This window comes from Flavobacterium sp. KBS0721, from assembly GCF_002007065.3.
Lineage (GTDB): Bacteria > Bacteroidota > Bacteroidia > Flavobacteriales > Flavobacteriaceae > Flavobacterium > Flavobacterium piscis.
Map to the genome: position 1 here is coordinate 2,595,058 of NZ_CP042170.1, position 461,373 is coordinate 3,056,430.

General features: G+C 33.8%; 376 protein-coding genes and 4 pseudogenes (2 of these 380 cut by a window edge). 179 read left to right on the plus strand and 201 right to left on the minus strand.

Annotated features, from left to right (window positions below):
* Together B0M43_RS11400 and B0M43_RS11405 are read right to left on the minus strand one after the other, a co-directional pair.
* Window positions 1-547, minus strand: the 5' portion of a protein-coding gene (locus B0M43_RS11400) for a TerC family protein (protein WP_078008263.1). It extends 428 nt beyond the left edge of the window; 547 of the gene's 975 nt are visible here — the first part of the coding sequence; it begins with the start codon at window positions 545-547; its stop codon lies beyond the left edge, outside the window.
* Window positions 548-798: 251 nt separating this feature from the next.
* Window positions 799-1,815 carry a glutamine synthetase beta-grasp domain-containing protein gene (locus tag B0M43_RS11405; RefSeq protein WP_065447718.1) on the minus strand — a complete coding sequence of 339 codons (1,017 nt, stop codon included), beginning with the start codon at window positions 1,813-1,815 and terminating at the stop codon, window positions 799-801.
* Between the two features lie 427 nt (window positions 1,816-2,242).
* On the opposite strand from B0M43_RS11405, the gene B0M43_RS11410 reads away from it, so the two are divergent.
* From B0M43_RS11410 to B0M43_RS11460, 11 genes are all read left to right on the plus strand, one after another.
* The gene (locus B0M43_RS11410; protein WP_065447719.1) at window positions 2,243-4,432 is read left to right on the plus strand and encodes a glutamine synthetase III; all 2,190 of its coding nucleotides are present in this window, start codon (window positions 2,243-2,245) and stop codon (window positions 4,430-4,432) included.
* A gap of 395 nt (window positions 4,433-4,827) precedes the next feature.
* Window positions 4,828-5,676, plus strand: a complete 849-nt coding sequence (locus B0M43_RS11415) for a hypothetical protein (RefSeq protein ID WP_078008262.1) — start codon at window positions 4,828-4,830, stop codon at window positions 5,674-5,676.
* A 68-nt stretch (window positions 5,677-5,744) separates the two neighbouring features.
* Window positions 5,745-6,266 carry a hypothetical protein gene (locus B0M43_RS11420; RefSeq protein ID WP_078008261.1) on the plus strand — a complete coding sequence of 174 codons (522 nt, stop codon included), beginning with the start codon at window positions 5,745-5,747 and terminating at the stop codon, window positions 6,264-6,266.
* Between the two features lie 8 nt (window positions 6,267-6,274).
* Window positions 6,275-6,676 (plus strand): hypothetical protein, encoded by a 402-nt coding sequence (locus B0M43_RS11425; RefSeq protein WP_078008260.1) that lies wholly within the window; start codon window positions 6,275-6,277, stop codon window positions 6,674-6,676.
* 29 nt (window positions 6,677-6,705) lie between these two features.
* Complete coding sequence (locus B0M43_RS11430) at window positions 6,706-7,008, plus strand: curli production assembly/transport protein CsgE (protein WP_262496244.1); 303 nt, start codon at window positions 6,706-6,708, stop codon at window positions 7,006-7,008.
* Between the two features lie 16 nt (window positions 7,009-7,024).
* Complete coding sequence (locus tag B0M43_RS11435; protein WP_065447723.1) at window positions 7,025-7,429, plus strand: curli production assembly/transport component CsgF; 405 nt, start codon at window positions 7,025-7,027, stop codon at window positions 7,427-7,429.
* 1 nt (window position 7,430) lies between these two features.
* Complete coding sequence (locus B0M43_RS11440) at window positions 7,431-8,792, plus strand: CsgG/HfaB family protein (RefSeq protein WP_078008259.1); 1,362 nt, start codon at window positions 7,431-7,433, stop codon at window positions 8,790-8,792.
* Between the two features lie 65 nt (window positions 8,793-8,857).
* Entirely contained in the window at window positions 8,858-10,342 is a 1,485-nt protein-coding gene (locus B0M43_RS11445; RefSeq protein WP_078008258.1) for a carboxypeptidase regulatory-like domain-containing protein, read from the plus strand.
* Between the two features lie 167 nt (window positions 10,343-10,509).
* A complete protein-coding gene (locus B0M43_RS11450) occupies window positions 10,510-11,688 on the plus strand; it encodes an AIR synthase related protein (RefSeq protein WP_078008257.1) in 1,179 nt (392 codons plus the stop codon).
* A 79-nt stretch (window positions 11,689-11,767) separates the two neighbouring features.
* On the plus strand, window positions 11,768-12,124 hold the full coding sequence (locus B0M43_RS11455; RefSeq protein WP_078008256.1) for a hypothetical protein: 357 nt from the start codon (window positions 11,768-11,770) through the stop codon (window positions 12,122-12,124).
* Between the two features lie 116 nt (window positions 12,125-12,240).
* The gene (locus tag B0M43_RS11460) at window positions 12,241-12,846 is read left to right on the plus strand and encodes a GNAT family N-acetyltransferase (protein WP_078008255.1); all 606 of its coding nucleotides are present in this window, start codon (window positions 12,241-12,243) and stop codon (window positions 12,844-12,846) included.
* Window positions 12,847-13,086: 240 nt separating this feature from the next.
* Here B0M43_RS11460 and B0M43_RS11465 read toward each other — a convergent pair whose 3' ends face one another.
* A complete protein-coding gene (locus B0M43_RS11465) occupies window positions 13,087-13,710 on the minus strand; it encodes a M949_RS01915 family surface polysaccharide biosynthesis protein (protein ID WP_078008254.1) in 624 nt (207 codons plus the stop codon).
* A 179-nt stretch (window positions 13,711-13,889) separates the two neighbouring features.
* Between B0M43_RS11465 and B0M43_RS11470 the strand changes: the two genes are divergently transcribed.
* Together B0M43_RS11470 and B0M43_RS11475 are read left to right on the plus strand one after the other, a co-directional pair.
* Window positions 13,890-16,223 (plus strand): GH92 family glycosyl hydrolase, encoded by a 2,334-nt coding sequence (locus B0M43_RS11470; protein WP_078008253.1) that lies wholly within the window; start codon window positions 13,890-13,892, stop codon window positions 16,221-16,223.
* Window positions 16,224-16,433: 210 nt separating this feature from the next.
* A complete protein-coding gene (locus B0M43_RS11475) occupies window positions 16,434-16,877 on the plus strand; it encodes a hypothetical protein (protein WP_065447731.1) in 444 nt (147 codons plus the stop codon).
* Between the two features lie 117 nt (window positions 16,878-16,994).
* On the opposite strand, the gene B0M43_RS11480 is transcribed toward B0M43_RS11475, so the two are convergent.
* The 14 genes from B0M43_RS11480 to B0M43_RS11545 form a co-directional block, all read right to left on the minus strand.
* Entirely contained in the window at window positions 16,995-18,848 is a 1,854-nt protein-coding gene (locus B0M43_RS11480) for a peptidase M61 (RefSeq protein WP_078008252.1), read from the minus strand.
* 99 nt (window positions 18,849-18,947) lie between these two features.
* A complete protein-coding gene (locus B0M43_RS11485) occupies window positions 18,948-19,226 on the minus strand; it encodes a DUF2805 domain-containing protein (RefSeq protein WP_055098339.1) in 279 nt (92 codons plus the stop codon).
* Between the two features lie 120 nt (window positions 19,227-19,346).
* Window positions 19,347-20,174, minus strand: coding sequence for a sterol desaturase family protein (locus B0M43_RS11490; protein ID WP_078008251.1), 828 nt, complete (start codon window positions 20,172-20,174; stop codon window positions 19,347-19,349).
* 212 nt (window positions 20,175-20,386) lie between these two features.
* The gene (gene aqpZ, locus B0M43_RS11495) at window positions 20,387-21,094 is read right to left on the minus strand and encodes an aquaporin Z (RefSeq protein ID WP_078008250.1); all 708 of its coding nucleotides are present in this window, start codon (window positions 21,092-21,094) and stop codon (window positions 20,387-20,389) included.
* Window positions 21,095-21,123: 29 nt separating this feature from the next.
* Window positions 21,124-21,480, minus strand: a complete 357-nt coding sequence (locus tag B0M43_RS11500; protein ID WP_078008249.1) for a DoxX family membrane protein — start codon at window positions 21,478-21,480, stop codon at window positions 21,124-21,126.
* Between the two features lie 87 nt (window positions 21,481-21,567).
* Window positions 21,568-22,464 (minus strand): DMT family transporter, encoded by an 897-nt coding sequence (locus B0M43_RS11505; RefSeq protein ID WP_078008248.1) that lies wholly within the window; start codon window positions 22,462-22,464, stop codon window positions 21,568-21,570.
* Window positions 22,465-22,676: 212 nt separating this feature from the next.
* Window positions 22,677-23,819 carry a peptidylprolyl isomerase gene (locus tag B0M43_RS11510; protein ID WP_078008247.1) on the minus strand — a complete coding sequence of 381 codons (1,143 nt, stop codon included), beginning with the start codon at window positions 23,817-23,819 and terminating at the stop codon, window positions 22,677-22,679.
* Window positions 23,820-23,856: 37 nt separating this feature from the next.
* On the minus strand, window positions 23,857-24,936 hold the full coding sequence (locus B0M43_RS11515) for a peptidylprolyl isomerase (RefSeq protein WP_078008246.1): 1,080 nt from the start codon (window positions 24,934-24,936) through the stop codon (window positions 23,857-23,859).
* A gap of 16 nt (window positions 24,937-24,952) precedes the next feature.
* Window positions 24,953-25,624 carry a gliding motility-associated peptidyl-prolyl isomerase GldI gene (gene gldI / locus B0M43_RS11520; protein ID WP_065447739.1) on the minus strand — a complete coding sequence of 224 codons (672 nt, stop codon included), beginning with the start codon at window positions 25,622-25,624 and terminating at the stop codon, window positions 24,953-24,955.
* 6 nt (window positions 25,625-25,630) lie between these two features.
* Window positions 25,631-26,635: a bifunctional oligoribonuclease/PAP phosphatase NrnA gene (locus B0M43_RS11525; protein WP_078008245.1), complete on the minus strand. Its 1,005-nt coding sequence runs from the start codon at window positions 26,633-26,635 to the stop codon at window positions 25,631-25,633.
* Window positions 26,636-26,904: 269 nt separating this feature from the next.
* The gene (locus B0M43_RS11530; RefSeq protein ID WP_078008244.1) at window positions 26,905-28,161 is read right to left on the minus strand and encodes a voltage-gated chloride channel family protein; all 1,257 of its coding nucleotides are present in this window, start codon (window positions 28,159-28,161) and stop codon (window positions 26,905-26,907) included.
* A 152-nt stretch (window positions 28,162-28,313) separates the two neighbouring features.
* Window positions 28,314-28,697 (minus strand): RidA family protein, encoded by a 384-nt coding sequence (locus tag B0M43_RS11535; RefSeq protein WP_065447742.1) that lies wholly within the window; start codon window positions 28,695-28,697, stop codon window positions 28,314-28,316.
* Between the two features lie 341 nt (window positions 28,698-29,038).
* Complete coding sequence (locus B0M43_RS11540; protein ID WP_065447743.1) at window positions 29,039-29,344, minus strand: chaperone modulator CbpM; 306 nt, start codon at window positions 29,342-29,344, stop codon at window positions 29,039-29,041.
* On the minus strand, window positions 29,337-30,263 hold the full coding sequence (locus B0M43_RS11545; protein WP_078008243.1) for a DnaJ C-terminal domain-containing protein: 927 nt from the start codon (window positions 30,261-30,263) through the stop codon (window positions 29,337-29,339). The genes B0M43_RS11540 and B0M43_RS11545 overlap by 8 nt, the downstream gene beginning before the upstream one ends.
* Window positions 30,264-30,581: 318 nt before the next feature.
* Between B0M43_RS11545 and B0M43_RS11550 the strand changes: the two genes are divergently transcribed.
* On the plus strand, window positions 30,582-31,298 hold the full coding sequence (locus B0M43_RS11550; protein WP_078008242.1) for a hypothetical protein: 717 nt from the start codon (window positions 30,582-30,584) through the stop codon (window positions 31,296-31,298).
* A gap of 58 nt (window positions 31,299-31,356) precedes the next feature.
* Here B0M43_RS11550 and B0M43_RS11555 read toward each other — a convergent pair whose 3' ends face one another.
* From B0M43_RS11555 to B0M43_RS11570, 4 genes are all read right to left on the minus strand, one after another.
* Window positions 31,357-32,622 carry an MFS transporter gene (locus B0M43_RS11555; RefSeq protein WP_078008241.1) on the minus strand — a complete coding sequence of 422 codons (1,266 nt, stop codon included), beginning with the start codon at window positions 32,620-32,622 and terminating at the stop codon, window positions 31,357-31,359.
* Between the two features lie 174 nt (window positions 32,623-32,796).
* On the minus strand, window positions 32,797-34,533 hold the full coding sequence (locus B0M43_RS11560) for a thiamine pyrophosphate-dependent enzyme (RefSeq protein ID WP_078008240.1): 1,737 nt from the start codon (window positions 34,531-34,533) through the stop codon (window positions 32,797-32,799).
* A gap of 221 nt (window positions 34,534-34,754) precedes the next feature.
* A complete protein-coding gene (locus B0M43_RS11565) occupies window positions 34,755-35,207 on the minus strand; it encodes a hypothetical protein (protein WP_078008239.1) in 453 nt (150 codons plus the stop codon).
* A 119-nt stretch (window positions 35,208-35,326) separates the two neighbouring features.
* On the minus strand, window positions 35,327-35,854 hold the full coding sequence (locus tag B0M43_RS11570; protein ID WP_078008451.1) for a hypothetical protein: 528 nt from the start codon (window positions 35,852-35,854) through the stop codon (window positions 35,327-35,329).
* A gap of 234 nt (window positions 35,855-36,088) precedes the next feature.
* Here B0M43_RS11570 and guaA point away from each other — a divergent pair, with 234 nt between their 5' ends.
* The 4 genes from guaA (at window position 36,089) to B0M43_RS11590 (ending at window position 42,171) form a co-directional block, all read left to right on the plus strand.
* Window positions 36,089-37,618 (plus strand): glutamine-hydrolyzing GMP synthase, encoded by a 1,530-nt coding sequence (gene guaA, locus B0M43_RS11575; RefSeq protein ID WP_065447749.1) that lies wholly within the window; start codon window positions 36,089-36,091, stop codon window positions 37,616-37,618.
* Window positions 37,619-37,679: 61 nt separating this feature from the next.
* Window positions 37,680-39,590, plus strand: coding sequence for a LysM peptidoglycan-binding domain-containing protein (locus B0M43_RS11580; RefSeq protein ID WP_078008238.1), 1,911 nt, complete (start codon window positions 37,680-37,682; stop codon window positions 39,588-39,590).
* 95 nt (window positions 39,591-39,685) lie between these two features.
* The gene (locus B0M43_RS11585) at window positions 39,686-41,770 is read left to right on the plus strand and encodes a LysM peptidoglycan-binding domain-containing protein (protein WP_078008237.1); all 2,085 of its coding nucleotides are present in this window, start codon (window positions 39,686-39,688) and stop codon (window positions 41,768-41,770) included.
* Entirely contained in the window at window positions 41,770-42,171 is a 402-nt protein-coding gene (locus tag B0M43_RS11590; protein WP_078008236.1) for an OsmC family protein, read from the plus strand. The genes B0M43_RS11585 and B0M43_RS11590 overlap by 1 nt, the downstream gene beginning before the upstream one ends.
* Window positions 42,172-42,219: 48 nt before the next feature.
* Here B0M43_RS11590 and B0M43_RS11595 read toward each other — a convergent pair whose 3' ends face one another.
* From B0M43_RS11595 to B0M43_RS11615, 5 genes are all read right to left on the minus strand, one after another.
* Entirely contained in the window at window positions 42,220-44,079 is a 1,860-nt protein-coding gene (locus B0M43_RS11595) for a beta-galactosidase family protein (protein WP_078008235.1), read from the minus strand.
* Between the two features lie 87 nt (window positions 44,080-44,166).
* Window positions 44,167-45,522, minus strand: coding sequence for a Gfo/Idh/MocA family protein (locus tag B0M43_RS11600; RefSeq protein WP_243397545.1), 1,356 nt, complete (start codon window positions 45,520-45,522; stop codon window positions 44,167-44,169).
* 118 nt (window positions 45,523-45,640) lie between these two features.
* Entirely contained in the window at window positions 45,641-46,957 is a 1,317-nt protein-coding gene (locus tag B0M43_RS11605) for a DUF3472 domain-containing protein (protein ID WP_078008234.1), read from the minus strand.
* An 87-nt stretch (window positions 46,958-47,044) separates the two neighbouring features.
* A complete protein-coding gene (locus tag B0M43_RS11610; RefSeq protein ID WP_078008233.1) occupies window positions 47,045-48,742 on the minus strand; it encodes a RagB/SusD family nutrient uptake outer membrane protein in 1,698 nt (565 codons plus the stop codon).
* A 10-nt stretch (window positions 48,743-48,752) separates the two neighbouring features.
* On the minus strand, window positions 48,753-51,815 hold the full coding sequence (locus B0M43_RS11615) for a TonB-dependent receptor (RefSeq protein WP_078008232.1): 3,063 nt from the start codon (window positions 51,813-51,815) through the stop codon (window positions 48,753-48,755).
* A gap of 645 nt (window positions 51,816-52,460) precedes the next feature.
* On the opposite strand from B0M43_RS11615, the gene B0M43_RS11620 reads away from it, so the two are divergent.
* On the plus strand, window positions 52,461-53,111 hold the full coding sequence (locus tag B0M43_RS11620) for a sugar-binding protein (RefSeq protein WP_078008231.1): 651 nt from the start codon (window positions 52,461-52,463) through the stop codon (window positions 53,109-53,111).
* Between the two features lie 212 nt (window positions 53,112-53,323).
* On the opposite strand, the gene B0M43_RS11625 is transcribed toward B0M43_RS11620, so the two are convergent.
* Window positions 53,324-54,364 (minus strand): LacI family DNA-binding transcriptional regulator, encoded by a 1,041-nt coding sequence (locus B0M43_RS11625; protein ID WP_078008230.1) that lies wholly within the window; start codon window positions 54,362-54,364, stop codon window positions 53,324-53,326.
* Between the two features lie 232 nt (window positions 54,365-54,596).
* Between B0M43_RS11625 and B0M43_RS11630 the strand changes: the two genes are divergently transcribed.
* From B0M43_RS11630 to B0M43_RS11685, 12 genes are all read left to right on the plus strand, one after another.
* Window positions 54,597-55,688, plus strand: coding sequence for a mevalonate kinase (locus tag B0M43_RS11630; RefSeq protein WP_078008229.1), 1,092 nt, complete (start codon window positions 54,597-54,599; stop codon window positions 55,686-55,688).
* A gap of 9 nt (window positions 55,689-55,697) precedes the next feature.
* Window positions 55,698-56,573 (plus strand): sugar phosphate nucleotidyltransferase, encoded by an 876-nt coding sequence (locus tag B0M43_RS11635; protein WP_078008228.1) that lies wholly within the window; start codon window positions 55,698-55,700, stop codon window positions 56,571-56,573.
* Window positions 56,574-56,754: 181 nt separating this feature from the next.
* Window positions 56,755-58,134 carry a sugar MFS transporter gene (locus tag B0M43_RS11640; protein WP_078008227.1) on the plus strand — a complete coding sequence of 460 codons (1,380 nt, stop codon included), beginning with the start codon at window positions 56,755-56,757 and terminating at the stop codon, window positions 58,132-58,134.
* Between the two features lie 27 nt (window positions 58,135-58,161).
* The gene (nagB, locus tag B0M43_RS11645) at window positions 58,162-60,090 is read left to right on the plus strand and encodes a glucosamine-6-phosphate deaminase (protein ID WP_078008226.1); all 1,929 of its coding nucleotides are present in this window, start codon (window positions 58,162-58,164) and stop codon (window positions 60,088-60,090) included.
* A 262-nt stretch (window positions 60,091-60,352) separates the two neighbouring features.
* Window positions 60,353-60,589 carry a DUF3820 family protein gene (locus B0M43_RS11650; RefSeq protein ID WP_078008225.1) on the plus strand — a complete coding sequence of 79 codons (237 nt, stop codon included), beginning with the start codon at window positions 60,353-60,355 and terminating at the stop codon, window positions 60,587-60,589.
* 430 nt (window positions 60,590-61,019) lie between these two features.
* Window positions 61,020-61,316, plus strand: a complete 297-nt coding sequence (locus B0M43_RS11655; RefSeq protein WP_078008224.1) for a hypothetical protein — start codon at window positions 61,020-61,022, stop codon at window positions 61,314-61,316.
* Between the two features lie 130 nt (window positions 61,317-61,446).
* Window positions 61,447-61,857, plus strand: a complete 411-nt coding sequence (locus B0M43_RS11660) for a DUF4190 domain-containing protein (protein ID WP_078008223.1) — start codon at window positions 61,447-61,449, stop codon at window positions 61,855-61,857.
* A 150-nt stretch (window positions 61,858-62,007) separates the two neighbouring features.
* Complete coding sequence (locus B0M43_RS24820; protein WP_168199934.1) at window positions 62,008-62,262, plus strand: DUF2752 domain-containing protein; 255 nt, start codon at window positions 62,008-62,010, stop codon at window positions 62,260-62,262.
* Window positions 62,263-62,450: 188 nt separating this feature from the next.
* Complete coding sequence (locus tag B0M43_RS11670; RefSeq protein WP_078008221.1) at window positions 62,451-64,064, plus strand: CTP synthase; 1,614 nt, start codon at window positions 62,451-62,453, stop codon at window positions 64,062-64,064.
* Between the two features lie 80 nt (window positions 64,065-64,144).
* Window positions 64,145-66,046 carry a membrane protein insertase YidC gene (gene yidC / locus B0M43_RS11675; protein ID WP_078008220.1) on the plus strand — a complete coding sequence of 634 codons (1,902 nt, stop codon included), beginning with the start codon at window positions 64,145-64,147 and terminating at the stop codon, window positions 66,044-66,046.
* A 99-nt stretch (window positions 66,047-66,145) separates the two neighbouring features.
* On the plus strand, window positions 66,146-66,862 hold the full coding sequence (locus tag B0M43_RS11680; RefSeq protein WP_065447768.1) for a toxin-antitoxin system YwqK family antitoxin: 717 nt from the start codon (window positions 66,146-66,148) through the stop codon (window positions 66,860-66,862).
* 127 nt (window positions 66,863-66,989) lie between these two features.
* Complete coding sequence (locus B0M43_RS11685; RefSeq protein WP_078008219.1) at window positions 66,990-67,547, plus strand: DUF4956 domain-containing protein; 558 nt, start codon at window positions 66,990-66,992, stop codon at window positions 67,545-67,547.
* Here B0M43_RS11685 and B0M43_RS11690 read toward each other — a convergent pair whose 3' ends face one another.
* On the minus strand, window positions 67,548-69,443 hold the full coding sequence (locus tag B0M43_RS11690; RefSeq protein WP_246860224.1) for a PEP/pyruvate-binding domain-containing protein: 1,896 nt from the start codon (window positions 69,441-69,443) through the stop codon (window positions 67,548-67,550).
* 125 nt (window positions 69,444-69,568) lie between these two features.
* Between B0M43_RS11690 and mnmA the strand changes: the two genes are divergently transcribed.
* Genes mnmA through B0M43_RS11715 form a run of 5 tightly spaced genes read left to right on the plus strand, consistent with a single transcriptional unit; the run spans window position 69,569 to window position 75,989 of the window.
* On the plus strand, window positions 69,569-70,756 hold the full coding sequence (mnmA, locus tag B0M43_RS11695; RefSeq protein WP_078008218.1) for a tRNA 2-thiouridine(34) synthase MnmA: 1,188 nt from the start codon (window positions 69,569-69,571) through the stop codon (window positions 70,754-70,756).
* A gap of 45 nt (window positions 70,757-70,801) precedes the next feature.
* A complete protein-coding gene (locus tag B0M43_RS11700; protein ID WP_078008217.1) occupies window positions 70,802-72,403 on the plus strand; it encodes a S8 family serine peptidase in 1,602 nt (533 codons plus the stop codon).
* A gap of 12 nt (window positions 72,404-72,415) precedes the next feature.
* Window positions 72,416-73,360 carry a nitronate monooxygenase family protein gene (locus B0M43_RS11705; protein ID WP_078008216.1) on the plus strand — a complete coding sequence of 315 codons (945 nt, stop codon included), beginning with the start codon at window positions 72,416-72,418 and terminating at the stop codon, window positions 73,358-73,360.
* A gap of 17 nt (window positions 73,361-73,377) precedes the next feature.
* Window positions 73,378-73,788 carry a hypothetical protein gene (locus tag B0M43_RS11710; protein ID WP_065447773.1) on the plus strand — a complete coding sequence of 137 codons (411 nt, stop codon included), beginning with the start codon at window positions 73,378-73,380 and terminating at the stop codon, window positions 73,786-73,788.
* Between the two features lie 32 nt (window positions 73,789-73,820).
* Window positions 73,821-75,989: a T9SS type B sorting domain-containing protein gene (locus tag B0M43_RS11715; protein ID WP_168199935.1), complete on the plus strand. Its 2,169-nt coding sequence runs from the start codon at window positions 73,821-73,823 to the stop codon at window positions 75,987-75,989.
* A 79-nt stretch (window positions 75,990-76,068) separates the two neighbouring features.
* Here the strand turns inward: B0M43_RS11715 and B0M43_RS11720 are convergent, their stop codons facing one another.
* Entirely contained in the window at window positions 76,069-76,506 is a 438-nt protein-coding gene (locus tag B0M43_RS11720) for a DUF4268 domain-containing protein (protein ID WP_078008214.1), read from the minus strand.
* Between the two features lie 91 nt (window positions 76,507-76,597).
* Here B0M43_RS11720 and B0M43_RS11725 point away from each other — a divergent pair, with 91 nt between their 5' ends.
* Together B0M43_RS11725 and B0M43_RS11730 are read left to right on the plus strand one after the other, a co-directional pair.
* On the plus strand, window positions 76,598-77,254 hold the full coding sequence (locus B0M43_RS11725) for a CoA pyrophosphatase (protein WP_078008213.1): 657 nt from the start codon (window positions 76,598-76,600) through the stop codon (window positions 77,252-77,254).
* A gap of 120 nt (window positions 77,255-77,374) precedes the next feature.
* Window positions 77,375-78,205, plus strand: a complete 831-nt coding sequence (locus tag B0M43_RS11730; RefSeq protein WP_065447777.1) for a 1-acyl-sn-glycerol-3-phosphate acyltransferase — start codon at window positions 77,375-77,377, stop codon at window positions 78,203-78,205.
* Window positions 78,206-78,312: 107 nt separating this feature from the next.
* On the opposite strand, the gene B0M43_RS11735 is transcribed toward B0M43_RS11730, so the two are convergent.
* The 3 genes from B0M43_RS11735 to B0M43_RS11745 all read right to left on the minus strand — a co-directional run bounded on the left by B0M43_RS11735 (window position 78,313) and on the right by B0M43_RS11745 (window position 80,673).
* Entirely contained in the window at window positions 78,313-78,945 is a 633-nt protein-coding gene (locus tag B0M43_RS11735; protein WP_065447778.1) for a hypothetical protein, read from the minus strand.
* Window positions 78,946-78,953: 8 nt separating this feature from the next.
* The gene (locus B0M43_RS11740; RefSeq protein ID WP_065447779.1) at window positions 78,954-79,448 is read right to left on the minus strand and encodes an RNA polymerase sigma factor; all 495 of its coding nucleotides are present in this window, start codon (window positions 79,446-79,448) and stop codon (window positions 78,954-78,956) included.
* Window positions 79,449-79,611: 163 nt separating this feature from the next.
* The gene (locus B0M43_RS11745) at window positions 79,612-80,673 is read right to left on the minus strand and encodes a DUF3810 domain-containing protein (protein WP_078008212.1); all 1,062 of its coding nucleotides are present in this window, start codon (window positions 80,671-80,673) and stop codon (window positions 79,612-79,614) included.
* A 248-nt stretch (window positions 80,674-80,921) separates the two neighbouring features.
* Here B0M43_RS11745 and B0M43_RS11750 point away from each other — a divergent pair, with 248 nt between their 5' ends.
* On the plus strand, window positions 80,922-82,382 hold the full coding sequence (locus B0M43_RS11750; protein ID WP_078008211.1) for an aminoacyl-histidine dipeptidase: 1,461 nt from the start codon (window positions 80,922-80,924) through the stop codon (window positions 82,380-82,382).
* 428 nt (window positions 82,383-82,810) lie between these two features.
* Here the strand turns inward: B0M43_RS11750 and B0M43_RS11760 are convergent, their stop codons facing one another.
* The 7 genes from B0M43_RS11760 to B0M43_RS11790 form a co-directional block, all read right to left on the minus strand.
* On the minus strand, window positions 82,811-83,452 hold the full coding sequence (locus tag B0M43_RS11760; RefSeq protein WP_078008210.1) for a hypothetical protein: 642 nt from the start codon (window positions 83,450-83,452) through the stop codon (window positions 82,811-82,813).
* Between the two features lie 146 nt (window positions 83,453-83,598).
* Window positions 83,599-84,423, minus strand: a complete 825-nt coding sequence (locus B0M43_RS11765) for a hypothetical protein (protein WP_123921836.1) — start codon at window positions 84,421-84,423, stop codon at window positions 83,599-83,601.
* A gap of 117 nt (window positions 84,424-84,540) precedes the next feature.
* Complete coding sequence (locus tag B0M43_RS11770) at window positions 84,541-84,972, minus strand: hypothetical protein (protein ID WP_078008208.1); 432 nt, start codon at window positions 84,970-84,972, stop codon at window positions 84,541-84,543.
* Window positions 84,973-85,210: 238 nt separating this feature from the next.
* Window positions 85,211-85,909: a hypothetical protein gene (locus tag B0M43_RS11775; protein ID WP_078008207.1), complete on the minus strand. Its 699-nt coding sequence runs from the start codon at window positions 85,907-85,909 to the stop codon at window positions 85,211-85,213.
* Window positions 85,910-86,217: 308 nt separating this feature from the next.
* The gene (locus B0M43_RS11780; RefSeq protein WP_065447793.1) at window positions 86,218-86,991 is read right to left on the minus strand and encodes a carboxypeptidase-like regulatory domain-containing protein; all 774 of its coding nucleotides are present in this window, start codon (window positions 86,989-86,991) and stop codon (window positions 86,218-86,220) included.
* Between the two features lie 248 nt (window positions 86,992-87,239).
* Complete coding sequence (locus B0M43_RS11785) at window positions 87,240-89,168, minus strand: DEAD/DEAH box helicase (RefSeq protein WP_078008206.1); 1,929 nt, start codon at window positions 89,166-89,168, stop codon at window positions 87,240-87,242.
* A 204-nt stretch (window positions 89,169-89,372) separates the two neighbouring features.
* Window positions 89,373-89,951, minus strand: coding sequence for a non-canonical purine NTP diphosphatase (locus B0M43_RS11790; RefSeq protein ID WP_078008205.1), 579 nt, complete (start codon window positions 89,949-89,951; stop codon window positions 89,373-89,375).
* 91 nt (window positions 89,952-90,042) lie between these two features.
* Here B0M43_RS11790 and B0M43_RS11795 point away from each other — a divergent pair, with 91 nt between their 5' ends.
* Window positions 90,043-91,821, plus strand: a complete 1,779-nt coding sequence (locus B0M43_RS11795; protein ID WP_078008204.1) for an ABC transporter ATP-binding protein — start codon at window positions 90,043-90,045, stop codon at window positions 91,819-91,821.
* Here B0M43_RS11795 and B0M43_RS11800 read toward each other — a convergent pair.
* Window positions 91,818-92,189, minus strand: coding sequence for a DUF2809 domain-containing protein (locus tag B0M43_RS11800; RefSeq protein WP_078008203.1), 372 nt, complete (start codon window positions 92,187-92,189; stop codon window positions 91,818-91,820). The genes B0M43_RS11795 and B0M43_RS11800 overlap by 4 nt on opposite strands.
* A 230-nt stretch (window positions 92,190-92,419) precedes the next feature.
* Between B0M43_RS11800 and B0M43_RS11805 the strand changes: the two genes are divergently transcribed.
* From B0M43_RS11805 to B0M43_RS11815, 3 genes are all read left to right on the plus strand, one after another.
* The gene (locus B0M43_RS11805; protein WP_078008202.1) at window positions 92,420-93,601 is read left to right on the plus strand and encodes a glycoside hydrolase family 88 protein; all 1,182 of its coding nucleotides are present in this window, start codon (window positions 92,420-92,422) and stop codon (window positions 93,599-93,601) included.
* Between the two features lie 4 nt (window positions 93,602-93,605).
* Window positions 93,606-94,013, plus strand: a complete 408-nt coding sequence (locus B0M43_RS11810; RefSeq protein WP_078008201.1) for a hypothetical protein — start codon at window positions 93,606-93,608, stop codon at window positions 94,011-94,013.
* A 237-nt stretch (window positions 94,014-94,250) separates the two neighbouring features.
* Window positions 94,251-94,685: a hypothetical protein gene (locus tag B0M43_RS11815; protein ID WP_078008200.1), complete on the plus strand. Its 435-nt coding sequence runs from the start codon at window positions 94,251-94,253 to the stop codon at window positions 94,683-94,685.
* A 58-nt stretch (window positions 94,686-94,743) separates the two neighbouring features.
* Here B0M43_RS11815 and B0M43_RS11820 read toward each other — a convergent pair whose 3' ends face one another.
* Together B0M43_RS11820 and B0M43_RS11825 are read right to left on the minus strand one after the other, a co-directional pair.
* On the minus strand, window positions 94,744-96,255 hold the full coding sequence (locus B0M43_RS11820; protein ID WP_078008199.1) for an FMN-binding glutamate synthase family protein: 1,512 nt from the start codon (window positions 96,253-96,255) through the stop codon (window positions 94,744-94,746).
* Window positions 96,256-96,287: 32 nt separating this feature from the next.
* Window positions 96,288-97,070 carry an NYN domain-containing protein gene (locus B0M43_RS11825; protein ID WP_065447804.1) on the minus strand — a complete coding sequence of 261 codons (783 nt, stop codon included), beginning with the start codon at window positions 97,068-97,070 and terminating at the stop codon, window positions 96,288-96,290.
* 202 nt (window positions 97,071-97,272) lie between these two features.
* On the opposite strand from B0M43_RS11825, the gene B0M43_RS11830 reads away from it, so the two are divergent.
* The 6 genes from B0M43_RS11830 (at window position 97,273) to B0M43_RS11855 (ending at window position 102,666) form a co-directional block, all read left to right on the plus strand.
* Window positions 97,273-97,719 (plus strand): Rrf2 family transcriptional regulator, encoded by a 447-nt coding sequence (locus B0M43_RS11830; RefSeq protein WP_065447805.1) that lies wholly within the window; start codon window positions 97,273-97,275, stop codon window positions 97,717-97,719.
* A 19-nt stretch (window positions 97,720-97,738) separates the two neighbouring features.
* Window positions 97,739-98,257: an azurin gene (gene azu / locus B0M43_RS11835; RefSeq protein ID WP_078008198.1), complete on the plus strand. Its 519-nt coding sequence runs from the start codon at window positions 97,739-97,741 to the stop codon at window positions 98,255-98,257.
* Window positions 98,258-98,367: 110 nt separating this feature from the next.
* Window positions 98,368-99,090 carry an iron-sulfur cluster repair di-iron protein gene (gene ric / locus B0M43_RS11840; protein ID WP_078008197.1) on the plus strand — a complete coding sequence of 241 codons (723 nt, stop codon included), beginning with the start codon at window positions 98,368-98,370 and terminating at the stop codon, window positions 99,088-99,090.
* A 521-nt stretch (window positions 99,091-99,611) separates the two neighbouring features.
* Window positions 99,612-100,427: a hypothetical protein gene (locus tag B0M43_RS11845; protein ID WP_246860225.1), complete on the plus strand. Its 816-nt coding sequence runs from the start codon at window positions 99,612-99,614 to the stop codon at window positions 100,425-100,427.
* Between the two features lie 382 nt (window positions 100,428-100,809).
* Complete coding sequence (locus B0M43_RS11850) at window positions 100,810-102,072, plus strand: pyridoxal phosphate-dependent aminotransferase family protein (protein ID WP_065447968.1); 1,263 nt, start codon at window positions 100,810-100,812, stop codon at window positions 102,070-102,072.
* Between the two features lie 114 nt (window positions 102,073-102,186).
* Entirely contained in the window at window positions 102,187-102,666 is a 480-nt protein-coding gene (locus tag B0M43_RS11855) for a hypothetical protein (RefSeq protein WP_065447809.1), read from the plus strand.
* 83 nt (window positions 102,667-102,749) lie between these two features.
* Here the strand turns inward: B0M43_RS11855 and B0M43_RS11860 are convergent, their stop codons facing one another.
* From B0M43_RS11860 to B0M43_RS11870, 3 genes are read right to left on the minus strand one after another with little or no spacing between them, the layout of a single operon-like run.
* Window positions 102,750-102,929, minus strand: coding sequence for a hypothetical protein (locus B0M43_RS11860; protein WP_168199936.1), 180 nt, complete (start codon window positions 102,927-102,929; stop codon window positions 102,750-102,752).
* A 58-nt stretch (window positions 102,930-102,987) separates the two neighbouring features.
* Window positions 102,988-104,106 (minus strand): GTP cyclohydrolase, encoded by a 1,119-nt coding sequence (locus B0M43_RS11865; RefSeq protein WP_078008194.1) that lies wholly within the window; start codon window positions 104,104-104,106, stop codon window positions 102,988-102,990.
* 52 nt (window positions 104,107-104,158) lie between these two features.
* A complete protein-coding gene (locus tag B0M43_RS11870; protein ID WP_065447812.1) occupies window positions 104,159-105,136 on the minus strand; it encodes a transporter in 978 nt (325 codons plus the stop codon).
* Between the two features lie 89 nt (window positions 105,137-105,225).
* Here B0M43_RS11870 and B0M43_RS11875 point away from each other — a divergent pair, with 89 nt between their 5' ends.
* The 6 genes from B0M43_RS11875 (at window position 105,226) to B0M43_RS11900 (ending at window position 113,245) form a co-directional block, all read left to right on the plus strand.
* Entirely contained in the window at window positions 105,226-105,546 is a 321-nt protein-coding gene (locus B0M43_RS11875; protein ID WP_078008193.1) for a DUF4834 family protein, read from the plus strand.
* Between the two features lie 51 nt (window positions 105,547-105,597).
* Window positions 105,598-108,057 carry a YfhO family protein gene (locus B0M43_RS11880; RefSeq protein WP_078008192.1) on the plus strand — a complete coding sequence of 820 codons (2,460 nt, stop codon included), beginning with the start codon at window positions 105,598-105,600 and terminating at the stop codon, window positions 108,055-108,057.
* A 62-nt stretch (window positions 108,058-108,119) separates the two neighbouring features.
* Window positions 108,120-109,403, plus strand: a complete 1,284-nt coding sequence (locus tag B0M43_RS11885; RefSeq protein ID WP_078008191.1) for a glycosyltransferase family 4 protein — start codon at window positions 108,120-108,122, stop codon at window positions 109,401-109,403.
* 82 nt (window positions 109,404-109,485) lie between these two features.
* Window positions 109,486-110,955, plus strand: coding sequence for a lipopolysaccharide biosynthesis protein (locus B0M43_RS11890; RefSeq protein ID WP_065447815.1), 1,470 nt, complete (start codon window positions 109,486-109,488; stop codon window positions 110,953-110,955).
* A gap of 95 nt (window positions 110,956-111,050) precedes the next feature.
* Window positions 111,051-112,703 (plus strand): mechanosensitive ion channel family protein, encoded by a 1,653-nt coding sequence (locus B0M43_RS11895; RefSeq protein WP_078008190.1) that lies wholly within the window; start codon window positions 111,051-111,053, stop codon window positions 112,701-112,703.
* Between the two features lie 152 nt (window positions 112,704-112,855).
* On the plus strand, window positions 112,856-113,245 hold the full coding sequence (locus B0M43_RS11900; RefSeq protein ID WP_243397543.1) for a hypothetical protein: 390 nt from the start codon (window positions 112,856-112,858) through the stop codon (window positions 113,243-113,245).
* A 160-nt stretch (window positions 113,246-113,405) separates the two neighbouring features.
* Here the strand turns inward: B0M43_RS11900 and uvrA are convergent, their stop codons facing one another.
* Window positions 113,406-116,201, minus strand: a complete 2,796-nt coding sequence (uvrA, locus tag B0M43_RS11905; RefSeq protein ID WP_078008189.1) for an excinuclease ABC subunit UvrA — start codon at window positions 116,199-116,201, stop codon at window positions 113,406-113,408.
* A 247-nt stretch (window positions 116,202-116,448) separates the two neighbouring features.
* Here uvrA and B0M43_RS11910 point away from each other — a divergent pair, with 247 nt between their 5' ends.
* From B0M43_RS11910 to B0M43_RS11945, 9 genes are all read left to right on the plus strand, one after another.
* Window positions 116,449-119,250: a triple tyrosine motif-containing protein gene (locus tag B0M43_RS11910; RefSeq protein WP_246860226.1), complete on the plus strand. Its 2,802-nt coding sequence runs from the start codon at window positions 116,449-116,451 to the stop codon at window positions 119,248-119,250.
* A 241-nt stretch (window positions 119,251-119,491) separates the two neighbouring features.
* Window positions 119,492-122,563, plus strand: coding sequence for a TonB-dependent receptor (locus tag B0M43_RS11915; protein ID WP_078008187.1), 3,072 nt, complete (start codon window positions 119,492-119,494; stop codon window positions 122,561-122,563).
* 12 nt (window positions 122,564-122,575) lie between these two features.
* Window positions 122,576-124,051: a RagB/SusD family nutrient uptake outer membrane protein gene (locus B0M43_RS11920; RefSeq protein ID WP_078008186.1), complete on the plus strand. Its 1,476-nt coding sequence runs from the start codon at window positions 122,576-122,578 to the stop codon at window positions 124,049-124,051.
* Between the two features lie 11 nt (window positions 124,052-124,062).
* On the plus strand, window positions 124,063-125,619 hold the full coding sequence (locus B0M43_RS11925; RefSeq protein WP_078008185.1) for a PKD domain-containing protein: 1,557 nt from the start codon (window positions 124,063-124,065) through the stop codon (window positions 125,617-125,619).
* Between the two features lie 13 nt (window positions 125,620-125,632).
* Entirely contained in the window at window positions 125,633-127,291 is a 1,659-nt protein-coding gene (locus B0M43_RS11930) for a family 16 glycosylhydrolase (RefSeq protein ID WP_065447822.1), read from the plus strand.
* 81 nt (window positions 127,292-127,372) lie between these two features.
* On the plus strand, window positions 127,373-128,131 hold the full coding sequence (locus tag B0M43_RS11935) for a family 16 glycosylhydrolase (protein ID WP_078008183.1): 759 nt from the start codon (window positions 127,373-127,375) through the stop codon (window positions 128,129-128,131).
* Window positions 128,132-128,464: 333 nt separating this feature from the next.
* Window positions 128,465-129,049, plus strand: coding sequence for an RNA polymerase sigma factor (locus B0M43_RS11940; protein ID WP_078008182.1), 585 nt, complete (start codon window positions 128,465-128,467; stop codon window positions 129,047-129,049).
* A gap of 51 nt (window positions 129,050-129,100) precedes the next feature.
* A complete protein-coding gene (locus B0M43_RS24425) occupies window positions 129,101-129,244 on the plus strand; it encodes a hypothetical protein (protein WP_165606639.1) in 144 nt (47 codons plus the stop codon).
* Window positions 129,245-130,041: 797 nt separating this feature from the next.
* Complete coding sequence (locus B0M43_RS11945) at window positions 130,042-131,106, plus strand: hypothetical protein (protein ID WP_078008181.1); 1,065 nt, start codon at window positions 130,042-130,044, stop codon at window positions 131,104-131,106.
* 25 nt (window positions 131,107-131,131) lie between these two features.
* On the opposite strand, the gene nth is transcribed toward B0M43_RS11945, so the two are convergent.
* Window positions 131,132-131,809 (minus strand): endonuclease III, encoded by a 678-nt coding sequence (nth, locus tag B0M43_RS11950; protein ID WP_078008180.1) that lies wholly within the window; start codon window positions 131,807-131,809, stop codon window positions 131,132-131,134.
* Window positions 131,810-132,157: 348 nt separating this feature from the next.
* Here nth and bcp point away from each other — a divergent pair, with 348 nt between their 5' ends.
* A complete protein-coding gene (gene bcp, locus B0M43_RS11955; RefSeq protein ID WP_078008179.1) occupies window positions 132,158-132,610 on the plus strand; it encodes a thioredoxin-dependent thiol peroxidase in 453 nt (150 codons plus the stop codon).
* A gap of 150 nt (window positions 132,611-132,760) precedes the next feature.
* Here bcp and B0M43_RS11960 read toward each other — a convergent pair whose 3' ends face one another.
* On the minus strand, window positions 132,761-134,224 hold the full coding sequence (locus tag B0M43_RS11960) for a TonB-dependent receptor (protein ID WP_065447828.1): 1,464 nt from the start codon (window positions 134,222-134,224) through the stop codon (window positions 132,761-132,763).
* A 90-nt stretch (window positions 134,225-134,314) separates the two neighbouring features.
* Between B0M43_RS11960 and B0M43_RS11965 the strand changes: the two genes are divergently transcribed.
* From B0M43_RS11965 to B0M43_RS11975, 3 genes are read left to right on the plus strand one after another with little or no spacing between them, the layout of a single operon-like run.
* Window positions 134,315-135,079 carry an MBL fold metallo-hydrolase gene (locus B0M43_RS11965; protein WP_078008178.1) on the plus strand — a complete coding sequence of 255 codons (765 nt, stop codon included), beginning with the start codon at window positions 134,315-134,317 and terminating at the stop codon, window positions 135,077-135,079.
* A 13-nt stretch (window positions 135,080-135,092) separates the two neighbouring features.
* Window positions 135,093-135,596, plus strand: coding sequence for a hypothetical protein (locus tag B0M43_RS11970; protein ID WP_065447830.1), 504 nt, complete (start codon window positions 135,093-135,095; stop codon window positions 135,594-135,596).
* 42 nt (window positions 135,597-135,638) lie between these two features.
* A complete protein-coding gene (locus B0M43_RS11975; RefSeq protein WP_078008177.1) occupies window positions 135,639-136,061 on the plus strand; it encodes a hypothetical protein in 423 nt (140 codons plus the stop codon).
* 46 nt (window positions 136,062-136,107) lie between these two features.
* On the opposite strand, the gene B0M43_RS11980 is transcribed toward B0M43_RS11975, so the two are convergent.
* From B0M43_RS11980 to B0M43_RS12005, 6 genes are all read right to left on the minus strand, one after another.
* On the minus strand, window positions 136,108-136,734 hold the full coding sequence (locus tag B0M43_RS11980; protein ID WP_065447831.1) for a hypothetical protein: 627 nt from the start codon (window positions 136,732-136,734) through the stop codon (window positions 136,108-136,110).
* Complete coding sequence (locus B0M43_RS24630) at window positions 136,715-137,314, minus strand: hypothetical protein (RefSeq protein WP_210418050.1); 600 nt, start codon at window positions 137,312-137,314, stop codon at window positions 136,715-136,717. The genes B0M43_RS11980 and B0M43_RS24630 overlap by 20 nt, the downstream gene beginning before the upstream one ends.
* 39 nt (window positions 137,315-137,353) lie before the next feature.
* Window positions 137,354-137,998: an alpha/beta hydrolase gene (locus B0M43_RS11990; protein ID WP_078008176.1), complete on the minus strand. Its 645-nt coding sequence runs from the start codon at window positions 137,996-137,998 to the stop codon at window positions 137,354-137,356.
* A gap of 128 nt (window positions 137,999-138,126) precedes the next feature.
* On the minus strand, window positions 138,127-138,453 hold the full coding sequence (locus B0M43_RS11995; protein WP_078008175.1) for a hypothetical protein: 327 nt from the start codon (window positions 138,451-138,453) through the stop codon (window positions 138,127-138,129).
* A gap of 5 nt (window positions 138,454-138,458) precedes the next feature.
* Window positions 138,459-139,715, minus strand: coding sequence for a dihydroorotase family protein (locus B0M43_RS12000; RefSeq protein WP_078008449.1), 1,257 nt, complete (start codon window positions 139,713-139,715; stop codon window positions 138,459-138,461).
* Window positions 139,716-139,931: 216 nt separating this feature from the next.
* Complete coding sequence (locus B0M43_RS12005) at window positions 139,932-141,860, minus strand: BatA domain-containing protein (protein ID WP_078008174.1); 1,929 nt, start codon at window positions 141,858-141,860, stop codon at window positions 139,932-139,934.
* 295 nt (window positions 141,861-142,155) lie between these two features.
* On the opposite strand from B0M43_RS12005, the gene B0M43_RS12010 reads away from it, so the two are divergent.
* On the plus strand, window positions 142,156-143,268 hold the full coding sequence (locus tag B0M43_RS12010; RefSeq protein WP_078008448.1) for a lactonase family protein: 1,113 nt from the start codon (window positions 142,156-142,158) through the stop codon (window positions 143,266-143,268).
* 156 nt (window positions 143,269-143,424) lie between these two features.
* Here B0M43_RS12010 and B0M43_RS12015 read toward each other — a convergent pair whose 3' ends face one another.
* The 10 genes and pseudogenes from B0M43_RS12015 to B0M43_RS24830 form a co-directional block, all read right to left on the minus strand.
* Entirely contained in the window at window positions 143,425-144,777 is a 1,353-nt protein-coding gene (locus B0M43_RS12015) for a DEAD/DEAH box helicase (RefSeq protein ID WP_065447835.1), read from the minus strand.
* 109 nt (window positions 144,778-144,886) lie between these two features.
* A complete protein-coding gene (locus B0M43_RS12020; RefSeq protein ID WP_244894294.1) occupies window positions 144,887-145,231 on the minus strand; it encodes a response regulator transcription factor in 345 nt (114 codons plus the stop codon).
* Window positions 145,232-145,265: 34 nt separating this feature from the next.
* Window positions 145,266-147,419 (minus strand): DUF4838 domain-containing protein, encoded by a 2,154-nt coding sequence (locus B0M43_RS12025; RefSeq protein ID WP_078008173.1) that lies wholly within the window; start codon window positions 147,417-147,419, stop codon window positions 145,266-145,268.
* Between the two features lie 65 nt (window positions 147,420-147,484).
* Complete coding sequence (locus B0M43_RS12030; protein WP_078008172.1) at window positions 147,485-148,747, minus strand: YaiO family outer membrane beta-barrel protein; 1,263 nt, start codon at window positions 148,745-148,747, stop codon at window positions 147,485-147,487.
* A 6-nt stretch (window positions 148,748-148,753) separates the two neighbouring features.
* On the minus strand, window positions 148,754-150,190 hold the full coding sequence (locus B0M43_RS12035) for a glycosyltransferase (RefSeq protein ID WP_078008171.1): 1,437 nt from the start codon (window positions 150,188-150,190) through the stop codon (window positions 148,754-148,756).
* Window positions 150,187-151,248: a hypothetical protein gene (locus tag B0M43_RS12040; protein ID WP_078008170.1), complete on the minus strand. Its 1,062-nt coding sequence runs from the start codon at window positions 151,246-151,248 to the stop codon at window positions 150,187-150,189. Before B0M43_RS12040 ends, B0M43_RS12035 begins: the two co-directional genes overlap by 4 nt.
* Before the next feature lie 233 nt (window positions 151,249-151,481).
* The gene (locus B0M43_RS12045) at window positions 151,482-152,246 is read right to left on the minus strand and encodes a TIGR02757 family protein (protein ID WP_078008169.1); all 765 of its coding nucleotides are present in this window, start codon (window positions 152,244-152,246) and stop codon (window positions 151,482-151,484) included.
* Window positions 152,239-153,939 carry a hypothetical protein gene (locus B0M43_RS12050; RefSeq protein ID WP_078008168.1) on the minus strand — a complete coding sequence of 567 codons (1,701 nt, stop codon included), beginning with the start codon at window positions 153,937-153,939 and terminating at the stop codon, window positions 152,239-152,241. The genes B0M43_RS12045 and B0M43_RS12050 overlap by 8 nt, the downstream gene beginning before the upstream one ends.
* A 2-nt stretch (window positions 153,940-153,941) precedes the next feature.
* Window positions 153,942-154,382 (minus strand): annotated as a pseudogene (locus tag B0M43_RS24825) (ABC transporter ATP-binding protein); the annotation flags it as partial.
* A gap of 216 nt (window positions 154,383-154,598) precedes the next feature.
* Window positions 154,599-154,820 (minus strand): annotated as a pseudogene (locus B0M43_RS24830) (ATP-binding cassette domain-containing protein); the annotation flags it as partial.
* A 377-nt stretch (window positions 154,821-155,197) separates the two neighbouring features.
* Between B0M43_RS24830 and B0M43_RS12060 the strand changes: the two are divergent.
* A complete protein-coding gene (locus B0M43_RS12060) occupies window positions 155,198-155,497 on the plus strand; it encodes a hypothetical protein (RefSeq protein ID WP_210418051.1) in 300 nt (99 codons plus the stop codon).
* Here the strand turns inward: B0M43_RS12060 and B0M43_RS12065 are convergent.
* From B0M43_RS12065 to B0M43_RS12095, 7 genes are all read right to left on the minus strand, one after another.
* Window positions 155,494-155,796, minus strand: coding sequence for a DUF6787 family protein (locus tag B0M43_RS12065; protein ID WP_065447843.1), 303 nt, complete (start codon window positions 155,794-155,796; stop codon window positions 155,494-155,496). The two genes, B0M43_RS12060 and B0M43_RS12065, sit on opposite strands and share 4 nt — an antisense overlap.
* A gap of 32 nt (window positions 155,797-155,828) precedes the next feature.
* Window positions 155,829-156,272, minus strand: a complete 444-nt coding sequence (locus tag B0M43_RS12070) for a DUF6146 family protein (protein WP_065447976.1) — start codon at window positions 156,270-156,272, stop codon at window positions 155,829-155,831.
* 247 nt (window positions 156,273-156,519) lie between these two features.
* A complete protein-coding gene (locus tag B0M43_RS12075; RefSeq protein ID WP_078008166.1) occupies window positions 156,520-157,083 on the minus strand; it encodes a hypothetical protein in 564 nt (187 codons plus the stop codon).
* A 205-nt stretch (window positions 157,084-157,288) separates the two neighbouring features.
* Window positions 157,289-157,651 (minus strand): hypothetical protein, encoded by a 363-nt coding sequence (locus B0M43_RS12080; protein ID WP_078008165.1) that lies wholly within the window; start codon window positions 157,649-157,651, stop codon window positions 157,289-157,291.
* A gap of 94 nt (window positions 157,652-157,745) precedes the next feature.
* Window positions 157,746-158,696 carry a D-2-hydroxyacid dehydrogenase gene (locus B0M43_RS12085; protein WP_065447845.1) on the minus strand — a complete coding sequence of 317 codons (951 nt, stop codon included), beginning with the start codon at window positions 158,694-158,696 and terminating at the stop codon, window positions 157,746-157,748.
* Window positions 158,697-158,812: 116 nt separating this feature from the next.
* Window positions 158,813-159,883, minus strand: a complete 1,071-nt coding sequence (gene serC / locus B0M43_RS12090; protein ID WP_078008164.1) for a 3-phosphoserine/phosphohydroxythreonine transaminase — start codon at window positions 159,881-159,883, stop codon at window positions 158,813-158,815.
* Window positions 159,884-159,976: 93 nt separating this feature from the next.
* Complete coding sequence (locus B0M43_RS12095) at window positions 159,977-161,050, minus strand: acyl-CoA reductase (protein ID WP_078008163.1); 1,074 nt, start codon at window positions 161,048-161,050, stop codon at window positions 159,977-159,979.
* Window positions 161,051-161,202: 152 nt separating this feature from the next.
* Between B0M43_RS12095 and B0M43_RS12100 the strand changes: the two genes are divergently transcribed.
* Together B0M43_RS12100 and B0M43_RS12105 are read left to right on the plus strand one after the other, a co-directional pair.
* Complete coding sequence (locus B0M43_RS12100) at window positions 161,203-161,556, plus strand: 4Fe-4S dicluster domain-containing protein (RefSeq protein ID WP_065447848.1); 354 nt, start codon at window positions 161,203-161,205, stop codon at window positions 161,554-161,556.
* A gap of 166 nt (window positions 161,557-161,722) precedes the next feature.
* Entirely contained in the window at window positions 161,723-162,883 is a 1,161-nt protein-coding gene (locus B0M43_RS12105; protein ID WP_078008162.1) for a hypothetical protein, read from the plus strand.
* Between the two features lie 98 nt (window positions 162,884-162,981).
* Here B0M43_RS12105 and B0M43_RS12110 read toward each other — a convergent pair whose 3' ends face one another.
* Window positions 162,982-165,714: a TonB-dependent receptor gene (locus B0M43_RS12110; protein WP_078008446.1), complete on the minus strand. Its 2,733-nt coding sequence runs from the start codon at window positions 165,712-165,714 to the stop codon at window positions 162,982-162,984.
* Between the two features lie 316 nt (window positions 165,715-166,030).
* On the opposite strand from B0M43_RS12110, the gene ychF reads away from it, so the two are divergent.
* The 10 genes from ychF to B0M43_RS12160 all read left to right on the plus strand — a co-directional run bounded on the left by ychF (window position 166,031) and on the right by B0M43_RS12160 (window position 178,363).
* Window positions 166,031-167,125 carry a redox-regulated ATPase YchF gene (gene ychF, locus B0M43_RS12115; RefSeq protein WP_078008161.1) on the plus strand — a complete coding sequence of 365 codons (1,095 nt, stop codon included), beginning with the start codon at window positions 166,031-166,033 and terminating at the stop codon, window positions 167,123-167,125.
* Between the two features lie 242 nt (window positions 167,126-167,367).
* A complete protein-coding gene (locus tag B0M43_RS12120; RefSeq protein WP_078008160.1) occupies window positions 167,368-168,045 on the plus strand; it encodes a TIGR02117 family protein in 678 nt (225 codons plus the stop codon).
* 8 nt (window positions 168,046-168,053) lie between these two features.
* A complete protein-coding gene (locus tag B0M43_RS12125; protein ID WP_078008159.1) occupies window positions 168,054-168,725 on the plus strand; it encodes a hypothetical protein in 672 nt (223 codons plus the stop codon).
* A 296-nt stretch (window positions 168,726-169,021) separates the two neighbouring features.
* The gene (locus B0M43_RS12130) at window positions 169,022-169,948 is read left to right on the plus strand and encodes a YihY/virulence factor BrkB family protein (RefSeq protein WP_065447852.1); all 927 of its coding nucleotides are present in this window, start codon (window positions 169,022-169,024) and stop codon (window positions 169,946-169,948) included.
* 44 nt (window positions 169,949-169,992) lie between these two features.
* Entirely contained in the window at window positions 169,993-170,517 is a 525-nt protein-coding gene (locus tag B0M43_RS12135; RefSeq protein ID WP_065447853.1) for an NADPH-dependent FMN reductase, read from the plus strand.
* 4 nt (window positions 170,518-170,521) lie between these two features.
* Window positions 170,522-171,502 carry a transglutaminase domain-containing protein gene (locus B0M43_RS12140; protein ID WP_078008158.1) on the plus strand — a complete coding sequence of 327 codons (981 nt, stop codon included), beginning with the start codon at window positions 170,522-170,524 and terminating at the stop codon, window positions 171,500-171,502.
* A gap of 121 nt (window positions 171,503-171,623) precedes the next feature.
* Window positions 171,624-172,799: a nicotinate phosphoribosyltransferase gene (gene pncB / locus B0M43_RS12145; protein ID WP_065447855.1), complete on the plus strand. Its 1,176-nt coding sequence runs from the start codon at window positions 171,624-171,626 to the stop codon at window positions 172,797-172,799.
* Window positions 172,800-172,961: 162 nt separating this feature from the next.
* Window positions 172,962-174,833: a DNA topoisomerase IV subunit B gene (locus B0M43_RS12150; protein ID WP_072955860.1), complete on the plus strand. Its 1,872-nt coding sequence runs from the start codon at window positions 172,962-172,964 to the stop codon at window positions 174,831-174,833.
* A 161-nt stretch (window positions 174,834-174,994) separates the two neighbouring features.
* Window positions 174,995-175,594, plus strand: a complete 600-nt coding sequence (locus tag B0M43_RS12155) for a hypothetical protein (protein WP_123921835.1) — start codon at window positions 174,995-174,997, stop codon at window positions 175,592-175,594.
* Window positions 175,595-175,639: 45 nt separating this feature from the next.
* On the plus strand, window positions 175,640-178,363 hold the full coding sequence (locus B0M43_RS12160; RefSeq protein ID WP_078008156.1) for a DNA gyrase/topoisomerase IV subunit A: 2,724 nt from the start codon (window positions 175,640-175,642) through the stop codon (window positions 178,361-178,363).
* A gap of 62 nt (window positions 178,364-178,425) precedes the next feature.
* Here B0M43_RS12160 and B0M43_RS12165 read toward each other — a convergent pair.
* The 11 genes and pseudogenes from B0M43_RS12165 to B0M43_RS12215 form a co-directional block, all read right to left on the minus strand.
* Window positions 178,426-179,136 (minus strand): annotated as a pseudogene (locus tag B0M43_RS12165) (AAA family ATPase); the annotation flags it as partial.
* An 82-nt stretch (window positions 179,137-179,218) separates the two neighbouring features.
* On the minus strand, window positions 179,219-179,845 hold the full coding sequence (locus B0M43_RS12170; protein ID WP_078008155.1) for a PolC-type DNA polymerase III: 627 nt from the start codon (window positions 179,843-179,845) through the stop codon (window positions 179,219-179,221).
* Window positions 179,846-179,847: 2 nt separating this feature from the next.
* Complete coding sequence (locus tag B0M43_RS12175; RefSeq protein ID WP_078008154.1) at window positions 179,848-181,767, minus strand: DUF294 nucleotidyltransferase-like domain-containing protein; 1,920 nt, start codon at window positions 181,765-181,767, stop codon at window positions 179,848-179,850.
* Between the two features lie 208 nt (window positions 181,768-181,975).
* Window positions 181,976-182,749, minus strand: a complete 774-nt coding sequence (locus B0M43_RS12180; protein ID WP_065447862.1) for a TerC family protein — start codon at window positions 182,747-182,749, stop codon at window positions 181,976-181,978.
* Window positions 182,750-182,772: 23 nt separating this feature from the next.
* Window positions 182,773-183,144 (minus strand): DNA topoisomerase IV, encoded by a 372-nt coding sequence (locus B0M43_RS12185; protein ID WP_078008153.1) that lies wholly within the window; start codon window positions 183,142-183,144, stop codon window positions 182,773-182,775.
* A gap of 289 nt (window positions 183,145-183,433) precedes the next feature.
* Window positions 183,434-184,009, minus strand: a complete 576-nt coding sequence (locus B0M43_RS12190; RefSeq protein WP_078008151.1) for a DUF1572 family protein — start codon at window positions 184,007-184,009, stop codon at window positions 183,434-183,436.
* 97 nt (window positions 184,010-184,106) lie between these two features.
* Window positions 184,107-184,679, minus strand: a complete 573-nt coding sequence (locus B0M43_RS12195) for a pentapeptide repeat-containing protein (RefSeq protein ID WP_078008150.1) — start codon at window positions 184,677-184,679, stop codon at window positions 184,107-184,109.
* 60 nt (window positions 184,680-184,739) lie between these two features.
* Window positions 184,740-184,961: a DUF6095 family protein gene (locus tag B0M43_RS12200; RefSeq protein ID WP_065447866.1), complete on the minus strand. Its 222-nt coding sequence runs from the start codon at window positions 184,959-184,961 to the stop codon at window positions 184,740-184,742.
* Window positions 184,962-185,115: 154 nt separating this feature from the next.
* On the minus strand, window positions 185,116-185,940 hold the full coding sequence (gene murQ, locus B0M43_RS12205; protein ID WP_065447867.1) for an N-acetylmuramic acid 6-phosphate etherase: 825 nt from the start codon (window positions 185,938-185,940) through the stop codon (window positions 185,116-185,118).
* Window positions 185,941-186,529: 589 nt separating this feature from the next.
* The gene (locus tag B0M43_RS12210) at window positions 186,530-187,198 is read right to left on the minus strand and encodes a ZIP family metal transporter (protein WP_078008149.1); all 669 of its coding nucleotides are present in this window, start codon (window positions 187,196-187,198) and stop codon (window positions 186,530-186,532) included.
* A gap of 97 nt (window positions 187,199-187,295) precedes the next feature.
* Window positions 187,296-188,060 carry a bifunctional 2-polyprenyl-6-hydroxyphenol methylase/3-demethylubiquinol 3-O-methyltransferase UbiG gene (locus B0M43_RS12215; protein WP_065447869.1) on the minus strand — a complete coding sequence of 255 codons (765 nt, stop codon included), beginning with the start codon at window positions 188,058-188,060 and terminating at the stop codon, window positions 187,296-187,298.
* 132 nt (window positions 188,061-188,192) lie between these two features.
* Between B0M43_RS12215 and B0M43_RS12220 the strand changes: the two genes are divergently transcribed.
* From B0M43_RS12220 to B0M43_RS12230, 3 genes are all read left to right on the plus strand, one after another.
* The gene (locus tag B0M43_RS12220) at window positions 188,193-189,356 is read left to right on the plus strand and encodes a class I SAM-dependent RNA methyltransferase (protein WP_065447870.1); all 1,164 of its coding nucleotides are present in this window, start codon (window positions 188,193-188,195) and stop codon (window positions 189,354-189,356) included.
* A 188-nt stretch (window positions 189,357-189,544) separates the two neighbouring features.
* A complete protein-coding gene (locus B0M43_RS12225) occupies window positions 189,545-189,781 on the plus strand; it encodes a hypothetical protein (RefSeq protein WP_065447871.1) in 237 nt (78 codons plus the stop codon).
* A gap of 175 nt (window positions 189,782-189,956) precedes the next feature.
* Window positions 189,957-190,649 carry an aspartate/glutamate racemase family protein gene (locus B0M43_RS12230; protein WP_078008148.1) on the plus strand — a complete coding sequence of 231 codons (693 nt, stop codon included), beginning with the start codon at window positions 189,957-189,959 and terminating at the stop codon, window positions 190,647-190,649.
* 60 nt (window positions 190,650-190,709) lie between these two features.
* On the opposite strand, the gene B0M43_RS12235 is transcribed toward B0M43_RS12230, so the two are convergent.
* From B0M43_RS12235 to rlmD, 4 genes are read right to left on the minus strand one after another with little or no spacing between them, the layout of a single operon-like run.
* Window positions 190,710-191,648, minus strand: coding sequence for a hypothetical protein (locus B0M43_RS12235; RefSeq protein WP_078008147.1), 939 nt, complete (start codon window positions 191,646-191,648; stop codon window positions 190,710-190,712).
* A gap of 10 nt (window positions 191,649-191,658) precedes the next feature.
* Complete coding sequence (locus B0M43_RS12240) at window positions 191,659-192,456, minus strand: DUF6048 family protein (RefSeq protein WP_065447874.1); 798 nt, start codon at window positions 192,454-192,456, stop codon at window positions 191,659-191,661.
* A complete protein-coding gene (locus B0M43_RS12245) occupies window positions 192,428-192,964 on the minus strand; it encodes a DUF6452 family protein (protein ID WP_065447875.1) in 537 nt (178 codons plus the stop codon). The genes B0M43_RS12240 and B0M43_RS12245 overlap by 29 nt, the downstream gene beginning before the upstream one ends.
* Window positions 192,965-192,974: 10 nt before the next feature.
* A complete protein-coding gene (rlmD, locus tag B0M43_RS12250; protein WP_078008146.1) occupies window positions 192,975-194,387 on the minus strand; it encodes a 23S rRNA (uracil(1939)-C(5))-methyltransferase RlmD in 1,413 nt (470 codons plus the stop codon).
* Window positions 194,388-194,581: 194 nt separating this feature from the next.
* Here rlmD and B0M43_RS12255 point away from each other — a divergent pair, with 194 nt between their 5' ends.
* Window positions 194,582-195,595: a sensor histidine kinase KdpD gene (locus B0M43_RS12255; RefSeq protein WP_246860227.1), complete on the plus strand. Its 1,014-nt coding sequence runs from the start codon at window positions 194,582-194,584 to the stop codon at window positions 195,593-195,595.
* Between the two features lie 140 nt (window positions 195,596-195,735).
* Here B0M43_RS12255 and B0M43_RS12260 read toward each other — a convergent pair whose 3' ends face one another.
* The 3 genes from B0M43_RS12260 to epsC form a co-directional block, all read right to left on the minus strand.
* On the minus strand, window positions 195,736-196,722 hold the full coding sequence (locus B0M43_RS12260) for an aldo/keto reductase (protein WP_078008144.1): 987 nt from the start codon (window positions 196,720-196,722) through the stop codon (window positions 195,736-195,738).
* Between the two features lie 146 nt (window positions 196,723-196,868).
* A complete protein-coding gene (gene cysM, locus B0M43_RS12265; protein WP_078008143.1) occupies window positions 196,869-197,756 on the minus strand; it encodes a cysteine synthase CysM in 888 nt (295 codons plus the stop codon).
* A complete protein-coding gene (gene epsC / locus B0M43_RS12270; RefSeq protein WP_065447880.1) occupies window positions 197,756-198,547 on the minus strand; it encodes a serine O-acetyltransferase EpsC in 792 nt (263 codons plus the stop codon). The genes cysM and epsC overlap by 1 nt, the downstream gene beginning before the upstream one ends.
* A gap of 190 nt (window positions 198,548-198,737) precedes the next feature.
* Between epsC and B0M43_RS12275 the strand changes: the two genes are divergently transcribed.
* The 3 genes from B0M43_RS12275 to B0M43_RS12285 all read left to right on the plus strand — a co-directional run bounded on the left by B0M43_RS12275 (window position 198,738) and on the right by B0M43_RS12285 (window position 200,546).
* Window positions 198,738-199,439 (plus strand): DUF1003 domain-containing protein, encoded by a 702-nt coding sequence (locus tag B0M43_RS12275; RefSeq protein ID WP_078008142.1) that lies wholly within the window; start codon window positions 198,738-198,740, stop codon window positions 199,437-199,439.
* 380 nt (window positions 199,440-199,819) lie between these two features.
* On the plus strand, window positions 199,820-200,005 hold the full coding sequence (locus tag B0M43_RS12280; RefSeq protein WP_065447882.1) for a hypothetical protein: 186 nt from the start codon (window positions 199,820-199,822) through the stop codon (window positions 200,003-200,005).
* Window positions 199,995-200,546 (plus strand): Smr/MutS family protein, encoded by a 552-nt coding sequence (locus tag B0M43_RS12285; RefSeq protein ID WP_078008141.1) that lies wholly within the window; start codon window positions 199,995-199,997, stop codon window positions 200,544-200,546. The genes B0M43_RS12280 and B0M43_RS12285 overlap by 11 nt, the downstream gene beginning before the upstream one ends.
* A 129-nt stretch (window positions 200,547-200,675) precedes the next feature.
* Here B0M43_RS12285 and B0M43_RS12290 read toward each other — a convergent pair whose 3' ends face one another.
* Window positions 200,676-201,650 (minus strand): hypothetical protein, encoded by a 975-nt coding sequence (locus B0M43_RS12290; protein ID WP_078008140.1) that lies wholly within the window; start codon window positions 201,648-201,650, stop codon window positions 200,676-200,678.
* Window positions 201,651-201,737: 87 nt separating this feature from the next.
* Between B0M43_RS12290 and B0M43_RS12295 the strand changes: the two genes are divergently transcribed.
* On the plus strand, window positions 201,738-202,862 hold the full coding sequence (locus B0M43_RS12295) for a cysteine desulfurase family protein (RefSeq protein WP_078008139.1): 1,125 nt from the start codon (window positions 201,738-201,740) through the stop codon (window positions 202,860-202,862).
* Window positions 202,863-202,914: 52 nt separating this feature from the next.
* Here B0M43_RS12295 and B0M43_RS12300 read toward each other — a convergent pair whose 3' ends face one another.
* Together B0M43_RS12300 and B0M43_RS12305 are read right to left on the minus strand one after the other, a co-directional pair.
* Window positions 202,915-203,487 (minus strand): L-threonylcarbamoyladenylate synthase, encoded by a 573-nt coding sequence (locus tag B0M43_RS12300; RefSeq protein WP_065447886.1) that lies wholly within the window; start codon window positions 203,485-203,487, stop codon window positions 202,915-202,917.
* Window positions 203,488-203,519: 32 nt separating this feature from the next.
* Entirely contained in the window at window positions 203,520-204,596 is a 1,077-nt protein-coding gene (locus tag B0M43_RS12305; protein WP_078008138.1) for a DegT/DnrJ/EryC1/StrS aminotransferase family protein, read from the minus strand.
* Window positions 204,597-204,817: 221 nt separating this feature from the next.
* Here B0M43_RS12305 and B0M43_RS12310 point away from each other — a divergent pair, with 221 nt between their 5' ends.
* The 8 genes from B0M43_RS12310 to B0M43_RS12345 all read left to right on the plus strand — a co-directional run bounded on the left by B0M43_RS12310 (window position 204,818) and on the right by B0M43_RS12345 (window position 211,826).
* Entirely contained in the window at window positions 204,818-205,048 is a 231-nt protein-coding gene (locus B0M43_RS12310) for a phosphopantetheine-binding protein (protein WP_078008137.1), read from the plus strand.
* Between the two features lie 4 nt (window positions 205,049-205,052).
* Window positions 205,053-206,108 carry a ketoacyl-ACP synthase III gene (locus tag B0M43_RS12315; RefSeq protein ID WP_078008136.1) on the plus strand — a complete coding sequence of 352 codons (1,056 nt, stop codon included), beginning with the start codon at window positions 205,053-205,055 and terminating at the stop codon, window positions 206,106-206,108.
* Window positions 206,105-207,193, plus strand: a complete 1,089-nt coding sequence (locus B0M43_RS12320; protein ID WP_078008135.1) for an aromatic ring-hydroxylating dioxygenase subunit alpha — start codon at window positions 206,105-206,107, stop codon at window positions 207,191-207,193. Before B0M43_RS12315 ends, B0M43_RS12320 begins: the two co-directional genes overlap by 4 nt.
* Window positions 207,193-207,936, plus strand: coding sequence for an SDR family NAD(P)-dependent oxidoreductase (locus tag B0M43_RS12325; RefSeq protein WP_078008134.1), 744 nt, complete (start codon window positions 207,193-207,195; stop codon window positions 207,934-207,936). Before B0M43_RS12320 ends, B0M43_RS12325 begins: the two co-directional genes overlap by 1 nt.
* A gap of 8 nt (window positions 207,937-207,944) precedes the next feature.
* Window positions 207,945-208,955 carry a ketoacyl-ACP synthase III gene (locus B0M43_RS12330; RefSeq protein ID WP_078008133.1) on the plus strand — a complete coding sequence of 337 codons (1,011 nt, stop codon included), beginning with the start codon at window positions 207,945-207,947 and terminating at the stop codon, window positions 208,953-208,955.
* On the plus strand, window positions 208,955-209,590 hold the full coding sequence (locus B0M43_RS12335) for a sialic acid O-acetyltransferase (RefSeq protein ID WP_078008132.1): 636 nt from the start codon (window positions 208,955-208,957) through the stop codon (window positions 209,588-209,590). The genes B0M43_RS12330 and B0M43_RS12335 overlap by 1 nt, the downstream gene beginning before the upstream one ends.
* A gap of 70 nt (window positions 209,591-209,660) precedes the next feature.
* The gene (locus B0M43_RS12340) at window positions 209,661-210,833 is read left to right on the plus strand and encodes a glycosyltransferase family 4 protein (protein ID WP_123921834.1); all 1,173 of its coding nucleotides are present in this window, start codon (window positions 209,661-209,663) and stop codon (window positions 210,831-210,833) included.
* A 27-nt stretch (window positions 210,834-210,860) separates the two neighbouring features.
* Complete coding sequence (locus tag B0M43_RS12345) at window positions 210,861-211,826, plus strand: glycosyltransferase (RefSeq protein ID WP_078008130.1); 966 nt, start codon at window positions 210,861-210,863, stop codon at window positions 211,824-211,826.
* Between the two features lie 5 nt (window positions 211,827-211,831).
* Here the strand turns inward: B0M43_RS12345 and B0M43_RS12350 are convergent, their stop codons facing one another.
* Complete coding sequence (locus B0M43_RS12350) at window positions 211,832-212,842, minus strand: glycosyltransferase family A protein (protein WP_168199937.1); 1,011 nt, start codon at window positions 212,840-212,842, stop codon at window positions 211,832-211,834.
* A 128-nt stretch (window positions 212,843-212,970) separates the two neighbouring features.
* Here B0M43_RS12350 and B0M43_RS12355 point away from each other — a divergent pair, with 128 nt between their 5' ends.
* Complete coding sequence (locus B0M43_RS12355) at window positions 212,971-213,837, plus strand: hypothetical protein (RefSeq protein ID WP_078008128.1); 867 nt, start codon at window positions 212,971-212,973, stop codon at window positions 213,835-213,837.
* A gap of 1 nt (window position 213,838) precedes the next feature.
* Here B0M43_RS12355 and B0M43_RS12360 read toward each other — a convergent pair whose 3' ends face one another.
* The gene (locus B0M43_RS12360; RefSeq protein WP_078008127.1) at window positions 213,839-214,915 is read right to left on the minus strand and encodes a glycosyltransferase family 1 protein; all 1,077 of its coding nucleotides are present in this window, start codon (window positions 214,913-214,915) and stop codon (window positions 213,839-213,841) included.
* An 86-nt stretch (window positions 214,916-215,001) separates the two neighbouring features.
* Between B0M43_RS12360 and B0M43_RS12365 the strand changes: the two genes are divergently transcribed.
* On the plus strand, window positions 215,002-215,769 hold the full coding sequence (locus B0M43_RS12365; protein WP_078008126.1) for a Kdo domain containing protein: 768 nt from the start codon (window positions 215,002-215,004) through the stop codon (window positions 215,767-215,769).
* On the opposite strand, the gene B0M43_RS12370 is transcribed toward B0M43_RS12365, so the two are convergent.
* The 3 genes from B0M43_RS12370 to B0M43_RS12380 all read right to left on the minus strand — a co-directional run bounded on the left by B0M43_RS12370 (window position 215,750) and on the right by B0M43_RS12380 (window position 218,529).
* Entirely contained in the window at window positions 215,750-216,535 is a 786-nt protein-coding gene (locus tag B0M43_RS12370; RefSeq protein WP_078008125.1) for a glycosyltransferase family 2 protein, read from the minus strand. The genes B0M43_RS12365 and B0M43_RS12370 overlap by 20 nt on opposite strands.
* Window positions 216,535-217,608 (minus strand): glycosyltransferase family 9 protein, encoded by a 1,074-nt coding sequence (locus B0M43_RS12375; protein ID WP_246860228.1) that lies wholly within the window; start codon window positions 217,606-217,608, stop codon window positions 216,535-216,537. The genes B0M43_RS12370 and B0M43_RS12375 overlap by 1 nt, the downstream gene beginning before the upstream one ends.
* A gap of 105 nt (window positions 217,609-217,713) precedes the next feature.
* Window positions 217,714-218,529 (minus strand): 2,3,4,5-tetrahydropyridine-2,6-dicarboxylate N-succinyltransferase, encoded by an 816-nt coding sequence (locus B0M43_RS12380; protein ID WP_026982140.1) that lies wholly within the window; start codon window positions 218,527-218,529, stop codon window positions 217,714-217,716.
* A gap of 288 nt (window positions 218,530-218,817) precedes the next feature.
* Here B0M43_RS12380 and B0M43_RS12385 point away from each other — a divergent pair, with 288 nt between their 5' ends.
* The gene (locus B0M43_RS12385) at window positions 218,818-219,459 is read left to right on the plus strand and encodes a PAS domain-containing protein (RefSeq protein WP_065447897.1); all 642 of its coding nucleotides are present in this window, start codon (window positions 218,818-218,820) and stop codon (window positions 219,457-219,459) included.
* A gap of 71 nt (window positions 219,460-219,530) precedes the next feature.
* Here B0M43_RS12385 and B0M43_RS12390 read toward each other — a convergent pair whose 3' ends face one another.
* Complete coding sequence (locus B0M43_RS12390; protein WP_246860229.1) at window positions 219,531-221,306, minus strand: LTA synthase family protein; 1,776 nt, start codon at window positions 221,304-221,306, stop codon at window positions 219,531-219,533.
* Between the two features lie 379 nt (window positions 221,307-221,685).
* On the opposite strand from B0M43_RS12390, the gene ruvX reads away from it, so the two are divergent.
* Both ruvX and B0M43_RS12400 read left to right on the plus strand, forming a co-directional pair.
* Window positions 221,686-222,102, plus strand: a complete 417-nt coding sequence (gene ruvX / locus B0M43_RS12395; RefSeq protein WP_078008444.1) for a Holliday junction resolvase RuvX — start codon at window positions 221,686-221,688, stop codon at window positions 222,100-222,102.
* A 122-nt stretch (window positions 222,103-222,224) separates the two neighbouring features.
* Window positions 222,225-223,721 (plus strand): malate:quinone oxidoreductase, encoded by a 1,497-nt coding sequence (locus B0M43_RS12400; protein ID WP_078008123.1) that lies wholly within the window; start codon window positions 222,225-222,227, stop codon window positions 223,719-223,721.
* A gap of 37 nt (window positions 223,722-223,758) precedes the next feature.
* Here the strand turns inward: B0M43_RS12400 and B0M43_RS12405 are convergent, their stop codons facing one another.
* Window positions 223,759-225,981: an FUSC family membrane protein gene (locus B0M43_RS12405; RefSeq protein ID WP_078008122.1), complete on the minus strand. Its 2,223-nt coding sequence runs from the start codon at window positions 225,979-225,981 to the stop codon at window positions 223,759-223,761.
* A gap of 201 nt (window positions 225,982-226,182) precedes the next feature.
* Here B0M43_RS12405 and def point away from each other — a divergent pair, with 201 nt between their 5' ends.
* The 3 genes from def (at window position 226,183) to mazG (ending at window position 228,196) form a co-directional block, all read left to right on the plus strand.
* The gene (gene def, locus B0M43_RS12410) at window positions 226,183-226,773 is read left to right on the plus strand and encodes a peptide deformylase (RefSeq protein ID WP_065447901.1); all 591 of its coding nucleotides are present in this window, start codon (window positions 226,183-226,185) and stop codon (window positions 226,771-226,773) included.
* A 66-nt stretch (window positions 226,774-226,839) separates the two neighbouring features.
* On the plus strand, window positions 226,840-227,325 hold the full coding sequence (locus tag B0M43_RS12415) for a DUF5606 domain-containing protein (RefSeq protein ID WP_078008121.1): 486 nt from the start codon (window positions 226,840-226,842) through the stop codon (window positions 227,323-227,325).
* A 100-nt stretch (window positions 227,326-227,425) separates the two neighbouring features.
* Complete coding sequence (mazG, locus tag B0M43_RS12420; RefSeq protein WP_065447987.1) at window positions 227,426-228,196, plus strand: nucleoside triphosphate pyrophosphohydrolase; 771 nt, start codon at window positions 227,426-227,428, stop codon at window positions 228,194-228,196.
* On the opposite strand, the gene B0M43_RS12425 is transcribed toward mazG, so the two are convergent.
* Entirely contained in the window at window positions 228,197-228,877 is a 681-nt protein-coding gene (locus B0M43_RS12425; protein WP_065447903.1) for a Crp/Fnr family transcriptional regulator, read from the minus strand.
* Between the two features lie 205 nt (window positions 228,878-229,082).
* Here B0M43_RS12425 and B0M43_RS12430 point away from each other — a divergent pair, with 205 nt between their 5' ends.
* The 8 genes from B0M43_RS12430 (at window position 229,083) to B0M43_RS12465 (ending at window position 237,778) form a co-directional block, all read left to right on the plus strand.
* A complete protein-coding gene (locus B0M43_RS12430; protein ID WP_078008120.1) occupies window positions 229,083-231,470 on the plus strand; it encodes a heavy metal translocating P-type ATPase metal-binding domain-containing protein in 2,388 nt (795 codons plus the stop codon).
* Window positions 231,471-231,586: 116 nt separating this feature from the next.
* On the plus strand, window positions 231,587-231,778 hold the full coding sequence (gene ccoS / locus B0M43_RS12435; protein WP_065447905.1) for a cbb3-type cytochrome oxidase assembly protein CcoS: 192 nt from the start codon (window positions 231,587-231,589) through the stop codon (window positions 231,776-231,778).
* Window positions 231,779-231,780: 2 nt separating this feature from the next.
* Entirely contained in the window at window positions 231,781-233,967 is a 2,187-nt protein-coding gene (ccoN, locus tag B0M43_RS12440; RefSeq protein ID WP_078008119.1) for a cytochrome-c oxidase, cbb3-type subunit I, read from the plus strand.
* Window positions 233,968-233,974: 7 nt separating this feature from the next.
* Window positions 233,975-234,169 (plus strand): cytochrome C oxidase subunit IV, encoded by a 195-nt coding sequence (locus B0M43_RS12445; RefSeq protein ID WP_065447907.1) that lies wholly within the window; start codon window positions 233,975-233,977, stop codon window positions 234,167-234,169.
* Window positions 234,170-234,171: 2 nt separating this feature from the next.
* Window positions 234,172-235,110 carry a cbb3-type cytochrome c oxidase N-terminal domain-containing protein gene (locus B0M43_RS12450; protein WP_078008118.1) on the plus strand — a complete coding sequence of 313 codons (939 nt, stop codon included), beginning with the start codon at window positions 234,172-234,174 and terminating at the stop codon, window positions 235,108-235,110.
* A gap of 11 nt (window positions 235,111-235,121) precedes the next feature.
* Window positions 235,122-236,540 carry a cytochrome c oxidase accessory protein CcoG gene (gene ccoG / locus B0M43_RS12455; RefSeq protein WP_078008117.1) on the plus strand — a complete coding sequence of 473 codons (1,419 nt, stop codon included), beginning with the start codon at window positions 235,122-235,124 and terminating at the stop codon, window positions 236,538-236,540.
* Window positions 236,541-236,551: 11 nt separating this feature from the next.
* A complete protein-coding gene (locus B0M43_RS12460) occupies window positions 236,552-237,001 on the plus strand; it encodes a FixH family protein (protein ID WP_078008116.1) in 450 nt (149 codons plus the stop codon).
* Between the two features lie 75 nt (window positions 237,002-237,076).
* Window positions 237,077-237,778 carry a sulfite exporter TauE/SafE family protein gene (locus B0M43_RS12465; protein ID WP_078008115.1) on the plus strand — a complete coding sequence of 234 codons (702 nt, stop codon included), beginning with the start codon at window positions 237,077-237,079 and terminating at the stop codon, window positions 237,776-237,778.
* On the opposite strand, the gene hemN is transcribed toward B0M43_RS12465, so the two are convergent.
* The 9 genes from hemN to prfB form a co-directional block, all read right to left on the minus strand.
* The gene (gene hemN, locus B0M43_RS12470; protein ID WP_078008114.1) at window positions 237,775-239,139 is read right to left on the minus strand and encodes an oxygen-independent coproporphyrinogen III oxidase; all 1,365 of its coding nucleotides are present in this window, start codon (window positions 239,137-239,139) and stop codon (window positions 237,775-237,777) included. The two genes, B0M43_RS12465 and hemN, sit on opposite strands and share 4 nt — an antisense overlap.
* Before the next feature lie 118 nt (window positions 239,140-239,257).
* The gene (locus B0M43_RS12475) at window positions 239,258-239,734 is read right to left on the minus strand and encodes a hypothetical protein (RefSeq protein WP_078008113.1); all 477 of its coding nucleotides are present in this window, start codon (window positions 239,732-239,734) and stop codon (window positions 239,258-239,260) included.
* A 109-nt stretch (window positions 239,735-239,843) separates the two neighbouring features.
* Window positions 239,844-240,191, minus strand: a complete 348-nt coding sequence (locus tag B0M43_RS12480; protein ID WP_078008112.1) for a hypothetical protein — start codon at window positions 240,189-240,191, stop codon at window positions 239,844-239,846.
* A gap of 116 nt (window positions 240,192-240,307) precedes the next feature.
* Entirely contained in the window at window positions 240,308-240,730 is a 423-nt protein-coding gene (locus B0M43_RS12485) for a DoxX family protein (RefSeq protein WP_078008111.1), read from the minus strand.
* Between the two features lie 119 nt (window positions 240,731-240,849).
* On the minus strand, window positions 240,850-242,478 hold the full coding sequence (locus B0M43_RS12490; protein WP_065447915.1) for an acyl-CoA carboxylase subunit beta: 1,629 nt from the start codon (window positions 242,476-242,478) through the stop codon (window positions 240,850-240,852).
* Window positions 242,479-242,718: 240 nt separating this feature from the next.
* On the minus strand, window positions 242,719-243,717 hold the full coding sequence (gene lpxD / locus B0M43_RS12495; protein ID WP_065447916.1) for a UDP-3-O-(3-hydroxymyristoyl)glucosamine N-acyltransferase: 999 nt from the start codon (window positions 243,715-243,717) through the stop codon (window positions 242,719-242,721).
* 637 nt (window positions 243,718-244,354) lie between these two features.
* Window positions 244,355-244,801, minus strand: coding sequence for a peptide-methionine (R)-S-oxide reductase MsrB (gene msrB / locus B0M43_RS12500; RefSeq protein WP_078008110.1), 447 nt, complete (start codon window positions 244,799-244,801; stop codon window positions 244,355-244,357).
* Window positions 244,802-244,897: 96 nt separating this feature from the next.
* Window positions 244,898-245,752: a hypothetical protein gene (locus tag B0M43_RS12505; protein WP_078008109.1), complete on the minus strand. Its 855-nt coding sequence runs from the start codon at window positions 245,750-245,752 to the stop codon at window positions 244,898-244,900.
* Window positions 245,753-246,851 (minus strand): peptide chain release factor 2 gene (gene prfB / locus B0M43_RS12510; RefSeq protein ID WP_121319030.1). Its coding sequence is split into 2 segments (ribosomal slippage): window positions 245,753-246,787 and window positions 246,789-246,851, totalling 1,098 coding nucleotides; the frame shifts between segments, so codons are not numbered across the junction.
* Between the two features lie 559 nt (window positions 246,852-247,410).
* On the opposite strand from prfB, the gene B0M43_RS12515 reads away from it, so the two are divergent.
* Complete coding sequence (locus B0M43_RS12515; RefSeq protein WP_065447920.1) at window positions 247,411-248,430, plus strand: low specificity L-threonine aldolase; 1,020 nt, start codon at window positions 247,411-247,413, stop codon at window positions 248,428-248,430.
* A gap of 74 nt (window positions 248,431-248,504) precedes the next feature.
* Here B0M43_RS12515 and adhE read toward each other — a convergent pair whose 3' ends face one another.
* Together adhE and B0M43_RS12525 are read right to left on the minus strand one after the other, a co-directional pair.
* Window positions 248,505-251,204 carry a bifunctional acetaldehyde-CoA/alcohol dehydrogenase gene (gene adhE / locus B0M43_RS12520; RefSeq protein ID WP_078008107.1) on the minus strand — a complete coding sequence of 900 codons (2,700 nt, stop codon included), beginning with the start codon at window positions 251,202-251,204 and terminating at the stop codon, window positions 248,505-248,507.
* 596 nt (window positions 251,205-251,800) lie between these two features.
* Window positions 251,801-252,127, minus strand: a pseudogene (locus B0M43_RS12525) (YbaB/EbfC family nucleoid-associated protein); the annotation flags it as partial.
* A 138-nt stretch (window positions 252,128-252,265) separates the two neighbouring features.
* Between B0M43_RS12525 and B0M43_RS12530 the strand changes: the two are divergent.
* The 4 genes from B0M43_RS12530 (at window position 252,266) to B0M43_RS12545 (ending at window position 258,053) form a co-directional block, all read left to right on the plus strand.
* Window positions 252,266-254,326, plus strand: coding sequence for a S9 family peptidase (locus tag B0M43_RS12530; protein ID WP_078008106.1), 2,061 nt, complete (start codon window positions 252,266-252,268; stop codon window positions 254,324-254,326).
* 70 nt (window positions 254,327-254,396) lie between these two features.
* Window positions 254,397-255,437 carry a PLP-dependent cysteine synthase family protein gene (locus tag B0M43_RS12535; RefSeq protein WP_065447924.1) on the plus strand — a complete coding sequence of 347 codons (1,041 nt, stop codon included), beginning with the start codon at window positions 254,397-254,399 and terminating at the stop codon, window positions 255,435-255,437.
* 374 nt (window positions 255,438-255,811) lie between these two features.
* On the plus strand, window positions 255,812-256,735 hold the full coding sequence (locus B0M43_RS12540; RefSeq protein ID WP_078008105.1) for a LamG domain-containing protein: 924 nt from the start codon (window positions 255,812-255,814) through the stop codon (window positions 256,733-256,735).
* Between the two features lie 409 nt (window positions 256,736-257,144).
* Window positions 257,145-258,053, plus strand: a complete 909-nt coding sequence (locus B0M43_RS12545) for a LamG domain-containing protein (protein ID WP_078008104.1) — start codon at window positions 257,145-257,147, stop codon at window positions 258,051-258,053.
* Window positions 258,054-258,167: 114 nt separating this feature from the next.
* Here the strand turns inward: B0M43_RS12545 and B0M43_RS12550 are convergent, their stop codons facing one another.
* The 14 genes from B0M43_RS12550 to gcvT all read right to left on the minus strand — a co-directional run bounded on the left by B0M43_RS12550 (window position 258,168) and on the right by gcvT (window position 291,044).
* A complete protein-coding gene (locus B0M43_RS12550) occupies window positions 258,168-258,359 on the minus strand; it encodes a hypothetical protein (protein ID WP_078008103.1) in 192 nt (63 codons plus the stop codon).
* A gap of 560 nt (window positions 258,360-258,919) precedes the next feature.
* On the minus strand, window positions 258,920-259,597 hold the full coding sequence (nfi, locus tag B0M43_RS12555) for a deoxyribonuclease V (protein WP_210418052.1): 678 nt from the start codon (window positions 259,595-259,597) through the stop codon (window positions 258,920-258,922).
* A 10-nt stretch (window positions 259,598-259,607) separates the two neighbouring features.
* Entirely contained in the window at window positions 259,608-260,099 is a 492-nt protein-coding gene (locus B0M43_RS12560; protein ID WP_078008101.1) for a hypothetical protein, read from the minus strand.
* Between the two features lie 11 nt (window positions 260,100-260,110).
* Entirely contained in the window at window positions 260,111-265,978 is a 5,868-nt protein-coding gene (locus B0M43_RS12565; protein WP_078008100.1) for a fibronectin type III domain-containing protein, read from the minus strand.
* A gap of 28 nt (window positions 265,979-266,006) precedes the next feature.
* Complete coding sequence (locus B0M43_RS12570) at window positions 266,007-268,466, minus strand: hypothetical protein (protein WP_078008099.1); 2,460 nt, start codon at window positions 268,464-268,466, stop codon at window positions 266,007-266,009.
* 81 nt (window positions 268,467-268,547) lie between these two features.
* Window positions 268,548-275,171, minus strand: a complete 6,624-nt coding sequence (locus B0M43_RS12575) for a T9SS type A sorting domain-containing protein (protein ID WP_078008098.1) — start codon at window positions 275,169-275,171, stop codon at window positions 268,548-268,550.
* 26 nt (window positions 275,172-275,197) lie between these two features.
* Window positions 275,198-276,373 carry a hypothetical protein gene (locus B0M43_RS12580; RefSeq protein WP_123921833.1) on the minus strand — a complete coding sequence of 392 codons (1,176 nt, stop codon included), beginning with the start codon at window positions 276,371-276,373 and terminating at the stop codon, window positions 275,198-275,200.
* Between the two features lie 4 nt (window positions 276,374-276,377).
* Window positions 276,378-277,670, minus strand: a complete 1,293-nt coding sequence (locus B0M43_RS12585) for a hypothetical protein (protein ID WP_078008096.1) — start codon at window positions 277,668-277,670, stop codon at window positions 276,378-276,380.
* 38 nt (window positions 277,671-277,708) lie between these two features.
* Window positions 277,709-279,034 (minus strand): hypothetical protein, encoded by a 1,326-nt coding sequence (locus B0M43_RS12590; RefSeq protein WP_078008095.1) that lies wholly within the window; start codon window positions 279,032-279,034, stop codon window positions 277,709-277,711.
* A 4-nt stretch (window positions 279,035-279,038) separates the two neighbouring features.
* Window positions 279,039-281,120: a hypothetical protein gene (locus B0M43_RS12595; RefSeq protein ID WP_078008094.1), complete on the minus strand. Its 2,082-nt coding sequence runs from the start codon at window positions 281,118-281,120 to the stop codon at window positions 279,039-279,041.
* Window position 281,121: 1 nt separating this feature from the next.
* Complete coding sequence (locus B0M43_RS12600; RefSeq protein ID WP_078008093.1) at window positions 281,122-285,924, minus strand: hypothetical protein; 4,803 nt, start codon at window positions 285,922-285,924, stop codon at window positions 281,122-281,124.
* An 807-nt stretch (window positions 285,925-286,731) separates the two neighbouring features.
* Window positions 286,732-287,445 carry a YebC/PmpR family DNA-binding transcriptional regulator gene (locus B0M43_RS12605; protein WP_059118580.1) on the minus strand — a complete coding sequence of 238 codons (714 nt, stop codon included), beginning with the start codon at window positions 287,443-287,445 and terminating at the stop codon, window positions 286,732-286,734.
* Between the two features lie 244 nt (window positions 287,446-287,689).
* Entirely contained in the window at window positions 287,690-289,720 is a 2,031-nt protein-coding gene (locus B0M43_RS12610; RefSeq protein WP_078008092.1) for a S41 family peptidase, read from the minus strand.
* A 241-nt stretch (window positions 289,721-289,961) separates the two neighbouring features.
* On the minus strand, window positions 289,962-291,044 hold the full coding sequence (gene gcvT, locus B0M43_RS12615) for a glycine cleavage system aminomethyltransferase GcvT (RefSeq protein WP_078008091.1): 1,083 nt from the start codon (window positions 291,042-291,044) through the stop codon (window positions 289,962-289,964).
* 351 nt (window positions 291,045-291,395) lie between these two features.
* Here gcvT and B0M43_RS12620 point away from each other — a divergent pair, with 351 nt between their 5' ends.
* From B0M43_RS12620 to B0M43_RS12630, 3 genes are all read left to right on the plus strand, one after another.
* Window positions 291,396-292,244 carry an NAD(P)H-hydrate dehydratase gene (locus B0M43_RS12620; RefSeq protein ID WP_078008090.1) on the plus strand — a complete coding sequence of 283 codons (849 nt, stop codon included), beginning with the start codon at window positions 291,396-291,398 and terminating at the stop codon, window positions 292,242-292,244.
* Between the two features lie 298 nt (window positions 292,245-292,542).
* A complete protein-coding gene (locus B0M43_RS12625; RefSeq protein WP_078008089.1) occupies window positions 292,543-293,325 on the plus strand; it encodes a HipA family kinase in 783 nt (260 codons plus the stop codon).
* Window positions 293,315-293,698: a DUF3037 domain-containing protein gene (locus B0M43_RS12630; RefSeq protein ID WP_078008088.1), complete on the plus strand. Its 384-nt coding sequence runs from the start codon at window positions 293,315-293,317 to the stop codon at window positions 293,696-293,698. Before B0M43_RS12625 ends, B0M43_RS12630 begins: the two co-directional genes overlap by 11 nt.
* 340 nt (window positions 293,699-294,038) lie before the next feature.
* Here B0M43_RS12630 and B0M43_RS12635 read toward each other — a convergent pair whose 3' ends face one another.
* On the minus strand, window positions 294,039-295,148 hold the full coding sequence (locus tag B0M43_RS12635; RefSeq protein WP_078008087.1) for a polysaccharide lyase family 1 protein: 1,110 nt from the start codon (window positions 295,146-295,148) through the stop codon (window positions 294,039-294,041).
* Between the two features lie 215 nt (window positions 295,149-295,363).
* Between B0M43_RS12635 and B0M43_RS12640 the strand changes: the two genes are divergently transcribed.
* A complete protein-coding gene (locus B0M43_RS12640) occupies window positions 295,364-295,933 on the plus strand; it encodes a Crp/Fnr family transcriptional regulator (protein ID WP_065447934.1) in 570 nt (189 codons plus the stop codon).
* A 122-nt stretch (window positions 295,934-296,055) separates the two neighbouring features.
* Here the strand turns inward: B0M43_RS12640 and B0M43_RS12645 are convergent, their stop codons facing one another.
* The 8 genes from B0M43_RS12645 to B0M43_RS12675 form a co-directional block, all read right to left on the minus strand.
* The gene (locus B0M43_RS12645) at window positions 296,056-296,604 is read right to left on the minus strand and encodes a HutD family protein (protein WP_078008086.1); all 549 of its coding nucleotides are present in this window, start codon (window positions 296,602-296,604) and stop codon (window positions 296,056-296,058) included.
* 108 nt (window positions 296,605-296,712) lie between these two features.
* Window positions 296,713-297,219, minus strand: coding sequence for a GNAT family N-acetyltransferase (locus tag B0M43_RS12650; protein WP_078008085.1), 507 nt, complete (start codon window positions 297,217-297,219; stop codon window positions 296,713-296,715).
* A gap of 449 nt (window positions 297,220-297,668) precedes the next feature.
* Window positions 297,669-298,274, minus strand: a complete 606-nt coding sequence (locus tag B0M43_RS12655; RefSeq protein WP_123921832.1) for a hypothetical protein — start codon at window positions 298,272-298,274, stop codon at window positions 297,669-297,671.
* A complete protein-coding gene (locus B0M43_RS12660; RefSeq protein ID WP_078008084.1) occupies window positions 298,252-298,485 on the minus strand; it encodes a hypothetical protein in 234 nt (77 codons plus the stop codon). The genes B0M43_RS12655 and B0M43_RS12660 overlap by 23 nt, the downstream gene beginning before the upstream one ends.
* A 6-nt stretch (window positions 298,486-298,491) precedes the next feature.
* On the minus strand, window positions 298,492-299,001 hold the full coding sequence (locus B0M43_RS12665) for a hypothetical protein (protein ID WP_078008083.1): 510 nt from the start codon (window positions 298,999-299,001) through the stop codon (window positions 298,492-298,494).
* Between the two features lie 153 nt (window positions 299,002-299,154).
* Complete coding sequence (locus B0M43_RS12670; protein WP_210418029.1) at window positions 299,155-300,021, minus strand: IS3 family transposase; 867 nt, start codon at window positions 300,019-300,021, stop codon at window positions 299,155-299,157.
* Complete coding sequence (locus B0M43_RS24635) at window positions 300,021-300,455, minus strand: transposase (RefSeq protein WP_210418026.1); 435 nt, start codon at window positions 300,453-300,455, stop codon at window positions 300,021-300,023. Before B0M43_RS24635 ends, B0M43_RS12670 begins: the two co-directional genes overlap by 1 nt.
* A 93-nt stretch (window positions 300,456-300,548) precedes the next feature.
* Complete coding sequence (locus tag B0M43_RS12675) at window positions 300,549-300,734, minus strand: hypothetical protein (RefSeq protein WP_078008082.1); 186 nt, start codon at window positions 300,732-300,734, stop codon at window positions 300,549-300,551.
* Window positions 300,735-300,966: 232 nt separating this feature from the next.
* Between B0M43_RS12675 and B0M43_RS12680 the strand changes: the two genes are divergently transcribed.
* Window positions 300,967-301,887 (plus strand): hypothetical protein, encoded by a 921-nt coding sequence (locus B0M43_RS12680; protein ID WP_078008081.1) that lies wholly within the window; start codon window positions 300,967-300,969, stop codon window positions 301,885-301,887.
* A gap of 91 nt (window positions 301,888-301,978) precedes the next feature.
* On the opposite strand, the gene thrC is transcribed toward B0M43_RS12680, so the two are convergent.
* From thrC to thrA, 3 genes are all read right to left on the minus strand, one after another.
* Window positions 301,979-303,268, minus strand: coding sequence for a threonine synthase (gene thrC / locus B0M43_RS12685; RefSeq protein WP_078008080.1), 1,290 nt, complete (start codon window positions 303,266-303,268; stop codon window positions 301,979-301,981).
* A 443-nt stretch (window positions 303,269-303,711) separates the two neighbouring features.
* Window positions 303,712-304,647, minus strand: coding sequence for a homoserine kinase (locus B0M43_RS12690; protein ID WP_078008079.1), 936 nt, complete (start codon window positions 304,645-304,647; stop codon window positions 303,712-303,714).
* Between the two features lie 153 nt (window positions 304,648-304,800).
* Window positions 304,801-307,248: a bifunctional aspartate kinase/homoserine dehydrogenase I gene (gene thrA, locus B0M43_RS12695; protein WP_078008078.1), complete on the minus strand. Its 2,448-nt coding sequence runs from the start codon at window positions 307,246-307,248 to the stop codon at window positions 304,801-304,803.
* Between the two features lie 720 nt (window positions 307,249-307,968).
* Here thrA and hutH point away from each other — a divergent pair.
* From hutH to B0M43_RS12715, 4 genes are all read left to right on the plus strand, one after another.
* The gene (hutH, locus tag B0M43_RS12700; RefSeq protein WP_078008077.1) at window positions 307,969-309,483 is read left to right on the plus strand and encodes a histidine ammonia-lyase; all 1,515 of its coding nucleotides are present in this window, start codon (window positions 307,969-307,971) and stop codon (window positions 309,481-309,483) included.
* A gap of 48 nt (window positions 309,484-309,531) precedes the next feature.
* A complete protein-coding gene (locus B0M43_RS12705; RefSeq protein WP_056250900.1) occupies window positions 309,532-310,176 on the plus strand; it encodes a DUF47 domain-containing protein in 645 nt (214 codons plus the stop codon).
* A gap of 32 nt (window positions 310,177-310,208) precedes the next feature.
* Window positions 310,209-311,549: an inorganic phosphate transporter gene (locus B0M43_RS12710; protein WP_078008076.1), complete on the plus strand. Its 1,341-nt coding sequence runs from the start codon at window positions 310,209-310,211 to the stop codon at window positions 311,547-311,549.
* A 153-nt stretch (window positions 311,550-311,702) separates the two neighbouring features.
* Window positions 311,703-313,115: an SMI1/KNR4 family protein gene (locus B0M43_RS12715; protein ID WP_078008075.1), complete on the plus strand. Its 1,413-nt coding sequence runs from the start codon at window positions 311,703-311,705 to the stop codon at window positions 313,113-313,115.
* A gap of 56 nt (window positions 313,116-313,171) precedes the next feature.
* On the opposite strand, the gene B0M43_RS12720 is transcribed toward B0M43_RS12715, so the two are convergent.
* The 6 genes from B0M43_RS12720 to B0M43_RS12745 form a co-directional block, all read right to left on the minus strand.
* The gene (locus B0M43_RS12720; RefSeq protein ID WP_210418053.1) at window positions 313,172-314,485 is read right to left on the minus strand and encodes a serine hydrolase; all 1,314 of its coding nucleotides are present in this window, start codon (window positions 314,483-314,485) and stop codon (window positions 313,172-313,174) included.
* On the minus strand, window positions 314,482-315,099 hold the full coding sequence (locus tag B0M43_RS12725) for a hypothetical protein (protein WP_078008073.1): 618 nt from the start codon (window positions 315,097-315,099) through the stop codon (window positions 314,482-314,484). The genes B0M43_RS12720 and B0M43_RS12725 overlap by 4 nt, the downstream gene beginning before the upstream one ends.
* A complete protein-coding gene (locus B0M43_RS12730) occupies window positions 315,096-315,431 on the minus strand; it encodes a PadR family transcriptional regulator (protein WP_065447952.1) in 336 nt (111 codons plus the stop codon). The genes B0M43_RS12725 and B0M43_RS12730 overlap by 4 nt, the downstream gene beginning before the upstream one ends.
* A 106-nt stretch (window positions 315,432-315,537) precedes the next feature.
* Window positions 315,538-316,053 (minus strand): DUF421 domain-containing protein, encoded by a 516-nt coding sequence (locus B0M43_RS12735; RefSeq protein ID WP_065447990.1) that lies wholly within the window; start codon window positions 316,051-316,053, stop codon window positions 315,538-315,540.
* A gap of 101 nt (window positions 316,054-316,154) precedes the next feature.
* Window positions 316,155-317,525: a 30S ribosomal protein S6--L-glutamate ligase gene (rimK, locus tag B0M43_RS12740; RefSeq protein ID WP_065447953.1), complete on the minus strand. Its 1,371-nt coding sequence runs from the start codon at window positions 317,523-317,525 to the stop codon at window positions 316,155-316,157.
* Window positions 317,526-317,665: 140 nt separating this feature from the next.
* Window positions 317,666-320,212 (minus strand): ATP-dependent Clp protease ATP-binding subunit, encoded by a 2,547-nt coding sequence (locus B0M43_RS12745; protein WP_065447954.1) that lies wholly within the window; start codon window positions 320,210-320,212, stop codon window positions 317,666-317,668.
* Between the two features lie 258 nt (window positions 320,213-320,470).
* Between B0M43_RS12745 and gyrA the strand changes: the two genes are divergently transcribed.
* Both gyrA and B0M43_RS12755 read left to right on the plus strand, forming a co-directional pair.
* Entirely contained in the window at window positions 320,471-323,113 is a 2,643-nt protein-coding gene (gyrA, locus tag B0M43_RS12750; protein WP_078008072.1) for a DNA gyrase subunit A, read from the plus strand.
* 40 nt (window positions 323,114-323,153) lie between these two features.
* Window positions 323,154-324,422 carry a lipopolysaccharide assembly protein LapB gene (locus B0M43_RS12755; RefSeq protein ID WP_065447956.1) on the plus strand — a complete coding sequence of 423 codons (1,269 nt, stop codon included), beginning with the start codon at window positions 323,154-323,156 and terminating at the stop codon, window positions 324,420-324,422.
* A 58-nt stretch (window positions 324,423-324,480) separates the two neighbouring features.
* Here the strand turns inward: B0M43_RS12755 and B0M43_RS12760 are convergent, their stop codons facing one another.
* The 9 genes from B0M43_RS12760 to B0M43_RS12795 form a co-directional block, all read right to left on the minus strand.
* Complete coding sequence (locus tag B0M43_RS12760) at window positions 324,481-325,347, minus strand: IS3 family transposase (RefSeq protein WP_210418029.1); 867 nt, start codon at window positions 325,345-325,347, stop codon at window positions 324,481-324,483.
* Window positions 325,347-325,781 carry a transposase gene (locus B0M43_RS24640; protein ID WP_210418026.1) on the minus strand — a complete coding sequence of 145 codons (435 nt, stop codon included), beginning with the start codon at window positions 325,779-325,781 and terminating at the stop codon, window positions 325,347-325,349. The genes B0M43_RS12760 and B0M43_RS24640 overlap by 1 nt, the downstream gene beginning before the upstream one ends.
* A 101-nt stretch (window positions 325,782-325,882) precedes the next feature.
* Window positions 325,883-326,302 (minus strand): OsmC family protein, encoded by a 420-nt coding sequence (locus tag B0M43_RS12765; protein ID WP_078008443.1) that lies wholly within the window; start codon window positions 326,300-326,302, stop codon window positions 325,883-325,885.
* 431 nt (window positions 326,303-326,733) lie between these two features.
* Window positions 326,734-328,719 (minus strand): DUF349 domain-containing protein, encoded by a 1,986-nt coding sequence (locus tag B0M43_RS12770; RefSeq protein ID WP_078008071.1) that lies wholly within the window; start codon window positions 328,717-328,719, stop codon window positions 326,734-326,736.
* A gap of 248 nt (window positions 328,720-328,967) precedes the next feature.
* Window positions 328,968-329,717: a lipid A phosphoethanolamine transferase gene (locus tag B0M43_RS12775; protein WP_078008070.1), complete on the minus strand. Its 750-nt coding sequence runs from the start codon at window positions 329,715-329,717 to the stop codon at window positions 328,968-328,970.
* Window positions 329,718-329,784: 67 nt separating this feature from the next.
* Window positions 329,785-330,534 (minus strand): shikimate dehydrogenase, encoded by a 750-nt coding sequence (locus B0M43_RS12780; protein ID WP_078008069.1) that lies wholly within the window; start codon window positions 330,532-330,534, stop codon window positions 329,785-329,787.
* A complete protein-coding gene (locus B0M43_RS12785) occupies window positions 330,534-331,931 on the minus strand; it encodes a tetratricopeptide repeat protein (RefSeq protein ID WP_065447960.1) in 1,398 nt (465 codons plus the stop codon). Before B0M43_RS12785 ends, B0M43_RS12780 begins: the two co-directional genes overlap by 1 nt.
* A 272-nt stretch (window positions 331,932-332,203) precedes the next feature.
* Window positions 332,204-333,400 (minus strand): aspartate aminotransferase family protein, encoded by a 1,197-nt coding sequence (locus B0M43_RS12790; RefSeq protein ID WP_078008068.1) that lies wholly within the window; start codon window positions 333,398-333,400, stop codon window positions 332,204-332,206.
* Between the two features lie 169 nt (window positions 333,401-333,569).
* A complete protein-coding gene (locus tag B0M43_RS12795; RefSeq protein ID WP_371296042.1) occupies window positions 333,570-335,249 on the minus strand; it encodes an OstA-like protein in 1,680 nt (559 codons plus the stop codon).
* A 466-nt stretch (window positions 335,250-335,715) separates the two neighbouring features.
* Here B0M43_RS12795 and B0M43_RS12800 point away from each other — a divergent pair, with 466 nt between their 5' ends.
* On the plus strand, window positions 335,716-337,587 hold the full coding sequence (locus tag B0M43_RS12800; protein WP_078008067.1) for an alpha-amylase family glycosyl hydrolase: 1,872 nt from the start codon (window positions 335,716-335,718) through the stop codon (window positions 337,585-337,587).
* Window positions 337,588-337,664: 77 nt separating this feature from the next.
* Here B0M43_RS12800 and B0M43_RS12805 read toward each other — a convergent pair whose 3' ends face one another.
* The 7 genes from B0M43_RS12805 to rsfS all read right to left on the minus strand — a co-directional run bounded on the left by B0M43_RS12805 (window position 337,665) and on the right by rsfS (window position 343,291).
* Window positions 337,665-338,447, minus strand: a complete 783-nt coding sequence (locus B0M43_RS12805) for a superoxide dismutase (RefSeq protein ID WP_078008066.1) — start codon at window positions 338,445-338,447, stop codon at window positions 337,665-337,667.
* An 8-nt stretch (window positions 338,448-338,455) separates the two neighbouring features.
* Window positions 338,456-338,725: an acyl-CoA-binding protein gene (locus B0M43_RS12810; RefSeq protein ID WP_065447461.1), complete on the minus strand. Its 270-nt coding sequence runs from the start codon at window positions 338,723-338,725 to the stop codon at window positions 338,456-338,458.
* Entirely contained in the window at window positions 338,725-339,378 is a 654-nt protein-coding gene (locus B0M43_RS12815) for a phosphatidylserine decarboxylase family protein (protein WP_065447462.1), read from the minus strand. Before B0M43_RS12815 ends, B0M43_RS12810 begins: the two co-directional genes overlap by 1 nt.
* A complete protein-coding gene (locus B0M43_RS12820) occupies window positions 339,368-340,258 on the minus strand; it encodes a phosphatidate cytidylyltransferase (RefSeq protein ID WP_065447463.1) in 891 nt (296 codons plus the stop codon). The genes B0M43_RS12815 and B0M43_RS12820 overlap by 11 nt, the downstream gene beginning before the upstream one ends.
* 1 nt (window position 340,259) lies before the next feature.
* On the minus strand, window positions 340,260-340,865 hold the full coding sequence (locus B0M43_RS12825; protein ID WP_065447464.1) for a lactate utilization protein B/C: 606 nt from the start codon (window positions 340,863-340,865) through the stop codon (window positions 340,260-340,262).
* 113 nt (window positions 340,866-340,978) lie between these two features.
* Window positions 340,979-342,904 carry an ATP-dependent zinc metalloprotease FtsH gene (gene ftsH, locus B0M43_RS12830; protein ID WP_065447465.1) on the minus strand — a complete coding sequence of 642 codons (1,926 nt, stop codon included), beginning with the start codon at window positions 342,902-342,904 and terminating at the stop codon, window positions 340,979-340,981.
* 15 nt (window positions 342,905-342,919) lie between these two features.
* Complete coding sequence (gene rsfS / locus B0M43_RS12835; RefSeq protein ID WP_065447466.1) at window positions 342,920-343,291, minus strand: ribosome silencing factor; 372 nt, start codon at window positions 343,289-343,291, stop codon at window positions 342,920-342,922.
* Between the two features lie 93 nt (window positions 343,292-343,384).
* Between rsfS and B0M43_RS12840 the strand changes: the two genes are divergently transcribed.
* Complete coding sequence (locus B0M43_RS12840) at window positions 343,385-344,125, plus strand: biotin--[acetyl-CoA-carboxylase] ligase (RefSeq protein ID WP_078008065.1); 741 nt, start codon at window positions 343,385-343,387, stop codon at window positions 344,123-344,125.
* Window positions 344,126-344,221: 96 nt separating this feature from the next.
* Here B0M43_RS12840 and B0M43_RS12845 read toward each other — a convergent pair whose 3' ends face one another.
* The 3 genes from B0M43_RS12845 to pyrE all read right to left on the minus strand — a co-directional run bounded on the left by B0M43_RS12845 (window position 344,222) and on the right by pyrE (window position 346,758).
* Complete coding sequence (locus B0M43_RS12845; protein WP_078008064.1) at window positions 344,222-344,881, minus strand: hypothetical protein; 660 nt, start codon at window positions 344,879-344,881, stop codon at window positions 344,222-344,224.
* A gap of 517 nt (window positions 344,882-345,398) precedes the next feature.
* The gene (locus B0M43_RS12850) at window positions 345,399-345,791 is read right to left on the minus strand and encodes an orotate phosphoribosyltransferase (protein WP_078008063.1); all 393 of its coding nucleotides are present in this window, start codon (window positions 345,789-345,791) and stop codon (window positions 345,399-345,401) included.
* Window positions 345,792-346,107: 316 nt separating this feature from the next.
* Window positions 346,108-346,758 (minus strand): orotate phosphoribosyltransferase, encoded by a 651-nt coding sequence (gene pyrE, locus B0M43_RS12855; protein WP_065447470.1) that lies wholly within the window; start codon window positions 346,756-346,758, stop codon window positions 346,108-346,110.
* Between the two features lie 7 nt (window positions 346,759-346,765).
* Between pyrE and B0M43_RS12860 the strand changes: the two genes are divergently transcribed.
* Window positions 346,766-347,362: an NUDIX hydrolase gene (locus tag B0M43_RS12860; protein WP_065447471.1), complete on the plus strand. Its 597-nt coding sequence runs from the start codon at window positions 346,766-346,768 to the stop codon at window positions 347,360-347,362.
* Window positions 347,363-347,698: 336 nt separating this feature from the next.
* Here B0M43_RS12860 and B0M43_RS12865 read toward each other — a convergent pair whose 3' ends face one another.
* The 4 genes from B0M43_RS12865 to B0M43_RS12880 all read right to left on the minus strand — a co-directional run bounded on the left by B0M43_RS12865 (window position 347,699) and on the right by B0M43_RS12880 (window position 351,843).
* Window positions 347,699-348,442, minus strand: coding sequence for a DUF6882 domain-containing protein (locus tag B0M43_RS12865; protein WP_078008062.1), 744 nt, complete (start codon window positions 348,440-348,442; stop codon window positions 347,699-347,701).
* A 62-nt stretch (window positions 348,443-348,504) separates the two neighbouring features.
* Window positions 348,505-348,954 (minus strand): GNAT family N-acetyltransferase, encoded by a 450-nt coding sequence (locus B0M43_RS12870; protein WP_078008061.1) that lies wholly within the window; start codon window positions 348,952-348,954, stop codon window positions 348,505-348,507.
* Between the two features lie 49 nt (window positions 348,955-349,003).
* Window positions 349,004-349,234 carry a DUF4287 domain-containing protein gene (locus tag B0M43_RS12875; protein WP_078008060.1) on the minus strand — a complete coding sequence of 77 codons (231 nt, stop codon included), beginning with the start codon at window positions 349,232-349,234 and terminating at the stop codon, window positions 349,004-349,006.
* An 881-nt stretch (window positions 349,235-350,115) separates the two neighbouring features.
* Window positions 350,116-351,843 carry a M14 family metallopeptidase gene (locus B0M43_RS12880; RefSeq protein WP_078008059.1) on the minus strand — a complete coding sequence of 576 codons (1,728 nt, stop codon included), beginning with the start codon at window positions 351,841-351,843 and terminating at the stop codon, window positions 350,116-350,118.
* Between the two features lie 290 nt (window positions 351,844-352,133).
* Here B0M43_RS12880 and B0M43_RS12885 point away from each other — a divergent pair, with 290 nt between their 5' ends.
* The 4 genes from B0M43_RS12885 (at window position 352,134) to B0M43_RS12900 (ending at window position 355,726) form a co-directional block, all read left to right on the plus strand.
* The gene (locus B0M43_RS12885; protein WP_078008058.1) at window positions 352,134-353,483 is read left to right on the plus strand and encodes a DEAD/DEAH box helicase; all 1,350 of its coding nucleotides are present in this window, start codon (window positions 352,134-352,136) and stop codon (window positions 353,481-353,483) included.
* Window positions 353,484-353,829: 346 nt separating this feature from the next.
* Complete coding sequence (locus B0M43_RS12890; RefSeq protein ID WP_065447476.1) at window positions 353,830-354,276, plus strand: hypothetical protein; 447 nt, start codon at window positions 353,830-353,832, stop codon at window positions 354,274-354,276.
* Window positions 354,277-354,359: 83 nt separating this feature from the next.
* A complete protein-coding gene (locus B0M43_RS12895; RefSeq protein ID WP_078005728.1) occupies window positions 354,360-354,893 on the plus strand; it encodes a helix-turn-helix domain-containing protein in 534 nt (177 codons plus the stop codon).
* Window positions 354,893-355,726, plus strand: a complete 834-nt coding sequence (locus tag B0M43_RS12900) for an IS3 family transposase (RefSeq protein ID WP_078005729.1) — start codon at window positions 354,893-354,895, stop codon at window positions 355,724-355,726. Before B0M43_RS12895 ends, B0M43_RS12900 begins: the two co-directional genes overlap by 1 nt.
* Before the next feature lie 121 nt (window positions 355,727-355,847).
* Here the strand turns inward: B0M43_RS12900 and B0M43_RS12905 are convergent, their stop codons facing one another.
* The 5 genes from B0M43_RS12905 to B0M43_RS12925 form a co-directional block, all read right to left on the minus strand.
* A complete protein-coding gene (locus tag B0M43_RS12905) occupies window positions 355,848-356,426 on the minus strand; it encodes an alkylphosphonate utilization protein (protein WP_065447477.1) in 579 nt (192 codons plus the stop codon).
* A gap of 212 nt (window positions 356,427-356,638) precedes the next feature.
* Window positions 356,639-357,097 carry a pantetheine-phosphate adenylyltransferase gene (gene coaD, locus B0M43_RS12910; RefSeq protein WP_078008057.1) on the minus strand — a complete coding sequence of 153 codons (459 nt, stop codon included), beginning with the start codon at window positions 357,095-357,097 and terminating at the stop codon, window positions 356,639-356,641.
* A 37-nt stretch (window positions 357,098-357,134) separates the two neighbouring features.
* Window positions 357,135-357,758 (minus strand): zinc-ribbon domain-containing protein, encoded by a 624-nt coding sequence (locus B0M43_RS12915; protein WP_078008056.1) that lies wholly within the window; start codon window positions 357,756-357,758, stop codon window positions 357,135-357,137.
* A gap of 39 nt (window positions 357,759-357,797) precedes the next feature.
* Window positions 357,798-358,490 carry a DUF421 domain-containing protein gene (locus tag B0M43_RS12920; protein ID WP_078008055.1) on the minus strand — a complete coding sequence of 231 codons (693 nt, stop codon included), beginning with the start codon at window positions 358,488-358,490 and terminating at the stop codon, window positions 357,798-357,800.
* Window positions 358,491-358,599: 109 nt separating this feature from the next.
* Window positions 358,600-359,571, minus strand: a complete 972-nt coding sequence (locus tag B0M43_RS12925) for a D-alanine--D-alanine ligase (RefSeq protein ID WP_078008054.1) — start codon at window positions 359,569-359,571, stop codon at window positions 358,600-358,602.
* Window positions 359,572-359,836: 265 nt separating this feature from the next.
* Here B0M43_RS12925 and B0M43_RS24430 point away from each other — a divergent pair, with 265 nt between their 5' ends.
* The 3 genes from B0M43_RS24430 to B0M43_RS12935 are packed head-to-tail and all read left to right on the plus strand — an operon-like array spanning window position 359,837 to window position 361,702.
* Entirely contained in the window at window positions 359,837-360,007 is a 171-nt protein-coding gene (locus B0M43_RS24430; protein ID WP_158596292.1) for a hypothetical protein, read from the plus strand.
* A 41-nt stretch (window positions 360,008-360,048) separates the two neighbouring features.
* Window positions 360,049-360,672 carry a PASTA domain-containing protein gene (locus B0M43_RS12930; protein ID WP_078008053.1) on the plus strand — a complete coding sequence of 208 codons (624 nt, stop codon included), beginning with the start codon at window positions 360,049-360,051 and terminating at the stop codon, window positions 360,670-360,672.
* On the plus strand, window positions 360,662-361,702 hold the full coding sequence (locus tag B0M43_RS12935) for an RluA family pseudouridine synthase (RefSeq protein ID WP_078008052.1): 1,041 nt from the start codon (window positions 360,662-360,664) through the stop codon (window positions 361,700-361,702). Before B0M43_RS12930 ends, B0M43_RS12935 begins: the two co-directional genes overlap by 11 nt.
* A 184-nt stretch (window positions 361,703-361,886) precedes the next feature.
* Here the strand turns inward: B0M43_RS12935 and B0M43_RS12940 are convergent, their stop codons facing one another.
* The 15 genes from B0M43_RS12940 to B0M43_RS13010 form a co-directional block, all read right to left on the minus strand.
* Complete coding sequence (locus B0M43_RS12940; protein WP_078008051.1) at window positions 361,887-362,501, minus strand: hypothetical protein; 615 nt, start codon at window positions 362,499-362,501, stop codon at window positions 361,887-361,889.
* 11 nt (window positions 362,502-362,512) lie between these two features.
* Window positions 362,513-363,754, minus strand: a complete 1,242-nt coding sequence (locus tag B0M43_RS12945) for an ATP-binding cassette domain-containing protein (RefSeq protein WP_078008050.1) — start codon at window positions 363,752-363,754, stop codon at window positions 362,513-362,515.
* A 148-nt stretch (window positions 363,755-363,902) separates the two neighbouring features.
* Window positions 363,903-364,748 carry a sulfurtransferase gene (locus tag B0M43_RS12950; protein WP_078008049.1) on the minus strand — a complete coding sequence of 282 codons (846 nt, stop codon included), beginning with the start codon at window positions 364,746-364,748 and terminating at the stop codon, window positions 363,903-363,905.
* 1 nt (window position 364,749) lies between these two features.
* Window positions 364,750-365,580 (minus strand): ThuA domain-containing protein, encoded by an 831-nt coding sequence (locus B0M43_RS12955; protein WP_078008048.1) that lies wholly within the window; start codon window positions 365,578-365,580, stop codon window positions 364,750-364,752.
* Between the two features lie 16 nt (window positions 365,581-365,596).
* Window positions 365,597-365,986: a DUF1398 domain-containing protein gene (locus B0M43_RS12960; protein WP_078008047.1), complete on the minus strand. Its 390-nt coding sequence runs from the start codon at window positions 365,984-365,986 to the stop codon at window positions 365,597-365,599.
* A gap of 118 nt (window positions 365,987-366,104) precedes the next feature.
* Window positions 366,105-367,097: an alpha/beta fold hydrolase gene (locus B0M43_RS12965; protein WP_123921831.1), complete on the minus strand. Its 993-nt coding sequence runs from the start codon at window positions 367,095-367,097 to the stop codon at window positions 366,105-366,107.
* A 103-nt stretch (window positions 367,098-367,200) separates the two neighbouring features.
* Complete coding sequence (locus tag B0M43_RS12970; RefSeq protein WP_078008046.1) at window positions 367,201-368,052, minus strand: mechanosensitive ion channel family protein; 852 nt, start codon at window positions 368,050-368,052, stop codon at window positions 367,201-367,203.
* 87 nt (window positions 368,053-368,139) lie between these two features.
* A complete protein-coding gene (locus B0M43_RS12975) occupies window positions 368,140-368,577 on the minus strand; it encodes a thioesterase family protein (RefSeq protein ID WP_065447490.1) in 438 nt (145 codons plus the stop codon).
* Window positions 368,578-368,673: 96 nt separating this feature from the next.
* The gene (locus B0M43_RS12980; RefSeq protein WP_078008045.1) at window positions 368,674-369,321 is read right to left on the minus strand and encodes a hypothetical protein; all 648 of its coding nucleotides are present in this window, start codon (window positions 369,319-369,321) and stop codon (window positions 368,674-368,676) included.
* A gap of 21 nt (window positions 369,322-369,342) precedes the next feature.
* Complete coding sequence (locus B0M43_RS12985) at window positions 369,343-369,810, minus strand: hypothetical protein (protein ID WP_078008044.1); 468 nt, start codon at window positions 369,808-369,810, stop codon at window positions 369,343-369,345.
* Window positions 369,811-369,843: 33 nt separating this feature from the next.
* Window positions 369,844-370,506 carry a hypothetical protein gene (locus B0M43_RS12990; protein WP_078008043.1) on the minus strand — a complete coding sequence of 221 codons (663 nt, stop codon included), beginning with the start codon at window positions 370,504-370,506 and terminating at the stop codon, window positions 369,844-369,846.
* A gap of 140 nt (window positions 370,507-370,646) precedes the next feature.
* A complete protein-coding gene (locus B0M43_RS12995) occupies window positions 370,647-371,915 on the minus strand; it encodes a Na+/H+ antiporter (protein ID WP_078008042.1) in 1,269 nt (422 codons plus the stop codon).
* A 119-nt stretch (window positions 371,916-372,034) separates the two neighbouring features.
* On the minus strand, window positions 372,035-372,709 hold the full coding sequence (locus tag B0M43_RS13000) for a WG repeat-containing protein (protein ID WP_078008041.1): 675 nt from the start codon (window positions 372,707-372,709) through the stop codon (window positions 372,035-372,037).
* A 75-nt stretch (window positions 372,710-372,784) separates the two neighbouring features.
* Window positions 372,785-373,486, minus strand: a complete 702-nt coding sequence (locus tag B0M43_RS13005) for a hypothetical protein (protein WP_078008040.1) — start codon at window positions 373,484-373,486, stop codon at window positions 372,785-372,787.
* Between the two features lie 5 nt (window positions 373,487-373,491).
* A complete protein-coding gene (locus tag B0M43_RS13010; protein WP_078008039.1) occupies window positions 373,492-373,722 on the minus strand; it encodes a hypothetical protein in 231 nt (76 codons plus the stop codon).
* 367 nt (window positions 373,723-374,089) lie between these two features.
* On the opposite strand from B0M43_RS13010, the gene dnaK reads away from it, so the two are divergent.
* The 25 genes from dnaK to B0M43_RS13130 all read left to right on the plus strand — a co-directional run bounded on the left by dnaK (window position 374,090) and on the right by B0M43_RS13130 (window position 423,757).
* The gene (dnaK, locus tag B0M43_RS13015; protein ID WP_065447498.1) at window positions 374,090-375,970 is read left to right on the plus strand and encodes a molecular chaperone DnaK; all 1,881 of its coding nucleotides are present in this window, start codon (window positions 374,090-374,092) and stop codon (window positions 375,968-375,970) included.
* 201 nt (window positions 375,971-376,171) lie between these two features.
* On the plus strand, window positions 376,172-376,729 hold the full coding sequence (locus B0M43_RS13020) for a helix-turn-helix domain-containing protein (RefSeq protein WP_246860108.1): 558 nt from the start codon (window positions 376,172-376,174) through the stop codon (window positions 376,727-376,729).
* Complete coding sequence (locus B0M43_RS13025) at window positions 376,726-377,985, plus strand: site-specific integrase (RefSeq protein ID WP_078008037.1); 1,260 nt, start codon at window positions 376,726-376,728, stop codon at window positions 377,983-377,985. The genes B0M43_RS13020 and B0M43_RS13025 overlap by 4 nt, the downstream gene beginning before the upstream one ends.
* The gene (locus tag B0M43_RS13030; RefSeq protein WP_078008036.1) at window positions 377,982-378,731 is read left to right on the plus strand and encodes a hypothetical protein; all 750 of its coding nucleotides are present in this window, start codon (window positions 377,982-377,984) and stop codon (window positions 378,729-378,731) included. Before B0M43_RS13025 ends, B0M43_RS13030 begins: the two co-directional genes overlap by 4 nt.
* A gap of 107 nt (window positions 378,732-378,838) precedes the next feature.
* A complete protein-coding gene (locus B0M43_RS13035) occupies window positions 378,839-379,189 on the plus strand; it encodes a helix-turn-helix domain-containing protein (RefSeq protein WP_078008035.1) in 351 nt (116 codons plus the stop codon).
* 812 nt (window positions 379,190-380,001) lie between these two features.
* Window positions 380,002-387,615: an MBG domain-containing protein gene (locus B0M43_RS13040; RefSeq protein WP_144825144.1), complete on the plus strand. Its 7,614-nt coding sequence runs from the start codon at window positions 380,002-380,004 to the stop codon at window positions 387,613-387,615.
* A 67-nt stretch (window positions 387,616-387,682) separates the two neighbouring features.
* Window positions 387,683-388,516, plus strand: coding sequence for an outer membrane beta-barrel protein (locus tag B0M43_RS13045; RefSeq protein ID WP_168199938.1), 834 nt, complete (start codon window positions 387,683-387,685; stop codon window positions 388,514-388,516).
* A 558-nt stretch (window positions 388,517-389,074) separates the two neighbouring features.
* Complete coding sequence (locus B0M43_RS13050) at window positions 389,075-391,249, plus strand: alpha-N-acetylglucosaminidase (RefSeq protein ID WP_078009006.1); 2,175 nt, start codon at window positions 389,075-389,077, stop codon at window positions 391,247-391,249.
* Between the two features lie 280 nt (window positions 391,250-391,529).
* The gene (locus tag B0M43_RS13055; RefSeq protein ID WP_078008993.1) at window positions 391,530-394,541 is read left to right on the plus strand and encodes a TonB-dependent receptor; all 3,012 of its coding nucleotides are present in this window, start codon (window positions 391,530-391,532) and stop codon (window positions 394,539-394,541) included.
* 18 nt (window positions 394,542-394,559) lie between these two features.
* Window positions 394,560-396,173, plus strand: coding sequence for a RagB/SusD family nutrient uptake outer membrane protein (locus tag B0M43_RS13060; protein WP_078008992.1), 1,614 nt, complete (start codon window positions 394,560-394,562; stop codon window positions 396,171-396,173).
* Window positions 396,174-396,454: 281 nt separating this feature from the next.
* Entirely contained in the window at window positions 396,455-398,773 is a 2,319-nt protein-coding gene (locus B0M43_RS13065) for a GH92 family glycosyl hydrolase (protein ID WP_078008991.1), read from the plus strand.
* 150 nt (window positions 398,774-398,923) lie between these two features.
* Window positions 398,924-401,230, plus strand: a complete 2,307-nt coding sequence (locus B0M43_RS13070) for a GH92 family glycosyl hydrolase (RefSeq protein ID WP_246860109.1) — start codon at window positions 398,924-398,926, stop codon at window positions 401,228-401,230.
* A 13-nt stretch (window positions 401,231-401,243) separates the two neighbouring features.
* The gene (locus tag B0M43_RS13075) at window positions 401,244-401,810 is read left to right on the plus strand and encodes a hypothetical protein (protein ID WP_078008990.1); all 567 of its coding nucleotides are present in this window, start codon (window positions 401,244-401,246) and stop codon (window positions 401,808-401,810) included.
* A 168-nt stretch (window positions 401,811-401,978) separates the two neighbouring features.
* On the plus strand, window positions 401,979-402,245 hold the full coding sequence (locus tag B0M43_RS24735) for a DUF4861 family protein (RefSeq protein WP_246860110.1): 267 nt from the start codon (window positions 401,979-401,981) through the stop codon (window positions 402,243-402,245).
* A gap of 34 nt (window positions 402,246-402,279) precedes the next feature.
* A complete protein-coding gene (locus B0M43_RS24740) occupies window positions 402,280-402,621 on the plus strand; it encodes a hypothetical protein (RefSeq protein WP_246860111.1) in 342 nt (113 codons plus the stop codon).
* Window positions 402,622-402,641: 20 nt separating this feature from the next.
* Entirely contained in the window at window positions 402,642-404,471 is a 1,830-nt protein-coding gene (locus B0M43_RS13085) for a metallophosphoesterase (protein WP_078008989.1), read from the plus strand.
* A 52-nt stretch (window positions 404,472-404,523) separates the two neighbouring features.
* On the plus strand, window positions 404,524-408,558 hold the full coding sequence (locus B0M43_RS13090; protein ID WP_078008988.1) for a hybrid sensor histidine kinase/response regulator transcription factor: 4,035 nt from the start codon (window positions 404,524-404,526) through the stop codon (window positions 408,556-408,558).
* A 389-nt stretch (window positions 408,559-408,947) separates the two neighbouring features.
* Window positions 408,948-409,826, plus strand: coding sequence for an inositol oxygenase family protein (locus B0M43_RS13095; RefSeq protein ID WP_078008987.1), 879 nt, complete (start codon window positions 408,948-408,950; stop codon window positions 409,824-409,826).
* A gap of 43 nt (window positions 409,827-409,869) precedes the next feature.
* Entirely contained in the window at window positions 409,870-413,010 is a 3,141-nt protein-coding gene (locus tag B0M43_RS13100) for a glycoside hydrolase family 2 TIM barrel-domain containing protein (RefSeq protein WP_078008986.1), read from the plus strand.
* A 107-nt stretch (window positions 413,011-413,117) separates the two neighbouring features.
* Complete coding sequence (locus B0M43_RS13105; RefSeq protein WP_078008985.1) at window positions 413,118-414,260, plus strand: acyltransferase family protein; 1,143 nt, start codon at window positions 413,118-413,120, stop codon at window positions 414,258-414,260.
* A gap of 55 nt (window positions 414,261-414,315) precedes the next feature.
* The gene (locus tag B0M43_RS13110) at window positions 414,316-415,953 is read left to right on the plus strand and encodes a sodium/sugar symporter (RefSeq protein WP_078008984.1); all 1,638 of its coding nucleotides are present in this window, start codon (window positions 414,316-414,318) and stop codon (window positions 415,951-415,953) included.
* 248 nt (window positions 415,954-416,201) lie between these two features.
* Complete coding sequence (locus B0M43_RS13115; RefSeq protein ID WP_078008983.1) at window positions 416,202-417,731, plus strand: glycoside hydrolase family 28 protein; 1,530 nt, start codon at window positions 416,202-416,204, stop codon at window positions 417,729-417,731.
* Window positions 417,732-417,801: 70 nt separating this feature from the next.
* Window positions 417,802-419,241, plus strand: a complete 1,440-nt coding sequence (locus B0M43_RS13120) for a glycoside hydrolase family 28 protein (RefSeq protein ID WP_078008982.1) — start codon at window positions 417,802-417,804, stop codon at window positions 419,239-419,241.
* A gap of 20 nt (window positions 419,242-419,261) precedes the next feature.
* Window positions 419,262-421,238 carry an alpha-L-arabinofuranosidase C-terminal domain-containing protein gene (locus tag B0M43_RS13125; RefSeq protein ID WP_078008981.1) on the plus strand — a complete coding sequence of 659 codons (1,977 nt, stop codon included), beginning with the start codon at window positions 419,262-419,264 and terminating at the stop codon, window positions 421,236-421,238.
* Window positions 421,239-421,285: 47 nt separating this feature from the next.
* Window positions 421,286-423,757 carry a glycoside hydrolase N-terminal domain-containing protein gene (locus B0M43_RS13130; protein WP_078008980.1) on the plus strand — a complete coding sequence of 824 codons (2,472 nt, stop codon included), beginning with the start codon at window positions 421,286-421,288 and terminating at the stop codon, window positions 423,755-423,757.
* A gap of 1,101 nt (window positions 423,758-424,858) precedes the next feature.
* On the opposite strand, the gene B0M43_RS13135 is transcribed toward B0M43_RS13130, so the two are convergent.
* Window positions 424,859-425,467: an IS3 family transposase gene (locus B0M43_RS13135; RefSeq protein WP_078008978.1), complete on the minus strand. Its 609-nt coding sequence runs from the start codon at window positions 425,465-425,467 to the stop codon at window positions 424,859-424,861.
* Window positions 425,468-425,497: 30 nt separating this feature from the next.
* Complete coding sequence (locus tag B0M43_RS13140; RefSeq protein ID WP_078008977.1) at window positions 425,498-426,655, minus strand: IS3 family transposase; 1,158 nt, start codon at window positions 426,653-426,655, stop codon at window positions 425,498-425,500.
* A gap of 503 nt (window positions 426,656-427,158) precedes the next feature.
* On the opposite strand from B0M43_RS13140, the gene B0M43_RS13145 reads away from it, so the two are divergent.
* From B0M43_RS13145 to B0M43_RS13185, 8 genes are all read left to right on the plus strand, one after another.
* On the plus strand, window positions 427,159-428,811 hold the full coding sequence (locus tag B0M43_RS13145; protein WP_078008976.1) for a S41 family peptidase: 1,653 nt from the start codon (window positions 427,159-427,161) through the stop codon (window positions 428,809-428,811).
* 320 nt (window positions 428,812-429,131) lie between these two features.
* Complete coding sequence (locus B0M43_RS13155; protein WP_078008975.1) at window positions 429,132-430,367, plus strand: lanthionine synthetase LanC family protein; 1,236 nt, start codon at window positions 429,132-429,134, stop codon at window positions 430,365-430,367.
* 15 nt (window positions 430,368-430,382) lie between these two features.
* Complete coding sequence (locus tag B0M43_RS13160) at window positions 430,383-432,626, plus strand: lantibiotic dehydratase family protein (RefSeq protein WP_078008974.1); 2,244 nt, start codon at window positions 430,383-430,385, stop codon at window positions 432,624-432,626.
* A 1-nt stretch (window position 432,627) separates the two neighbouring features.
* Window positions 432,628-433,518, plus strand: coding sequence for a thiopeptide-type bacteriocin biosynthesis protein (locus B0M43_RS13165; RefSeq protein ID WP_168199939.1), 891 nt, complete (start codon window positions 432,628-432,630; stop codon window positions 433,516-433,518).
* A gap of 23 nt (window positions 433,519-433,541) precedes the next feature.
* A complete protein-coding gene (locus B0M43_RS13170; RefSeq protein ID WP_078008972.1) occupies window positions 433,542-434,762 on the plus strand; it encodes a DUF6625 family protein in 1,221 nt (406 codons plus the stop codon).
* On the plus strand, window positions 434,752-435,639 hold the full coding sequence (locus B0M43_RS13175; protein WP_123921869.1) for a DUF6625 family protein: 888 nt from the start codon (window positions 434,752-434,754) through the stop codon (window positions 435,637-435,639). The genes B0M43_RS13170 and B0M43_RS13175 overlap by 11 nt, the downstream gene beginning before the upstream one ends.
* A gap of 34 nt (window positions 435,640-435,673) precedes the next feature.
* Window positions 435,674-437,893, plus strand: a complete 2,220-nt coding sequence (locus B0M43_RS13180) for a peptidase domain-containing ABC transporter (protein ID WP_078008971.1) — start codon at window positions 435,674-435,676, stop codon at window positions 437,891-437,893.
* A 3-nt stretch (window positions 437,894-437,896) separates the two neighbouring features.
* Entirely contained in the window at window positions 437,897-439,189 is a 1,293-nt protein-coding gene (locus tag B0M43_RS13185; RefSeq protein WP_078008970.1) for an HlyD family secretion protein, read from the plus strand.
* A 47-nt stretch (window positions 439,190-439,236) separates the two neighbouring features.
* On the opposite strand, the gene B0M43_RS13190 is transcribed toward B0M43_RS13185, so the two are convergent.
* Window positions 439,237-440,040, minus strand: coding sequence for a glycosyltransferase domain-containing protein (locus B0M43_RS13190; protein WP_078008969.1), 804 nt, complete (start codon window positions 440,038-440,040; stop codon window positions 439,237-439,239).
* 92 nt (window positions 440,041-440,132) lie between these two features.
* Here B0M43_RS13190 and B0M43_RS13195 point away from each other — a divergent pair, with 92 nt between their 5' ends.
* Window positions 440,133-440,315 carry a hypothetical protein gene (locus B0M43_RS13195; RefSeq protein WP_078008968.1) on the plus strand — a complete coding sequence of 61 codons (183 nt, stop codon included), beginning with the start codon at window positions 440,133-440,135 and terminating at the stop codon, window positions 440,313-440,315.
* A gap of 143 nt (window positions 440,316-440,458) precedes the next feature.
* Here the strand turns inward: B0M43_RS13195 and B0M43_RS13200 are convergent, their stop codons facing one another.
* The 8 genes from B0M43_RS13200 to B0M43_RS13235 form a co-directional block, all read right to left on the minus strand.
* The gene (locus B0M43_RS13200) at window positions 440,459-441,865 is read right to left on the minus strand and encodes a S41 family peptidase (RefSeq protein ID WP_078008967.1); all 1,407 of its coding nucleotides are present in this window, start codon (window positions 441,863-441,865) and stop codon (window positions 440,459-440,461) included.
* Between the two features lie 72 nt (window positions 441,866-441,937).
* Window positions 441,938-442,744: an AraC family transcriptional regulator gene (locus tag B0M43_RS13205; RefSeq protein WP_078008966.1), complete on the minus strand. Its 807-nt coding sequence runs from the start codon at window positions 442,742-442,744 to the stop codon at window positions 441,938-441,940.
* Between the two features lie 653 nt (window positions 442,745-443,397).
* Window positions 443,398-444,786 (minus strand): S41 family peptidase, encoded by a 1,389-nt coding sequence (locus tag B0M43_RS13210; protein ID WP_078008965.1) that lies wholly within the window; start codon window positions 444,784-444,786, stop codon window positions 443,398-443,400.
* A gap of 38 nt (window positions 444,787-444,824) precedes the next feature.
* A complete protein-coding gene (locus B0M43_RS13215) occupies window positions 444,825-447,206 on the minus strand; it encodes an outer membrane beta-barrel protein (protein WP_078008964.1) in 2,382 nt (793 codons plus the stop codon).
* Between the two features lie 95 nt (window positions 447,207-447,301).
* On the minus strand, window positions 447,302-448,468 hold the full coding sequence (locus tag B0M43_RS13220) for a DUF418 domain-containing protein (protein ID WP_123921868.1): 1,167 nt from the start codon (window positions 448,466-448,468) through the stop codon (window positions 447,302-447,304).
* Between the two features lie 21 nt (window positions 448,469-448,489).
* The gene (locus B0M43_RS13225; protein ID WP_168199941.1) at window positions 448,490-449,470 is read right to left on the minus strand and encodes a serine hydrolase; all 981 of its coding nucleotides are present in this window, start codon (window positions 449,468-449,470) and stop codon (window positions 448,490-448,492) included.
* A gap of 509 nt (window positions 449,471-449,979) precedes the next feature.
* Window positions 449,980-450,666, minus strand: a complete 687-nt coding sequence (locus B0M43_RS13230) for a type II CAAX prenyl endopeptidase Rce1 family protein (RefSeq protein ID WP_078008961.1) — start codon at window positions 450,664-450,666, stop codon at window positions 449,980-449,982.
* 295 nt (window positions 450,667-450,961) lie between these two features.
* Entirely contained in the window at window positions 450,962-453,358 is a 2,397-nt protein-coding gene (locus B0M43_RS13235) for a TonB-dependent receptor (protein ID WP_078008960.1), read from the minus strand.
* Between the two features lie 281 nt (window positions 453,359-453,639).
* Between B0M43_RS13235 and B0M43_RS13240 the strand changes: the two genes are divergently transcribed.
* The 4 genes from B0M43_RS13240 (at window position 453,640) to B0M43_RS13255 (ending at window position 457,709) form a co-directional block, all read left to right on the plus strand.
* A complete protein-coding gene (locus B0M43_RS13240; protein ID WP_078008959.1) occupies window positions 453,640-454,965 on the plus strand; it encodes a sensor histidine kinase KdpD in 1,326 nt (441 codons plus the stop codon).
* Window positions 454,962-455,654, plus strand: a complete 693-nt coding sequence (locus B0M43_RS13245; RefSeq protein WP_078008958.1) for a response regulator transcription factor — start codon at window positions 454,962-454,964, stop codon at window positions 455,652-455,654. The genes B0M43_RS13240 and B0M43_RS13245 overlap by 4 nt, the downstream gene beginning before the upstream one ends.
* Window positions 455,655-455,679: 25 nt before the next feature.
* A complete protein-coding gene (locus B0M43_RS13250) occupies window positions 455,680-456,108 on the plus strand; it encodes a hypothetical protein (RefSeq protein ID WP_123921866.1) in 429 nt (142 codons plus the stop codon).
* Between the two features lie 491 nt (window positions 456,109-456,599).
* Entirely contained in the window at window positions 456,600-457,709 is a 1,110-nt protein-coding gene (locus B0M43_RS13255) for a serine hydrolase (protein WP_078008956.1), read from the plus strand.
* A gap of 507 nt (window positions 457,710-458,216) precedes the next feature.
* Here B0M43_RS13255 and B0M43_RS13260 read toward each other — a convergent pair.
* Entirely contained in the window at window positions 458,217-458,747 is a 531-nt protein-coding gene (locus tag B0M43_RS13260; protein WP_123921864.1) for a hypothetical protein, read from the minus strand.
* Between the two features lie 288 nt (window positions 458,748-459,035).
* Between B0M43_RS13260 and B0M43_RS13265 the strand changes: the two genes are divergently transcribed.
* The gene (locus B0M43_RS13265) at window positions 459,036-460,058 is read left to right on the plus strand and encodes a serine hydrolase (RefSeq protein ID WP_078008953.1); all 1,023 of its coding nucleotides are present in this window, start codon (window positions 459,036-459,038) and stop codon (window positions 460,056-460,058) included.
* Between the two features lie 61 nt (window positions 460,059-460,119).
* On the opposite strand, the gene B0M43_RS13270 is transcribed toward B0M43_RS13265, so the two are convergent.
* Window positions 460,120-460,872, minus strand: a complete 753-nt coding sequence (locus B0M43_RS13270) for a chemotaxis protein CheB (RefSeq protein WP_078008952.1) — start codon at window positions 460,870-460,872, stop codon at window positions 460,120-460,122.
* Between the two features lie 432 nt (window positions 460,873-461,304).
* A protein-coding gene (locus tag B0M43_RS13275) for an IS3 family transposase (protein WP_078008951.1) crosses the window boundary here: on the minus strand, window positions 461,305-461,373 show its 3' end. 537 nt of this gene lie beyond the right edge of the window; the window shows 69 of its 606 coding nt (coding positions 538-606); the start codon falls outside the window, past its right edge — the gene reads right to left on this strand; its stop codon occupies window positions 461,305-461,307.

Sequence of the window (461,373 nt, forward strand, 5' to 3'; positions counted from 1 at the left end):
CGGTGATCGGAATAATTTTTCCTAATGTTTTGTATACAAAAGAATCTTTGGGCTGGAAATCATCATCTTCTCCGGAGAACAACATTTTTATTGCAGTAAAAAGCAGGAAAAGCCCAAATACATAGGTAGTCCACGCAAATTTATTGATGAGCATAACGCCAAAGAAAATCATTAATCCACGGAAGATTACGGCACCAAGGATTCCCCAGAATAAAACGCGGTGTTGGTATTTTTGCGGAATTTTGAATGAGGCGAAAATAATAGCAATGACAAAGATATTATCAACGCTTAAAGAAAGCTCGATCAAATAACCGGTAATAAACTTCATAGAAGCTACTGCGGGTTTTAGATTGTCGGGATTTGCAATGTAATCTGTAGTGTAAAGCCAGTAAATTACTCCTGAAAACAGGAAAGATAAAGTCACCCAAATAAGTGTCCATTTACTTGCTTCTTTGGTACTAATAATATGGGGATTTTTATTGAAAACACCCAAGTCTAAAGCAAGAATAAAAACGACGGCTAATAAAAACAAAATCCAGACTATCATGATACTTTTTTTAAATGATTTACAAAGATAGTTTTTGAAGTTTAACTTAAAAATTAATTATCGAAAACTTATGTTGAAATTCTGAATAAAACTTCGCTCTCCTAACTCTTGTGGCAGTGAGGTTTGAGTGAGATAAGAACTTTGTCAAAGTTTTAAACTTTGACAAAGTTTTGTGACTGTCAAAATGATGATTAATAAAAAAAGTGCCAACAATTACGATGGCACTTTTAAGATATAATCTAAGCTTTGAATTATAGCGCTGATTTTACAGTTTTGATAATTCTTGCAGCAATTTTGTATGGATCTCCGTTTGAAGCTGGTCTTCTGTCTTCAAGATATCCTTTCCAGCCTTTTTGAACTGTATACAAAGGAATTCTGATTGAAGCTCCTCTATCAGATACTCCGTAAGAGAAATCGTGAATAGAAGCAGTTTCGTGTTTACCAGTTAAACGTTGGTCGTTGTAAGCTCCGTAAACTGCAATGTGTTCTGCAACAACAGGACGGAAAGCTTCACATATTTTTTCGTAAGTTTCTTTAGAACCGCATGTTCTTAATACTTCGTTAGAGAAGTTAGCATGCATACCAGAGCCATTCCAGTCAGTATCTCCAAGTGGTTTTGGGTGGTATTCTATATAGTAACCATATTTTTCAGTCAAACGATCTAGTAAGTAACGAGCAACCCAAATTTCGTCTCCGGCTTTTTTAGCACCTTTAGCGAATAATTGGAATTCCCATTGTCCGCAAGCCACCTCTTGGTTGATACCTTCAAAGTTAAGTCCGGCAGCGATACATAAGTCAGCATGTTCTTCTACTAATTTTCTTCCGTGAGTGTTTTTTCCACCTACAGAGCAGTAGTACATACCTTGTGGAGCAGGATATCCTCCAACAGGGAAACCTAATGGCAATAAAGTTTTAGTATCCATGATGAAATACTCTTGTTCGAAACCAAACCAAAAATCATCATTATCATCATCAATTGTAGCTCTACCGTTAGAAGGGTGTGGAGTTCCATCAGCATACATAACTTCAGACATTACGATATATCCGTTGATACGAGTTGGATCTGGATAAATTGCAACTGGTACTAATAGACAGTCTGAAGATCCGCCTTCGGCTTGTTTTGTTGATGAACCATCAAATGACCAGTTTCCAAGTTCTTCTAATGTTCCTTTGAAATTTTCATGCTCTTCAACTTTAGTTTTACTTCTAAGATTTTGAGTTGGTTCATATCCATCTAACCAAATGTACTCTAACTTAATTTTAGCCATAATAATATAAATTAATTTTTTTGTTTTTTTCGTTGGGTCAAATATAGATTTATTTTTTTAGCCGTAAAAATTAGGGGGCTGTTTTGTTTAGCTCGCTATTATTTTTTGGATAAGCGCAATTTTCTGAGGGGTATATTTTTAAAAAAGCAATTTTTAACACTATTAAAAAATAAATTCGTAAAAATTACACTCGTTTTTTACAAATCAGGGTTAAGGAATTATGAAAAAATGTTTATTTAATGAATAATACTGAAGTATTTTGTTACATTTCTTCAAATCAAATTCATTATTCTTTGAAAAAAGCGTCTTACGTTGAAAAATCGTTGAACAAAAATCTCAAATTTATCTTATAAACAGGCTTTTTATTTGTTTATATTTGTTGCTCTTTTTTTAGTAAAAATTATTACAAATTTTAAACTTATTATACATGTCAACATTACGTTTCCAGGCTTTAAGAGATGCTTCTACAAGAAAGCCAGTACATTTTGAAGAAATAGACAGAAAATCTAACATTTTTGGCGCAAATGTGTTCAATGAAAAAGCAATGAAGCAATTTTTAACTTCTGATGCTTTAAAAGGAGTTAGAGATGCGGTGCAGCACGGAACTAAAATTGACAGAAAACTGGCAGATTATATTGCTATGGGAATGAAAGAATGGGCATTATCTAAAGGAGTTACACATTATACACACTGGTTTCAGCCTCTTACAGGAACAACAGCAGAAAAACACGATGCTTTTTTTGAAGTTTCGTATGATGGAAGCGATCCTGTAGAGAAATTTGGCGGTGCACAACTGGTACAACAAGAACCGGATGCATCAAGTTTCCCGAATGGCGGAATCAGAAATACATTTGAAGCAAGAGGATATACAGCCTGGGATCCAACATCTCCAGCTTTTATTTACGGAACAACTTTATGTATTCCAACTGTATTTATCGCTTATACAGGAGAAGCTTTAGATAATAAGATACCTTTATTGAGAGCATTATCTGCAATTGATGAGGCAGCGACAGAAGTATGTCGATATTTTGATAAAAACGTAAAAAAGGTAACGGCAACTTTAGGTTGGGAACAGGAATATTTTTTGATTGATAAAGCATTGGCAAATTCACGTCCGGATTTAATGATGACTGGGAGAACTTTATTAGGACATACCTCTGCAAAAGGACAACAATTAGACGATCATTATTTCGGGTCTATCCCAACGCGTGCTTTAACGTACATGAGAGATTTAGAGCAGGAATGTATGCTATTGGGAATTCCGGTAAAAACACGTCATAACGAAGTGGCACCAAATCAGTTTGAGCTGGCACCAATTTTTGAAGAAACCAATCTTGCCGTAGATCACAACTCTTTATTGATGGATGTGATGCAAAGAGTGGCAGAACGTCATGATTTTAAAGTGTTATTTCACGAAAAACCTTTTAAAGGTGTAAACGGTTCCGGAAAACACAACAACTGGTCACTGGCAACTGATACGGGAGTTAATTTATTGAGTCCGAGTAAAACGCCAATGAGCAATTTACAGTTTTTGACATTTTTTATTAATACCATAAAAGCGGTTAACGATTATGAAACTTTATTAAGAGCGTCGATCGCAACAGCAAGTAACGATCACAGGCTAGGGGCAAATGAAGCACCGCCGGCTATTATTTCGGTTTTTATTGGAGCGCAATTAACAAAGGTTTTATCTGAGTTAGAAAGTGTAACGACAGGAAAATTATCACCTGAAGAAAAAACAGATTTAAAACTAAATGTAGTAGGGAAAATTCCAGATGTTCTTTTAGACAATACAGACAGAAACAGAACATCTCCTTTTGCCTTTACAGGAAATAAATTTGAGTTTAGAGCTGTAGGATCTAATTCGAATTGTTCGAATTCAATGACAACGCTTAATGCGATTGTGGCTAAACAACTTAAAGACTTTAAAATAGAAGTAGATACTTTGATCGAGTCGAAAGACATGAAAAAAGATGATGCTATTTTTAATGTTTTACGAGAATACATCAAACAATCTAAAAAAATACTTTTTGAAGGTGACGGATATAGTGACAGTTGGGAAAAAGAAGCAGCAAAAAGAGGTTTAAGTAATTTTAAAACTACTCCGGAAGCAATTAAAGCTAAAGTTTCTAAACAGGCATTAGACTTATTTTCTGAATTAGGAATTTTAAATCATGTTGAAGCTGAAGCGCGTTACGAAATAGAATTGGAAGAATACACCAAAAAAATCCAGATCGAAGGACGAGTTTTGGGAGATATTGCAAGAAACCACGTTATTCCAACAGCAATTCGTTACCAAAACACATTAATAGAGAATGTAAAAGGATTAAAAGAAATCTTCGGAAAAGAATTTGAAACAATTGCAAAAGAACAAATTGTTTTAATTAAAGAAATTTCTGGTCATATAGAAGGCATTAATTCTAAAGTATTGGCGATGACAGACGAAAGAAGAACGGCCAATCATTTGACCGATGCACAAAAAATGGCCGAAGCATATTGTAATAAAGTAAAACCTTATTTTGAAGATATTCGTAATCATTGTGACAAATTAGAACTGCTTGTGGACGACGAAAGCTGGACATTAACCAAGTATAGAGAGCTACTGTTTATCAAATAATAGTAATGTAACAAATCTATTAAGCCCATCGAATTACGATGGGCTTTTTTTTGTTTTAATGTTAAAATAAAGGAAGATCAACATTGTTTTTAGCATATCTGAGGGTGTAAATGTAAGGAAATTGTAATAATTATGTAATTTCCTACTTATGTTTTTTTGGATTTCAGTAGTTCATCGAGATAGTTTTACATTTCATCGAAAAGTAGTTATCATATTGTAAAATAGGTATTTATACTTGATTTGATTTTCAGGAAGTTTTCTAATTTTGGTCAGGAAGAAAGAAAATAAGTCTTTTGATTTTATTTTCGAATGATGCTTTTTGATGGCTTGATTTCCCCCAAATCACACTGACCTACATAATAAGTTGTATTAATAACCAATTAAATATATCTATTATGAAAAAAGTAATTTTAAGCATCTCAGCGATGCTATTTGTAGGGGCTGCAGCAATTGCACAGGGAAACACTTCATCAGTGAATCAGGTAGGAAACTCTGACACTGGTATCGTAAATCAAAATGGAGGAACAAATGATTCCAAAATCGATCAATTAGGAGATTCGAACAAATCAGAGGTTTATCAGGGAATTCAGCCTGGCGTTTACAATGCTAAAAACAATGCTGCAGATGTAAAACAAAAAGGTAACAACAACACCGCTTTTGCTTCTCAAAGTAACCATGATAACAAAGCGTATCAAACTCAAACAGGAGACTGGAATAAAGCAACAATCTGGCAAGATCAAATTGCTGCTCCAGCATCAGCATTAGGAGGATTTGATAAAGCAACTCAGGTACAAACAGGAAAACACAATGAAGCTATTATTGACCAAGGAACAACTGGAAATGAAAAACCAACCGGAGCTCCTTTCAATGCAGCTCAATTGGCAGCTGTTAATGCAGTAAGTGTACCATTTGCTCCTCATAATACTAATGAGGCTACACAAACTCAAAATGGTGATGGTAATTATGCGTATGCTACTCAGGGTGGTGTTAAAAACCAATCTTGGCAAACTCAAAAAGCTCCGGCAGGTACAGCTGTAGCAGATGGTAACAAATCATACCACTATCAATATGGTGAAGAAAATAAAGCTACAACTACACAAGATGGTACTAAATTGAAAGAAAGCACATTGCAAATTGGAAACAAAAATACTGCAACTGTGACTCAAACTGGTGCATCTCATGCTAGTGTTGCATTTTCACTTGGAAACATGAACACAATTACAGTTACCCAATCAGGTATGTAATTTATGAAAATGAAAATGAGATAGTCATAGAACGTGACTATCTCATTTTTTAATCTAAATCAATAAAGATGAAAACTTTCATTGTAAATATTGTAGTGCTTTTGCTTTTTTCTCCTGTATTTTACGCTCAGGAAAAAGAGGATAATTCAGATTTTAAACCATACAGCTCTTCTGTTTTTAATTCTAAAGAAAAAGCTTTTAGTGTGGTTTCGAGTATGGATAAAAAAGCACAGAATAATTTAAATTCTAAAATTCAGTCCGGAATTCAAATCCAGCAAATTGGCGATTTAAATAAAGTGAGAGCATTTTTAAAATCAAATGAAACAAAAGTTGCTGTAGATCAAAACGGAGACCGCAATGAATTGTTTTTGGATAAAAGTGCTAAAACATTGACCCAAAACATTATTCAACAAGGGAATAATAATAAAATTTATGATTTTACATTGCATACCAATTATAATGTAAATATGGAAATGATCCAAAAAGGAGACAATCAAAACATTCAAAGCATTGGAACCAATTCGCTGTCGAAAAATATGAAAATTACCCAGACAGGAAATGGCGCTTCAGTAATTCTTATTAATAAATAAATTTAAAGATGCGTTTTTTATATCGACATATTACTTTCGTATTTCTTGTTTTTACTGCCATAATATATGGTCAGGTCCCCCAAGACAAAATAAAAGCAAAACTGGAAATTGAAAAAGTAGAGGGTAATGTAAAAATTACCGGTACGGCAGAAAATCTTACTGATGTCCTCAGAGGAGCTGCCTACAGAATGTCTGTTATAAAAAATAATAATAAAAGTAATAATCAGTCTAATAATGACCAGGTTGGTGTTTTTACCTTACAGCCAAACGAAAAACAAAAATTATCTACTTCTCAGATTAATATTTCTGAAGACGATGAGGTAGTTGTACTATTATTGTTTTATGATGAAGACAAACAAATAATAGCAAAGGATCGTGTGGTTTTGGGTGAAGAAAAAAAAAAGATGTAGAAGTTCTTGTATTGCCTGTTGACGGATTTGTGTTAAGAGGAATTATTACGGACGATACCAAAACCAAAATGGGAAAAGATTTTTACGACAGGTATTATTACAAATACAATGATATTGGAATCAACGCTGAAAAAATAGTCACAATAGGTGAAGAATATAGTTTTGCAAGAAATACATCCATAACCATAAGTATCGACAATGAAGTTGTTTATGAGTTTCTGGCAAGACCAGATGATGAATTTTTGGATGCAGTTGCAGAAGAATCTGTAAATGCCACCTTCACTTACCTGAAAGAAAAAGAAAAAGAGCGCAAGTATTTCACTCAGTATTAATTTTATTATTAACGACATGAAATTTATAATCACCCTGGCAGCATTCCTGCTTATTTCTCCGTTTATAAATGCTCAGGCATTAGTTTATAAACCAGTCAATCCGGCTTTTGGAGGAGATACCTTTAACTATCAATGGCTTTTGAGCAGTGCCGAAGCTCAGAATAAGCAAAAAGATAAAACAGCCGAAACCAAAACACAAACTGACTTAGAGCGATTTAAAGCCAATTTAAATTCGCAGTTATTAAGTCAGATTTCAAGTACGCTATACAAACAGCAATTTGGTACTGATGGTATAAAAGAAGGTTCCTATACTTTTGGGAGCTATTCAGTAGATGTTTACCCATCTGCAGACGGACTTACTCTAAATATTTTAGATACCAATACCGGCGAACAAACTCAAGTAATTATCCCAAATCAATAACATGAGATTACATCACTACTTATTTATAGTATCCGGATTACTTTTTTCGGGTTGCGGTGCTTATTACAATCAGCCAACCGGCGTTCAAAAAGCAGTTTTAGGAGAAGGAACTCCTGCGACTTCATTATTAAAAGATCTGCCAAAACCAAAAGAGCAAGTTGTCGTGGGTGTTTATAAATTCAGAGACCAGACCGGACAATATAAACCACAGGAAAACGGAAGCAGTTTTAGTACCGCCGTTACTCAGGGCGCCACTTCAATATTGATAAAAGCGCTGGAAGATTCTAAATGGTTTATTCCAATTGAGCGTGAAAATATTGGTAATTTACTTCAGGAACGAAACCTGATTCGGGCCACGCGTCAGGAATACGTAAAAAATGCCAATCCAAACGAACCTCAATTAACTCCTTTATTATATGCCGGTGTTTTATTAGAAGGAGGAATCGTTTCGTATGATTCTAATATTATTACCGGAGGTTTTGGAGCGCGGTATTTTGGAGCCGGAGCTTCTGTAAAATACCGTCAGGATCGTGTTACCATTTATTTGAGAATGATTTCAACCTCAAACGGAAAAATTTTAAAATCAGTTTATATCTCAAAAACTATTCTCTCTCAGGCAATTGATGAAAGTTTATTTCGATATGTAAATTTTAAAAGATTATTAGAAGTCGAAACCGGATATACCACCAATGAACCCGTACATATGGCGGTAACCGAAGCAATCGAAAAAGCGGTAGAATCATTGGTTTTAGAAGGAATAAAAGATAATATTTGGGAAGCAGATGCACCAAAATTTGAAGTTGATAATCTACTAAAAGTATATGCCGAAGAAACCAAAACCGCTGATGTAACCGCACTTTACGGAAGAGAATTAGAAAATAGAAGGAGTAAATTTGCCATTGAAATTTCGGGCGGTGCAACTCTTATGGATGGCGATTACCAAGATCCGCTTTTACGGCCTTTTGGACGTGGAGCCTTGAAATTTTTTATCACTCCAGGTTTTAATATAAGCGCTTCTACAAACGTGGTTAATCTCGCCAATAAAAATTTACTCGACGTTGGTTATATCACTTATGATCTTAATCTCGAATGGATTTTACTTCCCAAAGATCGTTTTACACCTTATCTCTACGGAGGCGGCGGATATGCAACAAACAGGAAATTCGAGAATGCTTATGGTAAAATTCAATACGGTTTAGGTCTTGAATATCTCGTTTCAGACAAAATTGGAATCAAATTGTTTGGAGAGCAAAATATTAATTTTAGTGATAATGTCGATTATATAAAAGCCGGAACCCGTGACGATTACTACTACAAATTCGGGTTAGGACTTACTTATTATTTTGGGAAAAAGAAAAAATAAGATGCTCTGAAAATCAGAATTAAAAAAATAACGATTAAGTTTAGTAACTTAAAAACAAATTAATAATGAAGTATTTATATAAAATAACAAGTGTACTTTTTTTATTGTTTTTGGTTTCATGTAGTGAAGAAAAAATAGGAGAATCTGCTTTTGGTACTGTCACCGGAAGAGTGGTTAATGCAGATACTTTTGAACCAATGGAAAATGTAAAAATCCTCTCAAGCCCCACAACAAGTACTGTTTTTACAGATGCTGATGGTAAATTTACAGTTTCGAATGTAAAAGTGGGTGAATACTCTTTTCAGGCACAAAAAGAGGGTTTTATAGCAAAATTCGAAGCTGCAACGGTTACAGCAAACAATACATCACAAGTGGTTTTTGAAGTCAAAAAAGCATCAGCCAATAATAAGCCGCCAACAGTTCCCGTATTAGTAAGTCCGGTTGATAACAGTACAGCTCAGGCAGTAACATTAGACTTGACCTGGACAGCTACAGATCCGGATAAAGATGAATTGATTTTTAAGATAACCCTTAGAAACGACAGTAACAGCGAGGTAAAAGTTTATGATGCTATAAAAGCGAACAAACTTACATTGACAGATTTAATTTTTGGAGCAAAATACTACTGGCAAATCGAAGTTACAGATGGGGTAAATACTCCAGTTTTAAGCGCCGTAAATACATTTACCACAATTGCTTTTCCGGCAACACGATATTTGTTTGTCAAAAATATCAATGATAATAATGTAATTTTTACTGCCGATGATAGTGGAAAACAATATAAACTAACCAGTTCAGACAGAAATTACTGGCGCCCAAGAAGAAATAATCTGGTAAAGAAAATTGCCTTTATAGGAACAAATGGTTCTCAAAATGATCTTTATACCATGAATTATGACGGAACGGGAATTAAAAAGTTAACAAGTTCAGTGCCTATTGCCGGATTCAATTCAGATTATATAGGTTATTCCTGGAATGCTTCAGGAAGTGAACTTATTTATCCTAATTTCGATAAATTATATAAAATCAATAACGACGGAAGCGGTTTAACCAAGATATTCCAGACACCAAATGGCAAATTTATATCAGAGTGTGACTGGAGTGCAGATGGATCAAAAATCGCTTTAAAAGTAAATGATGCCAATGGATATAATGTTGAAGTTTATGTAATTAATCCTTCAGGAGTGGTGATAGCGACCATTCTTTCGGGTCAAAATGGGGCAGTAGGCGGATTAAATTTCTCTATTACAGGACAAAAAATAATCTATACCAGAGATGTTTCAGGATTTGAAAGTTCAAATTACCGACAGTTAGATTCCAGAATTTTCGAATACAGTTTTGCATCCGGAAATGCTACACAAATTACAACAGAGAAAGCAGCAGGTACAAACGATCTCGATGTGAGATATTCTCCAAACGAATCCGAATTAATTTTTACCAATACTTCTAATGATGGTATTTCGGTAAAAAATAGTGTAAAAACAACCTTGGGAGTTGTCAATTCCAGAGTGGTATTATTTTCAGGAACGGCAATGCCCGATTGGGAGTAACTTTTAGGAGCCAAAATTTTATAACCAATTTTACTCAGGAAATTCGGCAGCGCTATAAAACCTGCCGAATTTTTTTTGTGCCTTAAAATATTCAATTTTAAATAGTATAGCCCTGAGAATAAAAAAAAGGGATTATCTTTGCACCACATCAACACAAACTAAGTTTCATGAGTTCAGATTCTAGCAAAAGGTACGCACAAAGAGGTGTTTCGGCATCAAAAGAAGACGTACACAACGCCATAAAAAATATCGATAAAGGTTTATTTCCTCAAGCATTTTGCAAAATTGTACCTGATTATTTAACACAGGACGAAGATTATTGCTTAATTATGCACGCTGACGGCGCTGGCACAAAATCGTCACTGGCATATATGTACTGGAAAGAAACAGGTGATATTTCGGTTTGGAAAGGAATTGCCCAAGATGCCTTAATCATGAACATCGACGATTTATTATGTGTTGGTGCAACAGATAATATTTTACTGTCTTCTACAATAGGAAGAAACAAAAACTTAATTCCTGCCGAAGTTATTTCAGCGATCATCAATGGGACCGAAGAATTAATCAACGAATTAAAATCTTTTGGCGTAACCATTCATTCAACTGGGGGAGAAACTGCCGATGTTGGAGATGTAGTTCGCACCATAATTGTAGATTCTACCGTAACCGCCCGCATGAAACGCAGCGACGTTGTAGACAATGCAAACATAAAAGCAGGTGACGTAATAGTAGGTTTAACCTCTTTTGGTCAGGCAACTTACGAAAAAAGCTATAATGGCGGAATGGGAAGTAACGGATTAACATCTGCCCGTCATGACGTTTTCGGAAAATATTTAGCCAAAAAATATCCAGAAAGTTATGATGCACTTGTTCCTGAAGAATTAATTTATTCAGGTCAGGTAAATCTAACCGATGAGGTAGAAAATAGCCCAATAAACGCAGGTCAGCTGGTACTTTCTCCAACTCGTACTTATGCGCCAATTATCAAGAAAATTTTAGACACCTACACACCAAACGAAATTCACGGAATGGTGCATTGCAGTGGAGGAGCGCAGACTAAAATTTTACATTTCGTGCAGAATTTACACATTATAAAAGACAATTTATTTCCGGTTCCGCCATTGTTCAAGTTAATTCAGGAGCAATCAAAAACCGATTGGAAAGAAATGTATCAGGTTTTCAATTGCGGTCACCGTATGGAAATTTACGTTCCTGAAAACATTGCACAAGATATTATTGCGATTTCAAAATCATTCAATGTCGATGCACAAATCGTAGGTAGAGTAGAAGCAGCAGATGCAAAAAAATTGACCATTACCAGCGAATACGGAACATTCAATTATTAGAATAATAAACACAGATTTCACAAATTACACAGATTCATTCGTGAAAATTCGTGAAATTTGTGTTTAAAAACATCAGGCTATGTACGAATTACTTTTTTGGAGATATTTAGAAGAAGTTTACCTAAACCACCACGAAGTTTACGAAGCTCTCATAGAAAAAGAAACAGTAGAAGGTCTTGAAATACTTCCGGTTGAGGTAATCATGAACCGACTCAATTCTGTTTTTTCTAAATGGGAAAAAGTAGACGAAAACAGCTGGCAAAATACTTCAGGAAAAGGCGCTTTTCAGGTAATCACAACGCCACAAAGCATCAAAATCGACTGTTACGGCACCGAAGGTAAAACCATGAATAAATTGGTAGAAGTGATGGATGAATTCAAATTACCGTTATACGATCCGCAAGTGCCGGAGCGATATGACGAAATGAGTGAATAGTTTTTCTCTTTTATACCTTTTGTGAGTCTTTGTGAAATACTTCGTGCATCTCTGTGAAAAAGTTTTTACACAAAGTCACGCAAAGATTCAGACAGAGCATAATAAAAAAATAGCTTATGACAACACCAATTTTCAGTTTCTCAGACAATATCATTTTAGAAGACGATTTAGTTTTATTACGTCCTTTACAAGAATCAGATGTCAATAATTTATTAGAGATTTCGATCAATGAACCAGAAACCTGGAAATATTCATTAGTAGGAGCAGACGGAAAAGAGAATTTGATCAAATACATTCAATCGGCAATAAAAAACCGAGAGGATAAAAAGGAATTTCCATTTATTGTTTTCGATAAAAAATCGCAAAAATACGCGGGTTCAACACGTTTCTACGATATGAATCTTGAATTCAAAACACTTCAGTTAGGTTACACCTGGTACGGTTCTGCTTTTAGAGGCACCGGACTCAACAAACATTGTAAATTCTTATTATTACAATTTGCTTTTGAAACCCTAGGAATGGAACGAGTAGAATTTCGTGCTGATAATAGTAACGAAAGAAGTATTGCCGCCATGAAAAGCATTGGCTGCAAAGTCGAAGGTGTTTTACGAAGCCATATGCCAACAATAGATAAAGAAATTCGACGTGATTCCATCGTTCTGAGTATCCTTAAAAATGAATGGTTCGACGAAGTAAAAGAAAATCTAAAACAAAAACTTTAAAAAGAGCCGTAGGCTCGCCAAATATTGTAGGGCTGGACTTCAGTCCAGTCTAAACGATCAAGGAAAAAAAAAGCAGTAGGCTCGACAAATATTGTAGGGTCGTATTTTAATCCAGTCCAGCAAGGATTTACCCAATATTTAAAGAAATTTAGAATTTAAAAAGTTTGGGATTTTGAATTTAAGATTTGGAATTTAAATCAAGATTTAGATTGAAATTTGGAATTTCAAAATTTAAAACTTCTACCCATCATGCAAAATAAGATCCTGTTCCTTTCGTAATTTTGCTACTAAATTATCGACATAGGTTTTTATTTTTGGCGGTAAAGAATCCCAATTAGCATCTTTTTTGAATGTTCTGCAATAATCCAAGTCGCATTCTACAGCGCGAATTGCATATTTTTTGTTCTTGTAAACTGTAATAATTTTAACCCGTCTGATTTCATTATTTTCATTTCTGGTTCCGTAAACAATTACAGGATCTATATAGCCATCGCCGTCAAGATCTTTCGTGCTGCAATATTTGGTCCAGAACCAAATATTAGTTTCTTTGGGTTCAGTGTTTTCAAGCAAGTCATTAATGCGCCATTTTTCAAGAAAACCACCATGATCGCTCATTGTGTAAATAGCTTGAATTTTGGTGTTTAAAGTATCTTTTTTAGTTATGGATTTTCGATTTTCACATAAAAGCAAATTATATACGCCGCTTTTATCAGAACATTCAAAAGCCTTATAAATAGGAAAATCTGAAACCTGATCGAGTTCTCTTTCTTTTATCTCACTTTTTGTTAATTGATAACTTTCCGTTTTTTGTGAAAAGCTCAATATAGAGTAGGAAAACAGCAGGAATAAAAAATATTTTTTCATCTATAGCATTGCATTTTTTGATCAATCAAAGATATTTAAAAGCTTTTTAGTTCAGTAAATTTTATATTTTTTAAAAAGCATATTTTGTTGTATTTTTCTAACCTGGAATTATTAGAAAAACGTTTTAGTAAATACCTGATATTGTTTTGTAGAAAATTTAATGTTTAAAAAAACATCTGATGAATAGAATAAATTGCAAAGGTTTTCTCTTTGGATTCTCCTTTTTGGTAATTGGCTTTGGAGTAAATGCTCAGAAAAAAGCAATAGAAAAACGTAATCTAATTCAATACGTTGATCCCATGATTGGTACAGCTAAGATGGGACACACTTATCCAGGGGCAACAGTTCCGTTTGGGAGTGTACAGCTAAGTCCGGAAACCGATACTATTGCTTACAGTTTAAACGGAAAATACAATGGAGACGTTTATAAATATTGTGCAGGATACCAATACGAAGACAAAACAATTGTAGGTTTTAGTCACACGCATTTTAGCGGAACAGGCCATTCTGATTTAGGAGATTTTCTAATAATGCCTACAACAGGAAAACTGCAATTGAATCCCGGAGTAGCTTCAAAATCATTATCAGGGTACAGGTCGGCATTTTTTCATTCAACCGAAAAAGCAGAACCGGCTTATTACAGTGTATTGCTGGAAGATCATAAAATTAAAGCAGAACTTACCGCAACAACGCGTGTGGGAATGCATCAGTATACATTTCCAAAGTCGGATGAAGCGCATATTATTCTCGATCTGACTTCCGGAATTTACAATTATGATAAAAAAAATGTATGGACATTTGTTCGTATAGAGAACGATACTTTAATTACAGGATATCGCCAAACTAATGGCTGGGCAAGAACCAGGACTGTTTATTTTGCGATGTCTTTTAGTAAACCAATTAAAAGTTACGGTCAAGCTCCTCTCGAAAAAAGTGTTTACAGAGGTTTTTGGGGAAGATTTGATCAAACAAAGAATTTTCCCGAAATGGCAGGTCAAAATTTAAAATTGTTTTTTGATTTTAATACTCAGGAAGGAGAAAAGATCAAAATAAAAATGGCTTTATCCCCCGTAAGTTCAGCCGGAGCGCTTGAAAATATGAAAAAAGAAGTTCCGGGTTGGGATTTCGAAAAAGTAAAAAAACAAAGTCAGGAAGTCTGGAACAACGAATTAAATAAAATTCAGGTAGAAACCATTCAAAAAGAAGATTTAATTAATTTCTATACTTCAATGTATCATGCCTTTCTAGGCCCAACAGAATACATGGATTTAGACGGCAACTATAAAGGTCTTGATATGAATGTTCATAAAGCAGAGAACTTTAAAAATTATACCAGCTATTCGCTTTGGGATACTTATCGGGCTTTGCATCCATTATTCAATTTGGTACAGCCAACCCGAAATTCAGATATGATTAGTTCGATGTTGGCACATTCAGATCAGAGCGTGCATAAAATGCTGCCAATATGGTCGCATTATGCTAATGAAAACTGGTGTATGATTGGCTATCATTCGGTTTCTGTAATTGCAGATGCTATTGTAAAAGGCAATACTAATTTTGATCCTGAAAAAGCGCTGCAGGCTTGTGTAAACACAGCAAAGGTTCCGTATTATGACGGATTGGAATATTATATGACAAAGGGTTACGTTCCTGAAGATAAAAACGGAGCTTCGGTTTCTAAAACTTTAGAATATGCTTACGATGACTGGGCGATTGCGCAGGCGGCAAAAAAGTTAGGAAAAACAGCTGTTTATAATGAATTTATCGAAAGGTCTAAAAATTATAAAAACGTTTACGATGCAAAAACAGGTTTTATGCGTCCGAAATTAAACGACGGTACTTTCAAAAAAGAATTTGATCCGCTGGACACACATGGGCAGGGATTTATTGAAGGAAATTCCTGGAATTACAGTTTATATGTTCCTCAGAATCCTGCTGAAATGATTAAAATGATGGGAGGAAACGATAAGTTTAATGTTAGGCTGGATTCGTTATTCAGCATGCATTTGCCGGATAAATATTTCGAAAATACTGAAGATATCACCAGAGACGGTATCATTGGGAATTATGTTCACGGAAACGAACCTTCACATCATGTTGTTTATTTATACAACTGGACGAATTCGCCCTGGAAGGCTCAAGATAAAATTAGAATGATCCTGAAAAAAATGTATAGAAATGGCGCCGATGGTTTAGGCGGAAATGATGATTTCGGACAAATGAGTGCCTGGTATATTTTTAGTAGTTTAGGATTTTATCCAGTTGCTCCTGGTTCTGATGAATATGCTTTGGGGAGCCCATTGATGAAAAAAGCAGTTTTTAATTTAGAAAACGAAAAAACTTTTGAAGTCGAAACCGTAAATCAATCGGATAAAAATGTGTTTGTTAGCAAAGTGCTTTTAAATGGAAAACAATTAGAAAAACCTTTCTTAAAACATTCAGATATTATTAATGGTGGGAAAATTACTTTTTATATGAGTGCTAAACCGAACAAGAAGAATTACCAGAATTAAATTTGCCCACGGGTTTTACGGAAGAAACGGTTTTACGCGGATTTTTTGTTAGTGTCACCCTGAGCGAAGTCGAGGGGCTTTTACTACGAAAAAAGCTTCGACTTTGCTCAGCCTGACAATGTGTAATATTTAAATTTGAGAAAATTTGTGCAATTCGTGGCAGAACAACAAAAAACTTCACGAAATTTGCACTTTAAATAAAAAGTAAATATGAAAATAAATCTAAAATCAGGAATTGATAAATTGCTTTTCGGAATGAAGCAAAACGATGTAACTGCTGCTTGGGGAAAACCGGACAAAAATTATGTAGACGAAGATGATAATGTGATTTTTGTATACAATGCGCACAAAATCAGATTGACATTTTATCAGGAAGAAGACTTGAAATTAGGTTATTTAGTAGCTTCGAGCAATGAATTGGAAGTTTTTGGATTCAAATTAATTGGAAGAAAAATTGCTGATGTAAAGAAAGATCTGGCTACAAAAGGAATTACAAAATACACTCAGGAGACTTTTGATACTTTCGAAAATTATTTCAACGAAGACAATTGGTTTATCCTTCAAACTGAATTTGATGAAGTTGTGAAGTTTGAAGTTGGTGCAATCATCAATGATAAAGACGAATTTGACTGGAAATTTCCGGTGAAGAAATAAGAGAAATGCGCTTAAAAACTTTGTCAAATTTTTAAACTTTGACAAAGTTGAATGGACACATTAAATAAAAAAACCGACAATCACTTGTCGGTTTTTTTATGTTTTGATGAAAAGAAGTTATCCTTTTAACCATGCATTTTTAAGTTTTTCTTTTGAAGCATCTGTCGCTTTAAAAGTTTCTTTTTCTTCAAATGGGACTTTCACAGTTCCTTTGATGGTTTGCTCTTTTCCGTCACGTTTGATTTTAATCGTGATAGGATCGTTTTCTTTCCAGTTTTCACTTTCGGTAATCAGATCGTAAATATTGTCTAAGTTGTATGTTTTCTCGTTTACAGTTAGGATTTGATCTCCAGCTTTAAGATTTAAGTTGCTGAAAAATACATTCAAATCAAGATCCTTACGAACACTTATTACTTTAGTTGCCTTATCAATAGTTATATATGGATTTTGACCTTTTATGAAAATTGATCCCGGAACTTTTTCTGAGGCTTTGCCCACACCAACTTTTGCCAAATAAAAATCATAAGGAATTGGAGTTGTTCCCTGAACATATTTAGTCAAAAATTCGCCCACTTCAGGATAAGTTAGCTGTGTAATTTTGGCAAAAAGCTCATCATCATTAAATGGTTTTTCTACACCATATTCATTGGCTAATTTGTGCATTAGGTCCAGAATTCCTCTTTCGCCATTGCTTTTTTCTCTAATGATAATATCGATGCACATACCAATTAAAGCTCCTTTTTGGTACACGTTTAAGTACTGATCTTTATAAGGTTGTTCTAATACATTTTTACTCATTACAGTAAACGACATTGTATCGTTTAAACCTTTTGCCTGCTCGATTTTATCTGCAATACGAGTATAAAATTCGGCTTCGTCAATTAAACCCTGATTGATTTGAAAAAGGTTAGCAAAATATTCTGTTACTCCTTCGTACATCCATAAATGTTCAGACATTTTAGGTGCATTATAATCAAAATACTGAATTTCTTTTGAGTGAACAGTAAGTGGTGTTACAATATGAAAAAACTCGTGCGAAACAACGTCTTTCATTGATTCTACCAATTTTTCTTTTGGCATAGATTCCGGTAAAACAACCGTTGTAGCTGTAGGATGTTCCAGAGCTCCAAAACCGTGAGCATCATCTTTTGCCATGCTTGACAAGTACAATAAAACGGTATATTTTTTAGTTGCATTAACTTTTCCTAAAAAGTTTTTTTGCGCCGTCATCATGGTTTTCATTTCAGGAGTAATACTTTCGGCAGTAAATTTTCCTGTAGGAGAGTAAACAGCGATTAAAATATCCATTCCGTTTACATTAAACGTTGTATAATCCGGTTTAGAATACATGATTGGGTTTTCGACTAAAACAGCATAACGAGGCGTTGTAAAAATGTCGCTTGTGTTGCTTGCGTCTTCGTCATTCATTGAAGTTGCTCCCCAAAGTGTTTCAGGATGCGTGATGGTTACTTTATAAGGTACATTCAGTTTATCCTGAAAATATCCTACAAAACCATGCGTGTTAACCATAAAATTGATTCCTGCATTAATGTTAGTTCCGGCAGGCGAAAAAACGTCATCATTACCAAATCCGGTTCCTTTTTCGGTGTCAAAAGTGTCTCCTACTAAATACGTTACTTTTTTTAACGATCTAGCGTTAGAAATTGACCACGAGTTATCATCGATTCTTTTTACTGTTAAAGGATTTCCCTTTGCGTCAAAAGCTTTAAAATCATCTGAAAATTTTCCGTAATTATCTGTAGAGTAAGTTCCGGGAACTGTTTTTGGGATACTATAAATTACTTCATCGGTTTTTATTTGAGGAGGGGTAACGGTTACCAATACTTTGTCTTCTTTTACATCGATAAGATCAATGTTAACACCTACTACATTTGCGGCACCAGATGAGCTTCCTGTTTTACAGCTCCAAAGAGTTACTGCAAGAGCTAAGGTGTAAAATATTTTTTTCATTTGTTTGAATTTAGTTATTCGTATATGACTTGTAAATTATAAAAAAGTTACATTAGCATTAAAAATAATAAAAAAACTCCTGAATTTCAGGAGTCTGTTTTAGTCTAGTTTGTTTTTTATATAATATTTACCATCCAGATCTTCATCAAAATCATCTATTTTAACGGGTTTTGGTTTTGGTTTATTTGCAATTGCCTTTTTTTTCCACATTTCAAATTTTTCAAGTGGCATCTTCTTTTTCATGATTTCCAGAACTTCTTTTTCTGCCAATCCAAATTCTTTTTTAATGATCTCAAATGGATTTTTTTCTTCTAAGGCTAACGAAACAAGTTTTTCGGTTTGCTCCCAATTCAATTCTTTGCGGTTACTCTTTTTCATCACGTGAAAATTAATTCAAAATAGGGGTTAATGATTAATAGATTGATTTTCAATTTAAGTATCAATATTAATAAAAAAAATAATTACTTGGTGCGATCTGGGATATTTTTTTTAATGATTTTAACTGTTTTTTGCAGATCTCGGTTTTTGAAACGGAATTTGCAATAAATTATGCAATTTGTTGTTTTCTTCAGTTTCCATATGAGTGTCGACTCCATAGATTATTTCTTCTTTTGAAAGTGTTGTAAAAGTGCCAAAAATGCGGTCCCAAACCGAAAAAATATTTCCGTAATTACTATCCGTATAAGGAAGGACATAATGATGATGTACTTTATGCATATTGGGTGAAATGATAAAATAACTCAAAAAAGCATCCAATTTAGGAGGTAAAGAAATATTAGCATGATTAAACTGCGAGAAAATAACAGAAAGACTCTGGTACAGGAAAACCATCCACATGGGGCTTCCTACAATAAGAACGCCCAGAGTAGTAAATATAAACCTAATAATACTTTCTCCCGGATGATGTCTGTTAGCAGTTGTGGTGTCTATCCAGGTATCAGTATGATGTACAATATGAAAACGCCATAGAAATTTTATTTTGTGCTGAACCAAATGCGCCAGATAGGCACCAATTAAATCCAGCAGCAATAATCCGATGATAGTATAAAGCCAAAGAGGAATTTGAGGCAGCCATTGCAATATCCCAAAGTGATTTTCTGTTGACCAGTTCGCCGTTTTGATGAGGATAAAAGCCAGCACAAAATTTACAATAATAGTAGTAAATGTCAAAAAGAAATTGATTCCTGCGTGCTGCCATTTTCTGTATTTCATTTGAAACAGCGGGAAGGTGTTTTCGATAAGCCAAAATATAGTGATTCCTCCTACGAGAATTAAACTTCGATGCGTGGACGGAATCGTGCTGAAATATGCTATAATATCATTCATAAATAAAAAGGTTAGATGGATGAATAATGTAATCTGTTTTCTATGAAGAGATTAATTGAAATAGAGGCATATAAAAAAAAGAAAACCGAATATAAATATATCTGATTTTCTCTTTTAAAAGTAATTTATAAGATGATTTTTTTAATGAGCTGATTAAAAGGGTAATAAAGATAAGAATGTTATATGGTGCTTTTTAGTTTAATTGAAATTGTTTAGGCTGCGTCGTGATTTTGTAATAATGTTTTGTACAAAAATCCGGCTACAATTGCTCCTAAAATAGGTGCAGCCCAAAATAACCAAACCTGAGCTAATGGTTCTCCACCAGTAAAAATGGCCTGAGACAGAGATCTTGCAGGGTTTACAGAAGTATTTGTAATTGGAATACTGATTAAGTGAATTAGCGTTAAGGCCAAACCAATTGCTAAACCGGCAAATCTTCCGTTTGCAAATTTATCTGTAGCGCCAAGGATGATTAATAAGAAGAATAATGTTAGAACAAATTCAGCAATAAATGCTGATGCTAATGAATATCCGTCGGGTGAGAATGCTCCATAACCATTTGAGGCAAAAGCTCCTGCTTGTGTATTATTGATTGCATTTCCTGCTTTGCCTGACCAGATGATGAATAATGTTCCTGCAGCGGCCAGCGCGCCAACGCATTGCGAAATGATGTAAGGTATCAGATCTTTTGCCGGAAATCTTCCGCCAGCCCATAAACCAAATGATACTGCAGGATTAAAATGTCCGCCAGAGATATGTCCTACAGCATAGGCCATGGTTAGGACTGTTAAACCGAAAGCCAATGCAACTCCTGCAAATCCAATTCCTAAATTAGGAATTCCGGCAGCAAAAAGTGCGCTTCCGCAACCTCCAAAAACTAGCCAATAAGTTCCAAAGAACTCTGCAAATAATTTTTTCATAATAAAATAATTTAATTAATAGTTGATTGTTAAAGGGTATATTGGTATGCCCAAAAAATCAAAACAAACTGTAAGGGCAAACGTACAAATAAAATCCAATTGGGTAAACCAAAACCTGCTTTTTTGTTTTGGTACATAAATAGATTCGCTGGAAATACAGCAATTAACAATGCTATAATTCCCCACGCAGCAAAATTTGTTGTGTAACTAACCATTAGAAGTATGCCAAGAATAACTTCGGCAGCTCCGCTTAAAATATTCATTAATTTAGGGTTGGAGAAAAAAGGCGGAATGATTCTGATATACATTCCGGGATTTCTAAAATGATTTAATCCGGCAATAATATAGAGCGCAGCCATTAGGTATAAATGCCAAGGTAAATTCATGATAGTTAAATGTTTATCACGAATTTATAAAAAAATTAACAATTATTACATTACAGGTCTCTTTTTTTTAGATCCTTTATAAATAAGTTAATTTTTACGCTTAAAATTTACGTTCATAATAATTATGGCAAGAATGATTAAGACGATTCCAATCCATTGAGAAAGAACAACTTGTTCGTCTAATAATATATAAGCCATCATTACGGAAACAGGAAGTTCAAGTGCTGAAACAATACTTCCCAGACCAATTCCGGTTAAAGGAAAACCTGCTGTCATAAGCATAGGAGGTATAATAGTTCCAAAAAGGGCTAATATAATTCCCCATTTCATAAAAATCTCAAAGTTAAAAGGGGTTACCTGAGTCGCAATTGCAAATGAAAATACAATTACAGCACCTCCTAAAAGCATATATAAACTACGTTGCGCTGATGAAATCTCTGTAGCAACGCTATTTGCCGTAAACATAGTGGTAGTAAATGAGGCTGCTGCCAAAACTCCCCACGCAAGACCACGCCAATCAAGGGCAACGTCATTATGAATGATATTAGTAGCCAGAACAGTACCAATAAGAACTATGATTACAGCGATTACTTTTTGTTTTGATGGTAATTTCTTTTCTAAAATCATTTCCAGTAAAACTCCCATCCAAACGGTTTGCATTAATAAAACAATACCAATAGAAACCGGAATGTATTTTACGGCCAGGTAATAAAATAAACTTGTCATACCTAAGGATGTACCGGCAAGCATTAAACTAAAAATATTTTTTTTGGTTGCTTTTACAACTTTGTCTTTATGTTTTGCTTTTTGAAAAGCGTTTATTAATAAAATACCAATGATTCCTAATATAAATTGAGATGTGGTTACTTCGGCAGTTGTGTACCCTTCAGAATAGGCCATTTTTACAAAAGTGGCTAACATTCCGTAAGTTGTAGCGCCTATTGCTACTAAAAATACTCCCTTTAATACATTGTTTTGTGACATCTTAACTTGTTTAGATTAAAAAAATAAAGCCGGCAAAGGTAAGCTATTTTGTTTAGGATTTAATAGAAAATGCTCGTAAACATTATTGTGAGCTTGGTTTTGGATCTAATTTATAGGCTAATATTGTGAATTTGATATAATTGGATAAGATGAAAAACCCATCAAAATATAGCATTTTGATGGGTTTGAACATATTTTGATAAAAATAAATCTTATTTTGTTACAGGCTGATTTTGGTAGGTTTCAATTTCGAAAACCAAAGTAGAGTTGGGTGGAATAACTCCTCCCGCACCTTTTTCTCCGTAAGCTAAATTTGAAGGGAGAAAGAAAATTGCTTTTTCTCCGTCAGTCATCATATCTAATGCTTCGATAAAACCAGGAATCATTCCGTCTTTTTTACCTACTGTAAACGGAAAAGCCTGATATCCTTTTTGAGCATCACGGTTTGCATCATATTTGCCATATGCTTTTGCTACGCTTGCTATACTACTGTCAAAAAGATTTCCATTGTCAAAATATCCTGCATAATGGAAATAAATAGTAGAACCTTCGGCCCCTTTTACACCAGTCCCTTTTTTTGTTATTACATATTTTAAACCTGATGCAGTGGTAGTCGCTTTTGCTTTAGTAGCAGCAAAATAAGCTGCTTTTTCAGTTACGACTTTTTGAGATTCAGCTTTTTTAGCTTCTTGTTTTTTTACATCATCGGCTAAAACTTTTACGGCATTGAACTTTTTCGCAGCATCACCTTTGCGGGTAATGGTAATTTTTGTCATAACATCATCCTGAACAATTTTGTTTACATTGTCCATTCCTGAAACAACATGACCAAAAATGGTATGTTTTCCGTTTAACCATGGAGTCTCTTTATGCGTGATAAAAAACTGGCTTCCGTTTGTAGCAGGACCAGAATTTGCCATGGCAAGAACACCGCCTTTTTCAAATTTTAATTCTTCAACAAATTCATCTTTAAAGGAATATCCCGGACCTCCAGAACCGTTTCCGTCCGGATCTCCACCCTGAATCATGAAATCATTGATTACTCTGTGAAATTTTAATCCGTCGTAAAAAGGTTTTCCTTTAAGTCTTTCTACTTTTACATTAGGATTATTTCCTTCTGCCAAAGAAATAAAGTTAGCTACCGTTACCGGAGTTTTAATATATTCTAATGATACGACAATATCACCTTTAGTCGTTGATATTGTAGCAAAAATTCCATCATTTGGATTTGTCGCCGGAGCCACTTTTGTCGCCGCTTTTGTTGCAGGGGCTTTTGGTTTTGCTGCCGGTTTTTTTGTCTGAGCCTGGATATTGACTACTGCCAGGCAAAATAAAAATAGAAATTTAAACTTCATGATTTCGAATTTAAGTCTATAGTTTTGTAAATATAATTTATTGTGGCTTTTCTAATAATTGAATTTCGAAAATAATGTTAGCATTTGGCGGAATTACTCCTCCGGCTCCTGTTGCTCCGTAAGCTAAATGAGACGGAATAAAAAGAATGGCTTTGTCACCAAATGAAAGTTGTTCGATTCCTTCGATAAATCCAGGAATCATACCATCTTTACGACCTGCCTGAAACGGAATTGGCTGGTAGCCGTGTTGTTCTGCTCTTGCTGCATCAAATTTCCCAAAAGCTTTATTTACTTCTTCTACGCTTGAATCAAATAGAGTTCCGTCTTCTAAGAAGCCTGAGTAGTTAATGTATATTTGAGCGCCCTGAGCAGGTTTTTTACCAGTGCCTTTTTCTGTAATTAAGTATTCTAATCCAGTACTGGTTTTAGTTGTTTTTGGTTTTACAGTGGCAAAATAGGCTACTTTTTCTTTTTGTGCACCTGCATATTTACCTTTTTCTTTCGCAATTTCAGAGAAATAATCGTGAAATACTTTTACTGCATCAAATTTTTTGGCTGCTTCACCATTTCTGATAATTGTTACCGCAACAATAGTATCACCTTGTTTTACCTGATTCACAACTTCCTGGCCTTTTTCTACAACATGTCCAAAAATAGTGTGTTTTCCGTCTAACCATGGAGTTTCGACATGTGTGATAAAAAATTGACTGCTGTTGGTTCCGGGACCGTTATTGGCCATCGCCAAAACTCCTGCTTTGTCAAATTTCAAATCAGTGATTTCATCTTTAAATTTATATCCGGTATCTCCTGAACCAGTTCCTTCCGGATCTCCAGTCTGAATCATGAAATTTTCAATAACTCTATGAAATTTTAATCCATTAAAAAAAGGTTTATTTTTTAGATAATCTTTTGTTACAAACTCGTTTTTACCTTCAGCTAAAGTGACAAAGTTAGCTACAGTAACTGGTGCTTTTGTATAATCTAATTCAACAATAATATGCCCTTTATTGGTTTCAATATCTGCATATAAACCATCAGGCAGGTTGCTGTGCTCGTCTTTGCAAGAATACAATGAGCTAACGGTAACAGCTAGTAATAATAGAATACTCTTTTTCATTTTTTAAATGTTGTTTTTATGGGTTTATTGTATCTTTTTTAGTTGGAGCTGCAGGTTTTGGCGTTGCAGTTGTTGGTGCAGCAGCTTTTGGTGCAGCGGTAGTTTGGGTCTGACCAGCCACAGGTGTTGGCTTAGCCGCTGGATCCGGTACAAAATTGCGAAGCGTAACCGTGCAAATTAAGGATTGATTAGTTCCTATTTTTTTATTATCTCCATGATATCCATAGGCAATATGCGAAGGAAATAAGAAAGTTACAGTTTCATTTTTATGCATCATTTTGATACCATCACGCAATCCCATCATTATATCTTGTTTGTCTACGTAATAAGTTTGAGGGCCAAGGTCGGCTTCAGAGTAAATAATCTTACCGTTGATATCTTTTATTTCCAGATTAAAATAAGCAATATCACCTTTTTTAGGAGTTGCCAGATCTGTAGTGTTTTTTTCGTCGTAATACAACCAGTATCCTTTTCTGGTAGCGTAATATTTTATTTTCGGATTGCTTTTGATTATTTTTTTAATAACCTCCTCTTCGTTGGCTACTAATTTTTTGTTTCTGTCTACCGATTTTTTCATGAAAGTACCGGAAGCCTGAGAAATAGGCCTTCTGGCTTCTTCATGTTGTTTACAGCTCACCAATAAAACAGCAAAAAGTAGGGTGTAAATGCTTAGTTTTAAGTAGTTCATATGGGGTTATATTTTTAGTTTATTTACTAAATCTTCAAATTTCTTCACGGTTTCTTCCATCGAAACTTCTGATCTTCCGCCAGCCGCATTACTGTGTCCGCCACCATTAAAGTGATCTCTTGCAAATTGGTTTACGTCGAATCCGCCTTGTGAACGGAAAGAAATCTTGATGATTTTCTCGTCTTTATTTTCGATAAAAATAGCAGTAAAAACAATACCTTTTATACTCAATCCATAATTTACAATTCCTTCAGTATCGCCTTTTACATAATCAAAGGAATCCAGTTCTGCCTGAGTAAGTGTAGTATAAGATGTTTTGTGTTCCTCAAGCACTTTCATATTCTGTAAAGCGCGACCTAATAATTGCAAACGGCTATAAGAGCTATTATCAAATAATAAAACAGGAATCTGAGTATTTTCGACTCCTAAATCAATTAATTCTGCAATGATTCGGTGTGTGTTGCCTGTTGTTCCCGGAAAGCGAAAAGAACCGGAGTCAGTCAATATTCCGGTGTAAATACAAGTGGCAATGGTTTTGTCTAAATCTTCTTTTTTTCCTAAAAAAGAAATGAAGTTATACACCATTTCGCAAGTAGATCCAAACGACGTATCAGAGTACATATAAGCGGCATAATCATCCGGTTTTTGATGATGATCGATCATGATAAACGGAGCTGTTAGCTTTGCTAAAGTATGTTCCATTTCGCCTGTACGATGAAAAGCATTAAAGTCTAATGTAAAAATCAGCTCAGCTTCTTCTAATATTTTGGTGCAGTTTTCAGTATCTTTTTCGAAGATTTTTACCGTTTCAGAACCTGGTAACCAGGCCAGAAAATCAGGAAAATCATTGGGAGCAATCACAGTTGGCTGGTGATTGTTTTTTAGTAAAAAATGGTATAAACCTAAGGTTGAACCCATAGCATCCCCATCAGGGCCTCTATGTGGAATTATGGCGATTTTCTTTGGGGTTGCGAGTAACAATTGTATCGCTTGAATATCTTGTATTTTCATAGTGTGCGAATTTACATTTTTTTAATGTAATGCTGAAATCATTTTACAGATTAACACACTTTTATTAGTTGACAGTAGCAGTCGTAGTTTTTAGTTTCAGTTTTTCAGTTTTCTGAAATAGAGTTGATTGTAAAAATGCGGTAATTGTGCGCAGATGAAACGGATTTTTTATTTTGAATTTTATTTCACAGAGACGCACAAAGAAAGCTCAGAGATTCACAAAAGGAATTAAAATAAGACTGACTTCTTTTTTTGTTGGAATTTGGAATTTAATTTTTGGAATTTTTCTTTCCTATTGGATTTTGGAATTTAAAAAATTGGAATTTATTTTTCGAGACAATTTGCGATTTATAAATCCCTACAGAACCAGAAGAAAAATAAGCAATTGTACAGGCGATGGCAATAAATATTCCAGGTTGAATGCCAAAAAGTTCCATTCCCATAATAGTGCAGGCGATGGGAGTGTGAGTGGCTCCCGAAAATACAGCTACAAATCCTAAACCTGCCAGAAACGCTATTGGCAAAGGAATTATTAAAGATAAAGCACTTCCTAAAGTAGCGCCTACAAAAAACAACGGAGTTACTTCTCCGCCTTTAAAACCTGCGCCTAAAGTAAAGCCCGTAAACAAAATCTTGAGTAAAAAATCATACCACATATTGGCATTCGAAAAGGAATCTACAATTACCGGAACGCCTAATCCTGCGAATTTGGTAAGTCCAAAACCTGCTATGGCAATCGCCAGAATTATTCCTCCTGTAAAAGGACGTAGCGGTGGATATTTGATTTTTGAAAAAAGGAATCCCCAAAAATGCGTACTTCTGGAAAATAGTAAAGCTGCAAAACCGGATAAGACTCCGATGATGGCAACATAGAATAAAGTTGAAATGCTAATTTCAGGAACAAGCGGAATACTATAATGTGTATGTTTTACCTGCCAGAATTCTACCGTAAAATAAGCAACATAAGCGACTAAAAATGATAAAACAGCACTTTTTAAATTGATTTTACTAAAGTATAAAACTTCCAAAGCAAAAATAGCGCCCGCCAAAGGAGTGCCAAAAACCGAAGCAAAACCGGCACTGATTCCCAGAATAATTAGAATCTTTCTTTCGGAATTATCTAAATTAAAAAGCTTGGTAAATTGGTCTGCAATTGCGCCGCCCATTTGTACCGCTGTGCCTTCTCGGCCGGCAGAACCTCCAAATAAATGAGTAAGTAAAGTTCCTAAAAGAACCAAAGGAGCCATTTTAAAAGGAATGACTTTTTTGGGATTCTCGTACTCTTCAAGCAATAAATTATTGCCTTTTACAACAGATTCTCCCCAATAATAATAACTCAATCCTATCAATAATCCGCCGAAAGGCAAAAGCCAGATAATCCAGTCGTTGTGAAGTCTATACTGTGTAACCCATTCAAGAGCAACTAAGAAAAAAGCTGAGGCAGATCCTGAAAATATACCTATAAAAACACAAATGAAAATCCATTTGAAAATAGTTACAAGTATTTGTTTTGGAATTAGAGTCATTAAAAAAAGTTTGCCACGAATTTCACGAATTTACACTAATTTTAAAACACTATTGGATTAAAATCTTCATCAAAAATAATCTTTTAAATCTTTCTAATCTGCGGCAAAAAAATAATTCGAGAAAATTTGTGTAATTCGTGGCAAAAAAATATTTACTGTACAACAGCCGTAAATTCAATTTCAACTAAATATTCAGGTGCAACTAGTTTACTGATTTCATAAAAACCAGTTGTAGGTTTTACATCTTTAAAGAAAGCAGAGTGAGCTCTTGCAACTTCTTCAAAAGTAGAAATGTCGGTGGTAAAAATACGGGTTCTGATGACATCTTTCATTCCAACATTCAAATCTTCCAAAACTTTTTCAACACGTTCCAGGATGTTATAGGTTTGAGCATAAGCATCATCAGCTTTTACTTTTTCACCATCAACAATTGCCACAGTTCCTGAAACTTCAATGATATTGCCAATTCTTACCGCACGGCAATAGCCCATTTTGTCCTCCCAAGGTGATCCTGTTAATATGTTTTCTCTTTTCATTTCTTTATAATTTTATTGAATTTGTTTCTTCGATTTTAAATCAAATTCCGGTTAGTTAATTTCGCTGCAATTTATAAAATATACAACTGATAAAGAACCAAATTAAATTGAAATCAATTCGTAAAACGTTCTTTTTTGTGATATTTTGAGGAGTAAGTTTTATTTTCTTGCCACAGATTAAAATGATTTTAAGGATTATTTATTGTGTAAAAAATTTTGCCACGAATTACACCAATTTTAATTCGTTTAATTTGTGTAATTCGTGGCGAAAAAACACTTACAGCATAAATCATTTTAATCTGTGAATCCCGATAGCTATCGGGAGTGGCGAAAAAAAATCATTATTCAATTTCATGGTGCTGATAAAGGCGAAGTTTATTTTGAGTTGCAGTAAGGTTTTGTTGCAATACTTCGATTTTGTCTAAAAGATTTGCAATGACATCAATACCTTCCAGATTAATTTTAAGATCATAATGCAAACGAATCATTTTCTCTACAGTTGGCAATTGCTCGGGCTGTAAATATTCGTCTTCTTCAAGAAAAATAATTTCTACTAAACCGTAATTATGCAACTCTGTTATAAAGGTGTTTTCAATTTCGTGATACAAACAAAATTGTTTTATTTGAATTAAGTTTTTACTATTCATGATTTCTTAATTTAGCTAATTCTTCGAATAATTCTTTTTCTTTGGCAGATAATTTTGTTGGAACTTTTATAGTATAATTAATGTATAAATCCCCAAACTGATTGTCTTTTTTATACACCGGAAAACCTTTTCCTTTCAGTTTTACTTTCGTTCCGGGTTGGGTTTCAGGAGCCACTTTTATTTTTACTTTTCCGTCAAAAGTATTCACATAAATTTCACCTCCTAAAATGGCCGTGTATAAATCCAGATCAACATCAGCATATAAATTATTGCCTTCCCGTTTAAATTCTGAATTGTTATCAATTAAAAAAGTAATGTATAAATCTCCATTTGGTCCGCCATTTGCGCCTGGTGCTCCATGATTAGGAATTTTTATAATTTGTCCGTTTTCTACCCCAGCCGGAATTGTGATTCGGATATTTTTTCCGTTTACCGTTAGATTTTGTTTGTGAGTAGTATAAGCAGCAGCCAGATCAAGTTGTAGTTCGGCATTAAAATCCTGTCCGCGGTATTTCGCCTGGCCTCTCGAACTTCTTCCCGAAGAACCATACATAGAATTGAAGAAATCAGAAAAATCACTTCCTGAAAAGTCTCCTCCGCTAAAATCAGAATAACTTTGGTTACCGCCTTGCTGCTTTCTGGAATATTGCTGTTGTTGATTGGGATCGTAACCTGCTTTTTCGAATTCGTCAGCATGTTTCCAGTCTTTCCCATATTTATCGTATTTTTTACGATTCTCAGGATCGCTTAAAACTTCATTGGCTTCGTTTATTTCCTTGAATTTTTTCTCAGCCTCTTTATCATTCGCATTCAGGTCAGGATGATATTTTCGGGCTAGTTTTCTATATGCCTTCTTAATTTCGGCTTCAGTGGCCGATTTTGTGATATCTAATACTTTATAATAGTCAATGTAGTCCATTTGATTGTATTTTTAATAAAGGTAAATTAAAATATTGAAGTTAGGAATAAGTTGCTAATTATCAAAATGATGAAGTGTTTTTAAGATGAGAAAAATAAAAAAATGATTCAGGTTAGTTTGGAATTTGGAATTTATGGTTTGGAATTTGTTTTTAATACAATCTTTTATTTTTGGCAAGTTTTTTGATTCCAAAAATTAGCCTAATATATTGTTATAATAGTCTTAAAGTTGTAGAGCCAAACTAAATTATGCTATTTTTGTGATACTAGAGTTTTTATTCTATATAACAATAAAAACCGATTCGATAATACTTTTTCAATGAAGCACATCCTATTTTTTATATTATTTTTTACCGCTGTCACTGTTTCAGCTCAAACTGAATTTGGTACTAAATACAGGCCTATTGCAGCGCCAAAATTTGGGGCAAAGCCTAAGAAAACTCCGCTGCCGGAAGTAAAAGATCCGCAAGCCAACAATATGGATATACCAAGTATAAAAACGCCAAATGTTTTTGATAATACGAGTATCACACCAAAATCGCAATTACAGGTAGGAGTAGAGAAAAGTAAATTTACGATGTCTACTGAAACTGATTTTGCCAATCCGGGAGATCGTTATGTTCCTAAAATGGAGAAAGATTTAGACAAAGCGCTAAAAGATGCCGGACTAAAAGAAGGTCGAGGGCAACTGGTAAGAAAGAATATTTCGCTGGGCGATTTTAGAACAAAATCAAAATATTTTATTGTAAAATTCCGTGATTTTGGTGCTATCGATGGCGATTTAGTAAAAGTATCCTGTAATGATCAGGTGATAAGAGACCAGTTGTTTTTAGAAGGTAATTTTAAAGATGTCAAAATAGATCTTGCCAACGGTTTTAATAAACTGGATTTTGAAGCTTTAAATATTGGAAGTTTAGGCGGGAATACTGCCGAAATCCGTGTTTATGATGACAAAGGACAATTGGTAACAAATGATTATTGGGATAATCTTGCAGCAGGTTTCAAAGCTTCGATAGTAGTAACAAAAGAAGAATAAGATACAACTATAATTTTGTTGCATCTTATTCTGCTAATATTTTCTAATTTAATAAAGTTTAATCTTTGGCAAGTTCAGGAGTATTGGTTGATTTTCCTTCGCCAGTTTCCTTTAATAGAAAGCTAACCAGAATTGCTATCGAAATTCCAATTATCCAGAATAAACCTGCTTGTTGAAAATGCATAATTTTATCCGTAGTATCATTTAGTGTTTTTCCAAATAAGTGACTGAAGAGCGGACTTAAAAGAGTTGTTACTCCAAAAGTTATAAAATTAATTGCTCCTGTAGCACTTCCTTTTACATTGTCAGGATTCGCTTCTTTAATTATAGAATACGGAATCATTGCGGCACCAGATCCAACGCCCAGCAAAAACATACTGATTTTCGTAGGAAGTACATCGGGGAAATACAATAACTGAATCAGACTCAAAATCATAAATAGCGCTCCAAATATTAAAACGGGTTTGCGTTTGTTTATTTTATCTGTAATATATCCTAATAACGGACAGCCAAACACCCAGCCAAAAGCAACCATCGCACTCGAAATTGTTGCACTATGAAAGTCGAAAGCACGATCTTTCTGAAAAAAATCTACTGCCCAAGTCATAGCAAATATAGTGGTTGGAGCAAATAATAATCCTGAAACGATTCCGCATAACCAGGATTGAGGATTACTAAAAACAACTTTATAAGGTTCAAGCAAGCTTTGTTTTTTTACGATAGTTTCTTCTTTTTTATCAACTGCGTTTGCCGGAGTTATAAACCAAAGTCCAAAAGCAACGATTATAGTAAAAATTCCGATGGAGAGCCAGAAAGTTGTTGTATTCATTCCTTTTTCAATCAAAGGGCCTACAACAAATTGCCCTGCTGAACCGCCGAGCATTCCTAAACATTGGGTAAAACCAATTGCAGTTGCCAGCGATTTTGAAGAGAATCCTTTGCTGGCCAAATACACACAACCAGGAAATGCAAAGGCACAACCTGCCCCTTGAAATAATCGCCCCGTTACGCCGCTAAACTGACTCGAAATCATAAAAAGCAAACAGCCGAGTCCTAAAATAAGTGCTCCGGCGAAGAGTGAATATTTGGCTCCAAACCGATCTAAAGCTATTCCTGCAATTAAACTACAGGTAGAATAGGTATAATAATAAGTTCCTATAATAGTAACCAGTCTGATCTCACTTACCGAAAAATTATGCGACAGTTCCGGAAGCATTACTGCCGGAGCAGAACGTATTACATAATCTAAAAAATAGAAAACCAAACCAAATACCCATGCGATGACATAGTATTTGGTATAGGATTTAGTAGTATTGATGTCCATAAAATGTATTTCTTTTATTTGAACTTAAGTTCTATGAACACGAATTTGCTCCGCCTGTTCGCTATCGCTCGGGTTACGAATTAGCACTAATTTTAAGGTTACTTTATTTTGTAAAATAATTTAAAAACAATGAGTTAGTGCTAATTCGTGAAATTCGTGTTTACTTTTAATTACTTAAATGCCTTCTTTTAAGTGTTTGTAGTTGGATTTTATAGTATCTAAAACTTCATCCATTTTACCGCCAAGCATTAGTCTTGTCATCGATTTTGCCATACCTACAACTTGTTCCCATTCTACTTTTGGCGGCATTGCCAACGCATTTGGGTTGGTGAAGATATTCAGTAAAACGGGACCATTGTGTCTGAAAGCATTTTCGATTGCAGCTTCAACCTCTTCGGGTTTGTGCACATTTACACCCTGAAAACCCATTGCCTGAGCAATTAGTCCAAAGTCCGGATTGACCATATCGGTTTCATTATCTGGTAAACCTGTAACTTCCATTTCGAGTTTTACCATTCCTAAAGCACGATTATTAAAAACAATAATTTTTATGGGAATTTCATATTGTTTAATGGTTGCCAAATCACCTAAAAGCATAGACAAACCACCGTCGCCACACATGGCAACAACCTGTCTTTCAGGATGTGCCAGAGCAGCTCCTATAGCCATTGGCATTGCATTGGCCATAGATCCGTGATTGAAAGAGCCCAGCATTTTTCGTTCTCCTGTTCCTTTTATAAAACGGGCCCCCCAAACGCAGGTCATTCCGGTATCAACAGTAAAAATAGCATCTTTAGTGGCTAATTTATCAATGATATGCGCCACATATTCGGGCTGAATGGTATCTTCTCCGCCATTATCATTAATATAAGTATTCATGTTCTCTTTTACACTGGCGTATAATTTAAGCTGCGCTTGTAAAAAACTATCATCTGTTTTGGTTTCCAAAAGCGGTAACAAAGCTTGTATAGTATCGGCTACATCGCCACAAAGACCCATGTAAAGGTTGGCTCTTCGGCCTAAACGTTCTGTGCTGGTATCAATTTGAATGATTTTATTGTCTGAAGGCATGAATTTATCGTATGGAAAATCAGTTCCCAGCAATAGTACCAAATGTGATTCGTGCATACTATGATAAGCAGAAGGTTGTCCTAATAAACCTGTCATTCCTATTTCATTAGGATTATTAGGCTGAATACTCATTTTTCCGCGGAAAGAATATCCTACCGGAGCTTTGATATGCTGAGATAATTGTACTACCTGATCGTGGGCTTTTTCGGCACCAATTCCGCAGAACAAGGTGATTTTTGTACTCTCGTTGATCGCTTTTGCTAAATGCTGTAATTCAGTATCCGAAGGTCTGATAACAGGATTGCAATGAAAAAACTGAGTTGAAATATTGCTTTCAACCGCTTTTAATTCTGATACATCACCCGGTAAACCAATTACGGCAACACCTTTTTTGCCCAAAGCATGCTGAATTGCGGTTTGTATAATTCGAGGTGCTTGTTCTGCCGTCATAATCATTTGATTGTAATGACTGCAATCGTCGAAAAGTTTGATAGTGTTGGTTTCCTGAAAATAATCCATTCCCATCTCGCTTGTATTTATGGTGGAGGCAATGGCCAATAAAGGAACGTGCGAGCGATGTGCATCATACAAACCATTTATTAAATGTACATGTCCCGGGCCACAACTTCCGGCGCAAACCGCAAACCCGTCTAATTCGGCCTCGGCTGCTGCTGCATAGGCGCCAACTTCTTCATGTCGAACATGAATCCATTTTATTTTTCCGTTTCTGCGAATTGCATCATTAAAATGATTTAAACTATCACCGGTAACCGCATAAACGCGTTTTACTCCGGCTTCTACCAACATGTCAACTAACTGTTCTGCAACTATTTTACTCATCGATTGTATTTTTTAGAATTACTAATTTTTTAATGGTATAATATTGGTTTTGGTAGTTTATTTCTAAATTAAATTTATCAAATTCCACTCAGTTCTATAAATTTAATAAAAAGAAAGGAGTTTCATTCCTTTTTTTTGAAGAAAGGTGAAAATTAGAGACGAATTAAGTATTTCGAAGAAATAAGGTAAATAAGAGTAGCGTAATGTTTTTTTTAAATAAATCAATAATGATTGGAAGGCATTCCGCTTGCAGCCATGGAAAGAAACCATAGAAAAGTAAGGAAAAAAGAAAGGATTATAGTGATGATAAAACCAATTAAATAGGATTTCCAGACTGCTCTGTTTTTCGATTTCGGATTCTTAATTAATAAAATAGCCTGAAATATTAAGTTTATTAGTATTGAGAAAAGAAGAGCGAACTCATTGACTTCAGTAAAAAACATTCCAATACACAGCGCTAGTAATGAATATAATATTCCTAAAAGAATAATTTTTGCACGCTCGTTTTTGATTTTAAGAACAAGATAAAAAGCATAAATGAAATAAGATATTCCGCCAATAAATGCAAAGTCATTTAAGTCATGATTTGACATAAATTCATATACAATAACAGGAAAAATTGTGACAATAAGAAAGATTACAAGGTGGAGTGCTATTGTTTTGATAATATTCATTAACGAAGTAGGTATACATTAGAGATTTTCTAAATGTAATAAAATAGGTTCAAAGCGACAAAGTTTTTACACCTTGGTTACCTCTGAACCTTTGTTGCTTTGTAACTTTGAACCTTTGACTAGAAAGGATCCGCCGTCACTCTAAACTTCATGTCAGCTTTAACTATTACATCTTTCGAAAGCGTTTCTTTTAAGGTAACTTTTGTTCTGATTTTATATTTATCGGCTTTAATGTATTGGTCCAGCCTGGCATCGGTACAAATTAAATTGATTGTATTGCTGGTGGAGTTAATGTTGTCCTGATAAGCCAATTCTATCTCGTCAGAATCAGTTGTTGAGATGTACAAATGAATTGACTTTAAAAATGTAAAGGTTTTATCTGATGGATCAGAAATCGTCAGTTTAAGGGATTTTATTTTTACATCCTTAACTAAATCTGCTTTGGTTTTGTTGTTTTTAAATTCGGCTGAAGAATTTGTTGTAACATCAGGCGTGATGATTTCTGATGGCAAATTAATAGGTAAATTGCTTTGAATTTTTATTGAAGTGGAGTTAGAAATATTAAAACTCAGTAAATCATCTACAGCATCGCAAGAGGTTATAAATACAGAAAATAAAAAGGTAATGACAATAAGTTTTGATTTCATAGTTAGATTTTTGCTTAAGTACGGTTTTTTTTGAAGATTGGTTTTTTCCTTTTTAGGTTCAAAGTGGCAAAGGGACAAAGGAACAAAGAAAAGACCTAATAAAATCATAGATTTTAAACCTTTGAATCTTTGTTGTTCTGAACCATTGTCGCTAAAAACCGGAACAATGAAAAAAAATATTATTTTTTCATTGTTCCGGTTTTTCAAATTCGAATATAAAAAGTATTTTTGCGCATGCAACACAACGTACTTATTTTAGATTTCGGATCGCAATATACACAGCTTATTGCGCGTAGAGTTCGCGAATTAAATATATTCTGCGAAATTTTCCCTTACAATCACTTTCCTAGTGATTTATCACCTTATAAAGCCGTAATTTTGGGAGGAAGCCCATTTTCTGTTCGTGCAGAAGATGCTCCACATCCTGATTTATCTCAAATTCGAGGCAAACTACCTATGTTGGCAGTATGTTACGGAGCACAATATTTAGCCCACTTTAGTGGAGGTGAAGTAGCCGCTTCGAACACCAGAGAGTATGGTAGAGCTAATTTATCTTATATTAAAGAAGGTGAAACTTTCTTTAACGGAGTTTCAGAAAATAGCCAGGTTTGGATGAGCCATAGCGATAGTATCAAGGCTTTACCAACCAATGCAGTAAAATTAGCAAGCACGCATGACGTAGAATATGCTGCTTACAAAATTGAAGGTGAAACCACTTATGCCATTCAATATCACCCTGAAGTTTTCCATTCTACAGATGGATCAAAAATGTTGAAAAACTTTTTAGTTGATATTGCCGAAGTTCCTCAAAACTTTACACCAAACGCTTTCGTAGAGGAAATGGTGGGAGAATTAAAAGAGAAACTAGGAAATGATAAAGTAGTTTTAGGATTGTCAGGCGGAGTAGATTCTACTGTAGCGGCAGTTTTATTGCACCAGGCCATTGGTAAAAACTTATATTGTATTTTCGTAAATAACGGTTTACTACGTAAAAACGAATTCCAAAATGTATTAGATCAATACAAAGGAATGGGATTGAACGTAAAAGGAGTAGACGCCGGAGATCGTTTTCTTGGTGAATTAGCCGGAATCTCTGATCCTGAAACCAAACGAAAAACTATTGGTCGTGTATTTATCGAAGTTTTTGATGATGAATCACATTTGATCGAAGATGTAAAATGGCTGGCACAAGGAACTATTTATCCTGACGTAATCGAATCGGTATCTGTAAAAGGACCATCGGCAACGATTAAATCACACCACAATGTAGGTGGATTGCCGGATTATATGAAATTAAAAATTGTAGAACCACTTAGAATGTTGTTTAAAGACGAAGTTCGTAGAGTTGGAGCTACTTTAGGAATAGATCCTGAATTATTAGGAAGACACCCTTTCCCGGGACCAGGATTATCAATCAGAATTTTAGGAGATATTACTCCTGAGAAAGTTCAAATCCTGCAAGATGTTGATGCTGTTTTTATCGACGGATTAAAATCTTGGGGATTGTATGACAAAGTTTGGCAGGCTGGAGCTATTTTGCTTCCTGTAAACAGTGTTGGTGTGATGGGCGATGAACGTACTTACGAAAAAGTAGTAGCGCTTAGAGCTGTAGAATCAACAGATGGTATGACTGCTGACTGGGTTCATTTACCTTACGATTTCCTGATGAAAGTGTCGAATGACATTATAAATAAAGTAAAAGGCGTGAACCGCGTGGTTTACGATATTAGCTCAAAACCACCAGCAACAATTGAGTGGGAATAGCATTGTTTTTCAAATTAAGGCGTTACATTTGTAACGCCTTAATTTTTTAAACCTACTATTTATGAGAGAATTTTTAACGATTTCTCTTGTCTTTATTTTGTCTTTTAACAAAATAACTGCGCAAGATTCAATTATTGAACACAAAATTCAAAAAGGAGAAACTGCCTATTTTATTGCCCAAAAATACAAGGTTTCTGTTGATGAAATTTACAAACTCAACCCCGAGTCGCAGAGCGGAATCAAAGACAATCAAATTATTAAGATTCCGGTTCACTCCGCAGAAAAAGAAAATTCAAACCAGCAAATTACTCATTTTGTTGGTTCCAAAGAAACCCTTTTTGGTTTATCAAAACAATATAATATTACTTTAGAAGCCCTTCAAAGTGCAAACCCTATTTTAGCAAACGGACTCCAGATTGGTCAGGAATTAATTATTCCGAATCCTACAAATCTTCTAAAAACTGAAAGTTCAACTTCTTCAAAAGTAACGCATCAGGTAGTTGCCAAAGAATCCTTGTTTAGTATTGCGAGACAATATAATGTTTCGGTTAATGATTTAGAAAGTTTAAACAAAGACCTTCTTGTTAACGGATTGCAAATTGGTCAAAACATTTCAATTCCAAACAAAAGAAAAACTTTAGACGGACGATTTCGTGTGATCAATCAGGAAACGGTTTTTCATGTGGTTGAACCAAAGGAAACTAAATTTTCGATTGCGAAAAAATACAGTATTTCAATCGATCAGTTAGAATCTCAAAATCCTGAAATTGTTAACGGATTAATTGTTGGGAATAAATTAGCCATTAATACCAAGGAAGTAAAACCAACTAACGAAAGCGAAGAATTGATGTTGGCTTTAGCCGAAAAACAAGTTGTGGTCGAGAAAGGAAAAGCCAAAACGGTTGAATTGGAAGATTTAAAAGACAGATTGGTTGTTCAGAAAGAAATGAATCAGAAGATTATTAAGATTAATGATTTGAAAGTGAATCTGAATGATATGAATGGTTCGAAGGAAAATTCGGTTGAAAAATTGCGACTAGTTCTCGAAGCCAATAAAAATGTACAGGATATTTTAATGACAAAATTAGATTCGTTGGTGAACACGATGAATAATGATTTGGTTGATTTAAAAAGAATGGACATTTTGAATGTGGATGAATCAAAAAGATTAGAAAAGCGATCGTATGAAAGTATTAATAAAACGAGTGAATTATCTTCTCAATTAAAAAAAGAACTGGCCGAAAACCGAAAGGCTTATGCAGGTTTAATGAATAAAGTAGAAAAAATTGCTGTTGAAGAGAATCAGGAGTACAAGAAGAAAATCCGCGAAAGCGAAAAAAACACTAATGTTACTTCTTTGCAGCAACGACTTTCGCTAGAAGAAATAAAAAGATATAAAATAGAACAGGAGCAGGGTGATGCGCAAAATCAGCTTTTAATTGCCAAGATTGATTCGCTGGATACCCAGAAAAAAATCGAAGTAAAACGACATATCAGCAAAGCGACTTATTATAGTATGGAAGCGCGAAAGTTTGACGATAAACTGGCGTTGATCAAATTGAAAAAGTATCAGGATGAAGCCATTAAAAAACAAGATAAGTCGACTTCTTCTGAATCTTCAAAAACAATTTCATTAGAAGAAATGAAGCGTGAACTTAAAGAAAATCCACTTAAAACTGATAATACGGTAAAAGTGGAAGTTTATGATAATCTTAAAGAAGTTTCAAACGGCTATTACTTAGTTTTAGGTATATTTACAGACTCGTCGTTAAGAGATAAGCTCATTATGAAACTCATTGATTCTGGTGATTTTAATGCTAGTTTCTTCTTTAATATCAACAGTCTTTCGTACTATGTTTACTCAGATAAGTACCAAAATATGGAAGAAGTGCTCTATAAATGCAAGAAAATGGAAGAAGATGAGTTATATAAAGAGGTTGTTATTGCTAAGGTAGAAATCGATCTTAGATAATAATTGACGATAAAATAACAAGTGGCAAGAATCTTGCTTTAAAGAGAATTTAGTAACTTGTTTTGAATTAAAAATTAAATTGTTTTAAGTCTATTATGAAGTATTATTCAACATTATTGTTTCTCGTTTTTTTTGTAACATTTTCTGCTTTTTCACAAGAAAAGGTCATTAAATATACCGTTGCGAATGGAGAAACCATTAACCAGATTGCAGTAAAATTTAAGGTTACGCCTTATGATATTTATGCATTAAACCCCGATGCCAGAAGTGGTATCAAACCCAATACAGTTTTACTGATCCCAACCCATACTGCAAAATCTGCAGCGGTTAAAACAGAAACAGCTGTGGCAAGAACGGGCGGTAATACAAAAGAAATAATTCATGAAGTACAGCCAAAAGAGACTTTTTATAGTATCGAAAAAAAGTATGGTATCTCTGATGAAGCATTGAAAGCTGCAAACCCTACTTTGGAAAAAACCGGCGTTCAGATCGGACAAAAACTGGTGATTCCTGCAAAAGGTTCAGCGGTAAAATCAGCGGTAAAATCTTCGGTAGCCGCTGAAAAACCAGCTAAAGAAAAAGCTCAGGAAAAATATGTATATCATGATGTTGTGGCAAAAGAAACCAAGTTTTCGATTGCTAAACAATACGGAATAACCATTGAAGAATTAGAAAAACGCAATCCGGAAATTGTTTCAAATTTACCTGTTGGATACCGACTAACCATAAAAGGAAAAGCGCCTAAAACTGAAACTTCAGGTCCAGCGGTTACTGCTGCTGCCAAGCCAGTTGAGAATGGTAAAAAAGCAACAACTTACATGGAGTATCAGGTAAAACCAAAAGAGACATTTTATAGCTTAGGAAGAACTTTTCATATTAGTCAGGAAGAATTAACGGCATTGAATCCGTCGCTTTCTGAAGGAGTAAAAGAAGGAATGGTTTTAAAAGTTCCTGCAGGATATTTAGCTCCGGCTCCAATTATTCCGCAACAGCAACCTGTTGAAAAAACGATCGAAAATTCAAATTCCGGAGGTTCTATACAAATTGTAGATAAAGTAAAATCTGAAACCGTTTCGGTTAATCCTGAAGTAGTAGAACTAACAAAGAAAAGAGGACAAAACGATCGTAAAAAATTAGTTTTATTGTTGCCCTTTAATTTGAATAAAATGCAGAATGATACAACAAGTCCTGCTACCCGAATTAAAAATGATAAATTTTTGAATATGACTCTTGATTTTTATTCAGGAGCAATGATGGCGATCGACTCGGCTAAGACCCTGAAATTACCTCTTGATGTGGTCATTTATGATTCGCAGGAAACAAAGACAAGTTCGAATGTTTCTACTTTGATTGCTCAGAATAAATTGCAGGACGCTCATGCAGTAATCGGACCATTTTATCAAAACAATGCCGAAGCTGCAGCAAATACATTACGATTGTATAATGTTCCTGTAATTTCTCCATTATCAAAAGATAAAGCAAACCCAATTGATAATTTGTATCAGACAATACCATCTAGTGATGTTGTGAGAAATGCGATGTTTGATTTTATGCGTGCGAAAAACGGAAATATCGTTGCTGTTGTGGATAAAAAGAAAGAATCGGTTATTAGTTATATCAAACAAAACCAAAAAGGTGTTGTTTTTGCAGCTTTGACAGAAACAGGAGGCCTGGATGTAGCAAATTTAAAAAGTTTGTTGTTGCCTAACAGAATGAATTATGTGGTAATGGAAACCGGAAATACGGCAATGGTTAAAACGACTATTAAAGCCTTGCTGGATTCACAAAAAACATGTCAGGTGCAATTGGTTATTTTAGAACCAAACAGTACATTGGATACGGACGAAATTAGTTTTGATAATTTAGTCAAATTAAAATTAATGTATCCGTCTGTGACACGTGAAAGCGACGAACCGGGAGTTTTAATCTTCGATAAAGAATACAGATTGAAGAATAAGATAAATCCAAATACTTATGCAACACGCGGATTTGATGTTACTTTTGATACCATGATGCGTTTGGTACAAGGAAAAACATATCAGGAAACTGCAGATTTAATGACAACAGAACAAGTTGACAATAAATTTCAATTTTATAAAAAAGAAGATGGTGGACACGCCAATAAAGGAGTGTACATTTTATATTACGATTCAGACTTAACTTTAAAAGTAGCCAATTAATGACATCAAAAGTAACCTATTTAGGAGATTTAAGAACAAAATCAATTCATGTGCAATCAGGAAGCGAAATCATTTCTGACGCACCTTTGGACAATAACGGAAAAGGAGAAGCATTTTCTCCAACAGATACAGTTGCAAATGCTTTAGCAAGTTGCATGATGACCATTATGGGAATCAAAGCACGTGATTTAGGCGTAGATTTCATAGGTTCAACTGCCGAAGTAACTAAGATAATGAACGCTGAGCCAAGAAGAATTGGAGCCATCGAAATTGCTTTTGAAATGCAGGGTGTTGCAGATGAGAAAAACAAAACAATTCTGGAACGCGCAGCAATGACGTGTCCGGTGTTTTTAAGTTTAAGCAGTGAAATAGAAAAGAAAATTACTTTTAACTGGAAGTAATATTCAAATCAAAATAGTAAAAAGCCATTCAATCGAATGGCTTTTTATTTATAAACCTTTTTCAGGTTTTAAATCTTCCAGAATTGGAGTTAAAATACTCTTTACCTCTTTTTGAATAGTTTCATTTTTTTGTTCGAAAACTACAATGCTATTTTTACCTTTTTTAAGCCAGCATTCTGGCAAATAAAGGGTTTGTTGTGGACCAACGCTCCAATAACGTCCAATATTAATTCCGTTTACAAATACAATTCCTTTGCCCCAATCGCGCATGTCCAGAAAGGTATCTCCGGTTTTAGTGAGATTAAAAGTTCCCTGATATAAAGTAGGACGATTTATTTTACCTGAGTTTTTATACGCTGTTATATCTGGGGCCGAGGTCATTGGTAATTTATACATTTCCCAATCGCCGGTAATGGTTTCTCCGTTAATAACAACAGGACTTATAATACCTTTATTGTTGGCATTAATTTGAGAACCATAATTAATGCGTCCCATGTTTTCGACCAGTATGTCTAAAGTGGCATTAAAAGGAACTTCGATTTCGCAATCGTATTTTTTATAATATCGGTTCAGTTCTGCTACTTTTTTACCGTTAACATAAACGATAGCATAATCACGTAATCCCTTCAATTCTAATTTTCCGCTAATAGGTTGTGTAAATTTCTTGCTGTACCAAACATAACCATCACCTTGATTTAATTTTTCAAATGTCAATGGATCATCTTCAATAACGGGTGTGATTTTCGATTTAAAATCGGCTAAATCAACCACTTTGGTCAATACAATGTTTGGAAGAGTAATTACAGGCATTTTTTCCGGAACTGCAGGAGTTTCACTTGTTTTTAGTAATTCTCTTAGTGCATTGTATTTTGGAGTCGCCCAACCTGCTTCACTAATAGGAGCGTCATAATCATAAGAAGTCATGTCGGGCTGAATATCATGCTCTTTATCGTAATTAGCGCCCGAAGTAAAACCAAAATTCGTTCCACCATGTACCATATAATAATTGAAAGAAACCTGATTTTCCAGATATTTTTTAGTCTGACGTACGGTTTGTTCCGGTTTTTGTGTCGGGAAAGGTTCTGCCCAATGATCCAGCCAACCCGGATAAAATTCGGCAACCATATAAGGTCCCTGATTATTATTAAACTGATTAACTATTGTTTTTAACTTTGCAATATCGCTTTCGCCATTGGCAGTTGGTAAAGCGCCCGGCAAAGCTCCGCCTTCAAACAACCAGCTTCCGTCTGATGTAAAAAATGGAACATCAAAACCAACATCTTTTAATTGCTGAAAAACGGCTGCACTGTATTTTTTGTGCTCTTCTAGCGGAATATCTTTACGTTGGGCGACATAAGAACCAAATTCATTTTCGCCCTGAACCATAATTATTGGACCGCCTTTGGTAATTTGTAAATCTTTGACCTGATTGTACAATTCGGTAAAATAGGCTTTGGTCGCCGTTAGATATTCTTTGTTATTGCCGCGAATCACCATATTAGGAACATTTTGCAAAAACCAGGGATAACCGCCAAATTCCCATTCGGCACATACATACGGACCTGGTCGAAGAATGACAAATAAACCTTCTTCCTGCGCTGTTTTAATGTATTCGGCTAAGTTTTTATTTCCTGTTTTAAAATCCCAAACTCCGGGAGTAATTTCATGATAGTTCCAGAAAACGTAGGTTGCCACAGCATTTAAACCCATTGCTTTCATCATTTTTAAACGATGACGCCAGTACGGCTGCGGAATTCTGGAATAATGCATTTCGCCTGAATGAATCTGAATTGGTTTTCCATTCAAGATAAAATTCCCATCGCTTATAGCAAAAGTTTGTTTTTCTTGTGCTGTTAATGCTGAAAGGATAAAGAAATTAAACAGGAGGATGAAATAAACTTTTTTCATTTTTATTTGAAATTGATGATGTTTATAAAAAGCAAGAGAGCACTATGAATTGCGCTCTCTTGCTAACCTAACTAACCAATAAATTTATTACTCTGAAAATTCTAATTTTTGTAATTTTTTCCATCCGCCACGAGTGAAATCAGGAATTTCTACAGGAGACGAGTTATTATCAAGTGAGATCTCTGTTAAAGGACCTAAGCAAGACCATTCTGCTAAATCGTAAACATCCATATCTAACGGAAGTCCTTTTTGCAGACAGTGAATCAATCGGTAATCCATCACGAAATCCATTCCGCCGTGACCGCCCACTTTTTTAGCTTTCTCTTCGATATCTTTTACAATTGGATGCTTGTATTTTGCCATTAATGCTTTTTTAACATCTTCAGGAACAAATGAATGCGCACTTAATTTTTCGTGATTTGGTTTTACATCATCTCCTAATGCTGCACCGTCTAAAGCATAACCTTCTAAAGGATATTTGTTGGCAAAACCTTTAGTTCCGCTCAACTGGTACATTCTGCTGTACGGACGAGGAGAAGTAACATCGTGCTGAATCTGGATTGTTTTTCCGTTTTCGGTACGAATCATAGTCATGGTATGATCTCCGTTTCTAAAATCTTTAATTTCCTGACCTGATTTTTCTTTGATGTAAGCAGGATTTCCTACTGCTTTTGTATCCATAGAAACTAAGAAATTCATTTTATCACCACGGTGAATATTCAAAGCCTGACAAGCTGGTCCCATACCGTGAGTTGCGTAAATATCACCTCGGTGTTTGATGTTGTAATCCATTCTCCAGTTGTTCCAGTATTCGCCCCAAAATGGTTGAAGACCGTGAATGTAAGAACCTTCGGCATGAAGAATTTCTCCAAACACACCTTGCTGTGCCATATTTAATGTCGTTAATTCGAAGAAATCGTAAACGCAATTTTCAAGTTGCATACAATGTTTACGGGTTTTTTCGGAAGTATCAATAAGATCCCAGATTTCTTTCATGGTCATAGCGCCCGGAACTTCGATTGCTACGTGTTTTCCGTCTTTCATTGCCTGAACTCCTATTAAAGCATGATGTTTCCAGTCGGTTGCGATGTAAACCAAATCAACGTTTGGCAAGGCAGTAACTTTTCTCCAGGCATTTTCATCTCCAAAAAATTCCTGAGCTTTAGGAAGACCAGCTTTTGTTAAAATCTCATTAGCCGATTGTGTGTTTTTCTCTGTCATATCGCAAAGCGCTACGATTTCTACTCCGGGAATATGCGTCATACGCTCAACAGCTCCAGGGCCACGCATTCCTAAACCAATAAAAGCAACACGAACAGTTGGAAGTGGAGCAGTAGCCAAACGCAAAACATCCTGCTGACCTTTTGGACGGGTTGGTGTTTTGGTTTTGATCATTTGTGCCGATGCGATTGCTCCTCCAAACAACAGACAGGCCACTAACATGAATTTTAAAATACTAGTTTTCATAATTGAATTAATTTGATTTGAAATGATGATAATCTAAATGCTGATTATCGGGAATTATTGTTTTTGTAAATTGTTTATTTTTTAAAACGTCTTTTTAAGGTAATGTGTCAAAATTTATTTCAGGTTTTTTATTGTTTAAAGGTCTTGTAAAGATCGTTTTTGGTGTTGTATAATTGTTGAAAAAACCGCCGTCTTTTAGATAAAAAGAAGTATTGTCGAGTCCGCCTGCAAAATCCATTCGGTATTCTTTTGCTCCGGTATTATCTGTTGTAAAGCGAGCCGAATTGATCTCTGACCAAACTCCCTTATCGTCACAAACCCATTGATTGTTGAATAATACCTTACGGGACAAATCGCCTTGTTCCGGAATGAAATTTTCTAAGAACGAATGAAATCTTTTTAAATAGGTATTCGTTTCGGGACGATTAAAACTAGCGATTAATAGCCATTTTTGCAATTCCGGTGCGTAAAAATAGGCTGTATACGTTGTTGTATTATTGTTTTGAGGGAATCCTTGTAATAAAAACTTATAAGTAGTTCCTGCTTTCCAGTTGTATTTAAGATAGCTTTGACCGCCAGAACCTTCGTTTCCAAATTCGCCTGTGTGAACATTTTCGCCTTTTTTGAGCATTTTAATTTTATGTGATTCAGGAATACTGGCCGGATCATCAGTACTAAACGGACTCCATACAGAAAATAAAACTCTTCTTTCTGAAGCCGAATTAACCTGAATACCAAAGTAACCTTCTCCAAAACCATTTGCCATAAAATAAGAACCAATTTTATCTTCGTTTTCAGGAATGGTAACTTCGTTATAATACCATTTTGCATTGATGTTTTCAGGAACCTGATAGTTTAAATGTACAGATGGTCCGCGGCGTCCCCAATGATAAAAGTTGCCCTCATTATTTGGGACATAAGATATTTTTGCATCGTAATCATTACTCGAAATCGTTAAACGATTTATAGCAGGAAAGCGATCTCCTGTTTTACTGATTCCTTTTATCTTAACGGCAACATAACCTTCCTGATTAATTTTCCAGGTACCAATTGTTACCGCTTTTTTTGAAGTATCAAATGTTACTTTTTTGGCTTCATTATTAATCGAAAATTCTAATTCTGATTTTCCAACTACTTCTACCGATTCTTCAACAGTTAACTGAAAACTTCCGGCTTTCGAAATTCTGAAATAAACGGTAAAAAATTCTTCGGCATTGATCCAGTTTTCAATTCCGTTATCCGTAATAGTATTGCTTTCTAAATGTTTCGAGCTGTAAGCATTTCCCGCCAACGGAAGCGAGATACTGGTTTTTGGATTTTTTAAAGAATCTTTCTCAGTACTTTCGCTATTGTCTGTACAGGAAAAAGATACAAGTAATGAAGCAAAAAATAAGTAAAATAAGTTTTTCATAGTATCGATAGTTCGTTTATTTTTTTAAAAATTACCTCTCTAATCTACCAAATTAGAGAGGCTTCAAAAACAAAACAATTCTAATAATTATGGATTTTGAGTTAAAGTTCCCGGATAGGCATTAATTTCTGATTGCGGAATATATTGAACCACTCTCAAACTTGAAGCTGGCCAGTCTGTCATTGGCAAGTGAGGGCCAGGATAACGACGCGTCATGGTTTGTCCGTTTCTGTAAACATCATAACCTCTATGTGCTTCAAACGCTAACTCTAACTGACGTTCTTCGTCTACTCGCTGTACGGCATTTGTACTATTTAATGATGTATAACCGCCACCAACAATCGATCTTTCTCGAATTATGTTTAAGTTGGTTAAAGCACTATTATAATCACCTTTTTTAACATATGCTTCTGCCATGTTCAAATACATCTCGGCCAATCTTGAAATAGTTGGCGAGTGCAGGTGCGAATCATTGTTTTGAAGAGAACATTTCGTGATATAATACATTGGATAAACACGGTTCAGCAACATCATATAATCTTTTTCGCCTGTATACGTTTTGCCTTCATATACAATCGAATATTGATTTTCGGCTGCATTTACTGCAGTTAAGTTATAATCAGCATTTCCTATTGTGATATAAAATGTACCATTAGGATTTGTTTTTAATGGTTGTTGCATATAGTTGTAACCCGTCTGTGTACCGGTAGCATTTTTAACGTCATAAATAAAACGGAATGCCTGAGTTTTGTTTCCTGCGTCATCTGTGGTATATTGAGGATCGATAAAAGCCCAACGCGCATCTTTCTTTAAACCGGATTTTCTTAGCAAATCAAGATATTTGGCACTGGCATACATTTCGCCCCAGCCTTGTCCCTGAATATTAGCATACATTCCGCCAATTCCATAAAAATGATCGTAACCTGAAAATTCTGATGCCACTTGTTTTACAGCAAAAATCGTTTCGGTTTGCTCATCAGAATCTGGAGCGTAGGTATTAAATTTCATGAAGCTGTCTCTGCTTAATAAATGATATCTTCCGCTTGCTATTACTTTATTTGCGTAGTCTATCGAAAGCGTTGCATATTCCTGATTAGGTGTTTCATACGTTCCGCTCATATACAAATAAACTCTTGAAAGCATTGCCTGAGCAGCTTCTTTTGTTGCATAAGCCGCTTTTCTTTCAGTTGTCATTAAAGCTTCAGCTTTTTTCAAATCACTGATGGCTTGTGCATAAGTATCTTTTACTGTTGACCTGTCCGGAAGATTAAGATTATTTAAATCTGCCGGTAAACCATTTACGATTGGCACTCCTAAATTAGTTTCTGGTGATTGAGAATAAGGTCTTCCGTAAGTACGACACAAATAAAAATAAATCATACCTCTTAAATAGTAAGCTTCACCTAATTGCTGATCCATAGCGGCGCTTTCTCCTTCGGCAATCATTTTCATTAAATCACTTGATTGCGAAATAATTTTGTAACTATTGTTCCAAAAAACAGATAAACGACCGTTGTCCGGAATATGCTGATAGGAGATAAAAGAATAAAAAGCATCTGTAGAGGTACCTCTAATCATGATATTGTCACCCGGATATTCTCCAACCCTGTGCATAACATCAGACCATCCTTTTAATTGTGCGTAACATCCGTTTAGTAAAACTTCGATCGAAGCTTCTTTATCTTGTTCAATTTTGTCTTTTGTATAGGAATCAAATGGCTCTCTGTCTAAATCACATGAGGACAGGAAACTAATTGCCATACATAATATAAATATCTTTTTCATGATTTTGTTTTTAAAGAGTTAAGTTAAGTCCTAATACAATTTTGCGCGTTTGAGGATATACCTGTGTCGCAACACCAGTAATAGCGCCATTTGTAGGAGGTATTTCAGGATCAACTCCGGAATAATGAGTAATCGTAAATAAGTTTTCACCGGCGATATACAATCTTAAATTTGCGATATGCAAACGTTCGATAGGTACATTATAACCTAAAGTGATGCTTCTCATTTTTAGGTAAGTTCCGGTTTCTAAGAAACGTGATGATGCTTTGTTAGAGTTACTGGGATTATTGTAAAGTGCTTGCGGATGCGTTGCAATATCGCCCGGTTTTTCCCAACGGCTCCATCCACTATGAAGGTTCATTTGGTTTCTATCGGTATACGCACCATCAGAATCGAATTCTGCTCTTGCATAATTATAAATTTCACCTCCTACAGAATAACTAAAAATGGCAGCAAAATCAAAGTTCTTGTAATTTACACTCGTAGAAAATCCTCCAAAAAAGTCAGGAGTATAAGCACCAATTACTTTTTGGTGTTTAGAAGCATCACCATAGTTAGAAGTTTTTACACGTTCTCCTGCAGCATTTGTCGTAAACCATTGTGGTTTTCCGTTTTCAGGATCAACACCAGCCCATTCTGTTAAATACCAGCTATCAACATCTTTTCCGGGAGTTAATAATTTTGATGCAGATCCTGCAATACCACTACCATCTCCAACAATAATTTCCTGCTTGCTTCCGTAAAGACTCGTTACTTTATTTTTATTAGTACCAATGTTAGCATCTACAGACCAGTGTAAATTTTCATTTTTAATAATATCAACATTTAAAGATGCTTCAAAACCTCTATTATTTACAGCTCCTACGTTTCTCCAGATACTTGTAACACCAATTACTCCAGGCAATGGTACTCTGTATAATAAATCTGAAGTATTTTTATTATAATAATCCAATGTAATATTTACTCGGTTAAAGAAACTAACATCAACACCTACGCCGCCAGTATATGTTTTTTCCCAGCTTAAATCCGGATTGGCCAATTGCGAAACCAATGCTCCGGGATTTTCATTATAACTTTGAGAGAAAGAATACAAAGGAAGGTGAGGGTACAAACTGTTAGGACGATTTCCTACCGAACCATAACTTGCTCTTAGCTTAAGATTATTGATATAATCGGCATGAAAAAAGGCTTCGTTATGAATGTTCCAACCACCACTTACAGAGAAAAAGTTACCATATTGTGCATTTGCTCCAAAGTTAGAAGCCCCGTCGCGACGAAAAGAAAGTTGTGCTAAATAACGATTGTCATACGAATAATTCACATTCGATAACAAAGACTGCACAGCCCATTGCGATCTGTTACCGCCCACTTTTTCAGGCACCGCAGCAGCATCTGTAACTATAATTCCTGGAGGGATTCCTGTTGCTACGCCAGTACTTGTTTTAGAGTTGTATTCGTTCCATTCATAACCTGCAAGAGCATTAAAGTCATGTTTTCCGAATGATTTATTAAATTTTAATAATTGGTTCGTGTAGATTCTGTTATAAGTAGAAAAGTAATCTTCGATTCGGCCTTTTACCGCTTCTCCCGCAGAAGATCTTGGATCTGAATAATAAGTTGAATTATAATTACCAAAAATGTAATTGTTTACAGAAGAATATGTTAGCCAGCTGTTAAATTTAATATCAAAATCAAGATTTGCCCTAACCGTATAAGATTCAGATTCACCATAATTCCATTGTAAATCATATAAATAGTTAGATCCGGTTGTATTTACCCAGGTTGGGTTTGGCGCGTTTCCTGCCAAAGATCCATCTTCCAAATACGGACTATCCCAAGGCATGTTTCCGTAAAGCGCACCAACAGAATGTTGTTGGTCATCTGTTGTTTCTCTGGTTAAATTTACTTGTGGTCTCAGTGTAAACCAGCTATTTGGTTTGTACTCAAATTTCATCAAACCGTTATATTTTTTGTATTCGTAACCTCTTATAGCACCCGTTTCGTCATAAAGACCAATAGAAACGTAGCTTTTAAAGTTATCTCCGCCACCACTTATGGATAGATTGTAATCCTCTGCAAGTCCGGTTTGTGTACCATTATTCCACCAGTCAAAATTTTGGTTTCTCAATTCCGGTTTCCACCACCAAACATTTTCAAAATCTTGTTTGTTGGCAAACGAATCGTACAAATCATACAATTGCGATCCGTTCATGATTTTAAAATTTCCATTATTGATCGTAGTTAAAGCTGTTTTAGCAGAAAAACTAATTTTAGATTTACCCGCTTTTCCGCTTTTTGTAGTAACCACAATAACACCATTGGCACCCTGTGAACCATAAACCGCTGTAGAAGCAGCATCTTTAAGAACCGTTAACGTTTCGATATCAGATGGATTCATGTTTGCCGAACTATTCCCCACAATAACTCCGTCAATTACCCATAAAGGATCTGTACTTCCGTTAACGGTTGTTCTGCCTCGAATGATTATTTTTCCTACTGCTCCCGGCTGTCCGCCACCAGTATTTACATAAACTCCCGTAGCTTTTCCTGCCAGCATATTTTCTACAGAAGGAGTCGTTACATCTACAATTTTTTTATTGTCTAAAGTTTGCAGCGATCCGGTTAAACTCTCTTTTTTAACCTTAGCATATCCTACCACTACCACCTCGTCCATTTGCTCACCGGCTTCTTTCATTATTACATTAATAGAACCGTTTCCTGCCGCAACTTCCTGATCCTGCATTCCTAAAAATGAAAAAACTAAAATTGTATTGGCATTGGGTACATCAATGGCAAAACTTCCATCCATATCCGTTTGCACTCCTTTTGATGTTCCTTTTATGATCACATTTACTCCAGGAATCGGAATTCCTTTTTCATCGACAACCTTACCCTTCGTTATTTTTTGAAATGCCAGTAAATTGGTTTTGTTTACCGGAATTTCTTTTGAAGGTGCTGCATTGGTAACTTGAAAACTTAAAGACAACAACGAAAGTAATGTTGCTTTTAAACTTTTTTCAAGTACAGTATACAACCTTAAGTTTCCAGGTTTTTTTGAGAATACTTTTTTCATACTCTTTGTTTGGTTTTGGTTAATGAATGTGTTTTTGTTTAGTTATTTTTTTCGATTTTTTTAAAATTTCATCACTCATTTTTTCGCTTTTTTGGTGTAATAAAAAAGACCTTAAAAGCGGTGAAAAAAGGTAAAAAAAGCCATATTATTTTTTTATTCTTCGACGAAACTATAGATTATATTTTTATTAACCAAGAAAAAACACAAAAAATGTGCTCGAACACACAAAAAAAGTGTTCTCGAGCACATAAAATTGTGCGATACGTTTTTTTTAATATAAAATGATGCGATTATTCTAAAAAAAAGCACAAAAAGCACATCGCTTTATTTTAGGCGTATTCGCAACTATGATATTTTATTTTTAAGGAATAAAAACAAGTTGTTTGTATTTCTAAGAATATCGCAATCATCAATTAATTTGTTTAATAATAAATCAAACTTTTAAAGGTTTTAATTTGATCCGTTTTTTCTTATTTTTTACTTTTTAAATAAAAAAGCAATAAAAAACAGCAATTAGGTTTTAAATAAAAGTTTGACTTATATTAGCGTTTTTATAAGAAGATTTTTTAAGGCGATTTTCTGTCCTTTGAAATGATTAAAATGCGTTAGGATTTTGTTTTCATTAAATAAATTTTTCCAAAAAATATGCACGAAATTTTAAAAGAATATCAGGTAGTTTTAATCGATAAAAAACAAAAAAATGATGAAGCTATTTTGACTTCTTCATTATGGGAAAAAGCAAATTGTTTAACTGATTTTTGTTCTCCCTGGAAAAGTGGTTCCTTTTCGAAAATTGAATTTAGGGCGCTTCATGATCTCGAAAATTTCTATTTTAGTTTTAGGGTTTTTGATACCGATATTTATATCGATCAAAAAGACAATAGTTTCCTGAGTATAGGAAACTCAGATCGGGTAGAACTATTTTTTAGAACCAATGAATCCTTAAATCCTTATTATTGCCTTGAAATGGATACATCAGGCCGAATAATGGATTTTAAAGCACTTCCTCAAAAGAATTTTGATTTTAACTGGAAATGGCCTAAAAAGGATATAAAAGTAAAAACGGCAAAGGATGAAATTTCATTTATTGTTGAAGGCAGCATTAGTATTCAATCCCTAAAAGATTTAAATTTAATTCATAACAATACAATTGAAGTCGGAGTTTTCAGGGCAAAATTCTCTCTGGTCGAAAATCTGCAATACGATGCCACCTGGATTTCGTGGGTAAACCCAAATACTGAAACGCCTAATTTTCATATCGCTTCTTCGTTTGGGAAGTTTGTTTTTAGCCACTAAGGCGCAAAGGCACCAAGTTAAAAAGCTTTATTTTTAAAGTTAGTTTGTCGCTGGTTTGTCATTTCGACCGAAGGGAGAAATCACACAAGTAAATCGACAAAGTTTAGCAATATTCATGCGGAATTTCTCTTGTGATTTCTCCCTTCGGTCGAAATGACAAAAAATGAGAAACTATATAAAAAAACTTTGTGTCCTTGTGTCTTCGTGGCAATTTACGATACGTAAAAAGAAGCATTCTCTACATTAATAATATCAATAGGCAACAAGATCGTTTCCGGGATATCTTTGCGGAACAAAAAATGCTCTACCAAAGTACTAACACCTAAATAAGCTTGTCTTTTTTGATTTTGATGAATTAAAAAATGCACCAATCCCTGATTCAGGAAGTTGACATTCTTTTCGACTAAATCGTAACCAATAATGGCAATTTTTTTATTTTTTAAAGGAGCTAAAATCGAAGCAATCTGATATGCTTTAGAAGTTGTGATAAAAATTCCCTTCAGGTTTGGATTTTCTTCCAAAAAGGCCGAAAATTTACTTTCGACATTAGGATGTTTTAATTTTAAAGTAGTTAAAGAAAAATCGGCAATTTTCTTTTCGTCGAAATAATGTCTGAAACCCTTTTCTTTTTCCTGCATGTGAACCGCATTTTTTACGCTTTCATCTATATGAACAATCGCAATTTGCCCTTCAGTTAAAATCAAATTTATTAAACTGGCGGCGACACGACCACTTTTATGTAAATCCTGCCCCACAAAACTCTTAATAGATTCGCTTTCAATTTGGTTATTAAAAGTGTTTACTATTATTTCCAGTTCATCGTATTGTTTTACGATTTCAAGCGTTTCCTTATGAAATAAAGGAGCAATTAAAACAGCATCTGGCGATTGTTTAAGAATCGTTTCATGCGTATTTAAAAACGATTTTTTACTTTCAGGATTAAAGTAATGGGTTTCTATAACAACACCGTACGCTTTAAACTCAGTTTTGGCTTCCTGAATTCCGTTTACGCACGGCAGCCAATACGGATCTATTTCCGGATCCGGAAGCAAAACGCAAATACGGTAAACTTTGGTGTTTTTTAAATTACGGGCAATTAAGTTAGGCTCATAATTAATGACGTTCAAGACTTCATTAATTTTATCCAGCGCCGTAGGAGAAACTTTTCCTCTGTTATGCAAAACACGATCTACAGTTCCTTTAGAAACTCCTGCCATTTTTGCTATATCCTTAATAGTGTACTTTTTATCCATATAAGCAAATATAGAAACTTTGGTTTAATTATTTAAAAAAATATTGTTCGAATTAATAAGTGTGCTCGAGAACATTAATTTAGTGTGTTCGAGCACATTTTTAGTTTTTTTCTTGGTTTATAAAAATATAATCTATAGTTTCGTAGAATCAAAACCAAAAAAACAGTGTAAATTCTTAACCTATTAATGTTGTAATTATTTGTATTGCAATGTTTTATTATAAAATTTATAAGTGAAAAAAATTACTTCATTAGCTCCCGGCCGAACGTGCCTCTTTGGGGATCATCAGGATTATTTAGGATTGCCGGTTATAGCCTGTGCAATCGATCGAAATATAAAACTAACCGCTGAACAAAATAACACCAATACGTTTGTGCTGAACATGATCGATATTGGCGAAATCAGGGTCATTGATATCGATGCTACTTTCGATACCTTAGAGCCTCGCGATTATTTTGCCTCTTCGTTACGCGTTTTGCGGCGATATGGTTGTGTACCCAATGTAGGTTACACCATTACCATTACAGGAGATATTCCTATAAATTCAGGAACATCGAGTTCATCGGCTTTATTGATGGCCTGGATTCGTTTTTTGATTGATGCTTTTGGAGTTGATCATGAAGTCACTCCTGAATTTATAGCCAAAGTTGGATATGAATCTGAAGTTTTAGAACACGGAGAACCAGGCGGAATGATGGATCATTTTAGCATTGGGGTAGGGAATGTGGTGTACATTAATACAAAAGAACCTTTCTCGTTTAAAGTAATCAGATCAGATCTTAAAGGTTTAATAACAGGAGTTTCGGGTGTTCCCAAAGAAACGATTGGATTGATTGGCGAAATAAAAGGAAACGCTTTAATGTCTATTGGCATTGTAAAACAAAATTTCTCTGATTTTGATTTGAATACTTCTGAAATAGAAGATATAGATCGCTACAGAAATTGTTTACCGGATCGATTGATTCCCTTTTTCGAAGCTGCGCTAAAAAATTTCCATTATACCAAAGAAGCTTTAAAAGAATTCGAAAAGCCAGTTTTAGATCTCAAAAAAATTGGTGCATTAATGAATCAGCATCACGAAGTTTTGCGTGATTTATTGAAAATTACAGTACCAAGAATCGACGATATGATCAATGCAGCTTTGCGTGCAGGAGCATACGGAGCTAAAATTGTAGGCTCCGGCGGTGGCGGAAGCATTGTTGTAATTGCAAATCCTGAAAAAGAAGCTGCCGTAATCGAAGCTATTTTAAAAGCCGGTGCAGAGGAAGCTTATGCAGTTGCTGTAGATCCGGGTGTGAGAATTATAGAAAATATTGAAATTTAAAAAATAAATATGCACAACAATTTAGTTATTCTGGCAGGTGGAGCATCATCCCGAATGAAAAAAGAATCCGTTCTCGATAATTTATCAGCAGAAGAAATCGCTCAGGCAAACGAAAGAAGTAAAGGTTTAATTGGCGTTGGCGCAAGCGGAAGACCTTTACTGGATTATCTTTTATTGAATGCCAAAAAAGCGGGATATAAAAATATCTACATTATTATAGGAGAACAAGGGGAGTTGTTTAAGGAATTTTACGGAAGCCAAAATCTAAATAATGATTTTCACGGACTCAATATTTCCTTTGCCGTACAATATATTCCTGACGGAAGATTAAAACCTTTTGGTACGGCAGATGCTTTGTTTCAGGCGGTTGAACAATTTCCGGAATTAAATACGCAACAATATTCGGTTTGTAATAGTGACAATTTATATTCGGCGAAAGCCTTATTAGCACTTAGAGAAACAACCAGTCCTAATGCTTTTATCGCTTACGATCGTGATGCATTAGAATTTCCGTCTGAAAGAATTTCGCGTTTTGCCATTGCTAAATTAGATCACAACAATCAATTATTAGACATTCTTGAAAAACCTTCTGCCAATATTTTAGCGGATTATAAAGATGTTGAAGGAAAAATAAGAGTGAGTATGAATGCTTTTAAATTCAACGGAAGTACATTATATACTCATCTTAAAAATTGTCCCGTTCATCCCGAAAGAGATGAAAAAGAGCTGCCAACCGTACTTTTAAATTCGGTAAAAGAACATCCAAATACCACTTTGGGAATTCCGTTTTCAGAGCACGTTCCGGACTTAACCGCCAAAGAAGATATCGCCGATGTCAAAGCATATTTAAAGCAACATTATCCTGTTTTGGACTGGCAAGCCTAGAAAAAATTAACAAAAAATTGATATCTAATTTACCAGTAAGTACAACTTATTGGAGTACTTTTGCTTTAAATTTGCAAAAAAAATGCAACAAACTGTGTTTAATTGCGATATATTTGCAAAAGTGTTGATGGTATTTTAGGTAGAAATAAGAACTAATCTATTAATAATCAACCAAAAAAATATGTCAAACATTGAAAGTGCAATACAAATAGAAAAACGGAGTACTATTATTCCAATGGTCATTTTAACCGCTTTATTTTTTATTCTCGGTTTTGTTACCTGGCTCAACGGTCCGTTAATACCATTTTTTCAATTGGCTTGTGAGTTAACCTCTTCTCAGGCCTATTTTGTAACTTTTGCTTTTTACATCGCTTATTTTTTAATGGCAATTCCGTCATCATGGGTAATCGAAAAAGTAGGGTATAAAAATGGTATTTCGTTAGGATTATTGATCATTGCTGCGGGCGCATTTATGTTTTATCCCGCTGCCGAAAGCCGAACTTTTGTATTGTTTTTAATTGCATTATTTGTAATGGGAACCGGTTTGGCCATTTTGCAGACAGCATCAAATCCGTACGTGGTGGTTATTGGTCCAAGAGAAAGTGCAGCAGCGAGAATTAGTGTTTTGGGAATTGCAAATAAAATGGCAGGATTCGTAGCTCCGCTGATATTAACAGCTTTGGTTTTGTCTAATATGCAGGAGTTTACAGCAGATAAAATAGCATTGTTGGATTCGGTTTCAAAATCAAATGCTCTAAATTCTCTTGCATTGCAATTACAAAGACCTTACCTTTATATGGGATTGATTATAATGGTTTTGGCACTTTTAGTGAAGTTATCGCCGCTTCCTGAAATTGATTTGGATGAAGAAGGAAATGTGACACATTTGAGTATTTTTAAACAAATGAGAAATGCGTTCAAACGCCCTCAATTGGTTTTAGGAGTAATTACGTTAATGCTCTATTTATCTGCCGAAGTTTTGGCCGGAGACTCTATAGGAGGTTTCGGAAAAGAATTAGGAGTTTACGGAAAAGAAGGGAATTTTTATTTAAAGTTAACTTCTTTCACAATGTCGGCAATGGTTGTGGGATATATATTAGGAATAACATTAATACCTAAATATCTGTCGCAAGTCACGGCGCTAAAGGCATCCGGAGTTTTAGGCGTAATTTTAGTTTTGGCAATCGTTTTTATTTCGCCAAAAATAATGTTTCAGTTACCCGGAATTCCAAATTTACCGGTGGTGATACTTTTAGTAGCATTACTGGGGTTGGCAAATGCATTGTGCTGGCCTGCAATCTGGCCAATGGCGCTGGAAGATTTGGGAGGCTATACTAAAATTGGAAGTGCAATTTTGATCATGGGTATTATAGGAGGAGCCATTTTTCCTTTGTTATACGGATTGATCACAGAAAATATAAACGCATCAAATATCGCAAACGGAACCGTGGAAATTTCGAAAAGCGGAAATCAGATTGCTTATTTAATGTTGTTGCCATCTTATTTAATGATCCTTTTTTACGCTATAAAAGGACATAAATATCGAAGTTGGAAAATGTAACGAGAGGAATTAAAAAAAAACTATATCATGTTAAAAAGTAAAACAGACAAAGCGACAGGATTCGAGAAACGATTTGAAAACATCAATACAATTGTTTTCGAAAATTCAGGCGAAGCATCAAAAGCAGTAGCGCAGGAAATCGCAGCTTTAATTCAATCCAAACAAAAAGAAAATCAGCCTTGTATTTTAGGACTTGCAACAGGATCTTCTCCTAAAGGATTGTACGCTGAATTGGTTCGCTTGCATAAAGAGGAAGGTTTGAGTTTTAAAAACGTAATCAGTTTTAACTTGGATGAATATTATCCAATGGAACCAAACTCAATCAATAGTTACGTTCGTTTTATGAAAGAATTACTGTTTGATCACGTTGATATTTTACCTGAAAACGCTCATGTTCCGGACGGACTTTTAACAAAAGAACAAATCGCAGATTATTGCCACGAATACGAAGCTAAAATTGAAGCTCTTGGCGGAATTGATCTTCAGATTCTGGGAATTGGTGGTAACGGACATATAGGTTTTAATGAATCAGGTTCGTTACAAAACTCTAAAACCCGTTTGGTCGCTTTAGATCATATTACAAGAGTAGCTGCAAGTAAAGATTTCTTTGGTTTGAGCCATACACCAAGAACTGCTATTACTCTTGGAGTAAAAAAAATCATGGAAGCTAAAAGAGTGATCTTATTGGCCTGGGGGGAAGGAAAAGCAAATGTGGTAAAAAGATCTGTAGAAGATGAAGTTACGAATAGAGTACCCGCTTCATTTTTGCAGGAGCACAACAATGCCGTTTTTATTTTAGATAAAGAAGCTTCTTCAAAACTTACCAGAATCAATAAACCTTGGTTGGTAGAAAAAGTAGAATGGACAGATAAACTGACTCGTAAAGCAGTTTTAGGTTTGGCACTTCAGCTTAAAAAACCAATTTTAATGTTGACAGATGCTGATTATATCGAACACGGAATGAGTGATTTATTGGCTGATTCCGGTCCTGCATACGACATCAATATTAAGATTTTTAATAAATTACAAAATACAATTACAGGCTGGCCAGGCGGAAAACCAAATGCAGACGATTCTAACCGTCCTGAAAGAGCAGAACCAGCCAAAAAACGTGTATTGATTTTTAGTCCGCATCCTGATGATGATATCATTAGTATGGGAGGGACTTTTATGCGTTTGCAAGATCAGGGACATGAAGTGCACGTTGCGTATCAAACTTCGGGAAATATCGCTGTAGCGGATGATGAAGCGTTGCGTTTTGCAAGATTCGTAATTGATTATAATGAAAAATTTGGGATAAAAAGTCCTGAAGCAGATGACATTTACAAAAAAGCCCAAACTTTCCTTGAGAATAAAAAGAACAGTGAAATAGATATTCCGGAAGTTCGTTACATCAAAGGATTAATTAGAAAAGGTGAGGCGAGAGCAACAAGTCATTTTGTAGGTTTAACAGATGATCAGATTCATTTTATGGAATTGCCTTTTTATGAAACCGGAACAATCGAGAAAAAACCAATCGGACAAGAGGATATTCAGTTGACAATGGATTTAATCGAAAAAATCAAACCACATCAAATATATGCTGCAGGAGATTTAGCAGATCCACACGGAACGCATAAAGTTTGTTTGGATGCTATTTTTGAAGCGGTAAAAGCACTTAAATCAAAATCGTTCATGGATGATTGCTGGTTATGGTTGTACCGTGGAGCTTGGCAGGAATGGGGAATTGACGAAGTCGAAATGGCTGTACCAATGAGCCCTGATCAGGTTTTGGCAAAACGTCACGGAATCTTTAAACACCAATCGCAAAAAGATGGTGTTGTTTTTCAGGGAACTGATGCCCGCGAATTCTGGCAAAGAGCCGAAGACAGAAATGCAGAAACTGCTGCTTTGTACCAGGAATTAGGTTTGGCAACGTACGCAGCGATGGAAGCTTTCGTGAGATGGCACTATTAAGATTCTGAGTTGCTGAGGTTCTAAGATTCTAAGCCTTTTAAGCCTTTTTAAAATATTCGCCACGAATTCACGAATTATATTTAAAACTAATTCGTGAATTCGTGGCGATTTTTTTATCATCGCTCGGGTCATGGAGAAAATCATTAAAATCCTTTAATCTGTGGCAAAAAAAATAAAAAATTAGAATAGCTTTGCACCACAACAAGAAGCAAGAAAAGAATAAATCTATATTCTATTTTCTTGCTTCTTTCTTCTTAAAAATATGGAACCAGACAAAAAACTTCTCATAAAATTAGCCCATACCAAAATGCCTTTCGGGAAATACGAAGGACGATTTTTAATCGATTTACCCGAATATTATGTGGTTTGGTATCATAATAAAGGCTTTCCTAACGGTGAGTTGGGGCAACAACTGGCGCTTGTTTATGAATTGAAACTTAATGGTCTTGAGGAACTGATTCGGAACATTAAAAAACAGTATCCCAAGCTTTTAAAATAAAATAGTAAGAAAAATCTTTTGCTATTTCGATTTTTTTATTTAAGTTTGGTATATAAAAATATTACAATTTTTAAAAACTAATTGATACTACAGAATTCAAGACTGAATTTGCGAATGTGTACAAGTCAATATTTTGAAATTATAATATTTGAATACATAAAAAATATTATAATTTTTAAAAACAAATTGACACCACAGAATTCACGACTGAATTTGTAAATGTGTACAAGTCGATGTTTTAAAATTATAATATTTTTTTTATGCCAAAAATTTCTTCATACCAAGTTTTATAGTCAGTTTTTATACCTAATGTTCCAATCTTTTTTAAACAGGAGATCCCTGTTGATTTTTTTGTTATTAACTTTCAATTATTCTCTATTGCTCCCATGAGTGTTTTTCTTTTTTTGTAAAAATTAACATGAAGAACTAAATGGAAAACAGTTTTAAAACCTCAAACTCAGGTGAAAATTTTAGTATTGCAGCTTTAGTTTTAGGAATAATTTCTATTATAGTAGCTTTCATTCCTTGTATAAATGTGGTGGCGCTAGTTACTTCACTTCTAACCATAATTTTTGCAGCAGTTGGTTTATTTAGGGCAACAAATGCAAATTGTCCAACTTTGCTAGCTAAAATAAGTTTGATTTTGGGAATCGTTGCACTGTTGTTCTCAATAATTCTCGTATTAGTTTATGGTCTTATTATTGGAGCCTTGTCATTTTGGGATTAGTAAAAAAGGGTATGATTATTAAAAATAATAAGAAATCCCTTTTTAATTTATTTGTTAATAACTTTGAAGTATTGTTCGTTGTTCACATAAGTGTTTTTCTATTTTTGTAACAATTAACATAAAACACTATATGGAAGATTATAAACAACCGTCAAATGCAGGTCAGGGCATGGGTATTGCAGCCTTAGTGCTGGGAATCGTAGGTCTTATTGCAGCATTTATTCCTTGCTTTGGTTTTATTGCCGTAATTTTTGGAGTACTTGCCATAGTTTTTGGAGCAATTGGTCTGTCTCAGGCAAAAAGAGAACAAGCTTCAACTACAATGCCACTAGCAGGTTTGATTTTAGGGTGTGCAGCAACAGTTTTTGTTGTTATATGGGTGCTAGTTGTAGTAGGTTCTATAGGATCTGCTGTAATGTCTCATAAAGATGAAATTACTAATGCCATAGATTCTGCCACTATCGAGTCTGTAAAAATACAAGATTCCCTAAATGATATAGAAATAACCACTGATACTATAAAGGTAGAAGAAACAAAATAATACATCTCTTTTGTGGAAATAAAATCTTCTTACGAAATTGATTCTTATAAAAAGATAAACGTGATTTTTATTGTAATCATCATGTTTATCTTTTTTTATTGCTTTATAATGCCATTTTTAAACTTTGGTTTCCGCTCGACTTGCGAAGGAATGCCTTTAGCCTATTGTAAAAGCCGTGGTTTAACAAGGGCTTTTGCTCAAATTTTAAGATTAAACTTTAGTGAGGCAATTGTTTATAATCCGTACAGTATAAAGATTTTTTTGTTTTTTCTAATTCAATTAATTATGCGCTTATTTATCAATAAGATAGTACGCCTTTCTAATTTTAAAAGAATAATAATTTGTGATATTTTGTTGAGTGCTGTACTATTTGTTTTTTCATTTTATAATCTTGTCGTAATCTGAAAACTTAAAATTAACAGGGTAATATTCAAAAAAACATCCAATTAAAAGTTAAAATTATCGATTACGAAATCATCTAATAGTTCTAATTAAAATTTTGCAAATTATCTCATTCTCTAATTGTCAAAATATCTAATTAAATTTGTACTTTTGCCAAGTTTTTTACACAACTACATACAAACAACAACAGAATGAATCAAACAAAATATATTTTTGTTACAGGCGGTGTGACTTCTTCATTAGGAAAAGGGATTATCGCGGCATCTTTAGCAAAATTGTTACAAGGAAGAGGATATCGTACAACTATTCAAAAATTCGATCCATATATTAATGTGGATCCGGGTACTTTGAATCCATACGAACATGGAGAATGTTATGTAACAGATGATGGTGCAGAAACAGATTTAGATTTAGGTCACTACGAGCGTTTCCTGAATGTTCCTACTTCTCAGGCAAATAACGTTACTACAGGAAGAGTATATCTTTCGGTTATTGAAAAAGAAAGAAGAGGAGAATTTTTAGGAAAAACGGTTCAGGTTGTGCCTCATATTACAAACGAAATCAAAGACAGAATGCAATTGTTGGGTAAATCCGGCGATTATGATATTGTAATTACTGAAATTGGCGGAACTGTAGGTGATATTGAATCATTACCTTATATAGAGTCTGTTCGTCAGTTGGTTTGGGAATTAGGAGAAAATAACGGAATTGTTATTCATTTAACTTTAGTTCCTTATTTGGCTGCTGCAGGTGAGTTGAAAACAAAACCTACACAGCACTCTGTAAAAACATTGATGGAAAGCGGAATCAAAGCTGATATCCTAGTTTGTAGAACTGAGCATGAGCTTTCTGATGAATTGCGTAATAAATTAGCGTTGTTTTGCAACGTAAAAAGAGAAGCCGTAATTCAGTCTATTGACGCTTCAACAATATATGAAGTTCCAAATTTAATGCTTGAAGAAGGATTAGATGTTGTGGCTTTAAAGAAATTAGATTTACCTAAAAAAGCGGCTCCGGATTTGAAAAACTGGAATACTTTTTTACGCAGATTAAAAAATCCAAAACATACCGTAAATATTGGTTTGATTGGGAAATATGTAGAAATGCAGGATTGTTACAAATCTATTTTAGAGGCGTTTATTCATGCAGGAGCTTCAAACGAAACCAAAGTAAACGTAATTTCTATTCATTCAGAACACATTAATAGTGATAATGTTGAAGAGAAACTAGGACCTCTTGACGGAGTTTTAGTAGCACCTGGTTTTGGAGAAAGAGGTATTGAAGGAAAAATCGAAGCAGTTCGTTTTGCACGTGAAAATAATATTCCGTTTTTCGGAATTTGTTTGGGAATGCAAATGTCAGTTATCGAATATTCAAGAAATATTTTAGGTTATGCTGATGCCAATTCTACTGAGATGAATGAAAAAACCAAACATCCGGTGGTGAATTTAATGGAAGAGCAAAAAACAGTTACTGATAAAGGCGGAACAATGCGTCTTGGCGCCTGGAAATGTGATATTAAACCAAATACTTTAGCACATAAAATATACGGACAAAAGACTATTTCAGAACGTCACCGTCACCGTTATGAATATAATAATAAATATAAGGATGAATTGCAAAAAGCAGGATTAATTGCTTCAGGAGTGAATCCGGACACAGGTTTGGTAGAAATTGTAGAACTTGAAAATCATCCGTTTTTCATTGGCGTACAATACCATCCTGAATACAAAAGTACTGTTGCAAACCCACATCCAATTTTTGTAAATTTTGTGGCTGCTGCGGTAAATGCGCATAAAAAATAATAATTAATATTCTAAAGAGTGTAACTTTGAGGTCAACTCATTACTAATACGCTGTAACGAATAACCTTTTTTAAATTATAATGGAAGAAAAAAAATTTGATCTTAATTCAATCATTGGTTTTGTATTGATATTTGGAATTTTGGTTTGGATTATGTACCAAAACCAACCTTCTGATAAGGAAATTGCTGCTGAAAAAGCCAAGAAAGAATTAGTTGCCAAACAAGAAGCACAAGCTAAAGCCGATAAAACTAAAACTGCTGTTGTACCGGTTGTTGCTGCGACTCCCGGAGATACAGTTCAGCTGGCACAATTGCAAAAAACGTTAGGTGGTTTTGCTTATTCAGCTACACTTCCTTCTGCAAAAGAAGGTTTTACAACTATCGAAAACGATAAGATAAAACTAAAAATTGCGAACAAAGGTGGTTACATCGTTGAAGCAACTTTGAAAGAATTCAAAAGGTTTGAGAAAAATTCAGGACAATTAGTAGAATTAATCAAAGACAATAATTCTAATTTAAATATCCAGTTACAAACAACTGATAACAGAACTTTAAACTCTAAAGATTTATATTTTGAGCCAACACTGACTAAAAGCGGTACAGATCAAATATTGACTATGCGTTTGAAAGCGGGTGCTAACGAATTTTTAGAATATAAATATGTATTAAAATCAAATGAATATTTAGTTGGTTTTGATATTCGTTCTCAAGGATTGAATAAAGTTTTAAATTCTTCTAAACCATTAGATTTACAATGGGATTTAAAAACATATAGAAACGAAAAAAGTATTTCTTATGAAAACCGTTATGCTGAAATTTATTATGAGCACGGAGATCATAAAATCAATTATGCAGGTTTAGGAAAGCATGAAGAAGATTCTGTTGATAAAGTTAGTTTTATAGCTTATAAACAACACTTTTTTACTTCTATTCTTTTAACTGAAAAAGCATTTGAAAAAGCTAAATTAGAGTCTACTAATTTGGTGAATGATGAAAAAATAGATACCATTTTTACGAAACAATTTAAAACGAACGTTCCTTTAGCATTTACTAACGGAGAAGTGGATTATAAAATGAGTTGGTATTTTGGACCAGCTGATTATAAAGTTTTAAAATCATACGATAAAAATTTCGAAAAAATTATTCCATTAGGTTGGGGGATTTTCGGTTGGATCAACAAATGGATCTTTATTCCTTTGTTCGGATTTTTAGCTTCATTTATTCCTTACGGAATTGCGATTATCATCTTTACGATTATCATCAAAATTGCGATGTCGCCAATTACTTATAAGTCTTTCCTGTCTCAGGCTAAAATGAAAGTTTTACGTCCGGAGATTACAGAATTGGGAGAAAAATTCAAAAAAGACCCAATGAAGAAGCAACAGGAAACAATGAAGTTGTACAACAAAGCAGGGGTAAACCCAATGGCAGGATGTATTCCGGCATTGATTCAGCTTCCGTTTATGTATGCATCATTCCAGTTCTTCCCGTCGGCTTTTGAGTTAAGACAAAAAAGTTTCCTTTGGGCAGACGATTTATCATCATTTGATGCTGTTGTAAAACTACCATTCCACATTCCTTTATACGGAGATCATATCAGTTTGTTTCCAATTTTGGCAGCAATTGCGATTTTCTTCTATATGAAAATGACTTCTGGAGATCAGCAAATGGCAGCGCCTCAGCAAGAAGGTATGCCGGATATGGCTAAAATGATGAAAATCATGATTTATGTTTCACCATTGATGATGTTAATTTTCTTCAATAGTTACGGTGCTGGTTTGAGTTTGTATAACTTTATTTCGAACTTAATTACAATCGGAATTATGTTTGTCATTAAAAACTATATTGTTGATACAGATAAAATTCACGCTCAGATTCAGGAGAACAAATTAAAAGAGCCTAAAAAGCAAAGCAAGTTTCAGCAACGTCTTCAGGAAGTGATGGAGCAACAGGAAGCTGCAAAAAAACAGAATAAAAAATAATAAGTTATTTATAAAAAAAATCTCGATTCGTCGGGATTTTTTTATTTTTGAAACATACTTTATTAAAGTGAATTTCGTTAAAGTTTAAAATAAAATACAATGATTTATAAAAAAATAATAATTGCATTACTTTTCTTAAATGCTGTTTTAGTATCAGCGCAGGACTTTAATAAAACAGACGCGAACGGAAAAAAAGACGGTGTTTGGAAAGGAACGTACGAAGTCTCTAAACGTCCTCGTTATGAAGGAACTTTTAATCACGGAAAAGAAACAGGCATTTTTAAATTTTTTGATGATACTAAAAAAGGAGATGTTATTGCAACTCGTGATTTTACAGCAAATGACGGAAGTTCGTATACTATTTTTTATGACCAGAATAAAAATATAGTAAGTGAAGGAAAAGAAGTAGGAAAGGCTCGTGAAGGCGAATGGAAATATTATCACAAAGCTTCGAAAGTACTGATGACACTTGAAAAATATAAGAACGGCAAGTTAGAAGGTTTAAGAAGTGTCTATTATCCCAACTCAAAAATTGCAGAAGAAATAAATTACGTAAACGGATCTAAAGAAGGAATCTATAAAAAATACGGTCAAAACGGAACTCTTTTGGAGCAAAGTACCTATAAAAATAATGAATACAATGGTGATGCTGTTTTTTACGACGCAGATGGGGTTGTCGCTTCAAAAGGAAAATTCGTAAACGGAAAAAAAGCAAACATGTGGCAGTTTTACTTAAAAGGTAAATTAACCAAAGAAGTCAATATGAGCGATCCGAAAAGTAGTTATCAGGTAGATTCTAAACCTAAAACACAATAATAAAAGATCTTCCTATTTAAGGTTTTTTTAGCCACGAATTCCCGAATTTTTGTTTTAAAATAAATTCGTGAATTCGTGGCTTATTTTTTCTAATTGTTTAAATTTGAATCACTAATACTTTGATTCAATGGATTTAAGTGAACTTTCAGGAAGATTTCTTTTATTGTTTTTCTCAATTCTCATTTTGTATTTTTTCTCTAACAGAAAAGATAACGAAACTATAAATCCATTGATGGTTATTGTTGGTCTTTGTACTTTTTCGCTTTGTTATTTGTTTACGAAAATCGAAATAGGAGTGGGGATAGGATTTGGGTTATTTGCGATTTTCTCTATATTAAGATTTAGAACCCAATCTTTTACTGTAAACGCCATCATTTTTCTTTTTGCCACGATAACACTCTCGATTTTAGATATCATGTATCCGTACGAAAAGATTGAAGTGTTATTGTTTTTTCAGTTGATTATTATTGGATTTTATATTGCCGCTTCCATTTTGGTCAGTAAAAAAATCTCTAAATATCTGAATGTAGTCGATGTGAAAATTCCTTTAGAAGGAGATTTTTCATTAAACAATCAGAACATTCGAAAATCGATTCAGCAAAAAATAAACGTAGAAGATTTTGATTTTAAAATTACACTGATCAATACCGTTTCGAATGAAATTGATCTTTTAGTTTATTATTGATTATTCATTAAATGGCCTGACTTGCTTGATGTATAAATCCCTGTTTTCGCCCACAATTTTAAATTCGATATCAACCGGATGATATCTGTTTTTTCTCCAGTAGCGATACATCTTAGCTTCAATTTTTTGGCTTACAAGAAAAAGCCGGCTCATTTCTTTACGGCTCAATAAAGGCTCGTTGTTGTTTAAATTAGAATTCGAAGTATAATCAATATCAAAATCATCGTCATCAGTTCCCATATTAAAATGATAGGCAACAAATTGTTCGCAGACTTCTCCTTTTTCTGGTTTTACAACTGAGTTTTCTCCTTTTTGAATGTTGACCGTAATACCTGGAAAGTTTTTACGAAACATATTTTTGGTAATTATTACGCCATTTGCGAGTTCATCCGGAAAAGAACGATGCACTAAAACTCCCATGGCGATATTTCTTTGGTCGATACCAAAAAGTTCTCTTTCTCCATAAGATCCTTCATTCCATACACTCGCCCAGACTTGTTTAATCGCTTTTTCGAAGGTTTTCACGCTATCGCCTACAATCCCGGTTTTTGAGTCGTATAATCCTGCTCCATTAAAATCATCTAAATCTTCGGCATTGGTTGACGAACGGAATCGGAAGTTTTTGAAGGAAGCATTTTTAAAAGTCTCATCTAGCTTTGCAATTAATTGAGGGTTAATAGGTTCTTTTTTTATCGCATCCCTGATCTTTTTTAATTGTTGCTTTACCCAAACTGCAGAATCTTTATGTGTGTTTGCTAAAAGTTCATTAATCAAAGAGGAAATAGATTTACTTTGAACGTGCTTTATATAAAAATAAAAGGGAATTGCATGAGCGTTTTCCGGCGTTTTGAATTGAATATTTTTAGAAATTGCAATTAAATACGCTAAGTTTTGCGCTTTTAAACCAATATAATTAATTCCGTTTTTAGGTATTTTACTGAGATCTACTATCGAAGTTACAGTGGTGTCAATAATGAGTTTTTTCTTTTTTGTATTGGCTTTTTGGATTATTTTTTTATTGGTTTCTTTAACGTAAAAAGTATCGATTTCAATTTTTAGTTCCACTTTTTTACCCAGTAAACTTTTAAGGTTATTATCTTTAAGAGCATTTGTATAAGCCATGATCGGAATTTTTCGGTTTTTACCCAAAAGCACCAGGTGGCTTAACGGTGTCTGAAGTTCATTAACAATTATTCCTCTTACATTAGGTAAAATATCTGGCGTTCCGTCTACAATTATAATTTCGTCAGAATTTGGTTTTGTAGTTTCAAGATCCTTGAGTTTATATTGTTTCAGTATTCCGACATTGCTTCCGGAAACCACTTCCTGATACTTTATTTCATTAAAAATAAAATCTGATTTTACACAAGGGATTTTAAATTTATTCTGTTGAAACCATTCCATTTTTTCTGGATTATTCAAATAGAATTTCAAATTAGAACCTATAAAAGTCGATTGTACAATTAAATGGTAAAAGCGCTCAATCAGGGCAATTGGCATATGATCTGAAGCTGCTAATTCGAAAATCCATTTATCGGTTCCTTTGATATGATTTAGATTTCCTAACAAATAATTCCTGTTTTTATCGGTGTCACTATAATTTTCATTATTAAAAATTTCAAGATCCTGACCGTCATTTAAGTAGTTGGTAACAAAATCATAATGCAGCGGAATTAGGGTACTATCGAAATAATACATTTTTTGTTTTTTTAAATCGTAAACAATTTTTACCGATTCGATATTCGAAAATTTGTCTGATAACGGTTTACCTCTAAATGCCTTGTAGGCTTCGTAATTAGACAAAGTGGCGCTGTATCTTTGTGCATTTAAAGAAGTTATGATAAGCAGAAAAATAAAACTACAAATGTATTTGTGCATGACATTTTTATTGATCATTAAAAGTAATTAAAAAAAGCAATCAATTTTATCTACCACGCCATTATATAAACTAATGAAAACTACCCCAATTATCAAAAATAGGACTTATCTTTGCACCCTTGTAAAAATATAAACGATTTAGAATGAAACGTGTAGTTGTTGGACTTTCCGGTGGAGTAGATTCGAGTGTCGCTGCTTATTTATTGCAGCAACAAGGATACGAAGTTATTGGCCTTTTTATGAAAAACTGGCACGATGATTCGGTTACTATTTCTAATGAATGTCCTTGGTTAGAAGATAGTAATGATGCTTTATTAGTAGCTGAAAAACTCGGAATACCGTTTCAAACTGTCGATTTAAGCGAAGAATACAAAGAAAAAATCGTTGACTATATGTTCAACGAATACGAAAAAGGAAGAACTCCAAATCCTGATGTACTTTGTAACCGCGAAATTAAATTTGATGTATTCATGAAAATTGCTTTAAGTCTTGGTGCTGATTACGTAGCAACAGGTCATTATTGTCAAAAAAATGAAATCGAAGTAGATGGAAAACCCGTTTATCAATTGATTGCCGGTGCTGATAACAACAAAGATCAATCGTATTTTTTATGTCAGTTGTCACAAGATCAGCTGGCAAAATCTTTATTCCCAATTGGTGCTTTAACAAAACCTGAAGTACGCGAAATCGCTGCCGAAATGGATTTGGTAACAGCCGAAAAGAAAGATTCGCAAGGATTATGTTTTATTGGGAAAGTTCGTTTACCGGAATTCCTGCAACAAAAATTGCAGCCGAAAGAAGGTAAAATTGTTCAGATCGATAAAAACGATCCAATTTACGCTATCGAAAAACCTGCTGAATTATCATTGCAGGAAGAACTGAAATTAGAAGCTAAAAAACGTGATTATCTGCCAACAATGGGTAAAGTAGTGGGCAAACATCAAGGTGCGCATTATTTTACAGTGGGACAACGTAAAGGTTTGAATGTAGGCGGAACAACAGATCCGTTGTTTATCATCGCTACAGACGTTGAAACCAATACCATTTATACAGGTTTAACAAGTCAGCATCCTGGATTGTTTAAAAAAGCGTTGTTTATAGAAAAATCTGAAGTGCACTGGATTCGTACTGATTTGGCTTTGCAAGTTGGTGAAACTATGGAAGTAATGGCGAGAATTCGTTACCGCCAGCCTTTGCAAAAAGCAACCTTACACCAATTTGAAGACGGAATGTATGTTGAGTTTGAAGAGCCACAATCAGCAATTACTGAAGGTCAGTTTGCGGCTTGGTATTTCGATAATGAATTAGTTGGTTCGGGAGTAATTTCATAGCTTTATACTTTTTTACAAAGGTTTTGCCTTTTAAAAAAGTAGACTATGAAGTATTATTTTACGTTTCTTTTATTGATGGTTTCTTCTGTGATCTTTTCGCAAGAAGATGCTTGGGTTTATTTTAAGGATAAACCAAATGCACAAACGTATTTAGATAATCCGTTAACCATGCTTACACAGCGCGCATTAGATAGAAGAACCGCTCAGAATATTGCTTTAAATCTTACCGACATTCCTTTAGAAGTAACCTATATCAATCAGGTCAAATTAAGTTTAGGAATAACTGTAATGGCACAATCGAAATGGTTGAATGCGCTTCATATTCGCGGAACTCAAAATAATATCTTATCATTAAAAGCATTATCATTTGTAGATAAAGTCGTTTTTGCAAATAAAAACCTGAATACAACTTCTAAAAAAGTTTCAGAAAATCAGGTTTTTCAATCTAAAGAAAAACTCAAAGCAACAATCGAATATAGTTATGGATCTTCAGCAAATCAGATTCAAATGCTTAACGGTCAGGTTTTGCATCAACAAAATTATACTGGTTCAGGAAAAATAATAGCCGTTCTGGATGCTGGTTTTCCGGGAGTAAATACTGCCCAGCCTTTTAAAAAGCTTATTGATAATCATCAAATTTTGGGCGGTTATGATTTTGTGAATAGAAACAATGATTTCTATACTGGCGATGACCATGGGACAATGGTACTTTCAACAATGGGAGGTTATAAAGAAAATGCATTAGTAGGTACTGCTCCTGATGCATCTTATTATTTATTTATTACCGAATACGATCCTACAGAAAATCCTGTAGAAGAATCGTATTGGGTCGAAGCGGCAGAAGAAGCAGATCGTTTGGGAGTTGATATTATTACGACTTCTTTGGGGTATTTTGGTTTTGATAATGCCAATTATAGTCATACGTATAGCGATATGAATGGTACGACAAATTTTATTTCGCGTGGTGCCGAAATTGCTTTTAGTAAAGGAATTGTCGTAGTGGCTTCGGCAGGAAATGAAGGAAATACAGCAGAACCTCACATTGGTGCACCGGCAGATGCTGTTTCTGTGATTACGGTTGGTGCTGTTACGGCTTCAAAAACAAAGTCGTCCTTTAGTTCTATTGGACCAAGTTATGATTTAAGAATTAAACCTGATGTTATGGCGCAGGGAACTGCTGCTGTGATCTCTGATACTGCAGGAAATATCACAACGGTAAACGGCACTTCATTTTCTTGCCCAATTATGGCAGGAATGATTGCTTGTTTGTGGCAGGCTTTTCCGTCCAAAACCAATAAGGAAATCAGGCAAATGGTCCTGCAGTCCTCAGACCGATATGCTGCTCCAAATAATAATTACGGTTACGGAATTCCCAATTTTGGGTTGACTTTGGGCGTAGAAAATTTTCAATCTTCGTTATCTTCTTTTTCTGTATTTCCTAATCCGGCAAAAACTACAGTTTCATTTTTGTTTGAAAACAATACAGGTTCGGTTTCAATTTATTCGGTTTTAGGGCAGAAAGTAATTGAAAAAGAAATGACCAGTCAAAATTCAATTCTTTCTGTAGAATCATTAAAAAGCGGACTCTATTTTTATACTTTTGATGCGGATGGTTTGCATAAAACAGGAAAAATTATCAAACAATAATTATATTTTTGAATGAATAAAATTACACAACTTTTTAATATAAAATATCCCATTATTCAGGGCGGAATGATCTGGAATAGTGGTTATAAATTAGCTTCGGCAGTAAGTAATGCGGGAGGTCTGGGTTTAATTGGTGCCGGATCAATGTATCCGGAAGTTTTAAGGGAACATATTCAGAAATGCAAAAAAGCAACTGATAAACCCTTTGGCGTTAATATTCCGATGTTGTATCCTAATATCGAAGAAATCATGAATATCGTGATTGAAGAAGGCGTGAAAATTGTATTTACTTCGGCAGGAAATCCTAAAACCTGGACCGCTTTTTTAAAAGAAAAAGGAATTACAGTTGTACATGTAGTAAGTAGTAGTGTTTTTGCATTAAAAGCACAAGAAGCCGGAGTCGATGCCATTGTTGCAGAAGGTTTTGAAGCAGGCGGACACAACGGACGTGATGAAACGACAACACTGACTTTGATTCCAATGGTCAAAGAAAAAATTAATATCCCCGTTATTGCTGCAGGCGGAATTGCAACAGGACGCGGAATGCTTGCTACAATGATTTTGGGTGCGGATGGTGTTCAGATGGGGAGTCGTTTTGCGGCATCGATGGAATCGTCTTCGCACAATAATTTCAAAGAAACGATAGTTAAAGTTAAGGAAGGTGATACACAATTGACATTGAAAGAATTAGCTCCCGTGCGTTTGATTAAGAATAAGTTTTATAATGATGTTCAGGAATTGTATGAAAAATGTCTATCTAAAGAAGATTTAGTGCAGCTTTTAGGAAGAGCACGAGCCAAAAAAGGAATGTTTGAAGGCGATCTTGAAGAAGGTGAACTCGAAATTGGACAAATTGCAGGATTAATTCATGAAATATTACCTGTAGAAAAAATTATTCAACAAATGATCACCGAATTCGAAATTGCTCGTCAGGAAAAGGCTAAATTTGAGTTTTAATTATCTGCATTACATATATGAATTCTATCCGCACCTATATATTACTACTATTTTTAGGACTTTGTTTGCAACAGGCTTACAGTCAGTCTTATCAATTTAAAACTTCAGGATTTAGTGTTTTAGAAAAGAATGAGAGAGGAAAATGGGGCGAATGGTCCAATCTTGATTTGGTCAATCTATCAGTTGTTCTGGATACCAATAAGCATAGAGTTGTAGTGTATTCTCAGGAAATACAGCTTTTTAAGATACTTGATTATATCGAACGTGAAGAAAATGATACTGATATCGTTTACTCTTTTATGTGTAAAGATAATGATGGGCGAGACTGTAAACTATCTATTATTACCCGCAAAAAACAAGATTATAGAAAGCAATTATATATTAACTACGACGATCATATTATTGTCTATAATATTTTTAGTGTTTAGCCAATTAGTATAATGGACTTTTGTAAATGCCTATGAGAATAAAAATCTACTCTACATTTTTATTGTTTTTTATTGTTTTATCTGTTTCATCTCAACAGTGGAAGCAAAACTTCAAAGTCGTGGAGCCAATTAGGGCAATAGATAATGGTTTTGGACTTTCAGTAGTAACTTATGATGGTTATGCTGCATATGGTGCTAATCAAGTTGATATTGGTGGTGTGGAAAATGCTGGTAAAGTATATGTAGCAAAACAAGACTGCGATGGATGGACAATATATCAAGAGCTTTCACGTCCTGATGCTAGAAATTATTGTGGCTTTGGATCCAGATTATGTATGAAAGATAAAATTCTTGCAATTGCAGGTTGTGATCCTGCTGTTTCTGATGGGAATGCAATATATATGTACGAAAGAGATAGCAATGATCAATATATTTTTACCCAAAAAATACCAAGAATTGGAAATTCTTTAAATGACAATTTTGGATCTGAAATTGCTATTTCAGGAAATTTTATGGTAGTTGGGTCGTATTATAATAGTACCGATAGTAATTTAAATAATTATTTAGAATATTCTGGAGCGGCTTACATTTTTTTTAAAGGTCCTGATGGTGTTTGGAGATTAGTGCAAAAAATTACAGCAAGTGATCGAAAAACAGGAGATAATTTTGGTAATTCTGTTGCTATTTATCAAAACACAATTGTTATTGGAGCCAATAGAGAAGGCTTTAATTGGGCTGGAGCGGCTTACGTATTTGAAAGAAATACAAATTCTAATACATGGCGGGAAATTAAGAAAATAACAGCATACGATTTTAGAGGTTTGCAGGACAGGTTTGGAGAGATTGTAAGAATTAATGAAAATGGAATCATGATCGCAGCACCAGGTGACGATGATTATGATTCAATTTTAAGTGGGGACGGGGGTGGACCTTTGACAATGCTGGGTTCTGTTTACATTTTTAGGAAAAATATAAACGGAGAATGGACAGGTCATCAGAAAATAAGAGCCTCTGATGGTTCTGCTAAGATTTTTAATTTTGGTAACATAATGGAAATTTATGACGATCAGATAGCGGTGAGAGCAACTGAATATGAGTATGATATCAACGGAAATTTATCAAAATCTTTTGGACGTGTGTATATGTTTAAAAAAGGCGTCAACGATATTTGGGGTGAGTATCAAGCGGTGCAATCGAATATCAAACGTAATAGCGATTGGTTTGCTTGCTCAATTTCTTTATATAAAGATGATTTATTTATAGGGGCTTTTTGGGATGCTTTAGACTCAAATGGAGAAAATTATGTGGGGTATGCTGGAGCGGCCTATATTTTTAATCCTTATGATTATCTAAATACTCAAAAACCAATATTAAATACGATTCCGGTTTTATTATCTTGTGCTGATTTAGGTAATGGTTTTTCTTCCGGTTTTGATATGTCAGGCATTGAAAAAGATTTAGTTCAAGATCCTGGTAATTTTGTTTTTTCGTATAAAGATCAGTTAGGTAATCTTCTTCCGTCGCCTTTACCAGCAAATTATGCAAATAGATATCCTTTTGATGAAATAATCAGTGTTAAGGTTGGAAATAAAAATAATCCGGCTTGCTACGAAGTAACTAACATTGAATTAAAAACTAATTCTCGATTTAGTTTAAATACAATTCCAGATTTTTATGAATGCGATTTTGATGGTACGGGGTATGCTACATTCAATTTGTCAAAAATTAATTCTCTTTTAGTCGCAGATCCATCACTTTATAGTTTTGTATATTTTGATAAAAACGGAAATGATATTAGCGATAAAATAACTGAAATATATAAAAACTCAATTAAAAATCATGAAGAAGTAAAAGTTAGTGTTACAGATCTTAATACATTATGTACGGTTGACTCGATGTTTTATTTGAATGTTACTAATAATAGTTCAGATTGTGAATTAAAAGAAGATTATATTATACCAAAGTTTTTCACGCCAAATGGTGATGGATATAATGATACTTGGGAAATTATTGGATTAGAAAATGAAAACTATACTATTAATATTTTTGACAGATATGGTAAGCTTTTGAAAATTTTAGGAAAAAATACCGGTTGGGACGGCAATCTTAACGGACAACCTTTACCATCATCTGATTATTGGTTTCAATTAATATTAGAGAATAAAATAACCAAAAAAGGACATTTTTCATTAAAGAGATAAAAAAACAAACCCGACAGATTTCAAACCTATCGGGTAAATATAAAACTTAGCGACGTAGCATCTCAGAATCTTAGAAACTTTAAGAATCAATATCCTTAATAAACTCATCATACTCCAGGTAAAACATCTCCAGCGCATTCATTTTTTCGAAAAAGAAATCAAAAATAGTATCCCAATTATTGCGATTGCTGAAACCTACGCCTTGTATTTCGGTCCATATTCGGCTGATGGTTTTGCCGCTTTCCAGAGTATAATTTTTTTCGAAAACGAGATCTTTAATAAATTCCTCTTCCAGAATATTTTTTAAAGCCTCTAATTTTTCAAAATAAGCATTTCGTTTTTCGTCGCTTCTTTGTTCGATATCAATTAAAACCTGTGCTTTTTTATTGTCTACAAAAAACTTAAAAGAGAAATCTTTAATCTTAGTATCATAAAGCACCCATTTGCGCGGATATTTTTCGGCGAAAGCCACCCAAAATTCTCTTTTTATTCTTTGTGATTCTTCTCTGCTGTACATTTTTATGGCTTTGATTTTAGAAAGCTTGTAGAAACGCCTTTTCTAAACTATATTTATATTTTATTTGAAAATACAAAAATAAACTTTGAATATGGATTTTCAAGATTTTTTGCAATATGTTCCTAATTTAATTCCGATCGAACTACCGGCAGTTGCCTCACATATAAAAATGGCTCCGAAAGAGCGCATAGAAGCCTTGAAAAATTTGGATTTAAAAATTGAAAATCCAAGAATTGCTGCTGTAATGATGTTGTTTTATCCAAAAAGTGATGAAACCCATTTAGTGTTAATTGTTCGAAATGCTTATAATGGAGTTCATTCTTCGCAAATTGCTTTCCCGGGTGGGAAATACGAAACAACCGATGCAGATTATGAGGAAACAGCGCTTAGAGAAACTCATGAAGAAGTAGGTGTTCCTCCTGAAAAAATTGAAATAGTAAAGCATTTTACCCCAATGTATATTCCGCCGAGTAATTTTTTGGTGCATCCGTTTTTAGGAATTGCCAAAGAAGAACTTATGTTTTTTCCTGATAGTAGAGAAGTGGCAGCTATTATAGAATTGCCGTTATCCGTTTTTTTAAACGATGAAATTATTGTCGAAGCCACATTGTCAACTTCTTATGCTAGTAATATTTTAGTTCCGGCATTTGATATCCAAAATCATATTGTTTGGGGAGCAACTGCTATGATTTTAAGTGAATTGAGAGATGTTCTGAAAATTGCTTTTGAAGAAAAATTGGAAAAATAGAAAATTAACAATTTGATATTCATTATAATAACAATTTATTTCCGAAATTGCGTTATAGTATTGCTAAAAGAATAATTTTTGTATGTTTGCGTTCTAACATAAAAAATACAATAAACAGCTATGCGATTGTTTAAACGAAATCCTTTCGGACATATATTATTCATCAAGAAATGGTTAATCCGTATTTTGGGCACCATGACTCATAGAAGATATAGGGGGTTTAATGATTTACAGATTGAAGGATCTGAAATCATTAAAACACTTCCGGATACAAATGTTTTGTTTATATCCAATCACCAAACTTATTTTGCCGATGTTGTCGCGATGTTTCATGTGTTTAACGCAAGTTTAAGCGGACGTCAGGATACTATTAAGAACATTGGTTATCTGTGGCAACCCAAGATGAATATTTACTATGTGGCAGCAAAAGAAACGATGCAAGCAGGTTTATTACCAAGAATTTTAGCTTATGTTGGCGCTATTACGGTCGAGAGAACCTGGCGAGCAAAAGGTGTTGACGTAACTGAAAAACGTGAAGTTAACCCAAACGATACTGAAAATATTAGAATTGCGCTCGAAGATGGCTGGGTAATTACGTTTCCGCAAGGAACTACAAAGTCTTTTAAACCCGTTCGTAAAGGAACAGCGCATATCATCAAACAACATAAACCTATTGTAATTCCTATTGTTATCGATGGTTTCCGTCGTTCATTTGATAAAAAAGGATTACGAATGAAGAAAAAAGGAATTCTGCAATCTTTTATTATCAAAGAACCTCTTGATATTGATTATGAAAACGATACTATCGAAGAAATAGTAGAAAAAGTAGAATACGCTATAGAGCAGCATCCGTCATTCTTAAAAGTAATTCCGGCCGAAGAAATCAAAGTAGAAGAAGAACTTAACGAAATGAGAAGATGGAGTTATAAAGCTTCAGAAAGTGAACATTAAAAAAAAAGTTTCAAGTTTCAAGTTTTAAAAAAAAACTTAGAATCTTAGTGTCTTAGAATCTTAGCAACTTATAAAACCTTTGCCCCTCTGCAGCTTTGTCCCTTTTATTAAAAATCAATTTTCTTCAACTCTTTATAATTAGCATATAATTTGCGCAATAATGTTCCGTAAATTAATCTGTAAATACACCAGAATATACCCAATAAGCCTAAGATTATCAAAATTAAAATTCCCACAGTAAAGAACATTGCTTTTCCGTCTGCGGCTAATTTTTCTCTTAAAAATTCCATGTCAGGATTGTAAACAAAGGTGATGAAATAACTGAAGATGCATATGACAACAAGCATTCCTAAGTTGTACCATACGTAATACTGAACTGTTTTTCGGGTTCTTAGAATAGCACTCATTAGTGTTTTTGTAGCGACAGTTGTTGAAATTGTTTTGTAATTTTTATAAAAATTAATCACAAAAAACAGTACAACTACATAATTGAAATACGTTAAAATGTCAAGGGCTAATACAATTTCGGGATGATTCATTTTTCTTAACAAATCATCAGTATTGATAAATAAGTTAGAGAAGGTCCAAAATGAAAACTCTAAAATGCTGATAACCAAAATCCACTTCACGGTAGAAGAAGATTGTTTATGAATCATTTTGTAGATCTCTTTTTCAGAAATTTGTAGAAAAGAATCCGAGTTCTTTTTCCAGTCTTTTTTTAATAAATCCAGTTCTTTCATAATAATTTTTAAGGATTTAGTATTTTTTTAAGTTTCCCTTTAATTCTGTTCATTTTCACACGTGCATTCACTTCGCTGATTCCCAGGGTCTCTGCTATTTCTTGATAATCTTTGTCTTCTAAATACATAAAAACTAATGCTTTTTCGATGTCATTAAGCTGATAAACGGCTTTGTACATCAGTTTAATCTGCTCTTCTTCTTCATAATTGTAATCAACATCTTTTATAAAATGCTGATGACTTTCATACTCTACGGTTGATATGGTTCGTTTGGTTTTCCTATATAAGGTAATGGCGGTATTTAAGGCAACGCGATACGTCCAGGTCGAAAATTTACTATCGCCCCTAAATTTTGGATAAGCTTTCCATAACTGAATGGTGATTTCCTGAAACAAGTCTTTGTGAGCATCTTCGCCGGCAGTATATAATCTACAAATCTTGTGGATTATATTCTGATTTGCCTGCAATTGCGCAACAAATGACTGTTCTAGATTTTCGCTCATATTTTATTAGTAGTATTCAAATCACTTTTGTTACAAACTCTTTTGTTTTTTTCCACGAATTTCACAAATTTCCCGAATTATGGCAAGCTTATTAATTAGTAGAATATTTAAAATTTGTTTTAAAGTATAAAAATCCGTTTAATCCGTATCCGTGAGCTAATTTTTATAATTCCCGCGTTTTATAATAATTCACCATCAAATCGATAAATTTACTGTAACTGTCCATTCCGTCTTTTTGATTGTTTGTTTTTAAAAAAGTATCATAAAAAGCATGAAAACCTTCGTCAATAAAAGTGTCGTATTGTTTCCAGAAATCTTGACTTTCCTGATAGTTTTTTAAGATTCCAACATGAACTGTTTTCTTCAACTGATTGAAAATTTTCTCATTTTTAAACTGCCAGATTCCCAAACAATAACGCAAAACAAAACTGTAACCGGCATACTGATAATATAGATTTTCGTTTTTAACAGAAGCCAAAACACCAATAAAATTGCATTCACTTTCGCTCGCAAATCCCATTTGGTGTGCCATTTCATGATTTGCTGTTAGGGGAAAAGTATACATCGGCAACAAATCATTGACCTGTGCTTCATTCGTAAACGGATTCAAATATCCGCCAAAACCCATATAAGTTAAAGGTACGCTGAAAAGTGATTTTTTAACGCTTGGAATTTCATATTTAAAAAAGGAATGTTCTTTGGCCAGATTGTTATAACCGTTCAGATTCATTCTGAAAACTTCTGCCTGCGAATACGGAAAAACGATTTTTAAGCTATCATTTTTAGTAATCTTAAACTGGATTTCATTGGTTTTTACTATAAGTTTTTTGGTAAAAGCTAATAATTCAGCATCGGTATATTCTCTCTGAATTTTCATTTTTTCAAAAAGAGGTTCGCGGTAATAATTGAAAGCCCACAGCAAATGAAAGAAAAAGTAAAAAACAGAAAGAACACTTAAAGTCTTTAGCAGATTATCTTTCCATTGTAGTTTCCAGGTTTTACGTACTTTCCAAAACCATCTAATCAATAATAAGATTAAAATGGAATAGATAACATCACCAACTGAAAAAGGAATTTTACCTAAAATGATTCTCGAAAAATGAGAGATTTTTATATATAATGTGTTGCTGTAAAATCGTTCGATAAACTCTGGAAAGAAGGGTAGTATCTTTAAGATGATGATTTGCAGCAGAAGAAATAATGGTAAAATGTATTTTGATTTCAAAGTTTAAATTTTGGATACGTAAATATAAATACAATTTTAATTATTAAAACAAAGATTTAAAAAGTTGGCCACGAATTCCACGAACTTTCACTAACTATTAGATTATAATTTTACAAAACAAGATAGTATTGGTGAAATTGTATTTTAATTTCAATAAGATTATTGCTAATTCGTGAAATTCGTGGCGAAAAAAAATATAAACTTTGTAACTTTGGAACTCTTAATTGTTAAACTTCAAACAAAATATAATGAGTCAGGAAATAAGAAATCTGGAACCAAAAGCACTTTGGAATAAATTCGCCGATTTAAACGAAGTTCCGCGTCCGTCAAAGAAAGAAGAACGCGTAATCGAGTTTATGAAAAACTTCGGAAACAGCTTAGGTTTAGAAACTTTTGAAGACGATATACGAAATGTAATCATCAGAAAACCGGCAACTCCGGGAATGGAAAACCGCAAAGCAATCGTTATGCAGGGACATCTTGATATGGTGCACCAAAAAAATGCAGATACAGTTTTTGATTTCGATACACAAGGAATAGACATGTATGTTGATGGCGACTGGGTTCGTGCGCGCGGTACAACACTTGGTGCTGACAATGGGTTAGGTGTAGCTACAATTATGGCAATTCTGGAAAGCAAAGATATTCCGCATCCTGCAATCGAAGCTTTGTTTACTATTGATGAAGAAACCGGAATGACAGGAGCTTTAAATTTAAAAGGAGGAATTCTTCAGGGACAGATTCTTTTGAATTTAGATACAGAAGAAGATGATGAAATTGATATTGGCTGCGCCGGTGGAATCGATGTAACGGCTACAAGAAGCTATAATGAAGAAGAAGTTCCGGAAGGATCAGTTGGACACATTATTACCGTAAAAGGACTTAATGGAGGTCATTCAGGAATGGATATTCATAAAGGTTTAGGGAATGCTAATAAAATCATGAACCGTTTGTTATTTGATGCTTTTGAAAACTTTGGTTTACAAGTGGCTGAAATCAATGGAGGAAGTTTAAGAAATGCAATTCCGAGAGAAAGCGTTGCAAAAGTAATTATTTCTGAAATGTTTGATGAAGCGTATATTTTTGATATGCAGGAAATCATCAATGATATAAAAGCGGAATATAAAACGACTGAGCCTAATTTATCGATCGAAATCGTAAAATGCGATTTACCCGAAAAAGTAATGGATCTAGGTGTTCAGGAAGGAATCATTCGTGCTATTTATGCTGCTCATAATGGTGTTTACAGAATGAGCGCTGATATGGAAGATTTAGTTGAAACATCAAATAATATTGCGAGAGTGATTGTAAAAGATGGTGAAATTTCAATTGGATGTTTGACACGTTCGTCTGTTGAAACTTCAAAGTTTGACCTTGCTAATGCATTGCGTTCTGCTTTTGAATTAGTAGGTTGTGAAGTTGAACTTTCTGGTTCTTATCCGGGATGGACACCAAATGTAAATTCTGAAATACTGGATACTTTGGTTGGAATCTACGAAAAACAAAATGGTGAAAAGCCAAAAGTGGTAGCTTGTCACGCTGGTTTAGAATGTGGAATTTTAGGAACAAATTATCCTGATATGGATATGATTTCTTTTGGACCAACCATTCACGGTGCGCATTCACCTGATGAAAGAGCAAGTATTTCTTCGGCTCAAAAATATTGGAAATTTGTATTAGAAATTCTTTCTAATATTCCGGTTAAATAAAGTAATCAGTTTTCAGTCACAGTTTTCAGTTTCTCATTGAGACTGAAAACTGCGACTGCGACTGAAAACTAATCTCTCTTAGGACTATTTTTCTTTTCTCTTTTTTCTTCTTTCTTTTCCTTAGCCGTTTTTAGCGGTTCTTTTTTTGCTGTTTTTTTAGCATCCTGACTCTTAGCCATAATATCTTGATTTAGTTTGTATTATTTATTTTAATAGTAAATGTAAGGTTTTTAAAATCCTAAAGGCAAAAAAAATCCCCAATTTTTTTAATTGAGGATTTGAGTTTGAGAAAGTATTATTGCAGTTTGAAATAAAATTAACTCTTGCATCGGATTTTCCACCCAAGCTTATATCGAACAGGCGAAGTAAAATTCTCAAATATAAAACCAACATTCTATTAAGTTTATTGTCTAAATCCGTTGTAGTAGTTATAAGTCGAAGTTTTTATTTAGTTCGTCCAGTTGTTTTTTACTATTGTCTACGGCAATCCAAGTTGATATATTTTCATTATCATTCTTTTCCGTTTTCTTTCGTGTTGCTATTAAGAAATGTAAATACAATTTTTCATTGATTTCTAAATTTGGTATTATACTTTCAAAACCAAAATCTATGTAATTTGTTATAGGTTTCTCTAAACTTATTTCATTTTTTAGTCTACTTGGAAACCAATCATTATTTTCGGCTCTCCATTTCATAACTTCTCCATCTTCGGTTCCAATATGTAATAGTTCTGTTCTATTTTCTATTTCAACAGCGTCTAAATTTTCGCCACTATTATAACCCCAATTATTTTCAGGATTTCTATTTATCAGTTTACAAGTGATAGATAGTTTTTCAGATTTTTCAGATTTCTTTTCAATATAAATTCTCCAACCTTTTGAGTGTTCGATTTTCATCTGTTCCGGAAATTCTAAATCGTTTAAATCAATAACTAGAGCTTTTATTTTATGATTTTCGGTTTCAATTTTTAAATTGTCTTTGACCGAATATTGTGTCGCATATTCAGATTTTATCGATAACTCAATTTCTCCAAGATTTGTTTCAAATTTATCTTTAAGTATCGTCCTCATAATATGGTTTATAGCGCTCTCGCTACACTGGGTTTGGGATTAAATTAAGCCTATTCTTGGGATTTGACAAATTATTAAAAATACAAAACTAACTTTTCATTAAATCAATTGCTTAAATATGTTGTAATAGCAGTTGTGAGCGGTTATTATTTCCCTTTCCGCCAGTGTTCCAATGTCATTACAGTTTTGGTTTTTGGATTGAAGTATTTTATTTCAAAAGTTTTTTGGTCTACATAATAATTTAATTCTTTATTTCCGACTTCTACTCTAATCCAATAATAACTTTTTCCAGTATCATATGGAGATTCTAGAATGGCAGTTGAAGACCAGTGTTGATTTTCTGGCATCTTTATCAATAATTGCGTAATCTTGTGTCGTTTTTCATTGTCGACATTACAAATCTCGCAAATTTCAAAACTTGGATTTCCAGTAGGAAAAAAAACTTCATTGAGTAAAGGTTTATTTTTTTCAAGCTCTTCAACTCTTTTTTGAGTCCATATGTAATAAATAAAATGTTTTCTCGATTTGTCTTCTTCAAGATTATATTTATACGTTTTAAGAGCAGAGATTTTGTCTCCTATGCTTTCATAATAATTTCCGAGCGCATAATAGTTGCCATTCCAATTACCAATACTGTCGATAAATGATTTAGCCGTCTTGAAGTCTTTTAATTTAACATAGTTTGCAGCATAGGCGATAGCTGCATCTCCATTTTTGTTGTCTTCGAAATTTAGTTCGCCGATTGATTCATTATACTTGCCAATTTTATGGAATAACTCTGCTTTAAAATAGTGCAAGCTTTTTTCTATATTAGATTTTATCTGCGATCTATATCTACCCGTTTCATTTTTATTAGCAACTAAAAAACTGTCTACTTTAGAAATCACTTCTTTTGGGTTGTTTTCTGATTCTTTATAAAGCTTAATTAATTGAATATCAAAATTTCTGAATTCATTAGAAACTTTATCCATTTCTTCGTGCATTCTTTCGTGATCATCTTTGCACGAAATAAAAGTGAGAAGCAATAAAATTATATAAATAAATTTCATAGTGTTGTAGTAAAATGGCTGATAACGATGTACTAGCTCTTAGCGGTAGTTTTGAAAAGCGTCAGGTAGATTTGAGTTCAAATATTCTGAAAGTTTTTCGAAATCATTCGATTTTTTTTCAAATAGATTTATTAAAATTCCGCTAGCTGTTTTTATTATTATTTCGCGTCCAGTTTTAAATCCAAGCAATTGATATTTGTTTTCAGTCCAAAACGAAATGTTTTTTAAACTGTATTGCTTTTCCTTTGCGAATGTTTGACTAATAATTAAAATATCGTCAATCAAGATGAAGTCTTTATTTTTCTTATTTGTGTTGAATATGTTTATTAATGCAGTTATTACTAACAATGTCATTACAAGTCCTTTTTCCCATATTTGCATTGGTCTATTTATTAATATAAAGACAAATAGTCCCAATACAACAATCCATACTACTATTGATATTTTATTTTTTGTTGTTTGTTTCATCATAAACCCAAATATTTTTTTAATTACTCTTCAAATTTTTCATTTCTAACACTGACAAAGGGTGATGATTTTAGATACAAATATGGGGAATTACCGTTAAAGTTCGTTCTGGTACTACAATGGGTTTGGAACTAAATTAAACCCTATTCTCGGATTTACCAAATCCATCCAAAATACAAAACTATTTTTCAATTAAGCCTATTGCCCAAATCCGCTGCAGTAGCTGTTAGCGGCTGGATTTTTATTTATTTGCGAAATATTCTTTGTATGTCTGACCAAAATAAGAATTATACTTTAGAGCGTCTTTTGGTTCTATTAAATTAAGTTTTATTTTTTTTCTATGTTTTCCACCAAACATATCTTCTATTACCAATTTTATGTCGGTTGTCTTTTCATTTTCATTTTCTCTTGGCATCCAACTTCCAAAGGCTTCTTGCTCCTCAAAGTAGATTATTCCATTTTTTTGTTTACCAATTGGTAAATAAGTTTCACTTTCGTTAGGCATTAATTGATTGCGTTGTTTTAAAAATGGAAATATTTTAATGTTTTCACTATTTTCAAAAGCAAATTTGAAATCTTCTTTAGAAATTGTTTCTTCTATCCAATTTCTTTTAGATAAAAACTTATGAGTAAAATCACTTTTATAATAGCCTAATTTTATTTTGCCAATGCTTGATGGCGCTTTTCCAACATTTGTAATTTGAATATAGATAACAAATGCTGATTTATGGACTGGTAGATCATTATGCTTTGTATTAAGGTCAAAAACACAACAAAAAGAGCACTGGTCTATAATTTCAATTTTGAATTTAGGCTTACTTACTAGCATTTTAAAAAATCCACTAATCCACGCAATTAACAAAGTTATGACGAATAATAAAACAGAAACAAAGCCCGAATTCTCATTTGTCCATTTTAATATAAATTTCAGTGATTCCATATTCTTTTTCTACGATTTTTCGGTAATCTAGCCGCCAACTTATAGATAAGTCTGATAAAGTCATACATATCACCACAAAATAGGATGGCGCTGTATGATAATATCTGTTTTAGTAAAAATCAAATATAACATATTTGTCTTATAGATAATTAAACAGAACCTTAATATTGTTGATTACTTTTCGCACTAACGCGTGGTGGCTATAAGGTCAGCTTTTTGGGATTATTAAAAAGAAAAAAAACTTTAAAATCAAAATCCCTGACTACTTAGAGTAATCAGGGATTAATTTATTAGAGAACAACTGAACTTTAATTTCGCTTCAGTACTTTATATTGTTCGTAACAACCATTAATAGCATCCATAATCTGTAAATCATTTGCTGATTGTATAAAGGCTTCAGAATAATTACAACGCTGTAAAATTTCAGGAATTTCGTCTTTGCTAATGCCTAATAATACTGAGACAGTTTCGCGATCGTATTTAGATTCTAACAGATTTCTAACCGTATCATCTTTTCTCATTTCCTTTAATTTCTTGAGTTCTTTCGCATTTTTCCCAAAGAAACCATAAAGCACATCGGCAGGATTAAAAATAGATCCCAATACTTTTCCAAAAGCATTCGGAGAATATTCACCCGCTTCATAACCTTGTGTAAGGCCTGAAATGCTATAGCGATAGTTTTCTTTAGTTGGAATTAATTTCGAATCGACTTCAAGGTATCCTGTTAAACTAAAAGGGGCAATGATAACTTCTTCAAGAGCAATTGCTTTTTCAGTAAGCTGAATTCGGGTTACTTTATTTTTTATCCAGTCATTTGTTACCCTGATTCTCAGAGATTGAAAACCTAAAATCGAAAAGTGAATCGTATCGTTTAGCTGAACATCTATCTCAAAATATCCTTTGGCATCAGATTTTGCACCACGTACTTTATTGGTGTTGATAATATTAACATTAGCAAGTGGTTGTTTACTATTATCATTGATAATATAACCAGATACTCTTTGGGGTACTGTAGACTCAGTGTCTTGAGCAAAACCAATTGTAGAAAGGAGTGTAAAAAAGAAAACGGCGAAATATTTCATATCCTGATTTAAAGCTCTAAAAGTACTAAATAGGGATTAAATATTTTGCAGTCTTCGGATATAATTATCAGAAAATTAACAAAGCAGGAAGTACTGCTTTTAGTATTAACTAAAAAGAGTATGAGATTTAAATTAATTTGTGCTGAATTGCAACAGTTATCAATTTAGAAGAAGATTCTTAACATAAAAAAATCCCAAATCCCAGGTATGTCTGGAATTTGGGATTTTATATTTAAGATATTGACTTATTAGTCTCTTCTTGGTCTTCTTGGTCTTGGTGCATCACCAAAGCTTTCAGAACGTCTTGGAGCTCTGTCTGAACTACCTTCACTTCTTGGAGCTGAGCTTCTAAAGCCACCTTCTCTTTTTGGAGCAGATGAGTTTCTGTCGCTTCTGAAACCACCTTCTCTAGGAGCAGAACTTCTGTCGCTTCTGAAACCTCCGCCACCAGAACCTTCACGTCTTGGTCCGAAACTTCCACCACCAGAACCTTCACGTCTTGGAGCAGAACTACGTCCGCCACCGCCACCGCTGCGTCCGTTATGGTCACGTCTTCCGCCACCATCATTTTTAGAAATTTCAACATTAATACGACGTCCTTCTAATTGTACGTTGTTTAATACTTCCATAACTTTATCAGTGTGCTCAGGATCAGTGTTAAAGAAAGAGAAACCTTCTTTTACATCTACTTTGAAAACGTCATCGCGACCTAAGTCTAATGTTTCTTTCAAATAATCTTTAAGAGACATCCAGTCGAAGTTGTCTCTTGAACCGATATTTACAAAATAACGAACTGCTCCGTTATTATTGAATTCTCTTGGCTCAGAATCACTTCTTTCACGTCTTTCTCCAGATTGAGTAGAGATATCTCTGTTCTTTTTGTAGTAAGCAATAAAACGGTTAAATTCTACAGATACCATTTTTTTAATCAATTCTTCTTTAGATAAATCTTCAAGAACATTATTGATTGCTGGTAAATAGTTGTCAATTTCGTGATCAACTTCAGTATCTTTAATTTTTGTTGCTAAGTGCAACAATTGAATTTCGCAAATTTCGATTCCAGATGGAATTACTTTTTCTTCAAATTTTTGTTTGATGATTCTTTCGATAGAAGAAATTTTACGCAACTCACTTTTTGTAACAATTACAATAGAAGTTCCTAATTTTCCAGCTCTACCAGTACGTCCGGAACGGTGATTGTAAGTTTCAATCTCGTCAGGAAGTTGGTAATTTACTACGTGAGTAATATTATCAACGTCAATACCACGTGCAGCAACGTCAGTAGCAACAAGCATCTGAATTTGTCTTCCACGGAAAGATTTCATTACACCATCACGTTGCGCCTGAGATAAATCTCCGTGCAATGCAGCAGCGCTGTATCCATCTTCAATTAATTTTTCAGCTACAGCTTGTGTATCTCTTTTAGTACGACAGAAAACCACAGAAAAAATATCTGGATTTGCATCGGCCAAACGTTTTAAAGCTTCGTAACGGTCACGTGCATTTACTAAGTAAAATTCGTGAGAAACTGTTGCAGAACCTGAGTTCTTAGCTCCAACAGTAATTTCTACCGGGTCGCTCATGAATTGTTTTGCAATTCTGGCAACCTCTTGTGGCATAGTTGCAGAGAACAACCATGTACTTTTTTGATCTGGAGTATCTGATAAAATAGATACGATGTCTTCATAGAATCCCATGTTCAACATCTCATCAGCCTCATCAAGAATACAGTAATCTATATTTTTAATGTTAACCAAACCTCTGTTGATCATGTCTTGCATTCTTCCCGGAGTAGCCACAATAATTTGTGCTCCTCTTTTAATGTCCCTAGCTTGCTCTGTAATACTAGCCCCGCCGTAAACTGCTACCACATTAATACCTTTCTCGTATTTTGCGTAGTTTTTAAGTTCGTTGGTAATCTGTAAACAAAGTTCTCGTGTTGGCGATAAAACTAATGCTTGTGTATTTTTGTTGTCAGCATCAATTTTTTGAATTAGCGGAAAACCGAAAGCTGCCGTTTTCCCTGTCCCTGTCTGAGCCAACGCAACCATATCCGTGTCTTTTTCCAATAATAGGGGAATCGCTTTTTCCTGTACTTCTGACGGATTCTCAAATCCTAGATCTAAAATCGCCTTCAGTAACGATTCATTCAATCCTAATTGTTCAAATTTATTCATATATGTATTTAAAATAGGGTGCAAAATTACTGTTAATTATTCAGATAAACTAATGCTATTTTAAGAATTATGTATTTGTTATGATTTGATTATCAAAAAGTTATGTTTAGTGTACGATGATTTTTATTTGGCAATCCAAAAAATTCAATAAAAATACGTCGCGAAATATAAATTTTGGGCTTTAAAATGTTGTATTCTAAACAATTATTTTGCTGTGTTCAGAAAATCAATTAGTTGCTGAGTTGCTTTTGCGCGATGACTAATTTTATTTTTTACTTCTGAAGCCAGTTCAGCAAAAGTCTCAGAATAATTTTCAGGCTGAAAAACGGGATCATAACCAAAGCCATGATTTCCAGTTTTGTCGAGAATAATATTTCCTTTTGCAATTCCGGTAAATAAATGCTGTTCTCCTTTTATATTTAATGCAATAACGGTTTTAAACTGAGCGCTTCGGTCTTCTTTATCCAGCAAAGCTTCCAGAAGTTTGTTCATATTATCATCGGCGTTGCGTTGTTCGCCTGCATATCGCGCCGAATAAACGCCAGGTTCTCCGTTTAAAACCGTAACTTCTAAACCCGTATCATCGGCAAAACAATCATAACCGTATTTTTCAGTAACGTAGTTTGCTTTCAAAATAGCGTTTCCTTCGATTGTCTCGGCAGTTTCAGGAATTTCCTCGTGACAGCCAATTTCCTCTAAACTTAATAATTGAATAGATCCTTTTAGGATACTTTGAATTTCTTTGATTTTATTGAGATTGTTTGAGGCGAAAACCAATTGCATAGCGATGTATTTTAAGGGTGATTATTAAGAGTAATTCCAAAACACAAATTTAGAATTCTTATATTTGATAGACGACATGAAATAAAAATAAATGCAGATATCATTATTATATAAAAAAATAACCCCTTTTGTTAAGCCTTACAAAAAGATGGTTATAGCTACTTTACTGCTTACTTTTTTAGGATCGTTTGCTGCTCAGGTAAATGCATTAATATTAAAGTACACGGTAGATTCTATAAGTGATCTGATGGTGGCGCACGAACCTTTGTCGAAAGGGTTTCATTTATTAGGTATTATAAGTATCGTTTTACTTTCGAAAGAATTGATTTATTCTGTGGTGCAATTTGGTCAGAAATTTTATGGCGAAAAACTGCGCATCTTTATAACGCGTGACATATCTCAGGCAATCGTAGAAAAAATTCTGAGTTATCGAATGGAGTTTTATACTTCTAATGAAAATGAAAGCGGTAAACTTCAAACCAGAATCGACCTCGGAATTAGCAGTTTAACGCGATTGGTCCAGAATTTTTTTATTGATATTATGCCTTTATTTGCTAATGCTTTTGTGGCTTTGGCCATTATGTTTTATGCCAATGTATATGTAGGTTTGGTGAGTTTGTGTATTATTCCCATTTATTTTTATATCAGTCAGCTACAAGCTACTAAACTAAGTGGTTTTAGACGAAGAATGCGTAATTATCGTGAAACTAAGAACAACGGAATTATTAGTTTAATCGAGTCTATAACGGTTATAAAATCGTTTGTACGGGAACCAATGGAAGCCAACCGACATAAAGATATTCAGTTCGAAATGACCGAGAATCAGCTTGAAACCAGAAAAACCAGTTTTATTTTTGAAAGCGTAAAAGGTTTTGTAGAGCAAATAGGAGTCGTGATTATCATTATTCTAACAGCTTATTTTGTGCTCAACAACACCATGACAATTGGTGCAATCATGTTTCATATTATGTTATTTAATAATGTATCTGCGCCAATCAGGCAATTGCATCGTATTTATGATGAAGTAAATGATGCTTTGATTTATTCTGAAGGTTTCTTTGATATTTTAGAATCAGATAATGAAAAGGAAACAAGCGGCGATTATATTCCGGAGAAAATAGTAGGATTTATAGAGGTTAAAAATGTAGATTTTGTGTATCCAAATGGTACAAAAGCCCTTTGGGATATTAATTTTACAATAAAACCAAATGAAACCACTGCTTTGGTGGGGTTAAGCGGTGCCGGAAAAAGCACTATTATCAATTTACTGGATAAGTTTTATTTACCGTCAAGCGGAAAAATTTATCTGGACGGAGTAGATTTAAATGATTACAATACTGACTTTCTTCGTAAAAATATTGGATTGGTATTACAGAAGAACCACATTTTTAAAGGTACAATTGCAGAGAACATCTTATACGGAAAACCCAATGCCACTAAATCTGAAATTATCGAGGCTGCCCAACAAGCTTATATTCACGAACAGGTGATGCAATTGCCAAAAGGCTATGACTCTGATGCACATTTACTTTCGGGAGGACAGCAACAGCGAATTGCAATTGCACGTTTGTTTTTAAAAAATCCGCCAATTATTTTCTTAGACGAACCAACAGCAAGTTTGGATGCAATTGCCACAGAACAAATAAAAAAATCTTTGGATGCTGTCAAAAAAGACAGGACCGTAATTATTATTTCGCACAGTATTTCTCAAATTATCGATGCGGCAAACATCATTGTCTTAGAACAGGGAAGATGTGTCGAAAAAGGAACTCATGACGATTTGTATGATAATAAATCAGTGTATTATCAAATATTTACGGCAATGGCAAATAGTTTGAATATTGATAAAATTACACAAACGCTTGATTAAAGTTTGTTTCGTAAAAAGAGTCTGTCAATTAAAAAAGCTGTAAAACCACCAAAAGTATACGCCATAATATCACTCCATAAAAAACCTTGACCAAGAACATATCTTCCAAATAAAGTTTGTCTAAGCGCATTGATCCAATCAGCTTGATAGAGTTGAAAAAACTCAATTGAATAGCAAATCAACAAAGAAAAAATCAGGATTTGAGTCGCTTTTTTTTCGATCAATAGTATTTTAATGAAGACGTACATCATCACAGCATAAAGAAAATCTCCTGTACATAATGGTATTTCATTAAATTCTCTGGAGAAGATTCCAAGAAAAATAATCAATAAGAAAATGATGAAATAATAGAGTCGTTTTCTTTTCAAGTGCAGTTACGTTTAGAGCAAATTTAGATTAAATCTTTTATTTGTAGAGACTCTTGATTTCTCTTTGTCAAAGTTTTAAACTTTGACAAAGAGCAACTGAGAAAAAAGTCTCACACAGTACAATATTAGGGCACGAAAAATACAAACACTCAAATAAGTTTACTTTATTTTATAAATTTATCGATTACAAAAAAAGCGTAATAATTTTTTCTATCTAATTAAATAACCACATGAATACAAGATTTACAGTTTTGGTTTTGACCTTGTTTTTATTTACAAGTAATGGCTACTCCCAAAAAAGCAACTCATTTAATGTAAAAAAACAGCTTGAATATTGTGCAGAACAAGCTTCGAAGACTTTAAAAGTAATTCCCGATGATGGAAGTTCTCCCAGAACGGTTCCTAATGGAAGCAAAGATTGGAAGTTTGTTAATTACAAAGACTGGACAAGCGGATTCTGGCCAGGTGAATTATGGTATTTGTACCAAGCAACTGGAAATAAAAAATGGGAAAAAGAAGCGGATAAATTTAGTCAGTTTTTAAAGCCTTTGTCTGTTAGCAAAGCTGCAGATCATGATTTGGGATTTCAGATTTTTAATAGTTTCGGAAACGGTTATCGTTTAACTAAAAACAAAGAATATAAAGATATTATCCTGAAAACGGCTGATACTTTAGCAACACTTTTTAATCCAAAAGTAGGAACAATTCAATCTTGGCCACACAATAAAATGGGCGGTCATAATACGATCATAGATAATATGATGAATTTAGAATTGCTTTTTTGGGCTTCTAAAAATGGAGGAAATAAAAAGTTGTATGACATCGCGGTGAAACATGCTGAAACAACGATGAACAATCATTTTAGACCAGATTACACCTCATATCATGTTATTATTTACGATTATGAAACCGGTAAAAAGATAAAAGGCAGAACGGCTCAAGGTTATAGCGATGATAGTATGTGGGCGAGGGGTCAGGCATGGGCTATTTATGGTTTTACAATGGTTTACAGGGAAACAAAAGACCCTAAGTTTTTAGATTTTGCGCATAAAATAGCACGTGTCTATTTAGATAGATTAACGAGTGAAGATTTAATTCCGTACTGGGATTTTAATGCGCCGGGAATCCCGAATGAGCCGAGAGATGCTTCGGCTGCTGCGATTGTTTCTTCCGCACTTATTGAGCTAAGTTCGTATACAAAGGAGGCATCGCTTAAAAAAGAATACTTAACAAAGTCTAAAAAAATGATAGTTGAACTTTCAGATCATTATCAAAGTCATGATGCAAATTCGGCGTTTTTGCTTCATTCTACAGGGCATAAACCTGCAGGAAGTGAAGTAGATTGTTCGATAAATTATGCAGATTATTATTATCTTGAAGCACTTTTAAGACTTCAAAAACTAAAAAACTAGTGTTATGATGAAAAGAATTATTCAAATCTCGTTTACGATTGCCCTTGTTATAATATTGGTAAGCTGTAAAAAAAATGCAAAACAACAACTGCAGGAATATGTCACGACTTATAATAGTACGGCGGCAAGTTTTAAGGCTGAAGATGTTACGCTTACAACCGCCAGAGGATACATAAATGATGATAAAATTGAATTGCGTTTTGAGACTAATTTAGAGCAAAATGAAACGAACAAAGTAAAAGCAAACACCTCGTTTCCTAAGCTGTTGAAAGAAATGATCAATAAAAACCAAATACCTAAAGAGCTTGTTGAAGAGGGGATTCAGTTTGATGCTTATTTTTTAGCCGATGATAATACTGTTCTTGTAAAACAGATCATAAACAAAGAATCTCTACCTGAATTATTACAGTAATAATTAAATTTTATATTGTGAAAAAAGTCACTTTAATTATTTTTAAAGTGGCTTTTTATTTGTTTTTTATAGTAAATTGATAAATTGAGGTTTCCATTTTGTTGTAAAAACTCTTTATTTTAGGTTAATTTATTTGTAGTCAAATAATTACACAATTTATTTTTGTAGAAGGATGTTGTTTTTGTTTGAAAAGTTCATTATGTTTGAGTTAAAAAATAACCTAAAACCTAAAAATTTATGAAAAAAATTACCCAAATCGCATTTGCTGTTATGATTATGTTAGTATTGGTGAGTTGTAAAAATACCAAACAAAAAATTCAGGAACATGTTAGTACTTATAATAATTCGTCGTCAATAAAAGGTAGTGGCATTACCAGTACAACGGCAAAGGCATTTTTGAATGACAGTAAAATTGAAATTAGAATTGAAACCAATTTAGAAGAAAATGACACCAATAAATTGACTTACAAAGAGTCGTTTCCTGATTTGCTGAAAGAAATGATCAAAAATGATCAAATTTCAAAAGAGTTAATCGAAGAAGGAGTAAAATTCGATATATACTTTTTAGCTTATAATAATGCGATTCTGGCGCAACGAGTTGTGGATAAAGAAGAATTAGCAGTTTTAGAAAATGCAGCTGATGCTAAAGAAAAGGTAACTGCAAAACTTTAGTTTTAAGAAAATAATAAAAAATAAAGCCTCTTTAAGATTTTAAAGAGGCTTCATTTTTTTATCGTTTAGTAACATTGGTTAAAATATCAGGGAAATAAGAATCGGATAAATGACCAAACTCATCACCGCGCATGAAGATATTACTATCAACATCAGCAAAACTTTTTTTGCCGGCTGCCGCTAAAAGTTCGTTGGCAGCATGTAAGGTATTTTTATGAAAGTGATATACACGATCTGATTTATCTGTGACCACTAAACCTTTCATCAACATTTTATTTTGCGTAGCAACTCCGGTAGGACATTCGTTATTATGACAGCGTAATGCCTGGATACAGCCTAAGGAGAACATAAATCCGCGTGCGCTATTACACATATCTGCGCCTAGTGCAATGGCGTGTAAAATAGAATAACCTGAAATGATTTTTCCGCTGCCAATAATTCGAATTTTATCACGAATATTTAAGCCTATCAAAGTTTTATTTACAAATATTAAAGCAGGTTCAAAAGGCATTCCAACACCATCAGCAAATTCTAACGGAGCAGCTCCGGTTCCGCCTTCAGCACCATCAATAGTAATAAAGTCAGGGTACGTATCCTCTGCAATCATTTCGTGGCAAATCGCTTCAAATTCAGCAGTATTTCCTATGCATAATTTAAAGCCAATAGGTTTTCCGTTTGATAATTCACGCAGTTGTGCGACAAAATGAATAAGTCCTTTTACGTCTGAAAAAGCATGATGACCAGGAGGCGAAAGAATCATAGTGTGGGGTTCAACTCCTCTTATTTTAGCAATTTGTTCAGTGTTTTTAGCGGCCGGAAGTACACCTCCGTGACCTGGTTTTGCTCCTTGCGAAAGCTTAATTTCGATCATTTTCACGTTTGGAAGATTGGCTTTTTCTGAAAATTTTTCAGGACTAAAATTCCCCGCAGCATCACGGCATCCAAAATATCCTGTACCAATTTGCCAGGTAATGTCTCCGCCGCCTTCAAGGTGATAATCTGTCAAACCGCCTTCTCCGGTATTTTGATAGAAGTTTCCTTTTTTTGCACCAATATTAATGGCGCGAACTGCATTTTCGCTCAATGAACCAAAACTCATAGCCGAAACATTAAATAGAGAAGCTAAATAAGGTTGTTTGCAATCTTTTCCTCCAACCAATACACGAGGTAATTCTTCGTTTACTTTTGCCGGAAAAATGGAATGTTTTATTCCCTCATAGCTATCATGATTTAGATTTTGCTGTGTTCCAAAAGGTGTATTCGAATCGATATTTTTGGCCCTTTGGTATACCAAAGAGCGCTGGTTTCTTGAAAAAGGTTTTCCGTCAGTAGATCTTTCGATAAAATATTGCTGAATTTCAGGTGCAATCATTTCAAATAAATACCTGAAATAACCTAAAACAGGAAAGTTTCTTAAAATGGCATGCTTTTTTTGAAGGGTATTATAAACACCAACAACCAGTAATATCGGGATGATAATTACGAGTAAAAAACCGCGCTTGGTATAAAAATAAATTGTAACAACAATTATAAACAATAAGAATCCGTAGATGAAGAATTTTTTTCTCATGTTTGTAAAATTTAAAAGGAAAAGTTTAATAATTAATTGAATCGCAGGCGTACATAAACGTGTTTAATGCCTTTTTTGTCTGATTCTCTTTCATCAATTTCAAGAATATCAGTAAGCGATTTTAACATTGGCGTAAGCTTAGAAAAACCATAATTTCTTGGGTCGAATTCGGGTTTTTTCTTAACGATCAGGTTTCCAACATCTCCTAAAAATGCCCAACCGTCATCATCTTCAATATCTTCGATCGTAGCTTCGATAAGTTCAATAGTGGGAGCGTCAATTTTATGTAATGCTTTTTCAGCAGGTTTTTCTACCGGTTTTTTAGCATCGGCAGCAGCAGTTGTTTTTGGTTTTTTCTTCTGGATTGCGCCGTCAAGAACCTCGATATAAATAAATCGGTCACAGGCAACAATAAAAGAATTCGGAGTCTTTTTTTCTCCAATACCAATTACTTTCATTCCAGATTCCCTTAATCTTATGGCCAAACGGGTAAAATCACTATCGCTCGAAACAATACAAAAACCATCTAGTTTTCCTGAATATAGTAAATCCATAGCATCTATAATCAAAGCAGAATCTGATGAATTTTTACCTACAGTATAACTATATTGCTGGATTGGGGTAATGGCGTGTTCTAATAAAACAGCTTTCCATCCATTCGAGTTTGGTTTGGTCCAGTCTGCATAAATACGTTTTGTGGTTGGTGTGCCAAATTTTGTTATTTCTTCCATCATGCCTTTTACATTGCTGTAAGGCACATTATCGGCATCAATAAGAACGGCTAATTTGAGATCTTTGGAGTTGCTTAAAGCCATTTTTTAGGTGTTAGAAAAATTAGTACTTCCAAAGGTAAAACTAAAATTGGTTTTTATTAGAATTTGGTCCTGAATAAGTGTTTTGTTTTATATTAATTATTTTGGTTATAAATAAGAGATTATTATAACGAAAACTATTAAGGATAAACTTGTCTTTTGTGTTGAATTTCGATATATTTGTAGTCAATCAACAAATTTGCCTATGTTTTCAAAAGCCTGTGAGTACGGAATCAGAGCTTCTATATTTATTGCCACTAAATCCTCAAAAGGGATCAGGGTTGGAATAAAAGATGTTGCCAAAGAAATTGATTCGCCGGAGCCTTTTACAGCCAAAATAATGCAGATTCTGACCAAAAGCGGAATCATAGAATCGTCAAAAGGCGTAGGAGGTGGATTTGAAGTTTCTGGTAGTGCTTTAAAATCGATAAAACTTATTCAGATTGTTGATGCGATAGATGGCGATACGATATATAAAGGTTGTGGTATAGGATTAAAAGAATGTTCTGAAACAAAACCGTGTCCGGTGCATAAAGAGTTTAAAAAAGTACGCGAACTACTTTTAGAAATGCTTACCAATACCACATTAGAACAGCTTGCTTCAGGAGTAAAAACGGGCGATTTTTTTCTTAGGATAAATGACAGAGAATAATATAAAAAAATAAATAGAGATGAATAAAAAAATTAAAATTTCGATTGTAATGCTATTGGGGTGCCTGGCAATTACTTCTTGCGGAAAAAAAGAGACTGAACCCACTGATGAATCAACAGAAATCAACAAAACTATAACTGATGAGGGGCATCCTGCAGCAGTCAGTAATGTTTTAGTTATTACAGGAAACGATGAAATGCAGTTTAGTACCAATGAGCTAAGAGCTCAAGCCGGAAAACCAATCACTTTAACTTTAAAGCATACCGGCAAAATACCTAAACAAGCAATGGGCCATAATGTGGTGATCTTAAAGGAAGGTATTAATGAAGCGGGTTTTGCTGTTAAAGCAGCAGCAGCTCAGGAAACGGATTATATCCCTGATTCAGAAAAAGCTTCGATTATTGCGCATACAAAATTACTGGGCGGAGGAGAACAGGATACAATTGAATTTACGATAGATAAAAAAGGAACATATAATTTTTTATGCTCATTTCCCGGGCATTATGCTATGATGAAAGGTGTTTTAATTGTTGAATAAATAAAGGACTCTAATCCGCACATTTTGGGTTAGGGTTTTTTCTTAAACTAATAAAAGATTAATTTGTCTTTTATTTAAAATTAACTACATACCAATATAAAATAATAATTATGGAAAATTTAAGAGATAAAACAGTTGCAGCTTTCGTTACAGAGGACTTTAGAACAGCAGCGGTATTTTCAAAATACAAAATTGATTTTTGTTGCAAAGGACAGAAGACAATTAATGAAGTTTGCCTAAAACAAAATATAGATACAAGAGTTTTGCTTAAAAAAATCAACGAAGTTTTACTTGCTGAAGATTCAAATACTATCGATTTTAACTCGTGGCCTTTGGATTTACTGGCAGATTATATCGAAAAAACGCATCATCGTTATGTGGTAGATAAATCAGTTATTATAATACAGTTTTTAAGTAAACTTTGTAATGTTCATGGAGCCAGACATCAGGAATTATTTAAGATAAATGATTTGTTTATTCAGTGTGTTAATGAATTATCACAACACATGAAAAAAGAAGAATTTATTTTGTTTCCCTTCATAAAGGACATGGTAAAAGCTATAGGCAGAGGAGAAGCCGTAAATAAGCCAGCTTTTGGATCAGTGGCTAACCCAATTGCCACGATGATACATGAACATGAGGTAGAGGGCGAACGATTTAATGAAATTTCTAATCTAACGAATAATTACACAGCACCAAGCGATGGATGTACGACTTATAAGGTAACATTCGCAATGTTAAGAGAGTTTGAAGAAAACCTGCATACCCATATTCATTTAGAAAATAATATATTGTTTCCTAAAGCTATAATTTTAGAAAAAGAATTTTCTTAAAATAGTTTTTTTACTAAAAATGCACTTAAAGATTATTATATTCTTTCGGTGCATTTTTAGTGCTTAAAAGGGCTTAAGCTTTTCTGAAATATTTTTAATCTTGTTAAAAAATGAAATACCCAACTAAAATAAGCGTGCTAAAAAGCTGGATAATAGTTTGTTTTTTTAATTTTCTGATAGCCTCACTTATGGGGTTGTTGATGCGTTTTCTTTACTTATTTCCTGTAGCAAGTGTCAACTACAGCTTTTTGCTACACGCTCATTCTCATGTGGCTATGTTGGGGTGGACTTATTTGATGATTTATGTTTTAATCGTTTACTTTTTTATTCCAAAACATAAGAGCATTAAACCAATTTACAATCAATTATTTTGGCTTACTGAATTTTCGGTAATAGGTATGATGATTGCTTTTCCTGTTCAGGGTTATGCCTTGTTTTCTATCCTATTTTCGACATTACATATTTTATTAAGTTATATTTTTTGTTGGCTCGTGTGGCGGGATTGCTGTAAAGGCAAAAGAATGAACAAAAAGATATTATTAGCAGCCATTTTGTTCATGATATTTTCTACTATCGGAATTTGGTGCTTAGGCCCAATAATAAGTTTAGTGGGTAAACAGAGCGTTTTTTACCAAATTGCAATTCAGTTTTTTCTTCACTTTCAATTCAACGGGTGGTTTCTATTTGCTGTTTTGGCTCTGTTTTTAAAGCAATTTAAAAATGAAGTAGAAAAAAGTCGTTTTAAAGTGTTTTTTATATTGCTTATCGTCTCAACAATTGCAACCGTTGCATTTCCGGTAAGTTGGTATGTAAAGAATAGTTTAATAGGTTATAGTAATGGTATTGGTGTAGTGTTACAGCTTTTTGCTTTTTTGTATTTTTATAAAATGCTAAAGCCGCAAGTTTTTGGTTTTAAAGCTGCTTTGAGTGGTACGGCAAAAATGGTATATTGTTTAGCGATTTGTTCCTTATTTCTTAAAATTATTTTTCAGTTAATGCTTCTTGTTCCTGATATAGCTTCATCTTCGCACCAAATTAGAGGACTTGTAATTGGTTTTATTCATTTAACTACTTTAGGAATTATTACAGGATTTTTGTTTGGAATTTTATTTCAGAATAAATTACTTTCAGGTAAGTCGACTTTAATTCGGTCAGGAGTAAAATGTTTTGTTTTGGGCTATATTTTTACAGAGATATTATTGTTTCTTCAGGGAGCGCTTTTTTATTTTAATAAAGGAGTATTGTCATGGTATTATGAAGCTATTTTTGTAACAAGTGTATTGATTGTTGCAGGTTTGATTTTGATGATTATATCAGAACTTAAAATAAAAAAATAAGGGCGATTAATTAAAATCACCCTTACTCTTACTAATGAATCAATCTATTTAAATGCGTAATTTTTAGTTTATGGTTGTTGTTAATTGTTGCTAAATAATATTTGATTAAAATCAATTTTGATTTGTTTTTAATACACAGTAAAAGTAAGTGGTGAATTGGTCTTTTATAATGATAAAAATCATGTTACATAAAATATTCCATTAAATTTAAATTAAGCTTAATTCTAAATCAGTATATACTCAGGAAGTGTTATAAATAAATAGGGTTTGATAGTTGCAATCTGATTATTTTTAATAAAAATAAGAGGCAAACTCGATTTTAGAATAATAATCATTATTTTTGCACCCTGTTAAAAGAAAATTATTACTTCAAAATATATTTATGGTAAAAGATTTATTCGAAAGAATTCAGAACAATAAAGGACCACTAGGAAAATGGGCTTCACAAGCTGAGGGGTATTTTGTATTCCCTAAATTAGAAGGGGAACTTGGTCCAAGAATGAAATTTGGCGGAAAAGATATTTTAAATTGGAGTTTGAATGACTATTTAGGTCTTGCGAATCATCCAGAGGTTCGTCAGGCAGATATTGATGCTGCAACTCAGTTTGGTGCAGCTTACCCAATGGGAGCCCGTATGATGTCAGGACATACTAAATATCATGAGCAATTAGAAAACGAATTAGCTGAGTTTGTAATGAAACCGGCTGCATATTTATTGAATTTTGGTTATCAGGGAATGGTGTCTATTATTGATGCTTTGGTGACTAAAAATGACATTATAGTTTACGATGTAGATTCTCACGCTTGTATCATTGATGGTGTTCGTTTGCATATGGGTAAACGTTTTACTTACAAGCACAATGATCTTGAAAGTATGGAGAAAAACCTGCAGCGTGCTACCAAAATGGCAACAGAAACAGGCGGAGGTATTTTATTTATTACCGAAGGTGTTTTTGGAATGAGAGGGCAACAAGGTAAATTAAAAGAAATTGTTGCTTTAAAAGAAAAATATAATTTCCGTTTATTAGTAGATGATGCACACGGTTTTGGAACTCTTGGTAAAACAGGAGCCGGAGCAGGTGAGGAGCAGGGAGTTCAGGATGGTATTGATGTTTACTTTTCGACTTTTGCAAAATCAATGGCAAATATTGGTGCTTTTGTAGCTGCTGATCAGGATATTATTGATTATTTAAAATATAATTTACGTTCTCAGATGTTTGCAAAAGCATTACCAATGATTCAAACAATTGGTTCTTTGAAACGTTTAGAATTATTGCGTAATCATCCTGAATTGAAAGATAAACTTTGGGAAAATGTAAATGCATTACAAAACGGTTTGCGTTCAAGAAACTTTAATATTGGAGATACAAACACTTGCGTAACACCTGTTTATTTACAAGGAAGTGTTCCGGAAGCAATGGTGATGGTAAATGATTTAAGAGAAAACTACGGTATTTTCTTATCGATTGTAATTTATCCGGTAATCCCGAAAGGAATTATTTTGTTGAGAATGATTCCAACAACTTCACATACTCTAGCTGATATCGATGAAACGTTAACAGCATTTGAAGCGATTCGTGAAAAATTGGAAAACGGTACTTACAAAGAAATTGCAAGCAGAACTACAGTAGATTTAGACGCTTAATTTCTTAAAATAGATTCCTAATATGGGAATTATGTAAAAAAATCCATTCGTTATGCGAATGGATTTTTTTTATTTACAGTAATTTTATATCAACTAATTATTAAAACAAAAAACATGAAGAAAATACTAGCCTTTACCATTATTACTTTAAGTGTTTTTGCTTCTTGTAAAAAAGATCAAGTTGCAGAACCGGTAGAAATTACACCAAAAGCACCAAAAGAAGCCCAAATTGTTGAGTCATCAGGAGATCAATGTTATGCGTCTACAGGTGCCAGTAAAATTGAACTGAGTTACAATGTAAACTCACATCAGGAAGTAAATGGAAAATTAAGCTATAATATAGCAGGAAAGGATAAAAATGAAGGAACTTTGATAGGGAATATGAAAGGTGATACGCTAATTGCGGATTATACTTTTATGTCAGAAGGTGTTTCATCTATCAGAGAAGTTGCTTTTATTGAAAGAGAAGGAATTCTTTATGAAGGATATGGTGATGTTGTAGAAGCAAATGGTAAAGTTTCTTTTAAAGATAAAAAACTACTAAAATTTGATCAAAAAAATACATTAACAAAAGTTGATTGTAAAGCAGAATAAGCTTTTTATTCTGCTATTATTTAAAAAAAAATCCATTCTTTGGGGAGAATGGATTTTTTAATTTTTATACTATTGCTGTGATTTTAATTGATCGATATAATCACTTGAATTGCCGTTCCAATAACATTTTTTGCATCGGACATTTGCAAACTCATGCTGGCAATTTTTATATCCGTACAATGCACTTGCGCATTCAGGACATAAATGTTCCATGGCAGAAGATTGTTTATAAAATTCACTTTTGCATTCACTACAAATTCCAATGGTTAACATTTACTATTTTTAATGTTTAAACTGAAAACTGCTAATGAGAATTGAATACTAAAGATATTTCAGGTATGTTTTTCTCTGGCAATGAATTTTTGGATCAAAATTCTTCCATAACAAATGTATGGCGGTGTTTTCGGCTAATTCAGGAGTTCTGATGCAATTTTGAATTCCTTTTTCTGAGAACGTTCTATAATATTCATCAAAAATAATGGCTGTAACTCCCTTGTTTTGGTAATCAGGATGAACTCCAATAAGGTAAAAAACAACGTCTTTACTTTGTTTTCTTGCTTTTAATAAGTGGATAAATCCAAAAGGGAATAGCTTTCCTTTTGCTTTTTGCAAAGCCTCAGAAAAACTAGGCATTACAATGCTAAAAGCAACAAGTTTATCGTCTTTATCTACCACAAATTTAATATACTCGGGATTGATAAAGCTGATGTATTTCTTCTTAAAATATTCTTTCTGAACATCTGATATCGCTACGAAAGAAGCCAGTTTAGCATACGATTCATTAAACAAATCAAACATTTTATCCACATGTGGCATAATGTCTTTTGTCTTGGTAAATGTTAATGATCTTAGACAGTATCTTTTTTTGATTAATTCCTGTGCTTTCAGAAAAAATTCAGGTTTAACATTCGAAAAAGGAAAAATACTTTCAATATATTCCTTTTCTACCTGAAAACCCAATTGTTCAAAATGAGTGACATAATAAGGATTATTGTACCAGGTGATCATGGTTCCCATTTGGTCGTAACCTTCTGTAAGAACACCAACTTTGTCCAGGTTAGAAAAACCCATTGGTCCTTCGGCATGTTCCAGCTGATGTTGTCTTCCTAACTCGTATACTTTTTCTAATAAGGCCTTTGTTACTTCGATATCATCGATAACATCAAACCATCCAAAACGTACTTTTCTTTTGTGCTGATTATTTACCTCAGACCAGTTGATGATTGCTGTAATTCTTCCAACAATTTGATTGTCTTTGTATGCCAGATAAAAATAGGCTTCGGCGTTTTCAAAAGCAGGATTTTTTGTTTTATCAAAAGATTCTAATTCGTCTGCAATAATAGGAGGAACCCAATACGGATTGTCTTTATAGAGAGAAAACGGAAATTTGACATAATCAGTTAGTTCCTTTTTTGTTTTGGCTTCTTTAATTGTAATCATCAAGATTCAGTATGTAAATTGTCTCTTTATAGAGAGAAGTTGTTATTAAAATTTATTCGTATTTCGATTTACGCTTTCTTTCTTTTGCCTGATAATCGATTTCTCTTTGTTCCATCTGGTTATCCTTGTTCTTTTTTGCTTTTTCTCTGCCTTTAAACTCCATTTGCTTTTCTTTATAACTTCCGTCATAACGCCATGAAACACCAACTCCTCCGTATAATACCGAAGGTGTATTTTTGAAATTGGTACTAACAGAAGCATCAACCTGAAGATTAGAATTGATTAAGTAAGCAGCTCCGCCACGAACAATTGCATCGCTATAGAAATCGCTTTTGTAGCCTTGATTTTCAACAAAACCAGACCATTTGTCATTAAATCCGTGGGTTAATGTTAACACATAACCATAACTAGGATAGTCTGTTGTAATATAATCGGCAATAATATTGGTTACAAAAACCCATTTTCCTCCTCCAAATAAATTTTGCGTAATCAAAGCCACTTTAGGGGATATAGCAGATTGCGGCGAAAAGTAATATGGATTATCAGCACCCGTAAAATTGGCTCCTGCAAAAATAGAAACTGCTGGAATTAATTCGCGCCAGTTAAAACTATGATTGGCTTTGTAGCTATAAATATTAGCCTCTTTTTTGTAGTTTTGATAAGGATCGTAAATTAAATATTTTGCTCCTAAAACGGTTTGCCTGAAATTATTCTTTTTGTAACTGGTGTATGGAGTATCAAAATTTTCCATTTGGTATTGTATGTCCAGAATAAGCTCTAATTTTTCTAAAAACGCACCATAGCGCAAAGTTAAATCTGTACCAAAACCGCTTGCATCATAATCTAATAAATCATGTTTTTCTTTGATGCCGTAAACACCCAATTCTGCCTGAATTACAGATTTCCCTACTGCGTATGCAGACATTGTTTCGCCAGGGCGATTAGAGTTAATAACATCAGTATATTGCGCAAAAAATAATTGAGGAACAAAACAAAGAGCTGCAATAAATAAGTTTTTATTTTTTAACATAAATGTGTTTTTGGATTAAAAAGTAATAACGCATTTCAAATGTACTATATTTTATTATTTATTTAAGATTGATATTTTAATTTTAAACAATGGATTTATTAATTTTGGAAAAAAATTATATGATCATGCAAGAAGCATCTTTTACAAATTTGTTTAAAACGATAATGTGGATTATTGCGTTTTATTATATTTTTAAATTTTTAGCCAAAATCTTTTTACCTGTTTTGGTGAAAAAAGCGGTTGAAAAAGCAGGGGAGAATTTTCAGAGACAACAACAATATAGTCAGGGAACTACATGGCAAAAAACACCTATCAATAATGATGAAATCATTATTGATACGGCCAATGCAAAAAAACCGCGCGAAACCAAAAAGGTGGGCGATTATGTTGATTACGAAGAAATAGATTAAGTTTGCGTCCTAGAGTTATAGGATGCATCATTTAACCCAAACCAGTCTAAATTGAAAATAGTAAATAAGTTCTATCCGCATGCCCTTGTTATATTGGGCTTTATTATCGTTTCTTTAATTTATTTTTACCCGGTTTTACAGGGAAAACAAATCTTCCAATCGGATATTGCTCAATATACCGGAATGGCTAAAGAGCAAAATGATTTTAGAGCGACAGAGCATTCTGAGCCTTATTGGACCAATTCAGCATTTGGTGGTATGCCAACCTATCAGTTGGGAGCAAATTATCCTAACGATTTTATAGGACATTTAGACGATATTTTACGTTTTTTACCTCGTCCTGCAGATTATCTGTTTTTATATTTCTTAGGTTTCTATGGCTTATTATTGGTTTTAAAAACCGATCCCTTAAAAGCATTTATTGGAGCAATTGCGTTCGGTTTTTCGACGTATTTAATTATTATTCTGGGAGTTGGTCATAATGCAAAAGCGCACGCGATTGCTTATATGCCGCTTGTTATTGCCGGATTTATACTGGTTTTTCAGAAAAAATATATTTGGGGAGGTTTGCTCACCATGTTTGCGGTTGCATTAGAAATTAATGCCAACCACTTTCAAATGACCTATTATTTATTGATTTTCTTATTGATATTGTCGGGTTATTTTGCTTTTAATTTTATCAAAGAAAAAGAATACAAGCCTCTTTTAACAGCGATTGGAGTTTTGGCTGTAGCAGGAATTTTTGCCATTGGCGCCAATTCTACCAATTTAATGGCAACTAGCGAGTATGCTAAATTTAGTACTCGTAGTAACAGCGAATTGACTTTTAATCCGGATGGATTTAAAAAAACAAACGAAAATGCTTTAAGCCGCGAATATATTACAGAATACAGTTACGGAATTCCTGAAAGTTTTAATCTAATTGCACCTAGACTTTTTGGAGGTTCTAATCATGAAAATGTAGGAACAGATAGCCGTATGTATTCGTTTATGATCGAACAAGGAGTTCCATCAGAGCAAGCTCAGGACTTTGTGTCCGGAATGCCAACGTATTGGGGAGACCAGCCTATTGTTGCAGCTCCGGCATATATTGGGGTTGTGGTTTTCTTTTTAGGAGTTTTGGCATTATTTATTGATGATAGAAAAATAAAATACGTATTCCTTTCAGGTGCATTAGTAGCATTGGTACTTTCATGGGGTAAAAACTTCTCTTTATTGACAGACTTTTTTATCGATTACGTGCCTATGTACGATAAGTTTAGAGCGGTTTCATCTATTCAGGTTATTCTTGAATTGTGTTTTCCTGTTTTGGCTATTATGGGATTGCAGTCTTTCTTTAAAGCAAAAGATGAACCTAAATTACAACAGAAAGCCCTTGTGCAAACGGGTGTTTTTGGTATTGGGATAATTATAATTTTAGTATTTGCTAAAAGCATGTTTCACTTTACAGGAAGCAGCGATAATTATTTCTTAGAAAGCTACGGACCAGCTTTTGTTGATGCCTTAAAAGAGGATAGAATGACGCTGTATTCTGCAGATTTATTACGTTCAGGCTTTTTTATAGTATTGACTTTTGGAATTTTATGGTTATTCATTAAAAATAAATTGGCTCAAAATACAACTTTGATTATTGTTGGTCTTTTAATGATTTTCGATTTGTTTTTTGTCGATAAAAAGTATGTTTCGGCTAAAGATTTTGTGAGTCCTGCTCAAATTGCGGCTCCGTTTCAGGAAACGCCATCTGATGCTCAGATTTTAAAAGACACAACACATTACAGGGTTTTTGAAGTAAATGGTAATATGTCCAGCGCTCGTGCTTCTTATTTCCACCATTCTTTAGGAGGATATCATGCAGCAAAACCTAGAAGAATGCAGCAGTTATTCGACTATCAGATTGCAAAAAACAATATGGAAGTTTTGGATATGCTGAATGTAAAGTATATCATTCAAACCGATAAAGAAGGAAAAGAATTTCCAACGATAAACCCAAATACAAACGGAAATGCCTGGTTCGTCAGTACTGTAAAATTAGTAAATAAGCCCGATGATGTGATGAAGGCTTTGGATCATATCGATACTAAAAAAGTAGCCGTTTTTAATGTTCGTGAACACGAAGGTAAATTTAGAAGCGCCCGTTTAAAGAAACCTTGGGATACAACAGGAACTATTAAAGTAGTAGAGTACAAACCAAATTATATCAAATACAAGTCTGATAATAAGAAAGATGGTTTAGCGGTATTCTCTGAAATATATTATAAAAATGGATGGAATGCGTATATTGATGGTGAGTTAACAACACATTTTCCGGTTGATTACGTTTTACGAGCAATGGAAGTTCCTGGCGGACAACATACTATTGAGTTTAAATTTGAACCTCAGGTTGTAAAAACAGGAAGTATCATAACTTTAGCCAGTTCAATTGGAATGTTATTGTTGCTGATTGGCGGAGTTTATTTCGAAAAATTCTACCGCAAAGATTCACAAAAAATTCACGGAGATACTCAAAAATAATCTTAAAAGCTTTGTGAAACTTGGCGAACGCTTTATGAATCTCTGTGAAACTAAATGATCGAATGGAACAAAAAAAACTCTTAATCATTACTTATTATTTTCCGCCTGCCGGAGGTCCGGGAGTACAGCGTTGGTTAAAATTTGTAAAATATTTACCTGAATTTGATATTCAGCCCATTGTTTACATTCCTGAAAATCCGACATATCCAATAATTGATGAAGGTTTGGTAAGCCAAGTCTCTGATAAAGCGATTGTTCTTAAAAATAAAATATGGGAGCCTTACCAATTGGCATCCATTTTTTCGAAGAATAAAACCAAAAAAATCAGCTCCGGAATTTTTCCTCATAAGAAAAAACAAACTTTCCTGGATAAAACATTTCTTTGGATTCGGGGAAATCTTTTTATTCCCGATGCCCGTGTTTTTTGGGTAAAACCTTCAGTGGCTTATCTGGAGAAATATATCAAGGAAAATAATATTGATACCATTGTAACTTCGGGACCACCACACAGTTTGCATTTGATAGGTTTAGAATTAAAAGAAAAACTAAATGTAAAATGGTTTGCTGACTTTCGCGATCCGTGGACAACAATTGGCTATCATAAAGCTTTGCGTTTATCTACTTATGCTGCTAAAAAACATAAAAGCTTAGAATATAAAGTGCTTAATACTGCAGATACTATTATTGTAACGAGTAAAACTACCAAAACCGAATTTCAGTCTATTACCAATAAACCAATTTCGGTAATTACCAATGGTTACGATATCGAAAATGTAGAAAAACAGACTTTAGATACCAAATTTACTTTGGCACATATTGGTTCGTTTTTATCTGACAGAAACCCAAAATTTTTATGGGAATGTTTGGTAGAATTGCTTCATGAAATACCTGATTTTAAATCGCATTTAGAAATTAAACTGATAGGAGCAGTAAGTCAGGAAGTTTTAGATAGTATTAAGGAATTTAATCTGAATGATTATTTGAACCTTTTGGGATATGTTTCGCATCACGAAGCCATTGCACATCAAAAAAAATCGCAGGTTTTACTTTTAATCGAGATTAATTCTGAAGATACTAAAAGTATTATTCCTGGTAAATTGTTTGAATATATGGTCTCTAACCGACCAATAATTGCTATTGGTCCAAACGGATCAGATTTTGCCGATATCATTAAAGAGACCAATACAGGAGTATTTTTTGATTATTCTGAAAAGGCGAAGTTAAAAAGTGTAATTTTGGACTTTTACAATCAATTTTTGGAAGGGAAATTACAATCTCATGGTGTTGGTTTACAACAATATTCGAGAAAAAGCCTTACAAAGCAATTGGCACAATTGATCAAATAAAAAACATTCATAATTTCAAAAATAAAAAGAGAGCAGAAAATCAAAAATCTAAACTCTACAATCTAAACTCTGCAATCTGAACATGGGTATTGTTTTAAATCAGTCTTTCAAAAATACAATTATTACTTATATAGGTTTCGCTATTGGAGCCATCAACACACTTTATTTATACCCGGTTTATTTAGGTGCAACTTATTACGCATTAACAAATTACATTTTATCAGCAGCAAATGTTATTATGCCATTATTTGCGATTGGCATGCAAAACACCCTGGTTAAATTTTATTCGCAATATAAAACCGAAGAAGAAAGGGAAGAGTTTTTATCGTTTACAGCCTTGTTTCCAATACTAATGTGTATTCCGCTAGGGATTATTGGTGTTTTTTTCTTTGATGATATTACAGCATTTGTAACTAAGAAAAATCCTGTTGTAAAGGAGTTTATGCTTCTGATTCCTTTTATTGGGATTTGTATGGCGTATTTTGAAATTTTCTATGCCTGGGCGAGAGTGCATATGCATTCTGTTTTTGGAAATTTTATTAAAGAAGTCGGGTTAAGATTATTTTCGACTTTTGCTTTGGTAGGTTTGTACCTTAACTGGATCTCGCTTATTCAGTTTGTATATGTAACAGCAGGAATTTATTTTGTAGCCTTTATAGTTACTATGTTTTATGCTTTTTACATTAAGAGACCTAAGTTTCAAATCAATATTCCTCAGAACGTAAAAGATGTAATGGAATATACTTTCTTCATTATTTTGTCGGGAAGTGTTGCCAATTTACTTTTAGATGGAGATAAACTGATGCTGAACCAATATATGAAGATTGAGAATATTGCTTATTACTCAGTTGCTACTTATATTGCTTTGGTAATTTCTGTTCCAAGCCGTGCGATGCATCAAATTGTATATCCAATTACGGCTAAATTGATGCATGAAAACAAACACGATGAGTTAAATCAGCTTTACAAAAAGACCTCAATAAATCTACAAATGGTAGGTGGTTTTGTCATGTTGTGCATATTTGTAAATATCAGCCAGTTATACGAATTGGTTCCTAAAGAATATAGTGGAGGAATCGCCGTTGTATTTATGATTGGATTATCGAAGTATTTTGATTTAATTTTAGGAAACAATAATGCCATTATTTTTAATACTAAATATTACCGAATGGTGCTGTATTTAGGACTGTTATTGGTGTTTTTGACCATTGTATTAAACATGATCTTTATCCCGATTTTCGGAATCTTTGGTTCTGCTTTTGCTACTTTATTGTCTATTACTTTATATAGTTTGGCAAAGCTTCTTTTTGTGGTAAAAAAACTTCATCTATATCCGTTTACCAAACAAACGGTATATTCGATGTTGCTTACACTGGCTTTGTTTTTACTGTTTTATTTCTGGGAATTTCCTTTTTATCAATTAATTAGTATTGCTTTAAAATCTATTTTGGTAACTATTTTATATGTTTACTTAAATTACAGGTTTAATATTTCTCCCGATATTAATAAAGTGATCGATATGCTTTTACGAAAGATTGGAATTAAAATTTAGTACGATTTTATTGAGAAAATAAAAAGTAATTTAAATTTAAATCTATTTTGTTTTTATATTTGTTAGAAGGATAACCCATTTATTTCTAACAAGATATGAAAAAGAAATTACTTTGTTTTTTAGTGTTTTTTATTGTTTTGTTTTCTTCATTGGTTTTTGCTCAAAAAGACAGTTTACAAACTTCAAAAAAAGTTGCACCTGAATTAAAACAAAAAGGATATCCTGTAAATCCATTTAAGGATACACTTTTTTATGTTTATAATAAAGTTGGTTCTTTTTCTGCCGAAAACAGGGCAAATGCCATTACCGAAAAAATCAGAAAACTATATGAAGATTCTTTTTTTGAAGAAGATTCTATTCTCGTTGTTCCCTCTGATATTTCAAAAGACATCGTATATAAAAATGACTTCATCATTATGTCAATTTTGGATATTGATGCAAAAGCTGAAAATCAAAGCACCGAATTTATTGCCAAACGAAATTTAAACGCAATAAAAAAAGCAGTTCTTTATCAAAACGAGAATTATTCGATGCTGCCTAAAAGACTTGGATACACTGCCTTGCTGATTCTTATTATTGGAGTAATTTTATATTTTGTGGGTAAAATATTTAATAGGATACGCTTGCATATTCTTAAAAATAGTGATAAATATTTTAAAGGTTTTACTTATAACAATATCAGTATTCTTTCGCCACAAAAGCAACAGTCATTATTGATGCGATTGTATAGCATTGTAAAAGGTTTTACATTGGTTTTGATTGTTTATTTTTCACTGCCATTATTGTTTAGTATTTTTCCGGCTACAGAAGCATATACAACAACATTATTACGATGGATTCTTACGCCTGCAAAATTGGCTGTCATGGGATTTATTGATTTTTTACCAAGCTTTGTTACAATCGTAGTAATTGTTTTCATTTTTAAATATACCATAAAAGTGATCCGTTTCTTTTTTGATGAGATAAAAAAAGAGAATATAAAAATTGATGGCTTTTATAGTGATTGGGCAATGCCTACATTTAATATCATCAGGTTTCTATTGCTGGCGTTCATGGTTGTTATTATATTCCCGTATTTGCCGGGATCAGACTCTCCAATTTTCAAAGGTGTTTCTGTTTTTGTTGGAATTTTATTTTCATTAGGTTCGTCAAATGCTATTGCCAATATGGTAGCTGGATTGGTTATTACCTATATGCGCCCGTTTAAAATAGGTGATTTTATAAAAATAGGAGATGTAAGCGGAGAAGTGATAGAGAAAACAGCTTTAGTTACCCGAATAAGAACACCAAAATTTGAAGATATTACGATACCAAATGCCACTGTGTTATCGAGTATCTCTACCAATTATTCCTCTAATACAAAACAGGTTAACAACGGTTTGTTAATTCATACTGTTGTTTCAATTGGTTATGATGTGCCCTGGAAAGACATTCATAAAGCTTTGATTGAAGCTGCATTAAAAACGGACATGATCGAGCAGACTCCATCGCCTTTTGTGTTGCAAACCAGCCTGGATGACTTTTATGTTTCCTATCAAATTAATGTATATACGAAACACCCTACAAAGCAACCAATGATCTATTCCTCATTGCATCAAAATATTCAGGATTCATTTAATGCTGCCGGAATCGAAATTATGTCACCGCATTATAATGCTGTACGCGACGGAAATAATACTACTATTCCTGAAAGTTACTTAAAAAATGATTATGAAGCACCTTCTTTTAGTATTAAGAATAAAAGCTAACAAATTGATAATGTACTACTAATCTTAAAAATTTAACACTAATTTATTTTGAAGTTAATTTTATAAAAATTAACTTTAGCTAAGAATTTAGCAACACTTTCCTTAATAGGGTAAAAAAGATCTCATTTAAGACAATAAAAGTGTGTGTTATTATGTTTATTAAGTTGGATTACTACGCTGAAAATGTTAAAAAGCGTGGAGTAATTTTTGCAGTATTTGGATTAATTTTTTACTTAATGATTATGAAGAACAATGGACTTAGTCAGGAGCAGAGCTTACAAGTGTTTTCTAATATGATATCAAACAAAGTTCATAACGGATTCACATTAGAAGAAAGAAATGATGAATTCCTTTTTGCAGTCCTTTCAAAAGGCGGAAAAGTAGTAAATCATGGTTTAAATTTCATTATTTTTTGTCTAACCTTAGGATTGTGGTCATTTGCATGGCTGTACTTGACAATTGAGGCATCAAAACAAAAAAAAGTATTAGTTGCCATCGATGAAGATGGTTTCCCCTTTGAAGAACGATGTTTAGTAGCTTAACAAATTTAAATCACAAAAAATTAAAAAATTCCAAATTCCAATATGATTAATAAGATCATTGGAATTTGGAATTTTTATTTGTTGTATAATTAAAGTACTGAAAAGAGTGCAAATTGAAAACTTAGCACCTTAGTAACTTAGCATCTTAGTGTCTTTTTTTTTATAATTTATCCTTTAAATAAATTCCCGTAACCGATTTTTTTTCTTTCGCAACCTCTTCAGGAGTTCCTGTAGCCAATAAATGTCCTCCATTTTCTCCGCCTTCGGGACCTAAATCGATAATCCAGTCAGCGCATTTTATAAGATCAAGATTGTGTTCGATGACAATTATAGAATGTCCTTTTTCTATTAATGCATCAAAAGAAGCTAATAACTTTTTGATATCATGAAAATGTAAACCCGTTGTAGGTTCATCAAAAACAAATAAAGCCTTGTCTTTTGTTGCTCCTTTTACTAAAAACGAAGCCAGTTTAATACGTTGCGCTTCTCCACCGGAAAGAGTAGAAGAAGACTGACCTAATTGCACATAACCTAAACCAACATCTTGCAATGGCTGAAGTTTCTGGGTAATTTTTGCTTGTTTATTTTTATCGAAAAAGGCAATAGCGTCATCGATAGTCATGGTTAGAATATCGTTGATGTTTTTATCATCGAAAGTGATTTCTAAAATTTCTTTTTTAAATCTTTTTCCTCCACAAGTTTCACACGGCAGCGATACATCGGCCATAAAGACCATCTCGACGTTTATTGAGCCTTCTCCTTTACAGGTTTCGCAACGACCTCCATCAACATTAAAAGAAAAATGTTTGGCCTGATAACCTCTTATTTTAGATAATTTTTCTTTGGCATATAAATCACGAATATCATCATACGCTTTGATGTATGTTACAGGATTTGATCTTGAGCTTCTTCCAATCGGGTTTTGATCAACATATTCGATATGTTTGATCTGTGAAAATGAACCTTTTATATCACTGAACTGACCTGCTTTTTCAGCTGCATTTTCCAGTTTTTTCTGCATGGCCGGAAATAAGATCTTCTTAATCAAAGTACTTTTTCCACTTCCTGAAACTCCGGTAATCACCGTTAGAACATCAAGAGGAAAAGTAACATTAATATTTTTTAAGTTGTTTTCTCTCGCACCAACAATATCAATATGATTTTTGAATTTTCGTCTCTTTTTAGGAACCGAAATCTCTAAATCTCCATTAAGATATTTCGCAGTTAACGAATCCGATTTTAGAATTTCATCATAAGTTCCCTGAGCAACGAGATGACCTCCAAAAGTTCCTGCTTCGGGACCAATATCAATAATCATATCTGCAGCTTTCATGATATCTTCATCGTGTTCTACAACAATAACGGTATTGCCCAGATCACGAAGCGATAATAAGACTTTGATCAATCGTTCAGAATCTTTAGGATGCAAACCAATACTTGGCTCGTCAAGAATATACATTGAACCAACTAAACTACTACCTAACGAAGTAGCCAGATTAATACGCTGCGATTCTCCACCGGAAAGTGTTGCAGAATTTCTGTTTAAAGTCAGATAATCTAAGCCAACTTCGGTTAAAAATGATAAACGGTTGTTGATTTCGACCATCAAACGTTTTGCAATTTGCTGTTCGTAAACATCTAAATCAATGTTTTTGAAAAAAGTAACCAAATGTTTAATAGGCAAATCGACTAAATCAGAAACCGTTTTACCGTTGATTTTTACATAAGAAGCCTCTTCGCGTAAACGTTTTCCGCGACAGGCATGACATTTTGTTTTTCCGCGGTAACGGGATAACATTACTCGATTTTGAATTTTATAATTTTTTTCTTCAAGTTCTTTAAAGAATCCGTTCAAGCCTTGAAAATAACTGTTTCCTTTCCAGATCAGGTCCTTTTGATCTTCGGTGAGTTCGAAATAAGGTTTATGAATAGGAAAATCAAATTTATAAGCGTGTTTTATCAATTCGTCTTTATACCAGCTCATGCTGTCTCCTCGCCATGGATAAATAGCATTTTCAAAAACAGATAAGGAAGTATTTGGTACTACTAAATCGGCATCAATGCCAATAATATTTCCGTAACCTTCGCAAACCGGACACGCGCCGTATGGATTATTAAAACTAAATAAATGAACGTTGGGTTCTAAGAACGTAATGCCGTCCAATTCAAAATTATTCGAATACGTAAATCTTTTATCTGAGCCTACTTCCTGAAGGTAACAAATTCCTTTACCCTCAAAAAAAGCAGTTTGTACAGCATCGGCCAAACGATTATAAAACTCTTCTTCGTCCTTAACTACAATTCTGTCAATAATCAATAAGATATCTTTATTGTCTAATTTATGAATTTCTGTAGGTGTAAATTCATCTAAACGAACCATTTCGTTATCTACCAGAACACGGGCAAAACCTTGTTGCAGCAATACTTTTAGCTTGTCTTCGAGTTTCCTTCCTTCTTCAAGATGAATAGGAGACAGAAGCATCCATTTGCTGTCCGGTTCCATACTTTTTACATCTGAAACAACATCAGTAACGGTGTTTTTTTTGACTTCGAGTCCGGAAATCGGAGAAAAAGTACGACCAATTCTTGCGAAAAGAAGCTTCATGTAATCGTAGATTTCAGTCGAAGTTCCTACAGTCGATCGTGCGTTCGTTGTATTTACTTTTTGTTCAATAGCAATTGCAGGAGCAATACCTTTTATATATTCTACTTTTGGCTTGTCTAATCGTCCAAGAAACTGACGCGCGTAAGAGGATAAACTCTCTACATAACGGCGTTGTCCTTCGGCATACAAAGTATCGAAAGCTAAGCTTGATTTACCTGATCCTGAAAGACCTGTGATGACAACAAGTTTGTTTCTGGGAATAGCGACATCTACATTTTTTAAATTATGTACCTGTGCTCCTTTAATTATAATATTATGTTTTGGGTCGAGTGTAGAAAGATCAATCTGCATACAAAAAGTCAATTTTTACAAAAGTAATCAATTTTGAATTGAGTTTTGTTAATGCCATTGTTCCAAATTTTAACATAATTCCCATTGTTAGAGAATGTAAACAATAAGAAAACAGTTTGTATAATTTATTTTCAGGGTTGAAGTAGATTGGGACGCAATATATTTTCTTGATTAAAAATTTGTAGTTTCATTGTAAAATAAGCTATTTTAGAACTGTTTTAATAATAATTTAATACAATGGCTCAATTTGAAAACTAAATGTACTTTGCTGCTTTTTTCGATCAGTTTTCTCTTGTTTTCGCAGGAGTTTCCGCCCATCATCAAGTATTCATCTTCAGTGTACGGTGCCGGAAATCAAAGTTGGATGATTTCTCAGGACGATCAAAACTATTTGTATTTTGCCAACAATGAAGGTCTTTTAGAATATAATGGTACAAATTGGCAATTATATCCTACGCCCAATGAAACCATAATGCGATCTGTAAAAGTAATTGGAAATAAAATTTTCACCGGCTGTTATATGAATTTTGGCTACTGGACAAGGCAAACAAATGGTAAACTAAAATATACTTCGCTCAGCGATACCATCAAAAATAAAATTTTAGATGATGAACAATTTTGGAATATTCTAAAATACGATCAGTGGATTTTATTTCAATCCTTAAATCGAATTTATATTTATGATACCAAAACCGGAAAATTTAAAATCATTGCGCCAAAAAATGGCGTTGTTAAATCATTCGCAAATAAAAATGCCATTTATTTCCAAACAATAAATGAAGGACTTTTTGAAATAGAAAGTGGTAAAGCCAAATTAGTATCGGATAATCCTATTCTTAAAAAATTCACGATGGTAAATATATTTACCACAGAAGATGGTTTACTAATTCAGACACAACTGGATGGTATTTATAAATTATCAGGAAGTACTCTAACACGTTTTACAACAGATGTAGATGCTGAACTAAAATCAAGTTTTGTATATAGCAGTCAGCTTCTCGAAGACGGAAGTTTTGCTTTGGGTACAGTTTCGAACGGGATTTTTATTTTGTCAGATACAGGAAAGATGAAATATCATATTTCGCAAAGCAAAGGGCTGAGCAATAATACTGCTTTATCTCTTTTTGAAGATAAGGATCGCAATTTATGGGCGGGCCTTGATAACGGAATCAATTGTATCAATATCAACTCTCCTGTACACAGCTTTACAGATGATACCGGAGTTTTGGGAACGGTATATGCCTCGGCTACTTTTAATGGTTTGCTGTATGTAGGAACCAATCAGGGATTGTTTTACAAAAATATTCAAAGCAACTCTGAGTTTAAATTTATAAACGGAACAAAAGGTCAGGTTTGGTCACTTTTTGTATATGATAATACGCTTTTTTGCGGGCACGACTCAGGAACTTTTATTATAGCGAACGATTCGGCAAGAAGTATATTTTCTGCTTCGGGAACCTGGAAATTCGAACCTGTTCCCAATGCCAAGAACAAATTACTTCAGGGGAATTATTACGGAATTGCGGTTTTAGAAAAAGTAAACAATCAGTGGATTTTTAAAAATAAAATTCAGGGTTTTGATTATTCGTCGCGTTATTTTGAAATCACCAAGAATTTTGATGTTTATGTAAGTCATGAATACAAAGGAATTTTTAGATTAAAACTAGATCAGACTTTATCAAAAACAAAGGGATTTTACACTTATAAATCTCCTGAAAAAGGTAAAAATGCGAGTTTAGTCAAATTTAATAATGCTATTTATTATGCATACAAAGACGGAATTTTTAAATTAAATCCAACTACAAAACTATTTGAAAAAGATGCTGTATTAAGTTCAATTTTCGAAAAAGACGAATATACATCCGGAAAGTTAATCGTAGACAATTCGAACAAAATCTGGCTGTTTTCTAAAAACTATATTCATTATTTTTCTGCCAGTAAGTTAAGCAATCAGTTAAAACAGAATATCATCCCTATTCCTTCTTCTTTGACCAATTCGATGTTGGGATTCGAGAACATTACACAAATTTCGAAATCGACTTATTTAATAGGTACAACTGATGGTTATTATACATTGAATATTGAAGATTTAAGCTTTAAAAACTATACTGTATTCATTACTGATATTACCATTAATAAACAAAATGAAACTTTAAGGAATGTTGCAATTCAGAGCGAAGGAGAATTTAAGTCAAATGAAAACAACATCACTTTAAACTACACAGTTCCGGAATATAATAAGTACATCAACTCAGAATATCAGTATTTACTAGAAGGTTTTCAGAACGATTGGAGCGAATGGAGTACAAAGGCTACAGTGAATTTTAAAAACCTGGCACCGGGCAAATATACCTTTAAAGTAAGGGCAAAGTATGCCAATACCATTTTGCAAAATACAGCCACCTATACATTTGTGGTTTTAAAACCCTGGTATTTGACAAATTTGGCTTGGTTTATTTATTTTCTTCTCATGATGGTTTTGGCCTATTTTGTAAATAAAGCGTATCGCAATTACTATCATAAGCAAAAAGAGAAGTTAATAGAAGAAAATAATCTTTTACTGGAGATTAAAGAACTTGAAAATGAGCAGCAATTAATGAAGCTTAGAAACGAGCAGCTTTCTCAGGATGTTGACAATAAAAACAGAGAGCTGGCAGTATCGACCATGAGTTTAAACAGTAAGAATGAATTATTAGCCTTTATTAAGGAAGATTTAAAAAAGACCAATCAAAACGATAGCAGTAATATCAAATCGGTCATAAGTACAATAAATAAAAATATCACCGAAGAAGATTCATGGAACGTTTTTAAAGAGGCTTTTGATAATGCTGATAAGGATTTTCTAAAAAGAATTAAACAACTCCATCCTATACTTACTCCAAACGATCTGCGTCTTTGTGCCTATTTGCGTTTGAATCTATCATCAAAAGAAATCGCTCCTTTATTTAATATTTCTGTTCGAAGCGTAGAGATTAAAAGGTATCGTTTGCGTAAAAAAATGGATTTGCAGCACGAAAACGGTTTAGTCGAATACATTCTGGCTGTATAGTACATCAAAAAACAGACTAAAAAAACTATACATTACCTCAACATTAACGATTTGTTGTGATTTAACAGTATTTATGTTAAAGAAATTAACATTCGTAAATTATAGTTAAATAAGGGTGTATTTTGAGATATATTAAATTTGACTAGGTTTTTTTTATGATGTATGTTTTTTGTTGAGGTTAAAATTATCGTTTTCCTAAATGGATAAGATAAATTTATCTTTCAATAAAAACTAACTAATTATGAAATCTAGATTATTACTAACCGTACTAATACTGTTTACATCTTATGCGTTCTCGCAGTCTTTTGATGTAAGCGGTACAGTATCAGATGGCTCAGGTTTATCGCTACCGGGTGTAAATGTAAAAGTTAAAAATTCCTCACAAAGTACAACCACAGACTTTGATGGATCTTTTAAATTATCAGGAGTTCCTAAAGGAACTATCATTGTTTTAAGTTATATAGGTTTTAAAACGCAGGAAATTGCGGTTTCAGGAACCAAAATAACAGTTAAAATGATTGACGATGCCAGATCGCTTGATGAAGTTGTTGTATTAGGATACAGCAGTAAAAAGAAGAGAGATGTTACTGGAGCAGTTACTGTTGTATCCAGTAAAACGATTGAAGATCTACATCCGCTTAAGGTAGAACAAGCTCTGCAGGGAACAGTTGCAGGTGTAAGCGTTACGGCACAATCGGGTTCTCCGGGCGCAGCACTGAATATCAATATTAGGGGTGTTGCCACAAACGGAAATAATGCAGCTACGGTATTTATAGATGGGTATCAGGGAGACTTGAGTATTTTAAATCCAAGTGATATCGAATCGATAACGGTTCTTAAAGATGCACAGGCGGCCGTTTACGGAGTATTAGGAGCTAACGGAATTGTGTTGGTAACAACAAAAACGGGTAAAAAGAATTCTAAAACCAAAGTTTCTTTCAACTCTTCTTTTGGTACACAGGAAACAAGTAGAAAAATGTCGGTGTTAAATGCGACAGAATATGCATTGCTACTAAACGAAAGTTATGCTAATGGAGGACAAACATTGCCTTATCCTAATGTTTCGGGATTAGGAAAAGGAACAGATTGGCAAAAAGAAATTTTCAATTCAGCTCCGGTTATTAATAATGATATAGCCATCTCCGGAGGTTCAGATAAAATTACTTATTCATTAAGCGGGTCAGATTTAAGTCAGCAAGGTATTATTGGAGGTCCAAAATCTGATTTTAAAAGAAATACTGCAAGACTCTCTTTAGGAGCCGATTTATCGAGTAAGATAAAATTGCAAACCAATATTATTTATACCTACCTCGACAGAGATTCATTGAACGAAAACGGTTTAGGTTCAGTACTTTTTAATGCGATCAATACGCCATCGATTTTGCCGGTTCGTGATCAAAACGGAAATTATACTTTAGTTCCCAGTGCACCTGGTTATGGGGTGGAAATTATCAATCCATTGGCACAGATAGAAAATACGTATAATGATTATAAGTTGAGAAAACTAAACGGAAACGTGAGCTTTATTTATGACATTACCAAAGAGTTTAAATTTACATCACGTATTGGTTTCAATAGCGGAAATAGCATTAGCAAAAACTTTTCCAAGCAAGTAAGCTACGGCGGAAAAGTGTTTGATGTTACGCGAAGCAGTGTTACTCAAAATACTGTAAACGATAATGATTATACGCTTGATCTTATTGCAGAATACAAAAAGACACTTTTTGGAAATCACAATCTTAAAGCAATTCTGGTATCTACAGTTTATAAATCCTGGGGTTCCGGACTTGGCGCTACAGGTTATGATGTTCCTAATAATTCATGGAAATATGCCGATATAAGTCTGGCAAAAGGAACAAGTCCTGCTGGTGGCCGTGATGTATCGTCGTACGGTTATGATGAAAGAAGAGTTTCTTATGCAGGTATTTTAGAATATGATTTTAAAGGAAAATATCTTTTAAGCGGAGTGATCAGAAGAGATTCATCAACTAAATTCGGCCCGGAAAACAGAGTTGCTTTCTTTCCTTCATTTACGGCAGGATGGGTAGTTTCTGAAGAATCATTTTTAAAAGATAATAGCATTTTAAATTTCTTAAAATTCAGATTAAGTTACGGAGTTTTAGGAAATGACCAGATACGCCCTAATGGTTATACCGGATTATTAAACGGAGAAGCAACTTATGTATATAATGGAGCACTGATAAACGGAACAGCAATTGGAGGATTACCAAACCCTAAATTACAATGGGAAGAAGCTAAAAAGTTCGACGTAGGGGTTGATTTTAGATTATTCAATGATAAACTGGATTTTACAGCAGATTATTTTATAGATACACGAGATAAATTATTGATTCCAAAAATTCCGGTATCAGGTATAACAGGAGTTTATGCTCCTGGAGCTTCTTCGCCAACTATGAATGCAGGTTCTGTACGTAACAAAGGATTCGAGTTTGCTGTTAATTATAAAGACAAGATATCTGATAATTTTAATTTTAATATCGGATATAACATCACTACAATCGATAACGAAGTTTTGGAAGTAGCCAATAGTACCGGTTATACAGATGCAGGTGGTTTTGGTGTTGGACAGCCGCTTCTTCCTTCAAGAATGGAAAAAGGATTGCCTATTGGATATTTTTACGGATATAAAACAGACGGAATTTTCCAGAATCAGGCCGAAATTGCAGCTCATCCATCACAGGCAGCTTTAGGAGCAGCTACAGCTCCGGGAGATATTCGTTTTAAAGATATAAACGGAGATAATGTAATAGACAGTAAAGACAGAGCGTATATTGGAGACCCGGTTCCGAGTGTAATAATGGGATTAAATGTTACTCTTAACTACAAAAATCTTGATTTTCTGGCCTATGCTTATGCTTCGATAGGAAATGATATGGTGAGAAACTACGAGCGTACCCTTACAGATGTAAACAGATCCAATTATGTTTTAGGAAGATGGACCGGAGAAGGTACGAGTAACACAGTGCCAAGAGTGACAACCGGAGCTACTAATAACAACCTTTTTTCTGATTATTACGTAGAAGATGCCTCTTTCGTAAGAATTCAAAACGTACAATTGGGGTACACATTAAACAAAACATTCTCGGATAAAATCGGGATTTCAAAATTACGTTTGTATGTAGGTGTAAACAATTTGTACACTTTTACTAAATACAAAGGTTTTGATCCGGCTGCTATCACAGGGCCAACAAATGACGATAATATTTCGCAATCGTCTGTAGGATCAGGAATCGATAACGGGTTTTATCCAACGCCAAGGATTTATACAATGGGACTAAATCTAAATTTTTAAAAAACGAAGAAAATGAAAAAGTATATTATAAATATAGGATTAGGAATCGTGCTTTTAGGAGCTTTGAGCGTTTCTTGTTCGGATAATTTTGTAGAACGTGAACCTGTATATTCAATAGATTCAGAAAATTATTTTAATTCAGAATCAGATTATTATAATGCCTTAATTGGTGCCTATGATTTGCTGCAATCTACTTATATAAATGTTTTACTAGGCGAAATAGCTTCTGATAATACAGCGGCCGGAGGAGAAAGTGCGAGTGACGTACTTGGTTTTCAGCAAGTAGACGAAATGACACACACAGCCGTAAACAGTAATATAAAAGATGTCTGGAACTGGATGTTTGCAGGAGTCAACAGAGCAAGTTATATCCTGGAATTTAAAGATAAAACAGATTTTCCGGGTAAAAACCAAATATTGGCCGAAGCGCATTTTTTAAGAGCATATTACCATTTTGAGTTAGTAAAGTGGTTTGGTGGCATTCCGTTAAATGGAGATAAGAGGTTTAAATTAGATGACGAGAAAAAAATTCCGCGTTCTTCAGTTCCAGAAGTTTACGCTTCTATTGAAGCCGATTTACTTTATGCGATCGATAATTTAAACCCTAATGCCCCTGAAGTAGGAAGAGCCACAAAAGGAGCTGCGCAGGCATTACTAGGAAAAGTGTATTTGTATCAGGATAAATTTGCAGAGGCATCTAAAGTTTTAGACCAGGTGATCCAATCAGGAAAATATTCATTGATAGCAGATTACAATACAATTTTTGAAAATGCTGGAGAAAACGGAAAAGAATCAGTATTCGAAGTACAGTATAGTGATGCAGAAGGAGCAGGTTTTGGATGTCTCCAATGTAGTGAAGGAAATGTTGCTGTAGGTTTTAACGGTGTACGTAATTATGTAGGGCCGCTTTTTGATTCAGGATATAGTTTTAATGTACCAACTGCAAAAATTGCCAATGCATTTGAGGTAGGCGATAATCGTAAAGATGTTGCAATTCTGGATATTGTTGCCTGGGCTGCAGCCAATAATGCTACTTATGGTACGGGATATAAACACACAGGATATTTTAACAGAAAATATTTACCACGTCAGGGAGATTCTAATATTGGTGATCAAAACCTGACAAACCCTAATAATTACAGAGCAATTCGTTATGCCGATGTATTATTGATGGCTGCCGAAGCTTATAGTAGAGGAGGATTAGGAGATGCTAAAGCCAGAACGTATTTAAACGAAGTAAGACGACGTGCATTTGGAGATACAAATCATGATATCTCAGCTTCAGGACCAGCTTTAACTGATTTTATCTGGTCAGAAAGAAGGTTTGAATTTGTTGGAGAAGGAATTCGCTTTTTCGATTTAGTACGCACAGGTAAAGCAGCACAGGAAATTACTGGTTTTAAGGCAGGAAAAAATGAAATATTCCCAGTTCCACTTGAAGAAATTCAATTCGCAAACGGCAACTGGCAGCAAAATCCTCAATATTAAAAAATAGTATTATGAAAAAATTACATTTTATTATAAGTCTGTTCGTTTTAGCAATCGCAACAGGTTGCTCCAATGACAGTAATGGCAGCGATGTCGATGTCGATTCGATCGAAGCGCCAAAAAATATATCGGCACTCACCACTATTACTCAGGATAATTCTGGTAAAGTAACTTTTTTGCCTAAAGGAGAAGGCGTAACACAATATCAGGTTAATTTTGGAGATGGAAGCCCAGTGTCCAATTATCTTTCGGCCGGAGCAACTGTAGCGCATACTTACAAAGAAGGTATTTACCAGGCTAAGATTATGGCAATGGGAATAAATGGAAAAATTACAGAAGTAACTCAAGAAGTTACTGTTTCATTTTTGGCACCAAGTAATCTGCAGGTAACATTAGCGCATGTAGTTGGAGATAATTTATCAGCAACTGTCAGTGCAAAAGCCAGTTTCGAAACCTATTTTCAGGTTTATTTTGGAGAAGGTATAAATGAAGTTCCTGTGGATTTTATGGAGGGTGAAACCATTAAACACACCTATGCCAATATAGGAACTTATGAAGTAAAAGTTGTCGCTTTAAGCGGAGGAAAAGCAACGACGGTACATACAGAATCGATTACAATTTCGAACCCAATTTTATTACCGGTTGATTTTGAGTCGGCTACTTTAAATTATGCCTTTAATACTTTTGGAGGTGTCGCAACAGTTGTAGCCAATAATCCTAGTGTAGATGCCAGCAATGTAAGTGCAAAAGTCGCTAAATTAACCAAGCCGGCAGGTGCTGAGGTATGGGCAGGTTCTTTCTTAGAATTAGGAGAACCAATTAATTTTGCTACATTGAAAAAAATCAAAATAAAAGCCTGGTCACCAAAAGCGGGAATTGTGGTTAAAATGAAATTAGAGAATTTAGCCAATCCTGATATTAATGCCGAAGTAGATGTTACCAATACAGTAGCAAATAATTGGGAGGAATTGGTATTTGATTTTTCAGCTGTTGATAACGCAAATAAATACCAAAGAGTAGTGTTGTTCTTTGATTTTGGAAATGCAGGAACCGGTGTCGATTATTACTATGATGATATTCAGTTAACCTCAGGAGCAGAATCTCTGGTATTGCCGTTAACATTCGAATCAACAACTTTAACTTATGCTTACGGAAATTTTGGTGGTGCTGCAGCGGCCGTAGTGGCAAATCCTGACAAATCAGGAATCAATACATCATCAACAGTAAGTGCTTTAACAAAAAACAATGGTGCCGAAGTTTGGGCAGGTTCGTCATTGGCACTTGAAACCGCTATTAATTTCTCAACATTTAAAAAATTAAAAATGAAAGTCTGGTCACCTCAGGCCGGAATTATTGTAAAATTTAAATTAGAGAATTTAAACGATGCCTCTATAAATAAAGAGATTGATGCCACCACAACAGTTGCAAACGGTTGGGAAGAACTCACTTTTGATTTTAACGGAATTGTGAATGCCAATAATTATCAAAGGATAGTGCTTTTCTTTGATTTTGGAAACAACGGCACTGGTAAAACATACTATTTTGATGACATTAAACAATCCAACTAAAATATAAGTAATCATGCGTAAAATAATTATAAATATCGTGTCCGTACTTACGATTCTGCTTATGGTAGGGTGTCAGGAAGACGATTTAAAATTCGGGAAATTACAAGCACCCACAAACCTTGTAATTACGGCCGAGATTGTAGGTAAAAGCGATGCAGATCCAAACGGAGATGGATCAGGATTAGTAAAGCTTGTCGCTACGGCAAGTGATGCTATATCATATAAATATTCATTTAGCGACGGAACCTCACTAAATGCACCAACAGGTAAAATCGAAAAAAGATTTACCAAACCGGGGCTTAATACCTATACTGTAACTGTTATTGCGACAGGAACAGGAGGAATAGAAACGAACACCTCAATTGATGTTACTGTACAAAGTGATTTTAGCGATCCGGAGGCAGTAACGTTCCTAACAGGCGGAACTTCTAAAAAATGGTATTGGTCGGCTTCAGAGCCAGGGCATTTGGGAGTAGGGCAAAATGATGGTGATGCAACCAAAAATTATTATGCTAATTATTATATGGCAGGACCTTTTGAAAAAGCAGCTTCACCGGCAAGTAGTTGTTTGTATGATAATGTATTAACATTCTCTCTTGATGGTGATGTAGTAAAATATCAATTAGATAATGGTGGTTCAACATTCTTCAATGCGTCTTTTGCAAGTGTAGCAGGAGGAAGCTCACCTGATGACGCTTGTTTGGCTTATGATGCAAGCGGAACAAAAATTGTATCGCTTAGCCCTTCAGAATCGGTTGTAATGAACAATCCGGATCATCTAACACAAACACGAGGAACGTCAATCAATTTCTCTGACGGTGGATTTATGGGTTATTATATAGGACAAAGTACTTATGAAATAATTTCGATAACAGCCAACAGAATGGTAGTAAGAGCCGTTATGGGCGGTAATCCTGCCTTGGCTTGGTATCATATTTTTACTACCACAAAACCTACTCAGGCGCCACCGGCTGATTATACAAAGTTAGTTTGGTTTGACGAGTTTAATACAGACGGTGCTCCTGACGCTACAAAGTGGAATTACGATTTGGGCAGAGGAGACAATGGTTGGGGAAATAATGAAGAGCAAAACTATACCAACTCAGCAACAAACGTAATCGTTCAGGGTGGAAACTTAAAAATTACTGCTAAAAAAGAAGCGTCAGGAGGTGCTAATTATTCTTCAACCCGACTTAAAACGGATGGTAAATTTAAATTCACCTATGGTAAAGTCGAGATAAAAGCCAAGCTTCCAACGGGCGTAGGAACCTGGCCGGCAATCTGGATGCTGGGTTCAAATTATACTACTAAACCCTGGCCAGCTTGCGGAGAAATAGATATTATGGAACATGTGGGCAAAAATCAAAATGTTATTTTGAGTACGCTTCATTATCCCGGACATTCAGGAGGACAAGGTAATACGGGGTCTAAAACAATACCAAATGTCTCAACAGAATTTCATGTTTATAAAGCAGTCTGGAGTCCTGCATCAGTAACTACTTTTGTAGATGATGTTCAGATCCATTCTGTTCCTAATGATGGTACTTTACCTTTTAACAGTGACTTCTTCTTAATTTTGAATGTTGCAATGGGAGGTAATCTAGGCGGTAATATTGATCCTGCTTTTACACAATCTTCTATGGAGGTTGATTATATAAGAGTATATCAATAGATTATAAATTAATTAGTAAGAATGAGGTGAGAAGGTCAGTTAAGGCTGGCCTTCTTATTTTATTAATTTTAAAATGATTGTATGAAAAAAGTATTTGTATTACTAATGATCACCAGTTTTAGTTTTGCCCAACAAGTAAAAAGAAAATTAGTCTGGGAAGAAAATTTTAATAAAAAAGAGGTTAATGAAACTTTTTGGAATTTAGAACTTGGCGATGGATGTCCAAATTTATGTGGTTACGGCAATAACGAAAGACAGATTTACACCAAAACAAATCACGAATTCAAGGATGGAAATCTTATAATAGAAGCAAGAAAAGAAGGAAATAAATATACCTCAACAAAAATAACAACAAAAGGCAAAAAAGAGTTTAAATATGGTCGAATCGAAGCCAGGGCAAAATTACCGGTCGGGCATGGTTTGTGGCCGGCATTCTGGATGCTTGGAGCTAATATTGATGAGGTAAAATGGCCTAAAACGGGAGAAATTGACATTCTCGAATACATAGGAAGAGATCCGCATATGGTGTATACCACTTTGCACACGCAAGACAGCCACGGAAATACCATTAATACAAAAAGAACCCCTTTTCCTACCATCGAAGAAGGATATCATGTTTACGCAATTGAATGGACAAAAGATAAAATCGATTTTTTTGTAGATCAGACTTTAGTCTATACATTTAATCCAGAAGTAAAAAATGAAGATACCTGGCCATTTGATAAACCATTTTATATTATCCTAAATTTGGCCATAGGAGGAAATTTTGGAGGTCCGAAAGTAGATGATAATGTGCTTCCTCAAAAATTTTATGTCGACTATGTCCGTGTTTATGAATAAGGATTTATGCCCATAAAAGTTTTATATTAATCAGGCTTAAATAGGTTAATTATTTGGTATTGACTTGTTTATGTCTGATTTTTTATGTTAAAAAAATGATCTGTTTTTTATTTTTTTTGATCATTTAAAGCCTGTAACTAAGTTTGTTCTGCAAAAATTAACGATTTATTGTTAATTATTCTTCATTTTGTTTGCTTTTTAAAATTATAATTTGTTAAATTTGGTCAGAATATTAACATAACATCATAACCCAAAAGATACGCCTATTATATAAAACTACTTTTTAGAAAAATTACTCCAAATTTTAAAACAGAACTAAAAAAAAGTAGTATTATGGCTGATCTGCATATTCCAGACGCTCTATTAGTGAAAAATTATGTCGAAGGTAACGAAATGGCCTTATCGACATTAATTAAAAGACACGAGTCTAAGATATATGGATTTATATATTCTAAGATTACTGATAGAGATATTTCAAACGATATTTTTCAAGACACTTTTATCAAGGTAATTAAAACCTTAAAAAGTAATTCCTATAATGAAGAAGGTAAATTTTTACCTTGGGTAATGCGTATATCTCACAATTTAATTGTAGATCATTTTCGTAAAACCAAAAAAATGCCAATGTACAGAGAGACAGAAGAGTTTTCGATTTTTTCTGTCATGTCAGATGATTCCCTAACAATTGAGAATAAAATGATCTTTGATCAGGTCGAAGTAGACTTAAAAAAGATAATCGAAGAACTTCCTGAAGATCAAAAAGAAGTATTAGTAATGCGCATGTATCAGGATATGAGTTTCAAAGAAATATCTGAAATTACAGGGGTTAGCATCAATACTGCGCTGGGCAGAATGCGTTATGCACTAATGAATTTAAGAAAAATAATTGACAAACATCAAATTATTTTAACCAACTAATACTATTTTGAGTAATAGTCCGTTATACTATAATAAAACATTTTTGATAGTATGGCGAAAATTTACTCTAAAAAGGCATTAGCTTCTAAAGATTTAAAACCTAAAAAAGAAGTTGTTTCTTTTTTACTTAATTATTCACAAGCATTAACAATTGTGAAAATTGAAGATAAAAGTTTTGAAATTATAGCTAATTAAACAGCCCACTACATTTGTCGGATGTTTATTTCGAAAGAAAAACCAACTGGTCGTTTGGTTGAAAGCTCACTATTTGTATGCAAATACAGGTAGTGAGTTTTTTTTTTACTTATAATACTAAGCGAATTGTTTTCAAAAATTAAAGATCAATTAAAAATCTCCTCAATTTGATAAAAACATTGCACTATGTTTTTAACACGATAATAAAAAAACAACTTCAATAATAGGAAACATAGCCAACGATTTTAACCGTTGGGGCGCAATATATTCACAATTCATTGCAGAATAAATTCCACTCTAAATTTTTACACCAGAATTAGCATATTAAAAGCCAGTTCCTTTATTTATATATCACTTAGAATTGATAAAAATTTGACAATAATTTTACAGGCATTTTGTTAAAGTTCTATATTTTATCTTAATATCAAATATTTATTTTATATTTAGCTTTGTTTTAGTTAAAAACCAGTTTTTTATTTAATAAAATAACTATATAGAAGAGGTTTGTGTATTAAAAACCTTTCAATAAGTAGAAAAATTCAATTTTTAATAATAACCAGATAGAAGTATAACCAAAAAAATAAGTATAACCAAAACCAAATCATCTATGGCCAAAAATTACCCTAACCAAGTTTCGTTTGTTGTTCATTTTAATATCTTATAAAATATTAAAAGAGATGAATATTTGTCGAATATTGATTTGAAAAAAAGTAAAACTTATTCTTTAAGCCAATATCGCAATTGTTCATTACAAGTAGTGTCCTTAAGCTATTTTAACAACCAAACTTAACCGAAAAATGAAAAAGAACTTTAAGATCTTATTACTGCTCCTATCAATAAATATAGGTGCATACGCTCAAAAAGAAGAAATAAAAGAAGCGCAATCTTATTACAGCAAAGGAAAAACCCAGGAAGCACTAGCTATTTTAAAGAAAATAGAATATCTAATAATAAATGCACCGGTTGAGGTAAAATCAGATTTCTATTTTACAAAAGGCAATGTTTACAAAGACTTAGCAAGCAAAAATGTAGATGCTGCTGCTAATTTTGCTTTGGCAGTAGGAGCCTATCAGGATGTACTATTGTATGAAAATGATTCTCAAATTTACAAATATGCTTTCAAGGCAAGTTTGGCTCTAAAAGAAATGAAATCCAAACTCGTAGACGGAGCTTACAATGATTTCAAAGCAGAAAAATTCAAAGAAAGCGCCGATAAAAGTTATGAAGTTTACCTGTTCGATAAAAAAGATGTACGAAACCTGTTTAATGCAGCATCAGCCGCCTTTGCAGCAAAAGATTACAAATCTGCCATTAAGTATTTTGAAGAACTAAAAAGGCTAAACTATACAGGAGAAATCGTTATTTTTTATGCGACCAATAAAAAAACAAAACAAGAAGAAGCTTTTATTTCAATGAGTGCCAGAGAAGCAAGTATTCAGGAAGGACTTTACGAAAAACCGAGAAATGTAAATCCGCTATCAAAGCAAGAAGAAATTCTGGTCTCTTTAGCGTTTTCTTATATGGAAACCAACGATTATTGTAGTGCCGAAAAATATTACGAAGACGCATTGCAAGTCAATCAAAATTGCATGACTTGCTATATCAACATGGCCTATGTCAAAATGCAATTTAGAAAAGAATTACAGGATCTTATGGGCTCCTTAGGAAACAGCCCTGCCGAAATGCAGCAATATGATAAACTAGATGCCCAAAAAGACGATATTGTAAAAAGTGCAATTCCGTACCTAAAAAAGGCACTGAATATAGAACCAAAAAACGAAAGTGCTGCAAAATCACTTCTCGGTATCTACAGATCGCTAAACATGACAGGAGAATATAATGCCCTTAAAAGTAGTATGTAAAAAATAAAAAAAACTAAAGACGAAGCTACCTAATAATCTTTTTGGTAGCTTCTTCTTTTTTCATAGCTTCCTCTATCAGCGATTTTTTGCCAACAGTCCTTGTAATAATATCTTTATCCAGACTCCATCCCCTTGCAGGCGAATATTCGCGGCCATACCAAATAATCTGAAGATGCAGATCATTCCATAAATCTCTCGGAAATAATCTTTTAGCATCTTTTTCAGTCTGCACCACATTTTTTCCGTTCGAAAGATTCCATCTTAGCATCAGCCTGTGAATATGAGTATCAACCGGAAAAGCCGGCACACCAAAAGCCTGGGACATCACCACACTTGCCGTTTTATGCCCCACAGCAGGTAATTCTTCAAGAGCTTCAAAACTCTGAGGCACTTTCCCGTCATATTTATCAATCAGAATATGCGATAAACCATAAATTCCTTTCGATTTCATTGGCGACAAACCGCACGGGCGAATAATTTCTTTAATTTCCTCTATCGACATTTTTACCATATCATACGGATTATCAGCCTTCGCAAAAAGAATAGGCGTAATCTGGTTCACACGCACATCCGTACATTGCGCCGAAAGCAAAACAGCAATCAACAACGTATAGGGGTCTTTATGATCAAGCGGGATAGGTATAGTAGGGTAGAGTTCTTTTAACGTATTTATAACAAATTGTACGCGAGCTTCTTTATTCATTTCCGTATTTTTAATCCCGTAAAAATAGCATAATTTTCATGATGTGCCTAATCCAGCTTTCTGTTGCAACTCCTCATTGTGGCAATAACATTTTTAAGCATTCGCAAGAGCTTCCTCCAGTCGTTTTGCCAATGCAAAAAATATAAATTACCACAACTCCGGGGTTTTCACTTCAATCTGGGGCATGGAAAAAAGTTATGAGTTTTCAGTCGCAGTTTTCAGCACAAAGCTTTGCGAACTTTACATTAAAAATGTATCTCCAATTAAGAAAGCTTTGTATAAAAACTTTGCGAACTTTGCGGTTAAATTTTCAAAGTTTAAAGGAATCCAAAATAAAAATAAAAAAATATGACAACATTAAAAGCCGGTGACAAAGCACCAAACTTCTCAGGAGTTGATCAGGACGGAAAAACACATAAACTGGCAGATTACGCTGGAAAAAAATTAGTCGTTTTCTTTTATCCAAAAGCAAGTACACCAGGCTGTACAGCTGAAGCTTGTGACTTAAGAGATAATTTCGAGCGTTTTAAAGCCAATAATTACGAATTGCTAGGCATAAGTGCCGACAGTCAAAAAGCACAGCTAAAATTCAAAGACAAATACGAATTCCCTTTTGCATTATTAGCCGATGAAGATAAATCAGTAATCAATGCATTTGGCGTTTGGGGACCAAAGAAATTCATGGGAAAAGAATACGACGGAATCCATAGAACTACCTTTGTCATAAACGAAAACGGAATCATTGATGAGGTAATTGAAAAAGTAAAAACAAAAGAACACGCTGCGCAAATTTTGAAATAAAGATTTTTGTTCAGTTTTCGGTAGAGACACAGCAGTGCGTCTTCGTATTGTGTTAGACGCACTGCTGTGCGTCTCTACTGAAAACTGCGACCGAGACTGAAACAAAAAAAGTCCCAAAAAGAAAAACTTTCTTTTTAGGACTTTTTTGTATTATATATTATTTTGTTCCAATTCAGTTTCCGGATGATATCCAAAAAGATGATGTTCTTTAATAATTTCGGCAACACCAGACGGAAGCATTGGTTCCCAGCCTGATTTCCCCTGACTGATCATTTTTAAAACTTCTCGGGAGAATACATTTAAAATATTAGGGTTGTAATCTACGATGTCAACCACTTTTCCGTTGAATTTAAAGAATTTGTACAATTCCTTCATTCTAGGATGAACTTTTAAGTTTTCAGAAGTGATAATTTCTCCGTTTTCGCCCAACATTGGGTATAAAAATACTTTCATATCGCGATAGAATAATTTTCCGAAAGCTTCAAGAATTCCACCACTTAAATGACGATAGTATTTCTCATCAAAAATATCCACTAAATTATTTACCCCCATTGCCAATCCCATTCTTGCTTTGGTATAATTAGCAAAATATTCAACCACTTTATAATATTCCTGGAAATTGGAGATCATTACAGTCTGACCTAAAGAACAAAGCAATTCAGCTCTGTCCATAAAATCTCGTTCATCAATTTCACCATCAGAACGTAAATTCGAAAGTGTAATTTCAAAAACGACCAAAGTATTGTCTTTTTCAACCTTATTTTCTTCAAGAAACATCTTAAGCGATTTCTCGTACATATCAAGGTTTACATTCGTAACCGGACGAAAACTTCCTCTAAAAGCAAGAAGATTCTTTTTGTATAAAACAGCTGCCGGTAATACGTTTTTCCCTTCAGGATTAAACATTACCGCATCAGTCATTCCGTTTTTAACCAATTGCAAACTCATCAATCGATTGTCAACATCAGCAAAACGAGGTCCTGAGAAGTTAATAGTGTCAATTTCGAGTTGGTCTTTGTCTAAGTGATCGTATAGGTAACGAAGTAATCGTTTTGGATCGTTGTATTTGTAAAAAGCACCGTAAATAAGGTTTACCCCTAAAATCCCCAGTGTTTCCTGTTGTAGTCTGGCATCAGTTTCTTTAAAACGAATATGAAGAATAATTTCGTTATAAGCTTCGTCTGGTTCAATTTGGTATCGAATTCCAACCCAACCGTGACCTTTAAATTGTTTGGCAAAATCTATAGTGGCAACAGTGTTGGCGTAACTAAAGAAAAGTTTTGTAGGATGTTTTTCTCGGCTTAATCGTTCCTCGATTATTTGCCCTTCAAGAGTCAGCATTTTCTTTAATCGCTCTTCGGTTACGTAGCGGCCGTCACTTTCAATCCCATAAACTGCATCACTGAAATCTTTGTCGTAGGCAGACATTGCTTTTGCAATTGTTCCCGATGAACCTCCGGATCTGAAAAAATGCCTGACGGTTTCTTGTCCAGCACCAATTTCAGCAAAAGTTCCGTAAATATTCTCGTTTAAATTAATGCGTAACGCTTTGTCTTTTATGGAAGGAATCTGTTCGATGACCTTGTCACCTTTGAGTTTTATTTCTGTACCCATTTTATTTTAAATAGATTTGTTACAAAGTTAGCAAATTAGGCTTCTAATGAAAGAGAATTAATCCTATTTTTGTAAAAAAATTAAGTTCAATTGAAGGTATATTTTTTAGGTACTGGTACTTCGCAAGGCATTCCGATAATCGGAGTCGATCATCCCGTTTGTAAAAGCACTGATGCTAAGGACAAAAGGCTCCGCGTATCCATTTGGATCAGATGGAACGAACATTCTTACGTTATCGATTGCGGTCCTGATTTCAGGCAGCAAATGCTTTCTTGCGGCTGCAGACATCTCGATGCCATTTTGTTTACACACGAACATGCAGATCATACTGCCGGTTTAGATGATATTCGCCCTTTTAATTTCAGACAGGGTGAAATTCCCGTTTATGCACACCAGCGTGTTATTGACAATCTTAAACGCCGTTTCGATTATGTTTTTGAAACTGTGAACAAATATCCTGGCGCTCCAAGCGTTAAGACTATTGAAGTTATTAATAACGAACCTTTTGCTATTGGTGACAAAACGGCCATTCCGGTCAATGTGATGCACGGCGATTTGCAGGTTTTTGGATATCGAATAGATGACTTTGCTTATTTAACCGATGTTAAAACCATTCACGAAAGTGAAGTTGGAAAACTAAAAAATCTTAAAGTTTTAGTGGTAAATGCTTTACGCGTAGAACCGCACGACACACACTTTAATCTGCAGGAAGCACTCGATTTTATCAATTTGGTTAAACCTGAAAAAGCTTATTTAACACACATTAGCCACGTTTTAGGCTTTCATGAAGAAGTGCAAAAGCAACTACCTGAAAACGTTTTCCTGGCTTACGACAACTTAGAAATTACAATTTAATTATACCACAACAATGAAAAAATCCTTAATGCTTTATCTTTTTATCCTTGCGATATTAATGAATGTTTTTACCTATATGTTTTACAGTAGAGAAGTAAAATTTGGTGAGGAAAGATATGATAAAACAACTAAGAAATTAAGAGACAGTATTAATTTGGTAACAACAAAATTAGCTGATGCAGATTATTTCTCTCTGGAACATAACGAAAATGCACAAAACTATTTTGACAATAGTGCTTCTGGAGGAAAAGTAATTTTATACGAAAAACTAATTCCGGTTGTAACAGAGAAGCTGTTAGACCTAAATGCAAACCCAAACGGAAATCCTTACACAGGTCAGGATAAAATTGGTCCAAACAAGTTTATCATCAATAAAATAAAAATTCTAAACCACAGATGGATTATTGCTGATTATAGTAATGGTGAATTATGGGGAGAAGTCTTGTTAAAATATTTTGTTGATAACGATGATAAGATTACTTTTGAGGTTAATCAAACCTGGTTGTATCAAAAATAGTCATTAGCAATCCTGTTTTTTGCAATCTAAATTATAGGACATATGAAAAAGATATTTTTATTTTCGGTTATTATTGGTCTTTCATTTTCTTGTGCTAAAAAAGTTGCACAGGAAAATAATACACCAAAAGAAGAAACAAAAAAAGTAGTTGGCGGAGATGTCGATACTCACGGATGTAAACCTTCTGCAGGTTATACTTGGTCATCACTTAAAAAAGAATGCGTGCGTCTTTTTGAGGTGGGAACAAAATTAGCTCATGCCGAAGACGGAAAAACATATTCAACAGTTTCCTATGTTATTTTTGAAGGAAACCAAGCCGAACTTTTTCTGGATACTCAAAAAGAACCAATCCTTTTAGAAAGAAAATCCGAAGGTGATTCCTGGACTAAAGACGATTATCAATTGATTCCCTGGAAAGGTTATGTTTTGAAAAAGAATGGTAAAATTATTTATACAGGACAGTAAAAGTTTAAAGTCGCAGTTTTCAGTTTGAAGCTGCGACTTTTTTATTTTAAGAAAAATGCAGTGTCATTAAAATAATTGCATAAATCCAAAAGTTATAAAGGATTGTAAAACTGAATCCATATAAAATACTATTTGAATAATTACCTCTGCATTTAGATGATTTTTTAAAAACAAGTCGTATTGCCCTGAAGAATATCCAATAAAGCATTGCGATAAAAGTTAAAATAGAAAACCATACTATTGCGCCAAATGCCCAACATAAATAGCTAATTATAACGGCCATAACAAACCATAAAATTAGGCTTATTATAATTCCAAAAAATCCTTCACCAACATCCGGTGCGTCTTCAATACTTCGGTCTGTAACGGCTTCCTTTATAAAATCAATTTTTGATGGATCAAAACGATCTGTTATTTCCCCCAGATTATCTTTTATTTTAATTCCTTTGAATAATCCAATAGTTATAAATAGGAAGAAAGCTATAGATAAAATGGTTGTTGATAATAGCGAATTTTCAAAAAAGGAACTATGATTTCCTAGTCCAAAAAGCCAAACACTTATAATAGTTAAAGGGATAACAATGAGTGTAATTATAAATATATTCTTGGAATTCAGAATTTTATAGTTGCTTGTCGATTTTAATTTACGATTCTTATTGTTCTTTTTTACCATTAAAAAAATCTTTAATCATTTGCGAACTTTCATCGGGATTTCTTAAAGATACAAACTCACCATTTTTATCTATTGTAAAATGCCCTTTAAAAGCTTCAGGCATTGCGTTATATTGCTCGTTTACCTGATTTAGTGTTTCTCTAAAACAATTGTAACTGTATTTTTCAGCTAAATATGGTAAAGAATTTTGTCCTCTTAAAAGTTCGTATTCCTGATAATTATAAGGAGTAGTTTCCTGTCTTTTAAGCAATGTTAAATTAAATTTTAGCAGTAATTTTTCTATTTCCTTTTCGCTAATAAAATGCGAAAGTCCGCGAAGCGCATAGATTTTCATGTCAAGATAACGCTCTTTTTTATAGGCATTATCAAAGAAATCCTTTAATTCAGGAAAATCAAAATCGTATAATAATCTTAAGGCTTTATTTCTAATATCCAATTGTTTTGTAGTAGAATAAATCCTGGTTAAGTGAGTAAAATTATCTTTATTGATACTATTTTGATCTAAAGAAAACAGCGCACTTCTAAAGTCTTTATTGCTGTCAATTTTTTCGTCAGTTAATATAATTGGGAAATTACTCATTATAAGGATTTAAAATAACTAAAAACTGAGACTAGAAAACTACTCCGACAGCCAATTCTTAAAATCAAAGAAATTTTGTGGAGCAACTCCGTGACCAACAGGATATTCCTTATAAGTAATCGGGATATGCAGTTTTTCTAAAATAGCAGGAGTTTTTCTCGCCCAATCAATAGGGATTACCTGATCTACAGTTCCGTGAGAGGCGAATATTTTTAAGTTTTTAAAGTCATTTTTTTCGTAACCTTCTTTGATGATTTCTTCGTTGAAATAACCACTCATGGCAACAACTCTCTGAATTTTTTCAGGATACGAAAGTGCAACAGCATAACTTAAAATAGAACCCTGGCTAAAACCAACCAAAGTAATATTATTGGCATCAATAGGATAATTGGCAACCAATTCATCAACAAACTTAGCGATCAAATCGCGTGAAGTTTTCGCTTGCTCATTATCTGAAAACTTATTCTGGTCAGCATCAAAATTAATAGCATACCATGCATATGCACCGTATTGTAAATCATAGGGCGCGCGGGCAGAAATAATGTAATAATTTTCAGGAAGTTCAGTAGCAAACGAGAATAAATCAGCTTCGTTGCTGCCGTATCCGTGTAATAAAAGTAAAACAGGATTTTTATCTAAGATAACTTTTGGTTCTTGTATTTTATATTCTAAAGATAGATTCATTTCTTTTGGAAAGTTATGAGTTATAAGTTTTGAGTTATGAGTTTCTTTCGAAGTTGATCTTTGTCAAAGTTTCGAACTTTCAGAAAGCTTTTAAGTTTGGAATTTGGAATTTCAAAAATTGGAATTTTTTATCCAATAGATTTAAACCATTTTTGAAACAAATTTCCAACCAACGGAATTGATCTTGTTTGCCCTTGTATAGCGCTAAAAATGCCATATGTCCATAATATCGAAATACAAATCCACATGGGAAAAGTAATCATAAAGCTGTCGAAATTGCTGATAATGGCTCCGAAGGAAATAAAAGCAAGTGATAATCCTAAAGCCTGACGGATATGAAAAGAGGCAAAACTATTTTTATTTTCAGAGTTCATAGACATCGCGATCAAAACACCAATAATTAAAATATAACTGGTAATAGCGATTGATTTTCCCTCTTCGATTGAATTATTCATTGTAATTATTGAGATATAACAAGTTGATTTTGATTCAAAATTCCATAAACAGCACCTTTGATTTCTGTTCCTAAAAAAGCAGAATTTTTAGATTTTGAAAGAATACTGGCTTTCGTAAAAGTTGCTGTTCCTTCCGGAGTAAAAAAAGTAAAGTTAGCTTTAGAACCTTCAGCAATTGAATCACTTTCAATTCCAAAAACAGCTTTTCCCGAAGTTAATTTTTCAATTACCGTTTCAAGTGGTAAAACAGTTAACAAAGCGCCAAACGCACTTTCAAGACCAATTGTTCCGTTTTTAGCGGTATCAAATTCCATTTTTTTAAATTCGATATCAATTGGGTTATGGTCTGAAGTAATGATATCTATTGTTCCATCTTTAACTCCGTTTAGTAAAGCTTGTCTGTCGGTTTCGGTTCTTAACGGCGGTGTAACTTTAAAACGGGTATCAAAACCTTCTAATTTTTCATCGGTTAAAACCAAATGATGTACAGCAACACTCGCAGTAACCTGTAACCCTTTTGCTTTAGCTTCTCTAATTAATTCCACCGATTTTGCAGTAGAAATTGTTGGAATATGAAGTTTCCCTCCCGTATATTCTAGTAGAAATAAGTTTCTTGATATTTGAAGTTCTTCTGCTAAATTTGGAATTCCTTTCAACCCTAATTTGGTCGAAACAATTCCTTCATTTGCAACTCCATTTCCTTTAATATTAGGGTCTTGCGAATAGGTAATAACCAATCCGTCGAAATCCTGTACGTATTGTAAAGCAATTTTGAGCAAGTTGGCGTTGTCGATACTTTTATTGTAATCTCCAAAAGCAACAGCTCCGGATTTTTTCATATCAAACAATTCTGCCATATCTTTTCCTTCGCTCGCTTTTGTTAAAGCCCCAATAGGGAAAAGTGCAGTAGCAAAACCATTTGCTTTGTTTTTTACAAAATTCACCTGTGATTGATTGTCGATAACAGGGAAGGAGTTTGGTTGAAGAGCAATGCCGGTAAAACCACTTTTTGCAGCAACATTCAATCCGTTTGCAATAGTTTCTCTGTCTTCATAACCTGGTTCTCCAAAAGAAACGCTGCTATCAAACCAACCTTGAGAAAGATGTAAATTATCAAATTTAACTTCGGTGGTATCCTCGATATCCAGAATTGAAGTTCCTATTTTTTCTATTAAACCATCTGCAATTAAAAGATCAACGGTCTGGTTATGAAACGGACTTTTTGAATCGATAATTTTGGCGCTTCTGATGATTATTTTCATATGTAGATATTTATTTTGTACTGAAACAATTAAATTATTTTGAAACATGAATGCTTAATTTTTCTGAACCATTAAGGAATTAAGTTAATAAAGGAAAAACTCAATATTCTTAATGAACAGAAATAGTACTTAAGTCTCTATTACCATTTAAAATTTAAGACGAAGCTTATTCTTCTTAATCTCTTAATGGTTCAAAAAAAAGTAAAACTTTAAGTTTTACTTTACGAATTTGATAATGGCCATTTCTAATGCTAAAAATAACAGTGCAAAGATAACAAACCATTTCCAAATTTGGCTGTCAGTTCGCTCAGTTTGTAATGTATTAAATATGGTCGAAATTGTATCGGCAGTTTTAAAATCAGAAACCACGTTGGTGTTCACCTGACTCAAATCGCTTTCGGTTCTTTTGTAATTAAAACTCAGGTTTTCTATCCATTCTTTTTTATCAAAAACACTATAATTTCCGGCTGTTTCCGGGAAATCGTTAAAGGTTAGTTTTACCTTATTATTTAATATCTGCTGAATCGGAATAAAGGAATCTTCTGTTCCTTTTACTTCCAGAATAGCATCTTTGGTTAGTAATACATCTACAAAATAAGGCTGATTATTACCAATTGTCAAGGCATTAACTCCGGTTTTCTGATTGTTTTGCCCCATTTTATAAAACAACGGAACAATTAATGGTGATTGCTGAAAGTTTGAATTTGCTGCGTTTATTGGTCCAGAAAAAACAGTGATTCCCGAAACCGGATTCTGAATTGCGGTTACAAATACACTTTGATCTTCATACGATAAAACGGACGGATAAGAACTCGAAACAGCAAATGAACTATTTGTTTTTGGATATTGAAAATTGGTGATTTTATTCTCGAAAACCCCGGAGAATAAAGGATGATCAAAATTGATTTTGGTAATTAACTTAGTTTTGTTTTCCAGAGTATTGAACTGGATTTTTCCGAAATTACCAATAAATGAATTAAGATTAGAAATTGATGATTTTTCAGAAGGAATGACAACTAAGTTTCCGCCTTTAGATACAAATGCTTTTAAAGTAGTTTGTAAAGCCTGAGGAACTTCAACTAGCTCATTTAGAATTATCGTATTCTGTTTGTCTAAACTATTATAATCTAAATTGCTAATCGAATAATTGTTATAATTGAATTCTGAAGAAGTATAGATTCTCGATAAGAAATTGCTTTTTTCGGGCTCGCCGATACTTATAACATTTGTCTTTTTATTTTTCGAAATGCTAAAATAAAGCTTGTTGTCATAAGTAAGACCATTATCTTCAATAGTTACGTATCCGTGAAAGGCTTCTTTTGGAATTGTGAAATTGACTTTCTTTTTCTTCGCATCAAACTTGATAATTGTTTTCGCAATGAGTTTATTTTGATTGTACAATGCCATAGAAACAGGTTTGAAATCTTCTCCGTAAGCCGATAGATTTACGCTGATTTCATAGAAATTTTCTAAAGTCTGGTTGATGTAAACACTGTCAATAGCGATGTTGTTTTTTTGTTCTGCCGTTGGAATTATAAAATACGGTTTCTCTTCGGTATCAATGTTTTTCACATCTTTTTCAGCTAAACCAACAGCATCTGTAATAATAACAATGTCTTTTTTATAAGCCGATTTATGTGCTTTTATCTTCGCCATAATCGACGGAAGTTCAAAAGGAGTGGCGCTGTATTTTAAGTTCTGTAAACTACTTTTGGATGATTTAATATCAGTGTTCCAATAATTTTCGGTATTAGTTAATAACGAAAACTGAGTCGCTTCGGGCGTGTTTTCTAATAATTCCTGAACAGCACGTTTTAATAATTCGCCTTTTTTGCCTTTGGCTTGCATACTAAACGAATTGTCCAGAATAATATACATTTCGTTAGTTGCATTTTTACTGTCTTGTGCTTCAAAAAAAGGTTGGGCAAAAGCTAAAATAATGCACGTAAGCAATAATAAACGAGTCGCTAATAACAGTCTTTTCTTGATTTTAGAACTTTTTCGGGTTTGAATCGAAAGCTCTTTTAAGAAACGTACATTAGTAAAATAAGAGATTTTAAAACGTCGCAATTGAAATAAATGAACCAAAATTGGCACAATCAATAAAAACAGAAAGTATAGAATTTCGGGATGTTTAAAATGCATTCTGGCTTAGATTTATTTCACTACATTTTGTAGATACTGGTCAAAAATACAAATTTTTCATCAAAACATATAGGTAATAGTATTTAAAGCATATAAGTAATATAGGAGATTATAAGCAAACTGTAATTACAGAAAAATTAAATGAACTTATAATCTCCTATATTACTTATATGCTTTAAAAAAGTTAACAGCGAGTTTGAATAATGTAACTTTTGTAATTTCTTTTGTAACAAAAAATGACTTTGCGAACGATATTATTGAGTATTTTAGCCTATTAAAAAAACAAATAAAAACTATGAAAAGATTATATATGTTTCTTTTTTCGGCTTTAGCATTCACAACTTCACAAGCTCAGAATAAATTCAATTTATTGGTAGGAACTTATACCAATACTTGTGACAGTAAAGGAATTTACGTTTACGAATTTAATAGCGTTTCAGGAGAATTTAAATTAAAGAATTCTACAGAAAAAGTAGTGAGTCCGAGTTATTTATCTGTTGCTGCAAATAATAAATTTGTTTATGCAGTAAACGAAAACGGAAATCAAAGTGCAGTAACTGCCTTAACTTATGATGCTCCAACGGGTAAACTTAAAGTATTGAATACAAATTCTTCATTGGGTGCAGATCCTTGCCATTTAATTAATGATGAAAAAAATGTAATCGTTGCTAATTACTCTGGTGGAAGCATTGCTGTTTTTAAAAAGAATGCTGACGGAAGTATAACAGAAGGTCAGCAATTGATTCAGCATGAAGGAAAAGGACCAAATGTTGCACGTCAGGAAAAGGCACATGTGCATCAGGTTGTTTTTTCTCCGGATAAAAAGTTTGTTCTATCGAATGACCTTGGTCAGGATAAAGTTTTTATTTATAAATACAATCCGGGTGCGAGCCATGAAGTACTAACTTTAAAAGGATCTGTAGATGTAAAAAAAGGAAGTGGCCCAAGGCATTTGACGTTTAGTAAAGACGGTAAATTTGTATATTTAGTTCAGGAATTAGATGCAACTCTTACTACTTTTAGTTATGATAAATCGGGAAGTTTGAAACGAATTGCCGAAACCAGTATATTGCCAAAAGGATTTACCGGAGGAACTGGTGCCGCAGCGATTAAAATTTCACCTGACGGAAAATTTCTTTATGTAACAGATCGTGTTGATGCGAACTCAATTTCGGTTTATCAAATTCAAAAAGACGGGAATATTAAATTTGTAGAGCAGGAAAGCACTTTAGGAAAAGGCCCAAGGGATTTTGCTATCGACCCAACCGGAAACTACCTTTTAGTTGGTCATCAATACACAAATGATATCATTATTTTTAAAAGAGATAAAATCACAGGAAAACTTAGCAATACCGGAAAAAAAATAGAATTGTGTTCGCCGGTGGGATTGGTTTTTACTAAAATTTAATTGAAAGGTTCTAAGATTCTAAGTTGCTAAGGTTCTGAGTTTTTTGCCAGATCCTGCAATAAAAAAATGGCTTAAAGATTGTTTTAATCTTTAAGCCATTTTTTATATTTTTCCACTTAGTATCTTAGTCACTAAGAACCTTATAACCTAAAAAAACTATTTGTTCTTATCTTTTCTTTTCTTGTCTCTTGTTTTCAACATGTTTCTGTTCACAGATCCGTGCGTTTTCTTTTTGGTTTTAGAAGGTCCTCCAAGATTTACTTTTTTATTCTTTTTATCTTTTTCATGAAAAGCACCGTCCCCTTTTAGGGTTTGTTTTTTCATTAAAAACTTAATAGGCTGTTTGTCTTTTTCAGGTTCGATTAGTTTTGATGAAACTTCCACTTCTTCAGGAAAATCAGCGATTGCCAATTCCTGATTCATCAATACTTCAACCTCAACTTTAAATTCTTCTTCGCGGGGAGTTATAAAACTAATCGCAGTTCCCGTTGCATCTGCACGACCTGTACGACCAATTCTGTGCATGTACAATTCAGGAAATTCAGGAAGTTCGAAGTTAATAACGTGAGAGATATTCGAAATATCTAAACCTCTCGCCATAATATCTGTAGTGATCAGTCCACGAAGATTTCCTTCCTGGAATTCGGCCATAGTACTCAAACGGTAATTCTGAGATTTATTCGAGTGAATTACACCAAACTGACCTTCAAAATCTTCTTCGATTCTGGTATGCAGCATATCCGAAATCTTTTTATTATTCACAAAAACCAAAACACGTTCCATGCTTTCGTTTGTTTCTAATAAATGTTTTAACAGATTTACTTTTGTATTAAAGTTAGGTACATTATACGTAACCTGAGTAATGTTTTCAAGCGGAGTTCCTGAAGCAGCCAGTGTAACTTCTTCCGGAAAATCAAAAAAGTCATTCAAAACAGCATCTACTTCATCGGTCATGGTAGCTGAGAAAAGAATGTTTTGACGTTTGGTTTTCATCATTGCCAAAAGCGCTGTCAATTGCGTACGGAAACCAAGATTCAGCATTTCATCAAACTCGTCAATAACTAATTTTTGAGTTTCATCAAAACGCACAACAGCATCCAAAGCTAAATCCATCATTCTACCTGGCGTTCCAACTAAAATATCTACACCTTCGTAAACCGCTTTTTTTTGTGTATTGATATTTACACCACCAAAAATACCAAGTGTACTTACCGACATGTATTTGGTTAGTTTCTCGATTTCATCTACAACCTGAACTACTAGTTCACGTGTCGGAACCAGAATTACAATTTTCGGCGTATTGGTTGGGGTAAATTTGTATAGTTTTAAAAGAGGCAATAAATAAGCAAATGTTTTACCGGTACCGGTTTGTGCAATTCCCATCATATCTCGGCCAGACATAATCACGGCAAAGGATTTTTCCTGAATAGGAGTAGGCGTAACAAAGCCTAATTCGTCGATTGCTTTTTGTACTGATTTTGGAAGATTGAATTTTTCGAAAGTGCTCATTTGCATTAAATTTTGTGCAAATATAGCTATAAATAGCTGAAAATTGGTACTTCTTAGAAATTACGATAGTTTGGGGTATTCGTATTTCTTAAAAATAGAGTTTAAATTGCTATAAAAATCGTTTTATTCGCAATAAAAGTTCGTTTGGATTAAAGGGTTTAGCAATAAAATCATCTACTCCCAATTCAAAAGCTTCTTCGACAGTATTTTCTTCTTCGCCAAGTGCCGAAAGTGCCACCACGCGAATGGTTTTAAAATTTTGTTTGATATGACTAATGATTTCCAGACCGGATTTTAAGGGCACAATAATGTTAGTAATCACTAAATCAGGCATAATGGTAGAAATTCGTTCCAGCGCATTGATACCGTCTTTGGCAATACTTATTTTATAACCTTCTCTTTTTAGAATAAATTTCAGAATTTCGATTGTCATTTCATCATGATCTATGATCATAATTTTTTTGTCACTCGTGTTCATATTTAGATTTTCATTTTTTATACAATTCTATTTCGTCCAGCATTACCATTGGTTTTTTGTTTTTGCGTTTTCTCCATAACGGTATTTCTGATTGGTTTTCTACAATGACTTTAATCCTGGCAAAACTACTAAAGCTTTGATCTGTAATTTCCCATGATTTTGTTGTAATTTCAAAGTCTTCTGTTAAATTGTCACAAATTTTTTCTTGCAGAAGATTCCATTTTTGGTCTTTGAAACCATAAACCTTTATTTTTTTTGGCATAAAAATCCAATGTCGCTGATCGTTCAGGAAATTGAGTTTTAACATATTGAAATTGAGCTTTTTTGTTTCGATTTCAATTTCAGGATTATTTTCGTACCAGCCCATCCAGTTAATGTTAAAATCTCTATAACCTCTGTTTCCATCAACTAAACCATAACTTCCTTTGCCTTTAAATTCATTTGAAGGTTGCGTTATAAAATTTACTTTTAAATCTTCTCCTAAGTGTGTGGTAGTATTTTTGCAAATTTCCAGCCATTCCTTATAATAATTATCAGGAGAAAGTCCGCCTTCGCTGAGTTCGTAAATACCAAACTGATTGCAGGCCCTGGCAAATTTAAGTACTCTTTCTGTTAAACCTTCTTTTACCTCTTTTTCTCCTTTAGAATTTACGATAAACATTCCGTGCTGGTTTTTTCCGTAAAATTTTGCCTGTTCAAAATAAACATATTCTAAAGCCAGACGTAGTTTTTGAATACGTGAATGTAAAACCGAATCATTTTCGACAGCTGCAGAAGCTTGCTCTAATAATTGATCGTACTGATCTATTGTTTGAGGTGTCAGAAAAGTATTTCGGGCTTCTACAGGACTGGAATAAATATCGAGATAAGCATTACTTTTCTTTTGATTCGTTTCCAGAAGATTCAAATATTTGCTGACAAAAGGTGCAGCTTTTCCATAAAAGCCTCTTAAAAAATCAGCAGTTGTCGCTTCGAGATCAATATCAGTATTCCACATTAATTTAGCCAGAAGGTATTGTCGTAATTCTGAGAAATCTCCAGGAATATCAGAGTAACCCTGAGCGAATATTCCTTTTACTTTATTCTTTTTAAAGAGTTTATAATTACCCTGAAAAGATTCGAAATTAGGAAAAGGAGACATGTAATTCGAAAATTGAACCGTATAATCCCATAAAAATAAATGAGGAGAAGTAGTACTCCAGTTTTCTAATATTTTTACAAACGAAGCAGCGTTTTCTGCAGTAATTGGTTTTGCGCGATTCAATTCAATCGGACAAAAAATGGTGTGAATGTTAGGTTCTATTTTTAAATTTACAGGAGGTTTGAAAGTATGAAGATAGGCAAGGGTTGTAATTTTTGTTTTAGGAAAATGAGCTGCGATTTTATTTAGGAAATAATAAAAAGAACCCTGAGGTCCGCCATATTTTTTGTTCAACGCTTTACATTCTGCACATTCACAATACACAACATCATCATTTTGACTCACCGAATAAAATTGAGCATTTGGTTTTTCTTCAATAATCCTGGTCATTTTTTTCTGTACCAAATCTACAACTGTATCATTGCTCATACATAATGATTCAGTATTTCGTTTGCCTTCGTATAAAGCAAAAAGTTTGGGATTGGTTTTAAAGAACTCTTTCGCAGGAACCAAAACACTAAAAGAATGTCCCCAAATGCCAAAATCATCAACCTGCCAATCGAGTTTATGCCAGTCTCTAAAATCTTCATCATAACAATCGGGATATAAAAGCGCGCGATAATCAAATGAAGGCTGATGTACTTTTTGAATATTCTTGACAAAAGTAAGTTGTGTTACTTTTGGAATATAGTTTTCTGTGGAGGTAAATTTTCTAAACTCCCATATTTCTAATAAAGTATAAACGGCATAACGCAGGTATTTTTGGTTTGAAGCGATCAAATAGATTGATTTTGAATCGCTTTTGATGATAAATTCATTCGGTTTGAGTTTTTCATTTTCTGATATCGATAGGATTATTTCTGAGGCATTAGTTTCTTTCTTGCTATCGGCTGCAATTTCAAAAGGTTTTGCGAAAGATTTATCCAAATATATTTTTAAAATTTTTGCCGCTTGCTGAGCGTTTTCAGAAGCAGTAATAATTTTGTTTTTATCAGTAATTATAATTTCAGATTGTGCCATCATATTAAAACTAAAAATGGAAAAAAATAAAAGTTGAAAACATCTATATTGCTTTTTTCTCATGAGATTTAAAATTTGTATTGCATTAAAAAAGCAAAATCCAGTTCAGCCTGAAATTTATTTTTTGTGTATTCCTGTTCATTATCCGTAATCAGAAAACCAACAACATAATGATTGTTTATTAATCTAAAGTAACCTGCACTAAGTCTGTACGATAGTAAAGATATTCTGGTATTGTATTCTGCCGCTCGTGTGCGGTCATCAGGCGAAGTTCCGTAACCCGCTATCAGCGTAACGTAATCAAATTTTGTTTTATAATAATAACGAGATGTTACTATAAATGACGGATTGTCTTTTTGAATATAAGATCTTAAATTAACCCAATAAGAACCAAAGTATTTTCCAAGTCCCACATTAATTGTTTTTAAATTACTGTTGTCCTGCATGGCAATATAACGAACACCCAAATCAGCTTCCCAGCCTTTTTTAAAATTATGAAAATAAGAGTATCCTAATCGCCATTGCGGAAAAGCACTGTCTTTGCTATAGGCGACATCAAGATAAGAATAATTATTTTTTCGGGCATACAAATACGATTCAACTTCAAACTGAAGCCCGCTGGCCTGAACCAAATGAGATGAAAGTCTTTTGGCGTAACTCACCCTCCCAATTACACTTCCCCAGGTGCGTTGCCGCATATAATCAGCGCTGGCCAAATGCCACGGACCAACTCCTTCACGATCGATTGTGGTGATGTTGTAATAGGCTCCAATACGATCTATATTGGTTTTAGAATATAAAGCATAAAGGCGTTGCTCTATATCAGCGTCATTAGGAAATTTTGCGCGTATAGATTTAAGATATTTGGCTTCATTTTGAGTGTCATTTTGTAATGAATAAATTGCAATTCGCTTAAGTCTGAAGTTTCTGTTGTCTGGATATAATTCAATAGCTTTATGGGTTAAATCCAGTGCATCATCATAATTCTGATCTTCTAAATCTAAATTGATAAGGTAAAGAAAAGCATCTTCATATCTGGAGTTTTTATCAATGACGTAATTATAATAAAATCGGGCGCTGTCATTTACTTTTATTAAATCATAATTTCTGCCCAAGGCCAAATAAAAATCGATATAAGCAGGCGCTAATTTTTTACCTAATAATCCTCTCTCAATATTGAGTTTGTAATTAGGACGCGTACTTTTCATGTCTTTAATTATCACAGTCAAAAGACTATCAGTGTCAATTTTTTGCGCGTGACTATTTTGGTTAGAAAATAAAAACACGCAAAAAATCAGTACAATTTGTTGTAACGTTTTAAGGTTTTTCATTATCAATTATTTTTTAGTTGGGGTTGCGTATCCCTTTCGAACCATAACGCCCCAGTTTTGTTCTTTTTTTCTAAAGAAAAGCCAATATCCTTTTAATGCTGCATACACCGTAATGGGGTGATATACAAAAGGTTCTATCGCCGCCATACCAATAAGGACTAATAATTCTTTGTAATTAGCATAACTCTTATATAAAATTTCATCAATTAAAATAGAAATGATCGTTATCGAGAGGTAAAATAAATACACCAACAGGCTTATAATTAGTAAATACTGAAAATTTATAATACCAAACACAAAGCTTGAAATCAAAGTTATGATGCCTATAAACTCGATAATAGGAACTAGAAATTCAAAACTAAAAAAGTAGGGTAAGACTAAAAATGCTGTGCGGCCGTATTTTGGATTTAAAAACATATCCCGATGCAAATATAGTGTTTGTACTAATCCTCGTGCCCAGCGAATGCGTTGTCTTAAAAACACTTCTCTTGTGCCTGGAACTTCGGTCCAGCAAAGCGATTCCGGGATATATTTTATCAAAAAAGGCTCTTTAGTTTCATGCATATGTTTTCTCATTCGGGTAACCAGTTCCATATCTTCGCCCAGTGATTGATGCCAATATCCGCCAGCTTTTATTACGATATCTTTATCAAACATTCCGAGTCCGCCGGAAACCAAAAGCAAACCGTTGATTTGACTCCAGGCCATTCGGCCAAACAAAAACGAACGCACATATTCTAATTCCTGAAAACGCGGATACCATTCTTTAGGATAATGCACTTTAAACAAAAAACCTTCTTTGATCTCACACGAATTCGAAATCCTGATTCCGGCACCACAGGCAATGACGCGTGTTTCATTTTCCATAAAAGGCTTTGCGAGTTTCAAAATGGTATCTCTTTTTAGAATACAATCTACATCTGTACATAAAAACAGCGGATATTGCGAAGAGTTTATTCCTGCATTTGAGGCATCTGCCTTGCTTTTGCCGTTTACTTTATCAACAATAAGCAATTTTGAATAAACGGGATTTGTCGATTTATAGTGCCCTCGAACAGGTTGTGTGACAATTTTTTCCTGATAATAGAAATCAATTTTGACCAAATCAAATTCGCTTATAAGTTTTTCAAGCGTGTCATCTGTACTTCCGTCATTTACAATAATGATCTCATATTTAGGATATGTTAATGAAAGCAAAGACTTTACATTGTACACAATATTTACACCTTCGTTAAAAGCCGGAGCAACAATCGAAACGCCTAAAATATGATTGGAGCGAAGCAAAACTTCTTCTTCAAGATATTTTTGGTATTTTAAATGTTTTATAATGGCCCAATACGATAATATAGAAAGGAATATGTAGAATAAAATATATCCAACAGAAAACCAGGCTATAAAAATATCATAACCACGAATAAGATGTGATAGAAAATCATGAATCATAACTGTCTTTTTCTGATGTGATTGATCATTTTTTGGGTATCTGAATCTTGTGTTCCTAATACATTAAGTCCCGAAGGATCTATAGTATTCAAACAGCAAACCATTTGTAATTTGAGGTCTTTTATTTCTTCTTTTTTTATTTGAATGTTTAAATAGTCGATCGTTTTTTCTGAACCTATTGCTGATAGCGCCTCAAGAATTTCAAGTTGAATTTCCAGCGTTTCGGTTTCAAATAAAAGGAGTAATTCGTCTTCGGCTTCAAAAAGATAAAGATCGCGAATGGCAATAATAACATCTATACGTAAGTCCTTGTCTTCGTGATGTAAGAGACTGATTATTTCTGCCGATTTGTTTCGGTAGTTATAAAAAACCATTGTCATAACAGCCAATTTTAGAATCGTTGGATTTTCAGATTGTATCCAAAGATCTATGTTGGGCGGAATTGGTATTTTTTCTGAATGTAAAACATCCATTACTTTTATGGTTGTTATAATCGAAACTTGAATAGGCAGTTTATTTACAGCCTGCCAATCCCCTTTAGATAATGCCAAATATGCAATATTAGCGTTTGACCGAATGATTTTATCCGGATGAAACAAATATTTTTTTAGGAGCGAGATCCCGGGTTTGTATTTTAATGCCTGAAAATGATAAATTCCTTCGCGTTTTTTGTATTTTCTGAAATCGCGAATTAAACTTGCCGAATAATGATTGAGATCCAACTGTTTATAAATAAGAAGAATGTTTTTTGCCGTTTTACCTTTTAAGTTGCTTTTCATCCGGATCATATCCTCTATGAGCATATTTTTACACCAGGTTTTATGTATCGGAATTTCTGATTTGAACTTTGCTATTTTATATTTTAAAGTATTTTTATCAGGTTTTGATAAGGTAATCTCTGTGAGGAAAATTTCAGATTTGCGTATGATAAGGTGTCTGTACGGTAGCGTGTATTGATAATGAATTCTTTTTAGTACTAAAATAATCGCTAAAGACAGGCTTATAATTACAAATAATGGAATGGCGTAATGTTTTATATAACCAATAAAGTGCTCCATATAACATAGCTTAACATGTAATATTACGAAAAAAAACGCAATAAAGCTAATGAATAGGTGAGTACGTTGGGGTACAGAGAATTGGGAAATTTTCAAAGAAACAAGGTTAAAATTGTATTTTCAACCTTGTTTTGTGTTCGGTATATTTTTTGAAATTTAATGTAAGCGTATATTGAAATAATTTTGAATTTTGTCTAGTGTAGCAATAGTAAATTATATGATTATTGTGAAAATTAAAACCCTTCAAAAACGCCTAATCCAAAAAGGGCAAAATCATATTTTACAGGATCCTGAGCATCCATTTTTCTAAGTTTAAGATCCAATTCTGTTAATGCTTTCCCGTCATTTTGTTTTCGGATAAGGATTCCTAATTTTCGGGCAACATTTCCCGAATGAACATCAAGCGGACAGGATAACAAAGCGGGCGAAATGCTTTTCCAGATACCTAAATCAACTCCTTTTGTGTCCTGACGAACCATCCAGCGTAAATACATGTTGATTCTTTTTGCTGCCGAATTATTCAGAGGATCTGAAATGTGTTTTTGGGTTCGCGGCAAATGATCGATTTCGAAGAATATTTTTTTGAATTCGTGAATGCTTTTTTGCAGACTCTCTTTTTCCTGATGTTTAGCAAAAACAGCTTCTAATCCGCCATGATTGTTGTAAATGTGCTGTAATCCCTTTATGAAACCGCCAAAATCTTTTCCGTTGAAAGTGCGGTGAACGAAATTTTCGAGGCGAACTAAATCGTCATCAGAATGTGACATGACAAAATCATAAGGTGTATTGCCCATTAAATCCATCATTTGATGCGAATTTTTGATAATCATTTTACGATTTCCCCAGGCAATTGTGGCGCTCAGGAAACCGGCAATTTCAATATCTTCTTTTTGAGAGAATAAATGCGGAATTTGTACAGGATCGCTATCAATAAAATCCTGATTGTTATATTGAATGACTTTTTCGTCGAGAAATTCTTTGAGTTCTAATTTATTCATTTTCTGAAACTTTTTTGGCGTAAAATCCGTCTTTTAAGTTATTTGTCCGCATTTGCGGAATTGTATTGAAATATTTTTTGAAATATTCAATTTGATCTTTATTCACGCAAGGTAAATCACCATCTCCATTTCCCCAAAAGAAATCGTTGTTTACGGGTGAGTTGTAGTTAAGATTTCCAAGTTTTACCATAATAAAATCAGTATTGTTTTTTGTGTTTTTATACGGTAACACAATATTTTTAATGGAGAAATTACTAGATTTTCGCATCAAAGGATTATTAGAAAAACTATTAAAACTTAAAGGAAAAAATAATATAATAAATACTGGAATTAGCGATAGGGTCAATATTGAATTAATTGTTTTCTTATTCTGAATTAAACAAGAGAAACAAAAAAGAGAAAAGAATATTATAAAATTCATGAAAAACCGATATTGCGGTGATGTTATAAAAAGCAAAATTAATTGTAAGACCATCACGATATAAAGTGTCCAGAGACTTTTTCTATTTTGAAATTTATAGATAAAAAATGGAACAAAAATGACCAGAAAAATACTCAACAAATTGAATAAACCATGAAGTTTTGGAAGTGTCAGCCACTTTAGAAACAAATTAAAAGGTGACATTGAATCATATTGCTGAGCAGTAACAGAGTAGCCAAAATGCTTAATGGAGTCATAATAGAAACTTTCGATAGTATCTGGAATTGCATAAACTGTCGATAAATTAGTAAAACTTTTAGATGGAAAAATGGGAGATCCACAAATAATCATGTTTTTGATGATAAAGAGTGAGATAACTAAAATTGTCAGCAATATAGGTTTTAATAATTTTTTTGAAATCAGTTTAAAATGTAAAGCCAATAATATAATTGGAATTATTGCAAAAGTTAGCATTGTATTTTTGATGTAAATCAAAAAAAGAACTAAAATTACAATTAGATAAAATACTTCTGGCGTCAGTTTTTTAAAATTTTCTAGAAAGTAGAAGAAGAGTATAATCGAAAAAACATAAACCGGAATATCAGGAGAAGGGGCACTTATAAATTGAAACAGAAAAATGTTGAATAGCGGAAACAGCCCTGTAACAAGATAGATTTTATTATTGGTGGTATAAAATTCATTTAATTTTTGAATTGAAAAAAAAGTTCCCAGAAAGAGAGAGTAACCGCTTAGGTCATTAAAATTTTTGTAAATGAAAGAAAAATTAAAAACACTTTGCGTAACGTGCCAGCCGCTAGTTTGCCCTAAAAATAAGTGTAAATTAGCAAGCCCTTTTACAAAACCGTATTCATTAATCCATTTTATAGTTTGAATGTAGTACGATTCGTTGTCTATAATAAAAGGAATTGAAGAGCATTGCGCAATTATTAATAAAGCGGTTATAACAAAAACAACTTTTAAAATTTTTGAAAATTCCTTAAATTCGGATAATATCAGTTTATAAATTGCTATTATTTTATCTTTAAATTGTAAAAAGATAAAGATGTTTAATAAGAGTAAAAAAACATGAAATTCAATATTTATTCTGTAAAAAATCGCCCAGACACTGGCTACTAAAGTAACCGAAAATAAACCCAGAATTGATGTTATGACAAAATTTTGGTTTTTTATTTTAATTATTTTATCAGTGACAAACCCTAAATTTATTGTGGTAAAAAGTATATAAATCCAACTTATTACAATTAAAATCATAGTTAGTAGATAATTTGCCCGTCAGACATTACCAATTTTCTATCGGCCATATTGGCCAATTCTTCGTTATGCGTTACAATAACAAACGTTTGCCCAAATTCGTCACGAAGCTGGAAGAATAACTGATGCAGGTTTTCGGCAGAATGAGTGTCCAGATTTCCAGAAGGTTCATCGGCAAAAATAACATCAGGTTTGTTGATTAAGGCTCGTGCTACGGCAACTCGTTGCTGTTCTCCGCCCGAAAGTTCGTTTGGTTTATGATGTATTCTGTGTGATAATCCCAGATATTCTAAAATTCTTTTAGCTTCTTTTTCGGTTTCGGCTTTTGGTCTGTTGGCCATGAATGCAGGAATACAAACGTTCTCCAGAGCGGTAAATTCAGGTAAAAGCTGATGAAATTGAAAAATAAAACCAAGATTTAGATTTCTGAAATTAGATAATATCTTGTCTTGTTTGCTCTTCTTTTTAAAATAACGATTCATATAAATTGCTAATGCTAAAAGAGGCAGTAATAAGGCTGCAATCGTGATGTATCTAAAGACATCGTCAAATATGGTAAGCTTAAAGAATACTAAAAAAGCAAGTAAACATAAAGTATAGATGCCGCCTATCCACGAAACCCATTTAAAGATTTTTTCTTGTTTTGTATTGTCAGTTTCTACATCCTGCAATTTCAATACATTTTCTCCGTTGATAGTCAGAGAGGATTCGGCGTTTCTTTCAGGATGATCCAGTGTTCCCAAAATTTGCAAAAGAGTGGTTTTTCCAGCACCTGATGCACCCACTATAGAAACAATTTCTCCTTTTTTGATATGAAGGTCGACTCCCTTTAAAACCTCTAATTTATCGTAGAACTTATGTATATTTTTTGCGTGAATCATTTTGAAACTGTTTTTACAAAGAAACAAAGATTCTGCCGATATAAAAATGTCAGCTAACAGAAATTTAAGAAGAAATAAAAAGTATGGTTATTTTTAGATTATGATTATTGCCCACGGATTAGGCAGGTTAAACGGATATCGCGGATTTCTTTATAGAAAACTCTTAATCCTTTACATTTTTTGGTAATAAGTTAAAGCTTATAACTGTAGTATTTTCATCTGTGGTGATCAGTTTAATCCGCCTAATCAGTGGACAATCAGGCTAGTTTAATAAATGGCAGGGAAATTGATTAGATGGGAATTAAGAAATAATATTCAACTAATCAATAAGTTAAGTTGCATCAATTCTTTATAAATTCGATTAATATCTAAATGAAATGAAAATGCAGGAAGTAAAAACAATAAACGAAGACGACAGAACCAGAAAACTCCTTTTGGGTTTGCTTTTGGACGGTGTTGGAATGATATCCTTTACAATTCCGTTGATTGGAGAATTCTCAGATGTCATTTGGGCGCCGGTCGCCGCATTTATTATGACCAGAATGTATAAAGGCAGAGTGGGGCGTGTAGCGAGTGTTTTGACATTTATAGAAGAAGCATTACCTTTTACAGATATAATTCCATCATTTACACTTACGTGGATTTATACGTATTATTTTCAAAGAAGAGATGCTTAATCTTTAAATAAAAATCCTAAGCCCATGTTTTTAAGCATTTTCTTTTCGAAATTCCAAAAGAAACGGAATTGCCCAAAAATAGTTCCAATCGCAACGAGTAAAACCTGATAAATAGGAAAAATAATCAGTAAACGGATCAAAGTAAACCATCCGCCAAAATCTTCTTTGGTGATGCCTAAGAATGCGCAAAAAGGTTTAGACAAATAGGCAGATGCCGATCCCGTGATGGCAAAAACAATCAATATAATTATGGCTTGTAGATTTGAGGTAATACCCCAACGTTTCTTTAATCTGTTCATTTTTATTTGCAATAATTACAAATATAAGAACATTATCTTACAGGAACATACCCTGAAAGCTTTTGTTTGTATGTATTTTGAAAATAAATCATATAATTATAAATTAAATAATTTACTTCATATCCGTAATGAATACTTGGGCGATAATCGATCGACATTTCGTATAAGTTAGGACTATATCTTTGCGGCTGCAAAACACGATTATTCCATTCTGTTACGTACAAATTGTTCTTGTTTTCAAGATAAGACAAAGAATAATAATTGCGCGGAAGTGCTGTTGCAGCCAGCCAGGTGCTAAAGCCATTATCGATAATAATAACTTCATATTCTAATGAGTCATTGGCAATTCTGACTGTATCGTTTACCGCAACTTTTGGCGGGTGAACAGAGGCATTAGACGCAACACTACTTTTTGAAGCAGTAGAGCATGCTACTATAGTACATAAAAGGATGATGGTGTAAATATAATTTTTCATAACTGTCATATTTCGAACTTAAATTTACAAATAAAGCAGTCAACTATTTTGCTATTTAACAGCACTTTGTATTTGCGACTGCAGCTTTAAGTTGCTTTAAAAGTTAGATTATCAAAACCTTTGCCATTTTTAGTTTTACAAAAAAAAGCTGTTTATTTAGAATAAACAGCTTTAAAATATATCTCAAGTTTAGCGCTAAGAATCTGAGCATCTCAGAACCTTAGAGCCTCACTATCTCAGAACCTTATTATTTACTTCCAAACAATTTTCCAATAAAACCAGCTATTCCGCCTTTGCTTTTTGTCACCACAAGAACATCGGTAACATCCACTTTTCCGTCATTGTTTTGGTCTAAACCAAATTGCATTCCGTACTTATTAATTGTTTCCATGATGCCGGAAGCTTGACTGCTATTTCCCGTAAGAGAACTAATGATATCAGAAATCTGAAAACTACTGTCATTAGGATCTTTTGCTTTATTGATCAACGAACTTAATATTTGCGGAATCATTCCTGCAGCTACACCTGAAGAAGTTTCACTGCTTAATCCAAATTTTTCACCCAAACTTCCTGATAATTGCTGCGTTATTTGCTGCACAACAGGGTTCGACCTGTCTATAGAAGAATTTCCGTTAAACAAACTGGCAAGTTGTTCACCGCCACCCTCTGAAGCAATTTTTTGCAATCCTGTAAATATCGAATTACTGGTTTCATTTATTACAGCTTCATTTTGTTCGTTTGGTACAGCGGCATTGTTTACAACCGAAGTACCACTGTATTGTTGTACTAATTGTGTTAATTGTTCAAACATAATATTAGATTTAGATTATACTTAAAACTCAATAAAAAAGAAAGATATTTACTTTAAAAAATAGCATAAAAACCTTTAAAGTTAATCTATTTTTTAATTGCTTAACAATTTGCCGTATTAACAAATTATGATTTTGTTTTTCAGTCCATTCTGTCTCAGTAAATTTATTACGGAATTTAAATTGTTGATATGTAGAGTTGTATGTTTATTTAGAGTCTTTTTCTGGAATTTTCACATTGCACCAGGTGCTGATATTTTCAGGATTAAATCCGGGACAATTATCAATGTTCTTTTTAGAAAAAAACAGTACATCATTATCAAATGTACTTAAGTTATAATAATAGTTATTGCCATCTTGTCCATATCTCCATACATCGCTTGAGCCCTCATTATGTACAGTTTCATTAAAAGTAAAAATTGAAGATTGCGTCGGAATAAAATATTCTTTTTCAATAATAAGCATACATATATTTCCAAATATATTAGTGCAAAATAAAGCAATTATAACTGCAAGTATCATCAAACGAAAGATCCAGTTACGTACAGTATTTTTTTTGTCCGTTTTCATATTACAGTTTAATTAAGTGCTAAAATTAGAAAAAAGGAAAGGGATTTACTACCATAAGCAGCAAATCCCTTTAATTGATTTAATCTATTTTTATTTAGCTCAACAAAGAAATAATTTGAGAAGCTAATTCTGTACCAATTCTGTCTTGTGCCTCGCCCGTTGCAGCTCCAATGTGTGGAGTCAAAGAGATTTTAGTGTGCATTAAGATTGCCATTTCCGGTTTTGGTTCGCTTTCAAAAACGTCTAAACCTGCAAAAGCAACTTTTCCTGAGTCTAAAGCTTTTACTAAAGCTACTTCATCAATAACACCACCACGAGCACAGTTTACGATTCCAACACCATCTTTCATGATTGCCAATTCTTTTTCTCCAATGATGTAACCATCCTGAGCCGGAACGTGCAAAGTAATGAAATCAGCTTCTTTAAACAAAGATTCTAATGATTGAGAAACGATAGTTGTAGTGATAGACTGGCCATCAAAAAACTCCACCTTAACATCTACAGACGGAATAAAACTATCTGCAGCAATTACTTTCATACCCAAACCAAGAGCCATTTTTGCAGTAGCTTGTCCGATACGACCAATACCAACAATACCTAAAGTTTTTCCTCTTAATTCAGTTCCGTTTGCGTATGCTTTTTTCAAACCATCAAAGTTTGAATCCCCTTCAAGAGGCATGTTTCTGTTAGAATCATGTAAGAAACGAACACCAGAAAACAAGTGTCCAAATACCAATTCAGCAACAGATTCTGATGATGAAGCCGGAGTATTAATTACATGAATTCCTTTGCTTTTAGCATAATCAACATCAATGTTGTCCATACCAACACCACCACGGCCAATAATTTTAAGACCCGGGCAAGCATCGATAATATCTTTACGAACTTTAGTTGCGCTACGCACTAAAACTACGTCTACATTATTTTCATTTACAAAATTAGCTACTTGTTCCTGAGCTACTTTTGTAGTTATAACTTCAAATCCACCTTTTTCTAAGGCAAGAATTCCACTTTTAGAAATTCCATCATTCGCTAATACTTTCATTTTGCGTATTTTGTTTATTTGGTTAATCGTTTATTTGTTTAACCGAAGAACCAATTATTATGATTTTTTCTTTTTTGATATTTTATTCAGCTGAAAACTGTGACTGAGACCGTAAACTAAACTTTAGTCTCCAAAGCTTTCATTACATCCACTAAAACCTGAACACTTTCGATAGGCATAGCGTTGTAAATAGAAGCTCTGTAACCACCCACAGAACGGTGACCTGGCAATCCTGAAATTCCTGCTTCTTTCCATAAAGCATCAAATGCAGCTGTGTGATCAGCGTTGTTCAATAAGAAAGTAACATTCATTTTAGAACGATCTTCAACCGCTGCAGCACCTTTAAATAATGGGTTTCTGTCGATTTCAGTATAAAGTAAATCAGCTTTTGCGTCGTTTAATTTCTCAACAGCAGCAATTCCGCCTTTTTCTTTAATCCATTGTAAAGTTAGTAACGATACATAAACAGCAAAAACAGGAGGAGTATTGTACATACTTTCTGCTTTGATATGTTTAGCATAATCTAACATACTTGGAATAGTTCTTCCGTTTTTCTCCAGGATTTCTTCTTTAATAACTACTAAAGTAGTTCCTGCAGGGCCCATATTTTTTTGAGCTCCGGCGTAGATTAAATCAAATTTAGAGAAATCTAAATTGCGTGAAAAAATATCAGAACTCATATCGCAAACAACAGGAATGTTAGTTGCAGGGAATTCTTTCAGTTGAGTTCCAAAAATAGTATTGTTACTAGTACAGTGAAAATAATCTGCATCACTTGGTATTTCGTATCCTTTTGGAATATGGTTATAATTTTGTTCTTTCGAAGAAGCTACAACAATAGTTTCTCCAAAATATTTTGCTTCTTTTATTGCAGCAGTTGCCCAGGTTCCCGAATCTAAATAAGCGGCTTTTCCGTTTTCCTTCATCAGGTTGTACGGAGCCATTAAGAATGCAGTACTTGCACCACCTTGTAAAAATAGTGCCTGATATCCTTTTCCTGTAAGTCCTAGTAACTCTAAAGCAAGGGAACGAGCTTCATCCATAACGGCAACGAAATCTTTGCTTCGGTGCGAAATTTCCAGAATAGAAAGTCCTGAATCATTAAAATTTAATATAGCTTTTGATGCTTTTTCAAAAACCTCTTGAGGTAAAATACTTGGTCCTGCGCTGTAGTTGTGTTTTTTCATGGTTGTTGTTAAAAGTCGAAAATTTTAAAGAGGCAAATTTCGGCAATAGGAGCTGAAAAAGCGATAAATTATTCGAAATAATTAAACATATTTTTACTTTGTTGTTAACAAAAACGTTATAGTATCTACGTTATCTGCATAATCCCACAATTGAGGATTTTGAGTCTGTCCAAACGAAATACTATTTTGGATTAAATCGTTGCTAACAATACACTGAATTTGTTCAGCATCAGCTTCAAGACGGGATTGTAGTTCCTCTATATTTTCATAAAACTCATAAAAAACACTCGAAATAGGAGAGGCGTAACTAAGATCTTCCTTTAAAGTCAAAAATCCATTGTCCAGTAATTTAAAATTACTCATCAGGAAAACGGCCTTGTTATAATCATAATTATTAGCATATTTCTCGTAATGAATAACATCCTGATATTTAAAAATAGCTTCAAAAAAAGCAACAAACGAGTAATTTTTTGGTACAAAAAGTTTCGAAACATTGCGGCATCCCAAACCAAAATACCTGAAAATATCCTCGCCTAAATTTTCTAAATCTTCTTTAGTTTCATTTCCGTTTAAAACAGCAACCGAATTTCTGTTTTTTCGAATGATCGAAGGTTTATCTTTAAAATAATATTCGAAATATCTTGCAGTATTATTGCTTCCGGTAGCGATGACGGCATCAAAGTTTTCCAGTTTTCCTTCCACGAAAGTGATCTTATCTTTTAGGCTTTCATCAGCAAAAACAAGATATTTGGCTAAAAAAGGCAGTAAATGCTGATCGTTTGAAGAGGTTTTTATTAATGCTTTATTGCCGGTAACTAAAACCGACAGGAAATCGTGAAAACCTACCAACGGAATATTTCCAGCCAAAATTAAAGCTACGTTTTTTTCAGTTTGGTCGTCCTGGGCAAATTCTGTTGCGTATTGAGAAAGCCATTTTGTAATGTTTTCTTCGGTCAGCGCATCGGCCCATGATTTTATTGCAAAGTATACTTGTTCAGGCGTATACCATCCGTTATGAGATTGTGATAAGAGGATCAGTTTTACAAAATCATCAAAAAACAAGTCATTACCTAAAACCGATTCATTTCGTGTATTTTCTTCTTCGGAAAACTGACTTAAAAATTTTCCTAATTCAACAAAAACACTTTTTTTTGTTTCTAATGTCATAATGTTTGCTTATGAATTGTTTTGATTGTAATTTTGCACAAAAATAAGCATAAATAAGTCGAAAGTCAAAAGTCATCAGGTCAAAAGAAAATGACCTTTTTATTTATATGACTTTATTACTGTAAGACTTTTAACTTTAAGACTAAAAAACAATGGCAATAATTATAACTGACGAATGCATAAACTGTGGGGCTTGTGAACCAGAGTGCCCAAATACAGCAATTTATGAAGGAGCTGATGATTGGAGATATAAAGACGGAACAAGACTTTCAGGAAAAATAATTTTACCGGACGGAACTGAGGTTGACGCAGATGATGCTCAAACACCAATTTCTGACGAAGTATATTATATTGTTCCAGGAAAATGTACAGAGTGTAAAGGTTTTCATGATGAACCTCAATGTGCTGCTGTGTGTCCTGTTGATTGTTGTGTGCCGGATGATAACCACGTAGAAGATGAAGAAACCTTGTTGAACAGACAAGCATTTTTACATGGTGATGAATAAAATTTTATTTTAGAAAATATAAATCCTGAGTCGATACTCAGGATTTTTTTTGCTCAAATTTCTAAATTTTATAATAAGCTAATTTGTTGATTTTTAATGTTTTATTTTTTCAATGTTAATTTATTAATAAAAAATTAATACTTTAGTTGAAAATTTAATAACGCCTATGAAGAGATTACTATTTTTATTTATTGTGTTTTTTAGCGTTAGTAGTATTGCTCAAAATACGGAATATTCTATTATTGTAAAAGATATAGAAACACAGTTACCTATAGAAAATGCAATGGTTGTCATACTAAAAACGAAACAGGTTTTGTTAAGTAATGATGATGGAAAAGTTACGTTTATGCTTAATGGCGCTTCGAATGTTCAGGTTTCTGAGATGAATTATGAAAACCTAACCCTTCGTTGGGCGACTTTAAAAGAAGATCAATTTGTTGTTTATCTTAAAAATAAGAACAATAAATTAGATGAAATTGTTTTGTCTAAAGAAAATCCGCAAAAAATACTTCAAAGAGTTGTTTCCAATTCAATACAAAAATTAACGACACCCTATCGTCTTAAAGTTTATGTAAGAGAGTTTTTTATGCTCGATAACAAATACTCCTATTATAATGACGGATTGGTAAATTTTCAATTCTCAGGAAATAAAAAGTCAACAACAACATTGTTAGTCGAACAAAATCGATCTTATGGTTTGCTTGAAACAGATGTAAGTGCAGATTTAAGAGGGTATAATCTCAATAATATCATGGAGAATTACTCAAATTTCAATTACTTTCAGACCGTTTTAGATTCAAAAGCAAAAAAAGAATATGATTTTATTATAAAAGGACATCCAAATAATAAGGATTATTATATAATGAATATTACTGCTCTTGATAAAACGAAAAAAGATGCAGATAGTTTTGAGGTAATTTATGATCCTGTCAAAAAGCTAATTGTAGAATTTTCGTGTGTTTTTACTCCGGGAAATTCTGATAAAATCGAAGAAAAGCCCGTTATAGGATCAAAAAAAATTACCAGATCTTTTGTAAAAGTAGATTATAGATTAGATGGTTCAGATTATTATCTTTTAAGTTCGAATGAAGAAATAGCGTATGATCTTACTTTAAAAGATCAGGTTAAGAATATTCAGGTTCGAAATAACTTTATCACTACCGGTTTCAATAAGCAAAAGTTTACTTATAATGAATGTGATGTTTTTAAAGAGAAAACGCTCTTTAATAAACAAAATAAAATTCTAACCAATTATTGGGATATTTCCGGATTTACAGCCACAGATGAAGAAAAAGCAATAATTGCTTCATTAGATTTTAAGTTGTAGTCTTTAAGGATAAAAAAAAATCCTGAGTTTAGCACTCAGGATTTTTTGCGTTTTATTGTTAGACTTAAAGTCAAAGTATTTCTTTAAATAAATGATTATTAAAAATTAAACCCAAGTCTTGCATAATAATAAGCTCCGTTAAACCCCATTTGTACAGCATCCCAATAACCTCCGGCTTCAACCCAGTCATCTTGTTGATCAGGATAGATATTTAATAAGTTATTGGCACCAATACTAATTTTAGTAGATTTTGAAACTTTAAATCCTAAAGTTAAATCAGTTACAATTTTTGCTCCATAAGTATCTGTTGCAGCTTTCTTTTGGTTCGCAAAAACCTGAGCATCAGTTTCGGCTGGAGACGTTCTGTAGTCTTCAGGATCTTCATCCATTTGATAATCCAGTAATTTTACTTCGCTAAATCTGGTAAAAGCCAATCCTGCATCAAACCATTTTCTGCCGTAATTAAGGTTTAAACCAAATTTATTAGGCGGAGCAGAAGCTAGTAAAAAAGCTTTATCACGTTCTCCAAAGAATTGATTTGCAGCCAGAGTACCGTTGTGTACTTTGTCAATTTTCATATCATTAATGTTTCCAACAAGGGTTGCGCCCAATCTATTTTCGTTTATTGTTTTTTTCCATGACAGCACAATATCCAGACCTGTTGTTTTTGTATCTACACCGTTTACAAAAAACTGAGCTTTAGAATTGTTTCCCAAAGCTGGTGCATCAAAATAACCTGTTAATACAATTCTGTCTTTTACATTAATTAAGTAACCATCTACTGTTGCAGTAAAGTCGCCAAAATTAGCTGTAAACCCTAAAGATGCATTTATGGCTTTTTCCTCGTTTAGTTTTTCAATTCCAAAAGATCTTGTGATTTCGCTATCGTTGGAAGCTAATAAAACTTCAGTGGCACCAGAAGAACTAAAATTGGTAAAACGTAAATTGTAATAAATTTGGGCTAATGACGGAGCGCGAAACCCTGTACTTACAGAACCTCTTAGATTAATATTGTCTGTAATTTTAAGTCTCGAAGCCAGTTTTCCGTTTACCGTACTGCCAAAATCACTGTAGTTTTCATAACGAACCGCTCCGCTAACCATCCATGCTTCTGTAACATCTAGTTCAGCATCAGCATATAAAGAGAAGTTGGTGCGGCTTTTATTTACTTCGTTTGCCGGACTGTATCCAGGAAAACCCTGAGAACCTCCGGGTCTTGGAATGGTTGGCGAAGAAGTTGGATCTGTAGGATCATAGTCAGGATTTGGAACCGTAGGAGCGCTTTGAGTTGTTGGGTCTGTAATAGGTACTCCATTAGTATCGTATGTAGCGTATGAACCTTCTTCTCCGGCAAAAATTTCGAATTTCTCTACTCTAAATTCAGTTCCAAAAGCGATATTTAGTCCGCCAAGAATATCACCGTAGTTTTTTGAAACATCTAAGTTAGTAGTGTTTTGAAGTAAACTGTGTCCTCCGGCATCAAATTCTCTTGGCGATTTATCTTCAAGAGAAGCATTGATGGTTCCTTTTATATCATAATGAAATTTGTTCTTACCAAATGTATTGCTTAAATCCCATTTCCAGCCGCCTGCAGTTTCTGTTCTAATTCCTGCTGCAATCGAATTATCATTTATTTTTGATGTAATTCTAGGCGTATATCCGCCAGGATAAATAGATTCTACCACTCTTTCACCATCGTTTCGGGTAAAAGCGTAAGCATCTGTATCTCTAAAATTACTTCCTCCGAAAGCATAAAATTGCGTCTTGTCAGAGATTGGAATAGCAAGATTGACAAATAAATTCACACCCTGAATTTCAGCTTCTCCAAAACCTTTTCTAAAATCAAAACCAGGTCGTAATGTTTTATTTTTATTCAAAAACTCTCCGGTAACATTAACGTATCCTCCTTTTGTTCCTATTGCAGTACCGTAATTGGCAGAGACTTTTAGAGATCCTCCGTCAAAATTTTGGTTTTTTCCAAATGAGTTTCCGTTACCTTTTTTGTCTAATCTAAAATCTTTTGTGTTGGCAGTACCTTCAGGAAAATCTCCTTTTGCATCTGTATTAAACGCACCGTAAGTAATGGCTCCGGTAAATTCGTTTATATTATCATTCGTAACAATATTGATAACTCCTGCAATGGCATCAGAACCATATTGTGCCGCGGCACCATCCCTTAAAATCTCAATTCGCTTAATAGAAGCAGCAGGAATAGCATTCAAATCAGTTCCGGTATTTCCGCGTCCGCGAGTTCCAAATAAGTTAATCAATGACGATTGATGTCTTCTTTTTCCGTTAATCAAAACCAGTGTCTGATCAGGGCCCATTCCTCTTAATGAAGCCGGATCTACGTGATCTGCCCCATCAGAACCAGATTGTTTATTCGCATTAAACGAAGGCGCAACATACTGTAATAATTCATTAATTTCAAGTTTTCCGCTTTGCGTTGTTACATCTTTTACATTAATAACATCAATAGGAACAGCTGAATTTACAACCGTTCTTTTCGCATTTCTGGACCCCACAACAACTACATCACTTAAAATCTGGCCGCCGCTTTGGTCTAAAACAACCTCTATTTTGTCACCGATAACTTTTTTTTCTGTTGAAGTATAACCAACATAACTAAAAATTAATGTAGCTCCTTCTTTGACTTTTATGCGATAACTACCTTCGAAATCAGTTGATGTACCGTTTGAAGTTCCTTTTTCAAGAACATTAACACCGGGCAAAGGCGCGCCGGACTTATCTTTTACAGCTCCTGAAATTTCTTTTTGAGCAAAAAGAAACATCGTATTTAATAGAAATAAAAATAATGCAATCTTTTTCATGGTTTTGTAAGTTTGGTTTATTGTTTGATTTTGATCTTTGATAAAATTACTGTTTTTTAACAAAATATTAATAAAAAGTTTAATTATTTTATTGAAGATGTTTTAAAATACATTAATCGTCATTTTTACTTCACTTACGAGCTATTAAATCTTATATTTGCAAAATTTTAAAGCCAAAAAATATCATTTCGGCAGAAACAAAAAATCGATACATAAATTATACATCATTAAAGTAACGATCTATATATTAAGACAGAAGCTTAATGATAAGACCTGAGAGAATCAGGATCTAATAAAAAATAAATAGAAACAACAGATGAAAGCAGGAATTGTAGGATTACCAAATGTTGGAAAATCAACATTATTTAATTGTTTATCTAATGCAAAAGCGCAAAGTGCGAACTTTCCGTTTTGTACAATCGAACCTAATATTGGTGTTGTAAACGTTCCGGATCCAAGAATCAACAAGTTAGAAGAATTGGTAAAACCAGAACGCGTACAAATGGCAACCGTAGATATCGTAGATATTGCAGGTTTGGTAAAAGGAGCAAGTAAAGGTGAAGGTCTTGGAAACCAATTTTTAGGAAACATTAGAGAGTGTAATGCTATTATTCACGTTTTACGTTGTTTTGATAACGATAATATCGTACACGTAGACGGAAACGTAAACCCAATTCGTGACAAAGAAACAATTGATATCGAGTTACAGTTAAAAGACTTAGAAACGGTTGAAAAACGTTTAGAAAAAGTAAACCGTGCTGCTAAAACCGGAAACAAAGAAGCGCAAACTGAAAAAGCACTTTTAGACAGAATCAGAGAAGCATTATTACAAGCAAAATCAGCTCGTACCATTGTACCTCAAGGGAATGACGAAGAAGTTTTAATGGAATCTTTCCAATTAATTACAGCAAAACCAGTATTGTACGTTTGTAATGTCGACGAAAATTCAGCAGTAAACGGAAACAAATATGTAGATCAGGTTCGTGAATTAGTAAAAGACGAAGATGCTGAAGTTATTATCCTTTCAGTAGGAGCAGAGGCAGATATTGCCGAATTAGAAAGCTACGAAGAGCGTCAGGTTTTCCTTGAAGATATGGGATTAACAGAGCCGGGAGCATCAGTTCTTATTCGTGCAGCGTACAAATTATTAAAACAACAAACGTATTTTACAGCAGGTGTAAAAGAAGTTCGTGCCTGGACCATCAACATTGGTTCAACAGCTCCACAAGCGGCTGGAGTTATCCACACTGATTTCGAAAAAGGATTCATTCGTGCCGAAGTTATTTCGTACGAAGATTACGTTCATTACGGTTCAGAAGCAAAAGCAAAAGAAGCTGGAAAATTCAAAGTCGAAGGAAAAGAATATATCGTAAAAGATGGTGATGTAATGCATTTCCGTTTCAACGTATAAATTTCCGGAGAATAGAATAAAGAATATAGAGAATAGACTAAACTGTTGAAGAAATTCAGCAGTTTTTTTATGCTCAAAAAAGAAATTAGAAAAGAATTAAAAAAAAAATAGAGTAAAAAAAAACATGCAAATCCGCGCTTTCGCGCTAGCGAATCCGTATAATCCGCGTGCCATTATTTTTTTGGCTCAAAAATTGGTTACAGAAAATTAACCAATAACTAATCTAAAAACAACCAATAAAAATGCTAAAATCAATTTTCAAATTTCTAGGCTGGACTATTCTCGGGATCATTACTTTTCTTGTTTTATATCTCATTGCAGTTTATCTGATTTCTAAAATCACTGTCAATTCAGATGTTGCACAAGTAGAAGAAAAAGATGCAGTTCCTATTTACATTCTCTCAAACGGAGTGCATACAGACATTGTAGTTCCAGTTGTAAATGAAATTAAAGACTGGCGAAAAGAAATTCAGTTTAGTCAAACACAATCAAAAGATTCTTTGATGAATTATATCGCTTTTGGCTGGGGCGACAAAGGTTTTTATCTCGATACGCCAGAATGGTCAGACTTAAAAGCAAGTACAGCCTTAAAAGCAGCATTCGGAGTCAGTTCATCAGCCATGCATACCACATTTTTCAAACAATTAAAAGAAGGCGAAGATTGCAAGCGTATTTTAATTTCAAAAGAAAACTATCAAAAATTAATCACTTTTATTTCAGAAAGTTTTAGTGATTCCATTCACCCACAATGGATAGAAGGTCACAGCTACGGAAAAAAAGATGCTTTTTATGAAGCAAAAGGAAGTTACAGTTTGTTTTATACCTGCAACACCTGGGCAAATTGCGCATTGAAAGCAGCCAATCAAAAAGCAAGTTTATGGACAGTTTATGATAAGGGGATTTTTTGCCATTATCAATAAGACAAGCTATGAAAAAAATAATATTGATAATAGTAATTGTATTAACATCTTGTAAAAAAGCTGATGCTACTGCAACATGTGATGGTTGTTTAGCCTTTTATTTTGAAAATCCTCAACCAGTAAATGATTCTGAATTAAGAAACTTTCCTTCTAAATTTAAAGGTTTATATATGACCTTAGATTCTACTTTTTTAAGAATTGAAGATGATAAAATTTTAAAAGAATACTTTTTTAAATTTAAATTTCACAGACAAGAAATGGATTCTTTAAAATCTGAATATGATTTTGTTGATGGGAAATTAATTACTAAAGATACAAAGGAGAAATTTGATGTGTTTAAAAAAGGTGATTCAATTGAGTTGGTAAAGAAAAGTATCGATACATTATTCAGATTATCTTATAATCAGAAGATAAAGCGTATTGATGGTCATTTGGTTTTAAGTACAAGAGATTCTGTTTTTTGGAAAATAGAAATGGTATCATTAGAAAAAAATGTCCTGAAATTTAAAACTATTTATTTACCAGAAGATCTCAAGAAATTAGATTCAATTACTGCGATAAAAGGTAGAATTTTATGTTCAGCTTCATATTTAATAAGTCCAAAAAGAAAAGAATTCAAGAATATTTTGAAAATTAAAAACCTTGGAGATGATCGCCAGTATATAAAAGTTTCAAAATAGAATTTATTTATTATTAAAACATGTGTAGTCCCTACGGGACAAAATTTACGTTTGTTGTTGTGTTCTACCAATATATAATCTCTAAGAGATATCTCCATAATAAATACTCCGTTAGGAGTTTACTGTTGGTAGAAAAATAGATAAAAAGGTTAAAGTCCGTGTCCCATAGGGACTACACGTCATAAGATATTCAAAAGTATGACATGGGAAAAATGTAAAATTCATCAAAAAAGCAAGAATCCTCATTTTTTTATAATTCCTTAAATTTGAGTGTATATCTAAAAACCAGAAGTATCGTGAAAATCAAAAATATATTCTCCAAGTCATGGTTTCTGCTCAAGAACACCTTTTTAGAATTCAATGACGATAATGCCATCAAACTTAGTGCTGCATTATCCTATTATACCATATTTGCATTGCCGCCATTATTGATTATTATCATCACTATTTGTGGTTTTTTCTTTGGTGAAGATGCCGTAACAGGTCAGCTTTATGGGCAAATAAACGGATTGGTTGGTAACGGTGCCGCAATTCAGATTCAGGAAGCTATCAAAAATGTGCAGTTATCAGGAGATAATTTTTTTGCTACAATATTCGGAATTGCAATGTTATTAATTGGGGCATCGGGAGTTTTTGCCGAAATACAAAGTTCTATCAATTTTATATGGGGATTAAGAGCAAAACCGGATAAAGGAATTAAGAAATTTATTCAAAATCGTTTAATGTCATTTTCAATGATTGCTTCGGTTGGTTTTTTAATGTTGGTCAGTCTTTTTATAAGTACAACATTAGATTTAGTCAGTGCACGTTTAAAAGTATATTTCCCTGAAAGCACCGTTTATTTGTTTTATGTAGTCAATATCGTCATTGTTTTGGCGAGTATAACATTGCTTTTTGCCATTATTTTCAGAACATTACCGGATGGAAAAATAAGATGGAAAGATGCTTTTATAGGATCAACTGTTACAGCAATATTATTTATGATTGGTAAATTTGCCATAGGATTTTATTTGGGTAGTTCTACAGTTGCTTCAGTTTATGGCGCAGCAGGTTCTGTAATAATTATATTAGTTTGGGTGTATTATTCGGCAATTATTCTGTATTTTGGAGCAGAATTTACCAAAGTATATGCAAAATCTTACGGAGGTAAAATTTACCCGAATGAATATTCAGTAGAAATTCAGAAAGAGATTTACGAAATCGAGAAACCAAATAAAATATAGTTAACCATATGACTTATAGGGTTTAATTAATAAAAAACACAAATATGAAAATTATAGCCTTTGGAGGAAGTAACAGCAAGCATTCTATCAATAAACATTTAGCCACTTATGCAGCAGGTTTATTCGAAAATGCCGAAGTTGAAGTTTTGGATTTGAATGATTTTGCGATGCCATTATTTAGTGTTGATCTTGAGAAAGAAGTCGGGCAGCATGAAAAAGCAAAAGCATTTTTGGACAAACTGGAAAGTGCAGATGTTTTAGTAGTTTCTCTGGCGGAAAATAACAACAACTATTCTACAGCATTTAAAAATATATTTGATTGGTCTTCCCGAATTAACAAAGAAGTTTTTCAGCAAAAACCAATGTTACTAATGGCAACTTCGCCAGGAACAAGAGGTGGTGCTTCGGTTTTAGAAATTGCCCGTAATGCTTTGCCTAGATATGGTGCAAACGTGAAAGCGACATTTTCATTACCAGCCTTTAATGCCAATTTTGATTTAGAAAAAAATCAAATTTCTAATACAGAATTGGATACAGAATTAAAAGGTCTTATAAAAGAATGTTTTTAAATCTATGAAAATAAAAAATATTGCCTTTATAATTCTTTTCCTTAATATCCTTTTTTTGCATTCCTCTTACTCGCAAAAGTATAGTGATGTTGATAAAATAGTGGCTAAATATCCTAAAAACTTTAGTACTACAAAAGATTTAGCGGAGAGAATTCAGGACGATTTTTCTTCAGAAAAAGATAAAGCGCGCGCTATTTACAGTTGGATTGCATTCAATATAAAATATGATTACAAAGTTTTTTTAAATCCACCCAGATCACAAGGTTTTACTTATTCGACCGAAGCTGAAAAACAAAGAAAGATTCAACAGATTAATGATAAACTAATCCAAAAGACCTTTACTTCTCAAAAAGCAGTTTGTGAAGGTTTTACAGCCTTATACCAACACTTGGCAGGATTGGTTGGATTAAAATCAGAAATAATTCGCGGAGATTCTAAAACCAGGCTGGCAGATATTGGTCGAAAAAATACTTCATCAAATCATGCATGGAATACAGTTTTGATTGATAAAAGGTGGCGTTTGGTTGATGTTACCTGGGGCCAGGGATATTATGACAGCAGCAAAGGAAGAATGGTAAATGATTTTGATCCCATTTATTTTGATACAGATCCAGATTATTTTTTCGCCAAACATTTTCCTGACTCAGGTTCTTATTTAGGGAATAAATTAAATAAAGAAGAATTCCTGAACGGACCTTTGATTTATAATAAAACAATTCAGGGCGATTTTAAAATTAAATCACCTAATTCCGGAATAATCCAGGCAAAATACGGAGATAAAATTACTTTTGAAATCAATAATGCTTCAAAATCAGATCTGATTTTCTATTTGAATAAAAAGAATCAGGCCGTTAAGATTACGAACTCAAAAGAAAAGCGTGGTGGTTTAGAATTTCAAATCACTTATGATAAAAATATAGGCGATTATATCACTATTTATCTGGATACATTTAGTATTGTTTCATTTAAAATAATTAGGAAATAAAATCTAATTAAGAGGTTTGTTTTATAGAATTTTCTTGTTTTATCGAATTGCCGTATCTTAGCCGTAAAGAGATGAGATTTAATGATAACAGTTTATATGCTGTTAAAATGTAATTATGAGTATGGAGACAACTTTTCTGAAATCGATTTTAGATAATGATTTCTATAAATTTACGATGCAGCATGCTGTAATAAAACTTTTTCCAAAGTCGAAAGTACGTTATGGTTTTATAAATAGAGGCAAACATATTTTCCCCCCGGGTTTTGCTGATTTACTCCGACGATCAGTAGATGCAATGGCTGATTTACGATTGACAAAAAACGAAAAACAATATTTAGCCAAGTTTTGTCCGTATCTGGATCCCACTTATTTAGATTTTTTACAAGGTTACACTTATGATCCTTCAGAAGTGCAGATAAGTCAGGAAGGTTCAGAAATAAAAGTAACAATTGAAGGTTTTTGGTACCGCACTATTTTATGGGAAGTACCTTTGATGGCTTTAATTTCGGAACTTTTTTATAAATCAAATCATCTCATTCGCTTAAATGATGAGGCTATAAAAACCTTGACCAAAAATAAAATCGACAACTATAATAGTTTAGGAGTTTCAATTTTAGAATTTGGTACAAGACGCCGTCATTCTTATGATGTACATGTTTTAATCAATAAAACTTTGCAAAGTTTTGGCTCAGAAAGTTTTATTGGTACCAGTAATGTCCATTTTGCAATGGTAAATAATATTAGGCCTTTAGGAACTCATGCGCACGAGTGGTTTATGTTTCATGCGGCCCAATATGGTTTTAAAATGGCGAATTTAATAAGTCTGGAACATTGGACACAAGTTTATGGAGGTGATCTCGGAATTGCCTTAACAGATACCTATACAACAAATGTTTTTTTCGATCAATTTGATAAAAAATACTCCAAGCTTTTTGATGGCGTACGTCATGACAGCGGGGACCCTATTGAGTTTGCGCAAAAAGTGATTTCGCATTATACTAAAATGGGAATTGATCCAAAATCGAAAGTGATTGTTTTTTCGGATTCACTGAATTATGATAAAGTAAAACTCATAACCGATTTCTGTAAAGACAAAATCAAAATGTCATTTGGTATTGGGACTAATTTTACTAATGATGTAGGTTTGCCGCCCATGAATATGGTTATAAAACTGACCGAAGTTAAACTCGATAACACACATTGGCAAGGAGTCGTAAAACTTTCTGACGAAAAAAATAAAAATACGGGAACGCCCGAAATGATTGCTTTAGCGAAGCAGGTTTTGGGAATCAAGTAGTATTTTTTTGTTTAAAAGCTGATTTTTTATATTTTTATCGGCCGTATTATTTTAAAATCAATTTAAATAGGATTTAAAGCTGTTATTAATCGTAACAAAAAGAAAATACGCTTTCATTTTTTGACTATAAATGGTACATTAGCCAAAAATCCAATTCACTTTATGCTAGAGCAAAATCAATATACCGAAGATAATATTCGATCACTCGATTGGAAAGAACATATCCGTATGCGTCCGGGAATGTATATCGGGAAATTGGGAGACGGATCTTCGCCGGATGATGGTATTTATATTCTTCTAAAAGAGGTTTTAGATAACTGTATCGATGAGTTCGTAATGGGCTCCGGAAAAACTATTGAGGTAACAATAAAAGATAAAACGGTTTCGGTTCGTGATTACGGACGTGGAATTCCGTTAGGAAAAGTAGTCGATGTAGTTTCGAAAATGAATACAGGAGGAAAGTATGATTCTAAAGCTTTCCAGAAATCAGTAGGTTTAAATGGTGTCGGAACAAAAGCAGTTAATGCCCTTTCGAATTATTTCAGAGTAGAATCAGTTCGTGATGATAAACAAAAAGGAGCAGAATTTTCAGCTGGAAATTTGGTCCTTGAAGAAGATATCATTGACACTACAAAGCGAAAAGGAACAAAAGTGACCTTTACGCCGGATGAAACAATCTTCAAAAATTACAAATTCCGTATGGAATATGTCATTAAGATGGTCAAAAACTATTGTTACCTAAACAATGGTTTGACGATTATTTTTAATGGCGAAAAATACATTTCTGAAAATGGTCTTAGAGATTTATTAGAAGAAACAATTAGTGCAGAAGATCTTGAATATCCTATTATTCATTTGAAAGATCATGATATCGAGATTGCTTTAACGCATAGTAAAACGCAATATAGCGAAGAATATCACTCTTTTGTCAACGGGCAAAACACCACACAAGGAGGAACACATTTAGCAGCTTATAGAGAAGCAATTGTAAAAACCATTCGTGAGTTTTACAATAAAAATTTCGAAGCATCGGATGTTCGTAAATCCATTGTAAGTGCGATCAGTATCAAGGTAATGGAACCGGTTTTTGAGTCTCAGACCAAAACAAAATTAGGTTCTACAGATATGGGTTCTGATGACGGAACACCCGCAGTGTCCGTTCGTACTTTTGTAAATGATTTTGTTAAAAACAAATTAGACAATTACTTACATAAAAATCCTCCAACAGCTGAAGCATTATTGCGTAAAATTTTACAAGCCGAAAGAGAACGTAAAGAATTGTCAGGAATTAGAAAACTGGCAACAGATCGTGCTAAGAAAGCCAATCTTCATAATAAAAAATTAAGAGATTGTCGCGCACATCTTCCGGATACTAAAAACCCTAGAAACTTAGAAAGTACACTTTTTATTACCGAGGGAGATTCGGCTTCCGGATCGATCACAAAGTCCCGTGACGTAAATACGCAAGCGGTTTTCAGTTTACGTGGTAAGCCTTTGAACTCGTACGGAATGACAAAGAAAATCGTGTACGAAAACGAAGAATTCAATTTATTGCAAGCCGCATTAGATATCGAAGACGGATTGGAAAAACTGCGTTACAACAACATTGTAATTGCAACTGATGCCGATGTCGACGGAATGCACATTCGTTTATTATTGATTACTTTCTTTTTACAGTTCTTTCCCGAATTAATAAAAGAAGGACATTTATACATTTTACAAACACCACTTTTCAGGGTTCGAAATAAGAAAGAAACAATCTATTGTTATTCAGACGAAGAAAGAAAAGATGCGATCGAAAAATTAAAACCAAAACCGGAAATCACCCGATTTAAAGGTTTGGGAGAGATTTCTCCTGATGAGTTCAAAAATTTTATTGGAGAAACCATTCGATTAGACCCAATTATGATGGATAAAAACACTTCGATTGAGCAATTGTTGTCTTTCTATATGGGGAAAAATACACCGGACAGGCAAGAATTTATCATCAAGAATTTGAAGGTAGAGTTGGATGCGGTTGAAGCTGAGGTTTAAAAAAAATGAAAATATGAAAACCGCAGTCAGTGACTGCGGTTTTTGAGGTATAAAAAATCTGAGACATTGTTGTGGATTTATAATTTGAATTTCGTGATGACTCATTTTATTATTCAAAAAAAGACTTCAAAACTATTGCTAAAAAGGATATAAATTAATTAATGAAGAAAATAGTATTTTTGATTATAATGTTAGTTTCGATTTCTTGCAATAAGAGTAAAGGTTATGATGAAAATGTTGAAGGTGAAAGACCAATTGATTATTCGAATAATATTGATTTCGAGCTAGAGCAAATTAGAAAGGTTGAAATATATTCTTATCCAGATAGATTGTCTTGGGACACAATTAGACATAGAGAAGAAATTATCAGGAACAATAAAGTTGATTTTGATACTTCAATGATTAATGAAAAAATTACATTATTGAAGAAAGTACAAATCAAAGAATTATTTGATTTGATAAAAAATCATTGTAAGATTGAAGGTGATGTTGCTCCTTATTCTGCATGTTACATGCCTCGAAATTTGATACTTTTTTATAATGATAAAAATAAAATCATTGCACATATCGAAATTTGTTTTACATGTGGAACCTCAAATAGTTCAAATAATTTGAGCGAAAACTGGGATTATTGCAAAGATGATTTAAAACTTTTTTTGAAAAAGCAAGGAGTCAAATATTTTGTTGATACCGAAAAATTAGAAGAAAAAGAAAGATTATTTTTAGATAGCTTAAAAGCAAAAAAGAAAATAATTAACTGATATAAAGTTATACATAAAAAATACTGAGAATAATTCAGCATAAAAATGAAAGACGAAGAAGACGATAACATCATTCCAAACGACGACGAGAATAATTCTGAAGAAAACCAGCTTGATGATAATCAGGATGGAGATGATTCTGAAGAAATTATCAGTGTAAATGCTAAGAATTTTGAAGGGCAGCATTTTTACGAAAATCAGGAAGAAGAAGGAGAAGACGTTATTACGAAAGTAACCGGAATGTACAAAGACTGGTTTTTGGATTACGCTTCTTATGTAATTCTTGAACGTGCAGTTCCGGCAATTGAAGATGGTTTTAAACCGGTTCAGCGTCGTATTATGCATTCGCTTAAAGAGTTGGATGACGGTCGCTATAATAAAGTTGCCAATGTTGTAGGTCACACCATGCAGTATCACCCACACGGAGATGCGAGTATTGGTGATGCCATGGTGCAAATTGGTCAAAAAGATTTATTAATTGATTGCCAGGGAAACTGGGGAAATATATTAACGGGTGACGGAGCTGCAGCTTCTCGTTACATTGAGGCACGTTTATCTAAATTTGCTTTAGAGGTTTTGTATTCTCCAAAAATTACCGATTGGGGAGTTTCGTACGATGGTCGTCGTGCAGAACCTAACAATCTTCCGGTAAAGTTTCCGTTACTTTTGGCACAAGGTGCAGAGGGAATTGCGGTTGGTCTTTCGACTAAAGTTTTACCGCATAACTTCAATGAATTAATTGATGCTTCTGTTAAAATTTTAAAAGGAAAACCTTTTACATTGTATCCTGATTTCATGACACAAGGTATTGCCGATGTGTCAAATTATAATGACGGACTTCGTGGCGGTCGTGTACGTGTGCGTGCTAAAATTGCCCAATTAGATAAAAATACATTGGTGATTACGCAGATTCCGTTTTCGACCAATACAACGACTTTGATTGATAGTATTTTGAAAGCCAATGATAAAGGCAAAATCAAAATCAAGAAAATTGAAGACAATACTGCGGCAGATGTTGAGATTTTAATTCATCTATTTCCTGGAGTTTCTCCAGATAAAACGATTGATGCTTTGTTTGCTTTTACAGCTTGCGAAACGTCTGTAGCGCCTTTAGGTTGTGTCATCGAAGACAACAAGCCATTGTTTATTGGTGTTTCTAAAATGTTGAAAATTTCGACCCACAGAACAGTTGATTTGCTGAAGCAAGAATTGGAAATTCAGTTAGAAGAATTAAAAAATAAATGGCATTTTTCTACTTTAGAAAAAATCTTCATTCGTGAAGAAATGTACATCGATTTCAAATTGTATTCAGATAGAGAATCGCTTTATAAATATTTATACGATCGTTTTGAGCCTTTCAAAAAATCATTCGTTAGAGAAATTACCGATGACGATTTGCAAAGATTGACTCAGATTCCGATGATTCGTATTACTCGTTTTGACTCTGATAAAGCCGATGATTTCATCGCTAAGTTGGAAGATGAAATGAAAGAAGTACAGCATCATTTGGAAAATCTAACCGATTTTGCGATTGCATATTTTACTAAATTAAAAGAGAAATACGGAAAAGGCCGCGAACGCCAGACAGAACTTCGTGTTTTTGATAATGTCGAGGCTACAAAAGTAGTTTTACGTAATACAAAACTATATGTAAACCGCGAAGAAGGTTTCGTTGGAACTAGCCTTAAAAAAGACGAATATGTAGGTGATTGTTCCGATATTGACGATGTTATTGTGTTTTTAAGAGACGGAACATTGATGGTAACAAAAGTGGATGCCAAAACTTTTATCGGAAAAGATATTATTCATATTGCTGTTTTTGATAAAAGTGATAAACGTACCATTTATAATATGATGTATCGTGATGGTAAATCTGGTCCTTCGTATATAAAACGTTTCAATGTTTCGGGTGTAACGAGAGATAAAGCTTACGATTTAACAAATGGCACGAATGGTTCTCAGGTTGTTTATTTTTCACATAATCCGAATGGAGAGGCTGAGGTCGTAACAATTTTATTGCGTCAGGTGGGAACAATCAAAAAACTGAAATTCGATATTGATTTTGCTAAGCTTGCCATTAAGGGCAGGGCTTCAAAAGGAAATTTGGTAACGAAATATCCAATCAAGAAAATTGAGCTAAAAGAGAAAGGAATTTCGACTTTATTGCCAAGAAAAGTTTGGTTTGATGATACCGTTAAACGTTTAAATGTTGATGCCAGAGGTGAATTGTTAGGCGAGTTTAAACCAAGTGATAAAATCTTAGTAATTAGTCAGACAGGTAAATTAAAAGTTATTATTCCGGAACTGTCAACCCATTTTGAAGAAGATATGATTGTGTTGGAAAAATTTAATCCTAAAAAACCAATTTCGGCTATTTATTACGATGGAGAAAAAGAACGCTATTATCTGAAACGTTTCCTTGTAGAAAATGAAGGAAAAGAAGAAAGTTTTATTACAGATCATCCAAATTCGCAATTAGAAATTGTATCAACAGATTATCGTCCTGTAGCACAATTAATTTTTGCAAAAGTAAAAGGAGTTCAGAAAGAAGATTTACATATTGACGTTGAAGATTTTATTGCTGTAAAAGGCTTTAAAGCTTTAGGAAATCAATTGACAACAGATAAGTTAAAACAAGTCAATTTGCTGGATCCATTACCTTATGAAGAGCCAATTGAAGAAGTTCCTGAAAAACCGGAATTATCAGAAGGTGATTCAGTTGAAACTGAATTAGATGATGACGGCCAGATTGGTTTGGTTTTAGATTAATATAAAACAGAAAACGCTAAGAAATTGATTCTTAGCGTTTTTTTTATAATACATTCTGTCAATTAATTTTCTAGAATATTTACGATTTCTTCTTTAATCCATTTTATCTCGTTATTCTCAATAACAACAGTCATGGTGTCGCCATCTTTAACTTCTCCTGAGATTATTTTCTTAGCCAAAGGTCTTCTTAAGTGACTTCTTATAATACTTTTTATAGGTCTTGCTCCGTATTTGGCATTGTAGCCATTTTCTGCAAGATAAAGTTTCGCTTCTATCGGAATTTCAACTTTAATATTGATATTTTTTAACAAATCCATAAACTCTTTCTTGAGATGGATTTCAAATATTTTTAGAGCATTTTCTTTACTGATAGGTGCAAAAGGTACTATTTCGGTTAACCTTCCTAAAAATTCAGGTCTAAAATAATTACCCATAATTTCCATTAAAGAAGTTGAAGTTGGAATTTTTCCACTATTAAAGGTTTCCACAATATGATCCGCACCAATGTTTGAAGTAAATAAGATAATAGCATTCGAGAAATCACCTTCTTTTCCTAATCGATCATGTAATTTCCCTTCATCCATAATTTGAAGAAAAACATCATAAACAGAAGTGTGAGCTTTTTCGATTTCATCAAATAATACAATAGAGTAAGGTTTTTGCCTGATTTTGTTTACTAATAACCCACCTTCTTCATAACCAACATATCCAGGAGGCGCGCCATAGAGTGGGAGTATTTGTGCGATAGCTTTATGAAACAGCTTAAAAACAGATCATCAAACGTATTTCCATATCGACTGTTTATAGAAGAGTAATTTATTAAAAACCTGATCGTAAAAAGTCAGGTTTTTTAATTTATTTAAACAAAGCATTCAAATTAATATGTTTTTTTTCTTTTAGTTTTTTTACAATTTTCAAAAAAGCAATTGCAGTAATATACGCGTCGCCCAAAGCGGTGTGGCGGTCTTTTTTAGAGATATCAAATTTGTCTGCCAGATCGTCTAACGTATAGTGATCTTTTCGCTCAAACAAATGAGACTTGATCAGCGTTTTTTTATACAAAATAGCGGTATCTAAATGTTTATTATTTAATTGAGGTAATCCATTTCGTTCGAGAGCTTTATTAATCATGGTAACATCAAACACAGTATGATGTGCAATAATAATAGCATCTCCTAAAAAAGCGAGAAACTGTTGCAAAGCTTCTAATTCAGTAGGGCGCTGGATCACGAAAGCTTTTAATATGCCATGGATCTGAGCAGTCGATTTATCGTAATGATCCTGTTCAATATAAACCTCAAAACTATCCTGAATAGCAATTGTTCCGTTTTGAAGAATCAATGCTCCAATACATAATATACGGTCATTATCGTAATCAAAACCTGTGGTTTCAGTATCTAAAACGACAAAACGCGTTTCTTCAATCGAAACACTTTCATCAAAGAGATCTTCTTCTTTTTTCCAAAAATCAAATAAACTCATAATTATACCAAATTTGAAACATTAAAACGTATCGAGATTAATTCCTGAAGTTCCTTAATAGTTTTAAAAGTTCTTTTCAGCTTAATTTTTTCCATTTTTGATAACGATTCCAATGCAATAAATTGTCCTGAGTCATGGTGCAAAAGTCCTTGTTTGGTTCTGAATTTCAATAAGGCCTTAAACGAGTAGGAACACGATAAATACAATTCTCTGTTATTAGGTTCTAATTCAGCCAGTTTTTCAAAACGTTCGGCTGTATTGCTGATTGATTTTACCGAATGCGATAAAATCAAAACTCTTGCGGCATCAGTCAAAGGCATTAAAGCCCTTCTTTTTATGTCGAAATGATCTTTATTCGCTCCGTCTTGTTCTACCAAAAATTGTCTGAAAAAGCCTGTTGGTGATGGGCTTTGCAATGCACCGCTTACTAAATGAACATAAAAAATAGGATTTGCTTTTACGTTTTCAAAAATAGATTCTGATAATTCATCCACAATCGCTGCATCTCCATATGTCAAACTGTAATCGAAAAAGATAAACGAGAGTAAAACTTCATTTTTTCCAGGATTTGTAATCCAATGATGTACCTGATTTTTCCATTCCTCTAGACTCATGCACCATTTAGGGTTCGAGGCCATCATTTCGGCAGGACAATAATCATAACCAATTTCAAAAAGGCCCTTATTGACAAGAGCTGCAAATTTTAAGAAATATACTCGGGTTTCCTCTTTAAAAACGTCAGACACATTTTCATACACAATCGCATTATCCTGATCTGTATGCAGCATTTGTTCGCTTCGTCCCTGACTTCCTAAAGCCAGCCAAGCAAATTTTACCGGAGGTGGACTGCTCATTTTTTCTAATGAAATTTCGATCACACGCGTTGTACAGGCTTCATTCAGCTCTGTTATGATTTTAGAAATCAAAGTCATAGGAATGTTCTGGTCTAAATATCCCTGAAGCAATTGCATGATTCGTGCCCGAATAGGTTTAATTTCCTTTGCTTTTTTAGCTCTTTTAAGAGCTTTGATTAAGACGGCAGGGTTATTTCCTAACGCCACCATGACATCATGCTTCGATAAAATTCCAACTGCTTTGGTATTTGTTGTTCCGTCTTTAGTCAGGCATAAGTAGCTAATATTACTTTTCATCATCGCCATTTGCGCTTCGGTAACCGTCATCTTCTTCGGATACGTAATAACAGGTTTGGTCATAATGGTTTCGGCAGTTGTCAGGATCGAATAATCGCCAGTAACAATTTTATTCCGTAAATCTTTATCCGTTATAATTCCAATTGGTAACATTTCGTCTACAATCAATATTGCTCCAACTTTTTTCTTGGTCATGATTTTTGCAATATCCCTTGCAGTAGTTGATGGCCCGCAGGTGACAATTTTCTTAGAATATTTTATTGGCTGTAAATCAAAAGAATCTCTTTCGGCATGATGATTTTCATGAACCAAATCATCTCCATACAATTTATCTTTATGAATATCTGAATAAGGATTTCGAGTGTTCGATGCGTAACTTTCGATCAAAAAATTACCAACAGTTCTGTTTTCAAGTGCATAAGGTTTAAAAACTGCAATGGGGATCGCATACAGGATTGTTTCCTCATAGGCAACGGCTTCCATAATGTAATTTTCCTGTGCTAAAAGAGGGCGTAAGCCAAAAATGTCACCTTCGTCGCACATGTCTAAAACTGCATTTTTCTGGTTTTTTTTAAGCGCAACAGCACCTTTATGCACGACATAAAATGAATCGTGAGTTTTTTCGTTTTCGGCGAAAATTACAGCATCTTTATCTTTATAAACTATAGAAATTTGTTCAGATAGTTTTTCTAAATCCTTTTGATGCAAAAAGCTAAAAGGAGGAAAGCCCTTTAAAAAGTCGGCAACTCTATGCGAAATCGTATTTTTCATGCGTAAGATTTAGGTTCTAATGTAAGATTAAAAATAGAAATGTAAAAGAAACACGTTAATACTTTTTTGTTTTTGCGACTAAGTCACAAAGGCACGAAGTTTTGTTTATTCTTTGTATTTTAAAAGATGCCACAAGTGAGTTACTGTTTTTCTAAGAAATGCTGCTATAAAAAAAGTTCCATGATAGAATGGAACTTTAAATTATGATTTATGATTGTTTCTTCCTGACTTTCATATTTATAAACTCAACTGCCAGTGAAAACGAAATGGCAAAATACAAATATCCTTTAGGAACTGCACCAATGTGTTCGCCGGCAAGCGCAGCATTCGATAAATGCATACTTTCGGTAATTAGCATAAAACCAATTAGTATTAAAAACGAAAGTCCTAATATTTGAATAGAAGGATTTTTATTAACGAAATTCCCAACAGGAACAGCAAACAGCATCATAACTAAAACCGAAATAACAACTGCCGTAATCATAATGGTCAATGCACCGTTTACACCATTTGTCATACCAACAGCAGTTAAAATAGAATCGACAGAAAAAATCAAATCGATTAATAAGATCTGTACAATAACATTCGAAAAAGATTTTTTTGCTGCTGTGCCAATTGTCTTTTCTTCATCGCCTTTATGATCTACTTTTTCGCTAATTTCTTTGGTGCTTTTATAAATTAAAAACAAACCTCCCACGAATAGAATCAAGGCCTGTCCTGTAAAGTCGCCTTCGAACCAACCCCAGTGAATACTAAAGATAGTAGCTTTCATAGCAATCAGATACGAGATCCCCATCAACAATGCAATACGCATAAACATGGCTAAAAACAAACCAATTCGGGTTGCTTTTTTTCGATCTTCTTCGGGTAATTTGCCAGTTACAATCGAGATAAAAATAATGTTATCAATTCCTAAAACAATTTCAAGAAAAGTCAGTGTCAATAAGGCAATCCAGGCATCGGGATTCAAAAATACTTCCATTCTAAAAAAGTTTTATAAATTATTTAATCTAATTTTACAACAGTTCCTCGTTGTTTTTGGTCAGAACCCACCAATCCAAATTCAAAAGTATAAGAATCTTTAGAAGTCGTTAAAATCTTCATATTGATTGCTTTCTCTTCGGCCATATTTTTCGGGTGTTTCTTTTGCAAGATATATTCGCAATCGCTTACCCAGCGTACAGTCGAGGTATCTGTTTTTCCTTCAAAAGTTTCGATCTCTATACCGTCTTTACGCTCAAAAATAGTCGTTTTTTTTACGCCATTCACATCAAACTCAAATTTGAATTTCCCGTTTTTAAAATCTTTACAGTTGTGTTCGGCATCATAACAAGATACTAAGGCAAGTAACGGAAGTAAGAATACTATTTTTTTCATTTTAAATAATTTTTTTTTTTGGATTCCGATAGCTATCGGGACTGCTTTTATTTTATCTTTTTATTTTTTAAAGAAAAAAATAAAAAGGATTTCCATTGCAATCAGGGCTAGGAATATATCGGGTAAATTAGAAATACTGTTACAATTAGTACAAAAATGATATTTATAAACCAGAGAAAAAATAAATTTCGCCTTCTGTTTTTATCAGCTTGTTCATCAGATAATTTGGTTCTGCCGAATTTAATTAAAATCCAGTACAAAAATCCTCCTAACTGAGCATGATATTCGATCATTTCAATCTTTCTAATTCATCATCGGTAAAGTTCTTGATTTCTTTTTCCTTGGCAAACTTTTCCGCATTATAATTTCCAGATTTATTTTTCGGGATAGATAAACTGTCCCATTCGCTATTTTTTAGTTGTTTGGCATAAAAAACGATTTGCCCAACGTGATAAGGATAATGCGCCAATTGACGATTAATAGCCTCAATAACAGTGTGGCCTTCATTGCGGATATAAATAATATCCGAAAGTTGTTCTGGTTTTAAATTGTTTAAAGTATTTAGAAAACAATCCCAGCCTTTTTTCCAAACGCGAAGAACTTCTTCTTTAGATTGAAGATCATTTTCGAATTCAGCATCGCGGTTACGCCATTCTTTTTCGCCATCTGTTGTTAGAAAATCTGTCCAGCGCGACAGCATGTTACCGGAAATATGCTTGATTATAGTTGCAATGCTATTGGTGTCTTCGTTTAAGGCAACAAAAAGCTGATGAGGTTCTAATTGATTTATCGCTTTTTCGCCCAACATTTTATAATATAAAAATTGTTTTTTAACGCTTTCTAAATAAGATTCAGTTACTTCCATGATTATTTTTCTTGCTATGAATTGCACGAATTAGCACGAATTATTTTTTCTCAGACTTATAAATTAGTGTAAATTTGCGAGATTCGTGGCATATTTTTTATACAATTTTAGTATCGTATTTATCTAAAAGTCCCACAATTCCGTCATTAGAAAACTGGGCTTTTCTCATTGGGTTAAATTCCGGGTCGATTTTGTAATTGTAAGCCGTTTTAAAATTAACTGCTGCCAATTGGGTATCATTAAAAATGGCTCCTTCTAAATTGCAATTATCAAAAACCGAACTTGTTAAGTTGGTTCCTATAAAAGTTACCTCGCGAACTGAACAATTTATAAACTTGGTTTTAGGCATTTTTTTGTTCGAAAAGATGGCGTAATCTAAAGTACTTTCTTCAAAGTAAACCTGAAATAAAAAATCATCACATTCGTTAAAAGCGATTCCTAGTAGCTTGCAATTCCTGAAAGTTACATTTTTTAAATTCGTCCCAAATAAACTTGTCATCGACAAATTGCAGTCGATAAATTCGCAGTCTAAAAAAGTATTGTAGGCAAAATTGCTATTAGAAAAATCACAGTTTTTAAACACACAATCTTCAAACTCCCGATTGTTTATTTTTTTGTCAATATAGACAACTTTCTCGAAGGTTTTCTGAATGTGAATTAGACTTTCCATTTGTGTAGTGAATAAAGGGTAATAATTTAATTAAAAGAAAAGGCTTTATAAGAGACTAATTTAGTCATTAAATATACCTTTCATAATAATTTTCAATCCGTAAAAAATCAGGAACATGGCGCTTAAACAAGCCACAATTCCAATTCCTAAAACAAGATAATGCCAATTAGTATGTTGGTTCATAAAAGCATTATAAATCAGCGAAGGGCCAATAAACAATAGAGGTAACGAACCTGACATATATTTAATTCCTTTTCCCAGTAATTCTTTATTTGTTGCCATGTTTTTTTTGTTTCAGGTTTTAGAAAGTTTCAGGTTTCAAGTTTTTTTAGTTTCAAGTTTGTTGGAAATATGTCAAAGTTTAAAACTTTGACATAGTTTGACTGCGAGAGTTTCATCCTGATAGTTTGCAAGCTTTGCGTTCTTTGCAGTTAAATCAAAACTCTTTTTGCAAATTATAATTATCGACAGCATTTCGTACACTGCCATATTTTTTTAATAATTGAGAGGCTTCTTCATATGAAATTTGAATTTCACCCATGATCATTTTTACGCCGCGATCTACTAACTTGATATTACTCAATTGCATATCGACCATTTTGTTACCTTTTACTTTTCCAAGTTGAATCATGGCAGCAGTCGAAATCATATTCAAAACTAATTTTTGTGCTGTTCCTGCTTTCATTCTGGAACTTCCGGTAACAAATTCAGGACCTACAACTACTTCAATAGGAAATTGCGCTGTTAATGCTAATGGACTTCCGGCATTGTTTGTAATGCAGCCCGTAAGAATATTTTTTTGATTGCAAGTTTCTAATCCACCAATTACATACGGAGTCGTTCCAGATGCTGCAATACCAATTACCACGTCGTTTGCACCAATATTATTGTTCTCAAGATCGATCCAGGCTTGTGTTGCATTGTCTTCGGCATTTTCTACAGCACGACGAATGGCTTTGTCACCACCGGCAATTATCCCGTTTACTAAATCAAAAGGAACACCAAAAGTAGGAGGACATTCTGAGGCATCAACAACGCCTAATCGACCGGATGTCCCGGCTCCAATATAAAACAAACGTCCACCTAGCTTTAATTTAGCGACAATTTGTTCTACTAGAGCTTCAATTTGAGGAATTGCTTTTTCAACAGCATAGGGAACAGTTTTGTCTTCCTGATTGATATTGGTAAGCAATTCATGAACCGACATTTTTTCTAAATGCTCGTATTTTGATGCTTGTTCTGTAATTTTTGTAAACGTCATTTTTAGTATAATTGGTCGGGTCAAAATTAATCTTTTTTATTGCAATCTCGAAATTTAGAAGATAAAGTAATAACACTTTATAAATCTTTTTCCTTATAAATTTCATCTATAAGGACTGATTTCCTGAAACTTTGTTACAGTAGCTAAAATATTGAGTTTGTTAGGTATTAAAAGAGAACGAAGAAAGTAATTGAATAATTAGAAAATGAGATAATTTGTCAATTAGAAAATTAAAAGATTGAAATTTTAAAAGAATAAGAATATGCTACAGTTTTTTTTCAGAATTATGCTTTGGAACTGATAACTATTTCTAATAAAAAAAAAGTTTTTGTTGCGTTAGGATACGAGCCAATGTTATTAAATTAAGCTTTTAGAAAATAAAATTATCGAAAATCAAATCCTTCTTATCCGCGTTTTTGACGAGTAAATCTATTTTATACGCGTCAAAATTAGACGCTTATTTTACTGATTCGCTAAAGTGAAAACGTTGATAAAACGATTTTTCTAATTACTTTCCTGATTAAACTGTGAAGTAATTTTGTAGCTTTTTTTCTTAATTTAATAATATTGGGATGTGGTCATGTTCTAATTATAAAAAGAATGCCAATAAAATACCGAGAACAATCATAGAAACTTTAGCTACGTTGAATTTGTGTCCTTCGCTGCTTTCGAAAATAATGGTTGATGAGATATGAAACAAAATTCCGATGACAACGGCAGTGATTTCGGTATAATAATCGTTTAAAAAAGGTAAAAAATCGGATGCAATTGTACCAAGTGGTGTCATGATTGCAAAAGTAAGCATGAAGGCAAAAATGGCTTTTTTGTTTAGGTTTGCATTGACGAAAAATGTGGTCAAGATTACGGCAATAGGCAGGTGGTGAATGGCGATGCCGAGTGCTAAATCATGGTGGTGACTTACAGGAAAACCTTCTAAAAATGCATGAATACACAAGCTTATAAAAAGCAGCCACGGAATCTGAGACATTTGTGCATGCCCGTGAACGTGCCCGTGTTCAGCTCCTTTTGAGAAAAATTCTAATATGATCTGAAACAAGATTCCGACCATAATAAAAATACCAATATTATGATTGTGTGTTTTGTAAACGTCCGGCAGCAAATGCATTACGGTTAACGATAATAAAAATGAACCGCTAAAAGCAAGCAATAGTTTTAGATTGGTTTTGCTTTTTGGTTTTAAAAACAAAGCCACTATATAACCTAAAAGTACAGAAAATAAGGGTAATAGATAATTCATTTCGTTTTGGTGTAATCGTTGATTTGTTTAATCGGTTAATCGAATAATTGTTTTGTTTTTCTAACGATTAAACAAATTAACAGTTAAACAATTAAACCTATTTAAAAATCATGATTAATCGTTCGCTTTCGGTTTTGTGAAACTTTTTGAGTTTGTAATCACCAAAAATATCCAAAAGAAAAATTCCGGCTTCATCCATTAATTCCTGAAAGTCTTTAAGGGTTAAAGCTTTTACTTTTTCGGTAAAATGATAGGGACGTCCCTGATCTTCAAAATCTATTTCTTTAAAAATGTGCCCGTCCTGAACGTATCTTTTTATTTTAAAATCGATTCCGTCAACTGTTTTTACTTCTTCGGGAACCAGAGTTTCGATTACGTTGGCCACATTCATAAAATCAATTACGGCAAAACCATATTCAGAGAGGCTTTCTTTGATGGCTTTTAGAGTAGTTAGATTATCATCGTCACTTTCGAAGTAGCCAAAACTTGTAAATAAATTAAATATAGCATCGAACTTTTCTTCAAAGGGTTCACGCATGTCGTGTACTTTGAAATGCAGGGTTTCGTTGCTGTTTTTGCTTGCTTCAGCAATGCTGTTTTCAGACAAATCGGCACCAAGAACATTAAATCCTAATTGATTTAAATAAATCGAATGACGTCCTTTTCCGCAAGCTAAATCCAAAACTTTTGCTTTTTCAGGCAGGTTGAGATAATGTGTTAGATTATCCATAAAAATTTGCGCCTCGCGATAGTTTCTATCTTTATATAGTATGTGGTAATATGGAGTATCAAACCATGAGGTAAACCAGTTTTCGGTGTTACGGTCCTGATTTGGTGTTGATGAGTTTGGTGCTTCAGACATTTATTCTATTTCAATTAATTCAAAGTCCCGCAAATTTAGTGTATTTTTGCCGAAAAATAACTATTTCGTGACGATACCTGAATAATCAGATATGGATTTGCGATCGGAGTTTTTTTTAATACAAAAATAAAGATGGAAGAAAATTTTAGAATGATTGCCAAATGTTTTTTTGGTTTCGAAGAAATATTAGAAAAAGAATTGCGTGATCTTGGTGCTCAGGATGTCGAAAAAGGAGTGAGAATGGTAAGCTTTAAAGGCGATAAGGGCTTTATGTACAAAGCCAATTTATCACTTAGAACTGCTCTTAAAGTTTTAAAACCTATTTACTCGTTTAGAGCCAATAACGAGCAGGCATTATATAAAGGAATTTCTGGTGTAAACTGGTCTAAATTATTAAATGCCAACCAAACTTTTGTGATTGACGCAACGGTGCATTCGACTTATTTTAATCACTCTGAGTTTGTTTCTCAAAAATGTAAGGATGCCATTGTAGATCAGTTTAGAGAAAGAACGGGACAACGCCCAAGTATTGATAAAGCTTTTCCTGACTTACGAATCAATGTGCATATCGATAAAGATCAGGTTTCTGTGGCTTTAGATACTTCCGGAAATTCATTGCATCAGCGTGGTTACAGAACGGCTACGAATATTGCGCCTATCAACGAGGTTTTGGCAGCAGGAATATTGTTGTTATCAGGTTGGGAAGGACAAAGCCATTTTCTGGACCCAATGTGCGGATCTGGAACTTTCCTTGCAGAAGCGGCTATGATTGCTTGTAATATTCCGGCAAACATTAACCGTAAGGAATTTGCTTTCGAAAAATGGAAAGACTGGGATAATGATTTGTTCGAACAGATTATAAACAGTTTAATGAAAAAAACGAAAGAGTTTCATTATACTATAAAAGGTTTTGATAAAGCACCAAGTGCTGTAAATAAAGCCAAAGACAATATCAAAAATGCAAATCTTGAAGATTACGTTTCGATAGAAGAAAATAATTTTTTTGATACAGAAAAAGAAGTTGAAGGAAAGCTGCATATGGTTTTTAATCCGCCTTATGATGAGCGTCTGGATATTCATATGGAAGAATTCTATAAAAATATTGGTGATACTTTAAAGAAAAGCTACCCGGGAACAAATGCCTGGTTTATTACGGCAAATCTTGAAGCATTAAAATTTGTGGGATTAAAACCTTCAAGAAAAATCAAACTCTTCAACGCAAGTCTTGAAGCACGTTTGGTAAAATATGAAATGTACGAAGGAAGTAAGAGAACGAAATTTCAAGTTTCTGAATAAGGTTCTGAGATACTAAGATGCTAAGGTTCTAAGTTTTTTTATACTTAATTAGTAAACATCAGCACCTTAGAGTTTCAGAGTCTTAGCAACTTTTAAAAAGAAAATAATTTAAGTTTCAGGAAGCTAAGTTCTAAAGTAAAAAAACTTACAATCTTAGCCTCTCAGAACCTTAGCAACTTTAAAAAAAAATGTCAAAACTACAAGTAAGAGCTTTTTTATACCAATTAGGATGTTTTGCAATTTTATTTATTGCAGGAAGATATTTAGTAGCAATGTATACAGGATTAACGGGACTTTGGATTCCTTTGACTGCTTTTATCGTGGCTACTTTGATTTCGCCTAAATTTCAGGCAGTAAAAACTAAAGATGGTGAAAAACTGTACATGAAATGGATTTTTATAAAAGGAATCAGAGAAATAGGATAAACGCAAAGTTTTTTTAAATAATGCTAGTTTAGTAAAAAACACTAAGTTCACAAAGCTTTGCAGCCTTAGATTGTGTAAACACAGCCGGGATCTTAATGAACTCTGCGAATCCCGATAGCTATCGGGATTGTTCTCTGCGTTAAAAATAATTATAGAATATTTAAAATAGTTATTTATGAGGAAAATTGGACTTATAGGCGGCATTAGCTGGGTTTCTACGGCTGATTATTACAAGCTTATAAATGAAGGAATAAATGAAAAACTTGGAGGTCTTAACTTCTCAGAATGTTTGATTTACTCTTTTAATTATGCCGATATAAAAAAGAATAACGAAAATAACGATTGGGATTCGACTTTTACTATGCTCTTAAAAGGCTGTAAGTTTCTTGAACAAGGCGGAGCAGAAGCAATTGTGTTGTGCGCAAATACGATGCATTTTATTGCTGACAGACTCGAAGCGGCCATAGATGTCCCGATTATTCATATTGCGACAGCAACGTCGTTAGAGATTGAAAAGCAAGGATTGAAAAAGGTTGGTTTATTAGGAACTAAGTTCACAATGGAACTTGACTTTTTTAAGGATAAACTTCTTGCTAAGGGAATTGAAGCTATTATTCCGCAAAATGACGAGGACAAAGATTTTATTCACACTACCATTTTTGAAGAATTAGGAAAAGGTCTTGTGACTGATGAAACTAAGAAACGATATTTAGAAATTGCCAATCAATTGATAAAAGAAGGAGCTGAAGGAATTATTTTAGGTTGTACCGAAATTCCGTTGGTGATAAAATCAGGAGATCTTTCGGTGCCCATTTTTGATACTGCTTTGATACATTCAAAAGCAGCTGTTGATTTTCAGTTGTCTTAAAGAGTTTTTATATAATAGAAAAAGCCATGAACTTAATTAATTTAAAATTCATGGCTTTTTTTATTTTTGATATTCTTTGATTTTTACTGATTTATTATTTTTTATTTCATACTCAGTATAAGTTGTTTTGTTATTGTCTTCAAAACTTTCCACTTTGCGAATCAAATAAAAATTGTTATTCGACCATTTGTAATAATAATCGGTTTCGTTTCCGCTTCCGTCAGCTTCATATTTTACAAATTCTTTGTTTTTTTGGTCGAAATTCAAATACTCTAAAGCTTCAAGTTTTGTATTTCTAATAAACTGTTTTTTAGTTTTATCATAAACAAAGTATAGGTAGCCACCATCATATTTAGTTCTATCCGGGAAATAAATGGGGATTTTAATGTCCAGAAGTCCATCAAAATTTAGATCTTCTAATTCTACTGTTCCGTCTTTTTCGTAAATCACATTATTAAAACCGGAAATTGTTTGTATTTTTTCTTTTTTAGAATTATAAATATCCAATTTGTTAATTAGGAAATTATCATCCAGTTTACCAGTTGTGTTTTCAGCTTTACCTTTGTATTGGTTTAATGTATAACTGTATTTTTTTGGATTAAATGAAGTTAAGTCTTCCAGGCAAGAAAGAGTAGCATCGAATTTTTTATCTTTTTTTGCGTTTTGCCATATCCCGCTTAATTTATACTCACTGTCTAATTGTAATAAAAAGGAGCCTGTTTTTGTGGGCACGTTTCCCTTTTTTGTTGCGATATAGGTTGTTTCGTCAAGTTTTATTTCACCTGCTTTAAAAACGCCTTTTGTAAAAATAGGCATATTTTGTCTGTTTTTTCCGTAATAATAGCTTCCTGAAACAGAATCTTGTCCCTTAACGAATTCAATAGTCATTTCTACCGGATACTTGTCTATTTTTCCAGAGAAATGCAACGAAGTCTTAACAATAGTTTTTTGAGCAAAAGCGATTTGGCTAATGGCAAAAAGAATAAAGATTTTGTTCATTAAGCTAAAACTAATTTTTAGGAGTTTCTATAATTTGCGGAATAATAGTTTTTTTCTTGTAAAGCGGAATAAAGTAGGATACGGTGTAATTAAAACCTACTCCAAAACTTCCGTCGTAAGTTCTGTTAAAACCCGGTATATATAAATTATCAAACCCTGATGGCTTTGAATTGGCTACCAGCATCTTTAGCTGAACACCAAATCCAACAAATACATTATTAAAAACTTTTGCTTTTAATCCTAGCGCAACTTCCAGCCATCCTGCTGTTAGTCCGGTGTATTTTTGACCTTCGGGAATTGCGGGCTGTTCTCCCCAATACGGATTTGCATTGTATATTTTATAACTGTTTAATTGCTGGCTAAAAGTACTAAAACCACCTCGTAAACCTATTGTAATTAAGTTTTCCATGTCGAGCCAGTTTTGATACAAGTTGTAGTCAAAACCACCTTTTATGTACGTTCCTGTAGCAGTTGAGTTCAATCTGTCATCATCTGTTGTTTTGTCTTCGAAACCAAGTTCAGCTGCGATGTAGTATTTTTTCGTTAAACGAAAATCACCCACAACCTCAATTCCTTTATAATCTTTGTCATAAAGGCCACGGGTCAGTTTGTACAAATCGACACCTACACGAAGACCGTAGCGATCTGTTTTGATGCTGTCTTTTTTTACTTCCTGAAGATCAGGTTTTGCAGTCTCGGTTTTGGGCTTTTCTTTTGTTACTGTTTTAGTAGCTGTTTCCTGAGTATGCCCCAAAAACATTGAAAACAATAAGAAAGAACTAAAAATATACTTCAAGGTGTGTTTCATTTTCAGATTCAATGTTACGGGTTTTTACAAAAATTTCTTGCATCCAATTACCATCACCATCCGGATCAGTTCTTACAAAAGGATTTACGGGAGCGAGTGTAAAAGTAGTTTTAAAACCGCATGCTCTCGATACATATACATTTTGATGTGTATAATCAATTTTTATAACATCGGTATTTATGGCAGCAGCATTTGGACTTAATGAGTTGTAGACAAATTTATATGTTGTTGATATTGTATCTGTTCGCAAAGGAACAGATACAACATTTGCGTTTGTTACATATTTAGTTGTATCTGTTACACTTTTATTAAAAATAATTCCTTCTGTTTTTCCTTCTCCAATAACCATTAAGTTATTTACATTTCTAGGTTTTGACGAATCATTAATGTCGTAAAATGAAATTACTAATCGGGGAGTGGTGGGCGTATTTGCATCACAAATATCATCTTTCTCACAGCTTGATAAACCAAACGTAAAGACCAATAAAAGAGAGATTATTTTTTTCATTTATATTTTGTTAGCGAAGTTCTAAAAGTACAACATTTTCGACATGATGTGTTTGCGGAAACATATCAACTGGTCTAACACGGGTAACTTTGTATTTTTCATCCATTAAAGCTAAATCACGTGCTTGTGTTGCCGAATTACAACTTACATATACTACTTTTTTAGGAGCAATTTTCAGGATCTGGTCTATAACGTCTTTATGCATACCATCTCTTGGCGGATCTGTAATAATTACATCCGGTTTTCCGTGTTGGGCAATGAAGACTTCATTAAAGACCACTTTCATATCCCCTACAAAAAACTCACAATTCGTTATATTATTGCGTTCTGCATTGGCTTTAGCATCAATAATAGCTTCAGGAACACTTTCTACACCAATTACTTTTTTTGCTTTTTTAGAAACAAATTGCGCAATCGTTCCGGTTCCGGTATATAAATCGTAAACGGTTTCATCACCAGAAAGTCCTGCAAAATCTCTTGTTACTTTGTACAATTCATACGCCTGGTCAGAGTTGGTCTGGTAAAAAGATTTAGCATTAATGCTGAATTTTAAACCTTCCATTTCTTCCAGAATATAATCCCTGCCTTTATATAGTTTGATATTCTGATCGTAAATAGTGTCGTTTTGTTTTGAATTTACAACATATTGTAACGAAGTAATTTGCGGGAACTTTTCGTAAAGATGATCTAAAAGTAATTCGCGGTTTGCTTTGTCATTTTCGTAAAACTGAATCAAAACCATGATTTCACCGGTCGAAGCTGTACGAATCATAAAAGTTCTCAATAATCCGGATTGTTCCCTTGGATTAAAAAATGCTAAATTATGTTCGTTAGCAAAATCCCTAATTTCGTTTCTAATGGCATTAGAAGGGTCTTCCTGTAAATAACATTTTTGAATATCAAGAATTTTATCCCACATTTTCGGGATATGAAAACCTAATGCATTTCTGTTTCCCAGATCTTCAGTGCTTTCAATTTCTTTTTCGGTTAACCAACGGCTGTTCGAAAACGAAAATTCCATTTTATTTCTGTAAAAAAACTGTTTTTCAGACCCCAGAATATTTTCGAACTCAGGAAGTTCTACTTTTCCTATACGCTGCAAATGATTTTTTACTTCGTTTTGTTTGTAATACAACTGTTGGCTGTATTTCATATTTTGCCATTTACAACCTCCACAAACACCAAAATGATCGCAAATAGGTTCAATGCGATGTTCTGATAATTCATGAAATTTTACGGCTTTGCCTTCGTAATAGGCTTTTCTTTTTTTGAAAGTTTGAACGTCAACAACATCACCCGGAACCACGTTCGGTATAAAGATTACTTTTCCGTCAGGAGCCTTTGCTACTGATACTCCTTTTGCTCCGGCATCAAGAACCTGAATTTGATGAAAGACAACTTTGTCTGTATTTTTTCTTCCCATAGCGCAAAAATAAGGGATTGTAAACTTTTTCAAATTTAAATTTTCAAATATTTTATCAAATTGTTTAAAATTCTATTTTAATTGACATTAAAAGTTAACTTTGTTTTTAGCAATTTGCCCAAATCTGCTATTTTTAAACTATTGATTGTTATATTTTTATGAAGTTGTATCATAATCTTTCACAAATTGGCTTTTTGAAAAAAAGTTATGCTTTCAAATTTTTATTTGTTGCTTTTGTAGGAATTCATATTCCGTTGATCGGGATTTTGTTTTTTGTACTTTATTATAATCATAGTGTTTCGGCTACTTCTATTTTGGTTTTCTCCTTAATTATGACCTTGCTGGCTACATTAGTGACACTTTTGGTTTTAAATCAGTTGATTAGACCTATCTCAATTGCTTCAAAATCGTTAGACGATTACAGGAATAATAGAAAATTATCTATTTTACCAACTGAATATACAGATGAAGCGGGTCTTTTACTGGCCAATATTCAGGAATCTATTTATGAAGCCGAAAGTTTTATCAATGAAAAACAGGATTTGATTTATATGCTTTCGCATGATTTGAAAAATTTTGCAGGAAATCCGCAAGGTTTGGCAAATTTAATAATAAGCGAAAATCCTTCTGATTCTGTGCGTCAATTAGCAGAATTAATTCGTGAATCAACTAATTTGCAATTTCGATACATCGAAAATTTTATAAAATTATTGCAGGAGCAGGATCGTGTTGTAAAATGGGCCCAGGAAAGTAAAACAATTGTACTATCCGGTATTTTACCTTTTATTAATGAACAGGTAGAGCAGCGCTTGCTGGATAAAAATATAAAGCTGAATATAAATTTAGAAATTACTGAAGCTAAACTCAGATTAGATGAAGGTTTGCTTGTTCAGGTTTTAGTCAATTTAATTAGTAACGCTATTAAATTCTCCTATTTCGACAGTGAAGTTAAAGTTAGAATCTACAGCGAAAACTCAAAACTAATTATTACGGTTGTAGATAAAGGAATTGGTTTTGATAAAAATCAAATTGATGAATTGTTCAAAAAATTCACCAAAATGAGCCGATTAGGAACTGCAAACGAATCTTCGACCGGAATTGGATTATATCTCTGCAAAAAAATCATCGAAAAAAATAAAGGAACATTAAACGCAACAAGCGAAGGCAGGAATAAAGGTGCCGAGTTTAGAATTGAATTTGAAGCTTGAGAAGTTTTGAGTTAAGAGTTATGAGTTGTGAGTTATGAATGTAAATTGAAATTGGCAGTCTTTTTTTAAACTAAAAAAAGGCGCTAGATTCAAAAAAACTTAGAATCTTAGCGCGCCTTAGTATCATAGAAACCAAAATACTACCATAACTGATGCACAGAAGGTTTTATATATTCTTCGTAAATGTCATTCATTGCCGCGATTTTCTCCGAAGATAATTTCGGTAAATCATAAATTGATAAATTAGAAAGTACGTGACTTTCTTTTGAGGCACCTGGAATTATACAGCTAATATCGTCAAAACTCAAAATCCATTGCAAGGCGATAGGCGCAAGGTTGGTTTGTTCTGGAAATAATGCTTTTAGTTTTTCAACAGCTTGTAATCCTAAATCATAATCAATGCCTGAAAAAGTTTCGCCTTTATCAAAAGCATCTCCGTTACGATTAAAGTTACGGTGATCCTGAGTATCAAAAGTAGTTTTGGCATCAAATTTACCTGTTAAGAGTCCACTTGCTAAAGGAACTCTTGCAATGATTCCGATATCTTTTTTTCTGGCTTCAGAGAAAAATAATTCTGAAGGTCGCTGACGAAACAAATTAAAAATAATCTGAACTGTTGTCACATTTGAATATTCGATTGCTTTTAAAGCTTCTTCGACTTTTTCAACGCTTACGCCAAGATTTAAAATTTTCCCTTGTTCTTTCAGTCGATCGAACATTTCAAAAATTTCAGGTCGGTAAAAAACTTCTGTTGGAGGACAATGCAACTGAATTAAATCCAAAGTTTCTAATCCCATTCTTTTCAAACTGTCTTCAATATATTTTTGAAGTACTTTTGGTTGATAACCTTCACTCACATGAGGATTTATATGGCGTCCGCATTTTGTAGCCACATAAATACGCTCAGATCTCGAACGAACTACCCGTCCTACGGCAGTTTCGCTTAATCCGTTTTCATAGACATCGGCAGTATCAATAAAATTCACACCGTTGTCTATTGCTGTATTTATAAGTTCGTCGGCAGTTTTATCATTAAATCCTGATCCCCATTTTCCTCCTACTTGCCAGGTGCCAAGTGAGATTTCGGATATAGTAAAGTTTGTTTTTCCTAGTTTTCTGTAGTTCATTTCTTTTAAGGTGCTAAGTTGCTAAGGTTCTGAGTTGCTAAGTTTTTTTTAAAAGATGCTAAGTTACTAAGATTCTGAGTTGCTAAGGTTTTAATTCAAAGTTGAAAAACTTAGAATCTTAGCAACTCAGAATCTTAGTATCTTTCTCAATCAAATAAATCCGAAGACAAATAACGATCACCGCGATCGCAGATCACCGCAACAATTACTCCTGATTCTAATGTTTCAGCTATTTTTAGGGCAACGGCAACAGAACCTCCGCTGCTCATTCCAGCAAAAACACCTTCTTCGAGTGCTAAACGTTTGGTCATTGCTCTGGCTTCTTCTTCTCTTACGTCTACAACAGTATCTACTTTTGAAGCGTCGAATATTTTAGGCAAATATTCCTGAGGCCATTTACGGATTCCCGGAATCTGAGATCCGTCGCTTGGCTGTGCTCCAATGATCTGAACTGCCGGATTTTTTTCTTTTAAATAAGTCGAAGTTCCAATGATAGTTCCCGTAGTCCCCATTGCCGAAACAAAATGAGTTACCGTACCGTCAGTATCATTCCAGATTTCAGGACCAGTGGTTTTATAATGGGCTTTCCAGTTATCATCATTCGCAAACTGATTGAGCATGATATATCCGCCTTCTGCTACTTTTTTATCGGCATAGTCCCTTGAGCCAATAATTCCTTCGCTAGCAGGCGTTAAAATCACTGTAGCGCCATAAGCACGCATGGTTTGAGTTCTTTCTTTTGTAGAGTCTTCGGGTAATACCAATTCGATCTCGATTTGAAACAATTGTGCAATCATAGCCAGGGCAATTCCGGTATTGCCGCTTGTAGCTTCAATCAGTTTATCGCCTTTTTTAATCTCGCCTCTTTCAAGAGCTGCTGCAATCATGTTATAAGCTGCCCTGTCTTTTACGCTTCCGCCAGGATTATTTCCTTCCAGCTTCAGTAAAAGTTTTACATTTTTATTTTTAACCAAATTGACAGTTTCCATCAAAGGAGTATTTCCAATCAGGTTTAGCAATTTTTGTGCGTTCATTATTTTTTTTCTTTTATTTTAACTTCAGTTGTAGTAGTATTGATTACTATAGAACCTTCAGGAATCGATTTGGTTACCCAGGCATTTCCTCCAACGATACTGTTTTCTCCAATAGTGGTTTCGCCTCCCAAAATAGTAGCATTCGCATAAATGCAAACATTAGCTTCTACGGTTGGATGTCTTTTGGCGTTTTTCATTTCTTTGCTCACGCTCAAAGCACCAAGAGTTACACCCTGATAAATTTTTACGTGTTTCCTGATTACGGTCGTTTCACCAATAACAATTCCGGTGGCGTGATCGATAAAAAAAGGAGAAGCGATATCAGCACCGGCATGAATATCAGTTCCTGTAATTCGGTGTGCATATTCGCTCATTAGTCTCGAAAATAGCAATAAATCTAAATGGTATAATTCGTGACTTAAGCGATAAATCGCAATCGCATAAAAACCGGGATAACCTAAATAAACTTCGTCGATACTGTTGGATGCCGGATCGTTTTCAAGAATGTATTCAGCATCCTGATTTAGTTTTTTCAAAACACCAGGTAATTTTTCCAGAAACCGATCCCAGATCGATTCACATGAATTTTGTGGTTTTTTGCAGGCTAAAACAGCAATTTCTTTAAATCTGATTTCAAGTTCATTGATGCTTTCATCCAAAGCGGCATTAGAATCAAAAAGGGTATAGAAAAGCTTCTCGGTAAAATCTTCTGTTTTGGTTTTGATACCGTAATTTATATTAGAATGGCTTTTTAAAGCTTTGATATTTTGTATGATAGTGTCTTTTGTCACAATTGTAAAATTGAGTGGATAATTTAAAACGTTAAAAGTAGTGCGTTTTTTGTAAATAAGAACACGAATTAGGTAAAGAAATTTTGTTTTGAGAATTGTATTTGTGATAAATAAAATAAAAATAAAGGTGATTTTTTTACAAGATTCTTAAGAAGTTAAATGCGTAAATTAGCCAGTAAAATTTATAAAAATGAAAAACAATCCGACTTTTAAAAGTGCTATTTCTAATCTTTCTTTCCCTGAAAATGAGAAAATTTGGGGAAAATCTATTCATGATCCCATTTTAGGGCTTATTATAGAAGACTTTCCTTCTTTTAGCGATCAGGATTGTATTGCGGTAAAAGAATTAAACGAGTACCGCCAAAAATACATTTCGAGATATTTGTCGACAGAAATAGGAACGCTTTCTGATCTTGAAAAAAGCGTTATCAATTCTCTAAAAGAAGATAAGTCGATCGTTAATATTGTAGAAGATGAGGAAGAGGCGAGAAGTTTTGGTCAAAAAATAGCCGATAAAGTGGCTGACTTTGGCGGAAGCTGGACTTTTATTCTTTCGTTTTTGCTTTTTATTGTGGTTTGGATTGGTGCCAATGTTTATATTTTGGTCAATAAAGGTTTTGATCCGTATCCGTTTATTTTACTGAATTTGATTTTATCCTGTATTGCCGCTTTGCAGGCTCCGGTAATTATGATGAGCCAGAATCGTCAGGAAGAAAAAGACCGAAACCGTGCTAAAAAGGATTATATGATTAACCTGAAATCAGAATTAGAAATTAGAATGATTCATGATAAAATAGATCACATGATTATGCATCAGCAACAAGAATTGATTGAAATTCAGAAAGTGCAAATCGAGATGATGAACGATATTCTGAACCAGATAAAAAAATAAATGAAACAGAATTTCGATTTAGAAAAAATAAATAAATCTTAGAAAAGTATTTTTTTTGAAATTTAAAAATCATTTTTTTGAGCTGATCTTTTGATTTTTATAAAAGTTAAAAAGTACTAAATCCTAAAAATAAAAACGAAGGTACATTAGAAAAATGAATGAAATTTTATTTGATAAAAAGTAAGAATAAGTTACGATGAAAAGAGCGTTTTTATTACTGCAGAAATAAGATGGTTTTTAGTGTTTTTTGATAGACTAATTCTTCTGGTTTTACCAACGATATTTTATATGGTTTTAGAAGAAAAACATTTTATTCATTTTGCAAAGTAGTGAAGTGCTGTTTTAAAGTTTCATACTTTTGAATTCTTAATACTTAAAAAATGAAAACTTTTAAAATTTTAATAATGATTCTTGCCATTTCGGTTGCGTTATACGAGCAGGTTTCAGCAGAGAAAAATATTTATATAACGGTAATTGCAATTGTAGTTTTCATGTTTGGAATGATGCAGTTGAGTGCAAAAACACCTAGTAAAAATCAAGATAAAGAAGAGCAGGATGTTGACTAAAGGAGATAAGGTTTCAGTCTTAGACGAAGCCATAAACGGAACAGTAGTTTCGGTGAAAAACAATGAGGTTTTGATCGAAACTGAAGATGGATTTACGATGACATTTTTTGTCAACGAGTTACTTAAAATACAAGAATCCAGTAATTTAATGAATTCTATCAAAAGAATTGATTTAGATACGGTTTCAAAAGAAAAAGAAGAGCCAAAACCAAGGAGTTTTGTCAAAGAAAAGAAAGATAAACGAGAAATTGCAGCACCGGAATTTGATTTGCACATCGAAAAGCTGGTTCCCAATAAACGCGGAATGTCGAATTATGACATCCTGACTTTACAGACAGAAACAGCAAAAAGACATATCGAATTTGCAATTAGAAACCGCATTCCTAAAATTGTTTTTATTCATGGAGTTGGTGAAGGAATCTTAAAAGCTGAACTTGATTTTTTACTGGGCCGTTACGACGGAATAGATTTTCAGGATGCCAATTATCAAAAATATGGCTTAGGTGCCACCGAAGTTTATTTTAGACAAAACAATAAATAAGAGGCTTTTTTATGCTTAATTTTATTCGTTTTAAAGCATAAAAAAACATCCGTTTTTTAGTCTGATTTCCATGTGGAATTAGACTAAAAAACGGATGTTTTTTTTGTAGGAATAGAAATAGGGTTTTAGTTATGGAACCACCACTTCTAAGTTACCATAAGTATAGTTTGCAGGCAGCTTAAATGTACTATGATCTTTTTGTAATGTTACATCTCTAAGAACAATGGTATGAGTAAAAACGTTGGTGCCCACATTTGTTGTAGTAACTTCTATAATTCCGCTTTTTCCTTCAATTCCATCCTGGGCAATCCATGTTTCGCTTACCGTAGGAGTTGATGGTATTGTGGTATTACAAAAGTACGATTGAGTTAGCGTTCCATTAATATAACTGCGTAATAAAACTTTGTTCGTTGTACCGTTAGCATTTATAAGACCTCTTCTTGGTGTTGTTGTTTTTTCATTAACAATCAATGCAGGATCAATATTATCAATTGTTAATGCAGATGATGCATTGAAATTGTAAACCTGTTTTGAAGTATTTGTACATTGCTGTACAGGATTGATAAAAGTAGTACTTGGTGAAGTATACGTAGTAGCGAAATTTCCAAAAACATATTCAGCTTCGACCTGGTCTCCGGTAGGTTTAGCAAAGGTGATATTTCTAAAAACAATAGTATGATTGTAGCCTGTAATTTTGGTACTTCCATCAGTTGCAGTTAAGTCTGTGTTTTGAGTGGTAGTAATTTCTATTTTTCCTGCTGTTCCAAGCCATTCTTCGGTAATGTTTGGCGTTTTTGGCGGTATTGCACCGCATATATTAGGAGTGGCAACAGTACCATCATAAGCTCTGTATACCACACGATATGTACTATTATCGATGTCGTAAGAGTAAACAGACGGATCATTTATAATTTTATTCTCAGGCAATTGCAGTAATAAAGATTCCTGGGGTTTAAGTCTGTATATTAGTGTGTTGGTTAATGGGTTGCAGGTTTGAGAAGTAATACTCTCGTCGCTAAAATCAATAGTATCTACTGTTAAATCACCATCATCACAACCGTTTAGTATTAGGGCGAACAATAGAAGGCTTGCATATTTTTTCATCGTAATTTTATTTGACGTCAAAAATAGTGAAAAATTTGGCAAATGATATTTAAGATTAGACAATTGATATTTCATAACTTTGCGGTAATGAAAAAAGTATACCTCGATAACGCCTCTACAACCGCTATGCGTCCTGAAGTGATTCAGGAAATGACCAAAGTAATGACTGAAGATTTTGGTAATCCGTCTTCTACACATAGTTTTGGAAGAAACGGAAAAACTATTCTGGAGCTTTCCAGAAAAAGTATTGCCAAACATTTAAACTGTTCTGCACAAGAAATTATTTTTACTTCGGGCGGAACTGAGGCTGATAACTGGATACTGCGTTCAGCCGTAGAAGATCTTAAAATCGAGCGTATCATTACTACAAAAATTGAGCATCATGCCGTTTTGCATACTGTTTTAGTTTTAGAATCTGAATATAATGTTCAGGTTGATTACGTAAAAATAAACCCTGACGGAAGTATAGATCTTACTCATTTGTCTAATTTATTGGCAGAAGAGAAAAAGACTATTGTGAGTTTGATGCATGTAAATAATGAAACGGGAACTATTCTGGATTTAGACAGAGTTGGGGTAATCTGTAAACAATACAATACTTTGTTTCATTCAGATACTGTACAGTCTGTTGGTAAAACCGAGATTGATTTGCAGAAAACGCCAGTCGATTTTATTATTGCAAGTGCACATAAATTTCATGGTCCAAAAGGAATTGGTTTTGCTTTTGTTCGAAAAAATTCAGGTTTGCAGCCGCTTATTTTTGGCGGAGAACAGGAAAAAGGACTTCGCGCAGGAACCGAAGCTGTACATCAAATTGCGGGTATGGCAAAAGCTTTGACTCTGTCGTATGAGAATTTAGATCAGGAAAGAAAATATATTACAGATTTGAAAATGTATCTGATTGATCAGTTAGAAATTTATTTTCCAGGCTTTAGAATAAATGGTAAAAAAGATGACTTTTATAATATCATTAATATCATATTGCCTTTTTCTGCAGATAAAACTTCGATGCTTTTGTTTAGTTTAGATATGAAAGGAATTGCGGTTTCGAGAGGAAGTGCGTGCCAGTCCGGAAGTATAAAACCTTCTCACGTTTTAAAAGAAATGCTTTCGGAGACGGATTTAAAATTACCCAATCTCCGAATTTCATTTAGTCATTATAATGCCAAAGAAGATATCGATTGGCTGATTGAATGTCTTAAAGGTGTTTAAGAGGACAAGAAGTTTTGCAGATTTTAAATAATCTAAAATCTGCAATCTAAAATTATTTACGTATCACTTTCACCTGTGCATCATTCGTGAGTTTGATTATTGTGGAAGGTTTTCCGGCAACTTTATCCTGATTTAGTTTTACTACATAATCTACTCCTTTGATGATTTCAGGATTAATATCTTTGAAAGCAATAGGAGTGGGTTGTCCTGAAATATTAGCCGAAGTCGAAACCAAAGGTTTTTTCATTCTTTCTAATAATTTAAAGCAAAAAGGTTCTTTTACAATACGAATTCCTAGTGAATTATCGGCTGCAATTATATTTTTGGCTACATTTCTGGGTTCGTCCAGGATTAAAGTAGTTGGTTTTTCAGATACATCCAAAATTTGCCAGGCCACTTCCGGAATGTTTTTGAATACATTGTACATCATTTTTTCGCCATTCATTAATACAATCATACTTTGTGTTTCGGCACGCTGTTTTAATTTGTATATTTTGGCGACAGCTTCAGGATTTGTGGCATCACAGCCAATTCCCCACACTGTATCGGTTGGGTAAAGTATGATTCCGCCTTCTTTAATGACTTCGTAGGCGTTGTGGATTTCGGTGTTTATGTCTTGATTCATAACTTAAAATATTTTATAATAACATTTTGCTGTTATAGTGTTTGTGTATTTATTATTTGAACGATTTTTTCTAAATCTTCTACTAAAATTCCAACATAAAGCGGAAGGCATAATATTCGGGATGCGATGGATTCAGAAAAAGGCATTGTGTCTCCTTTTGTATATTCTATAGTATTTAATGAAGGATAGAAATAACGTCGCGGTAATATATTTTCAGCTCCCAAAGCTTGTTGAACTTTTAATAAAGTTGCTTCTGAATTAAAAATTACAGGATAATAACTGTAATTCCACGCTGTGTTTTCTCTTATTTTTAAAGATTTTACAGTTTCAAAATTCAGTTTTTCATTGTAAAAATCAACTACTTTTTTTCTTTCTTCAATAATGTGATCCATGTATGGAAATACGGCCAGCCCCATCGCCGATTGTAATTCAGAAATCTTGGCATTAATACCTAATCCGTGAAATTCAAGAGGTCCGTTATGTCCAAAATTATGGCTGTAATACAATTGATGAAAAAGTTCTTTATCATCGCAAAATATAGCACCTCCTTCTCCGGTGTGAAATAATTTGGTTGCATGAAAACTACAAGTGCTTACGTCTCCAAAATTAAATAAGGATTGATTATTATATTTTACGCCAAAACAATGTGCGGCATCATATATAACTTTCAAATTATGCTTTTTTGCAATTTTCTCTATTTCGATTACGTGACATGGATTTCCAAAAACATGTGTCGCCAATATAGCGGTCGTTTTAGGAGTAATAGCAGCTTCGATTTTAGTTTCGTCAATGGTTAAATAATCCGGATTGATGTCGACAAAAACAGGAGTGCAGTTTTCCCACACAATTGCTGCAGAAGTGGCTACATACGAAAATGGCGTTGTAATGATTTCGCCTCCTTTACCAAATATTTTTAAGGCAATCTGAATAGGGATTGTACCGTTATTAGTAATAATTAAACTAGAAACCCCAAGAAAGCTTTTTAGTTTATCTTCTAGTTCAAGTGTAAGTTCACCGCGATTTGTAAGCCAAGCTTTATCCCATGCACGTTTTACAAAAAGATTGTATTCTTCTTGCGGAGGTAAAAAAGTTTTGGTTACAGGAATCATTAAATTATGGATTAGTAGTTTTTAATTTATCTTTAAGGGCAAACTATTGTTATATTTGTGGGGTAAAAATAGCAAAAGAAACCTGAATTTTTGGCATAAGTCATTATTATAACATGATAAGAAAAACTACAAACAGCTGAGTTGTTTGAATGACAATAATTTAAGAGGCTTTTTTATAAAAGTAGTAACAATAATAAACTCAAAATAAATTTAAGAATACTATGGAAATCAACACTTTTTTGCGAAATTTTGCAGATATTTTAGATGATACAGATGCGGCATTAATTAAACAAGAAACTGTTTTTAGAGATTTGGAAGAATGGGATTCCTTAACAGCCTTGTCATTAATTGCTATGGCTGATGAAGAATACGCTGTAAAATTAACGGGAGATGATATTAAATCTTCGACTTCGTTAAATGATATCTTCGAAATAATTAAAAATAAAGCATAATCAAATGGCTACTTTTTCAGTAAATAACATTGCGATAAAAGGTATATCTTGTTGCGTTCCAAAAAATACGGAACGCAACATTGATTTAGATATACTAACACAAGAAGAAATTCAAAAATTCATTGATGCCACCGGAGTTGAAGAACGACGCATAGTAACTAAGGAAATTTGTACTTCTGATTTGTGCTGTGAAGCTGCTGAAAAATTAATAAAAGACTTAAACTGGCAAAAAGAGGAAATAGAAATAGTAGTTTTTGTTTCGCAAACTGCAGATTATATTTTACCTGTTTCTGCTGCAATACTTCAGGACAGATTAGGATTGTCTACTAATTGTATTGCTTTTGATGTGCCGTTAGGATGCTCCGGTTATGTTTACGGAATATCGATAATAGCCAGTATGATGAAAGCAACCGGTATCAAAAAAGGATTGCTTTTGGCTGGGGATACAAGCAGCAAATTGCTTTCGAAATCTGATAAAAGTACAATTCCGCTTTTTGGTGACGGAGGTAGTGCAACAGCATTTGAGCTGGATGAAGAAGCCGATAATCTGCTTTTTGATTTAGGTACAGACGGTTCAGGTTATAAAGCTATTATGGTACCAGACGGAGGATCAAGAAACAGAATAAATCAAGATTCTCTTAAAGTAGTCAATATCGAAGAAGGAATCAGTCGCAATGCCTGCAATTTGGTTCTTGACGGAATGGACGTTTTTGGTTTTGGAATTTCGCAGGCTCCTAAAACAGTAAATAAACTTATCGAGAAATTTGAAATCGATAAAGATGCTATTGATCATTTTGTATTTCATCAGGCCAATTTGATGATGAATAAAATGATTGTTAAAAAATTAAAATTACCTGTAGAAAAAGTTCCTTATTCATTAAAAGGGTTTGGAAATACCTCTTCTACAACAATTCCTCTCACTATTGTAACCGAGTTAAAAGAGAGTTTGGCAAATAACAACAAAGATCTTATAATTTGTGGTTTTGGAGTTGGGTTATCCTGGGGAACAGCAAAAATAAAGCTGGATAATGTTGTGATTTCAGATTTGATAGAAATATGACAAAAAACGTAAACTACATAGACGAAGCGGTTTATCAAAAAGAAAAATCTTTGTTTCTGGAGGAATCCTGGATACTTGTTGCGCATAAAAACGAATTAGTAAACAATAATGATTTTGTAACTTTTGAGTATTTTGGAAATAAAATATTTGTTCAGAATTATAATGGTACAATAAAGTCTTTTCAGAATGTATGTTTGCACCGATTTAATACAATACATGAAGAACCTTATGGAAACAGAGTTTCATCATGTTTGTATCATAACTGGACGTACGGAAAAAAAGGCAATGTTATTGGTTTGATGTGCCGTAACTCATTCGAGAAAGACAATATCAATGAATTGAGGCTTAAAGAATATGAAGTGGATTATTGCGGTGATTTTGTTTTTATAAAATTAAACGATACACTTGATAAAAATTTAGAAGAATATCTCGGTAATATATTTGTTCCGTTACAGGAAATTAGCACACATTTTGGATCCAAAACAATCGATTATACAATTGAGCATAAAGTAAACTGGAAACTTCTGGTTGAGAATGTTTTGGAGTGTTATCATTGTACTTCGGTACATGAAAATTCATTTGCAAAAATGGGATTTGGCTCTATAGCTCCTGAAAAATTCGATTTTTTTGATGCGCACAGTTGGTGTGAGTTCCCAAAAGGAGAAAGCGCCAAACAAAATAAAATTATCGAAAAATCGCTGGCAAGCCGAACCTTTAAAACACAAGGATATTTGCATTTTTACATTTATCCTAATGCTTTTATAAGTTCTGTAGAAGGAAAAGGATTTTATTTTGGTTTTATGTTGCCTGAATCTCCTTCGAAAACAAATTTAAGAGTGCGTTATTTCTCTCCCAAATTTGATAAAGATTTAAGCGAATCTGAACAAAATATTATTGATTTTATTAATAATAGTACCAACGAATCTTTGGATTTAGTTTTAAATGAAGATAAAAAAATAGTAGAAAATATTCAGACGAATCTTGTAAATTTTAAAGACAGCTCGCCAATATTTGGTGATGAAGAATTTAGAATTTTAAAGTTTTACGAGTATTTTAATGCTAAAAAAGAATTAAAAGAGATATAATGAACCCATTTGATTTATCAGGAAAAAAAATAGTAGTAACCGGAGCATCTTCAGGTATTGGATATGAAACCTGTTTGGCCATAGCCAGACAAGGAGGGACCTTTATTGCCATTGCAAGACGTCAGGATTTTCTCGAAAAGCTAATTGAAGAATGCGGAAGTGAAAATAGTTTTATAGCCGCAGATTTATCCAAAATAGAAGATATCAAAACGATTGTTGATTCAATCGAAAATATTGACGGTGTCGTTCATTCAGCCGGAATAGTGTCATTGGCACCGGTAAAATTTTATTCAGAAGAGTTGATGAATGAAATGAGAAGCATCAATTTTGACTCGATTGCTTATCTGATTAATTTGATATTCAAAAAGAAAAAAATAAATAAAGGAAGTTCGATTGTTTTGGTTTCCTCCATCGCCGGATTGTTCGGGATGAAAGGAAACGGAATTTATGCAGCAAGCAAAGGCGCATTAATTGCCATTTCTAAAGTCTGGGCTGCTGAATTTGCTGCTAGTAAAACACGTGTAAATTGTGTTTCGCCAGGAATGGTTAAAACCGAAATAACTTCAAAATCGATCGAAGATTTATCTTTAGAAGTTATTCAGCAAGATGAAAAAAAATATCCATTGGGGTACGGAGATCCTGTTCAGGTGGCCAATCCTATTGTTTTTTTATTGTCTGAAGCAAGCAGCTGGATAACGGGCCAAAATATAGTTTTAGACGGAGGAAGAACATCAACGATATAATTCTGACAATGAAAGCGAATATAAAGGCCATTTCCTATTATTTACCCGAAGCTATTTTATCTAATGATTTAATTCATCAGGAATTTCCTGAATGGGATATCGAAAAAATTAGCTCTAAAACGGGGATTAATTCGCGACATATAAGTGCCTCGGATGAATTTTCATCTGATATGGCGGTTAAAGCTGCCGAAAAGTTATTTGAGGAACACAACATAGACAGATCTACCATTGATTATTTATTGTTTTGTACTCAAAGTCCGGATTATTTTTTGCCTACAACAGCCTGTATTATTCAGGATAAATTAGGTCTGGATACATCAATAGGAGCATTAGATTTTAATTTAGGATGTTCCGGCTTTGTATATGGTTTAAGCTTGGCAAAAGGTTTGATTGCAGGAGAAATGGCAAAAAATGTTTTACTAATCACCTCAGAAACCTATTCGAAATTTATTCATCCAAAAGATAAAAGTAATAAAACAATTTTTGGAGATGCTGCTGCAGCTACATTAATCACTAGCGAAATAGGTTTTTGTTCTATTGGTAATTTTGTTTTTGGTACAGACGGAAAAGGGGCAGAAAACCTGATAGTAAAACAAGGTGGTATGCGCTTTCCTGTTTTGGATGAAAATGAAGATATTGAAGATGAATTTGGAAACGTGAGAAATGATAAAAATTTATTCATGAACGGAACCGAAATTTTCAATTTTACCGGCGAATTTGTTCCAAAACTTACTGAAGCAATTTTAGAAAAATCAAACTTAGCAAAAGAGGATATCGACTTATTTATTTTTCATCAGGCAAATAAGTACATGCTCAATCATTTGAGAAAAAAAATAAAAATCCCAGAAGATAAATTTTTTATTGCGATGGAACATTGCGGTAATACGGTTTCATCTACTATTCCGATTGCTTTGTACGAAGCTCAAAAACAACAAAAACTAGCAAATGCAAGCAACTTTATATTGGCCGGTTTTGGTGTAGGGTATTCGTGGGGAGCCTGTAATTTAATCATAGAATAATGAAGAATTTAATCATAATAGGAGCAAGAGGATTTGGCCGTGAGGTTTATGATCTTGCCACACAATGCTCAGGTTTTAATATTGAATATGTTATAAAAGGCTTCTTGGACGATAAGGCAGATGCACTGGACGGTTTCGAAAATTATCCCGCAATCATTTCCTCTGTAGAAGATTATAAAATTCAGGAGGATGATGTTTTCGTTTGTGCTTTAGGAACCGTAAAATGGAAAAAATATTACGCTGAATTAATAATGGCAAAAGGAGGTTCGTTTATCAACTTAATTCATCCATCAACAAAATTAAATACAAATGCTGTTGTTGGTACCGGTTTACTGGTGTTTATGTATGCCAATATCAGTAATGACTGCATAATTGAAGATTTTGTTACAATACAAGGATATGTTGGTTTAGGGCATGATACCAAAATTCGCAAATGGGTTCATGTGAGTTCTTATTCATTTACTGGCGGTTTTGTTGTGCTTGAAGAAGAATCAACACTTAATACCCGCGCCACGGTATTGCCTCATGTAATAGTTCGCAAAGGAGCAACCGTTGGTGCAGCAAGTCTTGTTATTAGAAATGTAAAAGAAAACACTACAGTTTTTGGAGTTCCTGCTAAAAAACTCGAATTTTAAAACTACTAAATGTAATAATATTCCTATATTAATCGTTTAATGTAAACTTTTAATATAAATAAGAATAAAATTGAGTAGTAAGAAAAATGTTTTAATGATTTGCTCCTGGCTTGATTACAAGTTAAGATTAGGAAGTTTCTTTATGGAACAGGCTTTAATATTAAGTAATGATTTTAATTTTATCCTGATAAATTTCAGGCCAATTAAATTTAAAATTAAAAATTATAGGAAAATTTTTAAGATTGAAAAAAATACTTATGAAGATAAAGTAACAATCCTGTATTTATATTATCCTTCGTTTAAAATTTTAAAAAACAATTACTTTTCAAAAGTAATTGAAAAAAAGGCCTTCAGGGTTTTACATCAATATTGTAAGAAGGATAAAATTGAAATTGATTTAATTCATGCACAAAGTATTTTCGATGCAGCATTTTGGGCTTTAAGTTATCACGAAGAATATAAAACGCCCTATTTGCTTACAGAACATAACCAATTTACATTGAGAAACGTAAGCAAACAGAAGATAAAAAAAATTGATGCAGTTTTAAAAAAATCTAAATTTAATTTAGTTGTAAGTGACGATCTGGTAAGGCAATTTGCAACAAATTATTTTTTTGGAGATTTTATTAATGTTGGGAATGCAGTAGATGAAAAGATATTTAATAATTGCAACAGAACTAAAAGTGAGTATTTTGAAATTATAACAGTTGGAGCTTATGCACCGATAAAGAACCAGATTAAAACATTAAGAGCGTTGCAGATTATTGACAATTTAAATTACCAAAAAATTAAGTTTACCTGGATTGGTATAAATGCCTGGGGAACTGATTGTATGGAAGAAGTTAATAATTTAGTTCGAAGTTTTCAGTTTAAAAATATACAAATCGAACTTGTAGAAAGAGCTTCAAAAGAACAAATTGTTGCTGCTTTACAAAAATCAGATGTTTTTGTTTTTACAAGTCTTTGTGAAACCTTTGGAGTGTCTCCTTTAGAAGCGTTATTTACAGGTTTACCCGTAATTACGACTCAATCAGGTGGCGTTAATGAATTTATTACTAAGGAAAATGGTATTATTGTACCCGTAAAGGATTTTAAGGCAATTGCAGAAAATATCCTAAAAATACTGAATAAAGAACTTCAATTTGATCACGAATCAATATCTAAAAATGCAATTTCAGGATTTGGTGTAAAAGCATTTAGGGAGAAAATGATTCCAATATATAATAAAAGTATCGCTTCGTGATATTTCAAAAAATAAATACAATCTAATATGAGAGATCAGAATACCATTATTTCAAGTTGGATAAATAATGACACAAAACCATTTGTCAGCATTTTATGCGATACCTTTAATCATGAAGGATTTATTCGTGAAACCTTAGAAGGTTTTTTAAAACAGGAAACAACATTTCCTATTGAAATAATTGTACATGACGATGCTTCTACAGATACTACAGCGGTTATTGTAAAGGAATTTGCAGAAAAATATCCAATTATTATTAAACCCATTTTACAAACGGAAAACCAGTACTCTAAAAAAGTTAATTTTTGGAGCGATCTCACCTTTCCTATGGCACAAGGAAAATACATTGCCTTATGCGAAGGAGATGATTATTGGATTGATCCATTAAAATTGCAGAAACAAGTTGACTTTTTAGAAAATAATAATGAATATGTAATAACATGGACTGATTATTTTAATAAAAAGGGAGCTGAACTAGTGCCTAATGATTTCAAAGAGACTTTGCCATCTGTGTACACGATTGATTTTGATACGATTTTTCAGCCCTATTGCACATTAACACTAACTAGTGTTTTTAAAAAGGATGCTGTTGATCCCTTAGATTATAAAAAATTTAAATACGGTAAGGATAATACGCTTTATGCGTTGGCACTTTGTCACGGAAAAGGTGCTTTTATGAATTTTCAGGCCGCTGTTTACAGGTTGCATCCAGGAGGTGTGTTTTCTTTAAAATCTACTTTTTTTCAGCGTTATTCCTCTTATCTTAATATAAAAGAGATTTATGATAATATTCCGCAAGCCAGAACAAAAAATATAGAAAAAGTGATGGCTTCGTTGTTAAAAGCTTCTGCATTTGAGGCTTTAAAATTGCGTAAAACTAAAGAGTTTCAAAATAGAGAGGAACCTAAAAAAGCAATCAGTGAATTTTTAAATAAAGCCGGCTTATCTTTAAAATTCAAATATTTTTTGAAATATATAAAATCAGGATTTTAAAATTCTTATCGTCCAAATAAAGATTTAAAATATAAAAGCATTCGGTCAAAAAGGCTTATTTTACGAAATAAAGTCTTTTCGTTTTTGCTTAAATGCTTATAAAAAGCAATATCAAACGAGCTGGCATTTCGAATAGTACGCACCAGAACTTTATTGATATGTTTTTCCAGCAAGTTTTGATTAAAATATCCTATTTTTTCATTCTGCGAAAGCAAAACTTTTGAGGCATTAATTGTCTCGATAATCTCTTGAGGAGAAAGCTTTTTTTGTAATGAAACTGCATTTAGGTAAAAATCAATTTTTGGATCTGCAGGATTTATTTCAAGAGCATTTAACTGATTTATTTTGACTCTCTTTACAGATCGGTTTACATTATCGATTTTTGTTTTACTGATATTGTTATCGTGTTGTCTGTAATTTAGCAGAGATTCAGGTATATTATAGAAATTCGTCTTAGCTAATAATCGGCTCCATAAATCGTAATCTTCAGCAGGAACAAAATCATTATCAAATTTTAGGTCACATAAAATCTCTTTTTTAAACATCACAGTTGGGTTACCAATGTTACAACTGTGTAAAAAAGATACTTTTATTGCGTCATGATGGGTACTGTGTTGTATTGTCTTATTTTTTTGTGATCCAAAAAAAGTAAAACCTGTACCGCAGACTCCAATTTCAGGATTGTTTTTTAATACTGCTATCTGCTTTTCAAAACGTGTTGGTATTGCAATATCATCCGCGTCCATTAAGGCAATAAAAGCACCTCTTGCTGCGCTAATTCCTTCATTCCTAAGGTTTGCAGGACCTACATTCTGTTCCTTATCAATAATAATTATTCGATTATCTTTAGACTGAATTTTTTTGATGATCTCTAGACTTTCATCTGTAGATTTGTCGTTTAATATTATAAGTTCAAAGTCTGAGAATGTTTGATTTAGGATACTTTCAATGCTTTCTTGCAAAAAAGGAGCAGCGTTAAAAACAGGAATTATAACAGAAATTTGAGGAATTTGCATAGTTTTGCACGGTTTTTGTTTCAACATGGCAAAGATAATATTTAAGTTAAAATTATCTTAAAGAATCAGCTGTAATTTTATAGATAATTTCGGAATGTTTTTATCTTTGTCCTAACAAAATTAAATAAATGAAAAAAATCCACGTAGGCTTTTTATTTTCTTATGATTACGAAAAACTAAAAATTTCAATCCCTCTTGTATATAATGATGCTGATGCTATCTTTTTAGCAGTCGATGAAAAATTCAGGACTTGGTCTGGTGAAATTTTTGAGGTTGATGATCAGTTTTTCGAGTGGATAAAAACATTTGACACCCAGAATAAAATTACAATTTATCGGGATAATTTTTATGTACCTGAACTTTCGGCTATTGAAAATGACAATAGAGAACGTCACATGCTGTCTTTGAAAATGGGAATCGGGAATTGGCTCATACAAGTAGACAGTGATGAATACTTTTTGGATTTTAAAAAGTTTGTAAAAGATTTAAGAAAATACGATAGCTTTTTAGACAATCCTGAAAAAAACAGAATACAGATTGCTGCTTTTTTAATTAATATGTTTAAGTATACTGATGACGGTTTATTATATGTAGATAAAGTTACCAGAGGTCTTATGGCAACTAATTATCCTGATTATAAGGTAGCACGAAATACACGTCAGCGAATTATATATACGCCAAACGTATTGTGGCATGAAACGCTCTCCAGAACATCTGAAGAAATAGAGTATAAATTTAAGAATTGGGGCCACAATGACGAAGTAAACGTAGATGCATTTATGCAAAAATGGAAGCTGGTTAATAAAAGCAATTACAAAGAAATGCGTGGTTTCTTTTACATTGAACCAGAAAAGTGGAACCGCTTAGAATTTGTAAGTGGTAATACTATAAATGAAATCATCAAAAATTTTAATGGAGAAAAATTAGTCCCATCATCTTTTTATATTTGGAAAAAAAGTTTTGGACAATGGTTTAAGCATTTATTTAAAAAATAGATTATTTCAGGATTTCATTATAAATTTTCAAATATTCAGAAGCTGCAATTTTCCAATCGAAACTTGCAGCTCTTTTTTTCAGCAGAATTTCTAATTCATTTTTATTAGAGTTAAAATGATCTAATCCGTCAAAAAGAACAGCTTTCATATACTCAGGATCAAAATTAGTCCAGTAAGTTGCAATATCTCCACCAATTTCGGGTAATGAGGTTTTGTCTGATAAAAATACTGGCTTACCAAAACTCATAGCTTCAATAGGCGGTAAACCAAAACCTTCTCTTATAGAAGGGAAAAGGAAAGCAGTACAGTTTTTCATGAAATATTGTTTAGCCTGATCGCTAACCTTACCGGTTAAAAAAACTTGATTTTGTAAGCCATTATCATCGATTAGTTTTCTAATCACGGAGCCGTACTTTTTACTATTATTTCCTGATATGATTAAATTATGATCTTTTATTAATTTCATCATATTGATAATCGAAGCATAATTTTTACGTTCAATAAAATCACCAATAGTATAGAAAAAGGGTTTGTCAACAGGAACAGTACTTGTAAAGTCTGAAGTGTCTAATAAAGTTGATATAGGATTTCCGTTATGAATTACATATTCAGGGACATTTGGAACTTTAAAATAATCATGCGTTTGTTTTTTGGCAAACTCAGAAATATAGGTAATGGCATTTGCTCTTTCTAATTTATCGAGAAATAAGCGATTTCGTTTATGATTCATATCCGATGATATTTCTTCAACAAAATTTACATCATGGATAGTTAGGAGATAATTTGTACTTGTTCGCGGTTCTAATTTAGAATTTTGATTAACCGAATGCCATAAATCAAATTTATCCATAGGCCTGAAATATTTGTATCTATGAAATGATCTGTATTTATGATATTCAAATTTATTTCCAAATTCATTTTTAAGCAAATCTGGTTTGCCGGAATTAAGATGAAGTTCGAGATTGTCAAAAGAAAGCTGCTGCAAGCCTTTAATAAGTTCATAGTTAAAAGTTCCTAAACCAGTAGCTCTGTTATTTATATTATGAGTTTCTAAAAAAACACTTTTCTTTTGTGACATTCTTTTTTCTTTTTTTTACGAAAATACAATAATAATTTGAAGTGTTAAATCGTATATGTACTTTTGTTCCTTATAAAAAGCTACTAATGAATTTTAAAGTAAATCCTCTTTTCGAAAATAATACTCCTTTAATCCTGGATACAATTAAAAAATTTAATTCTTCGGGCGAACTTTTTGGGAATGGAGATCGCAATAAAATAAAATTATTTGATTTAGACGGAAAAAAGATTAATATTAAATCGTTTAAAATTCCGAATATAGTAAACAAAATAGCATATCGTTATTTTAGAAAATCAAAAGCAAAACGCTCTTTTGAATATGCCATGATTTTATTAGAAAAAGGAATTGGAACTCCGCAACCAATTGCATTTCTTGAAAATTTTAATATCGTGGGTTTAAAAGACAGTTATTATGCAAGCGAACATTTGGTAACTGAATTGACTTATAGAGAATTGGTTGAAATTCCGGCTTATCCTGATAACGATCTTATTTTAAGACAGTTTACAAAATTCACTTTCGACCTTCACGAAAAAGGAGTTGAGTTTTTAGATCATTCTCCCGGAAATACCTTGATTAAGAAGAATGAAAACAATACCTATAGTTTCTTTTTGGTCGATTTAAACCGAATGAATTTTCACGAAAATATGAGTTTTGAGCAGCGTATGAATAACTTTAGCCGCCTAACGCCTAAAAAAGAAATGAATGCTGTAATGAGCAACGAATATTCAAAGTTCTACAAAGAAAAAACAGAAGATGAAATTTTTGAAAAAATGTGGCAGGCAACTACTCATTTTCAGGAAGAATTTGCCAGAAAGAAAAGATTGAAAAAGAAACTTAAGTTTTGGAAATCTTAGTTTTTGATCTTAGCTTTTTAAGCTCCTGAAAACGTACTGAAACGCTCAAAGCATTTAAGTAACAAATAATAAGACCTTTTTTTCCGTCCAAAATTCCTAAGCGAATGATATATTGGTTCAGAAATTGATAAACTGGTCGTATGTAAAAATGGAAAAATTGGGGTTTCGTTTTTTTTGCTAATTCTTCCTGCGCTTTTAATTGCCCATAAAGAATCATTTTTTGTTTATAATCACCATAACCGGAATAAGAATAATGTATTAATTTGTTCTTTAATTTTCCGATGGATCCGTTTACGATTAATTTTTCGTGTACAATTTTTTCATAATTATAATACGCCTCTTCTTTTTTAAACAGACGGATGATTTTATCTGTTTGCCAGCCGCTGAAACGCAATTTTTTATTCTGGAACATAAAAGTTCTATACATAAAATAGGCTGAAACACTATTTTGCTCATTAATAATAGTATTGATTTCCTTTTTAAGGTTAGATGTAAGTCTTTCATCAGCATCAATAAAAAGAATCCATGAATTTGTTGCTAAACTTAACGCATAGTTGCGTTGAGAAGCAAAGTCATCAAAAATTCGTTGAGCAACTTTTACATTTTTAAAAGAAGAAGCTATTTCAAAAGTAGCATCTGAACTAAAAGAATCCACGACAATAATTTCATCGGCGAAAGCCAAATGATCAAGAACAGCTTTTATATTGTGCTCTTCATTATAAGTAATAACCAATGCTGTTAAAGCTTGTTCTTTAAACAAAGTCATTAGATCGAATTGCTTAAATTTTGATTTACAAACGATTCTATTTGAGCTGTAAAATATTCAGGCTTAAATTCTTTGTATAATGACAAAGATTCATTTTTAAGCATTTTTTCAGTCTTTTGATCAAATAAATCGGCGCGATAATCTTTTAAATGTACAGATAGATGATGAATTCCGTCTTCAAAAGTTGCCCAGATTCTTTTTTCTATCCAAGGAGAAAAAATAATAAATGACGGTTTTTGCAGTGCTTTTGCCATATTTATAGCACCGCCATCATTTCCTATAATGAGATCACATTGATTCATAATAGCAATAAACGACCGAAGATCATCGCCTAGTAAATCAAAATATATTTTTTCCTGAGTTGAAGGTTTACACGCATTAAAAATCGTTTGGGCATCTTCTAACTGCTTTGGGAAATAATTAAAAAGAATATTTACATTGGCGTTATCCGCAATATAATCAACCACTTTAGACATGAATTCTAAAGGATATGTTTTTAATTTTTCGCTTCCTAAAAGACTAATCATGACTGTTTTGCGGTCCTTTTGAATATTATGCTTTTCAAAAAGAGCAATTGCTTCCTGATTTTCCTTTTCAGAAACAAACAATTTAGGAACTGGATCAATTTTTATTTTTAAATCTAAAGGTTCTAATAAAGAAAGACGTCTTTCTATTGCCAAACCTAAATTAGTTTTAGGAAGAGCTTCAAACGGAACATTATCAGTATAAAGGAAGTTTCTGCCTGGCTTTTTATAGGAGATTTTTTGTTTGGCATTACTTAATAGTACCAAAATCCAGCTTTCTAATTTTGAATAAGCGTCAATCAATAAATCATACTTTTCTTTTCGAATCTGAATTCCAAGCTTAAGTAGCTCTTTTTTACTTTTCCGATGCTTTTCTTCAAACAAAATAATATTGTCAATACTTGTGTTGCCTTCTAAAACCGGAGTTGTCGAAGCATAAACCAAATAATCTATCTGAGCATCAGGATATGCAGCACGCAAATTATTGCATATAATACTGCTAATCAAAACATCGCCAATCATTTTTTGTTGAATTACAAGTATCTTCATATAGAAAGCTTAATCTTATTTAGAGTCTACAAATTGAAGCAAAAAAAATCCAAATTCCAATCTTATCAATTGGAATTTGGATTTTAATATATTGTAATCTTAAATTTAAACTGCAACGTCGTATTCGCGAAGTGCATTATTTAATGATGTTTTTAAATCTGTAGATGGTTTACGTGTACCAATAATCAGGGCACATGGTACCTGAAATTCACCGGCAGCGAATTTTTTAGTATAACTTCCAGGAATTACAACTGAACGTGCAGGAACAAAACCTTTCATTTCAACAGGCTCATCTCCGGTAACATCGATAATTTTTGTAGAAGCAGTCAAACAAACGTTAGCACCAAGAACAGCCTCTTTACCTACGTGCACACCTTCAACAACAATGCAACGAGAACCAATAAATGCACCATCTTCAATAATTACAGGAGCAGCTTGAAGGGGTTCTAAAACACCACCAATACCAACACCACCGCTTAAGTGTACATTTTTACCAATTTGAGCACAGCTACCAACAGTTGCCCAGGTGTCAACCATAGTTCCTTCATCAACATATGCACCAATGTTTACATAACTTGGCATCAAAATAACACCACTTGATATATAAGCTCCGTAACGTGCGACCGCATTTGGTACCACACGAATTCCTTTTTCAGCATAACCTCTTTTTAGTAACATTTTATCGTGATATTCAAAAATACCAGATTCCCATGTTTCCATTTTTTGAATTGGAAAATACATCACAACAGCTTTCTTTACCCATTCGTTTACTTGCCATTTGTCACCAACTGGTTCAGCACAACGTAATTTTCCGGCATCAACCAATTCTATCACTTCTCTGATAGCATCAGTTGTAGTAGTTTCTTGTAATAAAGCTCTGTTTTCCCAAGCTTGTTCGATTATAGTCTGTAAAGAATTCATAAGTTTTAATTTTTGGCAAAGATAACGTATTTGTACAAATGCAAAAAGGTAAAAGCTTTTGAAAATGTTACAGATTTAACTTTTTGTTTTTAATTTGATAAATAAATATATTGTTCTATTAAGTTAAATTTTGAGAAATAGTGCCATCAAAAGTTTTTTTAATGTCAGAATATGACAATAGTCAGGTTTTGACTTTTTTGTTCTAATTAATTTCGCATCACGAATTTCTCCAAATATAAAAGAGAAATTAAAATACCATTCCAAAACAAATTATATAAGCAGCAAGACATGAATCAGGAAAATCAACTTCAGGGACAAAGAACTATTATTGATAAAGAAGTCTCATGGGACAAAACTCAGGTCATTATGAGCAAAACAAATGCTTTTGGTATTATTGAATATGCCAATGAAACCTTTGTTGATGTTTGTGGTTATGAAGATTATGAACTAATGGGGCAACCGCACAATATTATTCGTCACCCGGATATGCCACGAGTAATTTTTAAAGTGCTTTGGGAAAATCTTAAAAATGGAAAAAACTTTCATGCTATTGTAAAAAATCTTGCAAAATCAGGAAGATACTATTGGGTCATTACCGATTTTGAAATTTCACGAGATGAGAATGATGTTATTGTAAATTATTTTGGAAGACGTCAGGCGGTACCGCAAGAAGTTATTGCATTGCATATAGAGCCTCTTTATAAAAAACTTTTACAGATTGAGGCGGCAAGCGGAATGGAGTTTAGTGAAAAATACCTTATTGGGTTTTTAGAAGAAAAAAAGAAAAGTTATGTTGAATATATTAAGGATCTGATTTTTGAACACGAAAAAGGTCATGCAAAATTTGCTCAATTTGAAGAACGAGTAGTTGTAGACGAAGAGGAAGAAGAGGAGGAAAGGGGTTTCTTTAAAAGATTATTTAATAGATAGTATTTACTTTTTTTAGGTTTTGAATATTTGGGAAAAAAGTCCGTTTTGAAAACTCAAAACGGACTTTTTATTTAAAGTGCTAATTTGTTATAAATGATTCTTTCATTGAAAGATTGTATATAAGCTTTTACGAATTTTTCGTATTCTTTAATTTTAGATTTGTCTTTATTAATTAAATTATCTTTTAATAAAACGTCTTTTTTCCAGTTGTAAAAGCCAATAGTCTGGTTATTTGCAAAAGCCAAATAATAGTCGTCTTTAATATAATGGTACGTTCCCTGAAGATAATATACCACAAAGTTGTTCTTGGATTTATAACTTTTTCCAAAGCTGACCATATCAGTTTTAATGTTGAGATAATCTAATATACTTGGCATAATATCGATTTGTTGGAAGTTTTTTTCATCAACACCTACTAATTCAGGATTAGAAGGATCGAAAAATAAGATCGGAATTCTAAATTTTCCAATATTGGTTTGATCAGCTTCCTGATCGCCTCCAGCCGATGTATGATCAGAAGAAATTACAAAAAGAGTGTTCTTGTACCACTTTTGTTTTTTTGCAGTTTCAAAAAACTTTTTCAATGCATAATCGCTATAAGCAATACTTTCCTGAATAACAGTCGTTCCTTTAGGAAATTTTCCTTTATATTTTTCAGGTATAATATAAGGATTGTGAGAAGAAATAGTAAATAACGAACTGAAAAAAGGCTGTTTAAACGATGATAATTTCTGGGCATAGAATTGTAAAAATTCTTCATCGAAAATTCCCCATCGTCCGTCAAATGCTTCTTTACCAGTGTATTCGTCTTTCCCGAAATATTGATCAAATCCCGCAACTTTGGCATATTGATCAAAGTTTTGACTTCCGTTGAAAGCACCATGAAAAAAGGAAGTTTTATAACCTTGTTCTTTAAAAATTTTCGGAAGACCATTTATTTTGTTTAAAGAATAACTTGAGGTGATAAACGAATTATTCATTAAACTGGGAATACTCGAAAGTATCGAAGGAACTGCGTCGATAGATACTTTTCCGTTGGCAAAGCCATTTTTAAAATAATATGATTTTGTGATAAGCGAATCTAAAAAAGGAGTTTGTCCGCGTTTGATGTTTTCATTACCAAAGCTTTCTAAAATCAAAATCACCACGTTTTTTTTGATAGCCGGTTTGTTAGGCTTTAATGAAATAACGGGATCGTATATGGTTTTTAATTCCTTTGTATTAAAATAAGTAATATTATCAATATCTTCTTTTTTTGTTATAGTTTTTAAAATAGTAAAAGGCGTATTCAATACTAAAGCAGTATTGCTTAAGGCACCGTATTTAATTCCATCAACAATTTTTATAGGTTTTTTTTGCAGTCCTCCACGTCCCAAAATCAATAAAACTACAATTGAAACGATTAAATAGCTAAATTTTAAGAAATAGTCTTTTTTAGTTAAATCTTGTCGTGTTATGTTTTTATTCAAATTAGGAAGTAATTTCCAGAATAAGATGCTAATAGCAATAAAAATAAGCCCAATGTACCAAAACTCTGATAAAAATGAAGGTATGAGTCCTATTGCTTCCTGCTCCATACCTTTGGCAGTTATCATACAAAAAGTACTTCTTCTTGAAGTAAAGCGATAGTAGATAATATCAATAAAATTAGTAGCAATAAAAATAAGATTAACAGAGTAAAAAGTAATCTTAAGTATACTTTGATACAGACTATTATATTTAAAATTCCCTGGAAGTAAGTGAGCAACCAAAAAAACAATATTCAAATAACTGACAGCGGCCAAATCAAATAAGATTCCTCCTGTAAAAGTTTGAAGTGTAAAATCACCAAACAAATCTAAATTCATAAAATAAAATAGAGCTCTGCTTAACTGGTAAATTATAACGATGAGAAGAAATCTTTTAAAAAATAAGGCAATACATTGTTTGTAGTTATTCATTGGCGAATTAATGTTTTTTTAATTTTTTTACGTGTGCCTTATTTCTTTTAAATACATGGTATTTAATTGTTTAAAACATACGTGGAATTTGTCGCAAAAGAACTTATTTTTTTTTAAATTATGAAATAATAAACAACATTTTTCTGATTAAAAAGATAATATGTTAATTTTGTATGTAATAATGTAAAATATGGCCTGTATTATAAGGGCTTGTTTAAGAAATTAAAATACAGAGATTATTTTTTAAGTTATTAATTCCTTTCTATCTTTGTTTAAAATTGGAAAAATGCCAAGAATTCTCTCTATAGATTACGGACAAAAACGAACAGGAATTGCTGTTACTGACGAAATGCAGATTATTGCATCAGGTTTGACCACAATTCCAACTAATACTTTGATCGATTTTTTGAAGGATTATTTTTTAAAAGAAAAAGTAGAGACTGTTTTAATTGGCGAACCCAAACAAATGAATGGGCAGCCGTCAGAAAGTGCTGCTGTGATTAAAGGATTTGTTACTCATTTCTCTAATATTTTTCCGGATATGAAAGTGGTTCGCGTTGATGAACGCTTTACTTCTAAAATGGCATTTCAAACTATGATAGATAGTGGATTAAGCAAAAAACAACGACAAAATAAAGGATTGATTGATGAAATTTCGGCTACGATAATGCTTCAGGATTATCTTTCATCAAACCGTTTTTAATTTTTGAGCTTTGCAATTCTCAAACCTTATTTTTTAGTAAAAACATAACTTTTATCATGTGATTTTAGTTTTTTTTTGCAATTATAAAAAGTACCTTTGCACTTTAAATACAAATTACTGTTATGCCTGACAATACAATACGTTCCAATAGTGAAGTAGTGCTTATTGGAGCTGGAATTATGAGCGCAACTCTTGGATTAATTTTAAAAGAGCTGCAACCCGATATAAAAATTGAAATTTATGAGCGTTTAGATGTCGCTGCTGCTGAAAGCTCTGATGCTTGGAATAATGCAGGAACAGGACATTCAGCTTTTTGTGAATTAAATTACACCCCAGAGAAGGCTGATGGAAGTATCGATCCTAAAAAAGCAATAAGTATAGCAGAATCTTTCGAGATTTCTCGTCAGTTTTGGTCTTATTTGGTACAAGAAAATAAAGTACCATCTCCAGATAATTTTATTAAAAGTGTCCCTCATATGAGTTTTGTGTGGGGAGATAAAAATGTCGAATACCTTAAAAAGAGATTCGATGCTTTACAAAGCAATCCTATTTTTTCTCAAATGGAGTTTAGTACTGATTTTGAGAAACTAAAAGAATGGATGCCGCTTGTCATGGAAGGCAGAGAAGCTAATGAAAAATTAGCCGCAACCCATATGGAAATTGGTACCGATGTAAATTTTGGAGCTTTGACCAGAAGTATGTTTAATTATTTAGAAAAACTAGATGGTGTTTCTCTATATTTTAATCATGAAGTAAAAAAATTAAGACAACGCGAAGATAAATCATGGAGAATTAAAATCACTGATTTAACAACAGGTCAAACAAGAAAAGCATACACCAAATTTGTATTTATTGGTGCTGGTGGAGGTTCATTGCCTTTACTGGAAAAAGCAAACGTTCCTGAAGGAAACGGTTATGGAGGTTTCCCGGTAAGCGGGCAATGGCTAAAGTGTACCAATCCTGAGGTAATTGCTAAGCATCAGGCAAAAGTATACGGTAAAGCAAGTGTAGGAGCGCCGCCAATGTCTGTTCCGCATATCGATACACGTGTGATTGATGGTGAAAAAGCATTGTTATTTGGACCTTTTGCTGGGTTTTCGACTCGTTTCTTAAAGAACGGATCTTATTTAGATTTACCGTTATCCATAAAAGCAAATAATTTAATTCCGATGTTATCAGCGGGATTCCATAATATACCTTTAACAAGATATTTAATTGAGCAGGTTCGTCAGTCTCCAAAAGACAGAATGAAAGCTTTACGCGAATATTTACCTTCTGCACGTTCTAAAGACTGGAAATTAGAGAAAGCAGGACAACGTGTTCAGGTAATTAAAAAAGATGAAAAAGAAGGTGGTGTTTTAGAATTTGGTACAGAAGTAATCAATACTCATGACGGAACATTAGCGGTATTATTAGGAGCTTCTCCCGGAGCATCGACTGCAGTTGCTATTATGATCGATTTGATTGGCAGATGTTTTACCAATCAAATTAAAACACCGGAATGGGAGGCAAAAATGAAAACTATGATCCCTTCTTACGGACAAACTTTAAATGATAAGCCGGAGCTTTTAGCAGAACTTAGAAAACATACTTCTGAAGTTTTAAAACTAAATAACTAAGCTCAATTTTTATATTATAAACACAAATCCAGATGAATTAATCTGGATTTGTTGCTTTAAATTCTTCTGTAATTTTTAAAATCTTTTCGGCCAGATTACTCATCCAGATCAATTGCTCAATGACCATTTGAGCTTCCTGCATTTTGGCTTGGCGCGTTTCTTTATCAAGTTCCTCATCCTTAATTAAGCGCGTAAAATTAACGCGTTTGAGCTCTTCGAATTGTAATGTTACATCTTCTTTATCAAAAAAAGTATCCGTTAAAATAGTTTTATTTCGTAAAATAGAAATCGAATGATCTAAGTTCGAAAGTATTGTTTTTATAATATAATTAAATGATTCAGAAGCTGATGTTGTCTGGTGTGATTGGATGTAAGTTGATAATGATGCTAAAGCAGATAATATCGAATGATTTAAAACCACCAGTTTGTTGACTAATGGCAACGTTTTCTGTTTCGATTTTGGCTCCTGCATCATACGCTGAAAAGAGGTCATTAAATTACCAATTTCAACAAAAGCATTTTTTCTTGCCAATCGGTATGAAGTAGGGATCTCGCCTTTTTTATTATAAAAATCAGCAATTTCCTTAAGATAATTTCTATTGGCTTTAATTGAGTTTTCGATATGGATAGGGGTATTGATAAATTCCCAGGCCGGCCATAAAAACTGATTGGCTAAAAAGGCTAAAGTGGCTCCGGCCAATGTGTCTAAAACACGAAACTGAATAACTTCGACAACATTAGGAGTTAGTATTCCATAAATAAAAACCACATACATTGTAACAAAAGTGGCACTTATTTTATAATTGATCTGCGTAAAAGAAATCCCTAAAAGCATACATACAATAGATAATATACTTAGCGCCACATGATTCTGTATTACAGATACAATTCCAAAAGCTAAAAGACCTCCAAGGATGGTCCCGAAAATTCTGTTATAAGAGCGTTCTTTGGTCAAGCCATAACCTGGACGCATAATTACTACAATGGTCAATAAGATCCAATAGACGTTTTGAAAAGCTAAAAACTGTCCGATAGTAAAACCAATCAAAATCGTGATGGTTAACCTTACGGAATGCCGGAAGATAGAAGACGAAAAACTTAAATTTTCAATTAAAGTGCGCAACGGGTAATATTGGGGAGTTAAGAATTTTTCTAATTCTTTATCTTTATCCTTTAATTTAAAAGACTGCATGGCAAGCGAGAAAGCGCGTTGGATAATTTTGATTTTCCCAACCTGATTCTTAGCATATTTTAACATATTGGTCAGCATCAAAACTCCTTCTGCAGCTTCTTCCCTTCCTAAAGTTTTTTCATAGTCAAAAATGGCAAATTCAAGCGCATCAAGTTCATTCTTCAAATCATTTTTATCAACATACACACTAATATTATGTACGTTTTTAGAAAGCTTTTTTAATGTTGATGCCAGTTTATAGGCTACATTTTGATATGTTCTTAGAACATCAGGATGTTTGGCAAATTTTTCGTGAAGTTTGCTGTGATCAAAAGAGGTGTACAAGGCAAGTTCCTGAATCTCAACCAAAGTGATAAATACAAGAAGCATTTTTCGGTTTTGACTTGTAGTTCCAGATGCATTTTGATTGCCAATAAGCATTCGTCGTAAATCCTCGTGAATTAAATTAAGATCGACCTGTATCGCAAGTTGTTTTTCGATAATTTTCTGGCGATTGGCTTCCGGACTCCATAAATCACCTCTTAATTTCAAATATTTGGCGGTTAGTTTTATGCCTTCGGCAATTTGTAATTCAACATATTTATAAGGTTGCACAAAATGAAAAACCAACGACACAATTAAATACAATATTCCGCCAATAAATATAAAACCTGAATATTCAAAAGCATCCCAGCCTTCATGCAAATGTCCAAATGATAAAGTAATAGATAATAAAGCAGAGAATGATACCAAAGTAGCACGCTGCCCGTACACAGAAATCATCGAACATAAAAAAAGTAAAAATCCTAAAAAAGGATAAAATAAATAAGGATAGGGATACGCCAGATTTACTAATAAATTCACGCCTGACACTATAAAAGACGCCACAATAAGACCTTTTATTTTATGAGATAAAGAGCTGGGAACATCGCTGGGATAGGTATAGAAAGCTCCTAAAGCAATTGTAAAGCCTATTTCAAAATGACCTAAAAAATTCAAAATTATAACTGGAACAACAGAAGCAATAGTTACTTTAGAGGCGTTTAAAAAAGAGGTACTGTTAGTAAATTTCGAGATACGATCAAACATTATGGTACGGTTTACAAACAAAAGTACGAATTGTACGAATTAATTTGGCATAATTATAGATGAGATTTAAGAAGAAAGTAAAAAATGTGATATAATATATCTTTAGAATTATTCATTGACTATTTTTTACTATTTTTGCCAGCTGAATTATGAGAACTAAATTCAGGAGTTTTCATTACATAAAATATTAAAAAAACACAAATGATTTTACCAATTGTAGGATATGGTGATCCTGTTTTAAGAAAAGTGGGTGAGGTAATTACGCCGGAATATCCAAACTTAAAAGAAACAATAGCAAACATGTATGAAACCATGTATAACGCTTACGGAGTAGGACTTGCTGCACCACAAGTGGGTATTCCAATTCGTTTGTTTGTTATTGATACAACTCCTTTTAGTGATGATGATGATTTATCTTCAGATGAGCAAAAAGATTTAAAAGGTTTCAAAAAAACTTTTATCAATGCTAAGATTGTGAACGAAGAAGGTGAAGAATGGAGTTTTAATGAAGGCTGCTTAAGTATTCCTGACGTTCGTGAGGATGTTTATAGAAAACCAACCGTAACAATAGAATACTGCGAAGAAGATTTTGTAGTAAAAACAGAAGTTTTTGATGGTTTGATCGCAAGGGTTATTCAACATGAATACGACCATATCGAAGGTATTTTGTTTACCGATAAAATATCATCTTTGAAAAAAAGATTGATTCAAAAGAAATTAAAAAATATTACCGAAGGCAAAACGTTTCAGGAATATAGAATGAAATTTGCTGCTGCTAAAAAAGGGAGATAATTGATCTGAGAAATTAGAATCAATAAAATATAATAAATCAAATTCTTAATACTAATTTTAATAAACATGAATTTAGAGAAAATTTTAGCCATTTCTGGGAAACCAGGTTTATATGTATTGAAAGTGCAAACTCGTACAGGCTTTGTGGCAGAATCATTGACAGACGGAAAAAAAATTACTGTTAACTTAAAAAGTAATGTAAGTTTATTGTCAGAAATTTCAATTTATACTTACGATGGAGAAAAACCATTGACAGAAGTAATGCAACGTATTGCTACTAAGGAAAATAAAGGTCAGGCAATTTCTCATAAAGAAGATAATGCTACATTAGCAGCTTATTTTAAAGAAATTCTTCCTGATTATGATGAGGAAAGAGTTTATCCTTCTGATATTAAAAAAGTATTAAACTGGTACAATACACTTCAGGCAAAAGATTTAGTAAGTGATTTGGCTCCTGCTGCTGCCGAAGCTGCAGAGGAAACTCCGGTTGTTGAAGAAAAACCAAAAAAAGCGCCTGCTGCTAAAAAAGCAAAAGCAAAAAAAGAAGAATAGCGGTTAACTGCATTCAAATATATTAATCCTGTTAAGATGTTTTCTTGGCAGGATTTTTTACTTTTACAATTACTTGTTACAATCCCAAAAAAATCATAAAATGAGCAAAGAACTTCAACTTAAAGCCTTCGAACGATTATTAATTATTATGGATGAACTTCGTGAGCAATGTCCGTGGGATAAAAAACAGACTTTGCAAACGCTAAGACATCTTACTATCGAAGAAACTTATGAGCTGGGAGATGCTATTTTAGATAATGATCTAAATGAAGTAAAAAAGGAACTGGGTGATTTGCTGTTACATATAGTTTTTTATGCAAAAATTGGCTCTGAAACTAACGATTTTGATATTGCAGATGTTTGTAATGAAATTTGTGATAAACTAATTCATCGTCATCCTCATATATATAGTGACACTGTTGTTAAGGATGAAGAAGAAGTAAAGCAAAATTGGGAAAAATTAAAGTTGAAAGAAGGTAAGAAATCAGTTCTGGAAGGCGTTCCAAGAAGCTTACCGGCCTTGGTCAAAGCTAGCCGAATTCAGGATAAAGTAAAAGGTGTAGGGTTTGATTGGGAGGAGCCACACCAAGTTTGGGATAAAGTACAGGAAGAATTAGAAGAGTTACAAGTTGAGGTAAAATCAGGTGATCAGGATAAAATTGAGGCTGAATTTGGTGATGTTTTATTCTCTATGATCAATTACGCAAGATTTCTAAATGTAAATCCTGAAGATGCTTTAGAACGCACGAATAAAAAATTCATTAAGCGTTTTCAATATCTCGAAAGTAAAGCCGGAGAATTAGGAAAACCCTTAATGGATATGACTTTGGCAGAAATGGATGTGTTTTGGAACGAAGCAAAAAAACTATAATTATTCGGCTATTTTTTTTAATGCTTTAATGTTTTTAAGCATGATTTTTTTACCTACTAATTCAATTAGGTCCAACTTGTTAAAGTCGGATAATAATCGGATGCAGCTTTCTGTAGCGGTACCTATTATTCCACCTAATTCTTCTCTTGTAAGTTGAACTTTTAAAGTTTTATCAGCATTCTCACCAAAAGAATCATGCAATTGCAATAGTGTTTCGGCCAAACGTTGTTTTACGGTTTTTTGAACTAAAGCTATTTTGTCGTTTTCAGATTCTTTCAAATCTTCACAAACAGATTGCATCAGGTTCATTGAGAACTGATTGTTATTGTTAAAAAAGTGTAATATTTCAGTTTTAGGAATAAAACAAACTTCCATATCAGCAACTGCTTTTGCTGATAAATTTGCAGGTTCATTACTAATCATTGAGCGCTGGCCCAAAAGTTCACCTGATTGTACTAATTTTACAATCTGATCTTTTCCGTTTGCACTTAATTTAGAGAGTTTTCCAACACCATCTTTTATGCAAAAAACGCCATTAGTAACTTCACCTTCTTCAAAAATGGATTCTCCTTTTTTTATTTTATAGGTGGTCTTGCTATTAGCCAATTTTACAACTTCATCTTTATTAAGTGCTTTAAGAGAAGAAAGCTGTCGTACGATGCATTGATCACATTTATTCATGGCAAAAAATATTTACTGCAAAATTAACTATTATTCGCTTTAGTAGGCATTATTATTCGTAAAAAAAACGCCGAAAAAAAAGAATATTGTTATTTACCTGTTTTATTTTGTTAAATTTAGAATTCGATTTCGTGATAACATGATAAATATCATTTTTATCATCTCTAGTTTTTTTAACATTTGTGGTATCAAAAAAACAGATTTTATGAGTGAGCAGAGTTGTTTTCATTGTGGGTTGACCATAACTAAAAATGAAGAAATCAATTTTGATGAAAAAAAGTTTTGTTGTAACGGATGTAAGACCGTTTACGAAATTTTTAGTCTTCATGATATGACCTGCTATTATGATTTCGAAAAGTCGCCAGGTGCCACTCCACAAGATATTAAGGGCAAATATGACTTCCTGGACAATGAAGCAATTTTATCAAAAGTATTAGAGTTTCAAGAAGGCAATACTGCCATTGCTTCGTTAAATATCCCTCATATTCATTGTAGTTCCTGTATTTGGATTCTTGAAAACTTAAACAAAATTCAACCTGGAATAAGTATTTCCCAAGTTAATTTTCCTGAAAAAAGAGTTCGAATTACATTCAATTCAGATCTTGTTTCCTTAAAAGCTATTGTTTATTTGCTAAGTTCAATAGGTTACGAACCTTACATTAGTTTAGAAAACTATGAAACAGGTAAAACAAATGTAGATAGAACTTTAACTTATAAATTAGGTGTCGCTTTTTTCTGTTTCGGTAATATAATGTTATTGTCCTTTCCGGAATATTTTGAGATTAAAGAGTTTTGGCTTGATAATTATAAACCATTTTTTAGAATATTGATCTTTCTTTTAGCGTTACCCAGCTTTTTATATTCTGCCAGTGGTTATTATGTATCAGCTTACAAAAGTATAAAATCAGGAATGCTAAATATTGATATTCCTATTGCTTTAGGAATTGTCGTAATGTTCATTCGAAGTACTTTTGATATTGTAATGAATTACGGCTCTGGTTTTTTTGATAGTTTAACGGGCTTGGTTTTCTTTATGCTGCTCGGAAAAATGTTCCAGATTAAAACCTATAGCTTTTTAAGTTTTGAAAGAGATTTTAAATCTTATTTCCCCATTGCAGTCACCAGAATAAATACTGACACATCAGAAGAAAGTGTTCCTGTTTACGATGTTCAAAAAGGGAATAGATTGTTGATTAGAAATCAGGAATTAATTCCGGTAGATGGTATTTTAATTAGTGAAAAAGCCGAAATCGATTATAGTTTTGTAACTGGTGAAGCTGTTCCTATTACTAAAAAATCCGGAGATAAAGTTTTTGCCGGTGGTAAACAAATAGGTAAAGTAATCGAGATGGAAGTGTTGCACTCAGTTTCACAAAGTTATCTTACCCAGTTGTGGAGCAATGAAATTTTTCAGAAAAATGTGTTTCAAAAACATAAAACGATTACAGATGCCATAAGCCGTTATTTTACTCCTATATTATTATTAATTGCTTTTGCAGGTTTTGCATATTGGATATTCATAGATGCCAATACAGCATTTAATGTTTTTACAGCAGTTTTAATTGTTGCATGTCCTTGTGCACTTGCCCTTACAGCACCTTTTACTTTTGGGAATATTCTAAGAATAATGGGAAAACAAAAAATGTACCTTAAAAATGCATTGGTCATTGAACAATTAGCAAAGGTAGATACGATTGTTTTTGATAAAACGGGAACGATCACAACAAATAAAAAGTCAAATATTTCATATGAAGGAAATATTCTTTCTGAACAAGATTATATTTTGATAAAAAATGTACTTCGGGCTTCTAATCATCCATTAAGCCGCATGCTGTATGATTTTTTATCAGAAACACAGAAAGTTAAAATTGATGATTTTCAGGAAATAACCGGAAAAGGAATTTTGGCCTCCGTAAATAATAAAGAACTAAAAATTGGATCTGCTGAATTTGTGGGAAGTTCAGGACCCGACTCATCTCAAATTGAAAAAACTGCGCTTCATGTTAAAATTGATGATGTTTATTACGGAAAATTTACTTTTAAAAATCAATACCGTGAAGGCTTAGAAGATTTATTTTTTAATTTAAGTAAAACATATCAAATAAAGGTTTTATCCGGAGATAATGACGGAGAAAGGGCAAGTCTTCAATCTATTTTACCTTTAGAAACTGAATTGATCTTTAATCAAAAGCCAGAACAGAAACTTCAATTTATCAGGGCATTACAAGATAAAGGCCAAAATGTGATGATGGTAGGAGATGGTTTAAATGATGCCGGAGCTTTAGCACAAAGTAATGTTGGCATTTCTATCTCTGAGAATGTCAATGTTTTTTCTCCAGCTTGCGATGCTATTTTAGACGCTTCAGAATTTTCACGCCTGAACTATTTTTTAAAATTATCACAAAAATCAATTATGATAATTAAGATGAGTTTTGTTTTATCCCTCCTTTATAATATTGTTGGGCTCTCTTTTGCAGTAACCGGCAACCTGCTTCCATTAGTAGCCGCCATTATTATGCCTTTGAGTACAATTACAATCGTAAGTTTTGTTACTTTGATGTCTAACTATTTAAGTAAGAGTATTTTAAGATAGTTATAAGTGATTTGTAAATGTTTTTTTATTAAATTTAACATTAGTTTACAACTATGATAATTATCATATTTTAACAACGACCTACCTAGTAATTTTGTTGAACATATAAATAAGGTATGAGTGTCATTTATCTATTAATTTCAGTAAGTATTTTCGTGGCAATTTGTTTTTTTATTGCCTTTATTGTTGCTGTTAAATCAGGACAATATGATGATGATTATACACCTTCCGTCAGAATGCTTTTTGACGATGAAACAAAAATTACTCCCTTGAATAAAAAATCAAAAACAGAAGAAAAACAAGTATAATTATGGAAATGGAACAGTTTTATTACGACAACAAAATTGTAAAAAAATTCATTTACGCCACTATTCTCTTTGGGGTAGTTGGTATGTTAGTAGGGCTTACCTTAGCGGTTATGTACCTTTTTCCCAACATGACAGATGGTATTTCGTGGCTTAGCTACGGTCGATTAAGACCTTTGCATACCAACGCTGTTATTTTTGCCTTTGTTGGGAACGCTTTTTTTGCAGGAATGTATTACTCACTTCAGCGATTGCTAAAAGCAAGAATGTTTAGTGATTTTTTAAGTAATGTACATTTTTGGGGCTGGCAGCTTATTATTGTCGCTGCAGCCATTACATTGCCTTTAGGATTTACTTCATCTAAGGAATACGCTGAGTTAGAATGGCCTATTGATATCGCTATTGCCCTTATATGGGTAGTTATGGGAATCAATATGATAGGTACAATGTTACGTCGTAGAGAACGTCACTTATATGTTGCAATTTGGTTTTACCTTGCCACATTTGTTACAGTAGCCGTTTTGCATATTTTTAATAATATCGAAATTCCCGTATCAGCTTTAAAAAGCTATTCTGTTTACGCCGGTGTTCAAGATGCCTTGGTGCAATGGTGGTACGGACATAATGCGGTTGCATTTTTCCTTACAACTCCATTTTTAGGTCTAATGTATTACTTTATTCCAAAAGTTGCAAACCGTCCGGTTTACTCTTATAGATTATCAATTATTCACTTTTGGTCTTTGATTTTTATTTATATCTGGGCAGGACCGCACCACTTATTATATTCAGCTTTACCAAACTGGGCTCAAAATTTGGGAGTTGCATTTTCGGTAATGCTTATTGCCCCATCTTGGGGAGGTATGATCAACGGACTTTTAACATTAAGAGGAGCTTGGGACAAAGTTCGTGAGGAGCCGGTTCTGAAGTTTTTTGTAGTAGCTGTTACTGGTTACGGAATGGCCACTTTTGAAGGTCCAATGCTTTCTTTAAAAAATGTCAATGCTATCGCGCATTATACAGACTGGATCGTTGCTCACGTACACGTGGGAGCACTAGCCTGGAATGGATTTATGTCTTTTGGTATTATTTACTGGTTAATTCCGCGAATGACGAAAAGTTCATTGTTTTCTAAAAAATTAGCGAATTTCCATTTCTGGATTGGTACGTTAGGAATCATTTTATATACTTTACCAATGTACGTGGCAGGTTTTCAGCAAGCTTCAATGTGGAAACAGTTCAACCCTGATGGTACTTTAACTTATGGTAATTTCCTGGAAACAGTTACAGCAATCATGCCGTTATATTGGATGAGAGCAATAGGAGGTACTTTGTATCTTATTGGAATGCTCACATTGGTTTACAATATTATAATGACTGTAAAAGCGGGTGATACAATCGAAGATGAACTAGCACAGGCTCCGGCTTTACAAAGAATAAGCACTGGAAGATTAAAAGGTGAAAAATTCCATACATGGTTAGAAAGAAGACCAATTCAGTTAACCATTTTAGCTACAATTGCTATCTTAATTGGAGGTATTATTCAAATTGTACCGACTATTATGGTTAAGTCAAATATTCCAACCATATCAAGTGTTAAGCCTTATACACCTTTAGAATTAGAAGGGCGTGATTTATACATAAGAGAAGGATGTGTGGGGTGTCACTCGCAGTCAGTTCGTCCTTTTAGAAGTGAGGTCGAGCGTTATGGTCCGCAATCTAAAGCAGGTGAGTTTGTTTACGATCATCCATTCTTATGGGGATCAAAACGTACAGGTCCGGATTTATTAAGAGTAGGTGGAAAATATAATGACAATTGGCATTTTAACCACTTCTGGAATCCACAAAGTATTTCAGCCGGTTCTATTATGCCAGGTTATAAATGGTTATTTGATAATGAGCCAATGGATATTTCATTAACTCAAAAGAAAATGCAAGCTATGGTTACACTTGGGGTTCCTTATACAGAATCTGATATTACCAATGCACAAAAAACATTAAGAACTCAGGCTCTTGCAATTGAGAAGAGCTTAGAAAACGATCCTGACTTTGTAAAAAGTTATGAGGAAAGCAAGAAAAAAGCAGCTGCAAAAGGTGAAAAATTCGTTCCGATGAATGAAAGAGAAATTGTTGCTTTGATCGCTTATATACAAAGACTTGGGACTGATATTAAAGTAAAAGAGACTTCTAAATAACAGCATTATGTTTGAACAAATAAAACACAATATGGAAACTATTTCGGGTATAGCAATTTACCCGATACTTTCTCTCTTGATATTCTTTTTCTTTTTTGTTGGATTGGGCTTATGGGTATTCTCATATAAAAAAGAAAAAATACAGGAAATGAGTGAAATACCATTAGATGAAGGGTGCAGTATAATTTCAAAAGATATTTAAAAATGAAAAAGTTTTTCCCAGTATATGTAAGAGTACCGATTATTTTCTTCATCGTATTTGCTCTAATGGAATACTTTATAGATTCAGGTGATAGACCAGCTTTTATTAAGTACCCAATGGTTGCCCTCTTTTTAATTGTTTTTCTATTTATTCTGATTGCGATTGAAATTACATTAAGTGCAGTGAACCGCATTATGTACCAATTGATGTCACCCGAAGAAAAGGCAAAACTGGAATATGAAAATAGCTTGAGTTTAACAGAAAGCACCTGGTATAAAGATCTAATGCAGAAGCTTACTAAAACCCAACCTATAGAAAAAGAAGGTGACTTGTTGATGGATCATGACTATGACGGCATCAAAGAGTTAGATAACAATTTACCGCCATGGTGGGTATATTTATTCTATATCTGCATCGTTTTTGGAGTGATTTATTTTGCCCGTTATGAGGTTTTTGGTGGAGATGATCAGGAGATGGAGCTTAAAAAAGAAATGGCTCAGGCAAAAATTGATTTAGATGAATACCTTAAAACAGCGCCGGATTTAATGGATGAAAAAACAGTTGTTTTACTAACCGATCCTGAAAATTTAGCAGCAGGTAAAGAAATCTTTACAACAAATTGTGCTGCATGTCACCGCGCTGATGCCGGAGGACAAATTGGACCAAACCTAACTGATAATCGTTGGATTTTGGGTGGAGGAATTAAAAATCTTTTTCATACCATAACTAATGGCGGTCGTGACGGTAAAGGAATGATTGCCTGGAAGGGAACTTTGAAACCTAAAGAAATTCAAAAAGTAGCGAGTTACATTCTGTCCTTGCAAGGAAGTAATCCAAAAGATCCAAAAGAATCAGAAGGAGAAGTTTGGGTTGATGAAACTGCTCCAACAAAAGATACCACAGCAAGTACACCAAAGGATAGTACTGAAGTTAAAAAATAATTACAAAAATCATGTCAAATTTACCAGACGAAGCTTTTAGAGATACCATCGGAACTATTGATGAAGGAGGTAATCGAAAATTTATTTTCCCTAAAAAACCGTCTGGTAAATTCTATGAATATAGAAAAATAGTTAGCTACATATTGTTAGCCATCTTAATTGCAAATCCGTTTATAAAAGTAAACGGAAACCAATTCATGATGTTTAATGTTATGGAGCGACGTTTTAATATTTTTGGATTTCCGTTTTGGCCGCAGGATTTTTATCTCTTTGTAATTTCAATGCTTGTTGGTATTGTTTTTATAATTTTATTTACTGTGGTTTTTGGAAGGATTTTTTGTGGATGGATTTGTCCGCAAACTATCTTTTTAGAAATGGTTTTTCGCCGAATTGAATATTGGATTGATGGTGATCGTGGCGCTCAGTCCCGATTAGCAAGGCAGGAATGGAATGCCGAAAAAATTAGAAAGCGATTAATTAAATGGACTATCTTTTTTCTGATTTCGTTTGGTATTGCAAATATCTTTCTGGCCTACTTAGTAGGTAGCGATCAGCTTTTTTTAATGGTCGAACAAGGACCAATTGAGCAGGCAAGTAATTTTATTGCATTGCTTATTTTTACCGGAGTTTTCTATTTTGTTTTTGTTTGGTTTCGCGAACAGGTTTGTATTATTGCCTGCCCGTATGGAAGATTGCAAGGTGTACTTTTAGATGATAAATCTATTAATGTAGCTTACGATTTTGTTAGGGGAGAAAAGGACGCCGGTCGTGCGAAATTCAATAAAAAAGAAGATAGAGCAACTACAGGAAAAGGAGATTGTATTGATTGCCACCAATGTGTACATGTGTGCCCAATGGGAATAGACATTCGAAACGGAACTCAGTTAGAATGTACCAATTGTACCGCCTGCATTGATGAATGCGATACAATAATGGAAAGTGTAGGTCTACCAAAAGGCCTTATTCGATACGCTTCTGAAGATGAAATTGTAAAAAAAGCACCTTTTAAATTTACAACAAGAATGAAAGGCTACTCAGCTGTTTTGTTCATTTTATTAAGTGTTTTTGTTGGAATGTTGTTTTTACGAACCGATGTTCAGGCTGTTGTTTTACGTTTGCCAGGTCAGTTGTTTCAGCATAAAGGCGATATGATTAGCAATGTTTATACCTATAAAATCGTTAATAAAACGATGAAAGATTATCAGGATATTCATTTTGAATTAATTGATCAAAAAGGGAATATTAACAACGTTGGGAAACAGCATTTTAAAGTTTTAAAAGAAGGAATCTCACAAGGAACATTATTCATAGAAATTGATAAGGTTCTTTTGGAAAGCGATAAAACCAAAGTTAAAATTGGAGTTTATAACGGTACAGAATTACTCGAAACTACCACAACTAATTTTTTAGGACCACGAAGTTTTAATTAAAATATACTATCATGAAAATAAATTGGGGAACAGGAATTGTCATAGCATTTGCATTGTTTATGAGCTTTATTTTATATTTTGTTTTCGAAGTTCAGTCGAATAGTAAATATGACAACGATTTAGTTGTAGAAGAATATTACAAACACGATTCGCATTTTCAGGATGAAATGGCCCGAATTCAAAATGCTCATGATTTGCAGCAAAGACCTTCTATTACTTATACAGAGAATGGTGTGAAAATTGCTTTTCCTGCCACTTTTGAAAATGATAAAATAAAAGGAAATGTTTCATTATACCGACCTTCAAATAAAAAATTTGATTTTAATACTCAAATTGTTTTGATTAATTCGTCTTTGCTTATTCCGCAAAAGAAATTAATTAAAGGGCGTTGGGATGTTAATATGGAATGGGAATATAAAGGGACAAAATACCTATCAAAAGAAGTGATTTATGTAAAATGATAAATGCATTAAATTAAAAATGTTTTAAATCATTTTAGCCCTATTAATCTGTGGCAAACAGAAAAGCAATAATAAATGCTATACTCAGCTTTCATATTAGGTTTAATAAGTAGTTTGCACTGCATAGGAATGTGCGGACCAATTGCTATGATGTTACCTGTAGATCATCAAAATGAAGCAAAAAAAGTTACACAGATCATAACATATCATTTAGGACGACTGACTGCGTATGCATCAGTCGGACTTATTTTTGGATTATTAGGAAGAGGCTTTTTCCTGGCCGGACTACAGCAGAAGATGTCTATTTTCATAGGTTTGGCGATGATTCTTGTAGTTTTGATTCCGGAGAAAGTTTTTTCAAAGTACAATTTTTCAAAACCGGTTTATAAAATTATCTCCAGAGTAAAATCAGGTTTAGGAAATCAATTTAAAAAGAAAACATATAAATCCCTTTTTACAATAGGATTATTAAATGGTTTTTTGCCTTGCGGAATGGTATATGTAGCCTTATTTGGAGCGATCGCCATGCAAAGTGCCAGCTTTGGGGTTTTGTATATGATTTTGTTTGGGCTGGGAACAGTTCCTTTAATGACGATTGTTGTTTATGTACATTCATTAATAAAATTGCCTTTCAGAAATAAAATCCAAAAGGCAATTCCGTATGTTGCTGTAGTAATTGGTGTCTTATTTGTCCTTAGAGGACTAGGTTTAGGAATTCCTTATATTTCTCCGTCGAATATGAGTTTGTTTGTGCAAGGAACTCCTAATTGTCATTAAACTGTCATCGAAAACAAGTTTGTTTCCGGTGATTTTCTTTTTAGATGTAAATCGAATGCCATACATATATTTCGAACAAAAGGTCTTCCGGCTTCTGTGATTTTTATTTTGCCTTCCTCGATTATAATCAGTTGATCTTTTTCTATTTCTTTTAAATCTTCTAATACGTTAGGAATTTCTTTAAAATATAAGGATTCAGTATTCCAGGAAGTTTCAAATTCACAGGTGAGATTTAGTATATGTTTTCTAATGATTAAGTCTTCATCGCTTAAGATATGGCCTTTTATAACAGGCAATTTGTCCTCTTCTAGCAATTGATAGTATTCTTCGATGCTTTTTGTATTTTGAGCAAAACTGTACCAGCTGTCACTAATAGATGAAACTCCCAAACCAATCATAAGTTGTGTTTTTGAGGCACTGTAACCCATAAAATTTCGATGAAGTTCTTTGTTGGCTGTTGCTTTATATAAACTATCAGTTACTAACGCAAAATGATCCATACCAATTTCGTGATAACCATTTTGAGAAAGCATTTGTTTTCCGGTTTCGTATAGTTTACGCTTTTCAGCATCTTTAGGAAGGTTTTCTTCATTAAATCCGCGTTGTCCGTTTCCTTTTATCCACGGGACATGTGCGTAGCTGTAAAATGCTAAACGATCCGGTTTTAAAGAATTTGTTTTTTCAACAGTATCAATTACGTTTTCAATCGTTTGAAATGGTAATCCAAAAATAATATCGTGACCTATTGATGTATAACCAATTTCTTTTGCCCAAAAAGTTACTTTTGCAACATTATGAAAAGGCTGAATTCTGTGAATTGCTTTTTGAACTTTTTCTGCGTAGTCCTGAACGCCAAAACTCACTCGGCGAAAGCCTAAATCATAAAGCTTTTTAAGTTGTTCATATGTAGTGTTGTTAGGATGACCTTCAAAACTAAATTCGTAATTAAGAGCTTTGTCTGCTTTAGAGAGAATACTATTTATAAGAAATTCTAAATTGCTTGTCGAGAAAAATGTTGGAGTTCCCCCGCCTAAATGAATTTCTTTTATAAGAGGTTTTTGAGGTAATAAATTACAATATAAATCCCATTCTTTTAAGACGGCTTTTATATACGTTTCTTCAACTGAATGGTTTTTTGTAATGCGTTTATTGCAGCCACAAAAGGTGCACATGCTTTCGCAAAAAGGTAAATGAATGTATAAACTAATTCCGTTTTGAGCATTACTTTCTGAAAAAGATTTCTGAAAAGACGCTATCCATTCCTGAGTAGTAAAATCGCTTTCATTCCAGTATGGAACTGTTGGATAACTTGTATATCTGGGACCTGGAACATTGTACTTTTGGGTCAGTGAGATTTTCATAAAGTCGGATTTTGTATAATTCAAAATTAGAATTTATGGACGACGCAGAAAATGACAAATATCATATATTTAGCAAAAAAAAGAGACTCACTAGGAGCCTCTTTTCTGAATTAAATAACTAACGTGAAATAGAATCTTGAATGATTTTAAGCCATTTTTTTGCAAACTGATGATCTTGGTAAGCACTTATTTGTTTGATGCGGTCATCATCAAAATCATAGAATGGTATTGTAATTTTTTTAGAAGTTTCTTTATCCTGAAATTCAAAGTCGATTTTTATAATTGTATCTGATGGTCCTTCAGTGGTTAAAACTAATTTAGATGATGATACAGTCTTTAAATCTACATAAGTAGATTCTTGCTGATTAGGATTGAAATTCATTAAAATAAATCGTCTGTTTTTTTGATCTATTGTTAGTGTCTTGTTACTTTGAGATTCAGTTAGATCAAAATCTTCCGGATGTGTTGGACTGAACTTCTTTTTTATGTTTAAAATTTTTGATTTGCTTGCAGCGCTCGTTCGTGCTGAAAAATATACAGGAATGGCTACTATGATCGCGATCACAATACCAATTATGGTTACACTTGTTTCCATTGATTTTAAAATTGGGTAAATTATTATAAAATATGAAACAGCTTTCACGATAGAAAACGGCTCACTTTATCAGGAAAAGTTTTTCCTTAGTTAAAATTTCATAAAATGTCTACCAGAAAAAATGGAAAGGATAGAGCATCAAAAGGACTTTTTTGCTCTGAGTTGCAAATTGATTGGCAAAGTTTGATGTTGATTGAACGGCTTTGTGCTGTGGAATCACCATCATTAAAGAATCAAACCATTTGATTAAACCAGATGAGCTTGATTTTATATTTGCAGAAAACTGATAAGTGGTTTGCGGTTGAATAAAAGCCAATGAATCGGCGTGATCTATTGAGAAATTGGTATCCGTTTTTTGACTTTCAATTATTTCAATAGAAGATTCGTTTGCCTGAACAGCAAAAAAAGCAATTATCAGAAGTGATATAAAAATAACAGTTTTACGAATCCAATTCATGGTGGCGAATTTAACTCATAAAATACAATTAAAGAAATTTTAAAGAATTAATTAACTTTAAAAGTAGTGTTATTATGTTATCCTCAAAATTTTGAAGTAGTTGAGGATAAAATAAATTACTGTTGCATTTTGAAATAGTAATCAGCTGAATGTTTTCCGCTGCCGTAAAACAGGAAGAAAATACAAACTAATAAAGCGACGATGGCCAAAATTAAGCTTTCAGAATGCATATGTCCCATAAAATTGATGAGAATTGCCCCAAATAATATTGGTAATTGAGCTGCGATTGCCCAGCGGGTAAGCAGTCCGAAAAAGATCATAATACCACCAATCATATGAGCTGGTGCAATATAATGCAATAGAAACATTCCGCCGCCAAATTGATCAATTGGAGAAATTAAATCATGTAAATATTGAATATTGGTTATAAAAGAAACTCCTTTCATAAATAAAAATACCCCCAAAACAATACGTACTAAATCAACCGGTAAATAAGTGTGCGCATTTGCCCACTTATTTAAACTTTTTACATTTTCCATGATACTACGTGATTAAAAATTATATCTAAAGTTACTGCTTTTTAATGATATATTTAATTTTAAGTGTCTGAAATTGAGATTTTTGTATTTTTTTAACTTGTTGTGGGAATCAGGAATTTTTAAACTTGAATAACACCTAAATTAAATTGTTTTTGAATAGGAGCATGGTTGGCTGCCTCAATTCCCATAGAAATCCAGGTACGTGTATCTAAAGGATCAATGATGGCATCTGTCCATAATCTTGAAGCAGCATAATATGGAGAAGTTTGTTCATCGTATCTTGCTTTAATTTTATTAAATAATTCTGCTTCTTTGGCTTCGTCTACGATTTCTCCTTTTGCTTTAAGCGAAGAAGCTTCAATTTGGGCTAAAACTTTTGCAGCCTGAGTTCCTCCCATAACAGCAAGTTCTGCACTTGGCCATGCAAAAATTAATCTTGGATCATAGGCTTTTCCGCACATAGCGTAATTTCCTGCTCCGTATGAGTTACCAACAATTACAGTAAATTTAGGTACTACCGAATTACTAACGGCATTTACCATTTTAGCACCGTCTTTTATGATGCCGCCATGTTCAGATTTTGATCCTACCATGAAACCGGTAACATCCTGTACAAATACTAACGGAATTTTTTTCTGATTACAATTAGCAATAAATCGTGTGGCTTTATCGGCACTATCAGAATAAATAACTCCGCCAAACTGCATTTCTCCTTTTTTGGTTTTAACCACTTTTCGTTGGTTGGCCACAATTCCTACCGCCCAGCCATCAATTCTGGCATAACCTGTAATAATGGTTTGACCATAACCGTCTTTATAAGCTTCAAACTCTGAATTATCAACCAAACGATTGATGATTTCCATCATATCGTATTGTTCGTTTCTCGCTTTTGGAAGGATTCCGTAAATGTCTTTAGGCTCTAAGGCAGGTTTTTCAGATTTGATTCGGTTGTAGCCCGCTTTATCATAGTCGCCTATTTTATCTACTATATTTTTTATTTTATCTAATGCGTCTTTATCGTCTTTAGCCTTATAATCGGTCACACCAGAAATTTCGCAATGTGTTGTAGCACCGCCTAAAGTTTCGTTATCAATCGTTTCTCCAATGGCAGCTTTTACCAAATAACTTCCGGCAAGAAAAATACTTCCGGTTTTATCGACAATTAAGGCTTCGTCGCTCATAATAGGCAAGTAAGCACCTCCGGCAACACAGCTACCCATAACCGCAGCAATTTGGGTAATGCCCATACTGCTCATTTGGGCATTGTTTCTAAAGATTCGGCCAAAATGTTCTTTATCGGGAAAAATTTCATCCTGAAGAGGCAAGTAAACCCCAGCACTGTCGACCAAATAAATAATAGGCAATCTGTTTTCCATGGCAATTTCCTGCGCACGAAGATTTTTCTTTCCGGTAATAGGGAACCAGGCACCGGCTTTTACAGTAGCATCATTGGCAACTACAATACATTGTTTGCCTCTTATGTAGCCTATTTTGATAACAACTCCTCCGGAAGGGCAACCACCATGTTCTGCATACATTCCGTCTCCAACAAATCCTCCAATTTCAATATTCTTTGATCCTTCGTCTAATAGATAAGCGATGCGTTCGCGGGCTGTCATTTTTCCTTCGGCGTGTAATTTTTCGATACGTTTTTCGCCTCCACCCAGTTTTACCTTCGCAAATCTTTGTTTTAAGTCAGAAAGTAATAGTTTATTGTGATCTTCGTTTTTATTGAAGTTTAAATCCATGATATATTGTGGTTTTTACAAAATAGTGTTGGCTAATTTACAAAATCAATTGAAACCCGCATAATAAAATGTTTTGCTGAAGTGAAAATATAAATTGGTCATCTGTTCGTTTTTTTATGCTTTCCTCAGGAAGTAGCAGAAGAATTTAAATTTGTTGTACTTGATTAGATTTTACTTTAAAGCATAAAAAAAACAGAAGCGAACTTCTGTTTTTATTTTATATTGATGTAATAATGAGTTTTATTTTTTTGAATCGCAAACCATTCTTTTCAAAATAGCCCATTGTTTTAATGCATCGCGAGCTTCTACAGCAGGATATCCCAACATTGTTTTTCCGGCAGGAATATCACCAACAACACCAGAACCTGCACCAACAATCGCACCGTCTCCAATAGTTGTATGGTCTTTTATAGAAGCGCTTCCGCCAATAATTACACCGTTTCCTAATGTTACAGAACCGGCTAAACCGCTATTTCCGGCCATAATACAAAATTTGCCTAATTTACTATTATGTCCAATTTGAACTAAATTATCGATTTTGCATCCGTCGCCAAGAACTGTAGAACTAAATTTTCCACGATCGACACAGGTATTTGCTCCAATTTCAACTCCGTTACCGATAATTACATTTCCGATTTGTGGAATTTTAACTAAGCCTTTTTCGCTGCAAGGACGAAATCCGAAACCATCAGCGCCAATTGTAGCATTTGGGTGAATGATACAATCATTACCAATATGACAACGCTCACGAACTACGGCTCCTGACCATATAATAGTGTTTTTGCCAATAGTACATTCGTCTAGAATAGTAACATTTGGATAAATAGTTGTGTTTGCACCAATTTCAACTTTAGGGCCAATATAACAGCCTGCACCAATTCTGGCACCTTCTCCAATTACAGCTGTTTCATCAACATTTGCTGACTTATGGATATTGTTGCGAAATATTGGGGTAGGAGGAGCAAAAAGTGCTAGAATCTGAGACATAGCCAAATCAGCATTTTTTACTTTAATAAAAGCACGATTATCTCCAGGTTCAATTGAAATGTCTTCGTTAACAACTGCAATTGAAGCTTTTGAAGCTTCCCAGAATTTTTCATATTTTTTATTTCCTATAAAAGAAATTTCAGAAGTGGTGGCTTTTTCTAATTGTTCTGTTGCTGTAATGGTTTGCGAAGTCGTGCCGTAAATTACGCCATTAATAACTTCATTAATTTCTTGAATTGAATAGGATTTCATCGAATGAATTTAATTGTTTTAGGGGTTATTTCGCACCAAATAAAATCAATTAGATTTAAATTACCTAATCTTATTTTGAACTTTTTTAAATAGTATTTTAAATAATAGTTTAAAGATTACAATTTTAACAGTAATTCTATTAATTTTTTGATTGTTTTCGAATTCCTGAGAGTAAAATCGATTTTTAACTTACGTATTTTGTAGGTTTTAAGTGGTCAATAGTAATACTTTTAAATTACAACCATCCAATGAATCGAAGCTCTCTTATCTTGTTTTAAATCAATTGATTTTAATTGTTTTGGATAGTAAATAGCCGTTTTAATCGCTCATTAAAGGGTCATGTTATTTTGTAAGTTTCTCTAGGTTTGATTTGAAGATGGGTTTTTTGCTGATTTGTAGTAGTTATTTAAAGCAAATAATAGAAATGAAACGTTTTTTTTGATTTTTTTTGAATTTGTTTGCAATTTAATTTTAAAAAATTGTAAAATTGGTAAGTTAAATCCTAAGGTTAATTTGGAATGTATTTTCTTCAGGAGTTAAATTGAAAGCTTTTTTAAATTTTATTCTCATTTAAAATGAAATTATAATAAAAAAAGCGATTCACTTTAAATTATAAGGAATCGCTTTTTTAGATTTTTTATTCTTTTATTTTAGAAAGAGAAATAGCATTGATGCAATAACGCAAACCACTTGGTTCAGGACCATCGGGAAAAACGTGCCCCAAATGTGCATCGCAGGTGTTACAAACCACCTCAACACGAATCATTCCGTATGATTTGTCTGCGTGATAAGCTATAGCATTTTCTTTTAGCGGTTGTGTAAAAGACGGCCAGCCTGTTCCTGATTCAAACTTCTCGCTTGCGTCAAAAAGTAAAGTGCCACAACATTTGCATTCATAAATTCCCGGATCGAATAAACTGCAAAGTTCAGAACTAAAAGATCTTTCGGTACCTTTTAATCGTGCCACCTGAAATTCTTCCGGCGTTAAAAGCTGTTTCCATTCTTCCGGTGTTTTCTCCACTCTTTTATCCGGAGTTAGATTTCCTTTATTCGTAAAACGAATTATATCTGCCCATTTTATCATTGTCGTAATTTTAAATTAAAAAGATTGAATAAAGTTACTATTTCAGATAGTTAAAAACTAATAAGAATAATTACCATTACTTATAAAAGTAAGCAATTAATTATCAAATGGATAATTCTCATATCGTTTATATTCTCCAGTTTCGCAATTTATTTTAACCACATAATGTTTAAGATTTCTAGGAACAAGATCATCAGGAAGTGTTCCTGATTCTGTTTCTTCGCCAAATAAATAGTAACTATTTTTTGGACCAACCTCAATCCCATTAGTTGTTGTAGATCTAAAAACCTGATCTTTTCTTTTTTCTTTCAGGATACGCTCTGCATCTTCTATTTTTATTTTGCATTTTTTTGTAAAACCATAATAGGCTATGCTATCAGATACGCTAATTTTATGAATATGCTTGGATATTTCAGGGTTAATCCATCCGTTTTCCCTAAAAAGTACAGGTCGTAAAAAAACTTCATTATTAATTGTAGGATTGTCAGAAAATCTACAGTCATTGCTTCCCACATAGCCAGTCATTCCGTAATGTAAGTACGCATAATGATGATAGCCGGAAATATAATAATGCAATTTGTTTTGTGTGGTAATTACAATGGTATCGGTTTTTAAAAATGCTTTGTAAGGAATAGTAATAGATCTATATTCATCATAAGTGGTTCTTTTATTGAACCCATTTTTAATCAATGTGTCCTCAATAAATTTTCCTTGTCTTAGTATCTGAAACTTAAGAATATTAATTTCATTCTTTTTGAATTTTGCAAACTGAATCTCAGGTTGTTCAGTAATAAGTTTGACTGTGTCGCATTCTTTTGAAAATTCAATTGAATCAATTTCGGCTTGTTTTCTTCGGTGATCTGATGACCAAAAGAACCAACCAATTATTATTGCTACCAGAGTAATAATGACACCTATAATTACTAAACAACCTTTGATATATTTATTCATTTATTCTTCCTCTCTTTGCCCCATCATCATTAAAAATGCTTTTAGGAAAGGATCAATATTTCCGTTCATAACGCCATCTACATCGCTGGTTTCATAACCTGTACGAACATCTTTTACTAACTTGTAAGGCTGCATTACATAATTACGTATTTGCGAACCCCATTCGATTTTCATTTTTCCGGCTTCGATATCAGCGCGTTGTGCCTGCTGTTTCTTCAATTCGATTTCATACAATTGCGAACGCAACATTTGCATGGCACGTTGTCTGTTGTCTTGCTGAGATCGTGTTTCAGAACATTGAATCTGGATTCCGGTTGGTTTGTGTACCAATTGTACTTTGGTTTCGACCTTATTCACATTTTGTCCTCCGGCACCACTGGATCGGGAAGTTGTAATTTCAATATCGGCAGGATTAATGTCGATTTCGATACTGTCATCAACAAGTGGATAAACGTATACAGATGCAAATGAAGTATGACGTTTGGCATTACTATCAAAAGGAGAGATTCGAACCAAACGATGTACACCGTTTTCTCCTTTTAAATATCCAAAAGAATAATCGCCCTCAAATTCCAGCGTAACGGTTTTAATTCCCGCAACCTCGCCAGCCTGAAAGTTTAGTTCTTTTATTTTAAAGCCATAGCTTTCTCCCCACATCATATACATACGCATTAGCATTCCTGCCCAATCACAACTTTCGGTTCCGCCGGCTCCGGCAGTAATTTGTACAACGGCACTTAAACTATCACCTTCGTCAGAAAGCATATTTTTGAACTCGATGTTTTCGATATGAGCTTGCGTTGTATTATAATGCTCGTCTAATTCTTCTGCAGAAAGTTCCCCCTCTTTATAAAAATCATAGGCAAGTTGTAATTCATCTGTAAGTTCGATGGCTTTGTTGTAATCTTCGATCCATTTTTTCTTGTTTCGAAGGTTTTTTACAATGACTTCGGCTTCTTTTGCATTGTTCCAAAAGTCGGGTGCGAAGGTTTTTTCTTCTTCGTTGGCAATTTCAATTAGTTTGGCATCAACGTCAAAGATACCTCCTCAACGCACCAAGGCGCTCCACAATACCTTTTATTTGTTCGGTAGTTGTCATAAATTAATAGTAGTTTTATTTGTTTTTTGAATTTTACGTGGTTGATAAAATGGATCTATAAAAAATAATTTTAAATCAATACGTAATTTTTATTGTACAAAAATAAGATATAGTTTTTAGATTATAGCATAAATTTTAACATATAAAATAGTCTCTAAAAAGTCTGTCGGTTTAAATAAGTTACCGAAATATAATTTGCTTTCAGTAATTATTTAGTTAAGATAAAAAAAGAGAAAAATATTTTATGGATGGCTCGTCGCTAGTAAAAATTGTGCACTTTTTTCATGTTATTTTTATTATTAAATATTTATCTGATTATCAAGTAGTTATTTGTTTGCTCTGTATGGCATATCAACTGCGTATTTTTTTTAGCTAACAAATTGGTTATTAAGATTATAAATCAATTTTAGAATATTAATGGTAGTTTTATATGATTTTGGCAAATATTGCGTTAATTTGGTTTAATTGTATTTACAAGTTAAATTTTAGCAAAACTTGCCAAGAATAACTATCAGTAATACGTAATTTTGCTTTACAAAAAAGATATACTTTTTAGAATATGGAGATAAATTTAATTAGCGATACTATTACCAAACCTACAAACGAAATGTTGCAGTATATGTTTAACGCTCATGTTGGCGATGATGTATACAGACAAGATCCTACAGTTATTGAGTTGGAAACCAGAGTCGCTGAGTTTTTTGGTATGGAGGCCGGACTATTTTTTCCGTCAGGAACCATGGCCAACCAAACCGCTATAAAATTACATACACAACCCGGAGAGCAATTAATTGCAGATAAATTTGCACACGTTTATAATTATGAAGGTGGAGGAGTTTCGTTTAATAGTGGCGTTTCTTGTTGTTTATTAGATGGAAATCGAGGTATGATTACCGCAAATCAGGTAGCAGCAGCCATTAACGATCCGGAGTTTTATCATAGTCCGTTAACGAGTTTGGTTTGTGTAGAAAACACAACCAATAAAGGAGGCGGAGCTTGTTATGAGTTAGAAGATCTAAGAGAAATAAAAAAAGTTTGCGATGCCAATAATTTAAAATTCCATTTGGATGGAGCCAGAATTTGGAATGCACTGGTAGCTAAAAGACAAAATCCGAAAGATTTTGGTGCTATTTTCGATACTATTTCGGTTTGTTTATCAAAAGGATTGGGAGCTCCAATAGGCTCTATTTTGTTAGGTAGCAAAGCTGATATTCACAGAGCGTTGAGAATCAGAAAGATATTGGGAGGAGGAATGCGTCAGGTGGGTTATTTGGCTGCAGCTGGATTATATGCTTTGGCCAATAATATCGAAAGATTGGCAGAAGATCATCGACGTGCAAAAGAGATCGCAGCAATTTTAAGTACGAAACCCTGGGTATCTCATATTGAACCTGTAGAAACTAATATTTTGATTTTTTCATTAGCAGAGGGCTATAGTGATCAGCTTTTGATTGAAAAATTGAAACAAAAAAATATTTTGATAAGCTCAATGGGGCACAATAAATTAAGGGTTGTAACTCATTTAGATTATAAAGAAGTAATGCATACTTATGTAATTGAAACGCTTCAGAAGTTTTAATTCCTATTTTAAAAAAATAAAAAAAACCGCCCTTAATTTAAAGGCGGTTTTTAAGTTTTTATCTAAATTTATATTTAGATTTTTTCTCCGTAATATGCTTTACGCATAATTTCTTCCATATCTTTTACTAAAGGTAAACGAGGGTTTGCCGGAGTACATTGATCTTCAAAAGCATTCATGGCAAGTATATTCAGTTTTGCAAGCCATTCTTTTTCATCAAGACCTTGTTCTTTAAAACTCATTTTTATTCCTACTTTTTTACCCAATTCGTAACAGGCCTGAGCATAAACCTGTGGACCGTCTTTTGGTCCTTTTGCAGGAAGACCTAACACCTGGCAAATTTCGAAATACTTTTGATCTGCTTTATAAGTAGAGTATTTAGGCCATACCGAAAGTTTTCCGGGAACTTCGCCATTGTATTTAATAACATAAGGCAATAAAATGGCATTTGTGCGACCGTGCGGCGTATGGAACATTCCTCCAATTTTGTGGGCCATAGAGTGAGAAATTCCTAGCATTGCATTAGCAAAAGCCATACCTGCAATTGTTGATGCATTGTGCATTTTATCGCGTGCCTCGTCATCATTTTTACCGTCAAGGTAGGTTCTCTCCAGATATTGAAATACCATTTTAATAGCTTGCAGCGCAAGTCCGTCTGTGTAATCATTCGCTACAATAGAAACGTATGCTTCTGTTGCATGCGTAAGTACATCCATTCCGGTATCTGCAATAACTGACGGAGGAACAGTTTTCGTTAACTCAGAGTCAATAATAGCAACAGTAGGCGTAAAAGCATAATCTGCCAAAGGATATTTTTTATTGACAGAATGATCTGAAATTACGGCAAAAGGAGTTACTTCTGAACCAGTTCCTGAGGTCGTTGGTATACAAATCATTTTTGCTTTTGTTCCTAAAGTTGGAATTTTTACCGCACGTTTACGAATATCCAGGAATTTTTGTTTGACATCATCAAACGAAACCTGAGGTTGTTCGTACAGTAGCCACATAACTTTGGCAGCATCCATAACAGATCCTCCTCCTAATGCAATAATACTATCCGGCTGGAACTCACACATTGTTTCGGCACCTGCTCTGGCAGTTTCAATGCTTGGATCCGGTTCTACATTAGAGAAAATTCTAATATCGACTTTGTTGGCACGACGATTTAATACGTCTATAATTTTTTGAACAAAACCAAGTTTTAGCATACTCAAGTCAGTTACGATCATAACTTTGTCAAGAGATTGCATTGATTTTAAATATTGAATCGAGTTAGGCTCGAAATAGATTTTTGAAGGGACTTTGAACCACTGCATATTATTGTTTCTTCTACCAATTCGCTTGATATTGATTAAATTTATTGCTCCAACATTTCCTGAAACAGAGTTTTTTCCATAAGATCCGCATCCAAGGGTAAGAGATGGAATAAATGAATTGTAAACGTCTCCGATACCTCCAAAAGTCGAAGGAGAGTTCCAGATTACACGAATGGCTTTTACTGCCACTCCAAATTCTTTGGCTATTTTTTCATCTTTTGTATGAATGGCTGCTGAGTGTCCTAATCCGTCAAATTCGACCATTTGTTCAGATAATTTTATACCTTCAGCAGTTGAATTTGATTTTAGAATTGCCAGTACAGGAGAAAGTTTTTCTCTGGTCAATGGCTCGTTTACGCCAACTTCTGTTACTTCTGCTGCAATAATTACAATATTTTCAGGTACCGAGAAACCAGCTTGTTGTGCAATCCATTGCGGAGACTTTCCAACAATATTTGGATTTAATTTTGCACCACCGCAGTTTACACCTTTTGCAGTAACTCCAAACATTAATTCTTCTAGTTTTGCTTTTTCTTTTTCATTAGCAAAATAAACATGATGATGTTTAAAAGCTGCTTTTGTTTCTTCATAGATTTCTTTATCGATAATAGCAGCTTGTTCAGAGGCGCAAATCATTCCCCAGTCAAATGATTTTGAAAGTACAATGTCATAGACAGCTTGTTTTATATTGGCGGTTTTTTCGATATAAGCGGGAACGTTTCCGGCACCAACACCCAGCGCAGGTTTACCACAAGAATAAGCGGCACGAACCATTGCGTTTCCTCCGGTAGCCAGAATGGTTGCAATTGTAGGGTGATTCATCAAAGCATTTGTTGCCTCTACCGATGGATATTCGATCCATTGAATACAATTTTCCGGAGCTCCTGCAGCAACTGCAGCATCACGAACTACAATTGCAGCAGCTTTAGAACATTGTTGAGCCGAAGGATGGAAACCAAATATAATTGGATTACGGGTTTTAAGGGCGATTAAAGCCTTGAAAACAGTAGTAGAAGTAGGGTTTGTTGTTGGTGTTACACCACAAATTACTCCCACTGGTTCTGCAATTTCTACAATTCCGGATAATTGATCTTCTCCTATAATACCTACGGTTTTTAAATTTTTTAAGCTATTGGTTACATTTTCAGCAGCAAACATATTTTTGGTTGCTTTGTCTTCAAAAATACCACGGCCTGTTTCTTCAACAGCATGCAAAGCAAGTTCGCCGTGTTTGTCTACGGCAGCAACAGAGGCTTTGGCCACAATATAATCAACTTGCTCCTGATTAAGGTCCAGGAATTGTTCCAGAGCAATTGCTCCTTTTTTGGCAAGTTCTTCGACATGAGCAATAGCATCAACTTTTAGAGTTTCCTTTACGGTATCTTTTACTAATCCAGCACTTTGTTTTTCTGCTGTTTTGTTTTCGGTTCCATTTGGACTTAAAGTTTTCTCATTCATAATAATTTGTGTTATAGTTAATATTCACTTTTAATGCAGTTTTATAGATTGTGATAACTAGTTATTTTATGGACAAAAGTTTTTTTGAGTCTGATGTATAATTAACTCTAAAAATCTATTTTGTAACTAATTTCTTATCCTGTGTTTTGTGTTGTTTTTACTGTTTTTGATTTGACTTATCCTTACAAATATTCGCTTACTAAAGAAAAAATATTGATGCGGTTTTACTTCTGATAAAAATAAAATCCTGTTGGTTTTAGCTTTTTATCTGTATCAAATATCAAGACATATCAAGAGAATAAAGCTGATATTTGTCAGTCGAAAAAAAAATCTACGCAAACGTTTTCTGTTGAAAGTCACTATTTTATGCTTAAAAAAACGAGCTAAAAAGAAGTATGGAAAGGGGGAGTTTGCGATCTTTAAAAAAAGAAAAAGCAAGTAAATTTATAGTGGTAAAAAAAACGTAAAGACAGAACTATTTCGATTGCAACAAAGAAATTTTAAAAGAAAAAAGAGTAGGAGAAAGACATAAAAAAATCCGATTCATTTAGTTAAAAATGTATCGGATTTTATTTAAAAGAAGTAAAAAAAATCTCTTATTTGAATAAATTATCCATTCCTGGAATCATTGGCATATCCATTTTTGCAACAGCATCAAGTTCTTGTTCGTTAACGCTTGTAGCTCTTTCAATTGCCTTATTTAGCGTTACTACCAAGTAATCCTCTAATTGTTCTTTATCTTCAAGCAAAGAATCATCAATAGAGATCGATTTTACTTTTCTATTTGCAGTTAATGTTACCTTTAGTAATCCGTCAGCGCTTTGTTCATCAATCAAAACAGTATCTAAACGCTTCTTAGTATCTTCAATTTTTTGTTGGGTTTCTTTAAGTTTACCCATCATTCCCATTAAATCCATTTTTGTTGATTTTTTAAATTGTTTCGTACAAAATTAGTATATTGCTTTATCATATCAATAGAATATTTTATGAAAAAATTAATTTGGTTCTATTGTCTTTGTAGTATTTTTGCTCCTTCGTATTTAAAAACTAATGCTTAATCAATGCAAAACGATATAATGGCTCCACAAGCCAAAGAAATTCCAAAACCATTAAAAAAACATAAAGAAACACGAATTGATAATTATTTTTGGTTAAATGACCGCGAAAATTCCGAAGTTATTGATTATCTGAATCAGGAAAATTCATATTACCAGAAAATGACCTCGCATACAAAAGAGCTTCAGGAAAATTTGTATGAAGAGATGAAAGGCAGAATAAAAGAAGATGATTCATCAGTTCCTTATTTTTATAATGGTTACTATTATATCACTCGTTTCGAAACAGGTCAGGATTATCCAATATTTTCAAGAAAAAAGGGAAGCCTTTCGGCAGATGAAGAAATCTTATTCAATTGCAATGAACTAGCAAAAGGCCATACTTATTTTAAACTGGGAGGTTTAAGTGTGAGTCCCAATAACAAATTTGCCAGTTTTGGAGTTGATATTGTGGGAAGAAGAATCTACACGATTCAGATCAAAAACTTAGAAACAGGCGAAATTTTATCAGATAAAATCGAAAATGCAACCGGAGGATCTGTTTGGGCAAATGATAATAATACTATTTTCTATACCAAACAAGATGAGGTGACTTTAAGAGCTGATAAGGTTTTTAGACATAAATTAAACACAGCATCTACTACAGATGTTTTAGTTTTTAATGAAACTGATGATACTTTTAATGTTTCTGTAAGCAAAGAAAAATCAAGAAAATATATTGTAATAGGTTCAGGAAGCACTTTGACGACTGAATACAGAATTTTGAATTCAGATACTCCTGATGGAGAATTTGTTGTGTTCCAGCCTCGTGTTCGTGGTTTAGAATACAGTATTTCGCATTTTGAGGACTCTTTTTACATTTTAACGAATAAAGACAAGGCAACCAACTTTAAGTTGATGAAAACGCCTGAAAATAAGACAGGAAAGAGAAACTGGACAGACGTTATTCCGCATCGAGAAGATGTTTTGCTAGAAGATATCGAAATTTTTAAAAATTATCTGGTCGTTGAAGAACGCTCAAACGGTTTAAATCATATTCGCATCATGCCTTGGAACGACGATGCAGATTATTATCTTCCTTTTGGCAGTGAAACGTATAACGCTTACACGACAACCAATATCGATTTTGATACAGATGTTTTACGTTACAGTTATCAATCGCTGGCAACGCCTTCGTCTGTGATTGATTTTAATATGAAAACTAAAACCAAAGAAATCTTAAAAGAGCAACAGGTTTTAGGCGGAAAATTTGATAAAGAAAATTATATTGAAGAGCGTATTTGGGCAACTGCCAGAGATGGTGTAAAGGTGCCAATTTCGATGATTTATCGTAAAGGATTACAAAAAAATGGTAAAAATCCGTTATTGCTCTATGCATACGGATCCTACGGAATTACAATGGATACTTATTTCTCATCGACGCGACTTTCGTTATTAGACCGTGGTTTTGTATATGCCATAGCACATATTAGAGGCGGAGAAGATTTAGGAAGACAATGGTATGAAGACGGAAAACTGTTAAAAAAGAAAAATACCTTTACAGATTTCATTGATTGCTCTAAATTTGTAATTAACGAAAATTTTACATCTCCTGAACATTTATATGCCGAAGGAGGATCTGCAGGAGGACTTTTGATGGGCGTAATTATAAATGAAGCTCCGGAATTATATAACGGGGTGATTGCTCAGGTGCCTTTTGTCGACGTTATTACAACAATGCTAGACGACAGTATCCCATTAACAACAGGAGAATACGACGAATGGGGAAACCCAAACAATAAAAAATATTACGATTATATGTTATCTTACTCACCGTATGATAATGTAAAAGCACAAAACTATCCCAACATGTATGTTTCTACTGGATTGCATGATTCGCAGGTACAGTATTGGGAGCCAGCTAAATGGGTGGCTAAATTGAGGAATCTAAAAACAAATAATAACCTTTTATTTTTAGATACCAATATGGATGCAGGACATGGTGGAGCTTCTGGACGTTTTGAAGCTTTAAGAGACTTAGCAAAGGAATTTAGTTTTTTATTAGATTTAGAAAAAATTAAAAGCTAATTAGAAATTTTTTGTTAAATTTGCAACCTATCAAGGGTATTTAAAAATACCTTCGATTAACTATTTTTTTATGAAAGAAGAAATAAACGCTTATAATAATGTTTTAGAGTTAATAGGTAATACCCCACTTATTAAGCTAAATAAAATTACCGAAGAGTTAGAAGGTAATTTCTACGCAAAGGTAGAAGCTTTTAATCCAGGACATTCCTCAAAAGATAGAATAGCGTTATATATTATTGAAGAAGCTGAGAAAAAAGGAATCCTAACGCCAGGTGATACGATCATTGAGACGACATCAGGTAATACGGGCTTTAGTTTGGCAATGGTGAGTATTATAAAAGGGTATAATTGTATTTTAGCAGTAAGCTCAAAATCATCGAAAGATAAAATTGACATGCTGAGAAGTTTAGGAGCAAAGGTTTATGTTTGTCCCGCACACGTTTCGGCAGATGATGAGAGATCTTACTACAACGTAGCCAAACGTTTGCACGAAGAAACAAAAGGCTCAGTTTACATCAATCAGTATTTTAATCAATTGAATATTGATGCCCACTATAACACTACCGGACCTGAAATTTGGGAACAGACAAAAGGACAAATTACACATCTTGTAGCTTGTAGCGGAACCGGAGGAACTATTTCCGGAACTGCAAAATTCCTAAAAGAGCAAAACCCAAATATTAGAATTCTAGGTGTAGATGCTTTTGGGTCAGTTTTAAAGAAATACCACGAAACAAGAGAATTCGATAACAAAGAAATTTATCCGTATCGTATTGAGGGTTTAGGTAAAAACCTTATTCCATCTGCTACAGATTTCGACATCATCGACAAGTTTATTAAAGTAACTGATGAGGAAAGTGCTCACTCTGCCAGAGAGATCACCAGAAAAGAAGGATTATTTGTTGGATATACTTCAGGAGCAGTAATGCAGGCCATTAAACAATACGCAGAGGAAGGTGAATTTACTAAAGACAGTAATATTATCGCTATTTTCCCCGATCACGGTTCTCGCTATATGAGTAAAGTATTTAGCGATGACTGGATGAACGAACAAGGATTCTTTGACAGTGTCAATGAAGAAGAAGTTCAAAAAATTGAATTTGTAAAGTAGTTCAACTGCTTTTTTTTAATATAAAGCTCCATTCGTAAAATCGAATGGAGTTTTTTTTTGTGCTTTGTAAAGAATTTTTGATTGGTCTGCTAAGTTTTAGCATTAATCACGTTATTATCAAGTGTTAATGTTTTAATTTTATTTGCGAATACCGTATTTATACGTAAGAAATTATATTTTTAAATGATTTTAATTTATCATTTTTATAAAATGACTATTAGTATAATAATAAACTTAAGATTTTGAAATCCTCTATTTTTGTTATTTAAACGATTATTTAGGTTCGTTGTCGAATAAATTTCAGGTCGAATGCATAATAATATAGTTTAGCAGTGTTAAAAGACACAATGTTTTTTAATCCCTAAATCACTATTATGAAAAAATTACTACTCACTTTAATGTTTGTAAGTTATTTGAATGTTAATGCTCAAAATCCAATTGAGGAGTTTAATTTCAATGGGACTTTAAATAATACAGCTAATACCACTTCTTTTATTGGAGCAAACAATTTTGTTACAGACAGAGCCGGATTGGTAAAAGGAGCGCAACGATTAACTAATAAAGCTATGGAAGCCGTTGTGGATGATCTTCCTCAGGGCAATAGTCCAAGATCAGTTAGTATATGGGTAAAATTAAATGATATTGCTTCTGCAAATTATATTTGGGGTTATGGTACAGCTTATAATGCACAATACTGTGGCTTATTACAGCAAGGAACCACTTCTGCTAACTCAGATTTAAGTTTGGCTGGTTGGGGAGCTTCTAATGATGTAATTGTTTCTACTCCGATTGCAAAAGATACCTGGTACAATTATACGATAACTTACGAGGGAAAAGTTTCTAAAATATACCGTAACGGAGAATTATTAAAATCTGTAGATGGAATTACACGTGCTACAAAAGGGAATATTTTTAGACTTGGGGAAATAAATACAACAGTGGGTATTAATGCTGATATAGACGACTTAAAAATCTATGATGTCGCTTTGACTGCCGAGCAGGTTGTGGCATTGTACAATAGCTCTAAACCTGTTAGAATAGCTGCTGTTGAACCAGCAACTACTGCAAAAACAATAAAAAAGGCCGCGGTTAAATCAAGAACTGGTACAAAGCCTACTTCTCCAACAATTATTGCACCGGCGGATCTTAATGATGTCACGAAAAATGTTGAAGTGTTCTCGCAAGGAGAGAAGATTTATGGAAACGATAATAATACAATCAGTATAAGTAATCTTCCTGAAGGAACCTATTTGTTGAAAATAACAAACGCAACTTCAAAAAAGATAACTTCAAATTAAAAAGAACATTTTATTTTTTAGTGAGTATTGCTTTGATTAAGTCTCAATTTATTTTTTTAGATAGTAAAGGCCTTGTAAAGTTTTGCTTTAGGTGGCCTTTTGATTATTTCTTTGATGTAAAAAAAAATTTTGTAAAGATGTTTTTACAAATGGTAATAACAATGTCATTTAGTTTTGATTTTTATTAATTAAAATAAGAATATCGTACTTATACTCAATAGTAGTTTGGTAACTTTGAATAAAATTTATAGTTTTAACAAAAAATATGAAACTACAATTGAATTTTAAATGAATGTAATTATTAATTTTTATTAATTGATTGCTATGTAGTTTTAATTTAGTTTGTGCATTATATTATAATTTGGTGTTTGTAAGAACACTTTTTAAAATCCCCTAAAATCTGTTACATATGAAAAAATTATTACTGACATTACTGTTTGTAAGTTTTTTAAATACCAATGCCCAAAATCCGGTTCAGGAATTCAATTTCAATGGAAATTTGAACAATACCGATAATACAATCTCATTTTTAGGTGCTCCTAATTTTGTAAATGACAGAATGGGAGTCGCAAAAGGAGCACAGCGCCTCACTAACAAAGCGTTGCAGGGTGTAGTAGGAGATCTTCCTCAAGACAACAAACCGAGATCAATATCTATTTGGATAAAATTTAATACTATTACTTCGGTAAATTATATTTTTGGCTATGGCAGCGCAGTAAATACTCAGTATTTTGGTTTATTGCAGCAAGCTGTATCATCAGGAAATTCAGATTTAAGTCTTGTGGGATGGGGAGATACAAATAATACTATAGTTTCAGTTCCTCTTGCAAAAGACGTTTGGTACCAATATAGTGTGACTTATGATGGTAGTAAATCAAAAATATACCGTAACGGAGAATTATTAAAATCGGTTGAAGGAGTTTCGCGCTTAACAAAAGGATATATTTTGAGATTAGGTGCGTTGAATGGTACGGTTGGGATAAATGCTGATGTAGATGATCTTAAAATATACAGCGTTGCAATGACAGATGAGCAAGTTATGGAATCTTATAATAGTTCGAAACCAACTACTACAGCTGTAACGGAAAATGCTCAGTCTTCTAATGCAATAAAAAAAGCTAGTCCTGCAAAAGCTGTAGTTGCTGCAAAATCGTTACCGTCTGTTTCGGCTAGTACAACTGAAGCAAATACTGGTTCTAAAACTGTTGAGGTTTTCTCGCAAGGAAAAAAAATAGCCGGAAGTAATGCTTCTAATATTGGAGATTTACCGGAAGGAACATATTTGATTAAAGTGACAAATAATCCTTCTAAAAAGTAAATTACAATATAAATCAAATCTTAAATCGGATTTCTAATTGCATTTTGTATTAGAACGTGATTTAAGTTTTTGCAAATAGAAAAACGCCTTCTGATTTAGAGAAGGCGTTTTTTATTATTTCTTTTTCTGTTGTCCGGGAGCATATGCTTTTGCACTTTTACTTCCTGACATTTTTTTAGCTTGTCCTGGTGGAATTTTGCCAGGACTGCTATGGTGTACATGAGTACTACATCCAACAACACTAACGACTACAAATAAAACTACCATAACTATTACGGCAACTTTAGTATATTGAGAGTTTTTCATAAATATCTTTAATTTCTTGTTTCGGAGCAAATATATGAGATAATATGCTTTTTAAACGATCCAGAGCTTATTTAGAGTATATATAAACAATGAGAGCGAACAAAAATCCTTGAGAAATTAGACGTCTTTATTGCACTGAAAAAGTTTACATATTTTTATATTGCCTTATACTAAGTTTATTCTAAAAAAGAGCCTTCTAAAACACGATCGTTCGGATATGTCAGATTTAGACAACGATAGCGCGGAAATTCTTTCCGTGCCCGCAAAGTATATCAATTTAGAAGAACTAACTTAAATTAATTTCTAAATCTGCATGATTGTCATTGAAGTAGAAAAACAATCTCTCAATTTAATAGATTTCTTTAATTATGACTTTTTTCTTGTGTCTTATAGCAACGGGCACGGAAAGAATTTCCGCGCTATCGTTGCGTTAATATATCTGAGCGATCGGGATTTCCTCACTATCGTTGCGTTGATATATCCGAGCGATCGGGGCCTTCTGAGTTTAGTTTTCAGAAGGCTTTTTGAATATTATATTTTATAAATAGAAAAAAAAATATTTAATTCTTTAAAAGTGAATTAACTAGATGATCAGCGTTTCTAGTAGTTTCAGGAAGCCTGTAGTTTGGGGTTAATTTAAGGATCCAAGAAATAGCTGTATTAATTGAAATTTTATGACCAACAGATACATACATTGGATTGATATTATCTTGTGTTCTTAATACCTTTCCAACCAAATTATTATTATAAATTAAGTCTTGTGTATTTCCTCTTTTTAAGCCTAAAAGATTTTTATCATAACTACCAACTAATCTTTTTTTTGCGCATCCAATTGTTGGAATATTTAACTCTATTCCTAAATGTGTTGCCATGCCAATTCCTTTCGGATGAGCTATTCCCTGGGCATCACAAACGATTAAATCTGGTTTAATTGTTAGTTTTTTAAAGGCCTCAATTAAAGGTGGAATTTCTCGAAAAGAAAATAAACCAGGAACATATGGGAAAGTAATTTCCATTTCATGTGACACTTCCTCAACAACTTTAAAAGTAATTGAATCTAAAATAACTATTGCTCCAATCATTTTATCTGAGGCGTCATTATATGCAACATCTACTCCTGCAATATATTGTATAGGTAATACTAATTGATCTTCTTTGATTACTTTTTCGCTCAGACTATTTTGCAAAGCATAAAGTTGCTTAAATTCTGGTTCTTCATGAAATAAATTGTCATTCATTTTTAAATTTTTAATATGGTAAATCTACTCGACAACCAATTAGAGTGTGATTAAGAAAATCAACATAGTAAACTGTATATGGAGCATAGCATTCTACATAATCAGAATGAAATAATTGATAACCTAATGAATAATTAAAACCTACTTTATCATAAAATGAATTAATCGGTCTTCCAGGTTCTTTATAATATATTGTATCAAATTGAAAACTAAATTTTTCTCGTTGATTTAAAAATTCATTATCTATTATTTCATTAAATGGAATTAATATTTTTTGAGCTATAGGATCTAATTCATGCAAATTCTGTTCTAGAAATAATAAAAAATCTGATATAAGAGTTTGATCAAATTCTTTATTTCTAAATTCTTTTAATTGTATTTCTATACGAAATTTAAATACGAAATTTTTGCTTTTTAAACTGATTAAATCTCTACTTATCCACGAATCATCACTATTGTGATAGAAAAAATTGTATTCAATATCTTTAAACTTAATTATCATAACATTTTATATTATTTTCCTTCTAAAACTTTTACGCCCTGAGAAATATGGAAACAATTTGGGCATCTTTGCATAACTTTATCTCCTTTACTACGAATAAACATATCAAATTCAGATAAAGATTGTTCACTTGCCTTGTTGCCTAATTTATATAAAGCAGCACTTAATGCTCTAACCTCTCCATGATAACCAGCTCGTCCAGCTCTTGATAATTTATCTAGATTATCAATATCTAATAGTTTGTTTGCAAATTCAGGATTTATTATCTTTCCATCTTTATCAGTAACGCTATTTCGGATAAAATCCATATATTTTATTCTGTCTCGCAATATTGGATGACATCCGGTTGAAAGAAATATTTGTTCTTCTGCAATATCTCCCTTTTTAAAATTATAACCTAAAAAAACTTCTCCATCAAAAGATGGATGTGTCACGCCTACAACTACCTGCTCCTGTGAAGAAGGAGGTTCAGCTTGTATTACTTTTTGCGCTAGATTTCCAAGATATCCAGATGGATGTTTGTCCGAAACATTTTGGCAAGATTCAAATTGACCTTCGTCTGTAATATATTTTCTTCCTTTGAATACAATATTATATTTCTTCCACAAATCTAATAAACTTAAATCAAAGTTTTTGATTGTTTGTGAATCCGCATATATAAAATCTTCTATAAATATCTTTTGAATACTTGGATCATATGTTAAGAGTTTGTTGACAATTGAAAGAGAAATACCATTTGCACATAACTCTTTTACTCCTTTCGAATTATTAGTATTAGTAGCAAGTATTGTCAATTTTTTACACATTTCAGATTCGAATGTGTTGATATCAGGACAGTAATCACATTTAGTTTTCTGCTCTGAATCATTACTTTTATTTTGACTTTGATACAAATGAGCTGTATTGCCAGACATTTTTATAATGTTATAAACAATTTTATTGTTTATTTGTGTAGCAATAATTACATTACTATCATCAATTTTTGCAAAAGCTATTTTACCCTCTTGTGCGACTCCATTTGCTGTTGTTTTAATACTTACTGTAGCCCCATTATTTAAATCTTCTATTAAATTTGCTGTTTTGCTAGTTAATTGATTAGCTATTTCTACAGTAATACCTTCGGCCCTTGCTGAGTTAACTACAAATTCTGTAACATTTCCAACTTTATTGGCACTGCTGACCAATTCGACTCCATCAACTGATATGTTAAGTAACATTGCAGCAGCAGCTCCGTAAACAGCTTTTTTGCTTACAAAGTTTTTAAAAGGACTAATGAAATTATCAAACTTATTAAAAACTTTAATAGAATTTAGAAGCTTCGTATTCACTACTCCACCAGAAACAGCAGTTTTTATTTCGTTAAAACCATTCAATAAAGAGCCTGATTTAAAATTGCTTGCCGCATTAACAAGTCCTTCAAAATTTTTGAAATTGTTTAAGAAATTAACTGTAGACAATGCGCGATAAGAATTAACAGCCAGATTTCCAACTCCGCCAGCACCATCTAATATGCTATAAGATATATATACATCATCCCAAACTTTACAAAGAGTACTATTAGAGTCCAATCTTCCTTCTTTTATTTCTGATTGCATATAATTATCCATCAAACCTACAGCAATACCTCCAGTTGAAATACTTGCAGCAACAGCTACAAGCGAACCGCCACCAGAAAAAGGTGCAGCTAATGTACCGGATAATATCATTACCGAATTACCAGCTTTTCTAAGATTTTCAGATGAAAAATCTTCTTTTAAAATTCCCTGAAAAGCAAGAGCAACTATTGATGGAACTACGTATTCTTTGCCTACTTCGAGTCCAAATTTATTTGTTGTTCCTGCTATAATTGTAATTGGCTCAAAAGGCTGATAATCTTCTTTATATTCAATTATTGCATCTCTTTTTGGACTAGGAGATCCAGTAGCACTGACATAAGTTCTTAAATCAATTAAATCATACTTGTTATAAAAGTAGATTCTTCCATTGACAACATCTAAAGTAGTACTTATAATTCTTGACTCTGTCTCCTTTCCGCTATTTATTACTACAGTATAGTCACCTGCACCTAAAATAAATGGTTGTGTTCCCGGATAATATTCTGTAACAGGAATACCAATTTGTTTTTTGGTAGGCTCTATTTTTAAGGACTCATAATTGTTTATAGCCCATTTTCCTAAAGTTAAAAATATTTCTGATACCTGGTTGTAATTTACATCATTACCAAAGCCTTTAATAGTTTTTCCTTGATCGAACAATTTAGTTATCCACTTATAATTTTGATTTTTAATTTCCTCAACTAATGATTTTTGTTGATTTTCGGGAGTAGTTAAAAAAACATCTTTAATAAAAAAGTGATCTTCAGTTGATGCTATACCATAGCTAATTTCCCATTGGGAATCATCAGTAACTTCATAGTATTTTTCTAAAATTTTGCTCCTAATTTTAAAAGGAAGTTTTTCAAGTAAACAAGTTGATAAGACGTTTTTGAATATTGTTTCTAGTTCAGAAAATGTTTTCAATTTATCATCAATAGCTTTTTCTATAATATCAATATTTGCTGTTACTTCAGCATTGCTCAAACTAGAACAGTTATTTATATTTTCATCGCTGTAATTAGCGCAACTCAAATATGCTGAATATACCAAGCTATTTTCTTTTTGTGATACTTTATTTATCTTGTTTATGTATGCCTCAAGTGCAGCTTGGGCTTTAATCTTATCCGTACTTAGAAAATCTTTTTCTTTTGTTAATTCTTCATAAGTAGTATGTACATATTTTATTAAATTACAATCTGTAGAATAATCATATACAAGCCAAAGAACATCATCTTTTTCTAAAACCTTTTTAGGTTGTAAAGTGTATGGTTCTTTATTTTCATCGCCATTTATTGTATATGCTTTTTTATTGTTGTTCCACAAATATTTAACTCCTGAAGCATCCAAAAATCCTGATAAAATTCCTTTGTTAACCAGGTTTGCTCTGGTAGATACTATGTTACTTTCTCCAGCACTTATAAATTCGAAATTAGGTGTAATTCCATAACCACCCGCCAAAGCCCCAGAAGAACTCTTCTGGAAACCATAGAATTTCCAGCCACCGCTATGAATAATATCCCAATCATTATGAGATAATACAGTGCCGGTTCCATAATCCATTAAAAGATCTGTTTTTCCTTCATCAGTTTTGCTTGAAAAAGGATGTTTAAGTCCAAAAATGCCATGACCTAATTCATGTGCAGCTGTTTTTAAAGTATTGTCAAATACAAAGGCATATTGACCTCCAAGAGGCATAAACCCCTTATATCCTTTTTCGCCAGATTTTCCAGTATAAATGATATAATATGTCTCACTATTATAGATAAAATTAGGATTTGATTCTATTTGATTTTTTATGGCATTCTGACCATCTGTATATACATTTAGAATATCACTGTCACCACATTGTATTTCCTTTGGTAACGAACTAATAGTTACATCTTGAGTTGTAACATCAAACTTTATCCCAACCTTATTGTAAACTTGATTAAGGTAATCTTTTGCACTATTTTTATTTGGTATAGCTGCTCCATTTACGCTTAAAAGAGTTATACTAATAACAGGCTTTTGTGTTAGTTGCCAAACATTTACTTTACCAGCTACTTCAGATTTAGTTTCGATAGTTTTAGTGGCATCTTTAGGATCTTTTTCTTGATTACCTTTTACTGTGGCAATAATACTTCCTTTAGAAAAAGTTAATGCTTTATTGACGGTAATTTCTGCTTTGTTCTCAGTAATCCATTTTGAGTTGACTGTTGCTCCTGAATTTGTCTTAAAAACGATATCGTCTTTTGTTTTTCCGTTTTTAAAATTAGCTTCTGCAATAAATGTTTCAGGACCATTTAAATCTGATACAGCTTTATAATTTACGTTGTAAACTTTTCCATTTTGCATTGGAATAGTTTCGTAAGTTTCTATAAGTTTTGGTGAACCCTTATCTGGTTTTTGATCAAAAGCATATTTACTATTTGATCCATCTTTAAACTCAATAGTTACGTCAGGAGAAGATATTTGAAGAACTTCACCACTATCAGAAACTCCGTTAGTATTTGTTGCTAATGATTTACCTCCTGTCGCAGGAGACGATATAGTAGGTTCGCCTTTGCCATTTGCCGGAATACTAATTGTTTTACCTGTACTGTCTGTATACACTTGATCATAAGAAGATTTTGGAAGATTTGTAATCTGTCCATTTGGTCCTGTAAGTGTAATACTTCCGTCTGTATTTAGTACTGCTGATTTTACTTCATAATTTACTTTACCTTCTGTAGGTTTTCCATCCTTACCAAACACATTGGTAATAATTTTATCACCATCGACCATACCATTCCAGTTAGGATCATAACTGGCAACAATTTCTCCTGAGATTAATTTAAAATCAGTATTAAGACCAATGTTATTAAAAGTGATTCGGATTCTGGTATATTGACCAATGTTGCTTTTTGATTTTCCATTTTCGTCTTTTCCTGCAAAAGCGTCGGCTGCATCAATTAGTTTTCTGAATTTTTCTAAGAAAGGCAGGGTTACATACCCATCTCCTGAAAAATTACCATTGCTTCCGGTTGCATGTAATACCACAATAGGAAAATCTCCTGCTGAAACTACGTCATTAGGATAAAGATTTGGTAAAGGCGTTTTATTGGCCAAATCATTAGGGTCTGGTTTTATACCACAACCTGCAAAAGCAATCTCGTCTTTTGCAATGGTTGTAAATTCATTAATTGTACTATGAACATATTTACCCAGATCGCAAGATGCTCCTACTGTAAATTCGTAAGTTGTGTTTGGTTTTAAATTGCTAAGCGTGATATTTTCTCTAGGTGTTACCACTTTATACCATTCTGAGTTGGCATTTTTTTCGCGGTATTTTACCTGATAATCATAATTTTCTATATTACCGCTCCAGGTTATTTTTGCCTGATTTTCGCTAACTCCTGAAGTCGCAATGGCAAGGGGAGAGGTACAGTAAACTTCGTAAGTAAATGCAAAAATCTCAGTATAACCATTATTTTTAAACACTCCTATTTCTTCGGCACCCATAATGGCTTTTGCTTTGATGCGCCATGCATATTTTTTACCCGGAATAAGCTGAGGTTCGCTCATACTATATTGCAGGGTTGTCATTTTGGTTGTCGTGGTGTACAACGGCGGCGAATAGGCAAAGGCATTTTGAACCGGTGTGTAATTATCCCAAATTTCTACCAATGAAAACTCATATTCTACATTACTGACATTAATGCTTCTTGGTGTCCAGCTGAAAACAATATTCTGAATATTTTGCTGCATGATCGAAGCATTATTCAAAGGCAGGTTTAAAAATGGCGGATCATTTTGAAAAATAATAGTAGTTGAACCTGTTTTTTTAGACAGTTTTTTTCCTGTAGCAAAATCATATACTTCTACATAAATGTTGTAAATACCTTCTGGTAAAGGTTGTGCATATTGATTCTGGTTTAATCCTAACAAGTTTTGATACTCGAAATAAGGAGCCAAATCGACATTGGTCAACTGAAGCGGAAATCCTCCTTCTAGATACAATGGTTTTGCACCTACCACAAAATCATTGGTGCTAAACGAAATTCCGTTGCCCTGAAAATAAATCTTAAGTCGCACCTGACGGTTTGAAATCGTTAAATCGTTTAGGACTAACTGAATTTTTATGGGACTATTGATCGTAGTTGCATCTGCATATTTAGTTAAATAAATAGGAGAGGGCTGTGTAATTTGCGTTGTAATAGAGATAGGAAAGGTTTGCGCATGGCTTGCTAATCCTATCAGGGAAAAGAACAACAACAGATATAAGTGTAATTTTTTTAGCATTTTGGGTAATTGAGGTTTATCCATTTTCTGTCAGGTTAGTATCTTACTACTTTTATTTTTGAATATGTGTTAAATCTATTTCATCAATTGAAGCATTTTTAACGGCTAATTCATGATAAAACGGAATCATTTTTAATTCGATCGCATCGGTTATTTCAGTTGCTGATTTTTTGTCTTTTATTAATTTAAAAGCTTCCTGAATTTCCTGTTTACTAAAATCAGCAACGTTTTGATTTTGTTGAACTTCAGTTGCAGGTATTTTTGCCACTGTCGAAATTTCTCTCAACATCCATCGGTGGTGCATTAGCTGATCGCGATTTTTATCGCTTCTTTCGACCAATTTCAAATACGATTTATAAGCTGTTTTATCTGTAATATCGGCTTCGTTTACGCCATGTAATTTGTGGTTGTTAACGCTTCCCATTGCCATTACATAAGCACTTTCAAGACTTTCATCTTTCATCTTTATTTCTTTTTCCAGCTTTTGAGCAGCTTCTACGACATATTCGTTGTAACTCTTGACATTTTCAGCTTCTTTATCGTAAGCTTCGAGATAATCTAAAACCTTTTCTTTAAAGTCTTTATCATCAGGTGACAGCGTAGCCAATGTTAATAGATGTTCTAAATTGGTGATTTCTTCTGCGGGTAGAGGATTTAATGCCAATTGCATCTCTTTTAATTTTGATGTAATTTCATCTCGGGTGCCTTCAAATGTTTTTCCGTTAAGGTTTATTTTTAAAACAGGATTTGCGGGATTTAATTTCATGTCTTCCTCTGTTCTCGGCTCTCTTTTTGGACGCATTTTTATTTTATCAAACGAATAGGCGTACGATAAAGTAGCAGTTAAATCATTGTTTTTTCGCCCTGCAGAATTACTAAACAAGGAGATCATACTCATATTAAAATTGTGTTTTTCGATATAAATATAAGATCCGTTTAGTCTGAAATTGAAAATATCATTTAGCTTGTCCCCATTATTGTAACTTGTGTTGTAACTGGTAGAAGCAGAGGTTGTAAGTTTTTTGTCAAAAAGTAATTTTGAAACTCCTATCGTGGGTCCAATAATCAGGCTTTTGCCCGAATCGGTTTTTCCGTAGGTATTGTTTAAGGAACCGTTGAAGCTTAAATCTTTTTCAGGATAACCAAGAGAATAGGTAAGTGCTGAGTTGTAATAGGTAGATGCTCCGTTTTCAACTGTTCTCCCTTGGTGTTGGTTTTTGGCATCCTGCATCGAAAAATTAGCGCTTATGGCTTTCTTTAATTTTTTGTCATTCTTTAGTAAATAATTTACAGTTAAGCCTACATTTTGATTGACTTGTCTGAAATTTAAAGTATCCAGATAATCATAATTAGAAATCTGATTGATATAATCAAACTGATTACGGCTGTTGGTATACGATTGAAAATTAGAGTAATTTAAATTTAAATTTAATTTCTGATTGGGTCTGAAATCGGCATTAATAGACGTTACCAATCGCTTCATCTGACTTTCTTTTTGTTTTTCTAAATTGTCTTTTTGAAGTCCGAGGTTTACAGCAAGCGAAACTTTATCCTTGTATAAGTTTTGAGTAGCGTTTACGGTAATGTTTTCTAAGTCATTATTAAAATAATAACCTCCAAAAGTTCTGTAATTAGGATCTATTCTTTCATATCCAACACCTAAAGTTCCTTTTCCGGCAGGATAAACTAATTGGCCCTTAAAAGCATCATAACTTGTTGTTGTGCTATTTCTTCCTAATAGAAAAGAAGAAACACCTTGTGCTTTTCCGCCATCGGTAACTCTTAAATCTTCGGTAATACTGCTATTGGCATATTCTGTAGAAACCTGCAATTTCTGAAAAAGTTTAAATGTAGTTTCAAAACTAATGGCAGCATTTTCCTTTGGTGTTACATCCAATTCAAACGGAACAGGATTATTTAAGGAATTGATCTGATCTCTGGCTTTGAAAAAAGTAAGACCTAAATTTATTTTTTCTAATGCGTAAGCCGTTTTAAAACCATAGCCAAATCTTTTATATGCTGGCAGAATATCCGGATAAGCAGCATCGTATTCGCTGCTTTTTAATAATCGTCCGTACATCGCACTAATTTTAAATTTTCCCTGAGGCGTTAAATCAACTCCAAAACCCGTAAACTGATGACCGCTTAAAGTATAAGGTGAGAAAGACATACTAACGTCTCCAATATGGGCTGTTATCCATTTATACGACGGATGTATGCTCAAACGATTCATTAAAACCGGTTTGTTATACCCGAATTTCTGATTTGTATAAGAAAACGATAATGGAACATTATACAAATTTGCAATGTTGAAATTGATATTTCCGTTTAAAAAATAGCTAAAAGGTTCTCTTGTAGCATTACCAGAATAGAATACCGTATTGGCAGATGCACCACCGCTAACATTTATTAGTTTGGCTTTACCTACTTCCTGCACATTAAAGTTTTGCGAAAAACCAAATGCACTTATAAAAAGTAGTATTGTAATTAAAATTATTTTTTTTAAAATCATTCTTTAGATGCTATGGAGATCAAAGTTTTTTGACCTCCATTATTATTTGAAATTGATAATTTTTACTTGCTTGCTATAAGTTTACTGAATGATAATTTTTCTCAATTTACTTCCTTGTTGTGACTCAAACAGCACGAAATAAACCCCTGAAGGAAGTCCGCTAAAACTAAAGTTGAACAGGTAATTATCTTTGCCATCCTGAGTTTTTGAATCGATAAGCATATTGTTATTCAAACTATAAACCTTAACATGTGCAGGTATAACCTTATCAAGGATTACATCTACAGTAAAAGTTCCTTTTGATGGATTTGGATAAATTTTCAAATCAAATTTTTTCGAAACCTCATCCGGATTGTTTTCTTCAAAATCGCCTTCTGTAACTAAAATTGTTTTGGTTTGATAGGCAATACAATCTCCCTTTTTTGTATTCATTGTAATATCATATTCACCGGTTTCACTAAAACTTATTTCAGCAAAATCTTTGTTTTTAGAAACGATAGTTGCGTTAGCAGGCAATATCCATTCGATGTCATCGGCAGCAGGATTACTAATGTCTACAATTATAAATTTCTCGTTTTTAAATACCTGACTGGAAACAGCAAATTCGGCACTAATAGCCGTACTTTGACTTGAGATTTTTATAGTATCTGTAGCTTCACACCCCAATTTATTAGTTACAACAACTGTATAATTTGCGGCTTGCGAAACGGTTATCATGGCTTTATTACTTTTGAATCCTTTATCAGATGTCCAGGAATAAGTTGCTTTATCATCGTCTATCGTTGCGTTTATAGTCAAAGTCTGATCGAAACACAAAGTCACATCTTCGCCAAGATTAATAATATCTTTTGGAGGATTTACTATCGTGTAGCTTCTTAAAATACTACAACCTCTTGCATCTGTAATTTCTATTGAATATTCTCCTGCTGATGCATTACTTAACTGGTTTGTTTTCTCTCCGGTATTCCATAAATATTTATAGGGTGCAGTACCATCAATTGGGGTAACCACAATTGTTGCATCAGAACCTGCATAACAAGTCGGTATTTTTATAACTTCTTTTGCATCAAGATGAGCAGGTGCATCAACGGTGATTATTTTTGTAATGTTACAACCATGATTATCTGTTACTAGTACAGAATAGTTACCTGGCTTGACATTTTGAATGGTTGCAGTTTGGCTTCCTGTATTCCAGATATAGGTGTAAGGAAGCGTTCCTCCTGATGGAGTTGCATTAATTGTCCAGTCATTAAAATCACCACAATTTACATAGTCTGCGGTTAATACATTATTAAGAATATTTGGCTCTGTAACCATGAGAATCTGACTTGTTGCCAAGTTTCCGTTTGAATCTTTAGCAATAACATAATAAGATCCTTTTCCAATATTGTTCAAAATCGCACTTGTGGCTAAAACTGCAGTGTTACCATTTTCAAACCATTGGTATGTATAAGTTTCTCCCGGGTTTAATAATCCACCAGTAGTAGTAGGTTTTAAACTTCCGTTTTTATCTCCATTACATAATACAACATTTTGAACGCTTATAGTAGTCTCTAATAAAGGTGGTTCAGTTACTTCTATTAATGAAGAAGTAAGATTACAGCCTTTAGCATCAGTAACAATTATATAGTATTTTCCCGCTGCTAAATTTATCGCTTTAGCAGTTGTTTGATTTAGGTTTGTACCATCGCTTTTGAACCAATTATAGCTGTAACTACCATTTGCACCTAATGCTGTAATTGCGATAGATCCGTTGCTTAATCCTTTTCCTGTTGCAGGAGCAGCTACAATAGTATTGATTTCTAAAGCAGTTGGTGATGTAATTTTTACAGTGGCATCAGCACTTTTACACTGTTGAGTATCTTGTACCTGAACTGCATATTCGCCATCAGCCAAATTGGCTATAACTGTTTTTGCACCATTAGCAAAATTGGTCCAGTCTTTAACCAGAGTCCCGTTTTGGAAATAACGATATCTAAAAGTTCCATTTCCTCCGGTTGCTGTAATTGATATAGTTCCGTTACTATCTCCTAAACATTTTACAGGCTCCTGAACGGTTGTAAAGGTTACAAGGTTGGGTTGGGTAATTATTATTGGCGCAGTCGTAACCTCAATTGATTTAGAATCTTTAACAACTGCATAGTAGTTGCCTATTTTTAAATTTGTTAGTTCTGCATTGTTTTCATTAAGTAATAAAACATTGTCGCGGTACCATGTTATTTTTTTGATACCAAAACCGCCATTTACGCTTGCTTTGATAATCGCATTATTCGATTCAAAACAAGTCATATCCTGAGTTTGGTTGATGGTAATAGTAAGCGGATTATCAGTAAAATCAAAATCAGCATATTTGATACAACCTGTATCGTCTTGTACCGATACATAGTAATGATCTTTGATAAGATTAATAAAATCTACCGTTTTAACAGATGTGTTCGAAATGGTTTGTAAAACGGTTTCGTTTCCTTGTGCATTTTTAGTATATATTTTGTATTCGTAATTTGTTTTTCCACCTTTGATTTCAAAATGTAAAGCACCATCATTTCCATTTTGTGCAGTTGGATTTACATAGGTAATTTTATCAATATCAAAACCAAAATCTGCCGGTTGTGTAACTATAATTTCATCTAAAATACCAACGCAATGATTGGCGTCAGCCGAATTATAATTGGCATCACGAACTTCGACTGCATAAATACCTTCTGTTAAGGTATTTAATGCTGTTGGTGTAAAGTTTTCATAAGTATTTGTTGTCTTGTTTTTCTTTTTCCATTGGTAATTGTAAACAGGAGCACTGTTAACGACAAAAGGAGTTCCTCCGGTAACAGAGATAACAATTGAACCGTCCTGACCATCAAAACAACTTACGTTTACTTTTGAATCCAGTTTTACAACGACTGGTGTTGGCTGTTTAAATACAACATCAATACTATTCGAATCAACTCCGCCCTCATCTGTAGCGGTTAGTGTATAATCTCCGTCAGCAATATTTTCAAATTTGGCTGTATTTGCAACAATTATAATTACCGCATTTGTAGCTTTATTTCTTAATTTATAAATATAATTTCTATCTGACTGATTTTGTCCAAAAGTTGCTCCGCCGGTCGCGATAGCATCCAATGAACCTAATAAACCATTACATCTTGCTTGTATGTGAGTTTCTGTTAATACTGGTTTTGTTGGTTGTTCTACTGTGTAAGTACCTGAAGTAGTACAAGTATTTGCATCAGTTACCAAAACGCTATAAATTCCGGCTGGTATATTACTTAAAGTTGGACTGTTTGTTCCAACAACAATATCTAAATTATTTTTCCATTGATATTTATATCCTGCAGTTCCACCGGCAACAGTAATAACAATTTTACCTGTAGATAAACCAAAACCAGTCGTTGGAGTAATGGTTTTATTGTTTATAAATACAGAATTTGCAGGTTCTGTAATTATAACGGTTTGCTCATCAGTTTGACAACCATTTGCATCAATTACCTTTACGGTATAAGTTCCCTGAGTCAATTCTGAAATAATTCCATTTTGAGTATCAATTTTTCCACTTGAAACAATCGTGTAAGGTTTTGCAATATCTGTAAATTTCGTTCCTCCGGAAATAGTTAGTTTTATAGTACCATTATTACCTTCAAAACAGGATACATTCGTTTTTGTATAACTAAAAGTTAATTTATCCGGTTGTAAAATTGTAAAAGTATTGGTGCCAAAAAGGATATTATTTTGAGCATCTTTAACTGAAATTACATAATTACCTGCAGGTAAATTAGATGCTTTTGATGTAGTTGATGTCGCTGAGATGTTTTCTACCGAAGTATATTTGAGTCCGGTAGTTGTGTTTAACCATTCAAAAATATATTCTTTAACACCACCTCTTACTACTGCTGTAAATTCTGCAGGAGAATCGCCAAAACACGCAATAGAAGTATTTGCGCTTTGTGTAATGCTAATTATTTCAAGTTTATCAGGCTGAGTAATTTCATAATCAACTTGTGGCAGGGTACAGCCATTGGCATCTGTTACGTTCAAATGGTAAATTCCAATACTTAGACCTGTTATTGCAGGACCTGAACCCACTACAGCAGGATTTGTATCTTTTGTCCATTGGTAGTTGTAATTAGCTTTACCCCCTGAAACAGTTACGGTTATACTACCGTTATTAGTTTCAAAACCGGTTAAGTTAATAGGTGTTGCACTTTCGATTTTTAATGGAGCAGCAGGTTGTGTAATGACCACATCTTGTGCAAGTGACTTTGTACAGCTATGACCTAGTGCATCTGTAACGATAACATTATAATTACCAACAGTAAGGTTAGGTAAAACATTTAAAACATTCGAATAATTTGCGCCATTTTTAGTCCATTGTTGTGTGTATGGTGCAGTTCCTCCGGTAATCAGGATTTCAATTGCTCCTGTTGCTTCACCATAACATAAAACATTAGTTTGTTTACTTAATGTTACTTTTAATTCGTCTGGCTGTTTCAGCTTAAAGTTCAGTTGTTCTGCTGTTGCAAAAGGACCATCTGGTTCAGGATTTGCAGTATCGGTTACAGAAACACTGTAATTGCCAAAAGCAAGACCTGAAATAGTTGCTGTATTTTTTCCAGTTAATACATTTCCATTGTATTTCCAGATGTATTTATAAGGTGCGATTCCTCCTTTAACTTCTGCTTTTAACTCTCCGTTAGAATCATTAAAACATTTAATAAAAGCTGATTCTGTTATTTTAACTTCCAGTAAATCAGATTCTGTTACCGTATAAATATTAGTTAGTTTACATCCTGCATTATTAGCTGTTTTTTTAAAATTCGTATCTGTTACTTCTAAAGTATAGCTTCCTGCTTTTAATCCTGAAATGTTTTTTGTGGTTTTTGTAGTAAAAGATACATCACTAGAAGTCCACTTGTATTCATAACCAGCAGTTCCGCCAGTTGGATCAGTCGGAAATTCGATCGACCCTGTACTTTGTCCGTTTATTAAAACAGGTTTGATTACAGGAGCTACAATTGTAATAGGACTTAGAGGCTCTGAAATGGTAAAAGAAACATCTTTTGTACAGTATTGATCCTTTATTGTTACAATATAAGTTCCCGCGATTAAATTTGTAACTGTAGAGCTATTGCTGGTATTTATAACAGTTACGGGTTTATTCCAGGTAAAACTATAAATACCATTTACCGGATTACCATCTTTAGCTTGTATGAATATTGTTCCGTCGCTGCCTCCGTAACAATTTACAGCTGTAAAGGTAGAAGTTGCAACAGTTATTGGCGGATTTACAGGATCGCTTAAGTTTTGGTTAACCGTAAAAGAATATTTTCCGTCACTAACAATTACTTTATAATCTCCGGCATTGCAGTTTGGTAATGTTTTAGCAGTACCAATTACAGTAGTATCTGTTCCTTTAAACCATTCATAAGTGTACGTTCCGGCTCCTTTTCCTCCACTTGGCATAGCTTCCAGAGTCGTTACATCGCCTATACAATTAATAGGAGTAACAACATTAATAGTAGCAAAAAGTGATTTTAAAACTATATTTTTTATTTCGATCGGACAACCGCTTGCATCTCCAACAAGTCTTTTGTCCGTTACGATTACGCTATAGTTACCATTTTCTAGGCCTGTTAAAGAAATTGGATTTGAAGGCGTAAAATCAATTCCGTCTTTTTTCCAGGAATAGGTATAATTGCCATAACCACCGCTTACATTTAAAGCAATTGTTCCATTATTAGTGGTTGGAGATGGATCTGCTTTAGAATTTAATGTGGCTACAAATTGATTTACCGGAGCTTGTATTGTTAAATTGGTATTATTAGTGGATGCGGTGCATCCAGATTTGCTCGTAAGCTCATAAGAGTAAATTCCGGGTTGTGCATTATTTATAGTTGAGGTAAGTGATGTATTATCGCCTACATCTGTACTGCCTATAGGGTTACCTTTGTATTTCCAGGCAATAGTAAAAGGACCTAAACCAGTATTTACAGTGACTGAAATACTACCTGTTCCTCCTTTACAAACCACATGATTTATTGTTGGAGTTACGGTTATTTTAGGATTTTGATCAAGAAAAACGACTTTTCCTACCAGAGTATTTCCTTTGGTATCCGTGGCCCTTACTTTATAATATCCTGTAGGTTGACCTGAAATGGCAGGATCTGCATTTGGCAACGATATTTGAGTCGTGTTACCTCCAAATTGATCGCAACTGTACCAAGTGTAAAGATAACTCCTTGTAATTGGTGTTGCACTATATGGAAAACCTCCTTCAGCATTTACTGTCAGATCTCCTGTTCCGCCAAAGCATTTAATATTTCCCGGATCAGGAATTGTTATAGTTATTTCTTTAGGTTCGTTGATGGTAAATTCAAAAGGCTCACTTTTACAGTGACCAGCGTCCTCTGCCACAATAGTGTAATCTCCTGCGCCGAGAGAGATCAAGTCGACAGGATAGAAAGTCTTTTTATCTTTGGTCCAGTTGTAGGTATAACTACCGGATCCTCCCTTAAACTCAATCGCGAACGTACCATCAGATTTACCATAACCTGTTGTGTTCGTATATCCTGCCGTGCCAGGAGAAACTGTAATTGCAGTAGGCGTTGCGATAGTAATAGTTCTGGCACCGTTAACTGCAGTTTGAGGATCGGCCTGAGAATAGCCCAACAAACTCATAAAAAACAATATTAATAAGTAGATTTTTTTCATAATAGTATGGCGGTTTTTTCGGGAGTTTATTGTTCTTCGCAATTAAATGAATCGACTATTTTAACGGTATGATCTCCGTCTGTTGTTATTGGAATTAAATTCGAATCAGGCAGTTTGATTTTTTTTGGTACAATTTCACCATCAATACTTTCAGTTTCATCATTCAAAATATAGAAGTAAGGAGCTGTTCCGCCTTGAACAGAAATTTGAATCCCTCCTTTATCAGTACTACACGCTGGTTGTACAGCTGTTGCAGTAAAGGTTAATGCTGTTTGTGGCTTAATCGTGAATTTACTAATAGTGGACAGAGTAGAAGGAGTATTGTTTTCAAACTGTGTCTGATATTTAAATTCATACTGCCCCGGAGGTATATTTTTCCATTTATAGCTCAGTTCAGATATTTTTTCTATGTTAGGATCATTTGAAGGTGCAGAAGTAAAAAAACCACTGCCTACAAGGGTGCGAGTGAAAAGATATTTTTCTCCATTTTCCAATGGTCTGCTAAAAGTAAAGGTTACACCGCCATTGCTATAACTGCAAGTAGTAAAGTTTTCGTCTGACGTATTATCTAATTTTGGAGAACAAGGTATAAGGGTATAAGTAACTATATTCGTAAACTGTTTTTGATAACCCGTTTGAAAATGAACTGTCGTTTGATCGGTGTAACCCGGTAAATCTTTTATTTTAAAAGAAATTAAACTTTGCTGCTGAAATTGTGCAGGAAAATCGTTCCATTTACCGTCGCCTAATTTATATTGCCATTCCCATCCATTTCTTAAGGTTATGAGGTCTTCATTACATTTTGGATTTGTATCTGGTTTTGTTATATGTATTGGCATTATTTGGGAATTAGCGAGGCATCCGCTAAAAAACCAGCCAGGAAAGGTGTCTTTATTGTACGGTGTAGTTCGTTTTATCTGTCCGCATATTGGTGACCCACCCAAAACTTCGGTAAAGGTTAATTCAGTTGGATTACCAGTCACATAAAAAAAGCAATATAGATCATCCTTATAATTTTCTTCAAAAAAACCAATATAGCATGAATTTGTTCCCGCTGTAATTTGATGGAATCCGCTATAATCATTACCAGGCCAGACAGAATTTGAAGTGATTTTAGATTTTATTAAAATGGCATACTCGTTCTGCCCGTGAGCGAACAGGCTTCCTAAAAAAAATATAAATAAGAGTAGTTTTTTCTTCATAATGTTATTTTTCAATGCAATCATTTTTATTAACAATGACTACTTTATGTTTACCATCAGTAGTTATAGGGATTAGATTTGAATTAGGCAGCTTAATTTTTTTGGATACTGTTTTGCCGTCTACAACTTCGGTTGCATAGTCTAAAATATAATAGTAAGGAGATGTTCCGCCTTGAGCAGAAATTAGAACTCCACCTGTGTCAGTATTGCGTACCGGTTGTACTTCTGTTGCTCTAAATGTTAATGGTGTTGGATCCGAAATCGTAAAAGTATCAGTAACAATAGAGGTAGATCCTAATTCCTCACCATCGTTAGAAACGCTTTGTGCCTGATATTTTATAACATAGGTACCCTCGGCTATGTCTCCCCACGTAAATGTATTATAGCTTATTTCAGTTTTTAAGGCAAATATATTTTTGATAAAACCGGTATCCGGAGCAACAGGATTAGCACGAAACAAATTAAAAAGGAATTTGCTATTATCCTTAAAATCAGACATAAATTCTAAAGTAGCACTTCCTGTGGCACTGCCAACACACCTTGGTTTGGTAGTGGTTGGAAGGCTGTTTTTTAATAGAGGAGAGCAGGTAGTAATTGCATACCCCATAATATCCGATTCGTAAATTTCAATTTTAGAAGTTTTCAAATTTTCGTAGTCAACCAAGAATTTAATGTATAGAGTACCTGTATAATCAACCAAATCTGGTACATCTTTAAAATTAAAATTTAATCCGTTTTCATTAAATTCTTTACCATAAGTAAAATATTTCCACTGTGTGTCGTTACCTTTTTGATATTGCCATGAATAGCCTGCTCCTGATAGTTGCACTTTTTTTGCTAAAGCAAAATTGTCACAATTACCAATCGACCCTGTTGGTGACGGGAGATCTAAAACCAGTAAATTTGTTCGGCCGTGACAGGCTCCCATGTATATGTTTTTTGGAGCAACTAAAGTAGCCTGATCATTTTGATGACATTCCGGTCCTCCTACCTGAGTAGGTTTTACAACATAGGAAGAACTAATAGTACAATTAAGAGGATATTTTGTCTGATCAAACTGCACTATATCGTAGAAAATTTTAACATCATCATCATTGTTGTTCCAATCATAGGATCTACCAAAAGAAGGGCCTCCTGTAGGGGTAATGTTAAATATGTATGTATTTGTTTTCAAATCAGGACCATATCTTGTTAGCTGAGTCTCAATTAATATTTTACCATTTTTACCATAGATGACAGTGGTCGCAAGAAAAGCAACTACAATCAAACAGTAGGTTATTTTTGATAAATTATTCATTTTTAATATTTAAAGCAGGTAATAGGCTTTTTATTTAATTATTTTTCTATACAATCAAAACTGTCTACGACTATTACCTTATAATCTCCGTCTGTTGTTATGCTGATGATCTCTGGATTTTTTGTAAATTTCTTTTTAGTACCGTTATCGAGAATATAATAATAGGGTTCCGTTCCTCCACTAGCGGAAACCTCAATGGCACCGAAATCAGTATTACATTGTGGCTGAATTGCTGTTGCCCTAAATGTTAATGGAGAACTATTTGCAATATTGAAAACAGGGCTCTCTACTGGACTGGAACCAAGCGTTGTATTGGGATCGGAAACATTTTGTGTCTGGTATTTAATAGTATAAGAACCAGCTGCAAGTTCATCCCATATAAATATTCTGTTAACAATATCTGTATCTCTAGCAAATCTGTGACTTCTGAACACGCCGCCTTCATATAGGGTAAGCAGCAATTTTTGACTTGATGGAATGTCCGAAAGGAATTTTAAAGCTACAGTGCCAGTTGCTTCATTGCTGCACTTCACCTGAGTGGTTGCCGGAGCACCATCGAGTTTAGGTGAACAAGGAATAAATCTGTACGTTAATATATCAGAATAATCGTTTGCACCACCACTTCCGGTTCTGGTATATCGCGCTCTTAATTGAAAGTTCTGATTCAATTGAAGGTTGGGGATTGACGTAAAAGTTATGGGTATATATTGTGCTGATCTTGATGAGTAAGGAAATAACTCTTTCCAGGTTGCACTGCTACTGTCATAATATTCTACGGCAAAAGTCATAAAACCACCTTCACCGACAGTTGCTACTGAAAAATTAAAAGTTTCGCATTGTTTCAGTTCTGAATTTGAAACATTATAATTATTTACTTCTACAAGTGTCTGTAAATAGAAAAATTCAAATTGCGTGTTATGAGTTACTGTAATCCCATCAAAATTATAAGCAAAATTAGATTGCCAATAGCTGGAATAGGGACCTGTCATAAATGGTGCGTGTTTCTGAAAGAATCCCGAAGATCCGTTATCAACCGCTCCACTAAGACGCAAAGGGGTACTGGAAACGACTACACCATCAAGTGGACTGACACTGGAATTTTTTAAAGTATAGGAAAAGGAGCCATTATTATTAACAGATGTTGAGCTTGCATTGGCATACGTTCCGTTAAACGGATAGGTATCACCGGTATTAAGATAGAAGTAAACATTGCGGCTGGAACTTGTCGATTTCTTTAAATCCCATTTTACTTTATACTTATAGGTGGTCTGTCCATTTAGTAGTTGCATGCTAAAAATAATCAAAAACAGACCTCCCGCTTTTAATGTTTTTGACAAGTTTTCATATGTAATAAATGATTCCATCAACTTAAAACTTTACAGTGAAAAAATCCATTTTAGAGGTTCTTCCATCTTTAAATGTTGCTCTGATACCATATTTGTACGTGGTATTAATTGTAATGGTCGGGTCCGGTAAAAATCGGGTCTTTCCGGTAACAATCTGGATTAATTGTAATGTATCTTTATCTGAAGCTTTATAAATTTCAAAACCGTCAACTTCGTTGTTGGCGTAGTCCCATGATAAATCGATAGTATTAGTAGTTTTATTAAGCTGGGCAAAAAATCCTTTAACAGCTGGCATTACCGAATATTTAGGAACAAATAAGGTCAATCCAGGCGAAGGGTTAGAAACTAAATTGCTTTCATCTTTAGCAAAAATGGCATATCTGTAGGTGTTTCCTTCGATAACCGTTTTATCCTGGAAATTCTCTTCTTTATTCTTTGTCTCCAAAATCAGTGTCCAGTCCTGCTGGTCATTTTCTTTTCTGTACAGTTGATGTACTGCCACATCTTCACTCTGACTGTTTACCCATTCGAGAAAAATAGATCCTTCTTTAATTGTGAAATTGGTAAAAATAGGTGAAGTAGGAGGGATCACATCCGGTTTTTTAATAATTAAAACGTCTGAGAAATCAGACATGTTATAATGATTATCGACAGCAATCACTTTGTAATAGACCTTAGGATTCAAACTTTTAATGATTACTTTATCCTGGTAGGTATTTGGCTCACTTGGACTTACAGTCAACTGGCTGAATTCTTCTTCGGCAGTATTTCCTTTGTAAATACGGTACCCAAGTAAATCTTTTTCTTTGTTTGGGTCCCAGGTTAATTTTACAACACCCAAACTGTCGATAACACCTTTTAAGCCAAGAGGTTTAGAAGGCGGAATAGAATCTACAGGCTGTACCAGCATAGGGAACGAAGTCCTGTTACTTCCTTGTTTTCCAAGAGCTGTAATAGTAAAATAGTTGGTTGACAAGAGTTTATTGTATGTTATCGAACGATTTTTTGCCGGAATGTTTTTTAATACCTTTGTATACCCATCATCATCAGTATCAGAGCGATTCAATTCAAATCCTGTAATCTCATTATTTCCCTCTTCAGGAAAATCCCAGGTCAAAGTAACAGTGTTCTCATCTTTAAATTCCTTTACAGTAAGATGAGGAACATATTTGAGTATTGCAGTACCTTTTCCTGTGATAACTTCTGAGTAAGGACCTAATTCACCAAAAGGCGAAATTCCCTGAATTCTATAGCTATACGGTTTATTGTTGGCAATAGAATCAACGTAGAAAATTTGACTGTTACTGGTGTTTTCCTGATTTAAACTCGTATAAGGCTTATCAGTAATTCTTTCGAAATTTTTTTTATCTGTCGAACGCTCTACAAAATAATTGGCATACGTATGAGAAAGTATTTTAAAATTCCAGCTTAGCATTGTACTGCTGTCTGTAAAATGAGCCGTAAAATCCATTGGTTTTGGAAGTGGCTGATAATCTTCTAAGCCTACGAAAACTCCACCATAAGAAATAGCAATTTCTTTTTCAGGAACATTTGACAGGACACGATAAGCATATTTTTCGCCTTCTTTAACGGTTTTATCTTCGAATCCCAGACCTGCTTTTTTAGCAATTTCATAATCTCTGTCAGCTGTCAATAAAGCAAACGTAAATCTTTGTTCGTTCTCTTCCGAAAGATTAACGATATTCTCCAGTTTATCTGTTCCGGTAACCGAAAAATCTTCTCCATAAATGGCTTGTGCCACAATAGCGGCATTGTCATTCTTTTCAATTAATTTCTCCCACGTTTCTAATGGTTCCGGCTTTAATGCACTAACCAAAACTACTTTTTCAGGATTGGATAATGTCTTATTATTTCGGTTTACAGTATAACGTTCTACAGTATATCCGTAAGCATTCAGTTTTTTCCAGGCCATAGCATTGGTTACAGCCCAACGTAGTAAAATTCTATCTTTTTGCACTCTTGCTATAACCTGTATATCCGATTTTATTTCGGTTGGATTAACTTCTCCCGTGGTATTTTTCTCTTGTGCATAGTTCGTACCGGTAATAATGAAAGTAAGGAGAATTAAAAATTTAAGCTTCATGCTAATTTGTTTTATTGAATGTGAAAATTGAACTGGTACCCGCTTGTCCGCCAGGTAGCGTATAGTTTAGTCTAACATTGTAAGTGCCGTCTTTTATCATAGGAAATCTTCCGTTTATGATATAGCTGTACTTATCTTTCATAGGCTGATTCTGACCATTTAAATATTTATTGACTACTTTATACTGAATTTTTATAAAATCGTCCTTGTAATAAAATGGCTGGTTATAGCGATACGGCAACCTGTCTCTTAAATAGGAACTTTTTGGATTATTTATTAAATCAGACAGGTAAGAGGTGATTAATTCCACACCTTTAGTTGGCGGATTTCCTAATAGGCTTGTATTTCTATTTAAAGTTAAGTCTGCTTCTAATGGATATCCTTTATATATCAATGGATAAATATCATTGGTAAAATAGTTGTTGTCTAATATGGCTTCAACATTTACTAAAGGAATATTCATCGTTTTAGTATTACCAATGATTTCAACTTCTTCAAAAGGTTCAGTCGAGGCATTTTCAGCGTGTAAGGCATGAATATCTGCTTCAACAATTTCTATATAAGTCTTGCGTGCTTTTTTAGCAACCATTTTCTCCTGAAAAGTATTGTATTGACTTGTATTAAAATTATACTGTAGCAATTCGACACCCTGACCGCCGGTAAGAGTTTCACCCAATTTGTTGTTTTTAACTTCTACATCAGCATTTGCCCCAAGATCTTGTTTCTCAAAGTTCTCATTTAGGTTTGTATTGACATCTTTTGTAGTTTCAAGTGTCATTAAAGTCAAACTGTAAGGCTTTACGTTTTCTAAAACCGGTAGACCCAATACTACTCTTTTCAAAGTAGAGTTGTAGCTTATAGGACCGTTAGTGGTTTTAGTTCCTGTTTTATAGAATGCTTTCTGAGATTGTCCCGGTTTCAGATCAAATAAATAAGCTTGTCCTGTTTTTAGTACTACATAAGCTTCTTTACTTTCGTTTTGATATACATATTTTTGATCAAAAACAGGATAACAATACGCAATATTGCTCACCGGAATATTGTTTGGCGCTACACCGGTACTAAAATTTCTTGTTTCGGTCTCCATAGCGACCTGCCCCTGATCTAAAATTGTTTTCCACGCACCATTAGTATATTCCTGGAAACTTACTTTCACGGTTAGCGTTAGATCTGATTTCTCAGGTAATATTTCAGCGGAATTAAAACTCAATAAATCGTTCGTTTTGTTCCAGCTTAAAGTACCAATTACAGGAACTCCATCTTTTTTGATCGTATATTCTTCCAGTTTGAGTCTATAGGTTTTAACTCCATCGTCACCTTCAATGTTAAAGTTTTTGTCTACCGGCATATTAAATCCAACCTGAGGAATGGTAAAGACATCTACATCTTTTGTTCCTTGAGCAGGAGTGATATCAGCAATAGATTTTAAACCTTCTAACGGATTTGCAGATAAAAATTCACACTGTTCTCCAAATTCCAGTTTAAAGCGGAAACTACCTCTCACGGCACCTCCAAGTAAACTGAATTCCCCTGCCATATAACCGCGAATCCATACCGGATTAGGCAATTTGGCCTGTAATAAAACGGCTCCTCCACCTTTTATGATGGATATTTTCTTTCGTATAAAAAACAATTTTATATTGATTCCAAGTTCTCCCTGAAGATATGCATACGACTGACCATTAGCATACCAACCGTTTATACCAATTTGTCCCGAACCTTTACATTGCGCTTCTCCATAATCTTTAACCATAATATCAAACCCGAATCCGGCTTGAAAATTAGCGTAAAACATTAAAAAACTTAAGTTTCCGGTTTTGATACTAAAATCAGAACCAAATGCAAATCCTTTTCCTGAGGCTATACTGTTTTCGTCCCGCATATAATCCAATTTGGAGAGGTCTACTCTTAAAAGCTGAGCAACAATTGCTGGTGGGGGTGGACTGGCGGGGATATCATCTCCAAGCATAAAATAACCTCCAGCTTCGACTTCTACAGGTCCAATGGTCATTTTTAGCCCTAATCTATCTTGAGGAGTTCCCATAAGAACATACCACTTGTCTGGGGCAAAATGTAGTACTGCCCATCCGGCTCTATTTTTAGATGCTCTTCCCTTTATGATGCCACCGGCAACATCTACATAGAGATCAAATGTTCCGTGTAGAGTTTTAGTGGTAAAATCATATTCGATTGCAGCATATGCATTAAGTCCTGCTTGACCAGATACCCGGTCTGGATAGACTTCTTTTGATGCTTCAATTAAATTACTTTCTTTTAATTTGTCTAAAGTTTCCTTAGGATAAGTACCTTCTTTTAAACTTACTTCTCGAAGATTTTGTTTCAAGGAACTTAAAGGAGTTTTGAATCCGAATTCCTGCATGACATGACCTTCACCGTAAATACTGATTCTATTTATACCTCCATGATTGTTAAATGCAATTTCAAAACCTGCACCTCCCCAAAAAGCATTTGGACTTGCTGCATTGGCGAAATGAATCATAGCTTTTATTCCTAAGGAAGATGCCTCATCTGGAACATATTGAACTCCAGATGCTGTGAAGGTAGAGCTAAAACCTTCTTTTTTCATATTATAATACGCACCTCCACCAAAACCTTTAATGACAAATGCACTGCAAGGAATATTTAAACCATCAACCATGGCATCTACATACCAATACCTAAAAGTTGACATTTTGCCAAAAATAGCATTAGCTTCTACAATTATCCCACCTTTGAATTCTGCTTTTAAATTTCCTTTAAAGCCCTTACCATAAACAGGATCATTCTCCATTATGGTAATGCTTCCTTCAAATTTTGCTCCTCCAATATCTGCCGCAAGATCTATTCTTTGAAATTTTACATAATCAAACTTCCATTTTTTGATTCCACTTTTTTCGTTGAATCTTCCAACTAGATCAAATTTGGTTCTTCCGTTAAATTGACCTTCCATCAAATTAATAGATAAATCGACTCTTAATGCTGCCGAATTATCATCTGCAATTAATGCAATTTCATGTATAGTGATAGGGAAATTTGCAACTTTTGACGATTTAGGATCTTCATCAAAATTGTTTTTATAACCAAAATAATCCGCTTTAATAATTGGAGTTACAGTTTGTAGTTGTAAATTTTGAAATATGACTCCATCAAAAAATACAATTTTTTTTGTATCATCAGTCTCCGTTTTTGACGTTTCTTTAGGATCGTTCGTGACGTTTTTCATGTCATAAAGCGGACCTGAACTTGCACCATTTTCATACATGTAGGTGGTTACCGGAGCTCTGGGGTCTTTTTCTTTACTTTGTTCAACTTCACTAGGCTCTGAAAGACCTACGGCAATTGTAATATTTCCATTTAATAATGCTTTAGGTAAAAAATTTCCGTCTTTTACCTTTAACTCAACATAGGAACCTTTTTCTATATTTGCAGTTGCTTTAAAAATTTGAAAACAGAGCTTTTTATTTACATCAGCTCTTAATAGATATTCATGATCTATCGGGTTAATACTAGCATTGTAAGCCAGCGCAATATTAGCTCCAGCTGCGCATTTTTTTTCAGGATCAGAGATTGGCAGTACAATAGATCCGCCAAACCCACCAGAAACCAATGTGTTTGCTTTAAAACCTAAATTAATACTATTAACAGAGAAAGCCCATCCGCTAGCAGAACCCTCTTTAAGATCTAAGATATTAGTTCCTGTAAAAGTACCAGAAACTCCCATTCCGTCAATTAGTAAATCTTTGGCCGAAAAAGAGATTCTTTTACTACTTCCCGCTATTTGAAATTCTTCAGGTAAAGTTATATCTACAGTATTTGCATACAAACCTCTCCATAATTGTTCGTTGCCCGGAACCAAATAATCAGTTTGATAATTTGAAGGCCAATTTATTTTATCAGGATTTCGAATATCACTTAAATCTATTTTAGCATTCTTAATTTCGAAGATTAATCCGTTAAATGTGCTGATCTGAAATTTGGGCAAGGAAAGTTCTATAAGAATGTCATTCCAGTTAGAAGCGCTGGTTTGAAAAGAGCCTATTACAGATTTATCAGGGATTACATTATTATCTACATCTACGGGTTTTATGATTTTTTGCGAAAATTGGACATCTGCCGCTAATCCAAGTTCCTTAAATCCACTACAATCAATTTTTACGTAAGTTTTGTTTTCGATATTACCAGTGGCCATATCCATTCCACCTTTTAAAACCAATAAAGCTTGATTTCCTAATATTTTAATTGGAACATCACCTAATAAAACTAAATTGGTATCACCAATTAAGCCACCTTTATGCGAAAGTTTAATATTATTTGCACCAAAAAAGAGTTGTTCTTGCTTTCCTGCAGCATTTATTTGAGGCAAAATAATTCTAACAAAGGCCGTTAGTTCAGTATATTCAGGAGTAAACTTTGCATTACTGATACCCAACATGTATTGTATACCGTTAATAGTTTTTTTAACTCCAATAGGAAGGCTTGCAAGATTTTTAGGCTCTAAAAAGTCTATAATATTGTTATTAAGGTCAATTTCCTTAAAAAGCTCAATTGCTTTGTTTAGGTTTTTGTTTGTTGGATCTGCAACAGGAAAGTTTTTCTTAATATAAGCTTCCGTAAATTGATATTCTTCATTTTTAGAATAATGAGAGAAATTACTGGATTTCTTTTGAGAACTTAATGTTATAGGATTGTTTGTCTTAACATCACTAATGGTATCCGTATAAGTATTAGAAAAACTATTAAAACTGATAAGGAATAAAACTAAACTGAATATGAAAGAGAGAAACTTTATAGTATTTTTTTTCAATTTTTTAGTAGGTTTGGTTTGATATTATTTTGATATACATATGAATTCGCAGGGTTAAAATAAGATATTTGGGGGCGCAAATATATATAAATTTTAACAAGAAAAGAATTATTTTCAAAATGTTATAATAATTCTTTCAGAATAGCGTTTTTTGATTTTTTGCCAAACTTAAACATTCTGATATTTTATTCTTTACGGGTTTCCTCATTTGCCAAAAAAAGCTCCAGATTTCTTTGAAGCTTAATTTATTAATTTAAAAGTAAGATTACTCTTCTTTGATAGTATAATAAACATTCATTCAAAAATTAAAAAGAAACTGAGTTCAATTCTATCTTTGCATTTATTAAAAATAGCTACGAATGTTGGTATTGCAGCTGTCAGATGCAGTTCCCATAAAAATCGCAATTCCGTAATAAAAACTAAAATTTAGTTTAAACTAAAAAATGTTAAAAAGAAAACTATTTTTCAAAAAAATAGCCTTCTAAATTTGATTCTTAGAAGGCTTTTTTAAGTTTATAATTTATATGTTTTTAGCTGATAACGCTAAGAACTACAAATAAAATTACCAAAACGATAACTGCGTATCTAGTGTATTTTGATGTTTGCATAGAAGTATATTTTAAATTAATTATTTGCTGAGATTAACAAATATAACAGTTTATTTTAATTAGCCTATATTCTTTTAAATTAATATCTGAGTCTATGATTACTTTATTAAGATGATATAAAAAAAGAATAGAAATGATGTCATAAAAAAAGCCCTAAAATGTTTCAGAGCTTTTGATGTTTTTTATAAAAAAGAGAATATTATGCTTCTTGCATAGTATGATAAACGTTCATAACGTCATCATCTTCTTCAATTTTCTCAATTAATTTTTCAACGTCAGCGATTTGAGCTTCAGTAAGTTCTTTTGTGATTTGCGGAATACGCTCAAAACCAGAAGATAAAATCTCAAGACCTCTGTTTTCTAATTCTTTTTGTAGAGCACCAAAGCTTCCAAAAGGAGCATAGATTAAGATTCCGTCTTCGTCTTCAAAAACTTCTTCAGCACCAAAATCAATTAGTTCAAGTTCTAATTCCTCTGGATCCAGATTACCTTTTGCAATTCTGAAATTACAAGTATGGTCAAACATAAACTCAACAGAACCCTGAGTTCCCATTGTACCGTTACATTTATTAAAGTAGCTGCGAATGTTTGCTACGGTTCTATTGTTGTTGTCAGATGCAGTTTCAATCAAAATCGCAATTCCGTGAGGAGCATATCCTTCAAACAAAATCTCTTTATAGTTAGCAGTATCTTTATTACTTGCATTTTTTATCGCGCGCTCAACATTGTCCTTAGGCATGTTAGCGGCTTTTGCATTTTGTATTACAGCTCTTAATCTAGAATTGGCATCTGGGTTAGGACCGCCTTCTTTAACAGCCATAACGATGTCTTTACCAATTCGGGTAAATGTTTTAGCCATTGCTGACCAACGTTTCATTTTTCTTCCTTTTCTAAATTCGAACGCTCTTCCCATTACTAATTTTTTATTTTGAGATGCAAAAATACGGTTATTCCTTTTTTTAGCAAAATCAATTGTATTCTTTTTTAAATTATGTTTTGTGAATAATTTAACCGCTAAGATCGCTAAGATTTACGCTAAGTTCGCAAAGGTTTTAAAGATTAATCTTAGATAACGTCAACAAGTTTTATCCATAATATCATTTTCAAAGTAGAAGACTTTCAAAATGTGATAAAATCTAAAATCTAAAATCTAAAATCTATTTCGCTCCATTAAACTCATTAATAACATTAACAGCTTCATTCAGGTACGGATTTGTTTTTAGATTATTAATCTGGTATTGATTGATGGTTTTATCATTGGGATAAGCACCTAACAAAAACTGATTTACGGTTGAATTATAGACATCTAACGGATTATTCTCGTCATTAAATGTATTGATCTCTTTCCAAAGTGAGTTAATAATTTTTTTCTGATTAAAAACAGCATCCAAAGTCATCGGAATCTCTGCTTTTGGTGTATTAACAAGCTGATCAATTTTCATATTTATCTTTTTAATATTATTAAAAAAGTAATTATCAGCCAATCTTGTACTACTGTTTTTTGCCAGTTTATCAATAAGTGATCGTTTGACATAAGGTTTAAATTTTAGCAAAGCCTGTATGCTGTCATTTTTGATAGCGGTCGGGAAATCACTTTCTTTTTGGTAAACACCTTCATAAAATTCAGGAAGAACGACATCGGGTTTTACGCCAATATACTGATGGCTTTTGCCTGTCACTCTGTAAAATTTGTTAATCGTTATTTTCAAAAAGTCAGTATTTTTAGTTTCGTCAAGCGAAAGTATGGTTTGCATAGTAGCTTTTCCAAGCGTATTACTGCCCAGTAATAATGCGCGATTATAATCTTGTAAAATCGAAGAGAAGAATTCACTTGCCGAAGCGGTATTACTGTTGACCAAAATCACAATTGGTCCTTTATAAATCAAACCTTTGTAAGGATCATTAATGACTGATTTTCCTTCTCTATTGTCAACTACAATAGAAAGCGGACCGTAATCGATAAACATTCCGGCCAGTTTTATAGCTTCTTCCATAGATCCGCCCCCGTTATCAATTAAATCAATTACAAGACCTTTTATGTTGTCTCTTTCCAGTTTTATGACTTCTCGTGCTACATCATCGGCACAACCTTTTCGGGTATTACCATCTAAATCAGCGTAGAAACTTGGAATTTTAATGTATCCAATTTTACTGTCTTTACCAATTATAAAACTAAAAACCGAATTATCTTCATCTTTCATCACCTGCTTCTCGATATATACATCAAAGCTTTTTCCGGAATTTCGCTTTAGCGTAAGCGTAATACTTTTGTTCGATTCAGATAAAATCATCGTCGAAATAGATTCTAATGAAGCACATGAAACCTGCAACGATTCCTTTTGATTCGATATTGAAACAATCTGATCACCCTTTTTTATTTGTCCCGTTTGATAAGCAGGACCATTTGGGTCGAGTTCAGCTATGATAATTTCGTTTTTTTCGTTTAGACTAACAGTCATTCCCAGTGACAAATGTTCTTTTGATAATGAAGCAACAAAACTCGTTTTAGAATCATCACTAAAATAAGCCGTATGCGGATCAAAATAAGTACAAAAGTAATTGTAGAGCTTTTCTTCCTGTTTCGTATTGGTTTCTAAAAGTGTATTGATCCTACAGATTTCATTGGTAACAATTAAGTTTTTAGACTTTAATTCAATCGACTTAAAATTAGTTTTAAGAGAATCTAAATTATCACTCGATTCGGCAATTTCATCCAGAATCTGATATCGGATTTTTTTAGACCATACTTTTTCAAGATCTTCTTTTTTAAGGTAAAAAGGGAATGATTTTTTATAAAACCTGATTGTGTCTTTTTTAGTATAATCGATGGGTTGCTTTTGAATTTTTTCGAGCACAGTTTTAGTTCTCAAAAGACCATTTCGATATACAGAAGTAATATCGCCCAAAAAATCACAATGGTTACTTAGAATAAGATCATCCAGATTGCTACGATATTTATTGGCTAATTCGTCATATTCAGTCTTAAAAAACAGGTTTCTAGAAGGATCTAATTCATTGATCAGATTATCAAAAACAAAAACCGATAAACTATCATCTACCAGTTTCGGCCTAATGTGTTCTTCCTGAATAAGTGCATTTATTTTGTTTAGTATCTCGCATGTATTGTCACTATTTTGACTAAATAGAACATTGGTAACTAACAGTAATACTAATAATATTTTTTTCATAAATCGAAAATCTTCGTTTAGACTAAAATTACACTTTATTTTTTGATAAAAAGTTACAATTTTTCTAAAATTTCTTACATCTAAACGATTTGTTTTAGCAGATAATTTTCAAATAATGAAAAAATTTCGCCACGAATTCTCAGATTTTTTATTTAACCTGTGCTTAATAATTAGTGAATTCGTCGCAAAAAAAATGCGCTACTTTTAAGTAACGCATTTCTAAAATTTTTATATTAAAAAACTATTTCTTATAAAAAGGTAATTTTACCACTTTAGCCGGAACATCATTTTTTCTGATTCTAATAAAAATATCGCTATCAACAGCGCTATTGTTTACCGTAACATACCCTAAACCAATCCCTTTATTCATAGAAGGCGACATCGTTCCGGAAGTTACAATACCAATTACTTCGCCAGCTGCATCAACAATTTCATAATCATGTCTTGGTACCGCACGTTCCTGCATTTCAAAAGCCACTAATTTTTTAGTAACACCAGCTTCTTTCTGTTTTTTCAAACCTTCAGAATTGGTAAAATCTTTAGTAAACTTAGTAATCCATCCCAATCCTGCTTCAAGAGGAGAAGTAGTATCATTAATATCGTTTCCGTACAAACAAAAGCCCATTTCAAGACGCAAAGTATCACGAGCCGCTAATCCAATTGGTTTAATGCCAAAAGCTGCACCAGCCTCAAAAACTTTATTCCAGATCGCTTCAGCATCTTCATTTTTGCAGTAAATTTCAAATCCACCAGAACCAGTATAACCAGTTGCAGAGATAATTACATCACTAAAACCAGCAAAATCAGCCACTTCAAAATGGTAATAAGCAATTGCCGATAAATCTATAGAAGATAAAGGTTGCATAGCTTCAACCGCTTTTGGTCCCTGAATAGCCAATAAAGAGTAATCATCAGATAGGTTTTTCATATCAACACCCAAATCATTGTGCGATGAAATCCAGTTCCAGTCTTTGTCAATATTTGAAGCATTTACAACCAGTAAATACTCTTCTTCTTTCATTTTATACACAATCAAATCATCCACAATTCCGCCTTCATTGTTAGGCAAACAAGAATATTGCGCTCTACCAATAGTCAAAGTCGAAGCATCATTCGAAGTTACTTTCTGAATCAAAGCCAAAGCATTTGGACCCGTCAACAAAAATTCACCCATATGTGAAACGTCAAAAACGCCCACACCAGTACGAACCGTTTCGTGTTCAGCGTTAATTCCCTCATAAGTAATAGGCATATTATAATCCGCAAAAGGCAGCATTTTCGCTCCCAAACTCTCATGTATGTGCGTAAGCGCAGTATTTTTCATTGTGTTGTTTTATAAAATTGTTTCGCAAATTTATTCAAAAAATATATAAAAATGATAGTCTAAATTATAAATTTCGCAATGATTAGGAGCAATTTCCTGCTATCCGCTATATCTTTTGTTTTTTAAAGAAAAAAACAAAAGGATGCCGCTTCTATCAGGGCTAGAAATTTTACGAAACGAGAAATACTTTCTTCTTCAAATTTTATGTAACTTTAATCATCTAATTTTTTTATTGTCAATGAAATTAAGATAAATATACGGGCATCAGCAAATTAAAAATCCGTTTTTATCCGCGTTAGAATTAACCTAAATTCATAGATAATTAAAATATTATAATAGATAGATAAGCCCATGAAAGATCCGCTTTTAATTACAAAAGAAGAAATTTTAAAATTCTACAAACCCTTAAATCCTCATACACATAAAGGACTTCAGGGACACGCTGTAATTATTGCCGGAAGTTATGGCAAAATAGGAGCTGCGGTTTTAGCATCAAAATCCTGTCTAAAATCAGGTTGCGGACTTGTAACTACGTTTACACCAAAATGCGGCTACCAAATCCTCCAGATTTCAATTCCCGAAGTTATGGTGGTCACCGATGAAAATGCTAATTTTATCACTAATATTCATTTTCCAATTCAGCCACAAGCCATCGCGATTGGTCCGGGAATAGGGCAGGAGTTGGGAACACAAAAAGCTTTATTCGAATTTTTAAGAGTAAATAAAACACCTTTGGTTCTTGATGCCGATGCGTTGAATATTTTATCTCAGAACCTTTCCTGGTTAGAATTAGTTCCCGAAAACACAATCATTACACCACACCCAAAAGAACTCGAACGCCTGATTGGCAAATGGAATTCAGAATCTGAAAAATTTCAAAAAACAATCGCTTTCTCCGAAAAATACAAAGTGATTATCGTCATGAAAGGTGCACCAACCTACATCATCAACAAAACCGAAATATACGAAAATACAACAGGAAACGCCGCACTAGCCACCGCAGGAAGCGGCGACACCCTAACTGGAATTATAACGAGTTTTGTAGCGCAGGGTTACGAACCCAGATACGCTGTAAAATTGGGCGTTTATCTTCATGGCTTAACCGCCGACATTGCTGTACCACAAACAGGATATCAATCTTTTATAGCATCAGATATTATTAAAAATCTTGGTAAAGCATTTTTGAGCTTGGGAACTTAAAAAAATAACCGCAAAGTTCGCAAAGGTTTACGCAAGGTTCGCAAAGATTTTTTGTTGTAGCTTGTTGCATTCAACTTGTCAGGCTGAGCGAAGTCGAAGCCCACGTTCCAATTGGCAAGTCCTTCGACTTCGCTCAGGATGACATAAAATGAGAGTAAATCTGCAAAATCTGCGTGAACAAGAAAAAAAATCTAAAATCTACCTTCTACAATCTAAAATCAAAAAAACGTAAGTTTGTAATATCAAAGATTAGAAACTTAGCAACTCAGTTTCTTAGCATCTTTGAATCTTAAAAAAAATGAAAAACAATTTCGATCTTAGAACGGTAAACGTTACCCGATATATAACACCTTTGCGCGAAGGCGGTTCTTTACCCGCTTTGGCAGAAGCCGATGATGACTTTAAATACGTCCTAAAATTCAGAGGAGCCGGTCACGGAGTAAAAGCGCTAATAGCGGAATTAGTGGGTGGACAAATCGCAAAAGCCCTTAAATTACAATTACCCGAATTGGTTTTCGCGAATCTCGATGAAGCTTTCGGGAGAAACGAGGGCGACGAAGAAATTCAGGATTTACTGCAAGGAAGTCAGGGATTAAATTTGGCCCTTCATTTTTTATCCGGTGCTATTACGTTCGATCCTGTTGTAACAACTGTAGATGCAAAACTAGCGTCGCAAATTGTTTGGCTGGATGCTTATATTACCAATGTCGATCGTACATTCAGAAATACGAATATGCTGATTTGGCATAAAGAATTATGGCTGATTGATCACGGCGCATGTTTGTACTTTCACCATTCCTGGAACAATTGGGAGCAACATGCCAAAAGTCCTTTTGCATTGATAGAAGATCACGTTTTATTGCCACAAGCTTCACTTTTGAAAGAGGTCGACGCCGAATATAAAGCACTTTTAACGCTCGAAATTCTGGTAGATATTGTAAATACAATTCCAGAAGAGTGGCTGCAATGGGAAGATACTGATGAAACTCCCGAAGCTTTGCGAAATGTATATTTACAGTTTTTGCAAACAAGATTAAACAATTCCGAAATCTTTGTAAATCAGGCTCAAAATGCAAGATAGTCACTTATATGAGTATGCCGTAATTCGTGTTGTGCCAAGAGTAGAACGCGAAGAATTCCTGAATATCGGAATCATTTTATTTTGTAAAAGAGCCAAATTTATAAAAGTGTTGCACCACATAAACGATGCTAAAATCGAAGCTTTATCAAATGATTTTGACATCGAACAACTGCATTGTAACATTGCCGCTTTAGAAAAAATTGTAAACGGAGCCAAAGATGGCGGCCCAATTGGCGCAATGGAGATTCCGGAACGTTTTCGGTGGTTAACCGCTATTCGAAGTTCAGCCATTCAAACTTCCCGACCTCATTCAGGATTATCTCAGGACTTAGAAAAAACGATTCAGAGATTGTTTGAAGAGTTAGTTCTTTAGAGGAAGGTTCTAAGATGCTGAGTTGCTAAGGTTCTAAGGCTCAAAGCAACATAGGTTCAAAGGTTTTTGTAGAGACGCACAGCAGTGCGTCTAACTGTCGTTTAAATAAAATCTCGCAAAGACGCAGAGTCGCAAAGAATATAAAACTTTGTGAATCCACGTCTTTGCGAGATTAAAAAAATAAAGCTTAGCGAACCTTGCGTAAAACCCTTGCGTTCCTTGCGGTTAAACTGTACACTTAAATTCAAAGCAAAATAAAAAAATCATCCCCTGTAAGAATGTTAAACTTACAGAGGATGAAAAACTAAACTAACTCATGTTTTTTTCTGCTTGTCATTAATTAAAATGATCCGCAGATATTACCGCCTAAAGTAGCTCCTGCATTTGCAGAAACATCAGCTTTAACAGCAGTTTTATCCAGTTTTACAATGGAATAAGGAGGAGTAAAAGCTGTTTTGTTTCCTGCCTGATTTCCAGATGTATTAGTAAAGACATTATCAACAGCAGTTACAGCTGTATAACCAGTCATTAAATCTATTGGAGTTTTTACACCTTCAAAAACGTTGGCTTCCACACGAATATCTGCTTCAAAACCAGCAGCGATACATTTATTGCTTACAGTACTGTTGAAGAAACTGTTTACGATATGTACTTTTCCAAAACGTACTCTAGGCATTCTTTCCTTACATCCCGGAGCCCACCAGCATCTTGCAAAAGTAATTCTTAGTTTTCCGCGATCTCCCGTAGCACCGTCGCTTGAACCAATTAAGTTAGAGTATCTGTGATCATCTGATCCTCCAGAACCTCCGGCTTTTGGTGGTTTCAGGTAATGGAATTTAGAATACGTAACCGAGATATAATCAGATTTGTTTTTGATGTCGAAGTTTCCGTCAACACCATCTCTAAATTCGCAGTGATCCACCCATACGTTTGTACATTCGTCAAGAATTGCATTATCCCAACCGTCAGTATCATAAGCACCAGGCCCTTCAAAAATAAGATTTCTGATGATTAAGTTTTTACATCTTTTGATGTTGATAATACCAGATCCATCTTTAGTTTGATTAGTCGAAACTAATTTTGCACCATTAGCACCATAAATAGTTTTACCCGTTTGATCCTGAAATGACAATCTTGTCGTTACAGTAATAGTACCGCTAACTTTGATCACTTTTACAGAACTGTTTTCAATTGCAGATTTCAACTGCGCATAAGTAGTAACATTTGTTTCAGCAGCTGATCCTCCACCGGTTACACTTCCGTTTTGCGAGGCCCATCCCGGAACCTGTGCACAATTGCCAATTTTTGCTGTAAAACTACCAGAAGTAGGTGTAGTTTCGATAATAGCATTTTGATTGCCTTGGTCAGGAGCAATTTCATCAGAGTTGCAGCTTGCAAATCCTAATACAAGTGTTAAGGCTAACACTGTCCATGTTGATTTAATTTTCATAATAATTAAGTTTGGTTAAATAGTTATTACTGCAAATCTGCTTATAATTAGTATGAAAAAAGTTGAACTTGTTCAATGTTTTGAAAATATTTTACTGTTAATTATGTATTTAACATATTTTAAATTACAAAAAGTATATTTTTACGTAATCGATTACATTATTTTCATTCATTCACCTACTTACGCCCCTGAGTAAGAATAAAAGTAAAAACCACATGTATAAAAACCTACGCACAAGTATTGAACAAAAAATTCCATTGACCGATGAAGAATGGAAATTAGTTGTTGAAAAAGTCAAGTTCATAACACTCAAAAAAAATGAATTCCTGCAGATTCAGGATTCAAACAGTTCTTATGAAGGATTCATTTTAAAAGGCACTTTCAAAACTTATATTTTGAATGATAAGGGTACCGAAAGTGTTATTTTTTTCTCTTTCGAAAACGAATGGATGTGTGACCTCGAAAGTTTCTATCATCAAAAGCCTACAACCTACAACATTAAGGCAATTGAAGACAGCGAAATCCTGGTGATTAACAAAACAAACAAAGCAATTTTATTTGAAGAAGTGCCCAAGCTAATCCAGTTTCACATCATTATGGTCGAAAAAGCCAACATTGCCATTCAGCAAAGACTTATAGATGTGTTAAACAAAACTTCCAAACAAAGATATCTGGAGTTTATCGAAAAGTACGCCCACAAAGTTGATAAAATCAATAACAGAAATTTATCTTCTTATCTTGGTGTATCGCACGAATTTTTATCGAAAATTAAAAAGAGGTGCTAAGGTTCTGAGATGCTAAGATTCTAAGGTTTAAAAAAAAAATCTCGCAAAGACGCGAAGGCGCAAAGAAAATAAAACTTTGCGACTCTGCGTCTTTGCGAGATTAAAAAAACTTTGCATCTAAATTAAAAATCCAAAATTCCTGAGAGGCATTCATTAGAAAAATGAAGAATTATATTTTCCTTTTCTGGATTTTCAATGACTAACAGATCATAAGGATTTAGATCGTATGCTGTCTCATTAATTTTAATAACCATTGTTTGTAAAGAAAATAGAATTATTATTTGAGCATTATAATGCTGATTACTATTTGTTATTTTCAGTTTATGATGGCTTATTTTTTCAGAAACCATACAGTTAAAATCAATACCTTTTGTATAAGAAATCACTTGATCATCCGAATTAAATTCCATGATTTCATATTTCTCATATATTTTTTTCTCTTTGTTTACCTCAATATCCAGAGCGTTATCAAGCATAAGCAAATAACGATGATAGCCCTTGAATTTGGTAAACTCAGAAGGAATTTTTTCTATTGTAGCACTGCTTATTCTAAATGCAAAATCTCTATCAGCATAGCTTGCTGTTTCCGGATAGACCATATATTCATAGGTCAATCCGCCACTCCAAATAGAGGCTTTGCTATCTTTTTTAGGCAAGAAGCTTATTTTCATTATGCTATTATTTTTAAATAAGAAATCAAATACGCTAACCTTTTAATAATTCATTCAGCCCCGATTTAAAAAAAACGTAGTGTCTTTGTGTCTTCGTGGCAAAACCTTTTAAATCTTCTTCTCTAAATAAATAAACTCCAATGGCTTATCAGAAATGTTAATATGAATATCGCTTGAAGGAAAAGCTTCTCTTTTGCCAGTATCCACATAACCATGACGTTTGTACCAGGCAATAAGTTCTGCACGAACCGAAACAACCGTCATACTAAGAGTAGACAATCCTAAAGATTTAGCATGATTTTCGGCTTCAGCCAACATCTTTTTCCCAATTCCGCTATTTTGCAATTCAGGAGAAACCGTCAACATTCCCACATACAATTGATGCTCTTTCTCGACCAATAAAACCGACCCAATAATTTGATCGTTCTCAGTAAATTTCAAAAATGTATTTTTAGGATCTAAAATAATTGCGGTTAATTCTTCTTCGCTGGTTCTTTTTCCTTCTAATAAATGAGCTTCTGTAGTCCAGCCTTTTTTAGAAGTTTCGCCTCTGTATGCTGAGTTGATTAATATGTTTAATGATGGAATATCTTGTAATGTTGCTTTTGTAATCATGGTAATATTGTGCGGTTTTTAATATTTGAAAAGCTTCCTGCTTTAGCTGGAGGAACAAAATTATGATATTTAGGATTGGCTTTAGCCGAAATTGTAGTAAGTTATTTTGTTTTTCTATTGATTAAATAACAATAAGTAAAATGAGCTGCTAAAACTAAAGTCATTCCAATGTTCCAATAGATGTGAAAGTAATCAAAGTAGTAGTAAAATCCACAATAATTTTGAATAGCTTCTCCCGGTAAAAGAAAATAAAGAGGAAATACAATTAAAAAAAGTGATAGAAATATTGATAGAATTATAAAACGGCCATATTTAATTTTAAAGTGATCCGCAATGCCATAACATAGCATTTGGATAATTAATATTATAAGGAAAAACTTCTCCATAGTTTAAATTTTATTGGCAAAGCAAGTGCATTCTCTATTAAATAAAGCAATTAAAAAGAAGGTTTAATTAATGTAGAAATACGTTGTATTCTCTAAAATTTTATTTTTTTTAGTTTGAAAAAGTACATTTTCGCTTATTTTTTCTTTATCAATGTAAATTTTTCCTTGTTTAAATTGACCAGATATGTTTATTTTTCCAAACTTCTTATTATCGAGGAATATGATACTGTCATTTATTTTGTAATTTCCATAATGATGAGTTCGTCCTCCCCAGCTTCCACTTTTAATGATATATTTTCCATCTTCTTTTAAGTCGATAATTAATCCATTTCCGCTGGCGTGAATGTATGTTTTAGAATTTTCTAAATTTTCATAATAGAGATAAAGCCCTAAAGTAAAAAGAATAATGAAAGAAGCTAAAAAAGTTGGAAGTAAATTATAAATGTTTTTATGCTTTTTGAAAATTTTAAAATTTTCAGGAATTACATTTGATAATAAGATAATTTCTAAAACGCCTAAAATGATGTAGAAAAAAGGAGCAAAAACATTATCTGCCTGATATGATCTGTAAAGGATAAAAATAAATAATCCTCCCACAATAGTAAGTTGAATTATTCTTTTAGTCTGGTTTTTCTCTGCCATTAGATTATTTGCTTCTTTGAGATTCAAACCAAATTAATTGATTTTTAATTCTTTCAATAATATCTAAATCATGGTCACTGTGAATATCTCTCAAATTATAATTAGGATTTCGAGGATCAGTAGTTTCCTGAAATTGATTAACACCTAAATTAAAAAGTGCTTGCCCAAATCTTAAACTTGGATTTTTTTCTAAATATTCTTCTAATAAATCAAGTATGACCCTATGTTCTTTTTTCATTTTAAATTAATTTTCTTTATTTTCTAAATTCTCAAAAAATTCTATTGGGTCAGCAATAAATTTCATTGCATTTGAACTTTTGAAACCCTCCATAATATATTGCATTTCAGGTTTAAAGATTTCTCCTTTTAAATCAATCAAAACAAATTGATTTTTTTTACAGAAATTTAAAATTGCTTGGAGAACATTAGTAATATTGGATGCTTTTCGTAAGTCAATTCGAAACTGAAATTCTTCAATTTTTCTTTTATCATCACTTAAACAAATGCAGGCATCATTATCTTCATCGTTATTTTCGTTTCCTTTCCAATTCAAATAAATTTCATTGCCCCAGTTTGCTTTTGGAATAATTTGATCAAGTTCAGAAATAATCGAAGGAATGTCACCTTCAAAATTTTTCCAAAAAGAATTTGTCTCGGGTAAAAATTCTGTTTTATTATTTTTAAAAATGCATTGATAATTATTATCGATGGATTTTTCAGGAACTACGATTAAAAGGTATTGCCAAATTGCCATTTTTATTTTTTAGAATTGATTTCTGTAAACAAGTGATAAACCTTCTTTAATAGGGTTAATTTTAAAAATATAAAAATACTAAATAGTCAATAAGTCTTTAGTTTTTGACTAGTCCTAAATAATCGATACAGATTATTAGACAAATATATTTAATTAGACACCTGTAATATTTTTTATTGCAGGTGTTTTTCTTTTATAAGTTCTCATCTTTACTACACTTTGTTGATGCATTTGACTTGGAGTGAGCATATAATTAGAGTAATGTGGTCTTTTGTTATTATAAATATCAATTGCATTTTTCACTAAAACCTTCATTACAGCAAGTTTTAGATTAAACTTATCAATATTAAATTCTTGTTTTAAAATTCCATTTATTCTCTCAGCTACTGCATTCTCATAGGGATCAGAGTTTTGGGTCATACTACATTTTATATTGTTTTTATGTAATAGTTTTTGATATTCATCAGAACAATATTGTATTCCTCTATCTGAATGATGTATTAATGTTTTGCCTTTATCTCTGCGTTTTTTTATTGCATTTTTTAAAGCTGTTAAACTACTATGAGCATTCATATTATCTGCCACATTAAAACCCATTATTCTTTTAGAGTAAGCGTCAGTTATTAGACTTAAATAACATGGATTCTTTCTTTTTCCAATATAGGTTATATCTGATACCCAGACTTGCTCTGGTCTACAAATCTCTAACTCTAATATTTGATTTTGATGTTTTCTAAATCTATGATGAGAGTTTGTTGTTATATGGTAAGAACGTTTTGATATTATCAATAAATGATTTGCTCTAAGTATATCTATAAATTTATCTCGGCCTATTTTAAGTTGATTCAACTCGCTTTTTAAAAGATAATACAATTTTCTTGCTCCAATTCGAGGCATTGTATTTCTAATTTCCAAAACCATATTAACAACTTTTGAAGCCAAAAGCTTCTTATCGCAACTTTTTTTTACTCGACGATAGTAAACCTGTCTGTCAATCCCGAACAAAGTACAGGCAAACATTATTGTTTGTTGTTGTTCTTTTTTAAAATGGTCGATTGTTCGGGTGGTGAGTTTTTTCGAATGTCAATTTGATATTCTTTTTCTGCTATATCAATCATCATATCGAAAATAATAGCTTTTTTATCAGCAACGAAAGCCTGCTGTTCTAAAAATGCTCTTTGTTTTTCCAATAACTTCACTTTGGCTTCAAGTTCCATTATTTTCTGTTCAGGAGATTTTTGCATAAGAGAAGGTGTTTGATTGTCCCAATCAAAGTTACCGAATTTTCGAAGCCATTGAACAATTGTTGAACGTGATTGAATAGCATAATCTTTCTTAACTTGAGAAATTGAGGTTTTTCCCTGTTCTATTTCTTGAACAATTTGAAGTTTTAAAGACATACTGTAATCTTTCTGTGTACGCTTAACATAGCGCAATTCTTGATCTTTTTCCATAATGATACTTTTTGTGTATCGCTATTTCAGGACAAGACATTTTAATAATAAAAAAAAGCTATAATTTAGAGTTGTAGCTTTTTGTTTCATCGGTTATTCGTATGAATATAAAGTTTTTGTGGCAACAGGTTTTGCCTCAGGATAAAGAATATTGGTTTTTGTACGTTTTGATTCGGTTAAATAGCCATTTGTATCATAAACATATTCACAATCATATTTAATTTCATATTCTGTTTCGCCTCCGGATACAGCTTTCTCTTTCCAGTCTATTATATGCATCCAATTATAAATATAACATCTAAAAATAGGTTCACTAGAATAACTACCCGCTTTTGTGTAATCTTTTTTTACGGCTTCACGTAAAATTTTAATAATATTTTGAAGGAAGATATAAGCTTTAAATTTGACTTATTCTAAAAAGAATTAACTAGCGTAGATAATTTTTATTGTAAGATTAATGTCTTAATATTGCTCCGAAAATTTAAACCTTAATATTATTAATTACCTATTTATGAAATTTCCAAAACTACTATTTTTTTTACCTCTGCTAAGCCTGGTAATAACATCATGCTCCTCTGATGATTCTACTTCTGAGCCAGTTGTTGTAGAACCGCCGGTTATTGATCTGTCGAATCAAAAACTCGTTTCTTTTTCTTATCCTTATGATAAGTACATCGGAATTAGGCGTGATGATGAATCTTATGAATACGATAACGCAAATAAAATTGTTAAAGTAAAAGAAGGAGGATATGTTTATGGAATTACTTACGTGAATCCTGATTTAATTGAGGTTAATCAGTTAGAAGATAATGTTACTGGCCTTAAAATAAATGCAAAAACATCAATTCATTTAAAAGCTGGAAGTGTTGAATCAATTGTAAAAAACGAAATTATTGTATATGATGATAAAGATGAAATTTTTAGTGCTACTTCAGATTCAACAGTTTACATGTATAAAAATGAATATCTTTCTAATGTTAAATCATACAATAAAAATAAATATTACCCTAGTTACAGATTAGTTAATCAAGTAGATTTTGAAGAACATAATGGAAATATTACCAAAGCCGTAACCAAATCATTTCTATCGGAAATTAGTTACGCGATCAATTATACATATGATTCTGATGCTTATATAAAAGGTAGTGATTATACATATGAAACTCCGTTGTTTTATAGCTATTATACGCTTTATTCTGTACTACATGATAAATTTGGAAAAAAGAGCAGTAATAATATTATAAAAATAGATCATGAATATACTAATTTAGCGCCATATCCGAGATCTTTTAAAACAATGACCCTAAAAAGAACTTTGGATACTGAAAAGAGATTAAAAGAAATCATAGTATCAGGAACTACTTTTGATGATCTTAAAAATTATGTAGGTTTAGATTTTAAAGATGCTAAAGCTACTTTTACTTATAAATAATTGAAGAAAATAGATTGTTTTTTCTAAAATAAAAACCACAAATTGTACTAGCTATTTTTAGTACAATTTGTGGTTTTTTTTAGGTTTTATACTATCCCAAAAACGCCTTCAATTCCTCATAAGTCTTAATCTTCACACTAACTTTTTCCTCATTAATAACACTCTCAATTTGTTCCGGAATAGGAAGCGTAATACCTAAAGCAGGTTCAACAACATCCAGAAATTTAATAGGATGTGCAGTTTCTAAGAAAACACCAATGGCATTCTCGTGTTTTTGTAATTCTTTTTTCAAACCTAAATAACCAACAGCACCGTGAGGTTCTGCGATATAACCGTTTGTGTTGTAAATATTTTTGAGAGCTTCAAGCGTTTCTTCATCTGTATAACTATAAGAAGAGAAATCTTTTTCGAAAGCTTTTAAATCATTGTTGTATAATTCCTGAATTCTGATAAAGTTACTTGGGTTTCCAACATCCATGGCGTTAGAAATTGTAGCTTTAGAAGGTTTTGGGTCGTATTTTCCGCTTTCTAAGAATCTTGGTACAGTATCGTTTACGTTGGTAGACGCAACAAAATGTTCAATTGGCAAACCTAATTTCTTCGCCATAATGCCGGCGCAGATATTCCCGAAGTTTCCGCTTGGACAAGAAAAAACCAACGGTTTGTTTTGGCTTTTCAACGCTTTGTAAGCAAAGAAGAAATAGAACATTTGAGGCAGCCAGCGCGCTATATTAATAGAATTCGCCGAAGTCAGGTTTTTATGTGCTAAAGTTTCATCTAAAAATGCTTTTTTAACCATATCCTGGCAATCGTCAAAAACACCATCAACCTCAAGCGCTTTAATGTTTTTTCCTAAAGTAGTCAATTGTTTTTCCTGAATGTCGCTTACTTTTCCTGATGGGTATAAAATCACAACATCAACACCGTCAACGCCAAAAAATCCGCTTGCAACAGCTCCTCCGGTATCTCCGGAAGTTGCTACTAAAACGGTATTTTTACTGTCTTTTTTGTCTTTATTAAAATACGCCAGACAACGTGACATAAATCGCGCTCCAACATCTTTAAAAGCCATAGTTGGTCCGTGGAATAATTCTAACGAATAAATTCCGTTTTCAACTTCTACAACCGGAAAATCAAAAGATAAAGTATCTTTTATAATTTCTCTTAAATTGTCCTCAGGAATTTCATCGCCCACAAATTGCTGAATCACATCAAAAGCAATATCGTTATGGCTTAGATTTTCGATTACATTAAAAAATGCAGGATTTAATGGCGTAATAGTTTGAGGAAAATATAATCCTTTATCACTCGCTAGTCCTTGTATTACAGCTTCTTTAAAAGAAACTTCCGGGGCATTATGGTTTAAACTATAGTATTTCATGGTTTAATTTTAGATTTTAGATTTTGGATTTTAAATTTTAGAAAAAAGAGAATAGAGTATAGAGAATAGGCTTTTCTGTAATCATTTTTCAATTTTTAAATTCCAAATTCCGTTGGTTGTTTTTATTTAACCGCAAAGTTCGCAAGGAATTGGTTTCTTTTGAAAACGCAGAGTTCGCAAAGCTTTGTGGTAATGTTTTTTAATTTTAATAATTATTATTCAGCTTTTTTTGTCATTTCGACCGAAGGGAGAAATCGCACTAGAAACTCCGCACAGAAATTCGCCAATCTTTGTCGATTTACGAGTGTGATTTCTCCCTTCGGTCGAAATGACAAACTATATGTGTTATACTTTGTGTCCTACTTTGCGGGACTTCGACTTCGCTCAGTCTGACAAAAGAGGCTTACAATTTTTAATTCTGAATTTTTAATTTTTAATTCTTTTTACAAAATCCTAACTCCATCAGGATTAATTTTCGAAACATGAATTTCATATGGCAAATTCATCTTTTCATAAACATCGCTCATGGCTTTAGCAATTTGGTCGGCGGTATTTTTTCCTCTGCTTAAAGCAAAAATCGACGGACCAGAACCTGAAATTCCCGAACCTAAAGCGCCGTTTTCAAGAGCCGTTTGTTTGATTAAATCAAAACCCGGAATCAAAACGCTTCTTAAAGGTTCAACGATTTCGTCATGAAGCGACCTTCCAATCAAATCGTAATCTTTTGTGTATAAACCTGCTATTAATCCGCCCACATTTCCCCACTGCATGATGGCACTTTTTAGTGAAACGGTTTGTTTCAATACCGAACGCGCATCAGATGTTTTCAACTCAATTTGAGGATGAACCACAGTTGCGTACAATTCTTCCGGACTATCAATTCTGATAATATCAAGCGGAGCATAACTTCTTACCAAAGTAAAACCTCCCAAAAGGGCAGGAGCAACGTTGTCTGCATGCGCATTTCCGCTGGCTAATTTCTCGCCCTGCATGGCAAACTGCACCAAATCTTTACGGGAATAAGGTTTGCCTAATAATTCATTAATCCCGAAAACCGCTCCGGCAGAACTTGCAGCGCTGCTTCCAATTCCGCTTCCGGCTTTGATATTTTTATAGATTTCAATTTCGAATCCAAAAGTTATCGGTTCAAAATCTCTTTCATAAGCTTCTAACATGGCAATAGCCGCAACTCCCGAAACATTTTTTTCGGTTTCTAAAGGCAAATCGGCACCCACAATTTTAGTAATACGAACGCCTTTTTGATCGACTTTTCGAACAATCATTTCATCACCCGCATTGTCTAAGCAAAGTCCCAATACGTCAAATCCGCACGAAAGATTCGCGATAGTTGCCGGGCAAAATAGTTTTATTTCTTTCATTTCTGGTTGGTTTTGCCACGAAGGCACAAAGTCACAAAGTTTTTTTAGCTTTTGTGTTTTTTGCCGCGAAGGCGCTAAGACACAAAGTTTTTTTATTTTTTAAGACACAAAGTTTAGAAAACTTAAAAACTTTGTGTCTTGGTGCCTTAGTGGCTAATTATTTCCTATTCTGATAACGTCAGCAAAAATTCCTGATGCTGTAACCGCTGCTCCCGCTCCGGCGCCTTTGATCAATAAAGGCTGATCTACGTAACGATCTGTGTAGAACAATACGATATTGTCTTTTCCTTCTAAATTGTAGAAAGGATGATCTTTCGGGATGAATTGTAATCCCACGCTGGCTTTTCCGTTTTCGAATTGTGCTACGTATTTCAATCTTGAATCTTTGGATAGAGCTTCTTCATATATTTTTTCGAAATGAGCTGCGTGTTTGGTTAACGAAGCAAAAAAGTCTTCGTTGTTTGTTGTGTCCAAACATTCGGCTGGTAAGAATGATTCGTTGGCGATGGCATCAATATCCATTTCATAACCGCTTTCGCGAATAAGAATCAGGATTTTACGGGCAACGTCAATTCCGCTTAAGTCGATTTTTGGGTCCGGTTCTGTAAAACCTTGTACTCCGGCTTCTTTTACAACATCGTGAAAAGAATTGTTCTTATCAAAATTATTGAAAATAAAGTTCAAACTTCCGGATAAAACTGCCTGAATTTTATGCACTTTATCGCCAGATGCAATTAAGTTTTTTACTGTGTCAATAATAGGCAATCCCGCACCAACATTGGTTTCAAACAAAAATGGAGCATTGTACTGACGTGATAAACTTTTCAGTTTTTTATAATTATCGTAAGCAGATGAACAGGCAATTTTATTACAAGTTACAACGGCAATACTTTCTTTTAAGAATTTTTCGTAAGTTTCAGAAACCCTTGCATTTGCTGTAATATCCACAAAAATACTATTACGTAAATTCAGTTCTCTGGCGCGTGCTATAAATTCTGTCGGAATAGCGTGTTCACCTTTATCTAATGCCGATTTCCAGTCTTTTAAAGAGATTCCGTCCTCATCAAAAAGCATTTTTCGGGAATTCGATAAAGCAATAACGCGAACATTGATCTTTAAATTTTCTTTTAAAAACTTTCTTTGATTGTGAATTTGCTCGATGAATTTCTCACCTACATTTCCAACTCCCATTACAAATAAATTCAGCTGTTTGGTATTCTCTTCAAAGAAGTTTTCGTGTAATGTATTCAACGCTTTTTTAACGTCTCTTTCATTGATTACAGTCGAGATATTACGTTCTGAAGCACCTTGCGCAATAGCACGAATGTTTACGTTGTTTTTACCTAAAGTACTAAACATTCTTCCGCTTAAACCCTGGTGATTCTTCATATTTTCTCCAACCAAAGCAATAATACAAAGGTCTTTTTCTACAATGGCAGGATCAATTTTGTTTTGAAGAATTTCTACTTCAAAAGCTTTATTGATCGCAGCTTCGGCATTTTCAGCATCCGAATTTAAAATTCCTATACAAATTGAATGTTCAGAAGAAGCCTGAGTAATAAAAATTACATTAATTTTTTCCTGAGACAATACTTCAAACAAACGTTTTGATGAACCTGAAACTCCAATCATTCCCGGGCCTTCCAGTGTTACAAGAGAAATATTATCAATATGGCTGATTCCTTTTACAACAGTATCTTTTGATGAAACCTGATTAGAAATTAAAGTTCCTACAGCTTCCGGCTCAAAAGTATTTTTGATTAGAATGGGAATATTTTTTCTTAAAACAGGCTGAATCGTTGGCGGATACAACACTTTGGCACCAAAATGCGATAATTCCATCGCTTCCTGATAAGAGATATTTGCAATTGGCTGTGCTTGTTTAACGATTTTAGGGTTTGCAGTAAACATTCCGTTTACGTCAGTCCAGATTTCTAATTGTGATGCGTTAAGTGCTCCGGCAATTATGGCCGCAGTATAATCAGAACCTCCACGACCTAAAGTTGTAGTGATTCCGTCAGAAGTCTGAGCGATAAATCCTGGCAAAATATTGATTTGCGATTGATTTCCGCCAAAATATTCCTGAATCAATTGGTTCGAAACTTCAAAATTTACAACAGCTTTACCAAAGTTATTATTGGTTTTAATCAGTTCACGGCTGTCTTTGTAAACCACATCTTTATCAATTTGCTGATAAGCCTGAGCGATAATGTAAGACGAAAGCAATTCTCCAAAACTTAAAATAGTATCGGCAGTTCTTGGAGATAATTCGCCCAATAAAAAACAGCCGTCCAATAATGTTTCCAGATGATTGATGATTCTTTTTACATGACTTAACAAACTGCTTTGTTCGCTTACCGGAATAAGATCCTTTAAAGTATCAAGGTGTTTTTTCTCGATTTCTGCAACAATATCTCTAAAGCTTTCGTCGTTTGCTGCTGCTTTTGCTGCCGCTGACTGCAATAAATCCGTCACTTTGCTTAAAGCTGAAACAACAACTACTAGTTTATCTTGTTTAGAATTCTGGTTTATAATTTCGAGAACGAGTTTTATATTTTGAGCATTGGCAACCGAAGTTCCGCCAAATTTTAATACTTTCATTTTTGATGTTTTTTAATAAGGTGCAAAGATTTTGAGTAACAAAGGTTCAAAGATTATTAACTGTGAACTGAAACTAAAAACTGCGACTATTTTTTTCTTTTGTAAATGTTTTTTATGTACCCATCGTCTTTCTCCTTTCAGGAAAAAAGTATAGATAACCAAGGATTATATGTAAAATGTATACCCCTAAGGGGTAGTAGTAGTTGTAGTAGAAATTGTAGTAGCAGCAATTGCAACCCCGGTTAGAGTTGTCATTGTAGATTGATATTTTGTGCTGTTACTTTTCATTTTGATTTTTCAAAAGTACAGTTTTTTATAAAAGTTAAAAAACTGAAAAACCTTTTTACGAATATTTCAATAATTCAAATGTAAGGATTTTAATATTGAGTAATTGTTAAAATTAAAACTGTAAATATAGCTTATTCATATATTTAACGCTTTTTTTATTAAGGCTTTAAAAAAATAAAGTATTGATATTATTAAAAAACAGCTAAAAAACAAACGATTTTATCCTATATATTAAGTAGGGAATGTTTTTTTATATTTTAGAGACATCTGAAATTGAATTTTTTTCAAACCAAAGAACTGATTTTGGTACGATAAAGATTATGAAATAAATAAAGCAAAGAAGGCGAGATGCTATAAAATTTAATTATTATGAACAAATGTTGCTTTTTAATATTGATTTGCTGAATTTTGATGTCTTAAAATACAAACAACATGAGAGAAATCCATTATATAAGTACTGAAATCTTAACCTTAGAAGCTTTACAGGAAATAATAGTGAATCAAAAAGCACTTGAATTATCAGAGGAAGCGAAAGTAAATATTCAGAAGTGTCGTGATTATTTAGATAAAAAAATGGCTTCGCATTCTGAACCTATTTACGGTATCAATACAGGTTTTGGATCATTATGTAATGTAAAAATCTCGAATGAAAATTTATCAAAACTTCAGGAAAACCTGGTAAAGTCCCACGCATGCGGAACCGGAGAAGAAGTTCCTGCTGCAATTGTAAAGTTGATGTTGTTGCTTAAAATTCAATCTTTGAGTTACGGACATTCAGGAATTCAGTTGCAAACTGTAGATCGTTTGGTTGATTTTTATAATAATGACGTTTTACCTATTATATATACTCAGGGTTCTCTTGGAGCTTCAGGAGATTTAGCACCTTTGGCACATTTGTCTTTGCCTTTATTAGGTGAAGGTGAAGTTTTGTTTGAAGGAAAAAAAGTGGCTTCTGCAGAAGTTTTGAAACATTTTGACTGGGAACCAATCGTTTTACAGTCAAAAGAAGGTTTGGCATTGTTGAACGGAACCCAATTTATGAGTGCATACGGAGCTCACATTTTAATAAAAGCCTATAAATATTCTTATTTAGCTGATTTAATCGGAACAATTTCTTTGGAAGGTTTTGATGGACGAAGCGAACCTTTTAATGAATTGATTCATTTTATTCGTCCTCACAAAGGTCAAATTGTAACAGCACAGCGCATCAATGAGTTTTTAGAAGGAAGCGAAATAATTGAACAAGAGAAAAAACACGTACAGGATCCGTATTCTTTCCGTTGTATGCCACAAGTTCACGGCGCTTCAAAAGATGCGATCGATTATGTTCGAAAAGTATTCAAAACCGAGATCAATTCGGTTACCGATAATCCAAATATATTTATCGAAGCCGATCAGATTATCTCCGGCGGAAATTTCCACGGTCAGCCTTTGGCTTTGGCCTTAGATTTTATGGCCATTGCTTTGGCAGAACTAGGAAGTATTTCTGAAAGAAGAACATATCAACTGATTTCAGGATTAAGAAATCTTCCGGCATTTTTGGTAGACAATCCTGGATTGAATTCAGGATTTATGATTCCGCAATATACAGCTGCCAGTATTGCAAGTCAGAACAAACAGTTGGCAACTCCGTCAAGTGTGGACAGTATTGTATCCAGCAACGGACAAGAAGATCACGTAAGTATGGGGGCAAACGGAGCTACAAAAGCGTTACGTGTTTTAGATAATTTAGAGCGTATTCTGGCAATCGAATTATTGAATGCTTCACAAGCGATTGCTTATAGAGAACCTCTAAAATCAAGTGATTTTATCGAGATGTTTTTGAGCAGTTACAGAGAGGTAGTGCCGCTGGTTAAAGAAGATAGAATCCTGCATTACGACATAGAAAAAACCGTTGAATTCCTTGATAGTTTCCAAATTGAAAACGATTTGTTAACAATGGCTTAACATTGTAGAATATTAATGAAGTAATTTTGCACTATCAAAAATATAAAAATGTCAATAAACAGTATTTTCCAATTTTTAGTGCCGAAAGACAAGAAATTCTTTCCACTTTTTGAAGAAGCTTCAAGCAATTTAATTGAATTAGCTTCTAACTTACACGAAGCTGTAAATCTTCCATTAAAAGAAAGAGAAGTTCTTTTTCAGAAAATTGATGAATTAGAGCAAAGAGGAGAAGACATTACACGTCAGACCAATCTTGAATTGAGTAGAAACTTTATTACTCCGTTTGACAGAGAGGATATTCACACATTGATTACTTCTATTGACAACGTTGCAGATTATTTGCACGGAGCAGCAAGCAGAATGAGATTGTATCAGGTTGACAAGATTACAAAATCGATCAGAAAAATGACCGAAATCAATCTTGAAGCTTGTCAAAACATTGATAGTGCAGTAAAAGAATTGAGAAATTTAAAGAATTTCAAAGTCATAAAAGATGCTTGTGCCAGAATTAATAAATTGGAAAACAAGTCAGATAACGTTTATAACAAAGCAGTTTTTGAAATTTTTGAAAACGAAACAGATGCTAAAAATATTATTAAATATAAAGAAGTGTTATCTGTTTTAGAATCAGCAACAGATAAATGTAAGAGTGTTGCGAACATACTAGAATCTATTTCTGTAAAACATTCTTAAATTCAATTTATTTCATTCTGAAGTTATAATTTATGACGCTACTTATAATTATTATAGTATTAGCCTTAATTTTTGATTACATCAATGGTTTTCATGATGCGGCCAATGCTATTGCAACAGTTGTTGCTACAAAGGTTTTAACGCCTTTTCAGGCAGTTCTTTGGGCAGCATTTTTTAACTTTCTGGCTTATTGGGTTTTCGGATTTGGTGTTGCGGATACTGTTGCTAAAACAGCGCACACTATGGAGATTAACCTGGTAGTTATTCTTGCCGGTGTTATTGCAGCGATTTGCTGGAATTTATTGACGTGGTGGTTAGGGATTCCTTCAAGTTCATCACATACTTTAATTGGTGGTTTTGCAGGGGCAGCAGTTGCTCATGCGATCGCTGTACATGGTTTTTCAGGTTATATTGGTGAAGACGGAACTACGCATTATTGGTATCAAATCGTAAGCTGGTATAAGGCAGGAAAAGATGGCGGAATGCCTTCGGGAGTTCTTATTATCATTGCCTTTATTGTTTTGGCACCGCTTTTAGGAGCTTTGGCTTCTTATTTAATTTCGATTTGGTTATTGAATGCTTCTCGTAAAGTTATTGGGCCAAAAATATTTACAGTGGTTTTGATGATTGCTACCGTTTGGTTTGTGAGCAGTCTAATGGTGCCTTATGAAGAAATTCTTAAACATGGAAAACCTCGTTTTGATTCACATTTTTGGAGTGTAGCTTTCGATCCACACAATATTAAATGGTTTTTAGTAGCCTTTATTATCTTAACAGTAAGTGCTTTTTGTTTGATATTTAGTAGTTTAAATCTACATCAGGCAGATGCAGCTTTAAAGAAAATGCAATTACTATCTTCTGCGGCTTTTAGTTTAGGACACGGAGGAAATGATTCTCAAAAAGTAATGGGTATTATTGCTGCTGCTGTAGCGGTTTATATCAATACAAATCCGGGTGTTCATATGGCCGAGTGGTTAGATGTTGTATTGCCAAATGATGATTTAGGAATAAAAGGTGTAATGCCGGGATGGATTCCGTTAGCCTGTTATTCTGCAATTGCTGCAGGAACTTTAAGTGGTGGTTGGAAAATTGTGAAAACAATGGGTTCTAAAATCACAAAAGTTACGTCGTTTGAAGGTGTTGCTGCTGAAACTGCTGGTGCTTTAACGCTTTATTTCACAGAGCATTTAAAAATTCCAGTAAGTACAACGCATACCATTACAGGATCAATCATTGGTGTTGGATTAACAAAACGTGTTTCTGCTGTTCGTTGGGGAGTTACAGTAAGTTTAATCTGGGCATGGATTCTGACTATTCCAATATCAGCTATCCTGGCAGGTTTGGTTTATTATGTCCTAAGCGTATTTATTTAATGAAATAAATCAATTTAAATGTGAGATACAAATCATATTTATCAAAATACTTAAAAGCCAATTTCTACTCGAAATTGGCTTTTTTTTGTTTTTTAAAAACATCTTTTTGAATAATTATAAAGTAATATATTTGGCACAAATTCAACAGTCATTATGATAAATCAAAAAACTTCAGATCAGGTAGAAAGAATAAAAAAGAAGTTGCTCATAGCAAAAAATACAGATAAGGATTTAAAAGTATTTGGTGCAGACAGTCATAAATACTTTTTGGAAGAAACTGCAAATAACGATCAAATTTTAAAGTTCGAAAAAGACTATAATCTGGAGCTTCCTGAAGATTATAGAGCTTTTTTACTGCATATTGGTAATGGCGGAAAATCGTATCAAAATTCTGCCGCCGGACCCGGTTATGGAATATTTCCTTTGGGGAAAAATGTTGAAGAATTCATTTATGCCAATCCTGAAAAATATTTAAAAGAAGATTGTCAGCTGTATCCTAATATGACCAACGAATTCTGGGAAAATCTGACCAGAAATATTGAGGAGAATGATGAAATTTCTAATGAAGATTTTGAGGCGGAGTCAGGAAAAATATATTCAGGAATTTTGCCTATTGGTACTCAGGGCTGTTCTTATTATTATGGGATTGTTTTAAACGGTCAATTTAAAGGTCGGGTTGTGAACGTTGATCTAGATCGACAAAAGCCATTCTTTGTTTTCGAATCTAATTTTTTAGATTGGTACGAACGTTGGCTCGACGAAATTACACCTGAAAATGTAATGATCGATGAACCTGAGTTGTTTCAGTATACTTTAGGAGGTAGTGTAAGTTATATTTTGGAAGTGTATTTTTCTGCGCATGATAATGAAACCAAGATTGAAGGTTTAAATGGGATTTTAAAGAAAGAAAAAATAGCTTCAGAAGCTCTTTATGTTTTAGTAGCTCAATACAAATTAAGTTCAGGAGAAATTCAGAAAAAAATACTTCAAATCCTTACAAAGTTTGATTACCAAAGAGCTTATCCTTATTTGGTTGATTTTACAAAAGAAAGTTTACTAAATGTTTTTCAGTTTGTGTTTTGGTATGCAAAAGATAAGAGTTCAGATTGGCTGGATGTTATAAAATCAAATGCTGAAAATATTAGCGACGACGAAACCTTTAGTTTTTGTACTTATTTATTAAAGGAAATGAATATTGATTATGGCGATATTATTGTGCCGTTTACTTTTAATGAAAGTGAAAGTGTACGAATCAGTGCTTATTACTCACTTGGGCAATTAAAGGTTAAAAGTAATTATATTGATACTTTTATTAATGGTTTAAGTGATCATTCAAATAGGGTTATTCATATTGTATTGCAGGCTTTAGAAGGAGTAGAAGACAGAAAACTTTTAAAGCACTACAAATTGATAGCTGAAAAATTTCCTGTAGAAAAAGATTATATTTTAGTGAATCTCAATCATAGATTGAAAGCATATGGCCTAAATAATGAAACAATTAAGAAGGCTGATAATAATTTTGAAAACGATAGTAATGATAAAAAATGGTTTCAATTTTGGAAATAAAAAAAAGCTAATTTCTTTCTGAAACTAGCTTTTTTGTTCTATCTCTTAGTGTAGATTTATTTAGTAAACAAAAACTCTTTTCCGCCTTGTTTTAAAATCATTTCTTTTTTATCAGAATTGAATTCCAGAACAATACCTGCAGCATCAAAGGTAAAGACAGTGTTGGTGCTGGCGTTAAGAGGAAAAGAAGGCTGTCCTGTTGCCTGAGCAATTAATACATTGTCTTTTTGTGAAATTGTTATTTTTATCGGAATTTGTGTACTTCCGTAAATTCCGGAATACAAATCCAGCATTTCTGGGGCAACGGTTATATTTCCAAAAACGGGCAATGCAAAAGGTTTGTGGAAATAAGAACTTAAAGCGCACAATAAGATGTTCTCATTGCTATATCCCATTGCTCCGTTTGAAGTTATGGATAGGGCCAGCTTTTCCTCCGGAAAGTATTCCATAGCTGATCTAAATCCGTCAATTGCGCCATTATGACCATAACTTTTTTTACCAAAAGGATGTAACTCTGCAATCCCCATTCCGTAGTTGTCTTTCATTGTTATCATCTGATTTAAAGAAGCTGCAGAAATAATTTTGCCGGCAAAAACACTTTCGATAAAAATGTTTAAATCGGTTGGATTGGAGACAATACCTCCGGCTCCTAATGGAATTGAGATATCGGTTTCACTTGATTTGTCCCATTTTCCAGCGAGAGTATAAGAATAGCTTTCGTTCTTTTCTAAGTTTATTTTACTTCCTAAATACGTGTTTTTTAATTTTAATGGTTTGATGATTTTTAAATCTAAAATTGCACCGTACGGTTTTTTGTAGATATCTTCAAGTATATAAGACAATAAAACATAGTTCGAATTGCAATACTGAAATTTTGTATCAGGTTCAAATATAACATCCCCGGAAGCTATTTTATCAATAATTTTGGCTCTTGACTGATATTCAGTATTCCATTTTAAATAATCGGGAATAGTGGTGAAATCATAAATCCCACTGCGATGGTTCAATAAATTACTAACGGTGATTTTTTTGGCATTTTTTATTGTTGGAAAATATTTATCAATAGTTTGATTTAAGTTGATTTTTTTTTCTTCAATAGCCTTAAGAATAAGAGTTGCTGTAAATGTTTTTGAGATAGAACCAATTCTGTATTTTGTATTGATGCTTGATTTTTTTGAAGTTGCAACATCATCAAAGCCAATTGATTTGGTGTAGATTGTTTTTCCGTTTTCAGAAATAGCAATACTTCCCATGTATTTATCGTTTTTTTCCAGAAGCGTAAACAAACTGTCCAGTCTTTTTGTGTCGAAAGTTTGTGAGAAAGCGCTTGTAACTATAAAAGCGCATAAACAGGTAATGATTTTTTTCATGATAGTGTTTTTTGATTGATTGATTTTTTAAATTTTAATAAAAGCGTTATAAGAAAATAGAAAACTACGATTGCCAGTAGCATTGCTGGAATAAACCAGTAGCCAAGTACTTCGTGAGTATGGTTTTTAATTTTGTCTTCCTGACTCATTATTCCTAATACAAAAACAGAAAATGAATCATCTTTCATATGAAGACCTACAAGAGAAGGATTGATTATTTTTGCAAAAATCAGGAATACAAAACCAAAAAGGAAGAGGTACAAAACAAAGAAAAAAACATACGAAATACCATTGGTAAAGTTTAAGACCAAAGCTTTGAAAACATGAACAGGATTAAATGTTCTTGTTGCTTGCTCTAATTTTTTATCGGCGACAAGGGGTTTTAGAACCTCTTCTGGTGCTCCTAATTTTTCGATAATGTCTAAAAGTGAATCTATTTCGTTTGCTTGACTTTTATGTTGAATAGCTTCAAAAATATGGCTGTTAAATTCCATATAAATATCATCCTGACTAATTTTTGATAGCGAAGCTGTTGCTTTTTTAATACGCTTCATATAATCGCTATAAATCCTCTGCGAAGCTTTTTGTTCGAATTTGATGTCTTCTATTCTCATTGAATGATTTTTTTGATTGATTTCTCAAGATTCTCCCAGTAAATATTCATCTGGCTTAGAGTTTCTATTCCTGCTTCGGTTAGTGAATAATACTTTCTCGGAATGCCGGTTTCTTGTTCTACCCATTTTGAATCTACTAATTCTTCTGTTTTTAAGCGATTCATTAAAGGATAAAGTGTTCCTTCTGCAATTTCTATTTCAGTATGTTTTCTTATTTGTTCGATAAGTTCATAACCGTAGTACTCATGATTTTTGAGCACGTTCAGGATAATGAAAGTCAATGTGCCTTTCTTTACCTGCGATTTCCAGTTTGTTACAAATGTTTCGTTCATTCTGCTAATGTATAACAAAATACATAGTATAACAAAGTATATAGCTAAGTTTTTTAGTCAATACATTTTAATTATCTGTAAATCAGTTAATTAAAATGTTTTAATTTTATTTCTGTAGATTTTTATGATTGTGTTTACGTTTGTAGTGTGTTTGTTTAATACTCTTTTTATCTTCAGAAATAATGCTAATAGTACCGTCTATTTCTAACATAGCAAGCTTTATATCGGTCAAATGTTCTAAGCCGTGCTCACGTGCCGCTTCTTTTAATTCTTCGTGCGAAATGTCTAATTTGCTCAAAGTTTTAAAATCTATTATTCCGTTATGGATCAGGATTTCTGGTTTGTCTAACAATAAATTGTTTAAGCCTTTGTATTTGTGAGTAAGTTTTTTAATAATGTAATTAATGATAAACAAAGCCAGAGCTGCAACTAATCCTCCCCAGAGACTTGTGTCGGGACCAACCATTGCATTTTGAACCGAATTGCTAATAAGTAAAATCAGAATAATATCAGCAGTATTCAATTGAGAAAGTTCTTTTTTGCCAAAGATTCTCAATGCAATTGTCATGAAAAAATAAACAGCAACACTTCTTGCAATAATATCTAAATACGGATTTAACATCATTTTTTTAAGGTTTAAATTTAAAAAAGCTTTGTCAAAGTTTTTAAACTTCGACAAAGCTGCTAAAATAATTATATAATGTTAAGTTAGAATGAACTGACTTATATTAGTTTAAAATTTTTCTCAATTGCTTTGATCATTTCTCCGGCAACATCTTTGTTTGTAGCGCCTTCAATTCCTTCAAGACCTGGTGATGAGTTTACTTCGAGTAATAATGGTCCTTTTGAAGAACGAATAATGTCAACACCGGCTACCTTTAAGTCCATGGCTTTTGCAGCTTTTATAGCGATTCTTTTCTCTTCGGCAGTCACTTTTATTACAGATGCGGTTCCTCCAAGATGAATATTTGCCCTGAATTCTCCAGGCATAGCTTCACGCTGAATCGCTGCAACTACTTTTCCGTCGATTACAAAACAGCGAATATCTTTTCCGTTGGCTTCTTTAATGAATTCCTGAACAAGAATATTAGCATTTAAACTTTTAAAAGCATTGATAACACTTTCTGCTGCTTTTTTTGTTTCTGCCAGAACGACCCCTTTTCCTTGAGTTCCTTCGAGTAATTTTACGATTAAAGGCGAACCTCCAACCATTTTGATTAAGTTGTCAGTATCCAAAGGAGAATTAGCAAAACCAGTTGTAGGAATGTCAATTCCGCTGTTTAAAAGCAATTGCAATGAATATAATTTATCTCGTGATTGTGTTATGGCTGTAGCCGAATTTAAAACAAAAACCTTCAAAGCTTCAAACTGACGCGTTAAAGCACAACCGTAAAAAGTAATGCTTGGACGGATTCTGGGAATAATAGCATCAAACTGATTTAATATTTTTCCGCCTCTATAGTGAATCTCTGGAGTTTTAGCATCCAACTTCATATAACATTCTTTGATATTCAAAAAATGCATTTCATGACCGCGCATTTCACCGGCTTCCATGATTCTTTTATTGCTATACAATTCGGGATTACTGGCTAATAGACCAATTCTTAAGCCGGAAGTTGCTTTTTCTGAATTTTGATACAATTCTTTTAATGCTTCAGGCGTTGGTTGTCCTAACATGTATTTTTCTTCGGGATCAACGAGTACGCGCCCACTCATGGCTTCGCGGCCTAAAAGCATACGGAATCCCATAGAGTCACGATTCGTCAAAGTCATTTCTATTGGCCACTTAATATCGCCAAGTTTAATGCTGGTCTGGATAACGTAACGGTGTTCTCTGAAACCGCTTGAACTTTTTACAATTCTTTTATCAACCAACGGAGCTTCGCAATGGATGACAGTTTTAATATTATTCTGAATTGGATTAATATCAAATTTTACCCAATTGGCATCATTTTTTATAAAAGGAGCTATGTTTATAGCGTGCATTGCCGAAGTTTTAGCACCGGAATCAACACGAGCTTTGATTGTCGGGATTCCTAGTTCTGGAAATGAGCACCATTCTTCGCTACCTAAAATGACTTTATTTTGAAGCATACGTTATTATTTGTTAAGAAATTTAATAGCCAAAAATAGCTATTTGCTTTTACTAAAGATAGTAATTTATCTAAAAAAAATACCCGTTATGTTATGAAAACGTAACGGGTAAATTATATTTGTTATAGATGTAAACTAATTTACTGATTAGTCGGTTCCTCGGCTTTATGTATTTCTACTGAAAGTTCTTGAGAATCATCTTTTAAATCCATTAAGATTTCATCACCTGAATGTATTTTTGAAGTTATGATTTCTTCGGCCAACAAGTCCTCAACATATTTCTGGATCGCTCTTTTTAGAGGTCTTGCTCCAAATTGTCTGTCAAAACCTTTCTCAGCAATAAATGCTTTTGCTTTATCAGTAAGATTTAACTTGTATCCTAATTCAGCAATACGGGAATAAAGTTTAGCAAGTTCAATTTCGATAATCAAATCAATATCACCTTTTTCTAATGCATTGAATACGATTACGTCATCAATTCTGTTTAAGAATTCAGGAGCAAAAGTTTTCTTCAAAGCATTTTCAATAATACTTTTAGAATTTTCATCGGCCTGAGCCACTTTCGCAGCAGTTCCGAATCCAACACCTTGTCCGAAATCTTTCAATTGGCGTGCACCAACATTAGAAGTCATAATGATGATAGTGTTTTTAAAGTCAATTTTACGACCTAAACTATCTGTTAAATATCCGTCATCTAAAACCTGAAGCATCATATTAAATACATCCGGATGCGCTTTCTCGATCTCATCTAAAAGAACAACACAATAAGGTTTTCTACGAACTTTTTCAGTCAATTGACCGCCTTCTTCGTACCCAACGTATCCCGGAGGCGCTCCAACTAAACGAGAGATAGCAAATTTCTCCATGTATTCACTCATGTCGATACGAACTAATGCATCTTCAGAATCGAATAATTCTTTTGCTAAAACTTTGGCTAATTGTGTTTTACCAACTCCAGTCTGACCTAAGAAAATAAACGAACCAATTGGTTTGTTCGGATCTTTAAGTCCGGCTCTGTTACGTTGAATAGAACGTGCAATTTTCAATACAGCTTCATTTTGACCAATTACTTTGTTCTGAATCAATTCAGGTAATTTGGCTAATTTGTTGCTTTCTGTTTGTGCAATTCTGTTAACAGGAATTCCGGTCATCATAGAAACAACATCGGCTACATTATCTTCTGTAACTTCAATTCTGTTGTTTTTAGAATCCTCTTCCCATTGTTCCTGTGCAACGGCTAAATCTTTTTCAATACGTTTTTCGTCATCACGAAGTTTGGCTGCTTCTTCATATTTTTGTTTTTTAACAACCATATTTTTGTTTTCGCGAACTTCTTCCAACTGACGTTCTAAATCCAAAATTTGTTTAGGAACATCAATATTAGTAATGTGTACACGAGAACCAGCTTCGTCAAGAGCATCAATAGCTTTGTCCGGTAAAAAACGCTCAGACATATATCTGTTCGTTAATTTAACACAAGCTTCAATGGCTTCCTGCGTATAAGTAACATTGTGGTGATCTTCGTATTTGTCTTTAATATTATTCAAAATTGCAATAGTTTCCTCAACAGAAGTTGGTTCTACAATTACTTTTTGAAAACGTCTTTCAAGAGCTCCGTCTTTCTCAATATATTGTCTGTACTCATCAAGAGTAGTAGCACCAATACATTGGATTTCACCTCTTGCCAAAGCAGGTTTGAACATGTTTGAAGCATCAAGAGAACCTGTTGCTCCACCAGCGCCTACAATGGTATGAATCTCATCAATAAAAAGAATGATATCATCATTTTTTTCCAACTCGTTCATCACGGCTTTCATTCTTTCTTCAAACTGACCACGGTATTTTGTTCCTGCAACTAAACTTGCAAGATCAAGAGTTACCACACGTTTGTTGAAAAGAATACGAGATACTTTCTTTTGGATAATACGCAAAGCAAGTCCTTCTGCAATAGCAGACTTACCAACTCCAGGTTCTCCAATAAGAAGCGGGTTGTTCTTTTTTCTACGGCTTAAGATTTGAGAAACACGCTCAATTTCTTTCTCGCGTCCCACAACCGGATCTAGTTTTCCTTCTTCTGCCATTTCTGTTAAATCTCTCCCAAAATTATCTAAAACCGGAGTCTTGGATTTTTTGTTTGACTTATTGGCGGGATTATTAAAACTACTTTCTTTAAGACTGTCATCTTGTCCTGAATCGTCGTTATACGATTCGTTTCTTGGCAAGTTTTCTAAGAATTCTTCTTCGTTTGGAGTCATATTTAAATATTGTTCTTTAGCTATGTCATAATCTATTTTTAGTTTATTCAATAGCTTGGTTGTTGGATCGTTTTCGTTTCGTAAGATACACAATAGCAAGTGCGCCGTGCTAATCGACGAGCTCTGAAATACTTTAGCTTCAAGAAAAGTGGTCTTCAGGGCTCTCTCCGCTTGGCGGGTAAGATGAAGATTTTTCTTTTCTGCATTTACTTCAACGCTTTGATTGGCTGGGCTCAGTATTTCTACCTTCCTGCGTAAATGATCTAGATCGACTGCAAGGTTATTAAGTATATGAATAGCTTTTCCGTTTCCATCCCTTAAAATGCCTAGCATTAAATGTTCAGTACCAATAAAGTCGTGGCCCAAACGTAAGGCTTCCTCTTTACTGTAGGTAATAACATCTTTTACTCTTGGTGAAAAATTATCATCCATAATATATAATTGGTATTGTAAATTTAGTGAATTAGTGTTTGAAAAACAAAAACCATACCCTTAAGGAACTCCTGACAGCTAAGAGACAAAAAAAATAACAATAAAACAGTTAAAAAACGCTTAATTTATTAACTAAAAGCGCAAATAAAGTTGTTAATAAATCATTGAAATAAGTGTAAGGAAATAGCTGAAAAAATTCCAAAAAAACGTATCTTGGCACGCTTTGAAACTAATATAATTATTTAAACATAACAACTTATGTCTGAAGGAGAAAAGTTAATTCCTATTAACATTGAAGATGAAATGAAATCAGCTTACATCGATTATTCGATGTCAGTAATTGTATCGAGAGCGCTTCCTGATGTTAGAGATGGCTTGAAACCAGTGCATCGAAGAGTTCTTTACGGAATGTATGATTTAGGTGTAACTTCAAGATCTGCCCACAAAAAGTCTGCAAGAATCGTAGGAGAGGTTCTGGGTAAGTACCACCCGCACGGAGATACCTCTGTTTATGATGCGATGGTACGTATGGCCCAAGAGTGGAGTATGCGTTATTTATTAGTGGATGGTCAGGGTAACTTTGGTTCTGTTGATGGTGACAGTCCTGCAGCAATGCGTTATACTGAGGCCAGAATGCGTAAAATATCTGAAGATATTATGGCAGATATCGAAAAAGAAACAGTTGATTTTCAATTGAACTTTGACGATACTTTATATGAGCCAAAAGTAATGCCTACAAGAGTTCCTACTTTATTAGTAAACGGAGCAACAGGTATTGCAGTTGGTATGGCAACTAATATGCCTCCACACAATTTAACAGAAGTGATCAATGGTACATTAGCATACCTTGATAATAACGATATTGAAATTGACGAATTAATGACACATATTAAAGCTCCGGATTTTCCAACCGGTGGTGTAATATATGGTTATGAAGGAGTTCGTGAAGCTTTTAAAACCGGTAGAGGACGTATTGTAATGCGTGCGAAAGTTGGTTTTGAAGAAGTCGATGGAAGAGAATGTATCATCGTAACAGAGATTCCGTATCAGGTGAATAAGGCCGAAATGATTAAACGTACGGCTGATCTTGTTAACGATAAAAAAATTGAAGGTATTGCGAATATTCGTGACGAGTCTGACAGAAACGGTATGCGTATCGTTTATATCCTGAAACGTGACGCTACGCCAAACGTAGTATTGAATACCTTATATAAGTTTACTTCATTACAATCTTCTTTTAGTGTAAATAATATTGCATTAGTAAAAGGTCGCCCACAAATGCTGAATCTAAAAGATATGATTCACTATTTTATCGAGCACCGTCATGATGTTGTAGTAAGAAGAACTCGCTTTGAATTGCGTAAAGCAGAAGAAAGAGCACATATTTTAGAAGGATTAATTATTGCTTCTGATAATATTGATGAAGTAATTGCGATCATCAGAGGTTCTAAGAATACAGAAGAAGCGCGTGAAAAATTGATCGAAAGATTTAATTTATCAGATATTCAGGCGCGTGCTATTGTCGAGATGCGTTTGCGTCAGTTAACAGGTCTGGAACAAGACAAGTTAAGAGCAGAATACGATGAGTTAATGAAGTTAATCGAACATTTGAAAGCCTTATTAGCAGATGTAGATTTAAGAACGAATTTAATTAAAGAAGAACTGGAAGAAATCCGTGAGAAATACGGAGATGAACGTCGTTCTACTATTGAATATTCAGGTGGAGATGTAAGTATCGAAGATTTGATCGCTGATGAAAATGTGGTAATTACAATTTCGCATGCAGGTTACATCAAACGTACCAACTTAACAGAATACAAAACTCAAAATAGAGGTGGAGTTGGACAAAAAAGTGCCGGAACAAGAGATCAGGATTTCCTTGAACACATGTTCGTTGCAACCAATCACCAATATATGATGTTCTTTACGCAAAAAGGAAAATGTTTCTGGATGCGTGTTTATGAAATTCCTGAAGGAAGCAAAACTGCAAAAGGTAGAGCAATTCAGAATTTAGTAAATATTGAAAGTGATGATAAAGTAAAAGCTTTCATTTGTACACAAGACTTAAAAGATAAAGATTATATCAATAGCCATAATCTTGTAATGGTAACGAAACAAGGTCAGGTTAAGAAAACTTCTTTAGAGAAATATTCTAAACCAAGGGTAAATGGTGTTGCTGCAATTACAATTAAAGAAGGTGACGAGTTACTTGAAGCGAAATTAACCAACGGAGAAAGCCAAATTATCCTTGCTGTTAAGTCTGGTAAATTGGTTCGTTTTGAGGAAACTAAAACACGTCCGATGGGAAGAACGGCTTCAGGAGTTCGCGGAATTACCTTAAAAGATGATACTGATGAAGTAATTGGTATGGTTACGGTTGACAAAGAGAATGTAAACGATACACAGATTTTGGTTGTAACTGAAAACGGATACGGTAAACGTACCAAATTAGTTGATGATGATGGAGAAGATGTTTACAGAATTACAAACCGTGGAGGTAAAGGTGTTAAAACACTTAATATCACAGAGAAAACCGGAAAATTAATTTCTATTAGTAATGTAACTGATGCTGATGATTTAATGATTATCAATAAGTCTGGATTAACCATCAGAATGGCGATTGAAGATTTACGTGTAATGGGTCGTGCAACACAAGGTGTTCGATTGATTAACTTAAAAGGTAAAGATTCTATTGCTGCTGTAACAAAAGTGATGAAAGATGATGTTGCAGAAGTTGTTGTTGATGAAGACGGAAATGTTATTGAATCTGCTATCGAAAGAGTAAAACCGGATTTGGAAGTTCTTGAAGACGAAGGTTCTGTAGAAGATGATGAGGATGACGATTCTGATGAAGAAGTAGATGAAGAAGATGACGCTGAAGAAGAAGAATCTGAAGAATAAAAATAAAACCTGTTATAATTAAATACACAAATTGAATATTATGAAAAGTAAATATGTAATACTTGCGTCAGCATTATTGATTTCAGTAGCTACTTTTGCTCAAAAAGATCAGATAAAAAGTGCTGAAAAAGCGTTAAAAGGTGGAGATGCTCAAGGAGCAATTACAATCCTGAACGATGCTGAAAATATGGTAGCAAATGCCAAAGATGTTGAGCAGGCTCAATTCTATTCTGTAAAAGCTAACGCTTATTTAGATTTAGCTAATAAAAAAATAGAGGAAAGTAAAAACCTTTCTCTTGCTGCAGAAAACTATAAAAAGTTAATTGATGTTGAAAAAGCTTCAGGAAAATTAAAATATTCTACTCAGGCTGCAGCTTCAATTACTGAAATCAAAGGAAAATTGATTAATTCTGCTATTGCAGATTCTCAGGCTAGCAAACATTCTGAAGGTGCAAAAAAATTGTATGATGCTTATTTATTAGATAAAAAAGATACAATCAATTTATATTATGCAGCTTCTACAGCAGTAAATGCTCAGGATTTTGATCTTGCATTGCCAATGTATGAGGAATTGAAGCAATTAAATTATTCTGGGAAAGGAACAAGCTATACAGCTGTAAATAAAATTTCAGGTAACGAAGACGGTTTTAATAGTGCTAAAGACAGAGATTTAGCTGTAAAATTAGGAACTCACGAAAAACCGCAAACAGAAGCTATTCCTTCTAAAAGAGGAGAGATTTACAAAAATCTAGCTTTAATTTTAGTTCAAAAAGGACGTAGTGAAGATGCTAAAAAAGCAATCGCTGATGCAAGAAAAGCAAATCCGGATGATAGTTCTTTAATTCTTACTGAGGCTAACTTGTATTTAGAGTCTAAAGATTTTGATACATACAAAAAATTAGTTGGTGAAGCTTTACAAAAAGATCCAAACAATGCTGATTTAGTATTTAATTTAGGGGTTCTTAGTGCAAATGCAAAAAACAGTGCCGATGCTGAGAAATATTACTTGAAAGCTATCGAAATCAATCCAAAGTATACAAATGCTTATCTTAACCTGGCAGCTTTAAAATTAGAAGCTGAAAAACCAATTATTGATGAGATGAATAAATTGGGTACTTCTGCAAAAGATATGAAGCGTTACGATGTGTTAAAAGCACAAAGAGAAAATGTTTTTAAAGCTGTAATTCCTTACCTTAAAAAAGCAAATGAATTAGATCCTAAAAACGAAGATGTTTCTAAAACATTATTAGGAGTTTACAAAGCGTTAGAAATGACTGCTGAAGCAAAAGCATTGAAAGCTACAATGTAATTCTAAACAGTGACTAGTCCTAAATAATCGATACAGATTATTAGACAAATATATTTAATTAGACACCTGTAATATTTTTTATTGCAGGTGTTTTTCTTTTATAAGTTCTCATCTTTACTACACTTTGTTGATGCATTTGACTTGGAGTGAGCATATAATTAGAGTAATGTGGTCTTTTGTTATTATAAATATCAATTGCATTTTTCACTAAAACCTTCATTACAGCAAGTTTTAGATTAAACTTATCAATATTAAATTCTTGTTTTAAAATTCCATTTATTCTCTCAGCTACTGCATTCTCATAGGGATCAGAGTTTTGGGTCATACTACATTTTATATTGTTTTTATGTAATAGTTTTTGATATTCATCAGAACAATATTGTATTCCTCTATCTGAATGATGTATTAATGTTTTGCCTTTATCTCTGCGTTTTTTTATTGCATTTTTTAAAGCTGTTAAACTACTATGAGCATTCATATTATCTGCCACATTAAAACCCATTATTCTTTTAGAGTAAGCGTCAGTTATTAGACTTAAATAACATGGATTCTTTCTTTTTCCAATATAGGTTATATCTGATACCCAGACTTGCTCTGGTCTACAAATCTCTAACTCTAATATTTGATTTTGATGTTTTCTAAATCTATGATGAGAGTTTGTTGTTATATGGTAAGAACGTTTTGATATTATCAATAAATGATTTGCTCTAAGTATATCTATAAATTTATCTCGGCCTATTTTAAGTTGATTCAACTCGCTTTTTAAAAGATAATACAATTTTCTTGCTCCAATTCGAGGCATTGTATTTCTAATTTCCAAAACCATATTAACAACTTTTGAAGCCAAAAGCTTCTTATCGCAACTTTTTTTTACTCGACGATAGTAAACCTGTCTGTCAATCCCGAACAAAGTACAGGCAAACATTATTGTTTGTTGTTGTTCTTTTTTAAAATGGTCGATTGTTCGGGTGGTGAGTTTTTTCGAATGTCAATTTGATATTCTTTTTCTGCTATATCAATCATCATATCGAAAATAATAGCTTTTTTATCAGCAACGAAAGCCTGCTGTTCTAAAAATGCTCTTTGTTTTTCCAATAACTTCACTTTGGCTTCAAGTTCCATTATTTTCTGTTCAGGAGATTTTTGCATAAGAGAAGGTGTTTGATTGTCCCAATCAAAGTTACCGAATTTTCGAAGCCATTGAACAATTGTTGAACGTGATTGAATAGCATAATCTTTCTTAACTTGAGAAATTGAGGTTTTTCCCTGTTCTATTTCTTGAACAATTTGAAGTTTTAAAGACATACTGTAATCTTTCTGTGTACGCTTAACATAGCGCAATTCTTGATCTTTTTCCATAATGATACTTTTTGTGTATCGCTATTTCAGGACAAGACACAGATTATATAAAAAAAACCATTCGCCGCGGCGAATGGTTTTTTTTATGTTTAAACTTTATCTTAACTTTCTAAAGTTACAGAAAGTGTAATGGTTGTATTTAATAATTTTGAAATCGGACAGATTTCTTTTGCTTTTGCTGCTGTTTTTTCAAATTCCTCAGCTGTAATATTAGGAACTTTACCTTTTAAGTCTAAATGAATTAAAGTTATGGTTCCATCCTCAAACGTAACTGTTGCTTCTGTATTTAAATCATCTGCTGTAAAACCACCTTCGTTAAGCAAAAAGCTTAATTGCATTGTAAAACAGCCTGAATGTGCTGCAGCAACCAATTCTTCAGGGTTTGTTCCAACTCCGTCTGCGAATCTCGTTTTAAATGATAATTGAGTATTATCTAATGTCGTACTTTGTGTACTGATCTTTCCGGTTCCTTCCATGCCTGTTCCTTTCCAGTTGGCATTCGCTTTTCTTGTAAATTTCATTTTCGTTGTTGTTAGGATTAATAATTGCATTTATTGATTATCAATAGATAATGTGGTTTATCAAATATAATCAATATTTTACAGAAATTTTTTCATGAAATTATAATACATTGTTAAGTTTCAGGTTGAAATGAGATAAATGTTGGAGTGGATTTTACCGCAATCCCAATAGCTATCGGGAGCAAAGTTTTGTGTTTCATCTTAATTATAGTCGACAATCTTGTCATCTCTGTAAAAGTCACTTATTTCGGTGACGGATTTATTGAGATAAAGCTTTGCGAACTTTGTATTGTGTTGAAATATCAAAAAAAAAACTTAGCGAACTTTGCGTAAAATCTTTGCGCTCTTTGCGGTAAAAAAAAACTACTGCATAAAAAAAGGCGCAATGAGAATTTCATTGCACCTGATTTTATATTTATGAATTAAAAATCTTATTCCTGACCTAAATTACGTAATTGTTTCAGTTTGTCTTTCCAAAGTTCAAGGCTTTCTTTGTGAATAGCAATGTTTTTACGAACTTCAAGAACAATTGAATTTTCTTTTTTAGCATTTTTAGTATTGGCAAAAAACTGAATATTGTTTTCTAATTGGAAAATTTCATTTTGCACTTCTTCGATTTTACGCATTAAGAAAATCTTTTCATTATCTAATTTGCGAGTATCGTTACTATCAGATAGAGAGTCGATACGATTAGAAAAGCGCATCATTTCAGTTTCTTTTTTACTCAAACTTAGTTTTTCAAAAAGAGCATCAAGGATTTTATTGAATTTTCCTTCGATATGACGTCTTGCAAAAGGTACTTTTCCGTAACCTTTCCAGATTTCGATATGTGCTTTTATCGCGTCTAAATCGGTTTTGTGATCACCCGTAAGCTGGTAAGCCCTTAAAATATCTAAGTAAGCTTTTTTATTATCAAAAGCTGCTACCTCATCAACATTTTCTTCTGATTTGTGTTCTTTTAATTTATCAAAATAATGGTTGCAAGCGTCTTTGAATTCTTTCCAGATTTTATCTGAATATTTTTTAGGAACGTGCCCAATTTGTTTCCACTCTTCCTGAATCTGTTTCATAACAGGAGTTGTAGCGCCAAAATCAACACTTTCTTGTAGTTCTTTTGCTTTGGCAACAAGAGCCATTTTTTTATTCAGATTGTCGTTTTGATCTTTTTTAATGTCTTTGTAAAATGAATTTTTAAAAGAATTAAAGTTTCTCACGGCAGTTTTAAATGCAGCCCACGTTTCTTCGTTTACATCTGAAGGTACTTTTCCGGCAGCAAAAAACTCATTTCTAAGTGTTTCTACTTTCTGAATTTGTACTAACCATTGTGAGTGAGAATTTACTTTTTCAGTTCCTAAAACTTCAATTTTCGCAATAATTTCTTTTTTAACTTCAAGGTTATTTTGCTCATTTGCTCTTTGGCCTTCAAACAAAACTTCTCTTTTATCATGGATTTTTTTAGTCAGTTCGCTAAATTTATTCCAGATGATATCACGGTGTTCTTTAGAAACTGGCCCGATGTCTTCTTTCCAGATTCTGTGGAGATCCTGTAATTCACGGAACGCTTTACTAATGTCGGTTTCGTTTGTTAATTCTTCAACACGTGCAATAATTTTTTGTTTTTGTTCAAGATTGTATTTAAAATCTAAATCTCTGGCTTCACGATCTAAGTGCAGGTAATCATAAAAATTCTCTACATGAAAGTGGTAATTATTCCATACGTGGTTGTATTTATCCTTTGGGATTGCTCCGGCATTTTTCCATCTTTCTCTTAAGTCATTAAAATGTTTAAGGGTGTCTTTAATGTTTTCCTGCGGATTTATAAGCTCTTTTAGTTCTTCAACTATTGCAAGTCTCTCTTCTAAATTCGATTTCAGATTGGTTTGTAAATGCTTGAAATGTGCATTTCTTTTTTCTCTAAAAACATTATAATATTCGTCAAATTTAGATTTTAACGGATAGTGATATTCAAATTCCTCATTTGGGTCTTCTTTAGAAGCATTGAATTCTTCTTTTTTCTCCTCTATAAGGTGGTTGTATTGTAATAAAAATGACTTTTTGATTTCTTCGATATGATCTTTTACAGACATTACTTTATCCGTAGAGATCAGTTTTTTAAGCTCGTCTACAAGCGCATCCATAGAAAAAGTATCATAATCCTGCATAGGAATATCATGACGCTCTTTTAGCGTTTCATCTTCACTTTCTTCAGCGTTTGAATTTGTTATGGCGTCTAATGCAGTCTGATGAGCAGTTTCTGTTTCTTCCGCTGTATTTTCTACTTCAGTTTCAGAAGTTGAAATTTCAGCAGCTGTTTCAGGCTCCGATGCTTCAATTGCATTATCTTGTGTAGAATCGCTAATCCCGATTTCTAATTTTCCGTCTGCTTCCTGCAGGTTATCATTCTTTTCTTCTAACATTTTAAATGTATAAGGTTTTTATTTTAAAGAGAGCGAAAGATACTAAAGGTGTTTCTAAATACAAAATAAATCGTTTGTTTATACGCTTTTTTAAGACGAAATTCCTATTTATTCAAGTATTTTAGGAATATGATATGGGTTTTTTACCTAATTTTTTTGAAGTAAATTTAAATTTTGGATTAATAGAATTTTTAGAAAAATAAAATTAATTTAATATTGTAAGCTTAATTTTTTAGTTTTCTTTCAAACTAAAATAAAATAAGCATTCCGACTTCGATACCGTAATTATAAGATTTATGCTTTCCAAAAGCAATACTGGGATGAATGTAGGCCATATCATTTGAAGTTATTTTTCGGCCAAATTCTACGAAAGCATTATTGGGGTATCCTTTGTTTGTTGCGTTGTACCTGAAAGCGACATCTGCTGCGATCCAGTTTTTGCCAAGAATACACATAAAGTAGTTTTCGAATGCTGTAGTATTAATATCACTTCGATTGTTTGATCCGGCAAAACTTATTTGATTCTCTAAAGAAGCAATCCAAAGTAGTTTTTTATCTTTTATATAAGAGCCATAAAACAGGGCAGGAGCAAAGACCCATTTTCCTGATCCCAAAGTTGGATCTGCTGCCGAGTTCGAAATCACTCTGGCTCTAAAAGCAACCCCTTTACTATGATTTAAATACGGAATGTAGCTTATGCCAACGCTAATATCACCAATTCCGGTTTTATTGCTTGATAAAGTATTGGTAGATATTAAAGGAAGATCAACTCTTAAGTTCCATGCTTTATTGGCAATGGGATGTAAAAAACGAAGTTCCGTGGTATTATAAGAACCTGTCTCTGTATCTAAATATTCATTAAAAAGTAAAATCGTTTTTAGATAATAATGATAACGTGCCTCTGTGTAAGGATTTTTTTGAAGCTTTATAGTATCCTGAGCTTTTGTAGAAAAAGTGATTAAAAGGAATAACAAATAAAATAGTTGTAATTTATTCATAACTACTTATTAATGAGTAGTCTAAATTACAAAAAAAATACACTAGAGCTTAGCGTATTTTTTATTTTTATTTATTCCAGATTTTCCATGCTTTCTCTGCCTGAAAAATAAGCATATCGTAACCATTTTTTATTACCGCACCTTTTTCTTTGGCATTTTTTAGAAACTGAGTTTCTGCCGGATTATAAATTAAATCGTAGGCAATATGTTTATCGGTAAAAAAACCATACGGAAGATCAGGACAAGCTTCTATATTTGGGCTTGTGCCAACAGGTGTACAATTGATTATAATTTTAAAATTGTCAAATGTAGTGGCATTTATAAGATTGTAATCGATGATGTTTTCTTTTGCTTCTCTGGACACAAAAGTGTACGGAATACCAAGCTCACCCAATGCAAAAGCAACGCCTTTTGAAGCCCCGCCTGTACCCAGAATAAGTGCTTTTTTATGATGCGGCTGTAATAATGGTTCTAATGATTTTTTGAAACCATAATAATCAGTGTTATAACCTTTTAATTTTCCGTTTTTGGTAAATTTAATCGTGTTTACGGCACCAATTAAAGCTGCTTTTTTTGAAAGTTTATCTAAGAAGGGTATAACTTGTTCTTTGTACGGAATTGTAACATTAAGACCTTTTAAATCAGGATTGTTTTTTACTAATTCAGTAAAATAATTAATTTCAGAGATGTCAAAGTTTTCGTAGCTGTTGCCGGCAAAAACTTCATCGCTAAATTTTTCTGTAAAATATCCTTTTGAAAATGAGTAACTAATATTACGGCCTAACAAGCCAAAACGTCTTCTTAAAATATCAATCATTATTGTTTTCTATGTTTTTCTATATAATTTTTTACCGTTTTTTTTGACCATACTACCGGAAATAAATCTTCGATTAAGATGTAATTATCAAAATTCAAACGTAAACCGTTGCTTAAGTGAAATTTTGCTTTGGTATTATCCTGAATCATGAAATACAATCCTGCCAAACGATATTCGATCTCGTTTTCTTCAGGGAAATATTCTGTAGCTTGTAGTAAAGTTTGAATAGCGCTTTCGAATTCTCCTAAAAATTGAAGAATGTCAACCCAAAACAACCAGGTGTCAAGAGCGTAATCTCCAAATTCTACTGCTTTTCTATAACCAAATTCCGCTTCTTCAAAAAAGTTCATTTGTTTATTGATCGTTGCATAACGTTTCCAGTACAAACGATTTTGATTGTCGATAGCTAATGCTTTATTGACAAAAAATAAGGCTTTCTGAAAGTTTTTCTGGCGAACATAAAAATCTGTAATGGCAATCCATCCTTTGTCTAAAAGCGGATCTTCATGTACGGTTTGATTGTAATATTGAAGTGCTTTTACAGCATTACCCAGTTTTTCGTAGCATTTCCCTATACGCAATAGCGCATAAGAAGTAGCATCGTCTAACTCGATGGTTCTGTTATAACTTTCGATAGCTTCAGCGTATTTTTTAAGACGCTCATAGGCTTTTGCCTTTTCCATAAAAGCACCTAAAAACTCATCGTCAATCAGTGTTGCATAATCAAAAGCGCGAATCGCATTTTCATATTCTTTTACTCCATAATGTAAACGTCCAAGCTGATGCCAGGCGATTTCGCTGTATGGGTTTTTATTGATGTACTCGTTGAGATAAACAATGGCTTCCTGGTTTTGGTCTAAAAATTCAAAACAATATACCACGTTATATAAGGCCGACTGGTCTTCTAAATCTTCTTCAAGACATTTGATAAAACTGTCTTTTGCCATCTCGAGGTTATCCATAAAAAGATATTCCATTCCGATCAAGTTGTACACGTCGGCGTAGTCGTCTGTATATTGCAGGGCAATTTTAAGCAATTCTACTGCTTTTTCGTGTTGATCTCTTTTAGAACAGATATTGGCTTTCTGGATGTAAATTTCCTCGTTGTTAGGTTCGATTGCATATAGCTCATTTAAGAGCTTCTCGGCGATCTCTAATTTGTCATCATAAACCAACATTTCTACTTGTACTAATTTTAAGCCCGTAGATTTTGGGTGTTGGTCTAATGCAAGTTTCAAGGCCTTCTTTGCTAAATTAGCCTTGCCTATGTCTAAATAATGAAGAATAATTTCTTCGAATTCTTCAGAATCAAAAAAGAGTACTTTGTTAGTTTTTAACATCGACTCAAATTTGGATAGGGATAGGTTATAATCTTCTTCTTCGTTGCTTAATTGCATACTGTCTTTATTTGAAATTAGCCTGTTATAAATTTAGGCAACCATATTATTGTTGTGAGGAATGAGAATTAATTGTTGTGAACAATTTAATTAACAATATGGACAGAATTTTATCCTGTTTTAAGTTATAATCTTAGATTTGTAAAAAGATTAAATTTGATTTTTATTCTATTTTTGTTTTAACCGTGAATCCTAGCCCTGATAGCAGCGGTATTCTTTTGTTCCGCCGAGACGGACAAAAGATATATCGGATAGCAGGAAATAGCTCCTAACTAAACAGCTTGTTCTTTTTTCATGATTTCATCCATAACGCTTAATATTATGGCACTACCTTCTTTTATTTCTTCATCAGAAATGGTTAACGGCGGTGTTATTCGTATTGCACATCCTTCAAACAGCAACCAGAATAAAATGAGCCCTCTGTCCTGACAGTTTAAAATAACCTGATTTGTTATTTCGGCACTTTCTGTCATGGCGGCAAGCATTAATCCTTTTCCTCTAACTTCCTTTATCAAAGGATGTACCAAAAGCGATCTGAAGAGTTTTTCCTTATTTAATGTATCTTGCATTAAATTTGTTTCAGTTAATTCCTGCAAAGTAGCAAGACAGGCTGACGCAATGACAGGATGACCTCCAAAAGTAGTGATATGGCCTAGTTTAGGGTTTTCGGTTAAGAGATCCATTTTTTCTGCCGAAGCAGTAAAAGCACCAACTGGCATTCCGCCTCCCATTCCTTTTCCCATAACAACAATATCGGGAACTACGTCATAGTTCTGAAAACCAAATAGTTTACCGGTTCTTCCAAACCCAGGCTGAATTTCATCGACAATCATCATCGCTCCAACTTCATCACAGCGTTTGCGCACTTTTTGCAGATAATTATTTTCGGGCTGAATAAATCCTGCACCGCCCTGAATAGTTTCTAAAAGTATTGCGGCTGTTCTGGTGGTTATTTTTTGTAAATCTTCTTCGTTATTGAAGGTGATAAAATCAACATCCGGAAGCAGCGGGCGAAAGGCTTGTTTGCGTTCTTCGAATCCCATAACGCTCATAGATCCCATTGTGTTTCCGTGATACGCGTTATGACAAGAAATAAGCTGACTGCGTCCTGTTGTTCTTTTGGCTAATTTAAGTGCGCCTTCGATAGCTTCTGTACCTGAATTGACTAAATAAGTTTTGTTTAGAGATTCGGGCAGGAGTGAAGCCAGTAATTTGCAATACTGAACGGCCGGACTTTGAGAATATTCGCCGTACACCATGACGTGAGAATATTTGTCCAGCTGATCTTTGATGGCCTGATTGACTCTAGGATGTTGATGTCCAAGTGTACAAGCCGAAACTCCGGCAACAAAATCTAAGTATTTTTTATCGTTTGTGTCGTAAATATAGGAACCAATGGCGTGAGAAACTTCCATCCCCAGAGGATAAGGAGAAGTTTGTGCCTGGTATTTTATAAAATCTGGATTCACTTGTTGTTTGTTTAAAAAGTTTTAGGTTGCAAGTTGACTAAAAACTGTGAATGAATTTAACCGCAAAGATCGCAATGTTTACTAAGATTTAGCTCAAGATTATATTATTAAAATGCAAAGTTCGCAAGCTTTGTAAACTAAAAACTGAGACTGCGACTGCGACTGAAAACTATTTTTTAGTCTTAGTAGTAGCTTTCGTAGTACTGGTTTTAACAGCTGGTTTCTTTTTGTCGTAATCGAGCGTTTCTTTCCTGACTTTCATTGGCGTATTTTTGTCTTTGGCTTCCTGATCTTTTCCTTCCTGGACCAGTTTGTCATTGAGTTCATTGTCTTCGGCGGTAAAAATATCGTCTTTCGATTTTATTCGCTCGTCGCCACGCCATTTTAAACCTTTTAGTTTACGGGCATTTTCGGGTAAATCGGCTTCGGGGTAAACGTCACCGTCTACTTTATTGAAGAATGTAATGGTTTCGATATCATTATTCTCTAAAATAAGATTGATTTTACTGCTCACATTTTTATTGATTCCAATGAGTTCATTAGCGTCATTTCGCATGTAATAGACGACCTCAGTATTTTTGATCACATCAACGTCATGTAATTTTCCTTCTTTGAATTTTCCGAATAAATTGAGCCCCTTGACCTGATTATAACCGGTTCCGAGGGTATCCCGCGAGACTATAAAAGTGTTGTTGAGGACTTTTAAGGAATCTAGTTTCTTGGTGGTATTATCGCCAATTAAATGCATAATATCTCCTGTAATCTGGCTTTCTCCATTCCAAAGAATTGGATTTCCAATTAATTTTGTCAATGCAGTTTTAGAGTTTGAATGAATCGAATCACATTTTCCGCTCATATCTATTTTATAGAAACGAACATTTTTATAAGCTCTTAAAATTCGTTCGCCTTCTTTTCCGGTCACCATTAACTTTTGTCCGTGAATGTAAACCGAATCTTTTTCGACAAGATTTATTGCTACGGCTCTTTTAGTTACATACATCGAATCTTTTAGTTTGTAAATTTCGGCATAATGACCTTTTACTATTCCGCGATTGATCGAGTCGGTAATTTTTACATTTCGTGTTGCAGAAGCAAATTCAATATTTCGATTGTAATATAAACTATCCCCTTCTATAAGGCGATCATCATATTTTATGTAAGACCGCCTTAAAAAATGTGCGAGGTTTTTCTTGGTGTCGTAAAACCCTTTTTCGGTATAAATATAATTTGCCTGACTGGTAATGGTTGATGGGCCAAATAAATACGTGTGTCCTGAATTACTGTAATAATCCAGGTGATTTGATTTTATCACGTATTTTGGATTCGTAATAGTAACTTCTGTGAGGAATTGAAATTTTTTCTCGGCTACAAAATACCTTCCTGATTTACTTACCAAAGTATTGTCTTTGTTTACAATCGTACCTTTTGTGTTATAAAAAACCTGCTGAATATTTCGATCAAAATTAATAGTATCTGTTCGTAAAGTAGCATCTGGAGAAGTCATAACAGCATCTCCGGTGGCGAAAGCTTTCTTTGAATTTCCGCTATATTCTGCATATTTACTGTTCAGGAATAAAGTATCACCCTGCACTAATTGTACATTCCCAAATGCTTTAAGGTAGTTTTCTTTCTTAAAAACGTAGGCTTTATTACAAGTTAATACAATCCCGTCATGATTTACTTTTACATTTCCAGTCAATAGAACTCCATCAGGTACTAAGACTTCATTGACTTCGACCAAATCTGCATTTTCAATGTTAATTGTTTTTGGCTGTGGTGCCTGAGCAAAAATGAATTGAACGCTTAATAATAGCAAACAATAGAATATGAAAAATAGTGATTTCTTCAATTGATTAAATTTTTGTCAAATTTATGAAAAAGGATATAACCTTTACTGATATTAGGATTAAATTATAGTTTTTTAGGTACAAAGGTTTTCCTATTAGGTTCAAAGTTGCGTAGGTTCAAAGGAACAAAGTTTTAAGTTTTCAAAACTACTGTGATATTTCTGGTAAATGGATTTTACAGGTTGCATATATCGTAGAGATGCACAGCAGTCGATTTAACAGAAAGAAAAGAGATAATTCGAATGTTTCTTTAATTCATCTGGAAAAAACTTTGTGTCTTTGGACCTTTGCTCCTTGAACTTTTAAATTATCAACAAAATACAGTACTATTTCGTTATAGTTGATTTTTTATGTAATGTCTTAATGTAATATGATTTTTGTTTGATTTGAATTTTAAAAATTAGTTTAAATTTAGAAAATAGTTTACGGATGTTTAGTCAGGAAACTATTAGTTTATAAAAAACGAATATGATAGATAAAAAAGTTTTTGTTGCGGGATTGGCTGCAACCATGCTGTTTTCTGCATGTAAAACCAAAGATTTAAAAATGAATATAAAAAAAGAAGAAGCTCCTGCTGATAGGAAAATTGTAGTATATCAGGTTTTTACACGTTTATTTGGAAATAAAAATACAACCAATAAACCTTGGGGAACAATTGAAGAGAATGGTGTTGGAAAATTTAATGATTTTACAGAGAAAGCACTTCATGAAATCAAAGATTTAGGTGTTACTTACATTTGGTATACCGGTGTTCCGCATCATGCGTTGGTGAGAGATTATAAGGCTTACGGAATATCTGATGATGATCCAGAAGTCGTAAAAGGCCGTGCCGGATCTCCATATGCTGTAAAAGATTACTACAATGTAAATCCTGATTTGGCGCTAAATCCAGCGAACAGACTGCAGGAATTTGAAGATTTGATTGGTCGCACGCATAAAGCAGGTCTAAAAGTTATTATTGATATTGTGCCCAATCATATTGCCCGAAAATATGAGGGGAAAAATAATCCCGAAGGTGTAAAGGATTTTGGTGCCGATGACAATGTAAATATTGAGTACAGCAGAGATAATAATTTTTATTATATCCCCAATCACCATTTTGAAATTCCGGATAATGATGTTCCGTTAAACGGAGAAAAGAATCCGCTTGTTGATGGAGTATTTGATGAAAATCCTGCAAAATGGACAGGTAATGGTTCCCGTAAAGTAAAGCCGGATCAAAATGACTGGTATGAAACGGTAAAAGTAAATTACGGAATTCGTCCGGATGGTTCGAAAGATTTCCCGGAACTTCCAGCAGGATTTGATCAGAAAACGTATCAGGAACATTTTGCTTTTTGGCAGGATAAAGATGTGCCGGATTCCTGGAAAAAGTTTCAATCGATAGCTTTGTACTGGACAGCAAAAGGTGTTGATGGTTTTCGTTACGATATGGCCGAAATGGTTCCGTATGAATTTTGGAGTTATATGAACTCCGCTATCAAAATGAAAAATCCAAAAGCTTTTTTATTGGCAGAAGTATATAACCCGAATGAATATCGTAATTATATTCGTTTAGGGAAAATGGATTATCTCTATGATAAAGTAGAAACGTATGATAAACTGAAAGATATCATTCGCGGAAAATCTTCTCCTGACGGATTATCGGATATCCAGAAAGGAATGGCAGATATCGAACACAATATGCTTCATTTCTTAGACAATCATGACGAACAACGCTTAGCAAGTTCTGAATTTGCCGGAACTCCTGAACGCGGAAAACCTTTAATGGTGGTTTCTACGACAATTAGTACGTCGCCAACAATGGTTTATTTTGGTCAGGAAGTAGGAGAGGCCGGAAATGAAAATGCCGGTTTTGGAACCCGTTCGAGAACTTCTATTTTTGATTATATTGGTGTTCCTAATCATCAACGTTGGATGAATGATGGGAAATTTGATGGAGGTCAACTTTCAGAATCAGAAAAAAAACTTCGCGATTTTTATAAGCGATTGCTTAATTTTTCTATTAATAGTCCCGCTTTGATGGGAAGTTTTCAGGAAATTCAGTCTGTAAATCGTGAGAATAGTGCGGGCTATGACGAATTAATTTACTCATATGTTCGTTGGTCTGAAAATCAAAAATTGATTGTTGTGGCGAATTTTTCTTCGGAAAAAACAAGTGAGTTTGAATTGAAAATTCCTGCTGATGTTATTTCTAAATGGAATTTGAAAAATGGAGAATATGCACTTACTGATCAATTGTATTTGCAGAATAAAATACACCTGAATGTAAGTAATGGAGAAGGAAGGGCTAAAGTAAAAATAGCACCATCTGAGTCGTTTATTTATGAGTTAAGATAAAATAGTACTTATATTGATTTCTTTTCATGCAAATGAATAAAAAAAGCTGATACTTTATTTGTATCAGCTTTTTTGTTTTATGCCTTCTTGACCTTTTTGAGCGCTTCGATATAGTATTCATTTACTTTTTCCCAATTAATGTGTTCGTAAAAAGCATCAATATAATTTCCTTTTCTGTTTTGGTAATCCAGATAATAGGCATGCTCCCATAAATCGATTCCTAAAATTGGAGTTCCGGGAATCAGGGCATTTTTCATTAAAGGATTGTCCTGATTTTCGGTTGTAGTGACTTGTAATTTCCCATATCGGTCTACTACCAGCCAAACCCAGCCAGAACCAAATTGTTTTGTTGCCTGACCTTTAAATTGATTGGTAAGATTGTTAAATGAACCAAATTCTTTGTTTATAGACCCGGAAAGGGTGTCTTTCGGACTTTGTTCTTTCGGAGTTAGAATATTAAAATACAAAGTGTGATTGTAATATCCACCTGCATTTTGGCGAAGTTTTGCATTGCTGAGATCCATTTTTTTCAGGATATCTTCAAGAGGCATATTTTCAAATTCGGTATTTACAATTTCTTTATTAAAATTGTTCGTGTACGTTAAATAATGTTTAGAGTAATGTGTTTCTAGAGTAAGTGTTCGTATTGCTGGAGCCAGCCCATCATACGAATAAGATAGCTTTGTCATCTCAAAAGAACCTGGATCTGCTTTTACATCATTTGGCGATCCTATAGTTATTTTTTCTTCTTTAGTTGGTAAAGGAACTTCTACAACTTCGGTTAGTTTGTTGCTGTCATTACATGAAAATAAAAGAAAAAATGAAGCTAAAATGCTGAAACGAACAATGTATTTCTTCATAATGTTAGTTATTTTGATGTTAGTGAATTAATGATTTCAATATAGCATTCTTTGGCCTCATCAACAGATATATGGCTAATTTGCATCCACGCATTTGTTTTGAATGCATCTCTCAAATCAAAATTTTCAGATTGATTGTAGACTGCAGTTCCAAAAGTAGCCTGTTTGTAATAAGCATACAGCCGTAGCTGCACATCTTGCGGCAGTGAGGCCTGAGTCATTTTTAAAGCAGTTTCGACTGCCTCAGAAAAACGAGTATCTAAATCTTTTTTGCTCATTAAGCTTTCGTAGCAATAATGGTTTTACCGCCAATTGCTTTTTGGTTTAATACTACATTAATAGGAGTACCTAAAGGTAAAAATAAATCTACTCTTGAACCAAATTTTATAAATCCAGCATCAGTACCTTGTACTACTTGCATACCTTCCTGAGCATAATTTACAATTCTTCTTGCAAGGGCACCTGCAATTTGTCTGTATAATATTTGTCCAAAAGTTTCATTTTCGATAACAACCGTAGTTCTTTCGTTTTCTTCGCTTGCTTTTGGATGCCATGCTACTAAAAATTTTCCAGGGTGGTATTTACTGAATTTGATAATTCCATCCATCGCATAACGCGTAACATGTACGTTTATTGGTGACATAAAGATAGAAACCTGTAAACGTTTATCTTTAAAATATTCCCCTTCATAAACTTCTTCAATAACCACAACTTTTCCATCAACCGGAGCAAGAATCTGATCGCTGTTTCTAATTGCAATTCTTTTAGGATTTCTAAAGAACTGTAAAATAATAATCAAAACTACCACGCCAGCAATCTGAACAAGCATTCTTAGCCAGGTAATATCAATAAATTTGTCAGCAATTAAAAGTACAGCTACTGCAAATGCAGTACCTAATAAAATGGATGGTCCTCCTTCTTTATGAAACATAGTATAAAATTTGATAAAATAAAAATATAATTGGTGCTACAAATATAACACTATCTAATCGATCTAGAATACCTCCGTGTCCAGGCATTATTGAACCACTGTCTTTTACGCCCGCAATTCTTTTGAATTTAGATTCAATCAAATCTCCAATTGTGCCAAAAACACTTACAATTAAAGCGATTATGGTCCAGATTAAGATTGACTTGCTGCTAAATTCAGGATTAGGTTGTATGTAAAATTTAGAAATTAAGAAACCGGCAAGAGCTGCAAAAACAACACCACCCAAAAATCCTTCAATAGTTTTTTTAGGAGAAACACGTTCAAATAATTTATGTTTTCCAATCGATTTTCCAACTAAATAGGCAAAAGTATCATTGGTCCAGATTAAAATGAATAAACCAAGAATAATCTTTGGATTGTAATTGTTTGTTCCGAAAGAAATTTTAACGATAAATATAAATGGAAGTGTAATGTATCCTAATAGATATAGGTATTTTGAAGAAGTACTTACTTTTTGAACAGAATCATAAAATAAAAATAGAATACATTTTATTGATATAACAATAGTTACGGCAAGTAAGATTAGGTCTAATTCCTGAATATTGGTATTTAAATTTAATTCAGTATTAAATGTTTCATTTAAAAACTGAGTAGTCTGTTTGTTATAGTGACTAACTAATAAAGTTGCAGAATATAACAATACTCCAAAAAGAATTGAAAACACTTTATTAAGATTCGCTAAATTGCAAAACTCGTATATCGTAATAATTAGAAAAATGCCAAAAAGAATAATAAAGCTTTCGGTAGAAAACAGAATAGAAGTTAATAATAAAGCGATATAAACAGCACCAGAAATGGTTCTCTTGAGTGTTTCGTTCATCTTAAAGATCTTCTAGGAGCAATAAATATAGATTTTTTGCAACGCTTCCGTATTGTGTAAAATCTTCTTCCTTAGCTTTTTCGAAATATTTTATAGTGGTAATATTGGTTGGATAATCTCTTTCGTATTTTCTTTTGATAGCACTTAGACCATCACTCTTAATTAATTGCAGTTGACTTGTAGTGGCAATAATTACAATATTCGCCGGTAATTCGTTTGGTTTGTCCTGCCTGATTTGTTTTGATGAAAATAAAATAGAACCTTCGTCTGCAATTAGGTTCTCGCAGGTAGCTAATAAGAATTTAGGGTTTTTAGGCGAAATATAAATTAATTTATTTTCTTCTAATAAATGAAAAAGACCAGGCTCGTAACATAAAACTTCGCTTTCGAACCAATCATTTTCTTCTAATATATTTTCAAACTGTTCAGCAACTTCTTGTTTGTTTTCACAATATAAAAATTTACCGCCATTTTTTTTGAAATTAAAAATGAATCTTTCATCTATAGATAAATGACTATCAGCAGTATGATTTCCTCCATACTCGCTTTCATTTTCTTCATCAGAAGCGGCATCGCCAGACCCAAATATTTTTTTGAAAAAATTCATTTTATATGAAATACTTTACATGTTAATTGAAAACGTTCAAAGATAAAAAAATCTTAATTCAAAAGGCTATTTTGAATTAAGATTTTAAAAAATATTACATATTTACTGAATATTTACGAAACCACTTCTTCTAAATTTTTATCAAAAGTACGTTTTCCGAAAATAGTTTCTAAGTCATCTTTAAAAATAACTTCTTTTTCAATTAATATATCAGCTAGTTGATTTAGCTTGTCTTTGTTTTCTTCAAGAATTTGAATTGCTCTTTGGTATTGACCTTCAATTAATTCCGAAATTTCTTTGTCAATTACTTTGGCAGTTTCGTCAGAATATGGTTTAGAGAAGTTGTATTCGCTTTGACCACTTGAATCATAATAAGTAACATTTCCGATTTTATCATTCAAACCGTAAATCGTTACCATAGCACGAGCCTGACGTGTAACTTTTTCTAAATCGCTTAATGCACCGGTCGAAATTCTGTCAAAAGTTACCTTTTCAGCAGCTCTTCCTCCCATAGTAGCACACATTTCGTCCAGCATTTGGTCAGTTCTCACGATTTGTCTTTCTTCCGGAAGGTACCAAGCCGCTCCTAAACTTTGTCCGCGAGGTACAATAGTTACTTTAATAAGTGGTGCAGCGTGCTCTAGCATCCAGCTTACAGTCGCGTGACCAGCTTCGTGAATAGCGATTGCTCTTTTCTCTTCTGGAGTAATAATTTTATTTTTCTTTTCAAGACCACCAATGATTCTGTCAACAGCATCAAGGAAATCTTGTCTGTCTACTGCAGTTTTGTTGTTACGTGCAGCAATCAATGCAGCTTCGTTACAAACATTTGCAATGTCAGCACCAGAGAATCCCGGAGTTTGTTTTGCTAAGAAATCAAGGTCAAGACCTTCAACTTTTTTAATAGGAGCTAAGTGTACTTTGAAGATTTCAGCTCTTTCGCGAATGTCTGGTAAATCAACAAAAATTTGTCTGTCGAAACGACCTGCGCGCATTAAAGCTTTATCAAGAACATCAGCTCTGTTTGTTGCAGCCAGAACGATTACGTTAGAGTTTGTACCAAAACCATCCATTTCTGTTAGTAATTGGTTCAAAGTGTTTTCTCTTTCATCATTTCCGCCTGACATATTGCTTTTTCCTCTTGCTCTACCAACAGCATCGATCTCATCGATGAAGATGATAGCTGGAGATTTTTCTTTAGCTTGTTTGAATAAGTCACGAACACGTGAAGCACCAACTCCTACGAACATTTCTACGAAATCAGATCCTGATAACGAGAAGAAAGGTACCTGAGCTTCTCCCGCAACTGCTTTGGCTAATAAGGTTTTACCAGTTCCCGGAGGTCCTACAAGTAAAGCTCCTTTTGGAATTTTACCTCCAAGATTCGTATATTTTTCAGGATTTTTAAGGAATTCTACAATTTCTTGTATTTCTTCTTTAGCACCTTCTAAACCAGCAACATCTTTAAAAGTAGTTTTAATGTCTGTTTTCTCGTCAAACAATTTAGCTTTCGATTTTCCAATGTTAAAGATTTGTCCGCCACCGCCACCAGCGCCACCTGACATTTTACGCATAATGAAAATCCAAACACCAATAATGATGATGATAGGAAGTAAGCTAATTAAAATATCGCTCCAGTTATTTTTTTGCAAGAAATTAAAATCTTTCAGTTTGCCTTCGCCCACTGCTTTTTCTAATTTAGTTTGAAAAATCTGGTCGTTACCAATTTCTAATGTATAATGAGGGCCTTTGTTAGGTCTTTCAAAAATATCATTAGCTACTTTTTTATTTGCCGGGTCTTTAAGAGCGGCAGTATTTAAGTAAACTTCTGCTTCTGCTTTATTGTATACAATAACTTTTTCAATCTGACCTTTTTCTAATAATACATTGAATTTAGAAGAAGTTAATTGAGCAGGTTCGCTTAAGTTTGATCCTCCTGTTGCAAAACTTATAAATAAAAAAACTAGAAGTATTGCGGTATATATTAACCAAGGACTTATTTTAAATTTACTCGGATTTGGATTATTATCTTTAGCCATTAGAGAAAGTTTCTTTTAGTATTTGTTTTCGATTGTAGTTATTTTGGCGTCACCCCAAAGGCTCTCAATGTTATAGTATTCGCGGATATGTTTCTGGAAAACGTGTACAACAATGTGCACATAATCCATAAGAACCCATTCTGCGTTATCGGTTCCTTCTACGTGCCAAGGTTTATCTTTTAAGTCTTTAGATACTGTTTTTTGTATTGAGCTTACAATGGCGTTAACTTGGGTGTTGGAGTTTCCGTTGCAAATAACAAAATAGTCACAAACTGCCGTGTCTATATCTCTTAAGTCAAGAATATCGATGTCATTTCCCTTTACTTCTTCAATCCCTTTGATTATGTTCGCCAATAGAACATCATTATTAATAGTCTTTTTCGCCATGAATTATTTTATATGATTTTGTAAAGTTACCAAAATTTGTGATTATTTTTGAACCTTAACAAAATATTAAATTAAGTTAATTAAATTCGTTTAATGAAACTAATCAAACTCGATGCCATAGATTCAACAAATGACTTTCTTAAAGCATTAGCAAGTCAGGACGAACTCGATAATTTTACCGTAGTAACTGCTGAAAATCAGACAAAAGGAAAAGGGCAGATGGGCTCTAAGTGGCAATCAGAATCAGGTAAAAACTTAATTATGAGTGTCTTGGTGAAGGATTTTCTTTATGGTAATGAACAAGTTTTTAACCTTAGCGTTATTGTCTCATTAGCAGTTATTGATACCTTAAAATCATTAAATATTCCTGATTTACGTATAAAATGGCCTAACGACATTATGTCATATAATAAAAAGGTTGGTGGCATACTTATCGAAAATACCATCAAAAGTGATGGCAGGATTGTGTCAGTCGTAGGAATAGGTTTAAATATAAATCAAACCAATTTTGATCATTTGCCGAATGCTTCTTCATTAGCTGTAATTTGCAAAAGAGAATTTGATAAAAATTCTTTAGTGTTACTCATCCGTGAAAAAATACAAGAAAAGATTAATTCATGGGAAAACAGTTCAGCTCATTTATGGAAAGAATATTTTAATTCCTTATTTCGTCAGGGAATACCAATGCCGTTTAAAAAACTAAGTGCTAAAGATTCCGGACAAAACTTCATGGGAATCATTAAAGGTGTATCTCCTGTTGGTAAAATACAGATTTTGTTAGAAGACGATTCGGTTTCCGAATTCGAAATAAAGGAAATTCAGATGTTGTATTGAAAAGTTGCTAAGATTCTGAGTTTTTTTATTTTGCTTTACGTGACATAAAATATCAGTGTAAATCCGTTGCATCCGTCAAATCCGTGCTCCATCACATTAATTTACATTTTGTAATGTTTGCGTATTTGGTGTTATTTTTTTGTTCCAATACAGGATGTAAATTGTTCCAAGAATCGAAGGAGTCATCCAGGCGATTACATTTCCGATACCAATTCCAGCAACAATAAAAGCAGTTATTGATGCAATTAAGGCTCCAATCATTTTACCAATGTGTTTAGAAAGCCACTGTTTTTTCATTTCCGAAACATTTTTATAGAATATAAAATCTTTAATTGTCATATAAAGTCCAAAACCTCCAAAGAAAGTAAATAATATTCCGTTTTCGATATTGGTCAGCTGACAATAAATACCCAGTGAAACCATTATAATTGAAAAGAACAACATACTTCCCGAAATTATAAAATCGGTTATGTCAGCTTTTGCTTTGGTTTTAAAAGTCAAAACCCTGTTTCCTGCAATCACCAGATAAATGGTAAACAAACCTATTAAAAATAAAAATATGTTTTGATGTTGAGGTATCCAGCAAATAGGTAGAGAAATAAGAGAGCTCGTAATCATTCCGATAGAGAATAATTTACCCATTCTTTTGTGTAGTAAACCTCCTTTTTTTACAAAAATACTTCCAATTCCTGTAAGTAACCCGATTCCGCCAAAAAACGCGTGAATGTAAATTAAAATTTTAATAGTTTGTTCCATTTTGGTGTTGTTTATTTTGATGGATCAAACTTCGGCGAATAATTTTGGGTGTAATAATTTATAGTTCTGAACTGTTATTTTTTAAGGATGAATTGTTGGTTTTGCCACGAAGGCACTAAGGCACAAGGTTTTTTTTTTTTTTTTTTTGAATAATCTCGCAAAGATGCAGAGGCGCAAAGTTTTGATTTTCTTTGTGTCTTATCGCAATGTCATTAAGTTAAGCTTTTAGAAAATAAAATCTGTTTTTATCTGCGTTTTTACGAAGTAAATCTGTTTTATCCGCGTCAAAATTAGATGCGGATTTTACTAATTCGCTAAAGCGAAAACGCTGATAAAAACGGATTTTCTAATTATTTTCCTGATTAAACTGTTAAGTAATTTTGTAGATTTCTCCTTAGCTTAATGACATTGGTCTTAGCGCTTTTGTAGCAACAAAAAAAGGTCCGACTTAATCGGACCTTATAATTTATGTAGTTCAGGAATTAATAATTAACAATTCACAATTGATAATTAAAAATTAAAGCTTCGTCATATTAGTGGCTAAAGTTTCAATAAACTTACTAATAGGTCCTTTGATCATCATTGCCATCATTGGATTGAATTCACCTTCGAATTGCAATTGTACGGCGCTTTCAGTAGCAGAAACACTATCGATATTCGAAACCAAAGTAAACGGAAGTTTATCACTGGCAGCTCCCAAAACAATTTTGTTTGGTGCTGTTTTCTCTTTCATTTTTAGTTTTATTTCCGGCATACCTTTCAATCCAAAAATAAAAGCATCTTCGCCAATCACTTCAAATTTAGCGATATTATCCGGCATTAATTTTTCAAAATTCTTAACATCACTCAATAAATCAAATAAATCTTGAGCTGATTTCTGAACAGTAACTTTTGGACTTTCTAAGTTCATATTTATATTTTTTTATAATATCTAAATTTATTTTTAAACCGCAATTGTTTTTACCGCAAAGAGCGCAAGGTTTTTTTGATTTTGATTGTAAATCTTTACGAATAAAAGTTCGCAAAGCAGATCCTGATAAAATTCCAATTTTTTTAAATCCCAAATACCAAAAAAGAGCGAAGCGATTTTTTGGTAAAATCTAAAATCTAAAATCTAAAATCTAAAATCTAAAATCTAAAATCTAAAATCTAAAATCTAAAATCTAAAATCTAAAATCTAAAATCTAAAATCTAAAATCTAAAATCTAAAATCTAAAATCTAAAATCTAAATTTCCTCTTTCCCCCAAGTCGATGGACTTTCGTTCCATTCGAGTAAAGTCGATTGTTGGTCTTCGGTAATATATTGTTTCTGAACCGCTAAGTCTAATAAGTTTTCGTAATTACTCAATGTATACAGATCGATATTAGCATTTTTAAAGTTCTCTTCAGCAACATTAAAACCGTACGTAAAAATCGCAGCCATACCTTTTATGTTGGCTCCTTCGTTACGTAAAGCTTCAACAGCCATCAAACTGCTGTTTCCTGTACTAATTAAATCTTCAACAACAACCACATTTTGGCCTTTTTGTAAAAAACCTTCCACCTGGTTTTGTCTTCCGTGTTTTTTTGCTTCCGGGCGCACATATACAAATGGTAATCCAAGGCTTTCGGCAACAAGAATCCCCACTCCAATGGCTCCAGTGGCAACACCGGCAATAACATCTGGTTTCCCAAATTGTTTCTCAATATTTTTCGCAAACTCATCACGAACATAGTTTCGGATGCTCGGAAATGAAAGAATTAACCTATTATCGCAATAAATAGGAGATTTCCAACCAGAAGCCCATGTAAAAGGATTTTCGGGATTCAATTTAATTGCATTTATTTGCAAAAGCAATTCGGCTGTTTTTTCGGCAGTATCTTTATTAAAAATCATAATACAAATGTATAAAGTTTTTGTGAACGACAAACCACTTTTTTTGACAAATGAGATCTCGAAAGAGACTGATTTTCAATTGTTCTTGTTAGAGAGTATTGATATCGAGCATCTTATAGTCAAAATGTTTCAAAATAAAATTCAAAAAGCTTATTTGTATCATCCTGACGAAAAGGAGATTATGAAGACGCTAAAAGCCAAAATTCCCGTAAATAAAGCGGGTGGAGGGCTTGTGTACAATAAAAAAGGCGAAGTTTTATTTATTTTCAGAAACGGAAAATGGGATTTGCCAAAGGGCGGAATCGAAAAAGGTGAAGAAATTGAAGACACCGCCATGCGCGAAGTCGAAGAGGAAACCGGCGTAGGCAAACTCCGAATCACCAATAAACTCGAAAAAACCTATCACGTTTTCAAACGTAACGGAAAGTATAAACTCAAAATCACACATTGGTTCGAAATGCAATCAGATTTTGAAGGAATACCGCAGGGTCAAGCCGAAGAAGGTATCGAAAAAGTAGCATGGCTAAATCCGGAACAAATCAAAGAAGCGCTAAAAAACTCTTACGAAAATATCAAACTGTTATTTGAAGTTGAGGATATTTAGCTATAAGGGAATCTTAAAAATTCAATAAAAATAGGGCTAAAAATGTAACTCTTTCATTGATAATTTAGAATATTCGGCCTGCAATGGAGTATTGAATTTTGATAAAAAGATGTCTTGATTTACTTTGCTTGAAATCTACGTTAATTAAAATCATAGGATGGGCTTGCCAGCATCCTGATAAAAGGTCAAAAAACACTTTAGGCGTACACGCCTTCTTATCAGGATGCTGTTGGGCTATACATTCCTCCGCAGCGGATTTCTTCTATGCTAACGCGAAAAGCCGGTTTTTAAAGTCTTTTATGGTTTTTTAGTTGTTTTTAATTTAGACAGTAAATCTTAAGAATTAGTGCCATTTAATTGTGTCAAAAGATTATCATCATTAAAAACAGCATTAATTACATTTTCATTTTTCTCTGCTTTAATTTCATTTTCATTCAGTGTCAGCTGGTACCCTTTTTGAGATAAATAATTTGAAAAAGCATTTTTGTGGTTTTGAATTTCAAATGTTGCAATTAGTTCTGGAAAAACAGTTAAAATTCGAGACAATTCTTCACTTTCAGAGTTGTCTATCGCATCCGATTTAATTGTGAGAACCATTGTTCCCTGACCATAATTTCCCAGATAGTAGCCACTTGAATTAAACATCTCAACAGCAATCATTCCTATTAGATGCAAATCATTTTGTACAGCGTCAAATTTTCCAACTGTCAATAAATCAATATTATTTTCCTCTCCATATTGCTTTAATAAAAGAGCCTGTTTCATAACAGATTCAGCATAACCGCCCGCTTTATTCTCCCAGATCCAAAGCCATGTTTCTGAAGAATGAGAAAACGAACCCAAAACCTGCATTGGAAAAGTAAGATGGTCTCCAAAAGTAATTTCTTCTTTATCCATATCAAAATTCCATGAAAGTCCATTGGTAACAGTAAAAAGATTTCTTTGTTTTTCTAAAGCAATAGCTCCAAATTTTTCCAGAAAATCATTTTCAGATGTAAAGTGTTTATTATTGCTTTGTTGATGGATAACTGCTTCTGTATTTTCTTCTTTCTTTTTAAAAAGATTATTGAATATTCCCATTCTTTTATAGATTTTTAGTTAGTATAAAATTGATGTTTGTGTTTTGTCTCGTCCTGAAAAGTTTACAAATCGATTTGATAAATCCTAGATTCTTCTTCCCAGGGATGATATCCTTGTCCGATGTATTTAAAACCAATTTTTTCGTAGAAACCAATATGATCTGTGCATAGATATAAGTTTTGAAATCCAGCTTTTTTAGAGTCTTCTTTGGCTTTTTCAATGAGTAATTTACTGTAATTGTTTCCTCTGTATTTTTCCTCTATAAAAATGGCGCAAACCCACGGATATAAATCCATTCTACTAATAAAATCATTTGTAATAAGCCCTGCACAACCTATAATTTCATTGTTGTTTTCTAATACATACCATTGTGGTAGAGAGTCTTCTGCATTTATGCTATGGCTAATGCAATCTTCATAAATTATTGGTGCTATTTCAGACCAGCTATTTTGAAAGTATTGAATGATTTTATCCTTGTATTCTGGGTTTTCCCTTACTGAAATTATTCTCATTTTATGTTTTTAAAATTATCGTACAAAAGTTTAAAAAGATGCACTTATTTTACTCACTGTTCTCATTTTTTATGCCTTTAAGCAGCGCATAAATCGCCATTGAATGTCCCTGACCTAAGTCAAAATCTTCTTTAAGCCAGTTTACAATTTCTCCGGCTTTTACTTCAGGTTTGAGCTTACCATCAATGGTAAAACCTTTTTGCTCCGCTAAAGTTCTAAACTCAGCCGGACCATTGCCTGTTTTTTCTTTAATAGTTTTTAAATATCCTTGAAATGACATGAAATAGTGGTTAGTGGGTTAGTTTATGAAGTACTAAAATACAAATTAATCATTCTGACTTTTCAAATGTTTAATATAATTGCAAATCATGATTGTCTGAACCTTTAAAAAAATGGGCTGAAAGACCTAAAAAGCAATAGCGTAGTGCAACGCGCTACGAGTAAATTAAAATTGGAAATTGCCATGAAGGAGCAAAAGAAAATGGAGGATAAAGATTCAAAGAAAAGGTATTTTCAAGATAACAAAATGTAAAATAGGGTAAACGTGCTTTTGAAATTAGGCTTGCGCCCTTACAGGGCTTAAAATTATAATTGTTTTTATTCATAGTGCTTCGCACCATGCTATTGCTAGGGCTCTTTCAGAGCAACATGTTGAGGACACTTTTATAATTACAAATCCGCACTATAGGATATATAATATTGTTATCGAGGTCTATGTCTATTACAAAATGTGCAAAGAATAGCCCATTCCGTAGGAATGTCTGTTCGGTAGAATTAAATTTAAATTACGGTTATACGTTCCGTAGGAACGTTTGATTAATGGATTAGATGTATTATTTCCGCAAAAACAGGTGTCCCTACAGGACACAACGCCAAAACGATATCATCTTTTTTCTACCGATGAGATATTCCTACGGAATATTAAATAGCTACAAGACGAATTTGCAATCTGTGCCCACAACTTGAGATAAGCATCATAATATAATATTTAGTTTACTTTGCGGGCAAGTATTGCAAATTCGTGCTATCGATTAACGATTCAGCTTTGACAATGACTTCCACGCACAGCTTTGCGAACTTAACTTATACACAAAGCATTCAAAGTAAAATAAAAAAAACTTAGCGAACTTTGCGGTAAAAAAAAGCGCACCAAAAAAAAATCTACAAAATACGATAAACAGGATACTGCATATGCGCCTTTTCGTAATGCACAGAATTTTTATAAATCCAGTTCAATTGTGCTTCAGAATTCTTGGCAAATTCGCGATCGTTTTGTTTTTTAGTTTCAAATTCGGCTTTTAGTTGCGGATTATCTTTTAGCAGTTTCGAAGCTGTATCTTCAAAAATATATTCCGAATAATGTTCTTTTTGCTGTAAAATAGGATCGAAGAAATTCCAGTTAAAGAACGAATCAACACCTTCCGGTTCAAAAGCTTCTACTAAATATTTCACTCCTTTTTGATTTGTTGGAACAATGTAATCCCCTTTGGCGAAAGCCATTTTTATAACTTTAGAAGTTAAGGACGTATTATAGTGCAAATAATGTCCTTCATAAGCATTTGGAACCGTTTTAAAATCGGCAATTTTATAGCTTTCAACCTCGATAATCGTATCATTTTTAAGTTGAGAATAAGTAATATTGTTATTTTTCAGGAGATCAATAATATTCCAGTAACCACGCGGAATAATATAAGCAGTCGGAATCACGACTTCTTTAACCGATTTGAATTCTTTGATGTACGGTACGTCTTTTTTATACGGTTTACTTCGGTCGTAATACAGACGATTTCCTGTTGTAGCATCGCTTTTTTTGTAACTTGCTTCATATCCTAGAAACGAAAATGTAGTCGCTTTTGTGCTGTCTAATTCCCATTTTAGTGTATATGTTTTTTTAGGCTGAAATTGCTCCAGATTTTTCACTCGAAGCGCTTTGATTTTCTGGTAATTCGCATCGGTAAAATCCAAAGTCGATTTGGTGTATTCGTAGGTCATTTTTACACGTTCGGCATATTTTTTCAGCATATGAGTTTCAACTACAAAACCAATTGTGTTAAACAATGAAGTGTAACCGGTCGTGTATCGCGGGCTATCTACAAACTGTCCAAAACCTTTATCGGGAGTATCTTTAAACGAATCTACATAAGGCGTTGTTTCAATTTTTTTTTGCTGTAAATCTTTTACCAGCGCCGGCATCATTTCATTATTCAAAAAATCACCCAAAACGGTTCCTAACTTATTATGCTGCGTCATGATGTAGGTTAGTTTGTATTGATAATCAGATCCGTTGCTTACATGATTATCAATAAAAACATCAGCATTTATTTTTTGAAAAATTTCAACAAAACTTTTGGTGTTTCGGGTATCTGATTTCATTAAATCACGATTCAGATCATAGTTTCGGGCATTTCCTCTAAAACCATAAATTTCCGGTCCATCCTGATTCGCTCTTGTAGTTGAATTTCTATTTAAAGCTCCGCCAATATTATAAACAGGAATAGTAACCAGAACAGTATTTTTTGGTGATTTTATTTTGCCAATGGCCAAATCCCGATAGAATTGCATCGTTGCATCTATTCCGTCAGGTTCGCCGGCATGAATCCCATTATTGATAAAAAGAACCGCTTTGCTTTTCTGAATTTTTTCAAAATCAAATTCCTTGTCAGGATTATAAACCACCATATGCAAAGGTTCGCCAGAATCTGTCGATCCCATTGCTGTAATCTGAATCGTTGGAAAATCTTTCGCCAAAAGTTTAAAATAAGCAATTGTTTCTTCATAAGAAGCCGATTGATTTCCGTTTCCTTTCTCAAAAAAGGTATCATATTTTTTAGTGTTTTGAGCGAAAATTGAGATTGTGAAAAGTGAAAGGACAATGGTAAAAAGTTTCATAAATTGGGGTTTTAATAGGAATCAAATATAAAGTTTTTATTTGTTTCAGGTTTCAGGTTTCAAGTTGAAAATTGGAGTAGAGTAACTTTGGCATTTTACCGCAAAGTGCGCAAAGATATACGCAAAGTTCGCAAAGCTTTGCGAACTTTGTGTTTGTCAACACATTCTAAACACAATTTATTTTAAAAACCTTTGCGGACTTTGCGGTAAAAATTTGAGACAAAGTTTGGGAAACCTGAAACCTGAAACAAAGAAAACCTGAAACAACTTTTTTTGCCTACTTTTGCAAAATGAATAAAAATCACCATTCCAACAACATACTTTCGAACTTAGGAATTGAAACCCTAAACGAAATGCAGGAAGTTGCTCAAGACGCAATTTTAAATGATAATAATGTATTATTACTTTCTCCTACTGGATCAGGAAAAACATTGGCTTTTTTGCTTCCGGTTTTAGAATTATTACAGCCCGAAATTCTTTCGGTTCAATGTTTAATATTAGTGCCTTCGCGTGAATTAGGTTTGCAGATCGAGCAGGTTTGGAAAAAAATGGGTACGCCATACAAAGTAAATATTTGTTACGGAGGTCACTCTATAGATACTGAAATCAAGAATTTAAGCAATCCTCCAGCGGTTTTAATAGGAACTCCAGGAAGAATTGCAGATCATATTGACAGAGATACTTTTAGAACTGATAAAATTCAGACTTTGATTCTGGATGAATTCGATAAATCATTGCAATTGGGTTTCCATGAGCAAATGTCATATATCATTGGGAAGTTGACAAAACTGAACAAACGTGTTTTGGTTTCGGCCACTTCAGATATTGAAATTCCAAGATATACAAGAGTTGTAAATCCTACTATTTTGGATTTTATTCCGGAGCAGGAAGAAAAAACAAATCTTTCGATGAAAATGATTGTTTCGCCAGCCAAAGACAAATTAGGAAGTTTGTTTAACTTGATTTGTTCGTTGAAATCTCAATCGGCTATTATTTTCTGTAATCATCGCGATGCGGCAGAACGTATTAGTGATACATTGAACGAAAAAGGAATTTACGCTACGTATTATCATGGCGGAATGGATCAGGACGAGCGCGAACGTGCTTTGATTCAGTTTAGAAACGGAAGTATGAGTTACCTCATCACAACCGATTTAGCGGCTCGTGGATTGGATATTCCGGAGATGAAACACGTAATTCATTATCATTTACCGCTTAAAGAAGACGAGTTTACACATCGTAACGGTCGTACGGCGCGTATGCAGGCTTCGGGTACGGCGTATATTATCATTCACGAAAGTGAAAAACAATTGGATTATATCGACTACGGAATGGAAGTTTTAAAGGTAGAAAACACTACTACTTTACCCAAACCACCTGAATACCAAACTATTTATATTAGCGGTGGAAAGAAAACAAAACTGAATAAGATTGATATTGTTGGTTTCTTTTCTCAGAAAGGAAAATTAGAGAAAGGCGATCTAGGATTGATCGAAGTAAAAGATTTTATTTCGTTTGCGGCAGTAAAATTCAATAAAGTAAAAGATTTATTGCATAATATTAAAGATGAAAAAATGAAAGGTAAAAAATTTAAAATCGAAGTTGCCCGTAAAGTGGTAAAGAAAGAAGAGGAAAAGTAAATTTTTTTGTTTCAGGTTTTAAGTTTCAGGTTTGTTTGCGATCAGATTTTCTTTTAATTAAAGAACTATATTAAAATCAAGAAGTAATTATTGTAGTAAAATATTTATAGTTATAATCTGTTTTGATCCTTGGCGATCACTGGATTTAGATGGTTTTTAATATATTTTGAGGGATTATGGGTGTGTTAAATTATTGAATTTCAATATTTTAATTTAAAATCGCACAGGTTTTGATTGATTTTAAACAACAATCTTAATTTATTGTTAATAAATTAACGGATAAGGCTTTAATTTATCATATTTTCTGCGTTTCTTGTGCCCGTAAATAATAAACCCCAAATTAATTATGAAAAGAATTATTACGATTGCCATTTTGATGTTTAGTTTTGTCTCTTTTGCACAAATTAAAGTTATTGAAACTGTACCGGTTGAAAGATTAGGAAAAGTAAATAACAATTATATTCAAAAAATTGGAGATGAATATACTGTTTACTATACAAGTATTCAGAACGATGACGAATCATCAAGCTTGAGAAAATTTACATTTAAAAATGTAAATAATGATTATAACAGTCTTTATAATATCATTGTAAACGGTTTTACTGCAACTCCTTTATACGATATCAAATTAGAATTACCTAACAACTATATCTGGTTACACTACACAGGAAGCGTTATTCCTGAGAAAGCTACAGTTCAGTTTATGGTTTCTTCTAAAGATGCTTCTTCTGCAACAAGCAATGTTTCTGAGCCATTATTAAAAGATCAGATCAACAAATTATTCCAAAAATAATTTACTCTAAATACAGCATAAAAAAAGGGCTATTCATATTTGAACTGCCCCCAAAAAGTTAGACACTATTTGGGGGCATTTTTATGGAAAGAAAAGTCAAGTACAATTGTGAATTTAAACTTCGTTGTGTAGAAGAAGTTTTGAAAAGACATAATTCGGTTAAAGGCACAGCTAGAGCAAACAAGATAGCTGAAAGCAACCTTACGTGCTGGATTAGCCGCTATAATGAATTTGGAATTGAAGGTCTTTTTCCAAGGCAAAAAAATAAAGTTTATACTGCAGACTTTAAATTAAAAGTGATACAAACCATTGAAAATAAGTCTTTATCTTTGGATGAAGCCTGCTTGATTTTCAAAATTCCAGCGCAGTCAACCATAATAAGCTGGCAAAGAAAATATGCAAAAGATGATTTGGCAGGTTTAGAACTTAAATCACGTGGTAGACCAGCAGTTATGAATTTTAAGAGAAAGCAACGAAAAACAGACAAACCTCTAACCAGGGAAGAGGAACTCTTAAAGGAGTTAGAGTACCTGCGCGCTGAGAATGAAATTCTAAAAAAGTTCAACGCCTTAGTTCAAGCCGAGCAAGCCAATCAAAACAAAAAGCTCAAACCATAATGGAATTAAGGCATAAGTATGATTTAGATCTTTTACTAAATTGTATGAACATGGTTAGAAGTACGTATTATTATTATGAAAAGAAAGGTCAGGCAATCGATAAATATCAAGAGATAAAAGATTTAATTAAACAGATTTACAATTATCATAAAGGTAGATTAGGATATAGACGTATTACTCTATTAATCAAAAAAGAGGGGATTTTAATTAATCACAAAACAGTGCTTCGATTGATGAAATTTTTAGGATTAAAAAGTTTAATCAGAATCAAGAAGTACAGATCGTATAAAGGAGAGCAGGGAAAGATAGCTCCTAATCTACTACAGCGCAATTTTAAAGCTGATAGACCTAACCAGAAATGGGCAACCGATGTGACTGAATTTAATGTTTCTGGCAATAAATTGTACTTATCGCCGATAATTGATCTGTTTAATGGAGAGATAATTAGCTATGAATTATCACAAAGACCAGTGTTTAATCAAGTTTTAAATATGCTTGAAAAAGCATTTAAAAAAATACCCGATAATACTAATCTGACTCTGCATTCTGACCAAGGCTGGCAGTATCAAATGAAACAATACCACCATTTATTAAAGAAAAAAGGAATTAAACAAAGTATGTCCAGAAAAGGTAATTGTCTTGATAATGCGATAATTGAAAACTTCTTTGGAATATTAAAATCAGAGTTGTTTTATCTTAAAAAATACACTTCCATTAATCAATTGAAACAAGAGATTGTTGAGTATATAAATTATTATAATAATGACAGAATTAAACTTAATCTAAAAGGAATGAGCCCGATACAATATCGAGCTCATTATTATAAAACTTAATTATTAATTTGTCTAAACTTTTGGGTGCAGTCTAATTTTGAATAGCCCTTTTTTAGTTTACAGTTTTCGGTCGCAGTTTTCAGTTAGCAAATAACTCAAAACTGCGACTGTGACTGAAAACTTATATTTTCTTCACGTATTGAGTGATAATCACAATTTGCTGACCATCGACTTTTCCTTCGATGTATTCGGCGTTTTCGTGGTCCAAACGGATGTTACGAACTGCGGTTCCTTGTTTGGCTACCATGCTTGATCCTTTTACTTTAAGATCTTTGATTAAAACTACAGAATCTCCGTGTTCTAAAATCACTCCGTTGCTATCGCGGTGAATAATTTTATTCTCGTCGTCTTCACCTTCTCCGGTTGCTTGCGCCCATGCCAGAGTATCTTCGTCTAAATACATCATGTCTAATAATTCCTGAGGCCAGCCATTTGCACGTAAACGGCTTAACATTCTCCAGGCTACCACTTGTACCGCAACGTTTTCATTCCACATACTGTCGTTAAGACATCTCCAGTGATTTAAATCGACATTATCCGGGTTTTCAATTTGGTCAATACACGTACTACACGCTAAAATACTTTCGTCAAGACCGCCTTTTTTAGTCGGTAATACTTCATATACTTTTAGGTTTTCTTCGGCGCCACAAAGTTCGCATTTAGATCCGCTACGTTTGTTTAATTCTCTTTCGATGCTCATTATTTGGTTTTTATTTTAAAAATGCGAAATTACTTATAATTTGTTTCGCTTGCAAGTTTATGTTTTTTTGGTTTATTGGATCACGGATTTTGTGTTGTGAACCGGAGTATCGCGGATTTTTGTCTTTGTGAGGAACGAAGCAATCTCACTTAGTTTATCTTCTTATAAAGATCAGTATGGTTGCTTCGTTCCTCGCAATGACTCGCTTTGTGTTATTTCTTCACTCTAACAGCATCCGGAACCAGCATTTCGTATTCGCCGCCATGACGCAGTACATCGCGGACAATGCTTGAGCTAATAAATGAAGTACTTGCTGCTGTTAATAAAAATACAGTCTCTATTTTAGAAAGTTTTCTATTGGTATGGGCAATGGCTTTTTCGAATTCGAAATCGGCTGGATTGCGCAGTCCTCTCAGGATGAAATTGGCTTTTTCCTTTTTGGCTAAATCGATGGTCAATCCTTCATAAGTAATTACCGAAATTTTCGGTTCGTCTTTGAAAGTTTCTTCTATAAAGCGTTTTCTTTCTTCGAGTGAAAACATATATTTTTTTTCGGCGTTTACACCAATAGCAATTACAATTTCATCAAATAAAGGAATTCCTCTTTTGATGATATCTTCGTGTCCTAGTGTTATAGGATCGAATGATCCGGGGAATATGGCTTTTCGCATTTTTTTTTAGGTTCAGAGGTTCAAAGTTACAAAGGTTTTAATTACTAAAACCATTAGCTTTTTTTTGAGTAATTTTTAATATTTCATTTTCCTGATAAAGTTTAATTAAATCTTTTCTTGAATAATAAACTTTTCTGTTTGAATAGTTTTCAGTTTTATTTAAATCATCTATTTCATTTGGCATATACGACTGAAAATCATTCAATGTGGCGTAGACACTATCTGCGGTAATTTTATCTATTCGCATATTTGAATAATAGCCATTATTTAATTTTAAATTATAAACATCACCTTGCATTGGATTTTTTATTAGAACTCCTGCTTCATCTTTATTTTCAAAGTATCTATTAATTGTAAAAATAAGGAATAAGGCTATTATGATAGAACCGGAAAACATCCAGATTGAATAATCTAATTTTTCATTTCTTAGTTGTAATTGAGCACTTTCAGATAAATCTTCATAATCAAAGTTTTCTTCGCAATTACTACATCTTATGTAAACAGTTTTTCCAACCGGAAATAATGGAATGAGAGTAACGTGTGTGTATTTTTTATAAATGCTAAAATGCAATGCATCTTGTGTATTACATTTTGGGCATTTTTCGTTTAAAATCACACCGTTTTTAATATTTGAATCTCGAGTCCCAACAAGAAATAGCATATTTTTTTATTTGAAAGTTTCTGGTTTACAAAGCTACTGTTAAGTGATTCTTTTTGTATTTAAAGCCGGAACCCATTCGTCTTTTTTACAGACTTCGCATTGTGCGGTTCCTGGTTTTTGCTCTTCGGTATGACCGCAAAAAGTGCAGGCGTGAATGCCCTCTTTTTCTATTGTTTTGCTTTTTTTATTGAATGCAGCGGGTAAGATAGGTAATCCGTATTGTACTTCGTGATCTTCATAAAAAAATACGCTTATTTCTCCGCTGGTTTCTATAAAAGCATGTTTTATTTGTCCGAGATGTTCGATAGATTTTATTCGAAGTTCAGAGAAAAATTCGTCTTGTGCCAGACTTTCTTTTTTGAAAGTAGTAATAGAAAATTTTCCATTATTAATTAAACATTCGGTTTTGCCTTCTATAAATTCTTCAAATTTTTTACTTTTTCCAGTTAACCAGGTTACAGAACGGTACAAAATAATGATTACAGTAAATACAATTGCAGCGGGAACAATACCAACATCTTCATAAAACATGGGATCGCCTGCGGCAGAACCTAATGCAATTATGATTACGGTTTCGAAAATCGATAATTGTTTTACACCTCGTTTTCCTGCTAATTTTAAGGTGAGCAGCAAAATGATAAACATTACTGTAGAACGAAATATCACTTCAAGAGCAAAGTTTGCTGGAAGATTGTTGTAAAATAGTCTATTCCATTCGAAGATTTCTTTCATTTTTTTTAAGTTGCTAAGGTTCTGAGATGCTAAGTTGCTAAGGTTTTTGTCTTAAAAAAAACTAAGGTTCTGAAATCTTAGCATTTCAGAACCTTAGTATCTTAGCAACTTATATAAGTGCTAACTCAATTGCGTTTGTGAATAAATCCTGAAGCGAAATTCCGGCTGCCTGTGCTTGCTGCGGAATCAGACTTTCGGTTGTTAAACCAGGAATGGTATTCATTTCCAGCATATACGGTTCGTTGTCTACAATGATGAATTCGCTTCTTGAGAACCCTTTCATTTTTAAGACTTCGTATGCACGTTTTGCTGTTTCACCAACTTTTTGTGTTAGCTCGTCTGAGATTCTGGCTGGTGTTATTTCTTGCGATTTCCCTTCGTATTTGGCTTCGTAGTCAAAGAAATCATTGTCGGAAACAATTTCGGTGATTGGTAGAACTTTAATTTCTCCCTGATAATTAATTACTCCAACAGAAACTTCGGTACCGTCAAGGAAACTTTCGATGATAATTTCGTTGTCTTCTTTGTAAGCTACTTCGATGGCAATTGGCAATTCGGCTTCAGATTTTACTTTTGAGATTCCGAAACTGGATCCTGCTTTGTTTGGTTTTACGAAACATGGTAAACCAACTTTTTTAACGATTTCGGCTGTATTGATAATATCACCTTTATTTAGGTAATAAGAAATTGCCGTTTTGATTCCGTATGGTTTTAAAACTGATAATAAATCACGTTTGTTGAAAGTCAATGCAGCCTGGTAATAATCGCAAGAGGATTGCGGAATTCCTAGTAATTCAAAATAAGCCTGCATTAGTCCATCTTCTCCCGGTGTTCCGTGAATCGCGTTGAAAACACAGTCGAAAGTAATTTTCTGATCGTTTATAGTTACAGAAAAATCATTTTTGTCGATGGCATATTCAGCATCTTTTTCGTGTACGTACACCCATTTTTCTTTGAAAATATGAATACGGAATCCGTTGTATTTTGTTTTGTCAAGATATTGGTAAACGACGTTTCCGCTGATAAGCGAAATTTTGTATTCGCTTGAGTATCCGCCCATGATGATGGCTATGTTTTTCATTCTATGATTTATTTTGTTATGTTTAATCGTTTATTTGTTTAATTGTTTCAGGTTTCAGGTTTCAGGTTTTTTGCCACGAATTCACGAATTAAATTTAAAAAAATCTGTGTTTATCTGTCTAAATCTGTTAGATCTGCGTGCCATTTTCGATCTGCTTGTCATTTCGACGGAGAAGAAATCACACATGCTTTTCGGTAATGTATGGCAATTCTCTTTGCGGGGCTTCGACTTCGTTCAGCCTGACAAATAGTACTGAAATCTTCTAATGAATCCTAAAGCCCTAGCCCTGATGGGAGCGGCATCCTTTTATGGTGGGGTTCACCATAAAAGATACAGCGGACAGCAGGAAATAGCTCCTGAAAATTATCCTTCGACTTCGCTCAGGATGACAATCAGAACACTTTCTTGCTTAAAACAAAATTATCATTTTTTTTGAAACGAAATAGCTTTATCTTTGCGACAACTAAAAATAAATTTATGACTTTACGTAAGTATTTAACAAGCCGGGTGTTTTTTTTACAAATCTTGATTGCGGCTGCTATTATTGCTGTTTTGGGTTATCTGTTTATGCATTGGCTGACTTTTACAACTGATCATGGACATGAAATTGCGGTTCCAAATTTGTCTAAATTGACGGAGGAACAAGTTGAGGCAAAATTGGATGAACTTGACCTGGATTATGTGCTTTTGGATAGTGTTGATTACAGAAGTGAATTTCCTAAATACAGTGTTGTTGAGCAAGATCCGTTGCCGGGAACGAAGGTAAAAGTGGGAAGAAAAATATATATTAAAATTAATGCATCGGGATTTTCTTCTGTTAGAATTCCTGATTTGATCGAGAAAACGTATCGTGAGGCAGTTCCGACTTTGAAGGCTTTAGGGCTTGAGCAGGGAACGATTACTTATATTCCAAATCTTGGAAAAGATATGGTGCTGGAGATGCGTTATAAAGGTAGAAACTTAAAAGTAGGAGACCGCGTGCTGAAAGCGTCTAAAATCGACTTGGTTTTAGGTGACGGAAAAGCAAGTTATGTAGATGAAAGTCAGGCCGTAGACAGTACAGCTACGCCAACTACTGAAACCCCAAAAGATGAACAATAATAATGAAAATTTAGATCTGGAAGACGAATTATTCGAACATTTCAGGTTTGAAGTCCCTAAAGGTCAAGCGTTTTTGCGTATTGACAAATATTTAATGAATTTGATTCAGAATGCGACTCGAAATAAAATTCAGAACGCAGCAGCAGAAGGTAATATCTTTGTAAATGATATTCCTGTAAAATCAAATTATAAAGTAAAACCGTTTGATGTTGTGACGGTTATGTTAACGCATCCTCCATTTGAAAATCATATTCTTCCGGAAGATCTTCCGCTAAATATTGTTTACGAAGATGATGCTTTGTTGCTGATTAACAAGGAGCCGGGAATGGTGGTACATCCTGGTCACGGAAATTACACCGGGACTTTGGTAAATGCTTTGGCACATCATTTTGATAATTTGCCAATGAACAGCAGCGAACGCCCTGGTTTGGTTCACCGAATTGATAAGGATACATCCGGACTTTTGGTGGTCGCTAAAACAGAAGCGGCGATGACGCATTTGGCGAAACAATTTGAAGCTAAAACTTCTGAACGTGAGTATATTGCTCTTGTTTGGGGAAATGTTGCCGAAGAGTCGGGAACGATTGAAGGAAATTTGGCGAGACACTTAAAAGACCGCATGCAAATGGCTGTTTTTGCTGATCCTGAAATTGGAAAACCTGCAATTACGCATTATAAGGTTTTGGAACGTTTTGGTTATGTTACTTTGATTTCATGTAAATTAGAAACGGGTAGAACACATCAGATTCGTGCACATATGAAACATATCGGGCATCCGCTTTTTAATGACGAACGTTATGGCGGTCATTTGATTTTGAAAGGAACGACTTTTACGAAATACAAACAATTTATTGATAATTGTTTTAAAGCATTACCACGTCAGGCTTTGCATGCTAAAACACTTGGTTTTGTGCATCCTACAACTGGAGAAATGATGCGTTTTGATACTGAACTTCCTCAGGATCTTCAGGATTGTATTGAAAAGTGGCGTAACTATGGTAAGACGCATAGTATAGAAGAGGAGGAGTAAAATTTTAGATTTTAGAAATTAGATTTTAGAATAAAGAAAATAGAGAAGAGATTTTCTCGTATAAAAAAAGCTCCAATTTGGAGCTTTTTTGTTTTTTACTATTTAGGGTTTTCTTTTTACCATTAAGATATTAAGTTAGTTAAGCGTTGAACTTAATTATCTTAATGGTTAAATAATAAAAAATCTATTCAATGTTTTTAATGGTTAGGTCTATAATTTTTGCTTCTCCGTTGGTTAAGAAACCAAGTTTGCCTTGTTGGCTTAGTTTGGTTTTTTCAAGGGAACATTCTAAAAAGGTTTCGTTATCGACTGAAAAGAATAATTTATTATTTGAAACTCTAATTTTTACCTGGTACCATTTGTTGTTTTCTAATTTCATTGGTTTTTTAAGCAACGTTATTCCTCCGCGTTTGCCGTACTCATCGCTGTTTTTATTGTAAACACCTCTTCCTATTACGATATTCTGATCGATTTGGTAGAGATAGGTTCTGATGTAATTTTCTTTATCGATGTTAAGCATGACTTCAAAAAGAGATTCTTTGGTCATATTTACTTTAAAATGGATCTCATAATTTTCAGGCAGTTGTTTTTTTGATTCTATTACGCCCCAATGCATCTGACCTCCTTTTCCTATTAGAGTGTCTTTTTGGAGCAGCCATTCTTTTGAATTAAAATTCCAATTGGATTTTAGTGGAGTGGTTTCAGATATTTGATATGTTTTTTTTGCTGTTGAAATGCTACCGCAGCACGAAGCGATTATTAGTGGAAATGCTAATAATAAGATATATCTAATTTTCATTTTTTGTCTTTTTAGTTGAGCTCAGAGTGGTATTTTATTTTACCAATAGATCCTGTTGGCGATGGTAAAAGTTCAAAAACCGAAGTAGGAGCAAGGCCGGTTTCAATACGATGCGATACGTACAAAATACTCACGTTGGTTTCTTGTTTGATGGTATTGATAAGCTGAATGACCAAATCGACATTTTCGTCGTCCAAACCTTCTACGGGTTCATCTAAAATTAATAATGGCGGGTGTTTTAAAACGGCACGAACAATCAATGCAACTCTTTGCTGACCGATGGAAAGATCTATGAAACGCTTTTTTCTTAAAGATGTCATTTCGATCACTTCAAGCCATTGCGCAACGATTTGTTTTTGATGTGTGGTTGGCTCAATATACAATCCTATAGAATCAAAGAATCCCGAAAGAATCATTTCTTCTAAAGTATGTCCTTTTTGGAATAAATCGGTCATGGAAGTGGTGAAAATCCCTATTTGTTTTTTGATATCCCAAACACTTTCACCGGTTCCTTTTTTTCTTCCAAATAAATGTAAATCCTGTCCAAATCCTTTTGGATTATCTCCTGTAATCAAAGATAAAATGGTGCTTTTTCCGGAACCGTTTGGCCCGATTAATTGCCAAAATTCGCCTTGTTTTATTGTCCAGGAAATATTATCTACAATTTTTCGGTCGTCATAACTTACTGAAACATTTTCCATTTTTATTAATACACTTCCGTGAAAGGAATTCGGTTCAATCGCTTTTGGAATTGCCGCTGTATTTAAAGTTTTAAATTGATTTTCGCTTTTTGAAATCGGATGCAGTTCAAATGTGTTGTCTTTGATTTGTGCTTTATTAGGAACAAAGTATAATACATCAACGAATCTGTTTACTAATTGAATAATGGCAATATCTGTTGTTAAATCTTTTAATGATTCTGCCAAAACTACACGCGAAGCCTGGTCTAAATGATCGAACGGATTATCGAAAATGATGAAATCAGGTTTTTGATTGATGCAGTATTTTAGAAACTCTTTTTTGCGTTCGCCTGACGAAAAGGTTCTCAATTGTCTGTGCGATTCAGGAGAAGCTTCTACGGTGTCGTATTGGTATTCTTTTTCGATGAATTTCTCTATGGCAATATCTGAAAACAGAATGCCTTTTTGGGTGTTAAAAACGGCTAATTCTCCCTTGGCTTCGCCGGAAAGCAAAGTGTCTATAAAAGCTTTTTTATTTACCTGATTCGATAAAAGTATATCCCAATGTTGCATTTTAAAATAGTATTTATGTAGACATAGATTAATTGTTGCTTTTTGCCACAGATTTCACAGATTAGAATGATTAATCTTTTTAATCTGTGAAATCTGTGACAAATAAGTTTTTAAGATTATCTATGTGTTAAATGTTTTTTCAGTTGATCTATTTTTTGGTTGCCAGTTCGCGATCGTTTCTCGACCATTCGCTCCAGGAACCTACGTATAATTTTGGAATTGGAATTCCGGCATAATCCATTGCCAATAAAGTATGACAGGCGGTAACTCCTGAACCGCAATGTACAATTACATTGTCAGGTTTTTTATCGCCTATAATTTCATTGTATTTTTTTGCTAAAACTTCTGGCGATTTGTAAAATCCATCTTCGTTTAAATTTTCACTAAAAGGAACATTGATAGCGCCAGGAATATGACCTGCAATTAAATCCAGCGGTTCTGTTAAGCCGTCAAAACGGTTTTTATCTCTTACATCAATTACAATATTTTCTTTCTTATTTCGGGCCTTTTCGACTTCTTCCATATCGGCCTGAGCCAGACTCCATTTTGAAATTGGATATTTTTCAGTTGGTTCAACAGTTTCTAATGCAGAACTGACAGAAAAACCCACTTTTATTGCTGCCTGTAAACCTCCATTAAGAACCTGAACTTTTTCATGGTTAATTGAGCGTAACATCCACCAAAATCTTGCTGCTGCATTCGATCCGTTTTTATCATCGTAAATGATCACATGGCTTGAAGGTGAAATTCCGATTTTTGAAAGTACCTGAGAAAATTTTTCTAAAGAAGGTAAAGGATGTCTTCCTCCGTTTGCAGGATCTTCAACAGTTGCCAAATCTTTATTCAAATCTACAAAACGAGCGTCTTTTAGATGTTCGTTTTGATAATTTTCACTGGCATTGATTCCTGCTCTGGCATCAATCAAAACAACGTTAGAAGCTTCTTTTAGTTTTAAAAGTTCTTCTGGATTTATGATGGGAGAAAGTTTTGACATTTTATTTTATTTTTTTAGAATTGCCTAACCAAAGTAATCCGTTTAAGATTAATTGGCTTTGTGGTTCATTTTCAAAAGTATACGAAAGCGTTTTATTAGTTCCGTGTTCATAATCTATATCATTATGCCCCATGTTTACATAGAGCATTTTGTAGTTTTTATTGGTCCAGACGACAGGATAATAACCTTCATGCCAAATTTCATTCGGTTTTGGGCCAGTTCCTAACGGAAAACTGCTCTCATCAATCGCTACAAGGATTTTGATATCCGGATTTTTTCTTAAATCATTGCTCCATCTGTACCATTCGTTTGGTGCTGATTTGAATGTTTTAGGAATGTTTTTCGTTGCAGGATGCTGATTTTCAATTCGTAAAACTGCCGATGTTGGTCGCCACGTATTGCTTGCATATTCTCCTGAACCTAAAAAGGTATTGTGGTACCAATTCCAGTTTTGCGGATAAGCAGAATCGTTTAGCGCAAATGCCGAAAAATGAAATCCGATAAAACTACCGCCATTTTCCATATATTTCTGAAAAGCTTCTTGCTGACTTGACGTTTCCGGTCTTGTGTCTAAAAATAAGACAACCTGATATTTTGATAAAAAATTAGCGTTTAAATTATCCCAATTGCTGGTAGAATCGTATTCAAAATGATTTTGTTCGGCTATTTTTGGAAACCATTTATTGGCTTCATGTACAAAACTGATATGTGCCTGATCGTTTTTAGCCGTATAAAAAGCAATTACTTTAAATTTAGATTTTACTTTTTTATTTTGGGTAAAGCCTATAGCGCAAATAGATAATAACGCAATCAGAATGAATTTTTTACACATGAAGTTTTATTTTTTATTAACCAGGGATTTTTTCGATCAATATTTCATTATCAGCTTTGTCGAAATAAGTGCAAGTCATTTCGATGATATCAACGCGCCATTTTGCAATTCCGGATTGGGCAGCATGATTACAGAAAGTTAGATAATCGGTTTGACCGTCCTGATGCATGACCAAAAATTCGATAAAACGTTCTTTATTGGCTACCGGAGCCACCTGAATTTCAGGATATTTTTCGTCAGTAGAAACTTTGTAATTATTTACGCCGTAATATTCTACATTTCCGTTATTAACAAAGGTATCATATCCTTTTACGCCCAAAATAATCAGGTCTTGTATATAATTTGGAAAATCTGCGCCACTTTGTACTTTGGCATGAGCTTCTTTTATTTGTTCGATTGTAAACATAATATTTGATTTAGATTATTAAAAGGTTTGCCGAGAATTACACTAATTTCCACGAATTAAATTGTAGAATCTGCAGATAAAAATTAGTGTAAATTAATGTAATTTGTGGCGAAAAAAATTATTGTTTCAAAAATGCTATTAATGGTTTTATAAATTGGTCGAAAGATTCAATATGCGGTAAATGTCCGGTATTTGGTACTTCGACTAGTTTGGCATTCGGGATTGCTTTTTGTGTTTTTTTACCCAATTCAAGATAATTTCCCATTGTTTTTCTGACTTCTTCAGATACCAAAGGTTTTCCTATAGCTGTTTTGTCTCTTGTTCCGATGATTAAAAGCGTTGGACTTTTGATGTTTTTAAACTCGTATAAAACAGGTTGCGTAAAAATCATATCATACATTAGAGCCGAATTCCAGGCTACTCTTGCATAATCAGGAGCTGTTGTCCAGCCGGCGCCAAGTTCAGCCCATTTCTGGAAATCGGCATTCCATTTTCCGTCATAATAGTTCGCCATTTGATAGCTTTTTATATTCTGATAGTTTTGTTTTAGTTCTGATTCGTACCACCAATCTACGGGTTTATAAGGTACAACCAGTTTCCAGTCTTCTAAACCAATTGGGTTTTCGAGAACTAATTTTTCAGTAGTTTCAGGATACATGAGAGCAAATCTTGTGGCCAGCATTCCGCCCATCGAATGTCCTAAGATAGTTGTTTTTTCGATTCCTAAATGATCCAGTAATTTCTTGGTATTCTCTGCCAATTGCTGAAAAGTATATTGAAAATTATCGGGTTTAGATGATTTTCCAAAACCTACCTGATCGGGAACAATTACCCTGTATCCTTCTTTTGTCAGGGCTTTTATAGTAGTTTCCCAATATGCACCATTGAAATTTTTACCGTGAAGTAAAACAATAGTTTTGTTGTTGTAATGATCAGGTTTGATATCCATATACGCCATCTTAAGATTCTGACGCTGATTACTCAATCCTAAGAATTGTACAGGAAAAGGATATTCGTAATTGGTTAAATTGATGTCCAGGGTCTTTATGTTTTCTTGCTGCGAAAAGCACAAAAAGGGGAGTAGTAACAGTATGAATTTAATCTTTCTCATTTTTTTGATGAATTTTCGTTTAAGAGTATTTATAAAATTAAAGTTAACGATTTTAAAATCAAAAATTAAAATCTTAAAATTATCAGAAATTAAAGAGGAAGGATCACTCTTGATTTTTATTGTTCTTAAAAGTTACCACCTGTTGCGGATACGGAATATCAATATTATCCTCATCAAAACGTTTTTTGATACTTTGCAGTAAGTCACAATACATTATAAACGCATCTGTAGAATTTTTCGCCCACGCCCATGCTTTTAATGTTACGCTTGAATCTGCCAGGGCTACAACACGAGCTGTCACCAATGTTTTTTTTTGTTTTTTATCTTCAGCCGTCCTGTTGTCTATAAATAGCGGATGTTTGGCTACTTCTTCTTTCATGATTTCCAACGCTTTTTCGATATTAGAATCATAACCAACGCCAATTTCTATTATTTTACAGGATTTTGTGTCGTGCATATTGGTATTAACAATAATCTGATTGCTAATAACAGAATTTGGAATTATGATTCGGTTATTTTCTGCATCTTTCAGGACTACTTGTCTCAAATTAATATCTTCAACTGTACCAACAAAATTATTGATGGTGATTTTATCATTAATTCGAAAAGGTTTAAAAATAACGAGAAAAATGCCGCTTACAATATTGCTCAAAGCTTGTTGAGACGCTAAACCAGCGACTAACGAAATTACTCCGGCACCGGCTAAAAACGAATGACCAATAATTTTAAATTCTGGAATTTGTATTAAAGCAAAGGCAAATCCTAATATATAGATTACAGTTATGATTAAGTGTTTTAAAAATCGAAAACCTGTCGCATCATATTCTTTATCGGTTAATTTTCGATACAAAAAATAACGAAGTACTTTGTCTGTAACAGCTCCCAAAACAATTGTAACAAGCCCAATTATAGTGATAATAATAAGTATTCTGAAGTCTTTTTCGTAATCGATCATGAGTTTTGAATTTTAAAAAATCCAAAAAACATATATTTAAAATATCGTTTTTTGGATTTCATAAAGTTAAGAAAAATGAAGTTTGTTTTATAAGCCTACGAAATCGTCACTTTTTGGGAAAATACTCAAAGCTTCAATTGCAATTGCTGGCGTTGGAGAAGCTAATTTGCGAAGTTTAGTATCCATCCAGGCACCATCAACTGTAATAACAGCACAAAGTGTATCATCTTCTCTTCTGAATTCGTGAACTATTGACCAACGAGAGGCATCAGCTTTCATTTTTGATGTTTTGGTGTGAAGGAATATCTTATCAGAAAGTTTTAATTCTTTCCTGAAAACACATTCTTCTCTAAATAAAACAGGTCCAAAACTTTGTGTTTGCATTACCTTTAGTGTCAGGCCCAGTTCTTCAAGAATTTCGATACGATGTTGTGCTCCAAAATCGTAATAAGCACTATGACGAACGTGAAAATTTGGGTCAAGATCAGACCAGCGAAAAGATATTTCTTTAATAAATGAAGCCATTTTATATTTGTATTTTAATGAAAATCGAAATTACAAATAAATTAGGAAACTGTTTGTTAGAAATATATAAAGTACTATTAAAATAAGAGCATAAAATTAATATCCTTTTTTAGAATAAATATTGAAGTTTTGAAATGAAATTTCGCCAAAATCCTTAACAGTTTTTAGTTTATCAACATCCGCAATAAGAGCTTCTGCATTAGGATCGTTACTTGTATTGAGAACATAATTGATAAAATGGTCTTTGTATAAATACCAATTGTTTTTGGTTTTGTTGAATTTGAATGTAATAATTTGTTCCCAATGATGACCGCCGGCGATTTTGTGTTCAATAGAAAAGTAACCGTTTTTTATGGAAATTCCGCTAAAAGGATCTCCAAAAACGCCACCGCAATCTATGCAATCAGCAACATTTTGGTTTTTATAAGCCAATTTATAACTTCCGTCTTTTTGACCTAATAAAAGCAATACGATTCTTTTGTCTGGTTTGCCTTCATCCATATTTGAAGTCGTTTCTTCAGTTGTTTTGCGTATAACCAAAATACAATCTTCGGTTTTGTCAAGGTTCAGGTTACCTTTTTTTTCTGCAATTGCTTCGTAACCTTTAGGAATAAATGACTTTAGTTTTTCGTTGCTGATATTGATTTTTTTATTAAAAGTATCGTGTTTTTTAACTATTGTTTTTTGCTGTGAATTTACATTCAAACTAAAAGCGAGTAATAAAAGTAGGATTGACGATTTCATTTTTTTTAAATTAGGTTACATTCACAAGATTTCTAAGTTGTCCCATTCGTATTCGATTTTGTTTAATCTCATATAGTAAGGAATAAGTAACAAAATTTCTAAACGAAACATAAAATGACTATTATTATTCATAAAAGGCAACACAAACATTGATGCTATGCAAATGACTACTCCGCAAATAGCATCAATTTTACCAATTGAGATTGCATTGGGTTTTTCGAACCAAAGAGAATAAGCCGCAAAACCTTTGAATATCATAATCGCAATAATAAATGCTCCAATTCCTGAAAAAGCAGTATTGCTGGAAAAACCATAAAGAGATAGATTTACGTTTGGGGTAAAAAGATTGATAATAGCAGATGCAACAGCGCAAATTGCCAAAACCATAAAAATCCAACAAAAAGTTTTAATCCACCATGGTAAAAGTTTTCTTCTTATTACGGGTACTTTGTCAAATTCATCAAAATGACTTTCTAATTCCTGATTCATTGTATCGGTTTTGATAGTTTTTTATTTAAAATCTTAGATCAATCGGGTAAGAATTAATATTAAGATAACGATTTGGATTCCCAAAATGATCCAGAAAAAATTTCTACTTGGTTGTGATGTATTTTTTAAGCCTGTAATCATTTTTTCTTTTACAATATCGGTAAAACTTACATTTTCATTTGTAAAATCAACATCATCAAGATTTACTTTTTTAAAACCATATATGATGATTTTCTTTAACCATTTGTTCTCGTTAGAATCTTTGAGTTCCTGAATTAATTTTAGTTGTAATTTAGTTTTATCAGTTCCTTTTTTAAATAAGTCAGGTTGTTTAGATTTTACTTTGTTAAGGACTTTATCAATGATCGGGAATAATAAAACCTCTCCTTTGTCTGATAATAATTTATGAATGATTTTTGACATTATGTATTTATTACCCAAAGCAAAAATTAAGAACGGACCGGCTAACAGAGTAATCATTGTTAAGCCAAAACCAATAGGTCTTAAGGCGAATAACAGCATTACTGCAGCTGATGCAGTTACGTGTCCCATTCCATGACCTGATTGATAAATAATAGTAAATAGGGTAAAAACACCTATAAGGGCATATAAAAATTGTCCGAGGATATTGATTTTAAAAAAGCTAAATGTTGCGCTGCTGAATAGTTTTGCAGCGTATTTTAAATTGTCATTCATTGAGTTGGTTTTTGGGTTTAGTTAAATTAGATGTTTTTTTTATGAGGTAAAAATATAGAAAAAATAGTACAAAGATTTAAAAGGTTTTTTATTTGTTAAAATGGTAATATAATCGAGGTTTTAGGATATTAAATTAAAAGTTATAAGTTTGATTCATCCTCTTTAACACTCAATTTTTTTACAATCCAGGGTAAAGTAAGACCCTGCCCAATAAGCGTCATCAAAACAACTGCTACAGAAATAAATATAATAACGGTTCGTTGCGGAAAAGGAGTTCCGTCCTCAAGTTCTTTTGGAATACCAATTGCAATGGCGAGAGAAACAATTCCACGCATGCCTGACCAGCCCAGGATAATACTATTGTTAAAGTCTAAAAGGGCATCAGCACTAATTTTTCTTTTTCGTTTGTTATTTTGAAATGCTTTTTGAAGATTTATTTTCTGAAGAAAAATCCTGACCATCCTAATCAATAAAGCTACAAGTGTAATTATAAAGGCATAGCCAATGTAAGGTAAGATCATATCATTGTCGATACCTTTTAGGATATATCGAAAATTAAGTCCGATTAAAATAAAGATTAAGCCATTCAATAAAAAAATGATAATATCCCAAAGACTTCGGGATTGATTTTTTAAGGTTTCAGGGAATATTTTTTTACTGAAACGAGCTATTGCTAAACCTAAAATAACTACGGCAATTACTCCCGAAACATGCAAATGTTCCGCAATAAGATACGTTACAAAAGGCATTAACAGCATGAAGCTAATCGTAACATTTATATTTTTATGGACTCTGTTTAATATAGAACTCAGAATTTTTGCCATAATAAAACCTACTAGAAAACCTCCACCTAATAAAAGTACAAATTGTAAAGTAGCTTTCCAGATTATAAATGCAGAACCCATTGCTGTGGCAATGGCAAATCGATATGCAACCAATGCCGATGCATCATTAATAAGGCTTTCACCTTCGAGTATGGTAATGGTTTTATGAGATATACCTAGTCCTTTTGTAATGCTTATGGCAGCAACTGCATCAGTGGCAGAAAGTATGGCTCCCAAAACGAATGCCAAAGGCCATGTCATATTAGGGATTGTGTAATGTGCAACGACAGCGATCCAAAACGTGGTAAGAAAAACCAAAGGGATTGCCAGTGTACTTATTGTACTAAGATTGGTTTTGAAGTGTTTTGGAGAAATATTAAAAGAGGCATCGTACAATAATGGCGGAAGAAATATCAGGAATATGATTTCAGGATTGATTTCAATTTCGGACATTGTTGGTATAAAACCAATTGCAACTCCTACTATAATAAGTAAAATGGGTTGCGGTAATTTTATAGTATCAGCAAAGGCTGACAATCCAATTACGATCGCAAGAATAAAAATAATAATGCTGTAATTTTCCATTTTTTGGATTTAGAAAAATGCTAATGTAATTAATTTCAATGTGTACAAAAAAATATTCTGGATAGAAGACTGTGAGGTAAGATTACTTGTTACAGAATTATTTTTAACTATCTTATTCTTTATTTTGGATACGTTTTTATTATTTGCCCTTTTTTGTTTAATAAATAATGTTTTTTATCTTTTGTCCAGGCTTCTCTTTTGTTGTTTTTTAGTTCGGTAATCGTTTCAAATTCCTGGCCGTATTGGTTTAAATATCCATTTTCTGTACTATTTCCTCCCCAAGTCCAATGTTTGTCAATTAATCCTTCGTATCCGCTTTCTTTTAGGATTTCATTTTTGGTTTTACCATTTTCATAAATTTTTTCTCCACCTATTGCATATTCAGAAATGCCATTAGAAAAAGGTGTTGCGAAATCATATTTGGCCTTAATTATTTTTTGACCATCTAAATTCGCAAAACCAAGTTTATCATTTTCTACAAATCTAAATAAACCTTCTTCTACATAATCAGGACCGTTGTCGTAAATGTATGGTTTTAGTATAACAAGGTCGTTTTTATCGATACCTATAAACTCAAATTCTGAATTTTGCACAATTGCCATTTTGTGTAAAGTGTCAGAACCATTTTGATATTTTGCTTTGATAACGATTTTGCCATTCAAAGATTTATAACCGATTAATTCCTTTCCGGAAGTAGAATCCACATAAGAAATTAAATAATCCTTATTGCCTTTTTTTTGACCAAAAGTTGCAATCGAGAGTAGTATTAATATAAGTGTAAATGCAGTTTTCATAATTATTAAAAATAGGGGAGAGCTTTTTGTTTTTACGTTTTTCTGAATGTAAAACTTTTTTAAGTCTATGGGTTTTTAATTCAGGTTACTATCATAAGCTCTAAAACTAGTAATTAAAGGCAATGGCTTCACTATGATTTTTTTTGTTGTCTTTTTTATAGTTTTTTCAGAACCTAAAGCTTTTGTTATTTCAGTTTTTACTCCCGTTAAAAGATTAAATTCAGTTTCAGTAGTTAAATTATTACCGTCCCACACGACGTTTGATATATGTCGTAATTCAAAATTTCCATTGTTGAATTTGAATGTATGTGTAAAGTGATTCTTTTTGATTTCGGAATACAAGTTCAAACCGCCATTTTCAATAGTAAAATCAGGAATTTGATTTCCTCCATATTTTCCATTTGGATATTGAGGTTCTATTAAATTTTTTGTGGATACGCTTAATTTATAGTTTCCGCTTTTTTGTAAAAAATAGATTTCTAATTTTAATGGCTGTGTTTGATTTATGGTATCCATTTTAAGTAAAACTTTATCAATTAGGCCATCATTATTTAGGTCACCTTCTTCGGTTCTTATAGTGATAGTGAAATTATCCTTTAACTTATGTGTTTGTGAGTAAAGATTGATTTGTGTACCAATAAATAACAACAAGATTAGTTTTTTTGTTGCTGTTTTTTCATAGTGTTTTATGGAGATATCGCATTTTAAAATATCTTTAAATACAAAAAGTCCTGTAATGATGATTGAACTAAAAATAAGGATGCTGTTGTCTTCCATGGGAATTAATTTTTACTAAGTTGTTTTTCTAAATTTTCAATTTCAGAAGGACCACTAAGATTTTTTTTAAATAATATTTCCGTTTTCACCAGTAAGGAAATGCCACGGAATTCCCATAGATCATTTTCGTATGAAATTCTTAAATCTGCATCTAATTTTTCATTTGTCCTGATATGATTTACTTCGAGATTGTAAAAATGAATCATTTCACGCCATTGTTTTTCCCTGTTTTTCATAGGTTTTGAGTTTTTCAAATATATAGTATTTTCCCGATAAAGTAATGAGTTCAGTCCAACAATGGCTTATTGTGAATTATAAAGTTCTTATGAATGCAATTGCCCTAGCCCCGATAGAAGCGGTATCCTTTTATGTCCGCCGCAGCGGCATAAAAGATATAGCGGATAGCGGGAAGCAGCTCCTGATAATGACACGTAACGTACTGATATGCCATGAATGTCAGGTTTTAAAAATGTCATGTTGTCAGATTGTTTTTATTGTGCCGACATGAAAACTGACAATTTACTTTGGTTTTTTATATTGGCACAAAGATTGACTTATGCCACCTGAGTTATAAATAGTATATCAAAATTAAATATATAAAAAATGGGTAAAATAATCGGAATTGACTTAGGTACGACGAACTCTTGTGTTTCTGTAATGGAAGGTAACGAAGCAGTTGTTATTCCTAACGCAGAAGGAAAAAGAACAACGCCATCTATCATCGCTTTTGTTGAAGGTGGAGAAATTAAAGTGGGTGATCCTGCAAAAAGACAAGCGGTAACGAATCCTACAAAAACGATTGCTTCTATTAAACGTTTTATGGGACACACTTTTGCTGAAACTCAGGAAGAGGCAAAAAGAGTTCCTTACAGTGTTGTAAAAGGTGACAACAATACGCCACGTGTGGATATTGACGGTCGTTTATACACTGCACAAGAATTGTCAGCAATGACACTTCAAAAAATGAAAAAAACTGCTGAAGACTATTTAGGTCAAACTGTAACTGAAGCGGTTATTACTGTTCCTGCTTACTTTAACGATGCACAACGTCAAGCTACTAAAGAAGCTGGTGAAATTGCTGGTCTTAAAGTTATGCGTATCATCAATGAGCCAACTGCTGCTGCACTTGCTTACGGATTAGATAAAAAAGGAACTGATCAAAAAATTGCTGTTTACGATTTAGGTGGAGGTACTTTTGATATCTCTGTTCTTGAATTAGGAGACGGTGTATTCGAAGTATTATCTACAAATGGTGATACTCACTTAGGTGGAGATGATTTTGACCAGGTTATTATTGACTGGTTAGCTGACGATTTCAAATCTGAAGAAGGTATTGATTTACGTTTAGATCCAATGTCATTGCAACGTTTGAAAGAAGCTGCAGAGAAAGCTAAGATTGAATTGTCATCTTCTGCTGAAACTGAAATCAACTTACCTTACGTAACTGCTACTGCTTCTGGACCAAAACACTTAGTGAAAAAATTATCTAGAGCTAAATTTGAGCAATTATCTGATACTTTAGTAAAACGTTCTATGGAGCCAGTTGCTAAAGCATTAAAAGATGCAGGTTTATCTACATCTGATATCGACGAAGTAATCCTTGTTGGAGGTTCTACTCGTATGCCAAGAATCGCTGACGAAGTAGAGAAATTCTTTGGTAAAAAAGCATCTAAAGGAGTTAATCCTGATGAAGTTGTTGCTATTGGAGCTGCTATTCAAGGTGGAGTTTTATCTGGAGATGTAAAAGATGTATTGTTACTTGACGTAACACCTCTTTCTTTAGGTATCGAAACTATGGGTGGTGTATTGACTAAATTAATTGAGTCTAACACAACTATTCCAACTAAAAAATCTCAAGTATTCTCTACTGCTGCTGATTCTCAACCATCTGTTGAAATCCACGTATTACAAGGAGAAAGAGCTATGGCTGCTGATAACAAAACTATCGGTCGTTTCCACTTAGATGGTATTCCACCAGCACCAAGAGGAGTTCCTCAAATCGAGGTTACTTTTGATATTGATGCAAATGGTATCATCAAAGTTTCTGCAACTGATAAAGGAACTGGAAAATCTCACGATATCCGTATCGAAGCTTCTTCTGGATTAACAGCTGAAGAAATCGAAAAAATGAAAAAAGATGCTGAAGCTAACGCTGACGCTGATAAAATAGCTAAAGAAAGAGCTGAGAAATTAAACGAAGCTGACAGCATGATTTTCCAAACAGAAAGTCAATTGAAAGAGTTAGGAAGCAAACTTGCTGACGACCACAAAGTTGCTGTAGAGTACGCTTTAACTGAATTGAGAATGGCGCACCAATCTCAAGACATTCCAGCTATTCAAACGGCTCTTGACAACATCAATGCAGCTTGGAAAACAGCTACAGAAGCTATGTACGCTCAAGGAGAACAAGGTCAACAAGCTGCTCCACAACAAGAGCAATCTGGAGACAATGTTGAAGACGTTGAATTCGAAGAGGTCAAATAATTACTGATTAACATCAGTTAATATTAAGTGTTAAACCGCTGTAAGCTAAATGTTTACAGCGGTTTTTCTTTTTTATTCTTTTTGGTTTCTGCTATTTTTTAATCGTTTTTTGCTATATATTTGTACCATATTTGTACCGGCACTTAAAAGGAGACAAAGTGGCACTTATGTCTACTTATGGTACCTTAAAGGGAGACAAAGATGATAAAAAGAATAAATAAACAATGTCTTAACTGCGGGGAGGATTTCCTGCCTAAAACCGTTGCTTCTCTTTACTGCTCACATAGATGCAGTAAAAAAGCATACAAACTCAAGATGAGGCGGCTTAAAATTGAAGACCAGGTCAAGGCGCTGGCAGATAAAATACCCCAGAGCAGGGCATTTCTTTCTGTCCCTGAAGCTGGCATGCTTTTTGGCATTGCCAAAAGAACCCTCTACAGGCTTGTCGGACAGGGAAAAATTCCGTCAGTTAATCTTGGAACCCGCCTTGTAAGGATAGACCGAAGCATCATGGAAGAGATGTTCGGCCCTGAGCGCAACCTTGTGCAGGCTGAGAGGGCACCGAAGAAAAAATTATACAGCCTTGAAAAAGAAGACTGCTATTCCATCGGTGAAATAGCTCAGAGATTTCAAATATCTGAAGGTTCTGTCTACAATCATATCAGGAAATATTCAATACCTACCAGGCAGATGGGAAAGCATGTATATGCTCCAAAAAGCGAAATTGATAACTTGTATAACGGAAATGATTTTATATGAAACAATTAGCAAAAACCAAGGTGACTGTGCGTCTTCGAAAAGCAGAAGACCGAAAGGAATGGTATGTCTACATAGAAAGCTATCCTGTTGAGGTTTGCGGAAAGAAAACACCCCAGAGAATCCGTGAATATTTAAACAGATCCGTAACAACAGTGGAGTGGGACAAGAATAGAACTGCCCGCACGGATGCAGAAGGCATAAAATCCTACAAACCCAGACGCAGCGATAACGGAATAATAATCTGCAGAAGCGAGAGCGACCGCGAGATAATGCTCTATGCTGACGCAGTGCGTAAAATCCGGCAGAAAGAATACGATAATACAGATCTGTACAGTGATGCTGAGAACCTATTGGCTGAGCAGAAAGAAAAAGGAAAAGAGGATTTTATTAAATACATTGCCGCTGTGGCGGCTAAAAGACACGCCCGAAGTTCAAAATCCATTATGATCAATTGGCAGCGGACCAGAGAATTTTTAAAAAGCTATTCCAAAGGCAGGCTGATGTTTTCCCAGATTGACGGCAGAATGGCGGAAGATTTTAAACTGTTTCTGCTGGCCGCTCCGCTCGGAGGAGGCAAAAAGGGAACCATTTCCCGCAACACTGCCGGAACGTATTTTTCCATATTTAAAGCCGCTTTGAAACAGGCTTTTATTGATGGATATTTAACCGTTGATTTATCTTCAAAAGTAAGAGGCATACCGGAGCAGGAATCAAGACGCGAATATCTTACCATTAAAGAATTGAACGGATTGGCCCAAACGCCCTGCGAAAAAGATGTCCTTAAAAGAGCCGCGCTTTTCTCAGCGCTTACCGGCCTGCGGCATTCCGACATTCAGAAACTCCGCTGGAAAGAGATAAGCCTGGAAGACGGCATGGCCAAACTGCATTTTACGCAGAAAAAGACAAGGGGTGTCGAATATATGCCTATTTCTGAGCAGGCTTTAGATCTCTGTGGAGAGCCAAGGCTTCCCGGGCAGCTTGTGTTTGAGGATCTGATGGACCCGTCGTGGATTTCACGTCCTCTGAAAAAATGGGTTGAATCTGCAGGAATTAAAAAAAACATTACCTTCCACAGCTTCCGCCATACATTTGCAACACTGCAGCTGTCCAGCGGGACAGACATCTATACGGTCAGCAAAATGCTGGGGCATACCAACGTAAAAACTACTCAAATCTACGCCAAAGTAATAGATGAGAAAAAAAACAGAGCTTCGCAGGCAATACAATTGGAATCTTTAAAGAAAAGAGCGCAATGAAAATAAAGTACTTCGAATATATTGCAGTTTACCTGTCTGTTTTTTTAGTCTGCGTCTTTGTCGGTGCAATCGGAAGACTGGTGCTGCTGGAAAAAGGCGCCGATGAATATACGGCCGGCGTTTTCTTTTGGATCAGCACTGGATTTGGAGTTTTAATGTTTGCAATTCTAAGTTTATTTCTAAACGATTTGGCTGAGAGATTGGTGAATCGTTTTTTGAAAGCTGAAAAAAATGAATTGCCTGAAAGTCGAATTCCAAATGAAAACCTTGAAAAAATAGAAGAGGAGCTTCAGGATGGTTTAATTAAGCCCGAAATGCCCGAAAATACAAATGCAGCCATCGATATTCAGCAGTTAAGGGAGGAGCGGCAAAATGCAGCCAGAAATCAAAAACAGGAAAGGATTGATACAGCCATCCGTTATGCACAGCAGGAGTTTGCGCTGTACTTGTCGGATGATGAGTTGAAGCAATTGGGAAAGAATATAATCATATATGCTGAAGGAATAAATTTTGAAAAGATTAAACCGGTAAAAGTAAAAGATCTGTCCAATCTCGATCTGTATCATTTTGGCTGGAATATCTGGAATTGTTTTAAAGTCAGCAGGCAGGACAGAGCTGCACAATTTTTAAAACTGACTTTTGCTGACGCTTTAAAAGATGTTGAGCAGAACAGCATTAAAACGCATCTCAAAGATGATGAACAGAAAGGTCTTATAAAGATTATGGAAGATTTTACCGATTTTTAAATGCCGATACTGGTAAATCACTGTGTTTTTTAGGTGTTTTTGTTGTGAAGAAGGACACAGCAGAAACACTTTTTTCATTTGCATCATAACTATTAAAAACGACGGCTATGGATATAAATGAAATCTCTTTTGAGAACCTACCCAAAGCAGTAGCGCACTTAGTGAAAGAAATTGCAGAGATTAAACTTATGATTCAGAATGTGCAGGTATATGAATCGAAAGACAAAAGTATTCCTGTCGGTATTGAACAAGCAAGCCGGCTGATTGGAAAAGCAAAGCCTACAATTTACGCTCTTGTAAGGCAGAGAAAAATACCTTGCTATAAATATGGTAAAAAGCTGTATTTTTTTGAAGAGGAACTTTTAGACTGGATTTCTAAAGGGAAAAAGAAAACAATACACGAAATCGAATCAGAAGTATTGAAGTATAATGATAATCGAAAAAAAATAGAGGGATAACAGCTAGTAGCAAAACTTGTGTCACTCTAGTAGATCATCAAAAAGCATTTAATACAAAGCGATATGTTATATGTAAATGAATTTGAACAAAAAATCCTTAAAAATCTAAATTTTTAAGGATTTTACTTTTTATAGTGACAGGGACAGGACAAATTTCAACACTTTTTATGGATGATTTAAAGAGATTGGTTTATTACAGGTAGGCACTGTCTTTCATTGACTTTACTAATTTGGTTTACATGTCTTGTTGAGTAATGTCTTTTTGGTCATATGATAATACATAATGTACTTAAAAAAAATCTTTATAAATCTTAATATGACAAAATTGTAATTATATCTGCTGAGATAAATTTGCCGATAAGATTAATAAATTAATTAAATTAATGAGTGTTAAAGTTTTTTTTAAAAAAATAACTAAATTTTAACATTGTTTGATTATTTATGATAAATTTGATTCTTCGATAAATACCCAAGCCTATGAAAAATAACTTTACTTTTAAATTAATGTGGTTGCTTTATATTTTTTCATCTAATATTAAAGAACAGACCCAGTTTTCGAGCACTATCTTCAAATTTATTAAGTATTCAAATAAAAGTTATTTAATCAATTGACAGCTTCAATTATTAAAAAAAAGAATTACGCCTGGTTAATTTCTGAAAATAATAATAAACTACTTTTTTGATGTTTCAATATTTATATTAAAGCAAATGTCTATTATTTTCTATAAAAACAGAAAATAATCCCAATAAATTTAGAAAATCCAACTAATATATCCATTATGATGAGAAAATTTTACTTATTAATTTGTTTAATGATTGTTCAATTGGTGGCCTATGGGCAGACCAAAACACTCGATTTTGCCAATCTTGTGAGCAATTCAAATGGAACACAGTTGGGAACAACATCTTTTACGCAGACGACTGCTGCTCAAGAAAGTTGGACATTTACAATGTTGGCTAATAGCCCAGCTTTTTTTTCATATAATGACCAAACACTATGGCTCCAGTCTGGCGATCCAACGGCCACGCCTATTGGAAATGCGAAAACATCCATAAAGCGGGCTGATGGTCAGAATTTTAATTTTAATACGATTAATTTTCAAACCTTTAGCCAGGATCAGTATTTAACAATTGAAGGCAAAAAAGCGGGGGCGATAAAAAACACCCAAAACGTTTATCTTGCAGCTGCCAATACATCTTATCCATATAGTTTTACTGGCTGGACGGATATTGATGAGGTGGTGTTGACCATCACTACAAATGCTCAATTTCCAAATAATACCAGTGCATCCGATTTTTATGTGGGCGTAACAAGCTTTACTTATGATCCTTCTCCAAAGATTATTACAAATGCGCCAACACCTGTAGGTGGTACCACTGCAACCTTTAATGGGAATTTGGTAAGCGCTGGTTTTGCTACAGTAACAGAAAAAGGCTTTGTTTATTCAGCAACCCTTAATCCTACAACTGCCAATACCAAAATAATAGTTGCTGGAACAACAGTAGGTACATATTCATATAATGAAACAACACTGTCGAGTTCTACAACTTATCATGTACGTGCTTATGCCATAAATAGTGTTGGTACTGCTTATGGAGTGGATCAGCAATTTACCACTTCTGCACCACCAACGGTAACGTCTTTGAGCCCAACTAGTGGCCCGACCGGTGGAGGCACTAGCGTGACCATTACCGGCACCAGCTTCACCGGGGCGACGGCTGTGACCTTTGGCGCTACGGCGGCTACAGGCTTTACCGTTAACTCGGCAACACAGATCACAGCGACCGCACCGGCAGGAACAGGTACCGTTGATGTGCGCATCACTACAACAGGAGGCACCAGCGCGACCAGCGCCAGCGACCAGTTCACCTATGTCGCAAGACCAACTGTAACGGCCCTGAGCCCAACCAGCGGCCCGACCGGTGGAGGCACTAGCGTGACCATTACCGGCACCAGCTTCACCGGGGCGACGGCGGTGACTTTTGGCGCTACGGCGGCTACAGGCTTCACCGTTAACTCGGCAACACAGATCACGGCGACCGCACCGGCAGGAACAGGCACCGTTGATGTGCGCATCACTACAACAGGAGGCACCAGCGCGACCAGCGCCAGCGACCAGTTTACCTATGTGGCAAGACCAACGGTAACGGCCCTGAGCCCAACCAGCGGCCCGACCGGAGGAGGCACTAGCGTGACCATTACCGGCACCAGCTTCACCGGGGCGACGGCGGTGACTTTTGGCGCTACGGCGGCTACAGGCTTCACCGTTAACTCGGCAACACAGATCACGGCGACCGCACCGGCAGGAACAGGTACCGTTGATGTGCGCATCACTACAGCAGGAGGCACAAGCGCAACAAGTGCCAGCGACCAGTTCACCTATGTCGCAAGACCAACGGTAACGGCCCTGAGCCCAACCAGCGGCCCGGCTAGTGGAGGTACTAGCGTGACCATTACAGGAACCAACTTTAGTGGGACTACCGCGGTGACCTTTGGCGCTACGGCGGCTACAGGCTTCACCGTTAACTCGGCAACACAGATCACGGCGACCGCACCGGCAGGAACAGGCACCGTTGATGTCCGCATCACTACAGCAGGGGGCACTAGCGCAACCAGTGCCAGCGACCAGTTTACCTATATCGCCGCACCAACGGTGACGGCTTTGAGCCCAACCAGCGGCCCGACCGGTGGAGGTACTAGCGTGACCATTACTGGAACCAACTTTAGTGGGACTACGGCGGTAACCTTTGGTGCTACGGCAGCTACAGGCTTCACCGTTAACTCGGCAACACAGATCACGGCGACCGCACCGGCAGGAACAGGCACCGTTGATGTGCGCATCACTACAACAGGGGGCACAAGCGCAACCAGTGCCAGCGACCAGTTTACCTATGTCGCCGCACCAACGCTAACGGCTTTGAGCCCAACCAGCGGCCCGACCGGTGGAGGTACTAGCGTGACCATTACTGGAACCAACTTTAGTGGGACTACGGCGGTGACCTTTGGCGCTACGGCGGCTACAGGCTTCACCGTTAACTCGGCAACACAGATCACGGCGACCGCACCGGCAGGAACAGGCACCGTTGATGTGCGCATCACTACAACAGGAGGCACCAGCGCGACCAGTGCCAGTGACCAGTTTACCTATATCGCCGCACCAACGCTAACGGCCCTGAGCCCAACCAGCGGCCCGACCGGTGGAGGCACCAGCGTGACCATTACAGGAACCAACTTCAGCGGGACTACCGCGGTGACCTTTGGCGCTACGGCGGCTACAGGCTTCACCGTTAACTCGGCAACACAGATCACGGCGACCGCACCGGCAGGAACAGGCACCGTTGATGTGCGTATCACTACAGCAGGAGGCACCAGCGCGACCAGTGCCAGCGACCAGTTTACCTATATCGCAAGACCAACGGTGACGGCTTTGAGCCCAACCAGCGGCCCGGCTAGTGGAGGTACTAGCGTGACCATTACAGGAACCAACTTTAGTGGGGCTACGGCGGTGACCTTTGGCGCTACGGCGGCTACAGGCTATACCGTTAACTCGGCAACACAGATCACGGCGACCGCACCGGCAGGAACAGGTACCGTTGATGTGCGCATCACTACAGCAGGGGGCACCAGCGCGACCAGTGCCAGCGACCAGTTTACCTATGTCGCAAGACCAACGGTGACGGCTTTGAGCCCAACCAGCGGCCCGGCTAGCGGAGGTACTAGCGTGACCATTACAGGAACCAACTTTAGTGGGACTACGGCGGTGACCTTTGGCGCTACGGCGGCTACAGGCTACACCGTTAACTCAGCAACACAAATCACGGCGACCGCACCGGCAGGAACAGGTACCGTTGATGTGCGCATCACAACAGCAGGAGGCACCAGCGCGACCAGCGCCAGCGACCAGTTCACCTATGTTCCAAGACCAACGGTAACGGCTTTGACCCCAACCAGCGGCCCGGCTAGCGGAGGTACTAGCGTGACCATTACAGGAACCAGCTTCACCGGGGCGACGGCGGTGACCTTTGGCGCTACGGCGGCTACAGGCTACACCGTTAACTCGGCAACACAAATCACGGCGACCGCACCGGCAGGAACAGGCACCATTGATGTGCGCATCACTACAACAGGAGGCACCAGCGCGACCAGCGCCAGCGACCAGTTCACCTATGTCGCTGCACCAACGATAACAGCAACAGGAACTTTAAGTGCTTTCACAACTACTTATGGTACAGCTTCATCTTCAACAAGTTTTACAGTTTCTGGAGTAAACATGACCGCAGGTGTATTGGTTAGCCCACCAGCAGGTTTTGAGGTAAGTACAGATAATATTACATTTAGCAATACTATTATAGCAGGATCTGCTGGTGTAATATCACAAGTTATTTATGTAAGATTAAAAAACACTGCCGCTGCCAATACTTATGCAGGCACTAATGTCACATTGAGCAGTGCTGGAGCAGCTAATGTAATTACAGCTATACCAAGCAGTACAGTTGCTCCATTGACTATTGCCGTTACTACTGATGCTAAAAGCAAAACCTATGGTGATGCTGATCCTGCACTGACTTATACTTTTGCTCCGGCACTAGTTGGAACAGATACTTTCAATGGAGATTTGACAAGATCACCTGGTGAAAATGTCGGTACATATGCAATTAACCAAGGAACGCTTGCATTAAACGGTAACTATACTTTAACTTATATCAGTGCTGATTTAACGATTGGTGCAAAAACAGTGACGGTAACAGCTGCTGCGAAAAGCAAAACTTACGGGGATGCTGATCCTGCACTGACTTATACTTTTGCTCCGGCACTAGTTGGAACAGATACTTTCAATGGAGATTTAACAAGATCACCTGGTGAAAATGTCGGGACTTATGCAATTAACCAAGGAACGCTTGCATTAAACGGTAACTATACTTTAACTTATATTAGTGCTGATTTAACCATTGGTGCAAAAACAGTGACGGTAACAGCTGCTGCGAAAAGCAAAACTTACGGGGATGCTGATCCTGCACTGACTTATACCTTTGCTCCGGCACTAGTTGGAACAGATACTTTCAATGGAGATTTAACAAGATCACCTGGTGAAAATGTCGGGACTTATGCAATTAACCAAGGAACGCTTGCATTAAACGGTAACTATACTTTAACTTATATTAGTGCTGATTTAACCATTGGCGCAAAAACAGTGACGGTAACAGCTGCTGCGAAAAGCAAGACCTATGGCGATGCTGATCCTGCACTGACTTATACTTTTGCTCCGGCACTAGTTGGAACAGATACTTTCAATGGAGATTTAACAAGATTACCTGGTGAAAATGTTGGGACGTATGCAATTAACCAAGGAACGCTTGCATTAAACGGTAACTATACTTTAACTTATATCAGTGCTGATTTAACGATTGGTGCAAAAACAGTGACGGTAACAGCTGCTGCGAAAAGCAAAACTTACGGGGATGCTGATCCTGCACTGACTTATACTTTTGCTCCGGCACTAGTTGGAACAGATACTTTCAATGGAGATTTAACAAGATCACCTGGTGAAAATGTCGGGACTTATGCAATTAACCAAGGAACGCTTGCATTAAACGGTAACTATACTTTAACTTATATTAGTGCTGATTTAACCATTGGTGCAAAAACAGTGACGGTAACAGCTGCTGCGAAAAGCAAGACCTATGGCGATGCTGATCCTGCACTGACTTATACCTTTGCTCCGGCACTAGTTGGAACAGATACTTTCAATGGAGATTTAACAAGATCACCTGGTGAAAATGTCGGGACGTATGCAATTAACCAAGGTACACTTGCACTAAATGGCAACTATACTTTAACTTATATTAGTGCTGATTTAACGATTGGTGCGAAAACGGTTACGGTAACCGCGGCAGCGAAAAGCAAAACTTATGGCGATGCTGATCCTGCTTTGACTTATACCTTCGCTCCGGCACTAGTTGGAACAGATACTTTCAATGGAGATTTAACAAGATCACCTGGTGAAAATGTCGGGACGTATGCAATTAACCAAGGTACACTTGCACTAAATGGCAACTATACTTTAACTTATATTAGTGCTGATTTAACGATTGGTGCGAAAACGGTTACGGTAACAGCTGCTGCGAAAAGCAAAACTTATGGCGATGCTGATCCTGCTTTGACTTATACCTTTGCTCCGGCACTAGTTGGAACAGATACTTTCAATGGAGATTTAACAAGATCACCTGGTGAAAATGTCGGGACGTATGCAATTAACCAAGGAACGCTTGCATTAAACGGTAACTATACTTTAACTTATATCACTGCAGATTTAACCATTGGTGCAAAAACAGTGACGGTAACGGCTGCTGCGAAAAGCAAAACTTATGGTGATGCTGATCCTGCTTTGACTTATACCTTTGCTCCGGCATTAACCGGAACAGATATCTTCACGGGAAGCTTGGCCAGATCACCTGGTGAAAACGTGGGAACTTATTCGATCAACCAGGGTACACTTGCACTGAATGGCAACTATACCTTAACTTACATCAGTGCTGATTTAACGGTCGGTGCAAAAACTGTTACGGTAACGGCTGCTGCGAAAAGCAAAACTTATGGTGATGCTGATCCTGCTTTGACTTATACCTTCGCTCCGGCACTAGTTGGAACAGATACTTTCAATGGAGATTTAACAAGATTACCTGGTGAAAATGTCGGGACGTATGCAATTAACCAAGGAACGCTTGCATTAAACGGTAACTATACTTTAACTTATGTTGGTGCTGATTTAACGATCGGTGCGAAAACAGTGACGGTAACAGCTGCTGCGAAAAGCAAAACTTACGGGGATGCTGATCCTGCACTGACTTATACTTTTGCTCCGGCACTAGTTGGAACAGATACTTTCAATGGAGATTTAACAAGATCACCTGGTGAAAATGTCGGGACTTATGCAATTAACCAAGGAACGCTTGCATTAAACGGTAACTATACTTTAACTTATATTAGTGCTGATTTAACCATTGGTGCGAAAACGGTTACGGTAACCGCGGCAGCGAAAAGCAAGACCTATGGCGATGTAGACCCTGCACTGACTTATACCTTTGCTCCGGCACTAGTTGGAACAGATACTTTCAATGGAGATTTAACAAGATCACCTGGTGAAAATGTCGGTACGTATACAATTAACCAAGGAACGCTTGCATTAAACGGTAACTATACTTTAACTTATATCACTGCAGATTTAACCATTGGCGCAAAAACGGTAATGGTAACGGCTGCAGCGAAAAGCAAAACCTATGGCGATGCTGATCCTGCATTGACTTATACCTTCAGCCCGGCACTGATTGGAACAGATACTTTTACAGGAAACTTAAGCAGGGTTGCTGGCAAAAACGTGGGAACTTATGCAATTAATCAAGGTACTCTTGCCTTAAGCGGAAATTATACTTTGGCTTATACAAGTGCTGATTTGACGATTGGAAAGAAAACGATAACCGTAACTGCTACATCGAAAGCAAAAGTGTATGGTACTACTGATCCTGTATTTACTTATTCGGTTTTGCCAAACCTAATAAATGGAGATGCATTTAATGGAGTACTGACAAGAGCACTAGGAGAAAATGTAGGGACTTATGCAATTAGTCAGGGAAGTTTGAGTGCAGGTAATAACTACACTATTACTTATGCTGGTAACGATTTCACTATAACTAAAGCTGATCAAACAATTACCTGGAATCAAACTTTAGTATCTGGTTGTGATGGAGAAGCTACAATTATATTAACAGCTACGTCCAGTAGTGGTCTGGCTGTAAATTATACTTCTTCTAATAATAATATTGCAACTGTATCAAATAGTTTATTAACTATTAAAGATTATGGCTCAGCCATTATCACTGGTTCACAAGGGGGAAATAACAACTATAATGCTGCTCCGGCAGTAGTATTGCCTATAGTAAATAGTGAACCTAATTTAATTAGAAAACAATTTGAAGATGTTATTTTCTTTGATAATAGTTCAAAAAGTTTTAAATCATACACCTGGTACAAAAATGGAGTTTTAGTTCCTGGTCAAAATCATCAGTATTACAAAGAAAATGGGGATTTAAATGGAAGTTATTATGCAGTGGCTACAAAACTAGATGGCACATTGATTACTACTTGTCCGTTAACTTTATCTCCAACAGTAGAGGAGCAATATATAAGAATTTTTCCAAACCCTGTTAAAACAAATGCGAGTTATCAACTTCTTACCAATGTACCTTCTTCAAGCTTACAGAATGCTCGAATTGAAGTGTATAGTATAGGTGGTTTGTTAATAGATAATAAAATAACTAGTGAGAGTACAGTGACTTTAGAAGCACCAACTGCTGAGGGAATTTATATTCTAAAAATGACCTTAACAAATGGGAAATATTTTACTAAAAACATTCTGGTTAAAAATTAAATAATCAAGAGTATGAAATCCTCATTTTTATAAATGAGGATGGATTATTCTAATGAAAAAAACAATTATGAAATTGAATGTAAAAAATACAATTGGGATAACAGCTTTTTTAATTTCACAAGTAATGTCTGCACAGTTTTATGTAGGTGTCCAATCAGGAGCAGGAAGCATTCTAAGTAATATTAAAGCGACATCTGCCAGTTATGAACTTGGAGGTGCAATAAAAGTGGGGTATATTTATTCTTTAAGCAATCATATCGGAATTGGTACCGGGATAGAATTTTCTCAGTACAAACAGGATGTTTTCTTAAGTAATTCATCGGCAACGCTCAGTAATTATGAAGTAGATCCTTCTACTTCTGCTTTTGAATATAGGATTACAGCAAGTAATTATAAAGAAAGACAAACCTTGCATGCTATTCAAATTCCACTTTTCGTACAGTACAAAATGAATATTAATAAAGGAATTGATTTTAATTTTAGAGCAGGAGCGAAGTACTTTTTACCTGTGAATTATAAAATAAAAGCAACAGCAACTAATGTAAATGGTACGGGTTATTATCCAGATGTTAATTTAACTATTGATGACTTACCAGAGTATGGTTTTGGTAGTCAAAGCAATTATTCAGCATCTGGTGAATACGAAACTAAGGGTATCGTAATGAGTATGTTTGAGTTGGGTTTTACATTTGATATGGGGGCAAAAAATGCATTATATGTAGCAATGTTTCTTGAAAATGGGTATGGTTCTATTGTTGATCAGAATAAAGATGAGTCTTACATAGGATATAACCCAACATCAGTTGCAGATAGAAAAGCCAATGGATTGTACAGCACGGATGAAAATGCAAAAATTCGTCCTGTTGCCTTTGGGGTGACATTAGCATGGAATTTTAAATAAATTCATTTTTTTAAATTATAAAAGGTCTTGACTTATAATCAAGATCTTTATATGGATCATAAGATATAATGTTTCCAAAAGTTTATTGAAATTCGTTTCAATAAACTTTTTTTATTTAGGAAAAACTCAAAAAAATGATATCCAGCATTTAAAAGTATCCCAACTGTTAAATGGCAGATACAACAAAGTTTTAGAACTTGCTTATAATAGTTTCGAACCTAAACTTCTTAGATCCTTATTTTACTTGCGTTCTATTTTTTTTAAATATTTCAACTTTTTTCTCCATTTATACACTTTTATTGAAAACGATAGAGTTTTTGAGAGAATATGTCTATGCTTTTGATTGATAAATCCATCTTATTGAATAGTTATATGTATAATTTTATTTTCAGTCCGGCATTCGATTATTTGATTCTGAATTTAATGAATAAAGTTGTTAATTATTCATGATACATTTTTTGTTAGGTTTTATTTGATAGGGAGATTAGTTATTATTTAATCTCCCTTGTTTTTGTTAGGCTAAATAAGTTAAGATAATTTAATAAAGATATGATTGATATGAAAAGAGAGAATTTAAAAGTTATAAAGTACAATTCCTTAAAAATGACTGTGTCTGTTTTTATGCTGCTATTTTTTTGTTCGTTTAAAGGATATTCTAAAAATGAAGAAAAAACAAAAGACGCATTGGCTGTAATAGAAAGACTTATAGGTAATCGCGCCAGCGAGTTTGAATTAAGTATTATTGAAAACAAGGAGAATGATAAATCGGATTGGTTTGAAATTGAAACAACAAACAATCAGGTAAAAATCAAGGCATCAAATAATACTGCAATTTGTTACGCAGCGTATCATTTTCTTAGGGATATAGGAGCTGTTCTAGTTAGTTGGGAAGGAAATAGAGTAAGCTTACCGAAGATCTGGCCAAAATATTTAAAAAAGGAAAATACTCCTTTTCAATACAGAGAATATTTAAACGCCTGTACTTTTGGGTACACGACTCCATGGTGGGACTGGAAGCGATGGGAACAGGAAATTGACTGGATGGCGATGCACGGCATCAATCTTCCAACTGCAATGGAGGGTCAGGAAGCTGTGTGGCAGGAACTATGGAAAGAGTATGGTTTGACCAGCGCTCAATTAGAAGCTCATTTTGCCGGACCAGCCTTTTTGCCGTGGCAGCGTATGGGAAATATCAACAGTCTTGAAGGGCCTTTACCGCAAGAATGGTTCGGTAAAAAAGAAGAGCTGCAAAAGAAAATACTGCAGAGAATGAGAGCATTAGATATGCATCCTGTTGTACCGGCATTTAGCGGTTATGTACCTAAGGCTTTTGCAGAAAAACATCCGGAAGCCAAAATAACAGAATTAAAATCCTGGTCAGGAGGTGGTTTTGCAAGTACGTTTCTATTAGATTCTAAAGATCCTTTGTTTAAACAAATTGGTAAACGCTTTATTGAAATTTATACTAAAATGTACGGCAAGTCGAATTTCTATCTGGCAGATTCTTTTAATGAGATTGAACCTCCAGTTTCTGAGCATAATAAATATGAAGAACTTTCTAATTACGGAAGTGCGATTTATGAAACTATTAATGAAGCAGCACCGGGTGCAGTCTGGGTTATGCAGGGATGGCTTTTTGGAGACAATAAAGAATTTTGGACAAAAGAAGCTACGAGTGCATTTCTTAGTAAGGTACCAAATGACAGATTGATGATTCAGGATTATGCCAACGACAGATATAAAGTATGGGAAAATCAGGAAGCTTTTTATGGTAAACAATGGACTTACGGGTATGTACATAATTATGGCGGATCGAATCCTGTATACGGAGACCTGAATTTCTATAAAAACGAATTGACGAGTTTGCTGAAAAATCCGAACAAAGGAAATGTTGTAGGTTATGGAGCAATGCCGGAAGGGTTAAATAATAATTCAGTTGTATATGAATATATTTATGATCTTCCGTGGAGTAAGGGCGAACAACCTATAAACGATTGGCTGACTAAATATTTAAATGCGAGATACGGACAAACAACTTCAAAATCTGTTTCCCAGGCATGGGAATTATTACTAGAATCTGTTTACAATATTAAATATTGGGAAACGCGCTGGTGGAATGATAGGGCTGGAGCGTATTTATTATTTAAGCGTCCGACTGCGACAATTACAGCATTTAAAGGAAATCCCGGAGATAAGAAAAAATTAAAAGAAGCTTTGGATATTTTAACCAAAGAAGCTAAAAAATATGATAAAAAGAATTTTATTAATTATGATTTAATCGATGCTTCAAGACATTACTATTCGCTTTGTATTGATGAAGATTTGATTGAATGTGTAAAAGCCTATGAGCAAAAAGAGATTTCAAAAGGTGATCAATTATTTAAAAAGATAGAAAAACAAGCTTTGGATATCGATAAAATGATTTCGAAACAACCATTGAATAGTCTGGATGAATGGGTAAAATCGGCTTCTGATTATGGTGATTCTCCTGAAGTATCTAAATTATACGTGAAGAATGCCAAAACATTAATAACGCTTTGGGGCGGAGAAGGACATTTGAATGATTATGCATCCAGATCCTGGCAGGGAATGTATAGAGGATTTTACTGGCCAAGATGGAAAATGTTTTTAGAAGCTCTAAAAAAATCAGCATTGGATAACACTCCTTTTGATGAAGCAAAAGAAAGAGATTTAATTAAAAACTGGGAAATCAAATGGACTGAAAATAAATAAAAAATATACCGAGATCATAATTAATACGTATATAACCAAAATATAACTTAAGCTTTTAACCATTACCTTAAACTATACTCAAAATATGAAATGAAATATTTACGAAATCGATTAATTAATAAGTTTTTAGCTATGTAATTTTATAAAAATAATTTCGGAAACCGTTGCTGTGGTTGACTTTACAGAAATTATCCATGTTTATGAATAACTTGTCCATTTGTTAACATTTCTTTAGCATTAATTTCGTCAGTACTATATTAACCAATTAACCAATATCAAAATGGAAAAACTTAAATTTTTATTATTAGCCTTTTGTTTTTGCTTCTCAATTAATACCTGGGCACAAAAAACAGAAGTGTCCGGTGTGGTTTTAGATGACAAAGGCATTCCACTGCCAGCCGCCAATGTACTAGAGAAAGGTACAACGAATTCAGTAACAACAGATTTTGATGGGAAATTTAAATTTTCGGCTTCAAACAAAAATGCGACACTGGTAGTTTCTTATATGGGGTTTGAAGATTTGACTTTAAAACTAGACGAAACAAAAACAAATTATTCGATTAAATTGAAGTCTACCACAAACAGTTTAGAACAAGTTGTAGTAGTGGGTTATGGAAAAGGATCTCGTAAAAACCTTACTACATCTGTAACTTCTGTAAAGGCCGAAGATTTAAATAGAGGGGCAATTAGCGATGTAGGACAGCTTTTACAGGGTAAAGTTTCCGGTTTGAACATTTCATCAAGCGGTGATCCTACAAAAACGGCTTCTGTAGTTTTGCGTGGAGCTTCTACATTAAATAGTTCACAAGGACCATTTTATGTAATAGATGGTATTCCGGGAGTTGATATCTCCGTAATTTCCCCAGATGATATTGCAACTATCGATGTCTTAAAAGATGCTGCGGCAACTGCTATTTACGGTAACCGTGCTGCAAATGGAGTTATCATGGTAACAACAAAAAAAGGAAGTAAGGGCAAAACGCAGATTGCATACAATGGTTATGTTGGTTGGGAAGAAGTTTCAAATAATCTTGACATGATGAATGCAGATCAGCTGAGAGCTTTTACCACTAAAAACAATTTGAATTTTACTCCGGAAAATGATAAAGGTGCTAATACAAACTGGCAAAAAGAAATTTTAAGATCAGGACGTGCAGCATCAAGCAGCCATAACTTATCGATGAGCGGTGGCGGAGATCATGGAAACTACACAGCAAGTATTACTTCTCTTAATAAAGAAGGAGTAATGTTAAAAAGTGACTTTTCTCGTATTATTGCCCGTTTATCTGTTGAACAATTTGCTTTTGATGATAAGGTTAAATTTGGTTTAAACGTTACTAATTCCAGCACAAAATATCAAAATGTACCACAGAGAAATACCGTTCTTTTGCAGGCAGCGAGCTATCTTCCTGTTTCTCCGGTAAGAAATGCTGATGGAAGCCTTTTTGAAAACTTTACCAGTCCGGGATATTTTAACCCGGTAGCTTTAATTGAACATGGAACTGATGAAACTAAAACGGAAAACCTTGTAGGTAACCTTACTGCAGAAGTAAAACTTCCGTTTGGATTTACTTATAATTTGAATTTAGCACACCAAAGATTAACTGCGTCTCATGGAGAATTTTATGATAGCTATTATTCACAATACAACAGTGCCAACTTTTACAACAACCCAGATCCACCTTTGACAAAAACACTCGTTAATTTTGGTGTAAACGGTTCTGCATTAAGAAATTCTTACGAAACCAGAAACAATATTATTGAAAGCTACCTTACTTGGGATAAAACATTCGGAGAGCATAAAATAAAAGCTGTTGCAGGTTACTCTTGGCAGGAAAATACATTAGGAGACGGTTTTCAGGCTACAACAACGAACTTTCCTGTAGATAATGTAGGATATAACAACCTTGCTTTAAGTAATTACACTTCGGTTAATGGTTATGTAGTAAATTTTGGAGATAGCAAAGCCTATCAAAAAACACGTTTGATAGCTTATTTTGGACGTTTAAATTACAACTATAAAGACAAATATCTATTGCAAGGATCAATTAGAAGAGATGGTGGATCTATGTTTGGAGGAAATAACCAATGGGGATATTTCCCTTCTGTAGGTGGCGCATGGAGAGTAGATAAAGAAAGCTTCATGAAGAACCAAGACTTTTTTACTGATTTGAAATTCAGAGGAAGCTGGGGGGTAACAGGAAACTCATCTGGATTTAATGCTTACACAGCACAGTTTATTTCCGGAAGTTTAGGAACCTTCTATTATAACGGACAACAAATTGGAGCTTATGGTCCTAACCAGGCAGCTAATCCTGATTTAAAATGGGAAAAAACAGCTACCACAAATATTGGAGTTGACTTCTCGATCTTAAAAGGAAAAGTAACGGGTTCTGTTGATGTGTATAACAAAAAAACAACAGACATGATTTTCAATTATAATGTAAATCCGGTACTTGTACCAGTAGGGTCAATTGTAGCAAACGGAGGAACAATGTCTAATAAAGGTATTGAGGTTAGTTTAAGTACAACTCCTGTTAAAACGGCAAATTTCAGCTGGACAACTAATCTGAATTTGGCCCACAATAAAAATGAAATCGTAAAATTAACCAGTCCATTCTTTGTTGGCGGAGATTCTATTCGTCGTGTTCAGCCAGACGGTGGCGGACAAACAGGAAGTACATTACAGATTTTTAAAGAAGGAAAACCTTTAGGACAATTCTTTACATTGAAATATGCAGGAAAAAATGCTGATGGAGTTTCACAGTATTACGATAAAAATGGTGCACTGACTACAACGCCTTTAAACGGAGTAGATTATCATTATGCAGGAAGCGCACAGCCAAAACTATTAGTAGGATGGGCAAATAATTTTCAATACAAAAAATTCGATTTAAGTATTTTCTTCAGAGGAGTTTTTGGTAATAAAATTTTCAATGCCACTCGTGCCGATTTATTCAGACCGAGTACTGCAATGACCAATAATATTTTAGTTGATGCAGGAAACGAGGCACCAAATGACTTAAACTCTTATAAATATTCAGATCGTTTTATAGAAGACGGTAGCTATGTAAGATTAGACAACATGACTTTAGGATATAATTTTGGTAAAGTGGGAAGGTATATAAACAATGTACGTATTTATCAAACCGTAAACAATGTATTTGTTATTACCAAGTACAAAGGAATTGATCCGGAAGTAGAACAAGGAGGAACAGCTCCGGGTGTAGATTCAAATAACTTTTATCCAAAAACCAGAACTTATATGTTTGGTGTAAATGTGATCTTCTAAAATTAAATAGTAAAAATTATGAAAAAGATATTAAAATATTTAGGGCTCCCAGTACTTATGGCTGGTTTAATCTGGTCTTGTGATGATCTTGAAGTGCCTATTTCAACACAATTGACACCTGAAGTATTTCCTCAAAACACAGCACAATACATTCAGACAACAGGACCTGTTTATGCCGCATTCCGAGGTGAATTTTCATTTGCCTGGTGGTGGTCTCAGTCTTTATCTACAGACGAAGCTATTTTGCCTGCAAGAGGAGGTAACTGGTTTGATAACAGAAACTATATCGCGATGCATTACCATGACTGGAATGCTGATAATGGAATCATAGGAAGTCTTTGGGACTGGACATCTAAAGTGATCGGGACAAGTAATCAGGCAATTTCTATTTTAAGACAGACAATGCCTGAAGGTGCGGATAAAAATACGTTGATTTCTGAGCTAAAAACAATGCGTGCTATTTCTTATTTCATGTTAATGGACAGTTATGGAGATGTACCGTTGGATACTTTATACGGAGATTTTACGTCCCATGCCAAAACGCCAAGAAAAGACGTTTTTAATTTTATTGAAAAAGAGTTAAAAAATGCCGTTCCTAATTTAAATCCGGCAGCGGGAATTACCACTTACGGAAGACCCAATAAACAGACGGCTAATGCAATGCTGGCTAAATTGTATCTAAACGCTGAAGTGTATACAGGCGCATCACGTGTTAATGAATGTGTTGCGGCTTGCGATCAGGTAATCAACTCGGGCTTATATGTTATTGAGCCAAGAGCAACTTACCTTCAGATGTTTTATCCAACTAATGGGCCGTTGATGAAAGAATTCATTTTTGCAGTTCCTTATGATCCGGCAGCTGTTACAGTGGGTTACAACGGACAAATGTACCATTCACGTTATGATGTACCGCGTTCTGAAAGAGCTAAGTTTGGTCTTTCATTTACGCCAAGTGCACCAAGAAGTACGCTTCCTGAATTTTATGCTTATTTTGATGATGTAAATGATATTCGAAATAGACAATGGCTTACAGGGCTTCAATTTATGAATAATGGCGTTACTCCGGTAATGGTTACAACAACCAAAAAAGGATATGACCAATTTTATACAGGATCTGATGGAGGAGAGGCATATACGTATCAGGTTAATTTAACACCAAATATTATACCGCGTCAGAGTGAAACTTTATTTGATCTTGGAAATGACGAAATCGCATGGAATATGGGATACAGAAATGTTAAATTTTACCCGGATGCTACTTCAACAAATCGTAATCAAAACAATGATGTTCCGTTTTTACGTTATTCAGATGTTCTTTTAATGAAAGCAGAAGCAATTCTTCGTGGAGGAAGTGTAACATTAGGACAAAGTGCCGATGCATTAGTAAATATGGTTCGTTCAAATCGTACAACATCTCCGGCATTGAGCGGTGTAACATTAGAAGATCTTTACAAAGAAAGAAGCCGTGAATTTAGCTGGGAAGCATGGCATAGAAATGATATGATCCGATTTGGGAAATATGAAGGGCAATGGGGTTACAAAACCAATGCAGACGCCCGTCGCCGTGTTTTCCCAATCCCAACCAACGCTATGGTTTTAAACCCGGCTTTGACTCAGAATGACGGATATTAAAAATAAGAATTAGTAAGTACGCATTTGTTAATCAATTTAATTTTGGAAAAGGAGACGAGCGTAAATTCTTCTCCTTTTTTACTAAAAGAAAACTGGTTTATTAGTTGCTCGTAAGAATCAGTTTAGTTTAGTTTTTGAATGAAAACAAGGCTTAATCGAATGCAGTTTGAGAAAAGCAGTGAAAGATTAAGCTTTGTAACATTCATTTAGCTTTTGAGAATACATTATAATCCTGTAAAATCCTGTATAAAGAATATTGTCCCAACAATACAACAGAATCAATGAAACTAAATAAAATCTATAAAATAGGACGCATTGCAATAGGTTTAACTCTTGTTTTTTTAGTGTCGTGCAATGCTCAGAAAACTATTTCCTTAAAAAAGAAACAGTTATCAGACATGGTTTATCCGTTGTTGGACACCGAAAATTCCAGGTGGTTTTACTTTTCATCAGCAAGTCGTCCGTTTGGTATGGTGAACTTAAATCCTGATACAGAAATTAACGGCGATTGGGGCGGCGGTTATAAATATACTACAGATACAGTTAAAGGTTTCAGTCACGTTCACGAATGGCAAATGTCTGGCGTATCATTAATGCCAGTAACAATTACAGCAGGAAACAACCCCACTATTTTTAAAGACTTTTATTCAAAATTCAGTCATCAAAACGAAATAATAACACCGGGATATCATTCAGTAAAATTAGATCGATATCAAATAAGGGCAGAATTAACCAGCACGCAAAGGGTTGGTTTTCATAGATATACTTTTCCAATAAAGGCACAAAAAGCAGTTCTTTTTAATTTGAACACTATTTTAGGACCTTGTGAAAATACAAATGGCAAATTAGAAAAAAACAATGATTATGAACTCTCGGGTTCATTAGTTTTGAGTACCAATTTCAGACGCCCAAAACCATTAACTGTATTTTTTAAAATTAAAACAAACGAGCCGATTACTTCCATAAAAAGCGATGATCTGACAAATAATTATTTAGTCACTTTTAATAAAACGAAAGAACAGGTATTGATGAAAGTCGGTATTTCTTATACTTCAATTGAAAATGCCAATATTAATATCGAAACCGAATTACCACATTGGGATTTTAATAAAACAGTTGACGATTCCAGAAAAGAATGGAGCAATTTATTGGGAAGAATAAAAATAGAGGGAGGAACCCAAACCGACCAAAGAAGATTTTATACAGATCTTTGGCATGCGTTACAGGGCAGAAAAATGATCAGTGATGCAAATGGAGCCTATCCCGATAATACAGGGGAAAAATTCAGACTGGGACAATTGCCTTTAAATGCTGACGGAAAACCAAAATTCAATCATTACAATTCAGATGCTTTTTGGGGTGCACAATGGACCATAAATAATCTTTGGGGATTGGTATATCCGGAAATTATGGAAGAATTTGTCTATTCGTTAATGCAGTATTACAAAGATGGCGGTATGATTCCGCGTGGACCTTCGGGAGGAAATGATACTTATGTAATGACCGGAGCCTCGGCAACCCCTTTTATCGTGAGTGCCATTCAAAAAGGAATTGTAAAAGAGGATTTAGAAGAGATTTATATCGCGCTCAAAAAAAATCATATGCCCGGTGGAATTATGGAAAAAGCAGGATATGAACACAAGACCAATATTGGTGGAGGATTAAAATATTATTTAGAAAAAGGATATGTGCCTTATCCGCTTCCCGAAGGTAATTTCGCAAGCCATGAAGACGGTGCAAGCCAGACTTTAGAATATGCCTATCAGGATTGGACTTTGGCGCAATTGGCTAAAAAACTAAATCATGAAGAAGATTATAATTATTTCATGAAAAGAGCCAAGAACTATCAAAATGTTTTTGATACACAAATAGGCTGGATGCGTCCGAAAAACGTGGAAGGAAAATGGCGTGAAAATTATGATCCCTATCAATATGAAAATGGATTTATAGAATCAAATGGAGCACAATCAACGTGGTTTGTTCCGCATGATATTGAAGGCTTAGCGGTTTTAATGGGAGGAAAGGAAAAAGCTGTTGCAAAATTGAACACACAATTTGAAACGGCTAAAAAACAAAAGTATACTTCCGGGACATCGCATGATGCAGAATTACATCCGGAGTTTAGCAGAATTTCTATAAATTTTGGAAATCAGCCTTCTATACAGACATCCAATATTTTTACGGTATTAGGAAGACCAGATTTAGCGCAGTATTGGACCAGAAACGTCGTAAAAGAAACTTTCAGCGGATTATCTCCGGCAACTGGTTATAACGGAGACGAAGACCAGGGATTAATGGGCAGTTTGAATGTATTGCTTAAATTAGGATTATTTCAAATGAATGGTGGAACAGACAAAGATGCCGCTTACCAAATAGGAAGTCCAATATTCAATAAAATCACAATAGATTTAAATCCGAAATATTATGCAGGTAAAACATTTGTCATAAAAGCAGAAAATAATAACACTGAAAATGTGTTCGTTAAAGACATCAAATACAACAATAAAGCAGTACCAAATTTTAGCCTTACGCATCAGGAAATTACAACTGGAGGTGAATTAATTTTAGAAATGTCAGACAAATCAAATGCAGAAAAATAATTAAACGCATAGAAACGTAGGTTTTATGTTTTGAAAAAGTAAATAAAAAATAGTGTTTACACAAAGTCCCGATAGCTATCGGGATTAATGCAAATAAAACGCCTTTTTGGGTTCAATAATTCTATGTTTCAATGTGCTTAAAAAATTAAGATGCCAAACAAAAACCAAAGAAATAATACAATGAAATTAACGACCAGGTTTATCCTTTTTTTAGGAATATCATTTCTTGTAACCATTACGATTAATGCACAGCAAACCGCGCATGAATTTGTAGACCCAATGATTGGATCAGAAGGAGTGGGCAGGGTTTTTATTGGCCCGTCCTGTCCGTATGGAATGGTAAAACCAAGTCCGGATTGCACCTCTAGCCCGAACAGCGGCTGGCTTCCAATGCCAAAAGAAGTTACAGGTTTCAGTCAGGTGCATGTAAGCGGAACAGGCGGAGGTCCGAAATACGGAAACATTCAGATTATGCCATTTTCCGGTGCTTTGGATAAAATAGATCAGACATCATTTCGAACAGAAGAAAATGTAAAACTGGGTTATTACGAAACAGTTTTCAAAGAAAATAAAATCAAAACCGAAATCACGACAGGTGAAAAAGTATCATTTTACCGTATTACTTACCCAAAAAACACATCAAAAGAATTAAAAATAGATCCTGGATTTTTTCTTGGAGAAGAAAAGATTCCCGACGCGAGAGAAGCACAGCAGTTTGTAGGTTCGCAAATCGAAATTGTTTCAGATACTGAAGTTCGGGGGTACAGCAGAATAAGAGGAGGCTGGAACAACGGACGTGCTTATACCGTTTATTTTTGGGCTGTTTTAGATCAGCCCATTGCAAAGTATGTAACTTTTAAAGACGGAAAATTTTACAACAATCAAAAAGCACAATTTGATTCCGGAAAGAAAACAGCCGCGTTGCTTTCTTTCGGAAATACAGGAAAAGAAGAACTGAATGTCAAAATCGGAATCTCCTTTTTAAGTGAATTAAAAGCAAAAAATAATGTTGAGGTTGAAATTCCGCATTGGGATTTTAATACTGTTTTGTCTGCTTTAGAAAATAAATGGGAAAATTTATTAAGCCGAATTACATTATCTGAAGATACATCAGAAGAATATAAAAAAATGTTCTACACGGGTTTATATCATACGATGATTATGCCTGTAGATAGAACAGGCGAAAATCCATTATGGACCAATGACGAACCGTATTACGATGATTTTTACACGATTTGGGATACTTTTAGAACATCAAGTCCTTTAATTACGCTGATCGATTCTAAACGTAAAGTTGAAATCATCAACGCCATGCTTAATATTTACAAACGCGAAGGCTTTTTACCAGAAGGAAGAAGCGGTAACGACAACGGAAGAACACAAGGCGGCTCAAACGCTGAGGTTGTTCTGGCAGATGCATTTGTAAAAAACTTAAAAGGAATCGATTATGAACTGGTGCTTGCAGCAATGCTCAAAGACGCCACTGTTCAGCCGGGAGGAAATGAAGAAAAAGAAGGAAGAGGCGGATTAATGGATTATCTAAAATTAGGATACGTTCCCTATGGCACTGACCGCGCAGGAAACAGAACCATTGATTATGCATACAATGATTATAATATTGCCATTGTAGCCAAAGGATTAGGTAAAATAGATTTGTACAATCAATACATTAAACAAGCAGACAGCTGGCAGAATTTATGGCGTTCTGATTATGAAAATAACGGAGCCAAAGGTTTTATCATGCCAAAAGACAAAGACGGAAAATGGCTGGATGATGTTGTTTTTGGAGAATCAAAAATTCAAAAACCTACTTTTAAATATACGCCCGTAATTATAGAATCGCCTTGGTATGTGTGCCATTGGTGCGTGTTTTTCTACGAAGGAAATTCATGGGAATATTCGTTTAGCATTCCGCATGATATTCCAGAAGTGGTTCGTAAGTCCGGAGGAGAAAAAGCTTTTGAAGAAAGGCTAAATACGTTCTTTAATTCGGAATTGTATAATGTAGCCAATGAACCTTCGTTTTTAACGCCTTGTTTGTATCACTGGATCGGAAAACCGTATTTGAGCAGTGACCGAATCAGAACCATTATCAAAAATAATTTCAATACTTCAAGAGAAGGACTTCCGGGCAATGATGATTCAGGTGCAATGTCTTCCTGGCTTGCTTTTCACATGATGGGAATATATCCCAATGCAGGACAGCCTTATTATTTATTGAATACACCTTTGATAAAAGAAACAACCATGAAATTAGAAAATGGTAAAAAGTTTACCATTTCGGCTAAAAAAATGAGCGAAAAAAACAAATACATAAAAGCAGCTACTTTAAATGGTAAACCGTACAACAAAGCATGGATTTTACACGATGATATTAATAACGGAGGAGAATTAGTTTTAGAAATGGACTCTAAGCCTTCGAATTGGGGAACTACTATTTTACCACCAGTTAAATAAAATGATAAGCAAGATGAAAAATATATTTTTAATGATTCTTTTTTGTATCGTTTATCAAAAAGGAACAGCGCAGCATTACATCCCGACACTAAAAAACAATACAGAACTAAATTATGTCTGCAAACTGCACGGACAAACCAGAACGTTATCACTTATAGCTCAAAGGGCAAGTGAAGGACTAACTTTTAAACTAGAAACCAGAGGAGTAAAAAGCAGTATTGTGATGCTTCCCGAAGCAGTAAAAAGCGGAAATGCCTTAAGTTTTAATCAGGGAGAATATGCACCGGTTTTAAACTTAAAACCAACAGAGACTTTTTTTATGATTTCAAGAGCGGCTTATCAGGATTTAGTTAAAAATAGCTCATTCGTTTATAATAATACAACTTATGTTTTAGATAAAAACGAAGACAAAAACGGTGTTTCGATTGACGGAAAATTAATAGAAGCTTTACATGTACTCGCACAAATTGATGAAACCGAAATGTGGATTATCAAAAATCCGGAATATCCATTAATCTGTAAAATAATCAAAAATCCGTTAGGAATAAATTTCACTTTAGTGAAAGTGGCTGATAAGTAAAAAACATTTTTTCAACTCATTTGTATTTAGGATTTGCCCCTTTTTATGACAAAATGATACTTTATTGAGAAATCGTTTGCGTAATATTGAAAGTATTGAAATGTTAGTTTAAATTTACCGGAATTAAATTTTAAACTATAAATAATTGAAATTATAAGATTATCAATCATGACCACTTTACTTTTTGCTGCATTTGTTTTGAACAAAATAATACAGATACAAGCTTGTAAGTCTGATAAAATTAACTATCTAACCTATATTGGTTCAGAATCAGGAGATTTGTACAAAACCATAAGGCATCATGGTCCGGCCATTGAGAATCAATGGATGGCTTTGCGAATTTATTTCAGCGATAAAGTATCGATTGATGTTTATTATAAAGCAAAATCAGGATTAGAATTAAGAAAAGCAAATTGGTACACAACGCCGGAATAGTAAAAAGAAGGCTGGGGGAACGGATTATTATAAAGTGGCACCAACTGTATGTTTGGGAGGTGTAAAACTTTGGGATGGAGAAAAAGTACAATTTGAAACAGGAATAAACTATTTCAAAGATTTTGGAACTAAAAAAGGAGCCAATTGTATCGCAGTCCGGGATAAACATCCGCAAGATGTTGCAGCAGAAGTTGTAGAGATTGGTGCAGCAATTATTTGCAATCCGGAAGATTATGAAAAACCTACAGATGACCGAACGCTGTATTTGCTGATCTCAGAACCTACAAAGACATTAAAAACAAAAATCATTTCTTCTAGCGCAAGAGAAACTGAATTAAATACTTTAGATAAATTAGAAGCTTACATTAAAAAATAATGCGCATTTAAAAGACTTACATGTTTAGAATATCTGCTATAATAATATTATTAGTTTCTTTATATTCCTGCAAATCACAGCAGACGGCTAAAAAAGAAGTTAAAATTGCTTTTATAGCCGATGTTCATTTACAAGATATTTTTGCAAAATTTAAAGATAACAATTATGAGGGAGTAAAAAATCCGGTTACAGGCCAATATGCCAATATCAGGACGATGAACGCTCAATTGCATTCTACTAGAATTTTCAATGAAAATTATTTTGCCTTTTTAGAAGCTTTAAATGATATTGTCAAAAGAGACATTAAACAGGTCGTACTTCCAGGCGATTTCAGCGACGACGGGCAGCCTGTTCACGTGCGCGGATTGAAGAAAATACTCAACGAATATTCCCAAAAACATGGACTTTCTTTTTATGTTACAACCGGGAATCATGATGTTGTAAGACCCTTTTCGCAAGATGCGGCTAAAACTGATTTTTTAGGTAAAGACGGAAAAGAGCAGATTATCAGCAGTTCAAAAAATAATTTCAATAAAAGTAAAAGCGAACTTGAACCCATTATCACTACCGATATAAAAAACTGGGGATATAAGGAAACAATTCAGGAAATGAGAGATTTTGGTTTTTTTCCTAAAAAGACTGATTTGTATTGGGAAACGCCTTTTTCAAACAATACTTATGAGCAATATAATTTTAAAAAAGCTCAAAAAGAATCTGTTTTAGAAAAAAGAACGTATCTAATTAAAAACACAAATCTGTTTCTGCCAGATGCCAGTTATCTTGTTGAACCCATTAAAGGAATCTGGCTTTTGGCGATAGATGCCAACGCTTATGTTCCAAACGAGAAATTATCAGGTAAACAAGATGATGCGCATAATTTTTCGGGAGCCAATACAGGTTATAATAACGTTCTGACTTATAAAAGTCACTTATTAAACTGGGTAAAAAAAGTTTCCGCGGAAGCGAAACAAAGAGGAAAAATACTGATTGCTTTTAGTCATTACCCAATGGTAGAATTTAATGACAATGCATCGCCGGAATTAAAACAGCTTTTTGGTGCCGATAAAATGCAGCTGCAGCGAGTTCCAGACGAAGAAGTAGCGCAGCAATTTGCAGATGCCGGAATTCAGATTCACTTTGGCGGGCATATGCACATCAACGATACGGGTGTACGAACATCTGCAAAAGGAAATACATTGTTTAATATCCAAACGCCTTCGCTCGCAGCGTATATGCCGGCGTATAAAATATTGACAATTTATTCAGATTCTGAATTTGAAGTAGAAACTATTGTAATTGGCAAAGTGCCTAATTTCAATAGTTTATTTCCTTTTTATCAAGAAGAATATGCTCATTTGCAGAATAGTAAAAATGAGCATATTTGGAATAAAGAAATTTTAAAAGCCAAAGATTATGCAGCATTTACAAACTGGCATTTAAAGGAATTAGTTCGTTTAAGATTTCTGCCAGAAGATTTTCCTGCGGATTTTTTAAAATCAATTGTAAATCTTTCGGGTAAGGATTTATTGAAAATGAATAAGAAGACATCAGAAATTGATCAGGATTTGAATTTAAATTCGCTGGATGTTTCTGATTTTGAATCCTGGACGGGTTTTGATATGATTTTCGATTTTTACCGTTTGAAAAGTGCTGATGCATTGGCTTTTTCAGAAATTGGAAACAAAAGGTTAAGACAATATGAATTGGTTTGCAGTCAGTTAAATAAATCAAATGATCCAAAACTGGTTTTATGGGCACAAATAGTTTTGAAAACCATGAATGGAGAGCCTTCCGATCATTTTAAGATTGATTTAAAAAACAATAAAATTGATAATTTATCTGTTAAATAATTTTGATATTAATTAAATCAAAAACATTAAATTGCATTTATAATTTATTTCCATGAGACAAAAATCCATTATACTATTCTTGTTTTTTGCCGCTTTTTATCATTCTCATTCGCAGAATATAAAATTTGCGCATTACAATGACAATAACGGATTGTCCCATAATTCGGTACGCCATATTGTACAGGATAAAAAAGGTTTTATGTGGTTTGGAACATTCTCAGGATTAAATCGTTTCGACGGTTATCAGTTCAAAAACTACATGAGTTCTTCTCCCGTAAAAAATAAATTGTACAATGATGACATCACGGCTTTAGAACTAGATGAAGAATCAAATCAGTTATGGATTGGTACCCGAAAAGGATTGACACTTTTTAAGATGGATACGCATGTTTTTACTACTTTTTTTAATAAAAAAGAAGATCCAAACAGTCTGCCGGATGATGAAGTAAGATCGGTTTACGTAGATAAATTTAAAAGAGTATGGGTGGGTACCAAAACAAAAGGCGTGTATTTGTTTTTTTTGAAAGAAAACCGATTCGAGAAAATTCAGCTTAAGGGTTTTGACTACGTAAAAGAAATTTTTGAAGATAAAAAAGGCAATGTCTGGGTAGGCAGTTACGAAAAATCCGGTGTCGCCAAAATAACAATGGATGCTAAAGGAGCAATCGTAAGAATCAAAACTTACACGCTTTCAGTTCCGTATTCCAACATAAAAAATCCATACATTAACTTTATCTACGAAGATGCCAAATCTGATGTTTTTGTAGGAACCCGCGAAGGTTTATATAAACTTGATAAAGCCACCGATCAGTTTGCCAATTTATATATAGAAAACAAACAGAGAAGAGGGGCTTTAGGTCCGTATTTTTTATCCGTTGCTCAAGCTCCCGATGGGAAATACTGGGTTGGAACCTTAGGCGGATTGCTGGTTTGTGATCAATTAGATGATATACAGAAAGGAAATTATAAATGGTATTATTCTATTTTATCAGATGATACTTCACTGGTAGATAATTTAATTTCGGCACTTTATTTTGATGCTTCAGGGGTTTTATGGATCGGAACTGAAGACGGTCTTGACAAGTATGATCCTTATGAAAATCAGTTTACTTTAAACAAAGATATTTCAGGTTCTATAGGCAATCAGGCACCGCGTATAAGAGGTTTTGCCAAAACTTATGACGAAAAAGTAATTGTGGCAACCTACCACAACGGACTTTTTATTTCGAATACAAAAGGCTCAACACCATTGCACAATACCGGAAAAGATATTGCCAGTATTTATTCTGATGACGGAAAAATCTTTTATTGTGGTCTTTGGGACGGAAACATATTGGTTTACAATTACAGCACCAATTCTTCCAGAGAAATAAAGGCAGGATTTGAAAAATCACCCGTTTTTGCTTTTAGTAAGATTACAAACGATTTGATGATTGTAGGTTCTTTTGGAGAAGGCGCCGTAATTTTGAATACCAAAACGCTGCAAGTACAAACTTCCAGTAAGCTTTTGCCGGATTTTCAGATTAATGCCATTGAAAGAGATGCCAAAAATAACGTTTGGTTTGCCACAGAAACCGGAGTTGTAAAATACAACATCAATTCTGGAAAAATAGAAACCTATTCGTCGCTTTTTATCAAAGAAAAAGGAGTTCCTCATGATGAAAATGTTAGTGACGTTTTGGTGGATGTAAAAGGCAAAATATGGGCGTCAACACGTTTTGGGCTTTGTTTATACGATCCGAAAAGAAACGAATTTGAACCCGTAAAAAAGCTTAAAGAGCTTTCGGGTAAATGGATTACCGATATTTTATCTGATGCACAAGGTAATTTGTGGCTCAATATCAATAACAATAATATTGCTTTTGTTAAATCTAATTTAAAGGATGTTAGTATTTACCATGTAAACAGCGGTAACAGACTGGACGTTTTTAGTTCAAGCGGCTTTTTTTATTTTAATAATTCGAATATTTTTCTGGGAGGTAAAAATGGAATTATTTCTTTTTCGCCTCCTGCAATGAAAAGAAACAAATGGACACCGTTACCCGTTATTTCCGAATTTAAAATTCAGAACGAAGAAGTTTTCCCGGAAATGGAAATTAATGGAAAAATTCCCCTTTTGAAAGATTTAAACTATGGAAATGAAATAGAACTTACGTATAAAAACCGTGATTTTTCGATTCAGTTTTCGGCTCCTTCTTTTGCAAACGAAAAGTTGAATAAGTTTCAATATATGCTCGAAGGTTTTGATAAAGATTGGATTACAGCAAACAGTACATCAAGAATAGTGCAATATACCAACCTTTATCCGCGCAATTATGTCTTTAAAATAAGAGCAAGCAACAGCGACGGTTATTGGAGTAAAACCGTTTCTTATAAAATAAAAATCCTGCCGCCTTTTTGGTTAACACCAACATTTTTTATACTGTTTTTAGCTCTTTTGTTTGGTGTTTTGTATTTCATTCGAAAAGAAATCAAAAACAGAATTCGTTTAAAACAAGAACTCCTTACCGAAAAAGTAAACAGAGAACATGACGTTAAATTGAATAATGAGAAATTACGTTTCTTTACCAATATCTCACATGAATTAAGAACACCGCTTACGCTTATTTTAGGTCCGGCGAAACAGCTTTTAGACGAAAGCAGCAACGCAACCGATTATGAAAAGAGCAGATACAATTTAATTTATCAAAATGCCAGCAGATTACTCAATCTGGTAAATCAGGTATTGGATTTTAGAAAAGCACAATCTGGTGAATTAAAACTAAAAGTAACGAAAACCGATATTCTGGTCTATTCGAAAAATATTTTTGACTCCTTTAAGGAAATGGCCTATGATAAAAAGATTAAGCTCAGTTTTATTACCGAAGACGATGAAATAAACGGTTTGCTGGACAATGATAAGTACGATAAAATCCTGTATAATTTATTATCGAATGCTTTAAAGTTTACCAATAAAAATGGAAATGTTGATTTGTATATCAGGCTTAAAGATACGGTTGAAGATATTTTAGTAATCGAAGTAACCGATGACGGAATTGGGATTCCGTTAAAAAGTCAGGATAAAATTTTTAAGCGATTTTATCAGGCAACCAACAGTAAAGGCCATAGTACGGGATCTGGTATTGGTTTGTCATTGGTAAAATCTTTAGTAGCCATTCATAAAGGAATAATTGCTGTAGAAAGTACACCGGCAAAAGGAAGCACCTTCAAAGTCGAAATTCCTATTGACCGCGCTTCTTATGAAGATAAAGAAGTGTTTGAATATGCGCTTAAAAATGACAATTTAAGTATGCTTATTCCGGAAAAAGCGGCTAAGAAAATTATTCAGAATACCGATTTAAAAGAAAAAATATTAGTAATTGAAGACAACAGCGAACTTAGAAAATATCTGGTAGACTATTTGTCTGATTATTACAAAGTCTATGACGCAGAAAATGGAGAAGAAGGCTTAAAAATCTGTCGACAAATTAAACCAATTTTATGCGTTACCGATGTGATGATGCCTGTGATGGACGGATTGGAGTTTTGCCAACAACTCAAAAATGATGAATTTATAAGCCATATTCCGGTGGTGATGCTTACTGCACTTTCCGAAAATATGGATAAGGTAAAGGGCTACGATACAGGTGCAGATGGCTATTTGGTTAAACCGTTTGAACCATTATTGCTTAAAACGGTTATTGAAAACATAATCAAATCAAGATTAGAGCTTAAACAGAAATTCTCCGGCGAATTAGAAGGTAAAATAAGCATGCTGACTCATTCGCCAATTGATGCAGAATTTATGGAGAAAGTGGCCAATTTAATCAATGATAACTTAAGCGAAGTTGATCTTTCTACAGAATTTTTATGTGATAAATTAGGCGTAAGTTCTTCAAAGTTATACAGAAAAATAAAAGAACTAACCGATTTGGCTCCAAACGAATTTATCAGAACTATTCGTTTAAAAAAGTCAGCAGAACTGCTCAAAACTAAAAAGTACAATGTTTCTGAAGTGACCAATTTGGTGGGCTTCAATGATCCTTTGTATTTCAGCCGATGTTTTAAAAAACAGTTTGGTTTTCCGCCAAGTAAGCTGATTAATTAGTTTTTGCCCACAGATTACACAGATTAAAAGGATTTTTCTTTTGCGCGAATAACACGAATTATTTTGATAAATATTTTGAAGAATATAGCTCGTGGTTACCATCACGGGATCTTGCTTTATATTCCACAATCTTGTCCTCCTGACGAAAGAAGGATCACACGCGGAAATCGACAAAGATTGATAACGTACTATATGGAAATTCTATTGTGATTTCTCTCCCAAAGCCCCGGGATTGAAATGACAAACAAGAACATAAATAATGTTTTTCTAAGTGAAGAGTGTGTAAAAATCCTACATAAATAAGAATAATCCATGTTTATGATGTATTAATCCATTTTGAACGGGATAGGTAATTCTATTTTTGTCTTATAACTTATAACTTTTAGACCATGAAAAAGAATATAGATACAGACAATCCGTTGAATAATTTAGATGAATGGGAAGACGATTTGTTATTGCGATATCCAGATCCTTCTGAAAGTGTTTCTGAAAAGCAAAAAGAAGAATTTAGAAATTATGTGGATTCAGAAAGAGTAGAAACCGTTAAGGAATTTTATAGAATAAACCACACCTATCAAACCTATGATTTTGTTTGTAATAAAGAAGCAGAATTTCTACAATTCAATAAAAAAGAAATGTCAATCTGGGAAGCTGTTGATTTTTTGAACACACTTGTAGACGACAGCGACCCAGATATTGACTTAGACCAAACACAACACCTTTTACAGACTTCGGAAGCCATTAGAGCAGACGGCCACCCTGATTGGTTTGTCTTAACGGGATTTATCCATGATTTGGGTAAAATTTTATGCTTGTTCGGAGAACCACAGTGGGCAGTGGTCGGCGATACATTTCCGGTTGGCTGTGCTTACTCAGATAAGATTGTTTATTCAGATTTTTTTAAAGAAAACCCCGATTATACAGACGAAAGATTCAATACCAAATTTGGTGTTTACACCCAAAACTGCGGATTGGATAAGGTAAAAATGAGCTGGGGTCATGATGAATATTTGTATCAGATTATGAAAGACTATCTTCCTGATCCGGCTTTATACATGATTCGTTATCATTCTTTTTATTCACAGCATAAAGAAAATGCTTATGCCCATTTAATGAATGAAAAAGACATAGAAATGTTTGACTGGGTAAGAAAGTTCAATCCGTACGATTTATACACTAAAGCCCCGATTAAACCAGATGTAAAAGCATTACTTCCTTATTATAAAGAATTAGTTGCTAAATATTTACCTGAAAAAATGAAATTCTAGAAATATCAAAAATTTCATTTGAAAGCTATCTAAAACCAAAATAATGCATAAAATCAAAACCAAAATACTTTTATTAACCCTGCTGGTACTTTGCGGAACTTTTGTTTCGGCTCAGGAACAAGATCGCAACGATTGGGAAAATCCGCAAGTATTTCAAATTAACAGAGAACCCGCGCGTGCCGCTTTTCTTCCTTATGCAGACGAAACTTCCGCAATAAGTGATAAATATGAAAATTCTCCGTGGTATTTTTCTCTAAACGGGCAATGGAAATTTGCGTGGTCGCCAACACCGGATCAGCGCCCGAAAGATTTTTATAAAACAGATTTCAGTACACTGCATTGGAAAGAACTTCAAGTGCCCTCAAATTGGGAACTGAATGGTTACGGAGTACCAATTTATACCAATATAACCTATCCTTTTGAGAAAAACCCTCCTTTTATCAATCATTGGGATAATCCTGTGGGATCTTATAAAAAAGATTTTGTACTGCCGGAAAATTGGAAAAACCGACATGTTTTTCTACATTTTGAAGCAGGAACGTCTGCTATGTATATTTGGGTAAATGGTGAAAAAGTAGGCTATACCGAAAACACCAAAAGTCCGGCAGAATTTGATATTTCGAAGTACTTAAAACCAGGAAAAAATAATTTGGCTGTAGAAGTTTACAGATGGAGTGACGGTTCGTATCTGGAAGATCAGGACATGTGGAGACTTTCCGGAATTGATAGAAATGTGTATTTGTACAGTACAGATAATGTTCGGATTTCGGATTTTTTTGCCAAACCAGATTTGGATGCAAAATACAAAAACGGAAGTTTAAATGTAGAAGTAAGTTTAAAAAACCTGACTTCAACTGCTGTTAACAATCAAAAATTGACGGCGAAATTGGTAGATGCTTCAGGAAAAAATGTATTTACAAAAGAATTGAATGTCAATTTTGAAGCATCAAAAATTAAGACTTTAAATTTTTCTCAAAATGTTTCCAATCCAAAATTATGGAGCAGTGAAACGCCAAATTTATACACCTTGCTTTTGACCTTAAAAAATGCAAAAGGTGATATTGTAGAAACCGTTTCCACTCAAATCGGATTCAGAAAAGTAGAATTAAAAGACGGACAATTACTGGTAAACGGAGTTCGCTTAATGGTTCATGGGGTAAACATTCACGAACATAATCCGAAAACGGGACATTATCAGGACGAAGCTACGATGATGAAAGACATCAAAATGATGAAGCAACTGAACATTAATTCAGTACGCTGCAGTCATTATCCAAACAATATTTTATGGGTAAAACTATGTAATAAATACGGTTTGTTTTTGGTAGATGAAGCCAATATTGAAAGCCATGGAATGGGAGTAGAAGGACAGCCTCTAATTTGGATGAATCCAAAAACGAATCCGGGTTTTCTTCCGGAATGGAGAGAAGCACATCTGGATAGAATTTATAGCCTTGTTGAAAGGGATAAAAATGCTCCATCGGTAATTCTTTGGTCATTAGGTAACGAAAGTGCCAATGGGCCTGTATTTCACGAAGCCTACAAATGGATCAAAAAAAGAGATAATACAAGATTGGTTCAGTTCGAGCAGGCAAAGGAAAATGAAAACACAGATATCGTTTGTCCAATGTACCCAACAATAGAGCACATGAAAGAATATGCGGCACGTAAAGAAGTTACACGCCCTTATATCATGTGTGAGTATTCGCATGCGATGGGAAACAGTAGTGGTAATTTTCAGGAATACTGGGATATCATTCGCGGAAGCAAAAATATGCAAGGTGGGTTTATCTGGGATTGGGTTGATCAGGGATTTGAAGCAACAGATGAAGTTGGTAGAAAATACTGGGCTTATGGCGGCGATTTGGGAAGCCAGAACTATTTGAACGACGAAAATTTCTGCCATAACGGATTGGTTTATGCAGACAGAACTCCACATCCAGGTGCGTTTGAAGTAAAAAAAGTATATCAGGATATTTTATTTAACGCTATAGATATCAAAAGCGGAGTGATCGAAATCATCAACGATTTTGGCTTTACAAATCTGAATAAATACAACTTTAAATATGAGGTTCTGGAAAACGGAAAAATAATTAAAGAAGGAATTTTTAATGTTGTTTTAGATCCTAAAACGAAAAAGCAGTTTAAGCTTGATTTACCAAAATTACAATCAAAAGATGGGACAGAATATTTACTGAATGTTTTTGCATATACTAAAACAAGTTCTGATTTACTTCCTCAAAATTTTGAAATTGCCAAAGAGCAGTTTGTTATCGGAGAATCCAACTATTTTGTAAAAACAGAAAAAGTAAATACTGCTAAAATTCAGGACGAAAAAGAGCAGTTTGTGTTGACTTCAGATAATGTTGTGGTTAAAATCAGCAAAAAAACAGGATTAATTTCTTTCTATAGCTTAAAAGGCGAGGAATACTTTAAACAATATCCTGAACCAAATTTCTGGAGAGCACCAACGGATAATGATATCGGGAATAAAATGCAGATTAGAGCGAATGTTTGGAGAACTGCAGGTAAAAATACCAGTTTAGAGAGCATTGAGCAGTCGGAGGAAAACGGGAAGCAATATATCGTTGCCAATTTAAAACTGAATGATGTTGCTTCTGATTATACCATCAAATATTCATTAGGAAACGACGGTGCTTTAGAAATAAAAGCATCTTATAAAAAAGGCAATAATCCGGTGCCGGAACTGCCGCGTTTCGGAATGATCTTTACCTTAAAAAACACATTAGAAAATCTGGATTATTACGGAAGAGGACCTTTAGAAAATTATTCAGACAGAAAAACATCATCATTAAAAGGAATTTATTACAGTAAAGTTGCAGACCAATATGTGCCTTATACACGCCCACAGGAAAATGGATACAAGACAGATATACGCTGGTTTAAATTGTCAGGCAATAAAGGAAATGGCCTGGAAATAAAAGGTCTGCAACCTTTAGGGATGAGTACTTTAAATAATTATCCGAGTGATTTCGACGGAGGAATTTCTAAAAAGAACATTCATTCCAGCGATATTACTCCAAGAGAAGAAGTAGTAGTTTGTGTTGATTTAACCCAACGCGGCTTAGGAGGAGACAACAGCTGGGGATTACCTCCTCACGAACAGTATCTATTGACTCAAAATGAATATAGCTACGGATTTATTATAAAACCAATTTTTTAAAGTGATCAGTCTCAGTCTCAGTGTTCAGTCGCAGTTTGCACTGAATACTGAGACTGAACACTGCGACTGAACACTGAAAACCGAGACTAAAAACTGAATACTAAAAAATGAGTAATACTATAAAAGGAAGATTAATTTCTTTGGATGCGCTTCGCGGATTTGTTATGTTTTGGATTATGAGCGGAGAACATATTATTCATGCTCTTGCCAAAGCTGCACCAATTCCCGTTTTTATCTGGATGTCATCGCAATTGCATCATGCAGAATGGAATGGAATTACGTTTTATGATATGATTTTTCCTGTTTTTCTTTTTGTGGCAGGAGTTTCAATGCCGTACTCTTTTGAAAAGAAAATGGAAATGGCTGGTGTAAAAACGCCGCAAGAATTACCGGGTAACGAAAAGCGAAAAATTTACTTATCAATGCTGAGGAGAACCTGTATTTTACTGGTTTTAGGTTTTGTGGTAAATGGATTATTGCGATTCGATGGTTTTGATCATACCCGTTTTGCAAGTGTTTTAGGAAGAATTGGACTGGCCTGGTTTTTTGCCGGAATCATCTATTTAAATTTTGACATAAAAAAACAAGTAATTTGGTTCTTCGCTATTTTGATTGGCTATTATGCCGCAATGAAATGGATTCCTGTTCCCGACTTTGGAGCAGGGGTTTTGACCAAAGAAGGATCACTCGAAGGCTATATTGATCGTCTGTTTTTACCAGGCAGACTGCACAGTACCGTTTATGATCCGGAAGGAATATTTTCTACCATACCTGCTATTGCTACAGCATTATTAGGTGTTTTTACAGGAACATTTTTAAAAGCAAAATACTCTTTTTCTATAAAAGGAAAATTGCTTTTAATGGCTCTTACGGCATTTGTTCTGATTATGGCAGGTTTGATTTGGGATATTAATTTCCCAATCAATAAACATTTGTGGACAAGTTCATTTGTATGTTTTGTCGGCGGATTCAGTATTTTGTTTTTTGTTTTTTTCTATTTGATCATTGACTTGTTCGGTTTTCATAAATGGGCATTTCCATTAATCTTAATCGGTTCAAATTCAATTTTGATTTACATCGCTGCCGAAGGTTTAGTAGATTTTAAACATACAGCAGATTATGTTTTTGGCGGACTTATCAATTTTACTCCGCTTGTATGGCAGCCATTTTTTGCGGCGTTGTCTGTAACCGTTGTACAGCTTCTCTTACTTTATTTTCTATATAAAAGAAAATGGTTTCTAAAAATTTGAGAGACATTCAAATTTAAATACATTTTACTATCTAACCACACAATAACCACACATTATGAATGTATTACAAACCGCAGATTACATTGTTTTCTTTATTTACTTTGTCATAGTCACAGCTTATGGAATGTATATTTACAGAAGCAAGAAAACCGCAGCGACTAGTTCCAACGAATATTTTTTAGCAGAGGGATCACTCACCTGGTGGGCAATTGGAGCTTCATTGATCGCTTCTAATATTTCAGCAGAACATTTTATTGGTATGAGCGGTTCTGGTTTCGCTATCGGACTTGCAATTGCTTCTTACGAATGGATGTCCGCAGCTACTTTAATTATCGTGGCGATGTTTATTTTACCCATTTATCTTAAAAATAAAATATTTACCATGCCGCAGTTTCTGGCCAAACGATACAGCGGAACCGTAAGTACTATTATGGCTATTATCTGGCTTTTAATTTATGTGTTTGTAAATCTTACTTCTATCATTTATTTAGGCGCTTTGGCCATTTCTTCTATTGCGCCGGTAAGCTTTCAGTTTTGTGTTATTGCGCTGAGTTTATTCTCTGTGATTGTAACTTTAGGCGGAATGAAAGTAATTGGATACACCGATATGTTTCAGGTTATAGTTTTAATTCTGGGCGGATTAGTAACCACTTATTTGGCATTGACTTTACTATCAGATCAATTTGGTTTTGGAAAAGATATTGTAAAAGGACTGTCTATTATTGCTGATCAGGCGCCCGGTCATTTGCACATGATCTTAGAAAAGTCAAATCCGCATTATAATGAACTGCCGGGAATGTCTGTTTTGATCGGAGGAATGTTAATCAATAATCTGGCATATTGGGGATGCAACCAATATATTGTGCAGAGAGCTTTAGGGGCCGATTTAAAAACAGCCCGTAAAGGAATTTTATTTGCCGCTTTTCTAAAATTATTAGTTCCGATAATTGCCGTTTTACCGGGAACAGCCATGTTTGTGATGCATTCGAACGGAATGTTTCAACAGGAAATGGTAGATGCTGCAGGAGTTTTAAAACCAGATCAGGCTTATCCAACCTTAATGAATTTACTTCCTGCAGGATTAAAAGGCGTGGCTCTTGCAGCTTTAACAGCAGCAATTGTCGCTTCTCTGGCAGGAAAAGCAAATAGTATTTCGACTATATTTTCTTTAGATATTTATAAAAAATATTTCAACTCGCAGGCAACAGAAAAAAAACTGGTACGTACCGGTAGATGGTGTGTGGTGGTTTGTATGATCATTGCTGCAATTGTAGCGCCGGCACTAAAATCATTAGATCAGGCCTATCAATTTATACAGGAATATGTTGGGTTCTTTTCACCAGGAGTTTTAGCGGTTTTTTTATTGGGAATGTTCTGGAAAAAAACAACACCATCAGCAGGACTTGCAGGTGCATTGTTAACAGTGCCGCTTGCTGCTATATTAAAATTCCTGCCAATGTGGACAGATGGCGCTTTTCCCGATTATCCTTTCCTGGACAGAATGACTATTGTTTTCTTTTTAATTGTGTTTATAATGGTTGGTATTAGTCTGGCAAATCCAGTATCTGAGGAAGAAGCTGAAATACATAAAATAGAAGTCGATAATTCGATGTTTAAAGTCTCATCAGAGTTTATTGTTGGCTCATTTATTATCTGTGGCGTATTAGTGGCTTTATATACCGTTTTTTGGTAAGCTTACGAAATTTTGCCACAAAGGTTCGAAGGCGCAAAATTTTTTGCCACAGATTGTAATTTTTTGTTTCACGCAGATTTAAAAAGATTCAAGCAGATTCTAATGATATTTAAAAAAAATCTAATTAAATCTGTAACATCTGAGTGAAACAAAAAAACTTAGCGACTCTGCGAATTTGCGAGATTAAAAAAATAAACCAAAACTTTGCATAGGCTATCTCAAACAGGGTTTTTAATAAATAAAATGAAATGAAAAAGAAATCTATAATCGCGATCCTGATTTTTTGTCTTTCGCTAACCGTTTCGGCGCAAAAGGTATTTGATATTAAAAAATATGGCGCCGTAGGAGATGGCAAAACCTTAAACACAAAAGCTATTCAAAAAGCGATTGATGCGGCTAATAAAAATAAAGGAGGAAGAGTTGTTTTTTCTAAAGGAAAATTTCTATCAGGAAGCATATACTTAAAAAGCGGAGTGGAACTGTTTTTTGAAGAAGGAGCCATTTTGTTAGGAAGTACCAATCCGGATGATTATCCGAAATATGAAGGAATAAGAGCTTTGATTTTAGCTAATGGATCAAAAAATATTGCGGTAAACGGAAAGGGAATTATAGACGGACAAGGAAGAGAACTGGCATTGGCAATTGATAGTCTGCATCATACAGGAGTTCGAATTGATCCCAAGTACAATTACAGGAGAATGCGTCCTGAAGACGGAAGAGGAAAGCTGATTTCGTTTGTAAAATGCGATTCTATAACCATGATCAATGTCACATTAAAAAACAGTCCGGGCTGGGTGCAGTGTTTTACGGAATGCAAAAATATTGTAATCGATGCTATGACAGTCAATAGTAACGCTTATTGGAACAATGATGGTATTGATGTTAACGGATGTGAAAATGTTCGAATAACAAACTGCAATGTAAATGCGGCAGATGATGGAATTTGTTTAAAATCGGAGTCGCCGGGATTGCAGAACAATACTATTTACATTGCAAACTGCAGGATTAGATCGAGTGCCAATGCAGTTAAATTGGGGACAGGTTCTTACGGCAGTTTCAAAAACGTAACGATCGAGAACATCGAGGTCTATGATACTTTCAGATCGGCAATCGCGATTGAATCTGTGGATGGAGCCGAGATTGAGAATATTAAGGTTTCAAATATTACTGCGGTAAATACAGGAAATGCTATATTTATTCGTTTAGGCCACAGAAATGGAGAGAAGCCGGGTTATATCAAAAATGTATCGATCAAAAATGTAAAAGTGCAGGTTCCTTTTGGTCGTCCGGATATTGATTATGATCTGCGCGGACCAGAAGTTGATTATTTCCATAATCCGTTTCCGTCTTCTATTGCAGGAATTCCGGGGCATTTGATAGAAAATGTGGTTTTAGAAAACATCGAAATTATGTATCCGGGAAGAGCGTCAAAAGGAATGGCGTATCATCCTTTAAGCCGATTAAAAGATGTAAAAGAAAACGTAAATGGTTATCCTGAATTTTCCATGTTTGGAGAAATGCCTTCCTGGGGATTTTACGTTCGTCATGTAAATGGAATCGAAATGAAGAATATAAAATTGATTCTAGAGAAAGAAGATTTTCGTCCGGCTTTTGTTTTTGATGATGTAAAAAACCTTAAGATGAAAGCTATTGATATTCCTTCGGATAAAACTAATCAGATTGTTTTTAAAGATGTTTCGTCTAGCAATCTGGACAGTGAATCTTTAAAAAGAAAAACAGAACCAGAGCAAAATAAGTTTGAATTGCCTGCGCATTGAGACTTTGCCTTTAAAAAATAAACCAAACTTTGCCTAGGCTATTAAACAAGGTTTTTAATAAATAAATGACATGAAAAAAAAATATATAATCGCGATCCTAATTTTTTGTCTTTCGCTAACCGTTACGGCACAGAATGTTTACAACGTAAAAAAATACGGAGCAAAAGGAGATGGCAAAACCAATGATGCGGCGGCCATTCAAAAAGCAATTGATGCCTGTAGTAAAACCGGCGGAAGGGTTTTAATTCCGTCACCCTTTACATTTTTGGCCGGGCCAATTGACGTAAAATCCAAAGTAGATCTTCATATCGAAGCAGGAGCAAAATTATTGGCAAGTCCCGATGAAAAATTATACACCAAAAGCGCTTTCAGAACCAATCCGGGAGAAGGAACGATTTGGATTGGAGGAGAAAACGTGGAGGATTTTACCATTAGCGGAAGCGGCAAAATAGATGGAAACGGAATTTCTTTTATGGGTGAAGAACTGGAAGATTCTTATGTTTTAAAACCTTTTAATGTACTTGATCCAAGACCTCATGTGTTGACTATCATTGGAGGAAAAAATATCAGAATCAAAGATGTTCATATTGGAAATTCGGCATACTGGACTATTCACTTGGTGGGATGTAATGATGTTGTAATCAGTGGTATTACTTTGTTGAACAGCTTAAAAGTCCGTAATAGTGACGGTATCGATTTGGATCATTCCAAAAATGTGCGAATCAGCGATTGTTATATTGAAAGCGGCGATGATTGTATTTGTTTGAAAAACAGAAGAGAATTTGAAGAATTTGGAGCCTGCGAAAATATTACGGTGACCAATTGCACGATGACGAGCAGCAGCTGTGCCATTAAAATTGGTTCAGAAAACATGGATGCGATCAGACAAGTGGTTTTCAATAATTGTATCATTAAAAACAGCAATCGTGCGTTGGGAATTCAAAATCGAGATGAAGGAACAGTAAGCGATGTTACTTTTTCTAATATCATTATCGAAGGTAAATTAACAACAGATACCTGGTGGGGAAAAGCAGAACCCATTTATGTAACGGCTTTTAGCAGAGCAAAAGGAAATCATAAAGATGCCAACTGGCGTTTTCCGAAAGGAGCTACAGAAGGAAAAGTTGGCGAAATAAAAAACATCTATTTTTCTAATATTCAGTGCACAGGAGAAAATGGTGTGTTTGTAAGCGGCGAATCCAAAGAAAAAATCAAAAATATTGTTTTTGACAATGTTAGTGTTTTTATTGATAAAACAACTTCTTTTCCGGGCGGCCTATACGACAGACGCCCTTCTAATGTAGAAGGATTTGTAAAAGGGAGTACTTCGGGATTCTATTTTGATTCAGCAGAACGTATCAAAGTGCAGAATTGTACAGTGCAATGGGGAAAAAACAGACCGGACTATTTTAAATATGCGATCGAAAGTAAAAATGTAGATGAATTAATTGTAACAAATTTAGACGGGCAATCAGCTTTTCCTGCTAAATTAGAGGCTGTAAAAAAATAATTCCTTCCATTGTAAAAACTATGAAAAATAATATCCTTAGAACATTCACCATTTGCATGCTTGTAAGCGGTTTTTATGTAAATGCTCAAAAAACAATTTTAGAAGTTGATGCGTCGAAAACCATCACCAAGATCCAGCCTACCATGTTCGGTTTGTTTTTTGAGGATATCAATTTTGCTGCAGACGGAGGATTATATGCCGAATTGATAAAAAACCGGTCTTTTGAATTTGATAAACCTTTGATGGGATGGGAACAGCCCAATACAAAAAGATCTTCTTTGAATAAGGAATCGGGAAGCGCTGCGCCAGTCAAAATCGAGGCAGACAATACGGTTTTTTGCAGAGTAGAAATCAATAATGCAAAAGGTTACGCTTTAATTAATGAAGGCTTCAGAGGAATGGGAGTCAAAAAAGATGCAAAATATAACCTTTCATTAAAAGCAGCCAATCACAATTCGGCAATTCAAAAGATTATAATTCAGCTTATTGATAAAGACCAAAAAGTAATTGGAGAAACCAGCATTGTTCCAAAATCAGAGCAATGGACAAATTATACGGCATCAATTACAGCAACTCAAACGGTAGCAAAAGCAAAGCTCAAAATAACTTTTGAAGGAACAGGAACGATAGATTTAGATATGATTTCGCTTTTTCCGGAAGATACATGGAAGAATAGAAAAAATGGTCTTCGTAAAGATCTGGTACAACTTTTATATGATATGAAACCTGGATTTTTACGTTTTCCTGGTGGCTGTATTGTTGAAGGAAGAACATTATCGGATCGTTACCAATGGAAAAAATCAGTTGGTAATGTAGACGATAGAGAAACAAAGATGAACCGCTGGAATGTAGAATTCAACCATAAACAAACTCCGGATTATTTTCAAAGTTTTGGTTTAGGATTTTTTGAGTATTTCCAGCTTTCAGAAGATATTGGAGCAGAACCATTACCGATTTTAAGCTGCGGAATGGCCTGTCAGTACAATACAGGAGAATTGGCTCCTATAAACGAACTCGATCCCTATGTGCAGGACGCTTTAGATTTAATTGAATTTGCCAATGGTGCTGTCACGACGAATTGGGGAAAAATCCGTTCAGATATGGGACATCCAAAACCATTTAATCTAAAATACATTGGAGTTGGAAACGAACAATGGGGACCAGATTATATTGACAGATATAAAGTTTTTGAAAAAGCAATAAAAGCAAAATATCCAAATATCATAATTGTTTCAGGAAGCGGTCCTTCTCCTGCAGGCGAACATTTTGATTTTGCTATGGAGGAACTTAAAAAACTAAATGCAGAATTGGTAGACGAACATTATTACGAAAGCCCAAAATGGTTTAGAGAAAACGCAGGACGTTATGATAACTACGACAGAAAAGGCCCAAAAATATTTGCTGGAGAATATGCCGCGCAAAGTGTTTCAGGCGCAAATCCGAATAACAGAAATAATTGGGAATGCGCTTTTTCTGAAGCCGCTTTTATGACTGGATTGGAAAGAAATGCAGAAGTAGTTCATTTAACATCTTACGCACCTTTGATGGCACACGAAGATGCCTGGCAATGGACACCTGATATGATTTGGTTCAATAATTTACAATCTTACGGTTCAGCAAACTATTATGTACAGCAATTGTTTTCAACCAATAAAGGGACAGATTTGTTAAGCATTACCAAAGGCGGAAAGGCTCTAACGGGGCAAAATAGTTTATATGCTTCTGCAGTAAAAGATGCGAATAGCAAAGAAATAATTGTAAAACTGGTCAATACAGCCGAATCAGCACAAGATGTTATTGTTGATTTAAAAGGAGTAAAATTAGGATCAAAAGGCATGATTATAAGACTTTCAAGCTCAAATACACAAGATGAAAATACATTTGCAGATCCGAAAAAGATAACTCCAAAACAAAGTGAGTACAAAATAACAAAAGGAAACCAGCAATTAAATCTTCCGGCTTACTCGATAACGGTTTTAAAACTGAAAATGATTTAATACTTTAATCAGTTTATAAAATGATTTTCAATCTAAAATAAAAATGCATGCTTTACAATTTTCTTAAAAAAAGTTTTTTTCTTCTGTCTGTAATGACAGGATTTGCTTCCTATTCGCAGCAGGATTTAAAACTGCAATACAACCAGCCCGCGGTTGAATGGACCGAAGCTTTACCAATAGGGAATGGTACACTGGGCGCAATGGTTTTTGGAAGAGTAGATTCTGAATTAATTCAGTTGAATGAAGCCACCTTGTGGAGCGGCGGACCCGTGCAGAAAAATGTGAATCCGGATGCTTTTAAAAATCTGGCTCTGATTAGGGAAGCACTAACTAGTGAAGATTTTGAAAAAGCCTATAATTTGACTAAAAACATGCAGGGTGCTTACAGCGAAAGTTTTATGCCGTTGGGAGATCTTATTTTAAAACAGGATTTTGGCGGAGAAAAGCCTGATTTTTACCATAGAAGTCTTGATTTGCAAACCGGATTGACGGTTACCAATTTTCGCATCAGCGGCGTAAATTATAAAAGAGAAATTCTTGCATCTGCACCGGCACAATGTATTGTAATTAAACTTTCGGCCGATCAGCTAAAAAAACTTTCTTTTACCATTGATGCTTCAAGTCTTTTAAGAAATCAAAAATCGATACAAAATCAGTCTTTAGTTTTAAAAGGAAAAGCACCTTCTCATTCAGATCCAAATTACATTGATTACAATAAAGAACCTGTTATTTATGATGATGCAACAGGCTGTAGAGGAATGCGTTTTGAATTAATTGTTAAACCAGTTATAAAAGAGGGAGAATTAAGTTCTGACGGAAATAAATTAGTTATCAAAAATGCATCTGAAGTATTACTTTTCGTTTCAGCAGCAACGAGTTTCAACGGATTTGATAAATGCCCCGACAGTCAGGGAAAAGACGAACATAAATTCGCAGAAAGTATAATTAAAAAAGCTGTTGGTAAAAAATACGAAAGCTTATTAAAAGAACATGTTGCCGATTTTCAGCATTTCTTTAACAGAGTTTCATTAGAACTTAATCAAAAAGAAAACAATAAATCTAATCTGCCAACAGATACAAGATTAGAACAATATGCAAAAGGGGAAAAAGATGCGGGACTTGAAGCTTTATTTTTTCAATATGGGCGTTATTTATTAATTTCCTCTTCCCGCACACACAATACGCCAGCCAATTTGCAGGGAATTTGGAACAATAAACTTCGTGCACCCTGGAGCAGTAATTACACCACAAATATTAATTTACAGATGAATTACTGGCCTGTAGAATCAGGAAGTTTGCCTGAATTGTTTTTTCCGCTTGACGAATTCATTAAAAATGTTTCGGTAACAGGAGCAGAGACAGCCAAAAGTTTTTATCATGCCAACGGTTGGGTATTGCACCATAATTCGGATATATGGGCAACAACAAATCCTGTGGGCGATTTTGGAAAAGGAGATCCAATGTGGGCCAATTGGTACATGGGCGCCAACTGGTTAAGCAGACATTTATGGGAACATTACCAATATACAGGTGATGTGGCATATCTTAAAAAAGTATATCCAATTATAAAAGGTGCAGCAGAATTTAGTTTAGACTGGCTTCAAAAAGACAAAAATGGTTATCTGGTCACTATGCCTTCGACTTCTCCGGAAAACAAATACTACTACGATGGGAAAAAAGGAGGTGTTGTAACCACTGCTTCAACGATGGATATTGGCATCATAAAAGATGTATTCGAGAATACCATCGAAGCCTCTAAAGTGCTCAATACCGATTTAGAATTCAGACAAAAAGTTAGCCAGGCGACAGATCAGTTACTTCCTTTTCAAATTGGAAGCAAAGGACAGCTTCAGGAATGGTACAAAGATTTTGAAGATGAAGATCCGCATCACAGGCATACTTCACACCTTTATGCTTTGCATCCTGCTAATTTAATATCGCCCCTAAAAACTCCGGAATTGGCCGCAGCCGCAAAGAAAACATTAGAATTGCGCGGCGATGACGGTACAGGCTGGAGCCTTGCGTGGAAAGTCAATATGTGGGCAAGACTTTTAGACGGTAATCATGCTTATAAATTATTCAAAAATCAATTAAGATTAACAAAAGAAAACGATACAGAGTATAGCAGACATGGAGGTTGTTATCCGAATCTTTTTGATGCTCATCCGCCTTTTCAGATAGACGGAAATTTTGCCGGAACAGCGGGCGTTATTGAGATGTTAATGCAAAGTCAAAATAAAGAAATTCATTTGCTGCCGGCTCTTCCCGATGCCTGGACAGACGGTGAAATAAATGGGATTACGGCAAAAGGTAATTTTACTGTAGCTATAAAATGGAATGACGGTAAAATGAGTCAGGCAACAATTCTGTCTAATAATGGCGGTAAATGTTCTGTAAGAGCTGCAGCACCATTTGAAATTGAAAAACTGAATATCAAAAGCGCGAAATCGTCTATAGGTTATTCTGCTGTATTTGAGACTAAAAAAGGAGTTTCTTATCTTATAACACCATCAAAGTAGACAAAAATATAATGAAAAACAGACTATAAAAAACGAAATAAAGTGTATACAAATAATATCCTGCTATCCGTCTTTCTCTTCTGGTGCTTATCGGCTTTCAACCCTGTATATCCCAATTGCTTACCTTTTTGGTATTGGTAATTGTTACCGGAATCTAATTCGAAGTGATCATATGGTGAATTGTATATAGTTCTGTTTTTTGGAGCTATTCCCGGTATACGTTCCACCCGAGCGTTAGCGAACTGGCGAAGCAATATTTTGTGCCGAACCCCGGCACAAAAGGCTTTCCACTGCACACAAGCGGAGCTAAGGGCTGCAGGCCCTATTTTGAGTTTGGAGAAATGTAAATTTGAATTCAATTGTTGTATTTCTAATTTACAGGTGGTCCAAAAAATAAAGTATTTTTTCGTAAAATATTTTCTGGTTGTTATGTCTTATAACAAAAACTAATGTATTGATTAGTAATTTTTTAAATAAAAAAAGGCTTCGATTGTTTTCAACTGAAGCCTTTTGGCTGTAGTGTGGAAAAATCAGTTCAATTGATCACTATCTGTCGAAATGAAATAACAATCTTAATTTGGTTTAAATTTGTCATATATCTAGTAGAACATTATCATATGACAAACAAAACATTAGATCTTCACTAACAACAATTTAAACTAGAATTAATTCAGAATTATCATGATCAATTTAAATTGAATAATAATGATCAACGCATTCCGAAACTATCGGTCAAATTATGCTGAAAGTATATGGTCTGAATGACCAATTTTTCCACTAAATGCAAGGCACAATTTTTATTCAATGGTAGTATCGTAGATTTTAATAGTGAAAAGAGTCTTTTTCACAGCCTGACGTTTCGCATCTCACACGCAGTTGGCTGTATTTTGAAGACAATTGCGCGTAGCTAATGTTAGCTTCTTAAATTACCAAAGTTAGAATTTTATCAGGTTTGTAGGGATTTGGGCAAGTTTTGCTGTTAGTGTTTTTGCTGCTGTCGGGTTTTAAAAACACTTCATTTTTTTCAGATATTTGTAAAAGTAATTTATTTAGATTTTATTTCTTTGTTAGTGATTCAAGATAAATTAAAGGCAAACATTTTTACGTTCTGGTTTTACACTTTTTAACTGAAACACTCAGATTTAATTCGCGCATATATCTCAGTACTGTATCAGAAGATAATTGGTAACCAGATCTTTGTAGTTCTGCCGTTATGCGCTTTGATCCATAACGCTTTTGCGATGATATAAATATAGATGCTATTTCTTCCTTGACCATATTTTTCCATTTCTGTCTTTCAGAAACATATTCATTTTTCCATTTGTTGTAGCTTCCTAAGTTTATAGCCAGAATTTTGCACATTATATAACTTGAATAATTTTGTTCATTTTTAGCTATATATTCAAATATAAAAGGTGGTCCTTTTTGAAGGTAATCTGCTGCTCCTTTAATAATTTTAAATTCAGTATCTAATTTTCTAGTTTTTATTTCAAGATCATATATTTTTTTTTCCCGGGCAGTTAATTTTGTTTTTCCTAAAACAGAGAAATTTTCTTCGCCGTTTATAATATAGATTTGTCGCCAGTTCCACAACGTTCTGTATGTTATGTTGAATTCTCGAGCGACATCTTCCAGTTTAACTTTTTCAAAACTTAACTTGACGATTTTGAGTTTGAAATCACGGTTGTAATGTTTTTTAATTGCTTCCATAAATGTAAGTAACCATTTTATTTTTTGACATTAGATATCTGCATTGAACTCTTCAATTGTTTTATATTTAAGTGCTGAATGTCTTCTTTTTTTGTTGTACCAGTTTTCTATATAGTCAAATATCGCCACTCTCATCTCTTTTGGGGTTAATAATGTTTTCTGACTGTATATTAATTCTCTTTTTAATGAATTAAAAAAGCTTTCCGAAACAGCATTATCGATGCTGTTACCTTTTCTGCTCATACTTTGTACACACTTATGCTGGTTAAGGGTACTGGTAAAAAGTTTATTGGCATACTGTGTTCCTCGATCAGAGTGAAAAATTAAGCCCTCTTGGACTTTGCGATTGCTTGTGGCCATATTCCAGGCAGGAAGAATGGTTGTTGTAGTTGAAAGCATAGAGCTAAGGTTCCACCCAACTATTTTCCGGTCATATAAGTCTATTATGACCGTAAGGTATAAAAAACGTTTTTCGATCTGCAGATAGGTGATGTCGGAAACCCAAACCTTGGAAGGTTTGTTTGTCGTAAACTGCCTGTTAAGTATATTTGGCGAAATAAACAGCGTGTGCTTGGAATCTGTTGTTGCTTTGTATTTCTTTTTGACTTTACGTTTAAGACCAAGCTGCTTCATGAAAAATGTAACCTGGTCTTCTGATATATGCAATCCTTTTTTGCAAAGCTCTCTGGCAATTAAGACACAGCCATGATATTGTCTGGATTCATAAAATACAGAAGTTATTGCATCCTTGAACAGGCTGACCTGTATTTCTCTATTTGAAAGGGGATGTTTCATCCTTAAGTTATACATTGAAGTTGAAACCCCTAAAACCTGACACATTACACCAATGGGGTATTTATTTTTATTCTGATGGATAAAATTATACAGCTCTTGTTTGCTCTGAGGTTTTAATTTAATACCTTCTCTTAGTATCACTAATCTTAATTGCGATTCTGCAAGTTTCTTTTCTGATTCATAAATCTTTGAATCATCGTAATAAATTCTTTTTTTGCCTCGTCCGGGAAAGCTGCCCCCTTTGTATTTCCGATAAAGTGACCTCCATTTAGAAAGCAATTTGGGAGTTATTTCAAGTTCTTTGGCGGTGTTAAGAATATTTTTTCTTTCATAACTCAGCAAAACCGCTTTTTTTTTAAACTCAGGTGAATGACGTCGTTGTATTTCTTCCATCTTATACTATTCCGGTTTAATTGTAACTAAGTTAAATATTAAAAATAAGATAATATCTGCAGTTTGAGATTCAATCCTGTCCACTTATTGAATTAAAAGAAAATAGGTGGTAATAAATTTTTGAATTATGGATAAATATTCTCTGTTGAGCAATTTTCATGTAGATAAATAAAAGCACTTTTTTTGATAAAAGATTATTTCTTTACTTCAAAATTATTTATAGATGACATTTTTTATTACTGAATATAGGTAAGATATATACTAAAAAAACAATATTCGAAACAATCGGTTGCGTTTTGAGATCTGAAACATTAAATATAATTCAATAGAAACGTATAATGGTGTTTTAATTTTAAATAATTGCTGTATGAATCATTAATTAACAAGAATTATGATAATTTATATGTTTTTTTATATTTATAACCTTGTTAAATGTAATATAATATTATATTTGGAATGCTTTGTAAATTAAATATATAATCAAAAATACAGACATTTTTCTTATGAAACTAAGACTTACAATAATGATATTTTGCTATAATTTTTTTTTTGCATTTAGTCAGAACTCAAACACTTTACAAGCACAAAAAAATGATATTGAGAAACTAGCTTCATTATGCAAAGTGTGGGGTTTTTTAAAATACTATCACCCTAACGTTGCTAATGGTACTTATAATTGGGACGACCAATTATTAACAATTATACCCAAAGTTGAAAAAGCTGAAAGTAAAGATGAATTATCTAAAATTTATTTGGATTGGATTAAAAGTTTAGGAGAAGTCAAGCTTTGCAAATCTTGTGATACTGAAACTAAAAAAAAATATTTTGATAAGAACTTTGACCTTTCATGGACTCAGGATAATGATATGTTTTCTGCTGATTTGTCTAAAGTATTAAAGTACATTCAACTGAACAGATTTCAGGGAAAAAATCATTATGTAGCAATGACCAACAGTGGGAATATTGAAGTTAAAAATGAAACTGAATATAAAGACTTTGAATTTCCTGAACAAAATTTAAGATTATTAAGTTTATTCAAATATTGGAATACTGTAGAGTATTTTTTTCCATATAAATATCAAACTGATCAAAATTGGAATGCTGTTTTGAGTGAAATGATTATAAAATTCAAAGAAGCTAAAAATAAAACCGAATATCAATTGGCTCTTTTGGAAACCGTTGTAAAACTTGATGACACTCATGCGACTTTTTATTCTGATAGTATTAATGCTTTTTTTGGAAGGAAGTGTATACCAGCAGCATTTAAAATAATTGATGAGAAAGCAGTTATAACAGAATTTTATGATGATTCTTTATCTATTTTAAATGACTTAAGAATTGGAGATGTCGTAGAAAAAGTTGATGAAAAAAGTATAGGCGATATTCTTAAGGAAAAATTAAAATACATTAGCGGGTCAAATTATAAAACAAAATTAAGAAATGCATATTGGCTAATATTCAACGGTCCAACAGATTCTGTAAAAATATCTTTAAATAGAAATGGAGTTTTACTACAAAAAATGGTCGGGCGCTATCTTTTCAAAGATTTTAAACAAAAAAGAAAAGTTGAGCAAAAATATAAAATATTAGAAGGAAATATTGGATATGTTAATATGTCTTATTTGCATATGAAAGATGTGGAAAAAATGATGTTGGAAATGGAATCGACCAATGCAATTATTTTAGATTATAGGGAATTTTTGAATTTTACGCCATATGTTATTGCAAGAAGATTGATACAAGCAAGGAAAGAGTTCGTAAAATTTATTGAACCAGACCTGTCATATCCTGGAAGATTTACCTGGAAAATGGATCTAATTGATCCTATGAAAAATAAATATTATGGAGGCAAAGTCATTGTACTGGTAAACGAAGAAACACAGAGTTCTTCAGAATATGCGACAATGTTATTACAGGTTGCTGATAAAGTAAAAACCATAGGAAGTCAAACTGCCGGAGCAGATGGTAATGTCTCTCAAATTGAGTTTTTAGGTTTTAAATCAAAAATGAGTGGTTTAGGTGTCTTTTATCCTGATGAAACTGAGACACAACGAAAAGGAGTTAAGATAGATATAGAAGTTCTTCCGACAATCAAAGCAATTCAGGAAGGTAAAGATGAGGTTTTAGAAAAGGCGTTAGAATATATAAAAAAGTGAAATAATATTAATCCTTAAATATAATAACTATGAAATTAAACAAAATGAAAATTTCAAGCTTGACAAAAGCTCAGGCAAAAGCAATTCAAGGGGGCTATACTGATAGTACCAAACATAATTTTACTTGTGGATGGTGTACATCTAATGATAACACTTACCAATCAAATTGTGAAACAAAAAACAATGGTCAGAATACTTGCTATCATTGTGCCCCTAGATAACTTAATGATATTTAATAGTGAATTTTTGATTATTAAAAAGTAATGAGGTATTTAACCTCATTATTTTTTTTAAAAAATTAAAACAACAAATTAATTTAAATGAAGAATGAAATATTAATCAAAATCGACGCAATTAATAATTATATTGATGAAAACATAAAAAGCAATAAAGATATATCTCTATGCAATGGTATTGGCTCTTTTCCCATTTTTTATTATTTACAGTTTAAACTAAGCAACGATAAACAATTTATAAATAAAATTCATGATTTAATTTTTCGGATCATCCAAATTATTAATGAATCAGAAATAACTTTATCGTATTGTAATGGAATAATAGGGGTTGCACATGTATTTAATTATTTAAAAAAACAAAATATTTTAAATCATGAAACCTTAGTTGATATTGAAGATGCTCTTTTTACCATTGATGAAAATGTAGTTGATTATTCTATTTCTCAAACAGAAACTATTGAGGATATTGATTTTTTACATGGAGCTTTTGGAGCCGCTCTCTATTTAATTGAAAGAGTAGAGGATAACTCAAATGTTATATTTAAAGATAAAGTTGTTCAATTGTTCGAAATACTTTCCAATATTGTTTTAGAGGATATACAAAATACAAAAAGCGTTAGTGATTTAATAGATTTTAACGAACATACTCACACGACAAACTGCGGCTTGGCACATGGTCACATTTCTTATATAATTATTTTTTCAAAATTTCTTAAAAAATTTCCTCAAAATATATTAATTCGAGAGGTGTTGGAAAAAAGTGTTAGTACTGTCTTAGAATTTGAAAGTAATGATAAAAGCAAATTTTCTCAGTTTCCAAGTATTGCGGTGAACAAATTAAATGCAAATTATAGTACTAATCTTGGATGGTGTTATGGAGATCAGACAATTTCATTGGGTCTGCATACTGCTTCTGATGTTTTAAATGATAATTTTTTAAAGGCAAAAGCACTTGATCTTGCATATAAAAATTTAGAAAGAAATTCTATTGGAAAAATTTTTTCAAACTCAGATAAATTTGATGCCTGTTTTTGTCATGGACTTTCCAGTGTAGCATATATTCATAAAAAGTGGTACTTGATTTCTAAAAATAAAGATTTTTATAAAGAATATGAAAAATTAATTTCAGATGTTTTGAACTTTGGAGAAAATAAAAAGGGCATTGCGGGATATCAAAAATATTTGGGGGACGGAACGTATATTAATTCAATAGGACTTTTAGACGGGGCAATTGGAATTGGGATGGTTCTTATAGATTATTTACTTGAATTTGAAGATTGTGGCTGGGATAATTTTTTTCTATTAGATGTAAATAATTAATTAATATGATTTAGAATGACAAACGAAAACACTTATTGTCCATTTCCAAATTTTGTTGTTAGGGCTCCATTGTTATCTTTTAGTTTTTTTGAAAAATTGACATCAAAACAAAATATTTCTGATGATGAATTGAAAGAGCTATTTAATAAAGCAGAAATAAAAGAGGCTATTTTTTTAGCAACTCCTATTTTGTTTTATGAATTACAAAAATGGTTAGATAATAAAATTGAGGATAATAATAAAATTGATAGACTAAAATACTCTTTACTAAAATATATTTCCAGAATGTCATCCAGATGTACCCCTTTCGGTTTGTTTGCAGGATGTGCTGTTGGAGAATTGGGTTTTACTACAAGCATTATATTAGATGATATCTCTACTCATTCAAGACATACCAGACTTGATATGAATTATCTTGTGGGACTATCACAAAATCTTGTTAAACAGGAAAATATAAAAAATCAAATTTTATTTTTTCCAAATACAAGCATTTATAAATCCGGAAATCAATTACGCTATGTTGAGTATGAATATGTAGATAGTGTTAGGCATCATCATGTAATGGCAGTTGAAGATTCAATTTATCTTCAAAAAATTTTAAAGGCTTCAAAAAGAGGAATGTTAATGAAAGATATCATTGATTTGCTTGTAAATGATGATAATTCTTTAAATGAGGTAACGGAGTTTATTGAAGATTTGATATTGAGCCAGATTTTAATTAGTGAATTAGAACCATCAGCTTCTGGTCCTGAATTTTTAGACCATATTAAAAGTGTTTTAATCAAACTTGAAGGCACACAAGAGCAATTAGAGATAATTAATTATATTGAGAATGAATTAATTGCGTTAGATGGTAATATTGGTAACAATGCTAATGATTATATTCAAATAAGTAATGCGGTTAAAAAATTAGGAACTGATTTTGATATTAAATATCTTTTTCAAACAGATGTTATTTTAAAAACAAAATCAAATGTACTTAGTCACTCTGTTGTTGATTCAGTCAGAAAGGGTATGTCTATTTTAAATAAGATTACCTTACCTCCAAAAGAAAGTTTTTTGAGCAACTTTAAAGAAGCATTTTATGAACGATTTGAAGATAGGGAAGTCCGGTTATCAAAAGTTTTAGATGTAGAAATAGGAATTGGTTATATTCAGAATCAGGACTTTTTAGACAATAATCCATTAATAGATGATATCATCTTTTCAGGGAGAGATTTGAAATCATTTACAGATATAAAATGGTCACAAACATATTCTATATTTTATAAAAAATTTTTAAAATCTATTTCAGATAATAGTTTTAATATAGTTCTTACAGATAAAGATTTTGAAGGGCTGGAGGAAAACTGGGAGGACTTACCAGACACTATATCTACTATGGTAGAATTGGTAATAATAGACGGTGAGGAAAAAGTTTTAATTATGGATGCAGGGAATTCAAGTTCCGCAAATCTTTTTGGTCGTTTCTGTCATGGTGATAGTATTCTTAATGAATATACCCAGAGAATAACAGATTTGGAAAAAAGAATGAATAAGACAAAAATTCTTGCTGAAATAAACCATTTACCAGAATCAAGATTAGGCAATGTTTTGCTAAGACCAGTGCTTAGGGATTTTGAAATTCCATATTTGGCAAAGTCAAATTTGAGTATTGAAAATCAATTAAATATAGAGGATTTGTATATTTCTATAAAAAATCAAAAACATATTTATTTACGCTCAGCTACTTACGATAAAGAGGTTCTTCCTTACCTCTCAAATTCTCATAATTACTCATCAAATTCTTTACCTATTTATCACTTTTTATGTGATATGCAGACCCAAAATAAAAGGGCAGGCATTGGTATAGATTTAGGTCCATTTGTTAATGATTATGATTTTATCCCTCGAATAGAATATAAAAACTTGATTTTTTCTCCAGCAATTTGGAATTTGAGAAATTCAGACATAGCTCCATTTCTTAATTTAAATGAAGATGATTTAACTTTTATGGATAAAATTAAATTATTTAAAAAAAATAAAAAAATTCCTAAATACATAATGTTTATTGAATCTGACAACCAATTATTGGTCAATACAGATAATTTATTATCTGTAAAAATGTTTTTGCAACTTGTGAAAAATAAACAGAATTTCAAAATAAGGGAATTTTTGTTTTGCGAAAAAGGAATTGTTAGGAGTTCAGATAATCAAGAATATTATGCCAATCAGATTGTATTATCATTTTACAACAGTTCTAAATTAAAAAATGAATAAAATGCAGAGAAATTTCATTATTGGAGATAATTGGGTTTATTATAAAATTTACACAGGAAAAAAGACAGCAGATACTATTTTGATTGAAATTATTAATCCTATTGCAACTCTTTTAATTGAAGAAAAAGTTATAGACAAATGGTTTTTTATAAGATACGGAGATCCGGAACATCACTTAAGGATTCGTTTTCATTGTCTTGATAAAAACAATATAGGAGGTGTAATGAATAAATTTCTCCCTCGTTTTACTGAATTACTGAATGAAGATATAATATGGAAAATACAGTCAGATACTTATAAAAGGGAATTGGAACGTTATGGGGAAAATACAATGGAATTTTCAGAAACTTTGTTTTTTCATGATAGCCTTTTAACAGTTAGTATACTCGATATTATAGGAAGTGAAGATGAAGAATTGAGATGGTTATTTGCTTTAAAAACGGTTGATAACCTTTTAAATAACTTTGGATATTCATTAGATAAAAAACTTAATCTATTTGAACAACTTAAAAATGGATTTGGTCAGGAATTCGGAATTGATAAAAATGTAAATAAGCAAATAGATTTAAAATATAGAAATTACAGATACCAAATAGACTCGCTTCTTAATTTAAATAATAATTCAAAATCTGAGTTTTTTAAAATAATTGAAATTTTAGATCATTTTAATACTAATATTCGACCTGTTGTTGATAAAATATTAGACTATAATAATTCTAATTTATTAATGCCCGATCTAAATAATCTTTTAATCAGTTATATCCATATGTCAATGGTTCGGTTATTTAAATCAAAAAACAGGTTGCACGAATTGGTAATTTATGATTTTTTATATAGATATTATAAATCTTCGACAGCAAGAAAGGCTTATTTGAAACAACAGAATAGTTAAATAAACAAGATTATAAATTATATATGCAAAGTATCGCGTTAGTCAATTGTTATTTAGGGCCGTTTCCTTGGTATTTTCCTTTTTTTATTAAATCCTGTGCTGCTAATCCAACTATTGATTTTTTTATTTTTTCTGATACTAATTTTGATAAAGTTATACCTGAGAATGTTAAAATTATCCCTTTTACATTAGAACAATTTAATAAAATAGCCACCCTGAAATTGGGTTTTGAAGTAAATGTAAAAACTCCGTATAAACTATGTGAATTTAAGCCTGCTTTTGGGGCTTTGTTTTCAGAATACCTGGAAACCTACGATTTCTGGGGAATTACCGATCTTGATGTAGTTTATGGAAGAATCCGGGAATTTATGAATGAGGAAACCCTTGCTTATTATGATGTTATCTGTGTTAGAAATGATTATATAACAGCATGTTGTATGCTTTTTAAAAATACGGAATATATAAATACTTTATTCGAAAAAAGTAAAGATTATAAGAAGGTTTTTACTACTGCAAGATATTTTGGGTTTGATGAAACTAATTTTGAACAGGTTACTATTATTGAAAAGCAAGATATTTTTAAATTGGAATGCGAAATTGAAACAATGCAACATGTTGTTTTAAAAGAAGAAGAAACTGGAAATTTGAGAATCCATTTTGATTTACTCGGTTGTGATGGGAATCCTGGGAAAATGAAATGGGACAATGGTGTATTTTCTTATAATGATCAATTTGAAATTTTACTTTATCATTTTCAAAATTATAAAAATAACCTTTTTTCAAAAAACGATTTAATTTGGGATGAAATTCCAGACAGGTTCTATATTGATAAATATAGTTATAGGATGACTAATTCTATATGGAGTAATTTGCATTTTTTTTATACTGATTTTATAAAACCATTGTGGTGGAACTGGAAAAAAAAGGGAGATAAGATTTTGTCTTTATATTTTTTCAAAAATAAATTCACAATGTTAGAAGAAGGAGAGTACCACTATATTTTGAGTAAGAATAATATAATTATAAGTAAAGGAAAAAATGGCGCTAATTATCTTAAGTCTAAAAATTCAAAAGAGTATGAATTATATCATTCTATATTTTTTAAAAACTTTTTTTTTGTAAAAGGGATAAATTCCATTTTTGAATATAAATCAAACGAAAAAAAAAATATAAAATCATTCAGAGTTATCAATTATAATGGTTTGGGAATTTCCTATAATAAATTAGAATTAGATGAATATTGAACATTCTATTGCTTTGCTTACATGTTGGTACGGTAAGTATCCGTGGTATTTTCCTTATTTTATAAAATCATGTAGTTATAATCCAACTATAGATTTTATAATTATTACTGATAACACGGAGCCAATCCCCTATAAACCTTCCAATGTTATTATAATTTACAAGACTTTGCATGAATTAAAGGCTGAAGCCTCTGCAAAATTAGGATTTGATCTCAATTTTACTGAACCATACAAATTATGTGACCTGAAACCGGCATTTGGATTTTTTTTTGAAAAAATACTTGAAAAATATCATTTTTGGGGACATGGTGATATTGATATGGTTTATGGCAATATCAGGGAGTTCATAAGTTCAGATGTTTTAAATGAGTATGATATCATCAATGCAAGTAAAAATTTTATTACAGGTACCTTTTGCCTGTATCGTAATAATGATTTCATTAAAACACTGTTTATGGAAAGTCGGGATTATAAAAAAGTTTTTACCGAATCCAATTACTTAGGTTTTGATGAATGCTCTTTTTTGTTTTATGAATTACATAAACCAGGTGTAACAATCTTTGACTTTCCTGAACATTTACAAAGTATGACTTATATAGTTCGTGCCGCGGAAGCAGAAGGCAGACTGAAACCTCTTTTTGAATTTTATTTATTTCAAATGATGACAAATAGAATCAGATGGGATAATGGGGCAATTATTTATGCCAATAAAATGGAATGTCTTTTTTATGATTTGATTAAATATAAAAAATTTTGCAAACAAAAAACAACAAGTTATCCCATACCAGATGTTTTTTATTTTAATAAAAGAGGGGTAAATAAAAACAGTTTTTTAAAATTATTTTTCCTGAGAATTGCTGCAAAATTGAACTCTTAATACTAGTACTAACTTTTTAGTAAAACAAATAAAATTGACTAAATTCCCTAATTATATACAGACAGAAAGTAAAGATTGCGGGCCAACCTGTCTTAAAATTATTGCAAAATTTTACGGAAAAATTCTTAAAATTCAGGATTTGCGTGATTACACGGAAACCAATAGATATGGTAGTAATTTATTAATGTTAGGCGATGCAGCTGAAAAAATAGGATTTAGAAGTATTAGTGCAAAAGTCGATTTAAACAAATTGCAGGAGATACCATTACCTTGTATTTTGCACTGGAATAAAAAACATTATGTTGTTCTTTATAATATTAGTTCGAAATTAAGCATTCAAAATAAAAAAAGTCGAATATATTCTATTTCAGATCCTGCTATAGGTCTTATTGAGTATTCGCAAGAAGAATTCCTGAAATTTTGGATTGGTAATAATGCCAATGAAATGACAGAGGAAGGAATTGTTTTATTATTGGAACCAACGGTTAAATTTCACCAATCAGAGTTTGATAAGGAGGAAGGAAAAACTTTAGGTTTTGGCTTACTTTTTAATTATCTTTTTGCTTATAAATCTTTTATTATTCAATTGATTATTGGATTGGCAGCCGGGAGTATCCTACAACTTATATTTCCCTTTCTTACTCAAAGTATTGTAGATGTTGGTGTTAATACAGGCAATGTTCAATTTATTTACATGATTCTTTTTGCACAATTGTTTTTGTTTTTTGCAAGAACAGCTTTAGATCTTATCAGAAGTTGGATTATGTTGCATCTTTCGGCAAGAATTAAAATTTCTTTAATTTCTGATTTTTTTATTAAATTAATGAATTTACCTATTTCCTTTTTTGATGTTCGTTTGACAGGAGATATTATGCAACGTATTAATGATCATCATCGTATTGAGCGAATAATGACTACATCCTCCCTAAATGTTTTGTTTTCGATTATTAATATGATAATTATGGGGGGGGTACTGGCTTATTATAATTTACAAATATTTGTTGTCTTCTTTGTTGGTAGCTTTCTTTATTTCTTATGGGTAATATTGTTTCTTAAAAAAAGAGAAAAACTGGATTACAAACGTTTTTCTGCAGTATCACAAGAGCAAAGTAAAGTGATAGAACTAATTAATGGAATGCAGGAAATAAAATTACATAATGCTGAAAGACAAAAAAGATGGGGGTGGGAGCATCTTCAAGCCCGATTATTTAACGTTTCAATGAAAGGATTAGTATTAGAACAAACACAAAGCATTGGATCTAATTTTATTAATGAACTAAAAAACATAATTATTATTTTTTTATCAGCAAAATTAGTCATTGATGGGAAGATTACATTAGGTATGATGCTTGCGATAAGTAGCATCGTTGGAGGACTGAATGGTCCGGTATCTCAGCTTATAGCATTCATTCGTGAATTACAGGATGCTAAAATATCTTTAGCAAGGCTTTCAGAAATTCATGAAAAAGAAGATGAAATTCAGCAAAATGAAACTCAGGTACATGAAATTCCTGTTGATAATGATATAGTAATACAAAATTTATCATATCGTTATATTGGATCAGATGTGAATGTTTTGGAGGATTTAAATCTTATAATTCCTGCGCGTAAAATTACTGCGATTGTAGGTACGAGTGGAAGTGGAAAAACTACTTTAATGAAGTTGTTGCTAAGGTTTTACAAACCAAATAGCGGATCAATTTTAATAGGAGATACTGATTTGGAAATCATAAATCAAAAATCATGGAGAAATCATTTGGGTTCGGTAATGCAGGAAGGATTTATTTTTAACGATACAATTGCAAATAATATTGCTATTGGAGTAGAAAATGTTGATAAAAAACGATTAATTTATGCTGCTGATGTAGCTAATATAATTGATTATATTTCAGGATTACCTTTGGGGTATAATACGAAAATTGGTACCGAAGGAGTGGGCATGAGTACAGGTCAAAAACAACGTTTGTTAATTGCAAGGGCAGTTTATAAAAATCCTGAGATGTTGTTTTTTGATGAAGCAACATCAGCATTAGATGCTAACAATGAAAAAGAAATAATGCGAAAACTGGATATTTTCTTCAAAAATAAAACCGTAGTAGTAATTGCTCATCGACTCAGCACGGTTATAAATGCTGATCAGATTGTGGTAATTGAAAAAGGCAAAATAATTGAAATAGGAAATCACGAGGATCTAGTGAAATTAAAGGGAAGTTATTATGAATTGGTTAAAAATCAGTTGGAATTAGGTAAATAAAACATGCAAGAAATTAACAATTTAAATCTTCGTAGCGAGGAAGTTCAGGATATACTTACGCGAGTTCCCCATTGGATTATTCGTTGTGGAACCATGGTGGTTGCTGTAGTGATATTATTATTGTTTTTTTCTAGCTGGTTTATAAAATATCCTGATGTTATTAATACTCAAATAACTATTACTACAAATATTCCACCTGAAAAATTAGTAGCAAAGACCTCTGGGAGAATTGAGGCTATTTTAGTTAAAAACAAAACAAAAATTATTGCCGGAACACCTTTGGCGATAATTGAAAATACGGCAAATTATAAGGATGTATTTCAACTTTCTAAAGTGATTTCACAATTGCAATCAGAAAAATCTTTAAAAAAATTCCCGTTTTCGATTTTTAAAAATGCTCAATTTGGTGATATTGAAACTTTTTTTGCAGTATTTCAAAAAGAAAGTATTTCTAATAATCTAAATGCTGAGTTGCACCCTTTTGCGATCGAAACGCAATCTCAGCGTTACGAAGCTATACAACTTAGAGAGAGACTAGAATTGTTGGAGTCACAAAAAGACATCAGCCAAAATGAACTTTCATTGCAAAAAAATGACTTAAAACGATATGAAAGCTTATTTAAAAAAGGAATAATAGCAGATCAGGAATTTGAACAACATAAATTAACCTGTCTTCAAGTTGAAAAAAATTATAAAAACACGTTAAGTACTATTTCGTCATTAAAATCTTCATTAAATGAACTTTCTAAAAACACGAAAACCAATCAAATAAATGAAAATAAAGAAATTGTTAATTTAGAACGTAACGTGATTCATGCATTTTACCAATTAAAAAAGGCTATCAAGGATTGGGAATTGAATTATGTCTTTCGTTCTTCGATAGACGGTAAGGTTAGTTTTCTTCAAGTTTGGGCAGCAAACCAAACAGTAAATTCTGGAGATGATGTGTTTGCTATTATTCCTGATCAGGAAAATGGATACATAGGAAAAATAAAAGCACCTGCGCTCAATTCAGGAAAAATAAGAATGGGACAACAGGTAAATATTAGACTTGTTAACTATCCCGATAAAGAGTTTGGAATATTAAAAGGTTCAGTTCGTACTATTTCATTAGTTCCTGATAAAGACGGCAATTTGTTGATCGATATTTTGTTGCCAAAAGCGTTAGAAACTTCATATAACAAGCAGATTATTTTTCAACAAGAAATGACGGGAACAGCAGAAATTGTTACTGAAGATTTACGATTAATTGAGCGCCTTCTATATCAATTTAGGAGCATATTTAAGAATGCTTAATTGAAAAAAATTATATTAATTATTGCTGTGATTTATTAGCTTTTAAATTAATCTTCCGTATAATAGTCAACAGGTTTGTACTTTTCTATATTTCCATAAACCATTTCATGTATGTCATTATCAATTAAAAATTTTGCAAAACCGTTAAAATGCAAATGACAAGGGAATGTTTTAGTTAAGTTATTTTTTAATCTCGTTCCGCTAATAGTAAAATTGGCATTGAACCACTCTTTTTTATGATCATAATATAAAGAATAGTCGATATCATTACCGTTATTTTGTAAACCTGGAAAATACTCTTCAGCTACTTCGGTAAAAAAGACACAAAAAATTTCACAATTTAGATCTAATGCAATTTTGTCGGTATTTTTAAAATATCTTTTAGCCCATAAATACTGATTGCTTCTTGGAAATTTTTCTAAATCAAAATCATTGTCTTCAAGAAGTTCTTTTATGTCCTTTGCTATACCAACAAAACCGCCACTATTTAGATATTTATATGGTGTTTTACTATCTGTTTGCGGATATTCAGATGCCATATTTGCATCAGGCCAACATCCCAATTCTGCAGAAAAAACAATTTTTTTATTAAAAGAATAATATTTAGAAAGTATTTCATCTTCGGATGCAGAAAATACAGCATCAGTGCCATCTGTAAAAAAAATAATTTCATTTAGATCAGTGTTTTTGTCAGATAGATAATCAAGTAAAAGATAATCTTTAATTCTTCTTGTACTAAAATCATTGTTTGCAACCAGTGTTATTAATTTTAATCCATTTACAAAGCATGAAAGCTTTAATAAATTAAAATTTATATCGTGAATGTCATTTATTACTGTTATAACTTTCATTTTTTATTAATATATAATTTTCATTAATAATCGGATTATAATGTATTCAGATCTAAATATACTGTTAAATTTCGTATCATAATGTTTGCATAATGAAAAAAAATTGTGAACCTATTGGCAATACTGTAAATTATCAGGATAAAGATGAGTCTTATATAGGTTATAAACCAACATCAGTTGCAGATACAAAAGCCAATGGATTGTACAGCACAGATAAAAATGCAAAAATTCGTCCTGCTGCTTTTGGGGTGACATTAGCATGGAAACTTAAATAAATTCATTTTTTTTAAATTATAAAAGGCCTTGACTTCCAATCAAGACCTTTCTAGCGATTATAAGATATAATGTTTCCAAAAGTTTATTAAATTCAGGTTCTGTCGCATCTAGATACGTTGTAACTTTGCCCTTTTTTAAATTTTCAATCTTCTAAATACTCAACTGCATATTTTACCCAGTCGCCCACATTGGCATCCATGTAAATATCTGGCTGGATGCCAATGTTGTCAATAGGGTAGTCGGACACTCGCGATACACGATAGGTAGGTAAGAAAACCTGATAACCAGAACAAGCTAGATCAACCAAATATGCATTTCCATAATCAAGAGCGCCATAACTAGGTTTGCCTAAAATTTTTACTTTATAACTTTGTTTGGCAATAAATAAAAAATATTCTGCTGAGCTTCCGGTAAGGCCATTGGCTAAGATAACAATACGCTTAGGGCTATTGGGAACCACATTTATCGTCTGAATTTGCTCATCAGGTGAATTTGTTTCACTTAGGGATACAAAATTCCCTAAATTTTCTTTAAGTTTTTTTATACTATTATCTATTGCTTCTGTTGATGAATTTTTGTCTAATGTTTTTTTATAGGCTTCAAGATTGTTGATATAGGTTTGAGTAGCAAGAAATTCTGTTCTCGTATGCTTAATCTGTTTTCCAGAAATATACGGTAATAGTTTTGGGTAGGCATCTGTGGTACCGCCAGGATTTCCTCTAAGATCAATAATGAGGTTTTCACTTTCTAACAATAATTTGTTGTTTTCTATCAAAGTATCAATCATTTGTAAATGTTGATATTCAAAACTAGGTAATTTTAAAAGTGCAGTCTTGGGTGTAATTTTTTTAAAATAAAAGCTATTCATTTCGTCTAGCTTTGCATCTATTTGCGCTTTGCTTAGGGCGGGGGCTGGCACATTTTTTACCATTACTACACTTACATCTTCCAAATGAATGATAGAGTCATCTAATATTTCGTAGCTACCCGTTTTGATAGTACGATCCAATAGCGCAAATACAAACTTACCATTAAGAAATAGTCTAAACTTTATATCCTTAGGTTTCCATTGTTCATATTTCGACTTAATAATAAATCCAGTGTATTCATTTGAGTTGGTCTTTTTTACTCCGAATGTGTACATTTCATTTGAATAGATACCCTCCAATTTATCTTTACTGTCTTTGATTGTTTTTTCGAACATTGCAATGTCGATGTTTATGGCAGGAGGTTGTTCATTTTTGGAAGCTGGATTTGAAAACGCAACACCATTGGCACCCACCCATAAATGTGGATCTTTAAAAAAGTTAGTGTATGATTTTAGAACACCGGGACAGTCAGTATTTGTTGTTTCCTTCGCTTGCTTGAGGATATTGTTCTTAAATTTTTCGTATAGAAATTTGTCTTCTGTTTTGTCGGCAAAGCCAGGATATTCTTTTTCTATCTTAACAATTAAATTTTCGAGAGCCTGATTACAATTACAATTTTGTTGCTGTGCAAAAAGGGAATTAGTGAATAAAAGTAAGAGGCTATAAATAGTGATTTTCATAAAAACAATTTTACAATTAAGATTGCAAAAGTATTTGAAACCTCGATCAATAAATTGTAAGAATGTAAACCACTATATTAAAAGCCAAACAATTTCTTTCGCTGTATTTACATTTTGGAAGAATGAATTGGGCTTATTATTTGTAAACTGTTTAAAATCTTTTATAAAATGAGATTGGTCGTAAAATGAGTTGCCGTGAGCTAATTCTGTTAAATTCTTGGTTTTTCGCTGATTATTAATTGAATTTCTAAACCTATGAATTTTCCGATACTCTGTAGGTGATTTTCCAATACTTTTAAAAAATAATTTATGTAAATATTGCCTTGAAAAATTGTACTTCTTCGCAATATCGTCAATTCGTAAATCGTTTTCTACGTCTGTCAAAATACTTTCCATTATGGATTGCTGCCTATTTAATAGTTTAGACAGCCAATAGGTTTCCAACGCTTCAATCTGTTCCGTTTTATTTTTAAGTAGAAGTATTTCTTTCATTTTAAAGGTAAAATCAGCAAATGGAATGAAGTCGGATGCGCTTTTGTTTTTAAAAATCATTTCTGTATTTTTACTAAACTGACTAATGCCCAAAGGCTTAAAGTAAATAGTTATTTCATTAACAGGCTTTTCATACAAAACTACTATTGGTTTTGTGTAACTGGCAACATAGTTTACCACAATGTTATCTTGTGCACTTGGTTTTACAATCAATTTACATTTTTCAATTATAATTTCAGTATTTTGGCTAATGGAAAGGATAAAAAAATTATTGGGGAAAGTCCAATAATTCAATGGGGTTGCATTTTCATTTTGGGAAATAAAATAATCGCCCTCAATGTATTTTTGTAAGGTTTTGTTTGTCGGTACAAAAAAATCAAGTTCCATAAAGCTTTGTTGGATGTTTGTTTTGCAGCTCACGTCAGTCTGTGAAAAACTTCCGTTTTATTGTAAACAAATATAGGGAAGTATTATTTTTAAAACAGGATTTTTCGTAATGTAGAAAACCGGCGGTTCTGTCGATTAAAAGCAATAACAAATAAAGGGGATTGGAACGAAAAATTTGTTAGAGATTAAATACGACATTTAAAATAATATAAAGTTTCCTTTAATGTACAAGCAACAGGGTAATCTAAAATAACTAGCCTCATAATCAATTTGTGCTAATGTAGTTAAGGTTCGAATACCCCTTCAAACTATAAAAATAAAACCTCAGTAAATACTGGGGTTTTAATAATGTGTGGGCTCTCAGAAATCACAGTCGAACACCTTGCGCCTATTTTGACTCTATGTAATGAAATTTAAAAGTGCTTAAAATATTTATTTAAAGTGTATTACGAAGTGTTTTTGTTGTGCACAGATAGAATTAAAATACAATTTTAGCAAACTAAAATTAAAACCATAGCCTATGGACAGGCTGTGTTATCTTGAAGTAATTAAAATTCCATTCAACCGGCGTTTTACTTTCGGCAGCTGTCATGATAAACAATACAATTATTATTTTTTCATTTGAGATGTTGCATTTCGGGATTAGCAGATTTCTATTTTTCCAAACTGTATATTTTTTCAAGTGCCTTATCGGCAAAACCCGCAGTGTTGTAAAAACCATCGTAAAATGCGGCCCTGTCTTTTGGATAATGCATGTCATGTTTTACAGGAATTCCAATCCCTTCATAACTTTTACCCTTGCTGTCGGAATAAACCTCATTCGACAGGCTGAATTCCCAGCCGTTGGGCAATTCTTTCCATAGCAATTCTGAGAATATCCCAGCGGTGGGCGAACCAATGCGGATAATTTCTGGATAGCTTAACGTGCCCAGCGCAAATATCTCGGCGGCACTGGCCGTATTATGACCGGTCAAAAGGTATACTTTTTTGCGGTAGGGATTTTTGGCCGGCAACAAATTGTAGTGCTGGCCTGCTGAAAAACCACGTTTGGTTTTTGCTTTCACCGAAAGTATGTCTTTTTGTTCTGTAACAAAGTAGCCCAGCAATTTCAAGGCGACTGTCTCATAGCCGCCACCGTTGAAACGCAAGTCGATGACTATAGCTTCCGTACTCTTAAAATCTTCTATGATGATCTTCATAATACTATCAACTCCCCGCAATTCATCTTCAAATATGGCCAGCGGTGTTTTTGTATCACTGATAGCCTCATATTTCTTCCTGAAATCTTTAGAATCCTGATCTAACTTTGGGACATAATCCGCAAAATTATTCATGTCCGTCACTGAAATGTAGCCGGTTTTGCCGTTCTTCAAAAATCCCCATTGAAGAACGCCTCCATTGTAAGTTTTGACATTGTCAACATAGGCGTTCTGAAGATCAGAAATTACTTCCTGCTTGGACTTTACGGGTTTTGAGATAGCAACATTCGTTTTTGTAATCAATGCCTGTGGGATTTCAAGACGGATGTGCCCATCGTTGATCTTTCTAACAATTTCTCGCAGCAACAAAGCAAATTCCTGCTCAGTCTTAAGTTTCCTGACTTTTGGCAGATAATCACTATAGACCTGTTGCCAGTTGACATTCCTTTCCCTGAAAAAAGCGTAGTTGTCGCTGAAGGTGAGCCAGAATACTTGGAAGTTTTTTTCAATTGAGGTGTTTTTTTCGGCCGATTTCTGACAAATGGAGGGAAGGGCATCCACGCGGTTAAAATTATAGTTAACAATCCCGCCCGGGTTCAAAACCAGTTGATTGTCCGTTTCGGAAACAACAGAAAACCTGTCGGTGATGTTTCCCTCGACTAGCGCTTTGCAGGACACATTATCGAGGTTATAGTAGGAGTAGTTTGAGTCTTTTATTGCAAGGGCGCGGCCATAGCCTTCCTGCAGCCAAAAGCTGTTTGGGATTTTATTTCTTTGTTGGGCGGTGCCGGCGATTCCCGCGAGCAATGTGCATAAAGCCAGAATTTTTTTTAAGTATACCATGGATTGATTTTTGATGATTGATTATTTTATCTTTGTGATTATAATGCTCTTCCAGTCTCAGCTTCATTTCCGCCGCTTTTCTCATTTGCCTTAACTTTGCCGCCGCCAAACTTATAAGTAAGGGAAATGACAAGTCTTCGGAGGTCGTTGTAATTCCGGTACTCCTGCCGGATGTTATTGGTGTATCCGACAATTCGCGGCGTATTGGTCCTCAATATATCAGATCCGTTAATTCCGAGTTGCAGTTTCTTATTGAAAAGACTGCACTTGAAACCGATGTCAAGCTGGTGGAAATTACTCAGGCTGTACTGCGTAATCGATGCCGGGAATTGATACCAGTAGTTGAGTTCTGCAAATATCGTTTTTGAGGCGTTCAGCGTAAAGGAGTTGTTGGTGGAGGCAAACGCGCTGAATCCTTTGGTTTCGCCTTGAAGCACCTTTAATCTGATATTGGAATAATTATAATAGGCACTAAGCTGGTTGTCGCTTTCCCATATTTCAGAAACTCTAAAGGAATGATTCTCGGAAATGCCAACGGTATAAAAGGTAGCATAATTTTCGTAGACATAAGCCTGCATTGCGTTCTCGGGAGAAACATAGGTGACGCGTTCATACCAATTGGATGTTTTGGACGCGTAAAGCTTGCTGATCCATATGCTCTTGTAGGTATGGGTGATCTCGATATTGTCTATGGATTCGGGTTTCAGGAAAGGATTCCCAGAGCGGTAAGAAGACAAGTTAAGATACCACCTGAAAGGATTGAGGGCTTCATATGACGGGCGGTTGATCCTCCTGTTGTAATTGAGCGCTATGTTTTGATTATCGTTGATGCTATAACTTATAAAAGCCGAAGGAAAAAGTGACTGATAGTATTTTTTGTTACTTTGGCCAAGCGAAATGGAAATGCCTTCGGTAGCAGTGGTTTCAAAACGTAAACCCGCCTTGAATTCCCATTTGCCAAATTTTTTATACGCGGTGGCATACAAGGCATAAATATTTTCCTTATACCGAAAGCGGTCGCTTTGCAAGGTATCAGCGCTGAGGTTTCGAAAGCCTATATTATTCTGGTTGTTTATAAAACTTCCCTTGCCGCCGATTTCAAGTTTGGCCCAGCTGTAAGGAAGTTCGGCATCAACATTGCCCGTAAATATTTTAATATCCTGCTTTCCCCAATTATCTGCCTCTGTCCGGGCCGTTTCGACAGGTATGCCTTCAGTAGAATAGTTTTCCCCTAAACTATTGAAAGACCGTTCCCGTGAGCTGTGATAGGCGAAATAGTCGCTGCCAATACTTAGTTTTTTACCTAAAGTATCGAGCTTTATGGCATAATAGGCACCCAGATTATTGTAATTGACGGTGCTTTCCGTCGCGCCTTTGGTAAATTGTGAACCGTTCAGCACCGCAGTTTCCGGGTTGAAATAAGTCACGCCGATATGATCTCTAGCATCCGGAGCCGACTTGTTACCTGAATACTGTAAACCGATACTGGCCTTATCGTTCAGCTCATAATCAACGGTGAGCCTTCCTCCAAAGAATTTATTATAAGCACGCGTTGTTTCCTCTGATGTCCGAAAGTTATTCGGATAAAAAATTTTTTCAGCAACTGTCTCTTTTACTGAACCAGTACCAGCACTTAAAGTTCCGGAAAGGGAGATTTTCTTCTTTTTATAATTAATTCCAGTGCCGAGATTGGCAGAAGAATAAGATGCCTGGGAATAAGAAGTGGAAACATTTCCGCTAAAATCTTCTTTGTTGTTTTTCTTCAGCTGGATGTTGATCAGCCCGCTGTTGCCCTGCGCGTCATATTTCGAGGGAGGATTGGTGATGACCTCAATACTTAAAATATCTTCTGACCTTACTGTCTGGAGATAATTCATCAGGTCTTCACCAGTTAGCACCAACAACCTGTCATTGACCATCATACGTACTTTTCCTTTTCCCACAAGATTAATGGTATTGTCTGATACCTGTAAGCCTGGTGTTTTTCTGATCACCTGCAGGCCATCGTTCCCCATAGCAGAAATGCTTTGCGCAACATTAAATACATAGCGATCGATCTTTTGCTCTAGAATAGCTTTCTTTTGGTTGATGATCACTTCCTTAAGGCCAATTGTTTCTTCTTCCAGTACAAGAATTCCAAGAGGCAGGTTTCCCGATACGTTACAATTGAACTGTTGCGTTTTAAAACCGTGGTGTGAGACTGTTAAAACGTAATCGCCCGGAGTGGTGTCAAAAGTAAACATTCCGCTACTATTTGTAGCGGACGTAAGCGCCTTATCGTCAGTATGACCTATTATTTTCACATTAACCCCTGAAAGGGCAGATCCGCCTGGATCAAACACGCTTCCCGAAATTTGGTATTGGCCATAAGTAACCATCGGAAGTAAAAGAAAAAAGAATAATCTGGACAGTCGTTTCATATATGATTTGCAAGTAGTACATTCATGTTTTATAAAGACATAAAAAATTAGAAGATGTTACTATAAAATTTAAAACAATCGATTGGATCTGTGATTTAATGTTCCAATTCCTTTTTACATTTAACTATTGGTATCCATTTTCTATACGACAAGCTTCTCCATATCCATTCAAATAAGCCAAAATGATACTTCTTCAGCCACCACCTGCTAAAAAACATTTGAAAAATATAGACTATAACCCCTGCAATAAAATACCAGTGCCATGACCATTCCGGTCTGATGTTGATAAACAAAATGAACAAAATTATATTTTGTAAGATGTAATTCGTCAGGGTCATTTTGCCCGTTTCTTTCATAAGTTCGAAAACACCCTTAAAATATCCGGAATAGTATAGACAACAAACAGCAGAACTTGAAAAAACCATAATGCTCAATACCTGCGGGTAGTATAAATTGTAATAATCTTCAAACAGCCAATCGTTGTTTTCAACAGCTATTTGAAAGAAAAAGATTGCAATGGAAATCATGAAACTAAACAGGACCGTTTTTTTGACGGATTTTAGGAATTTAGACTGTAACACCTCAAAAGAATTACTTCTCTGAAGTGCCATTCCCAGTAAAAAGCAGCCCAATTGAACCAGATGCAATATCACAGAATAGCTCGGGCGCAGCATCCATTTATACCGCATTAATAAATTGGCCTTTATACTGTCTAAAGTAGTATGGCGATCGTATAATTCATAAAAAGCGTCGCGATACTTCGGGGTAAACAGCAATTGGTGGTTTGCTAACAGTGCCTGTAATGCAGGCGTTAGCAATAAAATCAATACTGCTAAAACAAATAGTGATTTTGTATTAAAATTGTAAAAAAGAAGCAGGATTAAACCCATCAGGGCATAGTCATTTAAAATATCGCCTCCAAAAAATATACTGTTGATGAATCCTAATACAAATAGCCAGAACATGCGTCTTACGAAAAATACACATTGATTTCCTCCACTTTGCCTAACCCCTTTGAGTAAATAAGAAAATCCATAACCAAATAAAATGGCAAGTAATGTCCAGCCTTTAGATTCAAAGACAGTTTCGGCTGTTGATTCTAATGCCGCCGAAAGAGAGCTTGAACCAAAATTGTCAGCGTGGTTATTCCAGCTATGAATGGTCGAATAATTCATTACAGCAACACTAAACAAAGCCCAGCCCCTTAGGATGTCTATAATGGGTATACGGTGATTTTGCGATATTGGGCTATTTGCTTTCAATGCGGATGATTAAATTCAATGTTAACTCTTTTCAGGCTTAAAGGCAGGTAAAATATATTTTGCCAAAATTTCAAAAGCCTGTTTAGCCTTAAAAGATCGGTAATTGCCTTGTGTGAAGACAACTGTTAAGTTTAAACTTTTAATTATAAATATGTATTGGCCGCCATTCCCGGATGCAAATAATACATTTTCCTGAATATTGTCTGTTTTTATGGTCTCGCGATACCAGTAAAAACCATAGTATGCCGGCTGTGCCGATGCTATTTTACTTTTACTTGATTTTATAAAGGAAAAATCGGGGATTGCAATATCACAAAGCGTAGACCGCTCGATCCATTCTTTCGAAACCACCTGTTTGCGATTGTAAATTCCCTTATCCTTAACCAATTGGCCTATTTTAAGCATGTCTGCAGGCCGGATGTAAAAAGATCCAGCTGTCATCGCATTCCCACTTGGATCTGTAGTCCATTGATATTTAGAAATACCCAAGGGCTCAAATAAATATTTGGCAGCAAAATCAATTACAGACATTTTGGTTGCTTTACTTATTACGCCGCTCAGGATTACGGGGTCTATTGAAGTATAAGACCATATTTCTCCGGGCTTATCTTTCATTGGAAGATCTACTGCGTAATTTACCCAGTTTTTGCTTAAGCTCATTTCCTCTTCACAATCTTTTGTGTCATTAAATTCTTCGCAATCAAAACCAGATTTCATTTCCAGTAGATTCTTGATGGTCAGCAGCTTTTTAAATTTATCAGTCCTTAAAGAAGTATATTCCGGGAAAAACTCATAAACTTTTTGGTTTACATCCTTAATGAACCCCTTGTCAATGGCTATTCCGACAAGTAAGCTTGTTATAGATTTAAAAGAAGAACGGGAGTCGTGCAATGAATCCCGACTATAACCATTAAAGTATCGCTCATATACTAAATTTTTATCATCCGCAACAAGTACGCTATGAATTCCGGGGTAATAATTGGTAAAAATTGAATCTGTCATTTGACTTAAGAGAATATCCCCGGTTTGCCCGTGATTTTGCGCGGATGTGTTAAAGATGTTCAGCAATAGGAAAATAAAAGAGAAGTGACTGTTTTTCATACTAGTATAGGAATTTGATAGAAATTACGAGATCATTGTCATACTGCGGTGATAACAATTGCCATAATGTTAGTTTTTTGATTGATGATGATGATTAAATTCCAATTTAATCTGGACTATCGACTATCTGTATACTTCAAAATAAATAGAATGATAAATCAATTAATTGGTTCTTTCTTTTTCTTCTTGATTACCACCCTGTTTTTTCTCAACATTAATATTCTTGTTACCAAATTTGTAAACTATTGATAAGCGGAATAATTGTACATCATAATTTTAGCAGATGCTATTGAGATTTGTGTTTTTCTTAAAGAATTAAAAATAAATATTTTACATAAAACTTGCACAAGATTGAAATTTTGTACGCTAAGGACCTATAATTAATACACTTTTGCTGGTAGATTATATATTTAAAAACCTAATAGCAAGTCCCATATAAAATGCAGTAGAATTGCAAAGACGAGACCTGAACGCATTCTAACAAAACTTAAAATGAATGCACTCAAGAATTGGGAAATAATTAATGGTAAGTTAACTAAGTCAAGATTTTTGTGATTAAAAAAATGTATAAAGGCAAACAAAACAGCACTTGAAATAATGATACTATGTTGATTACTGTCCCAAAAAGCAGTCATTTTCGAAGTGTTTTTTTTAGCAAAAAATAATGATAATGTAAAAATAAAAATCATTAATATTCCCATTTCCATTAATCCCTGCAGTTCAAAAACCATATTACGATAATATAATTTTTTAAAATAAATACCTGATATTCCCGCTACTGAAATTGAAAAAAATAATGGATTAAACTTTTTTAAAAAACCTCTGAAAGAAAATTCTTCCAATACAGCAACCATAGCAAATAAAATCACAGGATTGTATAATAACTGTAAATTTTCATTTGCACTATCAGATTTCAGCCCAAAATAATGTATCAGGATTAGACTTATAACTAAAGTGGTTAGTCCCACCAATATAATCTGCAGAATAAATAAACTGAATGTTATTTTTAATTTAGAGATTACTTTATTTTCTTCCTGTAAAAAATGAGGTTTCTTGATAAATCGAAAAAACGCTGTCCATTGTGCTACCATTTTCATTTTATGTTATTTTTTAATATCCAAAGATCATTGATACAATAATCCGCATTATTTTGTAATCAGGTCCATTTCGAATTTAGCCCGAAGGTATATTTAATTCAGACTGCCTGAAATGGTTATTACTAACCATTTTACATTTATAATATAGATTCTAATTTTAATCCATTAAAACAGATCACTTGTTTGCAAGATAAAAATCTTCAACATCTGATTTTATTTTTTGGCTTAGAGGTTAGAAGGTTAGGATAGAAGTATCAAGTACAAAAACCTTCTTTAACCAATTCTGTTTTATAGTTTATAAGCGTCGCTGTTCTTCTGTTTGAATTTCTTTTTTTTTGTTTTCCAGACCCTGATTTCCAAAATTATAACGAAAGCCCAATCTAATGCTCTGGCTGTCCCCATAAGATTTGAAGTAATTGTACTGGTTGGCATAATCTGTAACTACCTTTTCTTTTTCTCCTCGATAGATATCTGAGATGATGGCATATATTTCTCCATTACTGTTCCATATTTTCTTACGGAACGCTGCAGAAAGGTTGGAGGTGTGGCTGAAAACAAAAGTACCCTGTACGGAAGACGAATTGTATTGAAAGTTAAGTTCTGCGTTTAATTTTTTCTTCTTGCTCAGTACAAAACGGTTGCTGATACTAGTGTTGTAAGTGGGTTTTCCGTTTTTATAGAAATTGCCATCTATGCCCTGAAAACGATCTTCTACATAACTTAATCCAGCCTGGATTCCTGATTCCCAAAATGTATACAAAGTCAGGTTCGTATTGAATTCCAGTCCGAAGGCATAATTTTTTTTAATATTTGTAAAATGATACACTAGCATTTTTGTTTCATACTCCTGATAAGAAATTTCCATGGAAGGATTTTTTTCAAGGCGGTAAAAAAAATCAAAGTTGTATTTGCTTTTTAGTGTATATAAAAGACTGATGTTGTGACTGATTGTAGGAAGCAGTTTAGGATCACCCATAAAATAAGAATAGGAATTGTAATAGGAACGGAACGGATTCAGTCTGCTGTACTGCGGACGCGTAATTCGTTTTCCGTAAGAAATACCTATTTCATGACCTTCTTTTGGCTTGTAAAGTCCGTAAAATGTTGGGAAAAGCTTAAAATAGTGTTGTTCGTTGATTTCAGATGTTGTAACCGAGTTTCCTTGCAAGGCTGTATATTCACCACGCAAACCTGCTTTGAGGCTCCATTTTCCCAATTCTTTGTTATAACTCGCATACCCCGCCAGTATCGACTCATCATAAATGAAAAGGCTGGTCCGATTCGGATTGTTTACCAGACTGCCATCGATTTCGTCTTTATAATCGAGATTGCTTTCGGCTTTTACATTTCCAAATTTCACACCTGCTTCCAGAGTGCCGTTATTTTCATTAGAATAATCTGCCTGTGCTGAAAAAAGCTCAATGTTCTGAATGTTGTCACTGATAAAATGTATAGTTCGATAAGGATTTTCCTCGGGAAGCGAAAATGCAGAAGCAATATCCTGACGTTCTTGCCTCCAATATTTGGTGTAATCAGCCGCCACTGATATTTTTTCTTTTTTAGTAAAAATATGGTCGAAAGATATATTGTATGCATTGTTCTTTAAAGGATTGTTTCGGTTATTTCGAGTTACATAAAGCGAATCAACCATGTTGTCGGCACCATAAATAAAGGTAGGAACTGTAAAATCTGCTTGCTGTTTCATTCCAATAAATCCCGTTCCTCCGACAGCGATAGTATTCAGGGAATCAATTTCATACGATGCCTGAAGACGGTAAGAATGCTGTTCCGGCGATTTAGACTTGCGCCTCATGATGCTTTCCCAGCGCGAATCGACCGAAGCGTCTTCTTTTAAATAATGTACTACATCAGTTCCTTCATTGACGTATATTCCTGAACCAAAGCCATATCTTCCTGCCAAAGACAATTTTTTTCCTTTATAAAACTGATTTGTAGACACAATACCTTTAGGATATATTGACTGCACGTATGCCATATTAATTGAGCCTTTATAACCTAATGAAGGACTCTTTTTTAGTTTGATATTTAAAACAGCACTTCCCTGAGCTTCATATTTTGCCGGCGGATTGGTGATAACCTCTATCGATTTTACCTCTTCACCGCTTGTGTTTTCTAAAAACTGCTTTAGTTCTTCGCCACTTAGATAAATTTTCTTATCATTGATGGTAACAAGAATACTCTGGCTGCCACGAATACTTAATGAGCCTGAGGATCCAGTCATTACTCCGGGTGTTTTGCTTAAAATTTCCCAGGCATTGTTTGAGGAAAGTGATGAATTTTCAACCCCAAACTCGAGTCTGTCAGTCAGCCGCTTTACAATAGGACTTTTGGAGTTAATCGTTACTCCGTCCAGATTATTTATAACTTCGTTTAAAGAAATTGTATCCAGAAACAGATCTTTTTCGAGGATTATCTTTTTGTAATACCCTTCAAAACCAATTGCTTTTATTTCAAGCACATAATCCCCTTTTGGTATGCCACTAAAATGAAACTCGCCCAACTCATTAGTCTGTGTCGTTTTGTGTGGTAGAGAATCATTTGCCTGCAAAAGCACGGCATCTGCAAAAGGTACGGCTTGATGAGAGCCGTCGATTACCTTTCCAGACAGGGAATTTTCTTGCGAGTAACCCGCAATGGATCCCCACAACAGTAACATGATTAATTTTTTCATTGATGATTTATTTCTTGCAAAACTCTGTTAATCATTTTCAAAAAATGGTTAACAGAGGGTTAATGACAGGTTAATGCATGAAATTGAAAATCAAATTGTAAACGCTAAAAAACTTTTGTAAAAAGATAATTAAGTATTTAGAGGGTTTGTCCCTCTTATTATTTTTAACTTTGGTTAAAGGACGGTTAACGGCAATATTTTTAGAACGATAAAGCTTAAAATGAGATAGCTTTGCCGTAAATAACAAAGCGGATTGCTTCTGTAACCAAATATAATAACAGATGAAAAGAAAAATAATGCTCTTGATAGGCGCCTGTATCTTTACGGTAGCAGCCTTAGCTGCAATTCAGGGCTATTTTATCTACAATACCTATAAATTACACGAAAAAGAAATACATAGTTCGATTAAAAAACAAGTAGCCCGTTTGGAAGACACTGAAGAATGGGAAAAACTGAACGATACCTGGACAACACGTTCTAAAAAATATGCAAAAGAGTATGCCAAAGGGAATGTCACAAAACAAAATTTTGCTAAATACCTGACTTCAAATAAAGATTCAATTATAAGCGCCATGAACATGTATATGAAAAAGATGACGCAGCCCGAAGATTATGATATTGAGTATTCTATTTATCTAAATTCAATTGTACTGATAAATCACGGGAAAACAGATACTCTTTTTAAAGGAAAAATACTGGTTCTGGCCAATGATACATTAAAAAAGAATCAAATACTTTCTTCTATGGGGCGCTGGGAAACCAAAGATAATGATGATGAGCATACCATGATAGTAAAGAGTAACCGCTACTATAGTTTTGATGAATTACAGCAAACAATTATTTCTAAAATGGCAGGTTTATTACTCTTTTCTATCGTATTGATGGCTTTTGTCGTTTTCTTGTATTATATGTCACTCAAAAATTTCATCAATCAAAAAAGGATTGCCGATATCAAGACTGACTTTGTCAATAATATCACCCATGAGTTTCAAACGCCACTTGCAACAATGGATATTGCCATTAAAACACTGCAGCGAAAAAATAAGCAGATGAGTCCGGATCACTATAAAAGTACGCTGGACATGATTTCAAGACAAAATGAAAGACTTCAAAAATTGTTTCGGCAGGTCAAAGAAGCTTCTTTCGTGCCAATTGCAAACAAAAATATTATTCATGTAACGCATGAAGAAATCAAGCATATGATTGATGATTTCAAGCTTTCAGCGCCCAATGTAGCGATTGAATTCACGAGCCAAAAAGAAGTTTTCACCGTGGCAATGGATCGTTTTCATCTCAATACGATTCTTATAAATCTTTTAGACAATGCTGTAAAATATGGCGCCGTTAAAATTGAGGCTGACTTAAGAATAATAGATGGAGTTATTAATTTTTCTGTAAAAGACAATGGAAAAGGAATCCCTATCCGGGAACAAACTGCGATTTTTGATAAATTTTACAGAGTTGAGAAAGGAAATATTCACAACAGCAGAGGACTAGGACTCGGACTGTTTTATATTAAACAGCTGGTAGAGACCTATAGTGGAAGAATCAGTGTCAAAAGTGAAGAGCACAAGGGATCAGTATTTATAATTACAATTCCAGTATGAAGCAGCATATTTTATTAGCGGAAGATGATTTTGACTATGCTTCCATATTAAAGCAATATTTGGAATTTTCTGGCTTTAAGGTAACATGGGCAAAGGATGGAAGGGAAGCCTTAAATTTTTTCTCAGATATAAAGCCGGATATCTGCATTCTGGATGTCATGATGCCAAATATGGATGGATTTACTTTGGCTGAAAATATTATTGACCACCATAATGATATACCTTTTATTTTTCTAACAGCCAAAAGCATGAGGGAAGACAAAATCAAAGGATTGCGGCTTGGTGCCGATGATTATGTGGTAAAACCTTTTGAAGTTGAAGAATTGATTTTACGGATTCAAAATATCCTGAGAAGAAGTCAAAAAAATATTATTGGAAACACCAATGAAGATTTGATATTTTCCATCGGCAGTTATGTTTTTGATGGTAAAAATTATATGCTTTCCCATGCTAAAATTGTACATCAAATTACCGAAAAGGATGCATTGCTGATTAAGTTCTTATATACTAATAAGAACCTACTTGTCAAGCGTGAAGATATTTTAAAAGAAATATGGGGCAGTGATGATTTCTTTTCAGGGCGAAGCATGGACGTTTTTATCAGCCGTCTTAGGAAATATTTTAGCGAAGATCCTACCATCTCTATTACAAGTGTAAGAGGACTTGGCTTTAAATTTAACACTAAATAAGAAAAAAAAATTAAATCTTTTAATTATGAAAATCATTTTATTTTTAATCTGGCTTGCCTGTACTACCTTTACTCAGGCGCAAACTGCCACAGCTTCTTCTGGAAATACAACAGCAATTGCAAAAGTTCCGCCAGGACAGACGAAAACAACAAAATCATCAGTATCTATTTCTATTTCAGATAATAATTATTCTCTGCAGGCGAGCTTTGATAAAGGAAAAACCAAAAAGCTTGAAAAACTATTATCTGACAGTATGGATAATAATTTATTAACGAATGATGCCGGCAGCAAAATTTGGAAAAAAGAGAATAAAGGCGAAACGGCTTATTCAGTTGTATTAAAAGAAGAAAAATTGAAGATGAGCATTGACAAAGAATTGGTTTCTGATGAAACTTTTGAGAGGCTAAAAGCTTTGGGAGAAAAGATTTCCGAAACGCTGTCAGATAAAAACTAAATTACCATTAAAATATCCCGCGATTGCATCGTAAGTCCCAAAGATATTTCTGGTTTGTGTCCATTAATTCCGTCTGGTTGCGCACTGGAAAAATTGGTTCAATTGACCATTACCTGTCAAAATGGAATGACCAGCTTGATAGAAATCTGGGGCTTTTTTTATTCGAAGGTACACAGCTCCAAATATACAATTCAGGAAAAATTAAATCTTGCTGAACAATACAAGAATGATTAAATGGTAAAAGAGCTGGGGATTGAATTTTAGCGGATCATTGATTCAGATTTTGTACTTCTTAAAGAGTTAAAATAAATGTTTTACCTACGATCGCGATTTTACAGAAAAATGGTAAATTTCAGACGCCTTTCGTGCTAATTAGCAATAATGAAAAATAAGTTATTGAGACATTGAAAAAATCATTGTCATAGGAATCTCTAATCAATTTAATAGTGATATAAACTATATATGTTAACCTCTAGAAATTTACAATTATAATGAGAATTAAAATTTATATTTTATCAATAGTAATTTTTTCAGTCAATTTGGTTTTATCTCAAAATAAAAAAAGGGAAGTTATTACCTGCCTTAAAAAAGAAATGGAGTACAGAAAAATTCCTGGCTGCCAGCTGGTGGTCCTTAAAGACAATGAGATTATCTTATCCGAAGCTCTTGGAATTGCTAACGTACCATTTTCAGTACCTGTGAAAACCAATAGCATCTTTTCGATAAATTCTATCTCTAAAGTTTTTACCTCAGTTGCGATAATGCAATTACAAGAGCACAATAAACTCAATATTGATGACCCTATTTCCCAGTATATGGACTCGATCCCTGAAAATTGGAAAAAAATAACAATAAAACAATTGATGAGCCACACATCAGGGCTTCCGGATATTGAGGACGGGAAAGGTCTTATTGGAGACAAGGGACAAGATTCAGCTTGGTTAATGGTGCAAAAATTACCATTACAATCCGAAGTTGGGGAAAGTTTTAATTATAATGCCACCAACTATTATATTTTACAGCGTATTATTGAAAAGTGCAGTGCCACAACATTTGAAAAATTTGTTCGCAAAAATCAGTTTGATATAGTAGGAATGAGGCACATATACTACGGAAATTCCTATGATGTAATTCAAAATAAATGTCCTACGTACAGCTATTATTATCAGGATAAAATAACAAATGAATATATCAAAGACAATCAATTAAAAGAAATATATGAAGAATTTCCATCAAAAATGATAACCGATGCCGGTGCGTTTACCACAGCCGAGGAAATGGCAAAATGGATAATGGGCCTGCAATCGGGGGAACTGCTTAAAAAAAATGAAGATCTTACTATCATTTGGGAGCCTGTAAAACTAAACAATGGTTCTTACGATGGTTTTGGCGGACTTTTAAATGCTTATGCCTTGGGCTGGCCTGTAATTAACCGACCAAAACATGCTGCTGTTGCTCCTATTGGCGGTGGCCGTGCTGCCGTTATTATCTATCCAAAAGATAATCTTACAGTCATTCTTTTTACAAATCTTACAGGCAGCTCTCCGGAAGAAATAATTGAAAAAATAATTAAGTTTTATATTTCAGATATTGATAATTAGAGTTCTTGGTTTGCCGGGGTTTAGGACTGGCAGGTGATGCCTGTCCCGAGTGATCAGCTATAATAACTCTAGGAGACTGGTTTTGCTCAGGATTGCTTTACAATAATGTTATGGATCTCATGGTTAATTACTTTTCAGGAGCTATTCCTGCAATACGCTGTACTCTTTGCACCAAACCCCGCAAAAAGGGTTTTCACTGCTATCGGGGCTGCCGGAGAGTACTGTTGACTAATAAAAATATGAAGGTTATATAGAAAATGGCATCAATTGTCTTCAATTGGCGCCATTTGGCTTGTTTGTCAAAGGAACTGAAATTTCTATAAAATTTATGGATGATTTGAAGAAATTGGCTTAATACTGGTAGGGCATGACTTTCAGTGGCTTGAGCAATTTGGTTTGGATCTCCTGTTGGGGATTGATGTAAGAATTGCGTTAATTTAAAAAATAACAAAATCTAAAATATTGAATTATAGATTTATAAATTGTATTGCTATGTAAAAATTATAACTACTTTATTGTTTTACCGTCAATCTTTATGCTTTTCCAACCTTCATCTAAACCTTGACCCTTTATATACGTTACCTGATGTAATTCACCCTTCATATTATCATGATAAATCATTTCAAAAGAAAAGGTTATTCTTGTATCCGTTTTTTCAACGACAGTAACTTTGTAATCATTAGCAGTTCGGTCATTAAGGGTAAAGAAACTATCGCCAACTTTGCTATTAAACTTTGCTCTGGTATATTCTTTACCTTTTGCATCTGGCCATGATTCCATTAATTGATTATTATCATCGATTCGAAGATATGCCGTTGAAACAGCATCACCGCCAATTAAAGAATAGAATTTGTAGTACAATTTACTATCTATCCGTAAGGTATCTTGTATTACAGTATAATTTTGTGAATCAATTGTCCATTGATTTCCTATTTTCATCGGTAAAAAAGAGTTAGCAGGTTCGTGATCCATCTGTGGTGTCTTGCAGGATACAAACAGAAGAAGAATAGTAAAGTATTGCAGAATAGTTTTTTTCATAATTTTATTAGAGTTAAATATATTAAATTCAATATTATGAATTTAGGTTTTGAACTAATGAGGCAAGACAAGCTATATGCTTCACCTAAAATAACATTTCGCCTACTTGCAAATTTATAAAACTAAATTAACTAATAATTGGTTATAATTAACCACTTTAAGAATGAATAGGTGCTGTACATTTGATAATCAGAAAAACTATATCAAATCGTAAATCTTAAAAAAAACTGAAATCAATTTTGAAAAGAGTATCATTCATTTCTGTATTTGAAAATCGTAACAAAAAAAATGAAACAACATAAACTAATAAACTATCTGGGAATTTTATTTTTATGCATTTCGTCGATTTCTTATGCACAAAATATAGAATTACGGTTTAAAAATATTTTAGATTCAACTTATCAGGCGAATCAGGATGCTGTGGGAATAATGATTCATGTGGAAGTTCCGGATCATAAAATTTCATGGACCTATGCGACCGGATTTTCTGATCAGTATAGCAAAGAAAAAATTAATAAGGACCAACCCCTTCTTATTGCAAGCAACACCAAGACTTATGTTGCTGCTTCTATCTTAAAATTGGTAGAAAATAAAAAACTGCAATTAAATCAGCCCATTGATGAGCTCTTATCTGAAAAAACAAAAAAACTATTGTTGAAAAGTGGATACAACCTAAATAAGATAACAATACGCAATCTACTTTCTCACACTTCCGGAATCACGGATTACGTAACTGCTTCTTATTTCGCCTACGTTGGGGAAAACCCCAATCATCAATGGACCAGAGATGAACAAATAGAACTTGCCATGAAAACAGCAAAGCCTCTAGAACCTGGGAAAACTTTCGCTTATGGCGATATCAATTATCTGTTACTATCAGAAATTATAGAAAAAGAGACGGGCAAATTATTTTTCACCGCAATTCGGGACTTATTAGATTTCAAAAAGCTTAAAATAAATGAAACTTGGTTTGTGAATTTAGAGAAAAAACCAGACAACACTTTGGCTTTTGCGCACCAATATTCGAAGGCTTATGGTTGGGATTCTGAGAAGCTCAATCCTTCATGGGACTTGTACGGTGGTGGTGGATTAGCTTCTACGACGAAAGATTTAGCAATGTTCTTTCAGTATTTGTTTGAAGGTAAAATAATAAAAGATAAAAAAATCCTATCCGAAATATACACCTACACTGACCCAAGGGAACCCAATAATAATTACTGCTTGGGACTTTACAATTTCCCTTCATTTTATGGGCATAAAGGCTATTACCACGGTGGTGGGGAACAGACGTTATGTATCTGCCGAATTTAAATACAACGATTTCTGTTTTTACTTTACTAAAGGAAAAACGAGATGTCAACCCGGTAATTAGTCATAAAATAATAGAAATAGTCAGATCGTAAATGTTTAAGGAAGCAGCTCTTCTTTTTGACCTGCGAAGTATGGTAGTCAACTTATAGTCTGAAAAATCAAAAGGCAGCTTCTCGCGAATATAAGAAAGAATTTCAATAATAGCTGTCTCATCAGATTTGCTGCCAGCCAAAATTTCTTCACTATGTTTTACATAAGACGCTATAGCTTGCGGCATGAATTCAGGTTCCAGAATGAAATCAACCATATCTGTTGCAATCGCATTTGTTGGCATGCTGGTAAATTGAGAAAATTCAGGATTTCGGGCAATAACCATTCCTCCGGCTTCTTTAATTGATTTCACCCCCTCACTGCCGTCTGAACCCATTCCTGAAAGTATTACCCCGATTGCCTTTGTTCCTTTGTCCTGCGCAAGTGAATTAAAAAATGTATTTATTGTCAGATGTGGACCGCGAGTCTTATTTTTATCGCTAAGGTAGAGTCGGTTGTTTTTTATGGTCATGAATTTATCATTTGGTATAAGATAAACCACATTAGTACATACAGCTATGCCTTGAATAGCTTCCCTAACAGCTAGCAGACTATGTCGTGCCAGTAATTCAACCATACGGCTTTTGAAATCGGGAGACAAATGCTGAACAATCACATAAGCAACACCATCAAGTGAGGTATTTTCAAAAAAAGTATTTATTTCTTCCATGCCGCCCGCCGACGCGCCAATTGCAATTACGTACTTAGGTTCTTCTGTATTCATAACTTGAACTGATGACTATTACTTTTATTACTATGCATTAGTGCCATTAGAGAAGCAGCTTTTGGCAGGGGGAAGTCTTCATCTTTTGTGGTAGTATATGTAAATATATCATTATAATTTACAGAAAATGAGATAGTTTAGCTATTAATAAATAAAAACTTATATTTTTTGTAAAAATTGCTGCCGATTAACAGCTTTGTAATAAGCAACTGAGCACGTAAATTTTGTTTTAATAGCAAGGAGATTTTGTGAAATTACGTTCAGGTAATTCATTCAGATAACTCTAATATCAATGCCTTATGCACTAGACAGAACCAGCTTTTTGGATGCACTGTTTACTTTGAGCCTTAATGCTCAATTTAAAAAAGAGAAAGAATGTTCCGTTTAAATAATTACCGGAATTGATTCAAGATAAATTAAAGGCAAACATTTTTACGTTCTGGTTTTACACTTTTTTACTGAAACACTCAGATTTAATTCGCGCATATATCTCAGTACTGT

Coding starts and splice junctions, on each gene's coding strand:
- B0M43_RS13265 (WP_078008953.1), top strand. CDS start 459,036: ATGAAACAACATAAACTAATAAACTATCTGGGAATTTTATTTTTATGC.
- hemN (WP_078008114.1), bottom strand. CDS start 239,139: ATGAAAATCTCACTGACCCAAAAGTACAATGTTCCAGGTCCCAGATAT.
- B0M43_RS12475 (WP_078008113.1), bottom strand. CDS start 239,734: ATGGAAACAAGTGTAACCATAATTGGTATTGTGATCGCGATCATAGTA.
- B0M43_RS13185 (WP_078008970.1), top strand. CDS start 437,897: ATGCAAGAAATTAACAATTTAAATCTTCGTAGCGAGGAAGTTCAGGAT.
- B0M43_RS11780 (WP_065447793.1), bottom strand. CDS start 86,991: ATGAAATATTTCGCCGTTTTCTTTTTTACACTCCTTTCTACAATTGGT.
- B0M43_RS13095 (WP_078008987.1), top strand. CDS start 408,948: ATGAAAAAGAATATAGATACAGACAATCCGTTGAATAATTTAGATGAA.
- B0M43_RS12670 (WP_210418029.1), bottom strand. CDS start 300,021: ATGTTTGCCTGTACTTTGTTCGGGATTGACAGACAGGTTTACTATCGT.
- B0M43_RS11650 (WP_078008225.1), top strand. CDS start 60,353: ATGGAACCAGACAAAAAACTTCTCATAAAATTAGCCCATACCAAAATG.
- B0M43_RS11730 (WP_065447777.1), top strand. CDS start 77,375: ATGCGATTGTTTAAACGAAATCCTTTCGGACATATATTATTCATCAAG.
- B0M43_RS11530 (WP_078008244.1), bottom strand. CDS start 28,161: ATGACTCTAATTCCAAAACAAATACTTGTAACTATTTTCAAATGGATT.
- B0M43_RS12735 (WP_065447990.1), bottom strand. CDS start 316,053: ATGTTAAATCCGTATTTAGATATTATTGCAAGAAGTGTTGCTGTTTAT.
- B0M43_RS13110 (WP_078008984.1), top strand. CDS start 414,316: ATGAATGTATTACAAACCGCAGATTACATTGTTTTCTTTATTTACTTT.
- B0M43_RS12155 (WP_123921835.1), top strand. CDS start 174,995: ATGAAGAAAATAGTATTTTTGATTATAATGTTAGTTTCGATTTCTTGC.
- B0M43_RS11995 (WP_078008175.1), bottom strand. CDS start 138,453: ATGAATAATTCAATCGAAGAGGGAAAATCAATCGCTATTACCAGTTAT.
- B0M43_RS12040 (WP_078008170.1), bottom strand. CDS start 151,248: ATGGAGCACTTTATTGGTTATATAAAACATTACGCCATTCCATTATTT.
- B0M43_RS12105 (WP_078008162.1), top strand. CDS start 161,723: ATGAAGAGATTACTATTTTTATTTATTGTGTTTTTTAGCGTTAGTAGT.
- B0M43_RS11435 (WP_065447723.1), top strand. CDS start 7,025: ATGAAATTTATAATCACCCTGGCAGCATTCCTGCTTATTTCTCCGTTT.
- adhE (WP_078008107.1), bottom strand. CDS start 251,204: ATGAATGAGAAAACTTTAAGTCCAAATGGAACCGAAAACAAAACAGCA.
- B0M43_RS12290 (WP_078008140.1), bottom strand. CDS start 201,650: ATGAAAAAATATGCAAGCCTTCTATTGTTCGCCCTAATACTAAACGGT.
- hutH (WP_078008077.1), top strand. CDS start 307,969: ATGAGAGAAATCCATTATATAAGTACTGAAATCTTAACCTTAGAAGCT.
- B0M43_RS13255 (WP_078008956.1), top strand. CDS start 456,600: ATGAGAATTAAAATTTATATTTTATCAATAGTAATTTTTTCAGTCAAT.
- B0M43_RS13230 (WP_078008961.1), bottom strand. CDS start 450,666: ATGAAAATGGTAGCACAATGGACAGCGTTTTTTCGATTTATCAAGAAA.
- B0M43_RS13225 (WP_168199941.1), bottom strand. CDS start 449,470: ATGACAGATTCAATTTTTACCAATTATTACCCCGGAATTCATAGCGTA.
- B0M43_RS12190 (WP_078008151.1), bottom strand. CDS start 184,009: ATGGAAGTAACTGAATCTTATTTAGAAAGCGTTAAAAAACAATTTTTA.
- guaA (WP_065447749.1), top strand. CDS start 36,089: ATGCAACACAACGTACTTATTTTAGATTTCGGATCGCAATATACACAG.
- B0M43_RS12570 (WP_078008099.1), bottom strand. CDS start 268,466: ATGATTTTAAAAAAAATAATTTTAATTACAATACTACTTTTTATAAGT.
- B0M43_RS13100 (WP_078008986.1), top strand. CDS start 409,870: ATGCATAAAATCAAAACCAAAATACTTTTATTAACCCTGCTGGTACTT.
- B0M43_RS12450 (WP_078008118.1), top strand. CDS start 234,172: ATGAAAAAGTTTTTCCCAGTATATGTAAGAGTACCGATTATTTTCTTC.
- B0M43_RS13155 (WP_078008975.1), top strand. CDS start 429,132: ATGAAGAATGAAATATTAATCAAAATCGACGCAATTAATAATTATATT.
- B0M43_RS24735 (WP_246860110.1), top strand. CDS start 401,979: ATGACCACTTTACTTTTTGCTGCATTTGTTTTGAACAAAATAATACAG.
- B0M43_RS11765 (WP_123921836.1), bottom strand. CDS start 84,423: ATGGATAAAGTTTCTAATGAATTCAGAAATTTTGATATTCAATTAATT.
- B0M43_RS11570 (WP_078008451.1), bottom strand. CDS start 35,854: ATGAAATCAAAACTTATTGTCATTACCTTTTTATTTTCTGTATTTATA.
- B0M43_RS13075 (WP_078008990.1), top strand. CDS start 401,244: ATGAAAAATATATTTTTAATGATTCTTTTTTGTATCGTTTATCAAAAA.
- B0M43_RS12175 (WP_078008154.1), bottom strand. CDS start 181,767: ATGAAAAATACGATTTCGCATAGAGTTGCCGACTTTTTAAAGGGCTTT.
- B0M43_RS12590 (WP_078008095.1), bottom strand. CDS start 279,034: ATGGAATCATTTATTACATATGAAAACTTGTCAAAAACATTAAAAGCG.
- murQ (WP_065447867.1), bottom strand. CDS start 185,940: ATGACGTTTACAAAAATTACAGAACAAGCATCAAAATACGAGCATTTA.
- B0M43_RS11550 (WP_078008242.1), top strand. CDS start 30,582: ATGAAGCACATCCTATTTTTTATATTATTTTTTACCGCTGTCACTGTT.
- B0M43_RS13210 (WP_078008965.1), bottom strand. CDS start 444,786: ATGGTATACTTAAAAAAAATTCTGGCTTTATGCACATTGCTCGCGGGA.
- B0M43_RS11670 (WP_078008221.1), top strand. CDS start 62,451: ATGAATCAAACAAAATATATTTTTGTTACAGGCGGTGTGACTTCTTCA.
- B0M43_RS11820 (WP_078008199.1), bottom strand. CDS start 96,255: ATGAGAAAAAAATTCTTCATCTACGGATTCTTATTGTTTATAATTGTT.
- B0M43_RS12295 (WP_078008139.1), top strand. CDS start 201,738: ATGAAAAAAGTATACCTCGATAACGCCTCTACAACCGCTATGCGTCCT.
- B0M43_RS12315 (WP_078008136.1), top strand. CDS start 205,053: ATGGCTACTTTTTCAGTAAATAACATTGCGATAAAAGGTATATCTTGT.
- B0M43_RS11970 (WP_065447830.1), top strand. CDS start 135,093: ATGAAAAAATCCTTAATGCTTTATCTTTTTATCCTTGCGATATTAATG.
- B0M43_RS12465 (WP_078008115.1), top strand. CDS start 237,077: ATGCTATACTCAGCTTTCATATTAGGTTTAATAAGTAGTTTGCACTGC.
- thrA (WP_078008078.1), bottom strand. CDS start 307,248: ATGAAAGTATTAAAATTTGGCGGAACTTCGGTTGCCAATGCTCAAAAT.
- B0M43_RS12625 (WP_078008089.1), top strand. CDS start 292,543: ATGAAAAACAATTTCGATCTTAGAACGGTAAACGTTACCCGATATATA.
- B0M43_RS11690 (WP_246860224.1), bottom strand. CDS start 69,443: ATGATCAATAAAAATGTCATGCACAAATACATTTGTAGTTTTATTTTT.
- B0M43_RS12945 (WP_078008050.1), bottom strand. CDS start 363,754: ATGCAACATTGGGATATACTTTTATCGAATCAGGTAAATAAAAAAGCT.
- B0M43_RS12640 (WP_065447934.1), top strand. CDS start 295,364: ATGTATAAAAACCTACGCACAAGTATTGAACAAAAAATTCCATTGACC.
- B0M43_RS12005 (WP_078008174.1), bottom strand. CDS start 141,860: ATGCATTTTAAACATCCCGAAATTCTATACTTTCTGTTTTTATTGATT.
- coaD (WP_078008057.1), bottom strand. CDS start 357,097: ATGCGAAAAGCCATATTCCCCGGATCATTCGATCCTATAACACTAGGA.
- B0M43_RS11920 (WP_078008186.1), top strand. CDS start 122,576: ATGAAAAAGTATATTATAAATATAGGATTAGGAATCGTGCTTTTAGGA.
- B0M43_RS11805 (WP_078008202.1), top strand. CDS start 92,420: ATGAATACAAGATTTACAGTTTTGGTTTTGACCTTGTTTTTATTTACA.
- B0M43_RS12240 (WP_065447874.1), bottom strand. CDS start 192,456: ATGAAACACACCTTGAAGTATATTTTTAGTTCTTTCTTATTGTTTTCA.
- B0M43_RS13055 (WP_078008993.1), top strand. CDS start 391,530: ATGGAAAAACTTAAATTTTTATTATTAGCCTTTTGTTTTTGCTTCTCA.
- B0M43_RS12595 (WP_078008094.1), bottom strand. CDS start 281,120: ATGAAGCTTAAATTTTTAATTCTCCTTACTTTCATTATTACCGGTACG.
- B0M43_RS24640 (WP_210418026.1), bottom strand. CDS start 325,781: ATGGAAAAAGATCAAGAATTGCGCTATGTTAAGCGTACACAGAAAGAT.
- B0M43_RS13260 (WP_123921864.1), bottom strand. CDS start 458,747: ATGAAAAAAACTATTCTGCAATACTTTACTATTCTTCTTCTGTTTGTA.
- B0M43_RS12345 (WP_078008130.1), top strand. CDS start 210,861: ATGAGAGATCAGAATACCATTATTTCAAGTTGGATAAATAATGACACA.
- B0M43_RS12645 (WP_078008086.1), bottom strand. CDS start 296,604: ATGAAAATAAGCTTCTTGCCTAAAAAAGATAGCAAAGCCTCTATTTGG.
- gldI (WP_065447739.1), bottom strand. CDS start 25,624: ATGAACTACTTAAAACTAAGCATTTACACCCTACTTTTTGCTGTTTTA.
- B0M43_RS12940 (WP_078008051.1), bottom strand. CDS start 362,501: ATGAAAATTAGATATATCTTATTATTAGCATTTCCACTAATAATCGCT.
- B0M43_RS11510 (WP_078008247.1), bottom strand. CDS start 23,819: ATGAAGTTTAAATTTCTATTTTTATTTTGCCTGGCAGTAGTCAATATC.
- B0M43_RS12030 (WP_078008172.1), bottom strand. CDS start 148,747: ATGAAAAACCTTAAAACGTTACAACAAATTGTACTGATTTTTTGCGTG.
- B0M43_RS12215 (WP_065447869.1), bottom strand. CDS start 188,060: ATGTCTGAAGCACCAAACTCATCAACACCAAATCAGGACCGTAACACC.
- lpxD (WP_065447916.1), bottom strand. CDS start 243,717: ATGAAATCCTATTCAATTCAAGAAATTAATGAAGTTATTAATGGCGTA.
- B0M43_RS12300 (WP_065447886.1), bottom strand. CDS start 203,487: ATGAATCAAGACATAAACACCGAAATCCACAACGCCTACGAAGTCATT.
- B0M43_RS12850 (WP_078008063.1), bottom strand. CDS start 345,791: ATGAACTTAGAAAGTCCAAAAGTTACTGTTCAGAAATCAGCTCAAGAT.
- B0M43_RS12620 (WP_078008090.1), top strand. CDS start 291,396: ATGAAAGATCCGCTTTTAATTACAAAAGAAGAAATTTTAAAATTCTAC.
- B0M43_RS12915 (WP_078008056.1), bottom strand. CDS start 357,758: ATGCTATTTCTTGTTGGGACTCGAGATTCAAATATTAAAAACGGTGTG.
- B0M43_RS13175 (WP_123921869.1), top strand. CDS start 434,752: ATGAATATTGAACATTCTATTGCTTTGCTTACATGTTGGTACGGTAAG.
- B0M43_RS11980 (WP_065447831.1), bottom strand. CDS start 136,734: ATGGTAAAAAAGAACAATAAGAATCGTAAATTAAAATCGACAAGCAAC.
- B0M43_RS12280 (WP_065447882.1), top strand. CDS start 199,820: ATGAAAACTTTTAAAATTTTAATAATGATTCTTGCCATTTCGGTTGCG.
- B0M43_RS11455 (WP_078008256.1), top strand. CDS start 11,768: ATGTACGAATTACTTTTTTGGAGATATTTAGAAGAAGTTTACCTAAAC.
- B0M43_RS11605 (WP_078008234.1), bottom strand. CDS start 46,957: ATGAAAAACTTATTTTACTTATTTTTTGCTTCATTACTTGTATCTTTT.
- B0M43_RS12100 (WP_065447848.1), top strand. CDS start 161,203: ATGGCAATAATTATAACTGACGAATGCATAAACTGTGGGGCTTGTGAA.
- B0M43_RS12785 (WP_065447960.1), bottom strand. CDS start 331,931: ATGCAATTAAGCAACGAAGAAGAAGATTATAACCTATCCCTATCCAAA.
- B0M43_RS12705 (WP_056250900.1), top strand. CDS start 309,532: ATGTCAATAAACAGTATTTTCCAATTTTTAGTGCCGAAAGACAAGAAA.
- rlmD (WP_078008146.1), bottom strand. CDS start 194,387: ATGGGAAGAAAAAATACAGACAAAGTTGTCTTTCATCAAATTCAGGTT.
- bcp (WP_078008179.1), top strand. CDS start 132,158: ATGACAACATTAAAAGCCGGTGACAAAGCACCAAACTTCTCAGGAGTT.
- B0M43_RS12000 (WP_078008449.1), bottom strand. CDS start 139,715: ATGAAAATAATCATCAGAAGCGCCAAAATTATCGATTCAAAAAGTCCG.
- B0M43_RS11465 (WP_078008254.1), bottom strand. CDS start 13,710: ATGAAAAAATATTTTTTATTCCTGCTGTTTTCCTACTCTATATTGAGC.
- B0M43_RS12365 (WP_078008126.1), top strand. CDS start 215,002: ATGAATTTTAAAGTAAATCCTCTTTTCGAAAATAATACTCCTTTAATC.
- B0M43_RS13085 (WP_078008989.1), top strand. CDS start 402,642: ATGTTTAGAATATCTGCTATAATAATATTATTAGTTTCTTTATATTCC.
- B0M43_RS11685 (WP_078008219.1), top strand. CDS start 66,990: ATGGATTTAAGTGAACTTTCAGGAAGATTTCTTTTATTGTTTTTCTCA.
- B0M43_RS11600 (WP_243397545.1), bottom strand. CDS start 45,522: ATGTTAGTGGCCTGTCTGTTGTTTGGAGGAGCAATCGCATCGGCACAA.
- ychF (WP_078008161.1), top strand. CDS start 166,031: ATGAAAGCAGGAATTGTAGGATTACCAAATGTTGGAAAATCAACATTA.
- thrC (WP_078008080.1), bottom strand. CDS start 303,268: ATGAAATACTATAGTTTAAACCATAATGCCCCGGAAGTTTCTTTTAAA.
- B0M43_RS11460 (WP_078008255.1), top strand. CDS start 12,241: ATGACAACACCAATTTTCAGTTTCTCAGACAATATCATTTTAGAAGAC.
- B0M43_RS11930 (WP_065447822.1), top strand. CDS start 125,633: ATGCGTAAAATAATTATAAATATCGTGTCCGTACTTACGATTCTGCTT.
- B0M43_RS12560 (WP_078008101.1), bottom strand. CDS start 260,099: ATGATAATTAAGTTTAAAGATATTGAATACAATTTTTTCTATCACAAT.
- B0M43_RS12035 (WP_078008171.1), bottom strand. CDS start 150,190: ATGATTCATGATTTTCTATCACATCTTATTCGTGGTTATGATATTTTT.
- B0M43_RS12015 (WP_065447835.1), bottom strand. CDS start 144,777: ATGAGCACTTTCGAAAAATTCAATCTTCCAAAATCAGTACAAAAAGCA.
- B0M43_RS12800 (WP_078008067.1), top strand. CDS start 335,716: ATGATAGATAAAAAAGTTTTTGTTGCGGGATTGGCTGCAACCATGCTG.
- B0M43_RS11710 (WP_065447773.1), top strand. CDS start 73,378: ATGAATTCTATCCGCACCTATATATTACTACTATTTTTAGGACTTTGT.
- B0M43_RS11580 (WP_078008238.1), top strand. CDS start 37,680: ATGAGAGAATTTTTAACGATTTCTCTTGTCTTTATTTTGTCTTTTAAC.
- nagB (WP_078008226.1), top strand. CDS start 58,162: ATGTTAAAAAGTAAAACAGACAAAGCGACAGGATTCGAGAAACGATTT.
- B0M43_RS13040 (WP_144825144.1), top strand. CDS start 380,002: ATGATTGTTCAATTGGTGGCCTATGGGCAGACCAAAACACTCGATTTT.
- B0M43_RS12225 (WP_065447871.1), top strand. CDS start 189,545: ATGTCAAAACTACAAGTAAGAGCTTTTTTATACCAATTAGGATGTTTT.
- B0M43_RS11500 (WP_078008249.1), bottom strand. CDS start 21,480: ATGAATTTACCTTGGCATTTATACCTAATGGCTGCGCTCTATATTATT.
- B0M43_RS12690 (WP_078008079.1), bottom strand. CDS start 304,647: ATGAAAGAAATAAAACTATTTTGCCCGGCAACTATCGCGAATCTTTCG.
- B0M43_RS13205 (WP_078008966.1), bottom strand. CDS start 442,744: ATGGAACTTGATTTTTTTGTACCGACAAACAAAACCTTACAAAAATAC.
- B0M43_RS12965 (WP_123921831.1), bottom strand. CDS start 367,097: ATGAGAAAGATTAAATTCATACTGTTACTACTCCCCTTTTTGTGCTTT.
- B0M43_RS13190 (WP_078008969.1), bottom strand. CDS start 440,040: ATGAAAGTTATAACAGTAATAAATGACATTCACGATATAAATTTTAAT.
- B0M43_RS12905 (WP_065447477.1), bottom strand. CDS start 356,426: ATGAGCATCGAAAGAGAATTAAACAAACGTAGCGGATCTAAATGCGAA.
- B0M43_RS11445 (WP_078008258.1), top strand. CDS start 8,858: ATGAAGTATTTATATAAAATAACAAGTGTACTTTTTTTATTGTTTTTG.
- B0M43_RS13270 (WP_078008952.1), bottom strand. CDS start 460,872: ATGAATACAGAAGAACCTAAGTACGTAATTGCAATTGGCGCGTCGGCG.
- B0M43_RS12480 (WP_078008112.1), bottom strand. CDS start 240,191: ATGAATTGGATTCGTAAAACTGTTATTTTTATATCACTTCTGATAATT.
- B0M43_RS13250 (WP_123921866.1), top strand. CDS start 455,680: ATGAAAATCATTTTATTTTTAATCTGGCTTGCCTGTACTACCTTTACT.
- B0M43_RS12360 (WP_078008127.1), bottom strand. CDS start 214,915: ATGTCACAAAAGAAAAGTGTTTTTTTAGAAACTCATAATATAAATAAC.
- B0M43_RS11785 (WP_078008206.1), bottom strand. CDS start 89,168: ATGAATAAATTTGAACAATTAGGATTGAATGAATCGTTACTGAAGGCG.
- B0M43_RS11485 (WP_055098339.1), bottom strand. CDS start 19,226: ATGAAAAAGAGTAACCGCAAAGAATTGAATTGGGAGCAAACCGAAAAA.
- B0M43_RS13060 (WP_078008992.1), top strand. CDS start 394,560: ATGAAAAAGATATTAAAATATTTAGGGCTCCCAGTACTTATGGCTGGT.
- B0M43_RS11735 (WP_065447778.1), bottom strand. CDS start 78,945: ATGAAAGAACTGGATTTATTAAAAAAAGACTGGAAAAAGAACTCGGAT.
- B0M43_RS12770 (WP_078008071.1), bottom strand. CDS start 328,719: ATGTTAGAAGAAAAGAATGATAACCTGCAGGAAGCAGACGGAAAATTA.
- B0M43_RS12925 (WP_078008054.1), bottom strand. CDS start 359,571: ATGAAAAACATAGCCATCATCATGGGCGGATACTCAAGCGAATACAAA.
- B0M43_RS11810 (WP_078008201.1), top strand. CDS start 93,606: ATGATGAAAAGAATTATTCAAATCTCGTTTACGATTGCCCTTGTTATA.
- B0M43_RS12575 (WP_078008098.1), bottom strand. CDS start 275,171: ATGAAAAAAATCTACTTATTAATATTGTTTTTTATGAGTTTGTTGGGC.
- B0M43_RS11480 (WP_078008252.1), bottom strand. CDS start 18,848: ATGAAAAAAATATTTTACACCTTAGCTCTTGCAGTAACTCTTTGGAGC.
- B0M43_RS12400 (WP_078008123.1), top strand. CDS start 222,225: ATGCCTGACAATACAATACGTTCCAATAGTGAAGTAGTGCTTATTGGA.
- B0M43_RS11585 (WP_078008237.1), top strand. CDS start 39,686: ATGAAGTATTATTCAACATTATTGTTTCTCGTTTTTTTTGTAACATTT.
- serC (WP_078008164.1), bottom strand. CDS start 159,883: ATGAAAAAACACAACTACAGCGCAGGACCAAGTATTTTACCTCAAGAG.
- B0M43_RS12665 (WP_078008083.1), bottom strand. CDS start 299,001: ATGGCAATTTGGCAATACCTTTTAATCGTAGTTCCTGAAAAATCCATC.
- gcvT (WP_078008091.1), bottom strand. CDS start 291,044: ATGAAAAATACTGCGCTTACGCACATACATGAGAGTTTGGGAGCGAAA.
- B0M43_RS13030 (WP_078008036.1), top strand. CDS start 377,982: ATGAAAATAAAGTACTTCGAATATATTGCAGTTTACCTGTCTGTTTTT.
- B0M43_RS12955 (WP_078008048.1), bottom strand. CDS start 365,580: ATGTGTAAAAAATTCATTCTGATTGCGTTATTATCTATTTGCGCTATA.
- B0M43_RS12585 (WP_078008096.1), bottom strand. CDS start 277,670: ATGAATAATTTATCAAAAATAACCTACTGTTTGATTGTAGTTGCTTTT.
- B0M43_RS24820 (WP_168199934.1), top strand. CDS start 62,008: ATGCCTTTAGCCTATTGTAAAAGCCGTGGTTTAACAAGGGCTTTTGCT.
- B0M43_RS13020 (WP_246860108.1), top strand. CDS start 376,172: ATGATAAAAAGAATAAATAAACAATGTCTTAACTGCGGGGAGGATTTC.
- yidC (WP_078008220.1), top strand. CDS start 64,145: ATGGAAGAAAAAAAATTTGATCTTAATTCAATCATTGGTTTTGTATTG.
- B0M43_RS13105 (WP_078008985.1), top strand. CDS start 413,118: ATGAGTAATACTATAAAAGGAAGATTAATTTCTTTGGATGCGCTTCGC.
- B0M43_RS12235 (WP_078008147.1), bottom strand. CDS start 191,648: ATGAACAAAATCTTTATTCTTTTTGCCATTAGCCAAATCGCTTTTGCT.
- B0M43_RS12820 (WP_065447463.1), bottom strand. CDS start 340,258: ATGAACGAAACACTCAAGAGAACCATTTCTGGTGCTGTTTATATCGCT.
- B0M43_RS11425 (WP_078008260.1), top strand. CDS start 6,275: ATGCGTTTTTTATATCGACATATTACTTTCGTATTTCTTGTTTTTACT.
- B0M43_RS12170 (WP_078008155.1), bottom strand. CDS start 179,845: ATGAGTTTATTTGATTTTTGGAAAAAAGAAGAAGATCTCTTTGATGAA.
- B0M43_RS11865 (WP_078008194.1), bottom strand. CDS start 104,106: ATGATTACAATTAAAGAAGCCAAAACAAAAAAGGAACTAACTGATTAT.
- B0M43_RS12660 (WP_078008084.1), bottom strand. CDS start 298,485: ATGAAAAAAGAACATAGGGTCATACTTGATTTATTAGAAGAATATTTA.
- B0M43_RS12710 (WP_078008076.1), top strand. CDS start 310,209: ATGACGCTACTTATAATTATTATAGTATTAGCCTTAATTTTTGATTAC.
- B0M43_RS12350 (WP_168199937.1), bottom strand. CDS start 212,842: ATGCAAATTCCTCAAATTTCTGTTATAATTCCTGTTTTTAACGCTGCT.
- B0M43_RS12485 (WP_078008111.1), bottom strand. CDS start 240,730: ATGGAAAATGTAAAAAGTTTAAATAAGTGGGCAAATGCGCACACTTAT.
- gyrA (WP_078008072.1), top strand. CDS start 320,471: ATGTCTGAAGGAGAAAAGTTAATTCCTATTAACATTGAAGATGAAATG.
- B0M43_RS12390 (WP_246860229.1), bottom strand. CDS start 221,306: ATGAATTTAGATTTGTTTGGTGATTTTACACTTCAAACTTTTACAGGA.
- B0M43_RS12680 (WP_078008081.1), top strand. CDS start 300,967: ATGAAATTTCCAAAACTACTATTTTTTTTACCTCTGCTAAGCCTGGTA.
- B0M43_RS12605 (WP_059118580.1), bottom strand. CDS start 287,445: ATGGGAAGAGCGTTCGAATTTAGAAAAGGAAGAAAAATGAAACGTTGG.
- B0M43_RS11960 (WP_065447828.1), bottom strand. CDS start 134,224: ATGGGTACAGAAATAAAACTCAAAGGTGACAAGGTCATCGAACAGATT.
- B0M43_RS12385 (WP_065447897.1), top strand. CDS start 218,818: ATGAATCAGGAAAATCAACTTCAGGGACAAAGAACTATTATTGATAAA.
- B0M43_RS12305 (WP_078008138.1), bottom strand. CDS start 204,596: ATGATTCCTGTAACCAAAACTTTTTTACCTCCGCAAGAAGAATACAAT.
- B0M43_RS11555 (WP_078008241.1), bottom strand. CDS start 32,622: ATGGACATCAATACTACTAAATCCTATACCAAATACTATGTCATCGCA.
- B0M43_RS12370 (WP_078008125.1), bottom strand. CDS start 216,535: ATGACTTTGTTTAAAGAACAAGCTTTAACAGCATTGGTTATTACTTAT.
- B0M43_RS12160 (WP_078008156.1), top strand. CDS start 175,640: ATGAAAGACGAAGAAGACGATAACATCATTCCAAACGACGACGAGAAT.
- nth (WP_078008180.1), bottom strand. CDS start 131,809: ATGAATAAAGAAGCTCGCGTACAATTTGTTATAAATACGTTAAAAGAA.
- B0M43_RS11475 (WP_065447731.1), top strand. CDS start 16,434: ATGAAAATAAATCTAAAATCAGGAATTGATAAATTGCTTTTCGGAATG.
- B0M43_RS12180 (WP_065447862.1), bottom strand. CDS start 182,749: ATGGAAGTATTTTTGAATCCCGATGCCTGGATTGCCTTATTGACACTG.
- B0M43_RS13200 (WP_078008967.1), bottom strand. CDS start 441,865: ATGAAAATCACTATTTATAGCCTCTTACTTTTATTCACTAATTCCCTT.
- B0M43_RS12760 (WP_210418029.1), bottom strand. CDS start 325,347: ATGTTTGCCTGTACTTTGTTCGGGATTGACAGACAGGTTTACTATCGT.
- B0M43_RS24630 (WP_210418050.1), bottom strand. CDS start 137,314: ATGAGTAATTTCCCAATTATATTAACTGACGAAAAAATTGACAGCAAT.
- B0M43_RS11700 (WP_078008217.1), top strand. CDS start 70,802: ATGAAGTATTATTTTACGTTTCTTTTATTGATGGTTTCTTCTGTGATC.
- B0M43_RS12675 (WP_078008082.1), bottom strand. CDS start 300,734: ATGCATATAATAGACTGGAAAGAGAAAGCTGTATCCGGAGGCGAAACA.
- B0M43_RS12990 (WP_078008043.1), bottom strand. CDS start 370,506: ATGAATGACAATTTAAAATACGCTGCAAAACTATTCAGCAGCGCAACA.
- B0M43_RS12310 (WP_078008137.1), top strand. CDS start 204,818: ATGGAAATCAACACTTTTTTGCGAAATTTTGCAGATATTTTAGATGAT.
- B0M43_RS12930 (WP_078008053.1), top strand. CDS start 360,049: ATGACTTTACGTAAGTATTTAACAAGCCGGGTGTTTTTTTTACAAATC.
- B0M43_RS12025 (WP_078008173.1), bottom strand. CDS start 147,419: ATGATGGCACAATCTGAAATTATAATTACTGATAAAAACAAAATTATT.
- B0M43_RS12405 (WP_078008122.1), bottom strand. CDS start 225,981: ATGTTTGATCGTATCTCGAAATTTACTAACAGTACCTCTTTTTTAAAC.
- B0M43_RS13090 (WP_078008988.1), top strand. CDS start 404,524: ATGAGACAAAAATCCATTATACTATTCTTGTTTTTTGCCGCTTTTTAT.
- B0M43_RS12815 (WP_065447462.1), bottom strand. CDS start 339,378: ATGTTTCATAAAGAAGGAGGACCATCCATTTTATTAGGTACTGCATTT.
- B0M43_RS11660 (WP_078008223.1), top strand. CDS start 61,447: ATGGAAGATTATAAACAACCGTCAAATGCAGGTCAGGGCATGGGTATT.
- mazG (WP_065447987.1), top strand. CDS start 227,426: ATGAGCAAAGAACTTCAACTTAAAGCCTTCGAACGATTATTAATTATT.
- B0M43_RS12975 (WP_065447490.1), bottom strand. CDS start 368,577: ATGGCTTCATTTATTAAAGAAATATCTTTTCGCTGGTCTGATCTTGAC.
- ccoG (WP_078008117.1), top strand. CDS start 235,122: ATGTCAAATTTACCAGACGAAGCTTTTAGAGATACCATCGGAACTATT.
- B0M43_RS12610 (WP_078008092.1), bottom strand. CDS start 289,720: ATGAAAAAAATATTATTAGTATTACTGTTAGTTACCAATGTTCTATTT.
- B0M43_RS11420 (WP_078008261.1), top strand. CDS start 5,745: ATGAAAACTTTCATTGTAAATATTGTAGTGCTTTTGCTTTTTTCTCCT.
- B0M43_RS12375 (WP_246860228.1), bottom strand. CDS start 217,608: ATGAAGATACTTGTAATTCAACAAAAAATGATTGGCGATGTTTTGATT.
- B0M43_RS11680 (WP_065447768.1), top strand. CDS start 66,146: ATGATTTATAAAAAAATAATAATTGCATTACTTTTCTTAAATGCTGTT.
- B0M43_RS11750 (WP_078008211.1), top strand. CDS start 80,922: ATGAGTCAGGAAATAAGAAATCTGGAACCAAAAGCACTTTGGAATAAA.
- B0M43_RS12890 (WP_065447476.1), top strand. CDS start 353,830: ATGAAAAGAATTATTACGATTGCCATTTTGATGTTTAGTTTTGTCTCT.
- B0M43_RS12970 (WP_078008046.1), bottom strand. CDS start 368,052: ATGATCGATTACGAAAAAGACTTCAGAATACTTATTATTATCACTATA.
- rimK (WP_065447953.1), bottom strand. CDS start 317,525: ATGCTTCAAAATAAAGTCATTTTAGGTAGCGAAGAATGGTGCTCATTT.
- B0M43_RS12070 (WP_065447976.1), bottom strand. CDS start 156,272: ATGAAAAATTATATTTACACCATCATCCTTTTATGTACTATAGTAGCA.
- B0M43_RS13035 (WP_078008035.1), top strand. CDS start 378,839: ATGGATATAAATGAAATCTCTTTTGAGAACCTACCCAAAGCAGTAGCG.
- B0M43_RS12515 (WP_065447920.1), top strand. CDS start 247,411: ATGGAGATAAATTTAATTAGCGATACTATTACCAAACCTACAAACGAA.
- B0M43_RS13140 (WP_078008977.1), bottom strand. CDS start 426,655: ATGGAAGAAATACAACGACGTCATTCACCTGAGTTTAAAAAAAAAGCG.
- B0M43_RS11655 (WP_078008224.1), top strand. CDS start 61,020: ATGGAAAACAGTTTTAAAACCTCAAACTCAGGTGAAAATTTTAGTATT.
- B0M43_RS11830 (WP_065447805.1), top strand. CDS start 97,273: ATGTTTTCAAAAGCCTGTGAGTACGGAATCAGAGCTTCTATATTTATT.
- B0M43_RS12900 (WP_078005729.1), top strand. CDS start 354,893: ATGGAATTAAGGCATAAGTATGATTTAGATCTTTTACTAAATTGTATG.
- B0M43_RS12200 (WP_065447866.1), bottom strand. CDS start 184,961: ATGGCAACAAATAAAGAATTACTGGGAAAAGGAATTAAATATATGTCA.
- B0M43_RS13025 (WP_078008037.1), top strand. CDS start 376,726: ATGAAACAATTAGCAAAAACCAAGGTGACTGTGCGTCTTCGAAAAGCA.
- B0M43_RS11775 (WP_078008207.1), bottom strand. CDS start 85,909: ATGGAATCACTGAAATTTATATTAAAATGGACAAATGAGAATTCGGGC.
- B0M43_RS12230 (WP_078008148.1), top strand. CDS start 189,957: ATGAGGAAAATTGGACTTATAGGCGGCATTAGCTGGGTTTCTACGGCT.
- B0M43_RS12135 (WP_065447853.1), top strand. CDS start 169,993: ATGAAAATTATAGCCTTTGGAGGAAGTAACAGCAAGCATTCTATCAAT.
- pyrE (WP_065447470.1), bottom strand. CDS start 346,758: ATGATTTTTAATAAAGATACTGCCGAAAAAACAGCCGAATTGCTTTTG.
- B0M43_RS13130 (WP_078008980.1), top strand. CDS start 421,286: ATGCTTTACAATTTTCTTAAAAAAAGTTTTTTTCTTCTGTCTGTAATG.
- B0M43_RS11610 (WP_078008233.1), bottom strand. CDS start 48,742: ATGAAAAAGATATTTATATTATGTATGGCAATTAGTTTCCTGTCCTCA.
- B0M43_RS11450 (WP_078008257.1), top strand. CDS start 10,510: ATGAGTTCAGATTCTAGCAAAAGGTACGCACAAAGAGGTGTTTCGGCA.
- B0M43_RS12245 (WP_065447875.1), bottom strand. CDS start 192,964: ATGAAAAAAATAATCTCTCTTTTATTGGTCTTTACGTTTGGTTTATCA.
- B0M43_RS11925 (WP_078008185.1), top strand. CDS start 124,063: ATGAAAAAATTACATTTTATTATAAGTCTGTTCGTTTTAGCAATCGCA.
- rsfS (WP_065447466.1), bottom strand. CDS start 343,291: ATGGCGAAAAAGACTATTAATAATGATGTTCTATTGGCGAACATAATC.
- B0M43_RS13160 (WP_078008974.1), top strand. CDS start 430,383: ATGACAAACGAAAACACTTATTGTCCATTTCCAAATTTTGTTGTTAGG.
- ccoN (WP_078008119.1), top strand. CDS start 231,781: ATGGAAATGGAACAGTTTTATTACGACAACAAAATTGTAAAAAAATTC.
- mnmA (WP_078008218.1), top strand. CDS start 69,569: ATGAAACGTGTAGTTGTTGGACTTTCCGGTGGAGTAGATTCGAGTGTC.
- B0M43_RS12285 (WP_078008141.1), top strand. CDS start 199,995: ATGTTGACTAAAGGAGATAAGGTTTCAGTCTTAGACGAAGCCATAAAC.
- B0M43_RS11850 (WP_065447968.1), top strand. CDS start 100,810: ATGGTAAAAGATTTATTCGAAAGAATTCAGAACAATAAAGGACCACTA.
- B0M43_RS12565 (WP_078008100.1), bottom strand. CDS start 265,978: ATGGATAAACCTCAATTACCCAAAATGCTAAAAAAATTACACTTATAT.
- cysM (WP_078008143.1), bottom strand. CDS start 197,756: ATGAACGCACAAAAATTGCTAAACCTGATTGGAAATACTCCTTTGATG.
- B0M43_RS12075 (WP_078008166.1), bottom strand. CDS start 157,083: ATGTTTGAACAATTAACACAATTAGTACAACAATACAGTGGTACTTCG.
- B0M43_RS13235 (WP_078008960.1), bottom strand. CDS start 453,358: ATGAAAAAATTAATCATGTTACTGTTGTGGGGATCCATTGCGGGTTAC.
- B0M43_RS12460 (WP_078008116.1), top strand. CDS start 236,552: ATGAAAATAAATTGGGGAACAGGAATTGTCATAGCATTTGCATTGTTT.
- B0M43_RS11620 (WP_078008231.1), top strand. CDS start 52,461: ATGCACGAAATTTTAAAAGAATATCAGGTAGTTTTAATCGATAAAAAA.
- B0M43_RS11825 (WP_065447804.1), bottom strand. CDS start 97,070: ATGGCTTTAAGCAACTCCAAAGATCTCAAATTAGCCGTTCTTATTGAT.
- msrB (WP_078008110.1), bottom strand. CDS start 244,801: ATGATAAAATGGGCAGATATAATTCGTTTTACGAATAAAGGAAATCTA.
- B0M43_RS12210 (WP_078008149.1), bottom strand. CDS start 187,198: ATGAATTATCTATTACCCTTATTTTCTGTACTTTTAGGTTATATAGTG.
- azu (WP_078008198.1), top strand. CDS start 97,739: ATGAATAAAAAAATTAAAATTTCGATTGTAATGCTATTGGGGTGCCTG.
- B0M43_RS12995 (WP_078008042.1), bottom strand. CDS start 371,915: ATGGAAAATTACAGCATTATTATTTTTATTCTTGCGATCGTAATTGGA.
- B0M43_RS12380 (WP_026982140.1), bottom strand. CDS start 218,529: ATGAATTCTTTACAGACTATAATCGAACAAGCTTGGGAAAACAGAGCT.
- B0M43_RS12725 (WP_078008073.1), bottom strand. CDS start 315,099: ATGAGAATAGAAGACATCAAATTCGAACAAAAAGCTTCGCAGAGGATT.
- B0M43_RS12545 (WP_078008104.1), top strand. CDS start 257,145: ATGAAAAAATTATTACTGACATTACTGTTTGTAAGTTTTTTAAATACC.
- B0M43_RS13065 (WP_078008991.1), top strand. CDS start 396,455: ATGAAACTAAATAAAATCTATAAAATAGGACGCATTGCAATAGGTTTA.
- B0M43_RS12085 (WP_065447845.1), bottom strand. CDS start 158,696: ATGAAAGTATTAGCGAATGATGGAATTTCTAAAAGTGGAATTCTTGCC.
- B0M43_RS12580 (WP_123921833.1), bottom strand. CDS start 276,373: ATGAAGAAAAAACTACTCTTATTTATATTTTTTTTAGGAAGCCTGTTC.
- B0M43_RS12880 (WP_078008059.1), bottom strand. CDS start 351,843: ATGAAACTTTTTACCATTGTCCTTTCACTTTTCACAATCTCAATTTTC.
- B0M43_RS12140 (WP_078008158.1), top strand. CDS start 170,522: ATGAAAATAAAAAATATTGCCTTTATAATTCTTTTCCTTAATATCCTT.
- B0M43_RS12550 (WP_078008103.1), bottom strand. CDS start 258,359: ATGAAAAACTCTCAATATACTAAAGTTGCCGTAATAGTTATGGTAGTT.
- B0M43_RS12845 (WP_078008064.1), bottom strand. CDS start 344,881: ATGGAACAAACTATTAAAATTTTAATTTACATTCACGCGTTTTTTGGC.
- nfi (WP_210418052.1), bottom strand. CDS start 259,597: ATGAATGACAATTTATTTCATGAAGAACCAGAATTTAAGCAACTTTAT.
- B0M43_RS13000 (WP_078008041.1), bottom strand. CDS start 372,709: ATGAAAACTGCATTTACACTTATATTAATACTACTCTCGATTGCAACT.
- B0M43_RS11720 (WP_078008214.1), bottom strand. CDS start 76,506: ATGTACAGCAGAGAAGAATCACAAAGAATAAAAAGAGAATTTTGGGTG.
- B0M43_RS12935 (WP_078008052.1), top strand. CDS start 360,662: ATGAACAATAATAATGAAAATTTAGATCTGGAAGACGAATTATTCGAA.
- B0M43_RS11915 (WP_078008187.1), top strand. CDS start 119,492: ATGAAATCTAGATTATTACTAACCGTACTAATACTGTTTACATCTTAT.
- B0M43_RS12860 (WP_065447471.1), top strand. CDS start 346,766: ATGTATAAAGTTTTTGTGAACGACAAACCACTTTTTTTGACAAATGAG.
- B0M43_RS12415 (WP_078008121.1), top strand. CDS start 226,840: ATGAATTTAGAGAAAATTTTAGCCATTTCTGGGAAACCAGGTTTATAT.
- B0M43_RS11815 (WP_078008200.1), top strand. CDS start 94,251: ATGAAAAAAATTACCCAAATCGCATTTGCTGTTATGATTATGTTAGTA.
- B0M43_RS12430 (WP_078008120.1), top strand. CDS start 229,083: ATGAGTGAGCAGAGTTGTTTTCATTGTGGGTTGACCATAACTAAAAAT.
- B0M43_RS11490 (WP_078008251.1), bottom strand. CDS start 20,174: ATGAATGATATTATAGCATATTTCAGCACGATTCCGTCCACGCATCGA.
- B0M43_RS12425 (WP_065447903.1), bottom strand. CDS start 228,877: ATGAATAAATGTGATCAATGCATCGTACGACAGCTTTCTTCTCTTAAA.
- B0M43_RS13050 (WP_078009006.1), top strand. CDS start 389,075: ATGAAAAGAGAGAATTTAAAAGTTATAAAGTACAATTCCTTAAAAATG.
- B0M43_RS11790 (WP_078008205.1), bottom strand. CDS start 89,951: ATGCAATTGGTTTTCGCCTCAAACAATCTCAATAAAATCAAAGAAATT.
- B0M43_RS12730 (WP_065447952.1), bottom strand. CDS start 315,431: ATGAACGAAACATTTGTAACAAACTGGAAATCGCAGGTAAAGAAAGGC.
- B0M43_RS12125 (WP_078008159.1), top strand. CDS start 168,054: ATGAAAAAAATAATATTGATAATAGTAATTGTATTAACATCTTGTAAA.
- B0M43_RS12765 (WP_078008443.1), bottom strand. CDS start 326,302: ATGAAATTTACAAGAAAAGCGAATGCCAACTGGAAAGGAACAGGCATG.
- B0M43_RS11405 (WP_065447718.1), bottom strand. CDS start 1,815: ATGGCTAAAATTAAGTTAGAGTACATTTGGTTAGATGGATATGAACCA.
- B0M43_RS11545 (WP_078008243.1), bottom strand. CDS start 30,263: ATGGACTACATTGACTATTATAAAGTATTAGATATCACAAAATCGGCC.
- B0M43_RS12050 (WP_078008168.1), bottom strand. CDS start 153,939: ATGATTTTAATTGTAATAAGTTGGATTTATATACTTTTTACCACAATA.
- B0M43_RS11625 (WP_078008230.1), bottom strand. CDS start 54,364: ATGGATAAAAAGTACACTATTAAGGATATAGCAAAAATGGCAGGAGTT.
- B0M43_RS12020 (WP_244894294.1), bottom strand. CDS start 145,231: ATGATCATAGATCATGATGAAATGACAATCGAAATTCTGAAATTTATT.
- B0M43_RS11795 (WP_078008204.1), top strand. CDS start 90,043: ATGCAGATATCATTATTATATAAAAAAATAACCCCTTTTGTTAAGCCT.
- B0M43_RS12045 (WP_078008169.1), bottom strand. CDS start 152,246: ATGAATAAATTAGAACTCAAAGAATTTCTCGACGAAAAAGTCATTCAA.
- B0M43_RS12780 (WP_078008069.1), bottom strand. CDS start 330,534: ATGATTGATATTTTAAGAAGACGTTTTGGCTTGTTAGGCCGTAATATT.
- B0M43_RS11635 (WP_078008228.1), top strand. CDS start 55,698: ATGCACAACAATTTAGTTATTCTGGCAGGTGGAGCATCATCCCGAATG.
- B0M43_RS12630 (WP_078008088.1), top strand. CDS start 293,315: ATGCAAGATAGTCACTTATATGAGTATGCCGTAATTCGTGTTGTGCCA.
- B0M43_RS11945 (WP_078008181.1), top strand. CDS start 130,042: ATGAAAAAGAACTTTAAGATCTTATTACTGCTCCTATCAATAAATATA.
- B0M43_RS11885 (WP_078008191.1), top strand. CDS start 108,120: ATGGAACAAAAAAAACTCTTAATCATTACTTATTATTTTCCGCCTGCC.
- B0M43_RS12330 (WP_078008133.1), top strand. CDS start 207,945: ATGAAAGCGAATATAAAGGCCATTTCCTATTATTTACCCGAAGCTATT.
- pncB (WP_065447855.1), top strand. CDS start 171,624: ATGGAGACAACTTTTCTGAAATCGATTTTAGATAATGATTTCTATAAA.
- B0M43_RS12960 (WP_078008047.1), bottom strand. CDS start 365,986: ATGTTTACAATCGAACAAATAAAAGAAGCTCATGCCAAAGTACAAAGT.
- B0M43_RS12810 (WP_065447461.1), bottom strand. CDS start 338,725: ATGAGCAAAAAAGATTTAGATACTCGTTTTTCTGAGGCAGTCGAAACT.
- B0M43_RS11770 (WP_078008208.1), bottom strand. CDS start 84,972: ATGATGAAACAAACAACAAAAAATAAAATATCAATAGTAGTATGGATT.
- B0M43_RS12865 (WP_078008062.1), bottom strand. CDS start 348,442: ATGGGAATATTCAATAATCTTTTTAAAAAGAAAGAAGAAAATACAGAA.
- B0M43_RS11760 (WP_078008210.1), bottom strand. CDS start 83,452: ATGAGGACGATACTTAAAGATAAATTTGAAACAAATCTTGGAGAAATT.
- B0M43_RS12120 (WP_078008160.1), top strand. CDS start 167,368: ATGCTAAAATCAATTTTCAAATTTCTAGGCTGGACTATTCTCGGGATC.
- B0M43_RS13195 (WP_078008968.1), top strand. CDS start 440,133: ATGAAAAAAAATTGTGAACCTATTGGCAATACTGTAAATTATCAGGAT.
- B0M43_RS12985 (WP_078008044.1), bottom strand. CDS start 369,810: ATGAATCAGGAATTAGAAAGTCATTTTGATGAATTTGACAAAGTACCC.
- B0M43_RS12195 (WP_078008150.1), bottom strand. CDS start 184,679: ATGGAAAGTCTAATTCACATTCAGAAAACCTTCGAGAAAGTTGTCTAT.
- B0M43_RS24430 (WP_158596292.1), top strand. CDS start 359,837: ATGAATCCTAAAGCCCTAGCCCTGATGGGAGCGGCATCCTTTTATGGT.
- B0M43_RS12445 (WP_065447907.1), top strand. CDS start 233,975: ATGTTTGAACAAATAAAACACAATATGGAAACTATTTCGGGTATAGCA.
- B0M43_RS13245 (WP_078008958.1), top strand. CDS start 454,962: ATGAAGCAGCATATTTTATTAGCGGAAGATGATTTTGACTATGCTTCC.
- B0M43_RS12010 (WP_078008448.1), top strand. CDS start 142,156: ATGAAAAGATTATATATGTTTCTTTTTTCGGCTTTAGCATTCACAACT.
- B0M43_RS11900 (WP_243397543.1), top strand. CDS start 112,856: ATGTTTATTAAGTTGGATTACTACGCTGAAAATGTTAAAAAGCGTGGA.
- aqpZ (WP_078008250.1), bottom strand. CDS start 21,094: ATGAAAAAATTATTTGCAGAGTTCTTTGGAACTTATTGGCTAGTTTTT.
- B0M43_RS12185 (WP_078008153.1), bottom strand. CDS start 183,144: ATGAAAAAAATAGTATTCTTACTTCCGTTACTTGCCTTAGTATCTTGT.
- B0M43_RS11505 (WP_078008248.1), bottom strand. CDS start 22,464: ATGTCACAAAACAATGTATTAAAGGGAGTATTTTTAGTAGCAATAGGC.
- B0M43_RS12635 (WP_078008087.1), bottom strand. CDS start 295,148: ATGAAAATTAAATCAACATGGACAGTGTTAGCCTTAACACTTGTATTA.
- B0M43_RS12530 (WP_078008106.1), top strand. CDS start 252,266: ATGCAAAACGATATAATGGCTCCACAAGCCAAAGAAATTCCAAAACCA.
- B0M43_RS11935 (WP_078008183.1), top strand. CDS start 127,373: ATGAAAAAAGTATTTGTATTACTAATGATCACCAGTTTTAGTTTTGCC.
- ruvX (WP_078008444.1), top strand. CDS start 221,686: ATGCCAAGAATTCTCTCTATAGATTACGGACAAAAACGAACAGGAATT.
- B0M43_RS11515 (WP_078008246.1), bottom strand. CDS start 24,936: ATGAAAAAGAGTATTCTATTATTACTAGCTGTTACCGTTAGCTCATTG.
- B0M43_RS12920 (WP_078008055.1), bottom strand. CDS start 358,490: ATGAAAGAAATCTTCGAATGGAATAGACTATTTTACAACAATCTTCCA.
- B0M43_RS12260 (WP_078008144.1), bottom strand. CDS start 196,722: ATGAACTACAGAAAACTAGGAAAAACAAACTTTACTATATCCGAAATC.
- B0M43_RS13165 (WP_168199939.1), top strand. CDS start 432,628: ATGCAGAGAAATTTCATTATTGGAGATAATTGGGTTTATTATAAAATT.
- B0M43_RS11415 (WP_078008262.1), top strand. CDS start 4,828: ATGAAAAAAGTAATTTTAAGCATCTCAGCGATGCTATTTGTAGGGGCT.
- B0M43_RS12110 (WP_078008446.1), bottom strand. CDS start 165,714: ATGAAAAAGATTGCATTATTTTTATTTCTATTAAATACGATGTTTCTT.
- B0M43_RS12080 (WP_078008165.1), bottom strand. CDS start 157,651: ATGAAAACGGACAAAAAAAATACTGTACGTAACTGGATCTTTCGTTTG.
- B0M43_RS12885 (WP_078008058.1), top strand. CDS start 352,134: ATGAATAAAAATCACCATTCCAACAACATACTTTCGAACTTAGGAATT.
- B0M43_RS11615 (WP_078008232.1), bottom strand. CDS start 51,815: ATGAAAAAAGTATTCTCAAAAAAACCTGGAAACTTAAGGTTGTATACT.
- B0M43_RS12980 (WP_078008045.1), bottom strand. CDS start 369,321: ATGAAATCGTCAATCCTACTTTTATTACTCGCTTTTAGTTTGAATGTA.
- B0M43_RS11940 (WP_078008182.1), top strand. CDS start 128,465: ATGGCTGATCTGCATATTCCAGACGCTCTATTAGTGAAAAATTATGTC.
- B0M43_RS12490 (WP_065447915.1), bottom strand. CDS start 242,478: ATGGATTTAAACTTCAATAAAAACGAAGATCACAATAAACTATTACTT.
- B0M43_RS12840 (WP_078008065.1), top strand. CDS start 343,385: ATGAAACTAATCAAACTCGATGCCATAGATTCAACAAATGACTTTCTT.
- B0M43_RS12325 (WP_078008134.1), top strand. CDS start 207,193: ATGAACCCATTTGATTTATCAGGAAAAAAAATAGTAGTAACCGGAGCA.
- B0M43_RS12775 (WP_078008070.1), bottom strand. CDS start 329,717: ATGAATAAATTACAACTATTTTATTTGTTATTCCTTTTAATCACTTTT.
- B0M43_RS12715 (WP_078008075.1), top strand. CDS start 311,703: ATGATAAATCAAAAAACTTCAGATCAGGTAGAAAGAATAAAAAAGAAG.
- B0M43_RS12895 (WP_078005728.1), top strand. CDS start 354,360: ATGGAAAGAAAAGTCAAGTACAATTGTGAATTTAAACTTCGTTGTGTA.
- B0M43_RS13215 (WP_078008964.1), bottom strand. CDS start 447,206: ATGAAACGACTGTCCAGATTATTCTTTTTTCTTTTACTTCCGATGGTT.
- B0M43_RS12875 (WP_078008060.1), bottom strand. CDS start 349,234: ATGTCATTTCAAGGATATTTAAAAACTATTAAAGAAAAAACAGGCAAT.
- B0M43_RS13120 (WP_078008982.1), top strand. CDS start 417,802: ATGAAAAAAAAATATATAATCGCGATCCTAATTTTTTGTCTTTCGCTA.
- B0M43_RS12275 (WP_078008142.1), top strand. CDS start 198,738: ATGAAAAACAATCCGACTTTTAAAAGTGCTATTTCTAATCTTTCTTTC.
- B0M43_RS13070 (WP_246860109.1), top strand. CDS start 398,924: ATGCCAAACAAAAACCAAAGAAATAATACAATGAAATTAACGACCAGG.
- B0M43_RS13005 (WP_078008040.1), bottom strand. CDS start 373,486: ATGGAAGACAACAGCATCCTTATTTTTAGTTCAATCATCATTACAGGA.
- B0M43_RS12320 (WP_078008135.1), top strand. CDS start 206,105: ATGACAAAAAACGTAAACTACATAGACGAAGCGGTTTATCAAAAAGAA.
- B0M43_RS12095 (WP_078008163.1), bottom strand. CDS start 161,050: ATGACATTAGAAACAAAAAAAAGTGTTTTTGTTGAATTAGGAAAATTT.
- B0M43_RS12755 (WP_065447956.1), top strand. CDS start 323,154: ATGAAAAGTAAATATGTAATACTTGCGTCAGCATTATTGATTTCAGTA.
- ftsH (WP_065447465.1), bottom strand. CDS start 342,904: ATGGCTAAAGATAATAATCCAAATCCGAGTAAATTTAAAATAAGTCCT.
- B0M43_RS13115 (WP_078008983.1), top strand. CDS start 416,202: ATGAAAAAGAAATCTATAATCGCGATCCTGATTTTTTGTCTTTCGCTA.
- B0M43_RS11740 (WP_065447779.1), bottom strand. CDS start 79,448: ATGAGCGAAAATCTAGAACAGTCATTTGTTGCGCAATTGCAGGCAAAT.
- ccoS (WP_065447905.1), top strand. CDS start 231,587: ATGAGTGTCATTTATCTATTAATTTCAGTAAGTATTTTCGTGGCAATT.
- B0M43_RS11890 (WP_065447815.1), top strand. CDS start 109,486: ATGGGTATTGTTTTAAATCAGTCTTTCAAAAATACAATTATTACTTAT.
- B0M43_RS12950 (WP_078008049.1), bottom strand. CDS start 364,748: ATGTCAAAACTTTCTCCCATCATAAATCCAGAAGAACTTTTAAAACTA.
- B0M43_RS13145 (WP_078008976.1), top strand. CDS start 427,159: ATGAAACTAAGACTTACAATAATGATATTTTGCTATAATTTTTTTTTT.
- B0M43_RS11895 (WP_078008190.1), top strand. CDS start 111,051: ATGAAAAAGAAATTACTTTGTTTTTTAGTGTTTTTTATTGTTTTGTTT.
- B0M43_RS11975 (WP_078008177.1), top strand. CDS start 135,639: ATGAAAAAGATATTTTTATTTTCGGTTATTATTGGTCTTTCATTTTCT.
- B0M43_RS11440 (WP_078008259.1), top strand. CDS start 7,431: ATGAGATTACATCACTACTTATTTATAGTATCCGGATTACTTTTTTCG.
- B0M43_RS12535 (WP_065447924.1), top strand. CDS start 254,397: ATGAAAGAAGAAATAAACGCTTATAATAATGTTTTAGAGTTAATAGGT.
- B0M43_RS11705 (WP_078008216.1), top strand. CDS start 72,416: ATGAATAAAATTACACAACTTTTTAATATAAAATATCCCATTATTCAG.
- B0M43_RS11870 (WP_065447812.1), bottom strand. CDS start 105,136: ATGTTAAAAAATAAAAACTTATTTATTGCAGCTCTTTGTTTTGTTCCT.
- B0M43_RS12540 (WP_078008105.1), top strand. CDS start 255,812: ATGAAAAAATTACTACTCACTTTAATGTTTGTAAGTTATTTGAATGTT.
- B0M43_RS11715 (WP_168199935.1), top strand. CDS start 73,821: ATGAGAATAAAAATCTACTCTACATTTTTATTGTTTTTTATTGTTTTA.
- B0M43_RS12870 (WP_078008061.1), bottom strand. CDS start 348,954: ATGAGAATAATTTCAGTAAGGGAAAACCCAGAATACAAGGATAAAATC.
- B0M43_RS12825 (WP_065447464.1), bottom strand. CDS start 340,865: ATGAATTTTTTCAAAAAAATATTTGGGTCTGGCGATGCCGCTTCTGAT.
- B0M43_RS11855 (WP_065447809.1), top strand. CDS start 102,187: ATGAAGAAAATACTAGCCTTTACCATTATTACTTTAAGTGTTTTTGCT.
- B0M43_RS11565 (WP_078008239.1), bottom strand. CDS start 35,207: ATGAATATTATCAAAACAATAGCACTCCACCTTGTAATCTTTCTTATT.
- B0M43_RS12065 (WP_065447843.1), bottom strand. CDS start 155,796: ATGAACAGATTAAAGAAACGTTGGGGTATTACCTCAAATCTACAAGCC.
- B0M43_RS11640 (WP_078008227.1), top strand. CDS start 56,755: ATGTCAAACATTGAAAGTGCAATACAAATAGAAAAACGGAGTACTATT.
- B0M43_RS24635 (WP_210418026.1), bottom strand. CDS start 300,455: ATGGAAAAAGATCAAGAATTGCGCTATGTTAAGCGTACACAGAAAGAT.
- dnaK (WP_065447498.1), top strand. CDS start 374,090: ATGGGTAAAATAATCGGAATTGACTTAGGTACGACGAACTCTTGTGTT.
- B0M43_RS12060 (WP_210418051.1), top strand. CDS start 155,198: ATGAAAATGCAGGAAGTAAAAACAATAAACGAAGACGACAGAACCAGA.
- uvrA (WP_078008189.1), bottom strand. CDS start 116,201: ATGCAGATTGATCTTTCTACACTCGACCCAAAACATAATATTATAATT.
- B0M43_RS11875 (WP_078008193.1), top strand. CDS start 105,226: ATGGATTTATTAATTTTGGAAAAAAATTATATGATCATGCAAGAAGCA.
- B0M43_RS13240 (WP_078008959.1), top strand. CDS start 453,640: ATGAAAAGAAAAATAATGCTCTTGATAGGCGCCTGTATCTTTACGGTA.
- B0M43_RS11540 (WP_065447743.1), bottom strand. CDS start 29,344: ATGAATAGTAAAAACTTAATTCAAATAAAACAATTTTGTTTGTATCAC.
- B0M43_RS11590 (WP_078008236.1), top strand. CDS start 41,770: ATGACATCAAAAGTAACCTATTTAGGAGATTTAAGAACAAAATCAATT.
- B0M43_RS12505 (WP_078008109.1), bottom strand. CDS start 245,752: ATGAATAAATATATCAAAGGTTGTTTAGTAATTATAGGTGTCATTATT.
- B0M43_RS12335 (WP_078008132.1), top strand. CDS start 208,955: ATGAAGAATTTAATCATAATAGGAGCAAGAGGATTTGGCCGTGAGGTT.
- B0M43_RS13135 (WP_078008978.1), bottom strand. CDS start 425,467: ATGGAAGCAATTAAAAAACATTACAACCGTGATTTCAAACTCAAAATC.
- B0M43_RS12150 (WP_072955860.1), top strand. CDS start 172,962: ATGCTAGAGCAAAATCAATATACCGAAGATAATATTCGATCACTCGAT.
- B0M43_RS11410 (WP_065447719.1), top strand. CDS start 2,243: ATGTCAACATTACGTTTCCAGGCTTTAAGAGATGCTTCTACAAGAAAG.
- ric (WP_078008197.1), top strand. CDS start 98,368: ATGGAAAATTTAAGAGATAAAACAGTTGCAGCTTTCGTTACAGAGGAC.
- B0M43_RS11595 (WP_078008235.1), bottom strand. CDS start 44,079: ATGAAAAAAGTTTATTTCATCCTCCTGTTTAATTTCTTTATCCTTTCA.
- B0M43_RS11525 (WP_078008245.1), bottom strand. CDS start 26,635: ATGAAAATACAAGATATTCAAGCGATACAATTGTTACTCGCAACCCCA.
- B0M43_RS13125 (WP_078008981.1), top strand. CDS start 419,262: ATGAAAAATAATATCCTTAGAACATTCACCATTTGCATGCTTGTAAGC.
- B0M43_RS12720 (WP_210418053.1), bottom strand. CDS start 314,485: ATGAAAAAAATCATTACCTGTTTATGCGCTTTTATAGTTACAAGCGCT.
- B0M43_RS12355 (WP_078008128.1), top strand. CDS start 212,971: ATGAAAAAAATCCACGTAGGCTTTTTATTTTCTTATGATTACGAAAAA.
- B0M43_RS11560 (WP_078008240.1), bottom strand. CDS start 34,533: ATGAGTAAAATAGTTGCAGAACAGTTAGTTGACATGTTGGTAGAAGCC.
- B0M43_RS12220 (WP_065447870.1), top strand. CDS start 188,193: ATGGAAGAAAATTTTAGAATGATTGCCAAATGTTTTTTTGGTTTCGAA.
- B0M43_RS12650 (WP_078008085.1), bottom strand. CDS start 297,219: ATGATTACAAAAGCAACATTACAAGATATTCCATCATTAAACATATTA.
- B0M43_RS12805 (WP_078008066.1), bottom strand. CDS start 338,447: ATGAAGAAATACATTGTTCGTTTCAGCATTTTAGCTTCATTTTTTCTT.
- B0M43_RS11990 (WP_078008176.1), bottom strand. CDS start 137,998: ATGAATCTATCTTTAGAATATAAAATACAAGAACCAAAAGTTATCTTA.
- B0M43_RS13170 (WP_078008972.1), top strand. CDS start 433,542: ATGCAAAGTATCGCGTTAGTCAATTGTTATTTAGGGCCGTTTCCTTGG.
- B0M43_RS13045 (WP_168199938.1), top strand. CDS start 387,683: ATGAAATTGAATGTAAAAAATACAATTGGGATAACAGCTTTTTTAATT.
- B0M43_RS11470 (WP_078008253.1), top strand. CDS start 13,890: ATGAATAGAATAAATTGCAAAGGTTTTCTCTTTGGATTCTCCTTTTTG.
- B0M43_RS11845 (WP_246860225.1), top strand. CDS start 99,612: ATGAACAAAAAGATATTATTAGCAGCCATTTTGTTCATGATATTTTCT.
- B0M43_RS24425 (WP_165606639.1), top strand. CDS start 129,101: ATGGCGAAAATTTACTCTAAAAAGGCATTAGCTTCTAAAGATTTAAAA.
- B0M43_RS12745 (WP_065447954.1), bottom strand. CDS start 320,212: ATGGATGATAATTTTTCACCAAGAGTAAAAGATGTTATTACCTACAGT.
- B0M43_RS11535 (WP_065447742.1), bottom strand. CDS start 28,697: ATGAAAAGAGAAAACATATTAACAGGATCACCTTGGGAGGACAAAATG.
- B0M43_RS11725 (WP_078008213.1), top strand. CDS start 76,598: ATGGATTTTCAAGATTTTTTGCAATATGTTCCTAATTTAATTCCGATC.
- def (WP_065447901.1), top strand. CDS start 226,183: ATGATTTTACCAATTGTAGGATATGGTGATCCTGTTTTAAGAAAAGTG.
- B0M43_RS13010 (WP_078008039.1), bottom strand. CDS start 373,722: ATGAAAAACAGGGAAAAACAATGGCGTGAAATGATTCATTTTTACAAT.